Annotated in this window: 407 protein-coding genes, 2 tRNA genes, 17 pseudogenes and 2 riboswitches (2 of these 428 cut by a window edge); of the genes and pseudogenes, 213 read left to right on the forward strand and 213 right to left on the reverse strand. The window is 60.1% G+C overall.

Features of this window, described 5'->3' with window-relative positions:
* Positions 1-718 carry the 5' portion of an acetyltransferase domain-containing protein gene (locus SC318_RS11550; RefSeq protein ID WP_320430895.1) on the reverse strand. Its footprint begins 437 nt before the window's first position, so 718 of the gene's 1,155 nt are visible here — the first part of the coding sequence; the start codon lies at positions 716-718; its stop codon lies beyond the left edge, outside the window.
* Between the two features lie 97 nt (positions 719-815).
* On the opposite strand from SC318_RS11550, the gene SC318_RS11555 reads away from it, so the two are divergent.
* Positions 816-1,367 (forward strand): DUF924 family protein, encoded by a 552-nt coding sequence (locus SC318_RS11555; protein WP_320430896.1) that lies wholly within the window; start codon positions 816-818, stop codon positions 1,365-1,367.
* Positions 1,368-1,467: 100 nt separating this feature from the next.
* Positions 1,468-2,100, forward strand: coding sequence for a glutathione transferase (gene yfcF, locus SC318_RS11560; protein ID WP_320430897.1), 633 nt, complete (start codon positions 1,468-1,470; stop codon positions 2,098-2,100).
* On the opposite strand, the gene SC318_RS11565 is transcribed toward yfcF, so the two are convergent.
* The gene (locus SC318_RS11565; RefSeq protein WP_320430898.1) at positions 2,075-2,347 is read right to left on the reverse strand and encodes a hypothetical protein; all 273 of its coding nucleotides are present in this window, start codon (positions 2,345-2,347) and stop codon (positions 2,075-2,077) included. The two genes, yfcF and SC318_RS11565, sit on opposite strands and share 26 nt — an antisense overlap.
* Positions 2,348-2,489: 142 nt before the next feature.
* On the opposite strand from SC318_RS11565, the gene SC318_RS11570 reads away from it, so the two are divergent.
* Both SC318_RS11570 and SC318_RS11575 read left to right on the forward strand, forming a co-directional pair.
* A complete protein-coding gene (locus tag SC318_RS11570; protein WP_320430899.1) occupies positions 2,490-3,134 on the forward strand; it encodes an ATPase in 645 nt (214 codons plus the stop codon).
* A 44-nt stretch (positions 3,135-3,178) separates the two neighbouring features.
* Positions 3,179-3,520: a hypothetical protein gene (locus SC318_RS11575; protein ID WP_124386372.1), complete on the forward strand. Its 342-nt coding sequence runs from the start codon at positions 3,179-3,181 to the stop codon at positions 3,518-3,520.
* A gap of 135 nt (positions 3,521-3,655) precedes the next feature.
* Here the strand turns inward: SC318_RS11575 and SC318_RS11580 are convergent, their stop codons facing one another.
* Positions 3,656-4,402 carry a creatininase family protein gene (locus tag SC318_RS11580; RefSeq protein WP_320430900.1) on the reverse strand — a complete coding sequence of 249 codons (747 nt, stop codon included), beginning with the start codon at positions 4,400-4,402 and terminating at the stop codon, positions 3,656-3,658.
* 30 nt (positions 4,403-4,432) lie between these two features.
* Positions 4,433-5,161 (reverse strand): murein L,D-transpeptidase catalytic domain family protein, encoded by a 729-nt coding sequence (locus SC318_RS11585; RefSeq protein ID WP_320430901.1) that lies wholly within the window; start codon positions 5,159-5,161, stop codon positions 4,433-4,435.
* 39 nt (positions 5,162-5,200) lie between these two features.
* On the opposite strand from SC318_RS11585, the gene SC318_RS11590 reads away from it, so the two are divergent.
* Positions 5,201-6,802 carry a L,D-transpeptidase family protein gene (locus tag SC318_RS11590; protein WP_320430902.1) on the forward strand — a complete coding sequence of 534 codons (1,602 nt, stop codon included), beginning with the start codon at positions 5,201-5,203 and terminating at the stop codon, positions 6,800-6,802.
* A gap of 240 nt (positions 6,803-7,042) precedes the next feature.
* On the opposite strand, the gene SC318_RS11595 is transcribed toward SC318_RS11590, so the two are convergent.
* Both SC318_RS11595 and SC318_RS11600 read right to left on the reverse strand, forming a co-directional pair.
* Positions 7,043-8,434, reverse strand: a complete 1,392-nt coding sequence (locus tag SC318_RS11595; protein WP_320430903.1) for a sensor histidine kinase — start codon at positions 8,432-8,434, stop codon at positions 7,043-7,045.
* The gene (locus tag SC318_RS11600; protein WP_003219726.1) at positions 8,412-9,095 is read right to left on the reverse strand and encodes a response regulator transcription factor; all 684 of its coding nucleotides are present in this window, start codon (positions 9,093-9,095) and stop codon (positions 8,412-8,414) included. Before SC318_RS11600 ends, SC318_RS11595 begins: the two co-directional genes overlap by 23 nt.
* A gap of 391 nt (positions 9,096-9,486) precedes the next feature.
* On the opposite strand from SC318_RS11600, the gene SC318_RS11605 reads away from it, so the two are divergent.
* The gene (locus tag SC318_RS11605; protein ID WP_124386377.1) at positions 9,487-10,392 is read left to right on the forward strand and encodes a hypothetical protein; all 906 of its coding nucleotides are present in this window, start codon (positions 9,487-9,489) and stop codon (positions 10,390-10,392) included.
* Positions 10,393-10,617: 225 nt separating this feature from the next.
* On the opposite strand, the gene SC318_RS11610 is transcribed toward SC318_RS11605, so the two are convergent.
* The gene (locus tag SC318_RS11610) at positions 10,618-11,526 is read right to left on the reverse strand and encodes a MurR/RpiR family transcriptional regulator (protein WP_306492806.1); all 909 of its coding nucleotides are present in this window, start codon (positions 11,524-11,526) and stop codon (positions 10,618-10,620) included.
* A gap of 285 nt (positions 11,527-11,811) precedes the next feature.
* Between SC318_RS11610 and SC318_RS11615 the strand changes: the two genes are divergently transcribed.
* The 14 genes from SC318_RS11615 to SC318_RS11680 all read left to right on the forward strand — a co-directional run bounded on the left by SC318_RS11615 (position 11,812) and on the right by SC318_RS11680 (position 27,461).
* Complete coding sequence (locus SC318_RS11615; protein ID WP_320430904.1) at positions 11,812-13,761, forward strand: bifunctional 5-dehydro-2-deoxygluconokinase/5-dehydro-2-deoxyphosphogluconate aldolase; 1,950 nt, start codon at positions 11,812-11,814, stop codon at positions 13,759-13,761.
* 162 nt (positions 13,762-13,923) lie between these two features.
* The gene (gene iolE, locus SC318_RS11620; protein WP_320430905.1) at positions 13,924-14,811 is read left to right on the forward strand and encodes a myo-inosose-2 dehydratase; all 888 of its coding nucleotides are present in this window, start codon (positions 13,924-13,926) and stop codon (positions 14,809-14,811) included.
* A gap of 2 nt (positions 14,812-14,813) precedes the next feature.
* Positions 14,814-15,602: a 5-deoxy-glucuronate isomerase gene (iolB, locus tag SC318_RS11625; protein WP_320430906.1), complete on the forward strand. Its 789-nt coding sequence runs from the start codon at positions 14,814-14,816 to the stop codon at positions 15,600-15,602.
* A gap of 27 nt (positions 15,603-15,629) precedes the next feature.
* Positions 15,630-16,445: a TIM barrel protein gene (locus tag SC318_RS11630; RefSeq protein ID WP_320430907.1), complete on the forward strand. Its 816-nt coding sequence runs from the start codon at positions 15,630-15,632 to the stop codon at positions 16,443-16,445.
* A gap of 10 nt (positions 16,446-16,455) precedes the next feature.
* Positions 16,456-18,387, forward strand: a complete 1,932-nt coding sequence (gene iolD, locus SC318_RS11635) for a 3D-(3,5/4)-trihydroxycyclohexane-1,2-dione acylhydrolase (decyclizing) (RefSeq protein WP_320430908.1) — start codon at positions 16,456-16,458, stop codon at positions 18,385-18,387.
* Between the two features lie 19 nt (positions 18,388-18,406).
* A complete protein-coding gene (locus SC318_RS11640; RefSeq protein ID WP_320430909.1) occupies positions 18,407-19,417 on the forward strand; it encodes a bifunctional inositol 2-dehydrogenase/D-chiro-inositol 1-dehydrogenase in 1,011 nt (336 codons plus the stop codon).
* 137 nt (positions 19,418-19,554) lie between these two features.
* On the forward strand, positions 19,555-20,583 hold the full coding sequence (locus SC318_RS11645) for a Gfo/Idh/MocA family protein (RefSeq protein WP_320430910.1): 1,029 nt from the start codon (positions 19,555-19,557) through the stop codon (positions 20,581-20,583).
* A gap of 127 nt (positions 20,584-20,710) precedes the next feature.
* Positions 20,711-20,887, forward strand: a complete 177-nt coding sequence (locus tag SC318_RS11650; protein WP_164485572.1) for a hypothetical protein — start codon at positions 20,711-20,713, stop codon at positions 20,885-20,887.
* A gap of 48 nt (positions 20,888-20,935) precedes the next feature.
* Positions 20,936-21,871: a sugar ABC transporter substrate-binding protein gene (locus SC318_RS11655; protein WP_306492815.1), complete on the forward strand. Its 936-nt coding sequence runs from the start codon at positions 20,936-20,938 to the stop codon at positions 21,869-21,871.
* 65 nt (positions 21,872-21,936) lie between these two features.
* Entirely contained in the window at positions 21,937-23,490 is a 1,554-nt protein-coding gene (locus SC318_RS11660; RefSeq protein WP_320430911.1) for a sugar ABC transporter ATP-binding protein, read from the forward strand.
* Between the two features lie 25 nt (positions 23,491-23,515).
* On the forward strand, positions 23,516-24,538 hold the full coding sequence (locus tag SC318_RS11665; RefSeq protein WP_124362706.1) for an ABC transporter permease: 1,023 nt from the start codon (positions 23,516-23,518) through the stop codon (positions 24,536-24,538).
* 422 nt (positions 24,539-24,960) lie between these two features.
* Positions 24,961-25,365, forward strand: a complete 405-nt coding sequence (locus SC318_RS11670; protein WP_003191666.1) for a TraR/DksA family transcriptional regulator — start codon at positions 24,961-24,963, stop codon at positions 25,363-25,365.
* 544 nt (positions 25,366-25,909) lie between these two features.
* On the forward strand, positions 25,910-27,142 hold the full coding sequence (locus SC318_RS11675) for a methyl-accepting chemotaxis protein (RefSeq protein WP_413817642.1): 1,233 nt from the start codon (positions 25,910-25,912) through the stop codon (positions 27,140-27,142).
* 115 nt (positions 27,143-27,257) lie between these two features.
* A complete protein-coding gene (locus tag SC318_RS11680) occupies positions 27,258-27,461 on the forward strand; it encodes a hypothetical protein (RefSeq protein WP_320430913.1) in 204 nt (67 codons plus the stop codon).
* Here the strand turns inward: SC318_RS11680 and SC318_RS11685 are convergent, their stop codons facing one another.
* From SC318_RS11685 to SC318_RS11695, 3 genes are all read right to left on the reverse strand, one after another.
* Positions 27,462-27,704: a DUF2789 domain-containing protein gene (locus SC318_RS11685; RefSeq protein WP_320430914.1), complete on the reverse strand. Its 243-nt coding sequence runs from the start codon at positions 27,702-27,704 to the stop codon at positions 27,462-27,464.
* Between the two features lie 71 nt (positions 27,705-27,775).
* The gene (locus tag SC318_RS11690) at positions 27,776-28,006 is read right to left on the reverse strand and encodes a hypothetical protein (RefSeq protein WP_306492820.1); all 231 of its coding nucleotides are present in this window, start codon (positions 28,004-28,006) and stop codon (positions 27,776-27,778) included.
* 114 nt (positions 28,007-28,120) lie between these two features.
* On the reverse strand, positions 28,121-28,396 hold the full coding sequence (locus tag SC318_RS11695; RefSeq protein WP_320430915.1) for a hypothetical protein: 276 nt from the start codon (positions 28,394-28,396) through the stop codon (positions 28,121-28,123).
* Between the two features lie 377 nt (positions 28,397-28,773).
* Here SC318_RS11695 and SC318_RS11700 point away from each other — a divergent pair, with 377 nt between their 5' ends.
* On the forward strand, positions 28,774-29,244 hold the full coding sequence (locus tag SC318_RS11700; protein WP_320430916.1) for a hypothetical protein: 471 nt from the start codon (positions 28,774-28,776) through the stop codon (positions 29,242-29,244).
* Between the two features lie 132 nt (positions 29,245-29,376).
* Complete coding sequence (locus tag SC318_RS11705; protein ID WP_320430917.1) at positions 29,377-30,393, forward strand: ABC transporter substrate-binding protein; 1,017 nt, start codon at positions 29,377-29,379, stop codon at positions 30,391-30,393.
* Positions 30,394-30,972: 579 nt separating this feature from the next.
* Here the strand turns inward: SC318_RS11705 and SC318_RS11710 are convergent.
* Positions 30,973-33,099 (reverse strand): TonB-dependent receptor, encoded by a 2,127-nt coding sequence (locus SC318_RS11710; RefSeq protein ID WP_320430918.1) that lies wholly within the window; start codon positions 33,097-33,099, stop codon positions 30,973-30,975.
* 92 nt (positions 33,100-33,191) lie between these two features.
* On the reverse strand, positions 33,192-33,581 hold the full coding sequence (locus SC318_RS11715) for a DUF2946 domain-containing protein (protein WP_306492824.1): 390 nt from the start codon (positions 33,579-33,581) through the stop codon (positions 33,192-33,194).
* Positions 33,582-33,675: 94 nt separating this feature from the next.
* Between SC318_RS11715 and SC318_RS11720 the strand changes: the two genes are divergently transcribed.
* From SC318_RS11720 to SC318_RS11740, 5 genes are all read left to right on the forward strand, one after another.
* Complete coding sequence (locus SC318_RS11720) at positions 33,676-34,113, forward strand: DUF3995 domain-containing protein (protein ID WP_320430919.1); 438 nt, start codon at positions 33,676-33,678, stop codon at positions 34,111-34,113.
* A gap of 83 nt (positions 34,114-34,196) precedes the next feature.
* Entirely contained in the window at positions 34,197-34,526 is a 330-nt protein-coding gene (locus SC318_RS11725) for a hypothetical protein (protein WP_320430920.1), read from the forward strand.
* A gap of 97 nt (positions 34,527-34,623) precedes the next feature.
* A complete protein-coding gene (locus SC318_RS11730) occupies positions 34,624-35,070 on the forward strand; it encodes a GNAT family N-acetyltransferase (RefSeq protein ID WP_320430921.1) in 447 nt (148 codons plus the stop codon).
* Positions 35,071-35,074: 4 nt separating this feature from the next.
* Complete coding sequence (locus SC318_RS11735; RefSeq protein ID WP_320430922.1) at positions 35,075-35,335, forward strand: hypothetical protein; 261 nt, start codon at positions 35,075-35,077, stop codon at positions 35,333-35,335.
* Positions 35,336-35,764: 429 nt separating this feature from the next.
* Positions 35,765-36,010, forward strand: a complete 246-nt coding sequence (locus SC318_RS11740; protein WP_124386400.1) for a DUF1652 domain-containing protein — start codon at positions 35,765-35,767, stop codon at positions 36,008-36,010.
* 17 nt (positions 36,011-36,027) lie between these two features.
* Here the strand turns inward: SC318_RS11740 and SC318_RS11745 are convergent, their stop codons facing one another.
* Entirely contained in the window at positions 36,028-36,390 is a 363-nt protein-coding gene (locus SC318_RS11745; protein WP_320431219.1) for an NUDIX hydrolase, read from the reverse strand.
* A gap of 123 nt (positions 36,391-36,513) precedes the next feature.
* On the opposite strand from SC318_RS11745, the gene SC318_RS11750 reads away from it, so the two are divergent.
* The 3 genes from SC318_RS11750 (at position 36,514) to SC318_RS11760 (ending at position 38,849) form a co-directional block, all read left to right on the forward strand.
* Positions 36,514-37,491: a Gfo/Idh/MocA family protein gene (locus SC318_RS11750; RefSeq protein WP_320430923.1), complete on the forward strand. Its 978-nt coding sequence runs from the start codon at positions 36,514-36,516 to the stop codon at positions 37,489-37,491.
* 43 nt (positions 37,492-37,534) lie between these two features.
* Positions 37,535-38,164 (forward strand): ribonuclease T2 family protein, encoded by a 630-nt coding sequence (locus SC318_RS11755; protein WP_320430924.1) that lies wholly within the window; start codon positions 37,535-37,537, stop codon positions 38,162-38,164.
* A gap of 97 nt (positions 38,165-38,261) precedes the next feature.
* Positions 38,262-38,849: a LysE family translocator gene (locus SC318_RS11760; protein WP_320430925.1), complete on the forward strand. Its 588-nt coding sequence runs from the start codon at positions 38,262-38,264 to the stop codon at positions 38,847-38,849.
* On the opposite strand, the gene SC318_RS11765 is transcribed toward SC318_RS11760, so the two are convergent.
* The 8 genes from SC318_RS11765 to gloB form a co-directional block, all read right to left on the reverse strand.
* Positions 38,791-39,684 (reverse strand): helix-turn-helix domain-containing protein, encoded by an 894-nt coding sequence (locus tag SC318_RS11765; protein WP_320430926.1) that lies wholly within the window; start codon positions 39,682-39,684, stop codon positions 38,791-38,793. The genes SC318_RS11760 and SC318_RS11765 overlap by 59 nt on opposite strands.
* An 18-nt stretch (positions 39,685-39,702) precedes the next feature.
* Positions 39,703-41,304 carry an ABC transporter ATP-binding protein gene (locus SC318_RS11770; protein ID WP_320430927.1) on the reverse strand — a complete coding sequence of 534 codons (1,602 nt, stop codon included), beginning with the start codon at positions 41,302-41,304 and terminating at the stop codon, positions 39,703-39,705.
* 1 nt (position 41,305) lies between these two features.
* Complete coding sequence (locus SC318_RS11775) at positions 41,306-42,325, reverse strand: ABC transporter permease (protein ID WP_017738565.1); 1,020 nt, start codon at positions 42,323-42,325, stop codon at positions 41,306-41,308.
* Between the two features lies 1 nt (position 42,326).
* The gene (locus SC318_RS11780; protein ID WP_306492834.1) at positions 42,327-43,400 is read right to left on the reverse strand and encodes a microcin C ABC transporter permease YejB; all 1,074 of its coding nucleotides are present in this window, start codon (positions 43,398-43,400) and stop codon (positions 42,327-42,329) included.
* Positions 43,401-45,239: an extracellular solute-binding protein gene (locus SC318_RS11785; protein ID WP_320430928.1), complete on the reverse strand. Its 1,839-nt coding sequence runs from the start codon at positions 45,237-45,239 to the stop codon at positions 43,401-43,403.
* The gene (locus SC318_RS11790) at positions 45,236-47,065 is read right to left on the reverse strand and encodes an extracellular solute-binding protein (protein WP_320430929.1); all 1,830 of its coding nucleotides are present in this window, start codon (positions 47,063-47,065) and stop codon (positions 45,236-45,238) included. Before SC318_RS11790 ends, SC318_RS11785 begins: the two co-directional genes overlap by 4 nt.
* A gap of 211 nt (positions 47,066-47,276) precedes the next feature.
* Positions 47,277-48,674 (reverse strand): transglycosylase SLT domain-containing protein, encoded by a 1,398-nt coding sequence (locus SC318_RS11795; RefSeq protein WP_320430930.1) that lies wholly within the window; start codon positions 48,672-48,674, stop codon positions 47,277-47,279.
* Positions 48,675-48,772: 98 nt separating this feature from the next.
* Complete coding sequence (gloB, locus tag SC318_RS11800; RefSeq protein ID WP_320430931.1) at positions 48,773-49,540, reverse strand: hydroxyacylglutathione hydrolase; 768 nt, start codon at positions 49,538-49,540, stop codon at positions 48,773-48,775.
* 65 nt (positions 49,541-49,605) lie between these two features.
* Here gloB and SC318_RS11805 point away from each other — a divergent pair, with 65 nt between their 5' ends.
* The 5 genes from SC318_RS11805 (at position 49,606) to SC318_RS11825 (ending at position 54,755) form a co-directional block, all read left to right on the forward strand.
* A complete protein-coding gene (locus SC318_RS11805; RefSeq protein WP_306492839.1) occupies positions 49,606-50,364 on the forward strand; it encodes a class I SAM-dependent methyltransferase in 759 nt (252 codons plus the stop codon).
* Positions 50,365-50,395: 31 nt separating this feature from the next.
* Positions 50,396-50,848, forward strand: coding sequence for a ribonuclease HI (rnhA, locus tag SC318_RS11810; protein ID WP_057725161.1), 453 nt, complete (start codon positions 50,396-50,398; stop codon positions 50,846-50,848).
* A gap of 83 nt (positions 50,849-50,931) precedes the next feature.
* Positions 50,932-51,672, forward strand: a complete 741-nt coding sequence (dnaQ, locus tag SC318_RS11815; RefSeq protein ID WP_320431220.1) for a DNA polymerase III subunit epsilon — start codon at positions 50,932-50,934, stop codon at positions 51,670-51,672.
* Positions 51,673-51,909: 237 nt separating this feature from the next.
* Positions 51,910-54,165, forward strand: coding sequence for a lysine-specific pyridoxal 5'-phosphate-dependent carboxylase LdcA (locus tag SC318_RS11820; protein WP_320430932.1), 2,256 nt, complete (start codon positions 51,910-51,912; stop codon positions 54,163-54,165).
* A gap of 8 nt (positions 54,166-54,173) precedes the next feature.
* Positions 54,174-54,755, forward strand: coding sequence for a GNAT family N-acetyltransferase (locus SC318_RS11825; protein ID WP_320430933.1), 582 nt, complete (start codon positions 54,174-54,176; stop codon positions 54,753-54,755).
* 79 nt (positions 54,756-54,834) lie between these two features.
* On the opposite strand, the gene SC318_RS11830 is transcribed toward SC318_RS11825, so the two are convergent.
* Positions 54,835-55,743: a LysR substrate-binding domain-containing protein gene (locus tag SC318_RS11830; protein ID WP_320430934.1), complete on the reverse strand. Its 909-nt coding sequence runs from the start codon at positions 55,741-55,743 to the stop codon at positions 54,835-54,837.
* A 182-nt stretch (positions 55,744-55,925) separates the two neighbouring features.
* Between SC318_RS11830 and SC318_RS11835 the strand changes: the two genes are divergently transcribed.
* Entirely contained in the window at positions 55,926-56,264 is a 339-nt protein-coding gene (locus tag SC318_RS11835) for a hypothetical protein (RefSeq protein WP_320430935.1), read from the forward strand.
* A gap of 49 nt (positions 56,265-56,313) precedes the next feature.
* Here the strand turns inward: SC318_RS11835 and SC318_RS11840 are convergent, their stop codons facing one another.
* Positions 56,314-56,550 (reverse strand): hypothetical protein, encoded by a 237-nt coding sequence (locus SC318_RS11840; RefSeq protein WP_320430936.1) that lies wholly within the window; start codon positions 56,548-56,550, stop codon positions 56,314-56,316.
* Between the two features lie 217 nt (positions 56,551-56,767).
* On the opposite strand from SC318_RS11840, the gene SC318_RS11845 reads away from it, so the two are divergent.
* A complete protein-coding gene (locus SC318_RS11845) occupies positions 56,768-57,325 on the forward strand; it encodes an NADPH-dependent FMN reductase (RefSeq protein ID WP_320430937.1) in 558 nt (185 codons plus the stop codon).
* 49 nt (positions 57,326-57,374) lie between these two features.
* Here the strand turns inward: SC318_RS11845 and poxB are convergent, their stop codons facing one another.
* A complete protein-coding gene (gene poxB / locus SC318_RS11850; RefSeq protein WP_320430938.1) occupies positions 57,375-59,099 on the reverse strand; it encodes a ubiquinone-dependent pyruvate dehydrogenase in 1,725 nt (574 codons plus the stop codon).
* Positions 59,100-59,177: 78 nt separating this feature from the next.
* Positions 59,178-60,410: an NADH:flavin oxidoreductase/NADH oxidase family protein gene (locus tag SC318_RS11855; protein WP_320430939.1), complete on the reverse strand. Its 1,233-nt coding sequence runs from the start codon at positions 60,408-60,410 to the stop codon at positions 59,178-59,180.
* Between the two features lie 71 nt (positions 60,411-60,481).
* Between SC318_RS11855 and SC318_RS11860 the strand changes: the two genes are divergently transcribed.
* Positions 60,482-60,886, forward strand: a complete 405-nt coding sequence (locus tag SC318_RS11860; RefSeq protein WP_320430940.1) for a MerR family transcriptional regulator — start codon at positions 60,482-60,484, stop codon at positions 60,884-60,886.
* A 115-nt stretch (positions 60,887-61,001) separates the two neighbouring features.
* On the opposite strand, the gene SC318_RS11865 is transcribed toward SC318_RS11860, so the two are convergent.
* The 3 genes from SC318_RS11865 to SC318_RS11875 all read right to left on the reverse strand — a co-directional run bounded on the left by SC318_RS11865 (position 61,002) and on the right by SC318_RS11875 (position 63,741).
* A complete protein-coding gene (locus SC318_RS11865; RefSeq protein ID WP_306492850.1) occupies positions 61,002-61,496 on the reverse strand; it encodes a DUF934 domain-containing protein in 495 nt (164 codons plus the stop codon).
* Entirely contained in the window at positions 61,480-63,138 is a 1,659-nt protein-coding gene (locus tag SC318_RS11870) for a nitrite/sulfite reductase (RefSeq protein ID WP_320430941.1), read from the reverse strand. Before SC318_RS11870 ends, SC318_RS11865 begins: the two co-directional genes overlap by 17 nt.
* A gap of 387 nt (positions 63,139-63,525) precedes the next feature.
* Entirely contained in the window at positions 63,526-63,741 is a 216-nt protein-coding gene (locus SC318_RS11875; protein WP_320430942.1) for a DUF2970 domain-containing protein, read from the reverse strand.
* 96 nt (positions 63,742-63,837) lie between these two features.
* Here SC318_RS11875 and SC318_RS11880 point away from each other — a divergent pair, with 96 nt between their 5' ends.
* Positions 63,838-70,890, forward strand: coding sequence for an NEL-type E3 ubiquitin ligase domain-containing protein (locus SC318_RS11880; RefSeq protein ID WP_320430943.1), 7,053 nt, complete (start codon positions 63,838-63,840; stop codon positions 70,888-70,890).
* 53 nt (positions 70,891-70,943) lie between these two features.
* On the opposite strand, the gene metH is transcribed toward SC318_RS11880, so the two are convergent.
* Entirely contained in the window at positions 70,944-74,654 is a 3,711-nt protein-coding gene (gene metH / locus SC318_RS11885; RefSeq protein WP_320430944.1) for a methionine synthase, read from the reverse strand.
* A 165-nt stretch (positions 74,655-74,819) separates the two neighbouring features.
* Between metH and SC318_RS11890 the strand changes: the two genes are divergently transcribed.
* Together SC318_RS11890 and nfuA are read left to right on the forward strand one after the other, a co-directional pair.
* A complete protein-coding gene (locus SC318_RS11890; protein WP_320430945.1) occupies positions 74,820-77,126 on the forward strand; it encodes a fatty acid cis/trans isomerase in 2,307 nt (768 codons plus the stop codon).
* A gap of 94 nt (positions 77,127-77,220) precedes the next feature.
* Positions 77,221-77,805, forward strand: coding sequence for a Fe-S biogenesis protein NfuA (gene nfuA / locus SC318_RS11895; protein ID WP_003173594.1), 585 nt, complete (start codon positions 77,221-77,223; stop codon positions 77,803-77,805).
* A gap of 111 nt (positions 77,806-77,916) precedes the next feature.
* Here nfuA and cobM read toward each other — a convergent pair whose 3' ends face one another.
* From cobM to SC318_RS11920, 5 genes are all read right to left on the reverse strand, one after another.
* On the reverse strand, positions 77,917-78,666 hold the full coding sequence (gene cobM / locus SC318_RS11900) for a precorrin-4 C(11)-methyltransferase (protein ID WP_320430946.1): 750 nt from the start codon (positions 78,664-78,666) through the stop codon (positions 77,917-77,919).
* A gap of 38 nt (positions 78,667-78,704) precedes the next feature.
* On the reverse strand, positions 78,705-79,127 hold the full coding sequence (locus SC318_RS11905; protein WP_320430947.1) for a cobalamin biosynthesis protein: 423 nt from the start codon (positions 79,125-79,127) through the stop codon (positions 78,705-78,707).
* Complete coding sequence (locus tag SC318_RS11910; RefSeq protein ID WP_320430948.1) at positions 79,124-79,828, reverse strand: CbtA family protein; 705 nt, start codon at positions 79,826-79,828, stop codon at positions 79,124-79,126. The genes SC318_RS11905 and SC318_RS11910 overlap by 4 nt, the downstream gene beginning before the upstream one ends.
* An 11-nt stretch (positions 79,829-79,839) precedes the next feature.
* Positions 79,840-80,028 (reverse strand): CbtB domain-containing protein, encoded by a 189-nt coding sequence (locus tag SC318_RS11915; RefSeq protein WP_306492858.1) that lies wholly within the window; start codon positions 80,026-80,028, stop codon positions 79,840-79,842.
* Positions 80,029-80,124: 96 nt separating this feature from the next.
* Positions 80,125-80,326, reverse strand: a riboswitch (cobalamin riboswitch).
* Positions 80,327-80,423: 97 nt separating this feature from the next.
* A complete protein-coding gene (locus SC318_RS11920; protein ID WP_320430949.1) occupies positions 80,424-81,005 on the reverse strand; it encodes a hypothetical protein in 582 nt (193 codons plus the stop codon).
* A 384-nt stretch (positions 81,006-81,389) separates the two neighbouring features.
* Positions 81,390-81,590, forward strand: a riboswitch (cobalamin riboswitch).
* 92 nt (positions 81,591-81,682) lie between these two features.
* Here SC318_RS11920 and cobW point away from each other — a divergent pair.
* The 4 genes from cobW to SC318_RS11940 are packed head-to-tail and all read left to right on the forward strand — an operon-like array spanning position 81,683 to position 88,163.
* The gene (cobW, locus tag SC318_RS11925; RefSeq protein WP_320430950.1) at positions 81,683-82,744 is read left to right on the forward strand and encodes a cobalamin biosynthesis protein CobW; all 1,062 of its coding nucleotides are present in this window, start codon (positions 81,683-81,685) and stop codon (positions 82,742-82,744) included.
* Between the two features lie 3 nt (positions 82,745-82,747).
* The gene (cobN, locus tag SC318_RS11930) at positions 82,748-86,509 is read left to right on the forward strand and encodes a cobaltochelatase subunit CobN (protein ID WP_320430951.1); all 3,762 of its coding nucleotides are present in this window, start codon (positions 82,748-82,750) and stop codon (positions 86,507-86,509) included.
* Entirely contained in the window at positions 86,509-87,507 is a 999-nt protein-coding gene (locus SC318_RS11935; RefSeq protein ID WP_320430952.1) for a magnesium chelatase ATPase subunit I, read from the forward strand. Before cobN ends, SC318_RS11935 begins: the two co-directional genes overlap by 1 nt.
* A gap of 53 nt (positions 87,508-87,560) precedes the next feature.
* Entirely contained in the window at positions 87,561-88,163 is a 603-nt protein-coding gene (locus SC318_RS11940; RefSeq protein ID WP_320430953.1) for a vWA domain-containing protein, read from the forward strand.
* A gap of 107 nt (positions 88,164-88,270) precedes the next feature.
* Here SC318_RS11940 and SC318_RS11945 read toward each other — a convergent pair whose 3' ends face one another.
* Positions 88,271-89,218: a DUF1853 family protein gene (locus tag SC318_RS11945; protein WP_320430954.1), complete on the reverse strand. Its 948-nt coding sequence runs from the start codon at positions 89,216-89,218 to the stop codon at positions 88,271-88,273.
* A 156-nt stretch (positions 89,219-89,374) separates the two neighbouring features.
* Between SC318_RS11945 and SC318_RS11950 the strand changes: the two genes are divergently transcribed.
* The 8 genes from SC318_RS11950 to pepN are packed head-to-tail and all read left to right on the forward strand — an operon-like array spanning position 89,375 to position 97,842.
* Positions 89,375-90,265 (forward strand): NAD(+) kinase, encoded by an 891-nt coding sequence (locus tag SC318_RS11950; RefSeq protein ID WP_057725186.1) that lies wholly within the window; start codon positions 89,375-89,377, stop codon positions 90,263-90,265.
* The gene (locus tag SC318_RS11955) at positions 90,265-91,236 is read left to right on the forward strand and encodes a metallophosphoesterase (protein ID WP_320430955.1); all 972 of its coding nucleotides are present in this window, start codon (positions 90,265-90,267) and stop codon (positions 91,234-91,236) included. Before SC318_RS11950 ends, SC318_RS11955 begins: the two co-directional genes overlap by 1 nt.
* A gap of 38 nt (positions 91,237-91,274) precedes the next feature.
* Entirely contained in the window at positions 91,275-92,624 is a 1,350-nt protein-coding gene (locus SC318_RS11960; protein WP_320430956.1) for an ATP-binding protein, read from the forward strand.
* Positions 92,624-93,109, forward strand: a complete 486-nt coding sequence (locus SC318_RS11965) for a hypothetical protein (protein ID WP_320430957.1) — start codon at positions 92,624-92,626, stop codon at positions 93,107-93,109. Before SC318_RS11960 ends, SC318_RS11965 begins: the two co-directional genes overlap by 1 nt.
* A complete protein-coding gene (locus tag SC318_RS11970) occupies positions 93,109-94,032 on the forward strand; it encodes a tetratricopeptide repeat protein (RefSeq protein ID WP_320430958.1) in 924 nt (307 codons plus the stop codon). The genes SC318_RS11965 and SC318_RS11970 overlap by 1 nt, the downstream gene beginning before the upstream one ends.
* A gap of 51 nt (positions 94,033-94,083) precedes the next feature.
* Entirely contained in the window at positions 94,084-94,344 is a 261-nt protein-coding gene (locus tag SC318_RS11975) for a YeaC family protein (RefSeq protein WP_016972751.1), read from the forward strand.
* A complete protein-coding gene (locus SC318_RS11980) occupies positions 94,341-95,171 on the forward strand; it encodes a DUF2797 domain-containing protein (protein ID WP_320430959.1) in 831 nt (276 codons plus the stop codon). Before SC318_RS11975 ends, SC318_RS11980 begins: the two co-directional genes overlap by 4 nt.
* A 13-nt stretch (positions 95,172-95,184) precedes the next feature.
* Positions 95,185-97,842 carry an aminopeptidase N gene (gene pepN / locus SC318_RS11985; protein WP_320430960.1) on the forward strand — a complete coding sequence of 886 codons (2,658 nt, stop codon included), beginning with the start codon at positions 95,185-95,187 and terminating at the stop codon, positions 97,840-97,842.
* A gap of 124 nt (positions 97,843-97,966) precedes the next feature.
* On the opposite strand, the gene SC318_RS11990 is transcribed toward pepN, so the two are convergent.
* The 6 genes from SC318_RS11990 to SC318_RS12015 all read right to left on the reverse strand — a co-directional run bounded on the left by SC318_RS11990 (position 97,967) and on the right by SC318_RS12015 (position 103,557).
* Entirely contained in the window at positions 97,967-98,374 is a 408-nt protein-coding gene (locus SC318_RS11990) for a cupin domain-containing protein (RefSeq protein WP_320430961.1), read from the reverse strand.
* 83 nt (positions 98,375-98,457) lie between these two features.
* Positions 98,458-99,891, reverse strand: a complete 1,434-nt coding sequence (locus SC318_RS11995) for a MocR-like pyridoxine biosynthesis transcription factor PdxR (protein WP_320430962.1) — start codon at positions 99,889-99,891, stop codon at positions 98,458-98,460.
* Positions 99,892-99,960: 69 nt separating this feature from the next.
* On the reverse strand, positions 99,961-100,728 hold the full coding sequence (locus SC318_RS12000) for an SDR family oxidoreductase (protein WP_320430963.1): 768 nt from the start codon (positions 100,726-100,728) through the stop codon (positions 99,961-99,963).
* Between the two features lie 22 nt (positions 100,729-100,750).
* Entirely contained in the window at positions 100,751-101,818 is a 1,068-nt protein-coding gene (locus tag SC318_RS12005; protein WP_320430964.1) for a phosphotransferase family protein, read from the reverse strand.
* Positions 101,819-101,977: 159 nt separating this feature from the next.
* Positions 101,978-102,931, reverse strand: a complete 954-nt coding sequence (locus tag SC318_RS12010; RefSeq protein ID WP_320430965.1) for a 2-hydroxyacid dehydrogenase — start codon at positions 102,929-102,931, stop codon at positions 101,978-101,980.
* 101 nt (positions 102,932-103,032) lie between these two features.
* Complete coding sequence (locus SC318_RS12015; protein ID WP_320430966.1) at positions 103,033-103,557, reverse strand: cysteine hydrolase family protein; 525 nt, start codon at positions 103,555-103,557, stop codon at positions 103,033-103,035.
* 405 nt (positions 103,558-103,962) lie between these two features.
* Here SC318_RS12015 and SC318_RS12020 point away from each other — a divergent pair, with 405 nt between their 5' ends.
* A complete protein-coding gene (locus tag SC318_RS12020; protein WP_320430967.1) occupies positions 103,963-105,240 on the forward strand; it encodes a serine/threonine transporter in 1,278 nt (425 codons plus the stop codon).
* 873 nt (positions 105,241-106,113) lie between these two features.
* Here the strand turns inward: SC318_RS12020 and acnB are convergent.
* Positions 106,114-108,723 (reverse strand): bifunctional aconitate hydratase 2/2-methylisocitrate dehydratase, encoded by a 2,610-nt coding sequence (gene acnB, locus SC318_RS12025; protein WP_320431221.1) that lies wholly within the window; start codon positions 108,721-108,723, stop codon positions 106,114-106,116.
* A 396-nt stretch (positions 108,724-109,119) separates the two neighbouring features.
* Between acnB and SC318_RS12030 the strand changes: the two genes are divergently transcribed.
* Entirely contained in the window at positions 109,120-109,590 is a 471-nt protein-coding gene (locus SC318_RS12030) for a DUF1289 domain-containing protein (RefSeq protein WP_320430968.1), read from the forward strand.
* Positions 109,591-109,711: 121 nt separating this feature from the next.
* Here SC318_RS12030 and SC318_RS12035 read toward each other — a convergent pair whose 3' ends face one another.
* Entirely contained in the window at positions 109,712-110,575 is an 864-nt protein-coding gene (locus tag SC318_RS12035) for a universal stress protein UspL (RefSeq protein WP_320430969.1), read from the reverse strand.
* Positions 110,576-110,722: 147 nt separating this feature from the next.
* On the opposite strand from SC318_RS12035, the gene SC318_RS12040 reads away from it, so the two are divergent.
* Positions 110,723-111,325, forward strand: a complete 603-nt coding sequence (locus SC318_RS12040; protein WP_320430970.1) for a MiaE family protein — start codon at positions 110,723-110,725, stop codon at positions 111,323-111,325.
* Here SC318_RS12040 and SC318_RS12045 read toward each other — a convergent pair.
* The gene (locus SC318_RS12045; RefSeq protein WP_320430971.1) at positions 111,281-112,483 is read right to left on the reverse strand and encodes an MFS transporter; all 1,203 of its coding nucleotides are present in this window, start codon (positions 112,481-112,483) and stop codon (positions 111,281-111,283) included. The genes SC318_RS12040 and SC318_RS12045 overlap by 45 nt on opposite strands.
* 157 nt (positions 112,484-112,640) lie before the next feature.
* Between SC318_RS12045 and SC318_RS12050 the strand changes: the two genes are divergently transcribed.
* Positions 112,641-113,348, forward strand: coding sequence for a response regulator (locus SC318_RS12050; RefSeq protein WP_306492880.1), 708 nt, complete (start codon positions 112,641-112,643; stop codon positions 113,346-113,348).
* The gene (locus SC318_RS12055) at positions 113,349-114,626 is read left to right on the forward strand and encodes an ATP-binding protein (protein ID WP_320430972.1); all 1,278 of its coding nucleotides are present in this window, start codon (positions 113,349-113,351) and stop codon (positions 114,624-114,626) included.
* Between the two features lie 150 nt (positions 114,627-114,776).
* Here the strand turns inward: SC318_RS12055 and SC318_RS12060 are convergent.
* The 3 genes and pseudogenes from SC318_RS12060 to SC318_RS12070 form a co-directional block, all read right to left on the reverse strand.
* Positions 114,777-114,914: pseudogene (locus SC318_RS12060) on the reverse strand (MipA/OmpV family protein); the annotation flags it as partial.
* 23 nt (positions 114,915-114,937) lie between these two features.
* Complete coding sequence (locus tag SC318_RS12065) at positions 114,938-116,761, reverse strand: serine hydrolase domain-containing protein (RefSeq protein ID WP_320430973.1); 1,824 nt, start codon at positions 116,759-116,761, stop codon at positions 114,938-114,940.
* A gap of 147 nt (positions 116,762-116,908) precedes the next feature.
* Complete coding sequence (locus SC318_RS12070) at positions 116,909-117,985, reverse strand: terpene synthase family protein (protein WP_320430974.1); 1,077 nt, start codon at positions 117,983-117,985, stop codon at positions 116,909-116,911.
* Between the two features lie 223 nt (positions 117,986-118,208).
* Between SC318_RS12070 and SC318_RS12075 the strand changes: the two genes are divergently transcribed.
* Positions 118,209-119,222 carry a polyprenyl synthetase family protein gene (locus SC318_RS12075; protein ID WP_320430975.1) on the forward strand — a complete coding sequence of 338 codons (1,014 nt, stop codon included), beginning with the start codon at positions 118,209-118,211 and terminating at the stop codon, positions 119,220-119,222.
* A gap of 53 nt (positions 119,223-119,275) precedes the next feature.
* On the opposite strand, the gene ampC is transcribed toward SC318_RS12075, so the two are convergent.
* Positions 119,276-120,430, reverse strand: a complete 1,155-nt coding sequence (gene ampC, locus SC318_RS12080; RefSeq protein WP_320430976.1) for a class C beta-lactamase — start codon at positions 120,428-120,430, stop codon at positions 119,276-119,278.
* A 131-nt stretch (positions 120,431-120,561) separates the two neighbouring features.
* Between ampC and SC318_RS12085 the strand changes: the two genes are divergently transcribed.
* Positions 120,562-121,434, forward strand: a complete 873-nt coding sequence (locus tag SC318_RS12085; protein WP_320430977.1) for a LysR family transcriptional regulator — start codon at positions 120,562-120,564, stop codon at positions 121,432-121,434.
* Positions 121,435-121,628: 194 nt separating this feature from the next.
* Here the strand turns inward: SC318_RS12085 and yghX are convergent, their stop codons facing one another.
* The 3 genes from yghX to SC318_RS12100 are packed head-to-tail and all read right to left on the reverse strand — an operon-like array spanning position 121,629 to position 124,004.
* Positions 121,629-122,516 carry a YghX family hydrolase gene (yghX, locus tag SC318_RS12090; protein WP_306492886.1) on the reverse strand — a complete coding sequence of 296 codons (888 nt, stop codon included), beginning with the start codon at positions 122,514-122,516 and terminating at the stop codon, positions 121,629-121,631.
* Positions 122,517-122,559: 43 nt separating this feature from the next.
* Positions 122,560-123,054 (reverse strand): PaaI family thioesterase, encoded by a 495-nt coding sequence (locus SC318_RS12095; RefSeq protein WP_320430978.1) that lies wholly within the window; start codon positions 123,052-123,054, stop codon positions 122,560-122,562.
* Between the two features lie 59 nt (positions 123,055-123,113).
* Positions 123,114-124,004 carry a DMT family transporter gene (locus SC318_RS12100; protein ID WP_320430979.1) on the reverse strand — a complete coding sequence of 297 codons (891 nt, stop codon included), beginning with the start codon at positions 124,002-124,004 and terminating at the stop codon, positions 123,114-123,116.
* 89 nt (positions 124,005-124,093) lie between these two features.
* Between SC318_RS12100 and SC318_RS12105 the strand changes: the two genes are divergently transcribed.
* Positions 124,094-125,419 (forward strand): aminotransferase-like domain-containing protein, encoded by a 1,326-nt coding sequence (locus SC318_RS12105; RefSeq protein ID WP_320431222.1) that lies wholly within the window; start codon positions 124,094-124,096, stop codon positions 125,417-125,419.
* 29 nt (positions 125,420-125,448) lie between these two features.
* Here the strand turns inward: SC318_RS12105 and SC318_RS12110 are convergent, their stop codons facing one another.
* Both SC318_RS12110 and SC318_RS12115 read right to left on the reverse strand, forming a co-directional pair.
* Positions 125,449-125,880, reverse strand: a complete 432-nt coding sequence (locus tag SC318_RS12110; protein ID WP_320430980.1) for a nuclear transport factor 2 family protein — start codon at positions 125,878-125,880, stop codon at positions 125,449-125,451.
* Between the two features lie 348 nt (positions 125,881-126,228).
* Positions 126,229-127,938, reverse strand: a complete 1,710-nt coding sequence (locus SC318_RS12115; protein WP_320430981.1) for an amidase — start codon at positions 127,936-127,938, stop codon at positions 126,229-126,231.
* Between the two features lie 121 nt (positions 127,939-128,059).
* On the opposite strand from SC318_RS12115, the gene SC318_RS12120 reads away from it, so the two are divergent.
* Positions 128,060-128,374, forward strand: a complete 315-nt coding sequence (locus SC318_RS12120; RefSeq protein ID WP_320430982.1) for a DUF2834 domain-containing protein — start codon at positions 128,060-128,062, stop codon at positions 128,372-128,374.
* Positions 128,375-128,576: 202 nt separating this feature from the next.
* Here the strand turns inward: SC318_RS12120 and SC318_RS12125 are convergent, their stop codons facing one another.
* From SC318_RS12125 to SC318_RS12135, 3 genes are all read right to left on the reverse strand, one after another.
* Complete coding sequence (locus SC318_RS12125; protein ID WP_320430983.1) at positions 128,577-129,788, reverse strand: MFS transporter; 1,212 nt, start codon at positions 129,786-129,788, stop codon at positions 128,577-128,579.
* A 171-nt stretch (positions 129,789-129,959) separates the two neighbouring features.
* Positions 129,960-131,147: an MFS transporter gene (locus tag SC318_RS12130; protein WP_320430984.1), complete on the reverse strand. Its 1,188-nt coding sequence runs from the start codon at positions 131,145-131,147 to the stop codon at positions 129,960-129,962.
* A complete protein-coding gene (locus tag SC318_RS12135) occupies positions 131,147-132,169 on the reverse strand; it encodes an alpha/beta hydrolase (protein WP_320430985.1) in 1,023 nt (340 codons plus the stop codon). The genes SC318_RS12130 and SC318_RS12135 overlap by 1 nt, the downstream gene beginning before the upstream one ends.
* A gap of 178 nt (positions 132,170-132,347) precedes the next feature.
* Here SC318_RS12135 and SC318_RS12140 point away from each other — a divergent pair, with 178 nt between their 5' ends.
* Positions 132,348-133,244, forward strand: coding sequence for an AraC family transcriptional regulator (locus tag SC318_RS12140; RefSeq protein WP_320430986.1), 897 nt, complete (start codon positions 132,348-132,350; stop codon positions 133,242-133,244).
* Between the two features lie 126 nt (positions 133,245-133,370).
* Here the strand turns inward: SC318_RS12140 and SC318_RS12145 are convergent, their stop codons facing one another.
* Together SC318_RS12145 and proP are read right to left on the reverse strand one after the other, a co-directional pair.
* Entirely contained in the window at positions 133,371-133,877 is a 507-nt protein-coding gene (locus SC318_RS12145) for a GAF domain-containing protein (RefSeq protein ID WP_320430987.1), read from the reverse strand.
* A 50-nt stretch (positions 133,878-133,927) separates the two neighbouring features.
* The gene (proP, locus tag SC318_RS12150; protein ID WP_320430988.1) at positions 133,928-135,430 is read right to left on the reverse strand and encodes a glycine betaine/L-proline transporter ProP; all 1,503 of its coding nucleotides are present in this window, start codon (positions 135,428-135,430) and stop codon (positions 133,928-133,930) included.
* Between the two features lie 329 nt (positions 135,431-135,759).
* Here proP and SC318_RS12155 point away from each other — a divergent pair, with 329 nt between their 5' ends.
* Together SC318_RS12155 and SC318_RS12160 are read left to right on the forward strand one after the other, a co-directional pair.
* Positions 135,760-136,290: a GNAT family N-acetyltransferase gene (locus tag SC318_RS12155; RefSeq protein ID WP_320430989.1), complete on the forward strand. Its 531-nt coding sequence runs from the start codon at positions 135,760-135,762 to the stop codon at positions 136,288-136,290.
* Positions 136,291-136,432: 142 nt separating this feature from the next.
* Positions 136,433-137,836 (forward strand): MFS transporter, encoded by a 1,404-nt coding sequence (locus tag SC318_RS12160; RefSeq protein WP_320430990.1) that lies wholly within the window; start codon positions 136,433-136,435, stop codon positions 137,834-137,836.
* Positions 137,837-137,878: 42 nt separating this feature from the next.
* Here SC318_RS12160 and SC318_RS12165 read toward each other — a convergent pair whose 3' ends face one another.
* Both SC318_RS12165 and SC318_RS12170 read right to left on the reverse strand, forming a co-directional pair.
* Positions 137,879-139,171, reverse strand: a complete 1,293-nt coding sequence (locus tag SC318_RS12165; protein ID WP_320430991.1) for a PQQ-dependent sugar dehydrogenase — start codon at positions 139,169-139,171, stop codon at positions 137,879-137,881.
* On the reverse strand, positions 139,168-139,590 hold the full coding sequence (locus tag SC318_RS12170; RefSeq protein WP_320430992.1) for a DUF2231 domain-containing protein: 423 nt from the start codon (positions 139,588-139,590) through the stop codon (positions 139,168-139,170). The genes SC318_RS12165 and SC318_RS12170 overlap by 4 nt, the downstream gene beginning before the upstream one ends.
* A 198-nt stretch (positions 139,591-139,788) precedes the next feature.
* Between SC318_RS12170 and uvsE the strand changes: the two genes are divergently transcribed.
* The 3 genes from uvsE to SC318_RS12185 are packed head-to-tail and all read left to right on the forward strand — an operon-like array spanning position 139,789 to position 142,109.
* Positions 139,789-140,817: a UV DNA damage repair endonuclease UvsE gene (uvsE, locus tag SC318_RS12175; protein ID WP_320430993.1), complete on the forward strand. Its 1,029-nt coding sequence runs from the start codon at positions 139,789-139,791 to the stop codon at positions 140,815-140,817.
* 39 nt (positions 140,818-140,856) lie between these two features.
* Entirely contained in the window at positions 140,857-141,336 is a 480-nt protein-coding gene (locus SC318_RS12180; protein ID WP_320430994.1) for a P-loop nucleotide/nucleoside kinase family protein, read from the forward strand.
* Between the two features lie 14 nt (positions 141,337-141,350).
* Positions 141,351-142,109, forward strand: a complete 759-nt coding sequence (locus SC318_RS12185; protein ID WP_413817625.1) for a nucleotidyltransferase domain-containing protein — start codon at positions 141,351-141,353, stop codon at positions 142,107-142,109.
* Positions 142,110-142,495: 386 nt separating this feature from the next.
* Here SC318_RS12185 and SC318_RS12190 read toward each other — a convergent pair whose 3' ends face one another.
* Both SC318_RS12190 and SC318_RS12195 read right to left on the reverse strand, forming a co-directional pair.
* On the reverse strand, positions 142,496-143,050 hold the full coding sequence (locus SC318_RS12190) for a cysteine hydrolase family protein (RefSeq protein ID WP_320430996.1): 555 nt from the start codon (positions 143,048-143,050) through the stop codon (positions 142,496-142,498).
* A gap of 93 nt (positions 143,051-143,143) precedes the next feature.
* On the reverse strand, positions 143,144-143,707 hold the full coding sequence (locus SC318_RS12195; RefSeq protein WP_320430997.1) for a TetR/AcrR family transcriptional regulator: 564 nt from the start codon (positions 143,705-143,707) through the stop codon (positions 143,144-143,146).
* 185 nt (positions 143,708-143,892) lie between these two features.
* Here SC318_RS12195 and SC318_RS12200 point away from each other — a divergent pair, with 185 nt between their 5' ends.
* The 4 genes from SC318_RS12200 (at position 143,893) to SC318_RS12215 (ending at position 152,054) form a co-directional block, all read left to right on the forward strand.
* Complete coding sequence (locus SC318_RS12200; RefSeq protein WP_320431223.1) at positions 143,893-144,549, forward strand: glutathione S-transferase; 657 nt, start codon at positions 143,893-143,895, stop codon at positions 144,547-144,549.
* Between the two features lie 131 nt (positions 144,550-144,680).
* Complete coding sequence (locus tag SC318_RS12205; protein ID WP_320430998.1) at positions 144,681-146,093, forward strand: XAC2610-related protein; 1,413 nt, start codon at positions 144,681-144,683, stop codon at positions 146,091-146,093.
* Between the two features lie 100 nt (positions 146,094-146,193).
* Positions 146,194-149,697, forward strand: coding sequence for an AAA domain-containing protein (locus SC318_RS12210; RefSeq protein ID WP_320430999.1), 3,504 nt, complete (start codon positions 146,194-146,196; stop codon positions 149,695-149,697).
* 158 nt (positions 149,698-149,855) lie between these two features.
* Positions 149,856-152,054: an OsmC domain/YcaO domain-containing protein gene (locus SC318_RS12215; RefSeq protein ID WP_320431000.1), complete on the forward strand. Its 2,199-nt coding sequence runs from the start codon at positions 149,856-149,858 to the stop codon at positions 152,052-152,054.
* Positions 152,055-152,175: 121 nt separating this feature from the next.
* Here SC318_RS12215 and SC318_RS12220 read toward each other — a convergent pair whose 3' ends face one another.
* The 5 genes from SC318_RS12220 to SC318_RS12240 all read right to left on the reverse strand — a co-directional run bounded on the left by SC318_RS12220 (position 152,176) and on the right by SC318_RS12240 (position 158,160).
* Positions 152,176-153,108 (reverse strand): IS110 family transposase, encoded by a 933-nt coding sequence (locus tag SC318_RS12220; protein WP_320427579.1) that lies wholly within the window; start codon positions 153,106-153,108, stop codon positions 152,176-152,178.
* Between the two features lie 490 nt (positions 153,109-153,598).
* A complete protein-coding gene (locus SC318_RS12225; protein ID WP_320431001.1) occupies positions 153,599-154,765 on the reverse strand; it encodes a cystathionine gamma-synthase in 1,167 nt (388 codons plus the stop codon).
* Positions 154,762-156,138 (reverse strand): pyridoxal-phosphate dependent enzyme, encoded by a 1,377-nt coding sequence (locus tag SC318_RS12230; RefSeq protein ID WP_320431002.1) that lies wholly within the window; start codon positions 156,136-156,138, stop codon positions 154,762-154,764. The genes SC318_RS12225 and SC318_RS12230 overlap by 4 nt, the downstream gene beginning before the upstream one ends.
* Positions 156,139-156,454: 316 nt before the next feature.
* Entirely contained in the window at positions 156,455-156,937 is a 483-nt protein-coding gene (locus SC318_RS12235; RefSeq protein WP_320431003.1) for a VOC family protein, read from the reverse strand.
* Between the two features lie 44 nt (positions 156,938-156,981).
* Positions 156,982-158,160, reverse strand: coding sequence for an MFS transporter (locus tag SC318_RS12240; protein ID WP_320431004.1), 1,179 nt, complete (start codon positions 158,158-158,160; stop codon positions 156,982-156,984).
* A gap of 94 nt (positions 158,161-158,254) precedes the next feature.
* On the opposite strand from SC318_RS12240, the gene SC318_RS12245 reads away from it, so the two are divergent.
* From SC318_RS12245 to SC318_RS12260, 4 genes are all read left to right on the forward strand, one after another.
* The gene (locus SC318_RS12245) at positions 158,255-159,277 is read left to right on the forward strand and encodes a LysR family transcriptional regulator (RefSeq protein ID WP_320431224.1); all 1,023 of its coding nucleotides are present in this window, start codon (positions 158,255-158,257) and stop codon (positions 159,275-159,277) included.
* Positions 159,278-159,340: 63 nt separating this feature from the next.
* The gene (locus tag SC318_RS12250) at positions 159,341-159,655 is read left to right on the forward strand and encodes a hypothetical protein (protein ID WP_320431005.1); all 315 of its coding nucleotides are present in this window, start codon (positions 159,341-159,343) and stop codon (positions 159,653-159,655) included.
* 75 nt (positions 159,656-159,730) lie between these two features.
* Positions 159,731-160,288: a hypothetical protein gene (locus tag SC318_RS12255; protein ID WP_320431006.1), complete on the forward strand. Its 558-nt coding sequence runs from the start codon at positions 159,731-159,733 to the stop codon at positions 160,286-160,288.
* 312 nt (positions 160,289-160,600) lie between these two features.
* A complete protein-coding gene (locus SC318_RS12260) occupies positions 160,601-161,422 on the forward strand; it encodes a cytidine/deoxycytidylate deaminase family protein (protein ID WP_320431007.1) in 822 nt (273 codons plus the stop codon).
* A 293-nt stretch (positions 161,423-161,715) separates the two neighbouring features.
* On the opposite strand, the gene SC318_RS12265 is transcribed toward SC318_RS12260, so the two are convergent.
* The gene (locus SC318_RS12265) at positions 161,716-162,534 is read right to left on the reverse strand and encodes a S1 family peptidase (protein WP_320431008.1); all 819 of its coding nucleotides are present in this window, start codon (positions 162,532-162,534) and stop codon (positions 161,716-161,718) included.
* A gap of 202 nt (positions 162,535-162,736) precedes the next feature.
* Positions 162,737-163,351 (reverse strand): tyrosine-type recombinase/integrase, encoded by a 615-nt coding sequence (locus tag SC318_RS12270; RefSeq protein ID WP_320431225.1) that lies wholly within the window; start codon positions 163,349-163,351, stop codon positions 162,737-162,739.
* Positions 163,352-163,608: 257 nt separating this feature from the next.
* Between SC318_RS12270 and SC318_RS12275 the strand changes: the two genes are divergently transcribed.
* From SC318_RS12275 to SC318_RS12300, 6 genes are all read left to right on the forward strand, one after another.
* Positions 163,609-165,387 (forward strand): ShlB/FhaC/HecB family hemolysin secretion/activation protein, encoded by a 1,779-nt coding sequence (locus SC318_RS12275; protein WP_320431009.1) that lies wholly within the window; start codon positions 163,609-163,611, stop codon positions 165,385-165,387.
* Positions 165,388-165,396: 9 nt separating this feature from the next.
* Positions 165,397-165,903 (forward strand): toxin-activating lysine-acyltransferase, encoded by a 507-nt coding sequence (locus SC318_RS12280; protein ID WP_320431010.1) that lies wholly within the window; start codon positions 165,397-165,399, stop codon positions 165,901-165,903.
* Between the two features lie 41 nt (positions 165,904-165,944).
* On the forward strand, positions 165,945-174,179 hold the full coding sequence (locus tag SC318_RS12285) for a two-partner secretion domain-containing protein (protein WP_320431011.1): 8,235 nt from the start codon (positions 165,945-165,947) through the stop codon (positions 174,177-174,179).
* Positions 174,180-174,190: 11 nt separating this feature from the next.
* Positions 174,191-174,505, forward strand: a complete 315-nt coding sequence (locus SC318_RS12290; protein ID WP_320431012.1) for a hypothetical protein — start codon at positions 174,191-174,193, stop codon at positions 174,503-174,505.
* A gap of 61 nt (positions 174,506-174,566) precedes the next feature.
* Entirely contained in the window at positions 174,567-174,821 is a 255-nt protein-coding gene (locus SC318_RS12295) for a hypothetical protein (RefSeq protein ID WP_015371087.1), read from the forward strand.
* 19 nt (positions 174,822-174,840) lie between these two features.
* On the forward strand, positions 174,841-175,389 hold the full coding sequence (locus tag SC318_RS12300; RefSeq protein ID WP_320431013.1) for a hypothetical protein: 549 nt from the start codon (positions 174,841-174,843) through the stop codon (positions 175,387-175,389).
* A gap of 293 nt (positions 175,390-175,682) precedes the next feature.
* On the opposite strand, the gene SC318_RS12305 is transcribed toward SC318_RS12300, so the two are convergent.
* Positions 175,683-175,985, reverse strand: a complete 303-nt coding sequence (locus tag SC318_RS12305; RefSeq protein ID WP_320431014.1) for a hypothetical protein — start codon at positions 175,983-175,985, stop codon at positions 175,683-175,685.
* A gap of 354 nt (positions 175,986-176,339) precedes the next feature.
* Here SC318_RS12305 and SC318_RS12310 point away from each other — a divergent pair, with 354 nt between their 5' ends.
* Positions 176,340-177,554: an aldose 1-epimerase family protein gene (locus tag SC318_RS12310; protein ID WP_320431015.1), complete on the forward strand. Its 1,215-nt coding sequence runs from the start codon at positions 176,340-176,342 to the stop codon at positions 177,552-177,554.
* Between the two features lie 36 nt (positions 177,555-177,590).
* Here SC318_RS12310 and SC318_RS12315 read toward each other — a convergent pair whose 3' ends face one another.
* Entirely contained in the window at positions 177,591-178,211 is a 621-nt protein-coding gene (locus SC318_RS12315) for a LysE family translocator (RefSeq protein WP_320431016.1), read from the reverse strand.
* Positions 178,212-178,380: 169 nt separating this feature from the next.
* Between SC318_RS12315 and SC318_RS12320 the strand changes: the two genes are divergently transcribed.
* Positions 178,381-178,935: a GNAT family N-acetyltransferase gene (locus SC318_RS12320; protein ID WP_320431017.1), complete on the forward strand. Its 555-nt coding sequence runs from the start codon at positions 178,381-178,383 to the stop codon at positions 178,933-178,935.
* On the opposite strand, the gene SC318_RS12325 is transcribed toward SC318_RS12320, so the two are convergent.
* The 5 genes from SC318_RS12325 to SC318_RS12345 all read right to left on the reverse strand — a co-directional run bounded on the left by SC318_RS12325 (position 178,921) and on the right by SC318_RS12345 (position 183,756).
* Entirely contained in the window at positions 178,921-180,057 is a 1,137-nt protein-coding gene (locus tag SC318_RS12325) for an ATP-binding protein (RefSeq protein WP_320431018.1), read from the reverse strand. The two genes, SC318_RS12320 and SC318_RS12325, sit on opposite strands and share 15 nt — an antisense overlap.
* Before the next feature lie 157 nt (positions 180,058-180,214).
* Positions 180,215-180,454, reverse strand: coding sequence for a hypothetical protein (locus SC318_RS12330; RefSeq protein ID WP_320431019.1), 240 nt, complete (start codon positions 180,452-180,454; stop codon positions 180,215-180,217).
* A gap of 147 nt (positions 180,455-180,601) precedes the next feature.
* Positions 180,602-181,507 (reverse strand): LysR family transcriptional regulator, encoded by a 906-nt coding sequence (locus tag SC318_RS12335; RefSeq protein ID WP_320431020.1) that lies wholly within the window; start codon positions 181,505-181,507, stop codon positions 180,602-180,604.
* A gap of 68 nt (positions 181,508-181,575) precedes the next feature.
* Complete coding sequence (locus tag SC318_RS12340) at positions 181,576-182,709, reverse strand: (R)-mandelonitrile lyase (RefSeq protein WP_413817626.1); 1,134 nt, start codon at positions 182,707-182,709, stop codon at positions 181,576-181,578.
* A gap of 171 nt (positions 182,710-182,880) precedes the next feature.
* Complete coding sequence (locus tag SC318_RS12345) at positions 182,881-183,756, reverse strand: LysR family transcriptional regulator (RefSeq protein WP_320431021.1); 876 nt, start codon at positions 183,754-183,756, stop codon at positions 182,881-182,883.
* A gap of 115 nt (positions 183,757-183,871) precedes the next feature.
* On the opposite strand from SC318_RS12345, the gene SC318_RS12350 reads away from it, so the two are divergent.
* Entirely contained in the window at positions 183,872-184,747 is an 876-nt protein-coding gene (locus tag SC318_RS12350) for an NmrA/HSCARG family protein (protein ID WP_320431022.1), read from the forward strand.
* Positions 184,748-185,992: 1,245 nt separating this feature from the next.
* On the opposite strand, the gene SC318_RS12355 is transcribed toward SC318_RS12350, so the two are convergent.
* The 20 genes and pseudogenes from SC318_RS12355 to SC318_RS12445 all read right to left on the reverse strand — a co-directional run bounded on the left by SC318_RS12355 (position 185,993) and on the right by SC318_RS12445 (position 211,317).
* Positions 185,993-187,480 (reverse strand): methyl-accepting chemotaxis protein, encoded by a 1,488-nt coding sequence (locus SC318_RS12355; RefSeq protein ID WP_320431023.1) that lies wholly within the window; start codon positions 187,478-187,480, stop codon positions 185,993-185,995.
* Positions 187,481-187,652: 172 nt separating this feature from the next.
* On the reverse strand, positions 187,653-189,809 hold the full coding sequence (locus SC318_RS12360) for a TonB-dependent siderophore receptor (protein WP_320431024.1): 2,157 nt from the start codon (positions 189,807-189,809) through the stop codon (positions 187,653-187,655).
* 159 nt (positions 189,810-189,968) lie between these two features.
* The gene (locus tag SC318_RS12365; protein WP_320431025.1) at positions 189,969-190,730 is read right to left on the reverse strand and encodes a PIG-L deacetylase family protein; all 762 of its coding nucleotides are present in this window, start codon (positions 190,728-190,730) and stop codon (positions 189,969-189,971) included.
* Positions 190,731-190,847: 117 nt separating this feature from the next.
* Complete coding sequence (locus tag SC318_RS12370) at positions 190,848-191,507, reverse strand: glycosyltransferase family 2 protein (RefSeq protein ID WP_320431026.1); 660 nt, start codon at positions 191,505-191,507, stop codon at positions 190,848-190,850.
* Positions 191,504-192,103, reverse strand: coding sequence for a class I SAM-dependent methyltransferase (locus SC318_RS12375; protein ID WP_320431027.1), 600 nt, complete (start codon positions 192,101-192,103; stop codon positions 191,504-191,506). Before SC318_RS12375 ends, SC318_RS12370 begins: the two co-directional genes overlap by 4 nt.
* Positions 192,100-192,858, reverse strand: coding sequence for a PIG-L deacetylase family protein (locus tag SC318_RS12380; RefSeq protein ID WP_320431028.1), 759 nt, complete (start codon positions 192,856-192,858; stop codon positions 192,100-192,102). The genes SC318_RS12375 and SC318_RS12380 overlap by 4 nt, the downstream gene beginning before the upstream one ends.
* Complete coding sequence (locus SC318_RS12385) at positions 192,855-193,853, reverse strand: acyl-CoA dehydrogenase family protein (RefSeq protein ID WP_320431029.1); 999 nt, start codon at positions 193,851-193,853, stop codon at positions 192,855-192,857. Before SC318_RS12385 ends, SC318_RS12380 begins: the two co-directional genes overlap by 4 nt.
* A 1-nt stretch (position 193,854) precedes the next feature.
* Positions 193,855-196,014, reverse strand: coding sequence for a glycogen debranching protein GlgX (gene glgX / locus SC318_RS12390; protein WP_320431030.1), 2,160 nt, complete (start codon positions 196,012-196,014; stop codon positions 193,855-193,857).
* Positions 196,015-196,137: 123 nt separating this feature from the next.
* Positions 196,138-196,410: a DUF2934 domain-containing protein gene (locus SC318_RS12395; RefSeq protein WP_124386842.1), complete on the reverse strand. Its 273-nt coding sequence runs from the start codon at positions 196,408-196,410 to the stop codon at positions 196,138-196,140.
* 23 nt (positions 196,411-196,433) lie between these two features.
* Entirely contained in the window at positions 196,434-199,184 is a 2,751-nt protein-coding gene (locus SC318_RS12400; RefSeq protein WP_320431031.1) for a malto-oligosyltrehalose synthase, read from the reverse strand.
* On the reverse strand, positions 199,181-201,265 hold the full coding sequence (gene malQ, locus SC318_RS12405) for a 4-alpha-glucanotransferase (RefSeq protein ID WP_320431032.1): 2,085 nt from the start codon (positions 201,263-201,265) through the stop codon (positions 199,181-199,183). Before malQ ends, SC318_RS12400 begins: the two co-directional genes overlap by 4 nt.
* Positions 201,262-203,007 (reverse strand): malto-oligosyltrehalose trehalohydrolase, encoded by a 1,746-nt coding sequence (gene treZ, locus SC318_RS12410; protein WP_320431033.1) that lies wholly within the window; start codon positions 203,005-203,007, stop codon positions 201,262-201,264. Before treZ ends, malQ begins: the two co-directional genes overlap by 4 nt.
* Positions 203,008-203,026: 19 nt before the next feature.
* Entirely contained in the window at positions 203,027-204,583 is a 1,557-nt protein-coding gene (gene glgA / locus SC318_RS12415; RefSeq protein WP_320431034.1) for a glycogen synthase GlgA, read from the reverse strand.
* 468 nt (positions 204,584-205,051) lie between these two features.
* Complete coding sequence (locus SC318_RS12420) at positions 205,052-206,005, reverse strand: D-2-hydroxyacid dehydrogenase family protein (protein ID WP_320431035.1); 954 nt, start codon at positions 206,003-206,005, stop codon at positions 205,052-205,054.
* 20 nt (positions 206,006-206,025) lie between these two features.
* The gene (locus tag SC318_RS12425; RefSeq protein ID WP_320431036.1) at positions 206,026-207,027 is read right to left on the reverse strand and encodes an alpha/beta fold hydrolase; all 1,002 of its coding nucleotides are present in this window, start codon (positions 207,025-207,027) and stop codon (positions 206,026-206,028) included.
* 46 nt (positions 207,028-207,073) lie between these two features.
* Complete coding sequence (locus SC318_RS12430) at positions 207,074-207,517, reverse strand: YqaA family protein (RefSeq protein ID WP_320431037.1); 444 nt, start codon at positions 207,515-207,517, stop codon at positions 207,074-207,076.
* A 131-nt stretch (positions 207,518-207,648) separates the two neighbouring features.
* A complete protein-coding gene (locus SC318_RS12435; protein WP_320431038.1) occupies positions 207,649-208,104 on the reverse strand; it encodes an SRPBCC family protein in 456 nt (151 codons plus the stop codon).
* A gap of 89 nt (positions 208,105-208,193) precedes the next feature.
* Positions 208,194-209,039: a methyl-accepting chemotaxis protein gene (locus tag SC318_RS27040; protein ID WP_373424481.1), complete on the reverse strand. Its 846-nt coding sequence runs from the start codon at positions 209,037-209,039 to the stop codon at positions 208,194-208,196.
* A 15-nt stretch (positions 209,040-209,054) separates the two neighbouring features.
* Positions 209,055-210,188, reverse strand: a pseudogene (locus tag SC318_RS27045) (cache domain-containing protein); the annotation flags it as partial.
* Between the two features lie 133 nt (positions 210,189-210,321).
* Positions 210,322-211,317, reverse strand: coding sequence for an aldo/keto reductase (locus tag SC318_RS12445; RefSeq protein ID WP_320431040.1), 996 nt, complete (start codon positions 211,315-211,317; stop codon positions 210,322-210,324).
* Positions 211,318-211,427: 110 nt separating this feature from the next.
* Here SC318_RS12445 and SC318_RS12450 point away from each other — a divergent pair, with 110 nt between their 5' ends.
* Entirely contained in the window at positions 211,428-212,339 is a 912-nt protein-coding gene (locus tag SC318_RS12450; RefSeq protein WP_320431041.1) for a LysR family transcriptional regulator, read from the forward strand.
* On the opposite strand, the gene SC318_RS12455 is transcribed toward SC318_RS12450, so the two are convergent.
* A complete protein-coding gene (locus tag SC318_RS12455) occupies positions 212,336-213,238 on the reverse strand; it encodes an AraC family transcriptional regulator (protein WP_320431042.1) in 903 nt (300 codons plus the stop codon). The two genes, SC318_RS12450 and SC318_RS12455, sit on opposite strands and share 4 nt — an antisense overlap.
* Before the next feature lie 102 nt (positions 213,239-213,340).
* On the opposite strand from SC318_RS12455, the gene SC318_RS12460 reads away from it, so the two are divergent.
* Genes SC318_RS12460 through SC318_RS12480 form a run of 5 tightly spaced genes read left to right on the forward strand, consistent with a single transcriptional unit; the run spans position 213,341 to position 217,756 of the window.
* Positions 213,341-213,901: a carboxymuconolactone decarboxylase family protein gene (locus SC318_RS12460; RefSeq protein ID WP_320431043.1), complete on the forward strand. Its 561-nt coding sequence runs from the start codon at positions 213,341-213,343 to the stop codon at positions 213,899-213,901.
* A gap of 40 nt (positions 213,902-213,941) precedes the next feature.
* Entirely contained in the window at positions 213,942-215,003 is a 1,062-nt protein-coding gene (locus tag SC318_RS12465) for an acyl-CoA dehydrogenase family protein (RefSeq protein WP_320431044.1), read from the forward strand.
* Positions 215,000-215,803, forward strand: a complete 804-nt coding sequence (locus tag SC318_RS12470; RefSeq protein WP_320431045.1) for an ABC transporter ATP-binding protein — start codon at positions 215,000-215,002, stop codon at positions 215,801-215,803. Before SC318_RS12465 ends, SC318_RS12470 begins: the two co-directional genes overlap by 4 nt.
* Positions 215,790-216,989, forward strand: a complete 1,200-nt coding sequence (locus SC318_RS12475) for an ABC transporter substrate-binding protein (protein ID WP_320431046.1) — start codon at positions 215,790-215,792, stop codon at positions 216,987-216,989. Before SC318_RS12470 ends, SC318_RS12475 begins: the two co-directional genes overlap by 14 nt.
* 14 nt (positions 216,990-217,003) lie before the next feature.
* The gene (locus SC318_RS12480) at positions 217,004-217,756 is read left to right on the forward strand and encodes an ABC transporter permease (protein WP_320431227.1); all 753 of its coding nucleotides are present in this window, start codon (positions 217,004-217,006) and stop codon (positions 217,754-217,756) included.
* Positions 217,757-217,804: 48 nt separating this feature from the next.
* On the opposite strand, the gene SC318_RS12485 is transcribed toward SC318_RS12480, so the two are convergent.
* On the reverse strand, positions 217,805-217,939 hold the full coding sequence (locus tag SC318_RS12485; protein ID WP_256657526.1) for a hypothetical protein: 135 nt from the start codon (positions 217,937-217,939) through the stop codon (positions 217,805-217,807).
* A 173-nt stretch (positions 217,940-218,112) separates the two neighbouring features.
* Between SC318_RS12485 and SC318_RS12490 the strand changes: the two genes are divergently transcribed.
* Positions 218,113-218,307: a hypothetical protein gene (locus SC318_RS12490; RefSeq protein ID WP_306492951.1), complete on the forward strand. Its 195-nt coding sequence runs from the start codon at positions 218,113-218,115 to the stop codon at positions 218,305-218,307.
* Between the two features lie 12 nt (positions 218,308-218,319).
* On the opposite strand, the gene SC318_RS12495 is transcribed toward SC318_RS12490, so the two are convergent.
* Positions 218,320-218,700 carry a fe2+ zn2+ uptake regulation protein gene (locus SC318_RS12495; protein WP_320431047.1) on the reverse strand — a complete coding sequence of 127 codons (381 nt, stop codon included), beginning with the start codon at positions 218,698-218,700 and terminating at the stop codon, positions 218,320-218,322.
* A gap of 238 nt (positions 218,701-218,938) precedes the next feature.
* Between SC318_RS12495 and SC318_RS12500 the strand changes: the two genes are divergently transcribed.
* The 5 genes and pseudogenes from SC318_RS12500 to SC318_RS12520 all read left to right on the forward strand — a co-directional run bounded on the left by SC318_RS12500 (position 218,939) and on the right by SC318_RS12520 (position 224,225).
* Positions 218,939-221,224: a bifunctional acylase PvdQ gene (locus SC318_RS12500; protein ID WP_320431048.1), complete on the forward strand. Its 2,286-nt coding sequence runs from the start codon at positions 218,939-218,941 to the stop codon at positions 221,222-221,224.
* 213 nt (positions 221,225-221,437) lie between these two features.
* Positions 221,438-221,511 (forward strand) — tRNA-Cys (locus SC318_RS12505).
* A 137-nt stretch (positions 221,512-221,648) separates the two neighbouring features.
* Positions 221,649-222,307: pseudogene (locus tag SC318_RS12510) on the forward strand (DNA adenine methylase); the annotation flags it as partial.
* Positions 222,308-222,420: 113 nt separating this feature from the next.
* Positions 222,421-223,638, forward strand: coding sequence for an AAA family ATPase (locus SC318_RS12515; RefSeq protein WP_320431049.1), 1,218 nt, complete (start codon positions 222,421-222,423; stop codon positions 223,636-223,638).
* Positions 223,635-224,225 carry an HNH endonuclease gene (locus SC318_RS12520; protein WP_320431050.1) on the forward strand — a complete coding sequence of 197 codons (591 nt, stop codon included), beginning with the start codon at positions 223,635-223,637 and terminating at the stop codon, positions 224,223-224,225. Before SC318_RS12515 ends, SC318_RS12520 begins: the two co-directional genes overlap by 4 nt.
* Positions 224,226-224,452: 227 nt before the next feature.
* Here SC318_RS12520 and SC318_RS12525 read toward each other — a convergent pair whose 3' ends face one another.
* Positions 224,453-224,965 (reverse strand): tyrosine-type recombinase/integrase, encoded by a 513-nt coding sequence (locus SC318_RS12525; protein WP_320431051.1) that lies wholly within the window; start codon positions 224,963-224,965, stop codon positions 224,453-224,455.
* Between SC318_RS12525 and SC318_RS12530 the strand changes: the two are divergent.
* The 4 genes and pseudogenes from SC318_RS12530 to SC318_RS12545 form a co-directional block, all read left to right on the forward strand.
* Positions 224,921-225,364 (forward strand): annotated as a pseudogene (locus SC318_RS12530) (late control protein); the annotation flags it as partial. The gene SC318_RS12525 and the pseudogene SC318_RS12530 overlap by 45 nt on opposite strands.
* 48 nt (positions 225,365-225,412) lie before the next feature.
* Complete coding sequence (locus SC318_RS12535; protein WP_320431052.1) at positions 225,413-225,976, forward strand: glycoside hydrolase family 19 protein; 564 nt, start codon at positions 225,413-225,415, stop codon at positions 225,974-225,976.
* A complete protein-coding gene (locus SC318_RS12540) occupies positions 225,958-226,500 on the forward strand; it encodes a lysis system spanin subunit (RefSeq protein ID WP_320431053.1) in 543 nt (180 codons plus the stop codon). The genes SC318_RS12535 and SC318_RS12540 overlap by 19 nt, the downstream gene beginning before the upstream one ends.
* Before the next feature lie 148 nt (positions 226,501-226,648).
* On the forward strand, positions 226,649-227,443 hold the full coding sequence (locus tag SC318_RS12545) for a DNA adenine methylase (RefSeq protein ID WP_320431054.1): 795 nt from the start codon (positions 226,649-226,651) through the stop codon (positions 227,441-227,443).
* Between the two features lie 5 nt (positions 227,444-227,448).
* On the opposite strand, the gene SC318_RS12550 is transcribed toward SC318_RS12545, so the two are convergent.
* Positions 227,449-228,150: an SOS response-associated peptidase family protein gene (locus tag SC318_RS12550; protein ID WP_320431055.1), complete on the reverse strand. Its 702-nt coding sequence runs from the start codon at positions 228,148-228,150 to the stop codon at positions 227,449-227,451.
* Between the two features lie 101 nt (positions 228,151-228,251).
* Here SC318_RS12550 and SC318_RS12555 point away from each other — a divergent pair, with 101 nt between their 5' ends.
* Together SC318_RS12555 and umuC (SC318_RS12560) are read left to right on the forward strand one after the other, a co-directional pair.
* On the forward strand, positions 228,252-228,677 hold the full coding sequence (locus tag SC318_RS12555; RefSeq protein ID WP_320431056.1) for a LexA family protein: 426 nt from the start codon (positions 228,252-228,254) through the stop codon (positions 228,675-228,677).
* A pseudogene (gene umuC, locus SC318_RS12560) lies at positions 228,670-229,946 on the forward strand (translesion error-prone DNA polymerase V subunit UmuC). The gene SC318_RS12555 and the pseudogene umuC (SC318_RS12560) overlap by 8 nt, the downstream one beginning before the upstream one ends.
* A 53-nt stretch (positions 229,947-229,999) precedes the next feature.
* Here umuC (SC318_RS12560) and SC318_RS12565 read toward each other — a convergent pair.
* From SC318_RS12565 to SC318_RS12580, 4 genes and pseudogenes are all read right to left on the reverse strand, one after another.
* Positions 230,000-231,115, reverse strand: a complete 1,116-nt coding sequence (locus tag SC318_RS12565; RefSeq protein ID WP_320431057.1) for a DUF4238 domain-containing protein — start codon at positions 231,113-231,115, stop codon at positions 230,000-230,002.
* Positions 231,116-231,401: 286 nt separating this feature from the next.
* Complete coding sequence (locus SC318_RS12570) at positions 231,402-232,307, reverse strand: hypothetical protein (protein WP_320431058.1); 906 nt, start codon at positions 232,305-232,307, stop codon at positions 231,402-231,404.
* A 22-nt stretch (positions 232,308-232,329) separates the two neighbouring features.
* Positions 232,330-233,256 carry a Cthe_2314 family HEPN domain-containing protein gene (locus tag SC318_RS12575; protein WP_320431059.1) on the reverse strand — a complete coding sequence of 309 codons (927 nt, stop codon included), beginning with the start codon at positions 233,254-233,256 and terminating at the stop codon, positions 232,330-232,332.
* A gap of 357 nt (positions 233,257-233,613) precedes the next feature.
* Positions 233,614-233,825 (reverse strand): annotated as a pseudogene (locus tag SC318_RS12580) (hypothetical protein).
* Between the two features lie 227 nt (positions 233,826-234,052).
* Between SC318_RS12580 and SC318_RS12585 the strand changes: the two are divergent.
* Positions 234,053-234,745: a hypothetical protein gene (locus tag SC318_RS12585; protein WP_320431060.1), complete on the forward strand. Its 693-nt coding sequence runs from the start codon at positions 234,053-234,055 to the stop codon at positions 234,743-234,745.
* 423 nt (positions 234,746-235,168) lie between these two features.
* Here the strand turns inward: SC318_RS12585 and SC318_RS27050 are convergent, their stop codons facing one another.
* Positions 235,169-235,462 (reverse strand): DUF3892 domain-containing protein, encoded by a 294-nt coding sequence (locus SC318_RS27050; protein ID WP_411565118.1) that lies wholly within the window; start codon positions 235,460-235,462, stop codon positions 235,169-235,171.
* Between the two features lie 515 nt (positions 235,463-235,977).
* Here SC318_RS27050 and SC318_RS12590 point away from each other — a divergent pair.
* Positions 235,978-236,652: a DUF6610 family protein gene (locus SC318_RS12590; protein ID WP_320431061.1), complete on the forward strand. Its 675-nt coding sequence runs from the start codon at positions 235,978-235,980 to the stop codon at positions 236,650-236,652.
* Positions 236,649-237,257 (forward strand): hypothetical protein, encoded by a 609-nt coding sequence (locus SC318_RS12595; protein ID WP_320431062.1) that lies wholly within the window; start codon positions 236,649-236,651, stop codon positions 237,255-237,257. The genes SC318_RS12590 and SC318_RS12595 overlap by 4 nt, the downstream gene beginning before the upstream one ends.
* Before the next feature lie 31 nt (positions 237,258-237,288).
* Here the strand turns inward: SC318_RS12595 and SC318_RS12600 are convergent, their stop codons facing one another.
* Together SC318_RS12600 and SC318_RS12605 are read right to left on the reverse strand one after the other, a co-directional pair.
* Positions 237,289-237,504, reverse strand: coding sequence for a site-specific integrase (locus tag SC318_RS12600; RefSeq protein ID WP_320431063.1), 216 nt, complete (start codon positions 237,502-237,504; stop codon positions 237,289-237,291).
* 223 nt (positions 237,505-237,727) lie between these two features.
* The gene (locus tag SC318_RS12605; protein WP_320431064.1) at positions 237,728-238,795 is read right to left on the reverse strand and encodes a hypothetical protein; all 1,068 of its coding nucleotides are present in this window, start codon (positions 238,793-238,795) and stop codon (positions 237,728-237,730) included.
* Positions 238,796-239,491: 696 nt separating this feature from the next.
* Here SC318_RS12605 and SC318_RS12610 point away from each other — a divergent pair.
* From SC318_RS12610 to SC318_RS12620, 3 genes are all read left to right on the forward strand, one after another.
* Positions 239,492-240,388, forward strand: a complete 897-nt coding sequence (locus tag SC318_RS12610; RefSeq protein WP_320431065.1) for an alpha/beta fold hydrolase — start codon at positions 239,492-239,494, stop codon at positions 240,386-240,388.
* 219 nt (positions 240,389-240,607) lie between these two features.
* Positions 240,608-241,150 (forward strand): G/U mismatch-specific DNA glycosylase, encoded by a 543-nt coding sequence (gene mug / locus SC318_RS12615; RefSeq protein ID WP_320431066.1) that lies wholly within the window; start codon positions 240,608-240,610, stop codon positions 241,148-241,150.
* A 76-nt stretch (positions 241,151-241,226) separates the two neighbouring features.
* Entirely contained in the window at positions 241,227-241,427 is a 201-nt protein-coding gene (locus SC318_RS12620; protein ID WP_320431067.1) for a hypothetical protein, read from the forward strand.
* 456 nt (positions 241,428-241,883) lie between these two features.
* Here the strand turns inward: SC318_RS12620 and SC318_RS12625 are convergent, their stop codons facing one another.
* Positions 241,884-242,168, reverse strand: coding sequence for a hypothetical protein (locus SC318_RS12625; RefSeq protein ID WP_413817627.1), 285 nt, complete (start codon positions 242,166-242,168; stop codon positions 241,884-241,886).
* Between the two features lie 244 nt (positions 242,169-242,412).
* Between SC318_RS12625 and SC318_RS12630 the strand changes: the two genes are divergently transcribed.
* The 3 genes from SC318_RS12630 to SC318_RS12640 all read left to right on the forward strand — a co-directional run bounded on the left by SC318_RS12630 (position 242,413) and on the right by SC318_RS12640 (position 245,320).
* Positions 242,413-243,021 carry a LysE family translocator gene (locus tag SC318_RS12630; RefSeq protein ID WP_320431069.1) on the forward strand — a complete coding sequence of 203 codons (609 nt, stop codon included), beginning with the start codon at positions 242,413-242,415 and terminating at the stop codon, positions 243,019-243,021.
* A 363-nt stretch (positions 243,022-243,384) separates the two neighbouring features.
* Positions 243,385-244,368 carry a transcriptional regulator SouR gene (locus SC318_RS12635; RefSeq protein ID WP_320431228.1) on the forward strand — a complete coding sequence of 328 codons (984 nt, stop codon included), beginning with the start codon at positions 243,385-243,387 and terminating at the stop codon, positions 244,366-244,368.
* Between the two features lie 34 nt (positions 244,369-244,402).
* Positions 244,403-245,320 (forward strand): ADP-ribosylglycohydrolase family protein, encoded by a 918-nt coding sequence (locus SC318_RS12640; protein ID WP_320431070.1) that lies wholly within the window; start codon positions 244,403-244,405, stop codon positions 245,318-245,320.
* Between the two features lie 24 nt (positions 245,321-245,344).
* Here SC318_RS12640 and SC318_RS12645 read toward each other — a convergent pair whose 3' ends face one another.
* The 5 genes from SC318_RS12645 to SC318_RS12665 all read right to left on the reverse strand — a co-directional run bounded on the left by SC318_RS12645 (position 245,345) and on the right by SC318_RS12665 (position 251,854).
* A complete protein-coding gene (locus tag SC318_RS12645; RefSeq protein WP_320431071.1) occupies positions 245,345-246,592 on the reverse strand; it encodes an NAD(P)/FAD-dependent oxidoreductase in 1,248 nt (415 codons plus the stop codon).
* Positions 246,593-246,595: 3 nt separating this feature from the next.
* The gene (locus SC318_RS12650) at positions 246,596-248,167 is read right to left on the reverse strand and encodes an aldehyde dehydrogenase (NADP(+)) (protein WP_320431072.1); all 1,572 of its coding nucleotides are present in this window, start codon (positions 248,165-248,167) and stop codon (positions 246,596-246,598) included.
* A 138-nt stretch (positions 248,168-248,305) separates the two neighbouring features.
* Positions 248,306-249,253: a dihydrodipicolinate synthase family protein gene (locus SC318_RS12655; RefSeq protein ID WP_320431073.1), complete on the reverse strand. Its 948-nt coding sequence runs from the start codon at positions 249,251-249,253 to the stop codon at positions 248,306-248,308.
* A 37-nt stretch (positions 249,254-249,290) separates the two neighbouring features.
* Positions 249,291-250,217: a 4-hydroxyproline epimerase gene (locus SC318_RS12660; protein ID WP_320431074.1), complete on the reverse strand. Its 927-nt coding sequence runs from the start codon at positions 250,215-250,217 to the stop codon at positions 249,291-249,293.
* 11 nt (positions 250,218-250,228) lie between these two features.
* A complete protein-coding gene (locus SC318_RS12665) occupies positions 250,229-251,854 on the reverse strand; it encodes an APC family permease (RefSeq protein WP_320431075.1) in 1,626 nt (541 codons plus the stop codon).
* Positions 251,855-252,041: 187 nt separating this feature from the next.
* Between SC318_RS12665 and SC318_RS12670 the strand changes: the two genes are divergently transcribed.
* Positions 252,042-252,812 carry an AraC family transcriptional regulator gene (locus SC318_RS12670; protein ID WP_320431229.1) on the forward strand — a complete coding sequence of 257 codons (771 nt, stop codon included), beginning with the start codon at positions 252,042-252,044 and terminating at the stop codon, positions 252,810-252,812.
* Between the two features lie 118 nt (positions 252,813-252,930).
* Here SC318_RS12670 and SC318_RS12675 read toward each other — a convergent pair whose 3' ends face one another.
* The gene (locus SC318_RS12675; RefSeq protein ID WP_320427579.1) at positions 252,931-253,863 is read right to left on the reverse strand and encodes an IS110 family transposase; all 933 of its coding nucleotides are present in this window, start codon (positions 253,861-253,863) and stop codon (positions 252,931-252,933) included.
* A 316-nt stretch (positions 253,864-254,179) separates the two neighbouring features.
* Positions 254,180-254,875, reverse strand: coding sequence for a pirin family protein (locus SC318_RS12680; RefSeq protein ID WP_320431076.1), 696 nt, complete (start codon positions 254,873-254,875; stop codon positions 254,180-254,182).
* A gap of 217 nt (positions 254,876-255,092) precedes the next feature.
* On the opposite strand from SC318_RS12680, the gene SC318_RS12685 reads away from it, so the two are divergent.
* On the forward strand, positions 255,093-257,540 hold the full coding sequence (locus SC318_RS12685; protein WP_320431077.1) for a UvrD-helicase domain-containing protein: 2,448 nt from the start codon (positions 255,093-255,095) through the stop codon (positions 257,538-257,540).
* Positions 257,541-257,592: 52 nt separating this feature from the next.
* On the opposite strand, the gene SC318_RS12690 is transcribed toward SC318_RS12685, so the two are convergent.
* The 3 genes from SC318_RS12690 to SC318_RS12700 form a co-directional block, all read right to left on the reverse strand.
* Positions 257,593-258,435, reverse strand: a complete 843-nt coding sequence (locus tag SC318_RS12690) for an IS3 family transposase (RefSeq protein WP_320431230.1) — start codon at positions 258,433-258,435, stop codon at positions 257,593-257,595.
* The gene (locus tag SC318_RS12695; protein WP_320427350.1) at positions 258,432-258,740 is read right to left on the reverse strand and encodes a transposase; all 309 of its coding nucleotides are present in this window, start codon (positions 258,738-258,740) and stop codon (positions 258,432-258,434) included. Before SC318_RS12695 ends, SC318_RS12690 begins: the two co-directional genes overlap by 4 nt.
* A 172-nt stretch (positions 258,741-258,912) precedes the next feature.
* A complete protein-coding gene (locus tag SC318_RS12700; RefSeq protein ID WP_320431078.1) occupies positions 258,913-259,185 on the reverse strand; it encodes a DUF1652 domain-containing protein in 273 nt (90 codons plus the stop codon).
* Positions 259,186-259,439: 254 nt separating this feature from the next.
* Between SC318_RS12700 and SC318_RS12705 the strand changes: the two genes are divergently transcribed.
* The 11 genes and pseudogenes from SC318_RS12705 (at position 259,440) to SC318_RS12755 (ending at position 277,462) form a co-directional block, all read left to right on the forward strand.
* Complete coding sequence (locus tag SC318_RS12705; protein WP_320431079.1) at positions 259,440-260,249, forward strand: helix-turn-helix transcriptional regulator; 810 nt, start codon at positions 259,440-259,442, stop codon at positions 260,247-260,249.
* A 49-nt stretch (positions 260,250-260,298) separates the two neighbouring features.
* Positions 260,299-261,704 (forward strand): annotated as a pseudogene (locus tag SC318_RS12710) (NAD(P)/FAD-dependent oxidoreductase).
* A 37-nt stretch (positions 261,705-261,741) separates the two neighbouring features.
* Positions 261,742-262,821 (forward strand): polyamine ABC transporter substrate-binding protein, encoded by a 1,080-nt coding sequence (locus SC318_RS12715; protein ID WP_320431080.1) that lies wholly within the window; start codon positions 261,742-261,744, stop codon positions 262,819-262,821.
* 400 nt (positions 262,822-263,221) lie between these two features.
* Positions 263,222-264,655, forward strand: coding sequence for a serralysin family metalloprotease (locus SC318_RS12720; protein ID WP_320431081.1), 1,434 nt, complete (start codon positions 263,222-263,224; stop codon positions 264,653-264,655).
* Positions 264,656-264,701: 46 nt separating this feature from the next.
* Positions 264,702-265,055, forward strand: coding sequence for a protease inhibitor Inh/omp19 family protein (locus SC318_RS12725; protein ID WP_320431082.1), 354 nt, complete (start codon positions 264,702-264,704; stop codon positions 265,053-265,055).
* A gap of 104 nt (positions 265,056-265,159) precedes the next feature.
* Entirely contained in the window at positions 265,160-266,902 is a 1,743-nt protein-coding gene (locus tag SC318_RS12730) for a type I secretion system permease/ATPase (RefSeq protein ID WP_320431083.1), read from the forward strand.
* Between the two features lie 91 nt (positions 266,903-266,993).
* Positions 266,994-268,286, forward strand: a complete 1,293-nt coding sequence (locus SC318_RS12735; RefSeq protein ID WP_320431084.1) for an HlyD family type I secretion periplasmic adaptor subunit — start codon at positions 266,994-266,996, stop codon at positions 268,284-268,286.
* 2 nt (positions 268,287-268,288) lie between these two features.
* Positions 268,289-269,629, forward strand: a complete 1,341-nt coding sequence (locus tag SC318_RS12740) for a TolC family outer membrane protein (RefSeq protein WP_320431085.1) — start codon at positions 268,289-268,291, stop codon at positions 269,627-269,629.
* Between the two features lie 156 nt (positions 269,630-269,785).
* On the forward strand, positions 269,786-272,743 hold the full coding sequence (locus SC318_RS12745) for an autotransporter serine peptidase EprS (RefSeq protein ID WP_320431086.1): 2,958 nt from the start codon (positions 269,786-269,788) through the stop codon (positions 272,741-272,743).
* A gap of 97 nt (positions 272,744-272,840) precedes the next feature.
* Entirely contained in the window at positions 272,841-275,948 is a 3,108-nt protein-coding gene (locus SC318_RS12750; protein WP_320431087.1) for an autotransporter domain-containing protein, read from the forward strand.
* 89 nt (positions 275,949-276,037) lie between these two features.
* A complete protein-coding gene (locus SC318_RS12755; RefSeq protein WP_320431088.1) occupies positions 276,038-277,462 on the forward strand; it encodes a polyurethane esterase in 1,425 nt (474 codons plus the stop codon).
* Between the two features lie 141 nt (positions 277,463-277,603).
* Here SC318_RS12755 and SC318_RS12760 read toward each other — a convergent pair whose 3' ends face one another.
* Entirely contained in the window at positions 277,604-277,828 is a 225-nt protein-coding gene (locus SC318_RS12760; RefSeq protein WP_003191162.1) for a YgdI/YgdR family lipoprotein, read from the reverse strand.
* 201 nt (positions 277,829-278,029) lie between these two features.
* Here SC318_RS12760 and SC318_RS12765 point away from each other — a divergent pair, with 201 nt between their 5' ends.
* Both SC318_RS12765 and SC318_RS12770 read left to right on the forward strand, forming a co-directional pair.
* On the forward strand, positions 278,030-279,676 hold the full coding sequence (locus SC318_RS12765) for a VRR-NUC domain-containing protein (protein WP_320431089.1): 1,647 nt from the start codon (positions 278,030-278,032) through the stop codon (positions 279,674-279,676).
* Positions 279,673-281,931 (forward strand): ATP-dependent DNA helicase, encoded by a 2,259-nt coding sequence (locus SC318_RS12770; protein WP_320431090.1) that lies wholly within the window; start codon positions 279,673-279,675, stop codon positions 281,929-281,931. Before SC318_RS12765 ends, SC318_RS12770 begins: the two co-directional genes overlap by 4 nt.
* A gap of 293 nt (positions 281,932-282,224) precedes the next feature.
* Here the strand turns inward: SC318_RS12770 and SC318_RS12775 are convergent, their stop codons facing one another.
* Together SC318_RS12775 and SC318_RS12780 are read right to left on the reverse strand one after the other, a co-directional pair.
* Positions 282,225-283,175 carry an alpha-E domain-containing protein gene (locus SC318_RS12775; RefSeq protein WP_306493138.1) on the reverse strand — a complete coding sequence of 317 codons (951 nt, stop codon included), beginning with the start codon at positions 283,173-283,175 and terminating at the stop codon, positions 282,225-282,227.
* A gap of 2 nt (positions 283,176-283,177) precedes the next feature.
* Positions 283,178-284,587 carry a circularly permuted type 2 ATP-grasp protein gene (locus SC318_RS12780; RefSeq protein WP_320431091.1) on the reverse strand — a complete coding sequence of 470 codons (1,410 nt, stop codon included), beginning with the start codon at positions 284,585-284,587 and terminating at the stop codon, positions 283,178-283,180.
* A gap of 372 nt (positions 284,588-284,959) precedes the next feature.
* Between SC318_RS12780 and SC318_RS12785 the strand changes: the two genes are divergently transcribed.
* The 3 genes from SC318_RS12785 to SC318_RS12795 all read left to right on the forward strand — a co-directional run bounded on the left by SC318_RS12785 (position 284,960) and on the right by SC318_RS12795 (position 285,952).
* Positions 284,960-285,505 carry a hypothetical protein gene (locus tag SC318_RS12785; protein ID WP_320431092.1) on the forward strand — a complete coding sequence of 182 codons (546 nt, stop codon included), beginning with the start codon at positions 284,960-284,962 and terminating at the stop codon, positions 285,503-285,505.
* Between the two features lie 85 nt (positions 285,506-285,590).
* Positions 285,591-285,806 carry a hypothetical protein gene (locus SC318_RS12790; protein ID WP_320431093.1) on the forward strand — a complete coding sequence of 72 codons (216 nt, stop codon included), beginning with the start codon at positions 285,591-285,593 and terminating at the stop codon, positions 285,804-285,806.
* Between the two features lie 11 nt (positions 285,807-285,817).
* The gene (locus SC318_RS12795; protein ID WP_306493134.1) at positions 285,818-285,952 is read left to right on the forward strand and encodes a hypothetical protein; all 135 of its coding nucleotides are present in this window, start codon (positions 285,818-285,820) and stop codon (positions 285,950-285,952) included.
* On the opposite strand, the gene SC318_RS12800 is transcribed toward SC318_RS12795, so the two are convergent.
* The 5 genes from SC318_RS12800 to SC318_RS12820 all read right to left on the reverse strand — a co-directional run bounded on the left by SC318_RS12800 (position 285,943) and on the right by SC318_RS12820 (position 290,747).
* On the reverse strand, positions 285,943-286,290 hold the full coding sequence (locus tag SC318_RS12800; protein WP_320431094.1) for a helix-turn-helix domain-containing protein: 348 nt from the start codon (positions 286,288-286,290) through the stop codon (positions 285,943-285,945). The two genes, SC318_RS12795 and SC318_RS12800, sit on opposite strands and share 10 nt — an antisense overlap.
* Before the next feature lie 55 nt (positions 286,291-286,345).
* A complete protein-coding gene (locus tag SC318_RS12805) occupies positions 286,346-287,692 on the reverse strand; it encodes a cation:proton antiporter (protein WP_320431095.1) in 1,347 nt (448 codons plus the stop codon).
* An 83-nt stretch (positions 287,693-287,775) separates the two neighbouring features.
* Entirely contained in the window at positions 287,776-289,029 is a 1,254-nt protein-coding gene (locus SC318_RS12810; RefSeq protein ID WP_320431096.1) for an EAL domain-containing response regulator, read from the reverse strand.
* 9 nt (positions 289,030-289,038) lie between these two features.
* Entirely contained in the window at positions 289,039-289,422 is a 384-nt protein-coding gene (locus SC318_RS12815; protein WP_320431097.1) for a response regulator, read from the reverse strand.
* Positions 289,407-290,747, reverse strand: coding sequence for a sensor histidine kinase (locus tag SC318_RS12820; protein WP_320431098.1), 1,341 nt, complete (start codon positions 290,745-290,747; stop codon positions 289,407-289,409). Before SC318_RS12820 ends, SC318_RS12815 begins: the two co-directional genes overlap by 16 nt.
* Before the next feature lie 313 nt (positions 290,748-291,060).
* Here SC318_RS12820 and SC318_RS12825 point away from each other — a divergent pair, with 313 nt between their 5' ends.
* Genes SC318_RS12825 through xylB form a run of 5 tightly spaced genes read left to right on the forward strand, consistent with a single transcriptional unit; the run spans position 291,061 to position 297,031 of the window.
* On the forward strand, positions 291,061-292,593 hold the full coding sequence (locus SC318_RS12825; RefSeq protein WP_320431099.1) for a sugar ABC transporter ATP-binding protein: 1,533 nt from the start codon (positions 291,061-291,063) through the stop codon (positions 292,591-292,593).
* A complete protein-coding gene (locus SC318_RS12830) occupies positions 292,586-293,569 on the forward strand; it encodes an ABC transporter permease subunit (protein WP_320431100.1) in 984 nt (327 codons plus the stop codon). The genes SC318_RS12825 and SC318_RS12830 overlap by 8 nt, the downstream gene beginning before the upstream one ends.
* A gap of 34 nt (positions 293,570-293,603) precedes the next feature.
* Complete coding sequence (locus SC318_RS12835) at positions 293,604-294,536, forward strand: ABC transporter substrate-binding protein (RefSeq protein WP_320431101.1); 933 nt, start codon at positions 293,604-293,606, stop codon at positions 294,534-294,536.
* 25 nt (positions 294,537-294,561) lie between these two features.
* Positions 294,562-295,554, forward strand: coding sequence for a LacI family DNA-binding transcriptional regulator (locus SC318_RS12840; protein WP_320431102.1), 993 nt, complete (start codon positions 294,562-294,564; stop codon positions 295,552-295,554).
* 16 nt (positions 295,555-295,570) lie between these two features.
* Positions 295,571-297,031: a xylulokinase gene (gene xylB, locus SC318_RS12845; RefSeq protein ID WP_320431103.1), complete on the forward strand. Its 1,461-nt coding sequence runs from the start codon at positions 295,571-295,573 to the stop codon at positions 297,029-297,031.
* A 629-nt stretch (positions 297,032-297,660) separates the two neighbouring features.
* On the opposite strand, the gene SC318_RS12850 is transcribed toward xylB, so the two are convergent.
* Positions 297,661-298,101, reverse strand: coding sequence for an Lrp/AsnC family transcriptional regulator (locus SC318_RS12850; RefSeq protein ID WP_057722456.1), 441 nt, complete (start codon positions 298,099-298,101; stop codon positions 297,661-297,663).
* Positions 298,102-298,210: 109 nt separating this feature from the next.
* On the opposite strand from SC318_RS12850, the gene SC318_RS12855 reads away from it, so the two are divergent.
* Entirely contained in the window at positions 298,211-299,119 is a 909-nt protein-coding gene (locus SC318_RS12855; RefSeq protein ID WP_320431104.1) for a DMT family transporter, read from the forward strand.
* Between the two features lie 73 nt (positions 299,120-299,192).
* Here the strand turns inward: SC318_RS12855 and SC318_RS12860 are convergent, their stop codons facing one another.
* A complete protein-coding gene (locus tag SC318_RS12860) occupies positions 299,193-301,172 on the reverse strand; it encodes a peptidase U32 family protein (RefSeq protein ID WP_320431105.1) in 1,980 nt (659 codons plus the stop codon).
* A gap of 398 nt (positions 301,173-301,570) precedes the next feature.
* On the reverse strand, positions 301,571-301,951 hold the full coding sequence (locus SC318_RS12865; RefSeq protein ID WP_320431106.1) for a RidA family protein: 381 nt from the start codon (positions 301,949-301,951) through the stop codon (positions 301,571-301,573).
* A gap of 183 nt (positions 301,952-302,134) precedes the next feature.
* Between SC318_RS12865 and SC318_RS27055 the strand changes: the two are divergent.
* Both SC318_RS27055 and SC318_RS27060 read left to right on the forward strand, forming a co-directional pair.
* Positions 302,135-302,902 (forward strand): annotated as a pseudogene (locus SC318_RS27055) (PAS domain-containing protein); the annotation flags it as partial.
* Between the two features lie 111 nt (positions 302,903-303,013).
* Positions 303,014-303,490 (forward strand): annotated as a pseudogene (locus tag SC318_RS27060) (methyl-accepting chemotaxis protein); the annotation flags it as partial.
* Positions 303,491-303,550: 60 nt separating this feature from the next.
* On the opposite strand, the gene SC318_RS12875 reads toward SC318_RS27060, so the two are convergent.
* Positions 303,551-304,420, reverse strand: coding sequence for an oxaloacetate decarboxylase (locus tag SC318_RS12875; RefSeq protein ID WP_124358469.1), 870 nt, complete (start codon positions 304,418-304,420; stop codon positions 303,551-303,553).
* A 287-nt stretch (positions 304,421-304,707) separates the two neighbouring features.
* Between SC318_RS12875 and SC318_RS12880 the strand changes: the two genes are divergently transcribed.
* From SC318_RS12880 to SC318_RS12890, 3 genes are all read left to right on the forward strand, one after another.
* Positions 304,708-305,664 (forward strand): ABC transporter substrate-binding protein, encoded by a 957-nt coding sequence (locus tag SC318_RS12880; RefSeq protein WP_320431108.1) that lies wholly within the window; start codon positions 304,708-304,710, stop codon positions 305,662-305,664.
* Positions 305,665-305,687: 23 nt separating this feature from the next.
* Positions 305,688-307,010 carry an LLM class flavin-dependent oxidoreductase gene (locus SC318_RS12885; protein WP_320431109.1) on the forward strand — a complete coding sequence of 441 codons (1,323 nt, stop codon included), beginning with the start codon at positions 305,688-305,690 and terminating at the stop codon, positions 307,008-307,010.
* 166 nt (positions 307,011-307,176) lie between these two features.
* On the forward strand, positions 307,177-308,109 hold the full coding sequence (locus SC318_RS12890) for a cupin domain-containing protein (protein WP_320431110.1): 933 nt from the start codon (positions 307,177-307,179) through the stop codon (positions 308,107-308,109).
* A 1-nt stretch (position 308,110) separates the two neighbouring features.
* On the opposite strand, the gene SC318_RS12895 is transcribed toward SC318_RS12890, so the two are convergent.
* Positions 308,111-309,016: a LysR family transcriptional regulator gene (locus SC318_RS12895; RefSeq protein WP_320431111.1), complete on the reverse strand. Its 906-nt coding sequence runs from the start codon at positions 309,014-309,016 to the stop codon at positions 308,111-308,113.
* A gap of 118 nt (positions 309,017-309,134) precedes the next feature.
* Positions 309,135-309,395 carry a metallothionein gene (locus SC318_RS12900; RefSeq protein ID WP_320431112.1) on the reverse strand — a complete coding sequence of 87 codons (261 nt, stop codon included), beginning with the start codon at positions 309,393-309,395 and terminating at the stop codon, positions 309,135-309,137.
* Positions 309,396-309,590: 195 nt separating this feature from the next.
* Between SC318_RS12900 and SC318_RS12905 the strand changes: the two genes are divergently transcribed.
* Positions 309,591-309,821: a hypothetical protein gene (locus SC318_RS12905; RefSeq protein ID WP_306493112.1), complete on the forward strand. Its 231-nt coding sequence runs from the start codon at positions 309,591-309,593 to the stop codon at positions 309,819-309,821.
* A gap of 21 nt (positions 309,822-309,842) precedes the next feature.
* Here SC318_RS12905 and SC318_RS12910 read toward each other — a convergent pair whose 3' ends face one another.
* Entirely contained in the window at positions 309,843-310,070 is a 228-nt protein-coding gene (locus tag SC318_RS12910; protein WP_306493111.1) for a hypothetical protein, read from the reverse strand.
* A gap of 161 nt (positions 310,071-310,231) precedes the next feature.
* On the opposite strand from SC318_RS12910, the gene SC318_RS12915 reads away from it, so the two are divergent.
* Positions 310,232-310,849: a dTMP kinase gene (locus tag SC318_RS12915; protein WP_320431113.1), complete on the forward strand. Its 618-nt coding sequence runs from the start codon at positions 310,232-310,234 to the stop codon at positions 310,847-310,849.
* A 145-nt stretch (positions 310,850-310,994) separates the two neighbouring features.
* Positions 310,995-312,206: a cytochrome c biogenesis protein DipZ gene (locus SC318_RS12920; protein ID WP_320431114.1), complete on the forward strand. Its 1,212-nt coding sequence runs from the start codon at positions 310,995-310,997 to the stop codon at positions 312,204-312,206.
* Here the strand turns inward: SC318_RS12920 and SC318_RS12925 are convergent, their stop codons facing one another.
* Both SC318_RS12925 and SC318_RS12930 read right to left on the reverse strand, forming a co-directional pair.
* A complete protein-coding gene (locus SC318_RS12925; protein ID WP_320431115.1) occupies positions 312,207-313,550 on the reverse strand; it encodes a sensor histidine kinase in 1,344 nt (447 codons plus the stop codon).
* Complete coding sequence (locus SC318_RS12930; RefSeq protein WP_320431116.1) at positions 313,547-314,287, reverse strand: response regulator; 741 nt, start codon at positions 314,285-314,287, stop codon at positions 313,547-313,549. The genes SC318_RS12925 and SC318_RS12930 overlap by 4 nt, the downstream gene beginning before the upstream one ends.
* 472 nt (positions 314,288-314,759) lie before the next feature.
* Between SC318_RS12930 and SC318_RS12935 the strand changes: the two are divergent.
* The 4 genes and pseudogenes from SC318_RS12935 to SC318_RS12950 form a co-directional block, all read left to right on the forward strand.
* Positions 314,760-314,903: pseudogene (locus tag SC318_RS12935) on the forward strand (epoxide hydrolase); the annotation flags it as partial.
* 62 nt (positions 314,904-314,965) lie between these two features.
* Positions 314,966-316,039, forward strand: a complete 1,074-nt coding sequence (locus SC318_RS12940) for an alpha/beta fold hydrolase (RefSeq protein WP_320431117.1) — start codon at positions 314,966-314,968, stop codon at positions 316,037-316,039.
* Between the two features lie 22 nt (positions 316,040-316,061).
* Positions 316,062-316,571, forward strand: a complete 510-nt coding sequence (locus tag SC318_RS12945) for a cytochrome P460 family protein (protein ID WP_320431118.1) — start codon at positions 316,062-316,064, stop codon at positions 316,569-316,571.
* Positions 316,572-316,594: 23 nt separating this feature from the next.
* A complete protein-coding gene (locus SC318_RS12950; RefSeq protein WP_320431119.1) occupies positions 316,595-317,371 on the forward strand; it encodes an alpha/beta fold hydrolase in 777 nt (258 codons plus the stop codon).
* A 133-nt stretch (positions 317,372-317,504) separates the two neighbouring features.
* On the opposite strand, the gene SC318_RS12955 is transcribed toward SC318_RS12950, so the two are convergent.
* The gene (locus SC318_RS12955) at positions 317,505-317,858 is read right to left on the reverse strand and encodes an MmcQ/YjbR family DNA-binding protein (RefSeq protein WP_320431120.1); all 354 of its coding nucleotides are present in this window, start codon (positions 317,856-317,858) and stop codon (positions 317,505-317,507) included.
* Between the two features lie 172 nt (positions 317,859-318,030).
* Between SC318_RS12955 and SC318_RS12960 the strand changes: the two genes are divergently transcribed.
* A complete protein-coding gene (locus SC318_RS12960) occupies positions 318,031-318,279 on the forward strand; it encodes a CsbD family protein (RefSeq protein WP_306493094.1) in 249 nt (82 codons plus the stop codon).
* A gap of 89 nt (positions 318,280-318,368) precedes the next feature.
* Here SC318_RS12960 and SC318_RS12965 read toward each other — a convergent pair whose 3' ends face one another.
* Entirely contained in the window at positions 318,369-318,827 is a 459-nt protein-coding gene (locus SC318_RS12965) for a thiol-disulfide oxidoreductase DCC family protein (RefSeq protein WP_320431121.1), read from the reverse strand.
* A gap of 147 nt (positions 318,828-318,974) precedes the next feature.
* Here SC318_RS12965 and SC318_RS12970 point away from each other — a divergent pair, with 147 nt between their 5' ends.
* Positions 318,975-319,439, forward strand: coding sequence for a DUF3429 domain-containing protein (locus SC318_RS12970; protein WP_320431122.1), 465 nt, complete (start codon positions 318,975-318,977; stop codon positions 319,437-319,439).
* Between the two features lie 22 nt (positions 319,440-319,461).
* Here the strand turns inward: SC318_RS12970 and SC318_RS12975 are convergent, their stop codons facing one another.
* Both SC318_RS12975 and SC318_RS12980 read right to left on the reverse strand, forming a co-directional pair.
* Positions 319,462-320,523, reverse strand: a complete 1,062-nt coding sequence (locus SC318_RS12975) for an SDR family oxidoreductase (RefSeq protein WP_320431123.1) — start codon at positions 320,521-320,523, stop codon at positions 319,462-319,464.
* A gap of 269 nt (positions 320,524-320,792) precedes the next feature.
* Positions 320,793-321,644 (reverse strand): hypothetical protein, encoded by an 852-nt coding sequence (locus SC318_RS12980; protein ID WP_126570270.1) that lies wholly within the window; start codon positions 321,642-321,644, stop codon positions 320,793-320,795.
* Positions 321,645-322,496: 852 nt separating this feature from the next.
* On the opposite strand from SC318_RS12980, the gene SC318_RS12985 reads away from it, so the two are divergent.
* Positions 322,497-322,652: a hypothetical protein gene (locus tag SC318_RS12985; protein WP_158628947.1), complete on the forward strand. Its 156-nt coding sequence runs from the start codon at positions 322,497-322,499 to the stop codon at positions 322,650-322,652.
* Positions 322,653-322,689: 37 nt separating this feature from the next.
* Positions 322,690-327,747, forward strand: a complete 5,058-nt coding sequence (locus SC318_RS12990; RefSeq protein ID WP_320431124.1) for an NACHT domain-containing protein — start codon at positions 322,690-322,692, stop codon at positions 327,745-327,747.
* 647 nt (positions 327,748-328,394) lie between these two features.
* Here SC318_RS12990 and SC318_RS12995 read toward each other — a convergent pair.
* Positions 328,395-328,907, reverse strand: coding sequence for a hypothetical protein (locus SC318_RS12995; protein ID WP_320431125.1), 513 nt, complete (start codon positions 328,905-328,907; stop codon positions 328,395-328,397).
* Positions 328,908-329,185: 278 nt separating this feature from the next.
* Here SC318_RS12995 and SC318_RS13000 point away from each other — a divergent pair, with 278 nt between their 5' ends.
* From SC318_RS13000 to SC318_RS13025, 6 genes are all read left to right on the forward strand, one after another.
* A complete protein-coding gene (locus tag SC318_RS13000) occupies positions 329,186-330,169 on the forward strand; it encodes a hypothetical protein (RefSeq protein ID WP_320431126.1) in 984 nt (327 codons plus the stop codon).
* On the forward strand, positions 330,166-331,266 hold the full coding sequence (locus SC318_RS13005) for a lipase family protein (RefSeq protein ID WP_126570274.1): 1,101 nt from the start codon (positions 330,166-330,168) through the stop codon (positions 331,264-331,266). Before SC318_RS13000 ends, SC318_RS13005 begins: the two co-directional genes overlap by 4 nt.
* A gap of 333 nt (positions 331,267-331,599) precedes the next feature.
* The gene (locus SC318_RS13010; RefSeq protein WP_320431127.1) at positions 331,600-333,912 is read left to right on the forward strand and encodes an AAA family ATPase; all 2,313 of its coding nucleotides are present in this window, start codon (positions 331,600-331,602) and stop codon (positions 333,910-333,912) included.
* Positions 333,913-334,448: 536 nt separating this feature from the next.
* On the forward strand, positions 334,449-338,798 hold the full coding sequence (locus tag SC318_RS13015; protein ID WP_320431128.1) for a P-loop domain-containing protein: 4,350 nt from the start codon (positions 334,449-334,451) through the stop codon (positions 338,796-338,798).
* On the forward strand, positions 338,795-340,243 hold the full coding sequence (locus tag SC318_RS13020; protein WP_320431129.1) for a hypothetical protein: 1,449 nt from the start codon (positions 338,795-338,797) through the stop codon (positions 340,241-340,243). Before SC318_RS13015 ends, SC318_RS13020 begins: the two co-directional genes overlap by 4 nt.
* 407 nt (positions 340,244-340,650) lie before the next feature.
* Entirely contained in the window at positions 340,651-342,816 is a 2,166-nt protein-coding gene (locus tag SC318_RS13025) for a hypothetical protein (RefSeq protein WP_320431130.1), read from the forward strand.
* 168 nt (positions 342,817-342,984) lie between these two features.
* On the opposite strand, the gene SC318_RS13030 is transcribed toward SC318_RS13025, so the two are convergent.
* Together SC318_RS13030 and SC318_RS13035 are read right to left on the reverse strand one after the other, a co-directional pair.
* Entirely contained in the window at positions 342,985-343,185 is a 201-nt protein-coding gene (locus SC318_RS13030; protein ID WP_126570279.1) for a hypothetical protein, read from the reverse strand.
* Positions 343,186-343,291: 106 nt separating this feature from the next.
* Complete coding sequence (locus SC318_RS13035; protein ID WP_045185218.1) at positions 343,292-343,573, reverse strand: helix-turn-helix domain-containing protein; 282 nt, start codon at positions 343,571-343,573, stop codon at positions 343,292-343,294.
* 85 nt (positions 343,574-343,658) lie between these two features.
* On the opposite strand from SC318_RS13035, the gene SC318_RS13040 reads away from it, so the two are divergent.
* Complete coding sequence (locus tag SC318_RS13040; RefSeq protein WP_320431131.1) at positions 343,659-344,102, forward strand: hypothetical protein; 444 nt, start codon at positions 343,659-343,661, stop codon at positions 344,100-344,102.
* 110 nt (positions 344,103-344,212) lie between these two features.
* Here SC318_RS13040 and SC318_RS13045 read toward each other — a convergent pair whose 3' ends face one another.
* The 7 genes and pseudogenes from SC318_RS13045 to SC318_RS27070 form a co-directional block, all read right to left on the reverse strand.
* Positions 344,213-344,608, reverse strand: coding sequence for a hypothetical protein (locus SC318_RS13045; protein ID WP_126570281.1), 396 nt, complete (start codon positions 344,606-344,608; stop codon positions 344,213-344,215).
* 8 nt (positions 344,609-344,616) lie between these two features.
* Positions 344,617-346,731, reverse strand: a complete 2,115-nt coding sequence (locus tag SC318_RS13050) for a hypothetical protein (RefSeq protein WP_320431132.1) — start codon at positions 346,729-346,731, stop codon at positions 344,617-344,619.
* Entirely contained in the window at positions 346,718-347,689 is a 972-nt protein-coding gene (locus tag SC318_RS13055) for a tyrosine-type recombinase/integrase (protein ID WP_320431133.1), read from the reverse strand. Before SC318_RS13055 ends, SC318_RS13050 begins: the two co-directional genes overlap by 14 nt.
* Positions 347,690-347,809: 120 nt before the next feature.
* Positions 347,810-348,238 carry a hypothetical protein gene (locus SC318_RS13060; RefSeq protein WP_320431134.1) on the reverse strand — a complete coding sequence of 143 codons (429 nt, stop codon included), beginning with the start codon at positions 348,236-348,238 and terminating at the stop codon, positions 347,810-347,812.
* 11 nt (positions 348,239-348,249) lie between these two features.
* Positions 348,250-349,503, reverse strand: coding sequence for a tyrosine-type recombinase/integrase (locus tag SC318_RS13065; RefSeq protein WP_320431135.1), 1,254 nt, complete (start codon positions 349,501-349,503; stop codon positions 348,250-348,252).
* A 1,019-nt stretch (positions 349,504-350,522) separates the two neighbouring features.
* Entirely contained in the window at positions 350,523-351,386 is an 864-nt protein-coding gene (locus SC318_RS27065; protein ID WP_413817643.1) for a methyl-accepting chemotaxis protein, read from the reverse strand.
* Positions 351,381-352,190: pseudogene (locus SC318_RS27070) on the reverse strand (MCP four helix bundle domain-containing protein); the annotation flags it as partial. The pseudogene SC318_RS27070 and the gene SC318_RS27065, both read right to left, overlap by 6 nt.
* A 100-nt stretch (positions 352,191-352,290) precedes the next feature.
* Here SC318_RS27070 and SC318_RS13075 point away from each other — a divergent pair.
* Positions 352,291-353,487 (forward strand): multidrug effflux MFS transporter, encoded by a 1,197-nt coding sequence (locus SC318_RS13075; protein WP_320431137.1) that lies wholly within the window; start codon positions 352,291-352,293, stop codon positions 353,485-353,487.
* A 3-nt stretch (positions 353,488-353,490) separates the two neighbouring features.
* Here the strand turns inward: SC318_RS13075 and xerC are convergent, their stop codons facing one another.
* Positions 353,491-354,405, reverse strand: a complete 915-nt coding sequence (gene xerC, locus SC318_RS13080; RefSeq protein WP_320431138.1) for a site-specific integrase — start codon at positions 354,403-354,405, stop codon at positions 353,491-353,493.
* A 108-nt stretch (positions 354,406-354,513) separates the two neighbouring features.
* Complete coding sequence (locus tag SC318_RS13085) at positions 354,514-355,326, reverse strand: M949_RS01915 family surface polysaccharide biosynthesis protein (RefSeq protein ID WP_320431139.1); 813 nt, start codon at positions 355,324-355,326, stop codon at positions 354,514-354,516.
* Between the two features lie 412 nt (positions 355,327-355,738).
* On the opposite strand from SC318_RS13085, the gene arnC reads away from it, so the two are divergent.
* From arnC to SC318_RS13145, 12 genes are all read left to right on the forward strand, one after another.
* The gene (arnC, locus tag SC318_RS13090; protein WP_320431140.1) at positions 355,739-356,773 is read left to right on the forward strand and encodes an undecaprenyl-phosphate 4-deoxy-4-formamido-L-arabinose transferase; all 1,035 of its coding nucleotides are present in this window, start codon (positions 355,739-355,741) and stop codon (positions 356,771-356,773) included.
* A complete protein-coding gene (gene arnA, locus SC318_RS13095) occupies positions 356,770-358,761 on the forward strand; it encodes a bifunctional UDP-4-amino-4-deoxy-L-arabinose formyltransferase/UDP-glucuronic acid oxidase ArnA (RefSeq protein WP_306493085.1) in 1,992 nt (663 codons plus the stop codon). The genes arnC and arnA overlap by 4 nt, the downstream gene beginning before the upstream one ends.
* Entirely contained in the window at positions 358,761-359,645 is an 885-nt protein-coding gene (gene arnD, locus SC318_RS13100; RefSeq protein WP_320431141.1) for a 4-deoxy-4-formamido-L-arabinose-phosphoundecaprenol deformylase, read from the forward strand. The genes arnA and arnD overlap by 1 nt, the downstream gene beginning before the upstream one ends.
* Positions 359,642-361,297 carry a lipid IV(A) 4-amino-4-deoxy-L-arabinosyltransferase gene (gene arnT, locus SC318_RS13105; protein ID WP_320431142.1) on the forward strand — a complete coding sequence of 552 codons (1,656 nt, stop codon included), beginning with the start codon at positions 359,642-359,644 and terminating at the stop codon, positions 361,295-361,297. The genes arnD and arnT overlap by 4 nt, the downstream gene beginning before the upstream one ends.
* Positions 361,294-361,641 (forward strand): 4-amino-4-deoxy-L-arabinose-phosphoundecaprenol flippase subunit ArnE, encoded by a 348-nt coding sequence (gene arnE, locus SC318_RS13110; protein ID WP_320431143.1) that lies wholly within the window; start codon positions 361,294-361,296, stop codon positions 361,639-361,641. The genes arnT and arnE overlap by 4 nt, the downstream gene beginning before the upstream one ends.
* Positions 361,638-362,051 carry a 4-amino-4-deoxy-L-arabinose-phosphoundecaprenol flippase subunit ArnF gene (arnF, locus tag SC318_RS13115; protein ID WP_320431144.1) on the forward strand — a complete coding sequence of 138 codons (414 nt, stop codon included), beginning with the start codon at positions 361,638-361,640 and terminating at the stop codon, positions 362,049-362,051. Before arnE ends, arnF begins: the two co-directional genes overlap by 4 nt.
* Positions 362,048-363,427 carry a UDP-glucose dehydrogenase family protein gene (locus tag SC318_RS13120; protein ID WP_320431145.1) on the forward strand — a complete coding sequence of 460 codons (1,380 nt, stop codon included), beginning with the start codon at positions 362,048-362,050 and terminating at the stop codon, positions 363,425-363,427. The genes arnF and SC318_RS13120 overlap by 4 nt, the downstream gene beginning before the upstream one ends.
* A 3-nt stretch (positions 363,428-363,430) precedes the next feature.
* A complete protein-coding gene (locus SC318_RS13125) occupies positions 363,431-365,053 on the forward strand; it encodes an ArnT family glycosyltransferase (protein ID WP_320431146.1) in 1,623 nt (540 codons plus the stop codon).
* 291 nt (positions 365,054-365,344) lie between these two features.
* Positions 365,345-365,512 (forward strand): hypothetical protein, encoded by a 168-nt coding sequence (locus SC318_RS13130; protein WP_320431147.1) that lies wholly within the window; start codon positions 365,345-365,347, stop codon positions 365,510-365,512.
* Between the two features lie 164 nt (positions 365,513-365,676).
* Positions 365,677-366,384: an HPP family protein gene (locus tag SC318_RS13135; protein ID WP_320431148.1), complete on the forward strand. Its 708-nt coding sequence runs from the start codon at positions 365,677-365,679 to the stop codon at positions 366,382-366,384.
* 131 nt (positions 366,385-366,515) lie between these two features.
* Positions 366,516-367,619, forward strand: coding sequence for an enoyl-CoA hydratase/isomerase family protein (locus SC318_RS13140; RefSeq protein WP_320431149.1), 1,104 nt, complete (start codon positions 366,516-366,518; stop codon positions 367,617-367,619).
* A 3-nt stretch (positions 367,620-367,622) separates the two neighbouring features.
* Positions 367,623-368,774, forward strand: coding sequence for an acyl-CoA dehydrogenase family protein (locus SC318_RS13145; RefSeq protein WP_320431150.1), 1,152 nt, complete (start codon positions 367,623-367,625; stop codon positions 368,772-368,774).
* 676 nt (positions 368,775-369,450) lie between these two features.
* Here SC318_RS13145 and SC318_RS13150 read toward each other — a convergent pair.
* From SC318_RS13150 to SC318_RS13170, 5 genes are read right to left on the reverse strand one after another with little or no spacing between them, the layout of a single operon-like run.
* Complete coding sequence (locus SC318_RS13150; protein ID WP_320431151.1) at positions 369,451-370,224, reverse strand: enoyl-CoA hydratase; 774 nt, start codon at positions 370,222-370,224, stop codon at positions 369,451-369,453.
* An 11-nt stretch (positions 370,225-370,235) separates the two neighbouring features.
* Positions 370,236-371,363 (reverse strand): acyl-CoA dehydrogenase, encoded by a 1,128-nt coding sequence (locus SC318_RS13155; protein WP_320431152.1) that lies wholly within the window; start codon positions 371,361-371,363, stop codon positions 370,236-370,238.
* 9 nt (positions 371,364-371,372) lie between these two features.
* Positions 371,373-372,557, reverse strand: a complete 1,185-nt coding sequence (locus tag SC318_RS13160) for an acetyl-CoA C-acyltransferase (RefSeq protein WP_320431153.1) — start codon at positions 372,555-372,557, stop codon at positions 371,373-371,375.
* A gap of 12 nt (positions 372,558-372,569) precedes the next feature.
* The gene (locus tag SC318_RS13165) at positions 372,570-373,337 is read right to left on the reverse strand and encodes an SDR family NAD(P)-dependent oxidoreductase (RefSeq protein WP_320431154.1); all 768 of its coding nucleotides are present in this window, start codon (positions 373,335-373,337) and stop codon (positions 372,570-372,572) included.
* Between the two features lie 21 nt (positions 373,338-373,358).
* Complete coding sequence (locus SC318_RS13170; RefSeq protein WP_320431155.1) at positions 373,359-375,008, reverse strand: AMP-binding protein; 1,650 nt, start codon at positions 375,006-375,008, stop codon at positions 373,359-373,361.
* Positions 375,009-375,211: 203 nt separating this feature from the next.
* On the opposite strand from SC318_RS13170, the gene SC318_RS13175 reads away from it, so the two are divergent.
* The 3 genes from SC318_RS13175 (at position 375,212) to SC318_RS13185 (ending at position 379,599) form a co-directional block, all read left to right on the forward strand.
* Entirely contained in the window at positions 375,212-376,270 is a 1,059-nt protein-coding gene (locus SC318_RS13175) for a tetratricopeptide repeat protein (RefSeq protein ID WP_320431156.1), read from the forward strand.
* A gap of 141 nt (positions 376,271-376,411) precedes the next feature.
* Positions 376,412-377,908 carry an ATPase domain-containing protein gene (locus SC318_RS13180; protein ID WP_320431157.1) on the forward strand — a complete coding sequence of 499 codons (1,497 nt, stop codon included), beginning with the start codon at positions 376,412-376,414 and terminating at the stop codon, positions 377,906-377,908.
* A 2-nt stretch (positions 377,909-377,910) separates the two neighbouring features.
* Complete coding sequence (locus tag SC318_RS13185) at positions 377,911-379,599, forward strand: ATP-binding protein (protein WP_320431158.1); 1,689 nt, start codon at positions 377,911-377,913, stop codon at positions 379,597-379,599.
* 7 nt (positions 379,600-379,606) lie between these two features.
* On the opposite strand, the gene SC318_RS13190 is transcribed toward SC318_RS13185, so the two are convergent.
* The 6 genes from SC318_RS13190 to SC318_RS13215 form a co-directional block, all read right to left on the reverse strand.
* Positions 379,607-383,671: an Mcf1 protease effector domain-containing protein gene (locus SC318_RS13190; RefSeq protein WP_320431159.1), complete on the reverse strand. Its 4,065-nt coding sequence runs from the start codon at positions 383,669-383,671 to the stop codon at positions 379,607-379,609.
* A 143-nt stretch (positions 383,672-383,814) separates the two neighbouring features.
* Complete coding sequence (locus SC318_RS13195; protein WP_017528049.1) at positions 383,815-384,192, reverse strand: response regulator; 378 nt, start codon at positions 384,190-384,192, stop codon at positions 383,815-383,817.
* Between the two features lie 78 nt (positions 384,193-384,270).
* Entirely contained in the window at positions 384,271-385,464 is a 1,194-nt protein-coding gene (locus SC318_RS13200) for a hybrid sensor histidine kinase/response regulator (RefSeq protein WP_320431160.1), read from the reverse strand.
* Positions 385,458-386,057: a chemotaxis protein CheB gene (locus tag SC318_RS13205; RefSeq protein ID WP_320431161.1), complete on the reverse strand. Its 600-nt coding sequence runs from the start codon at positions 386,055-386,057 to the stop codon at positions 385,458-385,460. The genes SC318_RS13200 and SC318_RS13205 overlap by 7 nt, the downstream gene beginning before the upstream one ends.
* Positions 386,054-386,884, reverse strand: a complete 831-nt coding sequence (locus SC318_RS13210) for a CheR family methyltransferase (RefSeq protein WP_372240830.1) — start codon at positions 386,882-386,884, stop codon at positions 386,054-386,056. The genes SC318_RS13205 and SC318_RS13210 overlap by 4 nt, the downstream gene beginning before the upstream one ends.
* Positions 386,885-390,382 carry a response regulator gene (locus SC318_RS13215; RefSeq protein ID WP_320431162.1) on the reverse strand — a complete coding sequence of 1,166 codons (3,498 nt, stop codon included), beginning with the start codon at positions 390,380-390,382 and terminating at the stop codon, positions 386,885-386,887. It abuts the gene before it with no gap.
* A gap of 240 nt (positions 390,383-390,622) precedes the next feature.
* Between SC318_RS13215 and SC318_RS13220 the strand changes: the two genes are divergently transcribed.
* Positions 390,623-390,979 (forward strand): response regulator, encoded by a 357-nt coding sequence (locus tag SC318_RS13220; RefSeq protein WP_320431163.1) that lies wholly within the window; start codon positions 390,623-390,625, stop codon positions 390,977-390,979.
* Between the two features lie 107 nt (positions 390,980-391,086).
* A complete protein-coding gene (locus SC318_RS13225; protein WP_320431164.1) occupies positions 391,087-392,487 on the forward strand; it encodes a DUF1254 domain-containing protein in 1,401 nt (466 codons plus the stop codon).
* A gap of 63 nt (positions 392,488-392,550) precedes the next feature.
* Here SC318_RS13225 and SC318_RS13230 read toward each other — a convergent pair whose 3' ends face one another.
* Entirely contained in the window at positions 392,551-393,216 is a 666-nt protein-coding gene (locus SC318_RS13230; RefSeq protein WP_320431165.1) for a DUF3313 domain-containing protein, read from the reverse strand.
* Between the two features lie 312 nt (positions 393,217-393,528).
* Between SC318_RS13230 and SC318_RS13235 the strand changes: the two are divergent.
* A pseudogene (locus SC318_RS13235) lies at positions 393,529-394,220 on the forward strand (aspartate/glutamate racemase family protein).
* Here the strand turns inward: SC318_RS13235 and SC318_RS13240 are convergent.
* From SC318_RS13240 to SC318_RS13250, 3 genes are all read right to left on the reverse strand, one after another.
* Positions 394,217-394,729 (reverse strand): GNAT family N-acetyltransferase, encoded by a 513-nt coding sequence (locus SC318_RS13240; RefSeq protein WP_320431166.1) that lies wholly within the window; start codon positions 394,727-394,729, stop codon positions 394,217-394,219. The pseudogene SC318_RS13235 and the gene SC318_RS13240 sit on opposite strands and share 4 nt — an antisense overlap.
* 73 nt (positions 394,730-394,802) lie before the next feature.
* Positions 394,803-395,945, reverse strand: coding sequence for a glycerate kinase (locus tag SC318_RS13245; RefSeq protein ID WP_320431167.1), 1,143 nt, complete (start codon positions 395,943-395,945; stop codon positions 394,803-394,805).
* A 91-nt stretch (positions 395,946-396,036) separates the two neighbouring features.
* Positions 396,037-397,143 (reverse strand): sugar diacid recognition domain-containing protein, encoded by a 1,107-nt coding sequence (locus SC318_RS13250; protein ID WP_320431168.1) that lies wholly within the window; start codon positions 397,141-397,143, stop codon positions 396,037-396,039.
* A 160-nt stretch (positions 397,144-397,303) separates the two neighbouring features.
* Here SC318_RS13250 and SC318_RS13255 point away from each other — a divergent pair, with 160 nt between their 5' ends.
* A complete protein-coding gene (locus tag SC318_RS13255; protein ID WP_320431169.1) occupies positions 397,304-398,614 on the forward strand; it encodes an MFS transporter in 1,311 nt (436 codons plus the stop codon).
* A 60-nt stretch (positions 398,615-398,674) separates the two neighbouring features.
* Here the strand turns inward: SC318_RS13255 and SC318_RS13260 are convergent, their stop codons facing one another.
* Complete coding sequence (locus SC318_RS13260; protein WP_320431170.1) at positions 398,675-399,379, reverse strand: SDR family oxidoreductase; 705 nt, start codon at positions 399,377-399,379, stop codon at positions 398,675-398,677.
* Positions 399,380-399,480: 101 nt separating this feature from the next.
* Between SC318_RS13260 and SC318_RS13265 the strand changes: the two genes are divergently transcribed.
* The 3 genes from SC318_RS13265 (at position 399,481) to rarD (ending at position 402,497) form a co-directional block, all read left to right on the forward strand.
* Complete coding sequence (locus tag SC318_RS13265; protein WP_320431171.1) at positions 399,481-400,383, forward strand: LysR family transcriptional regulator; 903 nt, start codon at positions 399,481-399,483, stop codon at positions 400,381-400,383.
* 81 nt (positions 400,384-400,464) lie between these two features.
* Complete coding sequence (locus SC318_RS13270) at positions 400,465-401,475, forward strand: aldo/keto reductase (RefSeq protein ID WP_320431172.1); 1,011 nt, start codon at positions 400,465-400,467, stop codon at positions 401,473-401,475.
* A 140-nt stretch (positions 401,476-401,615) separates the two neighbouring features.
* Positions 401,616-402,497 (forward strand): EamA family transporter RarD, encoded by an 882-nt coding sequence (rarD, locus tag SC318_RS13275; protein ID WP_320427135.1) that lies wholly within the window; start codon positions 401,616-401,618, stop codon positions 402,495-402,497.
* Positions 402,498-402,567: 70 nt separating this feature from the next.
* Here rarD and hppD read toward each other — a convergent pair whose 3' ends face one another.
* The gene (gene hppD, locus SC318_RS13280) at positions 402,568-403,644 is read right to left on the reverse strand and encodes a 4-hydroxyphenylpyruvate dioxygenase (protein ID WP_320427136.1); all 1,077 of its coding nucleotides are present in this window, start codon (positions 403,642-403,644) and stop codon (positions 402,568-402,570) included.
* A 362-nt stretch (positions 403,645-404,006) separates the two neighbouring features.
* Between hppD and SC318_RS13285 the strand changes: the two genes are divergently transcribed.
* From SC318_RS13285 to SC318_RS13295, 3 genes are all read left to right on the forward strand, one after another.
* On the forward strand, positions 404,007-404,885 hold the full coding sequence (locus tag SC318_RS13285; RefSeq protein WP_320427137.1) for a LysR family transcriptional regulator: 879 nt from the start codon (positions 404,007-404,009) through the stop codon (positions 404,883-404,885).
* A gap of 103 nt (positions 404,886-404,988) precedes the next feature.
* Complete coding sequence (locus SC318_RS13290; protein WP_320427138.1) at positions 404,989-406,554, forward strand: EAL domain-containing protein; 1,566 nt, start codon at positions 404,989-404,991, stop codon at positions 406,552-406,554.
* Positions 406,555-406,728: 174 nt separating this feature from the next.
* Positions 406,729-407,094, forward strand: coding sequence for a histone-like nucleoid-structuring protein, MvaT/MvaU family (locus tag SC318_RS13295; protein WP_320427139.1), 366 nt, complete (start codon positions 406,729-406,731; stop codon positions 407,092-407,094).
* Positions 407,095-407,196: 102 nt separating this feature from the next.
* On the opposite strand, the gene SC318_RS13300 is transcribed toward SC318_RS13295, so the two are convergent.
* Positions 407,197-407,733, reverse strand: coding sequence for a DUF4946 domain-containing protein (locus tag SC318_RS13300; protein ID WP_320431231.1), 537 nt, complete (start codon positions 407,731-407,733; stop codon positions 407,197-407,199).
* A 179-nt stretch (positions 407,734-407,912) separates the two neighbouring features.
* Here SC318_RS13300 and gloA point away from each other — a divergent pair, with 179 nt between their 5' ends.
* The gene (gloA, locus tag SC318_RS13305; RefSeq protein ID WP_012724171.1) at positions 407,913-408,434 is read left to right on the forward strand and encodes a lactoylglutathione lyase; all 522 of its coding nucleotides are present in this window, start codon (positions 407,913-407,915) and stop codon (positions 408,432-408,434) included.
* A gap of 51 nt (positions 408,435-408,485) precedes the next feature.
* Here the strand turns inward: gloA and ahpF are convergent, their stop codons facing one another.
* From ahpF to SC318_RS13320, 3 genes are all read right to left on the reverse strand, one after another.
* Positions 408,486-410,051: an alkyl hydroperoxide reductase subunit F gene (gene ahpF, locus SC318_RS13310; RefSeq protein ID WP_320427140.1), complete on the reverse strand. Its 1,566-nt coding sequence runs from the start codon at positions 410,049-410,051 to the stop codon at positions 408,486-408,488.
* A gap of 123 nt (positions 410,052-410,174) precedes the next feature.
* Positions 410,175-410,738: an alkyl hydroperoxide reductase subunit C gene (gene ahpC, locus SC318_RS13315; RefSeq protein WP_003191303.1), complete on the reverse strand. Its 564-nt coding sequence runs from the start codon at positions 410,736-410,738 to the stop codon at positions 410,175-410,177.
* Positions 410,739-410,871: 133 nt separating this feature from the next.
* Complete coding sequence (locus SC318_RS13320) at positions 410,872-411,804, reverse strand: site-specific integrase (RefSeq protein ID WP_320427141.1); 933 nt, start codon at positions 411,802-411,804, stop codon at positions 410,872-410,874.
* Between the two features lie 171 nt (positions 411,805-411,975).
* Here SC318_RS13320 and SC318_RS13325 point away from each other — a divergent pair, with 171 nt between their 5' ends.
* Complete coding sequence (locus SC318_RS13325) at positions 411,976-412,983, forward strand: DNA-binding protein (RefSeq protein ID WP_320427142.1); 1,008 nt, start codon at positions 411,976-411,978, stop codon at positions 412,981-412,983.
* Here the strand turns inward: SC318_RS13325 and gorA are convergent, their stop codons facing one another.
* Both gorA and galU read right to left on the reverse strand, forming a co-directional pair.
* A complete protein-coding gene (gene gorA, locus SC318_RS13330; RefSeq protein WP_320427143.1) occupies positions 412,984-414,342 on the reverse strand; it encodes a glutathione-disulfide reductase in 1,359 nt (452 codons plus the stop codon).
* A 105-nt stretch (positions 414,343-414,447) separates the two neighbouring features.
* Positions 414,448-415,287, reverse strand: a complete 840-nt coding sequence (gene galU, locus SC318_RS13335; RefSeq protein WP_003230743.1) for a UTP--glucose-1-phosphate uridylyltransferase GalU — start codon at positions 415,285-415,287, stop codon at positions 414,448-414,450.
* 299 nt (positions 415,288-415,586) lie between these two features.
* On the opposite strand from galU, the gene SC318_RS13340 reads away from it, so the two are divergent.
* Both SC318_RS13340 and SC318_RS13345 read left to right on the forward strand, forming a co-directional pair.
* Entirely contained in the window at positions 415,587-415,772 is a 186-nt protein-coding gene (locus SC318_RS13340) for a hypothetical protein (protein ID WP_017528082.1), read from the forward strand.
* Positions 415,773-415,913: 141 nt separating this feature from the next.
* Positions 415,914-416,195 (forward strand): hypothetical protein, encoded by a 282-nt coding sequence (locus tag SC318_RS13345; protein WP_320427144.1) that lies wholly within the window; start codon positions 415,914-415,916, stop codon positions 416,193-416,195.
* 9 nt (positions 416,196-416,204) lie between these two features.
* Here the strand turns inward: SC318_RS13345 and SC318_RS13350 are convergent, their stop codons facing one another.
* From SC318_RS13350 to SC318_RS13365, 4 genes are all read right to left on the reverse strand, one after another.
* Complete coding sequence (locus SC318_RS13350; RefSeq protein WP_065929978.1) at positions 416,205-416,435, reverse strand: hypothetical protein; 231 nt, start codon at positions 416,433-416,435, stop codon at positions 416,205-416,207.
* Between the two features lie 79 nt (positions 416,436-416,514).
* Positions 416,515-417,426, reverse strand: coding sequence for a c-type cytochrome (locus SC318_RS13355; RefSeq protein ID WP_320427145.1), 912 nt, complete (start codon positions 417,424-417,426; stop codon positions 416,515-416,517).
* Positions 417,423-418,070, reverse strand: coding sequence for a c-type cytochrome (locus SC318_RS13360; protein WP_320427146.1), 648 nt, complete (start codon positions 418,068-418,070; stop codon positions 417,423-417,425). Before SC318_RS13360 ends, SC318_RS13355 begins: the two co-directional genes overlap by 4 nt.
* A 188-nt stretch (positions 418,071-418,258) precedes the next feature.
* Complete coding sequence (locus SC318_RS13365) at positions 418,259-418,609, reverse strand: hypothetical protein (RefSeq protein ID WP_320427147.1); 351 nt, start codon at positions 418,607-418,609, stop codon at positions 418,259-418,261.
* A 212-nt stretch (positions 418,610-418,821) separates the two neighbouring features.
* Between SC318_RS13365 and SC318_RS13370 the strand changes: the two genes are divergently transcribed.
* The 11 genes and pseudogenes from SC318_RS13370 (at position 418,822) to SC318_RS13420 (ending at position 428,554) form a co-directional block, all read left to right on the forward strand.
* Positions 418,822-419,124, forward strand: a complete 303-nt coding sequence (locus SC318_RS13370) for a DUF1883 domain-containing protein (protein ID WP_003173824.1) — start codon at positions 418,822-418,824, stop codon at positions 419,122-419,124.
* Between the two features lie 27 nt (positions 419,125-419,151).
* A complete protein-coding gene (locus SC318_RS13375; RefSeq protein WP_320427148.1) occupies positions 419,152-419,319 on the forward strand; it encodes a hypothetical protein in 168 nt (55 codons plus the stop codon).
* A 3-nt stretch (positions 419,320-419,322) separates the two neighbouring features.
* Positions 419,323-419,988 (forward strand): DNA oxidative demethylase AlkB, encoded by a 666-nt coding sequence (gene alkB / locus SC318_RS13380; protein ID WP_320427149.1) that lies wholly within the window; start codon positions 419,323-419,325, stop codon positions 419,986-419,988.
* Between the two features lie 75 nt (positions 419,989-420,063).
* A complete protein-coding gene (gene ada / locus SC318_RS13385; RefSeq protein WP_320427150.1) occupies positions 420,064-421,110 on the forward strand; it encodes a bifunctional DNA-binding transcriptional regulator/O6-methylguanine-DNA methyltransferase Ada in 1,047 nt (348 codons plus the stop codon).
* 109 nt (positions 421,111-421,219) lie between these two features.
* Complete coding sequence (locus tag SC318_RS13390; protein WP_320427151.1) at positions 421,220-422,278, forward strand: NAD(P)H-dependent flavin oxidoreductase; 1,059 nt, start codon at positions 421,220-421,222, stop codon at positions 422,276-422,278.
* A 103-nt stretch (positions 422,279-422,381) separates the two neighbouring features.
* On the forward strand, positions 422,382-423,134 hold the full coding sequence (modA, locus tag SC318_RS13395) for a molybdate ABC transporter substrate-binding protein (protein ID WP_413817560.1): 753 nt from the start codon (positions 422,382-422,384) through the stop codon (positions 423,132-423,134).
* Complete coding sequence (modB, locus tag SC318_RS13400) at positions 423,135-423,815, forward strand: molybdate ABC transporter permease subunit (RefSeq protein WP_320427152.1); 681 nt, start codon at positions 423,135-423,137, stop codon at positions 423,813-423,815. It abuts the gene before it with no gap.
* Between the two features lie 3 nt (positions 423,816-423,818).
* Complete coding sequence (modC, locus tag SC318_RS13405) at positions 423,819-424,898, forward strand: molybdenum ABC transporter ATP-binding protein (protein ID WP_320427153.1); 1,080 nt, start codon at positions 423,819-423,821, stop codon at positions 424,896-424,898.
* Positions 424,899-424,972: 74 nt separating this feature from the next.
* Positions 424,973-426,022, forward strand: coding sequence for a DNA topoisomerase IB (locus tag SC318_RS13410; protein WP_320427154.1), 1,050 nt, complete (start codon positions 424,973-424,975; stop codon positions 426,020-426,022).
* 124 nt (positions 426,023-426,146) lie between these two features.
* A pseudogene (locus tag SC318_RS13415) lies at positions 426,147-427,782 on the forward strand (ATP-binding cassette domain-containing protein).
* Between the two features lie 67 nt (positions 427,783-427,849).
* The gene (locus tag SC318_RS13420; RefSeq protein ID WP_320427155.1) at positions 427,850-428,554 is read left to right on the forward strand and encodes a YoaK family protein; all 705 of its coding nucleotides are present in this window, start codon (positions 427,850-427,852) and stop codon (positions 428,552-428,554) included.
* 153 nt (positions 428,555-428,707) lie between these two features.
* Here SC318_RS13420 and SC318_RS13425 read toward each other — a convergent pair whose 3' ends face one another.
* The 4 genes from SC318_RS13425 to SC318_RS13440 form a co-directional block, all read right to left on the reverse strand.
* Positions 428,708-429,061: a hypothetical protein gene (locus SC318_RS13425; RefSeq protein ID WP_320427156.1), complete on the reverse strand. Its 354-nt coding sequence runs from the start codon at positions 429,059-429,061 to the stop codon at positions 428,708-428,710.
* A gap of 172 nt (positions 429,062-429,233) precedes the next feature.
* Positions 429,234-429,545, reverse strand: coding sequence for a branched-chain amino acid transport AzlD family protein (locus tag SC318_RS13430; protein WP_320427157.1), 312 nt, complete (start codon positions 429,543-429,545; stop codon positions 429,234-429,236).
* Complete coding sequence (locus SC318_RS13435) at positions 429,542-430,237, reverse strand: AzlC family ABC transporter permease (protein ID WP_320427158.1); 696 nt, start codon at positions 430,235-430,237, stop codon at positions 429,542-429,544. The genes SC318_RS13430 and SC318_RS13435 overlap by 4 nt, the downstream gene beginning before the upstream one ends.
* A 71-nt stretch (positions 430,238-430,308) precedes the next feature.
* The gene (locus SC318_RS13440) at positions 430,309-430,524 is read right to left on the reverse strand and encodes a hypothetical protein (protein ID WP_065892155.1); all 216 of its coding nucleotides are present in this window, start codon (positions 430,522-430,524) and stop codon (positions 430,309-430,311) included.
* Between the two features lie 371 nt (positions 430,525-430,895).
* Between SC318_RS13440 and SC318_RS13450 the strand changes: the two genes are divergently transcribed.
* The 6 genes from SC318_RS13450 to SC318_RS13475 all read left to right on the forward strand — a co-directional run bounded on the left by SC318_RS13450 (position 430,896) and on the right by SC318_RS13475 (position 437,661).
* The gene (locus SC318_RS13450) at positions 430,896-432,179 is read left to right on the forward strand and encodes an arsenic transporter (RefSeq protein WP_320427159.1); all 1,284 of its coding nucleotides are present in this window, start codon (positions 430,896-430,898) and stop codon (positions 432,177-432,179) included.
* Between the two features lie 75 nt (positions 432,180-432,254).
* On the forward strand, positions 432,255-432,866 hold the full coding sequence (locus tag SC318_RS13455; RefSeq protein WP_320427160.1) for a LysE family transporter: 612 nt from the start codon (positions 432,255-432,257) through the stop codon (positions 432,864-432,866).
* Between the two features lie 305 nt (positions 432,867-433,171).
* Positions 433,172-433,465, forward strand: a complete 294-nt coding sequence (locus SC318_RS13460; RefSeq protein WP_320427161.1) for a hypothetical protein — start codon at positions 433,172-433,174, stop codon at positions 433,463-433,465.
* A 233-nt stretch (positions 433,466-433,698) separates the two neighbouring features.
* Entirely contained in the window at positions 433,699-436,413 is a 2,715-nt protein-coding gene (mgtA, locus tag SC318_RS13465) for a magnesium-translocating P-type ATPase (RefSeq protein ID WP_320427162.1), read from the forward strand.
* Positions 436,414-436,473: 60 nt separating this feature from the next.
* On the forward strand, positions 436,474-436,821 hold the full coding sequence (locus tag SC318_RS13470) for a DUF2493 domain-containing protein (RefSeq protein ID WP_124386722.1): 348 nt from the start codon (positions 436,474-436,476) through the stop codon (positions 436,819-436,821).
* An 18-nt stretch (positions 436,822-436,839) separates the two neighbouring features.
* Positions 436,840-437,661 carry a PA4824 family protein gene (locus tag SC318_RS13475; protein WP_320427163.1) on the forward strand — a complete coding sequence of 274 codons (822 nt, stop codon included), beginning with the start codon at positions 436,840-436,842 and terminating at the stop codon, positions 437,659-437,661.
* Here the strand turns inward: SC318_RS13475 and SC318_RS13480 are convergent.
* Positions 437,658-438,347: a tellurite resistance TerB family protein gene (locus SC318_RS13480; RefSeq protein WP_320427164.1), complete on the reverse strand. Its 690-nt coding sequence runs from the start codon at positions 438,345-438,347 to the stop codon at positions 437,658-437,660. The two genes, SC318_RS13475 and SC318_RS13480, sit on opposite strands and share 4 nt — an antisense overlap.
* 123 nt (positions 438,348-438,470) lie before the next feature.
* Here SC318_RS13480 and SC318_RS13485 point away from each other — a divergent pair, with 123 nt between their 5' ends.
* On the forward strand, positions 438,471-438,998 hold the full coding sequence (locus SC318_RS13485; protein ID WP_320427165.1) for a DinB family protein: 528 nt from the start codon (positions 438,471-438,473) through the stop codon (positions 438,996-438,998).
* A gap of 72 nt (positions 438,999-439,070) precedes the next feature.
* Here the strand turns inward: SC318_RS13485 and SC318_RS13490 are convergent, their stop codons facing one another.
* Together SC318_RS13490 and SC318_RS13495 are read right to left on the reverse strand one after the other, a co-directional pair.
* On the reverse strand, positions 439,071-439,262 hold the full coding sequence (locus SC318_RS13490; protein WP_320427166.1) for a DUF2188 domain-containing protein: 192 nt from the start codon (positions 439,260-439,262) through the stop codon (positions 439,071-439,073).
* A 92-nt stretch (positions 439,263-439,354) separates the two neighbouring features.
* The gene (locus tag SC318_RS13495) at positions 439,355-439,831 is read right to left on the reverse strand and encodes a hypothetical protein (protein ID WP_306493013.1); all 477 of its coding nucleotides are present in this window, start codon (positions 439,829-439,831) and stop codon (positions 439,355-439,357) included.
* Positions 439,832-440,055: 224 nt separating this feature from the next.
* Here SC318_RS13495 and SC318_RS13500 point away from each other — a divergent pair.
* The 3 genes from SC318_RS13500 to SC318_RS13510 all read left to right on the forward strand — a co-directional run bounded on the left by SC318_RS13500 (position 440,056) and on the right by SC318_RS13510 (position 440,851).
* Positions 440,056-440,142 (forward strand) — tRNA-Leu (locus SC318_RS13500).
* A gap of 205 nt (positions 440,143-440,347) precedes the next feature.
* A complete protein-coding gene (locus SC318_RS13505; RefSeq protein WP_124386728.1) occupies positions 440,348-440,524 on the forward strand; it encodes a DUF3606 domain-containing protein in 177 nt (58 codons plus the stop codon).
* 117 nt (positions 440,525-440,641) lie between these two features.
* Positions 440,642-440,851 (forward strand): hypothetical protein, encoded by a 210-nt coding sequence (locus tag SC318_RS13510; RefSeq protein WP_122560948.1) that lies wholly within the window; start codon positions 440,642-440,644, stop codon positions 440,849-440,851.
* 3 nt (positions 440,852-440,854) lie between these two features.
* On the opposite strand, the gene umuC (SC318_RS13515) is transcribed toward SC318_RS13510, so the two are convergent.
* Positions 440,855-442,129 carry a translesion error-prone DNA polymerase V subunit UmuC gene (gene umuC / locus SC318_RS13515; RefSeq protein WP_320427167.1) on the reverse strand — a complete coding sequence of 425 codons (1,275 nt, stop codon included), beginning with the start codon at positions 442,127-442,129 and terminating at the stop codon, positions 440,855-440,857.
* A complete protein-coding gene (locus tag SC318_RS13520; protein WP_320427168.1) occupies positions 442,122-442,547 on the reverse strand; it encodes a LexA family protein in 426 nt (141 codons plus the stop codon). The genes umuC (SC318_RS13515) and SC318_RS13520 overlap by 8 nt, the downstream gene beginning before the upstream one ends.
* Positions 442,548-442,648: 101 nt before the next feature.
* Between SC318_RS13520 and SC318_RS13525 the strand changes: the two genes are divergently transcribed.
* Positions 442,649-443,326: an SOS response-associated peptidase family protein gene (locus SC318_RS13525; protein ID WP_320427169.1), complete on the forward strand. Its 678-nt coding sequence runs from the start codon at positions 442,649-442,651 to the stop codon at positions 443,324-443,326.
* A 161-nt stretch (positions 443,327-443,487) separates the two neighbouring features.
* Here the strand turns inward: SC318_RS13525 and SC318_RS13530 are convergent, their stop codons facing one another.
* The 9 genes from SC318_RS13530 to SC318_RS13570 form a co-directional block, all read right to left on the reverse strand.
* Positions 443,488-444,003, reverse strand: coding sequence for a lysis system i-spanin subunit Rz (locus SC318_RS13530; RefSeq protein WP_320427170.1), 516 nt, complete (start codon positions 444,001-444,003; stop codon positions 443,488-443,490).
* Positions 444,000-444,425 carry a structural protein gene (locus SC318_RS13535; protein ID WP_320427171.1) on the reverse strand — a complete coding sequence of 142 codons (426 nt, stop codon included), beginning with the start codon at positions 444,423-444,425 and terminating at the stop codon, positions 444,000-444,002. Before SC318_RS13535 ends, SC318_RS13530 begins: the two co-directional genes overlap by 4 nt.
* A gap of 57 nt (positions 444,426-444,482) precedes the next feature.
* The gene (locus SC318_RS13540; protein ID WP_320427172.1) at positions 444,483-445,037 is read right to left on the reverse strand and encodes a tail fiber assembly protein; all 555 of its coding nucleotides are present in this window, start codon (positions 445,035-445,037) and stop codon (positions 444,483-444,485) included.
* Positions 445,038-445,757 (reverse strand): phage tail protein, encoded by a 720-nt coding sequence (locus SC318_RS13545; protein ID WP_320427173.1) that lies wholly within the window; start codon positions 445,755-445,757, stop codon positions 445,038-445,040.
* Between the two features lie 39 nt (positions 445,758-445,796).
* Entirely contained in the window at positions 445,797-446,675 is an 879-nt protein-coding gene (locus tag SC318_RS13550) for a hypothetical protein (RefSeq protein WP_320427174.1), read from the reverse strand.
* 306 nt (positions 446,676-446,981) lie between these two features.
* Positions 446,982-449,900, reverse strand: a complete 2,919-nt coding sequence (locus SC318_RS13555; protein WP_320427175.1) for a TipJ family phage tail tip protein — start codon at positions 449,898-449,900, stop codon at positions 446,982-446,984.
* Positions 449,901-450,316: 416 nt separating this feature from the next.
* Positions 450,317-450,910 carry a tail assembly protein gene (locus tag SC318_RS13560; protein ID WP_320427176.1) on the reverse strand — a complete coding sequence of 198 codons (594 nt, stop codon included), beginning with the start codon at positions 450,908-450,910 and terminating at the stop codon, positions 450,317-450,319.
* A 54-nt stretch (positions 450,911-450,964) separates the two neighbouring features.
* Positions 450,965-451,387, reverse strand: coding sequence for a hypothetical protein (locus SC318_RS13565; protein WP_320427177.1), 423 nt, complete (start codon positions 451,385-451,387; stop codon positions 450,965-450,967).
* Positions 451,388-451,478: 91 nt separating this feature from the next.
* Positions 451,479-451,817, reverse strand: coding sequence for a hypothetical protein (locus tag SC318_RS13570; protein ID WP_320427178.1), 339 nt, complete (start codon positions 451,815-451,817; stop codon positions 451,479-451,481).
* Between the two features lie 148 nt (positions 451,818-451,965).
* On the opposite strand from SC318_RS13570, the gene SC318_RS13575 reads away from it, so the two are divergent.
* Both SC318_RS13575 and SC318_RS13580 read left to right on the forward strand, forming a co-directional pair.
* A complete protein-coding gene (locus SC318_RS13575) occupies positions 451,966-452,277 on the forward strand; it encodes a hypothetical protein (protein WP_320427179.1) in 312 nt (103 codons plus the stop codon).
* 88 nt (positions 452,278-452,365) lie between these two features.
* Complete coding sequence (locus SC318_RS13580; RefSeq protein WP_320427180.1) at positions 452,366-452,953, forward strand: hypothetical protein; 588 nt, start codon at positions 452,366-452,368, stop codon at positions 452,951-452,953.
* Between the two features lie 152 nt (positions 452,954-453,105).
* Here SC318_RS13580 and SC318_RS13585 read toward each other — a convergent pair.
* From SC318_RS13585 to SC318_RS13660, 16 genes and pseudogenes are all read right to left on the reverse strand, one after another.
* Positions 453,106-453,576: pseudogene (locus tag SC318_RS13585) on the reverse strand (NlpC/P60 family protein); the annotation flags it as partial.
* Positions 453,558-454,556, reverse strand: a pseudogene (locus tag SC318_RS13590) (phage tail length tape measure family protein); the annotation flags it as partial. The pseudogenes SC318_RS13585 and SC318_RS13590, both read right to left, overlap by 19 nt.
* Before the next feature lie 27 nt (positions 454,557-454,583).
* Positions 454,584-454,886 carry a DUF1799 domain-containing protein gene (locus tag SC318_RS13595; protein ID WP_320427181.1) on the reverse strand — a complete coding sequence of 101 codons (303 nt, stop codon included), beginning with the start codon at positions 454,884-454,886 and terminating at the stop codon, positions 454,584-454,586.
* 17 nt (positions 454,887-454,903) lie between these two features.
* A complete protein-coding gene (locus SC318_RS13600; protein ID WP_320427182.1) occupies positions 454,904-455,284 on the reverse strand; it encodes a phage tail assembly chaperone in 381 nt (126 codons plus the stop codon).
* Positions 455,285-455,287: 3 nt separating this feature from the next.
* A pseudogene (locus tag SC318_RS13605) lies at positions 455,288-455,600 on the reverse strand (phage tail tube protein).
* An 86-nt stretch (positions 455,601-455,686) separates the two neighbouring features.
* On the reverse strand, positions 455,687-455,947 hold the full coding sequence (locus tag SC318_RS13610; RefSeq protein WP_267864082.1) for a hypothetical protein: 261 nt from the start codon (positions 455,945-455,947) through the stop codon (positions 455,687-455,689).
* Between the two features lie 52 nt (positions 455,948-455,999).
* Positions 456,000-456,416, reverse strand: a complete 417-nt coding sequence (locus SC318_RS13615) for a phage tail terminator-like protein (protein WP_320427183.1) — start codon at positions 456,414-456,416, stop codon at positions 456,000-456,002.
* Positions 456,413-456,997, reverse strand: coding sequence for a hypothetical protein (locus SC318_RS13620; RefSeq protein WP_320427184.1), 585 nt, complete (start codon positions 456,995-456,997; stop codon positions 456,413-456,415). The genes SC318_RS13615 and SC318_RS13620 overlap by 4 nt, the downstream gene beginning before the upstream one ends.
* A gap of 1 nt (position 456,998) precedes the next feature.
* Positions 456,999-457,391, reverse strand: a complete 393-nt coding sequence (locus tag SC318_RS13625; protein WP_320427185.1) for a hypothetical protein — start codon at positions 457,389-457,391, stop codon at positions 456,999-457,001.
* A 2-nt stretch (positions 457,392-457,393) separates the two neighbouring features.
* On the reverse strand, positions 457,394-457,771 hold the full coding sequence (locus SC318_RS13630; RefSeq protein ID WP_320427186.1) for a hypothetical protein: 378 nt from the start codon (positions 457,769-457,771) through the stop codon (positions 457,394-457,396).
* A gap of 10 nt (positions 457,772-457,781) precedes the next feature.
* Positions 457,782-458,087, reverse strand: coding sequence for a HeH/LEM domain-containing protein (locus tag SC318_RS13635; RefSeq protein ID WP_320427187.1), 306 nt, complete (start codon positions 458,085-458,087; stop codon positions 457,782-457,784).
* Positions 458,088-458,143: 56 nt separating this feature from the next.
* The gene (locus SC318_RS13640) at positions 458,144-459,019 is read right to left on the reverse strand and encodes a major capsid protein (RefSeq protein WP_320427188.1); all 876 of its coding nucleotides are present in this window, start codon (positions 459,017-459,019) and stop codon (positions 458,144-458,146) included.
* 37 nt (positions 459,020-459,056) lie between these two features.
* On the reverse strand, positions 459,057-459,614 hold the full coding sequence (locus SC318_RS13645; protein ID WP_320427189.1) for a recombination protein NinG: 558 nt from the start codon (positions 459,612-459,614) through the stop codon (positions 459,057-459,059).
* Positions 459,611-460,081, reverse strand: a complete 471-nt coding sequence (locus SC318_RS13650; RefSeq protein ID WP_320427190.1) for a hypothetical protein — start codon at positions 460,079-460,081, stop codon at positions 459,611-459,613. Before SC318_RS13650 ends, SC318_RS13645 begins: the two co-directional genes overlap by 4 nt.
* The gene (locus SC318_RS13655; RefSeq protein WP_320427191.1) at positions 460,078-460,875 is read right to left on the reverse strand and encodes a hypothetical protein; all 798 of its coding nucleotides are present in this window, start codon (positions 460,873-460,875) and stop codon (positions 460,078-460,080) included. Before SC318_RS13655 ends, SC318_RS13650 begins: the two co-directional genes overlap by 4 nt.
* Positions 460,862-461,373: pseudogene (locus SC318_RS13660) on the reverse strand (phage replication protein); its annotated part runs 340 nt beyond the window's last position; the annotation flags it as partial. The pseudogene SC318_RS13660 and the gene SC318_RS13655, both read right to left, overlap by 14 nt.

Consider the following 461,373-nt stretch of genomic DNA (forward strand, 5'->3'; position numbering starts at 1 on the left):
CAAAACCCAGCAGCGCGCCTGCACCCGCCAGCAGCAAATAACGCTGGCGCACGGCGGGCAGCGCGGCAGTCGCAAACCACGGGCCGAGGCCGTAGCCCAGGGCAATCACGCCGATCCACGGTAGCACCGGGTAAGTCACGCGCAGACGCAGGCTGTCTGACACCTGGATCCAGCTGCGCTCATGCAGGATCGACCACACAACCTGCAGTGCCGAACCGGGTGCGAAATGGACGCCGTCCAGCAGGTTATGCCCGGCAATGATCGCCAGCGCCAAGGTGATCAGCAGCGGGCGCGACAACCACACCAGCGCGGCGAGGGCGATCATGCTGACCCCGATCGCCCAGATCACTTGCAGGTAAATCACGCTGGGCGGCAACTGGAAGGTCCAGGCGAAGTTGACCAGGGTAAACTCCAACACCACCAGAAACAGCCCGCGCTTGAATAAAAATGCCGACACCGCGCGCCGACTTTGGTATTTCTGACCATACAGCCAGGCCGACAAACCGGTGAGCAGCACAAACACCGGGGCGCAAAGATGGGCGAGGGTGCGGCTGAAAAACAGCGCCGGCTCGGTGGCGTCGATGCTCATCGGGTCGCTCACCTGGCGGTGCAGCAGGAAGGTTTCGCGTACGTGGTCGAGCAGCATGAACAGGATCACCAGGCCGCGCAGGGCGTCGATGGAAAGCAGGCGAGGGCGTAGCGCAACAGCATCAGTCATGGGGACGGTTCACAAGGCCGGGCGAAAAATTAGCGTTATCCTATAACATTAATCGACAGATTGCCGCGCCGCGAAGGCGAACTTATTGGAGGCACCCATGGCACGCGCAGATACACCCTCGGCCGAAGCCGTCATCGAATTCTGGAAACAGGCGGGCCCAAAGCGCTGGTTCGCCAAGGACGACAGGTTCGACACGCTGTTTCGCGACACTTTCTATACCGCCCACCTGCAAGCGGCGCGGCGTGAACTGGAGGATTGGCTGGAGTCGCCCCACGGCGCGTTGGCCCTATTGATTCTGCTGGACCAGTACCCGCGCAACGCGTTTCGCGGCACGGCGCACATGTTCGCCACCGATCCGCTGGCGCGCCTGTATGCACGGCGGATGGTGGACGCCGGGTTGGACGCCTTGATCGAACCCGAGCTGCGCGCGTTTTGTTACCTGCCGTTCGAGCACTCCGAAGACCCGAAGGACCAGCAACGCTCTGTCGAGCTCAACCAGCCTCTGAATGCCAGCACCTACCACTGGGCCAAGGAACACGCGCGAATCATCGAGCGGTTTGGGCGGTTTCCCCATCGCAATGCGGTGTTGGCAAGAGAAACCACGGATGAAGAACAAGACTTCCTCAGCGCTGGAGGCTTCGCCGGCTAGGCCAGCGCTATTCCCACCAGGAATGCCCCCATAAAAACAGCGCATTGTCTTTATTTCCCCGGATCTCGTAGCGTGAGGCCTCATTTCAAGGAGATCGTCCATGAGCCACCTTGCGCTGCGCCTCTACGTTGATTCGCTGTACACCAGCCCCTACGCCATGTCGGTGTTCGTCGCCTTGCGGGAAAAGGGCTTGGCATTCGAAACCGTGCCGTTGGACCTGGATGCCGGCCAGCATCAGGCCGCGGAATACGCTCGCTTGTCACTGACCCAGCGGGTACCGACGCTGGAGGAAGGCGAGTTTTCTCTATCGGAATCTTCGGCAATCACCGAATACCTGGACGAAGCCTACCCCGACACCCCCATTTACCCGACGGATCGGCAGCAGCGGGCGAGGGCGCGGCAGGTGCAGGCGTGGCTGCGCAGTGACCTGCTGCCGATTCGCCAGGAGCGTTCGACCCTGGTGGTGTTCTGCGGTCAACAGATGCCGCCCCTGTCACCGGTGGCGCAGGCGGCGGCGGGCAAGTTGATCAGTGTGGCGCAGGGGTTGTTGGCGGGTAACCCGCATTACTTGTTCGGCAACTGGTCGATCGTCGACGTGGACCTGGCGGTGATGCTCAATCGCCTGATTCTCAATGGCGACGCCGTGCCTGCCGAGCTGGTGGCCTATGCCCGGCGCCAGTGGCAGCGGCCGTCGGTGCAGGAATGGGTCAACCAGCCACGCCCTGGGGTATAGCGGGTTCGTTGATCTGCGCGACGCGCCGGTCCAGGTCTTCCCAGTCCGCCATGCCCAGCACGCGGGTGGTGTTCAAGCCACGCAGGTAGCCCCGCAGTTGCTGGGCGCTGGCGGATTGCTCGTCGGCGCCACGCGTCTCGTCCAGCAGGACGTTTTCATAGTCGACCAGGTACTCGGCGACCCGCTCGCGATACTCCGGCAAGACAGCTTCGCGGATGCGGTCGAAGGTTTTCTGGTGAGGCTTCATGGCACGGTCCTTATAGTTTTATGGGGCTGGGCTGCCTGACACTATCGGTTCAAATGATAGTCACCATCAAGGATCACAAGTTCTGTTTTTATGGCAAAAGCGCAAAATCCGCTCATCGAAACGCTGCTCAAGGAAATGCGCGATGAGGACGATAATCCAGTTTGCTTTGATGACCCTGATGCTCGGCAGTGCAGTGCTGGCCAACCCGGCGATTGCCGATGAGCTGCGTACAGGCCATTTGCTGCCCCTCGTCGGTAGCGTAAACTCTCTGCAGCGTGCTCAGTCGGTAGGGGTGTTGTACAGCGAAAACACGCGGGACAACCAGAGCTACCTTGAGCGCTACCATGCCATGGCCATGAATGGCGCGAAGGATGCTCTGGATGCGCGTATTCGCCAGGCCTTCGTCAACAGCTCCGATCCGGAACTGGCCATCGACTGGCTGATGAACACTCTGCAAGGCACATTCGTTTCGGTAACCGTCTACCCCAGCCTCGATGATCTGGTGCAGGCGCATCCGGACGTGGTGGTGGTGCTCGATACCCATAATCAATTGCTGACCCAGCGCAATGACGTAGTCGAGGCGCGCTTTACCGCGCGGTTCTATGACGCCGACCTGCAATACATCGCCAAGGCCGAAGGCTCGGTGGGCAAGCAGGTGCCGTCGGTATGGGTGCATGACAAGTCGGCACTCGAGATTGCTGCGCAGATCGAGCAGCAGCGAGATGTACAACAAGATGCCTTGAAGCAATTTGATGCGTCGCTAAAAGCCCTGGTCCGCGCCGGTTGATACGCGGATTGATGGGGATCTATTGGTTATTTTCAGGAATGTCTATGCGCTCTTTTTTCGCCCCGGCCCTGGCCTCTGCTTCCTTGCTGTTGACTGGCTGTATCACGGCTCCGAACGCCCCCTCGCTGACCCTGCAGACCGCCAAGACCCCCGAAGGCTATGTGCAGTGCGTATTGCCCAAGCTTGAAAAGCACGGCATCACCTCCACCGTGACCCAGAACTCGCGTCACGCCAAAGTGCTGTTGACCAGCAAGATCGCGGCCGATGATGTGCTGGAAGCGTACAAGTCCCAGGACGGCACCAAGGTGTTCCTTTATGAGCGCAAGCCCCTGGCGTCGGCGCTCAAGCCATCGCGCCTCGAGCAGGCGGCGCAGGACTGCAAGTAAGCCAGGCCCAGAATGAATACCAGATCAAATGTGGGAGGGGGCTTGCTCCCGATGGCGGTGTGTCAGTCAGCAAAACTGTAGCTGACCCACCGCTATCGGGAGCAAGCCCCCTCCCACATTTGGATGGCGTTCGATTCAGGGTTTTGCTTCGTTGCTGAAGTTGTTCACCGTCTTGATCAGCCCTTGCGCTGCCAGCGCCACCAATTCGCCGCCTTTTTCCACCGTCGCTAACGCCGGGTCCGAGCCCATGCGGCCGTCGGGGAAGCGCGCGCGGAAGTCCAGCGCTTCGCGGATCGGGCCGGTGTTGGCGATTTTCGGCGAATAATCGGCCGACTTGATCGCGTCCGGATAGGCCCATTGCGTCACGGCAATCTCCGATGGCGTGGCGTGGCTGCCATGGCCCACCGGGAACTGGCGCTGCGCCAGGTCGGTGACGCCCTCCAGGTCCCACCAGTTGACCAACTTGAGCGCGAACCCGGCAGGACGGCGGGCATAGCTGGCCTCGGCATAGAGTTCGGAAAACGCCGCTTCGATGGTGGCGATATTGCCGCCGTGGCCGTTGAGGAACAGGATCTTGTCGAAACCGTGCCCGGCCAGCGAACGTACCCAGTCGCCGATCGCGGCGATGAAGGTGCAAGGGCGCAGCGAGATGGTGCCGGGAAAGCCCAGGTGGTGCTGGGCCATGCCGATGTTGAAGGTGGGGCCGACCAGGATATCGGCAGTCTTCTGCGCCTCGACGGCGATGATCTCCGGGCACATCCAGTCGGTGCCCAGCAGGCCGGTCGGGCCGTGTTGTTCGTTGGAGCCGATGGGGATCACCACCGTGCGGCTGCGCTCCAGAAACTGCCCGATCTCGATCCAGGTGGATTTATGTAGAAGCATGCGACGCTCTCTTTTATCGGTGGGGACAGGCTATCCGCCACGGATTGTACGACTACTCGCCACCTGTTGGGGTTTGCAATTGAGATACGCTGAAGACTTCAGCCAGCGCTGGTCGGGGTACCAGGAGAACATGAACTGCCCGTCCTTGAGCTTGTCCACCACTTGGCGAGCGACTTGCGGACGCACTGCCGGGCAGCCCTGGCTGCGGCCGATACGGCCTTCGCGCTTGCTCCATAACGGGCTGACATAGTCGGCGGCGTGAATCACGATGGCGCGGTCGCGGGCCAGGTCATTGAAGCCAGGCTCCAGGCCGTCCATGCGCAGGGAGTAGCCGTGAGTGCCGAGGTAGCTTTCCTGGGTGCGGAACAGGCCCAGGCTGGACTGATGGCTGCCCTCAAGATTGGAAAACTGGGTGGCGAAGTTTTCGCCTGACTTGGCGCCGTGGGCCACCAGATCGCGCAATACCAGGGTCTTTTTGCGCAGATCGAAGATCCACAGCCGACGAGCGGTAGAGGGTTGGGAGTAGTCGATCACTGCCAGGCGGTCGGAACGTTCCTCGCCGTTACTGACGGCGCACTGCACCGCGCTCAAGGCACTTTTGAGGACGATGGGATTGAGTTCTGGAGCCGAGCGCGCAAGGCTGCTATACAAAGAAGGAAGGGGGCCATTGGCGGCGAGCGCAACATTGCTCAATAACGCCAGGCTGCCGGTGATCAAGCCCAGTTTGGTTATGCCGAGCCGGCGCATAAAAGTCAGCATCTACAGTCGAGTCCCCGCTGTGGAGTGGAGCTAAGTCAATTGTTCAAAAAACACGCATGTTACTTGAGCATTTGCCTGCTCGTTACACCATTGGTCGCCACAGCCGAAGCGCTGCCGGTGGAGCCATTGCCGGTCACCACACCAGCCCCGGTGGACCTGGCGCCGCTGCAACAGGCGCTGGCGCAGTTGCCCAGCGTCTGCCCCCAGCTCGCGCCGCGTATCGACCCCAGCGCGCAAGTGCGTCTGCAAGCGTTTTACCAGCAGCAGGGCGACACGCCGCAGTGGTCGGACGATGAGCGTCGCCAAGCCCTGCACAGCCAGTTGCTGATGCTGGCCGACGACGGCCTGGATCCCACCCACTATAGCCTGCCCACCGCGGACGCCACGGCCAACGTGCTGTGCAGCGACATCGCGGTCAGTCAGCAGTACCTGCAAGCCCTGCAGGATTTGCACTACGGACGCCTGCAGCAATCGCGCTTCGAACCGCTCTGGCACTCCCAGCCGCCTGCCGTCGATCCAGACACCGCCGTGCTGGCCTTTGCCGCCACCGGCTTGCACGACCTGGCACAGGCGTTCGACCAGGCGCGGCCCAGCGCGGATTTGTATCGCAGCCTGCGTAACGCCTATTCCAGCGTGCGTCAGCAGCCGCTGCCGCAGTGGGAAGCGGTCGGTGACGGGCCGCTGTTGCGCCCCGGCATGGAAGACCCACGGGTGCCGCAACTGGCGCGTCGGCTCTACAGCGGCGGTTACCTGGCCGTCGAACCCAAGGGCAGCGCCAAGCAGTACCGCGCCGAACTGGTCGCTGCGGTCAAGGCGTTCCAGCTCAGCCACTCGTTGCAGTCCGACGGTGTGATCGGCGCTGGTACCGTGGCCGAACTCAATATCAGCCCGGCGATGCGCCGTGATCAGCTGCGCATCAACCTTGAGCGGTTTCGCTGGCTGGCCCAGGATCTGGAGCCTGAGGGGGTGGTGGTCAACGTTGCCGCCGCGCAATTGAGCGTGTATCAGAGCGGCATACCGGTATGGCAGACCCGCCTGCAGGTAGGTCGCGCCGAGCGCCAGACGCCGCTGCTCAAGTCGCGCATCACGCGGTTGACCCTCAACCCGACCTGGACCATCCCACCCACCATCATGCGCGAGGACAAGCTGCCGGCCATCCGCCTCAATCCCGAGTACCTGCGCCAGCAGAACCTGCAAGTGCTCGACGCCGCAGGCCACCCGCTGACGCCGGATCAGGTCGACTGGACGCGCCCCGGCAACATTTTGCTGCGTCAGGAAGCGGGGCCGCGTAACCCGCTGGGCAAGATCGTGATGCGCTTCCCCAACCCGTATTCGGTGTACCTGCATGACACGCCGAGCCAGCCACTGTTTACCAAGGGGCCGCGAGCGTTCAGTTCGGGGTGTGTGCGCGTCGAGCAACCGTTGTTGCTGCGCGACCTGCTGGTCAGCCCGGCTGAACGCACGCGCACCGATGAACTGCTGGCTACCGGCGTGACCCATGAATTCAGGCTGGCCACGCCGGTACCGGTGCTGCTGGGGTATTGGACGGTTGAAGTGGATCGCCAGGGCAGCCTGGTGTACGCGCCGGACATCTATGCCCGCGACCCGGTATTGATCAAGGCGATGGGGAGCGTGCTGTAGAACTGAATGGCTCGGGACCAATGGGGGAGGGGGCTTGCCCTAATGCCCGTCAGTTAAGCGAAAGTGGTTCACTGTAGGAGCGAGCTTGCTCGCGAAAAACGACCAGGCAACGCGTTCATTCTGGATAAACGCGGTGGCCCTGAGTTCTTCGCGAGCAAGCTCGCTCCTACAAAAAGCTTTAACTGACTGGCATTAGGGCAAGCCCCCTCCCACAGTGGATCGGCGTGTCCTTGACTGGATTTATTCCGGCATCAGTTGCTGGCGGCATTCCAGCGCCAGCTGCGCGCCGCCCAGTTCGCTGGTGCCTACGTCCAGCTTGAAGCCGTGCAGGTTGATGATCGCTGCGACAATCGACAGGCCCAGGCCGAACCCGCCTTGCTGGTCGCTTTCATCAACCCGATAAAAGCGCTGGAACACCGAAGCGCGTTCGGCTGCCGGAATGCCCGGCCCGGAGTCGAGCACTTCGATGCGTGTGCTCCCCAGGTCATTGACCGCGCGCAGGATCACCTTGCCCTCGGGCGGAGTGAACTTGATCGAGTTGCTGAGCAGGTTGGCCAGGGCCTCGAACAACAGCGCGCGGTCGCCGGTAATCCAGGGCAGTGAATCCGGGGTCTGCAGCACCAGTTCCAGCTCGCCTTCTTCGGCCAGGGGCAGGTAGAAGTCGTGCAGTTCGCGCAGCAGCGGCAGCGGGTCCATCAGCAGAAAGCCCGAGCGACGCTGGTGGTCTTCCAGTTCGGAAATGCGCAGCAAACCGCGAAAACGCGCCATCAGCGTGTCGGTTTCAGCAATTGCGTCATCGAGCTTTACCGCGTGCGCCGAGTCTTCCTCCGCCTGTTGCTTGATGCGGTATAGCTGCGCCCGCAGGCGCGTCAGCGGGGTGCGCAAATCGTGGGCGATGTTGTCGCACACGCCCTTGACCTCGTTCATCAGCTTCTCGATGCGGTCGAGCATGCCATTGACGATGGCGGCGAGCATGTCCAGCTCATCACGCCGATTGGACAGGGGCAGGCGGTGGGTCAGGTCGCCGGCGACGATGGCTTCGGCGCTCGCCTGGATCTTGCGAATGCGCCGCAGCGGACGGCGACGCAGCAAATGCCAGCCGGCGGCGCCGGGGATGATGGTCAGCGACAGTGCCCACAACAGGGCATGCCAGATGATCCGGGTCACGCCGAACAGCGAACCGTTGGCGCGCACCAGCACCAGCCAGCGGCCGTCTTCGGTATGGGTGGCCACGGCGTCGCAGCTGTCCTTGGGCAGTTTCGGGTCGTCGGAGTCGACGCAGTTGGCCAGGGCGTGAATCTTGCCATCCAGCGGCAGGTCGGGCGGCACTGCGCGGATCGGCCCGCTCAAGGGGCGAAATTGGCCGTCGAACAGGCCGTAGGCGTCCACGCCTTTCATGTCGAACGTCATGCTGGTGGTCAGTGCGTCCACCAGTTCTTCGCCGTCGAAATGCTGGAACAGATGCTGACGCTGCATCAGCGAGTGGCGCGACAGGTCGCTGAGGTAGCCCGACACTTCGTAATACAGCACCCCCATGAGGATGCAGCTCCAGGCCACGAACAGCGAACTGTACAACGCCAGCAAACGGCTGCTGGAAGAGCGCCAGCCCTTAGAGGGGTTCAGCAATGACATATCCCGAGCCTCGTACCGTGCGAATCAGCGGCGTGAGGCCCGGTGGGTCGATTTTCTTGCGCAGGCGACCGATGTGCACGTCGATCAGGTTGGTGCCGGGGTCGAAGTGATAACCCCAGACTTCCTCGAAGATCATCATCCGCGACAGGATCTGCCCGGTGTTGCGCATCAGAAATTCCAGCAGCTTGTACTCGGTGGGCAACAGGCTCAGTGGTTGCTCGGCGCGGCTGGCTTCGCGGCTGATCAGGTTCAGTTCGAGGTCGGCCACGCGCAGCGCGGTTTCGAATTCCTTGACTGTGCTTTTACGCCGCAGCAGCACCTCGACGCGGGCGGCCATTTCGTCGGAGGCGAAGGGTTTGGTCAAGTAGTCATCGCCGCCGGCGCGCAGGCCACGCACGCGTTCATCGACGTCGGAGAGGGCGCTGATCATCAGGATCGGCGTCGAGACCCCGATAGTGCGCAGGGTGGTGACGATGGCCAGGCCATCCAGTTCAGGCAGCATGCGGTCGAGCGTGATCAGATCGTAATCACCACTCACCGCACGGACCAGGCCTTCGCGGCCATTGTCCACCCAGTCTACGTCCAGTCCATGGCTACTCAGCTCGGCGACGATCTCGCGGGCCGTTACGGCGTCATCCTCGATGGTCAAAATACGGGTCATAGGATTACCTGATGAGCGTTCACACTAGAAGTGGGGGGTATTTTGCCAAGAAGTTGCTGAATGTTTCCTAAATAAAACTTCATTTGGCAAAACCGGTACTTCCCAGCCTGGCAACAATTCAGTGTGGGAGGGGGCTTGCTCCCTATAGCGGCGGGTCAGACTACTAATACTCACTTGATACACCGCTATCGGGAGCAAGCCCCCTCCCACAGGGAATGCATAACGCCCGCTCCGTATAGGCAATTCTTGCAACTTGCATGACGTTAGGAAGTTCCATTTAGTTAACGTACTGAAATATAAGGACTTTATTTTTATTCGACGCTGGCACGCTGCCTGCACTGTCCTTTTTGAGACTTGTAACACTATTTTTCATGCCTGGAGCAAAACAACAATGATCACGTCCTCATCCACGCTGCAAGAGTCGAGCGCGCTCTCAGGGGTTTCCTGGGGCGCGATATTTGCGGGTGCCGCTGCGGCGGCGGCGTTGTCCCTGATCCTGGTGCTGCTGGGCTTCGGCCTGGGGTTTTCCGCTGTATCGCCGTGGGCTGACAGCGGCATGAGCGCCAAGGGGCTTGGCATTTCCACGATTGTCTGGCTGGCCTTCACCCAAATCGTCGCGTCCGGCCTTGGCGGTTACATTGCCGGCAGGTTGCGTGTGAAGTGGGCCAATATGCATGGCGACGAAGTGTACTTTCGCGACACCGCCCACGGCTTCCTGGCCTGGGCCGTGGCGACACTGATCACGGCGATGCTGGTGGTCGGTTCGGTCAGCAGCGTGGTCAGCGGCGGCGTAAAAGCCGGTGCCAGCGTTGCCTCGGGCGCCGCCAGCAGCATGAGTCAAGCCGCCGGCAGCGCAGCAAAGGGCGCTCACAGTGGTGATTTCGGTTACTACGTCGACAGCCTGTTCCGCGATGATCGCCCGGCAGCCGTCAGCGATGACGCCGCCCATGCCGTGGTCGGTCGCATTTTTGCCCGCACCCTGAGCAATGACGGCCAACTGGCGCCGGAAGACCGTACCTACCTGGCTCAGTTGATCAGCCAGCGCACCAACCTCAGCCAGGCCGATGCCGAAGCGCGTATCGACAAGGTGTATGGCGATGCCCGCAAAGCCATCGAAGACGCCAAGGTCAAAGCCAAGCAGGCTGCCGACACCGCTGCGAAAGTGGCTGCCTATACCTCGCTGTGGACCTTCGTTGCGCTGCTGATCGGTGCGTTCTTCGCCAGCTTCGCCGCCACCTTCGGCGGTCGCCGCCGGGATGCCGTGGTGTACGTCGAAACCGAAAACTACGTTCGTTAATTCAAGGAGAACATGATGCGCTCATTACTGCTGTGGTTCCTCGGCGTGCCGATTCCGGTGATCATCCTGATCGCGATCTTCATGCACTAAAACCCGAGCCCGGCTCGGTCCCTTGTGGGAGGGGGCTTGCTCCCGATGGCGGTATGTCAGCCAGTACATCTGGTCACTGACACACCGCTATCGGGGGCAAGCCCCCTCCCACATTTGGTTTGTGGTGAGCCCGTTTCAGTCGTCGAAACCTACTTGCTCGTGAATCTCATCCACCTTCAGCTCCAACCGATATGCCACCGCAATGAACAAGGCCTGGCACAGGCATAACGTGGCGCTCAACGAGCGGAAGGCAAACGACGAACCCTCATTGACCAGCAACACCGCGTTGGCCCGCTTGGCCAGGGGCGACAGGTTGCTGTCGGTGATGATCAGCGTTTTGGCCTGGTGATGCTGGGCGATGCGCAGGCAGTGTTGGGTCTCTTTGCCGTAAGGCGTGAAGCTGATGGCGATCACCAGGTCATTGGCGCGCACGCTGCGCATCTGCTCGCGGTAACTGCCGCCCAGGCCCGAGATCAGGTGGATGCGCTTGTTGGTGTGTTGCAGGTTGTACACCAGGTAGTCGGCCACCGCGAATGAGCGGCGCACGCCGACCACGTAGATATTGTCGGCATTGACCACCAGGTCCACGGCCTTGTCGAAGGCCACGTCGTCGAGCTCCATGCCCAGGCGTTCAATGCCTGACAACGTCGCATTGACGCACTCGCGCGCCAGGTCGCCGCCGCTGGCCTTCTGCGACTTGTTGGCGATCATGCTGCGGATGCGTTGCTGGTAGTTCTGCACCGGCGTGGTCTTGTGGGTGTACGCCTCGCGAAACAGCGCCTGCATCTCACTGAACCCACTGAAGCCGAAACGCTGGGAGAAGCGCACGATGGCCGAGGGGTGCACTTCGCATTCCCGGGCGATATCGCTGATGCGGTCAACCATGATGCGGTCGCTCTGCTGGCTCATGTAGCTGGCGATGCGCTTGAGTTGGCGTGGCAGGCTTTCGTATTCGTCGGTGATCAGCTGCAACAGGCGCTCGGCATTGATCGGAGGGCTGGCGATTGTATCTTCCAGGTTGATCTCGGGATCGGTGCGGGACATGGGCAATCCTTCTGGCGTGTTCGTCTGGTGCGCTGATGGGTGGCGCAAGTCTACAGGGTAGGCGCAAAAAAATACCTCGGCATCACGGCCCGCGTGGGCTGCTGAAACGATGCACGACGGCTGCCGCAGCATTATGCCGGCTTATTGGAAAAAATATTCCACTAAAAATAATTATGGAATAAATATTGATTGCCGCCGCCGGACGTTCTAGTCTGCTCCCCACCAAGAGCGTTTGCCGTCGTCATGGCGGCACAACGCAGGCTGATAAAAATAACAGGAGCCAGCATGGGCCAGACTCGTTTTGCCAGTGGGCGTCAATTGGATCTGATTTGCCTCGGACGCCTGGGCGTCGACCTCTATGCGCAGCAAGTGGGGGCGCGGCTTGAGGACGTGTCCAGCTTTGCCAAATACCTCGGCGGTTCCTCCGCCAATATCGCCTTCGGCACCGCGCGGCTGGGGCTCAAGTCGGCGATGCTCAGCCGTGTGGGCGACGACCACATGGGCCGCTTTCTCGTGGAGTCCCTGGCCCGTGAAGGCTGCGACGTCAGCGCGATCAAGGTCGACCCGGAGCGCCTCACCGCCCTGGTGCTGCTGGGCCTCAAGGACCGTGAAACCTTCCCGCTGGTGTTCTACCGCGAAAACTGCGCCGACATGGCCCTGCGCGCCGAAGACATCAGCGAAGCCTTCATTGCCTCCAGTAAAGCGCTGCTGATCACCGGCACGCATTTCTCCACCGATGGCGTGTACAAGGCCAGCATCCAGGCGCTGGATTACGCCGCCAGGCACAACGTCAAACGCGTGCTCGACATCGATTACCGCCCCGTACTATGGGGCCTGGCCAGCAAGGCCGATGGCGAGACCCGTTTCGTTGCCGACCAGAACGTCAGCCAGCATGTGCAGAAGATCCTGCCGCGTTTCGACCTGATCGTCGGCACCGAAGAAGAGTTCTTGATCGCCGGCGGCAGTGAGGACTTGCTCAGCGCGCTGCGTACCGTGCGCGAACTGACGCCCGCCACCCTGGTAGTCAAGCTCGGTCCGCAAGGCTGCACGGTGATCCACGGCGCCATTCCAGAACGCCTGGAAGACGGTGCGATCTACCCCGGCGTGCGCGTGGAAGTGCTCAATGTGCTGGGCGCCGGCGATGCCTTTATGTCGGGTTTTCTCAGCGGTTGGCTCAATGACGCCAGCGATGAGCGTTGCAGCCAGTTGGCCAATGCCTGTGGCGGCCTGGTGGTGTCGCGCCACGCCTGCGCACCGGCCATGCCGACACCCGCCGAGTTGGAGTACCTGTTCAACAGCCCTGTGCCGATCACCCGGCCGGACCAGGACGCGACCCTGCAACGCCTGCACCGCGTCAGCGTGCCGCGCAAAACCTGGAAGCAGCTGTTTGTGTTCGCCTTCGACCACCGCTGGCAACTGGTCGACCTGGCCCAACGCGGCGGCCAGGACCTGGCGCGCATCAGTGCGATCAAGCAATTGTTTATCCAGGCCATCGAGCGCGTGGAGCGCAAGCTGGGCGAGCAGGGCATCGAGGCCGACGTGGGCCTGCTCGCCGACCAGCGCTTCGGCCAGGATGCGCTCAATGCGGCCAGCGGTCGCGGCTGGTGGATCGCCCGCCCGGTGGAAGTACAGAACTCGCGGCCCCTGGCGTTCGAGCACGGCCGCTCGATCGGCAGCAACCTGATCGCCTGGCCTCAGGAACAGATCATCAAGTGCCTGGTGCAATTTCATCCCGATGACGAACCGCTGCTGCGCCTGGAACAGGAAGCGCAACTCAAGGCGGTGTACGAAGCCTCGATTGTCAGCGGCCATGAACTGCTGCTGGAAGTGATCCCGCCCAAGGATCACCCCTCCACCTACCCGGACGTGCTCTACCGCAGCCTCAAGCGCCTGTACAACCTGGGCATCTACCCGGCGTGGTGGAAGATCGAGGCGCAATCGGCGGAGGACTGGAAAAAGCTCGACGAACTGATCGAAGAGCGCGACCCGTACTGCCGTGGTGTGGTGCTGTTGGGCCTGAATGCTTCGGCCGAATGCCTCGCCGACGGTTTCCAGCAAGCCAGCCAGAGTACGACCTGCCGAGGGTTTGCCGTGGGCCGCACGATCTTCCAGGAACCGAGCCGCGCGTGGATGGCGGGGGAGATCGATGATGAGGTTCTGATTCAGCAGGTCCAGGCGACGTTCGAGCAGCTCATCAACGCCTGGCGCAGTGCCCGTGCCCAGTCACCGTTCTAAAAGTGAAATGCAATCGAATGTGGGAGGGGGCTTGCCCCCGATGGCTGTGTATCAGACAACACTTCTGCCACTGCACCACCGCTATCGGGGGCAAGCCCCCTCCCACATAAAGCACAAAGCAGATCCCAGTGATCTCAGGCTAAAAACAATAAAGGTGCAGCCATGCCCGCAATTCGAATTGGCATCAACCCGATCTCCTGGAGCAACGACGACCTGCCGGCCCTGGGCGGTGAAACGCCGCTGAGTACGGCCTTGAGCGAAGGCAAGGAGATCGGCTACGAAGGTTTTGAACTCAACGGCAAATTCCCCAAGGACGCCAAAGGCGTCGGCGACGTGCTGCGCCCCTACGATCTGGCACTGGTCTCCGGCTGGTATTCCAGCCGCCTGGCGCGTCGTTCGGTGGCCGAAGAAATCGACGCCATCGCCGGCCACGTCGAGTTGCTCAAGCAGAACGGCGCCACCGTGCTGGTGTATGGCGAAGTCGCCGACTCGATCCAGGGTTCGCGCATTCGCTTGATCGAACGCCCACGCTTTCACAGCGAGCAGGCGTGGCAGGCGTATGCCGACAAACTCACTGAACTGGCGCGTTTCACCCTGTCCCAGGGCGTACGCCTGGCCTACCACCACCACATGGGCGCCTATGTCGAGTCCCCCGAGGACATCGACCAGTTGATGAAACGCACCGGTCCGGAAGTCGGCCTGCTGTTCGACTCGGGCCACTGCTACATGGGCGGCGGCGAACCCCTTGAGGTGCTGCGCAAACACATCGGACGCATCTGCCACGTGCATTTCAAGGACGTGCGCAAGCCTGTGGTGCAACTGGCGCGCAACCAGATGTGGAGCTTTCCCGACTGCATCGTCAACGGCACCTTCACCGTACCCGGCGATGGCGACATCGATTTTGCAGAATTGCTCGATGTGCTGATGGCCGCCAACTATGAGGGCTGGCTGGTGGTCGAGGCCGAGCAGGACCCGGCCGTGGCGCCCAGTTATATCTATGCGAAAAAGGGCTACGACACCTTGCGTGCGTTGCTCAACGAGAGGACTTAACCATGAGCTTGCTGGTCAAGAGCAATAAACGCGGGCAAACCATGGTCGCCCTGGAAGCCGGGCGCCTGGAATACGTGGGTTTTTCCGCTTACCGCCTGAGCCTGGGCGAGACCCTGCCGGTCAGCGCCGGCGATAAAGAACTGTGCCTGGTGCTGCTCAGCGGCCGGGTGAATATCGAAGGCGAAGGTTTCGACTGGCAGAACCTGGGGGATCGCCAGTCGGTGTTCGAAGACAAATCGCCGTTTGCTGCCTACCTGCCGCCCGGCACCACCGCCCAGGTCACGGCCTTGAGCGACGTGCAGATTGCGGTGTGTGCCGCGCCCGGTGCGCCGGGTTACGAACCGCGCCTGATCCGTCCCGAACAGTGCAAGCGCAGCGTGCGCGGTAAAGGCGCCAACACCCGTTACGTGTGCGACATCCTGCCCGACAGCGAGCCGGCGCATTCGCTGCTGGTGGTGGAAGTGCGTACCCCGTCCGGGCATTCGTCGAGTTACCCGCCGCACAAGCACGACACCGATGACTTGCCGCACCAGAGCTTTTTGGAAGAGACCTACTATCACCAGATCAACCCGCCCCAGGGTTTCGTGTTCCAGCGGGTGTACACCGATGACCGCAGTATCGACCAGGCCATGGCCGTGGAAAACAGTGACCTGGTGGTGGTGCCCAAGGGCTACCACCCGGTCAGCGTGCCGTACGGCTACGAGTCGTATTACCTGAACGTGATGGCCGGGCCCAAGCGCGCCTGGCATTTCCATAACGACCCGCAGCACAGTTGGCTGCTGGACCTCTGAACGGTATTGCACGGGAGAACAACAACAATGAAGTCGCCGCTACGTTTCGCCCTTAACCGCATGGTCGCGCCCAACCTGTCCCTGCCGGACTTTATCCAGTTGGCCGCGTCGCTCAAGTGCGACGCCATCGAGATCCGCAATGACCTCAAGGACCGCCAGATCGAATACGGCACGCCCGCCAGCCGCGTGCGCGAGTTGTGCGCGGTGCACGGCATCACCGTGCTGTCGATCAACGCGCTGTACCCCTTTGACGTCTGGAACGACGAACGCCGTGCCCAGGCAATCGAGCTTGCCACCTATGCCCGCGAATGTGGCGCCCAGGGCCTGGTGATGTGCCCGTTCAATGAGCCGGGCGATACGCGCAATGAGGCCCAGCGCGCCGCCGGCTTGCGCACCGCCTTGAGCGAACTGGCGCCGATCCTGCGCGAGTACGGGATTCTTGGTTTCGTCGAGCCGCTGGGCTTCGAAGTCAGCGCGCTGCGCCGCAAGCGCGTGGCGGTTGATGCAATCAAGGCCATCGGCGGCCTGGATGTGTTTCGCGTGGTGCACGACACCTTCCATCATCACCTGGCCAGCGAGCATGAATTCTTCCCTGAGCTGACCGGGCTGGTGCATATCTCCGGCGTGGAAGAGAGTGAGGCGCCGCTCAACTCGATCCGTGACGGCCACCGCGTCCTGGTGGGCGAGGGCGATATCCTCGGCAATGCCGCGCAGATCGACACCTTGCTCAGCAGCGGCTACCGCGGCTACCTGTCGTTCGAGCCGTTTGCGACCAGCGTGCATGAGCTGGCGGATATTCGGCAGGCCCTGGGCGCAAGCATCGCCCACCTGCAAAAACGTTAAGGGGCGCAACATGACCACAACCCGACTGACCATGGCCCAGGCCCTGGTGAAGTTCCTGGATAACCAATACATCGAAGTCGATGGCGTGCAGAGCAAGTTTGTCGCCGGGGTGTTCACGATTTTCGGCCACGGCAATGTGCTGGGCCTGGGCCAGGCGCTGGAGCAGGACAGCGGCGACCTGGTGGTGCATCAGGGCCGCAACGAACAAGGCATGGCCCACGCCGCCATCGGTTTCGCCAAGCAGCACCTGCGGCGCAAGATTTACGCGTGCACCGCGTCGGTGGGGCCCGGCGCGGCGAATATGCTCACCGCTGCGGCGACGGCGACCGCCAACCGAATTCCGTTGCTGCTGTTGCCGGGCGATGTGTACGCCAGTCGCCAACCGGACCCGGTGCTGCAACAGGTCGAACAGTTCCACGACTTGAGCATCAGCACCAATGATGCGTTCCGCTCGGTGAGTAAATACTGGGACCGCATCAACCGCCCCGAGCAACTGATGACCGCCGCGATTCACGCCATGCGCGTGCTCACCGACCCTGCTGAAACCGGCGCGGTCACCCTGGCGCTGCCCCAGGATGTGCAGGCCGAGGCCTGGGATTATCCGGATTACTTCCTGCAAAAACGCGTGCACCGCATCGACCGGCGTCCGCCGACCACTGCGATGCTCGGCGATGCGCTGGCGGCGTTCAGTGGCAAGCGCAAGCCGCTGATCATCTGCGGTGGCGGCGTCAAATATTCCGGCGCGAACGCCGCGCTGCAGGCCTTTGCCGAGCGCTTCGATATTCCCTTCGCCGAAACCCAGGCGGGCAAGAGCGCGGTGGTGTCCAGCCATGCGCTGAACGTCGGTGGCATTGGCGAGACCGGCTGCCTGGCGGCCAACCTGCTGGCCCCCGAGGCGGACCTGATCATCGGTATCGGCACCCGTTATACCGACTTCACCACCTCGTCCAAATCCCTGTTCAAGCACGCCGAAGTGAAGTTTCTCAACCTCAATATCTGCCCCGGCGATGCGTTGAAACTCGACGGTGTGCAGGTGCTGGCCGATGCCAAAGCGGCCCTTGAAGCCCTGGCCGATGCCCTGGGTGATTACCGCTCCGGTTGGGGCGAACAGGTGCGCGAGGCCAAGGCGCAACTGGAGGCTGAAGTGGACCGCGTGCACCAGGTCGAGTACCTGGGCGATGATTTCGTCCCCGAAGTCGACGACCACCTGGACCGCGCGGTACTGCGCGAATTCATCGAGCTGACCGGCTCGTGCCTGACCCAGAGCCGGGTGCTGGGGGTGCTCAATGCGACACTCGCCGACGACGCAATCATTGTCGCCGCCGCCGGCAGCCTGCCCGGCGATTTGCAGCGCGCCTGGCGCAGCAAGGGCGTCAACACCTACCACGTCGAATACGGCTATTCGTGCATGGGCTACGAGATCAACGCCGCCCTTGGCGTGAAGCTGGCCGAGCCGAGCAAAGAGGTGTACGCGCTGGTCGGGGATGGCTCCTACATGATGCTGCATTCGGAGTTGGCCACCTCGATCCAGGAGCGGCGCAAGATCAACGTGGTACTGCTCGACAACATGGCGTTCGGCTGCATCAACAACCTGCAGATCGGCAACGGCATGGACAGCTTCGGCACCGAGTTCCGCTATCGCAACCCGGCGAGCGGCAAGCTCGACGGCGGCCTGGTGCCGGTGGATTTCGCCATGAGCGCGGCGGCCTATGGGTGCAAGACCTACAAGGTCAGCAGCGTGGAACAACTGGAAGCGGCGCTGGCGGATGCGCGTACCCAGACCGTGTCGACTCTGATCGATATCAAGGTGCTGCCCAAGACCATGGTCCACGGCTACCTGTCGTGGTGGCGAGTGGGAGTGGCGCAGGTGTCCACCAGCGAACGCACCAATGCCGCCGCAAAAAAACTCAATGAACACCTGGCCAAGGCCCGGCAGTACTAATAACAAGAGGAGTGTTTGTATGTCGTTGAAGCTTGGAGTGATCGGTACCGGTGCCATCGGCCGTGACCATATTCGTCGTTGCAGCCAGACCCTGCTCAACAGCCAGGTGGTGGCGGTCACCGATATCAACCTTGAGCAGGCCGCCAAGGTGGTGGCTGACCTGAAGCTGGACGCCGAGGTGTACCCGGACGGCCACGCGCTGATCAATTCGCCGCAGGTGCAGGCGGTGCTGGTGACCTCGTGGGGGCCGAGTCACGAAGAGTTCGTGCTTGCCGCCATCGCGGCCGGTAAACCGGTGTTCTGCGAGAAACCTCTGGCGGTGACCGCCGAAGGCTGCCGCAAAATCGTCGAAGCCGAAGTCGCCTACGGCAAGCGCCTGGTACAGGTCGGCTTCATGCGCCCGTACGACGAAGGTTATCGCGCACTCAAGGCCGTGATCGACAGCGGCCAGATCGGCGAGCCGCTGATGCTGCACTGCGCCCATCGCAACCCGACGGTGGGTGAGAACTACAAGACCGACATGGCGATTACCGACACCCTGATCCACGAACTGGACGTACTGCGCTGGTTGCTCAACGACGACTACGTCTCCGTGCAGGTGGTGTTCCCGCGCAAGACCAGCAAGGCCCTGGCCCACCTGCGCGACCCGCAGATCGTGCTGCTGGAGACCGCCAAGGGCACGCGCATCGACGTGGAGGTGTTCGTCAACTGCCAATACGGCTACGACATTCAGTGCGAAGTGGTGGGGGAGAGTGGCATCGCCAAGTTGCCGGAGCCTTCCCAGGTGCAGCTGCGCAGTGAAGCGAAGTTGTCGAACGCGATTCTGATGGATTGGAAGGATCGGTTTATCGGCGCGTATGACGTGGAGTTGCAGGCGTTCATTGACAGCGTGCGCGCCGGGCAAGTGGGCGGGCCGTCGGCGTGGGACGGGTTTGCGGCGGCGGTGGCGGCGGATGCCTGTATTGAAGCGCAGGGCAGTGGGCAGATTGTAAAAGTCAGCTTGCCGGATCGCCCGCATTTCTATGGCTGACACTCGGTCAATGTGGGAGGGGGCTTGCCCCCGATGGCGGTGTGTCAGGTACAGATTTAGTGACTGATACTCAGCTATCGGGGGCGAGCCCCCTCCCACATTTGGCCCGGTTTCCACTTCAAGCAAGGAGTGAGTTTATGCGAATCGGACTAGTCGGCTACGGCCATGGAGGGCGCTTTTTTCATGCGCCGCTGATTGCAACCTTGGCGGGTGCCACGTTTGTCGGCGTGGTCACGCGCTCCCCCGAGCGCCGCCAACAACTGGCCGCCGACCACCCAGGGCTGCAGGCCTTCGACAGCATCGGCCAGATCGTCGAGGCCGGCGTCGACGCCCTCGTCATCTCCACCACCCTCAAAGGCCGCCCGGCCCTGGTGCTTGAGGCCATCGAGCACGGCGTGGCGGTGGTCAGCGACAAGCCCTTCGCCGCCAACGCCGAGCAGGCCCAGGCCTTGATCACCGCCGCTGAACGTCAAGGCACCTTGCTCAGCGTGTACCAGAACCGGCGTTGGGACTCCGATTACCTGACCCTGCGCAAACTCATCGATGCCGGTGCCTTGGGCGAGATCACCCGCTTTGAATCCCGGGTCGAACGCTACGCCCCGCAGGCAGTCGGCAATGCCAGCGGCGGCGGTTGGCTGCGCGACCTGGGCAGCCATCTGGTGGACCAGGCCCTGCAGCTGTTCGGCCCGGTGGATCGGGTATTTGCGCAATTGCAATGGACTGCCGAGCATCCCACCGTCGATCACGGTTTTTTCGTCGCGCTGACCCACGCCAACGGGGTGGTTTCACACCTGTGGGGCAGTGCGCTGCAAAACAGCCAGGCGCCGCGCTTTCGCGTCAGCGGCACGCTGGGTTGTTACACCGTGGAAGGGCTGGATGGGCAGGAAGAGGCGCTGATGGCCGGCAAGACGCCGAAAACCGAAGGCGAGCACTGGGGCGCCGAAGAGCATCGACGCTGGGGCTGGTTCGAGCAAGGGCCGGAGCGCGAAAGGGTGCCGTCGGAAAAAGGCTGCTGGACGCAGTTCTATCGGCAGTTGCAAAGTGCCGTGCAAGGCCAGGGGCCGCTGCCGGTGGATGCCTATGACGCGTTGGAAACCACCCGTATATTGGACGCCGCGCGCCTGAGTGCCGAGCGCCAGCAGGTGGTTTCGACAAAAATAGAATAAAATTCTAAAACAGGTTGATATGGAAATTATTTTCCAATAAAGTCTTTTCCAGGTTGCATAAAGTACGTCTTGGGCTCGACCCCGGCGACTCAACAAAAACAAGATCAAAACAACCAGGTACCGTCAGATGAAAATCTTCAACGCTGTACTGCGAGTTTTACGCCCTGCCCACACGCCACGCGGACTGCCCCGCGCTCGGCCGTTCTACTTCTCCTTCCTCAATGTGCTGTGCGTCGAAAACCAGGGCGCGCTGGTCTGCTGCATTCCAGGCGCGCCTGTCGTACGGGTGCCCGCCGAGCGCTGATAAACGTAACGTCCATAAAACCAACAAGAAAGTGGAGACAGACCGTTCATGAAGACCCCGATCCGTTTTACCGCGCTGGCCCTGTCAATGCTCCTCGCCAGTGGCGTGGCCAGCGCTGCTGACATCAAGGTGGGCGTGAGCATGTCCGCCTTCGATGACACCTTTCTGACCTACCTGCGCGAAGACATGGACAAGCAGGCCAAGTCCTATCCCAAGGGCGACGGCGTGCAACTGCAGTTCGAAGACGCCCGCGCCGATGTGGTGAAGCAATTAAGCCAGGTCGAAAACTTTATCAGCCAGAAAGTCGACGCCATCATCGTCAACCCGGTGGACACCGCCTCCACCGCCAACATCATCAAGGCCGCCACTGCCGCGAAGATTCCGCTGGTGTTCGTCAACCGTCGTCCCGACCAGAAAGACTTGCCCAAGGATGTTGTCGCTGTGACTTCCGACGACGTGGAAGCCGGCAAGCTGCAAATGCAATACATCGCCGAAAAACTCGGCGGCAAGGGCAAGATCGTGATCCTGCTGGGCGACCTGGCGAACAACTCCACCACCAACCGCACCAAGGGCGTGAAGGAAGTCTTGGCCAACTACCCGGGCATCAAGATCGAACAGGAACAGACCGGCAGCTGGTTGCGCGACAAGGGCATGACCCTGGTCAATGACTGGCTGACCCAGGGCCGCGAGTTCAATGCCGTGCTGGCCAACAACGACGAGATGGCGATCGGCGCGTCCATGGCGCTGAAGTCGGCGGGCACCAAGCCCGGCACGGTGTTGATCGCCGGGGTTGACGGTACGCCGGACGGCCTCAACGCGATCACCAAGGGCGACATGGCCGCCTCGGCGTTCCAGGACGCCAAGGGCCAGGCCGTGGGCTCAGTGGAAGCGGCGCGCAAGATGGCCAGGAACGAGGCGGTGGAGCAGAACGTGGTGATCCCGTTCAAGCTGATCACCCCGGACAACGTCAAAGACTTCAAGTAGCCCTGACTTCACAAACCTAAGCCGGCAGGGCGGTCACGGCCGCCCTGCAGATGGAGTACCTTTCTATGCTCGCTCACGCCACTGTCTCGCAGCCGCCGGGTATCCAGCCGCTGGCGCGGGACGAACCCTACCTGCTGGAAATTCTCAACATCAGCAAAGGCTTTCCCGGCGTCGTGGCCCTGGACGATGTGCAGTTGCGCGTGCGCCCCGGCACGGTGCTGGCGTTGATGGGCGAGAACGGTGCGGGCAAGTCGACGCTGATGAAAATCATCGCCGGCATCTATCAGCCCGATGCCGGCGAAATTCGCCTGCGTGGCAAGCCGGTCACCTTCGACACGCCGCTGGCGGCGCAGAAGGCCGGGATCGCGATGATCCACCAGGAACTCAACCTGATGCCGCATATGAGCATCGCCGAAAATATCTGGATCGGCCGTGAGCAGCTCAACAGCCTGCACATGGTCAACCACCGCGAAATGCACCGCTGCACCGCCGAGTTGCTGGCGCGCCTGCGCATCAACCTCGACCCGGAAGAACAGGTGGGCAACCTGAGCATCGCCGAGCGGCAGATGGTCGAGATTGCCAAGGCCGTGTCCTATGACTCCGACATCCTGATCATGGATGAACCGACGTCGGCGATTACCGAAAAGGAAGTCGCTCACCTGTTTTCGATCATTGCCGACCTCAAGTCCCAGGGCAAAGGCATCGTCTACATCACGCATAAAATGAACGAAGTGTTCGCCATTGCCGACGAAGTGGCGGTGTTTCGCGACGGCCAGTACATCGGCCTGCAACGTGCCGACAGCATGGACAGCGACAGCCTGATCTCGATGATGGTCGGCCGTGAACTGAGCCAGTTGTTCCCGGTGCGCGAGACGCCGATTGGCGAGTTGCTGCTGTCGGTGCGCGACTTGAGCCTGGACGGCGTGTTCAAGGACGTTTCGTTTGACCTGCACGCCGGTGAAATCCTCGGTATCGCCGGGCTCATGGGCTCGGGACGCACCAATGTGGCGGAAGCGATTTTCGGCATCACCCCAAGCAGCAGCGGGCAGATCACCCTCGACGGCCAGCCGGTGCGCATCAGCGACCCGCACATGGCCATCGAAAAGGGTTTCGCGCTGTTGACCGAGGACCGCAAGCTCAGTGGCCTGTTCCCCTGCCTGTCGGTGCTTGAAAACATGGAAATGGCCGTGCTGCCGCACTATTCGGGCAACGGTTTCATCCAGCAAAAGGCCTTGCGCGCCTTGTGCGAAGACATGTGCAAGAAGCTGCGGGTGAAAACCCCCTCGCTGGAACAGTGCATCGACACCCTGTCTGGCGGTAACCAACAGAAGGCGCTGCTGGCGCGCTGGCTGATGACCAACCCGCGCCTGTTGATCCTCGATGAGCCGACCCGCGGCATCGACGTGGGTGCCAAGGCCGAGATCTATCGCTTGATCGCCTTTCTCGCCAGCGAAGGCATGGCGGTGATCATGATTTCCTCGGAACTGCCCGAAGTGCTCGGCATGAGCGACCGGGTGATGGTGATGCACGAAGGCGAACTGATGGGCACCCTGGATCGTGCTGAGGCCACCCAGGAAAAAGTCATGCAACTGGCCTCCGGTATGACCGCGGTCCACTGACTCCAGAATAAGAAGGTGATTGGCTATGAACGCAATAACAGACAACAAGCCGGCGATGGCACCGGTCAAGAACCGTCGACGCATGCCCACCGAGCTGAGCATCTTCCTGGTGCTGATCGGTATCGGCCTGGTGTTTGAACTGTTCGGCTGGATCGTGCGCGACCAGAGCTTTTTGATGAACTCCCAGCGCCTGGTGCTGATGATCCTGCAAGTATCGATCATCGGCCTGCTGGCCATCGGTGTGACCCAGGTGATCATCACCACCGGTATCGACCTGTCTTCCGGTTCGGTGCTGGCCTTGTCAGCGATGATCGCTGCGAGCCTGGCGCAGACCTCCGACTTTTCCCGGGCGGTGTTTCCGTCCCTGACCGACCTGCCGGTGTGGATCCCGGTGGCGATGGGCCTGGGCGTGGGGCTGCTGGCGGGGGCGATCAACGGCAGTATTATCGCGGTGACCGGGATTCCGCCGTTTATCGCGACCCTGGGCATGATGGTCTCGGCCCGTGGCCTGGCGCGTTACTACACCGAAGGCCAGCCGGTGAGCATGCTTTCGGATTCCTACACAGCCATCGGCCATGGCGCGATGCCGGTGATCATCTTTCTGGTGGTGGCGGTGATTTTCCATATCGCCCTGCGCTACACCAAGTACGGCAAGTACACCTACGCCATCGGCGGCAACATGCAGGCGGCGCGCACCTCGGGGATCAACGTCAAGCGCCACCTGATCATCGTCTACAGCATCGCCGGGCTGCTGGCAGGCCTGGCCGGCGTGGTGGCTTCGGCCCGTGCGGCGACCGGCCAGGCCGGCATGGGCATGTCCTACGAGCTGGACGCGATTGCCGCCGCGGTGATCGGCGGCACCAGCCTGGCGGGCGGGGTAGGGCGCATCACCGGCACCGTGATCGGCGCGCTGATCCTTGGCGTGATGGCCAGCGGGTTTACCTTTGTCGGCGTGGATGCGTATATCCAGGACATCATCAAGGGGCTGATCATCGTGGTGGCGGTGGTGATCGACCAATATCGCAACAAGCGCAAGCTCAAACGCTGAGACAATATTGAGGACAGTACCGGTCAAGTGTGGGAGGGGGCTTGCCCCCGATGGCGGTGTGTCAGCTTGCACATCCATGTCTGGCTGACCGCTATCGGGGGCAAGCCCCCTCCCACATTTTTAGTTCTATGCCATCCGTATTAACCGTTTGTCTTCTATATAGCTCCACTGGACTGAATTTCTTGCTATAAACGCACTCCGATGACCGTTCGCCAAGCCCGTCCTGGTGCTTTTGGGGGTTGATCGGGAAAAATGCCTGTCATTTCAGTTGCTGCGCCTTCCAGTCGGCCTTAGACTGCCGCCCCTCGTAAATTGAGTGCCGGGTGGCGCTTGGAATGGATGGCGCCTTTGCGAGACCTCCAGAGGTCGGCCGGAACGCTCCCTTATTCGCCTTAATGCACGTATTTTTTATAGAGAAATCAATGACAAAGGAAAAGTTGCTGGCCATGCCGGCGGATGACTACATGAATGCCGAACAGCACGCTTTTTTCGAGAAGTTGCTGCAAGACATGAAAGTGGAACACCACGAGCGCATTGAACAGAACCGTATCGCCATTGAAAGCCTGGACACCCCGGCCGACCCGGCCGACGCCGCTTCCGTGGAAGAAGAGCGCACCTGGCTGGTCAATGCCATCGACCGCGACCAGCGCATGTTGCCGCAGCTGGAGCGTGCCCTGGAACGCATCAAGGAAGATTCCTTTGGCTGGTGTGATGACAGCGGCGAGCCTATCGGCCTCAAGCGCCTGCTGATCAGCCCCACTACCAAATACTGCATCGAAGCCCAAGAGCGCCACGAGCAGATCGACAAGCACCAGCGTCAAGCCTGATGCGGTGTACGGGGGGCCGCATGATCGGCTCCCCCGGAAGTTTTTCGTTACGCCCTGGCTATTGATCTGCTGCAAGCACCCGTACTAAAGGCCCATGGATAATGGCCCGATACTGGCGTTTAATGCAGACACAATAACGACAAGCAGCGGGGTAACGACAATGGCTGGAGACGGATCTCTGATGGGCGCAGCAGTACCACCGCAAACGGTGGCGCGCGTGCTCCCCGGCTGGCTGACACCGCTCCTGCAGAGCACCGCCCTGGTGCTGTTGATGCTGGGTCTGGCGTCTGCCCGTTTGCCGCTCTACCTCTGCCTGCCACTGGCCTTGCTGGTGATCTGGCTGCCCCGCCTGAAAAAAACCAGGCCTGTCGTGGCTCACGCCGCCGCCAGCGATGCGATTGGCGAGCTGACGCGCGACCTGTCCCATACCACCAGCCACAATGCACTCTCCGCTGCGGGCGTGGCCTATTCGGTCAAGCAGCTGGCGGCGCGTCTGCAATCGCAGTTGAGCGCCTCCCAGCAGATCGTCAGCAGCGCGCAAGTGATGATCGGCACCGAACACGTCACTTCTCAGCTCAGCCGCCAGGCCTTGGGCGCCGCCGGCCAGGCCCACCAGCGCAGCAGCGAGGGCCGTGAAGTGCTGGTGCAGTCGATCACGCGCATGCATCAGCTCAGCCAGCGCGCCGATGCCAGCCGCGAGCTGATCGAGGCATTGAGCCAGCGCAGCGAGGAAATCCAGCGCGTGACGCTGGTGATCCAGTCTATCGCCAGCCAGACCAACCTGCTCGCGCTGAACGCGGCGATCGAGGCGGCGCGGGCCGGGGAACATGGATGCGGGTTTGCCGTGGTCGCCGATGAAGTGCGCGGCCTCGCGGGTCGCACTGCCACGGCCACCGATGAGGTAGGGGTGATGGTCGCCGATATCCAGCAGCGCACGGCCCAGGTGGTGGAGCAGATTCGCCAGCTGTCGGCGGACCTGCACACCGGCGTCGAACAGGTGGAACATGCCGGCGAACACCTGGCGAGCATCGCCAGCCTGGCGGCGGACGTGGAACAGCAGGTCAATGAAATCGCCCAGGGCACCGACACCAACCGCACGCAACTCGACAGCCTGTTCCACGCCGTGGAGCAAATGCGCAGCGACCTGACGGTCAGCGACCAGCAAACCCGGCAGCTCGCCGACGCGGCGGTGCAAATGGAAGGGCAGGCCGAAATCATCAGCGAGCGCCTGGCGCAAGTCGGCCTGGATGACTATCACCAGCGTATCTACGACCTGGCCCGCGAAGGCGCCCGGCGCATTGGCGAACAGTTCGAGACGGATGTACTGCACAACCGGATCAGCCAGGAGGATCTGTTCGACCGCAGTTACACGCTGATTCCGAATACGAGCCCGAGCAAGTACAAGACGCGTTTTGACGCGTACACCGATCAGGTGCTGCCCGCCATTCAGGAAGCTTTGTTGCCGCGCCACGAAGGCCTGGTGTTTGCCATCGCCTGTACCCCGCAGGGCTATGTACCCACGCACAACAAAGCGTTTTCCCACGCCTTGACCGGAGATGCCGGGGTGGACGCAGTGCAAAACCGTACCAAGCGCAAGTTTGACGACCGCACCGGCCTGCGTTGCGGCAGCCATCAACAAGCCATGTTGCTGCAGACCTACACCCGCGACACCGGCGAGCTGATGCACGATTTGTCGGTGCCGATCATGGTGCAGGGGCGACATTGGGGTGGCTTGCGCCTGGGCTACAAGCCGCAGGGGGCCACGCCCAAAGCCTAGGGATTGTTGCCGTTTATGCAACGAAGCTATTCCTGGGACAGCTTTTTCCTACTGGCACAAAGCCGTAGTATAGCCAACATTGTTAGCAAGCTAACTAATGCTGCGGAGAAGCTCCATGTACAACAAAGTCGATGTGGCCGTGATGATCGGCAGTGGCGTGCCTGAAACCCTTCGTGCGCTGGGTCAGCGCGCCTGTTGGGTGGTATTGCTCAATGGCGAGCAGCGGGGCACTGCGTTTTCCAGTCGCGAAGAGGCGCAAGCGTGCAAGGCTGCCTGGCAAGCGCTGTTGCGCCTGGAACAGTCAGACAGCCTGCATTGATCAAACGGTTGGAGACTCGTGCAGCAGCGCGTTGAGGTCATCGACCGCAGGCGCCCATTCGGCATCGACGTGCAATTGTTCTCGGAGGAAACTGGCCTGTTGCTCGCTCCAGAACGGCGCATCGACAAGCTTTACCTCGTCCGGCAGACGGTGCTCGGCGGTGAAGCGTTCGATGCCTTCCTGAGTGGAATCCAGGCCCAATTGTTCGAACAGGGTTTCAAGTGTCGGGGTGGTGGTGTCCATAAGATTCTCCATGCGAGCCGATTAGCGTCATGCATGTGAGGGGCAGGGCACGCCAGAGTTCTATCGGATTGTCACGAATTGAGTGCGCCTGAATCGACGGCGGTTTTCAGGGCCTTGGCCGCTTCTTTGCCGGCGATGGCAGCCGCGTCGACGGTTTTGAACCAGCGGTCTTTTTCTACCTGATGTGCTGTCACGGTGGTCAGCGGTGGTTTGGCCCGCATGATGATGACCGCTTGAAACTCACCGTCTACTTCCCTGGCATCGCCATGGATAAAAAATTCGCCAATATCAAATTCCGTCACGTATAGCCTTCCCTTCGAGGTAACTAACTGCACTGATGAAACCTGACCCGCAGGGGGCAAACTTCAATGGACGGGCCAGTATGGCAGTTGTTGAGGGGCCGCTGTGCAGTAAAGTCAGCCAGGTGACGAAACGTGTGTGCCGTGCAGGCTATGCAGGCTGGCTTCCAGGGCCTTGGCCAGCGCACAGGCCTTGGTGTGGTCGCTGCGAAAGCCTTTTATCCTGCCACTGGTCACTTCCTGGATATGAAAAAAGTTTTTCCCGGCGGGCAGCACTCGATAATGCACGCAATTGGAGTACACATCGGATGCAGGTAAGCAGTAGTATTGACGTTCGTCTGGACATGATGGACGAGTGTGAAAGGACGTTTCGTTGTGTTGACGTCGTTGCATGCTCAGCTCCTGTCGATCAACCTTGTTGATATAGCCGCCACGTTTGCGGTGGTTTTGACTTGTGTTGCTGTTTTACTATTGTCGTCGGCAGCTCGCGCCTGGTTCCATGCCTGGGTATTTTCTTTTGTGATGCGTGTCGGAAAACTGCGTTTTTAATCGGGTTATTCTCTGAAGTTGCTCGACTCGTATTCTCGGGTCGTTGAACCTGTGATTTGCTGTATTGCCGGATGACCTTGCAAAAGGGCCACCGCGCCTGTCCGTACGGGTCTTATGGGTTTTCTTCAGATTTTTAACCAGTGTGTGATCGTGCCGTAACGGCCGTTTTTTTGTGCTGCTCGCTCAAGCGGGCAGTGCTATTTCGATGTGGGGGCGTTTCCTTGGCAGTCAGTAATCTGGATGTGCACGCGTTATTCGTGCTGGGTGATTTGCGCGCAAAGTTGGTCAAGCTGTTTCAATCTCGTTTTGTCTACGTCACCGAACAGACGCCGGAAGGTATCTATGTCGCTGAGATCGATACCGAAGCGGCGCTGGTCGTGGACGACAAGCAGCGCCTTGAGCTCAAGGTAGGCGACCACTTTCGCGCGGCGGTGTTGCCCAGCCGCGAAGGTGGGAAGTTCGAACTTAAATTCCGCGATATCAAGTTGACCGTATATGGCCTGGGTGATTACGCCTTTGTGTCATCGGCCGATGGCGAGGGAATTGTGTTCAAGGAAGGCCACAGCGTAATGCTGGTATTTGCCGCCCATGAACAACTTCAGGAAGGCCTGACCAAAACCCTCAAGGCCGTCACGGGCAAAGCCGCCAAGTGGCGCAAGGGCGAACTGGTGACGTTCAAGGCCAGCGAATAAGCGGTAAATACGGCGAACTTCCTGTACCTCCCGGAACCTCTACTACAGTTGAGTTGACTTAACTACTCAATGGCTTCGCGCATAGCAGCAAAGCCGTCCGCTGATTGCTGCGTTTTCGTGAGGTGCTTGGAAATGAAAGGATGGAGAACACTGCTGGCGGCATCGCTGACGGCCCTCGGGCTGTCAACGGCGTCGTTGCCGGCGTCGGCAGCACAGGCGCCGGTGCACTTTGCCGACCTGAACTGGGAAAGTGGCAGCCTGATCACCGAGGTGCTGCGGTTCATTGTCGAGAAGGGCTACGACTTGCCCACCGACACCTTGCCCGGCACCACCATCACCCTGGAAACCGCCCTGGCCAAGAACGATATTCAGGTGATCGGTGAAGAGTGGGCGGGCCGCAGCCCGGTCTGGGTCAAGGCCGAGGCTGAAGGCAAGGTGGTGGGCCTGGGCGATACGGTCAAGGGTGCCACCGAAGGCTGGTGGGTGCCGGAGTACGTGGTCAAGGGTGACCCAAGCAAGAATATCAAGCCGCTGGCCCCTGACTTGAAAAGCGTAAATGACCTGGCGCGCTATAAGGATGTGTTCAAAGACCCGGAATCCCCAGGCAAGGGGCGCTTCCTCAACAGCCCCATCGGCTGGACCTCGGAAGTGGTCAACAAGCAAAAGCTCAAGGCGTATGGCCTGGACGACAGCTACCTGAACTTCCGCAGCGGCTCGGGGGCAGCACTGGATGCCGAGATTGCGTCTTCGATCCGCCGAGGCAAGCCGGTGCTGTTCTACTACTGGTCGCCCACGCCGTTGATGGGCCGCTATAAGTTGATTCAGCTCGAAGAACCGCCGTTCGATGCCGAGGCCTGGAAGACCCTGACGGATGCGGACAATCCGAACCCCAAACCGACGCGGTCTTTGGCTTCCAAGTTGAGCATCGGGGTATCCACGCCGTTCCAGAAGGAGCATCCGCAGATTGCCCAGTTCTTCGAGAAGGTCGAGTTTCCCATCGAACCGCTGAACAAGGCATTGGCGACGATGAGCGAGCATCACACCCCACCCAGGGAAGTCGCCCAGGCGTTCCTCAAGGAGCATCCTGAAGTGTGGAAGGCGTGGTTGACGGACGATGTGGCCGGTAAGGTCGAGGCAAGCCTCAAGTAGCGCGCAGAGCTGGATGCTGGAGCCCGGATCGTTCCCACGCTCCCGCGTGGGAATGCAGCCCGTGACGCTCCGCGTCACCTTTGCGCAATCGCTCAGCGGATGGCGGGACGCGGAGCGTCCCAATCGGCATTCCCACGCGGAGCGTGGGAACGATCACGCGGGCTTCGACGCTAGAAGCCCGTCAATACGCCGGCGATACGTGGGCAAACGCCGGATCGTTCCCACGCTCCCGCGTGGGAATGCAACCCGTGACGCTCTGCGTCACCTTTGCGCAATCGTTCAGCGGATGGCGGGACGCGGAGCGTCCCAATCGGCATTCCCACGCGGAGCGTGGGAACGATCACGCGAGCTTCGACGCTAGAAGCGCGTCTGCACCGCTAACTCAAAGGTTCGCGGGGAGCAGATAATACGCCGGCGATACATGGGCAAACGCCGGATCGTTCCCACGCTCCCGCGTGGGAATGCAGCCCGTGACGCTCCGCGTCACCTTTGCGCAATCGCTCAGCGGATGGCGGGACGCGGAGCGTCCCAATCGGCATTCCCACGCGGAGCGTGGGAACGATCACGCGAGCTTCGACGCTAGAAGCCCGTCTGCACCGCTAACTCAAAGGTTCGCGGGGAGCCCAGATAATAGGCCGGCGATACGTGGGCAAACTCGGCGTACACCTCGTTGGTCAAGTTACGGACCCGGCCGGTTATCGAGGTCTGCGTATCCCATTTGTAGCGCAGGAACGTACCCAGCAACGTGTACGCCGGCACCGTCTGGGTATTGGCGTTGTCGGCATATACCTGGGCGACGTAGCGCGCATCCACGCCGCCTTGCCAGTCCTCGGAAAAGTCGTACGTCAGCCACAGGTTGCCTACGCGCTTGGGTACGTTAGTCGGCGTATTGCCCTTGCGCGACACCACGGCACCGCTGGCGGTTTTCTCGTTGAAGTCATCGTATTGCGCATCCACCCAGGCGAAGTTTCCCTCAGCCAGCAGTCTGGGGGTTATGCGCAGCGAACTGGCCAGTTCGATGCCCCTGGAAGACTGCGCACCCACGGGAATGCTGCGGGTCGGATCCTGTGGGTCGGTCACGGCGAAATCCTTGCGCTCGATCCTGTAAGCAGCAAGCGTGGCGGCGCCAAGACGATCCAGGTAGTCGAACTTGCTGCCGATTTCCCACTGTTTGCCAGTCGACACGTCCAATACTTGGGTCGTGGTGCTCGGCTGCTCGGCAGCGGTGCTGTATTGCACGTAGACGTTGGCCGATGGAATGAACTGGTAGGTCAAGCCCACGCGCCCGGTCACCGGTTCCCAACGGCGCTTGAAATGCCGTGGGTTGGCGGCGGTTATCGTTCGGTGGTTGGTGACGTCAAGGTCGATGGCGTCATAGCGCAGGCCGGACAGCAGCGACAACGTGTCAGTCAAGCCCAGGCGGTTTTCCATGAACAGCGCCTTGGTCGTCACTGCATTGGTCTTGTCTTCGATAAAGCCTGGGCGAGTGCCGGGAATGTCGTAGAAGTGGCCTGGGTTGTAGCCGTTCGGGTCTACCGCACTGTTGCCCGGCACGTTCAAGGGGCTGTTGGTGGTGCTGTTGACCTTGTATTCGAAGCCACCGGACCAGGTGGTGGCCAAGCCGAAGGCAGTGTCCTCATGGCGCAGCTCGAACTGGTTGCCGTTCTGCTCGCCCTGATGCCGCACCTGATAGGCGGTCGAGCGGTTCACCGCGCTGTTGTCGGCGTTGTACTGGTAAGTCTCCAGGTTGCGGTAGTCGCGCTGGCTGTCGAGGTGGTAGAGGGTGTTTTTCAGGCGGGTGCTGTCGTTGATCCGGTAGTCGATGATCGAGCGGGCCCAAAGCGTGCGCTGCTCGTAGCGCCCATCTGAGACGTTGTAGTTGTTGAAGCGGTTGTGCTTGTCGATCTTCAGCTCGCCCGCCTTGGGATTGAGCACCGGGGTGCCCCAGTAGGGGCTGTCTTCGTGCTCGTCCTGATATTCCAGCGCCAGGGTATGGGACAGGTCCGGGGTCAGGTCGCTGAGCAGGGAAAACGCTAGGCTCCAGGCTTCGCGCTGGTCGCGGTCGATGTAGCTGTGCTGCGTGTTGCGGCTCACATCCAGGCGCGCGTAATGCTGCACTTGTGCCCCGGGCTCCGTCAGCGCATGGTTAAGGCCAATAGCCATGCCGGCGGTGTCATAGCTGCCGTACGTCAGCTGGCCTTCGGCGGCCTGCTCGTCACGGCTGGCCAGTTTGGTCACGTAGTTCAGCGAGCCGCCTACGGAGCCTGCGCCATTGATCAGGGAGGAGGGGCCGCCCATCAGTTCGACACGGTCGTAGATCCACGCATCCACTGGCCGCGCCAGGCCTGTGGCGACATTGATGCCGTTGAACATCTGGGTGATCTGGCTGCTGGTGAATCCGCGGTATGAGACAAAGCCTCCAAAGCCTGGCGGCGCGCTGGCGTTGACGCCGGGCAGGGTATTGGCGGCGTCGCGGAAGGTCTTGGCGCCACGGCGCTCGATGTCGTTGCGCGAAGCGATGGCCACCGACGCCGGGGTTTCGCGCATGCTCAATCCCAATCGCGACGCCACACCGCTGGATTGATCCAGGGCCAGGCCGGGATCAGCGGTTTGCTCGCCGTCAATGGTGGTCGGGGCCAGCTCAATGGCTGGGGCGCAGACAGGCAGGCAGCCGAACAGGCCCGCCAGCAGGGGAATATGTTTCATGGTTGAATCCTGAAAACGTGGCTTGAAAACAACGCACGGCCGCGCGTGTTCCTCAGGGAAACGCGGGTCAGTGCAAAGGGTTAGCGCAGGGTTCAGGCAGAAACAGGCGGCGCGCGCGGATGAGCCGTGGGCCAGGTGAAGCGGGCAGGGATGTCAGCGGCCAGTACCACGGCCGGAGGCGGTGCGTGCGGCTGTGGCAGCACCGCCACATTCAGCTGACTGCTGAGCGCAGGGCCCATGCCGCCCGTTGAGCACAGCGGGCAACCGAACGCCTTGGCCAGCGTTGGCAGGCTTTCATCGGTCGAGTTCGTTGGCACGGGCGCCTGGGTGCGCGGATCAACCGTGCAAAACTGACCGCTGATGCCATTGAGCTGCATCCCGACCATCTGCCCATGCCCGATGCTGCAGGCGAACACATTGAACAGGACGCTGCAATACAGCATCCAGGCAATGAGCGAGCGGTCGGTACGGGCGAGTTTCATGGGGCGGCACTTTACCATCAGCCGCCGACGAAATACCTGCAGAAAATATCAGGGCGTCTATTCTCATTCGCACATTTTCTGGGAGGAGCCCGCCATGAGCTTCGTCATTGCGCGCTGGATCGTCGGGATTTTCACCTGCATCAGCATGGTGCACTTGTACTGGGCCGCTGGCGGCAAACTCGGCAGCCTGGCGGCCATTCCTCAATTGCCGGGCGAATTCGCCAGCGGGCCCAGGCCGGCGTTCAAGCCCTCGGCGCTGGGCACCTTTCTCGTCGCCATGGGGCTGGTGGCGATTGCGCTGCTCGTCTGCCTGCGCGCCGGACTTTACTTTTCGCCGGTGTCCCATGGAGCGCTGCAATGGGGGATCAGTGTGATTGCCGTGCTGATGTTCGCCCGAGCGATTGGCGATTCGGAGCTGGTGGGGTTTTTCAAGAAGGTGGCCGGCTCAAGGTTTGCCAAGCTGGATACCTATCTGTATTCGCCGCTGTGCCTGGTGTTGGGAGCGGGATTGCTGGTGGTGGCATGGGGGTGAGAAATAAGGCAATCTGATGGCCCCCCTGTAACGAAATCCTCGCCAGAATCACTTTTATTTCAGGTGGTTAGGTGAGGAAGCTAATGCGCACTGTAGGGATCATGCTGATTGCCTGTTCATTGGCCGGCGGCGCGTCAGCCGTGCAGGCTCGGGAGTTGCGCGAGGGTGACAAGTACATGTGCAGTTGGGGCGCAGGCACGGCCGCAAGAGCCCAGGAACTCAAGCTGTCGGGGGTGTCGCTGTATGCCGCACGGCAGAAGATTCAGTCCATCAAATTCACCAAGTCGTGGATGCGCATGATGGCCATGGGCATCACCGAACAGACCTATGACAGCCGTTCCCGCCTCAAGCCGGAGGCGATTCGCCAGACGTTCTACCAGGATTGCCTGCGCTATAAGTTAGCGCGCAAATAAGCGTCCTTCCCGGGCTCCAGCGGGGCCGGTTTACAAATCCACGACAAATGCTGTGTATGTATTTGCATACAATCGCGTCCTTGATCAGGAGGCGTGTATGCAAGTGCTTATTCGAGCAGCGACCGTCGAGGACATCGACTTGCTCACAACCATTCGTACCTCGGTGGTGCAAAACCACCTGAGCCTCGAACAGATGGCTGATCTGGGCATCACGCCGCAGGTATTGGTCGACACGCTGCGCGCAGCACCGTGTGCATGGATCGCGGAAGTGGATGGCCAGGCTGCGGCCTTTTCCATGGTCGATTTGGAGGCCGGCGAGGTGTTCGCGATGTTCGTGTTACCCACTCACGAGAATCTTGGTCTGGGCCGTCGCTTGATGGCAGTGGCCGAGACTGCGCTGTTTGAGCATCACGATCACCTGTACCTGGTCACCGATGGCCGCGATGAGATACGTGCCAACGGGTTTTATCAACGCCTCGGCTGGCGGAAGGCCGGCTTCGTTGACGGAGACGACGTTCGCTACGAAAAGAGCAGGGCGCGCTGATTCCATGAGCGCCTCAGCCCCTCACTCATCCAACAGCTTGCGCAACTTCGTGTTGGGCGTGCTGGGCGCTGCAGCGCTGCTGGGCGTCTATTTCATACAACTCAACGCCAAGGTAGATCGCCAGCGTGAAGAAGCCGCCGAGCAGTTGGCATTGTGCCTTCATCTGGAGCGTGTCGCCGGAGCAACCGCTTCAACCAATATTGAACTTGGCGAGGCGTGCAGACAGTTGAACGAGCAGGTAGTAAAGCGCGCGAAAGTTCAATAATTATTTACCGCTTGCTTATAAGCGGTTTAATGAAGGGCTTAGTTTCAATAACTGCACCAAAAAGAGGCGTTAAAAGCCTGCATTCCTTAAAAAACATGTGGTTATTGAATGACTTACGGCGCTTCAAATCCGACGAAAGGAATAAAATAATCTTGTGACGCGTTTTTGCACTCGCTACTATAGACAGGCGTTCACCTCCCACGGTTTATGCATTTTTAAATCCCAAGTTTCCATCAGCTACTTGGGATTTTTTTTGCCTGGAATTTGACCCTGTATACAACCGCGTCGGGAATATCGGCTCTATCCAGCGTTGCCTGGCGAAATGAGGCATGGTCAGCACTTTGAGCGAATCGTTCGACCTTGGGCAAAAACCTCATCTACGCTGTCTGCATCACCGCTACAGGCTAAGGCCCACGCAAGGATGCCTTCATGATCTCGATCGTCGAATTCAACCGCATCATGGCCTCTGGATTCCTGCCGCTGGCCTGCGATTGCAGCCTGAACAGGGATGGTTCGCTGCGCATCAGTATCTTTGAGCCGACGTCCGGTCGCGTCGATCTGTTGCTCACTCGCGTGTCCCCCGAAGGCCTGGACAGCGTGCGTTCCATCTCGAACCTGATAGGGGAGCTGCGCACGGAACTCAGGGCCGGGCGCCGTGGGTTTGCCGCCGGCTAGAACCTTGATACGCCGCGTCAGAGGCGACGCAGGAAGGACTTGACGATGTGCCGTGTGGCGTCGGTGGTGTCCAATTCATCAAGAGCGCCATAGGCGTACCACTGCCAGTCGACGATTTCGTTGCACGGCCGTGCCTCGTCGACATTCACCACCGAAGCCTCGAAGACATGGTGGAGAGTGTCGCGGGCCTTCAACTCCTGCAGGTACAGCAAGCCGTCGACGTTTAATCCTGTCTCTTCCTGCAACTCGCGTTCGGCCGCGCCCACCGGCCGTTCACCGCGCTCTACCTTGCCGCCCGGCAATGCCCATTTGGATCTGGCCTTGCGCACGAAGAGGATGTGTCCCGCGTGTTCGCATATAACCGTGGCGCGTATTTTCATCATTGGTGCCTGTAACTGGTTCTGTCATAAAAGTGTAATGCAATTGTCATGCTAAGTGGTTATGGCGCGCCGGGGTGTGTATGTGGATACTGCCCGTTTGACGTAAACGAACGAGGAGAGCAGATGAGCACCGTACGTTGGGGCATGATCGGCTGTGGCAGTGTTACCGAATTGAAGAGTGGACCCGCTTTCTACAAAGCGCCAGGTTCGGCCCTGGTGGCCGTGATGGGGCGCCGCGAGGAAGCCGTGCGTGATTATGCGACACGCCATGGTATTGCCCGCTTCTATACCGACGCCCAGGCCTTGATCAACGACCCCGAGGTGGACGCGGTCTACATCGCCACACCCCCCGATAGCCATCTGGACTACAGCTTGATGGTGGCGGCCGCAGGCAAGCATTGCTGCGTCGAAAAGCCCATGTCGTTGAACGCCGAGCAGAGCGCGTTGATGCAACGCACGTTCGAGCGCGCCGGGCTGCACCTGTTTGTCTCCTACTATCGACGTTCATTGCCGCGCTTCCAGCAAGTGCGCACCTGGCTGGACGAAGGCCGTATCGGCGACTTGCGCCACCTCACCTGGACCCTGTGCAAACCCGCAGCGGCGGCAGACACCAGCCCGGCCAATTGGCGCACCGATCCCGCGATTGCCGGCGGCGGTTATTTTGCCGACCTGGCCAGCCACGGCTTCGACCTGTTCCAGTACCTGGCGGGTGATATCGTCGAGGTCTCGGGCTTCAGCGCACGACAGGCGGAGCGCTACGCAGCGGAGGACGCGGTCACCGCCTGCTGGACCTTCGCCAGCGGCGCGTTGGGCATGGGCTGCTGGAACTTCGTCGCCGATCGTCGCGAAGACCGGGTCGAGCTGATCGGTAGCGTTGGGCGCATCACCTTTTCGGTATTCGAAGACCAGCCGTTGCGCCTTGAGGCCGAGACCGAAGAGGTGTTGGAAGTGCCCTGCCATGCGCATATCCAATGGCATCACGTGTTGGCGATGAATGCCCATATTCGGGGTGATGCCAAACATCCTTCGCTGGCCATCGAGGCGCTGAAGACGGATCGAATCCTGGACAAGGTGCTGCAGCGTTACTCCCAACATCCTTAATCGTCGCTATAGGCTGCTGCAAAATGTTTAGAGAGAGACCGCGATGAAATACTGGATGGTGTTGTGGCTGCTGATTGCCGCCTGCGCGACGGCAGCGCCGCGCAGCCAAGGGCAGGCAGGGGAGTTTGATTTTTATGTGTTATCGCTGTCGTGGTCGCCGACGTTTTGCCTGACGAACCCGAGCAATGAGCAGTGTTCGGGCAAAGGCTACGGGTTCGTGCTGCATGGGTTGTGGCCGCAGTATGCGCGGGGAGGGTGGCCTGCATCCTGTGCGCCGCGCTCGCGATTGAGCGCCGAAGAAATGGACAAGGGCACCACGCTGTTTCCCAGCCGTGCCCTGCTCAAGCATGAGTGGGCCAAGCACGGCACCTGCACTGGGCTTGCGCCGCTGCAATACCTGGAGAAATCCGATACGGCACTGGGAGCCGTCGTGATTCCGTCGCAATTGCAGCCGCTCAACACACCGCCGTCATTACCGGCAAGGGAGATCGAGGCGCTGTTTCGCGAAAGCAACCCGCGCATGGGCAACCACGGGATGGCTGTTATCTGCAAAGGCAAGGTGCTGTCTGAAGTGCGCATCTGCCTGACCAAGGACCTGGCCTTCACCGGTTGCCCGCGCAGCGTGAAAAGCCAGTGCCGTGGTGGCGATATCCGGATTCCCGCGCAGCGCTGAGTCTCATGCTCGTTGAGGGGCATTTTGTTCAATACCCATCACGCCCCAGCCTTTACCGTGATGCCATCCCTGTCTGGCATCACGAAAAGGAACTGCAATGAGCTTGATCATTTCCATGGCGGCGTTCGCCCTCGCCACCTCCATTACGCCTGGGCCTGTCAACGTGGTCGCCCTGAGCAGCGGCGCCCGCTTCGGCTTTGCCGCCAGCCAGAAGCATGTGTTCGGCGCTGCGCTTGGCTTCACCTTGCTGCTGGTATTGATAGGCCTGGGTTTGCACGAAGTGCTGCTGCGCTGGCCGATCCTGACCCAGCTGATTCAGTGGGGCGGGGTAGCATTCCTGCTCTACATGGCCTGGAAACTCGCGGTGGACAACGGCCAGTTGCACGCCGACGGCGCCGCCACGGCGCCCTCGATGCTGTACGGCGCGATCATGCAGTGGCTCAACCCCAAGGCCTGGCTGGCGTGTGTGGCGGGGATGGGGCTGTTTGCGGCGGACGGTGATGCCGGGCAAGTCTGGTTGTTCGCCAGCCTCTACCTGGTGATCTGCTACCTGTCGGTGGCGTGCTGGGCCTATGCCGGAACGTTCTTGCGTCGCTACCTGCACAATCCTCGGGGTGTCCGGGTGTTCAACCGTTCAATGGCCGCGTTGCTGGTGGCCAGTGTGGGTTATTTGCTGATGGCTTGAGCCGTTCGCGGTATTGCCCCGGCGTGGCGGCAAAATGCTGTTTGAACGCACGTTGGAAATGCGCTTGGTCGGCAAACCCAGCAGCCAGCGCCACTTCGGCGATCAGCGCGCCATTGCGCAGTTGGGTGCGGGCGAACTGGATACGGCTGTTGACCACAAACGCATGGGGCGTCAGCCCGTAATACTGCTTGAACGCGCGGATCAGGTACGACGGCGACAGCTCGGCCGCCTGGCAAATGTCTTCAAGCTTCAGGGCCTCGGTGCAGTGTTCGCGGATGTAGTCGGCGGCGCGCTCCAGCTTGTGATTGACCTCCCGTACCGGCGCGAGCGAAGGGTTCAGGCGTTGCTGCACCTCGCTGAAGTAGCTCACCAGCGCGCTCTGTTTCTGCAGCAGTTCGGCCCGTTCATCCACCAGAAGCCGGTACACGCCCAGCGAGCCGTGGTACAGCGACGTGTCCTGCGTGTGCGGTGTGTTGAACGGGCGGTAACCCTGATCGGTGCTGAAGCCCAGTTGATGCTGCAGGTCGGTCATCCAGGGTGTGTCGAGGTAGAGCATATGGTAGGACCAATGCTCGTTTTCGATGGGATTGCAGGCGTGCACATCGCCCGGGTTCATCAACACCACGGTGCCGGCGCTGATCTGGAAAGTCTGGTCGCAATAGTGGTAATAGCTGCGCCCGCGCGTGATTGCGCCGATGGAAAAATGCTCATGGGCGTGGCGGGTGTAAGTGACCTTGCGCCCGTCGGCAATGGTGCGCGCTTCGATGAAGGGCAAGCGCTCGTCGCGCCAGAAGCGCGGCGCGTGCGAAGGGTGGGCGGGCGTGTTCGACTGCATGGCGATGGCTCCTACCGGTCAAGCGGGCACCAGAAAGGCCGCTTCCAGCAATTGCCGAGTATAGGGGTGCTGGGGGTTAGCGAAAATCTCCCTGGCATCCCCTTGTTCCACGACCTGACCCTGCTTGACCACCATCAGCTGGTGGCTGAGCGCCTTGACCACCGCCAGGTCATGACTGATAAACAGGTAGGTCAGGTTGTACTTGGCCTGCAAGCCGCGCAGCAATTCCACCACTTGGCGCTGCACCGTGCGGTCCAGCGCCGACGTCGGCTCGTCCAGCAGGATCAGGCGCGGTTTGAGCACCAGGGCGCGGGCGATTGCGATGCGCTGGCGCTGGCCGCCGGAGAACTCATGGGGGTAGCGATGGCGTGACTCCGGGTCCAGGCCGACCTCCTTGAGCGCGGCAATGATCGCGGCTTCCTGCTCGGCCGGCGTACCCATCTTGTGGATGCGCAACCCCTCGCCGACGATCTCGCTGACACACATGCGCGGGCTCAGGCTGCCGAAAGGGTCTTGAAACACCACCTGCATTTCCCGGCGCAACGGGCGCACCTGCTGCTGGGTGAGGCGGTCCAGCTGCTGGCCTTCGAAGCGAATGCCGCCCTGGCTGCCGATCAGGCGCAGGATCGCCAGGCCCAGGGTGGATTTGCCCGAGCCGCTTTCGCCGACGATGCCCAGAGTTTGCCCCTGGGGCAGGCTGAAGTTGATGCCGTCCACCGCCTTGACGTAATCGACGGTGTTGCGCAGAAAACCTTTCTTGATCGGGAACCAGACCTTCAGGTCGTCCACTTCCAGCAAGGGTGGCCCGACTTCGTTGGTGGCCGGCCCACCGCTGGGTTCGGCCGCCAGCAATTCCTGGGTGTACGGGTGTTGCGGCGCCTGGAACAGCGTTTCGCAATCGGCCTGCTCAACAATGCAGCCCTGTTGCATCACGCACACGCGGTGAGCGATCCGGCGCACCAGGTTCAAGTCGTGGCTGATCAGCAGCAACGCCATGCCCAGGCGCGCCTGCAGTTCCTTGAGCAGTTCCAGGATCTTGAGTTGCACCGTTACGTCGAGGGCGGTGGTTGGCTCGTCGGCGATCAGCAGTTCCGGCTCGTTGGCCAGGGCCATGGCGATCATCACTCGCTGGCGCTGGCCGCCGGAGAGCTCGTGGGGCAGTGCCTTGAGGCGCTTGTGCGGCTCGGGGATGCCCACCAGCTCCAGCAGTTCCAGGGTGCGCTGGGTGGCGACCTTGCCGGTGAGGCCCTTGTGCAGGCCGAGCACTTCGTTGATCTGTTTTTCGATGCAGTGCAGCGGGTTCAGCGAGGTCATCGGCTCCTGGAAGATCATCGCAATGCGGTTGCCGCGAATATGCCGCAGGGTCTTTTCCTTGAGCGTCAGCAGGTCTTGCCCGGCGTAGCTGATGGTGCCGGACGGGTGCCGCGCCAACGGGTACGGCAGCAGCCGCAGGATCGAATGCGCCGTCACCGATTTGCCGGAACCGCTTTCGCCGACCAGGGCCAGGGTTTCGCCGCGCTTGATATCGAAGCTGACGTTATTGACCACGCGATGGTGATGCTCGCCCGTGACGAACTCGACACTGAGGTCGCGGATTTCGATCAGATTGTCCTGATTCATCTCATTTCCTCGGGTCGAAGGCGTCACGAGCGGACTCGCCGATAAACACCAGCAAGCTCAACATGATCGCCAGCACGGCAAACGCACTCATGCCCAGCCACGGCGCCTGTAGGTTGGATTTGCCCTGGGCCACCAGTTCGCCCAGTGACGGTGAGCCGGCCGGCAGGCCGAAGCCCAGGAAGTCCAGGGCGGTGAGGGTGCCGATGGCGCCCGTGAGGATGAACGGCATGAACGTCATGGTCGAGACCATCGCATTGGGCAAGATATGGCGAAACATGATCGCGCCGTTCTGCATGCCCAGCGCCCGGGCCGCGCGCACGTACTCCAGGTTGCGCCCGCGCAGAAACTCGGCGCGCACCACGTCCACCAGGCTCATCCACGAGAACAGCAGCATGATGCCCAGCAGCCACCAGAAGTTGGGCTGCACGAAGCTGGCCAGGATGATCAGCAGGTACAGCACCGGCAGCCCGGACCAGATCTCCAGGAAGCGCTGCCCGGCCAGGTCCACCCAACCGCCATAGAAACCCTGCAGGGCGCCGGCGATCACGCCGATGATCGAGCTGAGCACCGTCAGCGTCAGCGCAAACAGCACCGACACGCGAAACCCATAGATGACCCGCGCCAGCACATCGCGGCCCTGGTCATCGGTGCCCAGCAGGTTGACGCTGGACGGCGGTGCGGGGGCCGGCACTTTCAGGTCGTAGTTGATGCTCTGGTAGCTGAACGGGATCGGTGCCCACAAGGTCCAGGCGTCTTTGGCCTTGAGCAGTTCCTGGATGTACGGGCTCTTGTAGTTGGCTTCCAGCGGAAACTCGCCGCCGAAGGTGGTCTCCGGGTAGCGCTTGAGCGCCGGGAAATACCAGTCGCCGTCGAAGTGCACGGCCAGTGGCTTGTCGTTGGCGATCAGCTCGGCGCCCAGGCTGAGCACGAACAGAATCAGGAACAGCCACAGCGACCACCAGCCACGCTTGTTCGCCTTGAACCGCTCGAACCGGCGGCGATTGAGGGGGGACAGGTTCATCTCAATGCTCCCGGCTGGCAAAGTCGATACGCGGATCGACCAGGGTGTAGGTGAGGTCGCCGATCAGCTTCACGATCAGCCCCAGCAGGGTGAAGATAAACAGCGTGCCAAACACCACCGGGTAGTCGCGGTTGATCGCCGCTTCGAAGCTCATCAGGCCGAGGCCGTCGAGGGAGAAGATCACTTCCACCAGCAAGGAGCCGGTAAAGAAGATGCCGATGAACGCCGAAGGGAAACCGGCGATCACCAGCAGCATCGCGTTACGGAACACATGGCCGTAGAGCACGCGGTGGTTGGTCAGGCCCTTGGCCTTGGCGGTGACCACGTACTGTTTGTTGATCTCGTCGAGGAAGCTGTTCTTGGTCAGCAGGGTCATGGTGGCGAAGTTGCCGATCACCAGGGCGGTCACGGGCAGGGCCAGGTGCCAGAAATAATCGAGGACCTTGCCGCCCCAGCTCAATTCGTCGAAGTTGTTGGAGGTGAGCCCGCGCAAGGGGAACCAGTCCAGGTAACTGCCGCCGGCGAACACCACAATCAGCAGGATGGCGAACAGGAACGCCGGGATCGCATAGCCGACGATGATCGCCGAACTGGTCCATACATCGAAATGGCTGCCGTGGCGCGTGGCTTTGGCGATGCCCAGGGGGATCGACACCAGGTACATGATCAAGGTGCTCCATAACCCGAGGGAAATGGACACCGGCATCTTTTCCTTGATCAGGTCGATGACCTTGGCGTCGCGGAAAAAGCTGTCGCCAAAATCCAGCTGCGCATAGTTCTTGACCATGATCCACAGGCGTTCCGGCGCCGACTTGTCGAAGCCGTACATCTTCTCGATTTCCTTGATCAACGCCGGGTCCAGCCCCTGGGCGCCGCGATAGCTGGAGCCGGCCACCGAGACTTCGGCACCGCCCCCGGCGATGCGGCTGGTAGCGCCGTCAAAGCCTTCGAGCTTGGCGATCATCTGTTCCACCGGCCCGCCGGGAGCGGCCTGGATGATCACGAAGTTGATCAGCAGTATCCCGAACAGCGTGGGGATGATCAGCAACAGGCGACGAACAATATAGGCCAGCATTCAATCGCCTCCGCTCGCCGCTTCGGCGCTTTGTGGGGTGTCCAGGGGGACCGCGGGTTCGACGTCGGGCTTGGCCCACCAGGTGGCGGTGCCCACGTCATAGCGCGGCGAGACTTTCGGGTGGCCGAGGTGGTCCCAATACGCCACACGGAACGTCTTGATGTGCCAGTTGGGAATCACGTAGTAACCAAACTGCAGCACACGGTCCAGCGCCCGGGCGTGGGCGATCAGGCTTTTGCGCGAGTCGGCGTCGATCAGTTGTTCGACCAACTGGTCGACCGCCGGGTCCTTGAGCCCCATGTAGTTGCGGCTGCCCGGTTTGTCTGCGCTGGATGACTTCCAGAACTCACGCTGCTCATTACCCGGCGAGGTGGACTGTGGGAAGCTGCCCACCAGCATGTCGAAGTCCCGCGAGCGCAGGCGGTTGATGAACTGCGACACGTCGACCCGGCGAATCACCAGGTCGATGCCCAGGTCGGCCAGGTTGCGCTTGAACGGCAGCAGGATGCGCTCGAATTCGGTCTGGGCCAGCAGGAACTCGATGGTCACCGGCTTGCCCGTCGCGTCGACCATCTTGTCGTCGACGATCTTCCAGCCGGCCTCCTGCAACAGCTGGTAGGCCTCGCGCTGCTGCGCACGGATCATGCCGCTGCCGTCGGTCTTGGACGGCGCGAAGGCCTGGGTGAAGACGTCGGCGGGGATCTTGTCGCGCAGGGGCTCGAGAATGGCCAGTTCATCCGGGCCGGGTAACCCGGTTGCGGCCATTTCCGAGTTTTCGAAGTAACTGCGGGTGCGGGTGTAGGCGCCATTGAACAGCTGCTTGTTGCTCCATTCGAAATCCAGCAACAGGCTGATGGCCTTGCGCACCCGTACATCCTGGAACATCGGTTTACGCGTGTTGAACACGAAACCCTGCATGCCGGTGGGATTGCCGTTGGGAATTTCTTCCTTGATCAAGCGGCCTTGGGCGACCGCTGGAATGTTGTAGGCGTTGGCCCAGTTTTTCGCGCTGAACTCCAGCCAATAGTCGAACTGGCCAGCCTTCAAGGCTTCCAGCGAGACCGTGCTGTCGCGGTAGTAGTCAGTGATGCGGTTATCGAAGTTGTAGAAACCCTTGGCCACCGGCAAGTCCTTGGCCCAGTAGTCCTTGACCCGCTCGTAGCGGATCATGCGCCCGGCCTTGACCTCAGCCACCTTGTACGGGCCACTGCCCAGCGGTATCTCCAGATTACCCTTGGAAAAATCGCGAGTGGCCCACCAATGCTTGGGCAATACCGGCAATTGGCCGAGGATCAACGGCAATTCGCGGTTGTTGGTGCGCTTGAATTTGAACAGCACCCGCAGCGGGTCTTCGGCGACCACTTCGTCGACGTCGGCGTAGTAGGTGCGGTAGAGCGGGGTGCCGTCCTTGATCAGGGTCTGGAAGGTAAACACCACGTCGTCGGCGCGGATCGGGTGGCCGTCATGGAAGCGGGCTTCGGGGCGCAGGTAGAAGCGCACCCAACTGTTGTCCGGGGCTTTTTCGATCTTGCCGGCCACCAGGCCATACTCGGTGATGGGCTCGTCCAGGCTTTGCATGGCCAGGGTGTCGTAGATCAACGGCAGATTGTCTGCCGGCACGCCTTTGCTGATGTAGGGGTTGAGGCTGTCGAAGCCGCCCATGGCCGATTCGCGGAAAGTGCCGCCCTTGGGGGCGTCGGGGTTCACGTAGTCGAAATGCTTGAAGTCGGCGGGGTACTTGGGTGGCTCGTTATAGAGCGTCAACGCGTGCTGCGGGGCGGCCTGGGCCGCACTGCACAGCACCAGGCTGGCGAATAATGTCCTGCGCAATAACATCATTGGGCTTTCTCCGAAGCTTTCAGCCACCACGCGCTCAGGCCCAGGCTGTAAGGCGGCGTGGTGACAAAGGCGAACCGGTTGCGGTACGCCAGGCGATGATAGTTGAGGTACCAATTGGGAATGCTGTAGTGCTGCCACAGCAGCACCCGGTCCAGCGCGCGACCGGCGGCCAGTTGTTCTTCGCGGGTCTGGGCGGCGAGCAATCGTTCCAGCAGGTGGTCGACCACGGGGTTGGCGATGCCGGCGTAATTCTTGCTGCCCTTGATCGCGGCCTGGCTTGAGTGGAAGTACTGCCACTGCTCCAGCCCCGGGCTGAGGGTCTGGTTGAGGGTGACCAGGATCATGTCGAAGTCGAACTGGTCGAGCCGCTGCTTGTACTGGGCGCGATCAACGGTGCGCAGGTGTGCGTCGATGCCGATACTGATCAGGTTTTCCACATATGGCTGCAGGATGCGCTCCAGGTTCGGGTTGACCAGCAGGATTTCCAGGCGCAGCGGTTGCCCGTCCTTGTTCAGCAGGCGTTGGCCGGACAACTTCCAGCCGGCTTCGCCGAGCAGGGCCAGGGCATGACGCAGGGTTTCCCGGGGGATGCCGCGGCCGTCGGTGTGCGGCAGGCTGAAGGCTTGGGTCAACAGATTGGCCGGCAGTTGGTCGCGATAGGGCGAAAGCATCAACCATTCCTGGCCGACCGGCACGCCGGTGGCCGAGAATTCACTGTTGGGGTAGTAGCTCAGCGTGCGCTTGTAGGCGCTGCTGAACAGCGTGCGGTTGGTCCATTCAAAGTCGAACATCAACCCCAGGGCTTCACGCACCTTGGTCTGGCTGAAGGCCGGTCGGCGGGTGTTGATGAACAGGCCCTGGCTCTGGGTGGGGATCTGGTGGGCGATCTGTGCCTTGATGACCTCGCCGCGATTGACCGCCGGGAAGTTGTAGCCGGTGGCCCAGTTCTTGGCCTGGTGCTCGATATAAATGTCGAATTCGCCTGCCTTGAAGGCTTCAAAAGCGACATCGCTGTCGCGGTAGAACTCCACCTCGACCTTGTTGTAGTTGTACAAGCCCTGGTTGACCGGCAGGTCCTTGCCCCAGTAATCCTTGACCCGTTCGAACACCAGTTGGCGGCCAGGGTTGACCTTGCTGATGCGGTACGGCCCGCTGCCCAGTGGCGGTTCGAAGGTGGTGGCCTTGAAGTCGCGATTTTTCCAGTAATGCTGGGGCAGCACCGGCAGCTCGCCCAGACGCAGGATCAGCAGCGGGTTGCCGGCGCGCTTGAACACGAAACGGATGCGATGGCGATTGAGAATATCGACCCGCGCCACTTCCTGCAGGTTGGTGCGGTACTGCGGGTGGCCTTCGGTCAGCAGGGTTCGATAGGAAAACGCCACGTCCTCGGCGGTGATCGGCCTGCCATCGTGAAAGCGTGCCTCATGGCGCAGGTTGAACACGACCCAGCTGCGGTCTTCGCTGTACTCCACTGATCGGGCAATCAGGCCGTAGCTGGACGTCGGCTCGTCGCCGGAAGGCGCGTACTGGCCGGTGCCAACCATCAGCGGCTCGTTCAGCTCATTGACGCCGTATTGCAGGAAGTTGCCGGTGGACACCGGGCTGGTGCCCTTGAAGGTATAGGGGTTGAGGGTATCGAACGTGCCAAAGGCCATCACCCGCAGTGTCCCGCCTTTCGGCGCTGCAGGGTTTACCCAATCGTAATGGGTGAATTTGGCCGGGTACTTGAGCGTGCCGAACTGCGCGTAACCGTGGCTCTCGGTAATCGTCGCGTTCGCCGCAAAGCTCAAGGCCAGACTTATTAGTAGAAGGAGGGGACGCTTCAAGTCAGAGATCCGATCCAGGCGGCTTGGGCTTTATGATCGGTACAGTAACAGCTTGTTCCGGATGGAAAAAGGCTGCCGGAGCACTGAGGACTCAATGTGGGAGGGGGCTTGCCCCCGATGGCGGTGTGTCAGTCACTACCTAGGTTGACTGGCCACTGCTATCGGGGGCAAGCCCCCTCCCACATTGGGTGCCTCGGTGTTCTTCAGGTCTTTATCTTGGCCCGGAAACCACCAGCATCTGCCCAGGCTTCAACGCCTGGCCGGTGCGTGGGTTCCAACGCTTGAGATGTTGCATCTCCACATTGAAGCGCTTGGCAACCATGTACAGCGAGTCGCCTTTCTTGACCTTGTACTGCACCGGCTTCGTCGCGGCTTTACGGGTGTCCTGCATCACCAGGGTCTGGCCGACCTTGAGCGCCTGGCCGTTGAGCTTGTTCCAGCGCTGCAGGTCATGCACATCGACCTTGTTGGCCTTGGCGATCAGCGTGAGGTTGTCGCCCGTGCGCACCTTGTAGCTGCGGGTACGCCCGGCCACTGCCTTGGTCTCGACTTCGTCGAACACCGGCTTTTTGGGGCGCATGCTCAACAACTCTTCCGGCTTCATGGTCGACAGGGTGCTGGTGAGCAGTTGCGCCTTGGAGGTCGGCACCAGCAAATGCTGGGGCCCGTCGAGGGTGGTGCGTTGTTTCAGGGCCGGATTGAGCTGGAACAGCTCGTCTTCATCAATCTCCGCCAGCGCGGCGACCCGGGACAGGTCCATGCTTTGCTTGACTTCAACCACTTCGAAATACGGCGTGTTGGCGATCGGGTTCAGGTTCACGCCGTAGGCCTCAGGGGCCAGCACCACCTGGGACAGCGCCAGGAATTTAGGCACGTAGTCCTTGGTTTCCTGGGGCAGGGGCAGGTTCCAGTAGTCGGTTGGCAGGCCGAGCTTCTCGTTGCGTTCGATGGCCCGGCTCACCGTGCCTTCACCCGCATTGTAGGCCGCCAGGGCCAGCAGCCAGTCGCCGTTGAACATGTCATGCAGGCGGGTCAGGTAGTCCAGGGCGGCGGTGGTGGAGGCGGTGATATCGCGGCGGCCATCGTAGGCGCGGGTCTGGCGCAGGTTGAAGTAGCGCCCGGTGGAGGGAATGAACTGCCACAGCCCGACCGCATCGCTGCGCGAATAGGCCATGGGGTTGTAGGCACTTTCAATCACCGGCAGCAGCGCCAGCTCCAGGGGCATGTTGCGCTCTTCAAGGCGCTCGACGATGTAATGAATGTAGAGGCTGCCGCGTTCACCGGCATTTTCCAGGAAGGACGGGTTGCTGGCGAACCACAGGCGTTGTTGCTCGATGCGCGGGTTGACGCCCAGGCCGTCCTGCAATTGAAAGCCCCGACGCATGCGTTCCCAGACATCCTGGGGCACTTCGGGGCTGGGCTTCTCTGAGAGCCAGATAGGTTTTTGCTTGATCTTGGCAGCAAGATTCGGTTTGGGTTGCACGGTGGTTTGTGCAGCGTAATGAGTCGATTGGCAGCCCGCCAGAGTTGCGGAAACGGCCACCGCCACGGCTTGAGCCAGGCGGGTCAATGCGTCTGAAGAAATGGATTTACGAATAGATGACGACATTGGCTGGAAGTAAGTTCCGGGCAAAAATGTCGGGCGATTCTAGAAAGCGCTTGGGTTGCGGTCAACCATTCAGAAATTGCGTATCAAATTGCATCGCCTTAGAACGTATCTTTCCAGACCCTCAACGTAGCGAACACCTCGGCCCCAGAGCGGTTGTCGCGGCCATTCCGTTCGTCCGCTTTTTGTTTAACGGATGTTTCAGAGGTGCGCAGAAAAGGGTTAGTGCGTTTTTCCAGGGCCAGGTTCGACGGCAGTGTCATCTCGCCGCGGGCGCGCAATTGCGCGACGTGCGCCACACGCTCCGCGATGTCGGCGTTGTGCGGTTCCACGGCTTGGGCAAACCTGAGGTTACTTTGTGTGTACTCATGGGTGCAGTACACCAGGGTATCGGCAGGCAGGGCGGCCAGGCGCTCCAGCGATGCATGCATCTCTTGCGGCGTGCCTTCGAACAGGCGACCGCAACCGGCGGCAAACAGGGTGTCGCCACACAGCAACACGCCCTGATGGTAATAAGCGATGTGGCCCAGGGTGTGGCCTGGCACCGCATACACATCAAAATCCCAGCCGAGCACGGTGATGCGGTCGTTATCCTGCAAATCGACGTCCCGCGCAGGGATTTTCTCGTTAGCGGGGCCATACACCCTGGCGCCGGTAACGGCCTTGAGTTGCTCGACGCCACCGACGTGATCATGGTGATGGTGGGTGATCAGGATATCGCTGAGGGTCCAGTCCGGGTGCTGCTTGAGCCAGGCGAGCACCGGGGCCGCGTCACCCGGGTCGACCACGGCGCAGCGTTGGGTTTGCTCATCCTGTAACAACCAGATGTAGTTATCGGTGAAGGCGGGTAGGGCAGTGATCTGTATCATTCTTCGATTCGCCAAGCTGAACACATTGGTGCATCTTAGAACGTCTAGGCGAGTTGGAGAATGCAATGACTGATAAAGCGTTCGCCCAGGCCGATCCTGAGTGGCTGGCTCTGATCGGCGCGGCCCGCGAATGGCTGTCCGGGCCGCTTGGGCAATTTCTGCTGGATGAAGAGCGGCGCATGCTCGAAGACGAGCTGGGCCGGTTCTTTGGTGGCTATCTGGTGCATTACGGACCCTCGGCCGAGACGCCGCCGTGCGCACCGCAGGTACAGCGCAATGTACGCCTGGGGGCGCCGTTGCCCGGCGTGGAAATCGTCTGCGAGGAGCAGGCCTGGCCGTTGAGCGAACACGCCGCCGATGTGGTGGTGTTGCAGCACGGCCTGGATTTCTGCCTCTCGCCCCACGGTTTGTTGCGCGAAGCCGCGAGCAGCGTGCGCCCGGGCGGCCATTTGCTGATTGTCGGCATCAACCCCTGGAGCAGCTGGGGCCTGCGCCACGTATTCGCCCACGACGGCCTGCGCCAGGCGCGCTGCATCGCGCCTTCCAGGGTGGGTGACTGGCTCAACCTGCTGGGCTTCGCGCTGGAGAAACGCCGCTTCGGGTGCTATCGTCCGCCGCTTGCGTCCGCCAAGTGGCAGGGGCGCCTCGCCGGCTGGGAACGCCGCGCGGGGGCCTGGCAACTGTCCGGTGGAGGCTTCTATTTATTGGTGGCGCGCAAGATCGCGGTCGGGCTGCGGCCCGTTCAGCAGGTGCGCCGCGAACCGCTCGGCAAGCTGGTGCCGATGCCGCTGGCCAAGGTCAACCGCGAACAGCGCGAACCGTAAAACCTCTTTTTTGATTCAGGCCCGATAACCGATGACCGATAGCGTAGAACTCTTCACCGATGGCGCCTGCAAGGGCAATCCCGGCCCCGGCGGCTGGGGCGCATTGCTGGTGTGCAAGGGCGTGGAGAAGGAGTTGTGGGGCGGCGAAGCCAACACCACCAACAACCGCATGGAGCTGATGGGCGCCATTCGCGGCCTGGAAGAACTCAAGCGGCGCTGCAATGTGCTGCTGGTGACCGACTCGCAATATGTGATGAAGGGCATCAACGAGTGGATGGTCAACTGGAAGAAGCGCGGTTGGAAAACCGCCTCCAAGGAGCCGGTCAAGAATGCCGACCTGTGGCAATTGCTCGATGAGCAATGCAACCGGCATGACATCACCTGGAAATGGGTGCGTGGGCATATCGGCCATCCCGGCAACGAACGGGCTGACCAGTTGGCCAACCGCGGCGTGGACGAAGTGCGCGGCTACAAGCAGAGCTGAAGCCGGCTGACGTGTTAATATCGCGCCCTTTGACGCACACCACCGCACACCACACCGTTTTTGAGAGCTGAACCCTGATGGCCATCCGATCCGTAGTACTCGATACCGAAACCACCGGCATGCCAGTGACCGATGGCCACCGGATCATCGAAATCGGTTGTGTCGAACTGATGGGCCGCCGTCTGACCGGGCGTCACTTCCACGTCTACCTGCAACCGGACCGTGACAGTGACGAAGGCGCGATTGGCGTCCACGGCATCACCGACGAGTTCCTCAAGGGCAAGCCGCGCTTTGCCGAAGTGGCCGATGAGTTTTTCGAGTTCATCAACGGCGCCCAGTTGATCATCCATAACGCGGCGTTCGACGTCGGCTTCATCAATAACGAATTTGCCCTGATGGGGCAGACGGATCGCGCGGATATCTCCAGGCATTGCTCGATCCTCGACACCTTGATGATGGCCCGCGAGCGTCACCCGGGCCAGCGCAACAGCCTCGATGCCTTGTGCAAGCGTTATGGCGTCGACAACTCCGGCCGTGAACTGCACGGCGCCTTGCTCGACTCCGAGATTCTGGCCGACGTCTACCTGACCATGACCGGCGGGCAGACCAGCCTGTCGCTGGCCGGTAATGCCTCCGACGGCAGCGGCTCTGCGGAAGGCTCGGGCAATCGCCCTTCGGAGATCCGTCGCCTGCCGGCTGATCGCAAGCCTACGCCCGTCATCCATGCCAGCGAGCAGGATCTGGCCGAGCATGCTGCGCGGCTGGACGCGATCGCCAAGGCGGCGGGCGCGCCGGCGTTGTGGACTCAGTTGACCCAACCCTAATCCTGGCGCCCTATGATCATACCCACGCTCTGCGTGGGAATGGCGCCCTGGACGCTCTGCGTCCGCTCTTCACGTCGTGACGCAGAGCGTCACAGGATGCATTCCCACGCGGAGCGTAGGAACGATCATCAAGCCCCCCTCCCACAATTGATCTTCATCGTCTGTGAAATCTTCATTCGCAACATCGGCTTCCAGCTTCTACCCTTGAGTGCATAGCCCTCAGGACTTCACGCCCTCATGTACAAAGACCTGAAGTTCCCCGTCCTTATCGTGCATCGCGACATCAAGGCCGACACCGTTGCCGGTGACCGGGTTCGAGGCATCGCCAGGGAGTTGGAACAGGAGGGCTTCAGCATCTTTTCTGCGGTGGACTACGCCGAAGGGCGGTTGGTGGCGTCCACCCACCACGGCCTGGCGTGCATGCTCATCGCTGCTGAAGGCGCCGGAGAAAATACCCACTTGCTGCAGAATATGGTCGAGCTGATCCGCCTGGCGCGGGTGAGGGCGCCCAACCTGCCGATCTTCGCCCTGGGCGAGCAAGTCACCCTGGAAAACGCACCGGCTGACGCCATGAGCGAACTCAACCAGTTGCGCGGCATCCTGTATCTGTTCGAAGACACCGTACCGTTCCTCGCTCGTCAGGTCGCCCGTGCTGCGCGCGCCTACCTCGATGGTTTGCTGCCGCCGTTCTTCAAGGCCCTGGTGCAACACACCGCAGACTCCAACTACTCATGGCACACCCCCGGCCATGGCGGTGGCGTGGCCTATCGCAAAAGCCCGGTGGGGCAGGCGTTTCATCAGTTCTTCGGGGAAAACACCCTGCGTTCGGACTTGTCTGTCTCAGTCCCCGAGCTGGGCTCGCTGCTCGATCACACCGGGCCGCTGGCAGAAGCCGAAGCCCGCGCCGCGCGCAACTTTGGTGCCGATCACACGTTTTTCGTGATCAACGGCACGTCCACCGCGAACAAGATTGTCTGGCACTCCATGGTCGGTCGCGATGATCTGGTACTGGTCGACCGCAACTGCCACAAGTCGGTGCTGCATTCGATCATCATGACCGGCGCGATCCCGTTGTACCTGTGCCCGGAGCGCAACGAGCTGGGGATCATCGGCCCCATCCCGCTCAGCGAATTCAGCGCCGAATCGATCCGCGCCAAGATCGACGCGAGTCCTCTGACCCGTGGCCGTGCGGCGAAGGTAAAGCTGGCGGTGGTGACCAATTCCACTTACGACGGGCTGTGCTACAACGCCGAACTGATCAAGCAGCAATTGGGTAACAGCGTGGAGGTGCTGCACTTCGATGAAGCCTGGTACGCCTACGCGGCATTCCATGAGTTTTTCGCCGGGCGCTATGGCATGGGCACCTCGCGCACGCCGGACAGCCCGCTGGTGTTCACCACGCACTCCACCCACAAACTGCTGGCGGCATTCAGTCAGGCGTCGATGATTCACGTGCAGGACGGCGGTGCTCGGCAGCTGGACCGCGACCGCTTCAACGAAGCGTTCATGATGCATATCTCCACGTCGCCGCAGTACAGCATCATCGCCTCCCTGGACGTGGCGTCGGCGATGATGGAAGGCCCGGCGGGTCGCTCGCTGTTGCAGGAAATGTTCGATGAGGCCTTAAGTTTCCGTCGCGCGCTGGCCAACCTGCGTCAGCATATCGCCGCCCACGACTGGTGGTTTTCCATCTGGCAGCCACCTTCGGTGGCCGGTATCGACCGCGTCGCCACCGCGGACTGGCTGCTGCACCCTCAGGATGAGTGGCATGGTTTTGGCGATGTGGCTGAGGATTATGTGCTACTGGATCCGATCAAGGTCACGCTGGTAATGCCTGGCCTCAACGCCGGCGGCGCCTTGAGCGATTGCGGAATTCCGGCGGCAGTCGTCAGCAAATTCCTCTGGGAGCGCGGCTTGGTGGTGGAGAAAACCGGGCTGTATTCTTTCCTGGTGTTGTTTTCCATGGGCATCACCAAAGGCAAGTGGAGTACGCTGCTCACCGAACTGCTGGAGTTCAAGCGCAGCTATGATGGGAATGCCAGCCTGGCCAGTTGCCTGCCTTCGGTGTATGCCCAGGGACCGGTACGTTATCAGGGCTTGGGGTTGCGCGACCTGTGCAACCAGTTGCACAGTTGTTACCGCAGCAACGCGACGGCCAGGCATCTCAAACGCATGTATACGGTGTTGCCGCAGATCGCAATGAAGCCGGCCGACGCCTACGACCAACTGGTCAGGGGCGAGGTGGAAGCGGTTTCCATCGATGCCTTGCCAGGACGCATCGCAGCCGTGATGCTGGTGCCCTATCCGCCGGGTATTCCGTTGATCATGCCGGGCGAGCGTTTTACCGAGTCAACGCGGTCGATCATCGACTACCTGGCTTTCGCTCGTACGTTCGATAGCAGTTTTCCCGGCTTTGTCGCCGATGTTCATGGGCTGCAACATGAAGATGACGGCAATGGTCGTTGTTACACCGTCGATTGCATCAAAGGTTAAGGAACGTTATGCAAGCTGTCGTGAACCCGAAGTATCCAGGGCTCAGTGTGCGAGTCGCCGATGAAGGCTTCGACGCTTATGTATGGGGCAACGATTTCAGTTTTGAGGTCAGCGGCTACGGGGTGCCGCAGATGGACAAGCGGGTCGATCAATGGCCGGTGGAGCGCATCCTGCCGTACCGCAAGTGTTACGGCATCGACCCTGAAGAATTCGCCAGCTTTCGCGACGCGCCCGACAGCGCGATCTTCATGGCCTATCTGGACGACTGCGCGGTCGGCCACGTGGTGATCAGCACCAACTGGAATGGCTTTGCCCACGTCGATGAGTTGGCGGTGGCGCTGCCTGCGCGGCGTCACGGTGTGGCCAAGGCGCTGCTGGACGTGGCGCAGTTCTGGGCACGCAAGAAAAACCTGCCGGGCATGATGCTCGAAACCCAGAACAACAACCTGGGTGCCTGTCGCCTGTATGAGCGCAGCGGGTATGTGATGGGCGGGATTGATCAACTGCGTTATCGCGGCATTGACCCGCAAACCCGCGAGGTGGCGATTTTCTGGTATCGGCTGTTCAAGACCGAAGTCGAATCGAACTGAGACTGTGCAGCGGTCGCAGGTTTTTTGGGAGCGCTGCGCGCTCCAGCGCAAGCAAGCTTGCTCGCCACATTATGTGTGTCTACAGGGGCCTGGTGTCGTTGCAGAGCAGACTTTCGGCCTTTTGCGTAATGATCTCCAGCAGCGCATTCAAGGCCGGCGACTGGGCGCTGTTTTGGAGGGTGAGTGCATACAGGCTAACGCTGATCGGCGGTGAAATGGGGCACACGTCCAGCCCCGCGTCCCGTGCGCCGAAGGCGGTGAACGGGTCTACCACCGCCAGGCCTTCACCGGCCTCGACCATGCTGCGCATCATCTGGTAAGTCTGTACCCGCGTTTGCACCACCGGCAGCGGGCGCAACGCTTGCAGCTTTGCGTCCAGCAAACGGCTTAACGGGTCATGCCCTTCAAGGCCGATCAGCGATTGCCCGGCCAGATCCTGCAGCGCAATGTACTTCTGCCTGGGTTTCAGCCAGCCGTGGGGCGCGAGCAATTGAAGTTTGCCCTGGGCCAGTACCGTAGCCTGAATGTGCGGGTGTTCCGGGTCGTGCAGGCTCAGCCCCACATCGGTTTCATGCAGCAACAGCTGCCTGACGATCTCGCGGGTCGGCTGGCTCGACAGGTTGCACGGCGTATCCTGAAAGCGCCGGCGCAGCATGGCGATGCCGTGGGGCAATAGCTGGTTGGCCAGCGGCGGGGTGCACAGCACGCGCAAGGTCGGCGCGTGGTGGTGTTTCAGGCGGCTGGCCAGTCGCTGGATCGGTTCCAGCGCTTCGTACAGGTGGGCGATCTGGGCCTGCAACTCCAGGGTTTCACGGGTAGCTTGCAGGCGCCCGCGCACACTGGCAAACAGCATGAAGCCCAGCTGCAGCTCGGCATCCTTGAGTGTGGCGTCAACCTCGCCCACGGGCAGTTGCAACCACTCGGCGGCCGTGCCGAGGTGTCCGGTCTGCAAGATGGCCTGAATCACTTCGATATGACGTAAACGCATGGCCGGAGTCTATGTGCAGCGCGTTGGGGATTCAATGGTGCAGGCCGCCGTGCGCAAAAAAGACTGCATGGGTCGCCCCTGCCTATGGCGTTAAGCCAGGACCTCACTAGAATGAACCGTCTGATCAGCAACGACCACTGCCGGCTCCCCGGTACTTACAACAAAAACAGGTCTGGTCTCAAATGCCTCTACCCTCGACATTATTCGGGGTAACGGCCAAGCAACTCCTGGTTCTGGTGACCTTGGGGTGCATGGCGGCTTACTTCTTCGATAATCATGACGAACACGTGCCGGAAAACCTCGCACTTGAAGCGTTTATCCGTTCTCAGGAGCAGGTCGGCGAACAAGTGGGCGCGGTACTCGGTATAACCCTGGTCAGGCAAGTGGAGGCGTATCCCGCTTACGACAGGTCGGGCTACAAGCGCTCCATGTATGCGGTGCAAGGCGAGCGAGGGCAGTTGGTGGTGACGCTCAAGCAGGGCGAGCAGGGCATCGAAGTGACGGAAATTCGCAGCCCCTGAGCATCCCCAGCCCAGTCGCGATGACTGAGCAGGTGGACAGGGCGAAATCTCAGGACGCGAGGGTGGTTTGAGATTCGCGTACGATAATCGTGCCCGACTGGATCAATCTGAACTCGTCACCTTCCAGCTTCTCTACACGGTCGCCAATGGCCAGCTTGTAGGTGGTGGTAGGCGCCGAGCCAGCCAGGTCGCCGTGTGCCGGGGTGGATTCCTGGAATTCATGCACCGAATATACGCGGCCTTCCGCGTCTCTGGCATGAAACTGTCCGACTAGTACTGCTGCCATCTGTTTAGAACCTCTGGAGATAAACGCTCGATTTGCGGTTCTGTAGACCGTCAGTGAGCGGGGTAGTTTACCTATAAGGAAAAAATACTATTCGTTTAAAGTTTCCGATATTTCCTACGCGCGTGGGTGCGTGGCGACGTTCTCTAAACCTGCTGGTGCATGTGCCGCGAAGTCTCTATAACTGTCCACTCCATTACTCACACGTTGGGAAACCTCTATGAGCAAGGTCTACACGATTGCCGTCCTGGTTGGCAGCCTGAGAAAAGAGTCGATCAATCGCAAGGTTGCCCTGGCATTGGCCGAACTGGCCCCTGCCAACCTCAAGTTGAATATCGTCGAAATTGGCGATTTGCCGCTCTACAACGAAGACAATGAAGGTGCGACAGCGCCCGCAGCCTACAGCACTTTCCGCCATCAGGTGAGTTCATCCGACGCGGTGCTGTTCGTGACTCCGGAATACAACCGTTCCGTGCCTGCGGTGCTGAAGAATGCCATTGACGTGGGGTCGCGCCCTTATGGGCAGAGCGTCTGGGGCGGCAAGCCGGGGGCGGTCATCAGCGTGTCGCCGGGGGCCATTGGCGGCTTTGGCGCCAACCATCACCTGCGCCAGTCCCTGGTGTTTCTGGACGTGTGGTGCATGCAGCAGCCGGAGGCCTACCTGGGCGGTGCGGGCAGTGTGTTTGATGACGCGGGGAAGCTGTCCGAGAAGACCAGGCCGTTCCTGCAGGCCTTTATCGATGCGTACGGTAAGTGGGTCGAAAAACAGAAGGGTTGATTGGCACTGAGTGCTGATGTGGGAGGGGCAAGCCCCCTCCCACGGACGATCACCGCAGCCAGTTGGTGCGTGCCAGTTCGATCACTTCATCGCCACGCCCGCTCATTACCGCCTTGAGCATATACAGGCTGAAGCCCTTGGCCTGTTCCAGCTTGATGCTTGGCGGCATCACCAGTTCCTGAGTCGCGGTCACCACATCCACCAGCACCGGACCGTCGTGGGCCAGCGCGCGGCGCAGGGCCGGCTCCAGGTCTTCGGATTGCTCCACGCGAATCCCCAGGATGCCCATGGCATTGGACATGGCTGCAAAGTCCGGGTTTTTCAGCTCGGTACCCGCGTCCAGGTAGCCTGCGGCTTTCATCTCCATCGCGACGAAACCCAGTGACGCGTTATTGAACACGATGATTTTCACCGGGAGGTTCAATTGCGCCAAGGAAATGAAGTCCCCCATCAGCATGGTGAAACCACCGTCGCCCGACATGGAGATCACCTGTCGCCCAGGAAAGGCCGCCTGGGCACCGATGGCCTGAGGCATGGCGTTGGCCATCGAGCCGTGGTTGAACGAGCCGATCAGCCGGCGCTTGCCGTTCATCTTCAGATAGCGCGCAGCCCATACGGTGGGTGAGCCGACATCGGCGGTGAAGATCGCGTCATCATCGGCCAGCTCGCTGAGCACGCGAGCCACGTACTGGGGATGGATCGGCCGATCCGCCTTGGACGGTTGCGCCAGGTCATCCAGGCCCTGGCGGGCTTTTTCGTAGTGCTTCAGCGAGGTCTCGAGAAAGCTGCGATCGGTCTTGCGGGTCAGGCGCGGCAGCAGCGCGTCGATGGTTTCGCGCACATCGGCGGCGATGCCCAGGTCCAGCGTGGCACGTCGTCCCAGGGCCTGGGGGTCACGGTCGACCTGAATGATTTTCGCGTCGGTGGGGTAGAACTGCCGATAGGGGAAGTCGGTGCCGAGCATGATCAAGGTGTCGCAATCGAGCATCGCGTGGTAGCCGGAGCTGAAACCGATCAGGCCGGTCATGCCGACATCGAAAGGGTTATCCCACTCCACATGCTCCTTGCCGCGCAAGGCATGCACCACCGGCGCGCCGAGGGTGTCGGCCAACGCCACCACCTGGTCATGGGCACCGGCGCAGCCGCTGCCGCACAGCAGGGTGACTTTTTCACTGCTGTGCAGGAGCTCGCTCAGCCGCTGCAGATCCGCCTCTGCGGGCAACGTTCGCGGTGCATGCAGGGTCGGCCAGGGCTTGAGCTTGTCCTCCACTTCGAGCAACGAGACATCCCCGGGGATCACCACCACCGCCACGCCCCGATTGAGGATCGCCGAACGCATGGCGCGATGCAGCACCTGAGGCATCTGCTCGGGGTTGCTCACCAGCTCGATAAAGTGGCTGCACTCCTTGAACAGCTCCTGAGGATGGGTTTCCTGGAAGTAGTTCAGGCCGATCTCCGAGGACGGAATTTGCGCGGCAATCGCCAGCACCGGCACATGGTTGCGATGGCAGTCGAACAACCCATTGATCAAATGCAGGTTACCCGGCCCGCAACTGCCGGCGCACACCGTCAACTCACCGGTGGCGGCGGCCTCGGCCCCGGCGGCGAACGCGGCGACTTCTTCGTGGCGCACGTGCATCCACTCGATGCTGTCCATGCTGCGCAGGGCGTCGGTGAGGCCATTGAGGCTGTCGCCGGTCAGGCCCCAGATGCGCTTGATCCCCGCCTGTTCAAGGGTGGTAGCCAACTGCTGGGCCAGGTTGATTTTCGCCATGAAGAACTCCAATCGTCAGTGAGGTTGAAAAACTGCTGATCAGTAGGGGACAGTTCAATCACGGCGAATGCTCCGCTTCTAACGTGAAGATTGCGTCATGCTTGCGCGGTATTGCCGAGCGCGGCGGGCGGTAAACCATTGGTCACAGGCCAGCGCCAGCCACGGCGCAACCTTGGGGTTGGGCACGCGCCCGCGGCTCAGGCGGCGCATCTGGTCTCGCACCACGGCCAGGGTGGCGAGGGCGGCCAGGGGTTTGCGTTTCCAACTGATGGGCTTGAGTTGCGGGTTGAGGTCGCGACCTTCGCGCCAGTGCCTGATCAATTGCGGCTCCAGGGTCAGCGCGGTGGCGATGCCGGCCATGGCGATGCCGCTGTCCAGTACTTGCTGCACGACGGGCAGGCGGCGAATGCCGCCGGTCACCATCAACGGCATCCTGGCGACCGTGGCGAGTTCCTTGGCGAACTCCAGGAAGTAGGCCTCACGGGCCAATGTGCGCCCGTCTCGCGCCTCGCCTTGCATGGCCGGTGCTTCGTAGCTGCCGCCGGACAATTCCAGCAGGTCGATGGGCAGCGGGTTGAGCATTTCAACCACGGCACGCGCGTCGGCTGCATCGAAGCCGCCACGCTGAAAATCTGCGGAATTGAGCTTTACCGCCACGCAAAATGAAGGGCTGACACTGGCGCGCACGGCATTGATCACTTCCAGCAGCAGGCGCGCGCGGTTTTCCAATGAGCCGCCCCAACGATCGGTGCGATGGTTGCTCAAGGGTGACAGGAACTGGCTCAACAGGTAGCCGTGGGCGCCGTGGATCTGCACCCCGGTAAACCCGGCTTTTTCAGCCAGACGGGCGCTGGTGGCGAAGCGTGCGATCACGTCCTGAATGTCGTCTTCGGTCATGGCCCTGGGCATGGCGAACATTTTGGAAAAGCTACCCAGGTCAAGGGCGATGGCAGACGGCGCCAATGCCTGCTGGCCCAGGTTGGCCATGGTCTGACGCCCTGGATGGCTGAGCTGCACCCAGAAATGCACACCCTTGGCGCGAGCCACATCGGCCCATTCGCGAAAGCTGTCCAGGTGCTGCTCGTTTTCCAGGGCGACGCCACCGGGGCCGGTCATGGCACGGCGGTCGATCATCACGTTGCCCGTGAGCAGCAAGCCGGGCTCACCCTCGGCCCAGGTCTTGTACAACTGCTTCAGCTCGCGGGAGGGAGCCTGATTGAGGTCGGCCATGTTTTCTTCCATCGCCGCCTTGGCGATACGGTTGGAAATGACTTGGCCGTTGGGCAGGTGCAAGGCTTCAAAGGGTGACATGGGTTGACTCCTGAGCGGGGGAGGCCTCAGGCTAAGCTTAAAGTTAACTTTAATGTCAAGCGGGCGTTTCGATGAATATTGGTGAGCTGGCAAAACAGAGCGGGTTGGCGGCCTCGCGCATCCGCTTTTACGAAGCTGAAGGCTTGATCAGCCAGGTCGGGCGCCAGGCCAATGGCTATCGGCGCTATGCGCCAGAAGCGCTGCAGACACTGCAACTGATCCAGAGCGCGCAACAGGCCGGCTTCACCTTGCAGGAACTCAAGGCGTTGATGCCGGCACCGGGCGAGCACAAGCGCGACGAGCTGATCGAGGCGTTGGAACGCAAGGTCGCACAGATCGAGGGGATGCAGGCGCAGTTGGCTCACAACAAGGCGCAGTTGTTGAGTGTGATCGAGGCGGTGCGGGCGCAGCCGGAAGGCGTGCCGTGCTCCATGGGGCAGAAGCAGGTGCTGGCGTCGATTAATCCGCAACCTTGAAGTTGCTGAATATCAATGTGGGAGGGGGCTTGCTCCCGATTGCGGAGGGTCAGTCACAGATCAATTGACTGATCCTCCGCAATCGGGAGCAAGCCCCCTCCCACATTTTTTTTACTCAGCGGCGGCGGAATAGCGGCAGTGGCTCATCCGTTGCAGCCTGATACGTCACCGAAAAGTCCTTGAGGCTTTCCAACGCTTCATAGGGGTCTTTGTCGGCGCGCAAGGCGAAGGCATCGAAGCCGCAGCGGCGCAGGTAGAACAGCTGGTCGCGCAGCACGTCGCCAATCGCCCGCAGCTCGCCCTTGAAACCATAACGGTCACGCAGCAGGCGGGCGTTGGAGTAGTTACGACCGTCGGTGAAGGCCGGGAAGTTCAGGGCGATCACCTGGAAATGCTGCACGTCATCACCGATCTCTTCGGCTTCTTCATCGGCGTCCAGCCACACACCCAGGCCGCCATCGCGGGCCTTGAGGGCGTGGCCGTGCTCGCGCCACAGCGCCAGCGGCACGATCAGGTCGTCGCAGTTGGAGATGCCGTCGAAGCTCGCGTCCTTGGGCAGCAGGTGCCAGGTTTCGTCGAGGACTTCGTTGTTCTTAATGATTCGCTGCATAGACGCGCTCCTTGAACAGGTCGATGCCGATGCGCTGGTAGGTGTCGATGAAACGCTCATCTTCGGTGCGCTGTTCGATGTACACGTCGATCAGCTTGCCGATCACCTCCGGCATGGCTTCCTGGGCGAAGGACGGGCCGAGGATCTTGCCCAGGCTCGCATCGCGGCTGGCGCTGCCACCCAGGGACACTTGGTAGAATTCTTCGCCTTTCTTGTCCACGCCCAGAATGCCGATATGGCCGACGTGGTGGTGACCACAGGCGTTCATGCAGCCGGAAATGTTCAGGTCCAGCTCGCCGATGTCGAACAGGTAGTCCAGGTCGTCGAAACGGCGCTGGATCGACTCGGCGATCGGGATCGACTTGGCGTTGGCCAGGGAGCAGAAATCGCCGCCCGGGCAGCAGATGATGTCGGTCAACAGGCCGATGTTCGGCGTGGCGAAACCGCCTTCGCGCAGCTCGCCCCACAGGGTGAACAGTTGGCTTTGTTCGACGTCCGCCAGAATGATGTTCTGTTCGTGGGAGGTGCGCAGTTGGCCGAAGCTGTAGCGGTCGGCCAGGTCGGCGACGGCGTCCAGCTGTTTGTCGGTGATGTCGCCCGGCGCGACACCGGTGGGCTTGAGCGACAGGGTCACGGCCACATAGCCCGGCTGTTTGTGCGCCAGGGTGTTGCGCGTACGCCAGCGGGCAAAGCCCGGATGCTGCTGGTCGAGCGCCGCGAGCTCGGCGTCCTGATTGCTCAGGATTTTGTACTCGGGGTCGACGAAATGCTTGGCGACGCGGTGCACTTCGGCTTCGGTCAGGGTGGTCTGGCCGCCGCGCAGGTGTTCCATCTCGGCGTCGACTTTCTGCGCGAACACCTCGGGGGTCAGCGCCTTGACCAGGATCTTGATCCGGGCCTTGTACTTGTTGTCACGACGGCCGTAGCGGTTATAGACCCGCAGGATGGCGTCGAGGTAGCTCAACAGGTCCTGCCACGGCAGGAATTCGTTGATAAACGCGCCCACGACCGGCGTACGGCCCAGGCCGCCACCCACCAGCACGCGAAAACCCAGCTCGCCGGCGGCGTTGTGCACCGGCTCCAGGCCGATATCGTGCACTTCGATGGCCGCGCGGTCCGAGGTCGAGCCATTGATGGCGATCTTGAACTTACGCGGCAGGTAGGCGAATTCAGGGTGGAAGGTGGTCCACTGGCGCACGATTTCGCACCAGGGGCGCGGGTCGATCAGCTCGTCGGCAGCGACGCCGGCAAATTGGTCGGTGGTCACGTTGCGCAGGCAGTTACCGCTGGTCTGAATGGCGTGCATCTGCACGGTGGCCAATTCAGCCAGGATGTCCGGCACGTCTTCCAGGGCCGGCCAGTTGAACTGCACGTTCTGGCGGGTACTGATGTGGGCGTAGCCTTTGTCGAAGTCGCGGGCGATCCTGGCCATCATGCGCGTCTGGCGCGACGTCAGCTGGCCATAGGGCACAGCCACCCGCAGCATCGGCGCAAAGCGCTGAACATAAAGGCCATTTTGCAGGCGCAGAGGGCGGAACTCTTCTTCGCTCAGTTCACCTGCTAAGTAGCGTCGGGTCTGATCACGGAACTGCTTGACGCGGTCCTCGATGATGCGCTGATCGTATTCGTCGTATACGTACATATAGGTCCTGTTCTCGGCAAATCTGCGCGCACGGCCGCGCACTCCCAACGGAGCCGGCGCACGATACCAGTTTGCGTTTATGCGCAAAAGTGATGTTTGAGTATATGCAAATAACCAAAATGACTAATGAGAAGGGTTATCGCCATATCCACATTTGTCACAGGGGCAAGCGTGGTCTTTACTGGTGTCGAGTCTTAGTGCAATCACCTACAAAACCGACAAGAGGCGATGCGATGAGCAATTCGACAAAGATACGTAAACCCGACAGCACCGTGGATGCCTGGGCGATTCTGTTCCTGATCATCCTGGTGGTGGGCACCGCTGTGTTCTGGGTCAGCCACCAGTAAATAGCCCTTCAGCCTGCAATCTCTCCCACCTTGGCCGGCTTCAAACCCCGGCCAGGTGCAGCACCAGCTTGACGATGCCGAACAGCGTCAGGGCAAACACCGCGGTGAACACAATACCCATGATCACAAAATGGCTGGGCTTGCCGTGGGTGAAGTCGCGGGCGCGATTCTTGCCGCTTTGCACGCCAAAGGCTGCGGCCATGACGCTGTGGAGCATCTGCCAGAAGGTGGGCGGTTTGTTCTGTGGGGCGTCCATATATCCCTCGTAATCAATACGACTCGATGAGCTCCGTCAAAGCATAGTCCAGCCCCTGTGCGGGGGCCGGTAATATAGCTAACTACCGCCTCAGCGATGGTCGGCAATGGTGTCCTGTCACTCTACTTATCAGAGAGCGACACCATGACCGTTACATCTGTGCCCCTGCATCACCTTACCCCCAGCCTGCATGGCAGGTTCCTGAAGAAATCGGCTCCGCAATGGTTGCTGAACGCTCCGTCCGAGCGGCGTGCGGCGCTCAAGCACAGCGATGCGCAGTTACCCCAGGCCTACCTGGACGCCACCCCCGCGCAACGCAAACATTTGCATGACTATTTCACTGCAAGCTTCACCGCGCAGACGGCGCTCGACCAGACCATGGCCGACTTGCAAGACATAGACACTTTCGCCGAACCCTTGCTGCGCAAGGCGTTGAAAGATCAGCACGGTGTGGTGCTGGATGTGCGCAAAACGTGGGTGAGCCTAAGGAAAGCCACGAAAATCGGGCTTATCGAAGTGGGCAACTTCGAGTACCTGGAGATCAGCTTGCTGGAAGCGGCGAAACATAACTTCGAAGCGTCCGAGGCCGAGGAGGGCGCGTTTCATCATTCTTCCGGCTTCAAGGTACAGGGGGCCACGTCTGACACGTTTACGCCACTGACCGTCAACCTCAAGGTCCATCAGTTCCTGACGCTGTGCCGCAGCCTGGATATCGGTGCCAGGTACCAAACCCATATCAAGGCATTTCTCCAACCCACCGACGCCACGAAGGCCGCCACACTGCGCCAGCAGTTTATCGCCAACCAGAAGGCAACCATGCGGGCCGCCGCCGAGCTGGCTCTGCTGCAAAAAGATATTGATGCTGACGAGCTGGCCATGGTGATCTCGGTCATTGACGGTGAAGTGTTCCCGCAGCTAAGGGGAAAACCGGTGTGGTTTTGTGACCTGAGCGTGATGAAACGTCGTTTGACTGGCTGTGTGGTGTTTTCGCCATGTGAGAAATATCGTTATCCGGATCAAGTCATTGTTTATGTCCCGCACGATCAGAAACACTCCATGAAGCGCTTCACGTTCGAGGAGATGAGAGCGTATTTCAAGGAGCGATTCACCGCTGCAGATACGCCCTCACCTGAAGCGGCAGGGCCGACCACGTACCAGAAATTCTTCAGTCAGTTCGTGCCGTATAGCGATCATCCCTACTATTTCGGCCAGTTCACCAAGGATGGCGAGACCTCATGGGCCAGTAAGTTCGCCTCCATAGTGCCGACGCTCAGTGAGGTGCTGGATGTGCTCACACCGTTCCCTGTCGGCATCACCAACCCAGCCCCTTTGCCCAAGGCCCCCCAGCTGGTGGAGGCCGATCCTTACCTGAATGTCAAAGTTTACCGTCAAAAGGATCAAGGGCTCTGGGGGCATAACCTCGATCTGTGGGACTACCTGTTTGACCGCAGTTGCACTCAGAGCATCAACGACGCGGCGGCGCATGCGGTGCCTACCGCCGATGTCGATGCCAGGGTGCGCGCGCAGAAAATCGCCGGTTGGCTGAATATCGGCATGTTCGCCGCGACCTTCTTCGCATCTTTCGTGCCGGTACTGGGCGAAATAACGCTGGCGTTCATGGCCGGCCAGTTACTTAACGAGGTGTTTGAAGGCTCCATCGAGTGGGCCGAAGGTGATCGCAAGGCCGCCAAGGCGCATCTGATCGACCTGGTGGAAAACCTGGCGCAGCTTGCTTTGTTTCACGCAGCCGGCAAAGGCGTGGGCAAACTGCTGGCGATCAAACCACCGCCCTTCGTCGAGGACCTGCACCCGGTCACACTGCCCAATGGCCAGACCCGGTTGTGGAAGCCCGATCTCTCGCCTTACAAAAGCGCCGTGAAGTTGCCGGACGACGCTCGTCCCAACGCCTTGGGACAATACGAAATCAACGGCAAGACTTACGTTCGCTGGAATGGCGATCTGTACGAAAAGACCCTTGATCCAACCGTCAACAAGTGGCGGATCAAGCACCCCGATGACCCTGAGGCGTACCAGCCCATTCTGGAACACAACAACGCTGGCGCGTGGCGTCACATCCATGAACGCCCTTTGGAGTGGGACCGCCTGACGCTGCTGCGGCGTCTCGGTCACCGTACCGACGCGTTCTCCGACGAGGTATTACGCACCATTGGTGCAGTGAGTGGCGTTCAGGACGAGCAGTTGTACAAAGTGCATGCGGACGGCTTGGCCATTCCGGCGGCACTGGACGATACGCTGGAGCGGTTCAGTGTCGACCGCCAGGTGAGCGAGGTGATCGAGCAGATCCGTCACGGTTCCGGGGCAGGCAGTCACTTCGAGTGTGTGTTACCGCTGACGACGGAGCTGCCACGCTGGCCGGCAGGTCGGGTGCTGGAAGTGTTCGACGGGCCTGAACCCTGGGGCGCGTCCCATCGCTACGGTGTGACCCCGTCAGCCAGTGATGCGGGTGTCACCATCAAACTCACCCGTCGCGAGGTACAGGCCGGCAAGCTGGCCGAGAAGGTGCTGGCGCAGATGAGCGCAGAGGAAACCAGCCGACTGCTGGGAAGCGAGTCGGGTTGGAACGGGCTGACCCAGGAAGAGGTGTTCGACGAGCGTCTGGCGGACCACGCACTGAAGAGGCAGCGTGCGCTGTTCGAAAGCTTTTGGCGTTCAAACAGGCCTGAGGTAGAAGATCCCGGCGTGCTGGGCCGACGTTATCCCTCGTTGCCGCATCAGGCCGTGGACGAGGTGATGGGCGCCGCCACCCCGCTTGAACGCAGTCGCCTGAAGGACACTGGCAAGGTGCCGAGGCGTCTGGATGACCTGGCACGCATCAGCCTGCAACAGCATCGCCTGAACCGAGCAATCAGCGGGCTGCACCGCGAAAACCTGGCGAGCCTGGACAGCGACCGCCTGGCCCTGCACAGCCTGGAACGGCTGCCCGGCTGGCCGGGAGGGCTACGCCTGGAACTGCGCAGCGACAACCTGCAAGGGCCGCTGCTGGACCATATCGGCGCCGAGGACGCCGCGGTACGCAAATACCTGGTCAAGGACGGCGACAGCTTCCAGGCGTTGGATGAACGAGGCGAGCCCCTCCATAGCCGCTCGCTCTATAGCCGCAATTTTTATCAAGCGATCCTGCATGCCTTGCCCGATAATTCGCGTAACGCGCTGGGCATCCCGTCCACCGCTCAGGGGGAGCTGTTAAAGCAGACGCTGGCCGATTATGCGAGCAGCCACCGCAGCGAAATGGCCAGCATTTTAGGACAACGGGTGCCCAGGTCGCGACCGTCGTTGCGCTTGGCGGATGGGCGCCTGGGATATGAGTTGTCTGGAGGCAGACCAGAAGTAAGAGCAGGGGCAGGAGACGTCGATCGTCTGGTTGCGCGGGTGCGCGATATCTACCCGGATGCGTATGAATTCGAAGCCAGGTCTTTTGTGCAAAGGCACTTGCGCAACGGTGATCACCCACAACAGATTTTCAACCTGTTGGCCAATCGCCAGCGGGAGCTGGACGGCCTGCGCAGTGCACTTGGCCTCTGGGCGGGAAGTGACCCGGCTCGTCTACAAGTGGCTGATAACATCATTTATTGCTGGCGCCAGGGCTTGAATCCTCACGCGGCACCGTTCAGAACCCTCAACGTGATCGATGGGGGAGAGTTGCTCGCACTGAATGCGGACTTTCCCAATGTGCGTAACTTGAGGGTGTCGGGTACAGCGCTGCTTGGCGATCAGGGCGCGACGTTAGTCCGCCAGTTCCCGGGTATGCGACGCCTCGAGGTATACGTCAGCGCTTCCACGTTGAGCGCGGTTGCCGAGCGGGTGGCGAGCTTGCCGCAGATCACCGAGTTGGTGTTCGTGGACAGGGAGTTCGGTCGTCCCTCCACCGCCAATTTTACTCCTGAAGTGATGCAGTCGATCTCGCGCATGACGCAACTTGAGCAGCTGACCTTATCAGGCTCGATGGACCGGTTGGATGTCAGCGGGTTTGTAAACCTGCGCAGGCTCACTGTGTCCGGACCGCTGGCGACCTGGCCGCAGGGTGTGCTGGGGCTTGAACAGCTGGAAACCCTCAATCTGTCGTCCACGCGGATCACCTCGATACCTCCAGAGATGTTCACCGGCCACGAGCGCCTGTGGCGCGGACTGCAGATGGACTGGGGACGTTTTGAGCCGCAGGCATTCAGGCAGGCCTATGAACACGTGCATGAGAACCCGGCGCATCTTGTGGATGAAGAGGTCATGGTGCGCTCGTATGTAGAAGGCTCACTGCGCCAGTTGACGGGCGGCAATGCTGCCACTGCTTTCAACGTTCTTGAGGAGTTCAGACAGCAGCAGGTTCCCGCCAGTGAACAGATCGAACGTCTTGACACCGTACGGGAAGAACACCGTGAGTTGGCCCGGGAGCTGAGTGAGTGGCCGACGCGCTATCCAGTTAACTCGCGTAGTCAGATCGAACCGCATTACCGTGTGCGGGCGGCAGATCGCATACTCGCTTCCTGGCGAGAGGGCCTTGGGCAGCGTCTCGCGCCCAATACAAGGCCGGGGCCATCTGCGCAGGCATCTGCGCCGCAGATGCGTCTGGATCTTTCAGGTGGTGCCTTGGTCGATTTACCGTCTTTACCGACGGCCGATTTTTCCCATGTGAGTCACCTGGACCTGGCAAGCGTGCGGGTTCCGCTCACAGAGCTGGAAACCTTCCTGGGGCGCTTCAACCAGGTGGAGCATCTGAACCTTTCAGATAATGATCTGACCAGCCTGCCTTCAAGTCTGAACGAGATGACCTCCCTGCGTTCTTTGGACTTCTCCCACAACCTGTTGCACGTCACTCCCACGATCCAGGCGCGCTTGAATGGGTTGACAAGCTTGACCTCCCTGAATCTGCGATTTAATCCCGTCCGTACGTTGGATATCAGCCATCTGTCGCGGCTGGCCACCCTCGATCTGGGACGCACAGCCATTCGCGATTGGCCTGGGGGGGCGGTGGAGTCGCCCGCCCTGGAACGGTTGGACCTGAGCCATAGCGCGGTGACCACGATCCCGCGGACGGCGTTGACCGGCCATGATCCGTTCCTGGCCAATACCAGCCTGCGCGGCTGCCGTCTGACGGCGGCGACCCTGGCGCAGGTAAGGGCGGTCGGCCAACGCCTGGGCAGTGAGAGCCCGCTGGGCATTCCCCGTGAATTTCTGGAGCGAGGCAGAACGGGCGGCGACCCTGAGTATTTCCCGGAAGGAACTGAGCAAAATCCCAACCTTATGTTGCCGCTGCCCTTATCGGCAGAGAGCGCAGCCACGCCGATGACCGCCGCGGCGCGCATGCAGCGTCTTGATCCTAACCTGGACAGTGCACAGGCGTTGGCGCGCATCGACGCGCTGAGCAGCGATGGGCTGAGCGCTCTCGAAATAGAGGCTCGCTTAGGGACGTGGGAGGGTCAACAGCTTCAATGGATCCAGACTTTGAATGCATGGATCGATATTCAGGGCGTGCGACGCGGTAGCCGTTGGATCAGCGCCCTTGACCGGCGGCGGGCGGCGCAACGATTGCTGTCGAGCTGGCGCTCCAGCCTGCGTGAAACGCCGCCGTTACGGCCGTCGCTGGGGCAGCATCAATTGGATCTGTCCGGGTTGACGCTGGGGGATCTGCCGGCACTGCCCAGCCCGCTCAACCATATCCGTGAGTTGAACCTGAGCAACGTCATGACCACAGCGCGAGGCTCCAATGAGTTCCTGCGCGCGTTCGGCAATATTGACTCCTTGAACCTGGACACTAACGGCTTGACGGTATTGCCCGACGCTGTGAGTGAGTTTCGCTCACTAAGGCAATTGGCCGCTGCGCATAATGGTTTGAGTGACGCAACGGCATTGCGCGGGCAATTGTTGAATATGCCGATGCTGGAAAACTTGAACCTCAATGACAACAGGCTGGCCGAGCTGGACGTGAGCGGTATGTCGCAACTGCAAGCCCTGGATCTGGGCGACAACATCTTGGATGAATGGCCGGCGGGCGTGTTTGAGGCGCCACGCTTGCGCTCGTTGAACCTGCGTAATAATCAGATCGAAACCATCCCGCCTGAAGCCTTCGCCGCTCGCCATCAGGCATTGATGGGCCATACCGACCTGCACGACAACCTGCTGCTGGAGCAAGAGTTCGAAGACCTGCGCGTGTATCTGCAGCGCACCGGTAATGGCTTGGGCTTCACCCTCGCGGATATCGACGAAATGATCCAGGGCTACCAGCCGGATGACCCCGAATCTCCCGACGAACCGCCACACGCAAATCAGCATCCGGAAATCGAGCCCCCACAAGTGCAGCGAGACCGCTGGTTCACAGACGTGACTGAGGGTTCGGAGCGCTATCAAGCCTGGGACGAGCTGCGCGCCGAGCCCGACAGCGCCGACTTTTTCTTCACCTTGTCGCAATTGCGCAATACTCGGGATTTCCAGCGCAACCGGGCGGGTGTCACGGCGCGGGTGTGGCGGGTTCTGGATGCGATGTATGCAGACCGTGCTCTGCGCAGGGATGTGTTTGCCAAGGCCAGTGCCGCGCAAGCCGGGATGACGTGTGGCGATGGCCGAATCCTGGTGTTCAACGATCTCGAAACGGCCGTTTATGAGTTCAATCTGTTGAGCTCCGTGACGCCTGCACAGGAAGGTGCTGAATTATTCCGGCTGGCCAGACGCATGAGCCGTCTTGATGCAGTGGAGAGGGTTGCCGAAGAGGCCATTCGCGGGCGACCAGGCGCCGACCCGGCGGAAATTCGCCTGGCTTACCGTATTGGATTGGCCCAGCGTCTGGATTTGCCGAGTCAACCTCAGGGCATGATCTATACAAACGCCGCGAACGTGACTCCGGCGGCCCTGGACACTGCGTATAACCGCATCATCGAAAACGAAGGCCGGGATGCCTTTGTCCAGAGCCTGATTGAACGCACCTACTGGGTGGACTACTTGAGGAGAACGTACCCTGCCGAGTTCAGGACCTTGGCCGACTCCATGGCAACACAAGTCGACGCCCTGGACGACCGTTACCCCGACGCCGGCGAGGAGTATTTACGTGAATACGCAGAGTTGGGCCGCAGACGGGCTGAACGGGAAACAGCCCTGGCCATCGAGCTGACCGCACGCGAACGCACCCGTCTGGGACTTTAGGCCGCACCTGCGCGCAGGGGCTCGACAAGCCCCTGCGCGAGCGCAAAAGGCTATCAGTTCTCGTAACCCAGGTTCGGCGCCAGCCAGCGCTCGGTCACACTCAGGTCCTGACCCTTGCGTGCGGTGTAGCTCAGCACCTGGTCCTTGTCGACCTTGCCCACGGCAAAGTACTGCGCCTGCGGGTGGGCGAAGTACCAGCCGCTGACGGCGGCCGCCGGGAACATCGCATAGTGCTCGGTGAGGAATACGCCGCTGCGGCCCGCCTGCATTTCGCGCGCCTCGGGGTCGAGCAGTTGGAACAGTTGGGCTTTCTCGGTGTGGTCCGGGCACGCCGGGTAGCCTGGGGCAGGGCGGATGCCGCTGTATTGCTCCTTGATCAGTGCCTCGTTATCCAGCTGTTCATCCTTGGCGTAGCCCCAGTGTTCCTTGCGCACCTGCTGGTGCAGCCACTCGGCACAGGCTTCGGCCAGGCGGTCGGCGAGGGCCTTGACCATGATCGAGTTGTAGTCGTCGCCGGCATCTTGATAAGCCTTGGCGACTTCTTCGGCACCGATGCCGGCGGTGGTGATGAAACCGCCGACATAGTCGGTCACGCCGCTGTCCTTGGGCGCGACGAAGTCGGCCAGGGAAAAGTTCGGCTTGCCGTCGGTCTTGATGATCTGCTGGCGCAGGTGATGCAGCTTGGCGATTGGCTGGCCATCGTCACCGTAGACTTCCAGGTCATCGTCCTGCACCTGGTTGGCCGGCCAGAAGCCGAACACCGCACGGGCGCTGATGAGTTTTTCATCGATCAGTTTCCTGAGCATTTCCTGGGCATCGGCGTACAGCGCGGTCGCCGCTTCGCCGACGACCTCATCGGTGAGGATGCGTGGGAATTTGCCTGCCAGGTCCCACGAAATGAAGAACGGCGTCCAGTCGATGTAGTCGGCCAGAACGTTGAGGTCGATATTGTCCAGTACCTTGGCGCCGGTAAACGTCGGTTTGACCGGGGTATAGCTGCTCCAGTCGAACTGCGGCTTCTTGGCAAGCGCCGCCGGGTAGCTCAGGCGTTCGGTGCGGGCGCTGCGGTTGGAGGTGCGCTCACGCACATCGATGTATTCCAGGCGGGTCTTCTCGACGAAGCCGGCCTTCAATTCCTTGGACAGCAGTTGTGTCGCCACGCCCACCGCACGGGAGGCGTCGGTGACGTAGATCACCGCGTCATTGCTGTACTTGGGCTCGATCTTCACCGCCGTGTGCGCCTTGGAGGTGGTCGCGCCGCCGATCATCAGCGGCAGGTGGAAGTCCTGGCGCTGCATCTCGCGGGCCACGTGCACCATTTCATCCAGGGACGGGGTGATCAGGCCGGACAAGCCGATGATGTCGCACTTCTGTTCCTTGGCCACTTGCAGGATCTTTTCCGCCGGGACCATCACGCCGAGGTCGACGATGTCATAACCGTTGCAGCCCAGCACCACGCCGACGATGTTCTTGCCGATGTCGTGCACGTCGCCCTTGACCGTGGCCATCAGGATCTTGCCCTTGGCCTCCGGCTTGTCGCCTTTTTCCAGCTCGATGAACGGAATCAGGTGAGCCACGGCCTGCTTCATCACCCGGGCGGACTTGACCACCTGGGGCAGGAACATCTTGCCGGCGCCGAACAGGTCGCCAACGATGTTCATGCCGGACATCAGCGGGCCTTCGATCACCTCGATCGGGCGCGCAAACGACAGCCGCGACTCTTCGGTGTCTTCGACGATATGCGTGGTGATGCCCTTGACCAGCGCGTGTTCCAGGCGCTTGTTCACCGGCCAGCCGCGCCACTCCTCGGTTTCGGCTTCCTTGACGCTGCCGTCGCCCTTGTACTTGTCGGCGATGGCGAGCAGGGCATCGGTGCCTTCCGGGGTGCGGTTGAGCACCACGTCTTCCACCGCATCGCGCAGCTCGGCCGGGATCTGGTCGTAGATCTCCAGCTGACCGGCGTTGACGATGCCCATGGTCAGGCCCGCGCGGATCGCATGGAGCAGGAACACCGAGTGGATCGCCTCGCGCACCGGGTTGTTGCCACGGAACGAAAACGACACGTTGGACACGCCACCGGAGGTCAGCGCGTAGGGCAGCTCGTCGCGGATATAGGCACAGGCATTGATGAAGTCGACGGCGTAGTTGTTGTGCTCTTCGATACCGGTGGCCACCGCGAAGATGTTCGGGTCGAAGATGATGTCTTCCGGCGGGAAGCCCACTTCATTGACCAAGATGTCGTAGGAGCGTTTGCAGATTTCCTTTTTGCGCGCTTCGGTGTCGGCCTGGCCGGCTTCGTCGAACGCCATCACCACCACCGCCGCGCCGTAGCGCTTGCACAGCTTGGCGTGGTGAATGAACTGCTCCACGCCTTCCTTCATGCTGATGGAGTTGACGATGCCCTTGCCCTGGATGCACTTGAGGCCGGCTTCGATCACTTCCCACTTGGAGGAGTCGATCATGATCGGCACGCGGGAAATGTCCGGTTCGCCGGCGATCAGATTGAGGAAGGTCACCATGGCCTTCTTCGAATCGAGCATGCCCTCGTCCATGTTGATGTCGATCACCTGGGCGCCGGCTTCCACCTGCTGCAGGGCGACTTCCAGGGCTTCGGTGTAGTTGTCTTCACGAATCAGGCGGGCGAACTTGGCCGAACCTGTGATGTTGGTGCGCTCGCCGACGTTGACGAACAGCGAGCTGCGATCGATGGTGAACGGCTCCAGGCCGGACAGGCGGCAGGCCTTGGGAATGTCCGGGATGGCACGCGGCGCATAACCGGCCACGGCCTTGGCGATGGCTTCGATATGGCCGGGCGTGGTGCCGCAGCAGCCGCCGACGATGTTGAGAAAGCCGCTCTGAGCGAACTCTTCGATGACCTTGGCCGTTTGCGCAGGCAGTTCGTCGTACTCACCGAATTCGTTGGGCAGGCCGGCGTTGGGGTGCGCGGAAACGTGGGTGTTGGCCTTGTTCGACAGCTCTTCCAGGTAGGGGCGCAGTTCGCTGGCACCGAGGGCGCAATTCAAACCGACCGAGATGGGCTTGGCGTGGGCCACGGAGTTCCAGAAGGCTTCGGTGGTCTGGCCGGACAAGGTGCGCCCGGACGCATCGGTGATGGTGCCGGAAATCATGATCGGCAGTTCGAGGTTCAGCGCCTCGAACACGCCCTGCACCGCGAAGATCGCGGCTTTGGCATTAAGGGTGTCGAAAATCGTCTCGATCAGGATCAGGTCGGCGCCGCCTTCGATCAGGCCCTGGGTGGCTTCGGTGTAGTTCTCCACCAGTTCATCGAAGGTCACGTTGCGGTAGCCGGGGTTGTTCACGTCCGGCGACAGCGAGCAGGTACGGCTGGTGGGGCCGAGCACGCCTGCGACGAAGCGCGGCTTGGCCGGGTTCTCGAGGGTCTTGGCGTCGGCCACCTTACGCGCCAGGCGCGCGCCTTCTACGTTCAGCTCGTAGGCGAGCTCTTCCATGCCGTAGTCGGCCATGGAGATGCGCGTGGCATTGAAGGTGTTGGTTTCCAGGATGTCGGCACCGGCATCCAGGTAGGCCTTTTCGATCCCGCCGATCACGTCAGGGCGGGTGAGCACCAGCAGGTCGTTGTTGCCCTTGACGTCGCTCGGCCAGTCGGCAAAACGCTTGCCACGGTAGTCCTGTTCCTCAAGCTTATAGCTCTGGATCATCGTGCCCATGCCGCCGTCGAGGATCAGGATACGTTCCTTGAGGGCGTGGTGGAGGGCTTGCAGACGAACGCTACGATCGGACATGGGACTACTCTGGTCAGGCATTACGGAGGCATGAATCATAACAAACCTGTGCCGATTTTGAGCATGCGCGGTTCTGCATGAATATCGCTCATGTTGCCGGCCGTCATGGCCCGGTAGAATCACCGCCACTTTCAGCACCGCATACCTTGAATCGGGACCGGATACATGTCACTTCGTTTGATCGTCAGCGCCGTCCTGGCCTTGATAGCCAGTACAGCGCAGGCGCAAGTTGTGCCGGCAAACCGTCCCGCTCAGGCGATTTCCTATACACGCGATATTCAGCCGATCTTCACCGAGAAGTGCGTGGCCTGCCACGCCTGCTACGACTCGGCCTGCCAGCTCAACCTGGGCAGCGCCGAGGGCGCTGCGCGGGGTGCAAGCAAAATGCCGGTGTATGACGGCGAGCGCAGCACGGCCACGCCCACCACCCGTTTGTTCTACGACGCGTTCGGCAAGCAGGCCTGGCAGCAGAAGGGCTTCTATTCGGTACTGGACGCCCAGGGCAGCCAGGCGGCGCTGATGGCGCGCATGCTGGAACTGGGCCATAACGCGCCGTTGCAACCCAATGCCAAGCTGCCCGACGAGATTGTGCTGGGCTTGAACCGCGCCAACCTGTGCGCGGCCCCCGGCGAGTTCAATGCTTACGCGGGCAGCCATCCCAAGGAGGGCATGCCGCTGGCTGTCACTGGCCTGACCGACCCGCAGTACCAGACGCTGCAACGCTGGCTGGCTTCCGGCGCGCCGCTTGACGAGCAGAGCCTGGCGCCAAGCGCCAAGGAAGCCCTGCAGGTACAGCAGTGGGAAACCCTGTTCAACCAGGCGGGCGCCCGCGAAAGTCTGGTGGCGCGCTGGCTGTTCGAACATTTGTTCCTCGCCCACATCTATTTCGAAAACGGTGAGCCGGGGCACTACTTTCAATGGGTTCGCTCGCGCACGCCAAGCGGACAGCCCATCGACCTGATCGCCACGCGTCGCCCCAACGACGACCCCGGCACCCGGGTGTACTACCGCCTGTGGCCGGTGCAGGGCGTGATCGTGCACAAAACCCACATCACTTACCCGTTCAGCGCCGCGAAACTGGCGCGCATCAAGGCGCTGTTCTACGCCGGTGACTGGCAAGTGACCGCCTTGCCGGGCTATGGCCCCGGCAGTCGGGCCAACCCGTTCGCCACCTTTGAAGCCATCCCGGCCAAGGCGCGTTACCAGTTCATGCTCGATAACGCCGAATACTTCGTGCGTACCTTCATACGCGGCCCGGTGTGCCGCGGGCAGATTGCGACGGATGTGATTCGCGATAACTTCTGGACCTTGTTCCAGGACCCGGACCACGACCTGTACATCACCGATGCACGGTATCGCGGCCAGGCCACGCCGCTGCTGGCGATGCCTGGGCAGAATGACGACGTGGGCAGCGTGCTGAACCTGTGGCTGGCGTATCGCGACAAGCGCAACCAGTACGAAGCGCTGCGCCGTGACAATTATGCCGACCTGCCGCCACCGAGTTGGGCCACGCTGTGGGCGGGCAACGACAACGCCTTGCTGAGCATCTTCCGTCACTTTGACAGCGCCTCGGTGACCAAGGGTTTGATCGGTGAAGTGCCGCAGACCATGTGGCTGTTCGACTATCCGCTGTTGGAGCGCACCTATTACCAATTGGCGGTGAACTTTGACGTGTTCGGCAACGTGTCCCACCAGGCCCAGACCCGCTTGTACTTCGACTTGATCCGTAACGGTGCCGAGCAGAACTTCCTGCGCCTGATGCCCGCCGACACCCGCGAAGACTTTATGGACGACTGGTACCAGAACAGCGGCAAGCTCAAACTGTGGCTGGATTACGAGGCGATTGACGACAGCAAGCCCAGCGGTCTGCATCTGAGCGAGAAAGACCCCAAGCGCGACTTCGCCAATCAATTGCTGACCCGCTACGGCCAACTCAATGCCAGCCCCGACCCGATCAACCGCTGCACCGGCGCGTTCTGCTCCCGTGACGGCATCGACCCGGCGCTGCAAGACGCCGAGCAAGCACTGAGTCGCCTGACCTCGCGCCCGGCGGCGGGCCTCAAGGTGATCGACCAGTTGCCCGAAGCCACCATGCTGCGGATCGAGACCCCCGGCGGCAAGCGCATGGTCTACAGCCTGTTGCGCAACCGCGCCCACAGCAACGTGGCGTTCCTGCTGGGTGAGGCGTATCGCTATCAGCCGGGGCTGGACACGCTGACGATCTATCCGGGGGTGCTCAGCAGCTACCCGAATTTCATGTTCAATGTGCCCGCGCAGCAGGTGCCGGCGTTTGTGGCGGCGATGGAAGGCGCCAAGGACGCCGAGGGTTTTGAGAAAATCGTTGATCGTTGGGGTGTGCGCCGCAGTCATCCGCAGTTCTGGCAGTATTTTCATGACCTTTCGCAGTACATCCGCGAAACGACGCCGGTAGAAGAGGGCGTGCTGGATATGAATCGCTATGAAAACCTCTGACGGCGTCAGTTGGGCTTTTCCGACAAAAACACTAGGACTTTGTACCTGTGTAATAATTTGGCGTAAACTGCCGGCAAGCCTGTGAGGAGTTTCCATGACTGCCATAACCATTACCGACGCCGCCCACGATTACCTGGCTGACCTGCTGTCCAAGCAGAACACCCCAGGTATCGGCATCCGCGTCTTTATCACCCAGCCCGGCACCCAGTACGCCGAGACCTGCATTGCCTACTGCAAGCCTGGTGAAGAGAAGCCTGAAGACACCGCCCTGGGGCTCAAAAGCTTCACCGCGTACATCGATGCCTTCAGCGAAGCCTTCCTTGACGACGCCGTGGTCGACTACGCCACCGACCGCATGGGCGGCCAGTTGACCATCAAGGCACCGAACGCCAAGGTGCCGAACGTCAACGCCGACAGCCCGGTCAACGAGCGCATCAACTACTACCTGCAAACCGAGATCAACCCGGGGCTGGCCAGCCACGGCGGTCAGGTCAGTCTGATCGATGTGGTTGAAGACGGTATCGCGGTGCTGAAATTCGGTGGCGGCTGCCAGGGCTGCGGCCAGGCGGACGTAACCTTGCGTGAAGGCATCGAGCGCACCCTGCTTGAGCGCATTCCTGAGCTCAAAGGCGTACGTGACGTGACTGACCACACGCAGAAAGAAAACGCCTACTACTGAGTAAGGCGTTCACTGCGAACAAAAAACGGCGCACCGTGAGCGCCGTTTTTTATTGCTTTAAATTCAACGAATTACGCCATTTTCCTGATAAAGAATCTAGCGTGCTGATGTTTATTCGGGACGATAAAGGTGAGCGTGACCGGCACGGTAAAGCGATGACTCGCTGAAACTGTCGTTGGTCAACACGCGACCCACCAGGATCAATGCGGTGCGCCTGAAGCCCTTTGCCTCAACCTTGCCGACGATGTCACCCATCGTGCCAATGGCCCAATCCTGATCCGGCCAGGTCGCCCTGTGCACCACGGCAATCGGGCAGTCGGTACCATAATGCGGCAGCAGCCGGGCGACGATTGTGTCCAGATGATTGACCCCCAGGTGAATCGCCATGGTGGTGCCGTGCCGCGCCAGGCTGTCGAAGTCCTCACCGGCGGGCATGCTTGTCTTGTCGGCGTAACGGGTCAATATCACGCTCTGGGCGATATCCGGCAGGGTCAATTCGGTTTCCAGCAGCGCAGCGCAAGCCGCTACCGCGGTGACCCCCGGAATGATCTGGAAAGGGATATTCAATTCACGCAAATGACGGATCTGCTCGCCAATTGCCCCGTACAGGCTGGGGTCGCCGGAGTGAACCCGCGCAACGTCCTGGCCTGCGGCATGGGCCGTCTTGATCAGCTCGATGATCTGTTCCAGGTGCAATTGTGCGCTGTTGACCACCTGCTGCGCCTGATGACCTTCCAGCACAGCGGCGGGTACCAGCGAGCCGGCGTAGATGATCACCGGGCAGCTGCGGATCAGCCGTTGGCCTTTGACGGTGATCAGTTCCGGGTCGCCGGGGCCGGCGCCGATGAAATAAACGGTCATGCAATCTTCCTGTTGAATCGCGTGAGCATGAACAGTGCTCAAGATCGGATGCGGTGATTATCCGCGTTGCAGCCCACGCAAGCCAATGCAACGGTGGCCTGTGCGCTCTTGCGGCGAGTGACCAGCAGCGGGGCAGTGGGGTTGCCGAGCTGTTCGGCCGCCGCCAGTGCGGCGCTCTCGGCAACCCCGTAACACTGCGTATGGGCAAAGGCGACGGCCGATTTATGGCTCAGGCGGTGTTCATAAGCGCTCAGGCGCGCGGCACTGAACCACAGCAGCGGCACGTTTAGTACCTGAGCCAGTGCCAAAAGCCCTGGCTCATGCTTTTTTTGCTCAATGGTTGCCAATGCGCCGATGTGCTGGCGGTCAGCACCTGCTTCGCCCAGGGCGTTGTCAACCAGCTCCAGCAGGGCGCGAGCATCACAGCCGCGCCGACAGCCCAGGCCGACAACCAGGCTCATGCCGGGTATTGGTCGTCGCGCTGACGGCGGAACAGCCAGGCACTGAACAAGCCCAGCGCCAACCAGAATGCAACATTGGTCAGCTGTGAAGCGATCTTGAACTGGACTTCGAGGGCTTGCGGGGCCAGCATCGAATGCACTTCGGGTTGTGGTGCGCCGATCACATGGGGCACCACTAGAATCGCCACGCCCAGCACTTTGAGCAGCCAGCTGCGCCCGAACACCAGCAACGCAATCCCGGCGGCGGTCGAGGCGGCAGCGCCAACCCACCAGATCTGACGCTGGGCCAGGTCGGCAGCGGCGGTGCCTGGCAGTTCCGGGGGCAGGCCCAAGGTAGGAGCGAGCACAAAGGTGGCGTAACCGGCCAGTCCCCACAGCAATCCCTGGGCGGTGCGGGTCGGCGGGCGCAGCGTATAGAGCCCGGCCAGCATCAGGGCAAAACCGACCGCCACCACCAGGTTGCCACCGGTGGTCGACAGCACGCGCTGCCAGCCGTTCTCGGGCTCCCAGGCCGCGGCATCATGGGTATGCGCGGCGGTATCGGCCGTGTGTTCATGCACCGCCTGTGTGGTCGCCGGAGTCTGTTCGAATGCCTCTGCCTGCAAAATCAGCGGCGCCACCCAAAAGCTTTGCAGCAGGGTCAGCAGCAGCGCGGCCAGCAAGCCGGTGAAACCTGCGGTTTGCGCAATATGCTTGATCATCTCGGCAGCCCTCAGTGGCACGGGAACGCGGCGCTGTGGCGGGTATCATGGGCGGCGTTGTGCACCGCCTCGATATGCGAGAAGCCGGCAAAGTACACCAGGCACGCACCGAGGATCGATGCCCCGATTGCGGCGCTCAGGCGTTGGCTCAGCGTGGAGGCGTTGCTGGAAGTGGGCGAAGTGCTGCTGATGATCGACATGGCGCGTCCCTTTCAGGTACTTGCGGGAAACGAGCGCATGAAAACCCCGCGAGCCGGGCACGCAGGGTTATGAACAGCGCCCGCCCACCGCGGGTTTGTTATCTGAAATTTTCGGGCCGGTCTCCGGGCTTGCGAGGGGCACTGGGCCTTTCAAGCATCTCCTTCCCATGCACAGGCACAGTGGATTTGACGCTTCGCTCGCTTACCGTTGCGGGGGCAGCACCGGACTCGTCACAACGCGTGACTCACCGGTTTCCCGTTTCACCCTGTGAAGGGCACCCGAAACAAGGTGTGTAGAAGACCATGAGCAGCTCAGACGAGTCAAATCAGGTGAGTGACCTGGCTTCATCACGATAAACACAACGGGGCATACGTAACCCGTGTTGGTAGCCCTGTCAGTCTGTGCGGCTTTTGAAGGGATGATTGAATTCTTGTGAAGCGTTGCGTGTTAGATACTTTAGATTGTCCAGGTCATACCGTTGGTCTTCCTTGCCTGCAAATCCCAGGAAGCCAACACCAATATCCAGCTTTTTAAGAAGTTCCGGGCGGTTCAATAGTGTGCTGGCGACGCTTTTTGCTTCGTCGGAAAAGTACCGATCACTGTGTACTAATCCTGCTGCTTGTTTCAGCTCATTGAAATTTACGTAACCGTTGCCAGTTGAATCAAACGCTTTATGGTATTTCCCAGCCGCCAGGAGCAGTTGGTGATCGCTGGCACTGGAAAAATCGCCTGCTGTCCTGGCCATTGAATCCAGTTTTATCGTGCCATTTTGGTACCCGGCACCGGACGCTATGTCGAGGTCACTTGTCAGCTCGTCGCGTTGCAGTAATTCGTGGACCAAGGCAATCAGGTCTGATGTGGCACGCTGACCATTTGGTTGTATGCCTTCTTCTGACAGTCGTTTGAGGTCGTGGTACGTAACGGCGCTGTTGTGATAGGGGTCAAGTACCTTGGCGTGAGGCAACAATGCTTTCATCAGCATCTGATCAGTCAAGGATTCATAAGGCCGCGGGGGCGCGGCCGACAAGTGCAGTGCAGACGCACGCGATGTTTCGTTTAGTTGCGGCGGGGGGAGCAGGGTAGTGTCTGGGGTAACAAACATGTCTGATTCTCAGGTGATATAAGTTAAGTTCGCCCACTCATGTGACGCTGCACGTGTTCGGATCGGCGATGTTCTTGGCTACGCGATATCTGTGTGGCGCTGGTCGGCAAAGGGTTCCTGGCGGGCCTTCGAGAAAATACTCAAATTAATACGTCAGCCCCGATGTCCGCTGTTTCACGGGCAGTAACCCAGCGCAAGGCAATACTTCAAATTACGTCATCGCAAACCTCATCACGTTGACCTGTTGCCCCGCACTGCGTAGCCTTGCTCGCTCGAGGTTCTTCGGCCCAGGTCGAAGCTAAGAAGGGAACGCGGTTCAAGCCGCGGCTGCCCCCGCAACTGTGAAGGGTTCAACTGACTGCCACGCCACTGCCGATACGGCGGGAAGGCGCAGCCAGCGCCGGTCGCAAGACCCGCAAGCCCCAAGCCAGGAGACCTGCCTCGCAAACGATTTTTCAATTCAACCGGGCGGGGTGATCCGGTGACGAAATCTGCTGCTGCGCGCCGTCGCAGGGCCTATCGTCCCGTATGCCCGCCCCAAAGGGCATCCGATGAAAACACTGGCCAAACTCCCCGTCACCATCGTTACCGGTTTTCTCGGTTCGGGCAAAACCACGCTGCTGCGCCATATGCTCGACAACGCCCAGGGCCGCCGCATTGCGGTGATCGTCAATGAGTTCGGCGAGCTGGGCATTGACGGTGAAATCCTCAAACAGTGCTCCATCGGCTGTACCGAAGAAGAAGCCAACGGCCGTGTGTACGAATTGGCCAACGGTTGCCTGTGCTGCACCGTGCAGGAAGAATTCTTCCCGGTGATGCGCGAACTGGTGGCCCGCCGTGGCGACCTTGACCATATCCTTATCGAAACCTCGGGCCTGGCGCTGCCCAAGCCGCTGGTCCAGGCTTTCCAGTGGCCGGAAATCCGCAATGCCTGCACCGTCGACGCCGTGATTACCGTGGTCGACAGCCCGGCCGTGGCTGCCGGCACCTTCGCCGCGTTCCCGGACCAGGTCGACGCCCAGCGCAAGCTCGACCCGAACCTGGACCATGAATCGCCACTGCACGAGCTGTTTGCCGACCAACTGGCCAGCGCCGACCTGGTGATCCTCAACAAGGCCGACCTGATCAGCGCCGAAGACCTGGCCCGTGTGCGCCTGGAAGTGGCCGAGGAGCTGCCGCCGGCGGTCAAGGTCATCGAAGCCAGCAGCGGACGCGTGCCTCTGGACGTGCTGATCGGCCTGGGCGCCGGCTCCGAAGAACATATCGACGCCCGCCACAGCCATCACGACCATCACCACGACGGTGAGGATGACCACGACCACGACGCCTTCGACTCCATCTCCATCGACCTGCCGCAAGCCGACGAAGCCCTGTTGCTCGACGCCCTGACGCAACTGGTGGTGCAGCACGGCATCCTGCGCGTCAAAGGCTTCGCCGCCATTCCAGGCAAACCGATGCGCCTGCTGATCCAGGGCGTGGGCACGCGTTTCGACAAGCATTTCGACCGCGCCTGGGGCGCCGATGAAGCGCGCACCACGCGCCTGGTGCTGATCGGCCAGGCGCTTGACGCGGCCGGCCTTGAAGCGCAACTGCGCGCCGCCCTCAGCGCCTGACCCATGCACCTGCTCAGGACCCAGCCCGGCGGCTTCGTCGCGGACGACAATATCGCCGACCTTGGACAAACCCCCGCCGAGCTGGTGGTCCTGTGCAGCGGCGACTCCAGCCTGGCGCTGCTTGCCGAGGCAGCGCGGCAGTTGCCCGAGGATTACCCCAGTTTTCGCCTGGCCAACCCGATGCAAGTGCAGAACCATGCCTCAGTCGACCTGTACGTCGACGAGGTGTTGCGCCACGCCAAGGTAATCCTGATTTCGCTGCATGGCGGCATCGGTTACTGGCGCTACGGCATCGAGCGCCTGAAGGCGTTGGCCGAGCGCGGCGTAACGCTCATCCTGGTCCCGGGGGATGATCGCCCGGACCCGGAACTCAGCGGCCTGAGTAGCGTCGGTGCACCCGAGCGTGACCGCCTGTGGCAGTTCCTGCGCCAAGGTGGGTTGGGGAATGCGCTGGATTTCTATCGCTGCCTGGCCAGCGGCTACCTGGGGCGCGACTATGCCTGGGCTGAGCCGCAAAGCTTGCCGCGCACCTCGATCTACCATCCGCATACCGCCAACGCCCAGCTTGCAAACTGGCAAGCCGATTGGCGCGCCGATTGCCCGGTGGCGGCGGTGCTGTTCTACCGCTCGCATTTGCAGGCGGCCAATACCGGGTTTATCGATGTGTTCTGCCAGCGTTTGCAAGCGGCCGGTCTTAACCCGTTGCCGATCGCGGTGGCCAGCTTGAAGGAGCCAGGCTGCCTGGCGGTGGTCGAGGACCTGCTGGATGACGTGCAGGCGGCGGTGATTCTCAACACCACCGGCTTTGCCCAGTCCAGTCCCGAAGCGCCGCATCTGCGCCCGTTTCGCCGCAACATCCCGGTGATTCAGGCGATCTGCGCGCAGGACAACCAGCCCGGCTGGGAGGCCAGCGCGCAAGGCCTGGGCCCGCGCGACCTGGCGATGCACATTGCTTTGCCGGAGCTGGACGGGCGCATCATCAGCCGGCCGATCAGCTTCAAGGACCTGGCCTGGCGCAGTGAGCGCAGCCAGTCGGACGTGGTGTGCTACCGCGCCGTGCCCGAACGCATGGATTTTGTCGCCGAACTGGCGCGCCGCTGGGTCGAGCTGGCGCGGGTGTCGAATGCGCACAAACGCGTTGGCTTGATCCTGGCCAATTACCCCACCCGCGATGGCCGTATCGGCAATGGCGTGGGCCTGGACACGCCGGCGGCGGCGCTGAACATCCTGCGTGCGCTGCAGGCCGAAGGCTATCCCGTGCCCGCCATCTTGCCGGACAGCGGCACGGCCTTGATCCATGCATTGCTGGGCGGCGTCACCAATGACCTGGACAGCCTCGACCAGCGCCCCTGTCATCAGAGCCTGGGCCTGGACGACTACGACGCCATGTTCCAGCGCCTGCCTGAAGCCAATCGCCAGGCGGTGCTCGAGCGTTGGGGCGCTCCGCAGCAGGACCCGATGTGCCGCGACGGCCGGCTGATGATCGCCGGCCTGCGCCTGGGCGAGACCTTCGTCGGTATCCAGCCGGCGCGTGGCTATCAGGTCGACCCGAGTGCGGTGTATCACGACCCCGACCTGGTGCCGCCCCATGGTTATCTGGCGTTCTACTTCTGGCTGCGCCATACCTACGGCGCCCACGCGCTGATCCACGTGGGCAAGCACGGCAACCTCGAATGGCTGCCGGGCAAGGGTGTGGGGCTGTCGGAACATTGCTGGCCGGATGCGCTGCTCGGGCCGCTGCCGAATATCTACCCGTTTATCGTCAACGACCCGGGCGAGGGCGCCCAGGCCAAGCGTCGCACCCAGGCGGTGATCATCGACCACCTGATGCCGCCCCTGACCCGCGCCGAAACCTATGGCCCGCTGCGCAACCTGGAACTGCTGGCCGACGAATACTACGAAGCGCAATTGCTCGACCCGCGCCGCGCGCTCGAACTGCAGAAAGACATTCTCAAACTGGTGCGCGAAACCCAGATCGACCAGGAGCTCGAGCTGGACGGCGATGCCGATGCCGACATCTGGTTGCCGCGCCTGGACACCTACCTGTGTGACCTGAAGGAATCGCAGATCCGCGACGGCCTGCATATCTTCGGCGAGTCGCCGGCGGGGCGCTTGCGTATCGACACCTTGCTGGCCTTGCTGCGCATTCCCCGTGGCGATGGCCGTGGCGGGCAGTCAAGCCTGTTGCGGGTGCTGGCCAAGGCCTTCGAGCTGGGTTTCGACCCCCTGGACTGCGCGCTCGCCGAGCCGTGGACCGGGCGTCGGCCCGAGGTGTTGCGCACCCTCGACGCGCAGTTGTGGCGCACCGCCGGTGACACCCGCGAGCGTCTGGAACTCTACGCGGCGCGCCTGATCGAGCGGGCATTGGAGGGGCCGCTGGAACAGCTGGAAGAACCCGGCTGGGAGGACGTCAAGGCCGTGGTCGAGAGCCTGCGCATGGTGGTGGCGCCGCGTCTGGATGCCTGCGGCCCGGCCGAAATGCATGGCCTGCTGGATGCCTTGAGCGGGCGCTTTGTGCCGGCCGGCCCCAGCGGTGCGCCGAGTCGCGGTCGCTTGGATGTGCTGCCCACGGGGCGCAACTTTTTCACGGTGGACGTGCGTAACCTGCCGACCACCACCGCCTGGCGCATCGGTTTCCAGTCGGCCAACCTGATACTTGAGCGGCATCTGCAGGACCACGGCGACCACTTGCGCCAGTTGGGCCTGTCGGTGTGGGGCACGGCCACCATGCGCACCGGGGGTGACGATATCGCTCAGGCTATGGCGCTGATGGGCGTGCGTCCGGTGTGGGCCACGGGCAGTCAGCGCGTGGATGACTTCGAGATCCTGCCGATCAGCCTGTTGGACCGCCCACGCGTTGACGTGACGTTGCGCGTTTCCGGCTTCTTTCGCGATGCGTTCGCCAACCTGATCCGTCTGTTCGACGCGGCGGTACAGGCGGTGGCGGCGCTGGACGAGCCGGATGACATGAACCCGCTGGCCGCCAGGGTGCGCAGTGAACGCGAAGCGTTGTGCGCATCGGGCCTGGACGAAGAGGCCGCGGCGAAACAGGCCGGTTGGCGCATTTTCGGGGCCAAGCCGGGGGCTTATGGTGCGGGCGTGCAGGGTGCGATTGACGGTCGCCTGTGGCAAAGCCGCGAGGACCTGGCCGAGGTCTACCTGAACTGGGGCGGCTACGCCTATGGTGGCGCTGATGAAGGCACCGCGGCCCGCGAGCAGTTTGCCCAGCGCCTGAGCCAGGTGCAGGCGGTGCTGCAGAACCAGGACAACCGCGAACACGATGTGCTCGATTCCAACGACTATTACCAATTCCAGGGCGGCATGCTCGCCGCCGTGGAAACCCTGAGCGGCGCCAAGGCCGCCAGTTACCATGGCGATCACAGCCAGCCGGACCTGCCGAAGATCCGTACCTTGAAGGAAGAGCTCACTCGGGTGATCCGTTCCCGTGCAGCCAACCCGAAATGGATCGAAGGCGTGAAGCGTCACGGCTACAAAGGCGCGTTTGAGATGGCGGCGACCGTGGACAACCTGTTCGCTTTCGATGCCACCACCGCGTTGATCGACGATCACCAGTACGCTTTGCTCGCCGACGCCTACCTGCTTGACCCGGACACCCGGGCCTTTGTGCAACAGCACAACCCCGATGCCCTGCGCGACATGACCGAGCGCATGCTCGAAGCCCAGCAGCGCGGCATGTGGCAAGAGCCGGGCGCCTACCGCGAAGCGTTGGAAAACCTGTTGCTGGATATAGAAGAAGACAGCTGATGACCGATACCCCTCATTTCCCGCTGGCCGCCGTGGTCGGTGCCGACGCGCTGAAACTGGCGCTGTGCCTGACCGCCATCGACCCCCGAATCGGCGGCGTGCTGATCGAAGGCCCGCGTGGCATGGCCAAGTCGACCCTGGCCCGTGGCCTGGCGGACCTGCTCGCCAGTGGTCAGTTCGTCACCTTGCCCCTGGGCGCCACCGAGGAGCGACTGGTCGGCACCCTGGACCTGAACGCCGCGCTGGGCGAGGGCCGCGCGCAGTTTTCCCCTGGCGTGCTGGCCAAGGCCGATGGCGGTGTGTTGTATGTCGATGAAGTCAATCTGCTGCCCGACCATCTGGTCGATCTGTTGCTGGACGTGGCCGCCAGCGGCACCAACCTGATCGAGCGGGACGGCATCTCCCATCGGCATTCGGCGCGCTTCGTGCTGATCGGCACGATGAACCCGGAGGAGGGTGAATTGCGTCCGCAACTGCTCGACCGCTTTGGGTTCAACGTGGCGTTGAGTGGGCAGACGTTGCCGACCGAGCGTGGGCAGATCATCCGTCGTCGTCTGGACTTCGACACGGACCCCGCGGCGTTCTGCCAGGAGTGGGCCGAGCCGCAAGGGGCGTTGCGCGAACGCTGCACCCAGGCCCGTGCGCGACTCGACAGTATCGAGCTGGATGACGCCGCCTTGGCGCAGATTACCCAGCGTTGCTTTGCCGCGGGTGTGGACGGCATGCGCGCCGACCTGGTGTGGCTGCGCGGCGCAAGGGCCCATGCGGCCTGGCGCGGTGCCAGCGCGATCGCCGAGGAAGATATTGACGCGGTCGCTGAATTTGCCCTGCGTCACCGCCGCCAGGAGCAGCCGCCTGCGGCGAGCGCGCCCGATCAGGGGCAAGCCCCCAAACCCTCGAACACCTCGCCCGGCCAAGGCCAATGGGGCGACATGCCGGCACCGGCGCTGCCCACCGGCGCTCGTCGGGACGTGCCTGCCTGGCCAAAAAAGCCCTAGGCATTCGCCCCCGACCTGACGCGGGGGCGGATGCTCGGCCCCAGGCGGGGCGCTTGGACAGCGGCAGGCAAGGCAAGGCGCGCAGTGCGCACTCGGGTCAGATCAACTGGCCGGGCACCTTGCTCGGTGGCAGGCCGCAGCGCCGTGAGGATTTGCTGTGGCACCTGCGCAGCCGGTCGGCCCAGGAACTGTGGTTGGTGATCGTCGACGCCTCGGCTTCCACTCGTAAGCACCAGGCGTTGAGCGATGCCAAGGGCCTGCTGGCGCAGTTGTTTGATGACGCCTATCGGCAGCGGGCGCGCATGGCGTTGTTGACCGCCAGCGGGCAGTCGCCAAGGTGGCAGGTGCAGGGCTTGAAGGCGGCCAAAGGCCTGACGGGTTGGCTGGAACAGTTGGGCGCCGGTGGCGGTACGCCGTTGCTGGCAGCCTTGACCGAGGCGGCCGATTGGCTGGTGGCGCGGCGTAAGCGTTACCCGGTGGAGCAGCAGCGGTTGCTGGTGATTACTGATGGGCGGCTCAAGGTGATCGATGGATTGCCGCGGCTGGCGTGTCCGGGGTTGTTGGTGGACATCGAGCGCGGGCCGATCAGGTTGGGGCGGGCGCAGGAGTTGGCGAGGGGGTTGCAGCTGGATTACCGGCATATCGACAGTATGTAGTGCCAATCCCGCCGCTATCGGGGGCAAGCCCCCTCCCACATTTGGAATGCATTCCCCTGTGTGAGGGGGCTTGCCCCGATGAGGCCCTCACCCGCACCACCTATCTATCAGCCAGCCCCCGGCACATTCGGCCAAAGATCGGCAACCAGAAACAGCCGCTCGGCTTCTTCCCAATCGTCCCCGTTCGGCACCAGCCGCACCAATAACTGCGCCGGCGCCATCGGGTCCAGGTCTGCCAGCCAGCCCTGCATCTGCTCCTCGCTCCATACCTCGCTTGTCAGGTAATGCGCCGGCGCCAGCCAGGCATGCCGGGGCAGGGGTTGCCAGCGGCCTGCGGCGCTGGCGCTGACAAAGTCCGGCCAATCACGCTGATGTAACCAGCGTCCACGCAAATGCTGCGGATGAGCGCCGAGGGGCGCGTCGGCCTGGCCTGGCCACGGGTAAAGCAGGTACCCGCCCAGCCACAGGTGCGCGTCGAACTGCTGGATATCCAGCGCCGCCAGGGCTTCACGGCTTTCCGGGCGCGCCGAAATCGGCAATTGATGCTGGGCCAGGTGCGCCAGTTTGCGGTCGAGCCGGTCATGGCAGCCGGGGCCCAGCCACTGCGCGGTGTCCTGGCCGTTCCCCGTTTGTGGCCCGAGGTAGAGCTTGATTGCCAACTCCAGGTGGTGCACGCCGTCGCGGTCGCGCAGCAGCATGTCCAGCTCCCCCAGGGTGTGGCCGGCGCGGCGAATCGGCAGGTTGGCCGCCAGCAGCTCCACCCCCGGCGCATGTTGCACGGCGAACTGCCACAGGCGTTCATAATAGAGGCCCAGGCGCCGGGTGCGCGCCAGGCTCAGCCAGTGTTGCAGCGCGCTGCTGTCTTGATCGAGCGCACGCAACCAGGCTTCCAGCAGCTGCGGCGCCTGTACCCAGTCACTGCCCGCCAGGGGATGGCGCTGCGGCCAGGGCGTGCGGGCGAGCATCGGTGGCGCCAGGATCACCCACGCCAGGTCACGCACTTCGGGGTGCCGCAGTTGGCGGAGCAGGGCGTGCAAGTCAGGGAACAGAGTCATGGTGCGAGCATAGCCTCTTAAGTCGGGCGCGGGTGCCTGTCACCGGCCTGAGAACCATTGTCATCGAGGCTCGGCGGCGACAAAGGATTTTGCCTGACGCGGCCTTTCGCCCATAATCGTTTCTTTTTGCCACACCCCTACGCCCGCAGGAGCCCCATGGAGCAATTTCGCAATATCGGCATTATCGGTCGCCTGGGCAGTACCCAGGTGTTGGACACCGTCCGCCGGCTGAAAAAATTCCTGCTGGAACGCCACCTGCACGTGATCCTCGAAGACACCATCGGCGAAATCCTGCCGGGCCACGGCCTGCAGACTTCCTCGCGCAAAATGCTTGGCGAAGTGTGCGACATGGTCATCGTGGTCGGCGGCGACGGCAGCCTGCTCGGCGCGGCGCGGGCGCTGGCGCGGCACAATGTGCCGGTGCTGGGGATCAACCGTGGCAGCCTGGGGTTTCTGACCGATATCCGGCCCGATGAGCTGGAAGTCGAAGTGGCCAAGGTGCTCGACGGCCATTACCTGGTGGAGAACCGCTTCCTGCTGCAAGCCGAAGTGCGCCGTCATGGCGAGGCCATCGGCCAGGGCGACGCCCTCAATGACGTGGTGCTGCACCCCGGCAAATCCACGCGGATGATCGAGTTCGAGCTGTATATCGACGGCCAGTTCGTCTGCAGCCAGAAGGCCGACGGCCTGATCGTCGCCACGCCTACCGGTTCCACCGCCTATGCGCTGTCGGCCGGTGGCCCGATCATGCATCCCAAGCTGGATGCCATTGTGATCGTGCCGATGTATCCCCATATGTTGTCGAGTCGGCCGATTGTGGTCGATGGCAACAGTGAGCTGAAAATCGTGGTGTCCAAGGATATGCAAATCTACCCACAAGTTTCCTGCGACGGGCAGAACCATTTCACCTGCGCCCCCGGTGACACCATCACCGTGAGCAAGAAGGCACAGAAGTTGCGGTTGATCCACCCGCTGGACCACAACTACTACGAAGTGTGCCGCACCAAGCTGGGCTGGGGCAGCCGCTTGGGGGGTGGAGGCGACTGATGCTCGATCCCGCGCGTAGCTACGACCTGATTGGTGACGTGCACGGTTGCGCCCATACCCTGGAGCACTTGCTCGACCAGATGGGTTACCACAAGCAGGGCGGCACCTGGCGCCACCCGTCGCGCATGGCGGTGTTCCTCGGCGATATCATCGACCGTGGGCCCCGCATCCGCGAAGCGCTGCACATCGTCCACGACATGACCGAGGCCGGCCAGGCGCTGTGCATCATGGGCAACCATGAGTTCAATGCGTTGGGCTGGACCACACCGGCACTGCCGGGCAGCGGCAAGCAATTCGTGCGCGAGCACACGGCGCGCCATGGGCGGCTGATCCAGGAAACCCTGACCCAGTTCGAACAGTACCCGGCCGACTGGCAGGACTTCCTCGGCTGGTTCTACGACATGCCGCTGTTCGTCGACGCCGGGCGTTTCCGTGTGGTGCATGCGTGCTGGGACGAGGGCTTCATCCAGCCGCTGCGCGCCACGTTCCCGGATGGCTGCATCGACCCACATTTCCTGCAGGCCGCTGCCGTGCCGGGCAGCTTTGCCTGCAACGCGTTCGATCGCCTGCTGCGCGGCACCGACATGCGCCTGCCGCACGGCCTCACCCTGACCGGTGGTGATGGCCTGACGCGCTCGTTCTTTCGCACCAAATTCTGGGAAGACGACCCGAAAACCTACGGCGACATCGTATTCCAGCCCGACGCCTTGCCCGAGCCCGTGGCACGCACGCCCCTGACGTCCACCGAAAAGAACAGCCTGCTGCGCTATGGCACCGACCAGCCGCTGTTGTTCGTCGGCCATTACTGGCGCAGCGGCAAACCGGCACCGATCCGCCCGAACCTGGCCTGCCTGGACTACAGCGCGGTGCTGTACGGCAAGTTGGTGGCGTATCGACTGGACCAGGAAACACGCCTCGACCCGCGCAAGTTTGTGTGGGTCGATGTCGAGCGACCGGAGGTGGTGCTATGAGCCCCTGCGCGTTGCACACGCACTTTTGAGGAACCTCCATGGATGATTCGACACTCGACCAGTTAGAGGCTGCCCTGGCCGCCGCCCCCGGTAACGTCGCGCTGCTGACAGTGCTGCTCGGTGCCTGCCTAGAGCGTGGCGAGCATGCGCGCGGGCTGAATTTATTGCCCTCCGATTTTTCTCAATGGCAAGACGCCTCTGCCCTGAAGCTTGCGGCGGCGCAGTTGCTATTGGCCGACGGTCAGGCGCAAAAGGCATTGCCACTGATCGAAGGGAGTGATCCGCCCGCGCGCCTGCTCAAGGCCCGTGTCCTTGCGGCATTGGAAAACCTCAAGGAAGCACAGGCGGAATACCGAGCAGCGGTGGACGCCAATCCTGCCCTGGAAGACATGGCATTGTGGCGGCGATTGAATGTGTCTGTTGTTGACTTTCCCGGCACCGAAGGCCGCCCGCGCTTGCGTGTGATCTCCAATGATGAAACCGACCAGAGCGAAGTGGTACGCCTGTTGGTGCCGGAAAACGAAACCCTGACCTTTGATGACATTGGCGGTTTGGATGAGCTGAAGAAGACCATCCACAAAAAAATCATTCTGCCTTACCAGAAACCCGGCTTGTTCCAGCGTTTTCGAAAGAAAGTCGGCGGCGGTGTGCTGCTGTATGGTCCACCGGGTTGCGGTAAGACCATGCTGGCCCGCGCCACGGCTGGCGAGTGCAAGGCAACGTTTTTCAACGTGGCGATTTCTGACGTTCTTGACATGTACATCGGCGAGTCCGAGCGCAAGTTGCACGCACTGTTCGAACAGGCACGGGCGCAGGCGCCAGCGGTAATGTTTTTCGACGAGGTCGAGGCGCTGGGTGGTAAACGCGCCAATACCCGCGAGTCGACATCGTCCAAGCTGGTGAGTCAGTTCCTCTCCGAGATGGACGGCTTTACCAACGACAACCACGGCGTGCTGATCCTCGCCGCAACCAACGTACCCTGGTCGGTGGACTCGGCCTTTCGTCGCCCCGGCCGGTTTGACCGCGTGCTGTTTGTGCCGCCACCGGACCGTCCTGCACGTGAAAGCATGCTCAATGCGATGATGAAAGGTCGCCCTATGGCTGACGACATAGATTTTGCCTTTTTAGCCAAGAACACTTCGGGCTTTTCTGGCGCAGACCTCAGCGAGTTGGTGGAAACCGCCGCCGATGAGGCCATAGAGGCGTCTATCGAGAGCGGCGCAGAGCAGCCAATTTGCGATCGGCATTTCAAGCAGGCCCTGAAGGCGGTGCGTGCCACCACACTGGAATGGCTGACCACTGCTCGTAATTACGCGCGTTATGCCAATGAAGGCAATCAGTACGACGAAGTACTGGCTTTTCTCGACAAACACGGGAAGGGCCGCTGATGGCGCAATATAGTGGTTATCGTATCGAAGATGAACCTCGGCCGGGCGCCTTGGCTAAGTGGGCGGTTTCGCCACTCTGGCCGTTGCTTGGCTTGATGCTGGGCGGCGCATGGTTGGGTTTGCCGTGGTTCGTGTTCAACTCCATCGCCATTGGCAGCCCGACGCGCGTGCGCGAGTGGTTGCTGGCCGGTGTGGCGTTGGTGGGCAGCGTACTGATCGGTTTTGTGCTGCTGCAGCTGGTAGGCGGGGGTTATCTGCAGACTCAGGCGCAGATCCAGTACGCCTTGCTGGTGCTTGTGGTGTGGAAACTGCTCCTGGGCTACGTGCTGTACATGCAACAAAACGCCACTATCGAGATTTACCAGTACTACGGCGGCGAATTGAGCCGCTTTGGTTTGCCTTTGGCGTTGATCGGTGGATTCGTGCTTAAAGGTATGGTCGTCAAATGGCTACCCTACACTCTGTGGTATCTGGTGGTGAGCTGATGAATACCGACTATCTGCTACAACTGGCTTACCAACGCTTGCAGGCTGACCACAACGACGGCGCAATCGACGCGCTGCGCCAGTTGCTGGCCAATGACCCCGATTCGGCTGAAGCCCACGCCCTGCTGGCGATCTGCTTGATGAACATGCGTCGCCTGCATGCCGCCAAGCGCGAAGTGCAGTTGGCCTTGGCTCTGGATGCGCAATTACCGCTTGCACACTATGCGGCAGCACAGGTGGCTATCGCCTCACGCAAGTTCAAACAGGCGCAGGAGCATGTGAACCGACTGTTGGATATGGAACCGCTCAACCCGGTTAATTACCGGTGCCTGGCGGATCTTTATCAGTTGACCGGACGCCTCGCGCAGAGCCGCGAACCGCTGGAAAAAGCCCTGGAACTGGGCCCCGATGACCCTGCCAACCTAGTGGCGATGGCGCAGTTCCATCATGCCAGCAACCGTTGGGACCAAGCTTATCAATTCGCACGTCACGCGCTGCAGGCTGACCCTTCGAATGCGTCGGCGGTGGTGGTGCTTGGGCATTTGTTGCTGCGCGAAGGTGATATCAACGGCGCTCGTGACCATGCGATCTGGGCCCTGCAGGAAAACGCAACCAACGTTGCGGCGTTGCACCTGCTGACGGCCGTCAAGGCACGCGAAAATGTGTTCCTTGGCGCATGGTGGCGTTTTAACAGCTGGATGAACGAGCGTAGCGCCACCCACGCCGTCATCCTGCTGTTGTGTATGTTCGTGGTCTATCAAGTGGCGGTGATCACCTTGACAGACATTGGCTATCCGCGAGTGGCCGAGACGATCAATTGGCTCTGGCTGGCATTTGCCGCCTACACTTTCGCGGCGCCGCAAATTTTCCGACGTTTGCTCGACAAGGAGCTTGTGCAGGTCAAGCTCTCCAAGGATTTTTGATGGGCCTGGCCTCGTCACCCACGTATTTGCTGAACCTCAGAGGTTGTTCACATGTCATCGTTTGCTGAAATGATCGAAAACATCACCCCCGACATCTACGAGAGCCTCAAGCTCGCCGTGGAAATCGGCAAGTGGTCGGACGGGCGCAAGCTCACCGCCGAGCAGCGTGAGCTGTCGCTGCAGGCGGTGATCGCCTGGGAAATCCAGAACCTGCCCGAAGACCAGCGCACCGGCTACATGGGCCCGCAGGAATGCGCGTCGAAATCGGCACCGGTGCCGAACATCCTGTTCAAGTCGGATGCGATCCATTGATTGAAATTGGTCGCGGTGCAGTCAGCAAAATGTCGGCGCAACTGGGTGAGCCGACCGTTCAATACGCATTTCGTCTGGGCGATACCGAGGTGCCGGTCAATCCGTTGATCGGCACGCATATTCGCCTGGAGTTCCTCGGTGCCATTCACTGCAGCCATTGCGGCCGCAAGACCAAGACCAGCTTCAGCCAGGGCTATTGCTACCCGTGCATGACCAAGCTGGCCCAGTGTGACTTGTGCATCATGAGCCCCGAACGTTGCCATTACGAGGCCGGCACCTGCCGCGATCCGGGCTGGGGTGAAACCTTCTGCATGACCGACCACGTGGTCTACCTGGCCAATTCGTCGGGGATCAAGGTTGGCATCACCCGGGCCACGCAGTTGCCGACCCGTTGGCTCGACCAGGGTGCCAGCCAGGCGCTGCCGATCATGCGCGTGGCCACTCGCCAGCAATCGGGTTTTGTCGAGGATCTGTTTCGCAGCCAGGTGGCCGACAAGACCAACTGGCGCGCGCTGCTCAAGGGCGATGCGCAAACCGTGGACCTCAAGCAGGTACGCGATCAATTGTTCGCCTCCTGCGCCGAGGGCTTGCTCGGTTTGCAGGAACGCTTTGGCCTGCAGGCCATCCAAACCATTGCCGACATCGAGCCGATCGAAATCCGTTACCCGGTGCAGCAGTACCCGGCCAAGATCGTCAGCTTCAACCTGGACAAGAATCCGATTGCCGAAGGCACGTTGCTGGGAATCAAGGGCCAGTACCTGATCTTCGACACCGGCGTGATCAATATTCGTAAATACACGGCCTACCAGCTCGCCGTGCATCAGTAGAAGGATGCCACCCATGCGCACCGAACAACCGAAGATGATTTACCTGAAGGACTATCAGGCGCCGGACTACCTGATCGACGAGACGCACCTGACCTTCGAGTTGTTCGAGGACCACAGCCTGGTCCACGCGCAGCTGGTGATGCGCCGCAATCCCGAGCGCGGCGCGGGGCTGCCGCCGCTGGTGCTCGATGGGCAGCAACTGGAGCTTTTGAGCGTCAACCTTGCCGACCAGGCGCTGACGGCCGCCGACTACCAGTTGACCGACAGCCACCTGACGCTGCAGCCCAACAACGAAACCTTCACCCTGGACACTACGGTCAAGATTCACCCGGAAACCAACACCGCCCTGGAAGGCCTGTACAAATCCAGCGGCATGTTCTGCACCCAGTGCGAGGCCGAAGGTTTCCGCAAGATCACCTACTACCTGGACCGTCCGGACGTGATGAGCGTGTTCACCACCACGGTGATCGCCGAGCAGCACCGCTACCCGGTGCTGCTGTCCAACGGCAACCCGATCGCCAGCGGCCCCGGCGAAGACGGTCGGCACTGGGCGACCTGGGAAGACCCGTTCAAGAAACCGGCCTACCTGTTTGCCCTGGTGGCCGGTGACCTTTGGTGTGTCGAAGACAGCTTCACCACCATGACCCAGCGCGAGGTGGCGCTGCGCATCTACGTCGAGCCGGAAAACATCGACAAGTGCCAGCACGCCATGACCAGCCTGAAAAAATCCATGCGCTGGGACGAAGAAACCTACGGTCGCGAGTACGACCTCGACATCTTCATGATCGTGGCGGTCAACGACTTCAACATGGGCGCCATGGAGAACAAGGGCCTCAACATCTTCAACTCCAGCGCCGTACTGGCCCGCGCCGAAACCGCTACCGATGCCGCGCACCAGCGCGTCGAAGCCATCGTCGCCCACGAGTACTTCCACAACTGGTCGGGCAACCGCGTGACCTGCCGCGACTGGTTCCAACTGTCGCTCAAGGAAGGCTTCACCGTGTTCCGCGACTCGGGCTTCTCCGCCGACATGAACTCGGCGACAGTCAAGCGCATCCAGGACGTGGCGTACCTGCGCACTCACCAGTTCGCCGAAGACGCCGGCCCCATGGCCCACGCGGTGCGCCCGGACAGCTTTATCGAAATCTCCAACTTCTACACCCTGACCGTGTACGAAAAGGGCTCGGAAGTGGTCGGCATGATCCACACCTTGCTCGGCGCCGAAGGTTTCCGCAAAGGCAGCGACCTGTATTTCGAGCGCCACGACGGCCAAGCCGTGACCTGCGACGATTTCATCAAGGCCATGGAAGACGCCAACGGCGTGGACCTCAGCCAGTTCAAGCGCTGGTACAGCCAGGCCGGCACGCCGCGTCTGGCGGTGAGCGAGTCCTACGACGCAGGGGCCAAGACCTACAGCCTGACCTTCCGCCAGAGCTGCCCGCCAACCCCGGACAAGGTGGAAAAGCTGCCGTTCGTGATCCCGGTCGAGCTGGGCCTGCTGGACAGCCAGGGCGCTGGCATTGCCTTGCGTCTGGCCGGTGAAGCGACGGCAGGCGGTACTTCCCGTGTGATCTCGGTGACCGAAGCCGAGCAGACCTTCACCTTTGTCGATGTCGCAGAAAAGCCGTTGCCTTCGTTGCTGCGTGGCTTTTCGGCGCCGGTGAAACTGAGCTTCCCGTATGACCGCGACCAACTGATGTTCCTGATGCAGCACGACAGCGACGGCTTCAACCGCTGGGACGCCAGTCAGCAGCTGTCGGTTCAGGTGTTGCAGGAACTGATCGGTCAACATCAGGCAGGGCAACCGCTGAAGCTGGATCAATGCCTGATCGAGGCATTGCGCACGGTCTTGAGCGACGAAAGCCTGGACCAGGCCATGGTCGCCGAAATGCTCTCCTTGCCGAGCGAAGCCTACCTGGCTGAAATCAGCGAAGTGGCGGACGTCGATGCCATCCACGCCGCCCGCGAATTTGCCCGCAAGCAGTTGGCCGACCACCTGTTCGAAGGCCTGTGGCTGCGCTATCAGGCCAACCGTGACCTGTCCCGCCAGACGCCGTACGTGGCCGAGGCCGAGCACTTTGCCCGCCGCGCCCTGCAGAACATCGCGCTGTCCTACCTGATGCTCAGCGCCAAGCCTGAAGTGCTGGCGGCGACGCTGGACCAGTTCGACACCAGCGACAACATGACCGAGCGCCTGACGGCCCTGGCCGTGCTGGTGAACTCGCCGTTCGAAACGGAAAAAGCCCAGGCGCTGGCGGTGTTTGCCGAGAACTTCAAGGACAACCCGCTGGTCATGGACCAGTGGTTCAGCGTGCAGGCCGGCAGCACCCTGCCGGGCGGGCTGGCGCGGGTCAAGGCGTTGATGGAGCACCCGGCGTTCACCATCAAGAACCCGAACAAAGTGCGCGCACTCATTGGCGCGTTTGCCGGGCAGAACCTGATCAACTTCCATGCCGCGGACGGCTCGGGCTACCGCTTCCTGGCGGACCTGGTGATCCAGCTCAATACGCTGAACCCACAGATTGCTTCGCGCCAATTGGCACCCCTGACGCGCTGGCGCAAATACGACGCCGCGCGGCAAGTGCTGATGAAGGCGCAGCTGGAGCGCATTCTTGGCTCGGGCGAGCTGTCCAGCGATGTGTTTGAGGTGGTCAGCAAGAGCCTTGCCTGACACGCAAAGCCTGAATCACACCATTCAAAATGTGGGAGGGGGCTTGCCCCCGATAGCGGTGCATCAGTTGGCTTATTCAGCGACTGACACGCTGCCATCGGGGGCAAGCCCCCTCCCACATTTTCTATTTTGATGCTGCAAGCGGCGTCAGCACCTCGGCCTTGTCATCCAGCACCATCACCACCAGCAACTTGGCGGGCTGGGTCTGGCTGGCGTTGCTCGATTCAAAGTGCCGCGAACCTGCGGGCTCGTAGAACGAATCGCCGACCTTGTAGGTAATCGCTTTGCCGTCGTTGACCCGCGAGATGATCTGGCCTTCCAGCACATAAGCCACGGCAGTGCCGGTGTGGCTGTGGGGCACGGTGGCCTGGCCGGGGGCGTAGTCCACGGTGAGCATGATGGTTTTCTTGCCGGGCACGTTGGTCAAGGCGTGCTCTTGCAGCACCTTGAGGGTTTCCTGGTTGTACACCGGTTCATGGGCGAAGGCAGTCAGCGAAGTGAGTATCGCGGCGGCGGCGAGCAGTCGTTTCATGAGGGGGCTCCACATAGTTCGAGATGTGTTCACCCTACGCCCACGGGCGCGGTCGACCAATGACCAATCCGCCGGAAAACCCGCTAGCCAATCTGCTGCAGGATGTCGCGTACCTTGTCCAGCGCCGGGTCGATATCGAGGGTTTCGATGGCCCCGAAGCCGAGAATCAGCCCCGAGCGTACCGGCGTATCGTGAAAAAACCCATCCAGGGGGTACAGGCCCACCTCCACCTTGCGCGCTCGTTCCATCAGCAACGGTATATCCACCGGCACCTTGCACAGTGCCGCCAGATGAAACCCCGCCACCGTCGGCACTGCCTCGAACCAGGGCGACAGGTCGCCCGCCAGGCGCTGCAGAATCCGCTCGCGACGCCCCGCATACACGCCGTGACAGCGGCGGATATGTTTGAGCAGGTAACCTTCGCTGATGAACTTGGCCAGCGCCCATTGCGGCAGGGTGGAGCTGTGCTGATCGGTCAATTGCTTGGCCTTGAGCACGGAGCCATGGATCGCCGGCGGCAGCACCGCGTAGCCCAGGCGCAGCTCAGGCAGCAGGGTCTTGGAAAAGGTGCCGACGTAAGTCACCACGCCTCGGGTATCCATGCTTTGCAGCGAGTCGGTGGGGCGGCCCTGGTAGCGGAACTCGCTGTCGTAGTCGTCTTCGATAATGATCGCGCCGAGCTCGATGGCACGGTCCAGCAGGGCCTTGCGCCGCGCCAGGCTCATGGGCATGCCGAGGGGGAACTGGTGGGACGGAGTCACGTACACCAGTCGCGTGCCATCAGGGATCTGGTCGACCTGAATGCCCTGTGCGTCCACCGGAACGCTGGCGACCCTGGCCCCCATCGCCACGAACAACTGACGCGCCGGGCTGTAACCAGGGTCTTCCATCGCGACGATGCTGCCGGGTTCGAGTACCACGCGGGCGATCAGGTCCAGCGCCTGCTGCGCGCCATTGGTCACCACGATGTCAGCAGCGCGGCAGTTCACCCCGCGAGAAAACGCGATGTGCCCGGCAATGGCGTCGCGCAGTGCGGGCAGGCCTTCGGGTTGGCTGTAGAACCCACTGTTCTGGGCGATGCGGCGCAGCGCATCCTGGGTGCAGCGCCGCCACTCTTCTTGGGGAAACTGATTGCGTGTGGTTGCTCCACCGATGAATTCGTAGCGCAGGATGTCGTCGCGGGCGGGGTGGCGCATGGGCGAGGGCAGCGACGCCCATTTGCCCAGGTTGGCGGCGCAGGCCAGGTCCGTGGCGGTCTGCACAAGGCCTTGCTGCGGTGCCCACGCGTTGACGAAGGTGCCCCGACCAATCCGGCCCACCAGCAGGCCTTCGTACGTCAAGGTGGCGTAGGTGTCCGATACCGTTTTGCGCGAAACGCCCAGTTGCTCGGCGAGCAGTCGGCTGGGCGGCAACTGCGCGCCGGCTGACAGGCGCCCGGTGGCGATGGCTTCGCGCAGTTGCTGGTAAAGCTGGGCAGCCAGGTCCTTGCGGCCGTTGATGACGAGGTGCAGTTCCATGTTTCATCCTGGGACAGATCGATCTGCGCCAAGGTTACGCGCAAATCGATCCGAAGAAACCAGGCGCTATCAGGACAGGAAACCACCGTCCACGTTCAGCGACACGCCGGTGGTGTAGCTCGACGCATCGCTGGCCAGGAACAGCACTGCGCCGGCCATTTCGCTGGGGTCGGCCACGCGCTTGAGCGGGATCTGTGCCAGGGCCATTTTCAGGATCGCGTCGTTCTTGACCAGCGCCGAGGCGAACTTGGTGTCGGTCAGGCCTGGCAGCAGCGCGTTGCAGCGGATACCGAACGCGGCGCATTCCTTGGCGAACACCTTGGTCATGTTGATCACGGCGGCCTTGGTCACCGAATAGATGCCCTGGAATACCCCCGGGGAAATGCCGTTGATCGAGGCCACGTTGATGATGCTGCCCCCGCCGTTGTCGCGCATCAGCTTGCCGGCTTCCACCGACATGAAGAAGTAACCGCGGATGTTCACGTCGACGGTTTTCTGGAACGCACCGAGGTCGGTGTCCAGCACGTTGCAGAACTGCGGGTTGGTCGCGGCGTTGTTGACCAGGATGTCCAGGCGGCCGAACTGTTCACGGATGCTGGCGAACACCTGGGTGATCTGCTCCATTTCACCGATATGGCAGGCAATCGCGGTGGCCTTGCCGCCGTCGGCGATGATCGCGTCGGCGACGTGCTGGCAGCCTTCCAGTTTGCGGCTGGAAACAATCACGTGGGCGCCTTGCTGGGCCAGCAGCTTGGCGATGGCCTCGCCGATGCCACGGCTGGCGCCGGAAACGAAAGCAACCTTGCCGTCGAGGTCGAACAGGTGGGTCTTGGACATGAGGGGTTCCTTGTGATTGTTATCAGAGGGCGGACTTGCCAATGACCGCCAGGCTCATCTGCTCCAGCAGCTTGTTCATGTGGATGAACTGGGCGAAGCGTTTGTCCTGGGTCTGGCCGTGGAAGAAGCGGTAGTAGATCTGCTGCACGATGCCGGCCAGGCGGAACAGGCCGTAGGTGTAATAGAAGTCGAAATTGTCGATCTGGATGCCCGAGCGTTCGGCGTAGTAGTCGACGAACTGGCGGCGGGTGAGCATGCCGGGCGCATTGCTTGGCTGGCGACGCATCAGTTGCACGGGCGCGGGGTCGGCGGCTTCGATCCAGTAGGCGAGGGTGTTGCCCAGGTCCATCAGCGGGTCGCCCAGGGTGGTCAGCTCCCAGTCCAGCACCCCGATGATCTGCATCGGGTTGTGCGGGTCGAGGATCACATTGTCGAAGCGATAGTCGTTGTGCACGATGCTGGAGGTCGGGTGATCGGCCGGCATCTTGTCGTTGAGCCAGGCGCGCACGACTTCCCAGCGCGGCGCATCGGGGGTCAGGGCTTTTTCGTAGCGCTCGCTCCAGCCACGGATCTGGCGTTCCACATAACCCTGGGGCTTGCCCAGGTCGGCCAGGCCGCAGGCGCTGTAGTCGACCTGATGCAGCTCGACGAATTTGTCGATAAAGCTCTTGCACAAGGCTTCGGTGCGGCTCGCGTCCAGGCCCAGTCCCGCCGGCAGGTCCGAGCGCAGGATGATGCCGTTGACCCGCTCCATCACGTAAAATTCGGCGCCGATCACCGTCTCGTCGGTGCAATGCACATAGGCTTTGGGGCAGTACGGAAAGCCATCCTTGAGTTGGTTGAGGATGCGGTATTCACGGCCCATGTCGTGGGCAGACTTGGCCTTGTGGCCGAACGGCGGGCGACGCAACACGAATTCCTGGTCCGGGTATTCCAGCAGATACGTCAAGTTAGACGCGCCGCCGGGGAACTGGCTGATCTTGGGGGGGCCGTGCAGGCCGGGGATATGGGCCTTGAGGTAGGGATCGATCAGGCTGGCATCAAGTTCTTCGCCGGGGCGAATCTGGGTCGATTGGTCGTTAAGCGCCATGCTTATCCCTTCTGCTTATTTTTGAGGCCTTGGACTATTGGCTAATCTAATGCGCACCGCAGCCCAGCGACAAGGTCGGGGCCGCTTAATAGGTTAGCGTGTTGGGGGATGATCAGCAGGCTTGATCCACTCCAGCAGCCGGTCACCTGGGGGGACGGGCTATTCGTTGCGCGACGGCAGGGTTACCGGTGTGAGTACCGGGCGACCGGCGAAGTATTCCACCAGGTTGTCGGCGACCCGTTGCACGGTATCGTGAGCCGCTTCCGGCGACAGGCCGGCCACATGGGACGTCAGTACGGTATTGCTCAAGCGCTTGAGCGCGTCGGGCACCTTGGGTTCGTCGTCGAATACGTCCAGGGCGGCGCCGCCGATACGCCGCTGTTCCAGCGCAGCCACCAAGTCGGCAGTCACCACCACGCTGCCCCGGCCGATGTTGACCAGATAGCCGTTGGGCCCCAGGGCATCGAGCGCGTGGCGATCGATCAGGTGGCGAGTGCTGGCGCCACCGGGCGTGGCCAGGATCAGAAAATCGCAGGTGCGCGCCAGTTCCACGGCGGTTGAACAGTAGGTGTAATCCACATCATCGCGGGGTTGGCGGTTGTGGTAGCTCACCTCCATGCCGAACCCCAGGGACGCGCGCCGGGCAATCTCCAGGCCCACCGCGCCCAGCCCGAGGATCCCCAACTGCTTGCCGCCCAGGGAAGGGCGCATCACCTTTGGCCACTCGCCACGGCGCACGGCGGCGTCAGTCTGGGGAATGCCGCGCACCAGAGACAGCAGCAAGGCCATGGCATGGTCGGCCACCGACGGTGCATTCACCCCGGCGCCATTGGTTACCACAATGCCTCGGTTGGCGGCGGCCTGCAGGTCGACATGTTCGTAGCCGGCACCGATCACGCAGATGATTTCCAGCAGCGGCAGCGCGGCGATTTCATCGGCATACAGCCCCAGCGGGCCACGGGTGAGCACGGCCTTGATCTGGCCACCGTGGGTCTTGATCGCCTGGGCGCGTTCGGCAGGCGTGGGCGCGAGGATCACATGGAAATCATTGCTCTCGATGATTTGCAGGTATTCATTGATGGTCTCAACCAGGACCAGAACAGTGGTAGTCATCGCAGGGTTCTTCCTGAAGTGCTTGAGCGCATGAGTATGCGTGATTTGTAAGAAGGATCGTAGGTTGCTGCGGGAGCGAGCTTGAACTCGCTCCCGCACCTTCAGAAGGTGACGTCAGCGGCGCGCACGCGCTTCACAAACGCCCCGGCCAGCGTGGCGTTGTGGTGTTCAATGATCGCCTCGGCCGCTAACGCCGGGGTGTCCATGCAGGTATGGGCGTCCTCCGGCAACACCACCGAGAAGCCCAGTTCTACCGCGACTCTGCTGGTGGTGTCGACGCAGAACTGGGTCTTCATGCCCACAATTACCAGTTCATCGACCTGCGCCTGTGCCAGCTGTTGCGCCAGGTCGGTGCCCAGGAAACAGCTGGGGCGGGTCTTGTTGAACAGGTGATCGCGGGATTGGTCGACATCCAGGCCTTCCCACAGCTGCCACAGCGCGCTGCCGGCTTCGATGTGCGAACCGGCCGGGCCGGTATGGCGCGCGACGAAGAGGGGGGCGCTGGCTGTGCGGGCGCGCCGGATCAGCTGGTTGATGGCGTGCAGCACCCGTTCGCGCTCGAAGGGTTTTTGCGGTCCGTCGTACAGGCCGGTTTGCATGTCGATGATCAGCAGGGCGGTTGCCATGGTGTTGCTCCTTTTGAGTGCCGGATGGCGGAGCACAAAAAAGGCCCCGTCCATTGCTGGCGGGGCCTTGGGTAACTTCGGGGTGTCGCTAGTTTGATCCCCCACAGCAACCGCACGACCCGCCATAAGCGGTCGTGGTGGTGGTGCGGGTGAGGCACAACTGAAGAGGGTTCATGCCTGGATCATGCTGGGGCAGGTGCGAGGCTGTCAACGCGCACACGGGTTTTTAAAGCGATCAACGCCCTGCGGGGCATGCCCGGTCGGCTGCACCGCCTGACCGCTGCTCAGCTAAGTCTTTGCTTATTCGAGAGAATCCCGGACAATCGCGCCCCTGTTGAGGTCGGGGCGCTGCCTGTCAGGTTTTTCTGACTCGTCCCGGCCGTGTGAATGCGGAGATCCGACCGGATGAATGATCAGGCCAATAGCGTCGACCAACGCTATGCAACGACACCTGCAACGCTCACAAGCTGGAGCCGCCAGGACACCACCTGGATGCTTGGGCTATTCGGCACCGCCATCGGCGCCGGTACCTTGTTCTTGCCGATCAACGCGGGCCTGGGGGGCTTCTGGCCACTGGTGATCCTGGCGCTGCTGGCCTTCCCGATGACGTTCTTTGCCCACCGCGGGCTGACCCGTTTCGTACTGTCCGGCCGTGAAGGCTCCGACATCACTGACGTGGTCGAAGAGCATTTCGGCCTCAAGGCCGGCGCGCTGATCACCTTGCTGTACTTCTTTGCGATCTTCCCGATCCTGCTGATCTACAGTGTGGCGCTGACCAATACCGTCAGCAGCTTCATGGAACACCAACTGCACATCATGCCGCCGCCTCGGGCCATCCTGGCGTTTGTGTTGATCCTCGGCCTGCTGGCGGTGGTGCGTTGTGGTGAACAGGTGATCGTCAAGGCCATGAGCCTGATGGTGTACCCGTTCATTGTCGCGTTGCTGTTCCTTGCCGTGTATCTGGTGCCGCATTGGACGGGCGGTATTCTCAGCACTGCCAGTGAGATCCCTGCACCGTCGGCCCTGCTCAACACCCTATGGCTGGCCATTCCGGTGATGGTGTTCTCGTTCAACCATTCGCCGATCATTTCGGCCTTCGCGGTGGACCAGAAGCGTCAGTATGGCGTGCACGCCGACGAGCGCAGCTCGCAGATCCTGTCTCGCGCGCACTTGCTGATGGTGGCGATGGTGCTGTTCTTCGTGTTCAGCTGCGTGCTGACCCTGTCGCCGGCGCAGTTGGCCGAGGCGAAAGCGCAGAACCTGTCGATCCTGTCGTACCTGGCCAACCACTTCGACAACCCGACCATTGCCTTCGCCGCGCCGCTGATTGCATTCGTGGCAATTGCCAAGTCGTTCCTGGGCCACTACATCGGTGCCAGCGAGGGCCTCAAGGGCCTGGTACTGAAAACGGGTCGCCGCCCGGCAGCCAAGACGCTGGACCGCATGACCGCTGCTTTCATGCTGGTGGTGTGCTGGATCGTCGCCACGCTTAACCCGAGCATCCTGGGCATGATCGAGACCCTGGGCGGGCCGGTCATTGCCTCGATCCTGTTCCTGATGCCGATGTACGCCATCCGCAAGGTGCCGGCCATGGCCAAGTACCGTGGGCAGGCGTCGAATGTGTTTGTCACTGCGGTGGGCCTGGTGGCGATTACAGCGTTGGTCTACTCGCTGATTGCTTAAGCCCTGACACAGCCTCCAAGGACTACAGATATCCAAATGTGGGAGGGGGCTTGCCCCCGATGGCGGTGTATCAGTCAACTATGAATTGACTGGACCACTGCTATCGGGGGCAAGCCCCCTCCCACATGTGTTTGGTGGTGCTGCTGAGGCTGTATTCCAGGGATAAAACGCCGCGTATCTTCAGCTTGCGGTTCGCTGCGATGGGCTGGATGGCGATTACTACTCTGGTTTACTTGCTGGCTGCTTAAGACCTGACACAGCCTGCAAAGACTACAGAGACCCAAATGTGGGAGGGGGCTTGCCCCCGATGGCGGTGTATCAGTCAACTATGAATCGACTGGACCACTGCTATCGGGGGCAAGCCCCCTCCCACATGTGTTTGGTGGTGCTGCTGGGGCTGAATTCCAGGGATAAAACGCGGCGTATCTTCAGCTTGCGCTGCGATGGGCTGGGTGGCGATTACTACCCTGGTTTACTTGCTGGCTGCTTAAGGCCCAACACAGCCTCCAAGGACTACAAAGATCCAAATGTGGGAGGGGGCTTGCCCCCGATGGCGGTGTGTCAGTCAACTATGAATCGACTGGGCCACTGCTATCGGGGGCAAGCCCCCTCCCACATGTGTTTGGTGGTGCTGCTGAGGCTGTATTCCAGGGATAACGCCGCTTATCTCCAGCTTGCGTTTCGCTGCGATGGGCTGGGAGAGACCCAAATGTGGGAGAGGGCTCGCCCCCGATGGCGGTGTATCAGTCAACTATGAATTGACTCGACCACTGCTATCGGAGGCAAGCCCCCTCCCAACATTTGTTTGTATTCCAGGCACAAAAAAACGCCGCGTACCTTGCGATACGCGGCGTTTTTTACATCAACACACCGTTAAGCTTGAATCACCGGGATGTTGGCGCTTGCTGCGATCTTGCGGAACTCGGCGATCTGGTCGAAGTTCAGGTAGCGGTAGACGTCACTGGCCATGGTGTCCAGTTTCGCCGCGTAGCCCATGTACTCTTCAACAGTCGGCAGACGGCCCAGGGTAGAGGCCACTGCCGCCAGCTCGGCCGAGGCCAGGTAGACGTTCGCACCATCGCCCAGACGGTTCGGGAAGTTACGGGTCGAAGTCGACACAACAGTCGAATTCGGCTCTACACGTGCCTGGTTACCCATGCACAGCGAGCAGCCCGGCATTTCCATGCGCGCGCCAGCCTTGCCGTAGATGCCGTAGTAGCCTTCTTCGGTCAGCTGGTGAGCGTCCATCTTGGTCGGCGGCGACAGCCACAGACGGGTTGGCAACTGGCCCTTGACCTGCTCCAGCAGTTTACCGGCTGCGCGGAAGTGACCGATGTTGGTCATGCACGAACCGATGAACACTTCGTCGATCTTCTCACCGGCAACGCTGGACAACAGACGGGCGTCGTCCGGGTCGTTCGGCGCGCAGAGGATCGGCTCGTTGATCTCGGACAGGTCGATCTCGATGATTTCGGCGTATTCGGCGTCGGCATCGGCTTCCATCAGCTCCGGGTTGGCAACCCAGGCTTCCATCGCTTGGGCGCGACGTTCCAGGGTGCGTGCATCGCCGTAGCCTTCGCCGATCATCCAGCGCAGCAGGGTGATGTTGGAGTTCAGGTACTCGGTGACCGAGTCCTTGGACAGCTTGATGGTGCAACCGGCAGCCGAACGTTCAGCCGAGGCGTCGGAGAGCTCGAACGCCTGTTCCAGCGTCAGGTCGTTCAGGCCTTCGATTTCCAGGATGCGCCCGGAGAAGGCGTTCTTCTTGCCTTTCTTCTCTACTGTCAGCAGACCCGACTGGATCGCGTAGTAAGGAATGGCGTGCACCAGGTCACGCAGGGTGATGCCAGGCTTCATCTTGCCTTTGAAGCGCACCAGGATCGATTCCGGCATGTCCAGTGGCATGACGCCAGTGGCGGCGGCGAACGCAACCAGGCCGGAGCCGGCCGGGAACGAGATGCCCATCGGGAAACGGGTGTGGGAGTCACCACCGGTACCGACGGTGTCCGGCAGCAGCATGCGGTTCAGCCAGCTGTGGATGATGCCGTCGCCTGGACGCAGCGATACACCGCCACGGGTCATGATGAAGTCAGGCAGGGTGTGGTGGGTAGTCACGTCGATCGGCTTTGGATAGGCCGCGGTGTGGCAGAAGGACTGCATCACCAGATCGGTCGAGAAGCCCAGGCACGCCAGGTCCTTGAGTTCGTCGCGGGTCATAGGACCGGTGGTGTCCTGAGACCCCACGGTGGTCATCTTCGGCTCGCAGTAGGTGCCAGGGCGAACGCCTTTGCCTTCCGGCAGGCCGCAGGCCTTGCCGACCATCTTCTGTGCCAGGGTGAAGCCTTTGCCGGTGTCGACAGGCGCTTCAGGCAGCTTGAACAGGTCGGTTGGGCCCAGGCCCAGTTCGGCACGCGCCTTGTCGGTCAGGCCGCGACCGATGATCAGCGGGATACGGCCGCCGGCGCGGACTTCGTCCAACAGCACCGGGGTCTTCATTTCGAAGGTGGTGATGACTTCGTCGGTGCCGTGTTTGCAGACTTTGCCAGCATGTGGATACAGGTCGATCACGTCGCCCATGTTCATGTTGGACACGTCGAACTCGATCGGCAGGGCGCCCGCATCTTCCATGGTGTTGTAGAAGATCGGAGCGATCTTGCTGCCGAAGCAGAAGCCGCCGGCGCGCTTGTTCGGAACAAAGGGAACGTCGTCGCCGAAGAACCACAGCACGGAGTTGGTCGCCGATTTACGCGAGGAACCGGTACCGACCACGTCACCGACGTAGGCGATCGGGAAGCCTTGGCCGCGCATCTCTTCGATCTGCTTCATCGGGCCGGTCTTGCCTTGCTCGTCCGGTACGATGCCTTCACGGGCCATTTTCAGCATGGCCAGGGCGTGCAGCGGGATGTCAGGGCGCGACCAGGCGTCCGGGGCAGGGGACAGGTCGTCGGTGTTGGTTTCGCCGGTGACCTTGAACACACGCAGGCTGATCTTGTCGGCCAGGGTAGGACGGTTGCGGAACCATTCGCCGTCAGCCCAGGACTGGATCACGCCTTTGGCATGTTCGTTACCGTTGCGAGCTTTTTCCGCCACGTCGTGGAACGCATCGAACATCAGCAGGGTGTGCTTGAGCTGGGCAGCCGCGACAGGCGCCAACTCGGCGTCGTCCAGCAGCTCGACCAGGGTCACGATGTTGTAGCCGCCTTGCATGGTGCCCAGCAGTTCAACAGCGCGTTTCTTGTCGATCAGGGGGGAGGTGGCTTCGCCCTTGGCCAGGGCGGACAGGAAGCCGGCCTTGACGTAGGCAGCTTCGTCAACGCCCGGTGGAATGCGGTTGGTGATCAGGTCAACGAGGAATTCTTCTTCGCCAGCCGGGGGATTTTTCAGCAGCTCGACCAGGCCTGCGGTTTGTTCGGCGTTAAGCGGCTGGGGAACGATACCCAGGGCTGCACGCTCTTCGATATGTTTGCGGTAGGCTTCAAGCACAGTTATTACCCTCATCAGTGGTCCCACGGGACGCTCATCCAGGAACGGCCGGCACGCATGCGCTCGGGGGCTTTTTGGGCCGCAAAGCCAGCGCTGCCGGCATTCCTTACAGAAGCTGCTTTCAAAGTTTTACGCCTGCAGAACGGAGCTGATGAGGGTTGGCGAGGGCGTTGACCTACCGAGTCATTCACCATCGCCAACACCGTTCTGAAGGAACGACTGTGCTCGTGACGCTTTGAAAACAGCTTCCAGCGGATTATTGGCGCCTTACAAGGCCGGGTGATTCTACGGCAAAAAAAATCTAAAGGTAAGTTGCGTCACCAAGTTTGCAGGGTGATCAACCTTAGACAAAGGGCTAACATGGCGCACTGTTTCGCTGATCTGTGTGTTTCGCCCATGCCCAACCAAACCATCAAGACCCCCTGCGTCGGCCTGTGCTCCACGGTCTACGGCGATCTCGTGTGCCGCGGCTGCAAGCGCTTTCACCACGAAGTGATCCTGTGGAATGGCTATAACGAAGAAGAAAAGCGCGCGGTCTGGCTCAGGCTCGAGCAATTGCTGGTGCAGGTGATGGCCGGGAAGGTGGAGATTTTCGACCCCAAGACCCTGCGCGGGCAGTTGGAGCAACGCAAGATTCGTTTCGTGCCGCACCAATCGGAATATTGCTGGGCCTATCAACTGATTGCGCGTGGAGCGCGGGTGATCAATAACCTGGAGGCTTATGGCATGGTGCTGCTGCCGGAGTTTCGCGACTGGCCCCTGCCGGACCTGCGCGATGCGATTGACCGCGAGTTCTTTATCTTGTCCGAGGCGCATTACCAGCGCTATATCGCCCCGGGTTTCCTCAAAGATGCGCTATCTACCTGACCGCACAGATCAAAATGTGGGAGGGGGCTTGCCCCCCGATGGCGGTGTATCAGCCACTTATGAATCGACTGAACCACTGCTATCGGGGGCAAGCCCCCTCCCACATTTGATCTTCATTGCTTCAGGATTGAGTGGCCAGTTCTTCTAAGTGGTCCATCAGCGACTGCGGCTTGAGCACCAGCACATCGCTTTGCACCGCATCCAGCACCACCTCCGCCGTGTTGCCGATCAGCGCCCCGGAAAGGCCGGTGCGCGCCACGGTGCCGATAATGGTCAGCGCTGCCTGCAACTGCTGAGCGATATGGGGAATCAGCACATCCGCCGGGCCTTCCTTGATATGCAGGTGTGCATCATCCACGTCGAACTCGGCCTGGAAGGCCCGGCACTGCTCGCGGTAACGCGCCTCGATGGTTTCGGTGAGCTGAAACGTCGGGTCCGCCGCCGACAGCATCGGCGATGGGTGCGCGCTGATCACGTGCAACTGCGCCTTGGCCAGGCTGGCAATATCAAAGCCATGGTCGATGATGGAGTTGTGCAATGAACGGTGTTCGCTGTCGGTATTGCCCACGTCGATGGCCGCCAGAATCACTCCGCCAGCCCAAGGCGTAGCGGTCTTGACCAGCAGCACGGGCGTGGGGCAATAGCGCAAGAGTTTCCAGTCTGCCGGGGTCAGCAGGGCTTTTTTCAGCGGGCTGTCGGGAAAGTGCTGCTTGATCACCAGGCCGCAGCCCTCGGCCTGCTGCACATCGACGATGGTCTCGTGCAGGCTGTCGTTCCACGCTTGTTCGGTGGTGACGCTATACCCGTCCTCCTGCAGGCCGGCCTTGAGCACGCTCAGCAGCGCCGAATGCTCGTGCTTCTTGTCACACACCAGCAAATGCAGGTGCGCGTCGGTCACCCCGGCGATCAGCTTGGCGCGCTTGAGGGCCAGGCTTTCGGAATGCTCGGGCTCGATGACCACCAGGATGCTGCGGATGGCTTGCATGGTCGGTTCTCCAGGAAGGGGCCTGCAACAACTATAGTTGCTGCGCGCCTGGCGTCATGTTGATGCACATCAAGGGCCATGGCTGGTGGTCTGCGGCGGGGTCGGTATAATCGGCGGCCTTTTTGTCACCCTTTGCCCGTGAGCCCGATGATCCTGCCCGAAATCCACGAATTCCTCGGCTGCCGCACCCCCGACGCCTGGGTCCAGGCCGCGCTGGCCGATCAGGACACCCTGCTGATCGACCACAAGAACTGCGAATTCAAGGCTGCCAGCACCGCCCTGAGCCTGATCGCCAAGTACCACGGCCATATCGACCTGATCAACATGATGTCGCGCCTGGCCCGTGAAGAACTGGTGCACCATGAGCAGGTGATGCGCCTGATGAAAAAGCGCAAGGTGGAACTGCGTCAGCTGTCGGCTGGGCGATACGCCTCGGGTTTGCGCAAGGTCGTGCGCAACCATGAGCCGGTTAAACTGGTGGACACTCTGGTGGTCGGGGCCTTTATCGAAGCGCGCAGTTGCGAGCGTTTCGAAGCGCTGGTGCCGCATTTGGACGAAGAACTCGGCAAGTTCTACTTTGGTTTGCTCAAGAGCGAAGCGCGGCACTTTCAGGGTTACTTGAAATTGGCGTACCAGTACGGCGACGCCAAGGACATCGCCCAGGTGATCGAGCGGGTGAGGGCGGCCGAGCAGGACTTGATCGAGTCAGCCGACGTCGAGTTCCGCTTTCACAGTGGCGTGCCAGCCTGAGGCCACAGCCACGCCGATCAAAGCGGTGATCCCGGTCAACAGCAGGATCACCGTCTGTGTGCCAAACGGTGCAGCCAGCACGGCAATCATCAAGCCCGCCAAGGGTTGAGCGAGGTTGTTGAGCAAGGTGATCACCCCCACCGTCTTGCCGAAGTCCTGCACCGGAATCACCCGCTGCCGGGTGCTGCGCAGGTAGACATTGAACATCTTGTCGAAACCGCTCACCAGCAAAAAGCCCACCGCGTATGCCCATACGTTGGGGCTGATGGCGGTAATCAGCGCGCCGACGGCAATCATCGAATACGACAGCCCGCCGAGCACCTTCAGCGCCAGGGTCGACCGTGCGAGGTAGAACAGAATCACCACGGTGACCAGCGCGCCCGCCGCTTGCAGCAGGGCGTAGGCGTTGTTGTGCGCCGCGTATTGCCCGGTGACCATGGCCGCCGACGTGGCCAGCGTTACGCCCACGATCAGGTTCACACCGATGGCCAGGGTGATGATGCGCTTCAACTCCACCAGGTTGCCGATGTGGCCGAAGGCGATGCGCAGGGGTTGTAACCAGACCCCCACGTGCTGCTGCGCGGGAGGCTGCAGGTTAACCGCGGTGTGGCGCTGCCAGACCCGCATCGCAAGGTCCGCCAGCACAAACAGCGCGGCGACCCCCAGCACCACCCAGGGCCATGCCCAGACCTGCAGCACCAGCGCCGCCATCAACGGCCCGAGTACCAGGCCGCTCTGGTCGGCGATCTGTGAGTAGGACAAGGTCCTGGCGTAGGTGTAGTGCTGGAAGATATGCGGCATCAGCACTTCCCGCGCCATGATGCCCTGAGTGGTCAGCACCCCGCACAACGCGGACAGGATCACCAGCCAGTGAATACCGTCGAACAGCCCATGCAGCGCCACCGCCACCCCACAGGCGAGGGCCCGATACACTTGGCTGATATGCAGGATGCGCACGGGTGAGAACCTGTCGCACAACGCCCCGCACACGGGGAATGCCAGGTAGCGCGGCAGTGATTCGACGAAGAATGCAAGGCCGGCCCAAGACACACTGCCGGTGGTCTGAAACACGATCAGCGGCACGATGAACAGCAGGATCTGGTCCGCCAGCCGCGACAGGAACAGCGAAATGAAGAACGCCAGGTAATCCTTGCGCATGAAGCTCCCTGTCAATGGCGTAAAAGAGTGCAGGCTATTTGTTAAAAACTCTTAAAAGCATGAAGCTTCCCGGCACCGCACGCGGCCGCTGCTCCGGTCGGCCAGCTTGCCACCTATAATGCCGGCCTTTCAATCTGCATTTCTACACTGAGAACTTATGGAAAACCTGGGTCTGGGCAAGGTGCTGATCGTCGAGGACGATGAAAAGCTGGCAGGGCTGATCGCGCATTTCCTGTCGCAGCATGGTTTCGAGGTGCGGGTGGTGCACCGGGGCGATCTTGCCCTGGCGGCCTTCCTGGAGTTCAAGCCGAAAATGGTCGTGCTCGACCTGATGCTGCCGGGCCAGAGCGGCTTGCATGTGTGTCGCGAGATTCGCAATGTGTCCGACACACCCATTGTGATCCTCACCGCCAAGGAAGATGACCTGGACCATATCCTGGGCCTTGAGTCCGGTGCCGATGATTATGTGATCAAACCGATCAAACCGCCGGTCTTGCTGGCGCGCCTGCGTGCGCTGCAGCGGCGGCAGGTACCCGAGCCGACGGTGCGCGATTACCTGGAATTCGGCCGCTTGTCGATCGATCGCAGTTGCCGGGTGGTGCGCCTGGGCGATGAGAAGATCGACCTCACCACCATGGAGTTCGAACTGCTGTGGCTGCTGGCGAGCAGTTCGGGGACCATCCTCTCGCGCGACGACATCCTCAACCGCATGCGCGGCATTGCCTTCGACGGCCTGAACCGCAGCGTCGATGTCTACATCAGCAAACTGCGCGGCAAGCTCAATGACAACCCACGCGAACCGGTGTGCATCAAGACCATTTGGGGCAAGGGCTACCTGTTCAATCCGTTCGCGTGGGAGGTCTGAATGCTGCGCCTGTATCTGCGCTTGTACCTGATCCTCGCGCTCGGCCTGGCCGGTGCGATCTGGCTGGTCAACTATGGCCTCGACGCGTACATGCCCGAATCCAACGAAACCTATAACCGCGAGGCCCTGCGCGGCCCGGCGTGGGCGTTGGTGGAGCAACTGCGGCCGGTGCAGGGAGAGGCGCGCCAGGCGCGTCTGGACCAGTTGCAACCGCATTACGGGCTGCGTTTGCGGCTGGTTGAGCGCGACAGCCAGCACTTGAGTGAGCGCGAACAGGCACTCCTGGCAAGCGACCAGGTGGTGGTGCGCGAGGACTTCATGAAGTTCCTTGCGCCCATCGACGATGGCCCGCAATTGCTCGAAATCCAATTGCCGGAAGAGCCGAAATGGCTGTACCTGTGGGCCTATGGCTTCCTCGGCGTGAGCCTGGCCATCGTGTTGTATTTCTGGGTGCGCCCGCACTGGCGCGACCTGGAGCACATCCGGCTGGCGGCGCAGCGCTTTGGCGACAACGACCTGGGCTCACGCATCCTGTTGCCGCGCCGCTCCACCGTGCGCGCGCTGGCCGGGCACTTCAACCAGATGGCCGAGCGCATCGAAAGCCTGATCGCCAACCAGCGCGAACTGACCAACGCGGTGTCCCATGAACTGCGCACACCCATCGCGCGCTTGTCCTTTGAACTCGACCAACTCAAGCAGCAGGCCGACCCGCGTGAAAGCCGCGAACTGATCGCCGACATGTACGCCGACCTTGGCGAGCTGGAGGAAATGGTCTCCGAACTGCTGACCTACGCCAGCCTGGAGCGCGGCGCGACCCAGGTCACCCGCGAAAACATCGAGGCCCACAGTTGGCTGGACAGCGTGATCGGCAGCGTGGCGCTGGAGGCCGAGGCCGCGGGGGTGCAGTTGTCGTTGCGCACCTGTGAGGTCGATATCATTCGCATCGAGCCGCGCTTCATGGCTCGCGCGGTGATCAACCTGCTGCGCAATGCCATTCGTTATGCCGAGCGTCGGGTTGAGGTGTCGCTGGTCAAGTTCGGCAGCGGTTACGAGTTGCGGGTTAACGACGATGGTCCTGGCATTCCACTGGAGGGCCGGGGCAAGGTCTTTGAACCCTTCATGCGCCTGGACGCCAGCCGCGACCGCCGCACCGGTGGCTTTGGCCTCGGTCTGGCGTTGGTCCAGCGCGTCAGCCAGTGGCATGGCGGGCAGGTGCAAGTGCTGGATTCGGAGTGGGGTGGGGCATCGTTTCGGATGACCTGGGCGTACGCCGGGTAATACAGGACGGAACAAACCCTGATGTACCTGTGGCGAGGGAGCTTGCTCCCGCTGGACTGCGCAGCAGGCCCATTGTTTGGGGCCGCTGCGCGGCCCAGCGGGAGCAAGCTCCCTCGCCACAGGTGACTTCTCGCTTCTGCTGCTTCTCAGCTAGAACGCGTATTCCAGCGCACCCATCACCGACGCCTGCAAGCGCTGCTCCACAATCGCGCGCTTGCCTGCCTTGTCCGCCAGATACTGCACATCCAATAACGTCGAGAAGCGCGTGTTTTCGTTGATCGGCACGCTCCGCATCAGGCGGTTCATCCAGGTTAGAAATTCAAGCGTTTGAGGGGCGATTGCATGCGTTTGAAGGCGTAGCCTGAAGCACTCAGGCCATTGATCTGGCGGCTGACGGTGTCGCCCAGGCCGTAGCCGCTGCCGGCCACGACCGCGTGGGCGTTATCGACGGGCAGCAGGATGTAGTCGGTCAACGGCTCATCGTGCAGTTGGCCGCGCACCACCAAAAAACCTTCTTCCAGGCGCACGCTGATGCCGCTCACCGGTGCATCGGGCTCGTGGGTGTTGAGCACCTCGTAGGTGCCGACGGTGTCTGCCCACGCCATGGGCAGCGGCGGTGGCTCAATGCGTTCGCCCACGGCAAGGCGCTGGCCATGGCTGCGCACGGTGAGGATCTGGCGGCCTTGTACCCGGACCACGTCCAGCTGCACACGGCCCAGTTCGCCAAGGTCCTTGAGCCAGAAGCCGAGAATTTTCTTTTGCGCGCGCAACCAGCCCTGATCGTCGCGCAGCAGCTCGAAGTCGCACCCGCCCAGTTCGCCGGAGAGGCGCCCGTGATCATCCCTGATACGGAACACGCCCCAGGAAGTCGCATAAAACCCGGCCAGGCGCTTGCGGTCGACCGCCGCCGACACCTGGCGCAGCTTGAGGCCGTGGCTCGGTGCCTGGCAGTCGTCGGCGCACACCGACTTACCGGTCTGCGCCTTAAGCATCAGGCGCAGGATGTCGGTGGACAACGCCACCACCATGTCTTGGGCATTGCTGTCGTTGGCCATGATGATCACGGCCAGTTGCTCGTCCGGCAGCACGCTCAATTGCGCGGCGAAATCATCACCGCCACCGCTGTGCTGATAGGCACGGATGCCGGGGCCGACAGGCTCATCACCGCACGGCGCGAGAAACCAGCCCAGGCCCATCTGGCAATCAAAATCCAGGGCGTTGCCGGTGTTCTGCTGGGTGAACATCTGGTCAATCGAAGCGCTGTTGAGCACCCGATTGCCTTTGTAGACACCGTTGGCGAACAGCATTTGTACGTAGTGGCTGAGGTCCTTGGGGCTGGCCCACAGGCTCCCGGCGGCGAGGTCACGTATCTGCGCGTCGTTGCTGGCCTTGCCCTCTTCGTAGCCCAGGGCGCGGTAGTTCAGTTGTGCAGCGGTGCCGACAAAGCTCGACTGGTTCATCTCCAGAGGCTTGAGCAGGCTGCTCTGCAGTTGCGCCTCGAAGCTTTTGCCGCTGCTGCGCTCGATCGCCGCCCCCAGCAGGGCATAGCCCAGGTTGGAGTAAGCCACCTGGGAACCCGGTGGGCTGCTCAGCCACACGCCGGAAACGCGCTGCGGCATCTGGCCCATGGCGTAAGTGCTGTGCAGGTCGCGCAGATGTTCGCTGGGCAAGCCGGATTGATGGCTGAGCAAACGGCGCACGGTGATCGCACGATCCGCCTCGTCCTGGTCGCTGTGGAACCGCGAACGCACATGGAACTCGCGCAAGGTGTGCTGCAGCGGAGCGTCCAGCGCCAGGCGCTGTTGCTCCACCAGTTGCAGTGTCGCCGTGGCGGTGAGCAGCGTGGAGATACCCCCGGCGCGAAAGGCCGTGTTGGGCGTCACCGGCACGCCATGGGCCTTGTCGGCCAGGCCGAAGCCGCTGGCCCAGATCAGTTGCTGGCCGTGGACCGGGGCAATCGACAAGCCCGCCACATTGTCCCGGGCCATCTCCCGCGGAATACGGCTTTGCAGGTAGCGGATGATGGTGGCGTAATCGCCTTTCTGAATCGACGGCGGGGCTGGCGCTTGCCCCTGGCAACCGAGGGTGCCCAACAGGCAACCCAGCAGCGGTATACCGCGTAGCGTGCGAAACATGACGAGCATCCGAAGGGTGGTTTGGAGGCTCGAATGCTAAGGCCGTGGCGGCGCGCAATCTTTGAGTGCTTTGTCGGGAAACTGTCAAAGACTGTTAACGCAAATGCGGCGGGCGTGGACTGTTAAGCGTTGCATCAAGGTCGCTGGTTACTGCCCCTGGAAGCGTATTTCCCGATAGCGCGGCACTGCCAAGTGCCAGGCAATGTTGCCGCGCCATTGGTTATGCAGGGCTTGAGCACAAGTCATCGCTTGCTCCTGAGCGCGGGTATCATAGCCCAAGGCGTTCAGGTGTGCGGGCAGCTCCGCTTGTGCCGCTGCGAACCTTTTTGCCCACTGTCCGATGCGTTGTGACACTTCGTTTGCGGCTTGCAGCGCCGAATAGCCTTGGGTGTGTCTTAGGTGAGTCAGTAAGTTGTAGATGTCTTCATCAGGGTCTTCCATGATCTGAAAAGACAGTAAATCGTTAACCGCCTTGAGTAGATTCAGGGCCAGGCTTCGCAATTCCTGCCAGGGGGAGCTGTAGTACAGCGCTGAGGATAAGTGAACGTTTTGCACCCAATAGGTGAACTCCAGGCAGACTTGAAAGCCTCCAGCGTTTTGCCAGAGGGTTTCATAACCTTCTACCCCGGGTTGCGAGTGGTGGATGCGATGCATCAATGCGGTAGTGCAGGGCACCAGGTATGTTAGGTATTGCTCGGCAACTCGCTGTTTCCAGAGCGCAGGCATCAAGCGTGAAGCACGTCGCATGATATCTGCAAGGGCGCAGGCCAACGGTTCTCGGGACGTGGTGGTGCGTGAGAAAGCACTGGCGTAGACATCACGAATCACGCGCTCGAGGGCTTCCGGGTCATTGCAATCTTCGTCGGCAAGATCGTCCTGGCAACTGAACCAGCCCACCAGATCAGAAAGAATGAGCAATAATTCAAGCGGCGCATCACTCCACATGTAACCGGCGTAGGTACCGGGAATGTAAATATCCAATAGATGGGCCGTACGAGGTGTGTTGTCCAACCCCATGTTCCTGAGCCACTGGCGTGTGTGCTGCTGAGCCTGCTCCGTAAAAGGGCTAAGAGGAAAATCCGCCGTCTCAAGCTCAACAGGTAAATGAAAGGGGGCAATGGTCGGCTGGGCGAGATGCGGCCCGCCCTTTTCGTGGGCGCGTCGGTTTGCCCCAATGGCTGCTGGTTGCTTATTGAGATTAATCGGTGTTAATGGGGCTTTCATAGGACAGTGTGTCGTCGAGTAGGGCGGTGACGTTAGTGTTCAGTACTCAATATAGGTCGGTTGAACGCAAGGCTTATATGTATTTGGAATTAGTGTGCCGAAAGTTATAGAATTTTGACTGTGTCATTTAGTTGAGTTTTCGCGGGAAAAGTCTAGTGTTCAGATAAGCGTCAATGGTGCTTTCGTAAAGCAGTGGCCTGCGAGTAGTTGAAGGTCTTTACGCGTGAATAGCGTCGCGGAAGAAGGAGAGAGTAAACGCTCTCAGACTATCAACAACGAGGCCTGTAAGATGATTCATTCCTGCTTGTCATTCGATGGTAAGTGGTACTTAAACGCCAGAGCCCAGTGGTTTGAGCCCTTCAGGTATCAAGAACGCGTCCCTGGAAAACTTGTGCGAACAGAACTCACATGGGCGCTCTCAGCGCTGTACGGTTTACCTTCCGCCCAGACTCACGCCCTCTGTGCGGCCATCGAAGAAATGAACCTTTCGTCACTGATACATGACGATTTGCTTGACGGTGACGCGTTACGCCGCGGGATCCCTGCAGTATGGAAGCATTATGGTGCAGAGGTCGCATTGGTGTCGGGAATGTTCGGTTACCTGGATGGCCTTCGAATCCTGACTGAGCTCAATGATCTAAACGTGGTACGTGCCGGTATACAAAGCCTTGAGCAGCTGCATGTAGGGCAATACCTTGATGCCAAGGTAAGTGCCGGTAATACGTTACCCACCCTTGAAGAATATGGGCGTATTGCGCAAGCCAATACGGGCTGTTTTTTTGTATTTCCGTTAAAGGCTTGTCAATGTCTAAAGCTGTTGGAACCCAAGACGTATTCGCTGCTCAAACGCATGATGTTGCTGATGGGTATCTACTACCGTTACACCAACGATTATTGTGATATCAATCATATTCCGCATTTCGAAAAGAAAGGATTCGCTATGGATTTGGAGGGAGGGCCGAAGTCTTTCCTGATGATCCTGGCAGGTAAGGCATTAATAAAAGGCTCGCTCACTTCAGAGCAGAAAAAACAGATCATCCGCAGTTATGGAGACGCCGGTGTATTTGACGCTGCCCTGCGCTTGATGGAGGATACTTATGGGCAGCTTTTGCGCTATCTAGATGCTATCAAGCAACGAAATAGCACAGTCGATATTCATGCGCTGGAACGGTTTTTACTCAGTATCCATTTCCAACCTGAGCCGGATGACGATTACTACAAACAGGTACTCAGATAAAGTCGAACGTCGCAGACAGTGGTGGCCGCGACGTAGGGGTATACCTTCGTTGGTTATTGACCCAGCGCGCTCAAAATCTCATAAGCGAGCTTCACCCGCTCGGCATTCGGGTAGTTCCTGTTGGCCAGGACCACCACGCCGATGTCCCTGCTCGGGACATACGCCACGTAGGCGCCAAAACCGTTGGTGGAGCCGGTCTTGTTGTAAAGCACATTGGCCGGCTGCGCCTGCGCCGGTTTCAGCCAGCTGACCGTGTGCGGCTCCATTGCCATCGACGTTGAGTTGCCGTCGATCAACGCTTGCAGGGCGATGGGGTAGGGGTAGCGTTCCCAGCCCAGGCCCTGGGTCATGCCGTCAACGGTGTAGTAGCCGGTGTGGGTGGTGGCGATCGCCTGCTGCAGCGGTTGGCTCAGGGTTTCGGGGTGCATGTTCAGCATCACGTAGTGCGCCAGGTCCTGGGTGCTGGTCTTGATGCCGTAGGCTTCGCTGTCGAGTGCGCCTGCGCCCACGCGCACGGGTTTTTCCAGTTTGTCGTAGCCTTGTGCATAGCGGCTGAGCTTGCCTGTGGGTACGTTGACGTGAGTGTCCTTCAAGCCCAGCGCCGGGAGCAGGGTTTGCTCCATGGCGACGTTGAACGGCTGGCCCAGGCTCTTGGCCGCGAGGTAGCCGAACAGGCCGATGCTCGGGTTGGAATAGAGGCGTCGCGTGCCGGGGGCGTCGGTGGGTTGCCAGTGCCTGTAGTAATCGAGCATGGTCGCGGGGCTGTCGGCCGCCTCGGGAAATTGCAGCGGCAGGCCGCCCGGTGTGTAGGTCGCCAGTTGCAACAGGCTGATGTGGTCGAACGCGCTGCCGGCCAGCTCCGGCCAGTGCTGGCTGGCGTTATCTGACAGCTTGAGCTTGCCGCGTGCCAGGGCATAGCCGCCGAGCGTCGAGGTGAAGGTCTTGGTCACCGAGCCGACTTCGAACAGGGTGTCTTGCGTCACCGGCTGCTTGCCCTCCCTGGAGGCGACGCCGTAGTTAAAGTATTGCGCCTGACCGTTTCTCACCACGGCCACCGACAGCCCGGCGATGCCCTGTTGTTGCATCAGCGGTTGGACACGGCTGTCCACGACCTGGCGCAGGTCGGTGGCAGCCATGCTCGGGCCGGCGACCAGCAGTAACGCGCAAGCCATTAGCTTTAGGGGGCTGTGACTGAATTCTTGGTGCATAGTGGTTTCGCTTCCATGTAATCGATTGAGTAGGGCTGAGAGCCTGCGCGGGCGCCGCCAATTTAGGCTTGAAGCGAACTGGGTACAAACGATGATATCTTGCACGAGCCATTAGAAAAGCTAGGGTCAACATGCTGCGCTCCCATCTGCCCCTCAACGCCCTGCGCGCCTTCGAGGCCTCCGCCCGGCACCTGAGCTTCACCCGGGCTGCCATCGAGTTATGTGTGACTCAGGCGGCAGTCAGTCATCAGGTCAAAAGCCTGGAGGCGCAACTCAATGTCACCCTGTTCAAGCGCCTGCCGCGCGGGCTGATGCTCACCCGTGAAGGCGAAACCCTGTTGCCGGTGCTGCGCGAGTCGTTCGACCGCATCGCCCATACCCTGGGCCAGTTCGAGGCCGGGCATTACCGTGAAGTGCTGGCGGTAGGCGCGGTGGGTACTTTTGCCGTGGGCTGGCTGTTGCCGCGCTTGCCGGATTTCCAGAGCCGCTACCCGTTTATCGACCTGCGCCTGTCCACCCACAACAACCGCGTGGACGTGGCCGCCGAAGGCCTGGATTACGCGATCCGTTTTGGCGCCGGCGCCTGGCACGGCACCGAGGCCTGCCAATTGCTGGCAGCACCGCTCAGCGTGCTCTGCGTGCCGCACCTTGCCGAGCAGTTGCACACGCCGGCCGACCTGTTGAAACACACGTTGCTGCGTTCGTACCGCGCCGATGAATGGAGCCTGTGGTTCCAGTCCGCCGGACTGCCGGCGGACACCCTGGTGCCGCGCAGCATCGTGTTCGATTCGTCATTGGCGATGATGGAAGCAGCGCTGCAAGGCGTGGGCGTGGCCCTTGCGCCGCCGACGATGTTTTCACGGCAACTGGAAAGTGATGTGATCCGCCAGCCATTCGAGGCGGGGATTACCACCGGCAGTTACTGGCTGACACGCTTGCAGTCGCGGGCCGAGACGCCGGCGATGCTGGCGTTCAAGGCGTGGTTGCAAGCCAGTGCGGGCTGAGGTGGGCAACCCTGGCTAAGAAGCAGCAGCGCTAACCTGTGGCGAGGGAGCTTGCTCCCGCTGGGCCGCGAAGCGGTCCCAAACAATGGGACTGCTGCGCAGTCCAGCGGGAGCAAGCTCCCTCGCCACGGGTACGATGTTCGCTTTTACTGACGGGCATCGGGGCAAGCACCCCTCCCACCGTTTGATTGTGTCTAGGCGAGGTACTTGCGAAACCATCCCAGGGTTCGTTCCCAGGCCAGGTTCGCCGCCGCTTCGTCATAACGCGGCGTCGAATCGTTGTGAAAGCCGTGGTTGGCGCCCTTGTAGATAAACGCCTCGTAGGTCGTACCCGCAGCCTTCAGCGCCTGTTCATACGCTGGCCAACCCTCATTGATGCGCGCATCCAGCTCACCGAAATGCAGCATGATCGGCGCCTTGATGCGCGGCACGTCCTTGGCCTCGGGCTGGCGTCCGTAGAACGACACGGCCGCGCCCAATTCCGGGTAGGCCACCGCCGCCGCATTGGTCACGCCGCCGCCATAGCAGAAACCGGTGATGCCGACTTTGCCGGTGCTGCTGTCGTGGTGCATCAACCACTCGATGGCGGCGAAGAAGTCGTTCATCAGCTTGGTCGGGTCGACGGTCTGCTGCAGGGCCACGCCTTTTTCGTCGTTGCCGGGGTAGCCGCCCACCGATGTCAGTCCGTCCGGTGCCAGGGCGATGAACCCGGCCTTGGCCAGGCGCCGCGCAACGTCTTCGATATACGGATTAAGGCCACGGTTTTCATGCACCACCACCACCGCGGGCAATTTGCCGGCGGCCTTGGCCGGACGCACCAGATAGCCGCGTACCGTGCCATTGCCCTTGGGCGATGGGTAGGTGATGTAGTCGGCGACGATATCGGGATCGGTGAATTTCACCTGTTCGGCGAGGGCGTAGTTGGGACTCAGGGCGGCGAGCAGGGCCGAGGCGGTCAGGCCGCCGAAGGTAAACAGCGCGGCGCGGTCGAGAAATTCGCGGCGGTTGAGCTTGCCGTGGGCGTAGCCGTCATAGAGTTCCAGCAGTTCGGGCGCAAAGTCTTTGGCGGTCAGACGAGTCATCGGTGCAGTCCTCGATCAGCGGTTGCGTCAATGTAGTTAAGGTTCAGTCCGTGCGGCCATGGGCGGCGGCGGCCAGTTGGCCGGTGTCGACCCGCACGAACACCGAGTCGCCAACGGCCGTGAGCACCTCGCCGGCATAGACTTCGCAGATCACCCGCGTCTTGCGCGCCACCTCGCCCTCGACCCGGGCGCGCAGGGTCAGCGTGACGCCCATGGGGGTCGGCTTGATGAATTTGATCCCCAGGTTACCGGTCACGCAGTCGATGCGCGGCAGGCTGCCGGGTTCACGCTGTTCGGCGCGGTAGTGGTAGGCCATGGCGGTCCAGTTGGAGTGGCAGTCCACCAGCATGGCGATCAGGCCACCGTAGACCAGGTCCGGCCAGCCGCTGTATTTGGACTGCGGCAGATGTTCGGCGACGACGTGGACACCATCGTCGTGCCAACGACTCTTGATATGCAGGCCGTGGGAGTTGCTGGCGCCGCAGCCGTAACAGATGCCTTCGGGTGCGGTGATGTCCTGAAGCGAAGCGCTGTGCATGCAAAGTCCTTGTGAGAGCAGGGGCGACACTTCTGTTTAGCAGGCCTTGGGCCGTGACGCTAGCGCGCGAACCGCTTTGCACCGGCCACGCAGCCGATGACCGCGACGGTGACCAGCAGCATGCCGAGGCTGACCTGCTCATGCAGCAGGCCCGCCGCCAGCGCCAGCCCAAAGAACGGTTGCAGCAACTGCAACTGGCCGACCGCGGCGATGCCACCCTGGGCCAGGCCGCGATACCAGAACACAAAGCCGATCAACATGCTGAACAGCGCGACATACCCCAGGCTCAGCCAGGCCGGCAGGCTGATGCCACTGAACGACGCGGGCGCCAGCAGCAGGCTCAACGGCGCGACGACGGGCAACGACACCACCAGCGCCCAGCAAATCACCTGCCAGCCCCCCAGGCTGCGCGACAGCTTGGCGCCTTCGGCATAGCCTAAACCGCACACCAGCACCGCCAACAGCATCAGTACGTCGCCTGCGGGCGCGGCGCTCAGGCCCTGGGCGAAGGCGTAACCCATCACCAGCGCACTGCCCGCCAGCGAAAACAACCAGAACACCGCACGCGGTCGCTCACCGCCGCGCAGCACACCGAAGATCGCCGTCGCCAGCGGCAGCAGGCCGATAAACACGATGGAGTGCGCGGAGGTCACGTACTGCAGCGCCAGCGCAGTCAGCAGCGGAAAGCCGATTACCACGCCGAACGCGACGATGATCAAGGGCGCCCATTGCGCGCCGGTGGGGCGTTTTTCCTTGAACAACCGCAATAGGCACAGGCCCAGGATGGCCGCCAGCGTGGCGCGCAGCATGGTGAGGAACACCGGGTCGAATTCCATCACCGCCACGCGCGTGGCCGGCAACGAACCGCTGAAAATCACTACGCCGATAAAGCCGTTGATCCAGCCCTGAGTGCTGCTGTCCAGGGTGCCGAGGGGGGAGGAGCGTTCCATGGGGGCTGTCCGAAAAAGGGAAGTTGCGTGCAGGCCATCCTAGGGTTGAAGATTGTGACAATCAAAAAATTGTCATGGATACATCTACGATGCCGCGCGCCCGCTACAAGTCGCTGGTCGACACCTTCGCCGAGGACATCCGTTCGGGAAAGCTGCCGCCCGGCACACGCCTGCCCACGCATCGCCAACTCGCCGCCGAGCATGGCCTGGCACTGGCCACGGCGAGCCGCGTGTACACCGAGCTGGAAGCGATGGGGTTGGTCAGCGGCGAAACCGGGCGTGGCACCTTTGTGCGCGAAATCGCCTTGCCGCCGGGGCAGGGCAGTGGGCAGATGCCCGTCGCGGCGGGCCTGCTCGACCTGAATTTCAATTACCCGTCCTTGCCCGGCCAGGCAGAGCTTTTGCGCAGCGCGCTGCGTCAGTTGGCGTTGTCTGGCGACCTGGAGGCGCTGCTGCGCTACCAGCCCCATGCCGGCCGCCTGCACGAGCGCGCGGCGGTGGCGCGGCACCTGTTGCATCGCGGGCTGGCGGTGCAGGCTGAACAGGTCCTGATGACCAGCGGTGCCCAGCATGGCCTGGCGGTCGCCATGATGGCGTTGCTCAAGCCCGGCGATGTGGTTGCCGTCGACGCCTTGACCTATTCGGGCTTCAAGGTACTGGCCGAGACCCTGCACCTGGAAATCGTCGCCATCCCGGCCAGCGCCAACGGCCCGGACCTGGATTACCTGCAGGCCTTGTGCCGCAGGCGCACGGTGCGCGCGGTCTACAGCATGCCGACCCTGCATAACCCGCTGGGCTGGGTCATGAGCCTGGCGCAACGCGAGCAACTGGTGGCGATTGCCCGGCAGCACCAGCTGATGATTATCGAAGACGCTGCCTACGCCTTCCTTGCCGAACACGCACCGCCGCCGGTGGCGAGTTTGGCGCCGGAGCGCACCGTGTACGTCGGTGGGTTTTCCAAGAGTGTCGCCACTGGCCTGCGCGTGGGTTTTATCGCGGCGCCACCGGCTTGGGTCAAGGCGTTGGAACGCACGGTCATGGCCACCACCTGGAACGTGGCGGGGGTGATGAGTGCGCTGGCCGTGGCCTGGATCGAAGATGGCACTGTCGCGCAACTGGAGGCGCAAAAGCGCGAGGACGCCCAGGCGCGGCAGCGCCTGGCTGCGCAGGTGCTGAACGGGCTGAGCTATATCAGTCATCCCTCGTCGTATTTTCTGTGGCTGCCGCTGGCGCAAGAGGCACGCGCCGATCAGGTCGCCATGAGCCTGCAGCGCGAGGGTATCTCGGTGTCCACTGCCGAGCCCTTCGCGGTCTCGGCCCATGTGCCCCATGCGTTGCGACTGGCGTTGGGGTCGGTGTCGATGGCGGCGTTGCGCGAGGCGTTGATCAAAGTGCGCAAGGTGGTGCAATGGTGAGCCGTCGCTGAACGGCTCACCGGCAAGGGTCAGTATTTGTAAGCCTGGCGCCCGATCAGCAGCCATTTGCCGTGCTGCTTCTGCCAGACCTGGAAGTTATCGATGTCGGTCGGCACTTCGACACCACTGTTCACCGCCAGCGCGTGGAAGTGGTTGCGCACCAATGCGGTATCGCCGTTCAGGGTGATGCTCTGGTTCTGCATTTCCAGTGTCTTGAACGCGCTCTTGTGGGTTTCCAGGTCTTCGATGAACTGCGCCTTGTTCTGCACCTTGCCGCTGGAGTGGCCGTAGGTGAGGGTGTCCGCAGTCAGCGCGTGAAGCTGCTTGAGGTCCAGGTGCAACATGGCCTGGGTCAGTTGATCCACCGCCTGGGCCACATCCTTCTCGGCGGGTGCCGGTGCGGCTGCGACGTAGCCGGAGAACAGGCACAGAAAACCGATCAGCGCTTTGACGTTTTGCATGGGTAATTCCTTATTGTTGTGGGGACGACATGACGAGGTCTGTCGTCGTACAACCATGCATTAAATAAGCAGGCAAAGAAAAGGGGGAGCTGGAAATATTCTGAAATTACTTGGCTATCGAGTTGGAGTTCGGCCGAACGTGTGGGAGGGGGGTAAGCCCCAATGCCAGTCAGTCAAGGCCTGTGGCGAGGGAGCTTGCTCCCGTTACAGATCGTTCCCACGCTCCCGCGTGGGAATGCCTCCTGGGACGCTCCGCGTTCCGCCAACAGCTGCAGGGGTGACGCAGAGCGTCACGGGCTGCGTTCCCACGCGGAGCGTGGGAACGATCACTCCTGCATGGGGCTGTGATCAGCTGGCTGACAACGGCGGCGTGCGCGGTGGGATCATGCGTTTGCTGCCGGTGGCTTCAAACGCCGAAGCAAAGCGCAGCAGCGCCGAATCGTCGTAGGCACGCCCGGCAAACGTCAGCCCGACCGGCATGCCGATGTCCGCCATCACGCCCATCGGCACGGTGACGGTGGGCACGCCGAGGTGGCGAATGGCGAGGTTGCCGTTGGCCACCCAAACCCCGTTGCTCCAGGCAATGTCGGCGCTGGCTTCGTTGACATCGGCATCGGCCGGGCCGACATCGGCCACGGTCGGAAACAACACCGCGTCGAGCCCCAGGTCGCTCATCCAGTCTTCCAGGTCCAGTCGGCGGGTTTGCTCCAGGCCGCGCAAGCCGTCGGGCAGGGTGCTGATCTCGTTCCACGGCGTGATACCGCGCTGGGCCATGCGCACGTATTCGTCCATGCCGGCGGCCAGGTCGTCTTCGCGGTTGGGCAGGGTGCCGGGGTCGTGGGGGAAGATTTTCGGGCCATCGACATCCGCCAGGCGGTTCAGCGCCGGGTCGCCGTTGGCGCGCAGGAAGTCATCGAACGCCCAGGCCGACAGTTCCCACAACTCATTGTGCAGGAACTGCTTGGACACCAGGCCACGGTTGAACACCGTGGGCGCGCCGGGGCGGTCGCCTTCGCAATTGGACACCAAGGGGAAGTCCACTTCGATGACTTCGGCTCCGGCGGCTTCCAGCGCCTTGCGCGCGGCTTGCCACAGCTCGATCACCGAGGCACGGGTGTGGATTTTCTGCCCGGTCGGCCCGCCAATGCCGGGCTTTTCACTGGTGCCGGCCTCGGGGTCGGCGTTGATGTACATGCGCGGCACGCCGAAGCGTTTGCCGGCCAGAGCCGCGCTGCCTGCGGCGAGTTCGGCGTAGGACGCCGGGCGTACCGAGCTGACGCTGGGGATCGGCACCCAGGGCTGCAGGCGCCACAGGTCGCCACGGGTGTCCGGGTCTTCGGCCACCACCACGTCTAGCACTTCCAGCAGGTCGGCCATGGTGCGCGCAAAGGGCACCACCACGTCCATGGTCGGGGTCAACGGCCAGTTGCCGCGTACCGAAATCACCCCACGGGAAGGCGTGTACGCACACAAGCCGTTATTGGAGGCCGGGCCGCGACCGCTCGACCAGGTTTCTTCGGCCAGGCCAAACGCGGCGAAGCTGGCTGCCGTCGCCGTACCGGCGCCGTTGGACGAGCCGGAGGCGAACGGCGCGGTGAGGTAATCGGCGTTGTAAGGGCTTTCGGCACGGCCATAGACGCCACGTTGCATGCCGCCGTTGGCCATGGGCGGCATATTGGTCTTGCCCAGGCAGATAGCGCCACCGGCCCGCAAGCGCTCGATGGTGAAGGCATCACGGTGGGCGACCAGTTTGGCGAACGCCGGGCTACCGGACGCGGCGGTCAGGCCCTTGACCAGGTAACTGTCCTTGGCGGTATAGGGAATGCCGTCCAGCGGCCCCAACGTCTGGCCGTTCGCCCTGCGTGCATCGGACGCCTCGGCTTCCTTCAACGCGTCGGGGTTGCGCACCACCACGGCATTGAGGGCGGTAGCGGTCTGCGGGCCGTCATAGGCCTCGATTCGCGCAAGATAAGCCTGGACCAGTTCAACGGCAGTGGTCTGGCCGGATTCAAGCGCAGCGCGCAATTGGGCAATGGAAACTTCGGTAACGTGCATCACTTTTTTTTCGCCGCCTTCAGGTGGGGGTATGGCGGCAGTCTACGTACAGATATTTGCGAGTGCCAGCTTACTGCTATGGTAAGCGGCTTGATCATCCACATCGCGCTCCAAGGAGGAGAACATGCCCAGACCCTATATCGCCCTGGCCGGATTGCTCGGGTTTTCGTTGTACACCGCCGCCACGATGCTGACGGCCGAGCAATCGCTGATCGCGTTTGGACAGGAATTGATGTCGCGGCCGGATACCGCGCAGGTGGTGATCGACCTCTACCTGATGGCGATACTGGCGTGTGTGTGGATGTACCGGGATGCGCGGAGCAAAGGGCGCTCGGTGGCTTCAGTGCTGCCCTACTTTTTGCTGACGGCGGTGTTCGTTTCCGTGGGGCCGCTGCTGTATATCGTCGTCAATGGTTTTACACGACGCACCGAACGCTAGAAACCTGTGTGGCACTTGCTCCTGATGCCACTTAGTTAAGCCGAACACCGCTCCTGTGGCGAGGGAGCTTGCTCCCGCTGGGCCGCGAAGCGGCCCCAAACAATGGGCCTGCTGCGCAGTCCAGCGGGAGCAAGCTCCCTCGCCACAGGTAGGGTGTAGGCCTTGACTGACTGGCATCAGGAGCAAGCTCCTCCCGCAGGGCTCAGATGCCTTTGGTCGACGGCAGGAAGATCGTCAGGATGCCCGTCAACGGCAGGAACGAGCAGATCTTGTACACGTATTCGATACCGTGGTTATCCGCGAGCAGGCCCAGCAATGCCGCACCGATCCCGCTGAAACCGAACATCAGGCCGAAGAATATCCCGGCGATCATGCCGACATTGCCCGGCACCAGTTCCTGGGCGAATACCACGATGGCCGAAAACGCCGAGGCGATGATGAACCCGATGACCACGCTGAGCACGGCGGTCCAGAACAGATCGACGTAGGGCAGGGCGAGGGTGAACGGTGCGGCGCCGAGAATCGAGAACCAGATGACTTTCTTGCGGCCGATCCGGTCGCCGATCGGCCCGCCGGCAAAGGTACCCACGGCCACTGCGCCGAGGAACAGGAACAGGTACATCTGGGAACCGGCGACCGACAGCTGGAATTTTTCGATCAGGTAGAACGTGAAGTAGCTGGTCAGGCTGGTCATGTACCAATACTTGGAGAACACCAGCAGCGCCAGCACCACCAGGGCGAAGGTCACCCGGCCCTTGGACAGACCGTGAGTCGGCTTGCTGCCTTGCTTGAGCTTGAACAGGTTGAGGTGGTGGCGGTACCAGCGGCTCAAGCCATACAGCACCAGGATTGCGAATACCGCAAACAGGCCGAACCAGGCGATGTGGCTTTGGCCGTAGGGAATGATGATGGCCGCCGCCAGCAACGGGCCGAACGCACTGCCGGTGTTGCCGCCGACCTGGAACGTCGACTGCGCCAGGCCGTAGCGCCCGCCCGAGGCCAGGCGTGCCACGCGGGAGGTTTCCGGGTGAAAGGTCGACGAGCCGACACCCACCAGCCCCGCCGCCAGCAAAATGGCCGGGAAGCTGCCGACAAACGCCAGCATCAGAATGCCGACCAGGGTGCACACCATGCCGGCGGGCAACAGCCAGGGCTTGGGATGACGGTCGGTGTGGTAACCGATCCAGGGTTGCAGCAGCGATGCGGTCAGTTGGAAGGTCAGGGTGATCAGGCCGACCTGGGTGAACGTCAGGCCATAGTTGGCCTTGAGCATCGGGTAGATCGATGGCAGCACGGCCTGGATCAAGTCGTTGATCAGGTGCGCCAGGGCGCAGGCGCCAAGCACCCGCATGACCAACGGGCTTATCTGTGGGGCAGTGGTTGCAGCAGCGGGTGTCGCGGTGAGGGTCGACATGCAGGCATTCCATACAAGGCAGCGAACAGGGCCAGACACTACGTGAACTGCCAGCCCATTTCTAATTGTTTCAGGAGCTATGCTAGCCTGATCCTGGATCAACTGGCCATCCTGCCGGTGCCGCTGTTATCAAAGGCGCAGCCTGCCAACCTGCGTATCGACCCCATCCGCTCAAGTAGCGCTGCTGGTCACAGGCGCAGGCCGGGGGTGGCGTGACGCCAGGTACGCCAGCAAGGTGGCGACCCCCAGCAATGCCGCGCTCAGCTCGAACGTCGCCTGGTAGCCGCGCAGGTCGAAGGCCACGCCGCCGACCGTGGCGCCCGCAGCAATCGCCAGTTGGATGATGGCCACCATCAACCCGCCGCCGGCCTCGGCGTCGTCAGGCAAGGTGCGCGACAACCACGTCCACCAGCCCACCGGTGCGGCGGTGGCCACCAGGCCCCAGCTGCCCAGCAACACGCTGGTCATGATGGTCGAACCGCCGAACTCCACCAGCGCCAGCGCGATGCCCGCCATGATCACCGGGATGGCGATCAGCGTCGGGTACAGGTTGTGCTTGAGGAAGCGTTCAATCAGGAACGTACCCGTAAGGCCGGCCAGGCCAAGCACCAGCAGCATCAACGACAGCGTGGTCACGTCGACCCGGGTGACGCTTTCCAGGAACGGCCGCAGGTAGGTGAACAGCATGAACTGGCCCATGAAGAACACGCTCACGGCCACCATTCCCAAGGCCACTGCCGGGTTTTTCATCAAGCGCAGCACGTTGGCGGATTTGGTCTCGGTCGGGTTTTTCAGGGCGGGAAGGCTCACCAGCAGCCACACCAGTGCAATCACGGCCACCGGCACCACGCAGAAAAACGCCCCGCGCCAGCCGATGATCCCGCCGAGAAAGCTGCCCAGCGGCGCCGCGATCACCGTCGCCAGGGCATTGCCGCCGTTGACGATGGCCAAGGCACGCGGCACCTGGGCCTCTGGCACCAGGCGCATCGCCGTGGCCGCCGACAGTGACCAGAAGCCGCCAATCGCCACGCCGATCAACGCACGCCCGAGCATGAACACCAGGTAGTTCGGCGCGAACGCCACCACGCTGCCCGAGACAATCATCAAAAGCGTCAGCGCCATCAACAGGCGTTTGCGGTCCACCCGTGCGGCAACCGAGGCGATCACCAGGCTGGTGAGCAGGGCAAACACCCCGGACACCGAGATGCCTTGCCCGGCCTGGCCTTCGGTGATGTGCAGGTCGGCGGCCAGCGGCGTCAGCAGGCTCACCGGCATGAACTCGGAGGCTACCAGGGCGAAGGCCGCCAGTGACATGGCCAGCACGGCGCCCCAGTGTTGGGTTTGAACAGTCTTGGACATTACTTCAAATGGCTCTGGAAGAAGGAGGTGAGCTTGGCGAACGGGATCAGGCCGACCCGGTCGTAGAGATCGACGTGCCCTGCGTTCGGGATAATCAGCAACTCCTTGGGCTCGGCGGCGCGCTGGTAGGCGTCTTCGCTGAATTCACGGGAGTGAGCGTCAGCCCCGGCAATCAGCAGCAGCGGGCGTGGGGAAATCGTCTCGATGTCGTTGAAGGGGTAGAAGTTCATGAACTTCACGTTGCTGGTCAGCGTCGGCCGGGTGGTGGTCAGCTTGGATGCGCCGGCCGGGGTGACTTCGCCACGCGGGGTGCGGTAGAAGTCGTAGAACTCATCGCCCACGGCGTTGCCGGTGAGGGTTTGTGGCGTGCCGCCGGTGTAGACGGTGTCGCCGCCCTGGAACTCGACATAGCGTTGGTTGGCCGCCTCGCGCAGGATCTGCTGGCGCTGCTGCAGGGTCACGCCGTGCTTGAGGCCGTTGCGGTTGGCCGCGCCCATGTCATACATGCTGACGGTGGCGATGGCCTTGATGCGCGGGTCGATCTTCGCCGCGCTGATCACGAAGCTGCCGCTGCCACACACGCCGATGGCGCCGATACGTTCACGGTCGACCAGCGGGCGGGTGCCGAGAAAGTCCACGGCGGCGCTGAAGTCTTCGGTGTACATGTCTGGGAGCACAGCGTTGCGCGGCGTGCCGGCGCTTTCGCCCCAGAACGACAGGTCCAGGGACAGCGTGACAAAGCCCTGTTCGGCCATTTTGGTGGCGTAGAGGTTGGCGCTTTGCTGGCGCACGGCGCCCATCGGGTGGCCGACCACAATCGCCGCGTTCTTGGAGCCGGCGGCAAGGTTTTTAGGCGTGAACAACGTGCCGGCAACCTTGAGGCCGTATTGATTGTTGAAGGTGACGTTCTCGGCTGTCACCTTGTCGCTTTTGTAGAAGTTGTCAGCACCGTTGGACATATCGGCTCCTAATGAGGAAAGGGAGGTCACCAGCAAACCCAGCGCGAGCAAGAGGCGTTTCATAGGAATGTTCCTTGTGAAGTGTCCGGGCATTTTCCCCATGGCAGCAGTGCTTCTGTAGTGCATTTGAGTGGATTACTTGCCTGATCCTCTGAGTTTCATAGTCTGACGAAGACGCAAGGAACAGGCGCAGGTAAAGTCCGCTCAAGAACAGTTAAGTGAAAAATTGAAAGGGGCCGCCATGTCGACCAATCAATCCGCGCTGGACGCGCTGACCGACTGCATCGGTGCTCGCGTCCCGTCGCCCGGCGACTTCCCGATGCCGATTGCCGGTCTTGGGTTCTATCGCCGCGAACAGCCGGCCGCACCGGTGGTGTGCATGGTCGAGCCGAGCATCGTGCTGGTGGTGCAGGGCGAGAAGCAGTTGTGGGTCGGCGGCGAAGGCTATACCTACGACACGTCGCGATTTTTGCTGACGTCGCTGGATATTCCGGCCAATTCCGAAGTGCTGGTCGCCAGCCCCGAGCAGCCGTGCCTGGGGCTGATGTTCAAGCTGGACCTGCGCATGCTCGCCGAACTGATCGCCCAGGGCGACCTGCCGCCCACGCGCGAGCGCGCGATGATGAAGGGAGTGGGCATCGGCACGGTCACCGACGGCATGCTGACGGCGTTCGTACGGCTGGTGGCGCTGCTCGATGAGCCTGAAGCGATACCGGTGCTGGCGCCGTTGATCCAGCGCGAGATTCACTACCGCTTGTTGAAGAGTGACCAGGCTGGCCGGCTGCGCCAGATCTGTTCGGTGGACGGGCAGGGCTATCGGATCGCCAAGGCCATCGATTGGCTGAAATTGAATTTCGATACGGCACTGCGCGTGGAAGAACTGGCCGCGCGCGTGCAAATGAGTGCGGCAACCTTTCACCATCACTTTCGGCAGCTCACCTCGATGAGTCCGTTGCAATATCAGAAATGGTTGCGCTTGAACGAGGCGCGACGCTTGATGTTGAACGAGCACCAGGACGTGTCCAGTGCCGCGTTCAAGGTCGGCTATGAAAGCCCGTCGCAGTTCAGCCGTGAGTACAGCCGGCTGTTTGGCGTGCCGCCCAAGCGCGACATGGCCGCGCTGCGGGGCAAGGCGTAATACCAAGGCTATTTGTAGGAGCGAGCTTGCTCGCGAAGCACTCAGCCCTCCCGCTTTTATTCAGAATGAACGCGTTGCCTGGACGTTTTTCGCGAGCAAGCTCGCTCCTGCATGACTGGTCGGGTGTCAGTGGTCTGCCGGGGCCAGGTTAGCGTAGAAGATGCAGCCGATCAGCCGTGCGAACAGGCTCAGGGTTTCCGGCAGGTTGGGGTCGTCGAACAGCATCGCACGCGAATCCAGCGCGCACAGCGCACCGAACAGGCGCCCGTCGGGCAGGAAGATCGGCGCGCCGGCATAGCTCTCAATGGCGTATTGCTTGACCACCGGGCGCGAGGCAAAGCGGCCGTCCTGGCTGATCTGCGGCACGAACAAGGCTTGAGGGTCGATGCAGAACTCACTGCACAGGGTGGTTTCCAGGTCGAGTACGTCATCGACGTGGATGCCCATTTGCATGGGGTCGTAGGCGGAGCAGACCACCCATTCCAGGTCGGTGAATTTGGCGATGCCGGCAAAACGCATTCCGGTCAGGCGGGTGACCAGTTTAAGGATGTTGGTCGTCGCTTCGATTTCTGCAATGGCGGCGCGCTCGTCGGCGCTCAGTAGCGATTGGGCAGGGGTGACGCTTGAATCCATGTGAGCACTCCAATGCGTGGTCGCGGGCAGCGACCACGCACAGTCAGGTGTTAATTAATCCGCGGGTGCTGCTGCACCAGGTTCTCCCGCTTGGCCTGGAGCGCGGCAATTTCGGCGTCGATGTCTTCAATCTTCTGCTCGATATTGTCGTGGTGCTCCTGCAACAGCTCCTTGGCTTCCTCCATGTCGGAAGCTGCCGGGGCCGCGCCGCGCAGGGGTTTATTCGCGGTTTCCTTCATCGTCAGGCCAGTGACCAGGCCAACCACAGCGAACACCATCAGGTAGTAAGCGGGCATGTACAGGTCATTGGTGCTTTCCACCAGCCAGGCCACTGCCGTTGGCGTAATACCGGCGATCAATACCGACACATTGAACGCGCTGGCCAATGCACTGTAGCGCAGATGGGTAGGAAACATAGCCGGCAGCGTGGAGGCCATCACGCCGATAAAGAAGTTCAGCACGATGGCCAGGATCAGCAGGCCGCTGAAGATCAGGCCGGTCTTGCCGCTGGTAATCAACATGAAGGCGGGGATGGACAGGCACAACAGGCCGATGCTGCCGGCGATGATGAAGGGCTTGCGACCGATCTTGTCGCTGACAAAACCGATGAACGGCTGCACGAACAGCATGCCGACCATGATCGCGATGATGATCAGCACACCGCTGTTTTCGGCGTAGTGCAGGTTGTGCGACAGGTAGCTGGGCATGTACGTGAGCAGCATGTAGTAGGTCACGTTGGTGGCCGCGACGATACCGATGCAGGTCAGCAGGCTGCGCCAGTGCTTGGTGGCGATCTCCTTGAACGACACCTTGGGGCCATGGCTCAGACCTTCGCGGTCGCCTTGTTCGAGCTTGTCCACGTGTTGCTGGAATGCCGGGGTCTCTTCCAGCGCGTGGCGCAGGTACAGGCCGATGATGCCCAATGGCAGTGCCAGGAAGAACGGCAGGCGCCAGCCCCAGTCCTCGAAGTCCGCCTCGCCGAGCACGGTGGAAATCAGCACCACCACGCCGGCACCGAGTACGAAGCCGGCAATCGAGCCGAAGTCCAGCCAACTGCCGAGGAACCCGCGCTTGCGGTCCGGGGCATATTCGGCGACGAAGATCGACGCGCCGGTGTACTCACCGCCCACCGAGAAACCCTGGGCCATTTTGCACAACAGCAACAGGATCGGCGCCCAGATGCCAATGGATGCATAGCCGGGAATCAGGCCGATGGCGAAGGTGCTCAGGGACATGATCACGATGGTGGCGGCCAGGACTTTCTGCCGCCCGTACTTGTCACCCAGCGCGCCAAAGAACAGGCCGCCCAATGGACGAATCAGGAAGGGCACGGAGAAGGTGGCCAGGGCAGCGATCATTTGTACGCTGGGGGACGCGTCGGGGAAGAACACCTTGCCCAGCACATAAGCGACGAACCCATAGACGCCAAAGTCGAACCATTCCATGGCATTGCCCAATGCGGCGGCGGTGATCGCCTTGCGCATCTTGTTGTCGTCGACAATGGTGATGTCGTTCAAACCAATGGGTTTGACGCGTTTCTTACGTAATTTCATGCGGGCCACTCTAGAAGCTGAACGGGGAGGTGCCATCGCCGCGATGGCACCACTCTGTCACTTCAGATACAAGCGGATACGAAATAATTCACCCACTGGGCTACTTTTTCTCGAATTAACCAAATGTCGTTCTGCGAGCCACCTGGAAACTCCAATGTGGGAGGGGGCTTGCCCCCGATAGCGGTGTGCCAGTCAGCATATTTGAAGCTGACCCACCGCCATCGGGGGCAAGCCCCCTCCCACATTGTCCAGCTGTGTGCCTACAGGGCCTGTACTTGCTGGTTAAACTGGGTTCGCAGCGTTATGCGCCCAATAGGAGCGTCATGTGTATGCCAAACAACCCTTCACGCCTCATCTACCGCCAACCACAGCCTGCTGACATCGGGCGATTATTCGCGATCTTCGGCGACCCGCAGACCAATCTGTTCAATCCTTCCGGCCCCATGGTCAGTATCGATGACGCCCAGCGCCTGCTGGATCGCTGGCTCGACCAATGGTCTGCCCTGGGCTATGGCTGGTGGGCGATTGCGCGGCGTGAGGCGCCCGAGTACATCATCGGTTTTGGCGGCATTGCGCCGCTCAACTACCTGACGGTGCCGCGCATCAACCTCGGTTATCGCTTCGCGGTCGAGGCCTGGGGGCAGGGCTATGCCACCGAGGTGGGGCGCGACGCCCTGGTGCTGGCGTTTGAAACATTGGGCTTGCCGGAGGTTTTCGGGCTGGTTCGACCGGACCATGCCGCCTCGATCCGAGTGTTGGAGAAGATCGGCATGCAGCCATTCGGCGTGCTGGAGGATGTGCCCGGGAAAGCGCCAAGCCTGGTGATGCGCATTAGTCATCCTACAACTACCGACTTCTGACATTTTCTACACCTTCGCAAATCCTCGCTGACGGCAATCTTTCAGATTGACACTGTTCAAACACCTCGATATAAAAGCCACAGTTGTACGACGACATATGACGTTACATATGTCCTACCTAACAAAAATAAAAAGTGATGCCATGAATCTGAACGAGCCCATCAGTGCCCATCGTGTTGGCCAGGCGGTCGGCAGCTATCGCTGGACGATCTGCGCGATGCTGTTTTTCGCCACCACCGTCAACTACCTCGACCGCCAGGTGCTCAGCCTGCTGGCGCCGCAACTTTCCACGCAATTTGGCTGGAGCAACACCGATTACGCCAACATCGCGGCGGTATTTCAGTTCGTCTACGCGATTTCCATGCTGTTTGCCGGCCGGTTCGTCGACAAGATCGGCACCAAGGCCGCCTATGTAGTGGCCATCGGCATCTGGTCCACCGGCGCGATCATGCATGCGTTCTCGGTGCAGATGGGCGAGGGCATTGCAGCGGTCAGCAGTGCCATCGGCCTGGCGGTGATTCCGGTGTCGATTGCCGGTTTCATGTTGTCACGCGCGGTGCTGGCGATTGGCGAGGCGGGCAACTTTCCCATCGCGATCAAGGCCACGGCCGAGTACTTCCCCAAGAAAGAACGCTCCTTCGCCACCGGTATCTTCAACTCCGGCGCCAACGTGGGCGCGATCCTGGCGCCCATCTGTGTGCCATTGATCGCCGGCATGTGGGGCTGGGAAGCCGCCTTCATGGTTATTGGCATGCTCGGCTTCATCTGGGTGGCGGTGTGGGCCGCGGTGTACGAAAAACCCGAGCAGCAAAAGCGCCTGTCGGCCGAAGAACTGGCCTACATTCGCAGTGACCAGACGGTACAGCCGTTCACACCAGCCCCTGCTGGCGCCCCCGCGAAAAAAGTCTCGTGGTTCAAGTTGCTGACCTATCGCCAGACCTGGGCCTTTGCCTTCGGCAAGTTCATGACCGACGGGGTGTGGTGGTTCTTCCTGTTCTGGCTGCCCACATACCTGGCGGCGCAGTACGGCATGAAGGGCGCCGATATCGTGATGCCACTGGCGGTGCTCTACAGCATGACCATGGTTGGCAGTATCGGTGGCGGCTGGTTTCCCAGCTACTTCATGGCGCGCGGCGACGCGCCTTATGACGGCCGCATGAAAGCCATGTTGGTGATCGCGCTGTTCCCGCTGGTGGTGTTGCTGGCGCAGCCGTTGGGCTACATCAGCTTCTGGGTACCGGTATTGCTGATCGGCGTGGGCGCGTCGGCGCACCAGGCGTGGTCGTGCAACATTTTCACCACGGTGTCCGACATGTTCCCGCAGAAAACCGTCGCGTCGGTGGTGGGTATCGGCGGCATGGCCGGGGGGTTGGGCGGGGTAGTGATGACCAAGATCGGCGGCTGGGTATTTGACTACTACAAGTCCATCAATGACATCCACACCGGCTACATGATCATGTTTGCCATCTGCGCCCTGGCGTACCTGGTGGCATGGAGCGTGATGAAGACCCTGGTGCCGCGCCACAAGGAAATCACCGATCTCTGAGTGGATGGGCCGGAGCGGGCAAGCCGCTCCGGCCCTATCGGTCTACTGATTACGCGTGACTCGCCAGACCGTGTTGGCCAAGTCATCGGCAATGATCAGCGCGCCTTTGGGGTCCACCGTCACACCGACTGGACGACCACGGGTCTTGCCATCGTCGCCGCGAAAGCCGGTGGCGAAATCCACAGGTTCACCGGCCGGTTTGCCGTTGCTGAACGGCACGAAGATCACCTTGTAGCCCACCGGGTTATCGCGGTTCCAACTGCCGTGTTCGCCAACGAATACTCCGTCGGCGAATTTTTCGCCCATGGCCGGGATGGAAAAATCCACACCGAGTGCCGCAACGTGCGAGCCCAGGCTGTAATCGGGCTTGATCGCCGCAGCCACCTTGGCCGGGTTTTGCGGCTGCGCACGCGGGTCGACGTTCTGGCCCCAGTAGCTGTAGGGCCAGCCGTAGAAGGCGCCTTCGCGCACCGAGCTGAGGTAATCCGGCACCAGGTCCGGGCCCAGTTCATCGCGCTCGTTGACCACTGTCCACAATTGCCCCGTGCCCGGCTGGATGCTCAGCGCGGTGGGGTTGCGCAGGCCGGTGGCGTAAGGCTTGTGCGCGCCGGTGGCGGCGTCGATCTGCCAGACCATTGCGCGATCGATCTCCACTTCCATGCCGCGCTCGGTGATGTTGCTGTTGGAGCCGATGCCTACATACAACTGGCGTCCGTCCTCGCTTACCGCCAGGGACTTGGTCCAGTGGTGATTGATCTGCGCGGGCAGGTCAGTGAGTTTGCTCGGGGCGCCGCTGGCTTTGGTCTGGCCTTCGGTGTAGTCGAAGCGCACCAGCGCGTCCTGGTTGGCCACGTAGATTTTGCCGTCGGCGTAAGCCAGGCCATAGGGCGCGTTGAGGTTTTCGGCGAACACGGTCTTGAGTTCATAAGTGCCGTCACCGTCGGCATCGCGCAGCAGGGTGATGCGGTTGCCACTCTTGACCTTGGTGTTGCCCTCGGCCTTGATCAGGCTGGCGATCACGTCCTTGGGCTTGAGCTTGGCCGCACTGCCGCCACGACCTTCAGCGACGAGGATGTCGCCGTTGGGCAGTACCAGGGTTTGACGCGGAATCGCAAGATCGGTGGCGATGGCGGTGATGCTGTAGCCTTCCGGCACCTTGGGCTTCTGGTCGCCCCAGGCGGCGGGTTCGGCGATCTTCATGCTCGGCAGCAGGCTGCTTTGTTGAGCCGGCAACTTGGGGTCGGGGCCATGGACCTGGGTATTGTCGCCTTCGCCGCCACACGCTGTGAGTAACAGCGCTGCGCTCAGCAGGGTCAATGCGGGGGTGGTTTTCATTGGGTAGCTCCCGAACGCAGGTTAGTCAGGCCGATCCACGTGGCCACTACGGCCAGCAGCGTGACGATCGCCGACAGCACCAGACCGGTCGGCATCATGGCGTAGGCATCCTTGGCGTGCTGGAAAGCGTTGATCAGGCCCAGCACCCAGGCGGCCAGCAACAACAGGAAGTAGGCGACAGGGCGCCCGGCCTTGCGTTCGGCGCGCACCAGATTGACCAGGGCGAACAACAGGGCAAACCCACTGAACACCAGCGCGCCGGCGATCAGCCAGGAGGCGAAGTTGGCCCATTGAATCTGGTAGGTCTGGCCGTAGGCAATGTCGCTGAGCAGGGCGCCCAGGAACAGCGGCCCGCTGCCGGCGAGCAAGGTCGCATGCAGCGGGCCCGGCGTGCGGCGATAGGCGGTGAGGGTAGTCATGAGTGGGGCAGCTCCTTATCGTTCGGCACGCCTGGTTAGACGTGCGATGACTTTGCATAGAGACTTTGCATAGGAAAGGAGCGCGCTGTTTGTGAGAAAGTTCACCCAGGGTTCGTGTCGGGATGTTTTTCGAACCCTTGACCGCAGGCTTCACCTAAGCCTTTAACCCTTCCCTGATTGCTTATGACAGGCGTTCCCATGACTTATCCTCGCATCGGCTTTGCATGCCAGTACAAGCATCCCGAGCGGCTGCCGTCCGCCAGCGCCCTGAAGTTGATCGAAGGCCCGTTCAACCCGCGCACCACCACACTGCGCTGGATGGACAGCGTCGAGCCGCAGGTGGCGCGGGATAAACTGGTCGAGGTGGTCACCCACAACCTGGCCGCGCAATTGCGCCTGCTGGCGTATGTCGCCGAACTGCCGCCAACCTTGCGCATGCTGCGCCTGAGCAGTGATCTGCTGCCGTTCTACAGCCACCCGAAAGTGGCCGCCGCGTATCAGGACCCAGCCATCGCGCGCCAGTTGCAGGAAGGCTTTGCCGCCATCGGTGAGCTGGCGCGGGCATCGGACATTCGCCTGTCGTTCCATCCCGGCCAGTACTGTGTGCTGGGCTCGGAAAACCCCGGCGTGGTGGAGAACAGCCTGGCGGAATTTGAATACCACGCCGACATGATCCGCATGATGGGCTACGGCCGGCGCTTCCAGGACCTCAAATGCAACGTGCACATCGCCGGGCGCCTGGGCGTGGAGGGCACGCGGGCGGTGTGGCCGCGCCTGTCCGAAGTGGCGCGTAACTGCATCACCTTTGAGAATGACGAAAAGACCTACGGCCTGGACCATTGCCTGCAGGTCGCCGACCTCGCACCGGTGGTGCTGGACATTCACCATTGCTGGATCAACGAAGACCACTACATCGACCCCGACTCCCCACGTGTGGCCCAGGTGATCGACAGCTGGCGCGGCGTCCGGCCCACGATGCATTACTCCCAGCCCCAGGAAAGCCTGCAGGCGCTGGGCTTTGACGCCGAGCATAAGCTGGAAATGGCGGCCTTGTTGCAAGTGGTCTCCAAGCGCGACCTCTACGCCCACAGCGCGCAAATGTGGAATCGCTGGACAAACGACTACGCGCTGCAGTTTCTCGACCGCTTCGACATCATGCTCGAAGCCAAGGACAAGAACCTGGCCGCCCTGGCGTTCTACCGGTATTGGCAGCAACGCGCGGCTTGAAACATGGCATGCTTTACCGCCCGACAAAGGAAGCGTCCCATGGCTACCCTGCACCTGCTCTGCGGCAAGATTGCATCCGGCAAGTCCACCCTCGCCAGCCGCCTGGCCACTGATCACGCTGCCATCCTGCTCAGCGAAGACCATTGGCTGGCCACGCTGTATCCCGGGCAGATCAAGACCATCGCTGATTACCTGGCCTGTGCCCGGCAGATCCGCGGTGTGGTGGAGCCGCTGGTGATTGAGCTGCTGAAGTCGGGCGTGAATGTGGTGCTGGATTTTCCGGCCAATACCCTGGCCAATCGCGAATGGCTGCTCGGCCTGGCGCAGGCCGCCCAGGTAACGCACTGCCTGCATTACCTGGAGCTGGACGACGCCGCCTGCCGTGCTCGACTGCACGCACGCAACGCCAGCGGCGAGCATGATTTCGCCGCCACCGATGCTGAATTCGACCTGATCACCCGCCACTTTTGTGTGCCGAGTAAGGAGGAGGGGCTGGTGATCGAGGTGCATCGCCTGTGAGTGCTGAACGACCTATGGGTATTGACGCCAACGGCTATGTTGTCACCGTCGGCGCGGTGCCCGTGCAGCCTGAGTTCGAGCCCTTGCTGGCGGATGTGGTGGCGACGCTTTCACAGCCCGCCTTCGGGCTGGATGGCATTTACCTTTATGGCAGTGTCGCCAGGGGTGATGCCAGTGCCGAAGCGTCCGACCTTGATCTCACCCTGATCCTGCGTGATGCCCCCGACGCGCGCATGCTCGAGCAGCTTGAACTGGCGCGGCTGGCGCTGGAGCAGCGGCATACCTGTGTAACCAAGGTCGATTTCGACATGGGTCACCGCGCACAGGCATTGGCGCCGGAGAACCACAACCGCTGGGGGTTTTGGCTCAAGCATCATTGCCGATGCCTGTGGGGCGATGACCTCGCGGTGCGGTTCGAGCTATTCAAACCCTCCCGTGACATCGCCCTGGCGCTTAATGGTGATTTTGCAGAGGTGCTGGGCAATTATCGTGCAGCTATTGCTCAAGCCGAGGCAGTGGAGCAGCGTCTGCGCTTACAGCGCGAAGCTGCGCGCACGTTGATTCGCTCCACTCATACGCTGCGTTCACCAGAGGCATCGATGTGGCCGCAAACGCTGGAAGAGCATGTAGCAATGTTCCGGCAGCATTACCCGGCAATGATCACCCAAATCGCGTACTTCCTGTTCGAAGCCAGAAATCCCAGCGCCGAGCGCGAGGCGTTCCTGCTGCGTCTTGATGCATTTGCTAACTGGATAGCTGCCCAGCCAGAATAATCCCCACAACCTGTGGCGAGGGAGCTTTCTCCCGCTGGGGCGCGAAGCAGCCCGCTCTTAGCTTTAAAGAATGGGCCTGCTGCGCAGTCCAGCGGGAGCAAGCTCCCTCGCCACAATGACCGTTGTGATCGGAAAGGGATCAATCAAATGCGCGAGCGCAAGGCGTTCTCGCTGGGTATTGATGCATTTGCTAACTTAATAGCTGCCAGCCAGAACAAACCCCACAACCTGTGGCGAGGGAGCTTGCTCCCGCTGGGGCGCGAAGCGGCCCCGCTCTTAGCCTTAACGAATGGGACTGCTGCGCAGTCCAGCGGGAGCAAGCTCCCTCGCCACAGTGACCATTGTGATCGGAAAGGGATCAATCAAATGCGCGTCCGAACAAGCGCTCAACCCAGCAGCGCTTGGGTCTCGACCACTCTGGCATAGTCCATCGCCAGGTTACTCAACGACAGCGCATGCACGTCTTCCGCCGGCCATAGCCGTCCCGACAGATCGGTCTGGTCGAAGGTAAAGCAGGCGTCCGCGACCACGATCACGTCAAAGCCCAGGTTGCCAGCCGAGCGTGCCGTTGCCTCGACGGAGTTGTTGGTAATGACGCCAACGATCACCACTTGCCTGATCGAGCGTGTGTGCAGCCAGCGCTCCAGCCCCGTAGCGGTAAACGCATCCGGAACGTTTTTTTCCATTACCTGTTCATGGGCGAGGGGCTGCAGCGCGTCCTGGAATTCGCAGCCGGGCTGTCCTGGCCAGAACACCGAGCCAGGGGAACGAGAGATATGCCGCACATGGATAACCGGGCGTTGCGCCTGTCGCCATGCACCAAGGAGTTGCTCTATGTGCCGCTCAGCGTCTGGGTTATTGCGCCGGCCAAGCGAGGCGCCGGCCATGCCTTTTTGCATGTCGATGATCACCAACGCCGCGTTCATCGCTAACGGATCCATGGTCTGTCCTTTGACGTTCGAAGGGCGAAACATAACAGCCAGGGCAGGGCGGCGGACAGTGATTTGCGCGCCATGTGCCCGGGCTTCAATCCGTCACACCGGCAACAACCCCGCCTCCTGATAGCTCTGCACCAATTCATCATACAAACCAATATCCGCCCGGGTGCGAGCGATCAATTGTGCGCCGGCGATGGCGGTGTAAATCGCACGGGCGCGGCGCTGGCACGTGTCTTCATCGCCCAGCTTGAGCTCGGCCAGCCGTGCGGCCAGCCACGCCACGTTGATTTCGGCGAACGCGACGACTTCCTGTTTCACAGGCTCAGGCAGGTCCTGGTATTCCGCCGCCATGAAGCTGGACAGGCACAGCCGGTTGCCGTTTTCGAGTGAGGTTCGAAAAATGCTCGGGTAGCGCCGCAGGCATTCGCGCGGGTCCGGCGTTTCGCGGTGGATCGCGTCGAGCACGTGGGCGGTGTCTTCCCAATAGCGTTTGGCGACTGCCGCGCCGAGGTCGGCCTTGCTCGGGAAGTGGTAGTAGATACTGGCGTTCTTGATCCCCACCGTTTCACCGATGCTGCGAAAGTTGATTCCGCTGTAGCCGAAATGCTGCGCCGCGATTTTGGCGGCTTCCAGAATGGCTTCTCGGGCGTTTTCGCTCACGTGTTGAGTCCTCGGTGGCTGGGTGACAGTGCCGATTCTACACCTGAATAATTTTACCTGCCAACTGACAGGTAGAGGTTGACGGGCGCGAATAAAGCGCTCAGTCTTTACCTACCACTTGACAGGTAGGCGAGAAAATCATGACATCCCAACACACCCGATCCGACAGCTCCACTGGCTCCATGATGAAAATCTACGACTGGTACAACGGCCCTTACCCAGCGCGTGTTCGCATCGCCCTGGCAGAAAAGGGGCTGCTTGCAGACACCCGGTTCGAGTCCATCAACCTCTGGGAAGGCGAGCACAAACAGCCTGCGTTTCTAGCCCTGAACTACTCCGGCACCCTGCCTGTGCTGGAGTTGCAGGACGGCACGCTGATTGCCGAATGCACGGCCATCACCCAATACCTGGACAGGTTGGACGGCAACCCGCAGCTCACTGGCAAGACGCCGACGGAGCAAGGCCTGATTCACATGATGACGCGCCGCGCGGAAATCGAATTGATGGATGCGGTCAGCGTTTACTTCCACCACGCCACCCCTGGGCTGGGGCCTCATGTCGAGCTGTACCAGAACGCCGAATGGGGCGAGCGCATGGGTGACAAGGCCGTACGCGGCATGCGTCACTTCGACGCCATCCTCCAGACTCGGCCCTTTGTGGCAGGCGACGCGTTCTCGATGGCCGACATCGCCGTGCTCGGCGGCCTGATATTCGCGTCACTGGTCAAGCTGCCCGTGCCCGAGGAATGCCATGCGCTGCTGGCCTGGCATGCCAGGATGAACGAGCGCGCCAGCGTCAAAACCTGGCACGCGATGGTGCAGGAGGGCGATCGACAAAACTGAAAATCCGCACGCGCGCAGGGCCCGCCCATGGACGGCGGGCCGCTGTGCGTTTTTCATGATGGCGATTTGTTCGAAGCCATCTGCGTTTGCCTTTACACTGCGTGCCCCTATTTTCAGCAAGGATGCTTTGGATGCGTTCGTTCGTCAGCGCTGTATGCCTTTCCATTACCTTCGCCGCCAGCGCCTGGGGCGAACCGCGCGCGTTTTCGGTGGACGATCCGAGCGGGCACTACCGGGTGGAAGTACTGTTCCCCGATGCGCCGCAAGACCTGCAACAACTGGCGCCGGCAGTCATCACCCTGCGCGACAAAACCACCCTCGCCATCCTGCAGCAATTGCAAACCCCTGCCGGCAATGTGCCGCTGGATCAGAACGGCAAGACCAACGCCGATCACTTAACCGGGGAGCACGGCTTGTTGTACTTCGCGGATATGGACGGCGATGGCCGTCAGGACCTGGCGATCCGCAACGGCAGCAGCGAGGATGACGAGAGCCAGTACCATTACGACGTCTACCTGCAGGACCCACAGCAGCCGCAATGGCGGCGCAACGGGCCGTTGTCGGAGCTGGCCAACGAAAACTTCGGCGGCATGTTTTCGGTCTCCGCCAGCGACAGCATTATCCATTCCCAAACCGACAAAGGTTGCTGCTGGACCCGCTCCAGTCGCCTGCAGATGCGCGACGGCCAATTGGTGCGGCTCAATTCCTACACCCAGGCAGAAGTCCCGCCTACGGGGTACGCTGAAAGTGACACCAGCATGCCCGGCGGTTACATGCTGCGCACCACCGGTGAATGGAAGGACGGCAAGTGGCTGGAGACGCCTCGCCTGGAAGGGCCGGTCAACGAAGACCCGCAGTACCTCGTCGGCACCCTCAAGGGCAAGATCCCGGTGCAGATCTGGTATCAGCAGCAGGGCGATGTACTGATTGGTGAGCTGCGCTATACCAAAAGCGGCAGTGGCGACTTGATCAAGCTGGTGGGCAATCAGGAGGAGTACGATGGCAAACCGTTTATCTACCTCTACGAGTATGCCGATGACGGCCGCAGGACCGGCATCTGGCGCATCACCCGGCAAACCGTCGCGCCTTATGCCTACACCGGCACCTGGGTCAGCGGCAACACGCGCAACACGCCGGAACTGGCCATCGATTTGCGCCAGGAAGACCGCGCTGCGCAATACAAAAAACTCGGCGATGTGCCCCGCGACCAGCGCAGTGGCCACTATCAGATGCGCAACGACTTCCTGGGCCGCGACGGTGACCTTGAGCTTAATATCCTGCCCGAGCGCGATGCCCAAGGCCGCGAAATCGCCGAGTTCAGCGTCACCCTCAAGGACGCGGGCACTTCCAACGTCATCATCACTGAGCAGCACCGCGTGCCGATGGAAACCGATAACCTGATCATCGTGCGTGGCCCCCTGGCGCCCCAATCAAACGGGCCGTACCACATACAACTGGTGAAGAATTTTGCGGTGATCAACCACAACTCCAGGCCGGACGCGCAGGATTACTTCACGGGGATGTACCGCAAGCAGCCTCGCTGACACCGGTGATTGCCCACCTGCCCACTGAACCGCTACCCTCGGTTCGACTTCCCTATCCACGACCGTAACAGTGAGTCACGGTCTGCACTGAATCAGGACGATGAACGACTATTCTCTGAAACTGGCCAACTACTGGCGCACTTCGTTGGCCGACGCCGAAAACGGCAATGGCGCGTTATCCCCCCAACATGTCCAAACCTACGCTGCGGTGCCCCTGGGTGCATTAGCCGTCGGTTGTTTGCCGGTTGAACAGGTAGACAGTCTGTTTGCCGGCGAACCGGCACAAACCCTTCATGTGGATGTCACCCTACGCCCGTTTGTGTACGCCTCGCGCCTGGAGCACCGCCAGGTGCGCAAAGGGTTGCCGGCGTTCATCACACCGATCATCTGCCGGGTGTCGGTCACCCGCGACGGGCGTATCTATCCGACCGGACCCACGCTGGTGCCGCGCGATATCCTCGAACCCTTGGATCGCGACGCCTTCACCATCGGCGCGCAGCACGACCTGGATACCTTCCTGACCGCGCAGGACGCGCCGCAGTTCGAGCCGCCATCCGCCGGCGCGCAGGTCCAGCCCGAGCACTACCGCGAGCAATGGCTCACCTACCTGCGCTACTGCAAGACGATGTTCCAGACGGTCTGCAACGCCTGGAGCGGCGCGGACGACGGCTTTGATCCGGTCAGCTATTGCTACGTGTTCAAAGAGCAGAAGGCCGACGGTTTCAGCCGCAATATCGTTGCGCTGTACGATCACCTGCGCCTTGGCAAGCCGGATGTGCCGTTGTTCGAGCGCTTCGCGCAACGTGAGCGCATGCCCGATGAGCCGTGCCTTGCCGCCAACAGTCTGTTCGCCGGCCGAGGCGGGCACGCCGGTGACGAATACGCGCTGGCACCTGCCCAACGCGACAGCCTCGCGCACCTGCTGGCGGGTGAGGCCGGGGATATCCTGGCGGTCAACGGGCCGCCAGGGACCGGGAAGACAACGTTGCTGTTGTCGGTGGTCGCATCGCTTTGGGCCAAGGCCGCAGCCGAGGGCGGCGAGCCGCCGATAATTGTTGCCAGTTCGACGAACAATCAGGCGGTCACCAATATCATCAAGGCATTTGGTAAGGATTTTTCGGCAGGCACCGGTCCCTTTGCGGGGCGCTGGCTTCCCGATATCCGCAGCTTTGGCGCCTACTTTCCCAAGTCCTCAGCGGAAGCCGAGATGGCCCGCACTTACCAGACCAAAAGCTTTTACCTGGAGCTGGAGACGCAGGCTTATGTCGATAAGGCGCAGCAGGCCTATCTGGCGCATGCCGCCATCGCCTTCCCCGGGCAGACGCCGCCCACGCTCAAGAGCACCGTAGACAACCTTCAGGCGCAGATTCACCTACGTCTGAAGCACTTGAGCGATATCGAAAACGGGTGGGCAAGATTGAGCGCGGCGCGTGAGGCCCTGAAGGCCTTGCTCGGCGATAACCCCTACACGGCAATCGCTGGGCTTGAAGGCCAATGCCGGGTGCAGTCCGATCAGTTGGCAAGCGCCAAGGCACGCCTGAAAGACTTCCGGCACTACCTGGCCCATGAGTCGCTGATTTATACGCTGTTTGGCTGGTTTGGCCCGATTGCTGCCAAGCGCCTGCGCTTGGCCAAACTGCACATTGATGAAGCTGATGCACAGCTGCAGAGTGCCAGCGATGTGCATGAAATCGAGCGCCGCTTAAGCGATACCGTGGCGCATTGTGCGCAAAGCCTGAAAATCCTCGAAACCCGGCGTGAGCATGTGGGGCAGTTGCTGCGAGGCGAACAGCGCGAGTTGTTGAACTGGCAGGCGGTGATTGGCCGGTTGCCTCATGCTGTCGGCAAGCCCGCGTCCGAGGTGACCCTGGACGACTGCGACAGCTGGGCGGACACCTCGTTGCGCTTCGAGATTTTCCTGCTGACCACCCATTACTGGGAGGGACGCTGGCTGTTGGAAGTGGCCGATGAATTGCCGCTGATTCTGAAAAACCGCAATAAAAACGGCCGCAAAGCCTTGGAAAAAAACTGGCGGCGCTGGATGAAGCTCACGCCTTGCGTGGTCGCGACGTTCTACCGGTTGCCGGCGGAACTGCGGAGCAGTCGCCATGACGGCAATGGTGTTGTCAAGGATTATGCGCTGAACTTCATCGACCTGTTGATCGTAGACGAAGCGGGGCAGGTGCTGCCCGAGGTGGCGGCGCCGTCGTTTGCCCTGGCGCGGCAGGCGTTGGTGATTGGCGACACTCAGCAAATCGAACCCATCTGGTCGGTGCCGCCGTCGGTGGATATCGGCAATCTGCTCGCCGCCGGCCTGCTGTCGCGCAGCCGCGTGGACGATGAATACGAGGCCTTCTGTGACAGCGGACGCAGCGCCGCCAGTGGCAGCGTCATGGCCATTGCGCAGTCCACCAGCCGCTATCACTACGACCGCGACCTGGCACGCGGCCTATATCTGTATGAACACCGCCGCTGCTATGACTCCATCATCGATTACTGCAATGCGCTCTGCTACAAGGGCAAATTGCAACCGCGGCGCGGCGCCAAACCCCAGGGTGGCTTGCCGGGGCTGGGTTACCTGCACATCGACGGCCTGTGCCAGCAGAAGCAGGGCGGCAGCCGCCATAACCTGCTCGAAGCACTGACCATCGCTGCCTGGATCAAGGCCAATGAACAGCAGCTGACTCAGCGCTACGACAAGGAACTCTGGGAGATCCTCGGGGTGATAACCCCCTTTGGTGCTCAGACGCAGGCGATTGCCGAGGCGTGCGCTGCATTGGGCATTCGTACCGGCAAAGGCGACGGCGAAATGACGGTTGGCACCGTGCACTCCTTCCAGGGCGCCGAACGACCGGTGGTGATTTTTTCCGCGGTGTACTCCAAACATGCCGACGGCGCCTTTATCGACCGGCGCGACAGCCTGTTGAACGTGGCGGTATCACGTGCCAAAGACAGTTTTCTGGTGTTCGGCGACATGGACCTGTTCAGCCAGATCCCCATCAGCAAACCACGTGGGCGGCTGGCGCACTACTTGTTGAACAGCTCGGAGAATGCGCTGGCGTTCGATTTCCAGCCGCGGGCGGACCTGCTGACGGCGCGCACCGGCTTGAGTCATCTGCATGAATTTGCCGAACACGATCAGTTTCTGTTGCAGACGCTGGAAACGGCGCAGCAGCAGGTGCAGATCGTCACGCCGTGGGTGCGGCTGCACCGGATGCGCGAGAGTGGCGCCCTCCAGGCCATGTGCGGCACCGTGCAACGCGGGGTGCCGGTAACGGTGTACACCGACTTGCGCTTCAACACCGCCATTGGCCAAGGCAATTGCGGCGGTGACCAAGGTAAAATCGCCGAATTCAAGGAGGCGCTTGCCACCCTGGAACACCACGACGTGCAGGTGCGCGTGGTCAACAAGGTGCACAGCAAACTGGTGATGGCCGATGAGGCGCTTTTATGTGTGGGCTCGTTCAATTGGCTGAGCGCGGCGCGCTCGGGCGATTATGTGCACCATGAAACGTCCATGGTCTACCGCGGGCCGGACGTCAGCAGCGAGTTGGCAATCAATCGAAAAAGCCTGGCGCAACGCCTGAGCTCGCACAAACTGTAACGAGCCGCAATGCCGCACCACACCGCTATGCCAGACAGCCACGCGCTGCTGGCATAGCCATACCGATCAGCAGCCCGCACGCGAAACCCTGAGACTTCCCGGCGAAAATCTTCATAATGGCGGCCATTTTGTTTAGCTCGTTATTCTGGTGTGCCCGCATGGAAATTAAGGTCAACTTTCTCGACAACCTTCGACTTGAAGCCAAGTTCGATGATTTCACGGTGGTTGCCGACCAGCCGATTCGCTACAAGGGCGACGGTTCGGCGCCGGGGCCATTCGATTACTTCCTGGCTTCGTCGGCGTTGTGTGCGGCGTACTTTGTGAAGTTGTACTGCGCCACGCGCAATATTCCCACCGAGCATATTCGCCTGTCGCAGAACAACATCGTCGACCCGGAAAACCGCTACAACCAGATCTTCAAGATCCAGGTCGAGCTGCCAGCGGACATCTCCGATAAGGACCGCCAGGGCATCCTGCGCTCCATCGACCGTTGCACGGTGAAAAAAGTGGTGCAGGCCGGGCCGGAATTCGTGATCGAGGAAGTCGACAACCTCGACGCCGATGCGCAGGCGTTGTTGATGCCCAACTCGACGTCGGAGGCGGGCACCTACATCGCCGGCAAGGATCTGCCGCTGGAGCAGACCATCGCCAACATGTCGGCGATCCTGGCGCGCCTGGGCATGAAGATCGAAATCGCCTCGTGGCGCAATATCGTGCCCAACGTCTGGTCGCTGCATATCCGCGATGCCCATTCGCCGATGTGCTTTACCAACGGCAAGGGCGCCACCAAGGAAGGCGCGCTGGCGTCGGCATTGGGCGAATTCATCGAGCGGCTCAACTGCAACTTCTTCTACAACGACCAGTTCTGGGGCGAAGAACTGGCCAATGCGGCGTTTGTGCATTATCCGGATGAGCGCTGGTTCCAGCCGGGCCCGAACGATGAGTTGCCCAGCGAAATCCTCGATGCCTACTGCCTGAAAGTCTACAACCGCGACGGCGAGCTGCGCGGTTCGCACTTGTTCGACACCAACTCCGGTAACGAAGCGCGGGGCATTGTCTCGCTGCCGTTCGTGCGCCAGTCCGATGGTGAGGTGGTGTATTTCCCCTCCAACCTGATCGAAAACCTTTACCTGAGCAACGGCATGAGCGCCGGCAACACCTTGGCCGAAGCCCAGGTGCAGTGCCTGTCGGAGATCTTCGAACGGGCGGTGAAGCGCGAAATCATCGAAGGCGAATTCGCGCTGCCGGATGTCCCGGCCGAGGTCCTGGCCAGATACCCCGGCATCCTGGCGGGCATCGAAGGCCTGGAAGCCCAGGGCTTCCCGGTGCTGGTCAAGGATGCGTCCCTGGGCGGTGAGTTCCCGGTGATGTGCGTGACCCTGATGAACCCGCGCACCGGCGGAGTATTCGCCTCGTTCGGCGCCCACCCGAGCCTGGAAGTGGCGCTGGAGCGCAGCCTCACCGAACTGCTGCAAGGCCGCAGTTTCGAAGGCTTGAACGACTTGCCGCAGCCGACCTTCGAAGCCCAGGCGGTCACCGAGCCGAACAACTTCGTCGAGCACTTTATCGACTCCAGCGGTGTGGTGTCGTGGCGCTTCTTCAGCGCCCAGTCCGATTATGAATTCGTCGACTGGGACTTCTCCGGCGCTGGCGAAGATTCCAACGCCCAGGAAGCCGCGACGCTGTTCGGTATCCTGGAAGGCATGGGCAAAGAGTCGTACATGGCGGTGTACGAACACCTGGGCGCCACTGCCTGCCGCATCCTGGTGCCGGACTACTCGGAAATCTACCCGGTGGATGACCTGATCTGGGACAACACCAACAAGGCGCTGTTTTTCCGCGAAGACATCCTCAACCTGCACCGCCTGGATGAGGCGCAGCTGCACGCGTTGGTCGAGCGCCTGATCGAAAGTGAGCTGGACGACTACACCGACATCACCACGCTGATCGGCATCGAATTCGACGACAACACCACCTGGGGCCAACTGACCATCCTGGAGTTGAAGCTGCTGATCTTCCTCGCGTTGCAGCAGCACGAGGAAGCAAAGGAATGCGTGGAAATGTTCCTGCAGTACAACGACAACACCGTCGAGCGCGGGCTGTTCTACCAGGCGGTGAACGCGGTGCTGGAGATGGAACTGGACGAGGACCTGGAACTGGCCGACTACGAGGCCAACTTTAGGCGCATGTTTGGCAACGAGCGGATGGACGCGGTGATCGGCTCGGTCAACGGCAGCGTGCGGTTTTATGGGCTGACGCCAACCAGCATGAAGCTCGAAGGGCTGGACCGGCATTTGCGCTTGATCGAGAGCTACAAGAAGCTGCATGCCGCGCGGGCCAACATCATCCAGGCCTGATTTTGCACAATCAATGTGGGAGCAACTGTCTTATTGGATTCAATTCAGAAGTCATTTTCATAGGCAGCAAAGCTCCCACAGCTTAGGCCGTGCAATGCTGAAGGAAATTGCTGCTACCGAGCTAATCGGTGCGCTCTTTCCATTCAGTGCGGTCACGCAGCATCGCGTTCAGACGTACCAACAAAACGCGCATACAGGCGATCAACGCGACTTTGGCGCATTTCCCTTTATCACGTAGCGCCTTATATCGAGTCCCGAATTCTGGCTGGTCACGGATAACCACCCAACAGGCCATGTAAAGTGAGCGACGGGCTGAAAACCTTCCGCCACTAATATGGCGTGCACCTTTATGCCTTCCGCTGTCGTTGTTGTACGGAGCGAGGCCCGCTAGTGCCGCGATAGGGCGCCCTCCAATCTCTCCCAGCTCAGGCAGGTAAGCCATAAGACTGGTGGCAGTAACCAGCCCGATTCCTTTGACTGAACACAGTCGAGCCACCTTTTCGCTATCTAACTCGTTCGCACTTTGACGAATCAGTTGATCTATCGCCTCCACTGCCACGGTCAAATAGTCGATATGGTTCTGTAATGCAGGCTTTACCGCATCGCAGGAAGCTGTTTTCAGGCGTCGTCTGTCGTCATCTCTTTGCTGAACAAAATGCTCCCGCTGCTGGACCAACGCGCGCAGCTTATCGTGCTCCGGGCTTGTAACTCGGGCGCTTGGCGAGTCTAGAACAGCTGCATAGTGCGCAAGAGACTTTGCGTCTATCGGGTCGGTTTTGGCTTGTTTGCCCATCGCCCTGGAAAAACTCTTGGCTCGGTGCGGATTGATGCAGATGACATCAAGGCCCGCAGCCTGAAGCGCCTTCATGACTTTGCGCTCATAACCGCCAGTAGCCTCCAATACCACGCGACCAACCTGGTGAAGCAATAGCCACCCAATCAACCCAGGGAAATCTTCTTCGGCGTTAGCGCAATTTACCCCAACGTCAACCTGATTAACTCGAGCCTCAAGGCTGTCCTTGGAAACATCAATACCTGCTGGATAGGAAAACATAGCCAAATCCTCTTACACTTAATGTGAGAGCGCTCTGGCTTGGCCCACGCTTGTAACTGTTCGAGGTGGGCTCGTTCAACTGTTCGGGCTCATGTCCAGAGCGGAGAGGTGAGTAGCAGCGTGGGCTCCCACACGTGCTTTAAGCACTCGGGGCATTCAGCTTGCTACTCACCGCTCTCACCCTCAGTCTAATCCTGGCTCAAGACACAAGGGGGCTTGCTCCCGATGGCGGTGGTTCAGTCGACTAATCCAGTGGCTGACAGATGGCTATCGGGGGCAAGCCCCCTCCCACATTTGGATTTGTGGTGTTCGGGCGATTGGATGGGGGCCAGCCCAATGCACGCCATAACGCGGGGCCTGAGCCGGGCGCCGTCACCTGTGGGAGGGGGCTTGCCCCCGATGGCGGTGGTTCAGTCACCTGACCCAGTGACTGACAGACTGCTATCGGGGGCAAGCCCCCTCCCACATGGACCTGTGCTGTTTTGGCGATTTATATACGCGCCAGGGCTTGGGCCAAATCCGCGCGCAAGTCTTCTACATCCTCAACCCCCACCGACAACCGCACCAACCCATCCCCAATCCCCAACTGCGTGCGCGTCGCCGCTGGGATGCTCGCGTGGGTCATGATTGCCGGGTGTTCGATCAGGCTCTCCACGCCCCCCAGGCTCTCGGCCAGGGCGAACACCTTCACGTTTTCCAGAAAGCGCCTGGCGCCCGCCAGGTCGGCATTCAAATCCACTGAAATCATCCCGCCAAACCCGCGCATCTGGCGCGTGGCCAGCTCGTGCTGTGGGTGGGATTTCAAGCCGGGGTAATGCACCCGTGACACCTGCGGTTGCTGTTCCAGCCAGGTCGCCAGTTCCAGCGCGTTGCGGCAATGGCGCTCCATGCGCAGGGCCAGGGTTTTGACGCCGCGCAGGGTCAGGAACGCCTCGAAAGGCCCGGCGATGGCGCCCACCGAGTTTTGCAAAAAGCCCAGGCGTTCGGCCAGCTCGGGGTTGTCGCCAACGATGGCGATGCCGCCGATCACGTCCGAGTGGCCGTTCAGGTACTTGGTGGAGGAGTGCACCACGATGTCGAAACCCAGCTCCAGCGGGCGCTGGATCCAAGGGCTGGCGAACGTGTTGTCAGCCACGCAGAGGATGCCGCGGGCGCGGCAGAGGCGGGCGATGGCGTTGAGGTCGGTCAGGCTCAGCAACGGGTTGCTGGGGGTCTCGACCCAGACCATGCGCGTGTCGTCCTGCAGCGACGCTTCAAATGCCGACAGATCACTCAGGTCGACATAGCTGAACCGATGCCCGGCGCTGCGCTGACGCACTTTGTCAAACAGGCGAAAGGTGCCGCCATACAGGTCATTGCCGGAAACGACGTGTGCACCGGCATCCAGCAGCTCAAGCACTGTAGAAATCGCCGCCAGCCCCGAGGCAAACGCGAAGGCCTGGGTGCCGCCTTCCAGGTCGGCAACGCAGCGCTCCAAGGCAAAGCGCGTCGGGTTATGCGAGCGGCCGTAGTCGAACCCTTTGTGCACGCCAGGGCTGTCTTGCAGGTAGGTGGAGTTGGCGTAGATCGGCGGCATCAGCGCGCCCGTGGTCGGGTCGGGGGATTGACCGGCATGGATCACACGGGTGGCAAACGCGCTTTTATCGGGCTGGCTCATGCAAGGGATCTCCGTAGGTGGTTAAGCAGATCGACGCGGGTGATCAGGCCGTGGAAGCCCGAGGCGTCGGCAATGATGGCGACCAGGCCGCGATCCAGCTCCGCCTGCAGTTCGGCGAGGCTGGCGCTGGGGGCCAGGGTGTGAAGGGTGCGGGTCATGGCGCTGGCCACGCTCATGGAAAAATGCGTGGCGTCCTGGTGCAGGCCCAGCAGCAGGTCGGACTCATCGATAACCCCCGCCAGTTGCGTGCCGTCCACCAGCACCGGCAGCTGCGACACATCAGCCAGGCGCATGCGCTGGAAGGCGGTGAGCAGGGTGTCGTCGGGGCTGACGCTGATCACCCGGCCATCTTCGAAGCGGCGGGCGATCAGGTCGCGCAGGTCGCCGTAGTGCTTGTATTGCAACAGGCCGGCATCGTTCATCCATTGGTCGTTGTAGACCTTGGACAGGTAGCGCGTGCCGGTGTCGCACACAAAGGTGACCACGCGCTTGGGCTCGGTTTGCTCGCGGCAATAGCGCAGCGCGGCGGCGAGCAGGGTGCCGGTGGACGAGCCACCAAGAATGCCTTCGGCCTTGAGCAGTTGGCGGGCGTGGTCGAAGCTTTCTTCATCGCTGATGGAATAGGCGTGACGCACGCTGGACAGGTCGGCAATCGACGGAATGAAATCCTCGCCGATGCCCTCCACCGCCCAGGCGCCAGGGGTTGGCAACTGGCCGCTGCGGCTGTACTCGGCCATCACCGAACCCACCGGGTCGGCCAGCACCATCGCCAGTTCGGGCTGCACGCGCTTGAAGAAACGCGTCAGCCCGGTGAGGGTGCCGGCCGAGCCGACGCCCACCACAATCGCATCCACATCGTGCTGGGTTTGCGCCCAGATCTCCGGCGCGGTGCTGGTTTCATGGGCCAGCGGGTTGGCCGGGTTGTTGAACTGGTCGGCAAAGAACGAACCCGCAATGCCCTTGGCCAGGCGCGCGGCCACGTCCTGGTAATACTCGGGGTGGCCCTTGCCCACATCGGAGCGGGTGATATGCACCTCGGCGCCCATGGCCTTGAGGTGCAGGACTTTTTCCGTGGACATCTTGTCGGGCACCACCAGCACCACCCGGTAGCCTTTGGCGCGACCGACCAGCGCCAGGCCCAGGCCGGTATTGCCGGCGGTGGCCTCGATAATCGTGCCACCGGGGCGCAGCCGGCCATCGCGCTCAGCGGCATCGATCATGGCCAGGCCAATGCGATCCTTGATCGAACCTCCTGGGTTTTGCGATTCAAGCTTGAGAAATAGGGTGCAAGGGCCGGTATCGAAACGGCTGACCTTGACCAGCGGCGTGTTACCGATCAGTTCAAGTACGGCGGGGCGGGATAGGCTGGGCATGTCGTCACCTGGTTACGGGATGGGCGTAGGGTGGGGGGACAGCAGAACGCAAGGCATGGCTAGAAACATAGGCCGGTCCCGCGTGGGGTGCAACCGGGTGGTCCGATGCGTGACTTTTTTTGGCGCATGGGCGGTGAAGGGTTAGGCCGTGGCGAGCACAGGCCTCGTAGGCAACCGAGATCAAATGTGGGAGTTGTCGAGCCCCGGCGAGGCTACGAAGGCGGCGGCATTGCTGGCCTATGTACCACCTGACCCACCGCTATCGCGGCCTCGCTAAAGCTCGTGCGCTCCCACATTCCAACATTCACACACCCCATCAGCGCCCGGCGATGGCGGCTTCGATCGTGGCGATGTCAATTTTGCCCATGGTCATCATGGCCTCGAACGCGCGCTTGGCAACCGCCGCATCCTTGCTGGTCACCGCATCAACCAGCACCCTTGGCGAGATCTGCCATGACACACCCCATTTATCCTTGCACCAGCCACACGCGCTTTCCTGCCCGCCATTGCTCACGATGGCGTCCCACAACCGGTCGGTTTCCGCCTGGTCATCGGTGGCCACCTGAAACGAAAATGCTTCACTGTGCTTGAACGCCGCGCCACCGTTCAGGCCGATGCAGGGGATGCCCAGCACGGTGAACTCCACCGTCAATGCATCGCCTTGCTTGCCGGACGGATAGTCGCCGGGGGCGTAGTGCACGGCCTTTACTTCGCTATCGGAAAATGTTTTGGCATAGAAGGTCGCCGCCTCCAGCGCATCGCCGTTGTACCAGAGGCAAATCTTGTTCTTGTCGTTCATCGCAGTCTCCTCGGGTTGAAAGGTGCCTGAAGTTTAGACCACCGCTACGCCAGGGCGCTGTTGGCGCGGGCACCCGCACGCCGCGAGCGCCAGCCCAACGCCAGTACCATCAGCAAACCCAGGCCCGCCATCAGCGCGCCCGCCAGGGAAATCGCCGGGTAACCCAGCCCGGCATTAATCACCGCGCCCCCCAATGCCGCCCCAATCGCATTGCCAAAATTGAACGCACCGATGTTCATCGCCGAGGCCAGGTTAGGCGCATCTTTGGCCGCTTCCATCACGCGCATCTGCAACGGCGGCACCAACGCAAAACTGGCGGCGCCCCACAGCAGGATCGACAAGGCAGCGGGCAACGGCCATTGCATCAGCACCGAAAAGGCCAGCAGTACGGCAATCAACACCACCAGCGAAATCACCAGCGTGCGGTCCACCGAACGGTCCGCAGACTTGCCACCCCACACATTGCCCAGGGTCAGCCCGATACCGAACAGCACCAACATCCCGGTAACGAAATTGGTCGACGCGTGGGTGACATCGCGCAAGATCGGCGCGATATAAGTGAACACCGTGAACATCGCACTGGAACCCACCACCGTCAGCGCCAACGCGGCCAACACCGGCCCGCGACCCAGTACGCGAATCTCCGCCATCAGGCTGCCGCCTTTCGGCGCGGGTGCATTCGGCAGCGCCCACCACAGCGCCGCCATCACCACCGCGCCCAGCCCGCTGATGCCCCAGAACGCCGTGCGCCAACCAAAGTTCTCGCCAAACCAGGTAGCCAGGGGCACGCCACCAATGGTCGCCAGGGTCAGCCCCAGAAACATCGCCGCCACAGCCCCCGCACGTTTCTCCGGCGCCACCACACTCGCCGCCACAATCGAACCAATGCCAAAAAACGCGCCGTGGTTGAGTGAGGTCACCAGCCGGGCAATCATCAAGGTCTGGTAGTTGCTCGCCAGTGCCGAGAGCAAATTACCCAAGGTGAAAATCGCCATCAGCCCGATCAGCAAATAACGCCGGGGCACCCTGGCCGTCGCCAGCGTCATGATCGGCGCGCCAATCAGCACGCCCATGGCGTAGGCGCTCACCAGCAGCCCCGCGGCGGGAATGGATACGCCAAGATCGGCGGCAATACCGGGCAACATGCCCATGGGTGCAAACTCCGTGACCCCGATGCCAAAGGCACCGATGGACAAGGCTACAAGGGGTGGATTGATACGCATGGTTGACTCCTCATCTGTGTGCCAAATGCTACAATCCGGCCTTTTCAAGCAGTAGCCCTTGGTTGGGAACTACACCTTTGCGCAAGAGGCACAAATGGACATAGGCGGGCGGTCGGGAGAGATGGAAGTGTTCGTCAGGGTCGCCGAACACGGCAGCCTGTCGGGCGCCGCGCGCGCCCTGGGGCTGACGCCATCGTCCATCAGCCGCATCATCACCCGCACCGAACGGCGCATCGGCACCCGGCTACTGCTGCGCACCACCCGCGCCATCACCTTCACCGCCGAAGGCGAAGCCTACCTGCGCGGCGCCCGGCGCATCCTGGCCGATATGGCCGAAGTCGAAGACGCCATCACCGACCAGGGCGCCCCCCGCGGTCGCCTCCGAGTCAGCGCAGCCCTGGCCCACGGGCGCCTCACCGTCGTGCCGCTGATCGCCGCCTTCAGCGCCCGCCATCCCGCCATCCTGGTCGACCTGATGCTCGGCGACGAAGTGGTCGACATCCTCGGCGGCCAGGCCGACGTGGCCATCCGCTTCGGCCCCCTGGCCGACAGCCCCCTGACCGCGCGCCACATCGGCTCCACCGGCCAAGTCATCGTCGCCTCACCGGACTACCTCGCCCGGAATGGCACGCCGGTGACGCCGCAGGATTTACTTGAGCACAACTGTTTGCGCTTCAACTTCCGCAGGGCGGCACCGGATTGGCCGTTTCGGGTGGACGGGGAGGATTTTTCGTTGAAAGTGACGGGGACGATTGAGGGGAACAGCGGCGAGGCGTTGGCGCAGTTGGCGAAGCTGGGGGCGGGAATAGCGCGGGTGGGGGCGTTTAGTGTGGCGCAGGATCTGGAGCGGGGGGAGTTGGTGCCGTTGCTGGAGGCGTATAACCCGGGGGATGTGGAGCCGATTCATGCGGTGTTTGTGGGTGGGGCGGCGATGCCGGCGCGGGTTAGGGCGTTTGTGGATTTTTTGGTGGGGTGGGATTGGGGGGGAGGGGAGACAGTATTGGGTGGGTTGGAGAGGGGACTTGACCGGCGGGTTTCGGCCAGAAGCAGTCACTCGGGCGTGATCACAAAACCGGAGGGATCCATGAAACGGATTTTCTCTTCCCTTCAAACGTGAAGAGATGGCATTCTGACATAGCAAACAAATTCATAAGGCTGGTAAGCTGAGGTAAAATCAATCATGGAAGAAAATCTGAATTTATATAAATATATGGGGCCTGAAATAGCTGACAAGTTTCTACTACCAGATGGTAACTGTAGTCTAAAATTCTCTTACTTGAAAGACTATAATGATCCGTTCGAATTTTTTTTAACCATTGACTACAATCAAGGTCCGGAAATTCTAGCATATTACAACGAAATGATTTCAATGGTGACCCAACAGCCAGTTACCTGCTTTTCTAAGTCTCCGCTGATAACTCCGATGTGGGCGCATTACGCGTCAAACTCTCAGGGCTTTCTCGCGGAAATCAATGAGCCAGCACTTGATGAGTAGCTCAAGTCGAAAGATTCAGACCCAAGTTTCGGTGACATTGACTACCGAGAAACGCCTCGCGAAGGCATGCAGGGCATGCTAGATCGTGCATATGTACTATCTAAACCTAGACATGTTGGATGGCTACAACAAGCAATAGGAAGTACCGCTTACTACACCAAGCAAACATGCTGGAGTTATGAGCAAGAAAGACGATTAATTGCTGACGAGAAAAATATAACCAAAATAAACGAAAATCTTATGCTGCTATACTTTCCGTCAAGCTTCGTAAAATCTCTTGTGGTTGGGGCAAAAGCATCTCAAGACTTAAAAAATAGAATAAAAGACATATCACTATCTATAGGTTGCTATTATTATGAAAAACATATTGGCAAGAGCTCAACAACCCCGTTCTTCCTAGATGGAAAATTGCAAACCTACATTTTTAATGGAAAGGAAATAGTTCTGCACAAGGAACGGTGCGGCTCATGTAAGGAGCCAAAAACCAATATTGATTCAGAACTCTGCTCATGGTGCAGCATTGATGAGAGCCATGAGAAAAACGCAGCTCATCGAAATTCATTTCGAATGTTGGCGCACGCGGGAATACTCGAGCAGTATATAGCCAACTTCCGAGAGATCGGTAAAAAATAAATCTGGGCATTCTTCGTATAATTATTCTAAGGCTCTTTTGGATTGTTATTGACCGGGAACTGTCGGTCATAAATGGCAGCTTTTGTCCATCAGTGGCCTTTTGCTATAGGCTGCTTTGTGGGATGTTGATTCTATGGAATGATTTCCCTCTACGCTATACGCCGCAGGCCCAATCAAATACTCCACTGATCTAAACTCCGCGACGCCGGCATGTATTCTTAAATACTACGTAAAAATCAGTAACGATTAGAAAGAAGTGGCAATATTAGTAATACAAGACAAAGATCATACACATGGGTATTTACTAAAATTATGACTGCGATCTCTGAAACGTTAAATGACAGCGAACTAGCTAACCGAGCAATGGAAGAACTATCCAAATGTCTTACATATCCCAAAATTGGTGCCGCCGTTTCAAGAAGTGGAGTTTTGCTATCAACTGGATTTCGCGGGGAGGTAAGTGGCAAACATGCTGAGCGAGTTGCTATCGAAAAGTTGAACTCAGAACAACTTCGGGGCGCTACGATTCATACAACACTTGAGCCGTGCGCTGAGATATATGAAGGGCAACGAGAAAAATCCTGCTGCGAGTTGATTGCGGACTCAGGTATCTCCACAGTATGTATTGGTGCACTCGATCCGAGTGGAAGGATTTACTCCAAAGGAATGAATTTCCTTAGAGATAATCGTTTAACTGTCGAACTATTCTCGCCGTCAATTCGCCAAAAAATCGAGAGCAGCACTTTCAAGTACGATGACTTCTCAGGCGCGATCGGCAATGGAAAACGCCGAGTTCGCAGCGTGAAGAATGGGAAGAAGTTTACTGTTCAGTTTGCGGAAGGTGATGAGAGGAAGACCTCATTTCGATTGAGTCCGTTGTCTATGCCGCTCGACCACATTGACTTAGTGGCTGCAAACGACTCAGTGCGACTCGCGCCAGGAATTAATGATTTTAGCAAAATTCCCGACCCGATGCTTTATCAAGATCCTTCGCATTTCGCAAGATTGCCAGAGGGAGAAATAGCCATTATCGCCGAACCGCAATCGACCATGGTATTGCTTGTCAAGGTGCTGGAAATCACGCCTACCGATATTTATATTCAATGGGAAGTGAGGAATATCCGTCGAAGCTAAATACGCTGTGGCTACTCGTCATTGTCACTCCCAACAAGTGGTAGCTGACAGTAGCTTTTTTCAACGTGGAACGGCTGATTTCGGTCATCATGAACCATAGAACTTAGAATGATTGGAGGCGAATACGGCCTTTCGCGGCTGTCCGCTTCTGGCCGACAGCTGCCGGTCGGCAAGATTAGTCGCGAAAAGCAGTTTCGCAAGCACGCTTCGCAATGTGGATCAGACACGCTGAGTGCGCCCTGCAGCTATCTCCGCCGAAAGACGCCGATTATTAAAGCCATTTGCGGAAGCTGTCAGATTTTTGTCAAAGCTTGCTGAAGTTTGATCTGTCGAACTGTTTCTATTGGTTCTAGCGACAAGCCAATGGTCGCCCCAGCAGGAACCTTCAAGCTAGTATCCGTTGATTGACTTGCACTTGTCACCGCGCGCTGGGAAATAACCCCTATGGCCTCTCCAGCCTCATTAACTATTGGTCCCCCACTCGCGCCACTGTTAACACCGTTATCTAGATAAAACAAACTAAAATCAACGGAGATTTTTTGTTCTGAATTGCTTGCTTGAATTCGTACATGATTGCCGACTATTGCACTTTTCGTCATGGGCCCCATCATGTCAGCAATATATCCAGTTTGCATTGCGCTTAGAAAGTCCTGCATTCCAGGAAAATCTCTTTTCGCTATCCTATCGAAGTTAAAAGGTAGCGACAGATCGTCGGAGAATCCAGATAGAAAAACTCTATCTCCTAATCGAGGTGGTGAGAGCCTAGCTGGAAGATAGCTGAAAGGAATTGTTTGTTTCTCCTTCGGGGCAAGGACTGCAATATCAAGCTGTATAATTTCAGAAAATGCATCGACATTAATTCCCACCGAACAAAAAATTACAAAATACTCAATTACTGGGCGACCAGGAAACTTTACAAAAATTTTTGCATTTGGATCTGAATAATCTTCCAGCCTGATAGGCATGCGTCCAGTTACAACATGCGCCGCAGTGATTATTTCTCCATCTGGGGTATAGGAAAAACAAGTACCTTGGCTTATTTTTTCACCATTCAAAACTACAGTAACGTAGCCGCAGCTTCGCTTAATGCTCTCATATATTTTATTGACCATTTCGGCTCGTCCCTGTAGTTGATATCATTAGATGTTTCCAAGGTGTTCGAGAACACTATAGAGCATCCTGATCGGTAATGCAGAGGTAGCTTCGTATTCAGAGTTTCGCCTTTACGTCTACTTTTGGCCGTAAGCTGCCCATCTTGAACGACCGCTTGTGGCCGGTTAGCGACGGCCTGACTTCGACCGTCGCTATGCATGATCAAACCTCAGTCTGTTCCGCCATCTCCAGGGCGTCATCGACCTCAATCCCCAGATATCGAACAGTGCTCTCCAGCTTCGTATGGCCGAGCAGCAACTGAACCGCCCGTAAGTTCTTCGTTCTGCGATAGATTAGTGATGCCTTCGTACGTCTCATTGTGTGAGTGCCATACACGGCTGGATCAAGGCCTACGGCTTTCACCCAGCCTTTGACGATACGAGCGTATTGACGAGTGGATAGATGGTCTGAGGTATGTAGCCGACTAGGAAAAAGGCAGTCCTCGCTGCGTAGTTGTGCCTGATGTATCCATGCCACGAGAGCTGACCGTGTTTGCTCAGTGATCTCAAACTGCACTGGTCGCTGCGTTTTCTGCTGCATCACCATGGCTCGTGATGATACGTGTTCGCCATGGGCGACATCGCGCACGCGGAGCTTGGTTAAGTCGCAGGCTCGAAGCTTACTGTCGATGGCCAGATCGAAGAGAGCCAGATCCCGGGTTCTTTCCGCAATTTGAAGCCTTACTCGGATGGCCCAGATATTTCTCAGTCGGAGTGGGGCTTTTTGCCCGACTAGTTGTCCTTTGTTCCAGGGCTGACGGCCGCAGGTAGCGATGATGTTGAGAACAAGTCCTCCACTTGTGGAAAGACAAGGATGGCTAATCAGAGCGACGGTCGCTCACCGGCCAAGAGTAGTCTCCTAGAGGGGTCTAAGAAACCGGGGGGAAATTAAGTGTAGGAAATTTCTCACGCGCCCTTGAACTTTAATGAGCAACAGTAGCTCATAGGGGAGTTGCCTGTCAGAGGCAATTCTTGCAGATCACGTGCCGTTCTGGTGCATGCTGCACCCGCAGGAAGATTTCACAGGGATGCGAAATGAAAGTATGCTTCCGGCCAAGGGAGTACCTGGCCCGTTTCGGTACGTTGTACTTGCCTGTTAGAAAACTGCCACCGTCCCTTCATTCGGTGGCCGTATTGTTGTTCGGTTTGATCAGCAGTTTCGGCGTGCAGGCCGCTGACCCTCCCGCACCTGCCCAACAGTTGCTATTGCAGCAGGACCGCGAGCGAGCATTGCGCGAGCAACTTGAGCCGTCGCCGGATGTGCGCCTTGAGGCGCCGCCCTCATCCTCCGCCAGGGTTTTGCTCGAGAAGCGCGAATCCCCCTGTTTCCTGATTCTTCAGGTCGTCTTGAACGGCGAGTTGGCTGAAGATTTTCAATGGGCACTGCGCAGCGCCGATCCCAAAAATGACCCGGCCACCGGTCAATGTCTGGGTGCGCAAGGCATCAACCTGACGATGAAGCGAATCCAGAATGCAATCATCGAGCGCGGGTTTGTCACGACACGCGTGCTTGCACCGCCTCAGGATTTAAACAGCGGTGTGCTGCAACTGACCCTGATTCCGGGGCGTATTCATTCCATCCGCTTCGCCGAAGGCACCTCTACCCGAGCCAATGCCTGGAACGCGGTGCCTGCCAAAACAGGTGACCTGCTGAACCTGCGTGATCTTGAGCAAGCGTTGGAAAACTTCAAACGCGTGCCCACGGCTGAGGCGGATATCCAAATCGCCGCGACCCAGGGGATGGACGCAAAGCCGGGCGACAGTGACCTGGTTATCGCGTGGAAACAGGCACTTCCCGTGCGTTTGAGCGTGTCGGTAGATGATTCGGGAACCGACGCCACAGGTAAATACCTGGGTTCGGCTTCGGTGTCGTTGGACAACCTGCTGAGCCTGAACGATTTGTTCTACGCCAGCTTCAACCACGACTTGGGCGGGGGGGACGCGGGTAATCGTGGTTCCAAGGGCCATACCTTGCACTACTCTGTCCCCTACGGTTATTGGCTGTTTGGCGTCACGTCCAGCGAGTATGACTATCACCAGACGGTCGCTGGGGCCAACCAGACTTACAAGTACACCGGAGAAAGCAAAAACAACGACATCAGTGCGTCTCGCTTGCTGTATCGCGATGCCGTGCGCAAAACCACGCTGAGGCTCAGTGGCTGGACGCGCACTTCGCAAAACTATATCGACGATACCGAGATCGAAATTCAGCGCCGACGCATGGCAGGCTGGGCGCTGGGGCTGAGTCATCGGGAGTTCATCGGTACCGCCACGCTCGATCTGGGCACCAGCTATCGCCGGGGCACAGGTGCGCGCAACGCAATCGCTGCGCCTGAGGAGGCGTTTGACGAAGGGACCTCGCGTTCGCAGATCATCAACGCCGACGCGCAATTTTCCGTACCGTTTGGCCTTGCCACGCAGCGCTTGCGTTACACCGCGGCCTGGCGTGCGCAGTGGAACCGCACGGCGTTGGTGCCGCAGGATCGTTTCTCGATCGGCGGGCGCTACAGCGTGCGCGGGTTTGACGGTGAAAATATTTTGTCGGCAGACCGTGGTTGGCTGGTGCGTAACGACCTCGGCCTGGCGCTGGGCAACTCCGGGCAGGAAACCTACCTGGGTGTTGACTACGGCAAGGTGGGCGGCCCTTCAAGCCAATACCTCATTGGTGATCATCTGGCCGGGTACGTGGTGGGGTTGCGCGGTGGCTACCGGCAAGTGTCTTACGACGTGTTTGTCGGTCAACCGATCAGCAAACCCAAGGGCTTCGAGACTGCCAGTACCACGGCAGGTTTCAGCCTGACGTGGTCGATGTGAGGGTTTGCCATGCAACTCGATAACCTTGAGCTGATCGCGCCGGCGTTCAGCGAAGAGCCATGGAACGAGGCCCAGGCGCTGGGTGCCGCCGTATGGCTGTGGATGCACTCGGCGAGCCATCGCGATGTGCCGCTGCACACCCTGAACGCGCTGCTGTTGCCAGCTATTGCCAACCGCCAGTTCATCATCGGCTACGAATCGGGGCGCCCGGTGTTTTACGCCGCCTGGTGTTGGTTCAGCGTCGAGGCCGAGCAGCGGTATGTGCAAAATCCTGCCATCAGCCTGCCTGCGCACGACTGGAACAGCGGCGAGCGACTGTGGTTCCTGGACTGGGTGACGCCTTTTGGTCACAGCGCCCGCCTTGCACGCTTAGTGCAGCGCCATTTGTTTGCCGACAGCCGGTTCAGCGCTCTGTATCACCGGGGCAACGAGCGCGGGTTACGGATCAAGCGGTTTCAAGGTGCTGCTCTGGCGCGCTTGAAGTGGCCGACCGCGGCCGTTGCCCGCCAATCGTAGTACTTGTCGCATTTTAGAGCTTTCAAGACACAGGGATCGTCATGAACAAACACCTCTACAGGATCGTTTTCAACAAAGCCCGTGGCCTGCTGATGGTAGTGGCCGAAAACGTGCTGGGCAGCAAAAAAGCCTCAGGCACCGGGATCGGTGTCGCCCCTGTCGTCTTGAACACTGTGCTGACACTGCGTCCCCTGCGGTTCTCATTGATGGCGGCGTTGGGCTTGATCACATTGGCCTCGCCGCTGGCCTGGGGCGATATTGTGGCTGACCGTGGCGCTGCGCCCGGCCAGCAACCGGTGATTATCAACGCCGCAAACGGTGTGCCCCAAGTCAACATTCAGGCCCCGAGTGCGGCAGGGGTGTCACGTAACACCTACAGCCAGTTCGACGTTAATGCCCAAGGCGCGATCCTCAACAATGCGCGCACCAATACCCAAACTCAGCTGGGTGGCTGGATCGAGGGTAATGCGCATTTGGCCGGCGGTACGGCGCGGGTGATCCTTAATGAGGTCAACAGCAGCAACCCCAGCCAATTGCGTGGTTACATCGAAGTCGCCGGTGACCGAGCCCAGGTGGTGATCGCCAACCCGTCGGGCATCGCCTGTGACGGCTGTGGTTTTATCAACGCCAACCGTGCCACCTTGACCAGCGGCAGTGCGCAGATGCAGGACGGCCAATTGCAAGGCTACCGCGTTGAAAGCGGCAAGGTGGTAATCTCCGGCAAGGGCCTGGACGCATCGCAGACCGACTTTACCGATGTCATCGCACGCTCGGTCGAGGTCAATGCCGGTATCTGGGCCAAGGACCTGCGGGTGACCAGTGGCGCCAACCAGGTCAATGCCGACAATACCCAGGCTACGGTCATCAACGGTTCCGGCGATAAGCCCCAGGTCGCCATTGACGTGGCGCAGCTGGGTGGCATGTATGCCGGCAAAATCAAGTTGGTGGGTACCGAAGCCGGCCTGGGCGTGCGCAATGCCGGGCAAATAGGTTCTAGTGCCGGCGATGTGGTCATCAGCGCCGACGGGCGCCTGGGCAACAGCGGGCAAATCAGCAGCAGTCAGAACCTGCAGGTGGACAGCCAGCTGGGCATCGATAACAGCGGTTCGCTGTACAGCAAGGGCACCGCGACGCTGTCCAGTCGTGGCGATATCAACAACCAAGGGGTGGTGGCTGCGCAGCAGGACTTGACCCTGACCGCCCAAACCATCGACAACGCCAGCAAGTCGATATTGGGTGCAGGTGTGGCAGCTGACGGCGCGGTTAGTGGCAATGGCGCACTGCGCGTCAGCGCCAGCCAGACGCTCAAGCACCAAGGCTCGGCGATTGCTGCCGGGGATCTGCAGTTGAGCGCCGAGAACCTTGACCTCAATGCGAGTAAGACCGCTGCGCACAATGTCATGCTCACTGCCCGCACGGGCGGCGCTGACTTAAGCGGTGCAGCGTTGGACGCGACAGGGACGTTGAGCACAGCGGTGCGACAAACCCTGACCACTGACAGTGCCAAAATCAACACCGAAGGTGTGCAATTGGCCGCCGGCAGCCTGTCCAACCGCCAAGGTGAAATCGTCCAGGTCGGCAAGGGCGCCACGGTGATTGCTGTGTCCGACAGCCTGGATAACACCGAAGGACGCATCGCCAGCAATGCGACCGACGTACGCCTTTCGGCGGCGCGCCTGTCCAATGCCAAGGGCAGGATCGAGCATGCCGGCACGGGCAGCCTGACCCTTCAGGGCCAGGCGCTGAAAGGTGCCCAAGGCAGCCTGCAGAGCAATGGTCTACTGCAAGTCACCGTTGCCGACGCGGTACTGGACGGCGCCACCACCGTAGCCCGGCAGATTCAAATCGACGCCAACCAACTGTCCAATCGGCAGGGGAACATCCTGCAGACCGGCGCGGGCACGTTGCGCATCAACACCCTGGGCCTGCTGGACAACACAGGCGCCACAGTGGCCAGTGACAGTGATATCAGCCTGACGGCTGATCGCTTGCTCAATCAAGGCGGCGCGGTTCAGGCGGCGGTGGCCGGCAACCTCAACGTCACCGCGCATACGCTGTTGGACAATAGTGCAGGCACGCTGGCCGCAGCCAAGGGCGCACAGTTGAGTACCGGGCAGTTGCTTAACGCGCAAGGCAAGATCACTGCGGGCGACAGCCTCACGCTGTCCGGCGGACAGGTGAACAATGACCACGGCACGCTGGCGGCCATCGGCGCACTCAGTGTCAGCGCCGACGCATTGCGTAACCGGCAGGGCACCGTGGGTTCGGTCGGCGGGCCGCTGGTGCTGACGGTGAGCCAGGGCGCGTTCGATAACATCGGCGGTGTGGTGCAGGCCCGGCAAGGCGTGACAATTACCAGCCTGGGCCTGAATAACGACGATGGGTTGATCAGTGGCGCGGCCTTGTTGCTCGACAGTGCCGGGCAAGGCCTGTCAAACCAGCGCGGCGCCATTATCGGCAGCGGCACCGTGGACCTGCGCAGTGGTGAGCTCAAGAACCAGGCCGGGCTTATCCAGGGTAGCGGTGCGATCACGCTCGACACCCATGGGCAAACGTTGACCAATACTGACTCGGGCAGCGCCAATGGCATCCTCGGGCAGGCCGGTATCACGCTGCGCTCCGGCAACCTGAACAACAACGCCGGCTTTATCGGCAGTAAAGGCGACGTGGCGATCCATGCCGCGCAGGTCGATAACCTCGACGCCGGTGTACTCAGCAGTGAAAAGAGCCTGCTGCTAACCGCTGGCGGCCTGAGCAATCGCGGCGGCCAGCTGCAGAGCCTGGGGAACGCGCGGCTGGATATCGGCAGCGGTCACCTCGATAACGTCGGCGGCCTGCTGCGTGCCGGGGGCACCTTGACGGTCGATGCAGGACAGTTGGATAACCAGCAGACCCAAGGGAGCAACCAGGGCGTAGAGGGGCAGTCGTTAGCCCTGAACCTGGCGCAGTTGCTTAACCGCTCGGGTGCCATTCGTGCCGACCAGTTGCTGAGCGTCAACAGTACCGGGCAGTTGGACAACAGTGCGGGCCTGATCTCGTCGAGCAAGCAAGTGTCGATCAACGCAGACCAAGCGCTGCTCAACAGTGCCGGTACATTGATCGCCGGAGAACGGCTCGGCCTGACCAGCGCCAGCCTCAGTGGCGATGGCCGCGTGTTTAGCCTGGGCGACATCAGCCTCAACCTGGCTTCGGGGTTGGTCAATACCGGCAAACTGCAAGCCAACGGTAATCTAGAGGTGACCCTGCAAGGCACGCTCGACAACCAGGGTGGGGTTCAGGCCGGCAAGCAATTGCGGGTATCGAGCGGTGGGGTTGAAAACCGCGCCAACGGTGAGATCAGTGCCGCGCAATTGACCCTCGATGTGGGGGATACCCTGAATAACCGTGGCTTGATCGATGCCCAGATCACCCGAATCAATACCCAGGTGCTCAACAACCTGGGCAGCGGCCGTATTTATGGTGATCACGTATCCATTGCGGCGGGGCAACTGACCAATGATGTGGAAGATGCCCGAGCGGCCGTGATCGCCGCGCGCGAACGCCTGGACGTTGGCGTCGGGACGCTGGTCAACCGTGAGCACGCCATGCTTTTCAGTGCCGGTGACTTGTTGATCGGCGGCGCGCTGGATGCCCAGGGCCAGGCCACCGGCCAGGCCGGGCTGGTGCATAACGCCAGCGCAAGTATCGAAGCACTCGGCGGGCTGAGCCTTAACAGTGCCGAGTTGCGAAATACCAACGAACACTTCAGCACCCAAGTGGTTGAGGTCAGCCGCGAAGGCGTCCAGGAGTTCCAGCACACCGGCTCTGCCAATCGCTATCGCCCGGATCAGATCTCACTCTACAACGACGAAGTCAGCCACTTGGTCAGCCCCGAGGGCGTGGCCGATAACTACAACCGCTACGACTACACTCGTACCACTACCCAGACCCAGATCCTCACCTCGGACCCGGGTGAAATCCTTTCCGGCGGCTCAATGCTGCTGACCGCCAATTCGGTGTTGAACGACAAGAGCCGGATCATCGCCGGCGGCACGTTGGTGGGCACTATCGGACAGCTCAACAACACCGAAGTCACCGGGCAGCAGACGGTGACGGACAGTGGCACGTTCAGCCATTTGTATCGCATCCATCGCAAGGGCCGTGACCGTCAGGGCCGTTCGACAGCCGCCTACAACCCGGCCGCCAGCGTCACGGATATTTTCCTGCGGCCAACCCAGTACCTGCAAAACACCGCCCCTACGGGCAGCGGCTTGCAACTTGGCACGCGCCTGACCAGTAGCGTCGATCAGGCTGTCGGCGGTGCCAGTGCGGCTAAGGTCAATGTGGGCAATGGCCGAGCGCCTGGCCCGGTGCTGGAAGTGGCGGCGCTGCAAGCGACGGCGGCGGGAGGCGTGGGTGAGTCAATCCGTACCGGCGGGCTTAATGTGCAGGTGCCGGACAACAGCCTGTTCCACCTCAATCCCCAGGCCAACTCGAACTATCTGGTGGAGAGCGACCCGCGTTTCACCAGTTATCGCTCCTGGCTGTCTTCCAACTACATGCTGGACCGGCTGCAACTGGATCCGGGCCTGACCCTTACGCGGCTGGGCGATGGTTTCTATGAGCAAAAACTGATCCGCGAACAGATCGCCCAACTCACCGGCAGGCGCTTCCTCGACGGCTACGCCAATGATGAGACCCAGTACCGCACGTTGCTCGACAGTGCGCTGACCTACGCCGGCAAGTGGAACCTGGTGCCGGGTGTGGCGCTCAGCCCTGAGCAAATGGCCCAGTTGACCAGCGACATCGTCTGGTTGGTCAAGAAGGACGTGACCCTTGCCGACGGCAGCGTGACCCAGGCGTTGGTGCCGCAAGTGTATGTGCGGGTGCGCGACGGCGACCTGGATGGCTCCGGTGCACTGATGGCGGGCAACGTGGTCGACCTCAAGCTACAAGGCGACCTGGTTAACCGCGGCACGATCGCCGGGCGCAGCGTGCTGGCGATTTCCGCCGACAACCTGCAGAACCTGGGCGGGCGCCTGACCGGTGGCGTGGTGGAGGTAAAAGCCCGCACCGACTTGAACAACCTCGGCGGGTTGATCGATGCCTCCACGCGCTTGAACACGGTTGCCGGTCGCGATATCAACATGGTGTCCACCACGCGCAACACCGAAAGTGCCCAGGGCGCCGCCACGGGTATTTCGCGGGTTGCCGGGTTGTTTGTCTCCGATGCCAAGGGCGAACTGGTGGTGAACGCGGCGCGCGATATCAACCTGAGTGCGGCGCAGATCGTCAGTTCCGGCAAGGACGGCAAGACCACGGTGGTTGCTGGCCACGATATCAACCTGGGCACGGTGACCCAGAGCCGTGAACAAAGCGTGCAATGGAACGCCAGCAACTGGCGCAAGGACGCGAGCCGCACCGATGTCGGCAGTGTTATCCAGGGTGAGGGCGAGGTACGCCTGATCGCGGACAATGACCTCAATGCCCGAGGCGCCAAGGTTGTCAGCGAGCAGGGCGGGGTCACCGTTTCGACAGGCCGCGACGTCAATTTAAGCACCAGCCAGAGCTATAACTTTGTCGACGAGGCCCATAAGGTCACCGGCAGTAACAGCTTGTTCTCCAGCAAGACCACCACAACCCGCGACACCGTGAGTGAAACCCGCGCACAGGCCACCACCCTCAGTGGCGAGACCGCGTGGGTCAAGGCCGACAATGACTTGAATGTGCGCGGCAGTAACGTGGTCTCCACCAGTGGCACCACCCTGGTGGCCGGGCACGATGTGAATGTGGTGGCCGCCACCGACCAGCTCAGCGAACAGCACTTCAAGGAGGTCAAGCAAAGCGGGCTGTTCAGCGGTGGCGCCATCGCGGTGACCATCGGCAGCCAGCAGCGCAGCGACAAAAACCGTACCGACAGTGAAACGGCGGCGGCCAGCACCATCGGCGCCACCGATGGCAACGTGAGTATCCTGGCCGGCAATGCCTACCGCCAGGTCGGCAGCCAAGTGACGGCGCCCAAGGGCGATGTGAACATTACCGCGCGGTTGGTCGATATCCTTGAGGCCCGTGACCAGCAACACATCACCCAGGAGACCAAGTTCAAGCAAGGCGGCCTCACGATTACCGTAACCAACCCGGTAATCGAAGCCGTGCAGACCGCCCAGCGCATGAAAACCGCGTCCGACCGCACCGATGATGGCCGGCTCAAAACCCTGGCGCTGGTCAATACCCTGATGGGGGCGGGCAACGGCTATATCCAGTATGACAAGGACCCGTCAATGGCCGGCGGCATCAATATCAGCATTTCGGCCGGCACCACCAAGAAGGAGAGTAAAACCGAGCAGACCTCCAATTCGGCCGCCAGCTCGTCGGTGTTGGCCGGTGGTGATGTCAACATTACCGCGGCCGGCGCCGGCAAGAACAGCAACCTGACCGTACAAGGCAGCCAGATCACCGCCGGCCATGACGTTAACCTCAAGGCCGACGGCGCTATTGCCTTGCTGGCCGCGCAAAACACGGTGCAACAGCGCACGACCGAAAAGGGCAGCAACGCCAGCCTTGGGATTGGCATTGCCATCGGCGGCCAAACCAACGGCATCAGCTTTAACGCCGGAGCGTCCCAGAACCGTGGCAAGGCCGATGGCGATGATGTGGTCTGGAGCAATACCCATGTGGACGCCGGTAATAAGGTCTCGCTCGATTCCGGTGGCGATACCCGACTCAAGGGCGCAGTGGTGACCGGCAAGCAAGTCACGGCCGATGTGGGCGGTGATTTCAGTGTCGAAAGCCTGCAGGACACCAGTACCTACAAGGCCAAACAGACTAGCCTGGGCGTGGGCGTGAGTATTTGCGTGCCGCCATTCTGCATCGGCTCATCGAGCTTCACGTTGAGTCAGAACAAAGGCATTCAGAAATCCAACTTTGAAAGTGTCACTGAGCAGAGCGGCATTCGGGCCGGCGACGGTGGTTTTGATATCCGGGTCAAGGGCAATACCCACTTGGTGGGCGGCGTGATCGCCAGCAACGACAAGGCGATTGCCGATGGCAAGAACAGCTTGAGTACCGGCTCATTGACCACCGCTGACCTGCACAACAGCGCCAAAGCCAGCGCCGACAGCAGCGGGCTCACCCTCAGCAGCGACTTTGTCGGCCAGGGCATGTACGGCGCCAGCAAGGCCTTGTTCAGCAACTACCTGGATGCAGGGAAGGCTTCGGACTCTTCCGAGGGCAACACGCTGAGCGCGGTGAGTGCCGGCAATATCCTCATTACCGATGCCTACCGCCAGCAGCAATTGACCGGCCGTGATGCCAGTCAAACCGTGGCCAGCCTTAACCGTGACACCGCCCATTCCCATGTTGGCGCCGAGCGTCAGGACCTGGACAAACTGCAGCGTACCGCCGAGGCGGAGCAGTCGATCAAGAATGAGGCCTATCGCCAAGGGGTGCAGTTTACCGATGAGGCGTATCGCACCATGTTCAAAACGCCGCCACAGATGTTGGCGCTGGAGCTGGATGAACAGGGCAATGTGAAGGAAGGCGCGGACCACAAGCCGTTGTTCCGTGTAGTGGGTGATGCAGAAAGGCAACACCTGCAGGCGGATGAAAACAACGTGGTCAACGTAGCCCTCAATGGCATTTTCAACGACGACAAAGCCGCGGCTAAATACGCGGCTCAGCATCGCGACCCTGGCGCGACCGGGCCACAGTATTTCATGTGGTTTCCCAAGGCGGGCAATACCCTGTCGGAGCTGTTGATTGCCGGGTATCAGAAGGCGATGGATAACGACTTTTTCGGCTTGACCAACTACACCGCGGCCTCGCGCCAGCTGCAGCTCGACTATGGCGCCACTGGCTTGCACCTGACTGAACACAGTCGCGGCACTATGACCGGTGGCAACTCCCGACAATCCATTTACAACATGCCTGATGCTGCCGGGTTACTCAGCAAGACTACGGTGTATAACTTCGGTGGAGCGTTCAATGTTTACACCGCCGATGAACAGTTGGCCTTTTTGCAAAACCGTTCGGCCGTCACCGACTCAGTCGAACAGGCGAAGATGGTTCTTAAATACGAAGTTCATAACAACGATCCGGTGGGCAGGTGGTTCTTCATGGGCAATAACCCGGGTACTGGCGGCGTAATACCTGAGGGCAGCAGCTTGCTCAAGGAGTTGGGCAATGTCTTCACCGGTGATACGACCATGCACAGCTGTTATGGCAGTGGTGCGCAAGCCTGCGCAAGATATTGGCCGGAAGGCAAGCCGGTGCTGGTGCCTGTCAGCCCGAGAAAATAAGGAGATTAATCATGTGGCTTAAACCTATGGCATTGGCGCTGCTGCTTGCTCCCCTCGTCACCGCCTGTTTCAGCGAGCCCTTTCAGCCCCCGGCGGCTGATGCGGACTTATGGGAGAAACCCGGCGCGAGCAGCAAGGATATCTTGGCCTCCATGTTGGCTTGCGGTGAGAAGAATGGCTCCGGCATCGATCCCAATGCCAGCTTCCAAGAGCGGGCGCAGCGCTTTGTGTGTATGAAGCGCTCGGGCTACACCCGGCGTGATGGTTTTGACGTCTGTGCGTTGCGCACCCAAGAACCGTTGAAGGCCTGTGAGTCGGCGCAATGAAACCACAAAAAAACCGCCCTCTTTTCGAGGGTTCGTCACTCAACACGATAGGACATCACCTGTGAAATATGCAATCTGCGCCACCTTGCTGCTGTTACTGAGCGGCTGTCTGACCATGTCGGGTGAGTACACCGTGACGGCTCAGGACGCCTCCGGCGCCCCGTTAACCAAGCTCGGCACGTTCACCGCCGAGGGCCATAACATTTACCCCATACGCAATGCGTTCTGCCTCAATGCGCCGGGGGCGACGGTCATCATTCGCGATGCCCGGACCGGCGAGGAACTGAGCAGCGAAAGTCCTTATCACTGCCGTTAAGCCTCAAAAAAGGACTTCCATGAGAGCGTTTCTGATAGCCGGCCTGGCCGTGGCCGTGAGTGGCTGCGGCAATATTTCTAATATCCGTGCTTACAACACGCCCTATGTTGAACCCACAGCAGGGGATACCGCACGCTTGCGCGTGATCACCAATGGCGTGGCGCGCGGTGTGCCGGGCCGTGACTGCATCGACTGGCGTGTGCCTGGCGCCGGGGTGATGGCCGTGTCCGAATCCGGCTTTGCGGGTCAGAATAATGGCCGCAGCCTGGGCATGCCCGAGAGCAACCGCCGGGTGGAGGCGCAAGGCTCGGCGCGTAGCGAACTGAAGGTGCCGGCGAACAAGCCTTTTACCATGAACTTCCAGAGTGAGGGCTATGTTTCTGGCGGCAATTCCTATAGCTGCAGGCAGAGCTTTCACTTCACCCCCAAGGCCGGGCAAGATTACGAACTGATCCTGCTGGACGGTGGCCAGTGCCTGGTCGCGTTGCAGCGCTTAAACCCAGCTGGAAAACCTGAAAACGAGCCTGTTGAGAAGGCAGGGCTGTGTAGAGCACTGGATGCCTTTTAGCTTAGTGTATTCAGATTCCAGCGTTAGGTGGCTATCCGGACATTGCGGATAGTTCAAACCTAAACGTGAGCCGAATCAAGGCGCATCGGGGGCGTGGCCTTTAGCCGACTTGACATACCAGGCGTATCCAAGAGGCAGAGAAGTGAACCAGCTTGCACTTGCGGAGGAGGCAAGCTGGGCGAAACCAGAACCGAGTTGGTCGTCCGCTTTTGGCCGATTGGAGCCAATGGGAAAACACCAATCGTTTCACCACGCGCTAGCCTCCCTTGCGCCAGCGCGTGGAGATTTTTTCATTAACCCGACGTAGCAACCGAACCCGCTTCCACCTCCGAAACCTGCTCCCGCACTCGCCGCCCAATAACATCCATCAAATCACACCCATCCCGCAGCGGTATTGCCAGCAACTGCGCAAAATCCGAAAGCACAACGCAATCAGCGTCCACCTCACCCCGAAAAGCGATGTTTTCCAACACCTGAGTCACAGTGCGAATGCGATAGTCAGCCATCGCTTGCAGCACGTCGAGCGGTGCTTCTGAATCAATGAGAAGGGACGCAGGAACCAGATCGATTCCGGTAAGGGGGATATATCTTTCCATGTTTAAAGCTCCGATAAATACAGTGATTTACCGATAGTCAGGTCGCCAAACCCGGTCGCTCCATGGCGACTGGAGGACTATAAGCGTCCTTGCATTGGAGGATCAACGTCAAGGTTGTAACCAACACGGGTCGCTCAAGTCCAATTACCGTTCATGCCCTACGCGCAGTCAACAACACCGTCGTTGCCGCCGACAAACAACCCCGCACATTTAAAAAATGGTGGCCCCGATTTTACATTTTCCGACTTCCTCAACCCCTTTTTGGCATTTGCCCTCCTAATACCGCCTTTTACGCTTGCTGAAACGTTTCATCGAGTCTATAAAACGTCCACAACTCCAAGAAAGGCTACCGCCATGACCCCCCTAAAATTCGCTGTCGCCCTCACCGCACTCTCCGCCGCCTCCCACGCCATGGCCTGGGACTATGTGCTCCTCGACACCGACAAAGCCGCGCAGAACTGGCAGGTCACCAGCCAGCAACTCGGCGTGCAAACCGACAAACCCTTCAGCGTTACCCTGCGCACTCTGCACGGTGGTCGGCAGGAGGGGGTGAGCATTGTCGACATCGATAACGGCACGATGAAGCTCTCGGTGGTGCCGACGCGCGGTATGAACGTGTTGCAGGCTTCGGTCGGCGATGTGCGCATGGGCTGGGATTCGCCGGTCAAGGAAGTGGTCAATCCTTCCTTCATCGAACTCGCTGGTCGCGGCGGGCTGGGCTGGTTGGAAGGTTTCAATGAGCTGGTCACCCGTTGCGGCTATGAATGGGTCGGTCACCCTGGCATCGACAACGGCGAATTGCTGACTCTGCATGGCAGGGCCGCGAATATCCCTGCGAACAAAGTCACCCTGCACATCGATGAAAAGCCGCCGTACGCCATCACCCTGCGCGGCGAGCTGAAAGAGCAGGCGTTCAAGAAGGTCGATTTTTCCGTGGCGACCGAACTGGTCACCGAGCCCGGCAGTGTCGTGTTTGCTCTGAACGACACCCTGACCAACAACGGCGACTATCCGAAGGAATACCAGGCGCTGTATCACAGTAACTTCAGCACTCCGTTCCTGGAGCAGGGCGCGCGTTTCGCCGCACCGGTGAAGCAGGTGTCGCCGTTCAACGACAAGGCCAAGGGCGAATTGGCCGATTGGCAAACCTACCGCGCACCCACCAAGGACTACGACGAAACGGTTTACAACGTGGTGCCCTACGCCGATGCCAAGGGCGATACCTTGACCGTGCTGCATAACAAAGCGGGCAGCCTGGGCGTGTCGGTCGGTTTCAATACGCAGACGCTGCCGGTGTTTTCCCTGTGGAAGAACACCGATACTCAAGGGCAGGGCTATGTCACGGGGCTGGAGCCGGGGACAAGTTTTTCCTACAACCGCCGTTATCAGCGGCCACTGAACCTGGTACCCACCATTGGGCCCAAGGAACACAAGCAGTTCCGCATCAGCTACAGCTTGTTGGCGGATAAGGCAGCTGTAGACAAGGCCTTGAAGCAGGTCAGCGAGATTCAGGCTGGGCGCGAAACTGAGGTGCGGCAGACGCCGTTGGTTGATTTGACCAAGGAGTAAGGGCGCCTGCACTGCTTTCACACACCGGCGCGGGAGTTACGCCCGGCGCGCGGTCAATAAAACCGTTGCGGCCGCCGACAACAACCCCGCGCAGCACCGATTGAAGATCCGCTTACCCGCAGGCTCCGCAAACCATCGGCGCATATGCAGCCCCATATAGGCGTAGGCGCTGATGGCGATCCATTCCAGCGCCAGGAACATCGCGCCCAGCACGGCGAATTGCGCGGTGATGGGTTGGCCGGGCACCACGAATTGGGGGAGGAAGGCGGTAAAGATCAGGACGGCTTTCGGGTTGCCCGCCGCCACCAGAAACTCCTGCCGCGCCAGGGCCCAGATGCTCATGTTGTTCGTGGCGGCTTGCGCCTCTGCCTGCGGGTTCGCGCGCCACAGCTGGTACGCCAGGTAAAACAGGTACGCCGCGCCAAGCAGCTTGATCCCGTAGAACAACATTTCCGAGGTTTGCAACACCACCGCCAGCCCGGCGGAAGCGAGGGCGATCATGCCGGCAAAAGCCAGCAGGCGGCCGAGGCCGGCCAGGCAGGAGGTGCGGTAGCCGTAACGGGTGGCGTTGCTGACCGACAGCAGGTTGTTGGGACCGGGGGCCATGTTCAGGGCGAAGCAGGCGGGCAGAAAGAGGGCGAGGGTGGCAAGGTCCATGGCGGCTCCGGGTTGAGGCGTGCGGGAACCTTGAGGATAAGGGCAGTTGGGGCTGGGCGGCAATCTGTGCGCAGGCCGCCATCCAGCGGCCAGATCGACAGCCATTTCGTCATGGGCCCGCCTGCATACTCAGACGACGACAGCATGCAGCGCTTGAAAGGAACACCCAATGATCCGCAAAGCATTAGCCGCCGACGCAAAGGCCATTGCCCAGGTGCATATCCGTAGTTGGCAAGAGGCCTATCGCGATCTGATGCCTACCCATTATTTGAACGGGTTGGACGCCACGCTGGCCCAGCGCGAATCCTATTGGGCGCGCTCGATCGCACTGGGCGAGCCTGACGTTTGGGTCGCGCAGGTGGATCATCAGATTGTCGGTTGGATAGCCGTTGGCGCCAGCCGTGATGAAGATGCCGCTGGGGCAGCTACCGGTGAGGTGATGGCGCGCTATGTGCTGGCCGGGTATTGGCAAACGGGCGTTGGGCTGGCCTTGTGGCGGGCGGGCCTTCTGGGCTTGCGTGAGCAGGGATTTGAGCGTTTGACGCTGTGGGTGCTGGCCCGTAATGACAGGGCTATTCGGTTTTATCGCAAGGCAGGCTGCAGGGAGGACGCGGGCAGTGAGCGCAGCCTTGAGAGGGGCGGCGCCGCCCTGGTGGAGGTGAGGTACAGGTTGGGCTTCGAGGCTTGCGCCTGCGCATCTTCATCCCATTCAACGTTGGCGTGAGCTGACCGGCACTCGCACCTGAAACACCGTCCCCTGTTCGTTATCGGAACTCACTTCAATCGCCCCACCATGGGCTGCCACGATTTCCGAGGCGATGAACAGGCCCAGCCCAAGGCCTTCGGTGGGGCCTTGATGGATGGCGGTGCGCTGGGAGAAGCGGCCCATGGGGTTGAAGATGAGCGGCAGCACGTCTTCGGGTATCGCTTCGCCGCTGTTTTGTACCGTGAACAACGCCAGGCCTTCGCGTACGCCCAGTTCCACGTGGATAGGCCGCGTGGTGTCCCCATGCTGCACCGCGTTGCTGATGATGTTCGAAAACACCTGCTCCATGCGCGCGCCGTCGAATTCCCCGGCAACCGGCGTCTTGGCGTCGAATATCACGATCGCTTCGGGGTGAAAGGTGCGGATTTCTTCGATCACCCGCTGGCACAGCGGGGCGAGGTCTATATCGGCCGTCTTCACCGGAATGCCCGGTCCCATCTGGCAGCGGGTCAGGTCCAGCAGGTCGCCGACGATCTGGCTCGCGCGGCGTACGCTGGTGAAGATCTGATTGGCGATTTTGGTCGCTCGGGCGCCGGCGTCCTGGGCGTGGCGCAGCACGTCGGCGCCCAGCAGGATCGCGCCGAGTGGGGTGCGCAAGTCGTGGCCAAGGATGCCCAGGAACATATTGCGGGACGCTTCGACGGCGCGTGAATAGCTGGCGACCGACTCGGCGAGCGCCTGGTCGATGGCTTCGTGGAAGCGGGTCATGTCGTCGACGTTGATCGGCGTGCCGTCCTTGATCTGGCGCATCCACTGGCTGACCACGCTGGTGCGCAGGGCGCGGTATTCCGACACCATCTGATCGATGGTGAACCCGGCCATCAGCCGCGTCATGGCGTGGATTTCCGCCGCGGTTTCCTGCTCAACCTCCGGGGCGTGCCCCTGGGCCTTGGCGATTTGCTCCTGCCGGGTCTGCTTGGTGCGCAGGTCGCTGACGATGGCGCGCAACATTTGCTCGGCATGGTCGCGCAAGCCCACGCTGTCGAGTTCCTCGCCTGGTGTGTCGAGGGTTCTGGCGAAGTCTTCCCAGGCCTGCAGGATCGGCTCAAGGTTTTCCAGGATGAAATCGGCCAAGCGCATGTCTGTAATCCTGATGGAGGCGGGCAGAAGAGCGAGGCTGCGCAGCTGTAGGGAAATTCTCGGCAGTGTAGGAGTTTGTTCGCCGCTTTTAAAGCTCGGGCGGTGACGGGATACTGTGGATCCAATATTTGCACTAAACGCCAACAGACGGCGGGGGTTAAAGCCCCAATGTCAGCGACCTCAGCCGTTGTTCCACCACGCTGTCAAAATGGCTCGCCAGCTCCTCGCATCGCTCCGACGTCAGGCCGTCACAGCAGTCTATTCCCAACACAAACCCCTGGGCTTTGGCGCCGCCTTTGACCGCAAGGATCATCGACCCTGCCAATTCGATCTCGCGCAGGATCCTGTCGGCCTGGCGTTTTATAGGGCCGGGCAAATCGTTTATGACTTCTTTCATGGCCGTCTCCGCAGCTTGACTCACACACACACACAAGACATCTGAAGCACTAACGGCCTCTTGAAAGCATCGACCGAAGGATGGTTCAGGAGTTTCGCTGCGAGTGGACGAAAGGCGATGAGTTACGGTGCCACGGCTGGCGGAGGGTCACGGCGCAGAGCCCCGCGTGTAGCGCAGCGCCTCAACCACCACCCCCAGCGCCGATGACTGCTCGCGCCGGTTCGGGTAGTAAAGGTGGTAGCCGGCAAAGGGTTGGCACCAATCTTCCAGCACCCGTACCAGGCTGCCCTCGGCCAGTTGCTCAAGCACCATGTCTTCGGGCAGGAAACCCAGCCCGCAACCGGCCACGGCCGCGCGCAGCATGGGTTCGCTGCCGTTGAAGGTCCATTGCCCGTCGACGCTCGCCTTGAGTTCGTGGCCGTCCTTTTCGAATTCCCATTGCAGCAGGTTGCCGTACGTGGGCAGGCGCAGGTTGATGCAGTTGTGCTCGGCAAGGTCGCGCGGTGCCTGCGGAACCGGCCGCTGCTTGAAGTAGCTCGGAGCGCCCACGATGGCCATGCGCAAGGGCGGGCCGATGGGCACCGCGATCATGTCCTTGGCCACTTGGTCGCCCAGGCGCACGCCGGCATCGCAGCGCTGCGCGACGATATCGGCGAGGGCGTAGTCGACGGTGATTTCCACCTTGATGTGCGGGTAGTCGCGCAGCACTTTCGACAGCTTGGGCCAAAGGATGGTGTCTGCCGCGTGGGCCGTGGCCGAGATGCGGACGCTGCCCGCCGGGGTGTCGCGCACCTGGGTGATGGCCGCCAGTTCCAGGTCGATTTCCTCTAAACGCGGCGCCATGCTTTGGTACAAGCGCTGTCCGGCCTCGGTGGGCGCGACGCTGCGGGTGGTGCGCGCCAGCAGGCGCACGCCGAGCCGCGCTTCGAGGGCGCGCATGGTGTGGCTGAGGGCGGACTGCGACACGCCCAATTGCGCGGCGGCGCGGGTGAAGCTGCCTTCGCGGGCGATCACCACGAAGGCATGCAGGTCGTTGAGATTGGCGCGGGACATCAAGAAAAGCCTCTCATGCGGAGCCTGTGATTATGCATCCGATCAGAGGGCTGCGCTGCATCGCATGCTCAGCCTTGCCGGGCCGCCAGGGCCTGTGTCAACGCGGCGTCGGCACGTTTGGGCGTGTCTTCGTCGCCGTGCTGCGCGAGGCCCTCGACCAGCTCACGCAATTGCGCCGGGCTCAGCCCTACCCGCAGGCTTGCCAGCATGTGCGCACGCAACTGCGGTTCAGCGCCTGGCAGGGCGGCCAGCGCGCCGACCGTGGCCAGTTCGCGACTCTGCCAATCGAGGTTGTCACGCTCGAAAATATCGCCAAACAGATGGGTTTGCAGAAACTGGTTGATCACCGGAGCAAAATCGAACACACCGCCGCTGACCGGGCCGCCGGTCAGGCGCGTCTGGTTGGCCGTGCCCACGTCCAGCAACTGCTCACCGGTCGGGAGGCTGCGGCTGGGTTCGCGTCCGGGCGCATCGTGAATGCCGCGCTCGTTGCGGGCCTGCAGCACGCTCATCAGCTCATTGAGGGCGTTGAGGCTGCGCGGGAAGCCGACGTAGGCGTAGAGCTGCACCAGAATCTCGCGGCTTTCGCTGATGCTCAGGCCGGCGTCCAGGCCCTGGTTCAGCGCGGTGTTGAGCTTGGGCATATCGCCTGTCGCGGCGAAGGCGGCGATGGGCGCAATGGCCTGCTGCTTGAGCGTCAAGCTGTCCGAGGCGGGCAGGGCGCGGTTCATCGCGGGCAGTTGGCCGGCGTATTGCGCCTCCGACACCTGTTCGGCCCAGGTGACGGAGCTGCCGTTTTCGGCTTCGGCGATGGCAATGTGGGTCATGCCCTGGGTGGCCGTCGCGCCATGCCAGTGGCGGGTGTGCGGTGGAATCCACACCACGTCGCCGGGGCGGATTGCCTGGCGCGGCCCACCTTCCTGCTGCACATAGCCGACGCCCGCGGTGACGATCAGCGTTTGCCCCAGCGGATGGGTGTGCCAGGCCGTACGTGCGCCGGGTTCAAAGCTGACTGTGGCGCCTCCGACGCGGGCGGGCAGCTCGGCATTGAACAAGCCATCGACCCGAACCGAGCCGGTGAAGTTGTTTTCAGCGCCCTTGATGGCGGGCTGCGAGCCATTGGGGGTGATGCGAATCTGGTTGGCGTCGGTTTCGCCGCTCATGAGCGACAACGCAACCAATGGGGCAATCAAACGGTTCATCCAGCCAACTCCTGGGCGGCTCCGCTCCGGGAGCCGCGCGTAGGTGATCAATCTGGCGCCGGGGGGTATCCGCTCAGCGCATGATTGAAGACAGTAAGCCGGCTGTTGGCATACGACTAGATGGGTAAATCGGCAAGGGTTCATGAACTGAATTCATGAATGTGCGCGTGTTCAGCCCTGCAGTACCAGCGACATGTCCGGGTACTGTGCGCAGATGAAATCGACAAATGCGCGCACCTTGGGCGCGGCAAGGCGCCGGGAGGTGTGCAACACCCACAGCTCCGGCTCGATCTCGGACACCGTGCCCCACTGGACCAGTTCGCCCCGGGCCAGTGGCGCCCAGGCGATAGACTGCGGAATCAGCGCCGCGCCGCCACCGGCGATGGCGGCATCGCGCACCATCAGTAACGAAGAGAACTGCAAACGGGCGAGCGGTTCCAGCACCAGCTGCCCGCCATCCAGCCGCCAATGGGTGGGCATGAACCCTGGCGTTACGATGCCTGGCACCTGCCGGATCGCACCCGGCTGCGGTTTGGGTATGGCGGGCGCGGCCACGACCACCAGGCGGTCCCTGGCGAAGCATCGACCGACCAGGTTGCTGTCCGGGCGGGGGTTGATGCGAATGGCGACGTCGAATTGTTCTTCCACCAGGTCCACCAGGCGGTCTTCGGCCACCACCTCGATAACCACGTCCGGGTAGGCGGCGCAGAAGCGTGCGCCAATCCCGCCCATGGCCAGTTGGGAGAACAGGATCGGTGCGGCCACGCGCAACCGACCGCGGGGCGTCGATACGCCTTCGCGTGCGGCGGTCAGCGCTTCGCTCACCTCGCCCAGCGGGCCTTCTGTGCGCGACATCAGCAGCTCGCCGGCTTCGGTGAGCTTGAGCCCACGGGCACTGCGCTCGATCAGCCGTACGCCCAGTTGCTCTTCAAGGTCAGCGATTCGGCGCGATAAGGTGGCCTTGGAAACACCGCTGGCGCGGCTGGCCTTGCCCAGGCCCTCGTTGGTGGCGACGAGGATGAAATCGATCAGGGCGTTAAGGTTCATGGTGTTCCATTTTTGAAACGAGGTGTCCGGATTCTGTGGTCTTCGTTTTCTTTATGCAACGAATTACTGTGGGTTCCAACGCAAACCCATTGGTTCCCAGGCAGGAGTTTTACCCATGAGCATTCTAGTAGTTGGCGCCACCGGCACCCTCGGTTCACTGGTCACCCAAGGCCTTGCCCAGCGCGGCGCAGCGGTCAAGGCCCTGGTGCGCCAGGCCGGCAAACGGGACTTCCCGGCTGGCGTCACCGAAGTGGTCGGCGACCTCACCGACGTCGCGTCCATGCGCGCCGCGCTGGCGTCGGTACGTACTCTGTTTTTGCTCAATGCGGTGACGCCCGATGAAGTCACCCAAGCCCTCATCGCGTTGAACCTCGCCCGGGAGGCGGGCATCGAGCGGGTGGTTTACTTGTCGGTGATCCATGCCGACACGTTCACCCAAGTGCCGCACTTCACCGGCAAGTACACCGTTGAACGCATGATCGAAAGCCTCGACATCCCCGCGACCGTGCTGCGCCCGGCGTACTTCATGCAAAACGACCTGATGGTGCAGCAGACGATCCAGGACTACGCGGTGTACCCGATGCCCATCGGCTCGGCCGGTGTGTCGATGATCGACACACGGGACATTGCCGATATCGCCGTGGCCGAGCTGTTGCGACGCGACCAGGCCGCGACTGCGCTGGAGCGCGTGACACTGGAACTGGTTGGGCCGCAGGCGCTGACGGGGACGGGCGTGGCCAAACTCTGGAGTGCTGCCCTGGGCCGCGAAATCGCCTACGGCGGTGACGACGTTGCTGCGTTTGAAACCCAGCTGTCGGCGTACGGTCCTGCCTGGCTGGCCTATGACATGCGCCTGATGATGGAAGGCATCCAGGCGTTCGGCATGCAGGCAGCGCCAGGCAGCTTGGCGCGGCTGGAAGCGATCATCGGCCGGCCGTTGCGCACTTACCAGGATTTTGTGAGCGAGTCGGTGCCAAAGACTGCCTCATGAATTGCACCAATGCCCCGTAGGAGCTCCCGAGCTTTAGCGAGGCTGCGAAAGCGGTGGTTCAGGCAATGAAGAGGTTGACTTTGCCGCCGCCATCGCAGCCTCGCCGGGGCTCGACAGCTCCCACATTTGATCGGTGGTGTCAGTGAGGGCCAGGTCTGCCGTGATGGCCCTGCAAACCGAGATCCCCCCAACACCACCAAATCCCTGTGGGAGCTGTCGAGCTTTAGCGAGGCTGCGAAAGCGGTGGTTCAGGCGATGAAGAGGTTGACTGTGCCGCCGCCATCGCAGCCTCGCCGGGGCTCGACAGCTCCTACATTTGAGCAGTGGTGTCATTGAGGGCCAGGTCTGCCGTGATGGCTCTGGTAACCGAAATACCCCAACACCGCCGGCCCCCTGTGGGAGCTGTCGAGCTTTAGCGAGGCTGCGAAAGCGGTGGTTCAGGCGATGAAGAGGTTGACAGTGCCGCCGCCATCGCAGCCTCGCCGGGGCTCGACAGCTCCCACATTTGAGCGGTGGTGTCATTGAGGGCCAGGTCTGCCGTGACGGCCCTGCAAACCGAGATTCCTCACACCACCAAATCCCTGTGGGAGCTGTCGAGCTTTAGCGAGGCTGCGAAAGCGGTGGTTCAGGCGATGAAGAGGTTGACTGTGCCGCCGCCATCGCAGCCTCGCCGGGGCTCGACAGCTCCCACATTTGAGCGGTGGTGTCATTGAGGGCCAGGTCTGCCGTGACGGCCCTGCAAACCGAGATTCCTCACACCACCAAATCCCTGTGGGAGCTGTCGAGCTTTAGCGAGGCTGCGAAAGCGGTGGTTCAGGCAAGGAAGAGGTTGACTGTGCCGCCGCCATCGCAGCCTCGCCGGGGCTCGACAGCTCCCACATTTGAGCGGTGGTGTCAGTGAGAATGGGGCCTGGCGCGACGACCTTGCGGACCGAGACACCTGCGACACAGCGGTCCCCTGTGGGAGCTGTCGAGCTTTAGCGAGGCTGCGAAAGCGGTGGTTCAGGCGATGAGGAAGTTGACTGTGCCGCCGCCATCGCAGCCTCGCCGGGGCTCGACAGCTCCCCCATTTGAGCGGTGGTGTCATTGAGGGCCAGGTCTGCCGTGATGTCCCTGCAAACCGAGAGCCCCCCAACACCACCAAATCCCTGTGGGAGCTGTCGAGCCCCAGCGAGGCTGCGATGGCGGTAGTTCAGGCAATGAAAATGCCGGCTCTGCCACCGCCCTCCAGTTCCCAAAACCCAATCACGGATGAAACCTGCGCCCCAGCGCATCCAGGCGCACGGCGATCGGTGGCAGGCGCTCGCTGCTGCGGGCCAGGGTTTCGACGTCGTCGGCGGTGTTTTGCGCGATGTGTTGCACCGATTGCAGGCGCTCGACGATTTCCAGGTTCGCTGAGGTCTGCTCGCGGGTGGTGGTGACGATGCGGCCGTTGAGTTGGTCGATGTGTGCGATGTCTTCGCCCACGGCGCGCAGCATGTCGACGGCCATTTGGCTGTCTTCCACGCAGCGCTCCACACCCTGGCGGCTGTCGTGCATGGCTTCGACGGCCTGGCGGCTGCCTTGCTGAAGGCCTTCGATGATGGTCCTGATTTCCTGAGTGGAGAGGGCGGTGCGTTGGGCCAGGCTGCGCACTTCGTCGGCAACCACGGCAAATCCACGGCCTTGCTCGCCGGCGCGGGCGGCTTCGATGGCGGCATTGAGGGCGAGCAGGTTGGTCTGGTTGGCGATGCTGCTGATCACCTCCAGCACCGAACCGATTTGTTCGGCTTGCACGGCCAGCGATTGTACGGTGGATTCGGTGCCATTGATGCGTGACGCCAACTGCGTGATTTCATGCTGGGCGCGGCCCACGCTTTGCTGACCACGCTCGATCTGCTGGCTGGCCTGGCCGGCGTGCTCCACCGCCTGTTCGACGTGCACGGTGATGTGGCCCATGGCGTCTTCCATGCGTTGCATCGAACCGGTCATTTCATTGATCTGTGCCAGTTGATGCCGTGCGCCTTGTTCCAGGGTGCCGCTGGCGGTGGCCAGTTCCTGGCCGAGTTGGCCGAGGCCGTGGGAGTCGCGCGCGACACCGTCGATCAGGTGGGTGAGCTGCTGCAGGAAGTGGTCGAACCGCTTGGCGAGAGACACATGCACCTTGTCTTCACCCTTGGCGGTGTCTTGCGTGAACTGCGACGTGACGGCGAGCATTTTTTCAAGCATTTCCTGGCTTTCGACCGCCTCGGCCTGGCTATGCACGGCGAGGTAGAGCAGGGCGACCGTTTCCATGACCACGTAGAAGGCGTGGACGAAAATCATCGTCCAGCCGCCGTGATGGGCCATCACAAATACCGGCACCCCTTGATGTTGCAAGGCATGGAAGACCAGGTGATGCACGGCGATGGTCAGCGCCGCCACCAGGATCGGCAGCCAGTCGCGGTAGAAGGTCAACACCGCCAGCAGCGCGAAAATACCAAAGTGCGATTCGATCACACCCTCGGCCTGGTTGATGTGCAAGGCGGCCATCACCATCAGGCCGGCACCCAGCACGCAGCGCATCACACGGGTGCCGCCGATGGCGCGATACAGCACAGTCAGCACCACACCGGTGCCGCCGCCGACGATCACCGCTTGGGTAAAGGTGTCATGCCAGAACGCCAGGCCCAGGGAGAAGAGGAACATCAGCCAGATCAACGCCAGCATGATGCGGTCGGCCTTGCGGTAGTGCTCCAGAAAGCGTGTGGGCATTCACGTTTACTCCATGTGGTTTGGCCAGGAACCAAGCATGCGGCGTGCCACGCGGGCCGCGGTCAGTACAAAAGAGATGGCTATTTGCCGGTATCAATCCGGCAAACGGTTATCGGCAGGTCGCGAGGGGACTTTAAGCAACGGCTGCCCGAGCGGGCAGCCGCGATGACGATCAGAAGCTGTACTTGGCCGTCAGCATCATGTTGCGTGGGGCGCCGTAGGAGTCACCGCCATAGGTGACCGCTTCGGAGATGGACTGGTAGTAGTGACGATCGAAGATATTGTTGGCATTGAGCTGCAGGTCCAGGTGCTGGTTGACCCGGTAGCCGGCCATCAGGTCGGTAACGGCGTAGCCGCCTTGCTTGAGCCGATAGGTGCTGCCGTCCGCCAACTGGATGTCGTTGTACATGCGGCTCTGCCACGACACATTGCCACCCACGCGAAGTTTTTCCAGCGGGCCCTGGAAGTTGTAGCGGGTGGTCACCTTGAACAGGTGTTCCGGGGTGTCGGTGTCGAACTGCTTGTTGACCTTCTGCGGGTTGGCGTCGTCCTTGATGGTGTGGGTGCGCGCGTAGGTGTAGCCACCGCCTACCTGCCAGTTCTCGGTCAGGGCACCCTGCAGTTCGAAGTCGATGCCCTGGCTGCGAATCTCGCCTGAAGCCTGGTAGCAGGAGGCCTGTGGGCAGTCCGGCACGACGATCTGCACCGCACGGTTCTCCTGGTCGACGCGGAACAGCGCCACACTGGCATTCAGCGCGCCGCCCAGGTATTCGCCCTTGATGCCGACTTCATAATTCTTGCCGACGATGGGCTTGAGCGGGGTGGCGCCGGTGTTTTTTTCCTTTTGCGGGGTGAAGATGTCGCTGTAGCTGGCGTACACCGAGTGTTGGTCGTCCAGGTCGTAGATCAGCCCCGCATAGCGCGTGAGGTTGCGGGTGACCTTGTAGTCGCCGTCGCCATCGCGGTTGTCGTAGTCGTACCAGTCCAGGCGCCCGCCGAGGATCAGCTTGAGCGGGTCGGCCAGGCTCAGGCGGGTGGTGACGTAGACGCCGTCCTGGCTGGTGACGTCGCGCTGGTCGCTGGTGCGGGTGAAGTTCGGCTTGCCGGCCGTGATCGGCCAGTTCAGGTCGTAGGGGCTGTAGTTGTGGGTGGTCGTGTCCTCGACGCGCTTGCTGGCGCCCACGACCAGTTCATGGGTGCGCCCGAACGCCTGGAACGGCCCGCTGAAGAAAGCGTCCACCCCGGCCTGGTTCTGGTCGAAGGCGGCCTGGTACACGGTGCGTGCCAGGCTATTGTTGGTCCAGCGCGACTGGTAGGAACCGGAGAACAGCGCGTCTTGCTCGGCGTAGTTGGCATTGACCTGCAGGCTCCAGTCATTGGCCAGTTGCTGGCGCAGTTCGACAAAGACGGTGTTGACCTCCTGATCCTTGTTCTCCCAGTCGGTACCGGGGTTGTACGAGCGCGACAGGTTGAGGTGATGACCGTCCAGGCCAATCATCGACGCGCCCCAGAAGTAGTTGGTCTTGTCTTTCTGGTTGGAGTAACCCAGCGTCAAGGTGGTGTCTTCGCCCAGGTCGGCTTCGGTAACCGCATAGAACAGGCCGTGATCCTGCTCGGCCTTGTCGATGAAACTGTTGGCATCGCGGTAAGAGGTCACCACCCGGCCACGCCAGGTGCCGCTGTCATTGAGGGGGCTGGAGGCGTCGAACTCGCCACGGTAGTCGTCCCAACTGCCGGCGGCGCCGGTCAAGGTGACTTTCTGCTCGGCCAGGGGCCGCTTGCGGATCAGGTTGATGGCCGCCGAGGGGTTACCGGCGCCGGTGACCAGGCCAGTAGCACCGCGCACCACCTCGACCCGATCGAACATCGCCAGGTTCGGCTGGGAACCGACGGTAACGCCGTTGTAGCCACTGGGAATGCCGTCGTACATCAGGTTGTCGACATTGAAACCGCGTGCGGTATAGCCCTGCCGGCCGGGGCCGCTGGAGTAGTTGAGGAACAACCCCGGCGTGGCATTCACCACATCGTTGATGCTGGTCATCGCCTGGTCATCCATGCGTTGACGGGTAATCACGGTGACGGCCTGCGGGGTTTCGCGCAGGGTCAGCGGCAGTTTGGTTGCGGTTTTCATCGAGCCGGTGGTGTACGACTCGCTGCCCTCGGTGGTTTCGCCCAGCTGTTGGCCGGACACTTCGGTGGCGCCCAGCTCAATGGTGCTGGGCGGTGCGCCGGCCTCGGCAGCGAGGGCCGCGTGGGACGTGGTCAGGCAGATAGCCATTGCTATCAGACTCGGTGAAAATCCTTTGCCGCCATGGTGTTGCACAGACATGAACGTAGCTCTCCCGGAATGCCATCCGTGGCGAATAATAAATCTGTTGATAATTATTCGCATTATTCTGGCAGATTGAAGCTGTGGGAAAAAGCCTACGGGATTAATCAGTTAACGAATTTTTCACACCTCACATACCAGCGTTTTGCCACCTTTTGCTTAGGTGAACACGATTTCATAAGGCTCACGCATGCGTTCCAGTAACGCCTGGGCGAACATCGGCGCCAGGCTGATGGCGGGGTCGCCCGTGAGCTGGCTGGCATAGGCATGTACGGCGTGCAGTTTGTGTGCAATGCCCCAGGTGTCCAGGCACAACTTGTGCGCGCGCTGCCACGGAATCACCGCACCTTCGCGTGCGGGCCAGTGCCAGGCCCACATCGGCAATTCGTTCAGTTGCGCACCCACCAGATCGCACGCCTTGGCGCTGGCTCGGCCGACGGCTTCGTGATCGTCGTTGCCGTCATGGCGCCAGGTGGTAAACACCACGTCGCCTGGCTGCAGGTATCGGGCGATGAACTGGCAGACCTGATGTTCATCGGCGGCCAGGGCGTTATCGCGAAACCCGCCACGAATCCATTTCAGGCTATGCAGTGGCATACCCAGGCGGCGCAGGGCCTCGGCGCTTTCCTGGGGGCGCACCACACTCAGTCGGCTGGCCGACCAGACCTGGGAACCAGGATGGCTGGCGCTGCCATCGGTGATGGAGATCAATTTCAAGGGATGTGCGCGGGTGCTGAGCAAATGCAGCAGTCCGCCGCAGGCGAGCACTTCGTCGCCGGGGTGGGGGGCTACCACCACCACCCGGGCGCCCGGCGGTACCAGGCTGGACAGGCTGATAACAGGGATTTGCGCCAACTGGGGCGCGCTGTTCCAGATTTGCGCGGGACCACGGCGGGCCTCGCTTAGGGAATCGGGTCTCATGGGGTATCACGTCCTTGTCGGTTGTTGCGCTTGTCGTCACCTCAGGCTCCGATCCTGGAGCGCCTGTGCGAGGTGTTATAAGCATAGACAAGGATAAATGGCGCCACGGCGTTTTTTTTACGAGACCGGCATGAGGCTCTTCAAGTAGTCAGCGAAGCCACCCCGGGCGCGGCAATCCAGGCGGGCGCTGGTGATCACTTGCGGGGTGTGGCTCCAGGCGATGGAAGCACCGCAGCGTTCCAGACTGCGCACCAGTTGTACGTCTTCATGGCACGCCAGCGGTTCAAACCCACCCGCCTGGCGATAGGCGCTGGCGCTGACCCCCAGGTTGGCGCCGTGGATATGCCGATGCCCATCACGGGCTGCGTAAGCCTGGTGATAGCGAATCTGTGCCGCCGCGTCGAAGCCTTCGCTCCACGCGTCCACGGTCACGGTACCGCACACGGCGTCGCAACCCAGGGCCAGTTGCGCCACCAGCCAGTCCGGTGCAACGCGACTGTCGGCGTCGGTACAGGCGATCCAGCGCGCGCCCAGGTCCAGCAGATGCTGCGCGCCCACACCACGGGCATGCCCGACATTGCACGCCTGCACCGCCAGGCAGTGCACACCCTGCGCTTGCGCAATTGCCGCACTGCCATCGCTGCAGCTGTCGAGCACTACCAGGATCTGTACCGCTTCGCCGTGCAGCTGCGGATGACTCGCAGCAACCAGTGCGGCGTTCAGGCATTCGCCCAGCAACGCTTCTTCGTTGTGCACCGGAATCAGGATACCGATCATCGCAGGCCTTCAAGGCGTGCGACCGAGGCGCTGTCGCGGCTCCAGAGGTCGAGCAGAAAATCTTCTTCATGGTGGCGTACCACCGCATGCAGCCCCAGGCGCTGATGGAGCAGGGCGTGGACCTGTTCGGCGGTTTGCGGGCAACCTTCGATGGAGGGGCGCCAGTGGCAAGCCAACAGTTGGCCATTCTCCGCCAACGCATCCAGGCAACGGTCAATCAGGCGCTCAAGGTCAGCCGCATCCAGGTAATAGCACAGCTCACTCAACACGATCAGCTCGAATTGCCCCGATGGCCATTGCTCAGGCAACCGTCGTTGCTCCACCTGGACATTGGAAAACCCCGCCAGCCGTTTCTTCGCCAGCGCCACTGCAGCACTCGCCGTATCACAGGCCAGCAAGCGATCGCAGCGCGCCGCCAGTTCGGCACTCAGTTCGCCATTGGCACAGCCGGGTTCGAAAATCGAGGCGTAGTGGGCTCGGGTCAGTACCGCCAGGCTCACTGCACGTTTGCGTTGTTCGTACCAACGCTGACGAAACGCCCACGGGTCATCGTTGCCCGCGAACATCTGGTCGAAATAAGGGGTTGTCACACTCAAACGAACACCACTTCAAAAGGTTGCAGCAGACGTTCCACCACATAGGGTGCCAGCACCGGCGGCAGGCCGACCTGAGGGTCGCCTTCAAGCTGGCTGGCGAAGGCGTGGATGGCATGGCGTTTGCGCGCGACTTTCTCCGGCGTCAGCGGGATCTTGCGCGCACGTTCCCATGGCACCATATCGTCTTCGGCGGTCGCCCAGTGCCAGGTCCATACCGGCAGTTCATACAACTGCGCCCCTACGGCGCGGGCCGCTTCGGCGCTGGCGCGGCCCACGGCTTCATGGTCGCAATGGCCGTCTTCGCGCCAGGTGGCGAACACCACATCGTTGGGCTTGAGGTAGCGCTGGATAAACGCCGTCAGCTCGGTTTCGCGCTCGGCGACCTTGCTGTCGGTAAACCCGGCGCGCAGCCACTTCAAACTGTGCAGCGGCAAGCCCAGGCGGTGCAGGGCCTGAGCTGACTCCTGGGGGCGCACCACGCTCAGGCGTTGCACCGGCCAGCGTTTGGAACCTGGATGGCTGGCGCTGCCGTCGGTGACCGAAATCAGCTGGATGGGCCGGTCCAATGCGGCCAGTCCTTGCAGCAAACCACCGCAGCCGAGCACTTCATCGTCCGGATGCGGGGCGATGATCACGGCGCGCCGCCCCTCGGGCACCAGTTGCTCGACGCTGACATGCGGCAGTTCAGCCAGGCGCGCCGATGTCTGCCAGTAATGCAGCGACGTACCCTGACCGACAATCGGGTTGGGCTTCATAACTGCCACCTCCCAAAGGGTTCGCCAGCGACCTGTTCGCCCAAGGCGGCCAGGTCGCGTTCGGCATGACTTTGACGCACAAACACCGGCAAGTCCGCCATCAATTGGGCAAAGTGCGGGTCCTTGCAATAAGGCCCCGCACCCACGGCCCGCCCAACGTGATGGATCACTTGTTCCACGGTTTCCTCGACGCAGGCCCGTACCTGCTGGGCCAGTAGCCGGGCATCGGCGGTCGGTGCCCGGTCCACCTGCTCGGCACTGACGCGTAGCACGCACGCCGCACTGTTCAACGCGCTGTCCACCGCGCCGAGGTGGGCCAGGGCATGCGGCTCGGGATGCTTGCTGCACTGTTCGCGCAGCACTTCGGCCAGACGCTGCGCCGCGCCGTACCAGCACGCGGCGATTCCGATTGCGCCTTGCCAGAAGCCCGGGCGGGCCAGGTAGTCACCCGGCCCACCCACCGCAAGACCACGCGCCTGGTCGAAGACAATTTCGACGCTGCCGGTGGCGGCCATGCCCACGGCATCCCACCCATCATCCGTCACCGTCACGCCCGGCTGATCCATCGCCACGGCGACCAGTTGCTGGCGGTCTTCCTCGTCCCATGCGGTCAACAACCCGTGTGACACCACCGACGCACCGGAACACCAGGCTTTACGCCCGTCAACGATCAGCCGCTGGCCGTCGCGCCGCACGCGCACCTTGGCGCTCGGCGGCTCGGCGGCCCACATCCCCCAGGTGCTGCCCAGGGGCGGCAGGGGGCTGTCGAGTTCGGCAATGATTGCCAGCGCATCGGTGTGGCCTTCAAACAGCTTGCACAAGCGCAGGTCGTGGCCGGCAACTTGCGCGAGCCCGCTGAAGCGCTCCAGCGACTGGCCGCTGCCGGGCAACGGCAGCTGGTCCAGGCCTTCTTCCTGAAGGTCCTTCAGGGCGTCCCCCAGGGCCTGCGTATTCGCATAGCCCCGGTAGCCCGAAAGGAATCCGTGCAACGCCATTTCACACCTCGTCGTCGTGCTGAAGCTCAAACAGCAGCAGCGAGCGACCGGTGGCGGCGTACTCGTGCTCGAAGTCAAAGCGCTCCTGCCCACGCACCGCTGGGTCATTGGTGTCGAGCAGGCAATTCCAGAACTCGCCCTGAGGCACCGGTGGCAAGCGGAAGTTGACCATGTCGTGGTGGGCATTGACCACCAGCAACAGCGTGGCATCGGCGCCGGCGCGGCGAATCCCGGTTTCCTGGGCGCGGCCATCCATCAGCATGCCCAGGCAACGGCCATGGCTGTCTTCCCACTGCTCAGTGGTCATCTCGTTGCCATCCGGCGCGAGCCAGGTGACGTCCTTCACGCCGATGTCTTCGTTGTAGTCGCCCACCAGGAAGCGTCCACGGCGCAGGATCGGGTAGGCCAGGCGCAACTTGATCAGGCGCTTGACGAACTTGAGCAAATCCTTGCCGTCACCGTCCAGGTCCCAGTTGACCCAGCCAATCTCGCTGTCCTGGCAGTAGGCATTGTTGTTGCCGTGCTGGGTGCGGGCGAACTCATCGCCGGCCACGATCATCGGCGTACCTTGGGCCAGCAGCAGGGTGGCAAAGAAGTTGCGCATCTGGCGCAGACGCAGGGCGTTGATCTCAGGATCGTCGGTGGGGCCTTCGACGCCATGGTTCCACGACAGGTTGTTATTGCTGCCGTCCTGGTTGTTCTCGTCGTTGGCTTCGTTGTGCTTGTCGTTGTACGACACCAGGTCGTGCAAGGTGAAGCCGTCGTGGGCAGTGATGAAGTTCACCGAGCTGTAAGGCCGGCGCCCACGATGGTTGAACATCTCGCCCGAAGCCGTCATGCGCCCGGCGAAGTCCGCCAACTGCCCGTCATCGCCTTTCCAGAAGGCGCGCACGGTGTCGCGGAAACGGTCGTTCCATTCCGCCCAGCCGGGTGGGAAATTGCCCACTTGATAGCCGCCCGGGCCGCAGTCCCAGGGTTCGGCGATCAATTTGAGCTGGCGCAGGATAGGGTCCTGGCGGCACGCCACGAGGAAGCTGTGACGTTCGTCGAAGCCGTCGCGGTAGCGCCCGAGAATGGTCGCCAGGTCGAAACGGAAGCCGTCGACGTGCATCTCGGTGGCCCAGTAGCGCAGGGAGTCGGTGACCATCTGCAGCACGCAGGGGTGGCTCAGGTCGAGGGTGTTGCCGGTGCCGGAATCGTTGATGTAGAAGCGTTTTTCGTCGGGCATCAGGCGGTAGTACGAGGCGTTGTCGATACCGCGCATCGACAGGGTAGGGCCGCGCTCGTTGCCTTCGGCGGTGTGGTTGTAGACCACATCGAGGATCACTTCCAGCTTCTGTTCATGCAGGTGCGCGACCATCTCCTTGAACTCGGCGATCTTGCCGCTGGCCAGGTAGCGCGGGTCGGGTGCGAAGAACGCGATGCTGTTGTAGCCCCAGTAGTTGGTCATGCCTTTTTCCAGCAAGTGCTGGTCGTTGACAAAGGCATGTACCGGCAGCAGTTCCACCGAAGAAACGCCCAACTGGCGAATGTGCTTGAGCACATCGTCGTCCATCAGCCCGGCGCAGGTACCGCGCACGGATTCGCCCACCGAAGGGTGGCGCATGCTAATGCCGCGCAGGTGGGTTTCGTAGATGATCGTACGGTCCCACGGCACGCGCACCGGCTGGTCATTACCCCAGGTGTGCGCCGGGTCGATGACCTTGCACTTGGGCACGAAGGGCGCGCTGTCGCGTTCGTCGAAGCTGAGGTCGTCATCGGGATGGCCGATGGTGTAGCCAAACAGCGCTTCGGACCATTTGAGTTCACCCACCAGTTGCTTGGCATAGGGGTCGATCAGCAGTTTGTTGTGGTTGAAACGATGGCCGTTTTCCGGGTCGTAGGGGCCATACACACGGTAGCCATAGATCAGCCCCGGGTGGGCGTCGGGCAGGTAACCGTGGAAGATTTCATCGGTGTACTCGGGCAGTTCGATGCGCTCCAGTTCCACTTCGCCGGCGTCGTCGAACAGGCACAGCTCGACCTTGGTGGCGTTGGCGGAGAACAGCGCGAAGTTGACGCCCAGGCCGTCCCAGGTGGCGCCAAGGGGGAAGGGCAAACCTTCACGAATCCGCGACGGCTCGTGGTCCGGCGTGGCTGAGGCTTTTTCGGGTTTGCTCATGGTGTTGCTCCTGCAAGAATTCTTTTTTTCGGGCCGAACGCGGCCGTACTGACAGTTATTCAGCGTATGACGTAAATATAGATGAAGGCCCCCCGACGACAATGTCGTCAGGGGGCGCGGTGATCAATGGGCGGCTGGCTTGGGTTTCTTCGGCGCGGCTGGCTTTTTCGGCGCCGGCTTGGCGGCAGCGGCAGGCGCGGCCGGCTTGGGCTTGGCGGCGGCTTTGGGTGCAGTCTTGGGTTTGGCAGCAGGCTTGGGCTTGCTTGGCGTCAGCGCTTCGGCCTCTGCCAGTTTGCGCGCCATCTCCCAGTGACGTGCATCTTCACCGTGGGGCTTGCCTTCAGACTCCCAGATCTGATGCGCCAGTTCGCGGATGCGTTTGTCTTCATTACTCATCACACACTCCTCAGAGAAAATGTTCAGCTTTCTTGAATATCGGTATTGATAAAGACATTGACCGGGAAATCCCCCAGGGCAGCGCTGATCAACAGCTCCTTGTCTGGTGTGACTGCGCTCGTCTGAAAAAGTCCCTTCCAGTTTCGGGTTGTGGCGGCGAACGGTAATTTCACCCGTGTATCGCCCCAAACCTGCGCAGCAATCAGCGGCTGCTGCGCATTTTCGAGCAGGCGCCGGGACCAGCGCGGCACCACCGCCACTGCGTGCTTGCCCTGGTGTTCGCGGCAGAAGGCGACCACGTGTTCGGCCTGCTCGCCCACCACCTCCAGAGCGGTGTAAGTGCCGTCGCTGAACAACCCCACGTGAGCCTTGCGCAAGGCCAGCACCTGCGCGATCAGCGCCTGTTTGATCCGCCCGTCGCGCCAGTGGGACAACAGCTCAACCGGGTTCGCCGGGGTATCCAATGCGCGTTGGCGCGCAACGAAGTCCACCGGGCGACGGTTGTCCGGATCGACCAGGCTGAAGTCCCAGAACTCATCGCCCTGGTACACGTCCGGCACACCCGGCACGCTCAGATGAAGCAAAGACTGCGCCAGCCCGTTGAGGGCGCCGGCCGGCGCGATGGCCTGGGCCGCGCTGGCGATGGCGCTGCGCAGTGGGCCGCCGGCGTCACTGAGCAGCACGCGCTGCAGGAACGTCTCCACGCCGCGTTCGTAGGCCTCGTTCGGAGCGCTCCAACTGCTCTGCAGCTTGGCTTCGCGCAAGGCTTTCTGTTGCCACTGCCACAGGCGTTGCTGATAAGCCTCAAGGTCAGGGCTGGACTCCAGCGGCCAACTGCCGAGCAATACCTGATAGAGGATCAACTCGTCGCCAGCGGACGGGCTGTCGGGGGTGTCGCGCAGCGGTGCGGCCAGGCCTCGCCAGTGTTCGACCTGCTCGGCGTACCAGGTCGCGCACTCGCTCAGCACCGCCAGACGCGCGCGGGTATCCTCGCCGCGTTTATGGTCGTGGGTGGCGGTGGCCAGCAAGTTGTGCGGGAAGTGTTCAAGCCGCTGCTGATTGACCGTGTGGAAGTCCGGCAGCGGCGCGCTGAACTGCTCGGTGCTGAAGCCCACATCGTTGCGCGACAACAACACTGCCGAACGGTAGAACGCGGTGTCTTCCACCGCCTTGGCCGCGGCCGGCGAGGTCAGTTGCTGGAAGCGCACACAGGCATGCTTGAGCATCTTGCGCTCGCGACCCAGCGGACGACGGCGCCACGGTTGCCCACCCAGCCACTTTTCCAGGTGATCGAGTACGGGCCAGTCGCCTTCGCTCAATGTGGTACGCGCACCTTCCATGGCCTGCTGGAAGATCTTGTCGTCAGCCGCGCTGCGCCCGCGCGCACTGATGTAGGTGCGGTACACCGGGAAGTGCACGATCAGTTCCTGCAACGCCCGACGGATTGCGCCCAGGGTCAGGTCGCGGGTCATCACATCGTCGCGGGCCACTTGCAACAGTGCCTGGGCCACGCTCTCGAAGTCGCCGCCCAGGGATCCGTTGAGGATTTGCTGGCGTGCCAGCCGGGCTTCGTCCATGAACGCCGACGGCCGTTCGCTGTGGCGTGACCACAACTCGGCCAGCGGGGCGAAACCGTCCGGGTGGTGCTGCAGCAACGACAGTTGGTTCATGAATTCATAGCCGGTGGTGCCATCCACTTGCCAGTCGTCGCGCAGGGTTTCGCCTTCGCCAAGGATTTTTTCCACGTAGATCGGCAGATGCCGCTGCGGCGACAACGCATCCAGGCGGCGGCGCAGTTTGCGGCAGTAACCACGCGGGTCGGCCAGACCATCGATGTGGTCGATGCGCAGGCCGTCGATCAAGCCCGCCTCGATCAATTCGAAGATCTTGCCGTGAGTGGCCTCGAACACCGCCGTGCGCTCCACGCGCAGACCGCCCAGCTCGTTCACGTCGAAGAAGCGGCGCCAGTTGATGTCGTCCGCCGCCGTGCGCCAACTGGCCAGGCGGTAAGTTTGTTGCTCCAGCAGCTCATGCAGGCGCTCGAAGCCCTCCGGCGTGCGCCCGTCGAAGGCAGCGAGGCGCTGCTCGATGGCGGGCAGCAGGTCCCCGGCGCGTTCGGCCAATGCCTCTTTGAGTCGGGCGGCTTCGGCGTAGGCATCGTCCTGATAGGCCAGCATGGCAAAACGATCAGCCAAGGGCTTGAGCGCTTCATCGCCGCCCAGGATCAACGCGTAATCCCGTGGGCAGATCGGGAAGCGGTGCTCGTAATGCTCGACGTAAAATGCACCCTGCGCCGCGTCGAACTTCAGGATCAGGTTGCCGCTCTGCAGCGCCTCGCCGTAGTCGCTGCCGAGGAACGGCATCAAGAGCTGGCCCTTGAGCAGCGGGTCGGGCGAGTGCCACTGGATATCGAAGAATTCAGCGTAGGGGCTCAAGCGTCCCCATTCCAGCAGGTCCAGCCACCAAGGGTTGTCGGCGCCACCGACCGCCATGTGGTTGGAGACGATATCGAGGATCAGGCCCATGTCGTGTTCGCGCAGCGCGGCAACCAGACGCTGCAACGCCGCCTCGCCGCCCAGTTCCGGGTTCACGCGGGTGGGGTCGACCACGTCATAGCCATGCATCGATCCGGCACGTGCCTTGAGCAGCGGCGAGGCATACAGGTGGCTGATGCCCATTTGGGCGAAATACGGCACCAGTGGCACCGCATCATCCAGGGTGAAGCCTTTATGGAATTGCAGGCGCTGGGTAGCGCGCAGGGGCAGTGCTTTCATCGGTCACGCTCATAGGCTTGGTTGCGCGCGACGGCCAGCAGCTCAAGGCGGCGCGCGGCGCCGGCATTGTCGAGCAGGCTGGACGCTTCACCGGGCAGGCGGCGGCGCCAATTGGGATGGGTGTCGGTGGTGCCGGGCAGGTTGGGTTGTTCCTCCATGCCCAGGGCATCCTCCAGCGGCAGCAATACCAGCGGCGCACGGGTGTGGCCGAGGTAGCGCACGCTGGCGTCGATCATGTGGTCGGTGTCGTTGCGGATTTCATCGACGAAATTCTGCGGGTCCTGGCTCAGGGCCTGGCGCAGCGCCTGACGTTCGCGCAGGCGGTGCTCGCTCCATTGGTCCACCGTTGGCGCGTCGATCAGGCCCAGCTCGATGTTCCATTCGATGTCGCGGCTGTGCCACCAGCCGTTGAGGGTTGGCAGGTCGTGGGTGCTGGTGGTGGCCAGGGCGTTGTCGGGCCAGTCGAGAATGGGCCGGAACTGGCCATTGTGGTCTTGCTCGAACAGCAGCACGCGCATGCCGAGAATCGACCGGCTGCTGAGTTTTTCCCGCAGGCCGTCCGGGACGGTGCCCAGGTCTTCACCGAGGACGATGGCCTGGTGGCGATGGGATTCGAGCGCCAGCAGACGCAGCATGTCATCGAACGGGAAATACAGATAGGCGCCTTCGCGCGGGGACGCGCCATTGGGGATGACCCACAGGCGTTGCAGGCCCATTACGTGGTCGATGCGCAAGCCGCCGGCGTGGGCGAAGTTGGCCCGCAGCATCTCGATAAAGGCGCGGAAACCGTTGCGCTTGAGCCCCTCGGGGGAGAAGGCGGAGATGCCCCAACCCTGGCCCGCACGGTTGAGAATGTCCGGTGGCGCGCCCACGGTCAGGTCGGCCAGCAACTCATCCTGGCGGCTCCAGGCCTGGCTGCCGGCGCCATCTGCCCCCACCGCCAGGTCGGCGATCAGGCCGATGCCCATGCCGCTGCCGCGCGCCGCCTGTTGCGCACGTTGCAGGCTGCGGGCGATCAGCCATTGGGTGAAGGCGAAATAGCCGATCTCATCGCGGTGTTCCTCGGCGAACGCTGCCAGCGCCGGGCTCTGCGGTGTACGCCAGTCTTCGGGCCACTGACGCCAGTCGAGGTCTTCGCCGGCAGCAGCGCGCAGCGCTTGCACGGCTTCGAAACGGCAATGGTTTTCCAGGGCTTCACCGCCGCTCTGGCGAAAGCTCTGGAAGTCGGCATGTTGCGGATGGTGGCCGTGGCGGAAATCGTCGTACAGCGCGCGCAGCAGGCGTTGCTTGGCCTTGGAGGCGGCTGGCCAGTCGACCAGGGTGAGCTGTTCCAGGTCGTGCAGCTCATCGGTCAGGCCTGCGGCTTCGATGGCATTGCGCACTTCACGTTCGCCCAGGATGCAACCTGGCGAAGCATACAGGCTGTTGAGAAACAGCCGGCTGGAAGGCGAGTACGGGCTGTAGCGCTCGGTGTCGGCGCTGAACATCGCGTGCATCGGGCTGATCGCCAGGGCGTCGGCGCCGCGCTCGGCGGCTGAGCGGGCCAGGTGTTCCAGGGCAAGGGTGTCGCCAAAGCCGCCGTCGCCGAGGCGGCGCAGCGAGTACAACTGGGCGCTGAGGCCCCAGGCGCGGGCCGGGTTGCTGTCGACCGCTTCGTCCACGCTGTAGCAACGGGCGGGTGCGACGGCGAGGGTGAAGGTCTGGCCGTCGATATGCGCCTGGTGGTAGCCAAGGGCGATGATGCCGGGCAGCACGGCATCGCCGTCCAGACGTAACTCCAGGGCTTCGCCGTTTTCAAGCTGCACGCGGCAGGGTGTGTCCGCCGCGAAGAAGCGCGACAGGTCCAGGCTTTCTCCACTGTCGACGGTCAGCAGTGGCGGCAGATGCTTATCCTGCTCGGCCTGCTCCAATTCGCGCAGGCTGGCGTCGACCTCGGCCTCGGTGTCGGCCGGGTGCCCCAGGCCCTTGAGCACGGCGCGCAGCGCATCGGGCTGCACCCGTTGCGGGCGGCCGTTGGCATCGATCCAATCGACGGCCAGGCCCGCACGGCTGGCGAGTAGTTCCAGGTTCGCTTCGCTCAAGACTGTTCTCCGGCAGGAAATAAGGACACGCGTGCACTGAAGGGCGGCAAGTGCGCCACGACCCCGGCAGGCGTTTGAAAGATCACGTGGGGCGATGCGGGCTGGTCGACCGGCTCGGCGCCAAGGTTCAGGTCGATTTGCAACACACGGCCGTTGCCCAGGCGCCAGCGCGCAGTGACGGCGCGGTCGGCCAGCACTTGCGCGCCCAGGGCCACGCTGCCGGGCAGGTGCGGCACCACGTGCTGATGGCGCAGGCCAAGCAGGTGGCGATAGAGCTGGGTGTGCTCGTTTTCGATGAAGGAAGGCTTCGATTGCTCGAATGTCGTCACAGCGTTCGGATCGGGAATGCGTTCGCGTTGCTCGGGGTCGTGAAACGCGGCGAAATCGGCGAACTCGCTGCGTCGACCTTCACGCACCGCCTCGGCCAGTTCACCGTGATGGTCGGTGAAGAACAGAAACGGCTCTGCAGCGTTGACTTCATCGCCCATGAACATCAGCGGAATCATCGGCGACAGCAGCAGCAGGGCAGTCGCCGCCTTCAGCGCCTCGGGCGGGCACAACTGGTGCAGGCGTTCGCCCAGGGCGCGGTTGCCAATCTGGTCGTGGTTCTGCAGGAACGCCACGAAGGCGGTCGGCGGCAGCTCGGCGCTGGGTTCACCGCGGGCATGGCCGTGGCGGGTAGTGTGGCCCTGGTAGATAAAGCCTTCACCCAGGCAGCGGGCCAGCCTGTCGGTGGGCTGCTCGGCAAAGTCGCTGTAATAGGCATCGGTTTCGCCGGTGAGCAGCACGTGCAGTACGTTATGGAAGTCATCGTTCCATTGCGCGTCGAAATCATGCTTGAGCAGGCTGGCCTGGTTCAGCTCGTTTTCCAGCATCAGCCACACGTGGCGACCGGTGTCGACCTGCTGGCGCACGCGCTGTGCCAGCTCCTGCAGGAAGCCGGGGTTGTCGATGGCGTGTACCGCGTCCAGGCGCAGGCCGTCGAAGCGGTATTCGAGCAGCCACATGAGGGCGTTATCCAGGAAGAAATCCCGCACTTCACGGCGCTCGAAATCAATGCCCGCGCCCCACGGCGTGTGCACGTCTTCCTGAAAGAAGCCTTTGGCGTACTGGCCCAGGTAATTGCCATCGGGGCCGAAGTGGTTGTAGACCACATCGAGGATCACCGCCAGACCGTGCCCATGGGCGCAATCGATCAGGTGCTTGAGCTGTTCGGGGGAGCCATAGGCAGAGTGCGGGGCGTAGGGCAGTACCCCGTCGTAACCCCAGTTGCGTTCACCGGGGAACTGCGCCAGGGGCATCAGTTCGATGGCGGTCACGCCCAGCTCGGCCAGGCGCGGCAGGTGCTTCTCCACTTCGGCGTAACCGCCCATCGCGCCGACATGCAATTCGTAGATCACCGCCTCGTGCCACGGGCGGCCTTGCCACTGGCTGTGTTGCCACTGGTAAGCCAGCGGATCGACCACACGGCTCCAACCGTGAACATCCTGGGCCTGGGCCCTGGAAGCGGGGTCGGGAACATCCCGTTCCCCGTCAATATTGAAGCGGTAAAGCGTGCCGGCGGGGCAGGCCAGTTCGACTTCGAACCAGCCGTCTGCCTGGGACAGCATGGCGATGGATCGGCCATCCTGCAATTCAACGCTCACATAAAACGCGTCTGGCGCCCACAAGGCGAAACGCGTGTGTTGCGCGTCCAGCATCAGTGCACCGTGGGGCCAGGTTTCCAGAGTCCGTAACGGCATCTATGAAGACCTCTCTTGATTATTTGGTCGATTTCCCCAGGGCTTTTGCCACCAGTTGTTCATACAGCTCGGCGTAGGGTTCCACCGCCTGGGACCAGTTGAAGGGTTGGGTCATGGCGCGGCTGCGCATGGCATTGAGCAGGCCCGGATAGGAGAACACCTTGAAGGCGCGCTCCAGGGCGGCCTTGTAGCTGTCGACCGTGGATTCGTTGAACAGAAAACCGGTGACGCCGTCTTCAATGGTGTCGGCCAGGCCGCCGGTATTGCGCGCCACCGGCAACGAGCCGAAACGCTGCGCATACATCTGGCTCAGGCCGCACGGCTCATAGCGCGACGGCATCAGCAGGAAGTCGCTGCCGGCGAACATGCGGCGCGCGTCGGTCTCGTTGAAGCCGATGCGCACGCCAACCTGGCCGGGGAAGCGCAGCGCCAGTTCACGCATGGCCTGTTCTTCTTCCGGCTCGCCACGGCCGATGATGGCAATTTGGCCGCCGTTTTCGACAATAAAGCTGGCGACGGCTTCGGTGAGGTCCAGGCCTTTCTGATAGACCAGGCGCGACACCACGGCAAACAACGGGCCGGTGGAGTCGTGCAGGCCGAACAGCTCGCGCACATGGGCGGCGTTGATGGCCTTGCCTTCCCAGTCACCGATATTGAAGTTGTGGGTCAGGTGGGTGTCAGTCGAGGTTTCCCAGCTTTCGTCGATACCGTTGGGAATCCCGCTGAGCAGGCCCTGCTGGGTCTTGCTGGCGAGGAAGCCATCCAGGCCGCAGCCGAATTCCGGGGTGGTGATTTCTGCGGCGTAAGTGGCGCTGACCGTGGTGATGTGGCTGGAATAGGCCATGCCGGCCTTGAGGAACGACATCTTGCCGTAGAACTCCATGCCTTCCTGTTGCAGGGCATGGGGCGGAATGCCCAGTTCGGGGGTGCAGCCCAGGCTCACCACGCCTTGGTAGGCGAGGTTATGAATGGTGAACAGGGTGGGGGTGCGTGAACCACGCCAGTGCATATAGGCCGGGGCGAGGCCAGCCGGCCAGTCGTGGGCGTGCACCAGGTCCGGGCACCAGTGGATCTGTGCCAGGTTGGCGGCAATGTCGGCGGCGGCCAGGCCCAGGCGGGCGAAGCGGATATGGTTGTCCGGCCAGTCACGGCCATTGTTCGCGCCGTAGGGGGTGCCTTCGCGTTCGTACAACTCAGGGCAGATCAGTACATAAATGACCAGGCCGTCCTTGAGGTCCATGCGCCCGATCTTGCACGGTGGCAGCGCCGCGTGGCCACCCAGTTCGCCGACGATATGGATCGGGTTGTCGCTTTCCATTACCTGCGGATAACCGGGAATCAGCACCCGCACATCGTGCAGGTGGGCCATGGCGCGGGGCAGGGCAGCGGAAACGTCGCCCAGGCCGCCGGTCTTCACCAGGTCGGCAAATTCGGAGGTGACAAACAGCACTTTCTTTCGATTCGGATTCTTACTCACGATTGGCCGCACAGTGTTGGGCAGGTCGACCAATGACGCCGGCCCCCCTGCCTGCTGACTAAAACGCTCTCCCTGAGTTACTACTGCGGCACTGATCATAATGCACTCCCCTTTGTTTCGTTGGTCGGCTAATGGCCCGCTGCCATTGGCTCCGAGTGACCGCATCCTGCGGCCAGGCGCACAAGCGCAATACAAACTGGCAAGGCGTATGCCAGTTGCACGGTTAGCTGAAAAAGTTTGGATGGGCGGGCATGCGGCCTGAAACCGGATATGTTCGCCTTACCTAAAACTGGACCTGCGGCAGAGTTCGAAAGTTTCGATTTTTTGCGGGGTTTTTGTTTTGGAACGGACCCATCGGTCATCAGTCTAGGACAGATTCCAGCGCCTGCTGGGTTTGGCGGGAAAAATTGTAGGACAAAAAACTCATAAGGTTAGGCCGGCGAAACCTGTGGCGAGGGAGCTTGCTCCCGCTGGGGCGCGCAGCGGCCCCAAAATTCCGGGAACACTGCGCACTCCAGCGGGAGCAAGCTCCATACCAAAAGGGAACGTGCGCACCGAAACGGTGCGTCAGCCGAGCACCCGAATGGGCGCGCCGTTCGCCCAAGCCTGGATGTCTTCGATCATTTGCCCGTAGAACTGTCGGTAGTTCTGCTCGCTGACATAACCGACATGGGGCGTGGCGAGGACGTTGGGTAACGTGCGGAAGGGATGCTCAAGCGGTAGTGGCTCCTGGCTATATACGTCCAGCGCCGCGCCGGCCAGTCGCCCGTTGCTCAATGCGTCCACCAGCGCTTGTTCATCCACGATCGGTCCGCGTGCCGTGTTCACCAGATGGGCGCCGGGTTTCATCCAGGCCAGAGCCTGCGCATCGACCAGGCCGCGGCTGCGCTCGCTGAGCACCAGGTGAATGGTCAGAATGTCAGCCTGTTCGAACAACTCGCGCTTGCTGACCCAGGTCACTCCTGACTCGGCGGCCCGCTCTGGTGTGAGGTTTTCGCTCCAGGCAATCACGCGCATGCCGAACACCTGGGCGAATTGCGCAACTTTCTGCCCGATGCTGCCCAGCCCCAGGATGCCGAGCGTCTTGCCATGCAGGTCGCCACCCAGGCCGACCTGCCAGCCGCCCGCCCGCAGAGAGTTGGCCTCGGCCAGCAGGTTGCGGGTCGAAGCCATGATCAGCGCCCACGTCAGCTCCGGCGCGGCCTGCTTGTAACTGTCGGTCCCGCAGACCTGGATCCCCAGCGTCTTGGCGGCGGGCATATCGATGGCGGCGTTGCGCATGCCACCGGTCACCAGCAATTTGAGCTTGGGCAGCCCTCGCAATAACGCCTGGTCGAAGACGGAGCGCTCGCGCATCACGCAAATAACGTCGAACTCCTGCAAATGCTCGACCATCGTGACGGTATCGGCAGGGTAGTCGTGCAGAAAATGCACTTGGCCCAGAGGCTGCAGCAGCGACCAATCCACCACACCGCTGGCCACTTGCTGCCAATCATCAATGACTGCGATCTGTAGCGACATTCATGCGTGCCTCGAAAAGGTTAAAGGGCATTCAAACCCTGCAACAGCGCTGCGTGGAAACGGGCCGGTTCTTCCATCTGCGGCGCATGGCCCAGGCCGTCGAACTCCACCAGGGTTGCATGGGGAATCAGCTTGGCCACTTGCTTGCCCAGTACCTGGTAGTTGCCGATCCTAGCCTTGACCGCTGGTGGCGCTACATCTTTGCCAATGGCAGTGGTGTCGCTGGTGCCGATCAGCAGCAAGGCGGGCACCTGCAAGTCCTTGAACTCGTAGTACACCGGCTGGGTGAAGATCATGTCGTAAATCAACGCCGAGTTCCAGGCCACCAAGGTATGCCCAGGCCCCTGGTTGAGGCCGATGAGCATGTCCACCCAGCGCTCGTATTCGGGCTTCCAGCGCCCCACGTAATAGGTGTCGCGCTCATACTTGCGCACGCCGTCGGCGCTCATTTTCAGCTCGCGTTGATACCACTGGTCAACGCTCTGGTGAGGCACGCCCAGAGCCTTCCAGTCTTCCAGGCCGATGGGGTTGACCAGTGCCAGCTGTTCGGTCTGCGCGGGGTACATCAAGGCATAGCGCGTGGCGAGCATGCCGCCGGTGGAGTGGCCGAGCAGCGTGACTTTTTGAATGCCGAGTTTTTCCAGCAACTGGTGGGTATTGAGCGCCAGTTGCTGAAAGCTGTACTGGTAATGCTCGGGCTTGCTGGAGGTGCAGAAACCGATCTGGTCTGGCGCGATCACCCGGTAACCGGCGTCGCTCAGGGCTTTGATCGAGCTTTCCCAGGTGGCGCCGCAGAAGTTCTTGCCGTGCATCAGCACCACGCTGCGCCCGTTGGCCTTGCCTTTGGCCGGCACGTCCATATAGCCCATCTGCAGGTTCTTGCCCTGGGACTCGAAGCTGAAACGTTCGACCGGGTAGGGGTACTTGAAACCCTCGAGTTCAGGGCCGTAGGTGGCGGCAAACACAGGCGCGGCGCTGGCGGTGAGCAGGCTGGCGACGCATAGATCTCGGATGGAAGGCATGCACGTAAACTCCGGGAAAGATGTCCCGGATGCTGTTGAAGGGAGATTAACGGGGGATTAACACCCAGTGCAGGGTCACGGCGGCCAGCACGCCGTAGCGCAGCGCCTTGGCCAGGGTGACCAACAGCAGGAAGCGCCAGAGGGGCTCGCGCATCACGCCGGCCACCAGGGTCAACGGGTCGCCGATGATCGGCAGCCAACTGAGCAGCAAGGTCCAATGCCCCCAGCGCGTGTAGTGGCGGCGGGCCTTGTCCAGCTGCTGGGGGCTGACGGGAAACCAGCGCCGGCCCTTGAAGTGCTCCACCGAGCGGCCCAGCAGCCAGTTGACCACCGAACCCAGCACATTGCCCAGGGTGGCGATGCCCAGCAACAGCCACAGGCTGTAACGCCCGCTGAGCAGCAGCCCGACCAGCACGGCTTCCGACTGCAAAGGCAACAATGTCGCCGCGCCAAAGGCGGCGGCGAACAGCCCCAGGTAACCCATCAGCACCGGTTGAGGTGCCGATGCGTCGGACGGGCTCGTTGCACAGGGGTTTTCATGGTCGATCTCACTGAACGCACGGCATTGGGCAGTAGGGCGGGCATTTTCCCTGATGCGGGTCAGTTAAGCGAGAGAGGGGGTCAATCCCGCTGGTTTTCCAGTCGGTGCTTGAGCTGGTCCAGCGCAATGCGCGAGAGTTCGAGCATGCGTTCATGCAAGGTCACCAGTTGCAGCTCGGTCTCGTACATCAGGACACGCTTGAACACAGTGCCGCCCTGATGCGCTTGCAGGAAGTAATGCAGCGAGCCGTCGACGGCCAGTGAGGTGAACGCGGTTTTGAACTCGTGGGGGCAGCGGGCGATTTGTACGCGATAACTCAGCGGGACGCGGACGCCCAGCAGGTCGATGATTTCGGTGAACCGCGTGCCGACCGGTACCGAGCCGCGGGTGCCGGTGTCGGCGCTGAGGGAGGTGGGGTGCCATTCGTGCCAGCGGTCGGGCTGGGTGACGTAGTCGTAGACGGCCTCGACCGGGGCCTTGATGAACCGTTCCTGACTGATTCGCTCCAAGCGGACCGATTGCTCAGTTGCGTGCATGACACACCTCCTGTGTGGCGGTTATTACACTAGGAGCTGTGAGAATAGCCCGACTCCCGCGCTTTGCACGGGAGTATTCAGGCCTTGGATCAACGCACTTTGAAGCGCCCCATCAAGGCAATCACCCGGCCATTGGCGTCCAGCAGGCTTTGGGTGTTGCTTTGCGTGACATGACCGCTTTCTACCAACTCTTCAACCATCTGTCGGATTTGCACCATGCTGCGGTTGATCTCTTCGGTCACCGCGCTCTGCTGCTCGGCGGCCGTCGCGATCTGGGTGCTGAGGTTGTTGATATGGCTGACTGACCCGGCCATCTCATCGAGCCCGGTGTTCACCCGCTCCGTGGCATCGGCTGCCGACTGGCAACTGGCCTGGGTGTTTTCCATGGCAGCCACCGATGAGCTCACGCCGGTGGTCAGGCGCGCGAGCATTTCGTTGATCTGCGAGGTGCTGGCCTGGGTGCGTGCGGCCAGCGCGCGGACCTCGTCGGCCACCACCGCAAAACCACGGCCTTGTTCGCCGGCCCGCGCCGCTTCAATCGCGGCGTTGAGCGCCAACAGGTTGGTCTGGCCGGCAATGGCGCCGATCACGCCGAGGGTTTCCGTGATACGCGCGGCGTCCTGGCGCATGTTCTCAACGGTGTGGGTGGCGCTGGCAACCTCACCGATCAAGGCGCTGACACTGGTGGAGGCTTCGCCCACCACCACGCGGGAGCGGTCGGCGTGTTCGTTGGCGCGTTGGGTGAAGGCAGCTGTTTCAGCGGCGTTTTGCGCGACGGTGTCGGCGGTGGAGCTCATTTCGGTGATGGCGGTCACCGTCTGGTCCGTTTCCGAGGCATGGCGCAACAGGATCTGATTGGTGTGCGCCGAGGTTTGCTGCAGTTGCGCAAGGCCCGAGGACATGGCGCCAGTGGCCTGGGTCACTTCGCCGATCATGTCTTGCAGGTAGACGATAAAGCGGTTCACCGAGTGGCCAATGGCGCCCAGTTCGTCTTCGGCGCGGATGGTGATGCGTCGCGTGAGGTCGGCGTCGCCGGCAGACAGCGCGTCGATGTTGCCCTTCAGCGCTTTCATGCGCTGGACCAGTTTGCGAATGGCATACGCCGCCAGCAGCACCAGCAGGATCACCATCGGGATTTGCAGCAGCGCCAGGCTGCCGAGCACGTCATTGCGCTGGGCGGTGATCAGCGAAGTGGGCAGGGCGGTCGCCAGGAACCACGGGGTGCCCTCGATCGGGCGCATATAGAAGGTGCTGGCCACGCCCTGATTGTCGAACTCAGCGCGTTGCAGGGCCTGGTCGCGATGGGCGAGGGCTTTGCTGATCTGGGCGGCGAAGGCCGAGGTGCCGGTCAGTTCGCTGATGTTCTTCAACACCACCGGGCTGCTGATGCGCGAGCTGTTGCTGATGATCTTGCCGTCGCCTTCGACGATCAGCATTTGCCCGCCGATGTCTTTTTCCTTGCTGGCCACCAGGTCATTGAAAAAACCCAGGGTCACGTCGATGGTCGCCACGCCATAGGCGGCGCCGTCCCGCTGGATTGCCATGGCGCAGTTGGTGCGCGGTTCCTGGCTGGCGTCGTCCTTGTAGGCCGCGGCCCAGGCGCATTGGCCACGGGGCGAGGCGAGGCCGCCCTTGTACCAGCTCTGGTCGTAATAGTTGGGCGCCGCGTCACTGTTCCAGAAGGTGTTGACCGCCAGCTTGCCCGAAGCATCGCGGTGCCAGAACGTGCTGTGCTTGTTGCGCCCAGGCGTGCGCTGATTGGGCAGCGGCCAGATACCGCCGCCGAACACTTTGAGCTCGCCGTACTGGTCGACCAGGCCGGGCAGCACCTTGTCGATAGCGTCGCTGTCGAGCAACGGAATGGTTTGGGTGATGGTGCGTTGCTGGGCCTGAACCTTGTTCAGCTCCCCCTGGATCTGTCCGGCCACTTCGCCGACGCGGTTGAGTACCACCTGTTCTTCGGTGTCTTGCAGCTTGGGCGCGACCAACTGGCCGATGCCGACGACGGTCAACACCAATAACACCAGGACGAACAGCACCAGGAACAGGGTATAGCGGGCTTGGATGGAGCGCAGTGGGGGCATGGGGCCGTCCTTACGAAGCGTTATTGTCGACGCGGCTTTTTTAGAGCTTCGTAGGGCTATCGGCTTGGAAGCAGCCAGCTTTAGGTACGTACGTGCAAAGAAAATGCGGGCGCCGGGGCGCGGCGCCGCAGGGTCAGATGTCCAGCATGGCCATGACTTCTTCGGGGTAGCGCAGGCCGGCGGTTGCGTGGGCCGGGAAGATCGCGGCCAGTGACGCCAGTTCGGCCGGGCTGAGGCTGACCGACACGGCCGCCACGTTTTCTTCCAGGTATTTGCGTTGCTTGGTGCCCGGGATCGGCACGATGTAGTCGCCTTGAGCCAATACCCAGGTCAGCGCCAGTTGACCGGCCGTTACGCCTTTATCGGCTGCCAGCGCTTGCACCTGTGCGACCCGTTGCAGGTTCTTCGCAAAATTCTCGCCCTGAAAGCGCGGGTTGAAACGCCGGTAGTCCTCGGCATCGAAATCTTCCGGGCTTTTCAGTGCGCCGGTCAGAAAACCCCGGCCCAACGGGCTGTAAGGCACGAAGGCGATGCCCAGGCGCTGGCAGGCGGCGAGGCAGCCGTTGTCTTCCTGGTCGCGACTCCACAGCGAATACTCACTTTGCAGGGCGCTGATAGGGTGAACCTTGTGCGCCCGCTCCAGGGTGGCGGCCGATGCTTCGCTCAGGCCCAGGTAGCGCACCTTGCCCTGTTTCACCAGTTCGGCCATGGCGCCGACGGTTTCTTCGATGGCCACCTCGGGGTCGATGCGGTGCTGGTAGTACAGGTCCAGGGTTTCAATGCCCAGGCGTTGCAGCGTGCCGTCGATGGAGGCGCGCACGTATTCCGGACGCCCACACACGCCGCGCAGCGCGGGGTTTGCCGGGTCGCGCAGGATGCCGAACTTGCTGGCCAGGAACACCTGGTCGCGCTTGCCGGCGATGGCCTTGCCGATCAATTGCTCATTGGTGTGGGGGCCGTACATGTCGGCGGTGTCGAGAAAGTTGACGCCGAGCTCCAGGGCGCGGTGCAGGGTGGCGATGGCCTCCGTGGAGTCCAGGCCCGGCGTGTAGAAGTCGCTCATGCCCATGCAGCCGAGGCCGATGGCGGAGACGTGGGGGCCGTTTTTACCGAGTTGGCGAGTGTGCATGGTGGTGCTCCTTGGTTGAGGCGTGCATTGTCGCGCTCGACAAAACCTGGATAAACCGGCTAAAAGCACTATCACTATTTGTAAAATCTAAACAATCTCCGGGGTGAACCGTGGACCGTTTCAATGCCATGCGCGTCTTCACCCGAATCGTAGAGCTCGGCGGTTTTGCCAAGGCGGCAGACAGCCTGCAACTGCCGCGCGCTTCGGTGACGATCCTGATCAAGCAACTGGAGGCCCACCTCGGCGTGCAACTGCTGCAGCGCACCACACGCCAGGTCAGCCCGACCCTGGACGGCGCGGCGTACTATCAGCGTTGCGTGCAGTTGCTGACGGACCTTGAGGAAACCGAGGCGGTGTTCTCCTCGCGCCGGCAAAACCCACGCGGCACCTTGAGCATCGATATGCCATCGGGCATCGGCCGTTTGATCGTGATCCCGGCGCTGCCGACGTTCACCGCGCTGTACCCGCAGATCGAGCTGGATATTGGCCTCAATGACCGCCCAGTGGATTTGATCCGTGAAGGGGTCGATTGCGTACTGCGCGGTGGCCCGGCGCTGGACGAATCGCTGGTGGCGCGACCGCTGGCGATGATGCACCAGTTGACGCTGGCCAGCCCCGCGTACCTGCAGCGCAGGGGCATGCCCGCCAGCCTGGACGACCTGGATCGGCACCAGATGATCGAATACGTCTCCAGCGCCAGCGGCAAGCGCTTTGGCCTGGAATTCCAGATCGGCACCCAAATGCGCACGCTGAACTTGGCGAAGGTGGTCGCGGTGAACAGTTCCGACGGGTATTTCGCCGCCTGTGAAGCCGGTTACGGGCTGATCCAGGCCCCGCATTACCACGCCATGAAGCAACTGGCCGAGGGCACGCTGGTGGAGGTGCTGCCGCAAGTGGCGGTGCCGAACATGGCGCTGACCGCGCTGTACCCCCCCCATCGACAGTTGTCCCAGCGGGTACGGGTGTTTGTCGACTGGCTGGTGAAGCTGTGCGCCGAGCCGGGCAACGGTTTGCGCCGCTAGCTTTGTGCGCGACGATAGGCCCCCGGTTGCTGCCCGGTGACTTTATGAAAGGCCCGGGTAAACGCCGCCACCGATTGATAACCCACCGCCAGCGATACATCCGCCACGGTCTGGTCCGTCTTGAACAACTGGCAGGCGTGGCGCATGCGCATCATCAACAGCACCTGGCCCGGTGACTGCCCGCACAGTTCATTGAACCGCTTGAAAAACGCCGAGCGTGACAGCCCGGTGCAGGCGGCCATGCTTTCCAGCGTCCAGTTCTCGGCCGGGCGTGCGATCAACTGCTCCAGCAAATTGGAAAATGCCGGTTGCCGACCGAGTGCCGCCAGGCCGCCCAATTCGGTGTTATCGAGCACTTGTTGGCGCAACACATACAGAAACAGCAGATGGCACAGCCGTTCGAGCAAGGCCGAAGAGGGCGCGGGCAGGCGCTCGCACTCCTGCAGGATCAGTTCGAACAGATTGCGCGCGGCGGTCAACGACGGGTCACCGGCGCGCAGGATGATCCAGGCGGGCAGGCTGTCGACTATCATCGCCGACAGCCCGGACTGGAAATCGAAGAAGCCGCAGACCAGGCCCACCCCGTCCGTAGCATTGCTGTCGAGCGCCAGCATCGGGCGGCGCGGGCATTGTTGGGCGCCTGCTGCGGTGTCTGCGCCGGAGAGCCGATAGGGCAGGTCGCGCAGCAGGAACACGGCATCGCCGTTGTCGAGGAAGTGCGCCGGTTGGCCGTCGATATGCAGCCAGCACTGGCCTTGTACGATCAGATGAAAACTCGCACGCGCCAGGCCATGGGTGCTTGCGTGCCAATCGCCGCAATAGCGACCGACGTGAAACAGGCTGGTGTTCAGTTCGAGGCTGTCTAATAACCAATCGACAAGTGCACTGGACGAATTCATCTAATGAAAAGACTCTAGAGCAAGTAATCGCTACTTTAGCCTATTGAGGGGTTTTTTTATAACCAACAGACTGGAGCGACTCACCCATGAGGAGACCACTCCATGTCCCGTGTACCGCTGCTCACCCCTGAAACCGCGCCGGAAGCGGCCAAGCCCTTCCTGGAAAACGCGCTGAAGACCTCGGGGTTCATTCCCAACCTGCTCGCCGTACTGGCCAATGCCCCTGCGGCGCTGGAAACCTATGTCACCGTGTCCGGCCTGAATGCCAAGTCAGCCTTGAGCCTGGCTGATCGTGAAGTGGTGCAACTGATTGCCGCCACCCAACACGGTTGCGATTTCTGTGTGGCCGGGCACACCGCCGTGGCACGTAACAAAGCCAAGCTGCCCGAAGAAGTCATCGAGGCGCTGCGCCAGCGCGGTGAGTTGCCCGATGCCCGCTATGAGACACTCGCCGCGTTTACCCGTGAAGTGATCGCCACCCGTGGCGATGTCAGCGATGCTGGCTATGACGCGTTCCGCGCCGCCGGCTACACCGACGGGCAGGCGCTGGAGGTTATTCTGGGGGTCAGCCTGGCCACGTTGTGCAACTTCGCCAACGTGTTTGCGCGCACGCCGTTGAACCCGGAACTGGCGCAGTACCGTTGGGAACAACGGGCGAGCTGAATCGGCGCGGGTCCACCTGTAGGAACAAGGAGAAACACACATGCTTGACCCACTCTTGAGCCGATGGCTCGATGTTCAAGCGCAGGCCCTGGACGTGGGCAGTTGCGATCCACAGGAAGTGCTGCCACGGCTGGCAGAAGCCAATATATTGCGCATCGGCGTGCCCAAGGCCCTTGGCGGCCTGGGCGGCGACGTGACCGGTGCCGTGGACGCCATCGCCCATGTCGCCAGCCATTCCCTGGCGGCGGCGTTCGTTTGCTGGGGCCAGCGTTCCTTTATCGAATACCTGCTGCAAAGCCCCAACGCGCGGCTGCGCGAGCAACTGCTGCCGGACTTGATCAGCGGCAGGCTGGCCGGTGCCACCGGGCTGTCGAATGCGATGAAGTTTTTGTCCGGCATCGAGGCGCTGCAGATCAGCGCCGAGCCCACCGATCACGGCTGGACCCTCAACGGTCGCCTGCATTGGGTGACCAACCTGCGCAAGAGTGGCTTCGTCGCCGCTGCGGCCATCGAACACGCCGGGGGCGGCGCGCCGTTTATCCTGGCCATTCCGGATTCGGTGGCCGGCTTGCAGCGCTCCCGTGACCTGGAGTTGCTCGGCTTGCAATCGAGCAATACCGCCGCCCTCGGTCTGGAAGGCGTGGAGCTGAGCCGCGACTGGCTGCTGCACGAAGACGCGCGGCAGTTCCTGCCCGCCGTACGCCCGGCGTTCCTGGGCTTGCAGTGCGGTATGTCGATCGGGCTAGCCCGCCGTTCCCTGGCGGAGGTGGCCCATCACCTGGGCGCGTTGCGCACCGTGTTGCGTGACGAACTCGAAGCGCTGCGCGTGACCCTGGATCACCTGGTCAGCGAACTCAAGAATGGCCTGCTGGCCGGGCGGTTCGCCGCTGAGCCGGTGCCGTTGTTCAAGCTGCGCATCGCCCTGGCCGAAACCGCGGCCAGCGCCGTGCAGCTGGAGTTGCAGGCCAGCGGCGGCAAGGCCTACCTCACCGCCCATGGCAGCGGCTTTGCCAGGCGCTGGCGCGAATCGGCGTTCGTGCCCATCGTCACGCCCAGCCTGGTGCAACTGCGGACCGAGCTGCAACGCCAGGCCAACCTATGACCCCGTCGGTATTGACGGCCCAGGGTGTGTGCCTGGGGTATGCCAGCGGCCCGGTATTGGAAGGCTTCGACCTGCAGTTGCAGCCCGGCGAAGTGGTGTCGATCCTCGGTCCCAGCGGCGTGGGCAAGTCCAGCCTGTTGCGCGTGCTGGCCGGCTTGCAGGCGCCTCAGGCTGGCCGCGTAAGCGTGCTGGGTGAACCGCTGAGTGGCCCGCATCCACGGGTGGCGGTGGCGTTTCAGGACCCCAGCCTGCTGCCCTGGCTGAACCTGGAAAAGAATGTCGCCTTCGGCCTGGATTTCGCCCGGCAACCGCACCTTGGCAGCGAAGAACGCCGCCAGCGTGTGGACCATGCGATTGCCGCTGTAGGCCTGGAACACGCCCGTCATCAATTCCCCGCGCAGTTGTCCGGCGGCATGGCCCAGCGCACCGCGTTGGCCCGCTGCCTGGCCCGCCAGCCACAGGTGCTGCTGCTGGATGAGCCGTTCGGCGCGCTGGACGAAGTGACCCGCGCCGATATGCAGCACCTGTTGCTCAAGGTCAACCGCGAGCAGGGCTCGGCGGCGGTGTTGATCACCCACGACATCGACGAAGCGCTGCTGTTGTCCGACCGCATTCTGCTGCTGGGCAACCGCCCGGCACGCACCCTCGGTGAATGGCATATTGACCTGCCGCAACCGCGTGAGGAGCAGGTCGAAGCCATTGGCGCGCTGCGCATCGAGATTCTCAAAACCTTACGGCAGGCGAGCCGCCCTCAACCCAACCCCCTTGAACAACTGGAGCCTAGCCATGTGCCTGGATGACCTGACCCACTCGCGCCGTGACTTTCTCAAACTTTCCGCGGTGCTCAGCGCCGCCGGCGCCTTGCCGTTGCTGAGCAGCCTGCAGGCGCGTGCGGCCAGTGAGCCCGACGCACCGGTGCGCATCGGCTACCTGCCGATCACCGACGCCACGCCGTTGTTGGTGGCGCACAACAACGGGCTGTTCGAAGCCGAGGGCATCAAGGCCGAGCGCCCGGTGCTGCTGCGCAGCTGGGCCCAGGTGATCGAGGCGTTTATTTCCGGCCAGGTCAACGTGATTCACCTGTTGTCGCCGATGACCGTGTGGGCGCGCTATGGCAGCAAGGTGCCGGCCAAGGTGGTGGCATGGAATCACGTCGGCGGTTCGGGCCTGACCGTGGCGCCGGGGATCACCGACGTGAAGCAGTTGGGCGGCAAGTCGGTGGCGATTCCGTTCTGGTATTCGATTCATAACGTGGTGGTGCAGCAGTTGTTCCGCGACAACGGCCTCACCCCGGTCGCGCGTGCGACGGGCAGTGCGCTTGGCGCCAATGAGGTCAACCTGATCGTGCTGCCGCCTTCGGACATGCCGCCGGCACTGGCCAGCAAGCGCATCGACGGCTATATCGTCGCCGAACCGTTCAACGCCCTGGCGGAGAACCTCAAGGTCGGCCGAGTGCAGCGCTTTACCGGCGATGTGTGGCGCAACCATGCGTGCTGCGTGGTGTTCATGCACGAGCATGACCTGACCAATCGCCCGGAGTGGTCGCAGAAGGTGGTGAATGCCATCGTCAAGGCCCAGGTGTGGACCCGCGACCATCGCGAAGAGGCAGTGAAGCTGCTGTCCAAGGACGGCCCGAACCGCTACACGCCGCATGCCGAACCGGTGTTGAGCAAGGTGCTCGCGCCTGCCGCTGGCGACCGCGCCGGTTACCTGGCCGATGGCGCGATCCAGCACGCCAACTGGGACGAGCACCGCATCGACTTCCAGCCTTACCCATTCCCCAGCTACACCGAAGAACTGGTCCGCCGCCTTAAAGACACCTTGATCGAAGGCGACAAGCGCTTTCTCGCCGACCTCGACCCGGCGTTCGTTGCCAAGGACCTGGTGGACGACCGCTTTGTGCGCAACGCCATCGAGGCCGTCGGCGGCATGCAGACCTTCGGCCTGCCTGAGGGTTATGCGCGGCATGAGGAGATTGGCGTTTGAGCAGCGCTAAAACCGTGGCGTGGCCGGGCTGGTTGCTCGGGTTGGGTGGCCTGGCAGGGTTGCTGGTGCTCTGGTGGCTGGGGGTGAAACTGTTTGGCGAAGCCGACGGCCTGTCGGCGCGTTTTTCCCTGTCGGCGACTTTCAGCAGCCTGTGGGAATTGCTCGGGCGCGGTGAGTTGTATGTGCACATTGCGGTCAGCCTCAAGCGCATCTTCGTCGGGCTGTTCCTGGCCTTGCTGGTGGGCGTGCCGTTGGGCCTGCTGGTGGGCAGCTCGCGCAACCTGGAGGCGGCGACCACGCCGGCCTTCCAGTTTTTGCGCATGATCTCGCCGCTGTCCTGGATGCCGATCGTGGTGATGCTGATGGGGGTAGGGGACCAGCCGATCTATTTCCTGCTGGCATTCGCTGCGGTGTGGCCGATCATGCTCAACACCGCGGCCGGCGTGCGTCAGCTCGACCCGCGCTGGCTGCAATTGAGCAAGAGCTTGAGTGCGACGCGCTGGGAGACGTTGCGCCGGGTGATCATTCCTGGCGTGGTGGGGCATGTGTTGACCGGCGTGCGCCTGGCCATCGGCATTCTGTGGATCGTGCTGGTGCCGTGCGAGATGCTGGGGGTGAGTGCGGGGCTGGGGTATTACATCCTCGATACCCGTGACCGGCTGGCGTATTCGGAACTGATGGCGATGGTGCTGCTGATCGGGCTGCTGGGGTTTGCGCTGGATGCCCTGGCGCGGTGGCTGCATCAGCGCTGGGTGCATGCAGGGTAACGGTGTGTCCAAGGCGGGCGTCTCGCTGGCGGCGAGACGCCCATTCCTTCAACGGTGCTCGTAGCCTGGGCCGCCTTCATAGCGATGGTCATGCCAGCCGCCGCCACCGCGTGGGAAGAAAAAGCAGCCGCTCATGGTCAGCATGATCAGCAAGGGAATCAGCAGGGTGATTCGACGCAGCATTTGGGCAATCCTCAAGGTGTTCACAAGGTCAATCAGGCGTGGAACGAGCCAAAGCTTTTCATCGCCTGTAACATGAGACCCTGCCGCCCCCGGTCCATCCCCGTTTTCGGGTATGTGCTTGGCATGCGCGGCGATACACAGTGGATACATTCCTACCGGTTCGAGAACTCGTCATGACCCAAAAGCAACGTCTGAAATACTCGATTCTGATTGCCCTGACCGTACTGGCCTCGATGTTCGGCCTGTCCTACCTGCAGAACATCGGTGCGATCAGCGAGAAAACCTTCCAGTACCTGGCCATTGCGATTGCCGTGGTGGTGGTCGTGATCAACGGCATCATGCGTCGCAAGGTCAAGCCTCACTTCTGATGTGGGCGTGATTCAGACGTGCCCCTCCAGCACTCTGGCAGCCTCTTCGTGGAGGCTGTAGCTCTTGTCGGCATTGAGGGTGATCACGCCCTCGCTGCTCAGGCGCTTGAGCACCTCGCGCACACTGAGAAACGACAGCGGGATGCCCAGTTCCAGTAAATGGCTGTGCACACCGCGCACGCCAAGGGTGCGCTGGTTGCCGGCCGCGGTGAGCAGGGCGTCGATGACCTTCAGCCGGATCAGGCTGGTGCGCAGGCCGAAACACTTGAGCAGGTGGCGAATACGCTGGTTGCCCTGCTGTTCGGGCGTCTTGCCGAACCCTTGCGGGCCGTTGCCGAAATTGGCCTCGGCGGTCGGTGAATGTCCATCCGTGGGCACTTGAGGGTTGTACATGCAAAAACTCCTTATCAGAGCCTGATCAGGAAAATGATGGTGCTCTTATTCAATAAGACGAACGAACGAGCAAAATCATGAAGTGCACGATGTAGAAAATTTGTCGGTATCGGGTTTGTCACAGTCCGGTCGCCCGGAATAAACCCGCCACGGCCGTTAAATTATTTCCGCTGGGGTGCGTCCTTACGGTGGGGAAGTTGTCCCTACCGAGGGTGTTCAATTTGACTGTGGAGTCGGCGTGATTATTTTCAACGGGTTGTCCAGGGTATGCGTGACAGGGCTGTTGCTGGGAATGAGCCTGGCCGCATCGGCGCGTGAGCAAGTGCCTCAGGCGCAGGCATCGGCGCAGATCCGGCGTACCACCTACGGCGTGCCGCACATCCGCGCTGGCGATGAACGCGGCCTGGGCTTCGGCATCGGCTATGCGTATGCCCAGGACAACCTGTGTCTGCTGGCCAATGAAGTGGTCACGGTGAACGGTCAACGTGCGCGGTTCTTCGGCCCCGAGCAGGCCACCCTGGAGGAGCGCAACAACCTTGCCAGTGATGTGTTCTTTACCTGGCTGAACACACCGGACGCGGTCGAGGCGTTCTGGAACGCGCAGACGCCGCAGATCCGCGAGCGTATCGAAGGCTACGTGGCCGGCTACAACCGTTATCTGAAAGAGCAGGGCGCACCGGCGCAGTGTCAGGCAGCGTGGGTGCGTCCGTTGGTCAAGGAGGACCTGGTCAAGCTGACCCGCAGGTTGCTGGTAGAAGGTGGCGTCGGTCAATTCGCCGAAGCGCTGGTAGGCGCCACACCTCCCCAGGCCACCGCCGCCGTGCAGCCTGGCGCGAAGGCATTCGACTTGGCCGCCGCCCAACAGCAGCGCTTCGCCCTTGACCGCGGCAGCAATGCCGTCGCGGTGGGTAAGGATCGCTCCTTCAACGGGCGCGGGATGTTGCTGGCCAACCCGCATTTTCCGTGGGTGGGCGGCATGCGCTTTTACGAGATGCACCTGACCATCCCCGGCCAGCTGGATGTGATGGGCGCGGCGCTGCCAGGGTTGCCGGTGGTCAATATCGGCTTCAACCAGCACGTGGCGTGGACGCACACGGTAGACACTTCCAAGCATTTCACCCTGTATCGCCTGACGCTCGACCCCAAGGATTCCACCCGCTACCTGCTCGACGGCAAGTCCTTGCCCCTGGATAAAACCACGCTGACGGTACAGGCCAAACAAGCCGACGGCAGCCTCAAGGAAGTCACCCATACGGTCTACAGTTCGCAGTTCGGCCCGGTGGTGCAGTGGCCCGGCAAGCTGGACTGGGACAAGCAATACGCCTTCAGCCTGCGCGACGCCAACCTTGGCAACGACCGCGTGCTGCAACAGTGGTACGCCATGAACCGCGCCGGCAGCCTCACCGAACTGCAAACCTCGGTACACACGCTGCAAGGCATCCCGTGGGTCAACACCCTGGCCGCCGATGACCAGGGCCAGAGCCTGTACATGAACCTCTCGGTGGTGCCCAACGTCAGTGCCGCCAAGCTCGCGCAATGCAGCGACCCGCGTGTGGGCCTGCAAATGATCATGCTCGACGGCAGCCGCAGCGCCTGCGCTTGGGACATTGACCCTCGCGCCGCGCAAGCGGGGATCTTCCCGGCCGCCCAACTGCCGCAACTGCAGCGCAGCGACTATGTGCAGCACTCCAACGACTCCGCCTGGATGGTCAACCCCAAGGCGCCGCTCACCGGCTTCTCCCCGGTGATCAGCCAGGACAACATCGGCCTCGGCCCCCGTGCCCGGTTCGCCCTGCAGCGCCTGCAATCACTGGAGAAACAGCCGATCACCGTCAGCGACCTGCAAGCCATGGTCATGGACAACGAGGTGTACCTCGCCGGGCAAGTCATGCCGGACCTGCTGCAGTTCTGCGCCAAGCACCTGGGCAACGATGCCGCGACGCTCCAGCCACTGTGCACCAGCCTTAAAAGGTGGGACCAACGCGCCAACCTCGACAGCGGCCTGGGCCTGGTGCACTTCATCAACCTGGTGGAACACCTGCAGCAAATCCCCGATGCCTGGCGCGTCGCCTTCGATCCGGCCCACCCGCTGACCACCCCCAGCGGCCTGGCCATCGACCGCGCGCCCGTGGCCAAAGCCCTGCGCGAAGCCATGCTCGCCTCAAGCAGCGCCGTCGACAAACTCGGCCTGAACCGCTGGGGCGACATCCAGCTCTCCGGCCAAACCCCCATCCACGGCGGCCCGCAAGAACTGGGCATCTACAACGCCATGCAAACCGTGCCCCGCGCCGACGGCAAACGCGAAGTCGTCAGCGGCACCAGCTACCTGCAAATCGTCACCTTCGACGACAAAGGCCCTCAGGCCGTAGGCGTACTGGCGTTCTCCGAGTCCAGCAACCCCCAGTCGAACCACGCCAAGGACCAGACCCAAGCCTTCTCCGAGAAAAAGCTGCGCCCACTGCCATTCACCGAAGCCCAGATCAAGGCCGATCCGCAGTATCAGGAACAACGCATCCAGGAGTAGGGCAGGGCTGCAACCCCTTGATGCCAATGCGAAATATTTTTGAAATCAAGGGGTTGCAGGCATAAGCAAATGAGTACATAATGGCGCCCATCGAACGCAATGAAGCATTAAAAACTTCAATGTATTCAATGAGTTAGAGTAGAGGCGCGCTTCACAGAGCCCACTCAAGTTTGTATGCGGTGAGTGCAGGTAATACCGGCACTGATCGTTTGAGGCCGAGTAGCAAAATGGTTATGCAGCGGATTGCAAATCCGCCTACGCCGGTTCGATTCCGACCTCGGCCTCCACTCTTAAAGCCCCGTAGATCAATGATCTACGGGGTTTTTTATTGCCTGTGGTTCGAGAAGTGTTCCGCAACTTTTGGGATGTGTTCCGCAACCCTACGCGTTTTTGATCGCAATGAGGGAGCAGAACAGTGCCGGGTAAAGTCTTTGCCGGAGGTGCCGCGCTCTACTTCATGCTTCCCCAAGCCGCCCCGGTTGAAGCCCTCAATGACATCAACGGAGACTTGGTGACGCTTTACCGCGTTGTGCAGAACCACCTCGAAGAATTTGTGTGCCAGTTCAAATGGGCACTCAGTTCCCGTCAGGTGTTCGAGTGGCAGAAGATGGCACGTCCCGAAACCCTCACCGACATCCAGCGCGCGGCTCGGTTTTTCTACCTACAGCAACATGCGTTTGCCGGCAAGGTGACGGTGCAGACATTTGGTACTGCGACAACTGGCCCTGCGATCAGCCCGCTGCGGATCGAGGAAGCCTGGTAACGGCTGGCCGGTTCCTACGTCGAAAATCTTCCTTGGCTTGACTGCGCGGAACGCTACGACCGGGCTCATACGTTTCACTACATGGGCCCGCCGTATTGGCAAACCGCCGGCTATGGAGTGAACTTTCCGTTTGAAAACTACAAGCGGATTGCCGGTTTTATGCGCAGCTGCAAGGGCAAAGTGGTAGTCAGTATTAACGATTACCCGGACATCCGACGAGTGTTCGATGGTTTTCACCTTGAGACGCTTGACATCCTGTACTGCACCTCCTACGGGGAAAAACGGCTGAGGTCAGTGGAGGACTTGTAACCATGAACTAGGACTCAGCAGCGTTGGGGGGCTTATTTTAATGTAGTCAATCCATCTCCTTTGGTGGCACGATACGACGTTACGAACATGAATCAAGGCATGCAAATTTAACTGGTGGAACCGTATGAACTTTCAAAAACTCTCGGTCAGCAACTGGCATGCCTTGGGAAGGATAGAAATTGATCTAAGTCGCCGAGTTACTATTCTCACTGGCGCGAATGGAAGCGGGAAAACTTCCTTGCTTCGACTGCTCGCGATGCATGCCCAATGGGCGGCCAGTGATTTTGGTGTTCCTGGCGAGAAATCGGCGGTGGAGTCCCCCTCGACACATATTACATATAAGACTATTGGAGAGCTTGAATATTCCAATGGTCAAATAACTGATGTTTTGGTGAGCGAACAGGGGATTCGCAAGCATCTCGCTCTTTCGAAGGCTCAGGTTGTTAATAGCTTTTTTGTGTCTTCGCATCGGCCTCCACTTCGATATGACACCCCAACCGGTATTAAAATAGATGATAGCCCTGATCTAAAAAAAGCATTGGAGTTGTCGAGGGATGGACAAAAATCTGCTATTGAAGGAACGAAAGATAATTTCACTGCTTCAATAAAAAACACTCTGTTTGCGTGGTTGGTTGCTGGGTATGGCGTTAAGTCTAGCGATAAATATATACTCCATCCAGTAGATGAATGTCGGAGGTACTTTGAAGGTTTCCAGAGTATTTTGCGTATTGCAGTACCTCGTCAATTCAAGTTTGAGTCTATTGAGGTGGGTGTTGGTGCAGAGGTAGTTTTCGTATGTAATGGTGGGCGTGATCGTTTTATTCTTGAGAGTGCGTCGGGAGGTCTCGCAGCTGTAATTGAAATCGCATGGATGCTGTACCTTCAGCAGCTCAATGTGGAGGGGGGCGAGGAATTTACCGCGATAATTGATGAAATTGAAAATCATCTACACCCCAGTATTCAAAGAACGATTCTTCCAGATTTAGTTGCCGCATTTCCTCTTGCAAGGTTCGTAGTTAGTACTCATAGTCCGCTCGTAGTGTCTTCTGTATTTGAAGCAAATGTCTATGCCTTGCGCTTTGATGAGTGGTCTCGTGCTAATTCCGAATTGCTTGATTTTAAGGAGAAGGCGAGGACAGCTGCTCAAATATTGGATGAGGTTTTGGGTGTTACAGTTACAGTTCCAGTTTGGGTGGAGGAGCAACTGGCTATCGTTGTTAACGATTACAGTCAGCGCCCGGTGACGGAAGTTATTTTTTCGGATTTACGAGAGGAGCTGAAATCTAGAGGACTGGAGGATTTTTTACCGCAAACCATTACAGCTGTGGTGAGTCAAAAATGATAAGACTTGCTCGTCTGGATTGTCCGTACCCGTTAGCATTAGAAAACCGGAATTATAAGCATTCGAGGAATAAGGAGGCTTTGTTAGCAAGCACGCATGGCAAGTGCATGTATTGTGAAAGTAAAGTGCTTGCAGTTGATTATGGTGATGTAGAACACATTCGCCCAAAGGCTGAAGGTAAGTTTCCGCATTTAGAGTTTGAATGGAGCAATTTAGGTATTTCTTGTGCTCGATGTAATGGCTCTAAGTCTGATAAGTTTGACGAGGCTTTTCCTTATGTTAATCCGTTTGAGGAGGAGCCTTCGGAGTATTTGGTTTCTGTATATAGTTTTGTGTTCGCTTTTCGCGGTAATGAGCGTGGTCAGTTGACAATTAATGATCTGGGGTTGAATCGCCCGGAACTTGTTGAGAGGCGTAAAACTCATGTTGATAACATTCGTGAAGTTATTTCGGCGGTCTATGCTCGTGAAAACCCAGAGTTGCGTAGATTAGCTCTGGCGGAATTGATTAAAGAGGCTGCCCCGGATAGGGAGTATTCCTTTGCTGTAACTGCTTTGCTTCGTGAGCATGGGGTTATTGATCGTTGATTTTTGAAATTTTATTTAATGCCAATGAAAAATAGCCGCGACGCGATATGTACACAAGCCCTATAGCCCTTTAATCTCGAGGCTACAGGGCTTTTTTGCGCTAGCACTCCAACATAGTCGACGTATTACTCAGTGTTGGCAATTTTTTTCACCGACGTTGGTCATTTTCAATTGAGGTTGACCAACCACGACGCCATCCAGCCGTAGCTTCCCTCCTTCGTCGCCTGTTACTTCGTGGGGTTAACGATCTCACCGACGCGCCGATAGACCTTCTTTGTCATCTCCTCAGTGGAGTGGCCGAGCAGCCGACTTGCATGCGCTAGTTCTATCTCGCTTGCGGCTTTAGGGCGGATGTCTTTGAACTGAAACTGACGGATTAGTACAGCCAGGGCGGGATCGCCGTCGGCACCGGCCTTGATGGCCGCTTTCTCCCGGGCTTCATCCCAGCGGTTGCGTAGCATCTGCTGGCTCATCCGAAGGCCGGACGCGTTCGTGATAAGCGTTGAGGTCTTAATCCCATTTAACGATCTGCGTTCGACTAGCTTGTCTAGGAATAGACTAAGCGCTGATTGTTCGCCGGCATCGTCCAGGCGAATACGCAGAAGCTTGCCGCCCTTGCCCTGGCGAACCCCTACGAAGCCGTTGGACAGATCGGTAGTTGCCACCTTCAGCACATCGGCAGGGCGCTGGCCGGTCAGGTAGGGGATCGCAATTCGCACAAGGCCGTGGCGACTAAGCATCAGAACAAAAAGGACGGCAAATTGGCGGTGGTCACCATCGACAACGAGGATGCGCCGGACGGCTTGCCGGCGGTGCACACGGATCGGCACATCTATCCGAACAAGACCGCTGCTGAGTCAGCAGCCAAAGCACGGTTAGCGGCATTCAATCGCTCGACCGCCGACGTGCGTTTCGAGATGCCAGGCCGGACTGACATTTTTGCCGAGCGCCTGATCAACGCCCAGGGCTTCAAGGTCGGGCTGGATGGCGAATACCTGGCGGATTCGGTGGAGCAGGTGTTTACCCAATCTGGCTGGTCGACCACGGTCGAGTGCAATGCCGGCAAGCAAGGCAAATCCAAGGGTAAGAAAAAGAAAGAAACGAAGCCGCTCAAGGTCGTGAGCGTCGAGAAGCTGTAATGCAATCCACCGCCGCCTAAGTGCGGTATTTTTTTGTTCGGAGTTTTTATGACCATCACTGAACAACAGCTACAACGCATCATGCCAAACGCCCGCCGCCAAGCGGGCGTTTTTGTATCTGCCCTGAACGCGGCAATGGCGCATCGGCAGATCAATACACCGAAACGCCAGGCTGCTTTCCTGGCGCAGCTTGGTCACGAGTCCGGTCAACTGCAGTACGTCCGCGAACTGGGCGGGGATCAATACCTGAGTAAATACGATACCGGCACTCTGGCTGCCAAGCTTGGTAATACCCCAACTGCAGATGGTGATGGTCAGCGGTATCGCGGCCGAGGGTTGATCCAGGTCACCGGGCACGATAACTACCTGCGCTGCAGTCTGGCACTGTTCGGCGATGAGCGATTGTTGCGCACCCCCGAGCTGCTCGAGCAGCCGCAATGGGCGGCAGAGTCGGCGGCGTGGTTCTGGTCTGTAAACGGGCTGAATGCGCTCGCGGATCAGGACCAGTTCAACACCATCACTCGCCGGATCAACGGCGGCCTTAATGGCCTGGAGGATCGGCTGCAGTTGTGGGCCAGGGCGAGGGCGGTGTTATGCGTCTCTTCGATCTGATCCCCGCGCAGTTCCGTATCGCCGCTATCAGCTTGCTGTTAGTGGTGGTGGTCGCAGGATCTGCAGCATTGGCCTGGACTGCTCAGGACTGGCGTTATGGCAGCGTGCTGGAGCGGCAAGCCCGCCTGCAGGCGGACACCCTCAACGAAATATCCAAAGCGTCTGCTGCTCTGCAGCGTACCGAGCAGGACAAGCGCCGTGCCCTGGAGCTCCGCCTGCAGAACAAAGACGAAACCCACTACAAGGAATTGACCGATGAGCAAATCAAGCAGGCTCGTCTGCGTGATCGCCTGGCTACTGCTGATCTGCGGCTGTCAGTCGTACTCTCCGCCACCGAAACCACCGGCAGCTGTTCAGTGCCAACCACCACCGCCACCGGCCGCGTGGTTCATGGCCCCACAAGAGCCCAACTTGACCCAGCGCATGCTCAACGAATTATCGGAATCACCGATGCCGGCGACCGAGGATTGATCGCCCTGCGGGCCTGTCAGGCTTACGCAAAAGAAGTTTCTACACAGAAGTGAAAGGAGCGGCCGGGCTGGATGCGTCAACATCCAGGCCGGCCACCTTCCCCGCAGATCGTCCCTGCAAGTCCAGCCAAGGCTCCTGCTTCGTGCACAAAGCGGAGCGAGCCTAGCACTGTTTATCCATACAGCAAAGGTCTTGCTTTTTATGTCTACACCTATCATCCCTTGGATGGGCGGCAAACGCCGCCTGGCCGACCGTCTCATCCCGCTTTTTCCGCCACACGAATGCTACGTTGAAGTCTTTGCCGGCGGTGCCGCGCTCTACTTCATGCGTCCCCAGGCAGCGCCTGTTGAAGTTCTTAACGATATCAACGGCGACCTGGTGACGTTGTACCGTGTCGTGCAGAACCACCTAGAAGAGTTCGTGCGCCAATTCAAATGGGCGCTCAGTTCCCGCCAGGTGTTCGAATGGCAGAAGATGACCCGCACGGAAACCCTCACTGACATCCAGCGCGCTGCGCGATTCTTTTACCTGCAGCACCATGCCTTCGCCGGCAAAGTGACGGGGCAGACGTTCGGCACTGCAACGACCGGGCCTGCAATCAACTTGCTGCGGATCGAGGAGAACTTGTCTGCAGCGTGGCAGCGTCTGTCGGGCACCTACGTTGAAAACCTGCCTTGGTTGGACTGCGCCGAACGCTACGACCGTCCCCACACCTTCCATTACATGGATCCGCCTTACTGGCAGACGGCCGGTTATGGCGTGGACTTTCCCTTTGAGAATTACGAGCGTATGGCCGGCTTCATGCGGCACTGCAAAGGGAAGGTAATGGTCAGCATCAATGATCACCCGGACATTCGGCAGGTGTTCCAGAGCTTCCATTTTGAAACAGTCGACATTCGATACACCACATCTAACCAACGGCAAGGAAGGAGTGAGGTTAGCGGTGAACTGGTGATCATGAACTGGGAGCCAGCCGCATTGGGAGGGCTGTTCTAAAAGCTTCAAACATCCATGAGTGGCACCGGAAGCAGTAAATCAGCTCCCTGATTTTTCACGCTTCCCACTGCTTTGCCCACGGTATACCACTCAAAGTCATCCGCAGGCTGGCAACATTCCTTTGCTATTTCCTCGGCCCTGGCTGGGGGAAGGTTGGGGTCAATCCATTCCCTGGCGTGCTCAGGTGTCAGCACCAACGGCTTGCGGTCGTGGATGTCCACCATGCCCTGATCACTGGCGGCGGTGATGATCACGAACCCATCGCCGTCGTGCGGATCAAGGCCAGGATGAACTTGAGCAAGCGCGCCAAAAAACATGGGCTTCTGACTCTTCAGGCGAATGAAGTAGGGCTGCTTTCTCTTCGGATCGTCAGGGTCTTTGACCCACTCATACCACCCTTCACTCGGCACCAGGGCTCGGCCATTCGGCCAAAGTTGCGTAAAGAACCTTCCCGTGGTGACCGTCTCTACGCGTGCGTTGATCGGGTCGGGACGTTTGCCCTTGGCCCAGAACGGCGCCCATCCCCATTTGACCGCATCGATATGCAGCCCACCCTCTGCGGCGTGCAGCAACTGAACCCGTGTCGACGGAGCGACGTTGTAGCGATCAATTGGCTGAGCGTCATAGCCGCTGAACAGCTCTATTTGGGGGCTCAGCTCTTCAATGAAGATCGCCATCCCCTCGTACTGCACAAATCGTCCGCACATACGCCGTCCTCCGTCTGTCGAAATCCCCTACAGAAAAATTGACCGCAAGCGTCCTACAAAGTTAACTGTACATTCGTACAGTATCTGTAAAAGGCCGCATCATGAGCTTCACCATTCTAGGTCCTATCGCTGAGGCAGGCGCGAAGCTGCCTATGTGTTCGTTCCAGGTTCCGGCTGGCTTTCCTTCGCCGGCAGCGGATCACATTGAGCTGCACATCTCATTGGATGAGGTCCTGAATATCCGCGCACCGCATGTGTACCTGGTAGCCATCACTGGGGAAAGCATGCAGGGGATTGGTATCTTCGAAGGCGATCTCGCGGTGGTGGATCGTGCCATTGAACCGGCTCACGGACATGTGGTGGTGGCTCTGCTGAACAATGAGCCCGTCTGCAAGCGCCTATGTAAGCGCGGCCGGGAGGTGATCCTTTTATCAGAGAACCCCAGATACCCGGCGCGTTATGTGCTTGAAGGCGATGAGCTCTCAATCTGGGGTGTGATTACCAGCACAGTGCGCAGCCATGTCTAAGCAAGAACCGACCTTTGCGCTGATCGACTGCAACAGCTTTTATGCCAGTTGCGAGCGGGTGTTCCGGCCGGACCTGGCGAAGGTGCCCATCGTGGTGCTGAGCAACAACGATGGCTGTGTCATCGCGCGCAGTTACGACGCGAAGCCGTTCATCAAGATGGGCGAGCCGTATTTCCAGATCAAGCACAAGCTCAAGCAACACGGCATTGTGTCGTTCTCCTCCAACTATGCACTGTACGGCGATATCAGCGAGCGCGTGATGAGCCTGATCGAGGCGTTGGTGCCGGCGGTTGAGGTTTATAGCATTGATGAGGCATTCGCCGATCTGACCGGTGTCAGTGGGTTGGATACGTTAGGCCGACAGATCCGCGCCCAGGCACTACGCTGGACCGGCATACCTGTTGGTGTGGGTATTGCTCATACAAAGACGCTGGCGAAGCTGGCAAACCACACAGCGAAGCGCCTGCAATCGCAGACCGGTGGTGTGGTCAATATCACCGACCCGGTTAAGCGGGACTGGGTGCTGCGTAATACGGACGTGGGGGAAGTGTGGGGCGTTGGCCGCAAGATGAAACTTCACCTTGATGCGATGGGCATAAAGTCTGCAATGGACCTGGCTAAGGCGGATCCCTGGACGCTCCGCAAGAAGTTCAGCGTTGTGATTGAAAAGACGGCCAGGGAGCTGGGCGGTACACCTTGCCTGGAGCTGGATGAGCCAGATCCGCCAAAGCAGGAGATCTGCTGCAGTCGCATGTTCGGTCAGCGGCTGACGGAGCTGCCGCCTATCAGAGAGGCTGTAGCCACCTACATGATGCGAGCTTCTGAGAAGCTTCGCGTCCAGAACTCGCTGTGCAAGAAAGTGCGCGTTTGTATCCGTACGGCATGTTCAATCCTGAAGAGGCTAAGTACGCCAACGGAGTGGTGGTTGATATGCCGTATCCCACCGACGACGTGCGCCTTCTCACTCAGGCGGCTGTTGGCGCGCTTGAGCGCGTATTTCGGTCAGGCTTCAAATACAGCAAGGCTGAAGTGATGTTGCTCGATCTATGCCAGCACGGGGAATATACCGATGATCTGTTCGCTACATCGCAACCATCCGAAGCAACTCGGGTAATGACGGTGCTTGATCAGATCAATGGGCGGTGGGGTAGGGGAACCCTGCGGTCAGCCAGCGTACCTACCAATCCTGAGTGGGGAATGAGACGTGAGATGATGAGTCAGAGCTACACAACGAAACTTGATCAACTTTGGAAGGTTCCATGTGTGTAATTGCGGTACGTTGGGCTAAGCGATCTGTGTGCTAGCGAATTAAAGATCAATTGTCACTGAGAAGCCATATATTCAAAAAAGTTTTGTTTGTTACCGGCTTCAACGCTCTCCTGCCATCGCTCATCCCACTCGACCAATACTGGGTCGCGGAGCAAGCCAGGGTGGCGAAGGTAACCAGTATTAACTAAATTCCTTAATTCAATGGCGGTTGTAAGTTCTTTCAAGAAAGAAAGCCGAAGCCCGGTTTTTGGTCGTATTCCTTGATGTATGAGTATATCGGAGTTTTCATTCTCGGTTCTTTTTCCGGGTAAAGTATGAAGCTTGCCAGTGTTTTTAACGCGAAATCTTTTTCCTTTCTTTATTTCTCTTAAATTAATCCGGTCACATGTGAGAAAATAAATATTTTCTTCGGCATTTGCTAGCGTCAGAGTATTGATCTGATCCATGTCACTCTGCTCTGTAACTTGGACCGACAGTTCTCGTCGTGCCCCAACTTTATAGACGCTTGCATCATAGAATAGAATCGTAATTCCTGGACAAATCGGGAAAAAAATTTGTAATCCTTTAGCTGCTGTGCCTATTCCATTGTGCGTGTGGCATGCTTCTAGAGCTTGATTGTAGAATACAACTGGATTATCAGATGTTATAAATTCTGCACCTTTTTTCGCGAGAAGCAATTTACATGATAAGTCCATAGCAAAATGTAGAGAATGGTTTGCTGCGTTCAATGCATGAATTACAGGGTCATTTACTGTGATCGAAACCTTGTCAAAAATATCTTCTGGAACATCAGGTCGATATGAAACATATTTTTGCGCCATCGCTACGAGCATCTCATTGATAGAGCGAGCAGCATAGAGAGTTCGATTGCGCTGATAGATCACGAACGTTAAAAAGTTCGCGTAATCAGCGCTTTCAAATCGAGGTGGTTTAAGCTCTCTCCGAATTCTACGGAATAATTTAGCTGCTTCACCTTCAATTATTCCAAGGGCTTTTTCCAATCCGTCATCTACACCATAAAGATAATCGCGATAGCATTGTGACTTCAGCTTTCCCTCACGAATAACAATATCTCTGCTCAAATTAAACAGATTTATTGTCTTATCATTAGAAGAAAAGTTTTTAAGGTATAACCTCGGAACAAAATGATGTTTTTTATTGGCAGCCATTGATCTGTACCGCTCCTTGGTCTTTAGCACGTATGAGGTGCTAGCGTACCAAATCAAGAGAGGTAAAAGGGTTTGCCGGGGAGATTTTGTAAAGGTATACATTGAGATTCTTTCGGGCACGCGTGGGCAAGGTTGCCTGCGCTCATAACTTCCACCTGAAGATGTGCTGTATATGTAGCCAGTGTCACGTGTTGTGCGCTGGCGGGTTGTGGATCCGACGAAGGGCTGGCTAGGATTGCAATTTGCTTCGCAACGCCACAGTGCTCAGATAGTTAGAATGTCGACTCTAAATCCTCATGACGGTGAATGAGTCGGGGTCTATTTTACAGCTCCAGTGTTCTTGAGCTGTAATCCACCGAGGGACGATCGGATTGGTTGCCAGCGGATTATAGACCAGTGCGGAATGATGCTCTGTGTTTAGAGCTATCTGTTCCAATAGATCGAGACCGAGAACTGCGCTGACGCATGCGTTGCGCTCATCGATAAAAGTGTCGGCTTCTACGCCATGTTCACTGCCGGGCTTGTCGATTCGCGGTCTGTGCTGATGGGATTGATCAACAATGTCGCCGGTATTTCGATCTATTTCCATCTGGATCGGGCCGAGACTGAATAGAACCTCTACTGGAGCTGGCTTTTGACTTACTCCGTACAAGCCTGTCATAGCCATGGGACTCAAAAGGTGAGCATTGACGGCAATAATGTAGGGCTCATCCTCTGTCACAATTCCACGTTCTAAATACTTTCGCAATTGCCTAGTTTTCTCGGAAATAGCGCTAGTCCACCGCAAATTTATAGCGTTGTATGGCACGCTTCGGACAACTGGTTTTGTCCCCGGACACTCAAAATACACGGATGGGATACCCATGGCTTGGGGGGTCTGGAGTTCCACCCAAGCGCTCTTGCCGTCCTTGGTAATGTGAAAGTCCGGACCAGCACTAGAACTCTTAAGCTCAAAACCGTCCTTCCACAACATCTCAGCGAGTAGAAGCTCGGCAACTCTTTGGCAGTATTTTTCGGGTAACCCGCTTGTTAGTTGAGTCTCAAAGATGGGGTCGGCCAGGCCTTCTGATCGAAACCGATCATATAGGGATGTCAAAAACTCCACCGCAATGACGGAGTATTCCGAGCGAGCGTTGGTCCAGCTGTTAATAAAGCTATTGATAACTTTTTCGCGTAAAGGATGAGGCTGCATTGTCAAGTCCTAGATGGGGGCTTCACTTTTTTGAGGGTAGTGATGGGGTACGTGAAGGCGAAAGCTGCACTAAGTTGAGAAAGTCACTGAATAGGTTTGTAGTCCTGTTGAGCTGAGCTGTGAGAATTTCTACTTCACCCTCCGGACTACGCGGGCGCAGTCGTTCGCGGTGTGCTGCGTGAAGGTGATTGAACTGCGATTTGAATACATCTTCTTCGTCAATTTTGAGCGGATGCAAGTGAAGGCTATGAACCAGCAGGTTGCGACGTTGTAGAAGAAATTGCAGTCCATCATCCTTTTCCGAGGTTTGAAAAGTACGCAGGCGCCGCCAGCTATCACTCTCCTCAAGCTGCTTGTTCATTTTGACTACATTTGTATGGATGCGAGTCATCACAGCGTTGAAGCCGTTTTGGTCGAATTTACGGATATTGAAAAATGTGAAGTCTAAAACCTGGCCGATTCGATCCCAGAATGAAAACAGCCTTATGTACGCTGCTTCTGCGTGCTCCCAGAAAGCCAATTGTGCATCTTTGGTGAGCAACACAGTAGCCTTTGGGTGCGGAGGCCATTCCAATAGCTCGGGTTGCTCGGTTAGGAGCCTTGAGCCAGTCATGAACATATGAGCACGTATTACAGATTTACGGGCTCGCTTGAACACATCGAATACTTCGGCCATTGATGATTCTGGATATTTGTCAGCAAGCGGTGCTATTTCGTCTTTGCGTACTAGGTGAGCTTCTGGAGGTCCACCCATGTGTCGCACCACACGATTCATGCGTAGATCGAACTCGCCGTTGTCAATGGCCGGCCATAGATAGGGGAATAGACCCTCTTGCAATCTCTCGTACTGCGCGAGAACGAGCATCTCGTTTGCGACGTGTGAGACAGCATTGCCGAGTACAGCAGCTAGGTCTTCCTCGGAGAACGACACACCGTCTTCCTTGGCCACTAGACATTCCTCATATATGTTTAGGTTGCGCCTGTCCCAATATTTTCAGCTCTGGAGCGAACCATTCGAAAACGGTGAAGCGTTACCAAAACGTCCGAACATTAGAGGGCTTTGGAACCTCTTGGATTAAAACATCAAAGTAGTCTACTTTCGCTATCGTTGGGGCCCCAGAGGAAATGAAGCAGGTTCGGGGTCTCAGGCGTGGGGCAAAAATGGGGCAATCCGTACGTCAATCTATGCCATCCAATGCCCATTATGCATTTATGCAACCTGCCTTGAACGAGCGTCACAGCCCGTAACTACGGGCCTATCCCTCTAAATTCCCCACATACTCCTACACAATTGGCGTGTGCTTTGTCAGAGGCGATTGGTTCGTAGCTTGGCCAAGCCCTGCTTGATGTGCCCAGCGTTTTCGCCGATCACGAGTAGAGCACCGCGTACGTTGTTACCACCTCATCCATGCCTTGCTTTTCGCTTTGGAGAGCCAGCTCCATCAGAGCTGCTTCCAACGCGAGCTGATTCTCGTACATTCGTTCAAGCAAATCTTGAAGTGAAGATTCCCCTGCCATGTGTGTCACTCCCCCTAAAAGGGCTAAGCATAGCAGTGGCCTAGTAAATTGGTGCTTGCTTAGAAATTGCTACGAAAGCGGCCGCTCAATGCCTCGAACGCATGGCTGGCGGCGGCTCTGGGGAGGGCTAGGTCCAATCCATCATCGACCAGATAAATCTTTTCGAAGCTAGAAAATCACCCTGGATAGTGGCAGAGTGCCGTCTTGGAATTCAAGGAGTAAGGGCAATGTATCAGGAGGTTTTGGATCTATTCAGCAGTAAAGGTGCGATGGTGGCTGCCATCAGTGTGTTAGTAGGAATCACACTAAAATCCATATCTATACTGAACCAGATCATGGAGTTTCATGATAAACATTTCATAGATAAGCGATATAAGATTTTAAAGGAGTTATCCTCTGGGATCCCTGTAGAAAGCAAACTTAAGGGCTACTTGGAAGATTCCTTGGAGCTTGAGGTGTTTCGCATCGTCTCAGGCGTCAGAGGAAGCTCCAAACAAATCGCGGCTCTTGTGAAACTGGACCGCTTAGGATATTGGAATAGTGAGGAAATTCGAAGAGTTTCTAAATTCCTAGTGGTGAACCCCGAAGACTCATTACCTTCAGTCAATATCACAACGGTCGACAAGCTTTCCGCGAGGCTTAGCTTGATTATGGCCATCCTTCTTCTCTTGTTAGGAGGCGCGATCTCAATCGTTCTGACTATAAAGATTCCTCCATATGGATTCTTCATAGGATTGATTCCGCTGACAGTCATGATATGGGCAGGCGCCTACTTCGCAGCCGATTATGGTACTTACCGGACAGCTCTTAGCATCCAAAAATACCTCGTCGCTCATCAAGAGACATTTTTTGCAGTACAGCAGAGTAACGATACTCAGCTCCCAAAAAACGTTCCTAATGAACTCGAAAAACCAGTGTAGCTGCCCACAAGGCAGCACGAAACATCTGGCTCGAGTAGGGAAATAGGGAGTAGGAGTATTCTGCACTTTTTCAAACCGCTTTCCCGAGTCGTTTAAGTTCCTTCATATTGTTGGACTGGATGCGCAGCCTCTGGGTGGGGATGATCTTCTTCGCGTATCTAGCAAAACAAGCGCCTGGTAGCCGAGCGGATCTTGATGCCCGGCTATCAGTATTGCTTGCAGAAGATCCAGCCAATGGGCGCACGTTCGTTCCTCCGCCGGCGCCACCAGCGTGGCTCACACAGTGCGTCGAGCCAACTTAATCGGGAGCATGCTCAACGAATTATCGCCGTCACCTGCGAAGGGGTTACTGAATAATTGTGCTGCGGGCATGTCAAGCATACGCCAAGGCTCTTAGGTCATGAAGCAAACTAAAAGTAACAATCAGAATTCAGGCAGGTTCGCGAGGTTATCCCGTTTGGTACTGTTACTGTCGGTGGATAGATAAACACTTTCTACTACATGCACGTCAGCTCCCATTTTGAACTTTCCAGTTTCTTTAATGAGGATCCACGTAGCAAAGGTAGCCTTATTTTTTCGAATTAAGTCGGCCACGAAAGCTCTGGGAACTGTGCGTTTGGGCCCGAATCCTTCCGGAACGTCTTCCCTGACCTCAACATAGTTTATGTGTTTACGTTCGGTGTCGTATCTAACCGCGGTGATGCAAAAGTCGGCCATGTTCAATCCTTGTCTACATGTTGGCACCTCGACGCTGAGGTGCAGCCAAAATAGTGCCCAGCGCGACTTTCTTCAATAGGCACCTGCTAAGGATACAGAGCACGTGATTTCTGCGGGATGAATAGGGCCGAAATCAATTCCGCATCCTTGCGCTGCGTGCCCAGTTTTAGCGGGCTCCCCACCACTGAAAATTCAGCAGGTGCGGAATAGGTTGTTATCTAACTACATGATTGGTATGAGGAAATTAGCGGATTGCAAATCCGCCTACGCCGGTTCGATTCCGACCTCGGCCTCCACTCTTAAAGCCCCGTAGATCAATGGTCTACGGGGTTTTTTAATGCCTGCGATTTGGGAATCGTTCTGCAACTTTGTGGATGTGTTCCGCAACCCTCGGCAGTTCGTTGAAATCGTATAGCATTTATTTTAGGTTCCTCGTTGGGTTACGCAGGTAGAAACGGGTGGGTATGATGCTCCCTTCGTTGGGGGTTAGATAAAACCTAGATGGATTACCTTATATGGAAATTGTGAAATTTGTTGCGCATAGTAAAAAGGTCATATCAATTGCGCAGAAGTACGGCTGGTATCCAGGCGCAAGGTATACGAATTTGAGGGATGTCAAAACCTTTAAGTTCGGATGTGAAGGGTTTTTAGATATCAACTGGAAAAGCTACGATTTTGAAATGCATCTGGCCGCAGCCGCTAAAGTGACACCAAGAATCACTATAGCTCGAGATATAGAGTGTATTTATACTTTAGATGAAATAATTAGGGAGGCGGAGGAGCTGCATCGACATAGTACTCACGTGGCCATTGTGCCGAAAGACGTACGTCTTAACGGTCGGTTGCAGGAGCTGATACCGAAAGAGTTCATGCTGGCATACAGTGTTCCGACTAGATATGGGGGGACTAAGGTCTCAATCGAAAGCTTTGATAGACCTGTGCATCTTCTAGGAGTGCGTCCAGATGTACAACGTTCTTTAGGGGATGTTATGAAGGTGTTTTCGATTGACTGTAATAGGTTTACTCTTGATGCAAGATATGGTGATTATTTTGACGGTAGGCGTTTCATACCGCATCCGATAGGAGGGTACGAGCAATGTCTGACGGCCTCTATTGAAAACATTAACCAATTGTGGATGAATTACTCTGTACACCCAGACGTAACGGCGCTGATTGGAGAGCCAGTATGAGCAGAGAAGACTTGCTTTTGAAGATGTATGATCAAATGTTTAATGATATTAATCGCCATATTTTAGTTGTTTGGCAAAGTGTTGGTGTATTGATCGGAGCATTCGCAGTATTTGCTTTGGTCGAAAAAAATGTTGTATCAATAGATTTTGCAGTTTGTATTGTCTTGTTGTTAGCGCTTTGGTTAATGGCTCATTTGTTTGATGCCGCTTATTGGTATAATCGCAATTTAGTGATTATAGCTAATATAGAGCGGCAGTTTCTAGTGGAGAAAGATCCGAAGGAAATTCATTATTATTTTGGGTCGCATCGACCTACTAATAAAATGATATACCACCTTAGAATTCAGATGATGTTGGGGCTCGTTTTAGCTTTGTTGGTACTTGGGTACCATTTTTTTGATCGTGTGGTACCTGGATTCTCTCTTCCCTTATGTAATTTCTCAGTTGCTAGAAGTCTTCCATATATTTTGGCTGTAGTCTCGTCGGGTTATTTGATTTGGTTGAAGTGGTTGAATGTTAAAAAGTATAAGGAGTTTTTAAGGGAGTCACCTGCGAAGCCTATCAATAGTGCTGGAACAAACTATGGGGTTGGGCACGGCCACTAATCTAGTTTGGTTGGTTATTTTGTTGGGTTTACTATTTCCCCAACTCGCCGATAAACTTTTTAGTAATATCTTCCGCGGAGTGACCAAGCAGGCGGCTGGCGTGAGTCAATTCGATCTCACTGGCCGCTTTGGGGCGTATGTCCTTGAACTGGAATTGACGGATCAGCACTGCCAGGGCAGAGTCACCGTCGGCGCTGGCTTTGATCGCGGCCTTCTCGCGGGCTTCGTCCCACCTATTGCGAAGCATGTGCTGACTCATTCGACGGCCGGATGTGTTGTAGCTGCCTTAGCCTGCAAGGCAACATTAGTAGGCGCTCCCTTTTACGGATTAGTCCGACCTTCAAATGTCGGATGATAGCCACAAGCCATCGCTGGATCGCACTAATAGTAATGACTTCGGAACCCGTAATGAAAAAAGTTAGGGTCAGAAGCTGACTGCCAGATAGAGCCCCATTGATCGTTTCTTATATTCACGGCTCTTGCTTATCCCCATGCATGCTTATGCCCTGAATCAACTCTGGAATTAATCGCTCACTGAATCCTGAAACCACACCCAGTAATAACATCGCCGCTGACGAATGGCTAAAAAGTGTAAAGGCAACTCCAGAAACCACCGCACTGACAAGAATCAATCCAAATACGCCCCCCAAAAAAACCCTAACAACACATTGCATAAAAATTAGCGCATCAGTCTCGTGCTCACTGATAATAATATTTTTTGATCGTTCCAATACCGAAATAAATGCGCCAAGAACGCCGCCCGAAACCGCGACAATTGCCTGTTGAAGAAACCCAGAAAAGAAGTGAGAACGATGTATTAAGAAAGTCAACCCAACAATTATAAAAGTTATCAAAAAAGCTATCGATAAATATCTTACTTTTAAACCGTTCTCAACTGTCTTATTCACGTAGAGCCTTAGCTCTTCAAATACCCCTGAAATCAACGGATCGTTAGCACTCTCCAGTCTTCCCGCAAAAGCTGCAGCAAGACGTCTAAAGAATAACGAATGGTTTTTCAAGGGGAGCATCGCGATAGCGAACGACTCCAAAATCTTAAACTCTTTAACAGCCTCTCCTACTTCAGGTGTCATGAATGCCTTTTTCACGTGATGGACTATCCGATTGTCTTCGGTCATCCAAACTTTGAATTTTTCGTTCTGGGCTATGACTACCTTGACACCCACTAGCAAATCTATTTTTTGTTCCAAAGCGATAATGGCGCTGGCAATTGCATCTTTGTTTTCACGCTCTCCGAATATAGTTCTAACGGCGTTAAGTATTAGTCTGCTAATTACGCCGGACACAACCCCGCGAAATTTATAGCTTATTTTAACTTGGCTCTCATTTAAGACTCTTAATGCCTCATCTATCCTTTCGTCTTTTAACTCATAATACCAAGAGCAGTGATCGTCGCCGACCATGGTGTAAATAATATAATCCGATCCGCGCACATGTACGGACTCTACTTCTTTTCCGAACCATATGTCGCCCTGCTTTAAGGAGAGTTTGCTTTTCCCTAGTTTTGTATCGTTTTCCATTATTTAGTCGCTCCGTCGTAATTTATAGATAGAAAAAATCACTTCTTTCTCTTTAATCTTTTAATGTCTGTACACACAATCGGTATGGACGTTAATCGTTAATCCTACATTGATGGTAAATTGCCTGCCAGCTTTTTGACCGGGATAGCTTGTACTCAGTATCCGGAGTGCCACGATAGCCCCACTGTCGAATCAAAACATTCGCTTCTCAGGCCTATACGTGAAACTTAGAAATGCAGAGGTCGATAAATCTCTGTTTTTATTGGGCTTTAGAGTGATCGCTTTTGGTCAAAACTCTGCAAGCCGCTTTTGAGCGTATCTGATACTAAAAACCGGACTGAAAATCTCGCTTCCACGTGAAGTTTACATCTGCTGGCGTGCCGATAATTCTCGGTTTAACGTAGATACGCATGCCTTGATTCTGGCAAAGTGCTTTTACAGTCTAGATCGAAAACCACCCTTCACAAACGTCCCTAATGGCCGAGAGCCCGCCGATCAGACGTGTGCAATCGATCCAAAATTAACACCAAGGGTTGAAGGTGGGGTAGTTCCTGACGCGTTTGCCGCCGTATAGCGGCAATTATTTTCCGGTCAAAAAGGAATGGCTATGACCCCTTTAAACTGCCTACCCATCGCTGCAATTGGCGTTCTCTATATCGTCAATGCCACTTCGCATTGCACCAAAAGGGTAGCGCCATGCGCACAGGAATGATGCTTGCCGGGATTGGCGCCACCCTGGCGCTGTTGTCTGCATCACCAGCCCAGTCTGCGCCTCTGCCAGTCAGTGCCGGTCAGAATGGTATCTCGGTGCTGGTACAAGGCACGGGCACAGATATTATCCTGATCCCAGGATTTGCCTCGTCCTACGAAGTCTGGGCCGATTTGGCCTCCAGATTACGGCAGAACCACCGTCTGCATCTTGTACAGGTCGCGGGTTTTGCCGGATCGCCTGCTGTAAGCAATCCAGGCGGTCAAGTAGTCGCACCGACGGTCGAGGCCATCGCCGAATACATCCGCAGCCAGCGCATCGAGGCCCCGGTGATCATCGGTCATTCGTTGGGGGGTGAAGTGGCACTGATGCTGGGTGCTCGTCATCCTGATCAAGTAGGGCGCCTGATGATTGTCGATGCGATGCCCTTTTATACCTTGCTGTTTGACTCTTCAGCGACCAGTGAAACGGCGACGCCGCATGCTTCTGCGATGCATGATGCGATGTTGGCGGCAACGCCTGAGCAGGCAGAAGCCATGCAACAGGCCTCTATCGCCCGTCTCGCCAAAACTGAAGCGGTAAGGCCAGGTTTGGTTGCTGCGGGGATGAACTCTGACCGAAAGACGATGGCCGATGCCATGTACGAGCTGATGGTCACGGACCTGCGGCCTGAGCTTGGGCGCATAAAGGTGCCTGTGCAGGTCGTCTACGCCTACGACCCGCTTTATGGCGTAGAGGCGTCCCACATAGATGCAATGTTCCGTGATGCCTATGCCTCGACACCGGACGTCAGCTTCAGGCGAATTGACGATAGTTTTCACTTCATCATGCTGGATCAGCCGGAACTGTTCGCTGATGCCGTCATCACGTTCATCAACCACTGAAGGGCGGCAGGCTTGCCAGGCTGATGATTTGTTGCCGTGCATGCAGGTCACTGGCTGTCGCACTCCAGTAACTGCTTGCTTTGGGGGGGCGCGAAGGGAATCGGCTGTTCATGGCCAGTAGTCATTCGATCTACTCGCTGTATGCGAACACGTGGGGCTACGTTTAGGTTGTAAATACGACAGTCTTCTGCCGATGGTTCCTTAATAGGGTGATCTGCTGTGAGTGAGGGGCTTGAAGACATATTGGCCGAACAGTTGGCGGTGGTTTTTTGCGGAATCAACCCCGGCATGACCGCTGCCGCCCAAGGGCATCACTTTGCGGGCCGAGGCAATCGCTTCTGGCGCACGCTGCATCTGGCCGGGTTCACGCCCGGGCAGGTGCCTGCGCAATGTGATCGGACGATTCTTGAATACCGGTGCGGGTTGACCGCCGTGGTCGAGCGGCCGACGGCCCGCGCCGATCAGTTGTCCAGGCAGGAGTTCAGCGCAGCGGCAGCGGCTTTCGAACAGAAGATCGCTCGTTATGCACCGCGTTATGTAGCGTTCCTCGGCAAGGCGGCTTACTCGGCGTTATCCGGGCAGCGCAACGTGGAGTGGGGGCCTCAGGCCAGAACGTTCGGCAATGCCGCGGTGTGGATCTTGCCCAATCCCAGTGGGCGAAACCTGGCGTTCAGCCTGGAACAATTGGTGGTTGCCTACCAACAGCTCAAACAGGTCGCGATCGGTCCTGCCCCAGCCTTGAACCCACCACCATTCGTCTAGCCCCCGGCACTCTGCCCGCCGCGCTGCCTCTGAATATCAAGCGCGGATATCCCGGGCGTTAGAACGGAGAGCCAGCATGCACATCAACGAAGATGCACCAGGCAACATTTCCCAGCAGCAGCAATCCGCCCGCATCGCAGGCAGCGAAACAGGGCACGATCCGAAGCATGATGAGGATGCAGTACCGCTGCCGCCGGACGACGAGGCGCCTCTGGAGGAGGATATGTCGGACGTGGATGCGGCCGATTCGGTGGCGAGTGAGCATCCGGATAACTAGTGATTGATTCAAGCTTGCGAACCCGGCTGATGCCGGGTTTTTTTTGGATTCAGGATTCACGGTGGGTGCTGGGCGTGATCGGGCAGAACTGAAGAGGGGACTGCTGCGCAGTCCAGCGGGAGCAAGCTCCCTCGCCACAGGGGATGAGGGGTTTTTCGACGAATGACGTGTCTAGATCAAGGGTTTCAGGGCGGTCAGGGTTGTCATCGGGGTTTTAGCGGTCTACCCTGAAAATGTATGAATTGTTACAGACAATTTCGGTGAGACTGTTTTCCAGTCACACGACTTCAGGATGAGGAACGAAAAATGTTTTCGCACGAAAGCACTGCACTAGAGCTGTTAACCCTGGTTTTCGCTGTGACAGGCCTACTCTTGGTAGCCTGGTTTTTTCATCACCAATACGAACTTAGAGCGCGAAAGCGTGTAAAAAAACAACATGCTCTTGATAAGCAGCACTCAGCGCAAAGCCACTGACTGCCCATCACCTGCGCCAGCCTTGCGGCTGGCCTCAGCCCGCCGGTTCGGCCCGGCTGATTCGCTGTTCCTTGACTTCGCGTGTTTCTGCTGGACGCCTAATAATGCGCAGACCTTCAGCAGCTGCGCTGCCTGATCATGCGCGTTCAAGCCTGCGGCCATGGCCGTCAGTTCGACCACCGACCAGCCGATGACAGCGCCGGCATCTTCAAGGTCGTAGAACAGTTCCTGTTGCGCGGTCCTGGGGCCGTCCAGATTGTCGATCAACGTGTCCACCCTCTTGATTTGAGTAATGCATGGGCAAAGAAAAGCCCGCGATGGGGGAGCGGGCTAAAGGGGTGTTCATGTAGGAGCTGGGATAACCATAGAGGCCTGTCTGTGAAAGCTTTGTGAAATGCAAATGGCGGAGAAATAAAAGTGTATTCCCCGATCCACCGCCAGCTGTACGGGGCGATTAGCCGTGCAAGCCTCTACTGTCACAGGCACATCAACTCCGCCTGGATGCCGCGTCATGTTCATGTCCGCCAGTCTCTTGTCTGCCTTTGCTTTGTTCGCCTTCGTGTCTTCGATCACGCCTGGGCCCAACAACACCATGTTGCTGGCCTCCGGGGTGAACTTCGGCTTTCGTCGTTCCATTCCCCATGCGTTGGGGGTCAGCATCGGTTTCATGCTGCTGGTGATTTGTGTGGGGTTGGGCTTGGGTGAGGTGTTCAAGCTGTTTCCATGGGCCTACACGCTGTTGCGCTACGTCGGCGCTGCGTACCTGCTGTACCTGGCGTGGAAGATTGCCAACGCCGGCGGCATGGCCGACAGCGATGACGAGCAGGGCAAGCCAATGACCTTTCTTGCCGCGGCGGCCTTCCAGTGGGTCAATCCCAAGGCGTGGATCATGGCGCTGGGCGCGATCACCACCTACACGCCGGCCGAGGGTTACGTGACCAATGTGCTGGTGATTGCGTTGCTGTTTGCCGTGGTCAACTTGCCGAGTGTATGCGTGTGGGTCGGCTGCGGCAGCGGTTTGCGCAGCGTATTGCGCGAGCCGCGCTGGTTGCGGGCGTTCAATTGGACCATGGCGGGCTTACTGGTGCTGTCGTTGTATCCGATGCTCGTTGTGGGATAACCGCCCCATCAGACCGGCGAGATGGTTGCGAGCAAGCCGATGCCGATGGTCAACACCAGAAAACCGAACAGGAAAATAGCCATCTTGGTCATAAGGCCTCCGAAGGGAAGGGGACGACAGGAGTGTCGGGATGGCGCCATTGTCCGCTTTGGGCGGTTTTCGGTACAGACGCAGATGATGCGTAAAAAACCGTATCAGATTGCGCGGCGGCGGCTAAACCACGGGTTTTCAGGCCCCGCCGGCTTTTAAAGATCAGCCGCATGGGTTGCGACAGTGACCGCGTTTGCCCCTAAGATAGTGCCCCTCGCATTAACAATAAAAGTGGGCCAACCCTCGATGGAAAGACGCCAGTTCAGCGGTGGCATGAAGGGCAAGAACCTGCGCTACCTCAATGACGATCTCCCGCAGCCGGCCGCGGCCACCCGCATCGGCTTCCTGCTGCTCGAACACTTTTCGCTGCCTGCCTTCACCCAGACCCTCGACACCCTGGTCACCGCCAATCTTCTGCGTCCCGAGCTGTTCGCGTCACGCACGTTCGGTTGGGACGAGGGTGAGGTGATCAGCGATCTGGGTCTGGTCATCCGCCCCGATGCCAGCCTTGAACTGGCAGCGTTGCCGACGTTGGACTTGCTGGTGATCTGCGGCGGATTCCGCACCGAGCTCAAGGCCAGTGAAGACTTCATCCACATCTTGCGCGCTGCTGCCGAACAGGGCATCGGGCTTGCCGGCCTGTGGAACGGCTCGTGGTTTCTTGGCCGTGCCGGGTTGCTGCAAGGTTATCGCTGCGCCATCCACCCGGAACATCGCCCGGCGCTGGCGGAAGTGTCCAAGGCCGCCGAAGTGACCAGCGAGCCCTTCGTAATCGACCGCGACCGCCTGACCGCTTCCAGCCCCTCGGGCGCCTTCCATATGGCCCTGGACTGGATCAAGAGCCTGCACGGCAAGGCATTGGTTGAGGGCATCGAAGACATCCTGGCCTTCGAAGAGTCGCGCTACCGGCGTATCAAACCGACCGAAAACGTCTGCGTCAGCGCGCCGCTGCGCGAAGTGGTCAAGTTGATGGACGCCAACCTCGAAGAGCCCCTGGAGCTCGACCAACTCGCCGTCTACGCCGGCCGTTCCCGCCGCCAGCTGGAGCGCTTGTTCAAGGAACAACTGGGCACCACGCCGCAACGCTATTACATGGAGTTGCGCGTGACTGAAGCGCGGCGCCTGTTGCAGCACACCGAGCTGTCCCAGGTGGACGTGCTGGTGGCGTGCGGGTTCGTGTCGCCGAGTCATTTCAGCAAGTGTTACAGCGCGTATTTCGGATATCGCCCCTCCAGGGAGAAGCGGTTGGTCAAGTAGCATGGGCGCTGCAACGTTTTTTTAAGGGAATGCCATGAACATCACGCTTTTGGATCGTTATCGCGGCAGTTTGCTTGGATTGGCCTGTGGCGATGCTGTAGGGACCACCGTTGAGTTCATGCCTCGCGGGACCTTTTTGCCCGTCACCGATATGGTGGGCGGCGGGCCGTTCAGCCTCAGGCCCGGCCAATGGACAGACGACACCTCCATGGCGCTATGCCTGGCGGAAAGTTTGCTGCGCAAGGGCGGTTTCGATGCGGCCGATCAAATGGGGCGTTATCTGAACTGGTGGAAGTGGGGCTACCTCAGCTCGACCGGTGAATGTTTCGATATAGGCATGACCGTTCGGGAAGCGCTGGCGTCATTTGAGAGCAATGGCGACGCCTTCGCCGGGTCTACGGACCCGTATTCGGCTGGTAATGGTTCGATGATGCGACTCGCGCCCGTGGTGCTTTTTTACTTTCCAGACGCGGAAAAGATCCGCCAGTTCAGTGCGCTCAGTTCGCGTACCACTCACGCAGCCCAGGAAGCGATCGAGTGCTGCCAGTTGCTGGCCGAAGCCATTCGCAATGCCTTGCGCGGTGTGGCGAAAGATGAAGTGTTGCGCCTGGCAGACGCTGGGTTGTCAGCACCAAAAGTCAGGGAGATTGCTCGGGGGAATTATCGCGAGAAGGCAAAGACAGACATCGTGGGGTCGGGTTATGCGGTTGCCTCTTTAGAAGCGGCTTTCTGGTGCTTCGACACCACTTCCAGTTTTGCCGAGGCGGTACTCGCAGCGGCAAACCTGGGAGATGATGCCGATACAACCGCCGCCATCGTGGGGCAGTTGGCCGGCGCGTATTACGGCGTCCATGCTATCCCCATCGGTTGGCTGGACACGCTATACCTACGCGACGATATCGAAGAGACCGCCGATGGGTTATTTGCTGCCGCCTCGAAGCAATCATCTTAAGACGGTGGGAATGGTGCGGTTCTATCAGAACCGCCCCAGTCGATACGCCTCCAACCCAGCTACCGCCTCACCGCTGGCCAACTGAGCGACCTTTTCCGCCGTCACCGCCGCCTGGGTCAGTCCCAGATGCTGGTGACCAAACGCGAGCAACACCTTGCCGTCGCACACCCGATCAATGATCGGCAACGAGTCGGGCAGCGACGGGCGGAAACCCATCCAAGGTGTGGCGTCGTCGGCATTCAGCGGCTGGCGGAACAGTCCGCTGCTCAACCGGTGCAACTGCCACGCTCGCTGCATGTTCGGCGGGCGTTTCAGGCCGGCGAATTCGACGGTGCCGGCCAGGCGCAGGCCGTCGTTCATGGGGGTCATGATGAATTTGCGCTCCAGCGAGGTGACCGCGAAGGGCAGGCGCTGGTGTTCGTGGGGCAGCATCAGGTGGTAGCCGCGCTCGGTGTCCAGCGGCACGTGCTTGCCGGTGAGTGCGGTGGTCAGGGCCGCGGAGTGGGCGCCGCAGGCGATCAGGACCTGGCGTGCGCTCGCGGTGCCTTGATCCGTCGTCAATACCACACCGTTGTCGTCCACCCGTGCGTTCAGGACGCGCTGCTGCAGGAATTCCACACCCAGGGCCTTGGCGGCTTCAACCAACTCGCCCACCACGGTGTAGGGGTCAAGAAAATGCCCGGTACCCGGAAAAAACAAACCGCCTTGTATCGCCTCGCTCAATTGCGGCGCCGCGGTGTGCACCGCTTGCGCCGACCAGAACGCCACCGGCACGCCTTGCTGCATCATGCGTTGCTGCAAGGCGTCCAGGGCGGCGCGGGATTCGGCGCGCTCGAACACCAGCAGCGAGCCGTCCTCGCGTAACAGCTGGGGTCGCCCGATGGACTGCAACAGCCGCTGCCACGCGCCAAGGCTGGCTTCGTTCAAGGCGCGGATGCCAGCGACGGTGCGCTGGTAGCGCGCCGGCCGCAGGTTCAGCAGCAGGCGCATGAACCAGGGCAGGGCGCGGGGCAGGTAGGCCCAGTCCAGGCGCAGCGGGCCCATCGGGTCCAGGAGCATGGCCGGCAGGCGTTTGAGGATCGACAGGTCGACGATGGGAAACACCTGCTCGGTCGCCAGGTGCCCGGCGTTGCCATAGGAGGCGCCCATGCCGGGCGCCTGCGCGTCGATCACCCGCACCTGCCGACCTTGTCGGGCCAGTTGCAGCGCACAAGTAACGCCGATGATGCCGGCGCCGACCACGACGATATCCGCTGAAGGGGGCTTGGCCATCGTCTAGGCCTCTCTGCTGCCGTCGAGCAAGCGGCGCAACCGCAAGGGGTTGGCGTGCTGCACGGCGGTGGGCAGCAATGCGTCCGGGAAGTCCTGGTAGCACACCGGCCGCAGGAAGCGCAGGATCGCCGCCGTCCCCACCGAGGTGCTGCGCGCGTCCGAGGTGGCCGGGAACGGCCCGCCATGCACCATGGCATCGCACACTTCCACGCCGGTTGGCCAGCCGTTGACCAGCAGGCGCCCGGCCTTGCGTTCCAGCACCGGCAACAACGCCTTCGCCTGCGGCAGGTCAGCTTCATCCAGGTGCAGGGTGGCGGTGAGTTGGCCCTCCAGGTGTTCAGATACCTGGCGCAGTTGTTCGGCATCGCTGCATTGCACCACCAGCGAGGCCGCGCCGAAGACTTCGGCTTGCACCTGTGAATTACTCAGGAAGGTCTCGGCCGAGGTCACGAACAGATGAGGCTGGCCCTGGTTCGGGCCGCTCGCCGGTAGGCCTTTTGCGGCGACCCGTGCATGGCTGGCCAGGCTACGTGCGCCGCTTTCGTAGGCGTTGAAGATACCGGGAGTGAGCATGGTCTGGGCCGGGCAGCGCTGGAGCGCGGCGCTGGCGGTGCTGATGAAACGATCCAGGGCGGGGCCTTGCACGGCGATCACCAGGCCGGGGTTGGTGCAGAACTGGCCGGCGCCCTGGGTCAGTGAGGCGACAAAACCTTCGGCCAATGCATCGCCGCGTGCGTGCAGCGCGTTGGGGAACAGATAGACCGGATTGATCGAGCTCATTTCCGCGTACACCGGAATCGGCTCGGGGCGCGCCTGGGCCGCCTGGGTCAACGCCACACCGCCACGGCGCGAACCGGTAAAGCCCACCGCTTTGACACGTGGGTCGGTCACCAGCGCGATACCCACTTCATGGCCAGCATCGTAGAGCAGCGAGAACACACCGTCCGGCAAGCCACAATGTTGCACCGCCTGGGCAACGGCGCGGCCCACCAGCTCACTGGTGCCGGGATGGGCCGGATGGGCCTTGACGATCACCGGGCAACCGGCGGCGAGTGCCGAGGCGGTGTCGCCGCCGGCCACGGAGAAGGCCAGGGGAAAGTTGCTGGCGCCAAACACTGCTACCGGGCCCAGGGCAATATGGCGTTGGCGCAGGTCGGCACGGGGCAGGGGCTGGCGCTGGGGTTGGGCGGTGTCGACCCGTACATCCAGCCATTCGCCCAGGCGTACGGTGCGTGCAAAGCTGCGTAACTGCCCGCAGGTGCGGCCGCGTTCGCCCTGGATACGCGCACTGGGCAGGCCGGTTTCGGCGACCGCGCGTTCGATCAGCGCATCGCCGAGGGCTTCGATGTTGTCTGCGATGGTCTCCAGAAACGTGGCGCGGGCGGCCAGGGAGGTTTCGCGGTAAGTGTCGAACGCGGCCCAGGCCAGTGCGCAGGCCTGCGCGACCTGCTGGCGGTCGCCGCCGGCATAGGCGGGTTCCAGCGGCGTGTTGGTGGCCGGGTTGATGGCCCGGATCGTCTCGCGAGTGCCGCAAAGGGAGTGCTGACCGATCAGCATGTTGCCCGTCAGAGTCATGGAGTCATCCTGGAAAACACAAAGAGTAAGTAGCTTTTTGTGGCGAGCAAGCTTGCTTGCGCCGGGGCGTGCAGCGCACCCCAATAAAGCCTGCGGCCGCTACACAACCAGCGGGAGCAAGCGCCCTCGCCACAGCGATCAGTCGACGTTCTGCTCAGCCGACCAATTGGCGTACCACTGGCGGAACAGCGCGTACTGCTGCTCGGCATAGCGGCGCTGAGCGTCGCTGAGTACATCGGTTTCGTTAAAATGCAGCGCATAACCCTGGTCGCCATTGAGTACCATCAAGTGCTTGTAATACAGCACCAGGTCGCAGCCTTCATCGAAGGACGACAGCACCGCCAGCGCCGCTTCCAGCTCGCGCGCCTGGCGACGGGCCTTGGCGTCGCCACTGGCGGCTTTTTTGCTCAAGGCCACCAGTTGCAGCACTTCCCGCGGCAGCGCGTTGCCGATGCCGGTGATGGCGCCGGTGGCGTTGCAATTGACGAAGCCGTGCACCACTTGGGTGTCGACACCAACCATCAGGGTCACATCATCGTCCTGGGAGGTGATGTTTTCCGCCGCGTAGCGCAGGTCGGCGCCGCCGCCGAATTCCTTGAAACCGATCAGGTTCGGGTGCTCGCGGCGCAGTTCGAAGAACAGCTCGGCGCGGGTGGCGAAACCGTAGTACGGGCTGTTGTAGATCACCGCCGGCAGGTTGGGCGCCGCGTTGAGGATCGCCGCAAAGTGGGCCTTTTGTGCGGTGGCGGAGGCGCTACGGGACAGCACGCGCGGAATCACCATCAAGCCCTGCGCGCCGACCTTGGCCGCATGCGCGGCGTGGGCAACGGCCTCGCGGCTGTTGACCGCGCCGGTGCCGACGATGGTTGGCACACCGGCGGCCACCAGGCGCGCCACGCCTTCCTGGCGCTCGGCTTCGGTGAGCAGCGGCCAGTCGCCCATGGAGCCGCAATACACCACGGCGCTCATGCCGATATCGATCAGCTCGCGACCCTTGGCCACCAGGCCATCGAAGTCCGGTTTGCGCGCCGGGGTGCACGGCGTCATCAGGGCGGGCATGCAGCCGGTGAAAATGTTGTCGCTCATGGTGCTGACTCCTTGGTACTTGAGTATGAGAAGGGGCTCAGATGCCCCAGGCAAAAGGGTCCTGCTCGTCGATCAGCAAGGTGCTGTCGGCGGTCATGTGGGCGCGGCCGGTGATGAAGGGGCGCACGCGTTCGCTGTCCCATTCATAGCGGGCCTGGAATTGGCTGCCGGTGATGCTGGCCTGTATCCAAAGCTCGCCGGGGCTGAGGGTGCCGTCGGCGGCCAGGCAGGCAAGCTTGGCACTGGTGCCGGTGCCGCAGGGGGAGCGGTCATAGGCCTTGCCGGGGCACATCACGAAGTTGCGGCTGTCGGCATCGGCGTCATCGGCGAACAGTTCGATGTGGTCGATCAGTGCGCCGTCTGCGCCATGGATACCCTGGGCTTCAAGGGCCTTGAGCATGGCCCAGGTGTAGTCGGTGAGGGCGTCCACGTTGCTCATCTGCAACGCCTGGCCGTGGTCGGAGACCAGGAAGAACCAGTTGCCGCCCCAGGCGATATCACCCGCCACCCGGCCATGGCCGGGCACGTCCACGCTGACTTGTCGGCGATAGCGATAGGCCGGGACGTTGCGCAGCGTCACCGCGCCGTCGTCGTGCAGCGTGGCCGCCACCGGGCCTACCGGTGTGTCGACGGTGTGCACGCCAGGCTCGATAAGCCCCAGGTAATGCAACGAGGCGACCAGGCCGATGGTGCCGTGGCCGCACATGCCGAGGTAGCCGGCGTTGTTGAAGAAAATCACGCCACAGGTCGCGCCGGGAGTGACCGGCGCGCAGTACAGCGCGCCCACCAGTACATCGTTGCCACGCGGTTCCAAGAGGCAGGCGCGGCGCCATTGGTCATGGTGGTTGCGCAGATCCTCAAGTTGATCAGCGATCGTGGCGCCCGCCAGCGCGGGGAAGCCGTTCATGATCAGGCGGGTGGGTTCGCCGCCGGTGTGGGAGTCAATGACGTGCAGGCGTTTCATGCAAGGCTCCATCAGTGAGTGGCCGCAGAGAGCGGGGTGCTGTAGCGCTCGTCGCTGACGGCTTCGCTTTCATCGTCTTCGCTTTCCAGGCGCACCAGGTGGGCCGGTACGCCGGTGGCGGCGCCCCAGTAGTAAATGCCCAGGGCGCAGACCGCCACGGCGACGGTGTCGAACGGATGGCTGATCAGGCCGATGCCGCCAAAACTGCCGAGTTTGGAGAGCAGAATGGTCAGCGCGTAGAAGCCGATCAGCCAGGCCGACGAGCGCACTTGTTGCTTGAGATTCAGGTGGGCGGTGGGCACCCAGCGTGCGCACAGCAGGTACACCACGAACATCAGGATTTGCAGACCGAGCAACCAGGACACCGTGCTCCAGCCCGACCAGTACACAATCAGCGCGGCGATGATGAACGACAGCGGGCCGAGTACCGCCATGCCCTTGACCCGGAACGGGCGCGCCAGCTGCGGTGCATTGCGGCGCAGCGCGGCGACCGTTACCGGGGCCACGGCGTAACTCAGGATCAGCGCGGCCGAGACCACGTTGATCAGCGCTTCCCAGGACGGGAACGGCAGGGTCCAGAACACCGACAGGCCAAACGTCAGCCACAATGCCGGGCGTGGAATGCCGGACTTTTCATCGATGCGGGTGAAAATCTTGAAGAAAGTGCCGGTCTGCGCCCAGCCATACACCACGCGCGGGGTGGCATTCATGTAGATGTTGCCGCAGCCGCTGGGGGAGATCACCGCATCGGCCACCACCAGGTAGGCCAGCCAGCCCACGCCGAGTGCCAGGGCGATATCGCGATAGGGCAGCGCCAGTTCCTTGCTGATCCCGGCCCAGCCATTGGCGAGCATCTCGGTGGGCACGCCGCCCAGGAACGCGGTTTGCAACAGCACGTAGATTGCCGTCGACAGCAGCACCGAAAGGATCAACGCAATCGGGATGGTGCGTTGCGGGTTCTTTACTTCACTGGCCACCGAAATGATCGGCGTCAGGCCCAGGTAGGCGAAGATCACCCCGCCGGCCGACACCGCCATCTCGATGCCCGACAGCCCGAACGGCGCAAAACCATGCAGCTGGAAATTCGCCGGCTTGAAAAAGGTGAACAGCACGCCGATCACCAGCAATGGCACGATGAACTTGAACACGCTCACCAGGTTATTGGCGATGGCGAAGGTCTTCACGCTGCGGTAGTTGAGGATGAAGAACAGGCACAGCAGGGCAAACTGCACCAGCCAGCCCAGGGTGGTCGGGTCGCTGGAGCCGGCCTTGGTCAGCTCGGGAAACCACGCCGCGGCGTATTGGCGCGAGGCGACCACTTCAATCGCCACCAGGCTGGAAAACGCGATCAGCGTGATAAAGCCCATCAGGTAGCCCAGCAGCGGGCCGTGGGAATACACCGGGTAACGCACCACGCCACCGGCGCGGGGCAGGGCGGCGCCGAGTTCGCAGTAGACAATGCCCAGCAACAGCACCGCGAACCCGCCGATCAGCCAGGAAATAATCCCGCCGGGACCGGCGATGGCAGAGACATGGCTGGCGGCGAACAACCAACCCGAACCGAAGATGGCCCCCAGCCCGATAAAGGTGAGGTCCATCAGTGACAGCTGTTTCTTGAACTTGCCTTGGCCTGACATAGCGGCGCCTTCTTGTGAGTTATTGGATAGGCATGCAGTGGCGTTATCGTGAACCCGATGGGCGGGCGGCGATTGATGTTTTGCGGTGGGATGGATGACGAATTCAGCACAATGGCCGGCGCTCGACAGCGTCGCGGGCATGGGGCAATCTGCGTGGCGTCAGGGGCTGAAGCGGGCGATGAAGGTCATGGTGCAGCAGGTGTTTGCGAGTCTTTTCCAGGGCAGTCGCCCCCACAGCATCGAGCAATTGCTGACCGGCGCGGTGCAGCTGTTGCCGCTGCTGGACGTGATCCCCAACGCGGCGATTTTCATCAAGGACATCGACGCCCGCTACGTGCTCGCCAACCGCACCCTGGTGCAGCGCTGCGGCCTGCGGCAACTGCAACCGCTGCTGGGCAAGACCAGCGCCGAGGTGTTCCCCGCGCAACTGGGGCCAGGCTATACCGAGCAGGACCGACGGGTGCTGCAGGAGGGTCTGGTGCTGGAAGACCAGCTTGAGCTGCACCTCTACGGCAGCCGCGAACCGGGCTGGTGCCTGACGCACAAATGGCCGCTGTATAACGAGAGTGGCACTATCATCGGCCTGGCCGGCATTTCGGTCGACCTGCAATCGGCCAGCGAAACCCATCCTGCCTACCAGCGCCTGGCAGCGGTGGACGAGCATATCCGCACCCACTTCAACCGCCGCGTCACCCTCGGTGAGCTGACGCGCATCGCCGGCATTTCCGTGGCGCAGCTGGAGCGTTACTGCAAGCGCGTGTTCCACCTCACGCCCCGCCAAATGATCCAGAAGGTACGGCTGGAGCATGCCCATCGATTGCTGCACAGCGAACTGCCGATCACCGAGGTGGCGTTGCAGTGCGGGTACACCGACCACAGCGCGTTCACCCGACAGTTCAAGGCGTCGACAGGGTTCACGCCCAGGCAGTACCGGCAGGCGACGCAAGGCTTGATATAGCTGCTATCCAATGTGGGAGCAACTGTCTTATTGGATTCAATTCAGAAGTCATTTTCATAGGCAGCAAAGCTCCCACAGCTTAGGCCGTGCAATGCTGAAGGAAATTGCTGCTACCGAGCTAATCGGTGCGCTCTTTCCATTCAGTGCGGTCACGCAGCATCGCGTTCAGACGTACCAACAAAACGCGCATACAGGCGATCAACGCGACTTTGGCGCATTTCCCTTTATCACGTAGCGCCTTATATCGAGTCCCGAATTCTGGCTGGTCACGGATAACCACCCAACAGGCCATGTAAAGTGAGCGACGGGCTGAAAACCTTCCGCCACTAATATGGCGTGCACCTTTATGCCTTCCGCTGTCGTTGTTGTACGGAGCGAGGCCCGCTAGTGCCGCGATAGGGCGCCCTCCAATCTCTCCCAGCTCAGGCAGGTAAGCCATAAGACTGGTGGCAGTAACCAGCCCGATTCCTTTGACTGAACACAGTCGAGCCACCTTTTCGCTATCTAACTCGTTCGCACTTTGACGAATCAGTTGATCTATCGCCTCCACTGCCACGGTCAAATAGTCGATATGGTTCTGTAATGCAGGCTTTACCGCATCGCAGGAAGCTGTTTTCAGGCGTCGTCTGTCGTCATCTCTTTGCTGAACAAAATGCTCCCGCTGCTGGACCAACGCGCGCAGCTTATCGTGCTCCGGGCTTGTAACTCGGGCGCTTGGCGAGTCTAGAACAGCTGCATAGTGCGCAAGAGACTTTGCGTCTATCGGGTCGGTTTTGGCTTGTTTGCCCATCGCCCTGGAAAAACTCTTGGCTCGGTGCGGATTGATGCAGATGACATCAAGGCCCGCAGCCTGAAGCGCCTTCATGACTTTGCGCTCATAACCGCCAGTAGCCTCCAATACCACGCGACCAACCTGGTGAAGCAATAGCCACCCAATCAACCCAGGGAAATCTTCTTCGGCGTTAGCGCAATTTACCCCAACGTCAACCTGATTAACTCGAGCCTCAAGGCTGTCCTTGGAAACATCAATACCTGCTGGATAGGAAAACATAGCCAAATCCTCTTACACTTAATGTGAGAGCGCTCTGGCTTGGCCCACGCTTGTAACTGTTCGAGGTGGGCTCGTTCAACTGTTCGGGCTCATGTCCAGAGCGGAGAGGTGAGTAGCAGCGTGGGCTCCCACACGTGCTTTAAGCACTCGGGGCATTCAGCTTGCTACTCACCGCTCTCACCCTCAGTCTAATCCTGGCTCAAGACACAAGGGGGCTTGCCCCCGATGACGGTAGCTCAGTCGATATCATCATTGACTGACCCACCGCTATCGGGGGCAAGCCCCCTCCCACATTGAATACCTGCAAGGTTTGAGATCAGGCCAGGTCGACCAGCACGATCTCGCTGTCTTCAATCGCGGTCACCCGCAGCACCTGCTCATCGGCAACCGCCACACCGTCTCGCGCTTGCGCACGCAAACCATTGACTTCAATCACGCCCGTTGCGGGCACCAGGTACGCACGGCGCCCACTGTCGAGGCGGTATTCGGCACTTTCGCCTGCCTTCAGATTGGCCGCCACCAGGCGCGCGTCGGCCCGAATACGCAGGCTTTGCGCATCGCCGGCCTTACCGCTGGCCAGGGTCACGAAACCTTCGCGCTCACCCTGTGGAAACGGTTTGGCGCCCCAGGAGGGCGGCAACCCGGCCTCATTGGGGATGATCCAGATCTGAAAGATCTTGGTAGGCGTGGCTTCCAGGTTGTATTCGCTGTGGGCGATGCCGGTGCCGGCGCTCATTACTTGCACATCACCGGCCTCGGTACGGCCCTTGTTGCCAAGGTTGTCGGCGTGACTGATCGCGCCTTCACGCACGTAGGTGATGATTTCCATGTCGCGGTGCGCGTGCTGCGGGAAGCCGCTGCCCGGCGCAATGATGTCGTCGTTCCACACCCGCAGGTTGCCCCAGTGCATGCGCTCGGGATCATGGTATTCGGCGAATGAAAAATGGTGATGGGCATCGAGCCAGCCATGGTGGGCGCCGCCCAGAGTGTTGAAAGGTCGAAGTTCAAGCATGATCGTCTCCTGTTGATAGCCCTATGATCCAGCAGCGCATGATCGATAAAAAGCGTAAAAAATGCCTGATTCCTATCTGTTTATTCGATGATAAATAAGGGCATTAACATTCACTTCATCGCCTAACTGCATGACATCAAAGCATTTGGCTGGAACTGAGCGGCGATTCCGGCGACCATGGCGCACCGTTAAAACCAAGCTCATCGCAGGAGTCCGCGTGCCGCACCCACAGCCTGATCTGCCCCCTGAACTGCGCCCTCTGGCTGAAATGCCGTTGTTGAAGCGGCTCGCTGCGCGCCTGTTCGGCCACGGCCTCACGCGTTTGCGCGCGCAGCACCGGTTCTCCTGGCTGCATGGCCAGGCCGACGGTTTTCGCAGCGGGCATGAAGCCGGGGTGGAGTACGGTTACCGCGAAGGCAAGGCAGAGGGGTTGGAGGAAGGCCGGCAGGTCCTGCTGATTCGCGATTTTCGCAGCGATGAACACCGTGCTCCCGGCATTGATGACAGCCTGTTCGACGATTGGCGACTGCCGCTCACCCCTGAAATCAAAAAGCGCATGAAGGCCGACGTTGCACGTTTATTGCCTGCCCACGCCCAGCCCAGCGCCGCGCAGTGGAAGATGATCTTCAGCGACACGCCGTCCACCTCGGTAATTGCCGGTGCAGGCGCGGGCAAGTCCACCTCGCTGGTGCTGCGTATCCTGCTGCTGACTCACTACCTGGGCTTTGAGCTGAGTTCGATGACGGTGGTGACCTTCACCCGTGAGTCGCGCAAAGACTTCATCAATAAGCTCATGAACATCCTCACCCTGTGGGGCCAACCCCTCGACCAGAAAGAAGCCCAGGCGGTGGTGCGCACCTTTCACTCGCGCATCCTGCCGATGGTGCGCAGCCTGCCGGGCTTTGAGCGGCTGCAGGCGTTCGAGAACCTCAGTGCCGGGTTCGAAGACGCCGACAGCAACCCGTTCGACCTGCGCATCAACGACGCCCAGCGCCAACAGATGAACGCCTGCTATCACCGTTTGCATGGCCGCCATGCGCGGTTTCGCGAGCTGATCGCACCGCTGGCGCGTCACGGGCTGCAGCTCAAGGAACTGGAGCGCGATCATCCGGATGTGCAGAAACGCGCAGCGGTAACGGAGCTGGCGGCCAAACGCGATGAAGAACTCTGTGATGTCATCGAGGATCTGTGGTTTCGTGCCGGCGCCTGGCCTATCCAGGGGATCGAGCCGAACCGGCAGCGGGTCGAGATCAACGGCGCGCAGTTCCACTGCCATGGCTATATCCCTGAGCTGGATGCGTGGGTAGTGCTGGGCTTTGATCCGCGGGAAAACGCCCAGATCAACCGACCGAATTCGAAGTTGTCAGTGCGCGCAGAATGGGCGGTGAAGCGCACCCTGTTTCAAGCTTTCTGTCGTAAGCCTTTGATATGGTTGGATGGTTACGAATCTTCAAGAAGATTGTTAAGTAGCCTGGCAGGCGACGCCACGGCAGGGCCTGGGTTCGATTACAAGGTCAAGGGTGAGCTGGCTTCGGCGCCGCTGCTGGACAGCTTTGTCATGGCCGCTGGCTTTATCGAGAACCTTGGGTTGGATGTGCCCACCGCGGTAGGCGGGATGAGTTTCCCCAAGGACGATCCTGACCGCTTGTTCTTTGAAGCCCTGGGTATTTTCTGGAAAGCCCTGGAAGACCACTTGCTTGATCAGTCGCCACCGATCATGACCTACAACCGCATGTTCTCGTTATTTGGCGAAAATACCCCGGAGAACCTCAAGCTGCTCAGCGATCCGCTGCTGCGGCCGATGTCACACCTGATGATCGACGAGTTCCAGGACGTTTCACCGCAGATCGTCTCGTGGATTCGCGCCAGCCTGCGGGAAATCCGCAGTCGCGGCCCGGCCATGCACGTCGGGCGTGGGGCCCAGCGTTCGTCATTGCTGTGCGTGGGGGACGACTGGCAGTCGATCTACGGCTGGCGCGGCAGCTCGCCCCAGTACTTCATGGAATTCAACAAGGAGTTCCCATCGCCGAGCACCACCCGCGTGATGCTGGGTGAGAATTACCGCAGCCACCAACACATCATCGACGCGGCCGAGCACATCGTGCGCAGTGCACCGGCCATCCCCGGCAAGAAGGCGAAGGCCTGCGGCGAACCCAAGCCATTGGTGCCCGTGATAGTGCGCGAACGCGACGACGCCGCACTGGCCCGGCAGTTACTCGAACGCTACCAGCAGGGCGATACGGTGCTAATGCTGTATCGAAAAAGCAGCGATAAGTTATTGATACACGAGCATATTCAGGCTGTAGTTAATCTGGATTCTAGCTTGCCGCCCCAGGCGCGAAGGCTCAAACAGCTGACCTACCACAGCGCCAAGGGCCTGCAGGCCGATTCCGTCTTTCTACTGGGTGACTGCCAGCACCTCACCAGCTCGCCCTACAAGAACCAGGTCTACCGCCTGGCGGGCCTGGGCAAGGAAGGCGACAGCGAGGCGTACGACAACGCACAAAAAGACGAAGTGCTGCGTCTGGCCTACGTCGGTATCACCCGAGCGGCAAGCCACTGTTACTGGTATGTGGAAAAGCCCGAAGGCCAGGCGGTGAATGTGCTAAGGGCGTCGGAGCGGGTGGACGGCAGGAAAGCGTTTTTCGACGATCAGCGCGGTTAATGTGGGAGGGGGCTTGTTCTGGTCAAGTTTTTCCGGACACCGGTTACGGTGATCAAGCCGCCTCCTGCTCCATGGCTATTGGCGACAGGTAGTTGTTGTAGCTGTGGAGCCTGATTCGGTTGTATCGCATGAAAAAGCGGGTCATATCCTGCTTGGCTTCTTCAACTGTCGTATAGCCTTTGGTGGGCACCCACTCTGATTTGAGCGTCCCGAAGAAACGCTCTGTTGGCGCGTTGTCCCAGCACTGCCCCCTGCGGCTCATGCTTTGCGTTATTCCATGCTCCAGCAGCTCGGACTGAAAGAGCTGGCTGGTGTATTGGCAGCCTTGATCTGAATGAAACATCAAGCCTGCATGTTTGCCTCGAACCTCCACCGCCATTCTCAGCGCCCTGCTAACCAGGTTGGCGTCATTGATCAGAGAAAACGCCCAGCCAACGATTCGGCGGGCGAACAGATCAATCACCGCTGCCAAGTGATACCAGCGTTTCCCAACCATCAGGCTGGTAACGTCGCCGCACCAGACCTGATTAATTGCGGTTGGCTCGAAGTTACGCTCGAGCAGGTTCTTGGCCACAAATGCTTCGACGCCTCTAGAGCGATACTGATGGCGGCGACGCTGTTTGCTGGCCAGATTTGCCTCCGCCATGAGCTTTGCAACTAAATACCTTCCCGCCTTGATCTGTTGGGCCTTCAGGCGCTGAGAGATCATCCGTGCGCCTGCACTTTCCCGGCTTTCGACATGCAATTGCACGACTTTTGCTCTAAGCGCGTCACGCTCGGCATTCGGTGCTGAGCGACGCTTAATCCAGTCATAAAACGCGCTGCGAGAAACGCCTAGCGCACTGCAAAGCAGGCTGGTCGGATATGAACTCGACTCCCTCAGTTCCTCGATCAGGAAAAACGATCGGGATCCGACATCAAGAGAGCCGTAGCCTTTTTTAAGATTTCAGCCTCAGTCTCCAGGCGCTTGATCTTGGCTCGTAGCTGTTGAAGCTCTCGCTGTTCGTCGCTGATAGCCTTGGTACCTGCCACTGGCTGCCCTTTGTGACGTTCTTTACGAACCTGATCAACCCAGCGGCGCAGAGCCGTAGGGCCAACGTCCATCGATGCGCAGACGTCGGGAACTGAGCAGTTATCATCAAGAACCATGCTTGCAGCACGTTGCTTGAACTCGTGGGTATAGGTCTTTCGCTGTTGCATTCGGAACCTCCTGATTGGGCGAATCATATCGCCCTTAAGAGGTGTCCGGGATCATTAGGCCAGTTCAGCTTGCCCCCGATGGCGGTGTGCCATCCGACCTTTCAGTGGCTGACCCAACACTATCGGGGGCAAGCCCCCTCCCACAGTTGATCTCACAGCTTTGGGGCCTCGATCAGGCCCGCAACGACAGAGGCGGCACAAAGCACTCCAGCTCATCTTCCACCGCCTCGATGATGCGCTCCACATCGGCGGCGTTCATCACGGTGGCGCAGGGGATGCCGGCAATAGCGATCAGCGTCTCGCCGCTGGAACGGTCGAACAGGCGGGCTACCATGCTGCCGGGGGCGTCCATACTCCCCTCGAAGCCCATCGGATGAAAATGCCAGCGCATCAACTGGCATGCGTTGGGGAAGGTGACTTTGTTCATGTTGCCTACCTGGTTCATTGAGCGCTTCCTTTAGCTCGCGGCAGGGGCCAGGACCTTCAATGGTCATGGCGTCGTACATTCAAAATAGCATTCGTTCGCAAGTGCGCGGCGACTTTTTCAGGCCCGTTCGGCAGTTCTTCACCGGGCATTGACCTGGATCAAGTCCTGTTTTGGATCAGGCTAATGGCCATCAGCCAGAAGTCGCCGTTGGCCATTGAACACGCCGTTCACTTTCGGCACTCTCAAGCGCTTATCCCACCGTAGAGCCGTGTATGCCCGACCTCGCCCCGGATGATGATCGCCACACGACCCGCGCTACCCGCGAACTGGTCCTGCGCCATCACCTGTGCTGGCGCCATCGCGACCTGGACGGGGTGATGAGCTATTACCATCCCGAGATTCAGTACCACGACTTCTTCCAGAACCGAGTGGTGGTTTACGCTGAACTGCGCCAGTACCTGCAAGCCAGCATGCCACGCGGGGCTGACGAGGCCATTGAGCACACCGACCGCATTCGTGCCGACGGCGATACGGCTTTTATCCAGTACCGCATCACGTTGCGCGGCGGCCAGGGGTTGGTGTCCTTTCGCACCAGTGAGGCCATCACCGTGCGCGATGGGCTGATCTGGCGCGTCAACGAATACGCTTCGCTGGTGCACGAGCAGCCCACCCGGGCCCTGCGCCCCACGGTCAGCCGCCTGGGTCTTTCGCCCCAGCAATTAGGGCATATGGCCAACGATCTGCAGCAGTATTTCCAACAGCAGCAACCCTACCTGGACCCGGAGCTGGACCTTCAGCGCGTCGCCAGGGAATGTGGCTACAGCCGCAATCAGATTTCCTATCTGCTCAATCAAGTGCTGGGGCAGAGCTTCTACCGTTACGTCAACCAGGCCCGGCTTCAGCACCTGCTGGCGGCGCTGGAGCACGCGGCGCAACCAATCAAGGTCGACGAGCTGGCTTTTGCCGCCGGCTTCAATTCGTTGTCGGCGTTCTATAGCGCTTTTCGCCAGCACACGGGCCAATCGCCCAAGGCCTACGTCAAACAAATTTCTCTGCGTGCACGCGCGCAAGACAGCCAATAAGGCCGCGCTCTAGGATCGACCCTATCGAAACGAGGCAGGGGAACAGGGCATGCAGGCCTGGCGCACGATCAGCTTATGGATGGATCAACTGGACGACCCGTTGCAGGCGCGGCCGTGTCTGGAACATGACCTGGACGTCGACGTGGCCATTATCGGCGCCGGCTACACGGGCCTCTGGACCGCCTATTACCTCAAGCGCCAGGCGCCGCAGTTGAAGATCGCAATCATCGAAGCGCAAACCGCCGGTTTTGGTGCGTCCGGCCGCAACGGCGGCTGGCTGATGGGCAACCTGCTTGGCGAAGATCGCCTGCTGGCGGGGCTTGCGCCCGAACAGCGTCGCGCCTCATTCGACCTGCTGCACGGTATTCCCGAAGAAGTGGCCCAGGTGCTGGCCCGCGAAGGCATCGATTGTGACTATCGCAAAGGGGGCGCGCTGTACTGCGCGGCGCGCTACCCGGAGCAGGAGGGCAGCCTGCGCCGTTACCTCGACAAACTCTACGCCCAAGGCCTCACCGAAGCCGACTACCGCTGGCTGAGCCCTCAACAACTGGCCGAACAGATCCGCATCGCCAAACCTTACGGGGGTATCCATGCGCCTCATGTGGCGACCATCAACCCGGCCAAACTGGTGCGTGGCCTGGCGCGTGTGGTTGAAGGCATGGGCGTGAGCCTTCACGAAAACAGCCCGGTGACCCATTGGCAATCCGGCGCGCTGCGCACCGCCAAGGCCGCTGTGCGCGCCACCTGGGTGGTGCCGGCGGTCGAGGGTTACGCCACAACCTTGCCACCACTGGGCCGTTACCAACTGCCGGTGCAAAGCTTGATGGTCGCCACCGAACCGTTGTCCGCCAGTGCCTGGGACGAGATCGGCCTGAACCACGGCCAGGCATTTGGCGAGAGCAGTCGGCAGGTCACTTATGGCCAGCGTACGCGGGACAATCGGCTGGTGTTCGGCGCACGCGGTGGCTATCAGTTCGCTGGCCAGCTGCGGCATGGCTTCGACTTGACCGACAGTGAAGTAGCGCTGCGTCGTTACCTGTTCGGTGAACTTTTCCCACAGCTCAAGAAGGCGCGGATTACCCATTCCTGGGGTGGCAACCTCGGCATGTCACGCCGCTTTCGCCCCCACATGCTCTGCGATCCCGCGACCGGTATCGCGCTGTCCGGCGGGTATGGCGGGGAAGGTGTCGGTGCCAGCAATCTGGGGGGCGCACCCTGGCCGACCTGATCCTGGGCCTTGACACACCCCTGATCCACCAGCCCTGGGTGATTCGCGAACGTGGGCTCAAGGCGTTGAAAGCCTGGGAGCCTGAACCCTGCCGCTGGCTGGGCTACAACGCGATCATCCAAAGTTTCGTTCATGAAGACCAGGTATTGGCCAACCCCAATACCGCCCCCTGGCGCCGCAAGCTGGCGACCGGCTTGGCGGGCTTCATGGAAGGTTTCATGCACTGAGCCGTTCCACTCCCAAACACCGCCAGGAAACCCAACCATGAAAGTCATTGCCCTGTTGCCCTTGATGTGGGTAGCCGCTGTCAGCCAGGCCGCCGAGACGGTAAAGATCTACAACTGGTCGGATTACATCGCGCCGGACACCACGCGCGATTTTCAGAAAGAAACCGGCATCGGTTTTACCTACGACGTCTACGACAGCAACGAAACCCTCGATGGCAAGTTGATGACTGGCAAATCCGGCTATGACGTGGTGTTCCCCTCCAACCACTTCATGGCCCGGCAGATCCAGGGCGGGGCGCTGAAGGCCCTCGACAAGCGCCAGCTGCCCAACTGGAAAAACCTCAACCCGGTGCTGCTCAAGGCCCTGGAAAGCAACGACCCGGGCAATGCCCACGGTTTTCCCTACCTGTGGGGCAGCACCGGCATCGGCTACAACATCGACAAGGTCAGGGCGGTATTGGGCGACAACGCTGCGGTGGATTCCTGGGACCTGGTCTTCAAGCCGGAAAACATGGCCAAGCTGCAGAAGTGCGGGGTAGCCATCCTCGACAACGGCCCGGAGCTGCTGCCGGCGGCGCTGAACTACCTGGGCTTGCCGCACCACAGCAAAAAGGCCGAGGACTACAAGAAGGCCGAAGACTTGCTGATGAAAGTGCGGCCTTACGTGGCCTATTTCCACTCCTCCAAATACACCGCGGACCTGGCCAACGGCGACATCTGTGTGGCCGTGGGCTTTTCCGGTGACATCCTGCAGGCAGAAAGCCGCGCCAGGGAAGCCGGGAACGGCGTGAACATCGGCTACAACATTCCCCGGGAAGGCGCGGCGATCTGGTTCGACATGGTCGCCATGCCCGCCGACGCGCCAAACGAACAGGCCGGCTACGCATTCATGAACTACCTGCTGCGCCCGGAGGTGATGGCCAGCATCACCAACTACGTGCATTACGCCAACGGCAACCTGGCGGCCGACAGCCTGGTGGACCCGGCGATCAAGGCGGACACCAAGGTCTACCCAAGCCCGGAAATGATGGGCAAGTTGTTTGCGCTGCAGGCCATGCCTTTGAATATCGACCGGATTCGTACACGGGTGTGGAATACCATCCGCACTGGACGATAAGCACAGGTTTAACTCGGCCCGATGTCCCGGTAACAGGGGACAAGGCAGTTAATAGTTCAAGTAGTGGCTCTTTAATGTCGCTAATGACACCATGACAATATATTGGATCCCTTATTTCAGTGGGGTGCTCACTAGAGCGGCTTAACGTGTATTTAATATTTAAATATCTCTCGGCCCGATTCCGGGCCGCAAACACAACAGTGCCCAACAAACACTGCGCGGGGACTTCATCAAGTTGAATTCGGGTCAGCTTTTGGCTACTGAAATATGTGTAGACGAAAGATTTCAAGTTGTGTCAGTTTTCTTACGCCTTCAAAAGAGGTGAGTGATAGGACTATCCTCGCCCGCGAGGTTCCTATCGAACAAAGACTGATGCACTTGCAAACAAGGAAGTACGTTTATGTCAAAAGTAAAAGACAAGGCTATTGTATCTGCCGCGCAAGCCAGCACTGCTTACTCGCAAATCGATAGCTTCAGCCATTTGTATGACCGTGGTGGCAACCTTACGGTCAATGGCAAACCGTCCTACAGCGTGGACCAGGCAGCGACCCAGCTGCTGCGGGACGGTGCCGCGTATCGGGACGCTGATGGCAACGGCAAGATCGATCTGACCTACACCTTCCTCACCTCGGCTACCCAGAGCACCATGAACAAACATGGCATCTCGGGCTTCAGCCAATTCAACGCCCAGCAGAAAGCACAGGCCGCATTGGCCATGCAATCCTGGTCGGACGTCGCCAACGTGACCTTTACCGAAAAGGCTTCCGGCGGTGACGCACACATGACCTTCGGCAACTACAGCGGTGGCCAGGACGGCGCGGCGGCGTTCGCTTACCTGCCCGGTACCGGCGCAGGCTACGACGGCACCTCGTGGTACCTCACCAACAGCAGCTACACGCCGAACAAGACCCCGGACCTGAACAACTATGGCCGGCAGACCCTGACCCACGAAATCGGCCACACCCTGGGCCTGGCTCACCCTGGCGACTACAACGCCGGGAATGGCAACCCGACCTACAACGACGCGACCTATGGACAGGACACGCGTGGCTATAGCGTCATGAGTTACTGGAGCGAGAGCAACACCAACCAGAACTTCAGCAAAGGCGGGGTCGAAGCCTATGCGTCGGGGCCGCTGATCGACGACATCGCCGCGATTCAGAAGCTCTACGGTGCCAACTTCAACACTCGCGCCGGTGACACCACCTACGGTTTCAACTCCAACACCGGGCGTGATTTCCTCAGCGCCACCTCCAACGCCGACAAGCTGGTGTTCTCGGTATGGGACGGTGGAGGCAACGACACCCTGGACTTCTCCGGTTTTACCCAAAACCAGAAGATCAACCTCAATGCCACCTCGTTCTCCGATGTTGGCGGCCTGGTGGGCAACGTGTCCATTGCCAAGGGCGTGACGGTAGAGAATGCCTTCGGCGGCGCGGGCAACGACCTGATCATTGGTAACCAGGTTGCCAACCTCATCAAGGGCGGGGCCGGTAGCGACCTCATCTACGGTGGCGGCGGGGCGGACCAACTGTGGGGCGGCGCAGGCAGCGACACGTTCGTGTTCGGTGCCGTGTCCGATTCCAAGCCAGGGGCGGCGGACAAGATCTTTGACTTCACCTCAGGTTCCGACAAGATCGACCTGTCCGGCATCACCAAGGGTGCAGGCGTGACCTTCGTCAATGCGTTCACCGGGCATGCCGGCGATGCGGTTCTGTCCTACGCCTCGGGTACCAACCTGGGTACGTTGGCGGTGGACTTCTCCGGGCACGGCGTGGCGGATTTCCTCGTCACCACCGTTGGCCAGGCGGCTGCCAGCGACATCGTGGCGTGATGTAACGCGCGGCGCTTCGGCGCCGCGTTCCAGGCTGGAGCCAAAGATGCAGCGTTTCAAATGGTTCACCTTATTGATCGTGTCGGCAGGAGCCCATGCAATGGCGAGCAGTCTTGTTTTACCCACCACCGCGCAGTTGGCGGGGCATTGGCAGTTGCACCAGGGGGAGCAGGTGTGTGCGCTGGACCTGCTGGAGCAGGCCAACCGCCTGGGTGGCGATGTGGCATGCGTGGCGCAATGGCTGGGGGACGAACCGCTGAGCTGGTCGCCGACGCCGGACGGTATCTGGCTGATGAATGCCGAAGGCAGCGGGATTACGCATCTGAATCGTCAGAAGGAAGGCGAATATCAGGCGCGGACTAAATCGGGTGCCGTAGTTGTGTTGCAACGCACGCCTTAGTTCCGGTTATAAGCTTATAACTTAATTTTTTAGTTGGCCGCTCCTTATTCAGGGGGTAGGGCAACTATTGCGCGAAAACTGGGTTCAGGGAAGATAAAGAAGATATGGCCAAGCCCCATACCGTTGCACCCTTGTTCAAGGCGCTGGGTGAATACAAGAGCATCTTGATCAGCATTGGCTGTTTTACCGCGCTGATTAACCTGTTGATGCTGGTGCCCTCGATTTACATGCTGCAAGTGTACGACCGCGTACTGTCCTCCCAGAATGAAACCACCCTGATGATGTTGACGTTGATGGTCGTCGGGTTCTTTGCCTTTATTGGCCTGTTGGAAGTTATCCGCAGTTTTGTCGTGATACGCATCGGCAGCGCTTTGGAGCGACGTTTCAATTTGCGCGTCTACAAGGCCGCGTTCGAACGCAACCTGCAACGCGGCCAGGGGCATGCCGGGCAATCCCTGGGCGACCTGACCCATATTCGCCAGTTCATTACCGGACCTGCGCTGTTCGCGTTTTTCGATGCGCCGTGGTTTCCGATCTACCTGTTCGTGATTTTCCTGTTCAACGTGTGGCTGGGTGTACTGGCCACCGCCGGGGCAGTGCTGCTGATCGGCCTCGCCTGCCTCAACGAATACCTGACCAAAAAACCGCTGGGCGAAGCCAGCGGTTTCTCCCAACAGTCGACGCAGTTGGCCACCAGCCATTTGCACAATGCCGAAACCATCCAGGCCATGGGCATGCTCGGAGCACTGCGTCAGCGTTGGTTTGCGGTGCATTCGCAGTTCCTCGGTTTGCAGAACAAGGCCAGCGACACCGGCTCGGTGATCACCTCCCTGAGCAAGTCCCTGCGCCTGTGCCTGCAATCGCTGGTGCTGGGCCTCGGCGCGCTGCTGGTGATCAAGGGCGACATGACCGCGGGCATGATGATTGCCGGGTCCATCCTGATGGGCCGGGTACTCAGCCCCATCGACCAGTTGATCGCCGTGTGGAAGCAGTGGAGTTCGGCCAAGCTGGCGTACCAGCGCCTCGATGAACTGCTGCGCGAGTTCCCGCCGGAAGGCGAGCACATGACGTTGCCGGCGCCCAAGGGCCAGGTGAGCTTCGAACAGGTCAGCGCCGGGCCGCCCGGTCGGCGTCTGGCCAGCCTGCATCACATCAGCTTCAACCTCGGCGCCGGCGAAGTGCTGGGCGTGCTCGGCGCCTCGGGCTCGGGTAAATCCACCCTGGCCCGCGTGCTGGTGGGCGTGTGGCCGACCCTGGCAGGCACCGTGCGCCTGGACGGCGCGGACATCCACCGTTGGGACCGCGACGACCTCGGCCCGTATATCGGCTACCTGCCCCAGGACATCGAGCTGTTCAGCGGCAGCATCGCCGACAACATCGCGCGCTTTCGCCAGGCTGACCCCGAATTGGTCGTGAAGGCGGCGCAACAGGCCGGGGTGCACGAGCTGATCCTGCGCCTGCCCCAAGGCTACGACACCGTGCTGGGCGACAACGGCGGCGGCCTGTCCGGCGGGCAGAAGCAACGCGTGGCCCTGGCCCGTGCGCTGTATGGCAGCCCGCGCTTGATTGTGCTGGATGAGCCCAACTCCAACCTCGACACCGTCGGCGAAGCGGCGCTGGCCAGCGCCATCGTGCAGATGAAGGCCCAGGGCAGCAGCGTGGTGCTGGTCACCCACCGTTCTTCTGCATTGGCCCAGGCCGACAAGCTGCTGATCCTCAATGAAGGCCAGTTGCAGGCGTTCGGACCCAGCCAGGAAGTGCTGCGCGCCTTGTCCGGCCAGCAGGAGGCACCGAAGGAAAAACCCGGCGGTAGGAGCGAGCTTGCTCGCGAAAGTCGTCAACGATGACGCGCTCCGATTGGATACACACGGTGCTTGTGGGTTTTTCGCGAGCAAGCTCGCTCCTACATGTTTTGCGTCAAGCAGTAAGGATACTTGCATGATTTACGAACAACACGACGCACGTTTCTTCGTGCGCATGGGCTGGCTGCTGACCGTGGTGGGCGCTGGTGGTTTTTTCCTCTGGGCCAGCCTGGCGCCGCTGGATCAGGGCATCCCGGTGCAAGGCACGGTGGTGGTGTCGGGCAAGCGCAAGGCCGTGCAAACCCTCAGCCCCGGTGTGGTCAGCCGGATCCTGGTGCGCGAAGGCGAGGTGGTGAAGCAGGGCCAGCCGCTGTTTCGCCTTGACCAGACCCAACACCAGGCCGACGTGCAATCGCTGCAAGCCCAGTACCGCATGGCCTGGGCCAGCGCTGCCCGCTGGCAGAGCGAGCGCGATAACCTGCCCGGCGTGCGCTTTCCGGCTGAACTGAGCGGCAACCCCGACCCGGCGCTGGCGCTGGTGCTCGAAGGCCAACGCCAACTGTTCAGCAGCCGGCGCGAGGCCTTTGCCCGTGAGCAGGCCGGCATCCGTGCCAGCATCGATGGCGCCACGTCGCAGCTGGGCGGCATGCGCCGTGCCCGCAGCGACCTCACCGCCCAGGCGCAATCCCTGCGCGAGCAACTGAGCAACCTGCAACCGCTGGCCGACAATGGCTACATCCCGCGCAACCGGCTGATGGACTACCAGCGCCAGTTGTCCCAGGTGCAGCAGGACCTGGCGCAAAACGCCGGCGAAAGTGGCCGCGTGGAGCAGGGCATTGTCGAATCGCGTCTCAAATTGCAGCAGCACAGCGAGGAGTATCAAAAGGAAGTGCGCAGCCAACTGGCCGATGCGCAACTGCGCAGCCTGACCCTGGAGCAGCAACTCACCTCCGCCGGGTTCGACCTGCAGCACAGCGAAATCAACGCGCCGGCCGATGGCATCGCGGTCAACCTGGGCGTGCACACCGAAGGCGCCGTGGTGCGCGCCGGTGAAACCCTGCTGGAGATCGTGCCCCAGGGCACGCGCCTGGAGGTGGAAGGGCATCTGCCGGTGCACCTGGTGGACAAGGTTGGCACGCACTTGCCGGTGGACATCCTCTTCACCGCCTTCAACCAGAGCCGCACGCCACGGGTGCCGGGGGAGGTGAGCCTGATTTCGGCTGACCAGATGCTCGATGAAAAGACCGGCGCACCCTATTACGTGCTGCGCACCACGGTCAGCGAGGCGGCGCTGGAAAAACTCCACGGCTTGGTGATCAAGCCCGGCATGCCCGCCGAGATGTTCGTGCGCACCGGCGAGCGCTCGTTGCTCAATTACCTGTTCAAGCCGCTGCTCGACCGCGCCGGCTCCGCGTTGACCGAGGAATGAGCATGAAACCTGTGTTCATCGCCTTGCTGTTCAGTTGCGCCAGTGCACACGCCGCCATGGGCCCGTTCGATGTGTACGAACAAGCCTTGCGCAATGACCCGGTGTTCCTCGGCGCGATCAAGGAGCGCGACGCCGGCCTGGAAAACCGCACCATCGGCCGCGCCGGCCTTCTGCCCAAGCTGTCGTACAACTACAACAAGGGCCGCAACAATTCCGAGGCGCACCTGCCCGATGGGCGCGGTGGCAGCTACCGCGACGACCGCAACTACAACAGTTACGGCTCCACCTTCAGCCTGCAGCAGCCGCTGTTCGACTACGAAGCCTATGCCAACTACCGCAAGGGCGTGGCCCAGGCGCTGTTTGCCGATGAAAGCTTTCGCGACAAGAGCCAGGCGCTGTTGGTGCGGGTGTTGAGCTATTACACCCAGGCGTTGTTTGCCCAGGACCAGATCGACATCGCCCGCGCCAAGAAGAAAGCCTTCGAGCAGCAGTTCCAGCAGAACCAGCACCTGTTCCAGCAAGGCGAGGGCACCCGCACCGACATCCTCGAAGCCGAATCGCGCTATGAGCTGGCCACCGCCGAAGAGATCCAGGCCATGGATGAGCAGGATGCGTCGTTGCGCGAGTTGGGCGCGTTGATTGGCGTGCAAAGCGTCAACATCGACGACCTGGCACCGCTGAACCAAGGCTTTGCCGCCTTCACCCTGACCCCGGCCAATTACGACACCTGGCATGAGCTGGCCATCAGCAACAACCCGACACTGGCCTCCCAGCGCCAGGCCCTGGAAGTGGCGCGCTATGAAGTGGAACGCAACCGCGCCGGGCATTTGCCGAAAGTCACTGCCTACGCCAGTTCGCGCAAGCAGGAGTCCGACAGCGGCAACACCTACAACCAGCGCTACGACACCAACACCATCGGCGTTGAAGTCAGTGTGCCGCTGTACGCCGGTGGCGGCATCTCGGCCTCCACACGCCAGGCCAGTCGCGCCATGGAGCAGGCCGAATACGAACTGGAAGGCAAGACCCGCGAAACCCTGATCGAACTGCGCCGCCAGTTCAGCGCGTGCCTGTCGGGGGTGAGCAAGCTGCGCGCCTATCAAAAGGCCCTGGCCTCGGCCGAGGCGCTGGTGGTGTCGACCAAGCAAAGCATCCTTGGCGGCGAGCGGGTCAACCTCGATGCGCTCAATGCCGAGCAGCAGCTCTACAGCACCCGCCGCGACCTCGCCCAGGCGCGGTACGACTACCTGATGGCCTGGACCAAATTGCACTACTACGCGGGCAACTTGCGTGACACCGACCTGGCCAAGGTGGACGAAGCCTTCGGCCCGGATCGAAAACTGTAGGAGCGAGCTTGCTGTGGCGAGGGAGCTTGCTCCCGCTGGAGTGCGAAGCGCTCCCGGAAAATCCGGCTCCAGCTGCGCTGTCGAGCGGGAGCAAGCTCCCTCGCCACAAAAAGGCTCACTTGTGCAGGGCGAATAACAATAAACAGGAGTGTACGGATGATCACCCATTCACCACGTTTCAAACCCTTCACCGCAGGCTCATTGCTGCTGCTGTCCGTTGCGGCACAGGCGCAATATGCCGAGACCGGTCAACCGGGAGACCCCGCCAGCTGGCGTTCGGCCGAATACCAGAGCGACTGGGGCCTGGGGCGCATGAAGGCCGATGAAGCCTATGCCGCCGGCATCAGCGGCAATGGCGTGAAGATCGGCGCGCTGGACTCGGGCTTTGATCCCAATCACCCCGAAGCGTCCAAAGACCGCTTCCATCCGGTCACGGCCAGCGGCACTTACGTCGATGGCAGTGCGTTCAGCACCACGGGCGCGCTCAACCCGAACAACGATTCCCACGGCACCCACGTCACCGGCACCATGGGCGCGGCGCGCGACGGCGTGGGCATGCATGGCGTGGCGTATAACGCCCAGGTGTTTGTCGGCAACACCAACGCCAACGACAGCTTCCTGTTCGGCCCGACCCCGGACCCCAAGTATTTCAAGGCGGTGTACAGCGCCCTGGTGGATTCCGGCGTGCGCGCCATCAACAACAGCTGGGGCAGCCAGCCCAAGGACGTGAGCTACCAGACCCTGGGCGATCTGCATGCAGCCTATGCCCAGCACTACAACCGTGGCACCTGGCTGGATGCGGCGGCGGATGTGGCCAAGGCCGGTGTGATCAACGTGTTCAGCGCCGGCAACAGCGGTTACGCGAACGCCAGCGTGCGCTCGGCCTTGCCGTACTTCCAACCGGAACTGGAAGGCCACTGGCTGGCGGTGTCGGGGCTGGATAAGGCCAACAACCAGAAATACAACAAGTGTGGCATCGCCAAGTACTGGTGTATCTCCACCCCCGGTGCGCTGATCAACAGCACCATCCCGGACGGCGGTTACGGTGTGAAATCCGGCACCTCGATGTCGGCGCCCCATGCCACCGGTGCGTTGGCGCTGGTGATGGAGCGCTACCCGTATATGACCAACGAGCAGGCGTTGCAGGTGCTGTTGACCACCGCCACGCAACTCGACGGCTCAATCACCCAGGTACCCAACGCCATCGTCGGCTGGGGCGTGCCGGACCTGGGCCGGGCGATGCACGGGCCAGGGCAGTTGCTCGGCGTCACCGACGTGAACCTGGCGGCCGGGCAGGGCGATGTGTGGAGCAACGGCATTTCCGACCAGGCATTGCTCCAGCGCCAGGCAGAAGACCGCGCCGAGCACAGTGCCTGGCAGCAGACCCTGATCGATAAAGGCTGGCAGAACGGTGTGGGCGCCACGGCCAGCCAGCAGGACCAGACCGACTACGCCGTGGGCAGCGCGCGCGATCAAGCCGCGGCGAACCGTGTGTACGAAGGCAGCCTGATCAAGTCCGGCGCCGGCAGCCTGGTGCTCAGCGGCGACAGCACGTACCGCGGTGCAACAACCGTCAACGGCGGGCTGTTGGCCGTGAACGGCTCGCTGACCTCGGCCGTCACCGTCAACAACAGCGGCACCCTCGGCGGCTCCGGGCGTATCGGCGCGCTGTCGGTGACCAGCGGCGGGCGCGTGGCACCAGGCAACTCGGTGGGCACCTTGCAGGTGGCCGGGGATGTGAACCTGGGCGCGGGCTCCACCTATGCCGTGGAGCTGACGCCGACCAGCAGCGACCGCATCGTTGCAGGCGGCAAGGCGGTGCTGGGAGGCGGCACGGTGACCCTGGCCCTGGAAAACAGCTCGACCTTGTTGAGCCAGAGCCAGGCCCAGAGCCTGATCGGTCGTCAGTACTCGATTCTTGAAGCGGCCGGCGGCATCCAGGGCCAGTTCGGCCAAGTGCTGCCGAACTACCTGTTCCTGGGCGGCACCCTGGACTATGCCGCCAACGGCGTGCAACTGGCGGTGGGGCGCAACGATGCCAGCTTTGCCAGCGTCGGCGCCACCCGCAACCAGCGCGCCGTTGCCGCTGCCGCCGAGCAACTCGGCGCCGGCAATCCCGTGTACGAAAGCCTGTTGCAGTCGGACTCGATTGCCACGGCGCAACAGGGCTTGCAGCAGCTGTCCGGTGAAATCTACCCGGCCGTGGGCGCGATGTTGATCAACGACAGCCGCCAACTGCGTGACGCGGTAGGCGAGCGCTTGCGCCACACGCCGGTGGCCGGTGAAAGCAATCTGTGGCTCAAGGCCCTGGGCGCCTGGGGCAAGTCGGACAATCGCGGTGAAACGGCGGGTTCCACCACGTCCATCGGCGGCTTGCTGGCCGGCGTCGACGGCGCGCTGGACGAACAGACCCGTGTCGGCGTAGTGGCCGGTTACAGCGACAGTTCATTGAGCTTGGGCAGCGGCACTCACTCCTCGGCGTCCATCGACAGCTATCACTTCGGCGCCTATGCCGGGCGTGAGCTGGGCGACTGGCGGGTCAGCGTCGGCGGTGCCTACAGCTGGCACCGCGGCGATGTGAAGCGTGACCTGCAATACGGCGAGGTCGGCGGCAAGCAGAAGACCAAGCTGGACGCCAGCACCGCGCAACTGTTCACCGAAGCCGCGTACCGCATTCACCTGCAACCGCTGGCATTGGAGCCCTTCGCCAACCTGGCCTACGTGCACCTGGACAGTGATTCGTTCCACGAAAAAGGCGCCGCGGCGGCTCTGGAGCGCGGCAGCGATCGACGCGATGCGGTGCTCGGTACCCTGGGCGTGCGGGCGCTGAAAACCCTGGCACTCAATGACCACCAGCAGCTTGAGCTGTCGGGTTCCCTGGGCTGGCAACACAGCCTGACCGCCGTCGAGTCCGAAGAACACCTGGCGTTTGTCGCCGGTGGGCCTTCATTCGACGTACGCAGCGCACCGTTGCTGCGCGATGCCGCGCTGGTGGGCGTGCAGGCAAGCCTGGCGCTGAGCCCGTCGACGCGGGTCAACCTCGATTACAACGGCCAATTGGGTGGGCGCGAGAAAACTCAGGGCGTGGGGATGAGCCTGAACTGGCAGTTCTAAAGGAACTCCATCGATCAAAAATGTGGGAGGGGGCTTGCCCCCTCCCACATTGGAAGCGATTCACATACTGGCAATAAGAAAACTAAGGAAGGTCACCGTGAAAAAACGCAAGTCAGGGTTAACTACCGCCATCCACACCGGCCCGGGCTATCCGCTCAAGGCTTTGAGCTGCGTGCCATACGGCGCGTTGCTGTGCTGCCTGGCAAGCCTGGGGACCGCCCAGGCCGCACCCTATGTGGAAACCGGCAAGCTGGGCGACGCCGCCAGTTGGCGCAGCAATGAGTTCAAGGCCGACTGGGGCCTGGGCGCGGTACATGCCGACACGGCGTACGCCGCAGGCTACACCGGCAAGGGCGTCAAGCTGGGCATCTTCGACCAGCCGGTGTACGCCCCACACCCGGAATTCGCCAGCCCCAACAAAGTGGTGACAATCGTTACCGAGGGCATCCGCCAATACACCGACCCGTATATTCCGGTGAAGGCCGGTGATGCGTTTCGCTACGACGGCACGCCATCCCTGGGCTCCAACGGCAAATTGGGCAACCACGGCACCCACGTCGGCGGCATTGCTGCCGGTAACCGCGACGGCGGGCCGATGCATGGCGTGGCGTTCAACGCGCAAATCATCAGTGCGGAAAACGGCGACCCAGGCCCGGAAGACGGGATCATCCTGGGCAACGACGGCGCGGTGTACAAAGCCGGTTGGGATGCGCTGGTCGCCAGCGGCGCGCGAATCATCAACAACAGTTGGGGCATCGGCATCGGTGATCAGTACGCCAAGGGTGGCCGCGATCCCGCCTTCCCCAACTTCACGGTCAATGAGGCCCAGGCGCAGTTCAACACCATCCGACCGATCCTCGGCACGATTGCCGGCGGCGCTTACCAAGGCGCAATCGACGCTGCCCGCAGCGGCGTGCTGACGATCTTTGCCGCTGGCAACGACTACAACCGCAACAACCCGGACGCCATTTCGGGCCTGGCGTACTTCGTCCCCGAGATTGCTCCGAACTGGCTGTCGGTGGCCGCCTTGCAGCAGAACCCGGACACCACCAGCGCCAACCCGTATGTGATCAGTACCTTCTCTTCGCGCTGCGGCTATGCGGCGAGTTTCTGTGTGTCGGCACCGGGTACCAAGATTTTCAGTTCGATCATCAACGGCACCAACCTGGACAACCTCACCAACGACTACGCCAACTTCAACGGCACCTCCATGGCCGCGCCCCACGTGGCCGGCAGCGCGGCGGTGCTGATGGAGCGCTTCCCGTACATGAGTGGCGACCAGATCTCCACGCTGCTCAAGACCACCGCCACCGACCTTGGCGCGCCGGGCATCGACTCCTTGTACGGCTGGGGCATGATCAACCTGGGCAAGGCGGTCAATGGGCCGGGGATGTTCATTACCGCCGAGGACATTCCGGCTGAGTTTCGCATTGACGGCGCTTATGGCAGCGGCCAGTTCGTCGCGGACCTGCCGGGGATCGGCGCGGTGGTGGATGCCGGCAAACCGACCGAGCGGGTGTGCAACGATGTGCACTGCGGGCTGGATGTGTGGAGTAACGATATCTCCGGGCATGGCGGCCTGACCAAGCAGGGCATTGGCGCGCTGGTGCTGACCGGCGCCAACACCTACAGCGGCCCGACCCTGGTCAACCAGGGGTTGCTGGCGATTAACGGCTCGGTTACCTCCGACGTGACCGTCAGCCAGAGCGGCGTTGTCGGTGGCTCGGGGCGTATTGGCTCGCTGACCGCAAAAAGCGGCGGCACCGTGGCGCCGGGCAACTCCATCGGTACGTTGAACGTGGCGGGTAACGTCACCTTCGATGCGGGCTCGACCTACGCAGTGGAATTGTCGCCCACCAGCAGCGACCGTATCGTCGCCGGCGGCACCGCCACGCTGAACGGCGGCACCGTGACCCTGGCCCTGGAAAACAGCCCGACGTTACTGAGCGCAACCCAGGCGCAAAGCCTGATCGGCCGCCAGTACAACATCCTGCAAGCGGCGGGCGGTATCACCGGCAGCTTCGGTGCGGTATTGCCGGACTACCTGTTCATCGGTGGCACCCTGAACTACGCAGCCAACGGCGTGCAGCTGGATGTGGCGCGCACCAACAGCTTCGCCAGTGTGGCCGCAACGCCGAACCAGCGCGCCGTCGCCGCTGCCGCCGAGCAATTGGGTGCGGGCAATGGGGTGTATGAAAGCCTGTTGCTGTCACCGAGTGCGGCCTCGGCCCAGGGCGCGTTCCAGCAACTGAGTGGCGAAGTCTACCCGGCGTTGGAGACCGCGCTGGTCAATGACAGCCGCTACGTGCGCGAAGCAGTGGGCGAACGGCTGCGCAATGGTGAAATGGGCGCGACCAGCCAGGCCATCGACAGCCGTGGCAACGTGTGGGTCAAGGCACTGGGTGCCTGGGGCAAGACCGACAGCCGCAGCGACACGGCGGGCTACACCACGTCTATCGGCGGCATGCTCGCCGGTGTGGACGGTGCCCTCGACGACGCGACACGCATCGGTCTGGTGGCGGGCTACAGCGATACGTCGCTGAACATGGGCAGCGATACCCATAGCCGTGCCTCGGTGGACAGTTACCACTTCGGCGCCTACGCCGGGCATGAGATTGGCGCCTGGCGCCTGAGTGGCGGCGCGACCTACAGCTGGCACCGCGCCGATGTGAAGCGCGACCTGCAATACGGTGACGTCAGCGGCAAGCAGAAAGCCAAGGTCGATGCCCACAGCACCCAGGTGTTCACCGAGGCGGCGTACCGCGTCAACCTGCAACCACTGGCCCTGGAACCGTTCGCCAACCTGGCCTACGTGCACCTGGACACCGATGGCTTCACCGAGAAGGGCGATGCCGCCGCGCTGAAAAGTGGCGACGACAGCCGCGACCTGGTGCTGAGCACCTTGGGCGTGCGCGCCTTGAAGACCTTCAACGTCAACGATCACCAGCAACTGGAAGTGTCCGGCACCCTGGGCTGGCAGCACAACTTGAGCAGCACCGACTCCGAACAGCACCTGGCGTTTGCCTCGGGTGGCCCTTCGTTCGCGGTGGAAAGCGCGCCGATGGTGCGTGATGCCGCGCTGGTGGGGGCACGGGTGAGCCTGGCGTTGAGCAAGGATGCGCGGGTCAACTTCGATTACAACGGTTTGCTGGCCAGCAAGGAGAAGGTGCATGGCGTCGGCCTGAGCCTGGACTGGGCGTTCTAAGGCTTCAACACCCCCTGGCGCGTGGTGCCGTCAGGGGGTGACAGGTGTTTTGGCTTTCTCTACAAATCCAACAACAGAGAGGCAATACCATGGGTATCTTTGACTACAAAAACCTCGGCACCGAGGGCTCCAAGACGCTGTTCGCCGATGCGATGGCCATCACTTTGTATTCCTACCACAACCTGGATAACGGCTTCGCCGTGGGGTATCAGCATAACGGCCTGGGCCTGGGCTTGCCGGCCACGCTGGTGGGCGCCTTGCTGGGCAGCACCGATTCCCAGGGGGTGATTCCCGGCATTCCCTGGAATCCCGATTCCGAAAAAGCCGCCCTCGACGCGGTGCAGCAGGCCGGCTGGACGCCCATCAGCGCCAGCACCCTGGGCTACACCGGCAAAGTCGACGCCCGGGGCACTTTCTTTGGCGAAAAGCCCGCCTACGCCACGGCTCAGGTCGAGGTACTGGGCAAGTACGATGACGCGGGCAAGTTGCTCGAGATCGGCATCGGCTTTCGTGGCACTTCGGGGCCGCGTGAAAACCTGATCACCGACTCCATCGGCGACCTGATCAATGATCTGCTTGCCGCCATTGGCCCCAAGGACTACGCGAAAAACTATGCTGGCGAAGCGTTCGGCGGCCTGCTCAAGAACGTCGCCGACTATGCTGGTGCCCACGGCCTGAGCGGCCACGACGTAGTGGTCAGCGGCCACAGCCTCGGTGGGCTTGCGGTCAACAGCATGGCCGACTTGAGCGACAGCAAGTGGTCGGGCTTCTACAAGGACTCCAACTACGTCGCCTATGCCTCGCCGACCCAGAGTGCCGGCGACAAGGTGTTGAACGTGGGCTACGAAAATGACCCGGTGTTCCGTGCGCTGGAGGGTACGTCGTCGACCCTGTCGACGCTGGGCGTGCATGACAAACCCCACGAATCAACCACCGATAACATCGTCAGCTTCAACGACCATTACGCATCAACGCTGTGGAACGCGCTGCCCTTTTCCATCCTCAACCTGCCGACCTGGGTGTCTCACTTGCCCACCGGTTATGGCGATGGCATGACGCGCGTTCTCGATTCGGGTTTTTATGAGCAGATGACCCGCGATTCAACGGTGATCGTCGCCAACCTGTCCGACCCGGCGCGGGCCACCACCTGGGTGCAAGACCTCAACCGCAATGCCGAAACGCACAAGGGCAACACCTTCATTATCGGCAGTCACGGCAACGACCTGATCCAGGGCGGCAAGGGAGCCGATTTCATCGAAGGCGGCAAAGGCAACGACACGATTCGCGACAGCAGCGGGCATAACACCTTTCTGTTCAGCGGGCACTTTGGCAACGACCGGGTGATTGGCTATCAGGCGACGGACAAGCTGGTGTTCGACGGGGTAGGGGGCAGCACCGATTACCGCGATCATGCCAAGCTGGTAGGCGCGGATACCGTGATCAGCTTCGGCGCCGACTCGGTGACACTGGTGGGTGTGAGCAGTGTGTCGGGGGAGGGGATAATGATCGGCTGAAGGGCGCAATGCAGTAAAAACTGTGGGAGGGGGCTTGCCCCCGATAGCGGTGGGTCAGCTACACATAAGCTGGCTGACCCACCGCCATCGGGAGCAAGCCCCCTCCCACATTTTGATCGGCGTACAACGATCAATAAGGGATTATTTTTCCTTGCGCACCGTGGCCACATCATCCGCCTTGATCCGGATGCGCTTGCCGGCGATGTCGGTGAATTCATAGAAGCCGTCGGCGGTCTTGGCGTTGGGGGTGTCCTTGGTCAAATACTGTGTGCCGTTTTGCAACGTCACCACCGTTTGCGTGGAGCAACCGGCCAAGACCAGAAAAGTGAGTGCAACCAGCGGCAGACCCAAATTCTTCATGTTCATTTACCCTTACCTTTACCCTGAATAGTCCCGCTTAAAAGCCCCGCAGCGTCTGGCTGCGGGGCATAAATGTTACGCGATCAGCTCCCTCATCTGATCGCTTTTTTGCAAAAAGTTGCAGGCGCCACTTATCTATTACTGATTGCAACAACGCGTTTGCAACGGCACTCTGTATGCATAACCAGTAGTCGATTGCTTTGCGCCATGGCCAACCCCCTCGAAGACCCCTTGTATTACCTGCACAACTTCCGCCAAGTGCTGAGTTGGCTGGAGCAGCGCTACGCCGATTTGCTCGACCCGCACGAATTGCAGTTCATTCAGCAATTCGACAGCTTGCCGCAAGCGTCCCAGGCGTTATTGGTGCGCATGGTCATGCGCAAGGGCGTGCACTTTCGTGGGGCAAAGCTCAGTTATCAGGAGGTCGGCTGCCCGCATGCGGCCATGCAGCCGCTGTTGGCGTTCGGCTGGGTGGATGCCCAATGCCTGTTGGGCTTTGAGGAACTGTTCGGCTTGTTGCAAAAAGGCGAACTGCTCACAGCCTTCAGGCCCTGGATCGACCAGCCCAAAGCCCGGAAATCCGACTGGCTGGCACCATTGGCAGAGCGCTTCGATGAAAGCCGCAGCTTTGCCCACTGGTGCCCCGATCTGGACGATGTGCTGTACAGCCTCACGGTGATGGAGTTGTGCGACCGCCTGCGCCTGATGTTTTTCGGCAACCTCTATCAGGACTGGTCGGAGTTCGTGCTCGCCGACCTGGGCATCTACACCTACGAGAAGGTCGCGTTCAGCGCAGAGTCCCGTGGGTTGCGCAGCCGCGCCGACGTCAAGGGCTTTGTGTTCCTGCACCAATGCCAGCAGGCTTTCGACGCGGGCGAGGCGTTGGATAGGGTATTGGCCCATATCGCCACGCTGCACACCGACAACCCCTGGCTGGAAAAGCGCCGCGCCAAACTGCTGTTCCAGATCGGCCAATACTGTGAGCGCAGCGCTGAACTGGCGCTGGCCGAACAGATCTATCGCGGCTGCGGCTACCCCGGCGCGCGTTCGCGGTTGATCCGCGTGCTGGAGCGCCAAGAGGCTTATGCGCAAGCGCTGGCATTGGCTGTTGCCGCGCAGCAGGCACCGGAAAGTGCCGCCGAGCAGCAACACCTGTTGCGCGTGTTGCCGCGCCTGCGGCGCAAGCTGGGTGAGCCGAGACAACCCAAGGCCAAGCCACGGGACCTCACGCGCCTGGACCTCGCCCTGGCATTCCCCGAGCCGCTGATGTCGGTGGAGTATTGCGTGCAGGCCCATCTGAGCGAGCCGGACGCGCCGGTGCACTACGTGGAGAACGGCCTGATCAATTCGCTGTTCGGCCTGCTGTGCTGGGACGTGATTTTCGCGCCGCTGCCAGGCGCGTTTTTCCACCCGTTCCAGCGCGGGCCCGCCGACCTGCACAGCGAAGACTTCCAGCAACGTCGCGCCGCGTTGTTCAGCGCCTGCTTCGAGCAACTGCGCGACGAGCGCTACAAGGCCACCATCCGCCAGCGCTATGCGGAAAAATGGGGGATTCAATCGCCTTTCGTGTTCTGGAACCTGCTCAGCGAAGAACTGCTGGAGCAAGCCCTGACCTGCCTGCCCGCCGAGCACCTGCGCTATTGGTTCGAGCGGCTGTTGCTGGACATCCGTGCCAACCGCACCGGAATGCCCGACCTGATCCAGTTCTGGCCGGCGCAGAAAACCTACCGCATGATCGAGGTCAAGGGCCCTGGCGACCGCCTGCAGGACAACCAGTTGCGCTGGCTGGAGTTCTGCGGTGAATACCAGATGCCGGTCACGGTCTGTTACGTGCGCTGGGAGCAGGCCGCTTGAGTTACAGCGTCGCGGTGCGGGCGTTGTGCGAGTTCACGGCCAAGGTCGGGGATCTGGACCTGCGCTTTACCCCGTCGCCCAGCGCCCAGGAAGGCATCGTCGGCCATCGCACGGTGGCGTCGCGGCGCAGCGCGCACTATCAGAACGAAGTGGCGCTGGAAGGCGAGTACGCGCAGCTCAAGGTACGCGGCCGGGCCGACGGCTATGACCCGGACAGCAACCGCCTGGAAGAAGTGAAAACCTATCGCGGCGACCTCCAGGCCCAGCCGGCCAACCATCGGCAGCTGCATTGGGCCCAGGCCAAAGTCTACGGCTGGCTGATGTGCCAGAAACTCGGGCTCAGCGACATTGAGCTGGCGCTGGTGTACTTCGACATCGTCGGCGAAGGCGAAACCCTGCTCACCCAGCGCTTTGCCGCGCCCGAGCTCGAACACTTCTTCAACCAGCAATGCGCGCTGTTCCTTAAATGGGCTCACCAGCAAATGCAGCACCGCGAGGCGCGCAACCATGCCGCGCAAGGCCTGGCCTTTCCCCACGCCGAGTTCCGCAGCGGCCAGCGTGTGCTCGCCGAATCGGTCTACAAAGCGGTGAGTACCGGCCGTTGCCTGATGGCCCAGGCGCCCACGGGGATTGGCAAGACCGTCGGCACGCTGTTTCCGATGCTCAAGGCCCTGGCGCCCCAGCAGTTGGACACCGTGTTTTTCCTCACCGCCAAGACCCCGGGCCGCAAGCTGGCGCTGGACGCCGCCCAGGTGTTGTACGACAGCAGCCCCGACTTGCCTTTGCGCGTGCTGGAACTGGTGGCGCGGGACAAGGCGTGCGAGCACCCGGATAAAGCCTGCCACGGCGAGTCGTGCCCGCTGGCCAAAGGCTTTTACGACCGCTTGCCCGCCGCGCGCCAGGCCGCGACCGGGGTGCGCCTGCTCGATCAACGTCATCTGCGCGAGGTGGCGCTGGCCCACGATGTCTGCCCGTATTACCTGAGCCAGGAAATGGCGCGCTGGACCGACGTGGTGGTCGCCGACTACAACTACTATTTCGACTTTGGCGCGATGCTCTTCGGCCTGGCCCAGCTCAACCAGTGGCGGGTCGCGGTGCTGGTGGACGAAGCCCATAACCTGGTCGAGCGGGCGCGTTCGATGTACAGCGCCAGCCTTGATCAGTACAGCCTCAAGACCTTGCGCGAGGGTGCACCCGAGGCGCTGAAAAAGCCCTTGCAGCGCCTGAACCGCGAGTGGAATGCGTTGCACAAGGACCAGCTCGCGCCGTATCAGGCCTATGCGAGCAAACCCGACAAGCTGCTCCAGGCCCTGAGCCTGTGTGCCAGCGCCATGGGCGATTACTTCAACGACCACCCCGAAGCCCTCAGCGGCGACCTGCAAGCCTTCTACTTCGAGGCGCTGCAATTTGCCAAGGTGGCCGAGCTGTTCAATGAACACTTCATTTTCGATATCAGCAAACGCCAGTACAGCAGCAAGCGCAGCAGTTCGACCCTGTGCCTGCGCAACGTGGTGCCGGCCGAATTCATCCGGCCCAGGTTGACCGCCGCGCGCAGCAGCGTGCTGTTTTCCGCGACCCTGAGCCCGCGCCACTATTACGCCGACTTGCTCGGGTTGCCGACCGACACCGCCTGGGTCGACGTCGAGTCGCCGTTCAACGCCGAGCAATTGCGGGTGAGCATCATCGACCGCATTTCCACGCGGTTCGTGCACCGTCAAGCGTCGCTGGAACCCATCGTGGCGCTGATTGCCCGGCAATTCGCCGAGCAACCGGGCAACTACCTGGCGTTTTTCTCAAGCTTCGATTACCTGCAACAGGTGGCGCAGTTGATGGCCGAGCGTCATCCCCAGGTCGCGCTGTGGTTGCAATCGCGGGGCATGGCCGAGGCGCAGCGCCAGGCGTTTCTCGACCAGTTCACCCAGCACAGCCAGGGTATCGGGTTTGCCGTGCTGGGCGGTGCTTTTGGCGAAGGCATCGATTTACCCGGTGCGCGCCTGATCGGGGCGTTTGTCGCGACCCTGGGCTTGCCGCAGCTCAACCCGGTGAATGAACAGATGAAAGCGCGCATGGGCGCGATTTTCGGTGCGGGCTACGACTACACCTACCTGTATCCCGGTATCCAGAAAGTCGTGCAGGCAGCGGGGAGGGTGATCCGCAGCCAGCACGACCGCGGCGTGGTGATGCTGATCGACGACCGTTTCGGTGAAGCGCGGGTGCGCCAGTTGCTGCCCAGCTGGTGGTCGATCGCTACCTAGCCCCATTGTGGGAGGGGGCTTTCCCCGATGGCGGTAGATCAGTCAATAACTCTGTCGACTGTCACACCGCTATCGGGGGCAAGCCGCCTCCCACATTGGATCTCCAGTGTTGTTGGTGCTCGAGGCCGACCTGCTGATCCAACTGCTTGAAGCACTACCAGTTCCAACTGACACACCCTAAGTAACTGTGGGAGGGGGCTTGCCCCCGATAGCGGTGGGTCAGCTACAAATAAGCTGGCTGAGAGACAGCCATCGGGGGCAAGCCCCCTCCCACATTTGCACGGTGTTGGGGCTTAGACCACTTCCAGGTAGGAGCTTTGTATCGCCCGCGCCAACTCGCGCACGGTGTCGATAAAGTCGGTCAGCCGGGTGTGCAGCCCGTCTTCCAGAATTTCGTCGATCCCGGTGTACCGCAACCGCGCTTCGAACTCCGCCGCCAGGCGCTGCGCGGTGCGCCCGTAACTGCCGGGCAGGTCGGCGAGGATATGGCTCAATTCCTCGACGCACGCATGCAGCGAGCGCGGCACGTCACTGCGCAGCAACAGCAATTCCGACACCGAGCGCGCATTCAAGGCGTTCGGGTAGAGCTCGGTATACGCCTCGAACGACGACAGTGCGCGCAGCAGGGCGCTCCACTGGTAGTAACCGCGCGCCGACAGGTCGCTGACTTCCTCGGACTCTTCGCCAAACATCTCATAGCGCGCATCCAGCAGCCGCAGGGTGTTATCCGCACGCTCGACAAAGGTGCCCAGGCGAATGAACCGATAGGCGTCATTGCGCATGATGGTGCCGGAAGTTGCGCCGCGAAACAGGTGCGAGCGCTGCTTGACCCAATCACAGAAGTGGCTGATGCCATGGCGCGCCAGGCCGCCGGCGGCGATGCTGCGCATTTCCAGCCAGGTGGCGTTGAGGTTTTCCCACATGTCGGCGGTGATGCGCCCGCGCACGGCGTGGGCGTTGCCCCGGGCAGCGCGCAGGCAGTTGTAGATGCTGGCCGGGTTTTCTTCGTCGAGGGCGAAGAAATGCAGCATGCGCTCGGCGTCCAGTTGCTTGTGGCGTTCCAGGTAATTGTCCAGGGTGCCGCTGCTGAGCAGTGACATCGCCAGTTCGTCCAGGCCATCGCTGCGCCCGGCGTGGGGCATCAGCGACAGCGAATAGCTGACTTCCAGCATGCGCGCCAGGTTCTCGGCGCGCTCCAGGTAGCGGGACATCCAGTACAGATCCGCGGCGGTTCTACTCAACATACTCAGCCCTCCACCACCCAGGTGTCCTTGGTTCCGCCGCCTTGCGACGAATTGACGATCAGCGAGCCTTCCTTCAGCGCGACCCGGGTCAGGCCACCGGGCACCAGGCGCGTTTCCTTGCCCGACAGCACGAACGGGCGCAGGTCGATATGCCGTGGCGCGATGCCGTTTTCGACAAAGGTCGGGCAGGTCGACAGGCTCAGGGTCGGCTGGGCGATGTAGGCGTGGGGGCGGGCCTTGATGCGTTGGCGAAAGTCCTCGATCTCGGCGGCGGTCGACGCCGGGCCGACCAACATCCCGTAGCCGCCGGAGCCTTGGGTTTCCTTGACCACCAGTTGCTCAAGGTTGGCCAGCACGTGGGACAGTTCATCGGGCTTGCGGCACTGGAAGGTCGGCACGTTCTGCAGCACCGGCTCCTCATCCAGGTAGAAGCGGATCATTTCCGGCACATAGGGGTAGATCGACTTGTCATCGGCCACGCCGGTGCCGATGGCATTGGCCAGCACCACGTTGCCGGCGCAATAGGCGGCCACCAGGCCGGGTACGCCGAGCATCGAATCGGGGTTGAAGGCCTTGGGGTCGAGGAACGCGTCGTCGATGCGTCGGTAAATCACATCCACCGGCTTGGGGCCGTCGGTGGTGCGCATGAATACCTTGAGCTCGTGCACGAACAGGTCGGCGCCTTCCACCAGCTCCACGCCCATTTCCCGGGCGAGGAACGCATGTTCGAAGAAGGCACTGTTGAAGCGCCCAGGCGTGAGCACAACGACGTTGGGGTTGTCCAGGCGGCTGGCGCTTTTGAGGGTCTTGAGCAGCAGGTTGGGGTAGTGGTCCACTGGCGCGATGCGCTGCCTGGCGAACACTTCCGGGAACAGGCGCATCATCATCTTCCGGTCTTCGAGCATGTAGCTCACGCCGCTGGGGGTGCGCAGGTTGTCTTCGAGCACGTAGTAGGTGCCGTCGCCGTCGCGCACCAGGTCGACGCCGGAGATGTGCGAGTAAATGTCGCGGTGCAGGTCCAGGCCGACCATCGCCTGTTGATACCCCTCGTTACCCAGCACCTGGTCGGCGGGGATGATCCCGGCCTTGATGATGCGCTGGTCGTGGTAGATATCGGCCAGGAACATGTTCAACGCCGTGACCCGCTGGATACAGCCGCGCTCGATCACGCTCCATTCGCTGGCGGGGATGCTGCGCGGGATGATGTCGAAGGGGATCAGGCGTTCGGTGTCCTGCTCGTCGCCATACAGCGTGAAGGTGATCCCGGCGCGGTGGAACAGCAAATCAGCCTCACGGCGCCGCTGGGCCAGCAGTTCCGGCGGCGTATTGGCCAGCCAGCGCGAGAAATCCTGATAGTGCGCGCGGCACGCGCCGTCTGCGTCATTCATTTCATCGAAGAAAGATCGAGCCATTCCAGTACCTTGTCAGTGCCCAGGATTGCTGGGTGGCACTGCCGCTTGAAAAAACGCATTTTTTTATGAGCCCGTGGCTTAGGGTGCCAACGGGCCTGGTCCTTACTTTCTTATGGAGTCGGCTCTGGGTCGGGGGGTAACGCATGCTCCTGTTTACCGGCAGATGAATGGTTTAAGCAAAGCGTGTGCCGAAACGGCCAAGTCAACGCGATCGCCCTGTGGCGAGGGCGCTTGCTCCCGCCGGGCTGCGAAGCGCCCCCCTGAGCAGTCCTCGGGGTCTTCAAGAGCGCTCCAATTTGGTGCGCGAAAAACTTGAACTTCACCCAGCCCGATTTCTTCTAATTAAGTCTTGAAACCACGTGGAGCCACGTCGTGCCCAGAATCATTTCGCCCGACACCCCGGAAGCGGCCCTGACCGACCACAGCGAGCACAACGCCAAGATCTTCGGTTCGCCCAAGGACCGGCTCGATTTCTATCGTCGCGAGATCCAGTACGAAACCAGTATCCTGGCCAACCGTACCGACGCCTACCTCACCGCGCAGTCGTTCCTGGTGATTGCTTTCGTTTCCGGTATGGGCAACCTCAACCCGGAGTGGGGCAAGTTGTTCACCCTGGTGGTGCCGGTGTTTCTCGCCTTGCTGGGCATTCTCAGTTCCCTCAACGCCTGGCCTGGCATACGCGCCGCCTACGAGATCATCGACCACTGGCACTACAAGCAAAGCGAGCTGCTGCGCAGTGAACCGGTGATGGGCATGGCCTACGATGAGTCGCCGCTATTCTCCGAGATGGAGTCGTCGCACAAGGGCTATCGCAAGTCGCTGCTGTTTTCCATGCGTGCGCCGTGGCTGTTCATGGTGTTCTGGCTGGTGTTGGGCGTCTATGCCTTCTATATCCAGGTCGACAACCCGTTGCATTGAGCAATCGGACTGAACTTCACGGGTTGACGCAGCGCCTTAGTTTTACGTGGTACAGATTTCCCACAGGCCTGCGAAGAGGTGCGCCATGACGACAGATAACGATCCCCAGACCCACAACCGCAACGACCCGGTGATTGACGGTGGCGAGCCGGCCCCCGGCACCGCCGCCGATGCACCCAAGGATCCAGCACCGGCAAGTGATCCGGTGGCCGAGGAAAACGACTACAGTCCAGACTTCAAGCCTGAGCCGCTCGAGCCCAAGCCTGAAACCGATGCCGATATCGATACCCAAGGCGGTTAGAGGAGAAGGTCATGTCAAAAGAATTGGATGAAGAACTCAACGATCCTGGCAATGAAGACCCAGGCTCGCTGATGGACGATGCCGAAGTGCCGCTCAACGATCTGGATGAAGCGGCGGACGTCGGTCACACCGAAGATCAGGACTGATCCGGTGGCGGGCCGGAGGGATCGCTGAGCTTGAAGTAGAGATCTTCTTCAGGCGGGCCGTCCAGCGCTACCTCCTGGCCTACCACGCGGTTGTCCATCAAGGTCTGCGCCTGATGGCGGCTGATGTTGATCACCGTGCTGCGCTTGCCGGTCACCACATACACCACATCCACCCCATGGGCGGCCAACTGGGCCAGATAGTCGGCCCGGGGCAGGTCTTCGCCCTGTTCATATTGATGCTGCTCGTGCACGCTCACGCCGCCCGCCTGTGCCAGATACTGCTGGGAATACCCCAGGCGCTGGCGTTCCTCAAGCAATCGTTGCCCTATGTTTTTCATCTGTTGACTCGCGCTGTAGGTACTGACTGTTTGAAACCCGGGCGCGGCGCAGGATTCAATTTTTTTGCGCGGCGCGGCGCTCGTACCACACCAGCATCGGCTGAGTGCTGAGGCCATGCACCACCACGCTCAACGCGATCACCGAGAGGGTCAGGTTCACCGCCACCGCGCTGCTGGTGCCGACCAGCCCGTGGTTGAGGGCATAGAACAGGTAATAGATGCTGCCGATCCCGCGAATGCCGAACCAACTGACCAGGCTGCGTTGCCGGCGGTCCATCAGGCGGCCCCAAGGCATTGCGAACACGCTGAGCGGGCGGATCACACAGAACAGCAACGCGGCCACCGCCAGCGCGCGCCAGTCCCAATGACTGACCAGCACAATACCCAGCAGCGTCACCAGGAACACTTCCATGGAGCGCTCCACCAGGCTGCCGAAAGCCAGCATATCGCCCATCATCACACCGGCCGCGATCTGCGTATCCTGCAATTGGCTGACATCACCGTGCAGGGCTCGCTCAGGCTCGATCTCCAGGTGGCCCACCACCGGCTGCGCCAGATGCTCGGCGGGGGTCGGGGCGTAACCGGTGGATTTGAACTCGGCCTGGCGCAGCCCCAGGCCCGCTGCGAACACTGACAGAAACCCGTAACCGCCGACGGCTTCGGCGCTCACATACGCCAGGGCGATCAGCGCCAGCGTCAGGTAGTCATTGGGTGACAAGGTGCTGTCGGCATTGATCAGGCGCAGGCGCAAGGTCACGCGACCGATGCCACGCCCCATCCAGTAACCAATCAACAGCCCGACCGGCACCGCCCACAGCAGGTTTTTCAGCACCCAACCGCCGAACCAGTTGCCGTCGAAGCCGCCGTGCTGCATGAACAACAGGCCAAAGATCACGAAGGGAAAGGCGGTGCCGTCGTTCATGCCGGCTTCGCCCGACAGGCCGAAACGCAGCGCGTCATAGTCCTGGGCATTGTTGACCTGAACCAGTCCGGCAAGCACCGGGTCGGTAGGTGCCAGGATCGCGCCCACCAGCATCGACACTCCCCATGGCAGTTCGAACAGGTAATGCAACGCCAGGCAAACGCCGAGGATAGTCAGCAACATCACCGGCCCCGCCATGCCAAAGGCGATACGCCAGGTGCGATGCTTAAGGGGCAGGCGCAGTTTCAGACCGCTGACGAACAGCGAAAACAGCACCGCGACTTCGGTCAGGTGCTCCATCCAGCGCGCCGAACCCTTGATGTCCAGGCGCAACAGGTCCACGCCCAGCGGACCGATCGCCACACCCAGCAACAGGCACACCGCCGAGGTGGTCACCGGCATCCAGCGCAGGTAGGAGGAGGTGAGGGCCAGTATCAGCAAAATGGCCCCCAGTACGGCCATCCATAGAATAAACGTCATTAAGCGTGCGTCCGGGCGTGGTCTATCTAGGTTGGAGGCGCACGGTCCGATACAGGTTCAATGTGGTTTGGCGCTGGCGCGCATCATGCCCCGGCTCGGTGCTCCAGCAGCAGGCGCTCCACACTGGCCCCTGGCAACGGTCGACTGAACAGATAGCCCTGGATCTGATCGCAGCCGGCTTGCTTCAAGAATTCCAGTTGCTCCGGCGTTTCCACGCCTTCGGCGACCGTCTGCAGGTTCAGGCTGTGGGCCAGTTCGATGATGGTGCGGGTGATGGCCGCGTCCTGGGGGTTGGTGGTGACTTCCCTGATAAACGCGATGTCGATTTTGAGGGTGTCGATGGGAAAACGGCGCAGGTACGCCAGGCTTGAATAGCCGGTGCCGAAGTCATCGATGGAGATTTTTACCCCCAGGGTGCGCAGGCGCTGCAGGCTGGCGATGGTGTGCTGGGTGTCTTCCATCAACGAGCCTTCGGTCAGTTCGACTTCCAGGTAACGCGCCTGAACCCCGGTGCTGGCCAGGATCTGCGCGATATCGGCAATCAGGTCGCCCTCGATCAGTTGGTGCCCCGAGACGTTGACCGACACTTGCACCGCACCGACGGCACCGTCCTGCCACGTGGCGATCTGCTGACACACACGCTCGATTACCCAGCGCCCAACGCTCACGATCAACCCCAGGCTTTCGAGCAGCGGCACGAACACCGCCGGGGAGATCGCGCCATGGCCTGGGCGATCCCAGCGCAGCAGGGCTTCCAACGCCGCGATCTGGCCGCCGGCCAGCTCGAGCTTGGGTTGATAGTGCAAAGTGAAATCCCCGTGTTCCACCGCCAGGCGCAGGTCCTTTTCCATGTCCTGGCGTGCCAGGTCAGGCAGGCTCGTGCCGGCGGTTTCATCGGTTTGGCGCTGCAGTTGCTGTTCGAGCAACAGGCTATGCGTTTTGAACTGGTCACCACGGGCCTTGAGCCGCAGCAGGTTGCGCACCCGCAGCCACAGCTCGACGCGCTCCACCGGCTTGCTCAGAAACTCCTCGGCACCCGATTGCAGCCCACTGACGCGGGCGCTGGGCTCGTTGAGGGCCGACAGCATGATGATCGGAATGCTGGCGGTGGACTCGTCAGCCTTCAAGTGGCTGGCCACTTCATAACCGTCCATGCCCGGCATCATGATGTCCAGCAGGATCAGGTCCGGTGGTTGTTGGGCCACCAGGCGCAGGGCTTCTTCACCACTGTCGGCGCTCAATATGCGGTAGCCCTCGGGCTGCAGCAGGGTTTCGAGCAGCTTGCGAACCAGGGGTTCGTCGTCAACGATCAACAGCGTGGCGGGTGGGCTGGCCATGGAGAGGACTCATGTGAGGGGGCTGATGGTCTGTTGCAGCAAGTTGTCGATCACCTGATACAGCTCTTTGTAGCGCAGCGGCTTGATGATGTACGCATCGCAGCCGGCCAGCCGGGTCTTTTCCCGGTCCTCTTTCATCGCCATCGCGGTCAGGGCGATCACCGGGATATGGGCCGTGACGGGGTCTTGCTTGAGCAGGGCGGTGGCGGCCAGGCCGTCCATGCCCGGCAGCTGGATGTCCATCAGCAACAGCGCCGGCTGTTTTTCCCGGGCCAGGGTCAGGCCGGTTTCGGCATCCGTGGCGCACAGCACCGTATGCCCGGCGTGGACCAACAGCAGGCGGGCCAGGCGCATGTTCGCCTCGTTGTCTTCGACGATCAGGATCTCGGCCATGATGCCTCCGCGGCACGATGCAATGGCAGCCACACCACAAAGCGAGCGCCCAGGCCCACGCGACTGGCCACGGCGACGCTGCCGCCGTGCAGGTCGGTCAGTTGCTTGACCAGCGCCAACCCAAGGCCGGTGCCTTCAAACTTGCGCGCCAGGCTGCTGTCGATCTGGCTGAAGGCCTTGAACAGCTTGTCCATGTCGTCTTCGGCGATACCGATGCCGGTGTCGCTCACGCTCAGTTCCAGAAAGCACTGGAACGCGCTGGGTGGCAGGGCGAACCCGTGTGTCGGCCAATCCTCAGGCACCTGGCCGACCTCGGCGCGGCTGACTTCACGCACTGCGAGGGTCACGCGGGCACCGTGTTCACTGAACTTCACCGCATTGGCCAGCAGGTTGTAGATGATTTGCTTGGTCTTGCGCAGGTCCAGAGCAAGCACGCCAAAATCCGTCGCGCAGTCGAGTTTGAGCTCAATGCGCTGCAGCGCGGCCTTTTCCCGCACGATCAGCAAGCTGTTGGCCAGCAGCCCGTCGAGTTCTACGGGCTCCAGCTCCAGGTCCATCATCCCGGCCTCGACCTTGGACAGGTCGAGAATGTCGTTGATCAGCGACAGCAGATGCTGGCCGCTGGTGAAAATATCGCCGATGTATTCGCGCTGCACCTCACTCATCTCACCCACCAGCCCATCCTTGAGCGCCTCGGAAAAGCCGATCACCGCGTTCAGCGGCGTACGCAGTTCGTGGGACATGGTGGCGAGGAACTCCGTCTTCATGCGGCTGGCGTGTTCCAGCTCCAGGTTCTTTTCTTCCAGCGCGCGCTCAAAGCCCTTGCGCTCGGCTTCTTCCTGCTTGCGCGCGGTGTTGTCGGTACCGATCAGCAGGTAGCCAATGATGGTGTCATGGCGATTGCGCAACGCGGTCACAGACACCATCGCGGACAAGCGACTGCCGTCCTTGCGGATATAGGTTAGTTCGTAAATGTCTTCGATGCCTCGGGACGCCTTGAACACCAGGGCTTCGAAGCCCGGCGTGATCGGCGTATCGAATTCCAGGCTCAGGGCGGCGGCGCGGGTGATCAGTTCGCCGGGGTCGGAGATGTCGGCGGGGGTAATGAGATTGAGCACATCGGCGGCGGCATAACCGAGCATCCGTTCGGCGCCGACGTTGAAGATCTGGATCACGCCTTTTTCGTCCGTGGCGATACTGGAGAAATACGCGCTGTTGAAGATCGCATCCTGCAGCGCGCCGGTCTTGAGCAGGGTTTTCTGGCGTTTGAACTCGACGATCTTTTCGGCGCGTGACTGGGGCGGGTCGGGTAGGGATGTGTCCATTGCCAGGCATTCCGGGAACTTCAGGCCCGCCATCGCGTAACACGCTGGCGCAGAACATGCTCACAAAAGATCGCGCAAGCGCGAAAAGGAGGAGATGAGTTCTGTAGACAATAGCAGAATTATGGCGTTTTGATGGCCGATGACATCCATTTGACGCTAGAAAGCCGGCGCTGCAAGGTTTTGCTGTTTTTGCCGTGGGTGAAACGTTTCATCAAGCCGATAAATGGCGACGCAAGCGCTTGCGTAAGCAAATGTATCTGAACTAGAGTCGGCAGCACTCGACAACAAAAACAATAAATCCAGGAGCTCATCCATGAGCCTTGAACCCTTGCTTGAGATGCAGGGCATCAGCAAAACCTTCAACGGTTTGCGCGTGCTCAAAAGTGTCGGCCTGAAGGTCTACCCCGGCGAAATCCACGCCTTGATGGGGGAGAACGGCGCCGGCAAGTCCACGCTGATGAAAATCCTCTCCGGCGCCTACCAGGCCGACCCCGGCGGCGAAATCCGCATCGACGGCCAACCCGTCGCCAGCTTTACCCCCGCCATCGCCAAAGCCCTCGGCATCGCCGTGATCTATCAGGAGTTGAGCCTGTGCCCGAACCTGAGCGTGGCCGAGAACATCTACCTGGGCCGCGAACTGCGCCGTGGCTGGACCATCGACCGCAAAGGCATGCAAGCCGGTTGCCTGCAAGTGCTGCAACGCCTCGGCGCTGAATTCACTGCGGCCACCCCGGTGAGCAGCCTGTCGATCGCCGAACGCCAGTTGGTGGAAATCGCCCGTGCCCTGCATGCCCACGCCCGAATCCTGGTGATGGACGAGCCGACCACGCCACTGTCGTCGCGCGAGACCGACCGCCTGTTTGCGTTGATCAAGCAACTGCGCAGCCAAGGCCTGGCAATCATCTACATCAGCCACCGCATGGCCGAGATCTATGAGTTGTCGGACCGGGTGTCGGTGCTGCGCGACGGCCAGTACATCGGCGAGTTGACCCGCGATGCGCTGTCGGCCGACGTGCTGGTGAAAATGATGGTGGGCCGCGACCTGTCCGGCTTCTACAAGAAAGAACACGCCGCCTATAACCCCGGCAACGTGGTGATGCGCGTGCGCGACATGGCCGACGGCAAGCGCGTGCGCAATTGCAGTTTCGACCTGCATGCCGGCGAAGTGCTGGGCATTGCCGGGCTGGTCGGGGCAGGGCGCACGGAGCTGGCGCGCTTGATCTTCGCCGCCGACCCGCGCACCAGCGGCACCCTGGAAGTGGTCGGCAAAACCGTCACCCAACTGCGCACCCCGGCCGATGCGATCCGCGCCGGCGTGGTGTACCTCACCGAGGACCGCAAGGCCCAGGGCCTGTTCCTGGACATGAGCGTGGCCGACAACATCAACGTATGCGCCTGCGTGCCGGACGCCCGCGCCGGTGGGGTGCTGGACCGCGCACATGCCGCGCAGCGCGCCAACGATGCGATCAAGTCGCTGTCGATTCGCGTGGCGTCCGGCAAGGTCAATGTGGGCGCGCTGTCCGGCGGCAACCAGCAGAAGGTCTTGCTGGCGCGGCTGTTGGAGGTCAAGCCGCATGTGCTGATTCTGGATGAGCCCACCCGTGGCGTGGACATCGGCTCCAAATCCGAGATCTACCGCATCATCAATCAACTGGCCCAGGCGGGTGTCGGCATCGTGGTGATTTCCAGCGAACTGCCGGAAATCATCGGCACGTGCGACCGCGTGCTGATCATGCGCGAAGGCCAGTTGGTGGCTGAAGTCGGCGGGGCCTCCGGTCACGTCATCTCCCAGGAACGTATTATCGACCTCGCCACCGGTGGCGATCAGGTGGTGGCCAATGGCTGAATTGAATATCGCAACAACAACGACGGGCAAGGCTGAGCGCGTACGCGAGTTGATGCGCACGGTGGGCATGTTGCCGGTGCTGGTGCTGCTGTTGGTGGGGTTTGCCCTGGCCAGCGAGAACTTCATGACCATGCAGAACCTGTCGATCATCACCCAGCAGGCCTCGGTGAACGTGGTACTGGCGGCCGGCATGACCTTCGTGATTCTCACGGCGGGCATCGACCTGTCGGTGGGGGCGATCCTGGCCGCGTCGGCGGTGGTGGCGTTGCAGGCCTCGATGTCGCCGCAGTTCGGCATGTTCGGTATTGCCGCTGGGATCGGTTTCGGCCTGTTGCTGGGGCTGGTCAACGGTGGGCTGATCGCCTTCATGCGCCTGCCGCCGTTTATCGTCACCCTCGGCGCACTCACCGCCATGCGCGGCCTGGCGCGGTTGCTGGCCGATGACAAGACGGTGTTCAACCCCGATTTGCCGTTTGCCTTTATCGGCAACGACTCAGTCCTCGGCGTGCCGTGGCTGGTGATCATCGCCGTGGCGGTGGTGGTGATGTCGTGGTTTATCTTGCGGCGCACGGTGATGGGCGTGCAGATCTACTCGGTGGGCGGCAACCCGGAAGCGGCGCGGCTGTCGGGGATCAAGGTGTGGAAGGTGCTGCTGTTCGTCTATGCCATGTCCGGTGCGCTGGCTGGCCTCGGCGCGGTGATGAGCGCCTCGCGCCTGTTCGCCGCCAACGGCCTGCAACTGGGGCAGTCCTATGAACTGGACGCGATTGCCGCGGTGATCCTGGGCGGCACCAGCTTTACCGGCGGCGTCGGCACCATCGGCGGCACGCTGATCGGCGCCCTGATCATCGCGGTGCTCACCAATGGCCTGGTGCTGCTGGGGGTATCGGATATCTGGCAGTACATCATCAAGGGCATCGTGATCATCGGCGCGGTGGCGCTGGATCGCTATCGCCAGTCCGGCGCCCGTACCTGAGTTCACTCCTACAACAATCACAAGAGAGACCCCCATGAACATCAAACGCATCTTTCCCGTCATTGCCTTGGCTGCCCTGATGTCCCAAGCCGTGCAAGCCCGCGAACTCAAGGCCCTGGGCATCAGCATGGGCTCGTTGGGCAACCCGTATTTCGTGACCCTGGCCGACGGCGCCACGGCGCGGGCCAAGGAACTCAACCCCAACGTCAAGGTGACGTCGGTGTCGGCGGACTATGACCTGAGCAAGCAGTTCTCGCAGATCGACAACTTCATCTCGTCCAGGGTCGACCTGATCCTGATCAACGCCGTCGACCCGTCCGCCATGGCCTCGGCGATCAAGAAAGCGCGGGACGCCGGGATTGTGGTGGTGGCGGTGGATGTGGATGCCAAGGGCGTCAACGCCACGGTGCAGACCGACAACGTCGAAGCCGGCAAACTGGCCTGCCAGTACCTGGTGGACAAGCTCTCGGGCAAGGGCAACGTGATCATCCAGAACGGCCCGCAAGTCACCGCCGTGACGGATCGAGTCAAAGGCTGCAAGGCCGCCCTGGCCGGCGCGCCCGACATCAAGGTGCTGTCCGACGATCAGGACGGCAAAGGCTCGCGTGAAGGCGGCTTGAACGTGATGCAGGGTTACCTCACGCGCTTTGCGAAGATCGACGGCCTGTTCGCGATCAACGACCCGCAAGCCATTGGCAGCGATCTGGCGGCCAAGCAGCTCAAGCGCAGCGGCATCATTATCACCTCGGTGGACGGCGCGCCGGATATCGAGAACGCGCTCAAGACCGACACCCAGATCCAGGCCTCCGCCAGCCAGGACCCGTGGGCCATGGCCCAGACCGCCGTGGATGTAGGCAACGACCTGCTCAACGACAAAGCCCCGGCTGAAGCGGTGACCTTGCTCACGCCCAAGCTGATCACCCGTGACAACGTGGGCACCTACAGCGGCTGGTCGAGCAAACATTGAGTCGTTGACCCAAGGGGATAGCGCCATGGTCACCATGGATGACGTGGCACGCAGCGCCGGGGTATCGACGTCGACGGTGTCCCATGTGTTGAACGGGACGCGCAAGGTCAGCCCGGCGACGGTGCAGGCGGTGCAGCGGGCGATTCAGGCGTTGGGCTATACGCCCAACACCCTGGCCCGCTCGCTGGCACGGTCGAGTACCAGCACCATCGGCGTGGCGATCTCGGCGCTGTCCAACCATTACTTCAGCGAGACGGTGCACGCGATTGAAACCGAGTGCGCCCGGCACGGCTACATGATGCTGTTCGTCGACACCCACGACGACCCGGAGCAAGAGTTGCGGGTCGTTACTGCGCTGCATCACCGGCGGGTCGACGGGATTGTACTGGCGCCGTCGAACGGCTCGCGGGCCCTGGAGTACCTGCGCACCAACGAGATTCCGGCCGTGCTGGTGGATCGCATGATGAGCGAGCAGTTCGACCAGGTCGGGGTGGAGAACAGCCAGGCCACCCAGGCGTTGATCGCACACCTGATTGCCCACGGGCACCGCCGCATCGGCTTTATCGCCGGGCGCAGCGGTTTCAGTACCACCGATGAGCGGGTGGCGGGATACCACGCCGCGCTGCAGGCGGCGGGGCTGGCGTTCGATCCGCAGTTGCTGGTCAACGGCGGCTCCAACACCGAACCGGCACGCCAGGCCACCCAGCAGTTGCTGAACCTGGCCGAGCCGCCCACGGCCATCATGGCCGGCAATAACCTGATGACCCTCGGTGCCATGCACGCCCTGCGAGACGCCCACCTCGACGTGCCGGGGCACATGGCCCTGGTGGGCTTCGATGATTTCGACTGGGCGGATTTTTTCGTGCCGCGCCTGACGTTGATCGCCCAGCCGGTCCAGCAACTGGGCGCCCGTGCTGTCGAGCTGTTGTTGCAACGCATGGCAACTCCCACTGCACCCAAACACAGCGTACGCCTGGCGCCACGCCTGCACGTGCGTCATTCCTGTGGCTGTGACTGATTGGACCACCCCACGTATGAACCGTCCTGTTTCCCTCGGTATAGACCTTGGCACCTCCGAACTCAAAGCCATCCTCATGGACCTCGACGGCACGGTGCTGGCCCACGCGGGCGTGCGCTTGAGCGTGTCGCGTCGCCATGGCGGCTGGTCCGAACAGGCGCCGCAAGACTGGTGGCAGGCGTGCCAGCAGGCGCTGGATAAGCTGAGCGAGCACGCGGCGTTTGCCCGTGTGGCCTGCATCGGCCTGTCGGGGCAGATGCATGGCGCGGTCTTGCTGGGTGCCGACAATCGCGTGCTGTACCCGGCCATCCTGTGGGACGACTCCCGTGCGGTTGCGCAGGCAGAGCAACTGGGCGCCGGCCATGCCGAGGTCACCGGCAGCTTGCCGATGGCCGGCTTGACCGCGCCGAAACTGCTCTGGCTGCAGCAGCACGAGCCCGAGGTGTTCAAGGCCATTGACTGCGTGCTGTCGCCCAAGGATTACCTGCGCTTGTGCCTGAGCGGGGAGCGCATCAGCGAGATGTCCGATGCCGCGGGCACCCTGTGGCTGGACGTGGCGCGGCGCGAGTGGTTTACCCCGATGCTGCATGCCACTGGCCTGACGCCCGCGCACATGCCCAGGCTGGTGGAGGGCGCAACCGCCAGTGCGTGTGTCACGGCGGCTGGCTTGGGCTTGTCGCCGCAGGTGGTGATTGCCGGTGGCGGCGGTGATAACCCGGTGGCGGCGGTCGGGATCGGTGCCGTCAATGCCGGTGACGGTTTCATCACCTTGGGCACCAGCGCGGCGATTGTCGCGATTACCGCCCATGCCGTCGGCAACCCGGCCAGTGCGGTGCACAGCTTCTGCCATGCGCTCCCCGATCGCTGGTACACCATGGGCGCCATGCTGGCCGGTGCCAGTTGCCTGCGCTGGGTGACGCACCTGACCGGAATGCCGGATGAGCAAACCCTGCTGGACCAAGTACAGGCGCAATGGCCCATCGAGCAAGCGGTGCCGCTGTCGGCGCCGTTGTTTCTGCCGTACCTGGCGGGTGAGCGCACGCCCCATAACGACCCGATGCTGCGTGGCGGCTTCATGGGGCTTGGCCATGACTGCACACCGGCGATGCTCGGCTATGCGGTGATGGAGGGCGTGGGGTTTGGCCTGCTCGACGCCTGGCGCGCGGTGCAGTCGACCGGGGCTGAGGTCAGCGCCTTCGCGTTGGTGGGGGGCGGGGCGCGCAGCGAGTATTGGGCGCAGTTGCTGGCCAATATTCTGCAGCGCGAGATTTTTACCTTGCAGGGCAGCGAACTGAGCGCATGCATCGGTGCGGCAAAGTTGGGCTTCATGTCCATCGGGGAGGGCGCGGATTTGCTGGCGGCGGGGATGCCGGTGAAGGCGCGGTATGTGCCTGATGAGCAAGTGCAGCCGGTGTTGGCGGCGCGGTATCGAAAATTCCAGGGGCTGCTTGCAGCGGCGAAAGCCCTCCAGGATTAAATCGACGGCTGGAGCCGATCTAATGGGGGAGGGGGCTTGCCCGATAGCAGCATAGGTATCTACACAACTTTGTAGCAGCCTACGGTAACCACGATGCGAAGCGAGCGCTCTTGATCTTGATCTTAGGCGCCCCGTTAAACCACGCTGGCCGGAATTCGATAGTGATTTGGAGGGTAAACCGGCAGGGATGCCGGTTTAGCCGCCCCGCGCCATGGATGGCGCGTGGCGGCGGCCCTCCAAATCACTGTCGGATTACGGGCACACCGAGCGTGAGCGAGGTGCCGAGTGGTGGGGCAGGAGCCCTTTTGGTTACTTTTGGGGCTCTTTTCCAAAAGTGACCCGCCGTAAGGGCGGAACCCTAAGCCGCCGTTACCGCAGCAACGGATATGTACTCGCTCTGATCCAACATCATTGTCGGCTTTCAGGCCGCCATCGGGGGCAAGCCCCCTCCCACATTGGAACGCTGGGCGTCAGTTACAGAGGCTTCGGCTGCTGAGCCGTCACAGGCTTAGGGCCGCGCGAAGTTGTGTAGATACCTATGCCGATAGCAGTGTGTCAGTCTCCGATGTGCTGACTGACACTCCGCTATCGGGAGCAAGCCCCCTCCCACATGTTTGTGTAGTGCACTTTCAGTCGGTCAGGGGCGGCAAGCGCCGTTTCACCGGGGTTTTCTTGACGATGGCGGTGTTGGTTTCGGCATACCCGTTGATCCGGTCCAGCAGGCTGTCCAGTTGGTCCATGGTGCGCACGTGCAGGCGGGCGATAAAGCAGTCTTCACCGGTGACCTTGTCGCATTCGGTGAATTCGGGGATCGCCTGGATCTGGCGTTCCACTTCCTGCAACTTGCCGGGCAGGGGGCGGATGCGCACGATGGCTTGCAGCAGGTAGCCAAAGTGTTTGGGGTCGATGTCGACGGTGTAATGGGTCAGCACGCCGCGTTCTTCCAGGCGGCGCAAGCGTTCGCCGACGCTGGGCGAAGACAGCCCGGTGATGCCCGCCAGAGCCTTGAGGGACAGGCGCGAGTCGTCCATCAAGGCGGCGATCAGTTGCTGGTCGATGGTGTCAATCATGGGGTTCGCCTAATAAGTAAAGGTGAATCGACGGTTTGGCCTTTTTTAGTCGCTGGAGCGGCTGCCTCGCAGATTGCCATAATTGAGCCTCACTTGAGGAGCATCAATCATGGATACCGCTATCCGTCGCGGAATATGGGAAATGATCGCCGCCATGCTGATCTCCGGCACCATCGGCTGGTTTGTGTTGGTGTCGGGCGTGTCAGTGATCGAAGTGGTGTTCTGGCGCTGTGTAATCGGGGCGCTGGCGCTGCTGCTGGTGTGCGCATGGCTCGGCTACCTGCGGCTGGACCTGCTCAACCGGGCCAAGTTTGGGCTGGCGGTGCTCAGCGGTGTGGCCATTGTCGGCAACTGGCTGCTGCTGTTCGAATCCTACTCGCACGCGTCGATTGCCATCAGTACGGCAGTCTATAACGTGCAGCCGTTCCTGTTGGTGATGCTGGCGGCGGTGTTTCTCGGTGAGAAAATCACCCTGCAGAAAATCACCTGGTTGAGTGTGGCGTTTCTCGGCATGCTGGCGATTGTCATGGCCCATGGTGGGCAACCGGGTGGCGAGGACTATTTGACCGGCATCGCACTGGCCCTGGGCGCTGCGTTTTTGTACGCGGTTGCCGCGCTGATCATCAAGCAGCTCAAGGTGGTTCCGCCGCATTTGATGGCCTTGATCCAGGTAGCTACCGGCGCGGTGTTGCTGGCGCCGCTGGTGCCCTGGGACCGCTTGCCCGCGTCGACCGACGCCTGGGCGGCACTGGCGACCCTTGGCCTGGTGCACACGGGTTTGATGTACGTGCTGTTGTACGGGGCGATTCAGAAGCTGCCGACTGCGATGACCGGCGCATTGTCGTTCATCTACCCGATTGCGGCGATCTTCGTTGACTGGATCGCCTTCGGGCATCACCTGGGCTGGCTGCAGTGGTTGGGTGTGGCGGCGATTTTGCTGGCCGCGGCGGGGTTGCAGCGGGGCTGGTGGTGGCCTCGTAACCTCGGTAGGAGCGAGCTTGCTTGCGAAGAACGCTGACGATAACGCAGCTCATCGGGTTGATACGCGGCGTTCTCAGGTTTTTCGCGAGCAAGCTCGCTCCTACAGAGGGTCAGTGTGTGCCTTGGAAAATGATGTTTTCCGGATTGAAATGCTCCACCGCGCTGCCCGGCTGCGGCAAACCCAGGATGTGCCCCTTGATCTTGCCCACCACGTGCATCTCGCACGGCTTGCAGTCGAACTTCAGCGTGAGGACTTCATCGCCGTGGATCAACTGCATCGGTGCCACTTTGGTCTTCACGCCCGTTACACCCTTGGCCTGTTTAGGGCACAGGTTGAACGAGAAACGCAGGCAGTGCTTGGTGATCATCACCGGTACTTCGCCAGTTTCTTCGTGGGCCTCGAAGGCGGCATCGATCAGCTTCACCCCGTGACGGTGGTAGAAGTCGCGGGCCTTCTGGTTGTAGACGTTGGCCAGGAACGACAGGTGCGCGTCCGGGTATACCGGCGGCGGGGTGGTTTCGGCTTTGCGTCCACCGCGTGGGTGAGCGGCCACACGGGCAGCGGTCAGCACTTCGATCACCTCACGGCGTAAAGCCTTGAGCTGCGAGTTGGGGATGAAGAACGCCTGCGGCGCATCCAGTTGGATGTCGGTCGCGTGGTATTCGGTGGTGCCCAGTTGGCCAAGCAGGTCGCGCAGTGTGTCCAGCGCCTGTTCCGGTTTGTTGGCCACGCCAAACGGGCCGGGCAGGGTGACGCTGGCGCTGATGCCTTCTTCGCTGGTGGCGGTGACTTCCAGCTGTTCTTCGCGCAGACGAGCCGCCCAGGTCAGGCCAATACGCCGCTCGGACGAGGTCTTGAGCAGCGCCTGTTGCCAGTTGTGGTCCAGGTTGCGGTTCAGCGGATGGTTTGGGCGTAGCTGGTGCAGGCCGGCCGGCATCTCGTTGGGTTCGACGCGGTAGCGGTAGCGCTTCTCGCCGTCCTCCTCGAACTCGCCCTTGGGCTCGGCGATATTGGCGCGAAAACCCACCACTTCACGCTTGACCAGCACATTCAGGCCGTCGCCGTTGGACAGCGGCTCATGGGTGACCACCTGCAAGTCGCGCTTGCCGGCTTTTTCCACCACGCCGACCGGCAGGCCGGTGAAGGTCGGGGTGTCGAAGGCGCCGATATCGACCTTGCGGTCGGTGACGAAATAGTCGGTGCTGCCACGGTGGAAGGTTTTTTCCGGGTCGGGCAGGAAGAAGTGCGCGGTACGCCCGCTGGAGGCGCGAGCCAGGTCCGGGCGGTCTTCAAGCACGTCATCCAGGCGCTGGCGGTAATAGGCGGTGATGTTCTTCACATAGCCCATGTCCTTGTAACGACCTTCGATCTTGAACGAGCGCACGCCGGCTTCGACCAGCGCGCGAATGTTGGCGCTCTGGTTGTTGTCTTTCATCGACAGCAGGTGCTTTTCAAAGGCGACGACGCGGCCCTGGTCATCTTTCAAGGTGTACGGCAGGCGGCAGGCCTGGGAGCAATCGCCACGGTTGGCGCTGCGGCCGTTCTGCGCGTGGGAGATATTGCACTGCCCAGAGAACGCCACGCACAAGGCGCCGTGGATGAAGAACTCGATGGCGGCATCGGTCTCATCAGCGATGGCGCGGATCTCTTGCAGGTTCAGCTCGCGAGCCAGTACCAACTGGGAGAAGCCGGCCTGGTCCAAAAACTTGGCCCGGCCGAGTGTGCGAATATCGGTCTGGGTGCTGGCGTGCAGCTCGATGGGCGGAATATCCAGCTCCATCACGCCCAGGTCTTGCACGATCAGCGCATCGACACCGGCGTCGTAGAGCTGGTGGATCAGCTTGCGCGCCGGCTCCAGCTCGTTGTCATGCAAAATGGTGTTGATGGTGGTGAAGACGCGAGCGTGGTAACGCCGGGCGAATTCCACCAGCTGAGCGATATCGCTCACCTCGTTACACGCATTATGACGGGCGCCGAAGCTCGGCCCGCCGATATAAATGGCGTCGGCGCCATGCAAGATCGCCTCGCGAGCGATGGCAACATCGCGGGCAGGGCTGAGCAATTCCAGGTGGTGCTTGGGCAAGGACATAGTTTTTTTAGTCAGGCTTGTCACGGTCGAGACGCGCATTGTAGCTGCGAAAAGTCTTACCGGCATCTACCGCAGGGCTTATGGACTCAATGTGGGAGGGGGGTTGCCCTCGATGGCGGTGGGTCAGTCACATATGCGCTGACTGACACGCCCTCATCGGGGGCAAGCCCCCTCCCACATTTTGACCCGAGTCAGGTCTTGGCTGCGGTCGTCAATTCGACGTTGCTTTGCCACGGGAAGAAAACCTGACGATGCCAGGTGCCTGTAGCAATAATCCCTGACACAACAGCGATCACATGTGGGAGGGGGCTTGCCCCCGATGGCGGTGGGTCAGTCACATATGCGCTGACTGACACGCCCTCATCGGAGCAAGCCCCCTCCCACATTTTTGAACCGAGTCAGGCCTTGGCAGCCATCGCCGTCACTTCGACACGCATGCCTTCTACAGCCAATGCGGCAACACCCACCGCCGCCCGTACTGGCCATGGCTCGGCGAAAAAGCGCTTGTAGACTTCGTTGAACGCGGCGCGGTCGGCCATGTCGGTGAGGTAGATGGTCAGGTGCATCACCCGGTCCATGGAACTGCCGGCTTTTTCCAGCGCGACTTTCAGCGCTTGCAGGGTGCATTCGCTTTGCAGGGTGATATCGCCCAGTTCCAGGCTGCCGTCGGCATGGGTTGGAATCTGGGTGGAGACCAGGATGCCGTTAAATTCGATTACATCGGATGAGATCGAATCGGCATCCGGATCGGGGGTGAACTGTAGATCGTGGTTTGCCATGAAAAAACCTCTCGCGTTGGCGTAAACGGTGCCCGGCAGTCTAACCACTGAGGACCTGCGGGTCACGGTGGTTGTCAGTGGTTTTTTGACGTCAAAAAAGAAAATCCTGCGCCAGGTAAAGTCGCTCAAGGCCGCGCCGATAGCGAGTTAGAGACTGATTCTCTGCACGCTGAGGGCGACATCATGTTCAACGCTAAACTCAAACAAGAACTGGCGACCAGGACGGTCGAAGTCAATGAGTACAAAGGACTGATTGCTGCACTCGAACGCTCCATGGCCGTCGTCGAGTTCGACCTCAATGGCAAGGTGTTGCGTGCGAACGATAATTTCCTGAATACCTTGGGCTACAGCCGTGACCAATTGGCCGGCAAGTCCCATCGCGACTTTTGCTCCCCATCCCTTACCGGCAGCCCGGCCTACGCTCAGTTATGGAGCGACCTGCGCGCCGGCAAGTTTGTCTCCGGCACGTTCAAACGCGTGCACAGCAACGGCGCGACCATTTGGCTGGAGGCAAGCTATAACCCACTGATGGATGAGCGCGGGCAGGTGTTGAAGGTGGTCAAGTACGCGCTGGACGTCACCGCCAAGGTCGAACAGGAAGCTGCCACCCGCAGCAAACTCGCCGCACTGGACCGGGCGATGGCGGTCATCGAGTTTGATTTGAGCGGCCAGGTGCTGGACGCCAATCCCAACTTCCAGCAGGTGATGGGCTATTCGCTGGCGGAGCTCAAAGGCAAGCACCACCGATTGTTTTGCGAGCCGAGCCTGATCAACAGCAGTGAATACGCCGATTTCTGGCGCCGCTTGAATAACGGTGAGTTTTTTACCGGCCAATTCAAACGGCTCGGCAAGCATGGTCGGGTCGTGTGGCTGGAGGCCAGTTACAACCCGGTCTACGACGGCGACGGCAAGCTGGTCAAGATCGTCAAGTTTGCCAGCGATATCACCGAGCGTGTCGAGAAGTTCGAGGAAGACTCGCGCGGGGCGTCCCGGGCTTATCATATTTCGTCCGAGACCGAGCGCTTTGCCGAACACGGCACTCAGGTGATCCAGGACACCGCCACCGAGATGCGCCGCATTGCCGAGAATATCGGCGCTTCGGCGCGGTTGGTGGGGCAGTTGGGCGATCGTTCCGAGCAGATCACCGCGATCGTCAATACCATTCGCGGGATTGCCGACCAGACCAACCTGTTGGCGCTTAACGCGGCCATCGAGGCGGCACGCGCCGGTGATCAGGGCCGCGGCTTTGCGGTGGTGGCCGATGAGGTCAGGCAACTGGCGGGGCGTACCAGCCGCTCCACTGCGGAGATCGCTGACATGATCGGCATGATCCTGACCGAAACCCGTGATGCCGTGAGCAGCATGAACGCCACCCAGGAAGGCGCGCAGCGCGGCGTGAGCCTGGCCGATCAGGCCGGATCGGTGATTTTGCAGATCCGCACCAGTACCAGCGATGCGGTGCAGGCGGTGAGCATGTTTGCCTCCAAGCTGGACGAGTCGGAGGTCATTCCCAAGGCCGCGGTGGGTTGGGTCGGCTAATCCGGTCCATTAAACGCCCGCTCCCGGTGCCGATCGCCAAGACCCGCACCGGCGCACGATTTACTCTTTCACATCCATGAATTCTTCAGCCCACGCCACATAGCTTTCCGGCAAGGTGTAGGTGTGCGTCAGCTCGGTAGCGCTGAGGTTCGAAGTGCTGTGGGTCAACTGGCGTTGCGCCCGCAGGCTGTCGTAAGTGGCTTTGATCGCGGCGAAGTACGCGCCGTGTCCGGCCACCACGATGCGCACGCCCAGGCTCGCCAGGCGCTCGCTGTCATGCAGCTGCGGGTTGCCGTAGGTCACCAGCATCAGCGGCACGCTGAGGTTTTCGGCGATTTTTTCCAGGTGGTCGAAGTCTTTGACCCCGACCATGCAGATCCCGTCGGCGCCGGCCTTTTCATACGCCTGGGTGCGGGCGATGACGTCTTCGGTCGGCAGAACACCGGCGTTGGTACGGGCAATGATCGACAGTTCAGGATCGACACGCGCTTCGAGCGCCGCCTTGACCTTGCCGATGCCTTCTTCGACGGAGATCAGGTCCGTGGATTTACGCCCGAATTGCGCTGGCAGCAGGGTGTCTTCGATGGTCAAAGCCGCAACGCCGGCGCGTTCGAGCTCTTCAACCGTACGCATCACGTTAAGGGCATTGCCGTAGCCGTGGTCGGCGTCTGCAATGAATGGTAATTGCGCAACGCGGCCGATACGGGTGGCCTGTTCGACGAACTCACTCAGGGTAATCAACGCAAAATCAGGGGCCGCCAGTACCTGCAGGGAGGCGACGGAGCCGCCGAGGATACCCACCTCAAAACCCAGGTCTGCCGCGATACGGGCGGACATGGGGTCGAATACCGAGGCGGTTTCAACACAGATGGGCTTGGCAAGCAGTTCGCGAAAGTTACGGCGCAGCGCTGAGTGAGAGATCTTGGGCATGTTCTTTCCTGGCTTTTGGTCATCGTCAAGTGACGATCAATGTCTATTCGTGGTGGCGTGAGATTACCACGCAGAGGGCCGGGGATTTATGACGTTTGAGCGCGGGCAATGTCCCTTGCGCGGCGATGGCGCAACAAAATGCAATATGTGCATTTTTATCGAATTACGTTATGCAATATAAATATTTTACATGTCTTGCTTATAACCTCATCGTAGCCCCTTACAACCCTTACCGAGACCGCACGCGCGGATCGACTTGACGTGCCTCACGGCATCTGGAGACGAACGTGCGTTACCTGAAAAAACTGGCGACTGGCATCGCCACCGCATTGCTGTGCCTGAGCGCTCACGCGCAAACGCTGGTGGTGGGCGATCAAAGCTACAACGCCCAAGCGGTGATGGAAGCGGCGGGGGTGCTTGACGATCTGCCTTACACCCTTGAGTGGAAGCAATTCACGGCCGGTTCGCCGGTGGCCGAAGCGCTCAATGTCGGCAGCCTGGACATCGGCCTGCTGGGTGACGCACCGGTGTTGTTCCTGGGCGCATTGGGCGCACCGATCAAGGTGATTGCGGTGAGTCGGCAAAACCTGGCGGGGGTGGCCATTCTGGTCAGGCAGGATTCGTCGATCCACAGCCTGGCGGACCTGGCGGGCAAACGCGCAGCCATCTGGAAAGGCTCCTGGAGCCAGCAACTGCTGTTGAGCGCCTTGGACAAAGCCGGCGTCGCCCACGACTCGCTGGAGTTGCGCTACCTCAGCGCACTGGACGCCTCCCATGCGCTGGAAGGCGGTTCGGTGGACGTCATTGCCACCTGGGAGCCCTACGTTACCCAGCAGGAACGCCAGGGTGCTCGGGTACTCGCGACGGCCGAGGGCTTGATTCCCGCGCAGAGCTTCGTCGCCGCCAACGCCAAGGCGATCGACGACAAGCGTGCGCCCATCGGCGATTTCCTCCAGCGCCTGAAAAAAGCCCGCGACTGGGCGCGCCAGAACCCGGCCAACACCAATGCCTACGCCGATGCGTGGGCCAAACGCACCCGCGCCGACGCCGAAATAGCACGCGTCTGGTTTGCAAGGGCACGCACCACGGTCGAACCGCTGAGCGCCGAGGCGCCTGTCGAGGCGCAAAAGACCGTGGACTTTTTCGCCAGCCAAGGGCTGGTCAAGTCCTACCCGGCCGCCAGCCTGTTTGACCCGTCATTCAGCGCGGCCCTGCAGCCCGCCGTCGTGCAAACACAGCCCTGAATACGCCAAGGAATCGATCCGACATGACCAAACGACAGCTCAAACTGGGCGCCTTGACCATGGGCTGCGGTGGCCCGGGCCGCCATAACCTGTGGCTCGATCCGCAGTTGCCGACCGACGCCAGCGTTAACATCGACTGGTACATCGACATCGCACGCCAGGCCGAGGCAGCGTTGTTCGACCTGATCTTTATCGTCGACAGTCAATTCATCACCCCAGGCTCGCCTTCTCATTACCTCAATCGCCTGGAACCACTGACGCTGTTATCGGCATTGGCCGTGAGTACGCGGCATATCGGCCTGGTGGGTACGCTGACCACGTCCTACAACGCGCCGTATAACGTTGCGCGGCGCCTGGCGTCCCTGGATTTGATCAGCAAAGGCCGCGCCGGCTGGAACGTGGTAACCAGCGGCGATGCCGGCACTGCCGGCAATTACAGCCTTGACGAGCATTATGACTACACCACGCGCTACGGCCGCGCCGCCGAACATGTGCAGGTGGTGCAGGGGCTGTGGAACTCTTATGAGGACGACGCCTTTGTGCGCGACCGCGCCACCGGGCAGTTTCTCGACCCGAGCAAACTGCATCGCCTGAATCACCAGGGCGAGCACTTTTCGGTGGTCGGCCCGCTGAACATCCAGCGCTCCCCCCAGGGCCAGCCGGTGATCTTCCAGGCCGGGGATTCCGAGCAAGGCCGCGACCTGGGCGCCGCGACCGCCGATGTGATCTTCACCCACGCGGCCAGCATCGAGCAGGGCCAGGCGTTTTACCGCGATATAAAGGGCAGGGCGGTGGCCGCAGGCCGCGATCCGGAGCAACTGTTGATCATGCCGGGTGCCGAGGTATATGTCGGCGACACCGATGAGCACGCCCGTGAAATCGAGCGCCATTATCACCAGACTGATCACAGTTTCGAGCTTGCGCTCAAAGAGTTCGGGCGTAATTTCGGCTGGCACGACTTCAGCCAGTACGACCTCGACGCGCCGTTCCCCCAGCAGAGCCTGGAAGCGGCGCGCAGCAGCTTTTTCACTGCAGCCAAACGCATCGCCGATCAGGCCCGCGAGCAGGGTTTCAGCCTGCGCCAGGCCGTGGAGTTTGGCCGACAGCTGCGACCTGGGGCTTTCACCGGCACGGCCGACACGGTTGCGCAAAAAATGGCGGACTGGCTGCAGGCGCAGGCCGTGGATGGGTTCAACATTTACATCGGGCACCCGGAGCAATTTGCCCGGTTCACGCGGCAGGTCATTCCGTTGCTGCAGGAGCGCGGTGTCTACCGCACCGCGTACGAAGGCAAGACGTTGCGCGACAGCCTGGGACTGGACATTCCGGCGTTTGCGCGCCGTTAGGTCGGCGCTCCTTGGCACAGCGGTGAACGCCAAACATCCCCGTTTGGCACAACTGCTGTGCGAATCGAGGGATTAATCCTCCGCCGCACCTATGCCTATAGTCCACTCACCCACGCAGCGCACTCAACGGCGCCGTGCATACCCGTCGCAGACTGAGGTGAGCCTGATGAACCTTGAATTGAACCCCGCATTGGCCGATACCCACCAGGTGGACGCCGAGTACTTCGAGTACAGCAAGGCCGCCAACCCCATCAGTGCCAATCTGATACCGCGCATTCCCTACCACAGCTTTCCCGCTTCGCTGTATGACAGCGGTCCTTCGCGCATTGTCCCGCTGGACCTCAGCGACACCCTCGGCTGTGAAGGCCCGGCCACGGGGCCCGGGCTGTGCGCGAACTTCGTGCGGCTTAACCGCGGCGACACACTGACCCTGCAGCCCAACGCGACCTCCCAGGTGTTCTACGTGATTGCCGGGGAGGGCAGCGTGACCCAGGCCGAGCATGAGATTCACTGGTCCACGGGCTGCTTTATCGCGCTGCCGGGATTGCAAGCGGCGCACTTGAGCGCCACCGAGGATGCGCGGCTCTACTATGTGCACGATGAGCCGTTGTTGCGTTACCTGGGGGTGACACGCAGCACAGATCGCTTTACCCCCACGCTGTACCCTGCGGAACTGGCCAACACGAAGCTGCGCGAAGCGGCGGACGATCCTCGCGCCCAGGACCGCAGCCGCATCAGTATTCTGCTGGGCAACCGCCACTTCCCGCAAACGCGCACTGTCACGCACGTGTTGTGGGCGATGTACGGAATCCTGCCGGCCGGGTCGGTGCAAAAGCCCCATCGGCATCAGTCGATTGCCCTGGATTTCATCATAGATTGCCCGCCAAGTTGCTACTCCCTGGTCGGCACCGAGCTGGACACCGATGGGCAGATCCGCAACCCGGTGCGCGTCGACTGGTCGCCCGGCCTGGCATTCGTCACGCCGCCGGGGTATTGGCATGCGCATTTCAATGAATCCGATAGCGAGGCATTCCTGATCCCGATTCAGGACGCGGGGCTGCAAACCTACCTGCGCGCCCTGGATATTCGCTTCAGTTGAGTCAATTCCAGTCCGGTGTCTCGCCCAGGCGCTCAACCATAAAGTCGATAAAACAGCGGACCTTGGACGACACGATGCGCTTGGGCGGGTAGACAAACCACACGGCAAACTCGCGTTCCACACCCTGGATGCGCCAGTGCGGCAACCAGACCACCAACTCGCCGGCCCGGATGCTTTGCGCCACCAGCCAGTTTGGCAACAGCGCAAACCCCAGGCCCTGGCGCGCGGCGATCAGTTGCGCGTCCAGGTCGTTTATCCGAATACAGTCGCCGTGCACCAACGCCGATTTGCGGCCCTGGTTTAGGAAGGTGATATCTCCCACGGGGCTGGTGCCCAGTACGGCGGGCATAGACGCAAGATCGGTTGGCGTGGACGCAGGCGGGTGCTGCATCGCAAACGCCGGGCTGACCACCAGGCAATAGTGGCCATCGCAGAGCTTGCGCGCTTTCAACGTGGAATCGGCCAGGGCGCCGACGCGAATGGCCAGATCGACACCGGCGTGGATCAGGTTGACCTGGGTGTTATCCAGCACCAATTCAATACTGATTTGCGGGTAGCGCAGGCGGAAGTCGTTCAGCGCCGGAAGAATATGATGACGGGCAAAGGCGGGAGGCAAGTTGAGCTTCAACAGTCCGCGTGGGTGCTGGTTCAACGCAGACGTAGCCGCCTTGGCATGTTCCAGCTCATCGAGCACGGTGCGCGCATGCGTCAGGAACGTCTGGCCACCTTCGGTCAGGTGCAACGTACGCGTGGAGCGGTTGAACAGCGCAATGCCGAGATCCTGCTCAAGGTCCTTCACGTAGCGCGAAACGGTGGAGGCCTTGATGCCCAGGCGCTCGGCCGCACGGGAAAAGTTGTTGCTTCCAGCGGCTTCGACGAAGGCGGTCAGGGCGGCGAAATAGTCCAAGGCGGCCTCGGGGCAGGGCGGGCAGAACAGCAGGGTGGGGAGGATGGCAGCGTGCTGTCAACTCCCACCGCAGATCCACCTGCAGGAAGCGCTTGCTCCCGCAAGTGGATCGCCATGATCAAGGTGAAATGGGATCGCTGGCCGGGAAGGTTTCCTCGATTGCCTCATCGAGTTGGCTGTCGCTGACTGCACGGTCCTGCACCTGCACATTCGACTCGCAGTGGCATTCGGCGCTTGGGCACGCCTGCCCCTGTGGATGCAGGTCGGCGCAGGCCTGGCTGCAGTAGGCTTTGCCGTCGCGCTCATAGCGGGCGGCATCGCTGGCCTGGCAGGTGCAGCCTGGGCAGGCGCATGGCAAATCCGTCGTGGCGTGGTTCATGAGTCCTCCGATCATCAGTCATGGTTGAATGGTCCACACCTGGTTTTGATCATCGAGAAGCCACGAGTTTAAAAAAAGCGCAGCTCGGGGTGATGAGCGGTGATCACGACCTTGTGCGGCAAAAAAACGAACGCGTCAGTGGGACCGGCGTCTATGGTGATAACAACGTCGACACAGCAAAGAGGAGGTTTGCCAATGAACGATTACCCAGCGGGCGACACCGATTCAGAAGCGCGCAACCGTTTGATCGGCGACGCCATAGGCCTGGCTTTCGATGAGGTCGAGTTGTGGGTGACCTCGGTTGAAGAGGACGGCAGCGGCATGGGCTATGTGCTGACGTTCTCCGAGCACACGCCCAGCGATGTCCTCGCCAAGGTCGAGGGGCTGGGCGCCGATCGCACGATCAACATCGGCCCGATTGACTGAGCGCCACCAGGCCAGGGCCATTCACGGCTGCCTGTAATGCCCCGGAATGTCATGGCCCTCATCCACCGGCTTGGTACGTTTTTGCACCTGCACGTCACTCAGCCGCGCATCCTTGAGCTCGGCAAAGCGCTCCTTGAGCAGTGATTGCGCCAGTTGCGGGTCCAGCTCGTCGCCTTCGTGTTGCAGCGTGCGGCTCTGGGGTTGGTTGTCCAGAATAAAACTGACGAGGTAGTGCGGTTTATCGAACATGGGCGTTCCTCCATTACAATCAACACGTGTTACCCGCATAGGGTCTATTCGTTTGATGACTGGACGGCGTGGTGATTCAGAAAAAATCAGAAGTTCTTCAGGCTGGATTCGCCCTGCGGACAACACACCGAACGCTATGTCCGCCATGGGAGCAGGTCAAAATGAGTCGCGCGCTGTTCGTTTCACTGGACGGGCCCAAGGGCACCGGCAAGACCACACTGCTGGAAGCGGTGACGTCGGCACTCAGGGCCGACAACAAGAAAGTGATCCGACTGTGCGAGAAAAAGAGCGATCCCCATCGGGGTGAAACCATGGCGCTGGTCAACCAGCTTGTCAGGAACCCCAGCCGCGCGCTGGAGCTGGCGGTGTGTGAGCGCTTTGCCGAGAGCCGCAGCTGGATGTCCAGGCACGTACTGCCTAGGCAGCCACCGGACAGCATCATTCTGATCGACCGTTGGTACCCATCCGACGCGGCGTTTCGTCGCCTGATCCCGTTTGAGCAGATCCTGCAACTGAACATTGATCGCAACGTGCAGGTGCCCGACCTGCATGTCGGGGTGGTCACCGGCGCTGAATTGTCCTGGGCGAGGGCCGCGGCGCGACGGCGTGGGCTGAGCAGTACGGTGCTGCATACCCTGGAAGAACACGTCGCCTGCACCCAGGCGTTTGAACGAGCGGTCGCCGATCACGGGTGGGTTTTATGCCGCAATGAAGGCACGATCGAGGCGGCGACGAGGCAGGTGGTTGGCGAGATTGATCGCGTGTTGAGCGCGCGCTAGCTCCGTATCGCAATGTATCCAAGGGCCACGTGGATACGTACCGATTCAATAGAGCACCTTGCCGACACACGTGCGATACCTCCCCGCGTTTCAATGGGCGCCAGCGAGGGACTTGACCTCGGCCAAACCAACAGCAGGTGGCGCCATGTTATTGATCGCATTTCTCGGCGGTATCGTCACGGTGCTCAGCCCGTGCATTCTCCCCGTCGTGCCGTTTTTATTCGCCCGTGCCGATCGCTCGCCGTCGTCAGTGGTGTGCACGCTCCTCGGCCTGGCGCTGACCTTTGCCCTGGTTTCCAGCCTCGCCGTCGTCAGCAGTGACTGGGTGGTGACGGCCAACGGTGTCGGTCGCCAACTGGCGCTGGTGGTGCTGGTGCTGTTCGCCCTGTCGTTGCTGTCCGCCAGGGTTGCCAACTGGCTGATGCGGCCGTTAACGGTACTGGGTAATCGCCTCGATCCGGCAACGCGCAGATGGTCAGGGCCCGGCGCTTCGCTGCTGATCGGGGTCGCCACCGGACTGCTGTGGGCGCCCTGCGCGGGGCCGATCCTGGGCATTATTCTGACCAGCGCGATGCTGCAAGGCCCCAGTGCTCAAACCAGCCTCCTGCTGTTGGCGTATGGCTTGGGCAGCTCCCTTTCATTGGGCGCGCTGATCTTCGCCGGCCGAGGCTTGATGTCTCGATTGAAACTGTCGTTGCCGGTTACCGCCTGGCTGCGGCGTGGCGCAGGGCTTGCCACGCTGGTGGCGGCGGTGGTGATCGGCAGTGGCGCACAGAGCCAACTGCTCGCGGGCACTTCATCCGAGGGGGCGGCGAAGGTGGAGCAATCGCTGCTGAGCGGTGTACCCAGGATCGTTGATTCCCTGGTGGACAGCGTGAAGGCCGCGACCGTGCCTGAGATGAGCGTGAAGGATGAAATGCCGTCCCTGTCGGGTGCCGTCCAGTGGCTCAACTCACCCGAGCTGAGCAAGGAGTCCTTGCGAGGCAAGGTGGTGCTGGTGGAGTTCTGGACCTTCGACTGCATCAATTGCCAGCGCAGCATTCCGTACGTGAAGGAGTGGGCGAGCAAATACGAAAAGGACGGGCTGGTGGTCATCGGCGTGCACACGCCGGAGTACCCCTTTGAGAGGGTCATCGACAACGTGCGCAAAAATGTAGCGAAGCTGGGCCTGAATTACCCGATCGCCATCGACAACAACTATGCGATCTGGCGCGCCTTCGACAATCAGTACTGGCCCGCCCACTACATCGTCGACGCCGAGGGCAAGGTTCGCTACACCCATTTTGGCGAAGGCAGCTATGACGCCCAGGAAAAAGTGATCCAGCAGTTGCTGGCTGAGGCAAAGACCAAGGGCTGATTATCGCGGGGGATGATCCACCGGCGTCTTGGCGGAAAGTTTGAGCGTTGGCGGCAGTGTCAACTCCGCACACAGGCCGCCGCCGTCGCGGTTCACCAGGCGCAGGGAGCCTTGCAGTGTCAGTGCCAGTTGTTGGGAAATCGCCAAGCCAAGTCCGGCCCCGCCGGTTTCCCGATTTCGCGAGCTCTCGACGCGATAAAAAGGCTTCAGCACTTCGGGCAACTGGTGTTCCGGTATTCCGGGGCCACGGTCCAGCACCTGGATCAGCAACCCACCCTCCGGCGTGCTCTGTACGTTGAGTTCTACCGCTGAGCCAAACTTCAACGCATTGTCCACAAGGTTGACCAGAATCCTGCGCAGCGCATGGGGGCGCGTGTCGATGGCTACGCCGCCGTTCGCCACCAACGCGACTTCCTTGCCCGTATCGAGGTAATCGAACACCAGGCTTTCCAGAAAGGAATCGACGTCCACGCGCCGGCTTGGCTCATTGGCCCCGGCCATACTGCGCGCGTAGGCCACACCTTCCTGGACCAGGTGCTGCATTTCATCCAGGTCGCTGCACAGTTTGTCCTTTTCAATCGAATCGTCCATGAACTCGGCACGAAGCTTCATGCGTGTGATGGGGGTCTGTAGGTCGTGGGAAATAGCCGCCAATAACTGCATGCGTTCCTTGACGTAAGTGGCGATGCGCTCCTGCAGGGTATTGAAAGCGACGGCAGCGTAGGCCACCTCGACGGGCCCGTCCTCCTTGAGCGGTTCGCCCTGGCCATTTGGATCAAGCCCGTCCACCGCCTGGGAAAGCCGCGTCAAGGGGCGGATGACCGTGCGTATGGCGAGCCAGGTGCAGATGAACAACAGCAACAGTTGCGCAACCAGCACCACGGGTAGCCAGGGCGATAGCGGCATTACCAATGGCCGGACATCAATCGTCAGTGGGCTGCCGTCCTCGAGGCGCAAGTGGGCCTGATAGTGGGGACGCACGTCCGCGATGTCGGTGAAGCTCAGTGCATAGTCCGCGCCCAGCGTCGCTTGCATGGAGCGCACGGATACGGGCGCCGTGGCCATGTCCATTGGCGAACCTGGCTGGCCTTGATCCAGTGCGTATCGGTAGTTCGGGTGTTCGAAACGGGGCAGCCAGGCCTCACGCTCATTGGCCGGCAGCCGTTCCAGTACCGCTACCGTGGTGGCCAGGTCCTGTTCGAAATTGTCCAGCATCAAGGTCTTTGCGCTTTGGTAACGCTCATAAAATTGCAGGCCGAATGACATTCCATGAGCCACCACCAGACTGACCAGGAAGATGAGTGACAACCGCGAGGCCAACGTGCGTGGCCAACGCCTGCTCATGGCTGTTCTCCCGAGACTTCCACCGCGTAGGTAAACACATAGCCCTCGCTGCGAACCGTCTTGATGTAGGCAGGGGCGCGCGCGTCGTCCTGCAACCGGTGGCGCAGCCGACTGACGAGCAAGTCAATCGATCGGTCAAAGAGGTCGGCATCCCGCCCCTGTGTGAGGTTCAGCAGTTGATCGCGATTGAGAACGCGCTGCGGGTGGTCAAGGAACACGCGAAGCAGCCGATACTCACCGCCGCTTAACGTCACGATGGTTCCTTCACCGTCCAGCAGATGCCGCGCCGTGGTATCCAGCCGCCATTTGCCAAATGCAAGCAGCCGGCCTGCTTCGGTGAGGACAAGATTGGGCGGCAACATGCGTGTGCGGCGCAGTACGGCGTTAATTCGCGCCAGTAACTCCCGGGCGACGAAGGGCTTGACCAGGTAATCATCGGCGCCCATTTCCAGGCCGATGATTCGGTCAGTGTCGTCATTGCGCGCGGTGAGCATCAGAATCGGTGTGGCTTTGTGCTTGCCTGCTCGCAGTTCCCGACACAGCACCAGCCCATCGTCGCCGGGCATCATGATATCCAGCACAATCAAGTCGACCGGCGTGGACTCCAGAAAGTGGCGCATCTGGCGACCATCGGCCACCACCGTGGTACGCAGCCCGTTTTTTTGAAGGTAATTGCCGACCAGCTCCCTGATCTCGCGATCATCATCAACGATGAGAATGTGATCTACGTGCTCCACTTGACCCACCTTTAGCCCTTGGCTGTTGTTGTTTGTTAACACGAAGGTGCCGACGAGTATATCCAGGTGCCGGCGCCCATCGCGTCAGCCTTTTTCAGCAGACGTGCCCAGATTGTCACCAGACGCACCTCAACGCGTGGTCGGTTTGTAGTGTTTTGTATCTAAAGGGCAGTGGGATACACAGTGATTCTTTTCAGGCAGTAGGTGACACATACCGGATACCTGCGCGGCGTTAAATGAACCCATCGAGAAGGCGCACGCCTGCTCCCACTGATGACTCATTTGATGCTCGGAGATCCGATTATGAACTGGAAAAACCCTGTGAAGAGGGGCGTGTTTGGTTTGGCCCTGATAGCCGGGAGCGGGGGTGCCTGGGCTGCCAGTCCCGTCGCCGAGGCGTCAGCTGTCAGCGCGGCCTCGACCGGTTCCGAATCGATTCGACCTTACCGAATTCATGTCGATGAAGCTCAATTATCCGTCACTTGCCTATTACAGCCAGGTGAGCAAGGGCGGCCACTTCGCTTCCTGGGAGCAGCCTCAATTGTTCAGCGAAGAGTTGCGTGAAGCCTTCCGGCCGCTGCGCGCCAAGCTGGGCGCAACCAAGACCGCGCAGTGACTCAGATGCATCCCAGTCAACACACCGGGCCTTTACTCGCAGGCCCGCCACGGAGAAACACGATGGATATGGCCTTGCTGAACAACCCACGTAAACCCGGGCGCCTGCTTGCTTTTGCCCCAACGCTCGTGGCCGCCGCGCTGCTGCAATTTACCGCTGTGGCGGCAGGTTTTGCCCACGCCAGCGCTGCCGAGGTACCGCCTGCCACGGTGGGGGCTATCACACCGGGAGCCAATACTTCCCTGGGCGCGCTTAAGCATGTGAAGGCTGGCGTGCTGGACGTTTCCTACGCGGAACTTGGCCCAGCGGACGGTCCGGTGGTTATTCTGCTGCACGGCTGGCCCTACGATATCAACGCCTTCGCTGATGTCGCTCCTGCTTTGGCCGGCAAGGGCTATCGGGTGTTGATCCCTTCTGCCCGTGGTTATGGCGACACGCGTTTTCTCTCGGCCAAGACCGTTCGCAATGGCCAACCTGCCGCGCTGGCGAGCGACCTGATCGACTTCATGGATGCGCTGAAGATCAACAAGTCCGTGCTGGGCGGGTTTGACTGGGGCGCCCGCACCGCCGATATCGTTGCCGCACTGTGGCCGGAACGAGTCAAAGCGCTGGTCGGGGTAAGCGGCTACCTTATCGGCAGCCAGCAGGCGGGCCAGGCGCCACTGCCGCCAGCGGCCGAGTTGCAGTGGTGGTACCAGTTCTACTTCGCGACCGAGCGCGGCCGTCTGGGTTACGAGAAAAACACCCACGACTTCGCCAAGCTCATCTGGAAGCTGGCGTCGCCGAAGTGGAATTTCGACGATGCCACGTTTGATCGCAGCGCAGCGTCGCTGCACAACCCCGATCACGTAGCCGTGTCGATTTTCAACTATCGCTGGCGCCTGAATCTGATCAAAGGCGAGCCCAAATACGACGCGATCGAGAAGAAACTGGCGGCATTTCCTTCCATCAGCGTGCCGACTATCACGATGGAAGGCGATGCGAACGGCGCGCCCCATCCGCCGGCCGAGGCTTATGCAAAACGCTTCACTGGCAAGTATGAATTCCGCCTTGTCAGCGGTGGAGTAGGGCACAACCTGCCCCAGGAAGCGCCGCAAGCGTTCGCCCAGGCGGTGATTGACGCTGATCACCTCTGACAGGTCCCAAGGGAGAGTCACGATGAAACTTCTGCATCTGGCCGTTTTGTCAGGGGTTGCTGCGCTGGTTGCACTCAGCGTCGCTGGCGCCGCCATGGGCGATTCCGGTGGTGGTGATGCTTCACCGATCTACGGCGTGCAGGTTCCAGATGGCTATCGCAAGTGGGCGCTCATCGCTCCCGCGCAGGAAGCCGCCCCCTTGAACGAATTGCGCGCCGTGGTTGGCAATGACCTGGCGATCAAGGCCTACCAGGACTCGGCGCTGCCTTTTCCCGATGGCACGGTGCTGGTGAAACTGGCCTGGAAGCACGTGCAATCGCCTGAATTCGAGCCGGCTTCCATACCCGGCGCAGCCACAACGGTTCAAGTGATGGTGAAGGATTCGAGCAAGTACGCCGCGACCGGCGGGTGGGGCTTTGGCCGTTTTATCAACGGCAAGGCAGTCGATCAGGCTCAGCACGAGACGTGTTTTGCCTGCCACCAGGCACGCGTTAAAAACCATGATTTTGTGTTCACACGGTACGCCCCATAACCCCAGACTCAACGGAGTTGCCCATGAAAAAAACCCTTGCCTCGCTGGCAGTCGCAGCCAGCCTGTTTGCCGGCGCCAACGCGTTCGCACAGACCGAAAAGCCCACCATCGTGCTCGTTCACGGAGCCTTCGCCGACGCCTCAAGCTGGAACGGAGTGGCCAGGATTCTCGAACAGGATGGCTACACCGTGGTCGCTGCAGCCAACCCGCTGCGCAGCGTGAAAAGCGATGCCGCCTCCGTCGCCTCACTGATCGCCAGTATCCAGTCGCCGGTCGTGCTGGTGGGCCATTCATACGGCGGCAATGTCATCAGTGCCGCGGCGAATGACCAGGCCAACGTCAAGGCGCTGGTGTACGTCAGCGCGTTCGCCCCCGACACCGGCGAAACCGTCGCAGGTCTGGCCGGCAAGTTTCCGGGCAGCACGTTGGGGCCGACCCTCGCCGCTCCGGTGCCATTGAGTGATGGAGGCAAGGACCTGTACATCCAGCAGAGCCAGTTCCACGAGCAATTCGCCGCTGATGTTCCCGCCGTGGAGGCTGCATTGATGGCCGCAACCCAGCGCCCGGTCACCGACGCCGCGCTGAACGAGCCATTCGGCACGCCGGCGTGGAAGCACATCCCGAGCTGGTCGATCTACGGCGACCAGGACAAAAACATCCCGCCCCAGGCGCTGGCCTTCATGGCCAAGCGAGCGGACGCTAAAGCAGTGGAGGTGGTGAAGGGGGCGTCCCATGTGGTGATGGTCTCACACCCGGCGCCCGTGGCTCGCTTGATTGAGAGGGCGGCGACTGCGAAATAGCAGCGCGGATGCGCCGAGTCGACCGAAGGACGACTCGGCCGGCATCACCCAGTCTCTTGCATTCGTTTGTGTGATGATCGTTGAACGCCAAACCCATATGACAGCTTGACAGCTGCGCGCCGTGGAATCGGTCTCAGCGGGTGAGTCGAAAGCTATCGTCAATCAGTGAATGGATTTCCTTTGCTCCGAGTGGGCCGTTCAGAAGGACGGTAATCCAGTGCTCCTTATTCATATGATAAACCGGGTAAATGCCCGGCTTTTTTCTCAAGGAACCCACCAGCTCCGGCTCAACTTTCAGGTCGAGGACGTCGATTCGCCCATCTTGATCAAGACCTATTTTCTCGGCAGGGATGTCCATGAGCAGGGCATACCATTTTTCGTTATCCGAGTGCCTGAAGACGGCATAGTCAGGGAACTTTTCCCATGGATGATCGGGCTTCGTCTGGTATTTTTTCTGCATGTAATCAATCAATTGCTGACGGTTCATGTATTGCTCCTTGGTCTGAAATTGAGGGAAGTCCAGAGGCCATCATCGGTGAGGCTCAAGCCTTATCAATATTGAACTATTCATAGCACCCGCATCCCTAACGCTGTGCATGTAGCCCATAGCTCAGGCCATCCCTGAGCTACCTAAAGACACATAAAAGGTCTGGTGAACTATGAAGAGTGAACAAGTAGAAGGTATGTCGCAAAAGGTCGCTGGGAAGGCTCAGAGCGTTGTTGGAAAACTGTTTGGCGATTCGAAGCTGGAAGCTGAAGGCGCTGGGCGGCAGGCTGCGGGTCAGGTCACCCAGGCCTACGGCGATGCATTGGACAGCGTGTCGACTTTCGTCAAGGAAAAACCAGTTGCTGCAATCGCAATTGGCGCAGTAGCCCTGCTGGTTCTGGACCGTCTCTTTCGCCGCTGAAGCGGGACGCAAAGAGCCCGGTATCTGAAGAATCTTGTCCTTGTGCTTTCCAGGCGGCTTGCCTGGGGAGTGCCAGGACGGGTTGTGATCTACTTTGCTTTCAACGTGGACTGCTCGTCCGATGCAGGTTGGGACGCCGGCAACTCGCAACGGTTGTCGCGACAGCGACGGGCACCGTCCGGGTGCGGTAGCCACGCCAGGTGTGGACGTAAGCGGCGGAAAAGGCGATAGCCGAACTCAAATAACGGGCGCAATGCACTCCACGTCAGTGGCGTCGCCCAGACACCCAAACCGGCCGCTCGCCAGCTCCACAGGGTGGCATCCAGACCGGTTACCCAGCGCCCATCAGCGAAACGGGCATGCAGCAAAGACTGCATGTGCTCTAGCTTGAATCCGAGTTCGCTGGCGTCGAATTCGCTGCTACTGATGTCCACAAAAAACAGCCGATCGTCTACGGCATGTTCGCGCAGGAGCTTGATTTCCCGCGCGCAAAGAGGGCATTCGCCATCAAAGTAGAGCGTCAGCGGCCACTTCACTTTATTGTACATTGATCGTTCTCGTGTATAGGTATTGTATAAGATAGGCTGAAAGAAACAGACTGACAATCAGCACCCTGCTGCAGCTGCGCGAGGGTCTCTCACGCAGGCTTTCTGTGAACGAATCGCCCGCAGCTGTACCGACTGCAAGGAATACAAATGAGCGCGTTGCCTTCAACCTCTCTGCCAAAGTACGTCCGCCTGCTTGGTTATGGCGGGGTGCTGCCGTTCATTTTTCTGGCGCTGCTGATCCCGTTCTCTCTCGACCATCGAGCGTTGTTTGCGATGGCGCTGGTTAACTATGGCGCGGTCATACTGAGCTTTGTCGGCGCCTTACACTGGGGCTTTGCCATGACGATGCAAGACCTGAGCGCCGAGCAGGGCAGGGGCCGATTCATCTGGAGTGTCGTTCCTGCGCTTGTTGCCTGGATTGCCACGCTGCTGCCAATGCCATGGGGTTGCTTGCTACTGGTCATTGGCTTGGTCGTCCACCTCCGGCAGGACAGGCAGTTGTTACGGGTTAGTCGCTTGCCTGCCTGGTACCTGCCGATGCGATTACGGCTTACGTTCGTGGCTAGCGCCTGCCTGTTGTTTGCCGCGATGGTCGAGGCGCTTGGCTCATGAAGCCTGTTTGTGCTGGAACGACCTAGGGTATCAAGCGCATATCCCGCAGCTTGTCGAACACATCGAAAAATGCCTGATCGCTCGCCTGGTAGGCGGTGAAGCCCATTGCCCGGCTTTTTGACATATCCGTGACAACTTCGATGGGTCGGCCAAGGTCAGCATCGGTGTGCCATGGGGACACCAGACGACCCATATCGGGTTCTTTCAGACCGTGATCTGCGACTATTTGCGACCAAACGGCCTGGTCGTTACTCATCTGCGTTTCAAGGGGGGAGAGGGCAGCGGGATAATCGGCAGCAGGCAAGTCGAAATATTCGGCAATTCGGCTCCACATCCATTTCCAGCGAAATATGTCGCCATTGGTCACATTGAACGCCTGATTGGCCGCCGCCGGCGTGGTGGCCGCCCACAGTTGTTGTTTCGCCAACTGGCGTGCGTCCGTCATATCGGTGAGGCTTTCCCACTGCACCTTCGATCCAGGAAACACAAAGGGCCGATGGGTGTGTTTGCAAATCGAGGCATAGACGGCGAGGGTGGTTGCCATGTTCATCGCATTGCCGACCGCAACCCCGGTGACGGTATGCGGGCGATGAACGCTCCACGTGAAGCCGTCCTTTTCAGCGGCGGCGAATAGCTCGTCCTCCTGGGCGTAGTAGAAATTTTCGATATCCAGACGACCCTGTTCTTCACGAAAGGGTGTCTGCGGAAGGCTGCCTTTGCCATACGCTTCGAACGGGCCCAGGTAATGCTTCAGGCCAGTAACCAGTGCGACGTGCTCAACGCTCCTGGCTGGGCGAATGGCGGTGAGCACGTTGCGTACCATGGCGGCATTCACCCGAATGTTCTCGGCCTCGGTGGCTTGGCGTGACCACGTAGTAATGAACACATGCGTGGGTTTCAAATCCGCCAGCGCCTGTTCCAGCGAAGCCGGATCCTGAAGGTCTGCCGCGACAGGGATAACGCCTTGCACCTGCGAAGGGTGCCTCGACAGCGCGGCGACCTGCCAGTGGTTGTCGATCAGTAACTGAGTGATGGCGCTGCCGACGATGCCGCTGGCGCCCACGACTAAAGCTGTTTGGCTCATAGGTTTCTCCTTGGTTTAGGTTGGGAGTTCACTTGAGCCGAGGAGGTTCAACCTGAACCGGATTCGCGTTGGGGGGCGTTGTGGGAGGTAGGCTGTTGATTGGGCGAATATGTGATCTAACTTATGGGCGATGTTATTTGTTCATGACCGATCCTTACATCAATCACTACTGGGTTTAGCTACGATTTTTGGAGCCTAATGTTCACAGATTTATGTTCATGAGGGGCCTCTGACTTGTCTGTTGAAGACTCCCAGTTTTGATTTTCAGATTAGAATTTTTTTCCCGCCAGACGAGTATGCTCGTGCAACAAGAATGTGATGAAGCTTCGTGACAGGTCGCAGAAAAGACGAGCCTCACCCACGGTTAGCTCCTCATGCTCGCTAAGTGAGGCCCCATGGCGGATCCCTCCACCATCTGGCGCGGACAAGTAACCATAAATGCTGTCCAGCCAGACGCTCACTCGATCTAAAGTTTTGCCCTTGTTGAGCCGACGTAAGTCGCCAATAATTTTTGAGAAGTACTTCCCCGTGACGTTGCCGTCCGGAAACTCGGTTCCGCGAAAAGCGGTTGAAATCGTTTCGAGCAGCCAGAGTATTTCCTGCACTGCTGCCCGATTTTTCCCCGACGCCAACATATGTTCTGAGTCGCTGAGTGAGCGCTGGATTTTCTCGTTGGCCCTGGCGTCAAGCGACGGGACATTTTGCGGGACAGGAATTGGCTTGAATTCAGCCGTCGTTATCAGGTTTGGAGGGGCAATGGCAAACCCACAAGGGGCAAGGTACTTATTGACATAGAGCCACGGAGGAATAGCAGCGTTCACATCCATCGAGTCGATGTCCGCAAGCCCGTCATAAAGAGCCTCTGCGAACAGCGCTGCGTTCTGGCCTGCAGATTGAGCCATGAATGTTTCAAGATCTGATTCTGCCCAGCTTTCAGATGAGCTGGTGCCCGTTGTAGTGCCGATAGATTGAGCAAAGCGGCGTTTGAATGTTTCCAGTATATGCTTTCTGCTGCACGTGCCAGCCACCCGATTTATCACATGTTGGAGGATGTCGCTGACGACATTTGCACCCACGGTGCCAGGGGATTCAAACCGCCAATTTGGATCGAATTGCAGCATGGCTTTTTCCTTGGAGAAAATGGACGTCAGCGGGTTGTGGCATCCGAAGGCGCTGCTTCTTTAGTACTTGTGCAACGCCTTAATGGGCGATCGATCTACGCGGTGAAATCATACTCGAAACGAGTCAAAGCAGTGGAGCAGCAATAAAGTTGGTCAGTATTCTGAGGCAGGTATCGCGGATGAAATCCTACGCTCATGTAATTGACGACTTTTCGGGCTAGGGATACTAGATGACTGGGCTATGACATGGTGCTTGAGCATTTCACCCTTGTGCACTGAATTTTATTTATAGGATGCCCATCAGTAAGTTTAGGAGCTTTCCAACAGTGAAGTGGGCAAGAAGGCTAAAGATGCCTCTCCAGGCCTGAACGTCATCCTCTTTCACAAGGCCAGTGGCGTCGAGAAGACCGACGATCATGAAGCCCTTGAGCACGTGAATCTATGGGAGCCGGATGAGGATCAGCGGATCTTTTATCCGCAAATTTGGGAAGGCAGTCCATCGATGCAAGAACCAGCGACTCGCTATATGGGTTACGTACATGCGCTAGAGCCCAGTCTGAGGCTAAACCGGGGTGGCATCGCAATTCACAAAATTCAAGGCGTGAGTTTCACCTACAAATCCGATCCAGTTCGGCACGAGCTTTGGTCAGAAGGAGCCCGTCACTACGGGTTTCGATGACTACCAATGCTGTAGGCACTCCCGGGAACCGTAACGCACGCCGCCCGGGAGGGCAGGGTGGTAGCACACGGCGCGAGAGGGGATCGACAGGGCTAACACTTCGCCTATAGCATCGCGGGCAACTAGATTCGACTACAGACAAAACCGAATTTTTCGCCAAAGGAATGACGATCATGATCACTAGAATCCACATCCGTGGCTACCGCATTTACAAGGACTTCAACCTTCTCCCTAACGTGATGGCAGCACACAATCAGGCCGTCGCATCTATCGAGGCCCGAATAAACGGGTTGAAAACCGCGCGTGCCATGGCAGAAAGTGATTATTAACTCGAAAGATGCAATGGATTGGTAAGGGATTGAAACCATGGTGAGCAGTACAAAAGAGCAAAGTAATCCTTTTTCTACTGGTGGGGGTGGTGTTGTTTTTGAGAACAAAGTTCAAGCAATTTTCACTTTAGCGCTGCTTGCTGACGCTCCGATCCCAGGCTTGCCACATGCCGCAAGGGCTACATCTATCAAGCTTCAAGCAAAATACGAGGGTGTCAATACGGACGATTTCGTGATGGAGGCTGTTGACAGAGCAGGCTCTACTTGCAGGCTGTTCGGACAGGTTAAGCATGAGATTAAAATTGGAAGTTCGGAAGACTCTACATTCTCTGAGGTGATGACCAGCGCCTGGAAAGATTTCTCCGGAGGGAACTTCAATCCAAAAACGGATGCTATCGCTCTTGTCGTAGGCGTCCTGCCGAAAAATGATGTCAACAACACCTTGCCAGTGCTGGAATGGGCCAGGTATTCCAGCGACGCTGCAGAGTTTATTCGAAAAAGCCAAACGAAAGGCTTTACTAGTGATGCCAAGAAAAATCGCTTGCAGATGTTCAGGGATCAATTAAATTCCGCAAATGACGGGGTTGCCCTGTCGGATCATGAACTGTGGAGTTTTCTCAAGGTTTTCTATGTGCTGTCTTATGATGTAGACGCCAAAGCCTCGGTTGTCAGCACTTTCGTCAATGCATTGATTTCTTGCTATACCGACCAGCCATCGCATGCCGTAATGGCTCGAATTGTCGAGCATGTGCAAAGCTTTAACCACAATGGTGGCACGATCACCCGAGAAAACTTGGGTGAGCTCGGTGAAATATTCAAGCCAGCAGTGTCCGCGAAGCTGGCTCAGGATATCCTCAAGCTGAGCGAACAGGGGGAGTATATTTACGAAGGTATCAGGGACAGCATTCAGAATGTGCACGTCAACCGTGACGTTGAAATGACCAACTTGGAGCAACTGTTTCTAGAAGATGGAATAATTCTGGTTTCTGGCGATCGTGGCGCTGGCAAATCAGCGCTGGTGAAACATTTCTTGAGTCAGCGATTGAAGGACTGTGTGCCTTTTTACCTTCGTGCTGAGGATCTAGACAAGCCGAGTCTCGGCCAGGTGTTTAGCTCGATAGGTCTGGAGAGTACAATTGGGCAAATTGCTGGTCACCTTGCGCTCATCAAAAATAAAGTATTAGTGATTGAGTCCATTGAGCGCATATTGGAGTTGAAGGATCCCACTGCGTTTCAACAGCTGCTGAGGTTTATTCAGAAGTCTGGTGGGTGGACGTTCATCGCGACCGGGCGAAGCTATGGCATGCAGCAGTTGAATTTCACGCATCTGCAGCCGGCCGATATAAAGTTCCAAACGGTTTCGATAGGTGGCTTCACGATTGAGCAGTTAGCGCACTTGTGCGTGGAACTGCCTGCCCTGGGACCGCTTATCAAAAACCCTTCACTCTCTGCGATCATGCGCGTGCCATTCTTTGTTGATTTGGCGGTTCGCGCATTGGCAAACAACCAAACGTTCACTGATACAGACACAGAATCTGAGTTTCGTAGCAGAATTTGGGAATCGGTGATTGCAAGGAGCGACAGGCGTGGAGACGGAATGCCTGATCGTAGGGAAAGAACTTTTGTAGAAATTTCGAAGAAGCGTGCCAAGAGTATGGTGTTTGGTGTTCCAGCAAGGGATTTCGATGCTGGTGCTGTCGAGCAGCTTGAGGCTGACGATCTAATTCTCCGCGTCCAAAACTCATACGTTAGCCCGAGCCACGACGTTTTCGAAGATTGGGCGTTGGATAAGTTTATAGATCAGGAGTATGAGGATCACGCGGATTCTGCTTTTGAATTTTTGAATGCTATCGGCAGCGAACCTGCGATCAATCGTGGTTTTCGATTATGGTTGCTGCGCCGCCTTCGAGAAGATGCGACAGTAGTAGAGTTGGTGGAGCAGATACTTTCCAGTGAGTCAATTCCTGATTACTGGAAGGATGAGACGCTTGCGGCAGTGCTTCATAGTGACACCCCTAGGGAATTACTGAACTCCATCCAGTTGCTGATTGTTAAAAACGACTTCGCGTTATTTGAAAAGCTACTGTTTATACTCAGAACAACTTGTCAGCGCCCGTGGGAAGGCCTAAAAGGGCTTCTCCCCAGCGAGGCGCTTGAACAGTTTCCGAACACTTTAATTCTGACCCCGTTTGGGCGAGGATGGAGTGCGTGCTTTGAGTTTGCCTATAACCACCGACAATCATTGCATGCCGAAATTCTCAGAAATGTTTTTGAGGCGTTGAGTGTTTGGGGGGATAGTTATCATTTAGACGGCTGGGCGGATGAAGCTCTCAGGGAGGCTGCATTATTAGCCTTGCATATTATTGATGTGAACAAAGACTCTTATTCGCGCGATGAGATGAGATCTAAGCTGATCTTAATTGTCCTGAGGCTAGCTCATGTGGTTAGAGAAGAGCTTGCTGCATTGTTTGAGCGTGATGTATTCATAGTCAAAAGCGCGAATAGGCCGCGCTACGTCAGATCGCTCACCCAACTAGTGCTCAATCGAGAAAGTGCTGGTGTACTGTGTCAGCATATGCCAGATACTGTCATACGCCTAGCGCGTCACGAGTGGTTTAAGGTGGAAGACGACCATTATTACGCATATAGGAGAAATGATTCGTTCGGGCTTGAAAATGTCGACTTGTCTCCCGGCTCAAGTGGCCTAAAAGGGCCCTTCCATGCGCTATTGACCTATCATTCTGATAAAGCTATCAGCTTCATTCTCGAACTCTGTAATTGGTGTACGGGTGCCTTGGTTGAAGCAGAGTCACCTCATCCCAAGGCTGCGCCGGAGTGGTCAGATCTATACGATGAATCGAAGCTTGCCCAAGTCACTCTAAGGCTGAACAATGGGTCGGACATCGTGCAGTGGGTGTCCCCACAGCTTTGGAAAGCATATCGCGGGCTATCTGTAGTACCTGGGATGCTGCACTGCGCACTCATGGCACTGGAAAACTGGTTTATCCGACAAGCCCAATCAGAAGGCAACGATGCCGAATTCAAAAGAGTTTTCACCTACCTTCTTGAGAATAGCGGTTCAGGATTGATTACAGGTTTGCTGGCTTCAATTGCAGTCGCGTTTCCAAAAAAGGTGGGGAGCGAAGCACTTCCAATTATTAGGTGTGAGCATTTCTACGGCCTTGAAATCAACAGGATTGTCAAAGAACGTACTCCAATGGGGTATCCACGAGTTCCCTTCGGTCGAGAACTCCTCGCGGAAGCCTATATTGATGAGCGCAATAGGTCTAATGCGCGTCCTTGGAGAACCCGTTCACTAGAGGATCTGCTATTACAAATTCAGCTTGATCCCGAGCTTCAGCCCCACGCACTTGCTATTCTCGATAAATTCAAAAACCTCTCACCCGAAGAATCTGAGAGTATCCAGTACATGTTGCATCGTACAGATACAAGAGATATGACGGTAGTGCCAACACAGGAGAAGAATATATTCGAGCTTAGAGTGGCGAAGCCGCTTCCAACCGAGCTGGAGCAAAAAAGAGCTGCACACCACGCTCAACAAAGTTTCGATTACCGCATTTTCCGCTTGCACAGATGGTCTGATTCAGTCTTCAACAAGAATGCACTTAGTTCAGAACCGTACGAAACTTATCATCAAGCATTACAAGAGGCCATCGGACTGCTAGATGACGTTTCTAAGGGGGTGGTTCAGACAAAGCTTGGATTGATGGCTCTGGGTGCAGTCGTAACGACGGCGGCAATAGGGCTACGCGATCACTTGGACACGCTGTCTGATGAGGATCTTCAGTGGATCATCTACCGAATAGTGGAGGTTGTAAGGTTTGGGGCTAATGATTTCAATGGCTTTGCATCTACCGGCACGGGCGACCTGGGTGGTGAATCGGCTTGTGCTGTCATGATCCCAAAACTGTTTGAGGTCGTTCAGGAGGAGGACTTTGAAGAAGTTAAACATTTAATTGCAACTTGTCTGACCCATCCGAATGATTACGTCCGGCTAGCTGCCGCGAAGGGCGTGCGTCATTATCTGTGGGACATCGACAGGGACTTTGCATTGGTCTGCAGCACTTGGCTGATGCGGCTTTCGGAGATCGAGCAAGCTTGTTACGCACTGATTAGGTCTGGAAGAGGAGGGGTGAAGGGGGAAGAAGCTGTAGCACTTATGGAGGGCTACAGGGCAGAACTGGTGTCTGCTGAATTTTCAGCTGACGCAACGTTTTTTTTTAATAGTCAGCATGCTGGGGCGCTGCACTTGATATTGCTCATGCAACCGTTGGCAAGTGACAATGATCATGTTAAAGCTATCTTGAGCGGGATTGTAAACTATATCTGTGACGGTAGCGAAGATGACAGGGATTCTTGGGCTGGCCTGGAGGCCCAGGAAGCAATGCAGAAGTGCTTAGCGGAGCATGTAGTGGCTTCGGTACCTGCTAATTTCGAGCCTGTTCGTGATTGGGTGCTGCAAGGCTGCCGTAATGATCCACATTTCATGTATATGGTTAAGCTTTGCGCTGAAATCGAACTAGAGAAATCCATGTCTCTGGATGCTATCTGGGGCCTCTGGAGGCTGTTCGAACCAGAGATGCAGTACGCTGCAACTGCTGACCTTGGCCTATTACCGCACTCCAAGCGGGAGAGCGTCTTAAAGTTCCTGAGGGGGATGCTATTTCTTGATTATCCTATCAGGGGCAAGCCTAATGAGGCAGAGCGTGCACGCATGACGCATGGGGCTCGTTACCTGATCGATTTCACGAAACAGTTTGTCATGAATTCGAGTGTTTTTGAGTCACTCACTACACATATGTATTACTATCCTGATCATTTCCTACGTCAGGGCATTCATACAGTGGCTGAAGCTCTACGCCGGGATCCAGATCTGGCCTCCAAAGAAGTTGGTGCATATTATTATCTGGAGATGGCTATTGCGCGGTTTTTAAACGTGGATGAGCGCGGGGAGTTAAGTAGGGCGCAGCACAAAGATTGCCTCACCATTTTGGATTGCACCGTGAAAAAAGGTTCTGCCCGGGCCTATTTCCTACGGGAAAATTTGGTCAGCTCGCGACGCATCTCCAAATAAACTAGGTGTGACGACCCTAGGCTGTTCGGCCCAGGGCTTGTCATCCTGAATTGAAGGATCGTTGTTTGAATGGCTCAACCCTGGCTCCTTACACACCCGTCGCCGGAGGTTAACCGGAGCAGCCGGTAAGACTATCTCCCTTGAGCAATACTTCGATCCACGCTCTTCAGCTTCGAGTTTCACGACCAATCACCATGATCCGGCGCTTTTCTTGCTGGTATGCCTACGATGTTCCCAGAAGGAACAACCCTGAAAGCTTGGCGTACTCAGGATCCTGTTCGCGGCTACGGTCGAACCAATGGAGGGAGAGGTGAGAAAGAATGTCACTGTAGATGAGAGTTAATGTCTGTTGTGCGGTATTCATCGCAAGCCATTGCTTAACAATACTTCCCACAAAATGGCCAAAAGTAGCCGTGCATTTGAGTTTTGCCTCTACGGGGGGTGTTAGTAGCCGAAAATCTAGACCTCGATCTCCGTTCGCAAATTCTTGATTAAGTCTTCGTCTGTTACGTCTGAATAGGCGAAATCACCAGCGAGAAAGAATTTGAGAAGCGGAATATATTCTATGTCTGTGCGTTTTATTAACTGTCGCAGTGACGCTTCTCCTTCAATTTCACCTTTAATCTCAATCCCCTCAGCATCACCAATCATTTCGAAAACCAAATAGTTGGGCCCCAGTTGATCCATGGTGTTATTTGCGGCGTTGGATCATATATCGCGCATTGGAGCACCGTCTGCCGAAACACTCGGTGCGTTAGTTCGACAAAGAGGAGAGTTGTATCGACTGCTAACTCAGCCTGTTCTCGTGTCGGATTGACAAAGTCATGCTCAATCGTATTTCGCAGTTTGTTGATTTTTTCTAAAATACGCGGAGCCACCAGACCGATCGTTCGGATTGCAGCTAACCTAGACGGGAAGGTGTTGCCACCGCGAAGCCCAAGCGTCTCGATGACCGCTTCAATTTGGCAGTCAATTGCTCTCTTTGCATTTGCAACTGCCTCACGGTAACCGCCGGAGGTCAACCTCGATAATGATGCCTCTGCTTCGCTCAAATAGTTGTGAGGGGTTACTTCGTAGGGAAATACGAAGTCGCGAAACGCACTGCGCTCATACTCCGTCAGCAAAGGGTGGAATTCATTCAGGAAGCGTTGCAAATCCATGGTGTGCTACCTAAAGCTAGTTAATTTGCGCCTATGCGATGCACAGACGTATTGCGAATTTCAGTGCTCCCGCCTACGCGAAATGGGCTCTTGCCTAGCCCTTTGGCTCTTTGAGTTGGCACTTCAAAAAGCTGCGCTGTGCCCTGGTGAGCAAACCGTATGAAACCGGGGGATCCTTTCATAGTAATGCATGATGGCTCATGGCTATATCGCGCGGGCGAGATTTTCGCTAACGTCAGTCCGATACGAAGGTGGGCACTATCAGAGGGAGTACGACCGTGGAGCTGAGCAAGCTGGAACTCAAGGAATTGGTGCATCGGGTCGTCGTCGCCCAAGGAAATTCTTTCATCAAAGAGCTGCTACGCAACAGCGGCACCAAGATCGGAGTCACGAAGGAAGATTTCGCGAGCAACCTTGATTCTGCCATTGATGAAGAAGTTATCACCCAGGGGACGCTGGAAGCCTGGCTTGCAGAGGTAGAAGGCTGGGGCGATCAGCACCTCTACTTATTCCAACCTCCAGAGATCGATGCTGCCGCGCTTGCCAATGGCATAGCCGCCAGTCCGCATGCTGGCGTTCTGGGCTCTAGCGCTAGCCTTGATTTTCCCGATGGGCTTGAGCTCAAGCATATCGGTCTCGGAGATGTCGGATTATCGATGGAGTGGCACCAGAGCAAAGAAGGATGGAATCGCTGGAAGCCGAAGGATTTTATCGTGGAGGAGGAGCTCGAGCGGTTTCGGTTTGATGCCTATCGTCAACGCTTCGATCGTAGTGTTGTTCGATACGAATGGCGTTTCGGTGATGGTTATTGCGCGATCTTGATTCACCGAAACCCAGAGATTGACCACTATGCAGTTCTCGCCGATATCCATGCTGCATTAGTGGCCATCGGTTGCCCCAATGTTCCTTTCGCAAAGATAACGCTCAGCCAAGCGGTGAAGGTGGCCGCCAGGGATGATAGGGGCGTGCATTCGACCCGGTTCGAGCTCGACAGCGGCTATGTGGAGATGGCGTCAACTCTGGCTGAAGGAGGAATTGAATCCGTGGAAGCAGTTCGGGGCGTACTCCGTGCAGTGGATGCCAGCCAATTCGATAGAGCACAGGGCATGCTTCATTTTGTGGCTGAGGAACACGGGACGAGTCGTCGCATTGCAGTCCAAGTTTATGGTAATGAAGGGAGACTCAGGATTTGGGCACAATGCAAGCGGGAGGATGTATTCAAAATTGTTGAGCTTCTCTGGGGGTACAACAACGAAGCATGAACACTTCAGAATCGCAGGCGAGTCGCTGGAGAGCGGAAATTAGTCGGCGCCTAGAGCTAGGTGACGGCCTGGAATTCACACTCGCGCATTTCGCGCAGGCGGTCGGTGTGCAGGCGAGCGACCAAGCACTACATGCCTTTATCGAAGAACTGGTGGCATCAGCTGCAGCACGAAGAATCGAGACCTATCGATGCCCGCTTTGCCCTTACGTGTTTGCGCCCGGCACAGCTAAAACGATCACGATGTGCCCGAATTGCCACGCTGATTATCAGCAGGAAGGCGAGGAGGTCATCGTTGAGTATTTCTATCGCCTCGTGGGTGAAACCAGCCGCGATATAAGGTGGGTCATTGTCATCCATGGCATGAACAGTCGCGCTCCCTGGCAGGAAGAGTTCAGTTGGCAGATCGCCAATCGACTTCGCTACTCAGCCCCAGTGCTCATATATAAATATGGCTGGGCGACAGTAGACGTCCTGATAAAGCCACTCCATCGAAGGCTAGCAAGGCAGCTAGGTGAGAGAATCAGGATTGCGATCAATCAGGCGATGGATAGCCAACGCCCCTCAAGCCCCGACATCATTGCTCATAGCTTCGGCACCCGTCTCTTCTCGCTCATCCTGGAGGATCCTAAATTCATCGATCTTAAGTTCGGGCGCGTCATTACTGCCGGCAGCATCGTACGTCCCGATTTTGATTGGGAGCGCCCTATCGCAGAAGGTCGGGTGGAAGCCGTCTTAAATCACGTCGGAGCGAAGGACACGGCCGTACCGTTTTCGCAATACACCATTCCGGGGGCGGGCCCCGGCGGAACAGTAGGCTATGCCTCGAGGAGTGCTCTCAATGTTCGTAACAAGAATTTCGGCCACTCGGATTTCTTTGTGCCTGAAAATTTACGCGGACTGATTTCAAATGATGGTTTGTGGCATAGCTTCCTAACTCATCCGCTGGCTCATTTCAGGCCTGAAGGGGTCTTTGAACTCAATGTTAAATGGAAGCCTGCATGGTGGCCGGTGCGAGCATTTATGCGAACACTGCTCTATATCGTCTTCTGCATTTTTGGGCCATTGTCGTGGCTGCGTCGCAAGATCGACCCATAAATCAAATGTAGTTTCGTCACGCGTTTCAGGCTTTTTGAGTCGCACCGGGGTTCGTAGACACCTCCCTGCCATAGATGGACTGCCCCAGCGCAGTAGACATCTCCAGCTAATACAGGCTCGCCACCGACGGGCATGCGCGAAGGTACCGATACCGAGTTGGCCCGGTGTTACTTCGCACTGCTGCTCATCGGTCTTTGGATTAGCAAATGTCGTGTACATAAGCTCAAAGCGTCCGGCGGTTAGGTTACATTGCTCAGGCCGGCATTATGCCACTGATGCTTTAGCCATCGTGGAACGCTGAAAATAGGGACAGTCGTAGGGGATCGGATTCGCATGCTCGAGAAAATCGTCTGTATCGATAACATCGGTGTCATCAAAAAGGGGATCACAAAGCCTATAGATCTGGAAAAAGTCAGCCTTATTTACGCTGATAACGCCCGTGGAAAGTCGACACTGTCATCGATCCTGCTGGCGTGTTCTACCTTCGACGCTCAGGATCTGATCGACCGCAAAACAATTGGCGCACTGACCTCACAGAAAGTCCATTTCCGATTCCGTCCCGGGGCCGGATCACCTCCCTTCAGCACTGAATTCGATGGTGCCTCCTGGAAGGGGCAGCAACCGAACCTTCACGTGTTCAACCAGGCTTTCGTAGATCGCAATGTATACGCAACTGCTGGTGTTCTTCCCGAGCAACGGGAGGCGCTACTCAATCTGGCCCTTGGCGACGCGGCTGTAGCCCAACGGACGAAATTCGACACCGAGTCCGCGACAGTGCGGGACTGTACCGCGAAGGTCGCCGCCGCCGAGGGGGCATTGCAGGGGTATAGAGGTAATTTGTCGGTCAGCCAATTTACCAAGCTCAAGCCAATTAAAGATGTCGACGCCCAGATTGTTGAGACCGACAGGCAACTGAACGAAGCTCGGGCATCCCAACAGATAATGAGCCGTCCAGCTTTCAAGATGGTGGATATACCAGCGTTTAATTTCGAAGGTCTGCCCAGCCTTCTGGAAGGCTCCTTCGAGAGTATTTCAGTCAACGCAGAACAAACAGCAAAAGCCCATTTTGCCAAACACAAAGGGCCAGCAACCGAGCGATGGGTTGCCGAGGGGCTCCAGCACCTTCCAGAAGATGAATGTCCGTTTTGCGGCCAGGAAACGAATGAGCTGAGTTTGCTCAAGGCTTACAAATTGTACTTCGACGGCTCCTACTCCGAATACCAGCGCCGCATTACCGCGCTTCGTCAGACTGTGCTGCAGAGGCTGGGTGATAAGAAGCTTGGAGGGTGGAGTGCTGCCAACGAATATAATCAGGGCCTTCGAAGCGTGTGGGCCGAAAGCCTGGGAGTCGCCGATATTCCTGTTCTCGACAATGTGGCTGCTTGGCAAGTGCTCGGCCAGGTTGAGGCAGACTTGCTTGCAATAGTCAGTCAAAAGGAAGGCGATCCGCTAACTGCACTCGATTCCGCGCCGTTCCTGAAAGTGGTAGAGCGGTTGAATGAACTTGCCCAGATTGCAACTGACTTCAACCAGCAAATCGTCAAGCTCAATGATGTGATTGCTGAATACAAGGCGAAGCTGGCTAAACCCGATATTTCGGGACTTGAGGCATCTCGATCCTCGCTCATGCTCGGCAAGACAAGGTTTGATGCTCCGGTTGTAGCTCTCGTTGCAGAGCTGGCCACTGCAAAGACGAAGCTGAAATCCGCAGAGGCCGCAAGAGATACTGCTCGTACTGAGCTAGACAGGTTGATGGGGCAAACGCTGAAGGATTTTCAAATATCCATTAACAATTGGCTCCGTAAATTCGCGGCCCCTTTCGAGATCCAGGCCTTGGCCCCCACCTATAGAGGTGGGGGCTTGCGCTCTGAATATGCGCTGAAGGTGAGAGGCGCCACTGTCATCGTTGGCCCCGGCGTAGGAGGGGACTTGTCATTCCATTCGGCTTTGAGCGAAGGGGACAAAAGGACGTTGGCGTTTGCTTTCTTCCTTGCCCGACTGTTCGCCGACGCCAATCGATCCGATGCTACGGTAGTACTTGACGACGTTTTCACCAGCTTGGATAAGCATCGCCGTCATAACACGGTTGAGGCAGTGCTACAGATGGTCTGCCAATGCTCACAGGTCATCGCTTTGGGCCACGATGCCCACTTTCTACGTGAGGTCAAACGGCGTGTAGCGCGTAAAAAGCTTGGAAAGATAGAAGAGCTTTCCCTTCATCGGGATGCGGATGATTACAGTCGACTGGATGATTTCGATCTAGATGACTATTGCTCCTCGGAATACTACAAGCATTACCAACTCGTTGAGCGATTCATCGATGGAGATACTACCGTCAGCTTGCTCGAAGTGGCCAAAGCCTTGCGTTTACTGGTTGAGGGGCACCTGCATCGATGTTTTCCAAAAAAATTCACTGAAGGGCAGACGGTGGGCGACATGCTGGGCCAGGTCAAAGGGGCGGTCGCCCCAAATCCCCTGGCACTATTGCATCCGCTTCATGCTGAGCTGGTCAGCTTCAACGAGTTCGCTGCGGCATTTCATCATGACACCTCCGGGGGATACACCAGGGTAGAAATCAACGCTGCGGAGCTGCTGCCATTTGCCAAAGGCGCGCTGGGATTCATCCAGATGAGAAAATTCAGCTAATTGGAGTTTCTAAAGTTCTCTTCTGCGGCGAGCCCGAGAATTTGTTTCTTACTTGGGCCACCGTAATGGTGTTTCCTAATACCAGGACAACCATTGAGTCCGGCTTTGCTAAAATCTACGATCCTAGCAATCACCCTCGATGCCGTTGGTGCATAAACCCATCCGAACGGGCAATTGCTTGCCACCATGGGGCGCGGGGGGAGGGTTGCACCAGGGTGGGCAACAGAGGGCCAAAACAAGCTCGGCGCCAAGCGAGGGGACAGTGGAAGTTGTGGAGTCGGTTGCCTACATATTCACTCTGACCACCTAGTGCCCCCCGGAACACGAAGCAATTTGCCAAGGTGATTGGATGCATATCAAGGGCCCCGTGCTACTGCTGTCGCGCGGCAGGCCGCCCTTTGGCGTACTATCCCCAGCACTTAGGGTTTGCCGGACACTGTAAGACAAGCGTCAAATTCAGTAGGAGCCATGGATAGGATGAGCTTTTCGACATGAGCGTGGGCATTAAACGTAGCGCTATACCCGCCAGCGGGTACATGTACCAGACACTGGTGGGGATCAAGCTACTGTGTGACTGGCTTGATACACCTTCACTTTATGACTGGGTCAAATTCGAGGCAGATGACGAGAAAGATGCTCAAGGTCTAGATGACATCGTGGCTCAACGAATCGACGGCAGGGTAGACCTAATCCAGGTTAAATTCACTGTTGATGTCTTTGACCCCAGCAATGCGTTGTCATGGAGCTGGCTGACCACCCGCAAAGGGCAGCGCGGTAGGTCATTGCTGGAGAAGTGGTCGAGTGCGTTCTTTCGCGTTGGCTTGGCGCGGTTGGGAGCGGTCCGCCTGATCACGAATAGGCGACCGGACGCGGCATTTACGCTTCATCTGGCCGACGTAAAAGTACGTTGGGAATCGTTACCCGAGGGGCTTCGTCAAGAACTCGAACCTCATTTGGGGGGCGCCGAGAGCGCCGCACTGTTCTTTGAGAACTTCGAGTTCTCCCATAGCTTCGCCGGCTATGAATCGCTGGGCGGTACGGTGTCATCGGCATTAGAAGGAAATCACACGGACCATCTCGGCTGGCTGACCCTCTTACGCCGCGCCACTGAGTGGAGTATTCACAAAAATGCTCCCGCCCCTGACGGGCGCATCACCTTAGAAGTGTTGCGCAGTACTATCTCCGAGCGGCAACCTCGACCGTTGGACCAGGAGTTCCGGGTACCGGCAGGCTATCTGCCGCCTGACCCCCAGTTTGCAAAGGAATTTATCGACGAGATTCAGTCTGGCGACTGGAATGAACGGGTGCTATGGGGCTCTCCAGGGCAGGGCAAAAGCACCTTTTTAAGCTACATCTGCGAACAGCTTCGTGCCTTGGGCATGCAAGTCGTCCGCCATCACTACTTTCTCGATCTGCAAGATTCCTCTGATCGTTTTAGCTTGAAGAGTGTTGCCCGCTCGATGATGAGCCAGCTGTTGAGCGACTTCCCTGCAGACGTCGCTCATTTGGAGGATAAGCCCGAGCAGTTACGCAACTGGATAGAGGCGTGCGGTTGGGCTTGCTTAGAGCAAGGACGGCGGTTGGTCGTGGTGGTTGATGGGCTCGATCACGTTTGGCGCGAGAATGACGAAGAAATCCGGCCGCTGAATGAACTCTTCAAGCAGTTACTCCCCGCGCCACAGGGAATCACACTCATCCTAGGCACTCAGCGCGTGAGTGAGGACCAGTTGCCTCGGCGGATGCATAGTGGTCTTGATCCGCACGCGTGGGTAGAGCTGCCTCGCATGCAAATGACCTCGATCATTGCATGGCTCCGGGGGCAGCATGAGGCCGGCGTCTTTCAATTACCGCCCGGTGATCCGACAGAGCGACAGCTGGCACTTTTGTCCGAAGCGTTCATGGCACTAAGCGAAGGTCATCCGCTAGTGCTCACTTATATGTTCATGAAAGTGGCCCATGACCGACGCGTCGTCTCATTGGCAACATTACAACAAGTGGACTTTGCTCCGCAGGGCGATGCACGAGTTTACTACCAGACGCTGTGGCAACGGTTGTCTTGGTCTGTGCGCGACGCCCTACACCTACTAGCAGAGGATCGCTTCATCTGGCCTACCGGAGCACTTGAGCATTGTCTTGAGTTAAGGGACGTCAACCTGGAGGCGGAAATCGGCCATCTCTTGGCTACGGTCGACGCCGGTTTGCAGGCGTTTCATGGCAGTTTATACGTGTTCATTGCGCAACAGCCTGATCACCAGCGCCGTGTGGAGATGCTGCGGCCAAAAGTGGAGGCATGGCTTGACAAGCTTGCACCCGAGTATTTGCGTTGGGCTTGGTTGTGGTTGTACGAGTCTCGTCGGGGCGATCAACACAACCTGTTGAGCGGTACGACCAGGGGGTGGGTGCTGGATGCTCTCAGGCGTGCCTGTGAAGTCGGGCAGATCGTTCGTATCCTGAAAGCCGCGGAGCTGGTGGCTTTCGATGCGGGTTATTTCGAAATCGCGATCCGCAAGAGAGCTCTCAAACACCGGGTTGAAAACGGACTTGCTTATCAGTTGGAGGACGCTGACGCCTTGCGCGAATGCGCGCTGCAACTGACTCCAGATCCCTACCCAGCACTGCTCTTAGCCTCACAGGTCAATCAGTCCAAACTGCTTGCCCTGCAGCAGTTGGCCACCCTGTACCTGTCATTAGATCAGGTCGAGCGGGCTAGTGAAGTGCAGGAGCGGATGCGCAGCAAAATCAATGATCGGCTTCGTGCCAAAACTCTCAAAGCGCGAGACTACGAAGAGGCTATCAGTCGCTACCTGCAAGTAGCGGCAGGCACCGGGCGATATGAGCCGGACAGCGTCCTGAAGCTACTGCGACGGCATCGAAATTCGGTAGAGCTTTTTGAGCGGTTCCTGACCAACGCAAGCAGGGCTGAAGACCTGGAAGGCATCATGGTTTTCGCCAATCTTCCGATGCCTGCGCGCTTACGGCGGGTGTTCGAAGTCCAAGCGGTGCGGGTCGCCGGTTGGGCCGGAGCCAAATTGCAAGATTGGCAACAATTTCTGGGTTTTAGGAAGCATCCGCTTTCGGCATGTTGGTCCCTGTTGTACCAGCCCAAGCAAGCTCGGCGCATCCCTCAAGTAAGCGCTCATGACGCTTTAGCCATTGGCTCCACGAGCAACGATGAGGATGACTTCGCCCGCTATTTGCATTTCTTGTTCTTCGCAGCCGTGGCCCAGGGCCTAGCGCAAAAAGGAGCGCCGACCCCGTCCTGGCTAGGCGTCCAGACAGAAAAGAAATGGCTTTCTGCAATCCTGCTAAGTCTGGGCAACGCGGCCAATGCCACAGCAGCGATATTAGCCCGTGGTGAAATCCCACCCGCTTCGGTGGTATACCGACTCGTTGTCAGCGAGCGGCCCGCTCACAGCGATCATGAAGCTTGGAGCGACCTACGAGCTGTCCGTAGAGCGCTGGTTCTGATCACCGCAGACATTTTTTTGCTTACGCGAACACGGTCTGGAGCACCCCATCTACCGGCAACAGAATGGGGCGCTTGCAAGGCTTCTGGATTCTTCGCGCTAGAGCATTGGCGAAGTGATTTCCTCATGTGCAACTACCGCTTGCTCGATGCTGTAACTGCGCATGCCTACATCGCTGAGCAGGTCCAAGCGGCCAGACATACCGTTGGCCCCTTCAATGAAAAAGCTACGGCGCTCGCGGACTTGTGTAGTTGGGCTACCGCGTATGGACTGAGGGAGCTAGCTCATGAGTTGCTTGAGCGGACGTACGAGTATGCGATCGGCTATGGTTGGCGCAAGGACCCCGGCTTGGCGGTGGTACTGGAAGTGGTGGGTGACATTGCGAAGAGAGACCCTGCAGCAGCCGTTCAAGCAGTCAGCCGGCTAGCGCCCATTTACGACCAGATCGATGTCATGACGGAAGATTCTGGATCAAGGCCTTGTGATCTTGCCGCCTTGCTCTGGCAGTTGCTGCCTGAGGTTTACGTACGCTGCTACCGACACTTTCTGTCGCAGGGCGAATGGTATTACGCCGACCATACCTTTGCGGTTTTTGCCGAACGCGTCGACCTGAGCGCGCCGGAGAGCGCTGTTGCGCTCAGTGTTGCCTTGGGGGAGCAAACGGTTCAGGCGCTCCAGACTCGCTCGCGAACGACTGAAGGGGCGGTGATACCATCACAGGTCCGCTTATGGGATCGTGATCTTACTACTAGTTTGAAAGCTGGGGAGACATTGAACGAGCAGGCGCAGACCCATGCATCCCTCGGTGGTGCCCCAGATCTCGTTCAGCCAGATGCGCCCAATTTTGAACATTTCCCTCCCGCTCGACTCGGGGATTTTCTAGCAGAGGTTGGCAAGAAGGTAGATTACCAGCTGCGTTCAACGCTGATCCAAAATTGGCTCATGCACTGGGATGGGAAGGGTAATGTTGCCGAGATTCTTCGCGCACTTGAGCAACTGCTACAGGACGGGGGCTCAACCTCACGCGGGACCGAGCTACTTGATCCGGCTTTTCATCTGGCTTTACGTCTGCAAGGCCCGAAGCCGGCGTTTGTCTGGCTAGTCCGAGCACACCAGTACCGCTACGGTTGGTCGGAGCGGCACTACGGCTACTCAGAGTCGATCAGGCGCCTGGAGTTGGTTGGTAAGCACTACCCCAAGCGCTGGAAGGAATTTTTGGCGCGATCATCGCTGCCTGCTCCAAATTCTTATGTTCAGGAACGGGCCATTCCTGATGCGGGCATTGTGCGCCTGTTATTGGAGGTAAACGATTTAGAGCGAGCGAAGAGTGTTTTCGAAACCATGATTGACATTGTTGTTGAAGAGTTCAGTGCCCAGCCTCTAGAGCAGCCAGAATGGTGGCAGGAGCCAGGCGCATGAATGCTAAACAGATTGCCGACATCGCGGTTGCGCGCCTAGGACTTCCCGTTCCAACGGGTAAACTGGTCATCATTCATTCCCTCGCGCAAGCGCTGCTGAATCCGCAAACTCAAGCAGTGTTCGGAGACGCTATAGTGAGGTGGTTGGCATCCTGTGAACTGGAGTCGGAATGTTTAGAGGCACTCGCCATATTTGTACTCGCTCCGCCGCAACCTGAATTCATGGTCCAAATTCAACACGCAATCTTGAAACCGTCCATAGCGTCGGATGCGCTGATATCGATAGCAACAGGCAACCCAACCGCCCCCCGGTCTTGGGCAGAATGTCATTCAGGGGCGATGCCTGTACGTTGCAATTTAACCAAGGCTGAAGAAGCACTGGCTAGCGGTACTTTCATACCGCCTTTCTTTGTCCACCAGTTGGAGGAGCTTCAAGCATCATCTGGACATCCTTTCCTCAAGCAATGGGCATTTGAGTTCAGCTCCCTCGGCGATCGTGTTAGCAGCAACAACGATGGGCATTTCAGCTACTTCGTCGGCGGTGAGCGCGACAACGTCGGGCAATTTGTTGCTCGGCAGGGACATTTGGCCAGGTCTGCTTATCTACGAGTTCTCGCGTTCGCTGTGGAGCACTGGTCTATGCCCCCCGAGCTTGCTGCAGATTATGCGCAGGTAGCATTCCCCGCTGAGCCCCTGTTTCTGAAACTGCTACCTGGAAAGGCCCCACCATGGGTGAGTAGAGTGCACCGTACTATCTATTCCGCCGCTGAACTGCCCGAGTCGTTAGTTCGCGAGTGCGTGGAGCGGGTAGAAAAATCCACCGACAGCCGCGTGATGCATTTATCAATGACTGTCATCGATACGGCCCTGCGTCATGTAGAGCTGGAAGCCTTTGCCGTGTTTGGGACGGAGCCTGTCAGAGCACAGCGTGTGCTTCGGGTTTATACAGGGATGCTCGGTGACATCACGCTGGCCCGTGATGGGCTCCGGGCGTTCGTTTCCCCGGAGCTATCGGCGGGGGCAGCAAAGAATCTAGGCTTCGTTCCGGCGTTACTACCGCTGATTGGTCCATTGGTTGGGTACTTGCAGACGGACTTTGTCGGCCGTATCCCCTATGTTCCGTTCTCGTCCAAATCACTACCCCAGATTGAACTAGCGCCAGGGGAGGGTGGGGCGCAATTGAGGTCACGAGGCGATGTGGTGGGCAAATTTGCCTTTTGGTATTGGCATTGGCAGGCGTCCCACAAAAGAAATTGGCCCAGCCCCACCGGCTGTTGTACCTACCTCACCCGGGAAGCCGCTGAACGCCTCGACTCAGACTATGCTGGTCAACCTCATTACGCATGGAAACTAACCACATGGGGGCGGACATCGGATTACGAGGAATGGGAGGAATCTGTACAGGTGGGGACAATCCCATGTCACATGGATACGACTCAGCGTTGAGCGATTTTTCCAGCCTGGCGAAGCAACACTGCTTGAATGCAACAATGCAACGAAGGCCTGAGCATAGCGTTTCCCAGCATCGCGGGTGGACTGTCGCTGAACGAGACGCCTCAAAATGAGACCGCCCGCGAGTGTTCATCGATTTTTGTTTATGACATCCGTTTTGATAGCCACCGATGGAAGTCTCGCTGCAGGTGACCGGCGTGGATCAGTACGACGGCCGAATGCGCTTTCACTCCATCGTACTCAACCACTAGATCACCCTAAGTCAAGTGACAGTAGTTATAGTGCTTTCACTTGAATTCGCGTCGGCTACATGTCGAATATTAGTTTTGTGATGATCTAACGTACGCCCGTTGATCAATGGAAGCGTTTTGTTCCATCATATTTAGATACTGGCCAAGAGTTTGGCGGACAAAGGCATTCGGGAAAGTATTTTGGATTTTTTAAGTCAGGGTCACTCGTACAAATTGCCGGGTAGTTCTCAAGACCATGAGGAACTGCCGCAAGAGTGGCCAGATCACCTTCACCCCGAGGCAAAGGTCAAACCAGTCGAACGTGTGTTTCATCGAGGCGAGTTTCTGCTCGACTTCGCCAGGATGCCAGCGGCTTCTTTCGAACAGTTCTGTTGGTCGCTGCTGACCAAGGAGCAATCGCTGCATGGCTGTCAAAGGCTCGGTAAAAATGGAGCCGAGCAGGGCGGTATTGATCTTTTTGCTTATGATGAACGCTTTACCGACAAGCTTAATGTCTACGAGTGCAAGGCTTGGAAGAAATTCGATTCCACACGACTAACCGAGGCAATTGAGCGATTTCTTCAAGGTCGGTGGAAGAAAGATGCTCGCTCATTTACGCTTATTTTGGCACAAGAGGACCTGGGCGAGCCTCTGGCAAGACGTTGGGACATCGAAAAAAAACGCTTAAAGCGGTCTGGAATTGAAGGTGAACTTTGGACGGCTCACCATCTGACACAGAAAACCCAGTCTTATCCGGATCTGCTATCAAAGTTTTTTCCAGGGGCGCACGTCGAGACATTCGGCAATTTGTGGATGGAGCGTAGCGGGTTTCTCGATGCAGTCTCAAAAGCAGTCTTCGATCCCAGGGAGCGAGTCGCACAGAAGGCCAGAGAGTTCATTGAAAAATCGGGCAGGCTACTCGACAGCATTTCGGGTGGCAGTAACTTACCGGCTGGATCGACATTAGCCTCAGGCCATCAAATGACAGAGGCGCTGTCTTTTTCCATAGACGCGTTCCGGAAAGTCAGTCATAGCGGCCGGCATTGGTTTTATAGTGGGCCATGGTTCTCAGTTAGTGTGTTCCTGCCCGACCAAATATCTTCCAAAGCATCCGCCGCTTTTGACTTCCACCAGGAAGATTTAAAGGGAGTTACGATTACGGTGAGCCACGATTGGCTCCTGAAGTGCTTTCTCTTTGCAGCAGGGGCGCTCCTGTCGAGCAAAGCTCGCACATTCATCGTTGGAAAGATGCCAGGCGAGCCCAACCAGTACCTGATTGACCTACCTAATTGCCGGCTGACTCTCCAAGAAGAGATCGTCCAAGAATTAGCCGATGTATCTGATCTGTTAACCATGGTTATGCGCGATGCGCTAAAGGCCATCGAAAGTAATTGGTCAGCTGTAGATTTTCCATTTTTTGACTGGGGTGGGTCGCATAGAGTTGTCATTGCTTCCATACGTGAAGATGTTTGGAGAGAGATCGGACGGTTCACCGAGGAGCACGATTATACGAATGGCTCTACACCTTGGCACATATTCGACGGCCATGCGGAGTTTCTTAAACCGTGCCATCAGGCTGCTACCGCAGAATTCGACGCAGGCTATCACTGTTTAATTAGCGCTTTAAAAGAGGAGGGGGCAACGTCCGGTAACAGGGTTAAGCTGCTATGGGCGCCAGATGATCTCACGTACAGATCCCCTTCGTCGAAAGGATGGTGGCCTTGTGAATTCACTTTGCGCTGGTTGAATGAAACATTGCTTCCCGAGATAAAGCGGCGGGTATTTAGGCGTGAATTTGGCTCGTGGTGGAAGCGATTTCTGCATTCCAAACCAGCAGAGGAGTTCTCGAGGCACCTAGATAATATCTTCGTCGCACGGGATGCTCGGGAGCCATCACTTCTAGATCATGGTCGTTGGAACACTGATATTCTGCGTGGGGTAGAAGCCTTACAGTATTTCTTTACATCTGCTTCGATCGGGGCTGCAGGGCTCGAGATTTGCCAGCAAGATGTGGAAAACCTATACAGGGCCATCGCCATCGTCGCGGTTCGAAAGCGTGGCTTTCCAGGATATGTGGCTTCGTCCTTAAGCTTAGACGGTCGACCGGACGATCATGCTCAGCTCATTGGAATGATTCATCATCATATCGATTCTGGGCGTGTTGTTTCTAACTGCCATGTCGTCGATTATGCATTTCGCGCGATGCTCGAATTGCTCGATGAATCCGACTCCTGTGGTAGTACTTATGATCAAGAAACAATCATGAACTGGCTGCTCCCGTTCGCACGCTTGCGGGACGATGGCCTACTGGTAAGCCGTCACACTAAACGGACATGAACCCGCGCCGACCAAGAGGGAGCGTGAGCCCGTCAGTTGGCACGCGGGCTATTGGCACCAACTGCGGTAGATATGGTCATCAACGTTGGCAATCCACTCTACGGGACGGACACCGACGATCGATACGGTAGCGCTGTTGTTCAAAGAGGGCAGAAATCGTACTTTCGCCTATCGCGCGAACTCTGGTGGGGGAATGCGTTGACGGCGCGATCCAGCAGGTTTTTTCATCACCTCTTTCAAACGCTGAGCAGGTGCTTCTAACTCAGACGGCGACGCAAGGCTAATAGCAAGCATTAACGCATCACGACGTTTCTGTTTACCTTCCAAAATTTCAGAGAGGCTACTTTCCGGCTGAACTGGGTGTTTCATCGCTGCTGATCTCGATCTTCGGATCAAATTGGATACTAGCACAAGCCTTACAACCCACAGCCTTCCGTTGATCCCCTTTGCTTATGAAACGTGATCCATAAGATGTTCATTGCATCTCGCTTGGCAGTTCCGTTCGAATTCGGGAAAACAGTTCGTCGAGGGTGATCGGATTGTCCTGAAGCAGATAACAGCCTACGAGGATGGTCAGCGGATGAACGTCCATTACAGATGCTAGCTCGTCTACCTTCTCGATCGTAGGGCTCTTCAGACCGCGCTCTAGGGTGCTGAGATAGGTACGACTACTGACGTCGGAGAAATCTTCCTGGGAAAGCTTCCTCTCCGATCTCAGCTTTTTCAGGGCCGTGCCAAAAGCCTGTTTCAGTTCCATATTGCCGACCTCGCAAAAGGAACGATGAAGCCTTCGCGAGCTCTATAGGGCTACAATCTATAGTGTTCACTTTTGGGATGGCGCTATGTTCATCACTCACAAACCAGCAGAGATTTTCCTCGGCGCATACCTGGGTGATGACTCTACCCAGTACTGGCAGTACGTTGAGCAGACCACCCATTGTCCCTGGTTTTACCTCAGAGTAGGTCGTCAACACGGCAGTGAAGTGTTGACTAGCATGGTTATGCTTCCCAGCATTTCAGCGCTTGAGCAGTTACTTAATGAACAAGGAGCAGACATCTGGCTGCTCGATGTCCAGTTGGTTTCACCGGCTTATCTGAACCGAAGTGATGGGTGGAAGATGGAGAGGGTGTTAGAGGTGCGCGAGACGGTGGATGACATCAGTGAGGAGGCGGCCTATGTGTATAGCTTGGAGGGAGGGCATATCTACACTGAAGCCTTGGGGGCCTGCAGATCCGATTTGCAAAGTCCTCGCATCATTTTTTCGGCCACACAGGCAACTCGGTGAGCGTGAGCCCAACATGCTTGAACGATTAACGGCATCTTTGATGCGCTAGCGGTTAGGAAATCTTGCCTGTCCGCGGCTTCAGTCAGCGGCGTTGGCAGCCTTTCTGCCACTTACCGCCCTCGCAATGGAGTCAGTATGTTTTCGACATCCAATCCTTTCAGCAGACAGTTTTGCGCAATTGCCGACAGTGCTTCATAGAGCTGGTCTCGCTGCTTTATCAAGTCAGCATTCTCTGCCTGCAGATGAGCAATTCGTTCTTCGAGGCTTCTTCGGCGGCGGGCACCGTCTGGATCTCTCCCACTCTCTTTGAGTTGTGCAATACGGGCGGACTCAATTCGCCTCCCACGATCACCTACTAGGGTAGCGCGGCTCGTCAGGCCCAATCGACGCTGCACTTCGGGGCGTGAAATAGGCGCGAGCTCCAGTCCTAAGCTAATCATTTGAGCGAGGAGGGCGTCGATAGCCTCGTCCAAGGTGCCGCCCCTCAAGATTTGTCGTTGCGCCATGGTTGCCTCTAATCATCCGAAACTGAACTGTGCCGTTTGTCCGAGTCCGCAACCGTCATTGGATGCCCGTTGGGAAACACGCGTTGCACACCTACACTGGTATCGCGTGCGAGGACGGAATTTAAATTGTTGAGCTTGTCTTCCTGGTCCGCCAGCCATACGTCGCTGCCTGCCTCTCCAGCGCCGGCATCGCGCATGATGGTGATTGCCATCGTCAGATTCTCGGCTTGTTTCTCAAGATTGGCTCGCTCCGATGGAGTGCCCATCAGATGGAGATGCGAGCAGCCATTCCAGCACTGAAGATGCTTAGGGCAGGGAGCTTGGGAGAAGTCGTGAATGCAGCCTCCAAAGGGTGTCACGTGCAGCGCCGTGGCGTGTACGGTGAGGAATGCTTCTGCAGTTGTCGTGCCTTTATCTGACAGCAACGCATGGTAACTGTCGGTCAACGCGCCCTGAATGCGTTTATCTCTTATGCCTGTATGCAGAAAATCGATGCGCTCGTGATGGCTATTGAACGCCAAGAACTCGTGATGCGCAGCAGTGTTTTCCTCAATGCTTGTGTGTTGGTAGTAGACATTCTGGTCGAGGCGTTTTCGCCCTAAGGCCAATGCTTGCTGAACATCACTCATGCCGGTCAGATGATAAATAGTGTTTCGCCAGTGTCGGGGTTGGTGGCTTGTTAGCCTAATCGGAGTGCCATCGGATTCGGTTAGTAAACGACGCGAAAAAATGGACGCATATTTTTCATCGTCACCTAACGCGTGATTGATATCCACGATGCTGACCCGACGCGGGACCGCACGAAACACATTTGCCTCACGTCCACCGAAACGAAATTGCCCGTCGAAAGCGATGGCAAGCGTTTCGCTGGTTCTAAGTACGATACGAGCCTCTCCCCCGACATTTTCTGTTAGTACCGCGTGCCCACGGAGCTTCGGGATGATCAGTCTTTCAATCTCCCCCGCGACGTAGCGTCGCTTTAACGACCTTCCTCGTTTCTCATCGGGCTCATTGTCAAACGGATGGACGCCGTTGCGTGTGAGGAAAAGGTATAGATTTCTGTTTGCACTCCTTGTTTCGCTAAAACCTAGCCAATCCAAGACCATTGCATCGGAGATCACCGACTGAGGAGGGTAGCTCCAAATACGTCCTGGGTGGAGTTCTTGCCAAGCGGCAATCTCTCGCTGCTCTTCGGTTAGCGTCTTCAATCTCTCTACCGCTCGCCTGGCTAAAGGAACGTCGCTTTCAGCCAACCAATGAACACGGGATTGAAATTGCTTTTCCGCAAAGTACCTAATTCCGCATTCGACCAGAGGCTTACCATTGGCATCTACAACGACCTCTCCTGTGCTCCCTTTGATCGGCCTCTCGACCCAACAATCATAGGGGATGACTGCTACTTCGTTACCTCGCTGTCCAGTCGCAATCAACAAATCGATCACGCGCAGCAAAATTTCTTCGCCGTCACTGAGCGGGTTGTTCGAACATAGGGCGTATGCTTCCATCGCCTCACGAGAAGGCAATCTATCATCAGATTTACGCTGTTTTACCGCACGATCAGGATCGTGCAATGAGATGTACTCGTGGCGGCGTTTCTCTGGTTTTGCATCATGTACGAAGTGGATGGCGGTCTCGGTTAATTGCAGTTTATCGATCGTATCCGCTATTACCTGAAGATGAGAGATCGCGTCGTAAAGGTTCTTGTAGCCACTCACGCGGAGAAATTCTACGACGCGGTCAAAATCACCCCGCGTCAACTGTGTAGGGTCGGATACGCGTCGTTCAAACAACGGATTGTAAAGCCGGCGTACGGCAATATTGTAGGCCGCGACCATCGAAAACTTCAGGCTTCGGGTGCGTTGAAGATATACGATTAATGCCTTGCAAAAATCCTGGAAATCCAAGGGGAGGGCAGCTTTAGGAGGAACAGAATAGCCATTCTTTTGAAGCGACTGTCGGTGAGTTTCAAAGGTTATGGTCTGTTGTTTTAAGCGCTGCGGCAGCCAATGCTCGACCGACCATAGCGATAGCTCCCAAGGGGTTGGAATCGGTAATGACTGAAAAATCACTTGTTCCTGTTTAATGAGACCTTCGAGATTCAGCCTTGCTCTAGACGGCGTCATCTGCGGCACCCTCCGTGCGCTGCCGGCAGCGCTCGATGGTAGCGCTTACTGCCAGGATGGTTGTTTGATGCTGTGCGAGAGGCCGGTTGTGAATGAGGTCTCCGGCTTGTTCTGCCATGTCAATGAACCGCTGAGCTTCTCGTTGCAGCGCCTCTTTCACTTGCTCGTGCCGGCCGTCAGCAAAGGGGTGAAATTTTTTGCAGGTGTAGCAGGCATAGACGGGATTGTAGGGGCAGTGCGTATGAACTGGGAGGGCGCATGCACCGATGTCTCCGATGTACTGTGTGTCGATCACGCCACGGATAGCTCTTTCGGCAGCGGTATCGCGGCGTTGCACGACTTCCCCGGTCAAGATACTGCGCATAATGCGTTGATAGGCGGGACTCTTGCCGAGTGCTTTTTCTTTGATCCGGGCAATGTTGGGAGTTGCCGTGACGTAAGCGCGCGCCGCTACTGTGCTGTTATGGCCAAGCAGTTCGGCAATCATGTCTGCCGGAGTTCCCTGGTCAGCCAAACCTTGCCCGAGGTGATGGCGCAACAAGATAGTTACCTGGTTAGGCTTGTCTATCCCTGCTTCACGCAGTTCATGTTTAAGGCCTATACCGATTTCGTTAACTGACAGACGTTTTCCATTAGGACTGACAAATAATGGTCCCCAGTCGCTGCCAAATTGGCGTTGAATTTCCGAGATGTGGCGTGAGATTTTTTCACCCAGTCGGGAGGTGACTTTGCGGGGCCGTCGCTCAGGCCTGCGCTGGCCGACCTTTTTGGCCATGGGTAGCCAGAGGGTGTAGTACCTCTCATGATCAGCGCTTTCAATGAACTCAAAATCCGCGATGTCAAGCGAGTGAAATTGAATCGAGCGTGGTGCGAGTTCGAAACCTAAGTGAAGTACTATATTGAACTGGGCCTCCTCCCAAGAGGTAGGTGAAACCTCTCGTTCAATCCGTTTGAGCAATCGAACTTCCTCATCGAGGTCTAAACCAGACTGCGAGAGAAAAATTCGCGCATACGGGTCAACTCGATCTGATTTCACATCCTTGATTTTTAAGTAGGTGATTGGATCGAAGCCATTGATTCATCTATCCATTGCCCATCGGTAAAGCCTTCGAAATCCTATAAGTACTGCCCTCGTTTTTTTGAGTTCCTCAAGAGCAGTGACCAGCTGATGGGTGTCCCAAGGAAGTCCGGTCGCGAGATTTGTACTAGATAAAAAGCGTAGGGTATCTGCGAACATTACCGCGGTTCGAGGGGCATATTTCTCAAGTGCATAGGCCATAAAACCTTTGCCTATTTCTATTAGCTCCGAGTTCAATTGGAGTGCAGCCCAATCGACTTTCATCGCGAGTCCACCGTCGTACCACGTCCACACCTTCAGCCGGGTATCGACGTATCGTGGCTGATCATTGGTGCGTGTTCGAATAGCGACCTGAGCCGGCCCTTGGAACAAATAGCCCGAAAAAGAGGAGGAGGGTGAAGCATGATCTTTGCCAACTGATTTAGTCACAACTAACCTCCTTAACTGTCAAATCGGCTCCAGGCTGCCGAGGCACGCTGGGCATTGTGGAGGTTGGCCGACTCGGCTAGATAACGACTTGCATAACGGCGTGGCATCGTCGAAGTCTCAGACCAACCGCAGACTCGTCGGAGTTCGTCCGTGGCCCGTTCGAGGTCATACCCACGCGTCTCGATCAAGAAAGACAAAAACCGGTCGGCAAAGGTGTGGCGGAAGTCATGCGCGGAAAGTGTAGGCAACAATCCCGGACGAGCCAGTTCAATGGTCAGAAACAGCCGATCAAGAACGTTAGACAACGCGCGGATGGACAGCGGACGGCCTCGATCCGAGATGAACAAATAGCGGTACATCAATTTCATCGGCTTGCCGTGACGCAGAGGGCGCCGTTCGCTCTGGATATATCGCTCGTAGACCTCATACAACTGAGTGGAGATGCCTACGGTCCGCCCATGTGTTTTCAGTGCAGGCTCTTCAGCGCGTGGGTCGCCTGGATCATGTTCGCGGTCATTGATGCTGACATAGGCATGCTGAGAACCCTGGTTAATATCCGTGGTGTAGAGCTTCAGAAGCTCTCCGCGACGGATACCAGTCTCCAGTAGCAATTCAATCATTAGCCAATTGCGCAACTGCAATCGTTCCGGGAACGGATTCTCCGCGGCACCCGGGCGAATCAGTGTACGAACGATCTGAAGCTGCATATCTGTCAGGCTGCGGTAACGAGTGCGGTCGGGACGAAGATTGATGATATGGCTCTCAAAGCGCCGTTCAATGACGTCGGCGACATCGGCAAATACAACTTCGATGTTAGTCAGGGTGGTTGAGTTCTGACGGGCGCGCGGAATGTAACGAGTCACGCACCAGGACAGGTACTGCTTCAGCAACCGCAGGTACTGGTCACGGGTACGCGGATCGATCTGAGGAAAAGGTGCCGTTGCAGCTTTGCCGATTCGGGCGACCAGGTTGTCGGCTTGACGGCCGCTTTGGAGCCAGATGGCGTAACCATCCAGTAAAGCCAGAATCGACTCGAAGTGGCAGGCCAAGATGGCGTCATCAATATTGAGGTCACGGCTTTTGGCATAGATGTAGAAAGCCTGGATCGCGCGCAGATGTGCCGCAGTAGTGTTGTAAGCGCGGTACCTTAGCTTGAGTTGAACGTAGATGAACGGGACAAGTATGGGCAAAGGCTCCGCATCTCCAGTCTGCACGAGCAGCGGTACACGCTGACCTGAAGAGAAACGGCATTGAATCAGCTTCATCGGCAGCCACCTCATTCAATGACTCGCCATGAACACGAAGGACATGGCCCGTTGAGAGATTGGACGTCAGAAACGGTTTTGTCGAATCAGTGGCTTAGGTAGCTCATGAACATCTTTGACATGACCTGTCGTTTAACATAATATACATTATGCGTACTACCGTATCTGGACCCGGAGGGCCGTGGTTGTCAGGCCCCAGTAAAGATGCGCCTTTGCCTACTTAATTGTGCGCCTCTTACGAATCAATGGCTTAAGCATGCACTTGTTAGTGTCAGTCTCAAGATCGACAGCGCTTTTCCTAACCTGAACCAACGAATACCCAGTTAAAGATGCGCTTCTAGCCGGACGTGGTATCCATCTATAGATGCGCTTTTTTTGGGGTTCCCAAGCCTCCAATACGCTTTACGCACAAATTGAACGTCAACCAGTCATGCATTTTTGGCTCTGTTGCCCGAGGTGCGGTCTATAGGGAAATACGCCTTCGGGATCACACGAGTGCTGATTCGCAATTTACGCTACCGCGTGATGCTCTTAGCCATTCATGGTTTGCGTACAGTCTCTAGCTCACTACTAATGCCCTGTAATCAATGACAGCCGCATAGATGCCTTCCGTTGGCCACATCACCCGAGGTACCGATGAAGTCATCGACCTCGTTGCCCAGCCAGCGGTACATCTGCTTGCACATGGCGGTTTCGCACGGCAGACTGCCGCTAAGCTGCCCACGGGTGCGCCCGCTGGCGTCGCAGCCGACACTAGTATCCTGGTCATTGGGCTATACTGATGTGACTCCAATGGTACTGACTCTCACACAGGCTGCAATTTGAAATGGTGTGGTACGAAATGTTAACGTAGTTTAAGGCAGTTCCTACGCTTTAGCAGATCTGAAATGCCTATGCTGCACTGCAGAGATAATGCCTCTGGAATTTTCGAAGGCTTAGTCACCCTGCTCCAGTCGTAATTAATCTCGATTGAATCCCAACTCAACTAAATGACTATTTAGTTGAGCTATATCAACAGGTTACATTTTAAACCGATCCACCGACTGCGACAGCTTCCCCGCCAGGCTCGACAATTCATCCGTCGTCGACGCCGTACCCGCAATCACCCGGCTATTGCTTTCCGACATCCCCGCAATCATCTCCACCTGATGGGCGATCTCGTTGCTGGCCAGGCTTTGTTCACTGATGGTGCGGGAAATGTCATTCACCAGTTCGGTGGTACTGAGCGTGGCCTGGAGGATTTCGCGAATGGCGCGTTCCACGTCGGCGGTGACGGCCATGCCCTTATCCACTTGAGCAACGCCCTCCTCCATGCTGGTAACCGCTTCGCGGGTGTTCTGCTGGATGCGCCCGACCATGCTGGCGATTTCCTGGGTCGAGGCGCTGGTGCGTCCGGCTAGGCTGCGCACTTCATCGGCCACCACGGCAAAGCCACGGCCCTGCTCACCGGCGCGGGCGGCTTCGATCGCGGCGTTCAGCGCCAGCAAGTTGGTTTGATCGGCGATACCCTTGATCACCTGGATGATGCTGTAGATCGCCTCGGACTCTTTGTCCAGCGTGCGAATCACCTGGGCCGATTGCTGCGCCGAGCGTGCGATGCCGTCCATGTCGCTGACCACTTGATGAATGATCCGGCCGCCGTCTTTGGCCAGAGTTTGCGCCTGGTTGGCCATGTCCAGCGCCTGTCCGGCATGGCGGGTAATTTCCTCGATGCTGGCGGTCATTTCACTCGCGGCGGCGGCCATGGTGCTGGCGGCCGCGCTTTGTTGCTGGCTGCTGCCTGCAACTTCATGGCAGCCGTGGCTCAAGCGTTCGCTTACGCCATTGACGCCATGGGCATTGCTGCGCACCACTTCGATCATGCTGCGCAAGTCACGTTGCATGGTGGCCAGGCTGCGAATCAGCGTGCTGGCTTCGTCCTGGTTCTTAGGCTCGACAATCGGCTGGCTCAAGTTGCCATGGGCGATGCTGTCGGCAATGCGGCTGGCGGTCTGCAACGGCCCCATGATGCTCAGGATTACCCAGCGCCCTTGTGCCAGCAACAGCAGAAGGCTGGCGACCAACACCACGGCGAGGACCCAGTTGGCGCTGCTGATGGCTTGTCGGGTGCCGGTGCTGGTGCCCAGGGTATGGCTTTCGATCAGTTCACTCAGCGCGGCCATTTGGTCTTCCAGCTGGCTGAATGCGGTGTTGAACGTTTCGATCTCTACACGCGCGGCCTCGGGATTGGTGAGGGCCAATGCAACGATGCGCTCGCCGGCGCTGATATAGGTGTCCAGGCTGGGTTTGATTTTTTCAAGGCTGGCCTTGGTCGTGTCGTCCAACGGCTGCTTGAAATTATCCGCCAGCATCTGACGGAAATGCTCGGCATGCTCCTTGAGCGACGCGTTGACCTCGGCAGGCGTATTCGTGCTTTTGCCCAGGCCTACCAACATGGCGGACAACACATCGGCACGCAGCGCGTCGTGCATCATGTCCGCTTCCATATGGTTGCGCAGTACCGTCATGCTGACTTCATTGTCCTGCACCGCAGCCGCCATGCGGGTGTTTCCCAGGTAGCCTGCCAGGCTCATGATCAAGGCGGTCGCCAGCCCGGTCGCAATCAACAGCATCAAGCGTAGTTTGATCGTCATCTGGTATCCCCATGCCTGGATCGCCGGTTGGGAAACCAACCGTTCGAGCGTCATTAGTACCGTTATCGGCACCGCCACCCGTTAGTGAAGCCCAAGTTTGCGGATCTGCATGAATCCCTTAAGCTGGGCGTCTTTTGTCTGCCCGGACCTGCCAATGCCTCGAAGCATCGCCCACCTCGCCCTGCTGTTGGGCTTGATCACCGCCGTCGGCCCGTTTGCCATCGACAGCTACCTGCCGGCACTGCCAACCCTGGGCGCCAGCCTTCACGCATCACCGGCCGCCGTGCAGATGAGCCTGACGGTGTTCTTCATGATCATTGGGGTGTGCCAGCTGTTCTATGGCCCCATCAGCGACGTATTTGGCCGCAAAATGCCGATTTATGCGGGGTTGGTGATCTTTGTCATCGGCAGTATCGGCTGTGCAATGGCGCCGACCATCGAGGTGTTGATTGGCTTTCGCGCGGTACAGGCATTTGGCGCATGCGCGGGCATGGTGATTCCGCGGGCGATAGTCCGCGACCTGTACACCGGCCATGAAGCGGCGCGCCTGATGGCCCTGTTGATGTTGGTGATGAGTGTTTCGCCGATCCTTGCACCCTTGGCTGGCAGCGTGGTGATTTCAGTCTGGAGTTGGCGCGAGGTATTTGCGGTATTGGCGGTGGTGGCGCTGTTGTGCCTGGTGATGACGATTGTGCAATTGCCGGAAACCCACCCGGCAGAGCGTCGGTTGGGCAAGACCCTGAACAACGCATTCGGCAGCTACGGCGCCCTCCTGCGCGACCCGGTATTTACCGGCTTGTCAGTGGTCTGCGGCTTTGGCCTTGCCACGTTCTTCGTGTTTATCGGCAGCGCGCCCTTCGTGTACATCGAATACTTCGGCCTGACACCGACGCAGTTCAGCCTGTGCTTTGCAGTGAATGCGGCGTCGTTTTTCGCCATGAGCCAACTGACGGCACGCCTGAGCGCCCGTTTTGGCCTGGCGCCGCTGATTCGCTGGTCGGTAATGGCCGTGGCGGCCGTAATGGCGTTACTGGCGGCGACGACGCTGTGGGGCAGCAACCTGGCCTTGATGATGGCCCTGCTGTTTATCGGCTTCGGTTTTCTTGGCCTGTTGCTGCCGGCCGCCGGGGTACTGTCGATGGAAGATCACGGCGCCGTGGCAGGTTCGGCGTCTGCGCTGCTTGGCGCGATACAGATGGTCACTGCCGCGGTGTCCATGACGCTGGTTGGTCTGTTCGCCGACCACACGCCCGCCCCCATGCTGGTAGGCATCGCGCTGTGCGCCGCCGCCGCCATGCTCACGGTAGTCTGGACCCTGCGCCGATTGCCGTCGCACCTGGCGAGCGCCTAGCGCTTACAAATCAAAGCGGTCCACCGCCCGCCGCCGCTCGTTGTCATCGCGCACGTCATAGCTGGCGGTGGTCTGGATATTGGTGTGGTGGGCCAGCTTCTGCGCAATCGACAGGTCATGCTCCTCGATCACCCGGGTGATGAAGGAGCGCCGGAAGTCATGGGGCATGATCTTTACGCCCACCTGGTCGCCGCGCTGGCGAGCGATGTAGTAAATCGCGTGCTTGGTGATGCGCTCACGGGTGATATGGCTACCGCGCCGGATGCGGTTGAACAAAAAACCATCGTCCTGCTCGCCTTCCTTAAGCTGCCCGCGACGAAACTCCAGCCAGGCCTGCAGCTTGGCGAATGCCCATTCCGGTGCGTACTTGATCAGTTCCTTGTTGCCCTTGCCGATCACGCGCAAGCTGCGCTGTTCGAAATCAACCTGCGCCAGGTCCAGGTTGACCGACTCCGACTTGCGCATGCCCGAGCCATAAAGGATGCCGATCACCGCGGCATCGCGCAGGCCCTGCGGGCGTGGGTCGGCGGCGCAGACTTCCATCATCTCGCGGATCAGCGTACGGCGCAGGTTGCGCCCCTGCCCCAGGCGTGTACCGGACGCGGCCTTGACCGAACGCATCTTCAGCAGATGCTCCTGGCTGATCAAGCTCATGCGCCACGCTTCATTCATCACGCCGCGCACGGCATTCACATACAGCGACGAGGTGTTCGGCGCATAGCCGTCCTCGCGCAACGCGGCGACCAGGGCGATCACCTGTTCGGGTTGCAGCAGGTGCCAGTCGATGTCTTCGAGGTTGACGTCGTCAAAGCCCAGACGGTCGGCGGCGTCCTGCAGCACATAACGCATGGTCAGTTGGCTTGAGGGCGCAAGGCGGGTGAGATAGAGGGTCAGGGGGTTGCGGATGGACTCAGTCAAGGTAGATCAGCCTTTGGATTAAATATCGCAAGCAATCCATTGATTAGTCGCGATATTTATTGAATTGGCGAACGCCGAGTCTACCAAAGTCTCGGCGCTGCCATCAAATCACGGCGCCACGTCGTCCTCTTCAGTGGGCTGCTGGGGCTGGCTCTGGGATTGGCTCCAATCGGCGTCCTGTTTGCGCATCAGTGCAAACCAGTGCTGGCGCATGAAGGTCAGGTAACCGTCGGGTGCCTTGGCGAAATCGTCCTCGTCGCGGTAGCAACCTGGCAGCGGCAGCTCCGTGCCCTGCTCCTTGTACTGGCTGACCAACGTCTGCTGCGCGGCCACGCTGCAATCGGTGGGCAGCGGCATGCCGCGCAGGGCGCCGGCGTCCTCGTCCCACCAGGCGGCGCCATAGCGGTCGACGCCGCGCAGGCGATACTTCTCGGACTTGCCAACGTGCATGATCAGTTTGAATTCATTTGGGCTGACGTCGCTGGTACAGGTGCGCGAGTAGCCCACGGTCGTCTGGGTATTGCCATCGCCCAGCAGGTCGGTGACCTTGGTGGCAGCCGCGTCGAAGTGCAGTCCGGCGTCGAATTCGCACTGGCGCACATCGTCGTAGAGCATCCACACGCGCTTGGGATGCTCGCCCGCCAGCAGATACTGGGCCGCGTAGACAAAAGCCGACTGAGTGCCATCGTCGTCGCGCTCGCTGACCTGTTCGGCCAGCACCAGCAGGTTCTTGCCTTGGCGGTCGTCCCAGGTATAGGCGGCGATCTGCTTGCCGCGCACTTCAATGCCCTCCGGCACCTGGTCAACGCTGGCCAGGGCCACGCCCTCGTCGGCTCGCGCCGCCGTGGCACAGGCAACGCACACCAACAATCCCATCAACACCGGCCGCAACTGGCCGCGTAAAAGCTGCACGCTATTCATCCGAGTACCCTGGCAAGAGATGGCTTACTTTACCGGCACTTGAAGGGCAATGCAGAGAAGATTGTTGAATACCTGCAGGGGCGCCTGCGAGCGCCTCGATCAAGTGAACCAAACAGCCGCCGGCCCGTTCCTATCCGCCTGAAAACGCACAGGGTTTAACGCCTTGTCCACATTGCTGAACCCTAGCTGTCTACCTGTCAAATAAACGAGTTTTTCATCCGCCTTTCATATTCGTTGAACAATTTTGCGCTTAACCTTGTATGCAACACTTCAGAGCAATCCTTGGTTTATCGACTAACCTGTTGATTACTCATTATCTTTAGCGCCGCGTTGTACTGTGCGGGCTATGGTTTTGCCCAACAATCGCTGCTGTTTTCGCGCTCCAAGTTGCTTTAGCCGAGGTCATGAATCTTTGAAACCCTACCCTATTCATTGCGTATCGATCGTTATCCCGGTCTACAACGAACAAGAGAGCCTGCCTGAATTGCTGCGCCGTACTACGGCTGCCTGCAAGCAGCTGGCCTACGACTACGAAATCATCCTGGTGGACGACGGCAGCCGCGACAATTCGGCGCAATTGCTCGAAGACGCCGCCGCCGAAGACGGCAGCAACGTGGTGGCGGTGATCCTCAACCGTAACTATGGCCAACACGCGGCGATCATGGCGGGTTTCGAACAGTGCCGCGGCGAAGTGGTGATTACCCTCGACGCCGACCTGCAAAACCCGCCCGAAGAAATCCCGCGCCTGGTGGAGCAAGCCGCCCTGGGCTACGACGTGGTCGCCACGGTGCGTAACAACCGCCAGGATTCAGCGTTCCGCCGCTGGCCCTCGCGCCTGATCAACCTGGCCGTGCAGCGCTCCACCGGCGTGGCCATGACCGATTACGGCTGCATGCTGCGCGCCTACCGCCGCACCATCGTCGACGCGATGCTGGCCTGCCGCGAGCGCAGTACCTTCATTCCGATCCTGGCCAACGGCTTCGCGCGCCACACCACGGAAATCCTGGTGCACCACGCCGAGCGTGAGCACGGCGAATCCAAATACAGCGCCATGCGCCTGATCAGCCTGATGTTCGACCTGCTCACCTGCATGACCACCACACCGTTGCGCCTGCTGTCCATCGTCGGCTTCAGCCTGGCGGCGCTGGGTGTGCTGTTCGCGTTTGCGTTGATCGTCATGCGCCTGGCCTTCGGTGCCAACTGGGCGGGCGACGGCCTGTTCGTGCTGTTTGCGGTGCTGTTCGTGTTTACCGGTGGCCAGTTCATCGGCATGGGCCTGCTCGGTGAGTACCTGGGCCGCATGTACAGCGATGTGCGCGCCCGCCCGCGTTTCTTCATTGAAAAAGTGCTGCGCAACCAACCGGCAGCACCGGCTCCCGTGGTCGTCGTTGATGGCCTGGTGTCTTCCCATACTTCTACTTCTTCTTCCGATCAGGTTCAGTCATGAGTTCAAAAGCCGTTGTATTCGCCTACCACGATATTGGCTGTGCAGGTATTGAAGCCCTGCTCGCTGCGGGTTATGACATCGCCGCCGTGTTCACCCATGCCGACGACCCCAAGGAAAACAACTTCTACGGCTCCGTCGCCCAACTGTGCGCCCGCAACGGCATCCCGGTGCACGCCCCGGAAGACGCCAACCACCCGCTGTGGGTCGAACGCATCGCCAAGCTGAACCCGGATTTCATCTTCTCCTTCTACTACCGCAACCTGCTGAGCGAACCCCTGCTGGCCCTCGCCCGCCAGGGCGCCTACAACCTGCATGGTTCGCTGCTGCCCAAATACCGTGGCCGTGCACCGGCCAACTGGGTGCTGGTCAACGGCGAGACCGAAACCGGCGTGACCCTGCACCGCATGGTCAAGCGTGCCGATGCCGGCGCGATTCTGGCCCAGCACAAGGTCAGCATCGAGCGCAGCGACACCGGTCTGAGCCTGCACGCCAAACTGCGTGAGGCCGCCAGCCACCTGCTGCGCGATGCCCTGCCGCAACTGGCTCAAGGCAAACTGGCTGAGACCGCTCAGGATGAAAGCCAGGCGACCTGCTTCGGCCGCCGCACCGCCGCCGATGGCAAGATCGACTGGAAAAAGCCCGCAGAAGAGCTGTTCAACCTGGTGCGTGCCGTGACTCAGCCCTACCCGGGCGCCTTTTGCGCCGTGGGCGAGCACAAACTCATCGTTTGGCAGGCTGACGTGGTCAAGGGCAACGAAGGCCTGGCGCCGGGCCGTGTGATCAGCGTCAACCCGCTGCGCATCGCCTGCGGTGAAGACTCCCTGGTGGTCAAATTCGGCCAGCGCAACGACAACGGCCTGTACCTCGCCGGCCCGTCCCTGGCCGATGAACTGGGCCTGGTGGACGGCTCCGTGCTGCGCGGTGCCGAGTCGGGCCGCAAGCCGCGCCGTACCCGCGTGCTGATCCTGGGGGTGAACGGCTTTATCGGTAACCACCTGTCCGAGCGCCTGCTGCGTGACGACCGCTATGAAGTCTACGGTCTGGATATCGGCTCCGACGCCATCGAGCGCCTGCGCAGCCACCCGAACTTCCACTACGTGGAAGGCGATATCAGCATCCACACCGAGTGGATCGAGTACCACATCAAGAAGTGCGACGTGGTGCTGCCGCTGGTGGCCATCGCCACGCCAATCGAATACACCCGCAACCCGCTGCGCGTGTTCGAGCTGGACTTCGAGGAAAACCTCAAGCTGGTGCGCTACTGCGTCAAGTACAACAAGCGCGTGATCTTCCCGTCGACCTCCGAAGTCTATGGCATGTGCCAGGACCAGTACTTCGACGAAGACACCTCCAACCTGGTGGTGGGCCCGGTCAACAAGCAACGCTGGATCTATTCGGTCTCCAAGCAGCTGCTCGACCGCGTGATCTGGGCTTACGGCGACAAGGGCCTCAAATTCACCCTGTTCCGCCCGTTCAACTGGATGGGGCCACGCCTGGACCGCCTGGACTCGGCGCGTATCGGCAGTTCCCGTGCGATCACCCAACTGATCCTGAACCTGGTGGAAGGCACGCCGATCCGCTTGTTCGACGGTGGCGAGCAGAAGCGTTGCTTCACTGACATCGCCGACGGCATCGAAGCCCTGGCGCGCATCATCGATAACGACAAGGGCGTCTGCGACGGTCAGATCATCAACATCGGCAACCCGGAAAACGAAGCCAGCATCCGTCAGTTGGGCGAAGAGCTGCTGCGTCAGTTCGAAGCTCACCCGCTGCGCGGCAACTTCCCGCCGTTTGCCGGTTTCCGCGACGTGGAAAGCAAGGCGTTCTACGGCACCGGTTACCAGGACGTGGCACACCGCAAGCCGAGCATCGAAAACGCCAAGCGCCTGCTGAACTGGGAGCCGAGCGTGCAGATGAGCGAAACCATCGGCAACACGCTGGACTTCTTCCTGCGTGAAGCGATGCTTGAAATAGCGGACAAAAAGTAATGAAGGCAGGTCTTCGCATCGACGTCGACACCTACCGTGGCACCCGTGAAGGTGTGCCGCGGCTGCTCGAGTCCCTGGACGAAGCCGGGATCAAAGCGACGTTTTTCTTCAGCGTCGGGCCGGACAACATGGGGCGCCACTTGTGGCGCCTGATCCGCCCGCAGTTTCTGTGGAAAATGCTGCGTTCCAACGCCGCCGGCCTGTATGGCTGGGACATCCTGCTGGCCGGCACCGCCTGGCCGGGCAAGCCGATTGGCCGCGACCTGGGGCATTTGATGCGCCAGGCCAAGGCTGCCGGGCATGAAGTCGGCCTGCACGCGTGGGATCACCATGGCTGGCAGGCCAATACCGGGCGGTGGAGCGATACACAGCTGGTCGAGCAGATCCGACGCGGCGTGGACACCTTGAGCGACATTCTGGGTGAGCGTATCGACTGTTCAGCGGCCGCCGGTTGGCGCGCCGATGAACGCGTGGTGCAAGCCAAGCAAGCCTTCGACTTTCGCTACAACAGCGATTGCCGGGGCACCAGCCTGTTCCGGCCGACCCTGGCCGATGGCAGCGCGGGCACCCCACAAATTCCGGTAGACCTGCCCACCTTCGACGAAGTCGTCGGGCCGGTAGTGGCTGCCAACGATTTCAACACCTTCATCCTTGACCGGTTCAACGCGTCGAAGCTGAACGTCTACACGATCCACGCAGAAGTAGAAGGGATTTTGATGGCTCAGGATTTTCGCCAGTTACTCGCCCAGGCCGGGCAGCGCGGCATCGACTTCACCCCCCTGGGCGAGCTGCTGCCCGCCGATGTCACCACCCTGCCCCAGCAACAGCTGGTGCGCGGCGCCTTGAGCGGCCGCGAGGGTTGGCTCGGAGTACAGCAGGCATGATCCGGCGCTGGGCATTGCCCTTGCTGCTGTTGGCCTTTGGCGTGTTTTACCTGCTGCCGCTGGCGACTCACGGCCTGTGGATCCCCGATGAAACCCGCTACGCGCAAATCAGCCAGGAGATGCTGCTGACCGGCAAGTGGGCTTCGCCGCACTTCATGGGCATTCGCTACTTCGAAAAACCGGCAGCGGGCTACTGGATGATCGCGCTGAGCCAGGCGATCTTCGGCCAGAATCTGTTCGGCGTGCGTTTTGCATCGGCCTTGAGCACCGGCTTGAGCATCCTGCTGGTCTACCTGGTGTCCCGCAGGTTGTGGAACGACCCGCAGAAAAGCCTGGTCAGCAGCGTGCTGTACATGAGTTTCGTCAGCGTGGCGATGCTCGGCGGCTACGCCAACCTGGACCCGCAGTTCACCTTCTGGGTCAACCTGACCGGCGTTGCCTTGTGGTTCTGCTTCGACAGCCACGCACGCCGTGCGCGGTTGTGGTCCTGGGCCTTACTGGGCCTGGCCTGTGGCATGGGTTTCATGACCAAGGGCTTTCTGGCCTGGTTGCTGCCGGTGTTGATCGCCGTGCCCTACGCCCTCTGGCAGAAACGTTCGATTGAACTGTTCAAGTTCGGCCCGGTGGCCGTGGCTGTGGCGATCCTTGTCAGCCTGCCATGGGCGTTGACGGTCCACCTGCAGGAGCCGGATTACTGGCACTTCTTCTTCTGGCATGAGCATATCCAGCGCTTTGCCGGTGAAGATGCCCAGCACGCCGAGCCGTTCTGGTATTACCTGCCGTTGCTGGTCGCATTCGCTTTGCCGTGGGTTGCGCTGCTGCCGTCCAGCCTCAAACAGGCGTGGCAGGACAAACGCCTGCCGAAAACCGCGTTCCTGCTGCTGTGGCTGCTGATGCCCCTGGCGTTCTTCAGCCTGGCCAAAGGCAAGCTGCCCTCCTACATCATGCCGTGCCTGCTGCCCCTGGCCTTGCTGATGGGGTCGACCCTGAGTGACAAGCTCGCTCAAGGCCGTGGCCGCGTGTTGCGCATCAACGGTTGGCTGAACCTGGTGATCGGCGTGCTCGTCCTGGTGGCACTCATCTGGTTCCAGTGGAAGAAACCGGTGTACGAGCCCGGTGAAGAAACCCTCAGCCTGGTGCTGCTATCAACCTGCCTGTTCGGCTGGATCCTGGTCAACCTGCTGCAGGCGCTGCGCCCGGTGAAAGCGTGGGCCGCCCCCATGGCAGGCAGTGCCTTGCTGGTTGCCCTGGTGCCCGCCGCGCTGCCCCATTCGGTGGTTTATAACAAAACCCCGGACCAGTTCATCATCGATCATGCCGAAGAACTCAAACCTTCGGTCGCACTGTTGAGCAACGACCTGGGCGCATCCGCCGCGCTGTCATGGCGCCTGAAACGGCCCGACATCACGCTGTACAACACCTCTGGCGAGGTGAAATACGGCCTGGCCTATGCCGATACTGCCCATCGTCTGGTCGACCGCAACGGTATCCAGGCCTGGATGGCAGAAACCCGCCGTAGCGGCGCAGTAGGCGTGGTGATGCGCGTCAACAGCCAAGGCGAGAAGGAAGAACTCGCCCTGCTGCCTCCGGATGGCAAGCGGTATGCGCAGGGCAATATCGTGATCCTGATTTTTCCGCAGGTCGCGCCATGATCACCCTGCTTTTATTACTCGCGGCCTGCCTGCTCACCTGCATGGGCCAGGTTTCGCAGAAGTTCGCCGTGGAAAGCTGGCGCGAGTTGCCCGACGGCTGGGCGCTGAAGCTGCGCTCACCGTGGCTGTGGTCGGCGCTGGTATGCCTGGGCCTCGGCTTGCTGGTGTGGCTGCTGGTGCTGCAGCGCCTGGAAGTGGGCATTGCCTACCCCATGCTCAGTCTCAATTTTGTGTTGGTCACGCTGGTGGCGCGCTTTGTGTTCGCTGAACACATCGATGGCCGTCATTGGCTGGGCGTGGTGCTGGTCATTGCCGGCGTCGTGCTGTTGGGGCGCCAGGTATGAGCCGGATGCGCGGTTTCGCCCTGGCCATGGGCAGTGTCGGCCTGGTCAGCGCTGCCCAGCTGGGCATGCGCTGGAGCATGACGCGCCTGCCGTTGCCGGATCAGTGGCTGAGCGCTTTGAGTGCCGGCAGCATCGACCTGGGCGCGCTGGGCGTGGTGAGCCTGGCGATCCTCGCCTATGCGCTGTCGATGCTCTGCTGGCTCGGCGCGCTCAAGCACTTGCCCCTCGGGCGCGCCTACTCGCTGCTCAGCATCAGCTACGCGCTGGTGTACTTGCTGGCGGCCTGCCTGCCGGTGTTCAACGAACATTTTTCGTTTGCAAAAACCCTGGGGGTGGCCTTGGTCGTCCTCGGAGTACTGGTTATCAACTCTCGTCGTGCTAGCACTTCAAGTCCCAGGAATACCCCATGAAAATCAGTGTATTTGGTAGTGGTTACGTCGGTCTGGTACAGGCCACCGTATTAGCCGAAGTCGGTCACGATGTTATTTGCATGGACGTTGACCGGCACAAAGTCGAGTCGCTGCAGAAGGGTCACGTGACGATCTTCGAGCCCGGCCTGGCGGCCATGGTCAAGGAAAACCTGGAAAGCGGACGCCTGCATTTCACCTACGACGAAAAACTCGCCGTGGAACATGGTGAAGTGCTGTTCATTGCGGTGGGCACGCCGTCGGATGAAGACGGTTCGGCCGATCTCAAATATGTGCTGTCGGTGGGTGATGCGGTAGCCCGCCATCGCGTAGCGCCAGTGATCCTGGTGGAAAAGTCCACCGTGCCTGTGGGCACCGGCGATACCCTGCGCGATCACATGAGCAAAAAACTGCAGGCCGCAGGCCGTGAGCTGCAATTCGATATCGTCTCCAACCCGGAATTCCTCAAGGAAGGCTCGGCCGTCGCCGACTGCCGCCGCCCGGACCGCATCATCATCGGCTGCGAGCGCGAAGAAGTGCGCGAAGTGATGCGCGACCTGTACGCCCCGTTCAACCGCAACCATGACCGCATCATCTTCATGGACGTGCGCAGCGCCGAACTGACCAAGTACGCCGCCAACTGCATGCTCGCCACCAAGATCAGCTTCATCAACCAGATCGCCGAGCTGGCCGAACACCTGGGTGCCGACATTGAAGCCGTACGCCTGGGGATTGGTGCCGACTCGCGCATCGGTTACCACTTCATTTACCCAGGTTGCGGCTACGGCGGCTCGTGCTTTCCCAAGGACATGCGCGCCCTGATCCATAGCGCCAAGCAAGCCAATTGCTCCAGTGACCTTCTGGAAGCCGTGGAAGCGATCAACCAGCGTCAGAAAAGCAAGCTGTTCGAGCGCATCAATGCATTCTTCAAGGGTGACCTGCGCGGCAAGACGTTCGCCTTGTGGGGCCTGGCGTTCAAGCCCAACACCGACGACATGCGTGACGCACCGAGCCGCGTGTTGATGGAAGCCTTGTGGGCCGCCGGCGCCCAGGTCCGTGCCTTCGACCCTGAAGCCATGCAGGAAACCCAGCGCATCTATGGCGACGACCCACGGTTGATGCTGATGGGCACGCCGGAGTCCACCCTGGGCGGTGCCGACGCGTTGATCGTGTGCACCGAATGGCAGCAATTCAAGGCACCGGATTTCGACCTGATCCACCAGCGCCTGAAAACCCCGGTGATCTTCGACGGCCGCAACCTGTACGACGGTGAGCGCCTGACGCGCAAAGGCTTCAAATACTTCCCGATCGGTCGTGGCGACTCCTGCGAATTGCCGATCCCCCAGCAAAACTGGGTGCCACAGGCCAAGGCAGGCTGATCAGTGAACAAGGCGTCCCCGCCCCTGCTCAATCCAACGATCCGTCGACAGTCACTGGGTTTGGGGCTGTTGGCGCTGCTGCTGTTCATCGCGGGTAACTGGCATCAGGCGATCATCGGCTTCGACTCGCGTTTCGTGCTGTTTGCCCAGGAAATGCTGCGCCATGGGCCGAGTTTCTTTCCGACCACCTACGGCCAGCCCTATGCCGACTACCTGGCCACCTCGACCCTGCTGACCTGGCTGTTGTCCCTGCCCCTGGGCCAGGTCACCAGCCTGACCGCCTGGCTGCCCAGCGCTGTGGCGTCGGCGTCAATCGTGGTGCTGGTGTATCGGCTTACCGCGCCCTACTCCCAGCGCTGGGGCCTGCTGAGCATTGCCATGCTGTTGCTCAGCAGCACCTTTATCAGCGAAGCCCGTGCCGTTTCCCTGGACCAGATGCTCGCGGCCGTGACCCTGGCGGTGTTCTACCTGGGCTATGCCCATGAACACTTTGGCGCGGCAAAGCGCCTGCACTGGGTGTTTGCGTTGTTGATACTCGGTTTTGCCATTCGCGGGCCGATTGGCCTGGTGATCCCCACCGGGGTGCTGTGCAGCTATTACCTGATCAACCGTCAATGGCGGCAATTATTCAGCTTCGGGCTGTTGGCGTTGGCATTGCTGGCGGCGTGTATCGGCCTGCTGTTGCTGCTGGCCAAGCTCAGCGGTGGCGAAGACTTCATGCACGACGTGATTCGCATGCAGTTTCTGGGGCGCATGGATGGCAGCGAAGGCTCCGGCGGCGCGCTGTATTACTTCACCAGTTCCCTGGGCAACTATGCGCTGGCCTATCCGGTAGCGCTTCTGGTGCTGGTGGCCGTGATCAGCGGCGGCCGCCGAACACCAGACCCGGCATTGAAGCTGGTGCTGTACTGCGCGGCGGCGGGTGTACTGGTGATGCTTGGCTTGTCGGTGCCCCAGGCGAAAAAAGCGCGGTACATCCTGCCGATGCTGCCGATGGCCGCAATCATTGCCGCGTATCCGTTTCAGGTCGCCCAAGGCCGTATATTCAGCGCATTGCGCGGTTTGATGCAGGTGATATGGACGCTGCTACCCGCGCTGTTGATCGTCGGCCTGATCGCTGCGCGCCGGCGTTTCCCGGAACCTTTGGCCGATCTCGGACTGGTCTTCGGCGCACTGGCGGTGCTTCAAGCGCTGGCCGTGATGGCGCTGTTCACGTCTCGACTGCGCGCGGTCGGTCCGGCATTCGTCGCAGTGGCGGCCATCTGGACCACTTACATCACGGTAGTCGAACCCCTGGAGCGTAGCCTTTACGACACCCGCACCTTCACCCTCGCGGCCAAGGCCCGGATCCTGCAACAACCGGCGCCTTTGGTACTGCACGGGTTGGGCAAAGACGCCAAAGCCATCAAATTCATGGTCAACTTCGATTGCGACAAGGTCCCGCTGTTTACCCAGTTACCCGCCGAGCTTGCGCCTATTCAGGCGCCGGCGTGGCTGGTGATGAGCCAGACTGACTTCGAAAACCTGACTGACCCACGTTTGCGCTCGCTCACGCCAACGCTGACCGGGGCGTTCGATAAGACCCCGTATGTGTTGCTGCATTTGGAGAAAATGGCGTCTCCTTGAGTGAATTTCAGCTGCCCCGTACGAAAAAACGCCCACGCATCAAACCGTGGACGTTTTTCATCATTGCCAACAAGAATGCACCTACAGCACTTTGCGTAACTGCCAGTGCACTTTGCCTTCCGGCGCCTGGAACCCAAATGTAGACTCGCTTGCCAACTGCATTGATTATTTACCACCCGCATCGGAGTGTGTCCGGGTCAGTTCTGGTCCGCGACCCTGCATAACAACAAGGAGGGCAATGCCGTGGGAGAGAATGGGTTAGCTGTAGCGGCGCCGAGACTTGATCGGTTGATGGGGCTGCGCGATGCACTGGTGGCGCTGAAGGGGCCGCTGGCCGAGGAGCCGGGGATGCAGGAAAACCTGAAAAAGCGCCTGTTCAATGAAGAGATCGACACGCTCGTACTGGGCAAGGTCAGCACGGCTGCACTTCATAACGGCGGGCATGTTTCGTCGGCTTGAATACATAAATTTTGCATTCAATACTCATTAATATGCATTGGCTTTGTTGCAAGCCAATTGGCAAACTGCACGGGTTCCTTCCCCCAATGTTGGAACTTTCAAAGGGCTTTTCCGGGAAACCAGGCAAGCCTTTTTTTTCGCCTTGATTTCAGGACCCCTTTTCAATGCTCGCTCGCTGGTTACCCGCTGCCATCAATACCCGTCCTGCCGAATGGAGCCGTGCCGCGATCGGCATGGCCCTGGGCACAATGTTCAGTGTCTGGGTGTGTGCCCAAGTGTTTGGCATGGAGGTCGCCCTGCACCTGCTTGGCCCGCTGGGGGCTTCGGCGGTGCTGTTGTTCGCCGTGTCATCGGGGGCATTGGCACAACCATGGTCGATCATCGGCAGTTACCTGTGTGCCGGCGTGGTGGCCTTGCTGGTGGCGCGGGTGCTGGGACGCACCCTGGGCAGCGCTTGCCTGGCGGCGGGCATGACGGTGGTGCTGATCTGCTGGCTGCGCTGCCTGCACCCACCGGCCGGTGGCCTGGCCATGACGCTGGTACTGGCCGACCGCGCCTCCATTGCTCTGGGCTGGCAGGAGCTGGCCCCGGTCATGCTCGGCGCCGGCGTCCTGCTCACAAGCGCCTTGGCTTATAACAACGCCACCCGCACGCGTTATCCCAAGGGGCTGGCCGAGCCGGCGCCAGCCGTGATCGGCACCGCCCCCGTGACCGACCCGGCCATCACTGCCGCAGACCTCAAGCTGGCATTGGCCGACATGGAGCAGTTCTTCGACGTCGAACCCACGGCGCTGGAGCAGTTGATTCATGCCGCCGAGGGCCATGCGCGACGCCGCAGTATCGGCGAAGTCCTGGCCAGTCGCGTGGTTTGACCTACTCTGCATAAATGCAACAACGACCTGCAGGATTTCGGGTTGTAGGCGGCAAATTTGCACTGGTACGATCACGCGATGGTTCGTACGCGAACATCTTGATAAAGAACAATAAAAGCAGGGAGTTAGTGATGACTGCTCAGGTGTCCTCCGAAGCAAGCCACACCGATATTCAGCAGCAAGAAGTACTGAGTGAGATGCGTAACCATATCGGCCACCTCACCCTCAATCGCCCCGCCGGGTTGAACGCCCTCACCCTCGACATGGTGCGCCTGATGACCACGCAGTTGCAGGCCTGGGCCGATGACCCACTGGTCTATGCCGTTGTGCTGCGCGGCGCCGGCGACAAGGCCTTCTGTGCCGGCGGCGATATCCGTTCCCTGTACGACAGTTACAAGCGTGGCGACACCCTGCATGAAGACTTCTTCGTCGAGGAATACGCCCTCGACCAGGCCATCCACCATTACCCCAAGCCCGTCCTCGCGTTGATGGACGGCTTCGTGCTCGGCGGCGGCATGGGCCTGGTACAAGGCGCCGACCTGCGGGTGGTGACCGAGCGCAGTCGCCTGGCGATGCCGGAAGTGGCCATCGGGTATTTTCCGGACGTGGGCGGCAGCTACTTCCTGCCACGTATTCCCGGGGAGTTGGGGGTCTACCTGGGCGTCACCGGGGTGCAGATCCGCGCAGCGGATGCCCTCTACTGCGGCTTGGCTGACTGGTACCTCGACAGTGCCCGACTGACCGAGCTTGCGCATAAGCTCGACAGCCTGCAATGGCGCGATTCTCCGCTCAAGGACCTGCAAGGCGTGCTCGCCAAGCTGGCCGTGCAGCAATTGCCCGATGCCCCGCTGGCCGCCTTGCGCCCGGCTATCGACCATTTCTTCGCCCTGCCGGACGTGCCGAGCATTGTCGAGCAACTGCAGCAGGTGACCGTCGCCGACAGCCATGAGTGGGCACTGACTACCGCCAACCTGATGCAGACCCGCTCGCCCCTGGCCATGGCCGTCACCCTGCAAATGCTGCGCCGTGGTCGCCACCTGCCGCTTGAACAGTGCTTCGCCCTGGAGCTGCACCTGGACCGCCAGTGGTTCGCCCGCGGCGACCTGATCGAAGGGGTTCGCGCGCTGATCATCGATAAGGACAAGAACCCACAATGGAACCCGCCCACCCTGCGGGAGCTGGATGCTGGCCATGTGGAAAGCTTCTTTCGCGACTTCGCGCAGATTGAGAAATAAGCCATGCAAGATCTTGAATACACAGAAGAACAAGTAATGATCCGTGACATGGCGCGTGACTTCGCCCGTGGCGAAATCGCGCCCCATGCGCAAGCCTGGGAAAAGGCCGGCTGGATCGACGACGCGCTGGTGGCCAAGATGGGCGAGCTGGGCCTGCTCGGCATGGTGGTACCGGAAGAATGGGGCGGCGCCTATGTGGACTACGTGGCCTATGCCCTCGCCGTGGAGGAAATTTCCGCAGGGGACGGCGCCACGGGCGCACTGATGAGTATCCATAATTCAGTGGGTTGCGGCCCGGTCCTCAACTACGGCACAGAGGCGCAGAAACACACCTGGCTGGGCGCCCTCGCCAGCGGCCAGGCCATCGGCTGCTTCTGCCTGACCGAACCCCAGGCCGGTTCCGAAGCTCACAACCTGCGCACCCGAGCCGAGCTGCGCGACGGCCAATGGGTGATCAACGGCGCCAAGCAGTTCGTCAGCAACGGCAAGCGCGCCCAATTGGCTATTGTGTTTGCGGTGACCGACCCGGAGCTGGGCAAAAAAGGCATTTCGGCGTTCCTGGTTCCTACGGATACACCGGGCTTCATGGTTGACCGCACCGAACACAAGATGGGCATTCGGGCTTCGGATACCTGTGCCGTGACGTTCAACCAATGCACGGTGCCCGAAGCCAACCTGCTGGGTGAGCGCGGCAAAGGCCTGGCCATCGCGCTGTCCAACCTGGAGGGTGGGCGCATCGGTATTGCCGCCCAGGCACTGGGCATCGCCCGTGCTGCCTTTGAAGCGGCGCTGGCCTACGCCCGTGATCGGGTGCAGTTCGACAAAGCCATCATTGAACACCAGAGCGTGGCCAACCTGCTGGCCGACATGCAAACCCAACTGAACGCAGCACGCCTGCTGATCCTGCACGCCGCACGCCTGCGCAGCGCCGGCAAGCCGTGCCTGTCGGAAGCGTCCCAAGCCAAACTGTTTGCCTCGGAAATGGCCGAAAAAGTCTGCTCCAAGGCGATGCAGATTCACGGCGGCTATGGGTATCTGGAAGATTATCCGGTGGAGCGTTACTACCGGGACGCACGGATCACGCAGATTTACGAAGGCACCAGCGAGATCCAGCGGATGGTGATTGCCAGGGAGCTGAAGCACTACCCCCTCTAACTGACACACCATCTATAACTGTGGGAGGGGGCTTGCCCCCGATGGCGGTAGATCAGTCAACATCTCTGTCGACTGTCACACCGCTATCGGGGGCAAGCCCCCTCCCACATTGGATCTGCAGTGTTGTTGGTGCTCGAGGCCGACCTGCTGATCCAACTGCTTGAAGCACTACCAGTTCCAACTGACACACCATCTATAACTGTGGGAGGGGGCTTGCCCCCGATGGCGGTAGATCAGTCAATGTCTTTGTCGACTGTCACACCGCTATCGGGGGCAAGCCCCCTCCCACATTGGATCTCCAGTGTTGTTGGTGCTCGAGGCCGACCTGCTGATCCAACTGCTTGAAGCACTACCAGTTCCAACTGGCACACCATCTATAACTGTGGGAGGGGGCAAGCCCCCGATGGCGGTAGATCAGTCAATGTCTTTGTCGACTGTCACACCGCTATCGGGGGCAAGCCCCCTCCCACATTGGATCTCCAGTGTTTGATCGTTCCTACGCTCTGCGTGGGAATGCCTCTAGGGACGCTCCGCGTTCCGCCACCGCTGCGAATTTCGGCAATTGCGCACGGGTGACGCAGAGCGTCACGGGCTACATTCCCACGCGGGAGCGTGGGAACGATCGTAACTGACACACCCCTCCCACATTTGGATTTCAGTGTTGTGAAGGACCTGGTTACTGGTCCTTGAACTCAGGTGTGCGCTTGGCCACGAACGCCGCCATGCCTTCCTTCTGATCCTGGGTCGCGAACGCCGCATGGAATACGCGACGTTCAAAACGCACGCCTTCGGACAGGCTCACTTCGAACGCGCGGTTCACGCTTTCCTTGACCATCATGCTGATCGGCACCGATTTACTGGCGATCAGGGTGGCCACCTTCAGCGCTTCGTCCAGCAGCTCGTCCGCCGGCACGATACGCGCGACGATACCGCAACGTTCTGCTTCCACCGCGTCGATAAAGCGCCCGGTCAGGCACATTTCCATGGCCTTGGCCTTGCCCACCGCACGGGTAAGACGCTGGGTGCCGCCCATGCCTGGCAGTACGCCCAGGTTGACTTCCGGCTGACCAAACTTGGCGCTGTCACCGGCCAGGATAAAGTCGCACATCAAGGCCAGTTCGCAGCCACCACCCAGGGCAAAGCCGTTGACGGCGGCGATGATCGGCTTGCGGCGGTTGGCCACGCGGTCGCTGTCGCTGAACAGGTCGTCCAGGTAGATCTGCGGGTAGGTCAGTTCGGCCATTTCCTTGATGTCGGCGCCGGCGGCGAAGGCTTTCTTCGAGCCGGTCAACACGATGCAGCCGATCTGCGGGTTGGCTTCCAGGTCATCCAGCGCCTGGTTCAACTCGCTGACCAGCTGGGCGTTCAAGGCGTTCAGCGCCTGCGGGCGGTTGAGGGTAATCAGCCCGACGCGGCCCTGGACTTCGAGCAAAATGGTTTCGTAACTCATGTATCGGCTCCTTAAAGATTGCGTGAGATGACCATGCGCTGGATATCGCTGGTGCCTTCGTAAATCTGGCAAACCCGCACATCGCGGTAGATCCGCTCCAACGGAAAGTCGCTCAGGTAACCGTAACCGCCCAGGGTTTGCAAGGCGGCCGAGCACACTTTCTCGGCCATTTCCGACGCGAACAGCTTGGCCATGGACGCCTCGACCAGCGCCGGTTTGCCGCTGTCACGCAGGGCGGCCGCGTAATGGACCATCTGCCGGGCCACGGCAATTTGCGTGGCCATGTCCGCCAGGCGAAAGGCCACAGCCTGGTGTTCGATCAAGGCCTTGCCAAAGCTTTCCCGCTCGCGGGCGTAGTCACGGGCCGCTTCAAACGCGGCGCGGGCCATGCCCACCGATTGCGCGGCGATGCCCACGCGCCCGCCTTCAAGGTTGGCCAGGGCGATCCGGTAGCCCTCGCCCTCCTCCCCCAGACGATTGGCGAGCGGTACCTTCACGTCTTCAAACAGGATCTGGCAGGTATCCGAGGCGTGCTGACCCAGCTTGTCCTCGACCCGCGCCACGGTATAACCCGGTGAGTCGGTGGGCACGATAAACGCACTGATGCCGCGCTTGCCCGCCGCCGGGTCAGTGACGGCAAACACAATCACCACACCGGCGTTTTGCCCGGAGGTGATGAACTGCTTGCAGCCGTTGAGCACGTAATGATCGCCCTCAAGGCGGGCGCGGGTTTTAAGGCTGCTGGCATCGGACCCGGCCTGGGGCTCGGTCAGCGCAAAGGCGCCAAGCATGGCCCCGCTGGCCAGCGGCGTGAGGAACTGTTCCTTTTGCTGGTCATTGCCGAACTTGAGGATCGGCACGCAACCCACCGAGTTGTGCACGCTCATGATGGTGGAGCATGCGCCGTCGCCGGCGGCGATTTCTTCCAGGGCCATGGCGTAGGCCAGGTAACCGGTGTCGCAGCCGCCCCATTGTTCTGGCACCAGCATGCCGAAAAAGCCCAGCTCGGCCATTTCACCGATGGCTTCTTTGGGAAAGCGATGCTCGCGGTCCCATTCGGCGGCGAACGGTTTCAAACGCTCCTGGGCAAACTGCCGGGCCGCGTCGCTGATTTGCAGGTGTTCGTCATTAGGCAGCATGGTCAGTCCTTAATACAGGCATTCAACGGCCATGGCCGTGGCTTCACCACCGCCGATACAGATCGCGGCGACGCCGCGCTTGAGGCCTTTCTGGCGCAGCGCCGAGAGCAGGGTCACCAGGATGCGCGCCCCCGAGGCGCCGATCGGGTGGCCCAGGGCACAGGCGCCGCCGTGCACGTTGACCTTGCTGTGGGGGATCTCCAGTTTGCTCATGGTGACCAGGCTGACCACGGCGAAGGCTTCGTTGATCTCGAACAGGTCCACCTCCTCCAGGTTCCAACCGGTTTTGCTCATCAGCTTGCGGATCGCCCCGACAGGTGCCACCGGAAACAGCCCCGGTTCATCGGCAAACGCTGCATGCCCATGAATCACCGCCAGGGGCTTGAGACCGCGTTGCCGCGCCTCGGACTCGCGCATCAAGAGCAGCGCCGCCGCGCCATCGGAGATCGAGCTGGAGTTGGCTGCGGTCACCGTGCCGCCTTCGCGGAACGCCGGTTTCAGGCTGGCGATCTTGTCCAGCCTGGCCTTCGGCGGCTGTTCGTCATGCAGGATGGTTTTTTGCTCTTTACCGACGGTGACCTGCACCGGGACTATCTCGGCGGCAAAGCTGCCGTGGGTGATGGCTTCCTGGGCGCGTGTCAGGGAGGCAATCGCAAAGTCGTCCTGGGCTTGGCGGGTAAACCCGTTGTGCTCGGCGCAGTCCTCGGCAAAGGTGCCCATCAGGCGGCCCTTGTCATAGGCGTCTTCCAGGCCGTCGAGGAACATATGGTCGAGGACCTTGCCGTGGCCCATGCGATAGCCGCTGCGGGCGCGGTCGAGCAGGTACGGCGCGTTTGACATGCTTTCCATGCCGCCGGCGATCACCACGTCGACGCTGCCGGCGCGCAACGCATCGTGCGCCAGAATAGTCGCCTCCATGCCCGAGCCGCACATCTTGTTGAGGGTGGTGCAACGGGTCGACTTGTCCAGCCCGGCGCCCAGCGCAGCTTGACGTGCCGGCGCCTGGCCGAGGCCCGCAGGCAGCACGCAGCCAAACAACACCTCATCGACGGCGTCGGTGGCGATACCGGCCCGCTCGACCGCCGCACGGATCGCGGCGGCGCCCAGTTGCGGTGCGGTCAGGCCCTTGAGGTCGCCCTGGAACCCGCCCATGGGGGTGCGCACGGCGCTGACGATAACAATAGGATCGTTCATGAAAATGCCTCCTTACTTGGCCGCCATGCGCAAGGCGCCGTCAAGCCGGATCACCTCGCCATTGAGCATGCTGTTTTCGATGATATGGCGCACCAGGGCCGCATATTCAGCCGGTTTGCCCAGTCGTGGCGGGAACGGCACGCCGGCGGCGAGCGAGTCGCGGACTTCCGGGGTCATGCCGGCCATCATCGGGGTTTCGAAAATGCCCGGGGCGATGGTCATCACCCGAATGCCGAAACGCGCCAATTCGCGGGCGGCCGGCAAGGTGAGGCTGGCGATCGCGCCCTTGGAGGCGGCATAGGCGGCCTGACCGATCTGCCCGTCAAACGCAGCCACAGAGGCGGTATTGATGATCACACCGCGTTCGCCGTCGGGATTCGCTTGGGTTTCAGCGATAGCCGCAGCGGCCAGGCGCAACAGGTTGAAGCTGCCGATCAGGTTGACATTGATCACCTGGGCGAAGCTGGCCAGGGCATGCGGGCCGTTTTTGCCGAGGATTTTCTCGCCGCGCACCACACCGGCGCAGTTGACCAGCCCATGCAAGCCGCCAAACGCGGCCACAGCGGCCTGCACCGCCGCTTCGGCAGCCGCCTCCTGGCTGATATCCGCCACGGTACTGCGGGCGTTGTCGCCCAGCTGCGTGGCTTTGGCGGCCACGGCGTCCGCGTTGAGGTCTACCAGCATGACCTTCGCGCCCGCCGCGACCAGCATCTCGGCCGTGGCTGCACCGAGGCCTGAAGCGCCACCGCTGACCAGAAATACCTTGTTTTCAATCTGCATCATTGTTTCCTTCTAAACGGTTCACGCCACGGCCGCCTGGGCCTTGGCGATTTCCTGATTACGCAAAATAAAGCGCTGCAGCTTGCCGCTGGGGGTCTTGGGCAAGTCGCTGACGAATTCGATTTCCCGCGGATAGGCATGGGCTGCCAGACGCTTGCGCACATGCAGGCGTAACTCTTCGGCGAGTTCCGGGGTGGCGCGGTATTGCTCATTGATCACCACAAAGGCTTTCACCAGTTCGGTGCGTTCCGGGCAGGGCTTGCCGACCACGGCGGCTTCGACCACGGCCGGGTGTTCGACCAGGGCGCTTTCCACGTCGAACGGCCCCACGCGGTAGCCGGAGGTGGTAATCACGTCATCACTGCGCCCGACAAAACTGATGCTGCCGTCCGGGTTGAGCTCCACCGTGTCGCCACTGAGGTAGTACTGGCCGACAAAGGCTTTGGTTTTCACGCCGTCGTACCCGGCGAACCAGCACATCGGCGATTGCTCGCGGTCGATGGCGAGAATGCCGGGCTGACCGGCGGGCAGTTCCTGGTGGTTGTCATCCAGTACCACGATGCGATGCCCGGGCGAGGCGAACCCCGCCGAGCCAACGTGCACCGGGTGCGCCAGGCCATGGTGGTTGCACAGCACCATGCCCAGTTCGGTCTGCCCGTAGTGATCGTGGATGGTCACATCAAGGTTGTCGGCAAACCAGCGGATCACCTCCGGGTTCAAAGGCTCGCCGGCACTGCTGACGATGCGCAGCTTGCCCTTGATCGAGCGGGCGAACTGCTCGCCACCGGCAATCAACAGGCGATACGCCGTGGGCGAGCCGGTCAGGTTGGTGATGCCGTATTTATTGATGACCCGACAGGTGCTTTCCAGGGTGAAGGGGCCGTCGTAGAAGGTAATCGGATGGCCCATGGACAGCGGACCGGTCACGCCGAAATAGATCCCGTAGGCCCAGCCTGGATCGGCCACGTTCCAGAATGCATCTTCCGGGCGCAGGTCCACCGCGTCGCGGGTGTAACTCTGGAACGCAACAATCGCCTTGAGCGGTACCGACAGGGCTTTGGACGGCCCGGTGGTGCCCGAGGTGAACATCAGCAGGAACGCGTCGTCGCCGCCCAACAGCACGGGCTCGCAGACGTTCGAGTGGTTGGGCAGTTCGGCCCAGAAGCTGAAATCACCACGCACCAGGCCTTCGCCCTTGGCCCCGGTGACCGTCACGATGGTTGGGCAGTCATCCACCTCGGCGAGCTTGGGCCGGTTCACGGCATCAGTGACGACCAGCGCCGCGCCGGAGCTGTTCAGGCGGTGCTCGATGGCCTTGGGTCCGAACGCGGTAAACAACGGTTGATAGACCGCGCCGATACGCCAGGTGGCAAACACCACCACCAGCAGTTCGGCAGTGCGCGGCAACAGGCCAGCGACCTTGTCACCGCGCTTGACGCCCTGGGCCAGCAGGAAATTGGCGAAGCGGGCGGCCTGGTCCTGCAGGTCGGTAAAGGTCACCGTGGCACTGCGCCCGTCCCTGCCCTCCCAGAACAATGCGATACGCCCAGGCAACGCGTGACGATCACAGCATTCCACACAGGCGTTGAGCGCCTGCAGGTTGCCGGCCAAGGTGGCGTCGACGGTATGCTGGTAATCGAACTCGGTGGTAGCAGCCAAATAATCACGCATCGCTTCAGTTCCTTGTGTGTTTTTGTTTTAAGGACACTTTTCAGGCGCTCAATTGCCCGCAAATAGTCGCTCTTGAGCGTTGCCACCAGCAATGGTCAAAGCCACCAACATGGCTGACTGGTTTGGCCAATCCGGTTTGACACTGGCCCTGCACTGGCCGAAGCTGAGCACTTTGTATCCGTACCCTGCCTTCGGACACCTGCATGTTAAAGTCCCGCCGTTACTCCATCATCGGCCTGTGCGCCCTGCTGTCGATCCTGTTGGTCATCTGGTTCTTCTCCCGCTCCACACCGGTGACCGTGCCGCCGGCGATTGCCCACGGTTATTCCAAGGCCTTGAAGCAGGCGCGCAACGGCGAGCCGGGCGCGGCGCGGGTGCTGTACCAGCAGCTGGGGCGGCCGGATCTTTCACCCGAGCGGCGCGCGGCGCTGCATGCCGAGCTGCCCAACTACCCCAGCCCCCAGGCCTTGAAGCTGGCGGACAAAGACCTGGCCGATGAGTCGCCCCTGGTGCGTGAAGCGGCGATCCACAGCATTGTCGGCCTGGTGCCCACCGGCCAGCGCACCTTGCTGCTCGGCCCGGTGCTGGACGATCCCGAACAGGACGTGCGCTTTGCTGCCGCCAACGCCTTGCTCGGCCTGTCGCCCGACACCCTGGGCCTGTACTTCGGCCCATTGCAGCAAGTGCTGGATGAATTCGCAAAAACCCTCAAGGCCCAGCCCGAGACCGCCGAGAACTGGATTCAACTGGCGCGCCTGTACATTCACAGCGCCCTGTTGCCGGATGCGCAACATGCACTGGAGCAGGCCATGCGTCTGCAGCCGGAGAACCTGCAAGCGGTAGTGGCGCAGATCGAGCTGCTGGATAAACAGGGCAAGACCGACGAATCGCGCCAACTGCTGGCGCAACAACTGGCGGCGCACCCGGAATCGGCGTACCTGCAGCACGCCCTGGGCATGTGGCTGCTGCACCATGGCGAGCGCACCTATGCCCTGCTCGGCCTGTCCAAGGCGGTAGAGCTTGAGCCGGACAATCAGGATTACCGCTTTGATCTGGCCACCACGCTGCACGACCAGCAAGAGCTGGAGGCTGCGCAGCGCCAGCTGGAAGACATCGTCCAGCGCCACCCGGCCAATCGGAAAGCGCGCGTGCTGCTGGTCAATTATTGGAAGGAGAGCGGCCAGTTGCAGAACGTTCAGGTGCTGCTTGCGCAGCTGGAGCAGCAGAATCCGGACGATCCTGCGCTGCAGCAGGGTCTGTAGCCGCGCGCCACAAACCTGTAAGCGTCGCCAGGTTTCGTACAAATAATCCAAAACGTTGAACCGCCACAGGCCGATATGGTCAAGTGAATATGGCGCGCCCAGCGGCGCGCACTTAACTCGTACGTGACCTGAGGGCACTTCTTGTCTACATCTAATTCGCTTTTAAGTGAAAAGGCAGCCACTGGTATCGAAGGTCTTGATGACATTCTTTCCGGGGGGCTATCACGCAGCCACTTGTTTCTGCTGGAAGGCGAGCCTGGCACGGGCAAAACCACCGTTGCCCTGCACTTTCTGCAGGCGGGAGCGAAAAACGGCGAAAAATCGCTGTATATCACCTTGTCCGAAACCGAGCATGAGCTGCGCCAAGGCGCCAAGTCTCACGGTTGGGACCTGGACGACAACATTCATATCTTCGAGTTGACGCCGCCGGAGAGCCTGCTGAACGCCGAGCATCAGCAAAGCCTGCTGTATTCCTCGGACCTGGAACTGGGTGAGGCCACGCGGCAGATTTTCGAAGTGGTTGAACGGGTCAAGCCGACCCGCGTAGTGGTCGACAGCCTGTCGGAGATCCGCCTGCTGGCGCAAAGCTCCTTGCGCTATCGCCGGCAGATCCTGGCAATCAAGCACTACTTCGTGCGCTATGACGCCACCGTGTTGCTGCTCGACGACCTGACTACCGAATCCCTCGACAAAACCGTGCACAGCGTGGCCCATGGCGTGATTCGCCTGGAAGAGCTGACGCCCAACTACGGCGCCGAACGCCGGCGCGTACGGGTGGTGAAATACCGTGGCCAGAAGTACCGGGGCGGTTTTCATGATTTCACCATCATGGGTGACGGCGTGCATGTGTTCCCTCGCCTGGTGGCCGCCGAACATCGCGGCGGCTATACGCGCCAGACCATGAGCAGCGGCATCCCCGAACTCGATGCCCTGATGGGCGGTGGCGTCGAGACGGGCTCCAGCAGCCTGATCCTTGGCCCGGCCGGTACCGGCAAATCGCTGATTTCGATGATCTTCGCCGCCGCTGCTGTAGAGCGTGGCGAAAAAGCCGCGCTGTTCATCTTCGATGAAGAGATGGGCCTGCTGTTCGAACGCATGAAAAACATGGGCATCGACCTGGCAGCGCTGCAGGCCACCGGCAACCTATTGATCGAACAGGTCGACGCCGCCGAGCTGTCCCCGGGGGAGTTCTCACACCGAGTACGCCGCTGCGTAGACGAAGGCGGCATCAAAACCGTGGTGATCGACAGCATCAACGGCTACCAGGCGGCCATGCCGGAAGAGAACGCGCTGATCCTGCACATGCACGAACTGCTGCTGTACCTCAACCGACGTGGCGCTGCGACGTTCATGACCGTCGCCCAGCATGGCCTGGTCGGCGACATGCAGACACCCGTGGATATCACTTACCTGGCCGATACCGTGATTCTGCTGCGTTACTTCGAAGCATTGGGCAAGGTTCGCCGAGCTATTTCGGTGATCAAGAAACGTACCGGTACCCATGAGTCCACTATCCGTGAGTACCGTATCAGCAGTCGCGGTATGACCGTGGGCGAACCTCTGGACAATTTCCAGGGCGTGCTGCGCGGCATTCCGATCTACATGGGCGCAGGCTCGCCTCTGCTCAAGGAAGAGTGAGTGTGACGTCTCTTTCTTCAGTCCTTGAACGCGCCATCATCCTCGCGCCTTTGGGCCGCGACAGTTCGTTGGCGCTGATGATGCTCAATGAGGCCGGCTACCATGGCATGGTTGCCGCCAGCCTTGGGCACCTGTGCGAAGCGCTGGACGAAGGCGCAGGCCTGCTTATCATTGCCGCTGAGGCCTTGCGCGGTGTCGACATGGAACCTCTGCTGGAGTATCTGCACCAGCAACCGGCCTGGTCGGACTTGCCCATCGTGCTCATGACCCATCATGGAGGCAGCGAGCAAAATGGTTCGTCACACCTGAGCGGGCTGTTGGGCAATGTTACGTTCCTGGAGCGACCGTTCCACCCCGTGACCTTGATCAGTCTGGTGAGTACCGCCTTGCGTGGACGACGACGGCAGTACGAAGCCCGGGATCGCCTGATCGACCTGAGTGCCAGTGAGCTGCGCCTGCAACGCACCCTGGAAACCCTCGAACAACAGGTGGAAGAACGTACCGCGCAATTGCGCAGCAATGAAGAAGCGCTGCGCCAGTCGCAGAAAATGGAAGCCGTCGGCCAGTTGACCGGCGGCATCGCCCATGACTTCAACAACATGCTGACCGGCATCATCGGCAGCCTGGAATTGCTGCGCAGGCGTGTAGCGCGAGGCAAGCTGGACGACCTGGACAGCTTGATCGACCTGGGTGTTACCTCAGCCAACCGTGCCGCCGGCCTCACCCACCGCCTGCTGGCGTTTTCGCGCAGGCAGTCGCTGGACCCCAAACCGGTGGGGATCAATCAGCTGGTCGCCTCCATGGGCGAACTGCTGCAACGCAGCATCAACGAAAGTATCTGCCTGCAAATGCACCTCAGCGACACCCTGTGGACGGCGGAGGCCGACCCGAATCAGCTGGAAAGCGCCCTGCTCAATCTGGTGATCAACGCGCGAGACGCCATGCCCAACGGCGGCAGCCTCACCGTGGCGACCACCAACCGCCACCTCGACAGCGTGTTCACCGCCGCCTATGGCACCTTGAGCCCTGGGGATTACGTTGAGCTGAGCGTCAGTGATACCGGTTGTGGCATTCCGGAAAGCGTCATGGGGCGTGTATTCGACCCGTTCTTCACCACCAAGCCGATCGGCCAGGGCACAGGTCTGGGCCTGTCGATGATTTACGGGTTTGCCCGTCAGTCCCGTGGGCATGTGACCCTGCACAGCGAAGTGGGCGTAGGCACCACTGTCAGCCTGTTCCTGCCACGCTTTGCGGGCGAAGTCGTCGCTGACGCTGTGGTCAACCCGCCCATGCTGCCGTACGCCAATGACGGTGAAACGGTGCTGATCGTTGAGGACGATCCGGCTGTGCGCGTACTGGTGAGCGCCGTGTTGAAAGAGTTGGGCTATGCCTTTGTCGAGGCTGGTGACGCTAACACGGCGGTACCGATCATCGAGTCCGACCAGCGCATTGACCTGCTGATCAGTGATGTCGGTTTGCCGGGCATGAACGGCCGGCAACTGGCGGAGATCGGCCGGCAAATCCGTCCCGGCCTCAAAGTGCTGTTCATCACCGGATATGCCGAACACGCGGCGGTGCGTGGCGGGTTTCTCGACCCGGGCATGCAGTTGATCACCAAGCCGTTCACCTTCGATCTGTTGACCGAGAAAGTGCGCGAGATGATCAGGGTGACCCCGCCGTCCGTGCTCTAAGACATACTTACAACGGCGTCGTATACGTACTGGCGAGCGCCGCCTCATTGGCGCCGACTGTGCGGGGGGTCTTACCGTCGTATTCGGATATTCTGAATTCCAACTCCTTGCCAGGCAGGCCGGTGGATTTATAGGGCCGGGAGAACTGCTTGTTGTTGAAGATATTCCTCATCCCTGTGCGCATGCTTTCGGTTGACGGAAAGTTTGCTACTCCGTAATTGGGATCAAAAAAGAAATAACTCCGCTTGCTTCCATCGACGATTACCCCAGCCGTCATCGCATGCGCCTCGTCGCCGATCATCAGTGTTTTCGTTACAGGACTGCTGCCCAAATTGTCGGCGATGCTCGTGTACGGGACAGAGGGCACCTGCGAGCCCGCACGACCATGAAAGCCCGTGGGCGTCTCTACCCTTTTTTGAAACTCCGCCAACGTCGCGATGAAGTCTTTGGAGGATTGCGCCTTCGGATTGGCAGCCGCTGTGTAAACGTTGTCGATCAGTGTGCCGGCTTTACCGTTCCTGCTCGCTTCGGCCATCAGGTTGGACAGCGCTGCACATTGCCCCTTGGACAAGGGCTGTGTTTGGCTCAGATAGAAAATCTGTGGCATCGGCGTCACGCTGCCTCCCGCATCGCGCACGACATGGCTGAAAATACTGGCGCCGTTGAGACCATGCTGAACGGCCAGACGCTCCTGTTGGCGCACCAGAATACCCATTTGCTTGGCGGTCAGGTTTCCATGGGTGACCGCCAGTTTCTTGACCTGTGCAGAGTTCATACTGGGCGAGTAGCCAGGCACACTACTGGGATCACCGTTCTTGTAGCCCTCCTGAAATGCCGCCGCGGTCGGACCATTTTCGGCTTTGCGAGACAGGTTATGAAACTTGGTGTCCAGGTGCGTTTTGGTTGTGGCCTTGAAATCGGCCAACGGTTTGCCGAAAGGTTTATCCGTAACAGGATCGTAGGCGTACCAGCGGCCTTTATGATTAAGGGCGATGGTCTGGTAGTAGCCCGGGCCGTCAGACGTTTTGGCCGTACCTTCAAACAGGTCAATGCGCTCGTCTACCAGACGGGCCTGGCGTTGGTTCAGGTGCACGCCGGACTGTTTGAACTTAGCCACTCCCGGCGAGCGAATCTTTTGACGAAGCCCTGCCAGAATGGACGCGCCGCCCTCGGCACCTGCCCCCGTTAACTTTCCAAACCCTCGAAGCAGCCCTGACCCAAAAGGCTTACGCACGGCACGCAGTCCTTTAGCGGCCCCGGTACCTTTGCCCAACTCTGAGGTGGCCGTGCTCATCACGACGTCAAAGATGACATCCGCCGCAGCCTCTGCAAAGTTTCCGTGAGCCAGATTCCATATGGCAGACCCGCCCGGTATCAAACCCAGTACCACGCCGCGCATCAATGCTTTGACTTCCTCCTCCTTATCAAACGTCGTCACTTCGCGGGTGGAATCTTTCAGGTCACCCATGCGATAAGCTTGAATCACGTGTCTGGAGAGCAACTGGCCGAGGTATTGGCTGCGAGGGCTGGAGAAAGACTGCGGTAGGTCCTGGCGCCCAACGGTGCCCTTCTCTTTGTCAGCGTTTTCACTGGACGGGATCATCCGTTCAATAGTGGGAGCGGTGAAATGGTCGACCGAATGGTTTGATGTCTTCACCTCAGGCCCTTGAACGCCTTCTTTGAAATTGTCCTTCCAATCGTCTCGTCTACGCAGCACGTTACGCTGGGGGTCCACTTCGTAGTACGTCGTCGAACCATGACGGACAGTTTCTATGATCAGGTGTCTGTCAGCTTCGTTTGGCAGAAAACGAGTGTAGCTCGCGCCGCCATTGGGGGTATGCAGCACGCTACGCTGCGATCTCCCGCGTTGATAAACAGTCAGGTCGCCCCACACAAGATTTTTCCGGTCCTCCACTGGCAGGTTGGCAATCAGGTGCTCAGTCACTGCCGCCCAGGCGTCCGACAGATCGTCCGCGTAGGACCTGAACGCTTGTTCATGCGTTTGTATCGGATCCGGCAGTGTTTCAAGTTCCCAAAGCACGCCGTCTATAAGAGGGTTGGGAGAGGTCCAGCCGACATCCAGGCTGTCTTTCCCGGACAGGTAAAGATCCAGTAGTGAATAGCGGCCCGAAGGATCAAGCGAAATCGACGGTGTGAGCCTGTTACGGTCGGTCTCTGTGCGCCGTGCCGTTATGCTCTTTTCTTCGAACGGAACGTTGTCACCATAGCGGGCGCGCAATGCGGCCAATGCGACAGAGCGCTGCGTCGGGACCGAGGCACCCAATGCGTCGACCGCACGCAGCATTCGCTGTTGTTGCACACTGATCGCCCGTTGGGTATCGGTTACTTGAGCAGCCGAATATTCACCCTGCAAAGGCAATGTCCCATTCGCCCTGCCCCATTGAATGATCCCCGCCACTGCGCTTTGCGCCTGAATCGCCTGGTCGCTATCCGTCACGGGGTCAATGGCATCGAACGCGGCGACTTCTTCGAAACTCATGGAGCGGGTGGCGCCAGGGCTCATCGCTTCAATTCGGTCGACCGCCGCCTTGTGGGCGAGCCAGGCAAAGGATCCATATGTGATACCGGATGGTACGCCGCTGACCAGCAGTTCCGGCGCCGCACGGGAGAGCAAAAGGGTGGCAGCGACCGAAGCCGCCTGTGAAGTGGTAACAAGAGACGATGCAAGATGCTCGGTCAGCTTTTGCTTGATCACTGACAAAGGCTGGGCAAAGAACTCGGGCGAAGCCAGGTTGAAACCGGCGATATGATTCGCTTGAGGGTTATCCAGACCTTTTGCGTCCAGGGTAATGGCTAATGCGGTCAGCAGCATGTCCTCGGGGCTGGAATTTTCGGCGACCTCGCCCATGCGTTGCTTAAGCGCCTCGCCCAATGCTGTTCCTGCGTCGCAGCTCAGAATCCACTCTATGGTCTTGAGGTCGCTCTTTTGGTCGAGAACCGAGCGAGGCGCCTTTTTCATCAGCGCCCCCAACACATCCACGGTGCCCAGCCTGGCGTCGGCATCAAGGCCAGGCAGTGGGGGGCTGTTGTCAGCGATGATGGCAAACAGTGAGCCCTGGTCAGCCAGTGACATAGGCACGGGCCAGGACACCGCCCCACCAAAATCCCCGTATGGCGGTGCGGGCAGCGCCTGCGCGGCCAGAGCGCTTTTCAGGTTATCCATTTGCTCGTCATTTTCCGGCACATGCCAGCCGCTGTGGCTCAACAGATCTTTGAGGCTGGCATCAGAGCGTTGGGTGTCTAGCGCGTAGTACGAGTCGGGATGGGTAGGTACCCGTGCGTTGGTGAGAAAGCTTTCAAGGGAGATATAGGAGGGTGTCCTATAGTCCTGCAGCTTCTGCCTGAGCCTGTATTTATTGACGTCGTCGCCCAGCTTGCCCTTTTCCTGTTGCAGTAGTTCAGGCGATTGGGCCTTCAGGTTCACATAGGTGTCAGCGCCCAACACATCGAAAGCCTGGTTGTGTTCAAGCTGAGTCGCCCGGGACTGGGTCCTTGCCTTATCGTCCGGTAACAAAACCTCCCCATAGAAATGGGCGACGGATTGTAACGGCGCCTGAAACGGGTCTGCGGGCGCGTTGAAGTCTACGCCCGGGCTCAATGCCTGCGCAGCTACCATAAGCGGCTCTATCACGTCGCGTGCGCCTGGTCGTGGTGCCACGCCATAGGTGGTGCGTCTGCCATTGACCGTAACGGTCAGCGAGCCATTCTGCGGGCTGATTTCGATTGGCTGGGAAGTGTCAATATTTTCCGCCGCCGCCCACGCCACAAACATCGGACTGTGGGCCAGGTCGTACAAATGCTGCCACCAGCCACCAAACCGTGAGCCTTGCGCCACCGCCACCGGCGTTTTCGCATCCAAGCCAGTCTGCGCCGCTTGGCGTATGCCGCTGGCGTAAAGCCGCAGCATGCCGCTGTCGCCCGTCTCTTGCGCGCGAGCATGGGGTGGTTGCGGGGGTTGCACCAGAATGTCGACAGGCGCCGAGGTATCTGATGAGCGTAAGGATGAAAGCGGTTGAAAAAAATGGCTGCTGGAAATAGCGGATAGCGTCATGAGGAACCACCTGACAGTAGACAAACGATGTTTGCAATGAATGCCGCTCATTGATCATCGTTATTGGTCAGGTTATACGGAAGGTTCCTCCCTGCTGCTTGGGCGTGGGGACGGATGCAGATTGTGGCGGACGGGTTCCGCCCTCAAGCCAGCAGACGCTGAATGTGCTCCTGCAGCGTATCCAGATCAAACGGCTTGGCCAGAATCGGCGCATTGCGCGTGATCGGGCTGTTGCAGTCGAGAATTTCCTGGGGATAGCCGCTGATAAAGATGACTTTCAGTTCCGGCCTCACCTTGAGCGCCGGCTCGGCGATCTGCACGCCCGAAATACCACCCGGCAGGCGGTAATCGGTGACCATCAGGTCCAGGTGCGGCTTGGTCGCGAGGATTTCAAAGGCCTCTTTTCCATTGACGGCCTTCAACACCCGATAACCCAGGCCAGCCAGGTATTCACCCAGCACAAACATAATGGATTCGTCGTCCTCGACGATCAGTACGACATCTTGTGCATCTTCACTCATGGGAAGCCTTTGTCCAGTCAATTGCTGGTGTTACGACCATGGGGTCACGTAGAGGTTGCGTCCAGGTGACGATTGATTTCACGCCGTTGCCGAAAGCGGCAAACAGACCCGAAACAACGCGCCCTCGCCTATCCGGCTTTCAACTTCGATGGTCCCGCCATGAGCCGCGACGATCTGCTCGGAGATGAACAGGCCCAGGCCCAGACCCGCAGCCGCGTGGCTGACGGAAACCCGCTCGAACTGTTGAAAAATGCGCTTCTGGTTCTCCTCGCTGATACCAATACCGTGGTCACGAACCTCCACACGCGCTTCGTCGTGCTCGGTGTAGACCCGTACTTCGACCGGGCTCTTGGCGCCGTAGCGCAACGCGTTGGTCAGTAAATTAGTGACCACCTGCTCGATGCGGAATTCATCCCAATTGCCTTCCACCGGCTCATCGGCCACCAAGCGCATCGACGATTCGGCGGCAGCGACCTGCGGCTCGAAGTTATGCACCAGGTTGCGCACCAGCTGCGTCAGGTCAAAGCGCGCCGGACGTATCGACAGTTTGCCGGTGCGGATACGCGACACGTCGAGCATGTCCTCGATCAACCGGATCAGGCTTTTGATCTGGCGCTCGTCGCGGTCGACCATTGCGTGCATCTTGTCCAGCGTGAACGCCGAAGCGTTATCCCGGGCCAGGTGCATCTTGCGCAACTGGGTTTCCAGAATCAGCCCGTTCAGGGGCGTGCGCACTTCGTGGGCGACTATCGACATGAAGTCATCGCGCATGCGCACCGCCTGCTCCAGCTCGGCCTGGGTGGCCTGCAGGCGCGTCAGCAGCAGCTCCTGCTCGCGGCGGCTGCGCTCCAGGGCTTCGACCTGCAGCTTCATCGCCTTGCTCTGGCGGTAAAGGTCGACGAATACGTTGACCTTGCTCTTGACCGCGTGAATATCCAGCGGCTTGTGCAGGAAGTCCACCGCGCCGCTTTCATAGCCCTTGAAGGCGTAGTTGAGTTCGCGGCCGGCGGCGCTGACGAAAACGATCGGGATGTTCTTGGTCTTTTCGGTGCCGCGCATCAATTCGGCCAGCTCGAAACCGTTCATGCCAGGCATCTGCACGTCGAGGATCGCCATGGCGAATTCATGTTCCAGCAACAGGGACAACGCTTCGTCGGCACTCAATGCCTTGAATACCTGGCGGTCTTCGCGCTTGATCAGCGCTTCGAGGGCCAGCAGGTTTTCCGGCAGATCATCGACGATCAGCAGTTTGGCCTGGACAGTACTTAACATGGGGAAGGTTCCAGGGAAGCCAGCAATGAGCCAATCTGGCTCAAGGAAAGAATATGGTCAGGTGTATGCAACGCCAGGGCCGCCAGGGGCATCACGGCGATCCGGGCCTCGGCGGGATCCTGTACGAGGGTAGTACCGCCCGATTGCTTGACGTGGGCCAGCCCGCGCGCGCCGTCCTGATTGGCGCCGGTCAGCAGGATTGCCAGCAAACCGCGCCCGTAGGCGTCGGCGGCCGATGTGAAGAGAAAATCGATGGCTGGCCGTGAATGGTGCACGCGGTCCTCCTGGCTCAGGGACAGGCTGTGGTCGTGTTCCACCGACAGATGATAGCCGGGGCCGGCGAAATACAAGGTGCCCGCCTCGATCGACTCCTTGTCTTGCGCTTCCTTCACCGGAATACGCAAGCGCCGCGCGAAGACTTCGGCCAACTGACTGCGACGTTCATCGGGCAGGTGCAGCACCGCAATGATCGGCAGGCCGAACGTTTCCGGCAACCCGCCAAAAATACTCAGCAACGCCTCCACACCGCCGGCGGAGGCGCCGACGACGATGGCTTCAATCCCGACAAGCGGGGTGATTGCGGCGTCGCTCATGATTTACGGTAGATCCGTTCCTGTTTGACCAAGGGTTCGAATTGCTTGCTGTAGGCGGAAAAATCAAGGGTTTCCTTGCTGCCAAGCACCAGGAAGCCGCGATGACACAGCGACTCATGAAACAACCCAAACGCCCTGTCTTGCAACTTTTTATTGAAATAAATCAATACGTTGCGACACGAAATTAATTGAGTTTCTGAGAATACGCTGTCGGTGGCAAGGCTATGGTCGGCGAACGTGACGTTCTCGCGCAGTGTCTTGTCGAAGATCGCGTTATCGTAAGCTGCGGTGTAGTAGTCGGCAAATGAACGTTGCCCACCGGCCTGCTGATAGTTCGCCGTATAGGCGCGCACGTTCTCCAGGGAGAAGATGCCCTGCTTGGCTTTGTCCAGTGAGGCGGGATTGATGTCGGTGGCGTAGATGATGGTGCGTTCGAGCAAACCTTCCTCGCGCAGCAGGATCGCCATGGAGTACACCTCCTCGCCGGTGCTGCAGCCGGCGATCCAGATCTTGATCGACGGGTAGGTCTTGAGCAGCGGCACCACTTCCTGGCGAATCGCGAGAAAGTGCGACGGGTCGCGAAACATCTCGCTCACGGGGATAGTCAGGAATTGCAGCAATTGCATGAACGCGGCCGGGTCATGCAGCACCCGCTCCTGCAGCGCGGAGATCGTCGCGCAGTCGAACTGGCGCAAGGCATGGGCCACCCGCCGCTTGACCGACGCACCGGAGTAGTCGCGAAAGTCGTAGCTGTACTTGAGGTAAATCGCCTCGATCAACAGGCGCAGCTCGATGTCGCTGCTTTTGTCCAAAAAACTTCGCTCCACTTAAATGCGTTCCATCTTCGGTAGCCATACACGAATCAATGAGAACAGACGGTCCAGATCAATCGGTTTGGCCAGGTAATCGTTGGAACCTGCGGCCAGGCAACGCTCCTGGTCGTCTTTCATGGCTTTGGCGGTCACGGCAATGATCGGCAGCTTTTTCCAGCGCGGGTCCTGGCGGATCAGAGCCGTCGCTTCGTAGCCATCCATCTCCGGCATCATCACGTCCATCAAAACCAGATCGATATCCTCCACTTCATTGAGCTTGGCGATGGCTTCATGGCCGTTGCGCCCGATCACCACCACGGCGCCCTTGTGTTCCAGCGCACTGGTCAGGGCGAAGATATTGCGCACGTCATCGTCCACCAGCAGGATCTTGCGCCCTTCGAATACCTTGTCGCGGCTGCGCGCCGTCTTGAGCATCTTCTGGCGGTCATGGGACAACTGGGATTCGACTTTGTGCAGAAACAGCGTGACTTCATCGAGCAGGCGCTCCGGAGAGCGGGCGCCTTTGATGATGATCGAGCGCGAATACTTGCGCAGTTCCGCTTCTTCATCGCGGGTCAGGTTGCGCCCGGTGTAGACGATCACCGGCGGGAACGAGCAGATGTCCTCGGTAGCCATGCGCTTGAGCAGCTCATTACCGAGCATGTCCGGCAGCTTGAGGTCGATGATCATGCAGTCGTAGACGTTGGTGCGCAGCAGGTCCAGGGCCGCCTGGGCATAGCCGACATCGGTGATTTCAATATCATCGTCGCCGATCAGGCGGGCAATGCTGTCGCGCTGCAGGTCGTCGTCTTCTACCAGCAACACCCGTTTGACCTTTTGTGTCAGCTTGGCTTCCAGGCGCGCGAACACGTCCTTGAGCTCTTCACGGGTGGTGGGTTTCACCGCATAACCGATGGCGCCCATGTGCATGGCGGCTTCCACGCGGTCTTCCACGGAAATCACATGCACCGGAATGTGCCGGGTGTTGGCGTGCTCCTTGAGACGTTGCAGCACCGTCAGCCCGGAATGGTCCGGCAGGCGCATGTCCAGCAGGATTGCGTCGGGGATGAACTCTTCGGCCAGGCTGTAGCCTTCGTCGGCACCGTGGGCGACCAGGCAGTTGTAGCCCAGCTCATGGGCCAAGTCGAAGAGGATGCGCGCAAAATTCGGCTCATCTTCCACCACCAGGATGCAGCGGGTGGTGAACGGGGCCTTGTCACGGTCATCGGCAAAGCGTGGGATGCGCTCGGCATCGACTACCGGTAGCGGCGCAACCTTGACTGGCTCCGGAGCTGGCACCACGACGGCCGGGCGCGGGGCCTCGATCGGCGCGGCATCTTCACCGCGTTCGACATACTGTTCAGGCAATACCAGAGTAAAGATGCTGCCCTTGCCCGGCTCGCTGGTCACGCTGATGTAGCCGCCCAGCAAGGTCGCCAGGTCGCGGGAGATGGACAGGCCCAGGCCCGTACCGCCGTAACGGCGGTTAGTGGTGCCATCGGCCTGGCGGAAGGCTTCGAAGATGCTTTCCTGTTGATCCTGAGCGATACCGATGCCCGAGTCGCGCACGGTGAACGCAATGCCCTCCCCCGGCGCTCGGGACACCGACAGGCTGACGTCGCCCTGCTCGGTGAACTTGATCGCGTTGGACAGCAGGTTCTTGAGGATCTGCTCCAGTCGCTGGCGGTCGGTGAACAGCAAGCTCGGCGCGCCTTCCTGCAGGTCGATCTGGAAGCCCAGCTTGCGATCCTTGGCCAGCGGCTCGAACATGCCGCGCAGGCCGTCGACCAGGCGCTCGACACTGGAATTTTCCGGGCGCACTTCCAACTTGCCGGCTTCTACCTTGGAAATATCCAGGATGTCGTTGATCAGGTTGAGCAGGTCGTTGCCAGCCGAATAGATCGACTCGGCAAACTTGACCTGTTCGGCACTGAGGTTTTCCTGGGGATTCTCGGCCAGCAGTTTGGCCAGGATCAGCGAGCTGTTGAGCGGCGTGCGCAGCTCGTGGGACATGTTGGCAAGAAATTCCGACTTGTACTTGCTTGAGCGCTGCAGCTCCTCGGCGCGGTCTTCCAGTTCCAGCTGAACCTTGTTGAGCTCGATGTTCTTGCGGTCCATGGCATCGCGCTGGTCGGCCAGGGTCTGGGTCTGTTCGGCCAGCTGCTCGTTGGTCTGCTCAAGCTCCGCTTGCTGGGTTTCCAGGTGCGCCTGGGATTCCTTGAGAATGCGTGACTGCTCTTCCAGCTCTTCGTTGGCGGTCTTGAGTTCTTCCTGCTGTACTTGCAGTTCTTCATTGAGCTGCTGGGTTTCGGCGAGCACTTCCTGCAGGCGCTGGCGATAACGCGCGGCTTCGATGGACGTGCCGATATTGCCCGCGATCAGCTCCAGCAATTCCACATCGCGCTCTTGCAGTGGGCGCAGGAAACCCAGTTCGATCACGCCGTTGACCCGATCGTCATCGCTGGTGGGCACCACCAGTACGCTGCGGGTTGCGCCTTCGCCCAGCCCGGAGCTGACCTTGAAGTAATCCACCGGCACATCGTCCAGGCGGATCAGGCGATCGAGCTGAGCGGCCTGCCCCACAATGCCCTCGTCGCTGTAGATCGATTGCTCCTGCTGTTCCTGCTCGCGGGAAAAACCATAAGTGGCCACACGCTTGAGACCGCCGTGTTCCTCGCGCACGTACAGCGCCGCGACGGCCGAACCCATGTACTGGGCAAAAAATTGCAGGATATTGCGCCCCAGCATGTTCAGGGTCAGTTGGCCCAGCACTTGTTCGGCCAGCTCAGTCTGGCCGTTGCGCAGCCAGGCTTGCTGCTCCAGGCGACGTGCAATTTTTTGTTGGGATGCAAGGTTGGCGCTGTAGCTTTCTGAAAGTGCGAGCAGGTTCTTTCTGCCGACGTAGGCAAGAAAACCACTCAACCCCAGCACAAAGGCCAGATAGAGAGCGACGCTGAGCACCGTCGTGCGGGTGACCTCCTGGTTACGGGTAATGCGGAACTGCTGCTCCATCGCGACCGCGTCTTCATATTCCTTGCGAATCTCATCGGTCAGGCGCTTGCCCCGGCCTGCCTTCACCGCACCGCGGAAGTCACCGCTGGCGCGCTGTAGCTCGATCATCGACTGCGCGTAGTTGTTCCACTCGATCTGCAGCGCTTCAAGACGCTTGAGGCGGTCGACCTGCTGCGGGTTGTCGGCAACCAGTTCCTGCAGATTGCGCAGGTCGGCAATGATCCGCGGCTTGGCCACTTCATAGGGGTCAAGGAAATGCTCGTCGCCGGTAATCAGGAAGCCGCGCATGCCGGTTTCCAGGTCAACCGTCAGTTTGGACGACTCATTGAGGTTGTTGATCACCCGGTCGGTGTGCTCCACCCACTGGATCACCGACAGCAGATAAGTGATCAGCACAACGAAAAATACCGCGCTGAGCACCCCCACCCCCAGTGGCAGGGCCACGTTGCGGCTCAGGAGTTTACGGAAGCTCTTTTCATCAACTGACGACGCGGGAGTCATGGGCATGCCTTGGCCAAGTGCGGAAAAACCGGGAGTTTGCCCCAAAGTGACGATCAAGACCATTTTTCTGGAGTGGTTTGGTACAGATTCCTACTACAGAACAGGCTATTCTGGCTGGTCTTTTGTATTGCATTGTTTTTGCCGTCCGAGGGAACTTGTCGATAGCCCGCGCTTACTCAAGTAACAGGCCCGTCAAGTGGCCAGCGGTAAAAACCTCATCTTTTTTGGGAACGCCTTATTATGTCTACCTCCACCATCCTTGTTGTCGAAGACGACGCCATTGTGCGCATGCTGATCGTCGATGTGCTTGAGGAGTTGGAGTTCGCAGTGCTTGAGGCCGCAGATGCGCAAGAGGCGCTGCAGGTGGTGAAGGCCAATGACACGGTCATTGACCTGATGATGACCGACGTGGGCCTTCCGGACATGGACGGCAAGGAATTGGCGAACCTGGTCCGTACGCTGCGCCCTACCCTGCCTATCCTGTTCGCCAGCGGCTATGCCGAAACGATCGACGTGCCGGCCGGCATGCAGGTGATTGGCAAGCCATTTTCGATCGATCAACTGCGCGATAAAGTCAAATCCATGTTGCCCGCGTAATCCCTTGTCCTTTTGCAGGTTTTAACGTGACGCCGGGGAAATAAAACAGGACACTCATCGCCTTCATTTCCCCGTCAGTCAAAAGAACTCTGGAAGGACGCAACAACATGATTGGACAACCTGCGCGCCTGGTGTTGGCGAGCCTCTCGATACTCATGAGCACTGGCGCCTGGGCCGACTTCACGGCGACCCCCAACGAAGCACGGGCCATCGCCAAGGAAGCCTACCTGTACGGCTACCCAGTGGTGCAGATGTACAAGACGCTCTACACCCAGGCCGTTGACAAAGGCGGCGCCAACTACAAGGCCGCGTTCAATCACATCGGCAATACCGCGCAGGTATTCACCCCCAAGGACACCGCGTTCGTGACGCCGAACTCGGACACGCCCTACTCCTTCGTCTGGATGGACCTGCGCAAGGAACCGCTGGTACTGACCCTGCCCAAGATCGAAGACAACCGTTACTACTCGGTGCAGTTGATCGACCTCTATAGCCAGAACATCGCCTACCTGGGCACGCGCAGCACTGGCAACAACGGCGGCCACTATATGATCGCGGGGCCCGACTGGAAGGGTCAGCAGCCGGTCGACATCGACCGCGTGGTGTACAGCGAAAGCAATATCGCCTACGCGCTGTATCGCACCCAGCTGTTCGATGAAAAAGACCTGAGCAAGGTCAAGCAAATCCAGAACGGCTATAAAGTGCAGCCGCTGAGCAGCTACGTGAAACAACCGGCCCCGGCCAAAGTGCCGAAGATCGAGTGGCCCAAGCCGATGGCGAACATGGGCGACAGCCCGCAACTGTTCCGTTATCTGAACTTCATGCTCGCCTTCGCGGCACCGCAGGACAGTGAGAAAGACCTGCTGGCACGCTTCGCCACTATCGGCATCGCCCCCGGCGCGCCTTTCAAGCTGAACCAGTTGACCGCCGAGCAGCGCAAAGCCCTAGAAGATGGGATTGCCGATGGCAAGGCCGAGTTTGCCGCGTTCAAGAAAGACAAGATCGATACCCAGCAAGTCTCCAGCGGGGAGTTGTTCGGCAGCCGTGACCGCCTGAAAAACAATTATCTGTACCGCTATGCCGGCGCCAACCTCGGTATTTTCGGCAACTCCACCGACGAAGCCGCTTACTTTACCTACTTCGATGACAGCGAAGGCAAACCGGCCAACGGCGCGCGCCGTAGCTACACGGTGCACTTTGCCAAGGATCAACTGCCGCCGGCGGATGCGTTCTGGTCGCTGACCATGTACGACGCCAAGACCAAGCTGCTGGTGCCCAACCACAAGAAACGTTACCTGATCAATTCCCGCATGCTGCCTGACCTGAAGCTGGACGCCGACGGCGGCCTGACCCTGGCCCTGCAGCATCACGAGCCACCGAAGGCCGAGCAGAGCAACTGGTTGCCCGCGCCAACCGGACCGTTCTTCGCGGTGCTGCGTATTTACCTGCCCAAGCCTGAAGTCAGTAACGGTCAGTGGAAATTGCCGCCGTTGACGCCGCTCAAGTAACCCGCAGGCAATGAATGCGCGGCGCAGACGACTCACATGAGCCCTTGCGCCGCGTTGTCCTGGCTATCGGAGCTTGAGATAAGACTGATGCAGGTCGGATGCCCATCCATCGATGACGCTTTTCACATCGTCAGCCTTCATTACCTGGGAGTCGTTTGACAGCGGCTTTCCTGTGCCTTTGCGCACCACTTCGGCAACCACTTTTCCGTTGGCGCCATCGAGAAACTGCGCTTCCGTGCCCAGGGTGGTTTCCTGGTCGCGAATTCCGGTGCCAGTACTCACTGCCGCCGCAAGGAACGCAACAGGCACGTATTCGTATGGCTTGAGGCTTTGGGTTTTACTGCTGACCGCCGTAATCGCCGCGCGCACCACCAGCACTCCGGGGCCCGGACCTTTGGCCAGCGGCATTGAACGGGCCAGTTCACGCTTGAGCGCCTGGTTGTAATAGTCATTGATGCCGCGCAGGGTGCTGTCTGGAATTCGCGTGGTGGCTTGAGGCTTGGGGTAGAACTGTGTGGGCTCGATGTACACCGCGTTGTAGCGGCTCAGGTCGAGTTTGGGATCGACCCAGCGCATCACCTCGACGCCAGAGGGCGACTTGGCTTCCTTAAGCCTGCTGTAGTCCGACAGAAAGCCCGAATACTCGTCCGGTTGCGTGACGTTGCTGGCGCAACCGGCCATGCCGATGGAGGCAATGCACAGCGCGCTGACCATTAGCCTAAGTTTCATCAGTGAACTCCCTGGCGATCATTAATCGTAAGAATGAGCTGTAGGTATAGCCAAGTTCTGGGGAATACACCTGATTAACGCGGCAGCGCAAATTTATTCACAACGCCGGCGCGGCGTGTGCGGTGGTGGTGGCCCAAAAGCTGTCGGCGAGGCTGTTATCGCCGATACGGCCTTCCCGCGTGCGCAGCCTTACATTGGCAAACCCTCGACCACCTAATCGGTCCGCAAGCCCGGCGGCCCACTGGCAACTGCATGTGACTAATCCGCGCGCGGTGGGTAAGGTGACATCACATCCCCTGTCCGGAGCATCGCATGCGCACCATCGGCCTCATTGGCGGCATGAGCTGGGAGTCCAGTGCCGAGTACTACCGCATCATCAACCAGCAGGTGCGCGACCGGCTCGGCCCGCTGCGTTCGGCGCAGCTGCTGATGTACAGCGTGGACTTCGGCCCCGTGGAGCAGGCCCAGCATGCGGGGCGCTGGGACGATGCCGGGCTGATTCTCGAAGAGGCCGCCCGCCGCCTGCAGGCCGCGGGCGCTGACTGTGTGGTGCTGTGTACCAATACCATGCATAAAGTGGCGCCGCGTATCGAAGCGGCGGTGACGATTCCCTTTCTGCATATCGCCGATGCCGCCGCCGCCGCGGCGCTGGAGCGGGCACCCTGACCGTCGGCTTGCTCGGGACTGCGTTTACCATGGAACAGGACTTCCTCAAGTCTCGCTTGGTCGCGCAGGGCCTGACCGTGCTGGTGCCGGACGCCGAAGCGCGCAAGGACGTGCACCGGATCATCTATGAGGAGTTGTGCGTGGGCGTGATCAGCGCCGAATCACGCGCCATCTACCAGCGGGTGATCGAGTCCCTGGCCGCGCGCGGTGCCCAGGCGGTCATTCTCGGTTGCACCGAAATCAGCCTGTTGATCAAGCCCGAGCACAGCCAACTGCCACTGCTGGACACCACCGAGCTGCATGCGCAGGCTGCGGTGGCGTTTGCGCTGAAGGATTAAGCCGGCTTGCGCAGGCGCGCCATGCTCAAGGTGTCGACGAAGACACCGTCACGCAGGGCGTAGTCGCGCCAGCGCCCTTCGACCTCGAAGCCGAATTTGCGATACAGGTTGTGCGCTGCTTCGTTGTCGGCGTACACCGTGAGTTCCACCCGGTGCAGGTTCATCCAGTTGTCGGCCACGTCCAGCGCGGCCGTCAGCAATTTCGAACCGACGCCCTTGCCTTGCCAGGCGGTCGCCACCCCCATGCCGAATGACCCCACATGGGCCTGGCGCACGCGCAGGTACTGTTCCAGGCCCAATTGACCAATCACTTCACCGCCGTGCAGCGCCACCAGTTGCAGTCGGCGCTCGTTGTCCATCACCAGGCGCTTGCGCCACGCTTCGATTGACTGAAAAGGCATCTGCAGAACCTGACGGCATACGGCCGGTTCGTTGTAGAGCGCCGCGACGCCCTCAAGGTGGGCCTCGGTGAAACGCTGGATCACGATGGGTGGCTCAGGTGGGTGCATCGTATTTCATCCGTTGAAAGACCAGTGGCCGCCCAGTGTAGGGGATTGCGCCATTGGCACAACAGGCTGTCGTTCAAGCCACAGGCCGTGCCAAGCGCCACACCCTTGCAATATCCGAAGCCCGCTCGCGCAACAGGCGCGGCGCCTCGCGGCATGCCTCTTCCAGGCTCATCGGCCCGGATGGCAATGCAAACGCGGCATCCACACCGTGGGCGTACATCTGCTCGTAACCGTCGCCCAGGGTGCCGGCGAGCACGATCACCGGGACCTTGTGACGGCGGGCGATGCGCGCCACGCCAAACGGGGTTTTACCGCGCAGCGTCTGGGCGTCGAAGCGGCCTTCGCCAGTGATGACCAGATCGGCGCCGCGCACGGCGGCGTCGAGGCCCACCAGTTCGGCCACCACTTCAACGCCTGCGCGAAACTGTGCGCCCAGGAAGGCCTTGGCCGCAAAGCCCAGGCCACCGGCCGCGCCGCTGCCGGGTTCGTCGCGAACGTCCTTGGGCAGCACCTTGGCGCAGTGGTCGGCAAAATGCCCAAGCGCGGCGTCCAGCTGTTGAACCTGCGCGGGGCTGGCGCCTTTCTGCGGGCCGAAAATCGCCGAGGCGCCATGGGCACCGCACAGCGGGTTGTTCACATCCGCCGCGATCTCGAAGCTGACCTGCGCCAGCCGTGGGTCAAGGTTCTCCAGACGGATACGCGCCAGGCCGCCGAGGGCCAAGCCACCGGGGGCCAGTGGCTGGTCGTGTGCATCGAACAACTGCACGCCCAACGCTTGCATCGCGCCCGCGCCGCCATCGTTGGTGGCGCTGCCGCCAATCGCCAGGATAATGCGCCGGGCGCCCTGATCCAGCGCGGCGCGGATCAGCTCGCCAGTGCCAAACGTGCTGCTGGCGCAGGCATCGCGCTGCCCCGGCGCGACCAGTTGCAGGCCGCTGGCCTCGGCCATTTCGATGATTGCGGTGTGGCTGTCGGCCAACCAGCCCCAATGTGCCTGCACCCTGCCCCCCAGCGGCCCCTGCACCGTTTGGCTGCGCAATTGGCCGTTGCACGCAGCGAGCACCGCCTCGACCGTACCTTCACCGCCATCCGCCATCGGACATTGCACCAACTGCGCGTCAGGCCAGACCTGGGCCAGCCCTTGCGCAATGGCCTGGGCGACCCCTGCGGCACTCAGGCTGTCTTTGAACGAGTCGGGGGCGATGATGATTTTCATGGGCGTTCTCCGGTTTTTATGACGCCCATGCTGCCAGTTGGCTCGGCCGATGACGCCGGTCCGATGCACAAGTACGGGTGAGGTTTGTTGTTCATTTTGACAATGCCTGGGGCAACAGTTGCACGCCCAGGTACAGCGCCAGCATGCCATCCAGGGTCAGCGGGTCGACGCCGCTCAACTCGGCGATCCTTTCCATGCGGTAACGCAGGCTGTTGCGGTGAATGCCCAGCGCGTCAGCACAGGCCTGGCTTTGCCCGTCGTGCTCGCACCAGCTGCGCAGCGTGGCCAGCAGTTGGCCGTTGCTGTCCTTGGCGAGGACTTTGCGCAACGGGTTGAGCAATTCATCCAGGGCATCGTCGTTGCGGTGGCGCCAGAGCATGACCGGCAGACGATAGCGGTTGAGCATCAACAGCCGCGAGTGCGGCAGGATATCGCGACCGTAGGCCAGCAAATCACTGACGCGCCGATAGCAACGACGCAACCCGGCCAACCCGTCCGCCTGCCCACCCACGGCCACCCGCAAGATATTCCAGCCCAGGCCATCGAGCTTTTCCAGCAGGCGCAGGTTATCGACCTGCACGGACGTCGGGCGACACCACAACAGGGACAACTGCGCCGAACTCACGCACCAGCTGTCCGGGTAACGCGACGTGAGCCAGGCGCTCAAGGCTTCGGCCGACTGCCCCACGCCCAGCTCGAACAGATAAGGCGTACGCGCCAGTTGCGGCTTGAGGCCCAGTTGTTGCGCTTCATCGACCAGGCGCGGCGCGTCTCCCGTATCGGCCAACAGCAGTGCCAGCAGGTCGTCGCAGCGCTGGCGCCGCCACTGCTGCTCGGCCTGCTGATGCCGCTGGCTGACCAGCATCTCGGCGGTCATGCGCACCAGCTCAGCGTAGGTCCGCAGGCCTTCCGGCTCGCCGGTGATACCCAGTACGCCGATCAGGCGCTGATCATGCATCAGCGGCAGGTTGATGCCTGGCAGCACGCCTTTGAGGTGCTTGGCGGTCTGGCCGTCGATTTCGACCACGCGCCCGTTCGCCAGCACCAGTTGGGCGCCTTCGTGCCGGGTGTTGATGCGCTCCGGCTCGCCGCTGCCGAGGATCAGGCCCTGGCTGTCCATGACGTTGACGTTGTAGGGCAGGATCGCCATGGTGCGATCGACGATATCCTGTGCCAACTCATGATCCAGCTCGAACATGGCGCGCTTTTCCTTCAAAGACAGTTGGTCACCGGCACAGCGCAAAGCGGGCTTGGCTGTGCGCGAGCACAAAGACAGTCGCCCATCGCGTCACCGAGACTGTTTGGGCGATCAACGTTACCCTCGCATCGCGAAAAATCATAATAAAGAGAGACTCCCCATGTCACAGAGCGCCGCTGCAGCACTGGCCACCGATGACGATAAAAACGCCATCTACAAGCGCGTTACCCTGCGCCTGATCCCCTTCATCTTTATCTGCTACCTGTTCAACTACCTTGACCGGGTGAACGTTGGCTTTGCCAAGTTGCAGATGCTCGACGCGTTGAAATTCAGTGAAACCGTGTACGGCCTCGGTGCCGGGATTTTCTTTATCGGCTACGTGCTGTGTGGCGTGCCGAGCAACCTGGCACTGACCCGGTTCGGGCCAAGGCGCTGGATTGCACTGATGATGATTGTGTGGGGCACCTTGTCCACGTGCCTGCTGTTCGTGACCACGCCGACGCATTTCTACACCTTGCGTCTGTTTACCGGTGCTGCCGAGGCAGGTTTCTTCCCCGGCGTGGTGCTGTACCTCTCGCAGTGGTTTCCGACGTTCCGCCGGGGCCGCATCATGGCGCTGTTCATGTCGGCGATTCCGGTCTCCGGTTTGCTCGGCAGCCCGTTTTCCGGCTGGATTCTCAACCACTTTGCGGGAGGTCAAGGCGGCCTCGCCGGCTGGCAGTGGATGTTCCTGCTGCAAGGCATCCCCACGGTGATCCTCGGCGCCCTCGCCTACTTCCTGCTCAGCGACAGCTTTGCCAATGCCAAGTGGCTCAAGCCCCACGAACGCGCGGTGCTGGAAGCTGACAAGGCCACCGACCTTGCGAACAAGCCGAAAACCAGCACCGACTCCCTGGCCGAGGTGTTCAAGAACCCGGCGATCTGGGCGTTCGGCCTGATCTATTTCTGCATCCAGAGCGGCGTCTACGCGATCAACTTCTGGCTGCCGTCGATCATCAAGAACCTGGGTTTCAGCGATAACCTGGTGATCGGCTGGCTCAGTGCGATCCCGTACCTGCTGGCCGCGGTGTTCATGTTGCTGGTGGGCCGCTCCGCGGACTTGCGCAAGGAGCGTCGCTGGCACTTGGTGGTGCCGATGTTGATGGGCGCGATTGGCCTGGTGATCGCGGTGAATTTCGCCACCACCCCAGCGATCGCCATTCTCGGCCTGACCATCGCCACCATGGGCGCCCTCACCGGCCTGCCGATGTTCTGGCCGGTGCCCACCGCCATGCTCAGCGCAGGCGCAGCGGCGGGCGGCCTGGCCTTGATCAATTCCATGGGCCAGATGGCCGGGTTTCTGAGCCCGTACATCGTCGGGTTCGTGAAGGATGCGACGGGGTCCACCGATGTGGCGCTGTACCTGCTGGCGGCGGTTATCGTCGCCGGCAGTGTGCTGGCGTTGCGGATGACGCGCACCTTGAAGGTATAAAGCGGCCCAGCTGAGCGGGCTTGCTGCAGGGAGGGGCTGCCTCCCTGCATCTGGAGGGTGTTACAACAGGCCGCCGCCGTCGATATCGATCACGGCGCCGGTCATATAGCCGTTTTCCATGGCCAGTACATACCCCGCCGCCACTTCCTGCGCCTGGCCGATGCGCCCAACCGGCAAGGCTGCGCCCGCCTTGGCAAACATCGCCAGGCGCTGTTCTTCCCCAAGCCCGGCATAAGCCGGTGTGTCAATCACACCGGGGCTGATCACATTGACGCGGCGCGGCGCCAGCTCCTTGGCCAACTGCTTGCCCAGCGCTTCGGTGGCGGCGTTGATGCCAATCTTGATGAATTGCCCCGGCACCAATTTGCGCCCCAACTGGCCGGAGGTCAGGCTGATGCTGCCGCGCTCATGCAGAAACGGCAGTGCCTGTTGAATCGTGCGCAACGCGCCCCAGAGTTTCACGTTGAAGTTGGCCTGGGCTTCGTCCAGGTCGGTGTCGACCAAGGTTTTGGCCTTGACCGAAGGGCCGGAGGTGTAGACCAGGTGATCAAAGCGCCCCACGGTTTCGAACAGGCGCTGCAACGAGGCGCTGTCGCTGACATCCACCGGTTCGCTGCGAATGCCGTCGTGCAGCGCCGACGTCAGGCGGCGCCCCGCCACCACCACGTTTGCACCGCGCTCTGCCGCAGCCTTGGCGACGGCCGCGCCGATGCCGCTGCTGCCACCGATCACGATAATGGTTTTGCCGCTGAGAGACGTTGTCATGGAAACAGGTCCTGCGTAAGAAAGTGAGTGTTCATCTTCCACGCTTGGTAATCAGAGAAAAATCCCGGTAAAACGACAAGATCTTTAAAGGAATTTTACAAATGACCTCGATCGTCGACCTTGAAGTGTTCGTGCGCACCGCCGATACGGGCAGCCTGTCTGGCGCGGCACGCGCGCTTGGCTTGACCCCGGCCGCCGCGAGTATCGCCCTCAAGCGCCTGGAAACCCGCCTCGGCCTGCGCTTGTTCGCCCGGTCCACCCGCAGCATGCGGCTGACGGAGGAAGGCCGGCGTTATCTGGACAGTGTGCGCGTCGCGCTGGCCGCATTGAACGAGGGTGAACAGGCGCTCAAGCAGCAAAGCCAGGGCCTGACCGGTTTGCTGCAAGTGGCGGCGCCCTCGGATTTCGGGCGCAATGTGGTGCTGGGCTGGCTGGACGCATTCAAGGCCGAACACCCGAACATCCGCCTGCAATTGATGCTCAACGACAGCAACGCCGATCTGTTTCGTGACACGGTCGACATTGCTTTGCGTTTTGGCGTGCCCCGGGACTCCAGCCTGGTGGCCCTGCCCATCGCCCCGGACCACCACCGCGTCGCCTGCGCGAGCCCCGCCTACCTGGCGCGGCACGGCACGCCGCAACACCCCACGCAACTGTCAGGACACAGCGCGTTGCGTTACATGCGCCAAGGCCAAGTCAGCAAAACCTGGCGCTTTTGCCAGGGTGCGCACGTGGAAGAGGTCGAGGTCAGCGGTGACTTTCTCAGTGACGACGGCGAAGTCGTGCGGCGCTGGGCCCTGGCCGGACACGGCATCGCCTACAAGGCCCGACTGGATGTGGTGGGCGACCTTGCCGCCGGCCGACTGGTGGCGCTGTTTGAAGGGTGGCAAGGCGAACCGGCACCGTTCAACCTGATGTGCCCCCATCGCCTGCAGGTATCGGAACGGGTGAAGGTACTGCAACGTTTTTTACAGGCGCGCTGCCAGACATTGCTCAATGCATGAAGAAACACGCACAGGGCTTGTTCCAGAGCATTCGTGTCTGGTATTGCATGACACACGTTCGCCTGCCACGAGGAGCTTTGCATGATTTACCGCACACTGGGCCAGTCCGGGTTGAAGGTCAGCGCACTGACGCTGGGCACCATGATGTTTGGCGAACAAACCAGCACCGAAGACTCGCTGCGCATCATTGATAAAGCCTGGGACCAGGGCATCAACTTTATCGACACCGCCGACATCTACACCGGCGGGCGCTCCGAGGAGATCGTCGGCGAGGCCATCGCGCGCAACCGCCAGGACTGGGTACTGGCCTCCAAGGTCGGGCTCGGCCCGGCAGACGGCCTGCCCAACCGCAATGGGCTGAGCCGCAAACGGCTGTTCAACGCGCTGGATGCCAGCCTGGCTCGCCTGGACACCGACTACCTGGACATCTACTACCTGCACCGCGAGGACCACGACACCCCACTGGAAGTCACGGTATCGGCGATGGGTGACCTGATTCGCCAGGGCAAAGTGCGCTACTGGGGCTTGTCCAACTATCGCGGCTGGCGTATCGCCGAGGTCATTCGCGTGGCCGAGCGCCTGGGCGTGGATCGGCCCATCATCAGCCAGCCGTTGTACAACATCGTCAATCGTCAGGCCGAGGTCGAGCAAATCACCGCCGCTGCCGCCTACGGCCTGGGCGTGGTGCCTTACAGCCCGTTGGCCCGTGGCGTGCTCAGCGGCAAGTACGCCCCTGACCTTACGCCAGAACCTGGAAGCCGCGCGGCACGCCAGGACAGGCGCATTCTGGAGACCGAATGGCGGGTGGAATCGCTGCGCATTGCCCAGCAGATCCAGCAATACACCCAGGGCCGTGGCGTGGGAATAGTCGAGTTCGCGATTGCCTGGGTGTTGAACAACGCGGCGGTGAGCTCAGCCATCGTTGGCCCGCGTACAGAGGCGCAATGGGATGCCTATACCGGGGCGCTGGCCGTGGAGATCACCGCCGAAGATGAGGCGTTCATCGATTCACTGGTAACGCCGGGGCATTCGTCCACGCCGGGCTTTAATGACGTAGGGCATTTCGTATCGGGTCGGATGTCGCGCTCATAGAGGGCCCGGCTCCCAAGTAATCGATGCAAACCGACCGTTTTGAGCCATTTTCCGTCCCTCGCCCCAAAACAGCGCACTTCTGAGGCCCAAAAGCACCATAATCCCCTCGTTTATCTTCAATCGGCTTTCGCGAGGACAGCGTGTCTAAAGGTGTTGTGTTATCGGTAATGGCCTCGGTGTTGTTTGCCGTGATGTATTACTTCACGTCTCTGCTCACTCCCCTGAGTGGCCTGGAAATTTTCGGCTGGCGCATGTTGCTGACCGTGCCCTGCATGACCGTGTTCATGGCGGTCAGCGGCGAATGGCGGCGGGTGTGGGAATTGCTGCGGCTGCTGGCGGCCAATCCGCGCGTGATGGGCGGCGTGCTGCTGTCGTCTGCCTTGCTTGGCGTGCAGTTATGGCTGTTCATGTGGGCGCCGCTGAACGGGCGCAGCCTGGATGTGTCGGTGGGGTATTTCCTGTTGCCGCTGACCATGGTGCTGACCGGGCGCCTGGTCTATGGCGATCAGTTGTCGCGCTTGCAGCAGATCGCCGTGGTGTTTGCTGCGTGTGGTGTGCTCAACGAGTTGTACCAGGCCGGCGGTTTTTCCTGGGCGACACTGGTGGTGATCATCGGTTACCCGGTGTATTTCGTGGTGCGTAAATACCTGGGCACCGACCATCTGGGCGGCCTGTGGCTGGACATGGCGTTGATGTTGCCGGTGGCCTGGTGGTTTGTGCAAAGCGGCGAACAGGGCTTTGCGGTACTGGATGCACAGCCCAGACTCTACGCGTTGATCCCCATGCTGGGCGTGATCAGTGCGTCGGCGCTGGTGAGCTATATCATCGCCAGCCGGTTGCTGGCCTTCAGCCTGTTCGGGCTGCTCAGTTATGTGGAACCGGTGTTGTTGCTTGCGGTGGCGCTACTGCTGGGTGAGGGCATCAAGGGCGGGCAATGGCTGACCTATATCCCGATCTGGCTGGCGGTGATGGTGCTGGTGTATGAAGGGTTCAAGCACTTGGTGCGTCAACGCAAGGGCTGAATCGGTCAAAAATGTGGGAGGGGGCTTGCCCCCTCCCACATTTGATCGCTGTTGTGTCAGGGATTATTGCTTAGTCAGTGGTCAATACACCGCGACGCACCTGGTCGCGCTCGATCGACTCGAACAACGCCTTGAAGTTGCCCTCGCCGAACCCATCGTCGCCTTTACGCTGAATGAATTCGAAAAACACCGGGCCCATCAGGGTTTCCGAGAAAATCTGCAGCAGCAGACGCTTGTCGCCCGCGATCGAGGAGCCATCGAGCAAGATGCCGCGTGCCTGCAGTTGCTCCACCGGTTCGCCGTGATTCGGCAGGCGACCTTCGAGCATTTCGTAGTAGGTGTCGGGCGGCGCGGTCATGAAGCGCATGCCGATATTCTTCAACGCGTCCCAGGTCTTGACCAGGTCGTCGGTAAGGAACGCCACGTGCTGGATGCCCTCGCCGTTGAACTGCATCAAAAACTCTTCGATCTGGCCTGCGCCCTTGGACGACTCTTCGTTCAACGGGATGCGAATCATGCCATCCGGCGCGCTCATGGCCTTGGAAGTCAGGCCGGTGTACTCGCCCTTGATATCGAAGTAACGCGCTTCACGGAAGTTGAACAGTTTCTCGTAGAAGTTGGCCCAGTAGGCCATGCGCCCGCGGTAGACGTTGTGGGTCAGGTGGTCGATGACCTTCAGACCAGCGCCTTGCGGGTTGCGGTCTACGCCTTCGAGGTAGACGAAGTCGATGTCATAGATCGAGCTGCCCTCGCCAAAACGGTCGATCAGGTACAACGGCGCGCCGCCGATGCCCTTGATCGCCGGCAGGTTCAACTCCATCGGGCCGGTTTCGATATGAATCGGCTGAGCCCCCAGTTCCAGGGCGCGCTTGTAGGCTTCCTGAGAGTTCTTCACGCGAAACGCCATGCCGCACACCGATGGTCCGTGTTCGGCGGCGAAATACGAGGCAAGGCTGTTGGGCTCGTTGTTGAGGATCAGGTTGATCTCGCCCTGGCGATACAGGTGGACGTTCTTGGAACGGTGGCTGGCCACTTTGGTGAAGCCCATGATCTCGAAGATCGGCTCCAGGGTGCCCGGGGTCGGAGAGGCGAATTCGATGAATTCAAAGCCCATCAGGCCCATCGGGTTTTCGTATTGGTCGGTCATGGTCGGTGCCTCATCATGCTTGGAGTAAACAAATGGTTATTTGCGGACAAGGATGAGGTCAGCGGGTGGCGCACAGGACAGGCCCCGCACACTGCGAGCGAGGAAGTCACCAAAGATGAGGGGTGAACCGAGTTGCTTCATGGTGTCATCAGTCTCTGACGGCCGAGGCTTGCGTGAGCGCAAGTCATATTCTTGTATGCGTAAATCGATTCTACACAGCGTAACCGGATTTGTCCGTACTCTTATCAAATCCCCATTGCCCTGGCTCGCGCAAGGGTTTGTTACACAGGTAGATGCCCGTCAGAATCACCGGGCCGCCAAGCAACATGGCCGGCGTCAGTTGGTAAAATGAGTCTTTCCTCATGACCCTGACCCAGCTGGAGATCTTTTCCCTGGTGGCTGAACTGCAAGGCTTTACCAGCGCCGCTCACCGCCTGGGTATCAGCCAGTCGGCGGTGTCCCATGCGATCAAGGCACTGGAACAGGAGTTGGGCGTGGAGCTGTTTCGACGCCACCAGACGCTGGTTGAACCGAGCGACATCGGCGTGCAATTGCTCGGACGTGCCCGCGCCATGTTGGGCCTGGCCAGTACGCTGCAGCAGGAAGCCGCCGACGCCCGCGGCATGAAGCGCGGCACGCTGCGCATAGGCTCATTCGGGCCCACTGCATCGATCCGCTTGCTGCCCAACATCCTCAACCATTTCCGGCAGGCTTATCCCGGCATAGAGATACACGTCGACGAAGGCCCTGACCGGCAGGTCATGCAGTGGCTGGATGAGCGGCGCGTGGATGTCGGCTTTGTCGTGCTGGAGCAGGAGCGCTTCGACACGGTGGCGCTGCTGGAGGATCAGCTGGTGGTGCTGCTACCGGCCGGGCATCCGTTAACCGCGCAGGCTGCGCTGCCTCTGCAAGCGTTGTGTGATGCGCCGTTTATCTTGACTGAAGCCGGGTCATCGGAACTGGTCACACGCCTGTTCAGCCAGGCGCAATTACAGCCCAAGGTGCGTTACCGCTGCGCACAGCTGCTTAGCACGCTGGAAGCGGTCAGCCGTGGCGACGGGCTGAGTATCGTCGCGCAGGCCTCGCTGCCGGCAGCCGCCGATTCGCGTTATGTGGTGCGGCCGCTGGCGCCTCGGGTACCGCGTCAGATCGGCCTGGCCGTGCTCGACCGCCGCCATTGCTCACCGGCGACACTGGCATTTATTGCCGTGGCGCAAAAGCTGTATCCGGCCGCGCCTTGAAGCTAATCCTGCCTGCGGCAAGCGCTGTGACGTTTTACCGAGCACCCTGTCGCAATGCCATCTATCATCGGCATAGTCCCCTATTCTGCATGGCTGCCCCTGTATGCCCCTGACCTCCAAAGGCACCCGAAGTCGAGTCGCCCGCTGTTTCGTCAGCGCAGTGTGCGGCCTGCTCCCCGTTTTACTTGGAGTAGTGATTCTTTATGGGCAAGCCGAGCGCACACTTGAGCAAAGCACCGCTCAAACGGCGGAGGAAGCCATACGCCAATTCGACTTGATGCTCGATAACACCGCCCTCGCCGCCCAGGCTTTGTTACCCATGGCCGGCTTGCCGTGCGATGAAACCGCCCGACTGGCACTGCGTGAGCAGGTCACCCGCCGGCCGTTCGTGCGCGCCACCACCTTGTCCTGGCAGGGAAACATCTATTGCAGCTCGTTGTTTGGCCGCCGGTATGAGTCGCCGGTCAACCCGGACGACTACGTTGGCGGCAGCCTATGGTTGATGAGCGGCAACCCCGTCACACCGGATACCGCGCTGCTGGTGCATCGGGTGGTCGAGGGCGATCGAGGCGCGTTCGCTTCGATTGACGGTTACCACCTCACCAATGCCTTGCGCCTGATCAGCCGTTACGCATTCCTGGTACTCAAGGTCGGCCCCAATTGGCTGGCCGCCGACGGCAAGGTCCATACCGGCGCGCCGCTGGCGTTTGCGGTGGCCCCGCAGTACGTGGCGTCCAGTCGCTATGACTACAGCGTCGACGTGGGCATGCCTGAAGGTGAGGTGTGGCGTTATATGGAAGCGCGTTATCGCGCAGTGTTCTGTCTCGTGGTGTTTTTTGGTGTGCTGGCCGGCATCCTTGCCTATTGGCTGCAGGGGCGATCTTCGGCGCCTACCCAAGAGTTGCAACGCGCCCTGGGCGCCAATGAATTCATTCCGTATTTCCAACCGGTGGTGCGTGGCGACACGCGCCAATGGGCCGGCTGCGAAGTGCTGATGCGCTGGAAACACCCCAAAGAAGGCCTGGTGCGACCGGATATGTTCATTCCTCTGGCCGAACATTCCGGGCTGATCGTGCCCATGACCCGCGCCCTGCTGCGCCAGACCGCTGCGCAGTTGGCGCCCCATGCCGAGCGCTTCAGCGCGGGTTTCCATATCGGCGTGAACATCACTGCGCGGCATTGCCAGAATCTGGACCTGGTGGACGACTGCCGGGAGTTCCTCGCAGCCTTCCCGCCCGGCCAGGTTACCCTGGTGCTGGAGCTGACCGAGCGTGAGCTGATCGAACCTACCGACACCACGTGTCGCCTGTTCGACACGCTGCGCCAGTTGGGCGTGATGATCGCGATAGATGACTTCGGCACCGGGCATTCCAGTCTGGGTTACTTGCGCAACTTCAATGTGGACTACTTGAAGATCGACCAAAGCTTTGTCGCCATGATCGGCGCGGATGCGCTCTCACGGCATATTCTGGACAGCATCATAGAACTGTCGGCCAAGCTGGACCTGGGTATCGTTGCAGAAGGTGTGGAAACAGCGCAACAGTGTGATTATCTGGTCGCCCAAGGTGTAGATTTTCTGCAGGGCTATCTGTTTGGCCGTCCCTTGCCCTGCGATGAATTCATTAAATCGCTGACCAGCCAACGAGCAGCCAGCGACTACCCAAGATGAAAGAATGTTATTTAGACAAAAGACATGATTTACTCGAAGTGGATTAACTACTACAATTTTTCCTGCTGGCGATACACTTGAACATCGGTGTTTTCGTTGAGTTAGCTTAATCCTCTTGGCTTAAGGCTTTCTCCGCAGTAGATATCAGCTAACTACACTATTGGAGTACAGATTTTGTCCAGACTCGCCGAATTTCGCGCAGCAGAAAAAGCCCTTCAAGAGCAGCTTGCCCAGCTGGAATCCCTGAAAAACGACGCCGGGCTGAAGAAAGAAATCGAATTTGAAGAAAAGCTCAAAAAGCTGATGGGCAGCTACGACAAAAGCCTGCGCGATGTAATCTCCATCCTTGATCCAAACCCGGGCAAGTCGGGTGCCGCAGCCGCCACCGCGCCGAAACAGCGCCGCGCACGCGTGGTCAAGGTCTATCAGAACCCGCATACCGGCGAGCTGATCGAGACCAAAGGCGGCAACCATCGTGGCCTGAAAGCCTGGAAGGAAGAGTACGGCGCAGCCACTGTAGATTCCTGGCTTCGCGGTTGATTTACATGCACTAACAAAAAGCCCCGCTTAAGCGGGGCTTTTTTTGTTTAAAGGTTCGCAAACGAACTTAAATTAAAGTTCACATTTGTTCGCATCGCCCATTCAAAGTTTGAGGCTGTCACGCACTGAACTGATTTCATCCTTGCTGGCCTCGTAGGCTTGCGCCTGGCCCGCATATGAAAACACGTAGGCTTTATCGGTATCCACCGCCCCCACTAGTGTCTGCGATAGCACATGTCGGCCGTTCTCGGTTATCACACAGGTAGTTTCCAGTGCGTCCAGGCGGCTCAATCTGACGGGATGCATCTTGGTGCATACGCTTTGATAACCGCCTTGGGCAAAATCTTTCTGAATGGATTTACGCATTTCCAGCAAGACGCCTTGAAGATTAACGTTGTGCCCGGCCTCTATGGGTGTGCCGGTCAACTCCATCACCATTAATGTCTTGCCGTTTTCATCATTTTTGATGGCGCGCTGGCGCGAGACGGTTTGGGGTTTGCCGGACGTATTGCCGTCGGGCTCGACCTCCTCGACCTGCCAGCCACTGGGCCAATGAATCTGCGGATCGGCGGCCAGCACGAACGGGCTGCCCAGCACCAGGCACAACGTAGTCAACAGCGGTTTACGAAACTTGCTCATTGCAAAAAGCATCCAAGGTTCCAGCCCCAAAGTTTGCGGCCCGAGCCCCACAGCTCGCAAGGGCCGCGTCAGCTTTTTCATTTGGCGCGACCGCCAGGCCTTGCGTATCATGGCTCGGCTGCACGGATGCTTGCCGCAAGCCAAGGGACCGCTTTGCCCCATTTTTTTCTGGAGGGCCCATGAGCCTGCACGAACTGAACACCTTCCCAGGCGTCACTGCCCAACCTGATACCGCCACCGCGAACTTCGTGTTCAACCACACCATGCTGCGGGTCAAGGACATCACCAAGTCGCTGGACTTCTACACCCGCGTACTGGGCTTTTCCCTGGTTGAAAAACGCGACTTTCCGGAAGCCGAGTTCAGCCTGTATTTCCTGGCCCTGGTGGACAAGTCCCAGATCCCGGCTGACGCGGCCGAGCGTACCCAGTGGATGAAGTCGATCCCAGGCATTCTGGAACTGACTCACAACCACGGCACCGAAAACGACGCCGACTTCGCCTACCACAACGGCAATACCGACCCGCGCGGCTTTGGCCATATCTGCATCTCGGTGCCGGATATCGTCGCAGCGTGCGAACGCTTCGAGGCCCTGGGCTGCGATTTCCAGAAGCGTCTGAGCGACGGCCGCATGAAAAGCCTGGCCTTCATCAAGGACCCTGACGCGTACTGGGTTGAGATCATTCAGCCAGCACCGCTGTAAAACAAAAAACCCCATGATCGCTCATGGGGTTTTTCATTTGCGTGCTGGGTGTTACGCCGGCGCGGAAGTGCGGATCAGGTGATCGAAGGCACTCAAGGAAGCCTTGGCGCCCTCGCCTACTGCGATGACGATCTGCTTGTACGGCACGGTCGTCACGTCACCGGCGGCAAACACACCGGGCAGCGAGGTCTCGCCGCGCGCATCAACGATGATCTCGCCGCGCGGTGTCAGTTCCACGGTGCCTTTGAGCCAATCGGTGTTAGGCAGCAAACCGATCTGCACGAAGATGCCTTCCAGGTCGATGGTCTTGAACTCGCCACTGTCGCGATCCTTGTACGCCAGGCCGGTGACTTTCTGGCCATCGCCTTTGACTTCACTGGTCAACGCACTGGTGATCACATCAACGTTCGGCAGGCTATAGAGCTTGCGCTGCAACACAGCGTCGGCGCGCAGCTTGCTGTCGAACTCCAGCAAGGTAACGTGGCTGACAATACCGGCCAGGTCGATGGCGGCTTCGACGCCGGAGTTGCCCCCGCCAATCACCGCCACGCGCTTGCCCTTGAACAGCGGACCATCGCAGTGGGGGCAGAAGCATACGCCCTTGGCCTTGTATTCCTGCTCGCCTGGCACACCCATTTCACGCCAGCGCGCACCGGTCGCCAGGATCACGGTCTTGGACTTGAGGGTCGCGCCGCTTTCGAAGCGAATTTCGTGCAGCTCACCGGCATTTTTGGCCGGCACCAGGCTACTGGCACGCTGCAGGTTCATGATGTCGACGTCGTACTGACGCACATGGGCTTCCAGGGCGCTGGCCAGTTTCGGGCCTTCGGTTTCCTGTACCGAGATAAAGTTCTCGATGGACATGGTATCCAGAACCTGACCGCCAAAACGCTCGGCGGCCACACCGGTACGGATGCCTTTGCGCGCAGCGTAGATTGCAGCCGATGAACCTGCCGGCCCACCGCCGACAACCAGTACATCAAAGGCATCCTTGGCGCTGATTTTCTCAGCGGCTTTTTCGATACCGCTGGTGTCGAGCTTGGCGAGGATTTCCTCCAGGCCCATGCGACCCTGACCGAAGTTCACACCGTTAAGGTAGACACTTGGCACCGCCATGATCTGACGCTCATCGACTTCGGCCTGGAACAGCGCACCGTCGATGGCCACGTGGCGGATGTTGGGGTTGAGCACGGCCATCAGGTTCAGCGCCTGGACCACGTCCGGGCAGTTCTGGCACGACAGCGAGAAGTACGTCTCGAAGCTGAACTCGCCTTTCAAGGCACGGATCTGTTCAATCACTTCGACACTGGCCTTCGACGGGTGGCCACCGACTTGCAGCAGGGCCAACACCAGCGAAGTGAATTCATGCCCCATGGGGATACCGGCGAAACGCAGGCTGATATCGGCACCCGGGCGATTGATGGAGAACGACGGCTTGCGCGCGTCATTGCCATCGGTGTTCAGGGTAATCAGCGTAGTGAGGCTGGTTACATCCTGCAAAAGAGCGAGCATTTCCTGGGATTTCGCACCGTCGTCGAGGGAGGCAACGATCTCGATCGGCTGGGTGACCCGCTCCAGGTAAGATTTCAACTGAGCTTTAAGATTGGCGTCCAACATACGGGCGATTTCCTATAATTTCGGGTATAAAAAAACGCCCGAGCGAATCTCGCCCGGGCGTTTTTGAGGGCGGTTGCAGCTTACTGAGTAGGTGCGGATACCCGCCCTTGAGACTTCACAGACTTAGATCTTGCCGACCAGGTCCAGGGACGGAGCCAGAGTGGCCTCGCCTTCTTTCCACTTGGCTGGGCACACTTCGCCCGGGTGGGCAGCAACGTACTGGGCAGCCTTGATCTTGCGCAGCAGCTCGGAAGCGTCACGGCCAACACCGCCGTCGTTCAGTTCAACAATCTTGATCTGACCTTCCGGGTTGATCACGAACGTACCGCGGTCTGCCAGGCCAGCTTCTTCGATCAGCACGTCGAAGTTGCGGGAGATGGTCAGGGTTGGGTCGCCGATCATGGTGTACTGGATCTTGCCGATGGCTGGCGAAGTGTTGTGCCAGGCAGCGTGGGCAAAGTGGGTGTCGGTGGAAACGCTGTAGATCTCGACGCCCAGTTTCTGGAATTCGGCGTAGTTGTCAGCCAGGTCTTCCAGTTCGGTTGGGCAAACGAAGGTGAAGTCGGCTGGGTAGAAGAATACTACCGACCACTTGCCTTTCAGGTCAGCGTCAGTCACATCGACGAAGCTGCCGTTTTTGAAAGCGGTGGCTTTAAACGGTTTTACTTGGCTGTTGATGATAGGCATCGTTGACTCTCCGTCAGGGGTTAAGAAGTTGATGAGATGAATCCTACCCACTCTTCCCGGCGATGGCTCATTGGCAAACCTGATGCTGACGATTGGTTTTCCCTATCAAGTGACGTTATTAATAGAAGAAATCTCATAACAGCGGTTGGGTCGCCAGGGTCATGCCGAGAAAGGGCGTCGCTTCAACATAGCGCATGGCCGATTTCATGTCGCTCCAGCCGACGTAACTCATCAACGACTTCAAGTCCCACCCGCTGCGATGGGCCCAGGTGGCGAAGCCGCGACGCAGGGAATGGCTGGTGTACTGCTCGGCGGGGATGCCCGCGCGTTCAAGTGCCTGACGCAATAACGGAATCACACTGTTGGGGTGCAACCCCTCCTCCCCCAGATTGCCCCAGCGGTCGATCCCGCGAAACACCGGGCCGCGCACCAGTGCCGAGGCACTGAGCCATTCGCTGTAGGCCTGCACCGGGCACAGGCGCAGCAGCGCGGGAGTCTGGTAGGTCTTGCCGAGGTTGTCGCGGTCACTCTTGCTGCGCGGCAAGTACAGGCTGATGCCAGCACCCGGCACTGCCTGCACATGCTCGATGCTCAAGCGACACAGCTCATCGCTACGAAAGCCACGCCAGAACCCCAGCAGGATCAGCGCAGTGTCGCGCTTGGCGCGCAGCAACCCGGGCTGGTCCTGATTTTCGGCGGCAAGTCGTGCTTCGTTCTCAAGCGATGCAACCACCTGCTCCAGATGCTGGAGCTGCAGGGGTTCGGCCTGGCGCTCCCGTGCCGGGTGCACGGCGCGAATGCCCTTGAGCACCTTGCGTACCACCGGTGCCTTGGTCGGGTCGGCAAACCCCTGGCTGATGTGCCACTGTGCCAAGGCTGAGAGACGCAACTTCAAGGTGTTCACGGCCAGCACGCCCGCATGGGCGACCAGATAGCGCGCCACGCTATCGCTGGTGGCAGGCAGGAACCCGCCCCAACTGACCTCGAAATGTTCAATGGCCGCGCGGTAGCTGCGGCGCGTGTTATCGCGGGTAGCGGCGTCGAGGTAACGATCAAGATCACTCATGACAGGGCCTATTCGTACTGCGCACGCCTGTTTCGACGTAAAAAACGCTTATGACACGGGATAATACGCCAATATCCCATCTGTTAAATGATGAATTCAAACGAATTTATTCTTTTGATATAGTATGTATATACATATTACGTACCACAGTATTAAATCGACGGAGACCCCATGGCTCGCGGTGGCATAAACAAGGCAGTAGTTCAGACGGCACGCCTGGCGATCCTCGCCCGTGGCGAAAACCCCAGCATCGACGCCGTACGCATCGAGATGGGCAATACCGGCTCTAAAACCACTATTCATCGCTATCTGAAGGAGCTGGACGAAAGTGAAACCCGGCAAACCATCACTGAAGCGCCTATCGATGATGAGCTGGGAGAATTGGTGGCACGGCTTGCACAGCGCCTGAAAGAGAAAGCCCAAGAGCCCATTGACCTTGCCCTGGCGCAGTTCGAGCAGCAAAAAGGCGCCCTGCTCACTCAGCTTCAAGCGCTGCAGCAAGCCCATGACCTGTTGCAGCAGCAATTCGATATCCAGGCCAGCGCCCTCGCCGAAGAAAGCGCCGCCCTGCAAACCGCCAGCACCAGCCTGCAGACCGAACAAACGCGCAATGCCGGGCTAAGCCAGGCGTGCAGCGATTACGAACTGCGGATCAGCGACAAGGACGAGCAGATACGCTCCCTGGAAGACAAGCACCTGCACGCCCGCGATGCGCTCGAGCACTATCGCAACGCCGTCAAGGATCAGCGCGAGCAGGAACAGCGCCGCCATGAAGGCCAGCTGCAGCAGGTGCAGGCCGAATTGCGCCAGGCCCAGCAGAGCGCACTGGTTCGTCAGGATGAAATCACCCAGCTGCATCGAGACAACGAGCGCTTGTTGATTGAGCATCGGGTAACGGCGAAGGAGCTGAATGCGCTGCAGGAACAGGTGCGCAAAGACCAGGCCTTGCGCATCGAGTTGAATGAGAAGATCAGCCAGGTCGACAGCGAGCGCACGTTGCTGCAGGAGCGCTTGCGGGTGGCGCTGCTCGATAGCCAGTCACGTCAGGCGGCGCTGGCTGAACATCAACAGGCCAACAAGGCGCTGGAGCTGGACCTGATCAAGGCCCAGGCCCAGGTTGAAGCGCTGCGCCTGGCCGCCGTCGTTGCAACGGCGCCAGAGGCAACGGCCGACACCTGATCAGCTCGACACAGGCGTGCGCATGGTGACGAACTCTTCAGCCGCCGTTGGATGCACGCCGATGGTCTCGTCGAAATGCTGCTTGGTCGCGCCAGCCTTGAGCGCGATCGCCAGGCCCTGCACGATTTCACCGGCGTCGGGCCCGACCATGTGGCAGCCCAGCACTTTGTCGGTGTCGGCATCGACCACCAGCTTCATCAGGGTCTTTTCCTGGCAGTCCGTCAGGGTCAGCTTCATGGGCCGGAAACGGCTTTCGAAGATCTGCACCTTGTGGCCATTCTTCTTCGCCTCTTCTTCCGTGAGGCCGACCGTGCCGATATTGGGCAGGCTGAACACTGCAGTGGGGATCATCGCGTAATCCACGGGTCGGTAGTGCTCGGGCTTGAACAGACGACGCGCCACCGCCATGCCTTCAGCCAGGGCTACGGGAGTGAGTTGCACGCGGCCGATCACATCACCGATGGCCAGGATCGACGGCTCGGCGGTCTGGTACAGATCGTCCACGCTGACAAAACCACGCTCATCCAGGGTGACGCCGGTATTTTCCAGCCCAAGGTTGTCCAGCATCGGACGACGGCCAGTGGCGTAGAACACGCAGTCGGTTTCCAGCACGCGACCATCCTTCAAGGTGGCTTTGAGGCTGCCGTCGGCCTGCTTGTCGATGCGCTCGATATCGGCGTTGAATTGCAGGTCCAGGCCACGCTTGGTCAGCTCTTCCTGCAAATGCTTGCGCACCGCGCCATCGAAACCGCGCAGGAACAGGTCACCGCGATACAGCAAGGAAGTCTGCGCGCCCAAGCCATGGAAAATACCCGCGAACTCAACGGCAATGTAACCACCGCCCACCACCAGCACGCGCTTGGGCAGTTCTTTGAGAAAGAACGCCTCGTTTGAGCCGATGGCGTGCTCACGCCCTGGAATCTCAGGGATCTGCGGCCAGCCGCCCGTGGCGATCAGGATATGTTTGGCGGTAAAGCGCTCGCCGTTGATTTCTACCTGATGAGGATCCACCAGACGCGCATGCCCTTCGTGCAGGGTTACGCCGCTGCTGACCAGCAGGTTGCGGTAGATGCCATTGAGGCGGTTGATCTCACGGTCTTTGTTGGCGATCAGGGTCGCCCAGTCAAAGTTCGCCTCGCCCAACGACCAGCCAAAGCCGCTGGCCTGCTCGAAGTCTTCGGCAAAATGCGCGCCGTACACCAGCAACTTCTTCGGCACACAGCCGACATTCACGCAGGTGCCGCCCAGGTAGCGGCTTTCCGCCACGGCCACCTTGGCGCCAAAGCCCGCGGCAAAGCGCGCCGCGCGAACACCGCCAGAACCGGCGCCAATTACATACAGGTCAAAATCGTAGGCCATTTCACTCTCCTCGGCAGGACACCAGCATACCGACTTACATGGGGCTGAAAAACGAAAAAGCCACCCGAAGGTGGCTTTCGCTTGAAACAGATGGGCAAGAATGAATCAGTAAGCCTTGCCGGTCTTGTAGAAGTGCTCGTAGCAGAAGTTGGTCGCTTCGATATAGCCTTCAGCGCCACCGCAGTCAAAACGTTGGCCTTTGAACTTGTAGGCAATCACGCAACCGTCTTTGGCTTGCTTGAGCAGGGCGTCGGTGATCTGGATCTCGCCGCCTTTGCCTGGCTCGGTTTCTTCGATCAGCTTGAAGATGTCCGGGGTCAGGATGTAACGACCGATGATCGCCAGGTTCGACGGTGCATCTTCCGGTGCAGGTTTCTCAACCATGTCACGAACGCGGATGAGGCCATCACCAATATCGTCGCCGGCGATCACGCCGTACTTGTTGGTTTCTGCCGGGTTGACTTCCATCACCGCGACGATGGTGCAGCGGTATTTCTGGTAGAGCTTGACCATCTGGGTCAGCACACCGTCGCCTTCCAGGTTCACGCACAGGTCATCGGCCAGTACCACGGCGAACGGTTCGTCACCGATCAGCGGGCGACCGGTCAGGATGGCGTGGCCGAGGCCTTTCATCTGGGTCTGACGGGTGTAGGAGAACGAGCATTCGTCCAGCAGCTTGCGAATGCCGACCAGGTATTTTTCCTTGTCGGTGCCCTTGATCTGGTTTTCCAGCTCGTAGCTGATGTCGAAGTGGTCTTCCAGCGCGCGCTTGCCACGGCCGGTCACGATGGAGATTTCATTCAGACCGGCATCCAGTGCCTCTTCGACGCCGTACTGAATCAGTGGCTTGTTCACCACCGGCAGCATCTCTTTGGGCATGGCTTTGGTCGCTGGCAGGAAGCGAGTGCCGTAACCGGCTGCTGGGAACAAGCATTTCTTGATCATATGAGTCCTTACAAAGGGCTGTGCGTACGGAATTCGGCGCAGTCTAATCAGGCCGCAGTCACCTTACAATGGGTCCTGCTGGCGCCGCGATGTCATCATAGAGAAAAAATGTCGGCGTAAGTTCCGCTCATCTTTCAAGCAGTAGACTGACCGGCACTGGAGTCTTGATGTTTCATAGAGCTTGATCCTTTGTAGCACGCTTTTCAAAGCCCGGCATCGGCCTTGAATTACTTGGGCAAACCCTGGGTATTTGGGGCTATCATTGCACCCTTGAATCAGCTTACGAGATTGCTAATTAGATGTCAGAACCAAAAGGCGTAAACGGCTACCTGATCACCAAACGTGCGGACGGCTGGCACTTGATCAACTTCCATGGTGACAGCGTCGCGGGCGTTTTCGAGACCGAAAGCATGGCGATTGCGGTAGCCGAAGTGTTCGTGGATGAAGCAGGCCACGCCTCGAGCAAGCGGCCAAAGGGCAAGTAAGCCGCGCCGCCTTGTCTCAAAAAGCCCCGTCAAGCGGGGCTTTTTTGTGTTTGGCTGTACCTAGATGGCAGTTCGCTATAATCTTCCGCCAACGCCCCACGACAGTGTCAGCGCCCTCTCAACACCTTCGAAGACGACTCTATGAACAAGATCCTGGCACTCATTGCAGTTTTGGCGCTGGCCGGCTGCACCACCACATCGGACACCTACCTGAAAAATGGTGAACAAGGCTTGACCATCGACTGCTCGGGCGAGGCCAACTCCTGGGCCAGTTGCTACGAGAAAGCCGACGCCTCCTGTGCAGGTACGGGTTACCGTATCGTCGGCACCGACGGCACTCCGTCGCTCAAGGAAAGCGAGCAGACCCTGGGCAAGGACGTCGGCAATTTCAAAAGCCGCAGCGTCGTGGTGGTGTGCAAGTAGGCCGCAGCGCTACAGATGCACTTCGGCGAACTTGATCCCCAGGCCGCGCAGGGTTTCGATCAAGTCGTCCAGGCGCGGGAATGACTCGACCTCATCCTGATCGTCCACCAGGAAGTAACTGCGGCCACCACTCTTCTTGAAAAATACGATCCACTCGCCCAGATCAGCAGGGTTCTGGATGACATGGGTCGCCGTGATCTGACCTTCAGCATGGCGGGCTTTGACGTGTTCTCGCTTCATAGTGGCGCGTTCCAGGCAGGACAATGCCGCTCAGGCCCCAGGGTATGAGCGGCATTTTTTTTAGGCAAAGGCCGACAGTTTAACGGATGCCCTGACCGATCAACACGCCGTCTACCGTCTGACCATAGAGATTGACCCCATCATTGGCGTGAAACTTGATGCGCGTCTTCTCTACCGACCCCTCAACCAGCCGCGGATCCTGCGGGCGCTCATGACTGTTGATGTACGCCGCAACATCCCACGCCTGCTGATCGCTCAAACTGCCGATCTTGCCCAATGGCATGTTGTGCTTGATGAACGACGCTGCCGTGTTGATCCGGTGCATGCCGGCCCCCCAGTTGTAGGAATCTTTCCCCCACAAAGGCGGCATCACGTAGGCCTGGCCGACTTTCTGCCCTTGCCCTTGAGCGCCATGACACACCGCGCATTGCCCTGTGTACACCTGCGCGCCTTGGGCCAGGTCGTAGCCTTTGGCCGGCTGTGCCACCTCGGGATAGCCACGCCCCGGCAATTCAACACCCAACGGCGCCTTGCTGGAGAGCCAGTAGGCATACACCGACAGCGCCGTTATCTCGGGGCTGTCCGCCGCCGGAGGGGTACCGCCATTCATGCTGAACTGGAAACAGCCCTGCAAGCGCTCGGCAAAGGTATTGACCTTGTCGTTCTTCTTTCGATACGCCGGGTACATGGGGTATGCGCCCCACAATGGCGCCGAGTTGGCCATGCGCCCCTGATCCAGATGGCAGTTGCTGCAATTGAGGCCGTTGCCCACAAACTGCGGTACCAGGCGCTTGGTGTCCACGAACAACGCGTAACCCTGCCTCACCAGCTTGCCGTAGGCATTGTCCGGCAGTTCGCTTTCCAAAGGGGGCTTGAACGCAGAAGCATCGGGGTGCGCCGTGGGCTGCAATTGCGATTGGTCTTCCATGGCTATCGTCGCAGCATGGGCGGGGATCGCAGCCAGCATTGCCATCAACATGATCGCTTTCATGGCTTGGCCTGCGCGGGTAATGAGGCAAAGTAGTGGGCCACGCCCTGCACCTCATCCGGGGTCATGGATTTGGCGATGTGCCCCATCAGGTCATCAGGGTCATTGCGCCGTGTGCCGTTCTGCCAGGCGCTCAATTGCGCTGCCAGATAAGCTGCCGGCTGACTGGCCAAGGGTGGAAACGCATCCCCCACGCCAATGCCGCCGGGGCCGTGACAACTGACGCACGCGGGGATCTGCCGTTCCCATGCGCCCTGCAGCGCCAGCTTCTCGATGGGGTCGGCAGGCATCTGGCTGCGCGGTGGCATTGCCGTCTGTGGGGCAGGCATCGCGGCGACGGCGTTGCTGAGCGCTGCGATTTCCGCATCGGTGAGCGCCTTGGCCAGCGGCTGCATCACCGGATTACTTCGCGTTCCGCTGGCAAAGTCTGCCAATTGCTTGCGCACGTAAGGCGCTGGCAAACCCGCCAATCGGGGAAAGCCTGCTGCGGCAAGTCCCAAGCCATCTGCGCCATGACAGGCCACGCAGGACATCGCGCCGGGCTGCGAGCCGCCTTCGACAAAAATCTTGTTGCCGTCGAGCGCATAGGCGTTACCCAACAATAACCCTAATGCGCCTCCCACCAGTGCTCGTTCCAGAGACTTCATCACAGCTCCATCTTTATAGTTATAAGCTTAAGCAATAGGTCTATAACCATGCGGATGGTATGGGAATCAGCCATTTGCCACAACACCCGAAAAAAGCCGAAAAAAAGCCCCACCCTGCAGGAGCGAAAATGCTCGCTTCTGCGGGGTGGGGCTTTTATCGGGTTCAGTGCGCGGGCATAGGCCTTGGCTTAACCGGAAATGCAATCTTCCCCGGCTTTCTTCACATCGCCCGGACGAATCGGCACGTTGGACATGCTTTCATAAAGCTTGATGCTGCTGCCGCTGGAACGGTCTTCGATCTCGAAGATCGCTGACGGATCTGATGAGAACTTCTGCGGCACGATCACTTGAACACCGCTCTTGTGGGGTTCGATTTGTGGCGGACGACGTGTCGCCTCCAATTTGCGCACCACGCACGCCGCATATTCCTGCGGCTTTTTCCCGGAAATCACCACCAAAGTGGGTGGCGTCTGCTTGATATCTGCAACCGAAGCACACCCAGCGATCGCCAAGGCCAGCACCAACACACTCCACTTCATACTAAAACCTCCGATAAAGACCCTACGACAGCAGGCATGGGAAATTTCTCCCGACAACGTAGGATTTATCTCTGATTACTCGGTAAATAACTGTTTTAAATTGTCGAACTCATCGACGACGGCGCGATAATAAACGCGCTGGGGCTGATAAACTCCATCTTAATCTACGTATCGTTCTGATTTTTCAGAAAAAGCCCTTCTGGAGACACCCCATGAAATTCATCCATCAGCGTGAGCACCTTAACGAGGGAGACATTGTCGTCATCGAATGCTCGCAGACCTGCAACATCCGCCTGATGAGCGATGCGAATTTTCGCAGCTTCAAGAACGGCGGTCGTCATACCTACCACGGCGGCGCGTTCGACAAATTCCCGGCGAAAATCACCGCTCCCAGCACCGGTTTCTGGAACATCACCTTGGATGTGGTCACACGCCGCGCCATCAGTGTGACCCGCAAACCCGCGCTGTCCCACAAGATTCGCATCGTTCGTCGCACCAGCACCAAGCTGAGCTGACCCGCATACCCGCAAGGAAAAAATGCCGTGAACACCACAACCAAATACGTCATCAAGTACAAGCTCAACGGCGAACGTCGCTTCGAATTTGCCCAGTTGACCAGCAACAGCGTCGAGGAAGCCAAGCAGGCGCTGGCGAAAATTCACGATGCAAGCGACGAAATTACTGACATCAATGTGAGCAAGGCGCTGTAAGCCATGCCCGGCCCTACTGCCGATCTGTTCACCGATGACGCCCTGCAACAACCCGCAAGGCGCGAACAGATTGGCGAGCAGTCCTACGTTCTGAGGGGTTACGCCCTGCCCTGGATTGAGCGTTTACTGCCTGAGTTGCGGCGTGTCCTGGCCCAGTCGCCGTTTCGGCAGATGGTCACGCCTGGCGGCTTTACCATGTCGGCCGCGCTGAGCAGTTGCGGCAAACTGGGCTGGACCACCGACATCGCGGGCTATCGCTACAGCCCTTATGATCCGCGTAGCCTGCGACCCTGGCCACCCATGCCCGACGCATTGCGCGAGCTGGCCATATCGGCGGCAAGTGCTGCAGGTTTCAGCGATTTTTCACCGGATGCCTGCCTGATCAACCGCTATGTGCCCGCAGCGAAGATGTCTTTGCACCAGGACAAGAACGAGCGGTGCTATGACGCGCCCGTGGTGTCGATCTCCCTTGGCCTGCCGGCGGTTTTCCTGTTCGGCGGTCACCAGCGCAGTGACAAGACGCAAAGGATTTCCCTGTTCCACGGCGATGTGGTGGTCTGGGGCGGTGTGGATCGCCTGCGCTACCATGGGGTGATGCCCATTCAGGAAGGCGTGCACCCGATCATGGGGCCGCAACGAATCAACCTGACCTTTCGCACCGCGGGTTGATTTGACCGCAAGCTTCGGAGTGTTGGGCGTGCCTCGCAGGGTTAATCTGCCAACGACCGCTCAAGAGTACTGGCCATGAACACTCCACTCGATCCGCGCTGGGCCGCCATTGTCGCCAGGGATGCCAAGGCCGACGGACTGTTTGTCTACGGCGTGAAAACCACCGGTGTGTATTGCCGCCCCAGCAGCGCCTCACGCTTGCCGCGCCCGGAAAATATCGAATTCTTCGACACCCCGGCGCAAGCCGAGGCCGCGGGTTACCGCCCCAGCCGCCGTGTCGCCGGTGACCAGACCCAACTGGCCGCCCGTCATGGTCAGTTGATCGCCGACGCGTGTCGCCAGATAGAACAGGCCGAAACAGCCCCTGCCCTTGCCGCTCTCGCCCAAAAGGCCGGCTTGAGTTCGTTCCATTTTCACCGTGTGTTCAAAGCCGTCACCGGCCTCACGCCCAAGGGTTACGCCCGCGCCCTGCGCTCGCGCAAGGTCCGTGATGGCCTCAAGGGCGCGCAGTCGGTCACCGAGACGCTGTACGACGCCGGTTTCAATTCCAACAGCCGCTTTTATGAAGCGGCTGATCAATTGCTCGGCATGAAACCGCGCGATTACAAGGCCGGCGGCGCCAATAACCTGATTCGTTTTGCCGTGGGACAATGTTCGCTCGGGGCAATTGTGGTGGCGCAAAGTCAACGCGGCGTGTGCGCGATTTTACTGGGCGACGACCCGGACGCGCTGATGCGCGACCTGCAGGACCAATTCCCCCAAGCCGACCTGGTCGGCGCCGATCGCAACTTCGAACAACTGGTCGCCCACGTCGTGGGGTTTGTCGAAGCCCCTGCCCTGGGCCTGGAGCTGCCGCTGGATCTGCGCGGTACGGCCTTCCAGGAGCGGGTATGGCAAGCGCTGCGGGAAATTCCGGTGGGCAGCACCGCCAGCTACGCGCAGATTGCCCAGCGTATCGGTGCGCCGACCTCCTCTCGCGCTGTGGCACAGGCCTGCGGCGCCAATCGCCTGGCCGTGGCAATTCCCTGTCACCGCGTGGTGCGCAGCGACGGCGCGCTGTCCGGCTATCGCTGGGGCGTAGAGCGCAAGCGCAGGTTGCTGGAGCGCGAAACGCCGGGTTGAACCCGCTGCACAAAGCACTGCCCTCGTCCAGTGAATAAAACAGACTGGCCGGGCGTCCAGGGCCCTGCTAAAACAGCGAAAAGCCTTACTAAAGCTGGAGACGCATCCCATGAGCACTTGGCCAAACACGCGCATTCTCGACCTGCTGGGCATCGAGTTGCCCATCATCCAGGCGCCGATGGCGGGAGCGACCACCACGGCCATGGTGATAGCCGCCAACCAGGCTGGCGCGCTGGGCTCCATGCCTGCGGCGGCGCTGAGCATCGAGCAACTGCGCGAAGCGTTGACTGTCATTCGCCAAGCCAGCACCGGCCCGCTCAACGTCAACTTTTTCTGCCATCAGCCGCCTGAAGCCGATGAAGAGCGCGACCGGCGCTGGAAAACTCTGCTGGAACCCTACTACCGCGAACTGGGCGCCGATTTCGACGCGCCGACCCCGGTATCGAATCGCGCGCCCTTCAATGAGGCGGCGTGTGAAGTGGTTGAAACCTTGCGCCCTGAAGTGGTCAGTTTCCATTTTGGCTTGCCGGAACAATCCTTGCTGGACCGAGTAAAAGCCACCGGCGCCAAGGTGCTGTCCTCGGCCACGACGGTCGAGGAAGCGATCTGGCTTGAGGCCCACGGTTGTGACGCCGTGATTGCGATGGGCATTGAAGCCGGCGGGCACCGTGGCATGTTTCTCAGCGATGACCTCAACAGCCAGATCGGCCTGATGGCGCTGCTGCCGCAAGTTGTCGATGCCGTCAGCGTGCCGGTGATTGCGGCCGGCGGTATCGCAGATGCGCGCGGGATGGTCGCAGCGTTTGCCCTGGGCGCCTCGGCCGTGCAGATCGGTACGGCGTACCTATTTACGCCCGAAGCCAGCGTCAGCGCCTCCCATCACCAAGCGTTGCGACATGCCCAAGCCAGTGAAACCGCGCTCACCAACCTGTTCACCGGTCGTCCGGCGCGGGGCATTGTCAACCGCGTGATGCGCGAACTGGGCGCGATCAACCCCGCCGCGCCGGCCTTCCCCCGGGCCGGAGGTGCGCTGATTCCGCTCAGGGCCAAGGACGAAGCGGGCTTCAGCAACCTGTGGGCAGGCCAGGCCTTGCGTCTGGGCAGTGAACGTTCAACGTATGACCTGACCCGCCTGCTGGCTGAACAGACCTTGTTCAAAATGCGGTAGAGCCTGGGCGCCTGCGCAACGTGGCGCTGTACCGGCAGCAGGCAACCGCTATATATTCACCTACATAGCGGTGAAGCGCCGCCTATCTTCAAGGAGTTGCTACATGATGATCCGCGCCTCGCGCCTGGCCCCGCTGCTTGCTGCCTTTGCCCTGGGCCCGGTGCATGCCGACGAGGTGCAAGTGGCCGTCGCCGCCAACTTCACCGCGCCGATCCAGGCCATTGCCGCCGATTTCGAAAAAGACACCGGCCACAAGCTGATCGCAGCCTTCGGCGCCACGGGCCAGTTCTATACCCAGATCAAGAACGGTGCGCCGTTCGACGTGTTCCTCAGTGCCGACGACACCACCCCGCAAAAACTCGAGGCCGAAGGCGATACCGTGAAGGGTTCGCGCTTTACCTACGCAGTGGGCACCCTGGCCCTCTGGTCCGCGAAGGACGGCTACGTGGACGCCAACGGTGAAGTGCTCGAGCACAACGGGTTCAAACACTTGTCCATCGCCAACCCGAAAGCTGCGCCGTATGGCTTGGCCGCCACCCAGGTCCTGGCCATCAAAGGCTTGACCGACAAGGTCAAGAACAAGCTCGTCGAAGGCCAGAACATCACCCAGGCCTATCAATTTGTATCCACCGGCAACGCCGAGCTGGGCTTTGTGGCGTTGTCGCAGATCTATAAGGACGGCAAGCTTTCCAGCGGTTCGGCCTGGATCGTGCCGTCATCCTTGCACGATCCAATCAAACAGGACGCCGTGATACTCAACAAAGGCAAGGACAGCGCGGCCGCCAAGGCCCTGGTCGACTACCTCAAAGGGCCCAAGGCCGCTGCGGTGATCAAGTCCTACGGTTACGAGCTGTAAATGCCGCTGACGAGCGCCGATTTTTCCGCGATCTGGCTGACGGTGAAACTGGCATCACTGACCACGGTGATCCTGTTGCTGATCGGTACGCCGATCGCCCTGTGGCTGTCGCATACCCGTTCATGGTGGCGCGGGCCCATAGGCGCGATCGTCGCACTGCCACTGGTGTTGCCGCCGACGGTCATCGGTTTTTACCTGCTGTTGGCCATGGGCCCCCATGGCTACGTCGGCCAGTTCACCCAATGGCTGGGCCTGGGCACCCTGACCTTCAGCTTCGCCGGGCTGGTGATTGGCTCGGTGATCTACTCCATGCCCTTCGTCGTGCAGCCGTTGCAGAACGCATTTTCAGCAATCGGCACGCGCCCGCTGGAAGTGGCAGCGACTTTGCGCGCAGGTCCCCTGGACAGGTTTTTTACGGTAATCCTGCCGCTGGCACGCCCAGGTTTTATTACCGCCTCGATTCTGGGTTTTGCCCATACCGTCGGCGAGTTCGGCGTGGTGCTGATGATCGGCGGCAATATCCCGGACAAGACCCGCGTGGTGTCGGTGCAGATCTACGACCACGTCGAAGCCATGGAATACGCCCAGGCTCACTGGCTTGCCGGGGCAATGGTGGTGTTCGCGTTCCTCGTGTTGCTGGCGCTGTATTCCAGCCGTAAAACCAAGCCGGGCTGGAGCTGATCGATGATTGAGGTACGCCTGCAACTGAAGTATTCCGGCTTTGCGCTGGATGTGGAACTGCAATTGCCTGGCCGTGGCGTCACTGCCCTTTTTGGCCCATCCGGTTCCGGCAAGACGACCTGCCTGCGCGCTGTCGCAGGGCTGGAGCGCGCCGAGAGCGGGTTCGTGCAGATCAACGGTGAGCTCTGGCAGGACAGCCGTAACCGAGTGTTTGTGCCGCCGCATAAACGCGCCTTGGGCTACGTGTTCCAGGAGGCGAGCCTGTTTCCCCATCTCTCGGTGCGGGCCAATCTGGAATTTGGCTTCAAGCGCATCCCACGCGCGCAGCGGCGCGTGGAGATGGCCCACGCCACCGAGTTGCTGGGTATCGCTCAGTTGCTTGAGCGCAACCCGCAACACCTCTCTGGCGGCGAACGCCAGCGCGTCGGCATCGCCCGTGCGTTGCTCACCAGCCCCCAACTGTTGCTGATGGATGAACCCCTGGCAGCGCTCGACAGCCAGCGTAAAAACGAAATCCTGCCTTACCTCGAACGCCTGCACGACGAGCTCGATATCCCGGTGCTGTATGTCAGCCATGCCCAGGACGAAGTGGCGCGGCTGGCGGATCACCTGGTCGTGCTCAGCGAAGGCAAGGTATTGGCCAGCGGGCCAATCGGCGAAACACTGGCGCGGCTCGATCTACCCCTGGCGCGGGGCGACGATGCCGGTGTGATCGTCACTGGCAGCGTGATCGGTTACGACGATCACTATCAGCTACTCACCCTCCAACTGCCCGGTTGCCCCTTGCAGATACGCGTGGCCCACACGCCGATGGCCCTGGGCCAACAGCTGCGGGTCAAGATCCAGGCGCGGGACGTGAGCCTCAGCCACCAGGCGCAGGCACACAGCAGCATCCTCAACCGCCTGCCGGTCACGGTGATCCAGGACGTCGCAGCGGATAACAACGCCCATGTGCTGGTGCGCCTGGAGGCCGCTGGCACGCCGCTGCTAGCGCGCATCACGCGGTTTTCCCGAGACCAGCTGCAGGTGCAGCCAGGCCAGGTGCTGTGGGCGCAGATCAAGGCGGTGGCGGTGCTGGCCTAAACCATTTGGCACGACCGCAGGGCGCTGCGGTCAATCAGACATACCGGCCTGATCCGTTGCCAAGGAACCCGCACATGCCCGACTCTTCGCTGCCCGTCGATCTGCCTCGCGACTTGCACTACGTTGACGACACCCAACCCGGAATCCGCCGCAAGAAACTGCGCGGCAAATTCCAGTATTTCGGCCCCGACGGCGAGCGCATCACCGATGCCGATGAGATCAAGCGCCTCAATGCCCTGGCGGTACCGCCTGCTTATACCGATGTGTGGATCTGCGCCGACCCGCGCGGGCACCTGCAAGCCACCGGCCGCGACGCCCGTGGCCGCAAGCAGTACCGCTACCATACGCGCTGGCGCGAAGTGCGTGACAGTGACAAGTACGCGCGGTTACAGGCGTTCGGCAACGCCTTGCCCAAGTTGCGCAAGCAGCTGGAGGCACAGATCGCCGAGCCTGGGTTCACCCGCGAAAAAGTGCTGGCCACGGTGGTGATGCTGCTCGATGCCACACTGATTCGTGTCGGCAACGTCCAGTATGCCCGAGAGAACAAATCCTTCGGCCTGACCACCCTGCGCAACCGCCACGTGGACATCAAGGGCAGCGAGATCAAGTTCCAGTTTCGCGGCAAGAGCGGCGTGGAGCATCAAATCAGCGTCAAGGACCGGCGCCTGGCGAATGTGGTCAAGCGTTGCATGGAACTGCCGGGGCAGAACCTGTTCCAGTACCTGGACGAAGACGGCGAGCGCCATACCGTCAGCTCCCAGGACGTCAACGCCTACCTGCACAGCCTCACCGGCGAAGACTTCACCGCCAAGGACTACCGCACCTGGGCCGGCACGGCCATGGCGCTGGCGGTGTTACGCGAGCTGGCGTGGCAGCCGGAGTCCGACGCCAAGCGGCATGTGGTCGCCATGGTCAAGGACGTCGCCCGGCAGTTGGGCAATACCCCCGCCGTGTGCCGCAAGTGCTATATCCACCCGGCGGTGCTCGAACATTTTACCCTGGGTGAGTTGTCCAAGCTGCCCAAGCCACGGGTGCGCAAGGGTCTGAAAGCCGAAGAAGTCGCCCTGGCCATTTTCCTTGAACAACTGGTCGCAGACTTGCCCGCGCAAGCCAAGGTGGGTTAGCCTCTGCCTCCCTTCTGACTCACGGGACGATTGCCGACGTGAACAACTAAGCCTTCCAAAATGTATATGCAACGAGCCGCCTGGCGCACTTGTTGGCCTGTTCGACATTTTCATGGAGGTGCTGATGACTCACGTCAACCGGCCGCCCGCATTGGTTTCCCTGCAACACCTGTCTTTCCAGTTCGCCAATGGCGAAACCTTGCTGGAAGACCTTAATTTGTCCATCGACCAGACGCCCACCGGGATCGTCGGCCGCAACGGCCGCGGCAAAAGTATTCTGGCGCAATTGATGGCCGGCATCCTGCAGCCCTCCTCTGGTACGCTGAAGGCGCCCGCCGACGTGGCCTACGTTGCGCAGAATGTGGTGGTTCCTGCGGGTGCAACGGTAGCGGACATCACCGGCACTGCCCCGTGCCTGGCCGCGCTTGAGCGCATGGCTCGGGGCGAAGGCCTGAACGGTGACCTGGAACTGATCGATGATCGCTGGGACCTTGCCGAACGCCTGCGCCTGGCCCTGGATGCAGCGGGACTGACCGCGCTGAGCGCGGCTTCTTGCGCCGATCAGCTCAGCGGTGGTCAATTGGCCAGGGTCGCGCTGATCGGTGCATGGCTGGCGGCGCCGCAGCTGCTGATCCTCGATGAGCCCAGTAACCACCTGGACCGTCTCGGGCGTGCCTGGCTGCTGCAGCAAGTGCAGGATTGGCGCGGCGGCCTGGTGGTGGTCAGTCATGATCGGCAGTTGCTTAACACGATGGGCCGGATCATCGAGCTTTCGCCCCTGGGCGTGCAGGTATACGGCGGCAACTTCGATGCCTATCTTAAGCAACGCGACGCCCAACAGCAGGCGGCCGTCGCAACGTGGGAGTACGCCCGCGAGCAGCGCAGCCGCGAACGTCGACGCTTGCAAAAGGAGCATGACAGCCTGCAGCGCAACGCGGCGCGCTCACGCAAACAGGCAGAGACCGCCAACGTCGACCGGTTCACCAAGTCGCGATGGAAAAGCGCAGCCACGCAAATAGTAAGCACAATGGGGCAGCGCCCATCAGGATCAGAAAAACACACTCGATGCGCAGGTGCGCCAGGCTTACGAGCGTGTGGTAGACGAGACGCCCACCCTGCTGGCCTTAGCCGGTTCGGCAGTGGCCAACGGTCGCCAGGTGCTGAGCCTGCAACACGCGCAGCTGCCCTGGCTGGACCCGCTGGCACCTTCAACCTATGTGACCCTTGAGCTGGCCGGCCCCGTGCGCGTGGCGGTGCGCGGGCCGAACGGTTGCGGTAAATCCACCTTGCTCAAGCTGCTTGCCGGCCAATGGCAAGCGGTCAGTGGCAACTGCACGGTAGCGCTGCCGTGCGCGTATATCGACCAGCAACTGACCCTGCTGGACGATCAGCGCAGCGTTGTCGAACAGCTCAACCTGCTCGACACGCCGCTGGTCGAAGCCGAACTGCGCACGCGCCTGGCCTTGCTGCAACTGGATGCCTCACGGGTGACCCGGCGGGCAGATCAACTCAGTGGTGGCGAACGGTTGAAAGCGGCCATGGCGATCGCGGCGTGGCGCGGGGTACCGGCGCAACTGCTGCTGTTGGACGAGCCGACCAACCACCTGGACCTGGAGACAGTGATTGCCTTTGAGCAAGCCTTGAAGGGTTTTACGGGAGCGGTGGTGGCGGTGTCACACGATGAGGCGTTCCTGCGGGCGATCGAGCCCAGCCATTACTTGAGCTGGTACAGCAGCGGTTGGCGCCTGGAGCCTGTGTGAGGTGATTGCGCGCCCAGGCAAAGCGCCCTAGGGTAGTGGCCGGATAACCTCACTGGAAACCGGCCCTATGCTGCCTTCGCCCTCCAAGCCTTACGCCAATGCCGCGCTCGCCCATCGACAGCGCTGGCGCGGGCGTGTGGGCCTGGCGCTGGTGGCCGGTTTGTCGGTGCTGGCGGGCATGACCGATGCGATTGGTTTCATGGCCAGCGGCGATTTTGTCTCGTTCATGAGCGGCAACACCACGCGCCTGGCGGTAGCCATCAGTGCCGGTGACCTCGGCCTGACCGGACGCTTGCTGCTGCTGGTCGCGACCTTCATCGCTGGCAACGCCTTGGGCGTGGTGGTCAGCCGCCTCAGCAAGCGGCATGCGCTGCCCTTGTTGCTGAGCATCGGCGCGCTGCTCTGCGGCGCGGCGCTGCTGCCCGGGGCCGATACATTGCCGGCGCTGTTGGCGGCAATCATCGCCATGGGCATGCTCAACGCGGCCGTCGAGCAAGTGAACGGCGTGCCCGTGGGGCTTACGTATGTGACGGGGGCGCTTTCGCGTTTCGGGCGCGGGCTGGGCCGCTGGCTGCTGGGCGAACGCCGCAATGGCTGGCGCATGCAGCTGATACCCTGGGCGGGAATGTTTGTCGGCGCCGTGTTCGGAGCGTTGCTGGAGCAGCGAATCGGCCTGCGCGCACTCTGGGTCAGCGGTGGCCTGGCTGGGCTATTGGGGCTGGCGACCCTGGCGATTCCCCGGCGCTGGCAGCTGGGCTACATGCCACGCTGAACAGGGGCAGGTAAACAAGGTGCCCGCCCGACGTTTAAGCCTCGACATCCGTGTACCGGTAAAGAGCCATCACGTCGGGCGAGCGGGTGAATAATAAGCCAACCCCCGACGGCTGTCCCGTCAGGCGTTGACTAAGTTGACGAGGGCAACGTATTACAGACAAGTGGCAAGAGCAGCCAGGCGGCGCTTGGCCGGCATCGTGTCTTCTGCGGCGTAGTACTTGACGGTAGAACCTGCACCCGTGCTCAGCACATCCACAAAGTAGTCACCGCCGGTGGTGTACACCGTAAAGCCGCCTGCCTCGGTGGCTTCCTTGAACCCGCCGGCGTCGACGCCAAACACGCTTTCGTCCTGCCAGCCGTACTGGATGCATTGGGCAACCACCAGGGTGGCCTTGTCTGACGTCATGCTCTTATAGGGGTTGCCCGTGCGCGCCTCTTTCATCTTCGAACCCGCGCAACCGGCCAGCGTCGCCAGCATCAATGCGCCTATAACCACTTTATGCATGCCCATGCTTCCTTGGAAAAACCGTGACTCTACCATTGCGCCACCGCCAACTGGCGCGCCGATGAACTTTGTTTCACTGTGAAAGGAAAACCGGCGGCCTATAGTGGCCAAGCTCATTTTCAAGAAGTCTTCCTTCTGCCCGCCCTCCCGCGGGCTTTTTTTCGCCTGCGGTTCAGAGCCACCAGCGCAACAGGTAAAACAGCGCCATGCTCGACAGCACGGTGATCAGCACGCTGCGCGTCCACACCATCAGCGCCACAGCGCTGATTCCGGCCAGCAAGTAGGGGTTGCTCGGGCTCAGGTTGAGTTGGTGGTCTTTGATGAAAATAATCGGCCCGCAAATAGCGGTGAGCATGCCGGGCACGGCGAACCCCAGGAACTCTCGCGCGCCCCGATTGAGCCGCACCGGCAGGCGCGGTTCGAGAAACAGGTAGCGATTGAAAAACACCACCAGCCCCATGCCCACAATCATCAGGTAAATCATCGCTGCCCTACTCCCAGACGTTTGCAGGCGAACCCGGCACTCATGCCCAGCACCCCGGAGACCACCACCGCTGATTCCCACTGCAGGTAACTGAGCCACACCGAGCACAACAGCGCAACGGCGACGCACACCACCGTCGGCACGTCGCGCACCACCGGTGTGATCAGGGCGATAAAGGTCGCGGCAATCGAAAACTCCAGCCCCAACTGGTCCAGGCCGGGAATGCTCTTGCCCAGCACAATGCCGGCCAGCGTGAACAGGTTCCAAATGATGTAGAACGTCAGGCCGACGCCCAGGGCATACCAGCGATTGAAGGTCTGGCGGTCATAGTGGTTGACCAGGGCAAAGAACTCGTCGGTCAACAGGAACCCCAGGCTCATGCGCCAGCGGACGTTGAGCGAGGACAGCGTGGGGCGCATGTGCATGCCGTAGAGCAGATGTTGGGAGGTCAGCAGCAAGGTGGTCAGCACAATAGAGATCAGGCTGGCGCCACTTTTGACCATGCCGATCGCCACCAACTGAGCCGCGCCGGCGAACACGATGGCGGACAACCCTTGGGCTTGCAGCGGGGTGAATTGTGCATCAATGGCCATCGAGCCCGCGAGCAACCCCCAAGGGGCACAAGCCAGGGACAATGGAATGACAGCGATTGCGCCACGCGCGAATGCGCTGTGAGGTAGGGCAGTAGGCATGAACTGGGCTCATCGACAAACAGTCGACAAGCATGCCAGCGCACCAAGGCGCTTGTCTTGAACGATCTTGCTCAGGCGAGTTTTACCGAAACCAGTTCCACCGAGTCGCGCGCTTCGCGCAATTCATAGGCGTCCTGATTCAGCCGGTGAATGGTGTTGAGCAGGCGCTGGCGCAGCACCTCATCGCCGAGTTTTTCGACGGCACGCATCAGGTCGAACGCCGCGGTTTCGTTATTATCCGCGACGGAATCCAGGGTCTTGCGCAGGTTGCGGGTGGCTCGGGTCACGCGAAATTTTCCTTCATCAGCAATGGGCAGGCACTTTAGGACATTCATGTTTCAGTTTAATTTCAACCACTTGTGGTTGATCATCGGGTCGTTGATCCAGGTCAACCGAAATCAGGATTTGCCTTACAGGTAGGCCGCATACCTGTAGGCCCCCTGCTCTGCTTCCACACTGTTCAAATAGCTGGCCGATACCCCTGGAGCGCGGCAGCTGCTTTTGATTCTGCGCAACGGCGAACTTTACGTGTACGAACTGATCCATGCCTTGGATCACAGCCAGCCAGGGTTGCAAAACGACGCACTGCGTCGGCATGCAATGGGCGACAGACCACAACGGGCCAGCCCCTGCTGCTGTGCCATCGGAGCGTTAATTCATGCTTGTCGCAATTGCAATTTTCATCCTCACCATCGTGCTGGTCATCTGGCAGCCCAAAGGCCTGGGCGTTGGCTGGAGCGCCAGCCTGGGTGCGATCCTGGCCCTGGCGTGCGGAGTGATCAGCCTGGCGGATATTCCGGTGGTGTGGCACATCATCTGGAACGCCACCGGCACCTTTGTCGCGCTGATCATCATCAGCCTGTTGCTTGATGAAGCCGGATTCTTTGCCTGGACTGCGCTGCATGTGGCGCGCTGGGGGCGTGGCCGCGGCCGTCGACTGTTTGCCTATATGGTGCTGTTGGGCGCGCTGGTGTCCGCACTGTTCGCCAATGACGGCGCGGCGCTGATCCTCACCCCGATTGTGATGTCGATGCTGCTGGCCCTGCGCTTTTCCCCGGCGGCGACGCTGGCATTCGTCATGGGCGCCGGCTTCATTGCCGACACAGCGAGCCTGCCCTTGGTGGTGTCGAACCTGGTCAACATCGTCTCGGCGGATTACTTCAAGATTGGCTTCAACGAATACGCCGCCGTCATGGTGCCGGTGAATCTGATCAGCGTGGCCGCGACCCTGGCGGTACTGATGTGGTTTTTCCGTCGCGACATCCCGCACACCTACGACCCGGCCGAACTGGAAGAGCCCGCCAGTGCCATCCACGACCGTGCGACCTTTCGCGCCGGCTGGTGGGTGCTGGGTATATTGCTGGTGGGCTGCTTCGCGCTGGAACCGCTGGGCATTCCCATCAGTGCGATTTCGGCGGTATGCGCCGTGCTGCTCCTGGTGATCGCCGCCAAGGGGCACCAGATTTCCACGCGCAAAGTTCTCAAGGACGCGCCGTGGCAGATCGTGATCTTTTCCCTGGGTATGTACCTGGTGGTGTACGGCTTGCGTAACGCCGGCCTGACTGACTACCTGGCCACCTGGCTCGACACCTTCGCAGGCTTCGGCGTGTGGGGCGCGGCGATGGGTACTGGCGTGCTGACGGCGCTGTTGTCTTCGGCGATGAACAACCTGCCGACGGTGTTGATCGGCGCACTGTCCATCGAATCCAGCCATGCCGTGGGCGTGGTCAAGGACGCGATGATCTACGCCAACGTAATCGGCAGCGACCTGGGCCCGAAAATCACCCCTATCGGCAGCCTGGCGACGTTGCTGTGGCTGCATATCCTGGCGCGCAAAGGCATCACCATCACCTGGGGTTACTACTTCAAGGTCGGGATTGTGCTGACCGTGCCGGTGCTGTTGATTACCCTCGCTGCCCTCGCCTTGCGCCTGAGTGTCTAGGGAACGCTGCGCAGCCGATGGAAATCCCTCTGCACACTGACGTATGCTCGCGCACTTTCTCGGAAGGACGCGAGCATGCTGACCATCTTCTTCTCTGCGCTGGTTTTCGGTTTTGTGTTTTGTCTCTCCCCCGGCGCGGTGCTCGCTGAGACCCTGCGCCGTGGCTTGCTCCAAGGCTTCACCCCGGCACTGCTGGTACAGATTGGCTCGCTGGTGGGCGACGCGGTGTGGGCGGTCATCGGCCTGACTGGCATCGCGCTGTTGATCCAGCATGACGCGGTGCGCGTGCCGCTGACGGTGATCTGTGCGCTGTACCTGGCCTGGCTGGGCCTGCGCAGCCTGATTGATGCCTGGCAGTTACCGCAAGTCGAGGATGCGCCCGCAAGCTCCGCAAAAAACGCCCTGGCCGTGGGCGCGGCGATCTCCCTGGCCAATCCGAAGAACATCGTTTACTGGGGCGCCTTGGGCAGCGCGTTGTCAGGCATCGTCGGCACCACCCCGAGCCATGGGCAAACGCTGATGTTTTTTGCAGGCTTCATGCTGGCATCGGTGGTGTCATGCTTTTTGACCGCCGCCCTGGTCAACGTATTGCGCAAGAACGCTTCGCCGACTTGGCAGCGCGTCAGCTATGGCGCCTGCGGCGTGATATTGCTCTACCTGGCCATTCTCGCAGCGCAAGGTATTTGAAGTTATATAGGCAGTCACTTAACTGAATGAACTCTGAACATCCGCTAATTTAATTAACCATGCGTTGACATTCTGTAATTGCCTGAGTAAATTCCCCCTGCCCGCAACTGGGGCCTTTTTTAAACCTCACAAAAGAAGCCAATGGACACAGTATCTAGTCGCTGTCCGAGCACCGCCTCCGCGGGCGTCGGGCGCCAAACCCAGAACATGACGGGACTCGCCTTCCAGGTCCGGTAAGCTGCGCTAGAGCTTGATGCTCCACCGTAACTGCCTCGCCGGTCGCTTGTCCGGTCCCGAGGTGTGTTATGACCTTCAAAACCCTTGTTTTACCTGATGTACCTACGCTGGCCGCAGCCCTGCGAGCCAAGCTGTGCCGTGCGCCCGCAGGCTTTTCGCAAGCCCGTGCGGGCTTTGCCTTATCTTCCCTTCAAGTACGCCCGGCTCGCCCGCTGGCGCACTGGCGTGTCTGCCCTGAAAGCGGCCAGCTGGTGCAGCATTGGGATCATGCCGACCCTCAAGACCCGCAGAGACCCAAGGTTTCCAGCCTGGCGCAAGCTGGCGTGATGCTCGCCTTTTATATGAGCGTTCGCGCCGCCTGACCTGACTGGAAACAGCAACTTTCTTATTGATGTTCTGGAGTTCCTTATGAACCTATCCAGTCGTAGCTCGCTGCGCGAAAGTTAATTAACTCACCGCCAGCGGGCACTGTAAAAGTTACACAGACTTCTATTTAAACCGATCGCGAAGTTCGCGGCTCGGCATGCTTTCGCTCGCCTGTCTTCAGGTAAGTATCGGGTATGTTTTGTCGAGAGTTGGCGACAGGAGTACAGACATGAGCGCCGTAAAAAACACGCCACTGCACAACAAAAAAACCACCGACGACGGCACCAGGCTGTCGATGCGCGCCGCCCGCGAAGCCCAGAATGGCCTGTCGGCCACCTTGGCCAACGTACGCGCCACCCGGGACGGCCTGACCGAACTGGACGCCTCGGCGCGCCTGCAACGGGAAGGCTACAACGAGGTGGCACATGACAAGCCGCCTCACGCCATCGTGCAGTTCCTGCAGGCACTGAACAATCCCTTCATCTATGTCTTGCTGACCCTGGGCGTAATCAGCTTTATCACCGACTGCTGGCTGCCCATGCAGGACGGCGAAGAGGCCGACCCCACCAAGGTCATCATTATCATGACCATGGTACTGCTGAGCAGCCTGCTGCGTTTCTGGCAGGAACACCGCTCGGCCAAGTCCGCCGAGGCGCTTAAAGCCATGGTGCGCACCACCGCCACCGTGCTGCGCCGCGAGCAGGTTGGCGCCGGGCCGGCCCTGCGCGAAGTGCCGATGCGCGACCTGGTAGCCGGTGACATCGTGCAGCTGTCGGCTGGCGACATGATCCCCGCCGACATCCGCCTGATCGAATCGCGCGATCTGTTTATCAGCCAGGCGGTGCTGACCGGCGAAGCCCTGCCGGTGGAGAAATACGACACCTTGGGCGATGTCACGCAAAAGTCCGCATCGCCCCTGCCTGCCGGCCAGGGCAACCTGCTGGACCTGCCCAACATCTGCTTTATGGGCACCAACGTGGTCAGCGGCCGGGCGACCGCCGTGGTGGTTGCCACCGGGCCGCGCACGTATTTCGGCTCGCTGGCCAAGGCGATTGTCGGCTCACGGGTGCAAACCGCGTTCGATCGCGGCGTGAACAGCGTCAGCTGGCTGCTGATCCGCTTCATGCTGGTGATGGTGCCGATCGTGTTCTTCCTCAATGGCTTCTCCAAAGGAGACTGGGGCGATGCCTTCCTGTTCGCCCTTGCGGTCGCCGTTGGCCTGACCCCGGAAATGCTGCCGATGATCGTCAGCGCCAACCTGGCCAAGGGCGCCACGGCCATGGCCAAGCGCAAAGTGGTGGTCAAGCGCCTCAATGCGATCCAGAACTTCGGCTCCATGGACGTGCTGTGCACCGACAAGACCGGCACTCTGACCCAGGACAAGATTATCCTCGAACACCACGTCAACGCCTGCGGTCAGCGTGATGATGCGGTGCTGTCCCTGGCCTGGCTCAACAGCTTTCACCAGAGCGGCATGAAAAACCTGATGGACCAGGCCGTGGTGCAGTTCGCCGAACGCAACCCCAAGTTCCAGGTGCCGTTTGCCTACAGCAAGGTCGATGAGTTGCCGTTCGATTTCGTGCGTCGGCGCCTGTCGATCATGGTCAAGGACGCTGCCGGCGATCATTTGCTGGTGTGCAAGGGCGCCGTGGAAGAGATGCTGGGCATTTGCACCCACACCATGGAAGACGGCGCCGCCGTGCCTCTGGATGAGCGCCGCCGCGAGCAGTTGCTGGCGATCGCCAATGACTACAACGAGGACGGTTTCCGCGTACTGGTAGTAGCCACCCGCACCATTCCGAAAGCGCTGGCACGTGAGCAGTACACCACCGCCGACGAACGTAACCTGGTGATCCATGGCTTCCTGACCTTCCTCGATCCACCAAAGGAAAGCGCCGGCCCGGCGATTGCCGCACTGCAGCAAATCGGCGTGGCAGTCAAAGTCTTGACCGGCGACAACGCGGTGGTCACCAGCAAGATCTGCCGCCAGGTGGGCCTCGAGCCAGGCCAACCGTTGCTGGGGGTGGAAATCGAAGCGATGGACGACGCCACCCTGCTGCGCCGGGTGGAGGAGCGCACGGTGTTCGCCAAGCTGACGCCGCTGCAGAAATCGCGGGTGCTCAAGGCGCTGCAAGCCAACGGCCACACGGTCGGTTTCCTCGGCGACGGGATCAACGATGCGCCTGCGCTGCGCGATGCCGACGTGGGTATTTCGGTGGACAGCGGCACGGACATCGCCAAGGAGTCGGCCGACATCATCCTGCTGGAAAAGAGCCTGATGGTGCTGGAAGAAGGCGTGCTCAAGGGCCGCGAAACCTTCGGCAATATCATGAAGTACCTGAACATGACCGCCAGCTCCAACTTTGGCAACGTGTTCTCGGTGCTGGTGGCCAGTGCATTCATTCCGTTCATGCCAATGCTGGCCATTCACCTGTTGCTGCAAAACCTGATGTACGACATCTCCCAACTGGCGCTGCCGTGGGACAAGATGGACAAGGAATACCTGGCCAAACCGCGCAAGTGGGATGCGAAAAACATCGGTCGCTTCATGATCTGGATCGGGCCGACCTCGTCGATCTTCGACATCACCACCTTTGCCCTGATGTGGTACGTGTTCTCGGCCAACAGCGTGGAAATGCAGACCCTGTTCCAGTCCGGCTGGTTTATCGAGGGCCTGCTCTCGCAAACCCTGGTGGTGCATATGTTGCGCACCCGCAAGATCCCGTTCTTCCAGAGCACGGCCGCGTGGCCGGTGTTGATGATGACCTGCATCGTCATTGCCCTGGGCATCTACGTACCGTTCTCGCCGCTGGGCACCCTGGTGGGCCTGCAGCCGCTGCCGCTGGCGTACTTCCCATGGTTGGTGGGCACGCTCCTGGCTTACTGCTGCGTCGCCCAACTGATGAAGACGATCTACATCCGCCGCTTCAAGCAGTGGTACTGATCTCCCCGTTCAAACGGTGGGGGCCGCCCGGCCTTCACCGCGCAACACAAGGATTTACTCATGCGCGTGCTGATCTGTGCAGGTCGTCATTACGCCGACACAAAAAAGTCCCGCCAAGTGCTGGACGCTTACCACCGCCTGCGCCCTGTGCAGGTGCTGATCCATGGCGGCAACCAGTTCCTGGGCAGCGACATCGAGGAATGGGCCCGCGAAATCGGGATCGACGTGGTGCGGTATCCGCCGAACTGGCAACGCCACGGCAAGCAGGCGGAGCGCCAGCGCAACCATTTCATGCTGGCCGACAGCCGCCCCGACGTGATCATCGCCCTGCCGGGCGGTGACGACACCTCGGAACTGGTCTGTCAGGCCAAAGCCACCGGCATTTCGGTGCTGACCGTAGAAAGCTGAATTCAAGCGAGGTGCATCATGCACAAGCAACGCAACCCAAAGCAGGCGAACGGGTTCGCCAACTATCGCGCGCGTCATTCGCGCAACGCGCGCCCTACCCTGCTGCTACTGCCGCCGGCCAAGCGCCGAGCCTTACGCCGTAACCTGATGTTTATCGGGGTGAGCCTGGGCGTTGTCCTGGCGCTCGCGTTCTTCGCCAAAGCTCACGCAGCGGGGGGCGCTTATGTAGTCGACGATGGTGCTATCAACGCTCCTGGAGAATGTAACGTCGACGCCTGGTATACCGCCAATCGGCACGATGGCGGTACACATAACGAGGTGCTTTCACCGGCCTGTACGTTTGACGGCTTGCCATCCGTGCAGTGGGGAACAGCGTTGTCGCGCGCAACTGCCGAAGGAAAAGGCGAGACTCAGGTCAGCCCGCAATTGAAGCTGCAGGTGCTGTCACGGCAAGACCTGGGGCTTGAACTGGCAATTGCCGCCGGGGCGCACTTTGCCCTGGAGAGGCAGCATGCGTTCGATGGCGCTGATTTCAACATGCCGCTGACGTGGCAAGCCCTGGACGCTTTACGTGTGAACCTGAATGCGGGCTGGAGTCATGCCTACAACGACGGCGACCAGAAGCACCTTCTGACGTGGGGCGCGGGGGTTGAGTATCAGCTTGCAGGGGTACTTACGCTGATCGCCGAGCGCTATGGCCAGGAAGGCGGCGATCAGGCATGGCAGGCTGGGCCGCGGTTCCATGTGGGCAAGCTTGTCGACGTGGACCTTGTGGTCGGGCGCAGCCTGATCGGTGAACGTGACCAGTGGCTGACCACAGGTGCGACGCTGAGGTTCTAGGCCTTGGTCTGCTGCTCCAGGTGCAGTTGCAACTGCGGATCGATCTGCAGCTGGGCGGCTAGGTCGTCGAGGTAATTGCGCTCCGCATCCTGCTGATCATCCACCAGCATGACACTGGCCAGATACACCTCGGCCGCCACCGCCGGGTCGCCGGCAAACTCGGCGAAATCCGCAGCATCCAGTGGCTTGGCGACCTCAGCGTCAAGCCACTGCTGCAATTGCGGGTCGTCAGTGTGCTTGCCCAGTTCATTGGAAATCAGCTGCTGCTCTTTCTCATCGATCCGGCCGTCGGCCTTGGCGGCAGCGATCAGTGCACGCAGCACCGCATGGCTGTGGGCTTCGATTTGCGTGCCTGAAAGCTGGTCGGCCGTCTGGAAGGCTGGCTGGGGCTGACTCGCCTGCTGGCTCTGCCAGGCCTGGTACGCCTTGAAAGCCATCATCCCGAGGGACGCCAACGCGGCGTAGTTCATACCGCCTGCGCGCCCTTGCGCCGGGCGCGTCGCCGCGCCACCGCCCAACATGCCGCCGAGCCCACCCAATAACCCCCCCAGACCGCCGCCAGCAGCCGTACCGCCACTGGTACCTTTGAGCAGCCCGCCCAGCAGACCGCCCAGGCCGCCGCCCGAAGAAGCGCCGCCCTGGCCTGCGCCGCGCAACAGTTGTTCCAGTAGATCGCTGGTATTCATGGGTGTCGCCCTCCTGGGCGCATAGTGGCGTTAATCAACCTTAGTCCGCCCTTGATGGAACACCATGACCGCCGGGCGGGCAAGCTTTATGATGGCCCCACCCTGCCACTTAAGGACATACCGGTGAACCGCATCGAGCACATTGCGTTGATGGCCAACTACAACCAGTGGATGAATCGCAAGGTCTACGAAGCCGCTGGCACGCTGACCGACGGGGCGCTGGCCGCTGACCGACAGGCGTTTTTCGGCTCGATCCTCGGCACCCTGAATCACCTGATGCTGGGCGACACAGTCTGGCTCAAGCGCTTTGCCGAGCATCCGACCGCTTTTCCCGCGCTGCTACCCCTGAGCGCCATCGCCACACCCACCGACCTGAGGCAGTTGGCGTTCGCCGACATCCGTGAACTCTCGGCCCATCGCACCTGGCTGGATCAACTGATCCTCAATTGGACCCACGACCTGCAGGAAACCGATCTGGACCAGCCCTTGCGCTACCACAACATGCGCGGCGCAGCTCAAGAGAAACCGTTCTTCGCCCTGCTGCTGCATTTTTTCAATCACCAGACCCACCATCGCGGCCAGGTGACCACGCTGTTGAGTCAGACAGGCGTGGACGTGGGCGATACCGACTTGCTCGCGTTGATTGACTGAACGCGGCATCCGTTTGCAACTGCCGCAAAAAAGTGTGGGAGGACGCTTGCGCCCTCCCACGTTCACTTTTACTCAATCGTCATTGGACACCGGCCTGGCGCGTACCTTATGCGTCGGCAGCGTAGCGGCATAGGCCAGTGCCTGCTCGCGGGAACTGAACGACGCCAACCGGTCCTTATGGGTGCACACCCGCCACGGACCGTAATTGACCTGCACGACTTCGTACCCATTCAGGTGCAGTTTTTTCAGCAGTGGAGCGCTCATAGTCACCTCCGTTTCCTGAGATTTCCAAGCGTTACACGCCCCACCTTACACCCGCTGTCAGCGCAGTGACGACCGTGCGTCGCAGCGATTCATCACTTCACCTTGCTGCTCAACGTGTCCACATTGCGCTTCAAATCATCCAGGCTGCGCTTGAGCCCCTCGATCTCGCTTTTCTGACGATCGATGGTGCTTTTCTGCTCGTCCAACGCACGCTTGAGGCTGGCAACCTGGCTGTCATTGCTGCTGGTGCTGGAGCCATCCTTGCGTTTGAATTCCTCGAAAGCGCGGTCTTGGCCCTCTACTTTGCTCTTGAGGCTCTGCAATTCGCTGAGGCCAACCTTCTGGGCCTCCTGCAACGCCTCGATATCCCTGACTTTAATACTCGACGGTCTCAACACATATCTATCGTCCCCATCCGTCGAGGCACCGGTCAACACGTCCCCCGTCGACGCCTCGAACTGCCCCCACTTCACCGCAACCCCCGCCTGCGCCGGAGCGATTATCGCAGCGCCCAACAGCCCCACCATGCCTGCAGCGATCATCCAAGACTGCATACGGACCTTGCGCATCAACTGACTCCTTAGCGAACTGCCGGGATGGCATATCGCTATGACTGTCATTTGGAGGACTTGTTCCGGGGCTGGGCCTCTATCGTTTGAACACACGAGAAGGCCGCGTAGACCACTGATCTGACAGGTTTTTTCAGATGAATCTTTGTGCAGGAAAGCGTGCGTCGAGGTTGCACCGAAGCGCCTTGATCTATATATTCGCACCCCTGCTGCACCGCGCTACCGCCCGAATGGCGAAACTGGTAGACGCATGGGACTTAAAATCCCCCGCTCGTAAGGGCGTCCCGGTTCGATTCCGGGTTCGGGCACCATAGATATCAAGGGCTTGCCGGGGAAACCTGGGCAGGCCCTTATCTTTTCTGTTCCGCAATTTCACAAACTGTTCCGCAATTCCCCCTCTCCGGCGTCCTGCTGACCGAATTACCACTACCAAAAATCAAGCGAACTACGCGCGCATCCTAAGGCTCTATCAGGAGAAGCCTGGGCATTTCCAGGCCAAACCGCATGGAGCTGAATATGTCTGACGATCTGAACAACCGCGGCCCTCAAGACCGTGCTCGAGTGAACACTTCAGAAGCCTGGGAAGTGAAGCATTGGACGAAGGAATTCGGCGTAACTGAACAGCAGCTCAAAGACGCGGTGAAAGCTGTCGGCCCCATGGTCGACGACGTTCGTAAAAAACTCGGTAAGTGAAACGTGGTATCGCCCTGCGCTGCTGCAGGGCGATTAACCCAACCCCTTCCTGGCGTTCTGCCGACCTCAAAAAATCCATTTAAGCTGCTACGCTATTCACTCCACGGAGGAAAAGCGATGCCGAACACAGATTTACTCCCTTCCCTGCTTTCCAAACTCTACGAGAACCAACTCGCCCTCGAAGCCGCCATTTTAGAACTGTCGAATTGGGTGGGTCAGCACGGTTCTGCCGAGGTGGCTGATAACGTCCGCGGCGCGCTTTTCACCATCGGCCACAACGAAGAATTCATAAAAATGACCCTGGCAGTTTTGCAGACTCCAGAATGAGCTCTACTTGCAGGCAACGGTCCATAACTGGTCCAGCTTGGTGGTATAGCTTTGACTCATCATCTCCCGGCGCATACCCCAGTCAGGATTGGTGGGCACGCTGGCAGATCGAAGCGTACCCCTTCCCCACCGGTCATTGATCTGGTCCAGCACCGTCATAACCCGGGTTGACTCGGCCGGCTGTGAAACTGCGAAAAGATCGTCGGTGTATTCGCCTGGCTGGCACAGGTTGAGCAGCATCACTTCGGCTTTGCTGTAATTGAACCCGGGCCGGAAGATCCTATCGAGCGCATCAACCGCCGCCTTGGTGAGCAAGCGCACGTCGTCGGTGGGATACGGCATATCGACCACAACGCCGTTGGCATACTTCGCCTCCTCCGGGTTGAACATCCCGGTGCGGATGCAAACGCGGACCTTCTTGCACAGCGAGTTTTGCGCACGGAGCTTTTCGGAGGCCCGCATCATGTAGGTGGCCACCGCTTCCTTGATCGGGGGCAACTCGGTTAGGCGCTTGCCGAACATTCGGCTGCAGCATATTTCCTGTTTCGGCGGATCGGGCTCGTCCAGCTCCAGGCACGACGTGCCGGCCAGCTCCCGCGCTGTCTTCTCGATCACTACGCTGAATTTCTTGCGCAGCGTCCAGGGATCGGCCTTGGCCAGGTCCATCGCAGACTTGATGCCCATGGCGTCGAGGTGAAGTTTCATCTTCCGGCCCACGCCCCACACTTCTGCGACGTCGGTATTGCGCAACACCCAATCGCGCTTGACCGGATCGGTGATGTTCACCACACCGCCGGTCTGAGCCTGGAGGCGCTTTGCGGTGTGATTTGCCAGCTTGGCAAGGGTCTTGGTGCTTGCTATTCCAACCCCGACGGGGATGCCAGTACAGCGAAGTACTTGAGCCCTGATCTGGCGCCCAAGGGCATCCAGCCCGGGTATTCCCGTGAGGTCGGCGAAGGCTTCATCAATGCTGTAAATCTCGACGGCAGGCACCATGGATTCAATCAGCGTCATCACCCGCTCGCTCATGTCGCCGTAAAGCGCGTAGTTCGACGAGAACGGGACGATTTCGTGCTGCTTGAGCTTGTGCTTGATCTGGAAATACGGCTCGCCCATTTTGATAAATGGCTTGGCGTCATAACTCCTGGCGATCACGCAGCCATCGTTGTTGCTCAGCACGACGATTGGGGTTTTGGCCAGGTCGGGACGAAACACCCGCTCACAGCTCGCGTAAAAGCTGTTGCAGTCGATCAGCGCGAAGACAGGCGTATTAGACATGACTACGCACCGTGCTGGTGATCACGCCCCAAATCGACAGTTCGTCGCCTTCCAATACGTACCGCGCTGGGTATTTCGGGTTTTCTGACAGCAAAATTACCTCGGCCCCACGCTTACAGAGGCGCTTGCACATGGGATCGTTATTGAGCAAAGCCACCACTATATGACCGTGAGCTGGCTCAATAGAACGGTCCACGACAGCCAGGTCGCCCTCGAAAATGCCGGCGCCCTGCATGCTTTCGCCAGTAATAGCGATCAAATAGACATGCGGCGCCCTGATATTTAAGACCTCATCCAATGAGATGTGCTGCTCGATGTGATCGGCTGCCGGTGATGGAAACCCTGCAGGGACACGAAACGAGCAGAAAGGCAGCTTCGTGCCGCCTTCGGATATAGGGCCTAAAATGGTAAAGCTCATGATGCAGCCTTCTACATGCACTGTACGAATGTACAGTTAACTTTGCAGGCGGCTTGCGGTCAATTTGTCTGTAGGGGATTTCGACAGACGGAGAGGTGGCTATGTGCGGAAGGCTTTCGCAGTACAGCGGCATTCACGACTTCGTTGCAGCCTTGAGCATGCCCAACGCCCTGGTGACCACCGTGGGCGATCACCCCATTGAGCGGTACAACGTCGCACCCACTACCGCGGTTGGGTTGCTGCACCTGCAAGGTGATCTCTTGCACGCCGATCCAGTGCGCTGGGGATGGCGACCACACTGGGCCAAGGACCGCGCGGCGCCGATCAATGCCCGCGTCGAGAAGGTAGCCCACGGCCCGTTTTTCAGGGCCATCTGGCCGCACCGCGCCATCACGCCGATAGACAATTGGTTTGAATGGGTCGATGAAGGCGGGCCCAAGAAGCAGCCCTACTTGATCCGCCGGCGGGACGGCGCACCGATATTCTGCGCGGCCATCGGCCAGCTACCGGATGCCGATGAAGGCCCAGGCGAGCACGACGGTTTTGTGATCATCACGGCAGACAGTGCCGGTGGCATAGTGGATGTTCACGATCGGCGGCCCGTGGTGCTGAGGCCAGAATTGGCCCGGGAATGGCTTGACCCTGCCACGCCCATGGAGCGCGCCGAGCAGATGGCGTTGCACCAGGGGGAACCGTCTGAAGTCTTCGAGTGGTTCAAGGTCGACCCTGCGGTGGGCAACGTAAGGAATCAACAGGCTGAACTGATAAAGCCGATCTGACTTTCAGCTAAAAAACCACATGCAGCAACCGACTGCAGATATCCAGACGATAGTGAGAAGAATTGAGAGGCCTGCCAGTGGCTTATTCATGTGGCGCAATCAATTGTGGGGCTTGAATGATCGTCCTAACCCATCCCGCTTTCAACGATGCCGTATTGCCACTATTTCGCTATGGTTTTGACATAGGCCTGGCAGGCTCGTAGCGCGATCAGTCCCTGGTCGCCGGCGTCGGTGATGGCGATAATTCGTTGAGCATGCGCTGGGTCAAGTTGGGCTCGACGGGCTGCATGAACCACGCCGACGGCGCCGGAGGTGGAAGGCACGTTGCAGCCACCGGCTGGATCCTCGGCAAGTAGGACTGACAGCCGGACATCAGCAGTGGCAAGGCGATCGCGCAGAGCAGCCTGGGTACGTTGGGCATCGGACAATTCCTTGGTGTGTTGTTGGTCCTGGGTGGCGAGCTGCTGCTCGGTGGCCAGGCGCTTGTTCTGCTCGGTGCGGGCCTGTGCGGCGGCGGCCAGGGTTATCCTCGACAAATCGTCCTTGTGCAGGCCGGCCTGCTCTGCGAGCTTCTTTCCCATTCGCCAGTCCTGCACCTGCCAGGTCACGCCCGCGGCGCCGACCATTAGCACCAGCGTCAGCACCGCCAAGCCGGCCACCTTCTGCAGCGGCGTCATGCCAGCGCCCGCCGCACGCCTTCCACCACCACCGCGTCTGGGTACGCGTACCCTGCGTTCTCGTGATGAATGATCGCTTTTACGAAGCCGGTCATCACCGCCGGCTGGCCCAGGTCGATCTCGGCGCCAGGCCGGGTGCCGGTATTGGCTTCGACGGCGCGCACATACGCGGCAGTGTCGTTCTCTACCGACGGCGCCCACCGACTGATAATCGCCTTCACAGTCTTCAGGCCATGTTTGCGCTGGTAGGTCAGCAGCAGCTTGCCCAGGGCGCGAATGCCATTCTCTGGAGTATCGAACCTGGCAAAGCGCTTCTCGATTGCCGGGTCTGGCTTGAGTTGGCCCTGCCACTGGTTGGCCGAGTTGTAATCAATGTTGCCGGGGTTGTTGTTGCGCACCCCGCGGGTTTCTGTGATCGGCATACTTTTCTCCAGGCAATAAAAAACCCGCTCAGGGCGGGTGGCTTTGTGCTGCGACGGTTACGTGGGGACCACGGGCCAATCGACTGTTTGCGGATAATTCGCCTGGTCGATCACTCGGCTGAGCGCTACGCGATACTTCTTCCACGCCTTTAGCTCGGCAAGATCTGCATCGGTTGCTTCATCGACATCGACAGCGTCCTGAAGCGGAGCGATCGCGTAGTCAGCTGCCGAGCGCAACCGGGTGATTTCCGACTGGGCGGCTTCCAGTGGATCTACTACTGGCGGCGGCAATTGTGGTGCCTCCTGGGGCGGCAAGGCATCGACCGCCACGTGCAGGGTGATGCTGTGAGCCAGATCCGCGGGCTCACCTTCCTTGGCGATGCTCACCGCAAGCACCGTATCGTTGTAGCTGATCGCCACTGAGCAACCGGCGTCCGCCTGATTTAGCACGTAGCCCCATCCTTCTGGCGGCGGAGCCATACCGAGCGTGCCGTAGACAAGGTATTGGCCGGGACCCGGGTGTTCAGTGGTGATCGTATCCACGCCCAGGGAAGTGATATCGATGACAGCGCCAGTAGCGCCGAGGATGTTTACTGCTGCGCGAGTTGTCATTTAGATCGCCTTGAGTGTGCCGTCAGCGGATTTGGTGGTGTTACCGGTGTGGTAGACCTCGCGCATTATCGCGCTCTGGTACGTGCCGGAACGAAAGTACATCCGTCCGGAAAATGACATTAGGATCTGCGACCCATATGTGGCGCTGTTGTAGCCAGCGTTGATCATTGTGCCCTGAGTCGAGGTTTCAGGAGCTCCGGCGGTGGCCGACGACCAGGTCTGAAATGAGTTCCCGTATGTGTTGATAGTGCTGGCCGCCGGAGATGCGACGTCACCAACCAGCATTACGTTACCCGGTGCTGATCCAGCCGTGAGCGTGGCGGCCGATCCTAGACCGAGTCCTGACCGAGCGGCTGCCTGGCTGGTGCCGCCCGTACCGCCCTTGGTCACTGGCACTACGTTTTCGGTAGACACGGTACCCAGGCCGGCGAGAGTCGCTCCCCACTGCTGAACGAGAAGGTTGACCGCATCGGCCAAAGCCTTTGGGTAACCGTTTACCGGCACGATACCGTATGACGCGCCAGCAGTAGTCGCTCCGCGATAAGCCGGCGAAATCGACACAGAGGTGTCGCTCGACGGATTGATCACTTGATAGATACCGTTGTCCGGGCCCACAAACATATCGCCCGATCGGCAATTGGAAAACTTCGTACCAGCACCAGTTACAGTGGCGTTGCCATTAGTAATGGTAACGGTACCTTCTGAAAACCAAGAAGCCATAGTTACTCCCAAAGCAGTAGGTGCAGGAAATCTGCTGATTCAATTAAAAGGAAATGGAAGCCCTGCTGTTTTGATTACCAAGGCTGATGGATATCTGGTTGTTGGTAGATTTAGATATGAGTAACCAACGCCAGTGTTCGTTGTTGGCCAACTATCCTGAGTGGTCCTACCTGGCGGGGCAAAAAAGAAACTGATTCCGCCTACTCTTCCGAATGCGCCTTCAGTCACACCGTATACTAACGGCCCCCCTCCACCCGCCTGCGGGCTCGCGTCGATAATGCCGCACGACCTGCTCCATTGCAGAAAAGCGGCATATTCCGTACCTGCATCTAAGTTAATATCAACCAAACTGTGGGCAATTGCGGAACCGGATTGAGATTGAAATGCAATCCTTTCGTTTCGTCCTCCAACGTATGTGTAAGCCGGTCTTCCAAACCTATCCAGCGGGCCAGGGTCAGGTGCGCGTATTGAAGCAACAACGTTCATTGGATTTTGATTGGAGTTGAACGTAATTTGGCCGGAGATTTGTAATCTAGTTTTGAGCCAAGGGCTCGGCAAGCTATCGTTCCTCATCAAATCAAAACAGTAATACTTGGTTGCGGCACTCGCTCCAGCATACAAATATGTTTTCGCGCTTCCGGACACTCCCACACCGGTAGCGGTCCCTCTTCCCACAAGGAAAACAATGGGGGACTGCGGGCTTTCAATTGTAAAACCGAACTGATCATCCCCTGGCAAGCCAGACTCCTGCCAACTACTTGCCAAATTCGGATCTACGTTAATTCCTCGTAAGACCCATCTCCTCCAGTTCGAATTGAAAGCTAGAAAACCACTCTTTACCAGTCCGTAGCTAATATTGCTTGTATCGTACAGCAATGAGCCGTCTGGTTTTTTCACCACAAGTTTGGCGTTCGACATCAGAAATACCCATAGTAAATTCGGCAATTCGCGGAGAAAAAACCCCAACCCGCCGTGTTGTATGAATACACCCAAGATAGAGACGTTCCACTCAAGACCACGCCCGGCCGCTTGCCCTTATCCATTTGTAAGTCCACGAGTGGGGACACCGTAAAGAAGAGAGAGCGGCCGGCTGGTGGTGCAGGAACTTGTATTTCACCATTCTGACCATTTGTCTCCACAAAACCCGTTGTCTGGCTTATCAAAGTTGTCATATCAATTTTGACAACGCCGGTGTTCTTATCCCTAATTACCAATCCGACCATATCAAAGACTCAAGTCAATACCGTCAATACCGTTGGCATAAGTGAATTTTATACCGCTACTATTCAGAACCGATGTATTGCCATCCTTGACTCCGCGCAGGGCGAACGAGCCTGTTGCCATATTCAACTCAATCAATGGATTTCCGTAGGCGTCTACAGCCGCAGACCTAAGGCTCATTCCGAGAATTATCTGCTCGATAAACGCCTTGCTGATGATTGCGGTATTGAAGATGGCTTGGCCGTTCTCAATTACAAACATCGGATCAACTTTTCCGCTAATCTCGTTCACGACGGCGAACCGCTGAGCGAAGATCAAAAACTCCGACTGATCCCCGTTCGCACCAAAGGCCAGGCCAGATACAACCCTTCGGCCATCGACAATTGTCTGGGCCTTCATGGTCGTCTGTGCAAGTACCTTCCCGTTGAGTTGAACGACCGTCTCGCTCACCGACTGCACCGATGCACTTGTCTGGCCGATGCTCGACTGCAGCGTCTCAGAAACCTTGGCCTGCGCCTCGATCTCAGACGCTCGCACCTTCTTCTCTGTGCTGATGGCGGCGGTAGATTCCCAAGCCTTGATAGCGCCTGCCAGATCTCCAGAGCCGTTGTCACCACGCACCGAAGCACGCAGCGCCTCGTTGCTCGAAGCCTGGGATGTGATTCTCCCGTCGAGGTTGGTTACTTTGGTGTCCAGGCTTGTGATGGCCTGGGCGTTACCGGTTGCCCTCTGATCGACCGCAGAGAGATCGCTCTTCAGTTGGGTGATCTGCGCTGCTGAAGCCTCGCGGTTGCTGGCCACCACTTGTTCCAGAACGGTCAGCGACGACCTGTTGTCGCCAACCTGAGCGCTGAGGGTGAGCAGTTGCTGGGCCATCGCATCGTTTTCGCTGGCTCGCGTTTTGCGCTCGACCGCCAGATCCGCCGTGGACGTCCAGCCCTTGATCGCGTCAGCCAGATCGCCGGCGCCATCATCGCCTCGAGCGGCAGACCGCAGCGCCTCAACCGAGGTCGCGGTGGCCAACACCTTGCCGTCGATCTCTTCGATCTTGGTTTCGATGATCTGGACCTGGGATACCAGTGCATCAGTGGTCTCAAGGATGGTGCCGATATCGATGTGCGCAAACTTGCTCGGGTCGTACTGAACCGCCGATATCTCGAACACACCAGGCTCTGGCCGGGCCACGCTCACCACGCGGTACAGCGGGATGGCCAGGTCATCGGCATCCAGCGCCCACACCAGCTCAGGTTCAGGCGTAACCGAATAGGCGACAGTGACGGTAACCTGCCGGCCGCTGACCAGTTGCACGGTGCGCCCCTCGCACTTGCCGTCCGGCAGGTTGAGGATCAGTCGATCACCAGGTTTAGCCTGGGTGTCGCGGTCCAGCTTGATGACCTTGCCGTTCACCGCCGAGATGCGCCCACCCACGGGTCGGCCTGCAAGCAGCTCATCAGCGATCGGGATCACATACCCAGGCAACGGGATACGCCCGTCCAAACCAACCTTGAAGGTTACGGCCCGATCCTTGGAGTTGGTCAGCAGCGCCCACTTGCCGCGGCGCTGGGCCTCGGATTCGCGAGTGCAGCCGATGGCGCTGATCTCCAGCGGATTGTCGCCGTAGCGCCGCTGCAGCTTCTGATCGGTCACCGCCGTGACATCGGTGTCATAGTTGTTCAACGGGTTGTCGTAACTGACCAGCGCCCGAGTGTAGCGGGTGCGTTCCGATGCGCTGGAATAGGTGAACTTGCCATCGATGACGTTCGCACGGGTGTAGGCGAAGTCAAAGTCCGTGGCGCGCGGCATATCCGAAAGGGTGAAGACCTGACCCTGGGCCCAGTAGGTCATGCCCCGGTAGATCGCCGAGATGTCACGTAGCAGCGACCAGGCGTCAGCCTTGCTCTGCAGGTTCAAATTGCAGATGAAGCGCGGCTCCTGGCCCCCCTTCCCGTCCGGCACCAGTTGGTCGCAGTAGTGCGATATCCGATACAGCTCCCACTTGTCGACCATCCAAGGCTTGATGCGGCGGCCAAGGCCGAAGCGGTCAGCGGTAGTGATGTCGTAGGTCATCCAGACCGCGTTGTCGGTCCAGGCCTGCTTGAAGGTGCCGTCCCACACTCCGCTGTACGAGCGCGCCACGGGGTCGTAATTGCTCGGCACCTGCACCTTCTTCAGCTTGGTCTCGACTGTTACGGCCGGAATGCTGCGGAACTGCTCGGCGGAGAACTCGATGTAAAGTAGCGCGGTGTTCGGGTAGCGGATCTTCGCGTCGATCACCTCGGTGAAGCCGGCGATCTGCATGGTGTCCGAGATTTTGTTGTTGTTCTGGTTTGGAGTGATCCGGGTGATGCGCAGCAGCCAACCGGCAGCGGCCTTGGGCAAATCAATACGGCGCGTGCGCTCGTACACGCTGGTGGTTTTGCCATCGACAGCCTCGCTCAGCACCTGCTGATAGGCGCCCCCATCAGTGGCCAGCTCAACCTTGTATTCGATCCTGTAGCCGTTGATATTTCCTGCGGTATCCACGGACTGGAGCGCAGGCCAGGCGAAACGCACGCGAATGGCGGAAAGCTGGTTGTTACTGATCGCCCGCACCCAAGGCGTGCCGCTGCGCAGCTCGGTGCTGATGGTGGTCTCGTTCTCGACAGACGGGATGCCCTGGATATAGGTCTGGTCCACGGCCCCGGTGCCCCACTCCCACCTCACGTTTGGGAAGTTCATGTTGCCCTGGGGGTCTTGCAGCGGAGTGTTGTCAAGGTAGATGTCGCGGGCCGTCGGCGTACCTTCGAACTCTCCCTCCCCTACGCCGATAAGCATTTTGGCGATAGCGACCGAGCGCAGACTATCCGGTGCTTCCGTCGGCGTTTTTGGTTTGTCTTCGCCGCCCTTGGCGCCGTGGATGTCAATCTTGAGTGCTGCGCCCATGCTTTTCTCCAGGCAATAAAAAACCGCCTCGTGGGCGGTGTGGTGGCATTTTGTATGACGGTAACGGTACTGGACTTGGCGCGAGAAGCCCTTACCATGGGGCGCTCCACTCAGCCTTCAAGGAAGTAACTGCTGATGAATAAAGCCCCCACCTGGCTACGCACAACTCTTTCGATGCCGGTTTACGCAGTGTCAGTCGGTTTTTGGATTTTCACCGTATATATGTTCGTAACCACAGTGAAAATGCTTTCCGCATTTATGACGCCTGAGCTCATCGGAGCACGAATTGTCGACTTCTTGGTGGTTGTCGTATTGGCGGCTATCGGTAACGGACTATGGAAGCTCGCTAGATACATTCGAACATCTAACTTTAGGAAACAGACAAGGCCCACCACAGCCAATCCTCCGTGACCTTCCTACATCTGGTCTTCGGCATAAATGGCGGCACTGATGATCGCGCCACCCACCCGCCGCTCTCCGTAGCAGAGCGGTACCGGGTTGCCTGACGCGGTGGTGTTCTTCGCGCTGCCGAAGGCATAGCCCGGTGTGTTCTCGGGCGCCGCGCTGGTCTTGAGGCCGCCGGCCTGGGGGCTGAGCATCTGGATCACGCCGCCGGCGACAAGGCCGATGCCTGCGCCTATGAGCGGAGTACCGAACGGTGTAGCTGAGAAGATCACCCCGACCACAATCAGGATCGCCCCGACGATTGTTTGGAGTATGCCCCCACGCTTGCTGCCCACTATTACTGGCGCGATACGAATGTCACCGGCACCGTTGTAGGTCAACTCCTTCTCGCCAATATTGCGCTTGTCTCGAAAGACCGCGAACTCCAACCCTCGTGATTTGGCATTTGATAGGAATCGCTCAAAGCCGGGGATCTGTACGCAAAGAGCCTTGATCGCCTCCGCCGGAGATTTCACGGCCAGCCTGAAAGTCGTCCCAAATTGCCGTAGCTGCCCGTGTAGGCGAACCGTTGTCATCGGTTGGTAGTTGATCGCTGATGTCTGCATCAAATTCTCCGGGCAATAAAAAACCGCCCGAAGGCGGCTTGTGGTTCTCGTTGTTCAGTTGTAGTCAACATAGGGACCGATGTAGAACCCGGACATGTCTCCGCTGATACGGTACAGGCTTTCCTTGCCTGGCTGCACCGTTGCTGCGATGGTTCGAATTGCAGCGCCTGCGCACAAGCCGGAGCCAGCCAGGCCTGCGCCGAGATTGGGCGACCCCGGCGGAAGGTAGAATGTGGCCCGCTGACCAGTCCCGATTTTTGCAGCCCGGCGGCCGTCGACATAAACAACGATGTCGCAGCCAGAACCGACCGCGCCGGAGTCGCGCACCACGGTGACTTTTCCGCTCTCGCCAACTGGTTTAGTCTGGAAGGCATAGACCTCGTCCGACGGGACAGGCTTCGCATCCCGCACCGAGATCGCCGATGAGGCACACCCCACCAGCATCGCCACCGCTACCGCAGCTATAAAAATCCGCATGTCGTTCCCTCTTTGGTTTGGCGGGACTGTAGCACTGAGGCGGCCAAATACAAAAAAGCCCAGCGCAGGGCCGGGCTTAGTGAAGACAATTCTAATCAAAGCTCCCTCGGTATGCTCTTTCACGCTCTATTACGAAATCTTCATAGCGCGCTTGAAGGTATACAAATCCTGGCCTGGACGAATCATAGGTCCCGATCGCGAATTGGAATCCGATTCCAACATCCGCATCCACGATCTCTAACAGATCATACCAAAAAGGTTCGGTCTCGATCATAACTCCAGTATTTTCAGCAAAATACTGCCTTACTATCCCAATGTTCTGCCCAGGGTGAAATTCCGAAGCTTTATGAATGACAGGTTGGCCGGTAGCTGTATCAACCCAGTGAAATGTCACTTTGTAAAAGCTGGACTCTCGATCGTATCCTTGCATTGCGCTCTATTCCCTCGGTTTTCAAAATACGAGGATAGCAATGAGCCACCAATACCGGCTAGCCTGTCCAGGCATCCAGTGTGGATGGAATGCCAGTAACTGGGTGGAGCTGCGCCGTAGTAGCGTTATGCCGTCAAGGAGTGAGTCGATGAAACCAGCGAATAAAGATCGAGTCCCACAAATCAACAAAATTAGAGCGCGATTAATCAGGTTCGCCAGGGTCTTAAAAAAGTGGGTGCCCAAATCGGATGCTTTCATATGGGCGTTGCTTGTATTGGCGATGTTCCGTTCAAAGATGGTCGGCTCAAAATTCTATAATCAGTCGTGTGGATCAAAATCAAATACCTCCAAAGATCTGCTGGAGGATATGGCATATCTGATTGGCGATTCAAAATGTGCTGCATTGTCAGACGTTTGTGATACGTGGGAATTGAGTTACGACAAAGTAATAAACCGCTAGTGGAAACTAGGATTCTTCAGTCCTTCGTCTGCAAGCCCAAGGACTGGGGTTGCGCCAATAACGGCGCGTTTATGACTTGGAGGTCAATGTGAGCGATAGTGGTTTCAAGCCGAGAGATCCCTTTAGCATCGATTGGGAACGACAATACAATGTGGGCCCTTCAGACGAGCATCTGCATGCGATGGGGCAGTTCATCGTTAATTATTCAGCGGTCGAATGGCAAATATCTAACCTCTTCGCCTTTTTCCTCAAAATGCCAGTGGCGGATGCTCAAAAGCTTTCAGTTGAAGCCAACATCTCAATGGCGGGGATGGTCCGGTACGTTCAGAGGCGAATATCTGATTTAAAAACCCACGATCAGCAGGCAACAGACGATCTGCTATACACGCTAAAAGCTTTCGACGCTGTAAGCAGCCTCAGGCATAAAATCGTACATTGGCAATGGGGCCTAAATGAAGGAGCAACCGCCTCATTAACCGACCTGATCAAGCCAAAGAATGCCAATAAATCAAACGCGATTCTCAAAATAAGCGAGCTAAGGGATCAGTGTCATAAGCTCATGAGAATCTTGCAGGCGATTTCGTTGAATGCTGAGATCCTTAGGGGCATTAAGACGCGCGCACAGATTCTAGAAATCCGCACAGGCACATCGCCTGAAAAGCTCTTTCGACCGTAAATCTCGAGAGCGGCCGATCATCGGTCTCCTCAAGAACTGCCAGCCCGGCTTCCACCATAGAGGGTGAAACGGGGATGTCTTCTGCCCGCAAAGGTAAATGCGGTGGAGCCGGCCTATCTGCTTGCATACCTCGCTCCTGCGGCCGTGCCGCGTCATGTTGGTTGGTTTGCGTCTTTGTGCCTGAGGATCAGGCGCGTTCGATCGTGCCAGGGCCCGCCGTAGACGATGATCTCGGAAGGCCTGCCGTACAGGTGGTGCAGTAGGAACGGGCCAGGGCCGAACGCGCCCGACTCTTCGCCAGGTAGCGCCGGATCAGTGCCCAGGTAGATCCCGGCATGGTTCGGGTAAACGGTGCGGCCAACCTGCATGACGATCATGTCGCCACGCTGTGGGCGGTCGACACGCACGAAACCTGCAGCCTCGTAGTTCGCCTCGTACAGGCTGGCGTTCTCCGCATTCTCCCACCAACCATCGGTGCGCTGGAATGCTTCGAACTCAAGGCCCCACTCACGTTGATACCAGTCAGCGCAGATCTGCCAGCAGTCCCAGGCGCCATGCACAAACGGTCGCTTGAGCAGCGAGGTGCTGCCCGTAGGCGTGATCGTGCGCATGCCTTGACCGGGTCGTCGGCCAGCTTCACGAATTCGGCAACTGTCTCGCTGACAGCCTTGCCCGTCGCTTCCTGCATCGATACGGCGGCCTGGGTGATGCCTTCGAAGCTCTCGCCAGCAATCTTGCCATTGTCTGCAAGCATGGCCAGAACTGCAGCAGCTTGGCCTGTGGAGCCCACGGTCGCACTCACCTGCCGCGCCATGTCGCCCAGTTGACCAGCGCTCACGCCGGCGTAGTTACCAGTCAGGATCAGTGATTTGTTGTAGCGGTCCTGCTCTTCGCTGCCCTTGTAGTACGCAACGGCAAGGCCGCCCACAGCGGCAGTGGCCAACGCCAGCGGCGCCAGGATGGCGAGCAGGCCAGCAGCACCAGCGCCTGCACCTGCGCCCAACTGAGCAACGGCGCGAACGCCGCTACCCCAGTCACCCGAAGACAGCGCGTTACCCAGTTGCACGACGTTTTCCTGGGCCTGGCGGGTACCGAGGCGCAGCTTGTCGAAACCGGTGGCGGTCTTTTCGAGCTTTCCGTAATCCTTATCGATCTTACTCAGGGCGCTGTTGTACTGGTCCTGGCTGATTCTCCCCTCGTCGAGGTGCTTGCCGAGCTGCTCGACCTGGTTGTCCAGCTTTGCCAATGCAGCGCGGGCCGGGTCAATCGCCCCCAGCAGGCTGTTCAGCGCCTTCTGCTCGTCCATCGCAGACTTGGCCAGGGCGATCTGCTGCTTATCGAGCTGAGCAGAGATCTTCGCGGCCTCGGCTTCACCGTAGGCACCGGTCTTGGTCAGCTTGGCGAGAGCATCACGCTGCTTTGCCAGGTCCTGGGTGGTTTTGGCACTGACGGAAAGCGATTTTTCCAGCGCCTGCATTTCGTTCATCAGCGAAACGGCGGACTGCTCGGCCCGGCCGCCGGCCTTCGCCATTTCATCAAGGCTCGTTTTGGCCTGGATTGCATCGGCCGAGTCGATCTTGACGCCGAGTTCTGCAATGTTCATCGACTCACCTTGAATAAGTGCCCGTGGTTACGGGCTGTTTTCCCTTTCCTCCGCCATAACGCGCAGGGCTTCGCCTTCCAGCACCTGAAGGTCAGGGAAGATTTCAGCGAGTTTCTTTTTCTTGATGCCGAGCAACCCTGCCACGTCCCGGATGCAGTTGTAGTCGAGACCGATCGCGCCGCCTGCGCCTGCTCGCCACTGGGTGGACATGCGGTTGAAAAGGAGGAAGGCTGGCCAGTTGCATGGCCAGACTTCCACTTCCTCAACCAGATCACCAGGGGCAAGGCCGAACATGCCGATAATTGCGTCGGGCACGCTTGGCGAGTACATGGCGCGGGCGGCGTCGGTCAGTTTCCCAGGCGGGCTTGACTGTATGCACCCTCGTGAGCCTTGACGACAGCCTCGGCAGCACCCTGGCAGGACTTCACGAATGCGACGATGTTGTCGTCGTCGTATTCGTCATCGAAGCCCCAGCCGACCACCAGGTCCTTGATCTGCTGAGTTTGCTGCTCGGTATCCACGGCAACAATTTCCGACCATGACGGCTTATCGCCCAGCGCGGCCTGTGCCTTCTTCCGCTTGTCGTTCCATTCATCGAACAGAGCGGCAAGCTCAGCACGATCCCGGTACTTGAAGGTGAACTCTACCTTCTCAGGCGCGCTGCCGACGATTGGAATCAGCACCGGCGCATTGAACGTAGCGCTTTGCGCAATACGAATTTTGGCCATGGGTTACACCGCCGTAGTCAGGTAACGGGTCGGCTCCGACTGAAGGGCCAAGTTGACGGTACGGGTCAGCAGGTTGTTGCGGGACACCGCTGGCTGCTTGGAGAACGACGTGTAGGTGCCGTACAGCAGAGTGTCGTTGCCGGGCAGGTTGAGGCGTGCGGCTTCGACCTGCTTGCCGGCGTCAGCCTTCAGCAATGGTGCCACCTACAACAGTAGCCACAGCCTCGCTCGCATTGCTGATGGCAGCGAACGCCAGTGCCGCGCCGTAGGTAGCGGCGTGCTGGAAGGTGCCGCCGTTCGGGAGTTTGTAGCCCATGGGTATTTCCTCATTGCAGATATGAAAAAACCCGCTCGATGGCGGGTATCTGGGGTTGCCCAATGGGCGAATTATTTGGCTGTTAGTTACTCAGGAATACGACAGTTTTCGTAAGCCTCAAGCGGCAGCCCAGACTTAGAGCCAACAACTACGCCGGTAAGACCGCAGGAAGGGCAGCAGGCATGCTTTTCCAGATACCACTTCGTAATTTGACTCGGCGTAGACCATTGCCCGCAGGCAGTGCAGATGCACCTTTCGCTGGCACTAATCTCGTCGCGGTTGTTCCAGCCGTGATCGTCGGCAGATTCATCCAGCCACTGTAATCGTGCCTTTGTATCTTCATCCATGGTGTCGCCTCTACCTACCCATATGCGTGCATCGATTCTAGCGCGATGCCGCTCAATTGGTGTCGGCTCGATACGAGAACGAGACCGAGACGGTGTAGGTGGAATCGCCGGTGATGCCTGGCCCTGGGTCAACTGGCGACATGGTCACCACGGTGACCGCGCCCTTCGTGTCCCGCGCGTAGAGAGGGAACAGGTCGGTCATTTCAGCGGCTATTGGATTCGTCTTCGCCTTGCCGGTGCCCGCCGGTGCGATGATGCTGACTTGAAACAGTCCAGTGAACAGCCGGTGATCACCGCCGAGCGTGTTGCTCGCAGTGTCGCCCGGGATAGTGAAGGCTCGCAGGTAGGTCTCGCCCGCCGCCGGCGTGTAGGCCGTGTTCTCGAAAACGATCTTCAGCTTCTCCGACCTAGCAGCGTTCCAGGCGATGAGCTTGGCCTCGTAGATCGAGGCGATGATTGCGTGACTCATACCTGGTTGTTCCTGATGGCCTCCAGCACGATCTGCTGGAAGCGAGCCACGGTTACCCGGACCATGCCGCCGGGGGCCTGGGTGGAATGGCCGAACTCCAGCGGGATCGCGTAGGGCAAGTTGTTGACGATGTAGGCCATCTGGCCGGCGGTGAAGTCGCTCATTGCTGCGACCAGCGCCGCGGTAGTCTCGGCACCGCTCGGATCCACCTCGTCGAAGGTAACGCTCTCGACCACGCCCAGCGAGATGTGCCAGTTCGCGCGGAACCGGCCGCCGACGTAGCCTTCGGGCGCCTTGATGTCCATGCCGTCGTTGAGCTTGCGGCCTTTCTTGAGCCTTCCGGCCTTCGTGAGGTTGGCCGGATCACTGCGCAGTGCGCTGTTGTGATCGTCGACGGCCTTGTTGTACTGGGTCGCCACAGCGTTCTGTGCCCAGATCTCCGGGTTACCCACTGGAGACATGCGAATCAAGCTGCTGCCGACTTCGATGATGATTTCGCGCACACTGGCGTCAATGGCTTCGCTGGTCTGGGCGGCGAACTCGGCTAGGCTCAGGGCGAAGCTGCCGGATTGGGTCGCCATGTCATTTCCTCAGTTGCGCTGTCCACGTTGCATAAGCAGGGTCCGCAGACACGTCCATCACCCGCAGCCCGTTGACGATATCGCCAATGGTCGGGGCAGCCGGTACCGCCGTCGGAACCCCGGCCTCCGACACGAAAAGCTCGTTTTGCAGCACCAGCAACTTCTTGTCGGTGGTCTGGATGAGGGAGCCGTCGATTTCCTTGGACAGGTAGCCCCCGAGGACGCCGCGCCCCGAGTACGTCACGGTGGTCTCCGGCGTTTCGCCGCCCAGATCGGAGTCATACTCGCCAGCGACCTTGCGCACGCCTGTCACCGGCTTGACAGCATCGGCCAGGCCATCGGGATCGTCGAACGCTTCCGCCAGTTCGGCCTGGATCTCTTCGCGCATGCCCATGATCAGATCCTTTTCAGCATCATCACGCCGGAACGCTTGATCCACGGCTCTAGCAGCGCCAGGGCGAAGTTGACGCCCGCCGACTGGTCGGTAGAGCCTGCCACGTAGGTCTTGCTCACGGACGTGCCGGATTGAGCCGAGACCGTCTTGCTCTGCACTTCCTTCTGCGTTGCTGTGTACAGCTTGCCCGCTGCTGCCTCTTTGGCAACCTGGGCGCCGGCTGTTTTGATCTCGGCCGGGACCGGATCAGGAACAACCCGCTTAATCTTGGCCGTGAGCCAGGCATTGGCCATGGTCACAGCAAGGACCGGATCACCGGTGCCGGCCCAACCAGGACCCAGCGAGGCGTCAACATCGGCAACGGTAATGTAATCGGTCATGTGCTTGTCCTTATTCCGCTGGCACCAGGGCCTGCAGGTCTTCTTTCTTGGCGGACGGGTCGAACGCAATGCCCTTCTCGGTCAGCCATTCTTTCAGTTCGGGGACCTTCATTTTCAGAGGGTCGGTTTCTTTGCTCTCCGACTCCTTGCCGTCGGACACCTTGATCCCGGCCGCCTGGTAGGCGTCGAAGATGTTCGGGGCATCGCCATCGACGACCACTTCAGTGGCAGTGCCGATAACGCCGAAGAACTCGCCCAACAGGCGGTAGCACACGCCGCGCTCTTTGCCCGGCTTGTCCGTGTAGATCACTTTCATTTGTCACCTCAAAAGCATCCCGGCGCCCGTAAAGACGCCAGGGTGTGTGGGCCGGATTACGGCGTGGTGGTGCCGCTGATGACAGCGGCGAACGGGACCTGCTTACGGCTGAATACGCGCTGCCAGTTCGCAGCGGCTGCGTACTGAGTCGCGGTTGGGCTGAGGTTCTGAGCCTCAGAACCCTTCCAGCTGAAGCCGGCGGGCTGGAGGATGTAGGTCTTCCGCTCCCACAGCACCTCGGCACCACCGCCGTTACCGCCGCCTGGTTTACGCTCCAGCTCTACCGGCACCTTGGGAGTGCCTTCGCCGTAGCCGAAAGCGCCCTGGCCGAAGAACACGGACAGATACTTGCCCGCGCCATACACCAGGGCATCGTCCATGAACACCGGCTTGCCGAGGTAGGTGGCCAGGATGATCTTGCCGTCGGAGTCGCGCAGGTACTCGATGAGGTCCTGCTTGACCATCTGGTTCATCACCACCGAGTGCACGCCGATCGCACCGAACTGGTCGGCCGCGTCACCGGCGGTGAAGGCTGCATCCTGAAAGGCGTTCGCACTGATGGTCGCGCCCGCGTCGATGACCATGTCACCGCCGTTGTTCGCGATGTTCGAGGCGATGATGCCGCGAGCCGCGCCCAAGGTGTAACGCTGCCACTGGCGGGTCCAGTAAGTGCCGAAACGGTTGCGGATCTGCTGCTGAGGCTCGCTGTTCGCCAGCTCAGCGGTCAGGTCGGCAACGCCATAGCCTTTGTTGAGGTACAGGACGCGGGCACGCATGCTGTCCTGGGTGACCTTGCCGACTTCGCCCTGGTCGTTCGGGTCGTCGTTGCTGATGTTCGGAGCTTCATCAGCGTTCAGATCCTGCCAGTAGCTGATCTCGGCGGTGCCCTGGCTGCCGGAGGCGATCGCATCCAGCACTGGCGAGCGAGTCACGATGCCCGACTCATATACAGCGGTCTTTTCCGGGCTGTTACTTGGCCTTGATGGCCTTGATCTCTTCCTCGGTGTACTTGCAGGCTAGGTGCAGACCTTCCAGCCAGGCGACCTTCTCGGCGCCAATGCGCGACACCAGACGAATCCGGTACTCCACGGCGTTGCCGGACAGGTTGCGGTTGCATTTCACGCATTGTCGGTGGATGTTCAGCGGCTCGAAACGCAGCTCTGGGCATGCGCCAACGGATCGGTAGTGCCCGGCATCCCAACGGCTGCCGGTCATGAGGTCATTGTCGTTCGGCCTCGAGTCGCAACTGATGCAGGGCAGGTGCGCGTCACGCAGACGCACGTACTCGTTAACCGCGGCCTGGGCTTCGCGCAGGTGATCCGCCCTGCTCTTCAGCTTCTCTTTGCGGACTTTGATCTCGCGGCGCTCAACCTGGGCCAGCGACTTACGCGCCTTCGCCTGGTTCACGTCCTTGATGGCCAGGCCGCACTTCGGGCTGCAAACAGCTTGGCCCAGGCGCTGCGGCGGGAAGCTGATGCCGCATGCGGGGTTCTTGCACTTCTTCGGTCTGGGTTGCTTGGCGATCATGCAGCCTCCTTGCTGAGTAGATCAGTGAAAACCACACCTTGGCCTGTGAAATAGGCAGTGATGCGGTCGGTGTAATTGATGCCTTGGGCGCGGTTGAACAGGCTGGTCACAGGGAAGCCGTCAGGGCCGAACAAATGGCATTCGCCCATCATTGCCAGCTTCGTCTCGTATGGCAGATGGCGCATGACCCGGTACCACTCGGCCTGGAACCCAGCGTCCTCGTTCAGCAGGATCTGCACACCGAAGTGAAGCTTGCAGTACCGGCGGGCGTCGGCCGCGTCACCGATCTGGGTCATCTCGGCGATGCGCTTGTACATCCCGAACCACAGCCGGTTCTGGTCGAGCGTACGATCCTTGCCTGGGCGCAGAGAGACCACCACAAACTTCTTGTCCCGGTACATAGCGCTCAACTTAGTGATCGCCTCAGAGAGCTTGGCTTGGCAGTTGACGCTGATCTTGTCGGTCATTGCACCGCCCTCTTCTCTTCCAGCTCTCGGGCCTGCTTGATAAGGAACGCCCGGCGATCTGCCAACTCATTGGCTGCTTCAATGCGCATCTCGTCTTTTTTCTCGGCGCTGGCGGTGCGCATCTCCAGCATCGATGACTTCACCAACTCAAGCTTCTGGCGAAGCGCCGGCGCTGGCCGCGTAACGGTGCCAGTAAGCAAACCCGCAATCGCGCGGCCATCTTCCGTGACGGGCTCGATACTCAGGTCCGCGAGGTACTTCTGGGCGTGCTCGCGTGGGATGCGCTTCAGCTCCATCGCCTTGGTGACAGCCTGGATTCGGCGGTTGGCGTCAAAGCCGACCGAAACGTGCCAGTTGACGGCCTTAGCATCCTCGCGGGCCTGGCTCACGAACCTCTGGTAGGCGTCGATGAACGCCATGCGCGCACCGATTCTGTCGCCGCCATCAAGGATGGGTTTCGCGGCAGCCAGTGCCAGTTGGATCTCGTCGGTCAGCACCACGGTTTCAAATTCGTCGTTGGTGGTCATGGCGATGGCCCAGGCCTCGTCCTTGCCCGGGCGCCCGTCGGAGGACTGGACGCGTTGCAGGATGTCGGCCATCGCCAGCTTGCCCTTCACCTCGAAGCGACAAGCCTTCAGTGCGGCTTTCACGACAGGCACCGGATACGCACAGAGGTCTTCAGCCATCATCGCGGCAGTGCCCGGGTTCATTTCCTGGCCCATGGCCTCCGCGGTGGCGCAGATGGCGGCGGCCAGCCCGGCAACCTGCTGGTCATTCATTTCAAAGGTATTCATTACGGTCACCTGCTTGGCGTTTGGCCAGAACCATCTGGGCGGCCTGCTCCGCTGCGGAGTGGTTCGCCTCTGTCCGTTCCATCTGGCGGGCGGTTGTGCCGTTGATGCGCTGCCCGGTCACCCACTGGGTGTGATAGCTCTCGGCGTTGGCCAGCAGCTCGTTGAGGCTGTGGCACTTGCGCAGCACAGCGGCATCGCTGGTTTTCAAGAAGTGGGCAGCGACGTGGTGGGCGACGTCGGCGCCGAGACGGTCTACCAACTGTCCGAGCTGGCCGCCGACCTTGGCATTCCACACAGGCCAGGCGCTGTAGCGCTTGCGGTAAGCCATGGCGTAGTTCGCCCAGACCTTGAAGGTTTTGCAGGTCTGGTCTTTGGGGCCAGGCATGTCGGCGGGGATCTCGACCCGTGGGGTTTCGGTGCGATCAACCACCAGCACCAGACCGCGGGACTGAGCCGGCTTGCCGGTGGCGTCCTGCAAGTCCTGACTGGTGTCCTGAT

This window comes from Pseudomonas sp. MUP55, from assembly GCF_034043515.1.
Taxonomy (GTDB): Bacteria; Pseudomonadota; Gammaproteobacteria; order Pseudomonadales; family Pseudomonadaceae; genus Aquipseudomonas.

Coding starts and splice junctions, on each gene's coding strand:
- SC318_RS11555 (WP_320430896.1), top strand. CDS start 816: ATGGCACGCGCAGATACACCCTCGGCCGAAGCCGTCATCGAATTCTGG.
- yfcF (WP_320430897.1), top strand. CDS start 1,468: ATGAGCCACCTTGCGCTGCGCCTCTACGTTGATTCGCTGTACACCAGC.
- SC318_RS11565 (WP_320430898.1), bottom strand. CDS start 2,347: ATGAAGCCTCACCAGAAAACCTTCGACCGCATCCGCGAAGCTGTCTTG.
- SC318_RS11570 (WP_320430899.1), top strand. CDS start 2,490: ATGAGGACGATAATCCAGTTTGCTTTGATGACCCTGATGCTCGGCAGT.
- SC318_RS11575 (WP_124386372.1), top strand. CDS start 3,179: ATGCGCTCTTTTTTCGCCCCGGCCCTGGCCTCTGCTTCCTTGCTGTTG.
- SC318_RS11580 (WP_320430900.1), bottom strand. CDS start 4,402: ATGCTTCTACATAAATCCACCTGGATCGAGATCGGGCAGTTTCTGGAG.
- SC318_RS11585 (WP_320430901.1), bottom strand. CDS start 5,161: ATGCTGACTTTTATGCGCCGGCTCGGCATAACCAAACTGGGCTTGATC.
- SC318_RS11595 (WP_320430903.1), bottom strand. CDS start 8,434: ATGTCATTGCTGAACCCCTCTAAGGGCTGGCGCTCTTCCAGCAGCCGT.
- SC318_RS11600 (WP_003219726.1), bottom strand. CDS start 9,095: ATGACCCGTATTTTGACCATCGAGGATGACGCCGTAACGGCCCGCGAG.
- SC318_RS11605 (WP_124386377.1), top strand. CDS start 9,487: ATGATCACGTCCTCATCCACGCTGCAAGAGTCGAGCGCGCTCTCAGGG.
- SC318_RS11610 (WP_306492806.1), bottom strand. CDS start 11,526: ATGTCCCGCACCGATCCCGAGATCAACCTGGAAGATACAATCGCCAGC.
- SC318_RS11615 (WP_320430904.1), top strand. CDS start 11,812: ATGGGCCAGACTCGTTTTGCCAGTGGGCGTCAATTGGATCTGATTTGC.
- iolE (WP_320430905.1), top strand. CDS start 13,924: ATGCCCGCAATTCGAATTGGCATCAACCCGATCTCCTGGAGCAACGAC.
- iolB (WP_320430906.1), top strand. CDS start 14,814: ATGAGCTTGCTGGTCAAGAGCAATAAACGCGGGCAAACCATGGTCGCC.
- SC318_RS11630 (WP_320430907.1), top strand. CDS start 15,630: ATGAAGTCGCCGCTACGTTTCGCCCTTAACCGCATGGTCGCGCCCAAC.
- iolD (WP_320430908.1), top strand. CDS start 16,456: ATGACCACAACCCGACTGACCATGGCCCAGGCCCTGGTGAAGTTCCTG.
- SC318_RS11640 (WP_320430909.1), top strand. CDS start 18,407: ATGTCGTTGAAGCTTGGAGTGATCGGTACCGGTGCCATCGGCCGTGAC.
- SC318_RS11645 (WP_320430910.1), top strand. CDS start 19,555: ATGCGAATCGGACTAGTCGGCTACGGCCATGGAGGGCGCTTTTTTCAT.
- SC318_RS11650 (WP_164485572.1), top strand. CDS start 20,711: ATGAAAATCTTCAACGCTGTACTGCGAGTTTTACGCCCTGCCCACACG.
- SC318_RS11655 (WP_306492815.1), top strand. CDS start 20,936: ATGAAGACCCCGATCCGTTTTACCGCGCTGGCCCTGTCAATGCTCCTC.
- SC318_RS11660 (WP_320430911.1), top strand. CDS start 21,937: ATGCTCGCTCACGCCACTGTCTCGCAGCCGCCGGGTATCCAGCCGCTG.
- SC318_RS11665 (WP_124362706.1), top strand. CDS start 23,516: ATGAACGCAATAACAGACAACAAGCCGGCGATGGCACCGGTCAAGAAC.
- SC318_RS11670 (WP_003191666.1), top strand. CDS start 24,961: ATGACAAAGGAAAAGTTGCTGGCCATGCCGGCGGATGACTACATGAAT.
- SC318_RS11675 (WP_413817642.1), top strand. CDS start 25,910: ATGATCGGCACCGAACACGTCACTTCTCAGCTCAGCCGCCAGGCCTTG.
- SC318_RS11680 (WP_320430913.1), top strand. CDS start 27,258: ATGTACAACAAAGTCGATGTGGCCGTGATGATCGGCAGTGGCGTGCCT.
- SC318_RS11685 (WP_320430914.1), bottom strand. CDS start 27,704: ATGGACACCACCACCCCGACACTTGAAACCCTGTTCGAACAATTGGGC.
- SC318_RS11695 (WP_320430915.1), bottom strand. CDS start 28,396: ATGCAACGACGTCAACACAACGAAACGTCCTTTCACACTCGTCCATCA.
- SC318_RS11705 (WP_320430917.1), top strand. CDS start 29,377: ATGAAAGGATGGAGAACACTGCTGGCGGCATCGCTGACGGCCCTCGGG.
- SC318_RS11710 (WP_320430918.1), bottom strand. CDS start 33,099: ATGAAACATATTCCCCTGCTGGCGGGCCTGTTCGGCTGCCTGCCTGTC.
- SC318_RS11715 (WP_306492824.1), bottom strand. CDS start 33,581: ATGAAACTCGCCCGTACCGACCGCTCGCTCATTGCCTGGATGCTGTAT.
- SC318_RS11720 (WP_320430919.1), top strand. CDS start 33,676: ATGAGCTTCGTCATTGCGCGCTGGATCGTCGGGATTTTCACCTGCATC.
- SC318_RS11725 (WP_320430920.1), top strand. CDS start 34,197: ATGCGCACTGTAGGGATCATGCTGATTGCCTGTTCATTGGCCGGCGGC.
- SC318_RS11730 (WP_320430921.1), top strand. CDS start 34,624: ATGCAAGTGCTTATTCGAGCAGCGACCGTCGAGGACATCGACTTGCTC.
- SC318_RS11735 (WP_320430922.1), top strand. CDS start 35,075: ATGAGCGCCTCAGCCCCTCACTCATCCAACAGCTTGCGCAACTTCGTG.
- SC318_RS11740 (WP_124386400.1), top strand. CDS start 35,765: ATGATCTCGATCGTCGAATTCAACCGCATCATGGCCTCTGGATTCCTG.
- SC318_RS11745 (WP_320431219.1), bottom strand. CDS start 36,390: ATGAAAATACGCGCCACGGTTATATGCGAACACGCGGGACACATCCTC.
- SC318_RS11750 (WP_320430923.1), top strand. CDS start 36,514: ATGAGCACCGTACGTTGGGGCATGATCGGCTGTGGCAGTGTTACCGAA.
- SC318_RS11755 (WP_320430924.1), top strand. CDS start 37,535: ATGAAATACTGGATGGTGTTGTGGCTGCTGATTGCCGCCTGCGCGACG.
- SC318_RS11760 (WP_320430925.1), top strand. CDS start 38,262: ATGAGCTTGATCATTTCCATGGCGGCGTTCGCCCTCGCCACCTCCATT.
- SC318_RS11765 (WP_320430926.1), bottom strand. CDS start 39,684: ATGCAGTCGAACACGCCCGCCCACCCTTCGCACGCGCCGCGCTTCTGG.
- SC318_RS11770 (WP_320430927.1), bottom strand. CDS start 41,304: ATGAATCAGGACAATCTGATCGAAATCCGCGACCTCAGTGTCGAGTTC.
- SC318_RS11775 (WP_017738565.1), bottom strand. CDS start 42,325: ATGAACCTGTCCCCCCTCAATCGCCGCCGGTTCGAGCGGTTCAAGGCG.
- SC318_RS11780 (WP_306492834.1), bottom strand. CDS start 43,400: ATGCTGGCCTATATTGTTCGTCGCCTGTTGCTGATCATCCCCACGCTG.
- SC318_RS11785 (WP_320430928.1), bottom strand. CDS start 45,239: ATGATGTTATTGCGCAGGACATTATTCGCCAGCCTGGTGCTGTGCAGT.
- SC318_RS11795 (WP_320430930.1), bottom strand. CDS start 48,674: ATGTCGTCATCTATTCGTAAATCCATTTCTTCAGACGCATTGACCCGC.
- gloB (WP_320430931.1), bottom strand. CDS start 49,540: ATGATACAGATCACTGCCCTACCCGCCTTCACCGATAACTACATCTGG.
- SC318_RS11805 (WP_306492839.1), top strand. CDS start 49,606: ATGACTGATAAAGCGTTCGCCCAGGCCGATCCTGAGTGGCTGGCTCTG.
- rnhA (WP_057725161.1), top strand. CDS start 50,396: ATGACCGATAGCGTAGAACTCTTCACCGATGGCGCCTGCAAGGGCAAT.
- SC318_RS11820 (WP_320430932.1), top strand. CDS start 51,910: ATGTACAAAGACCTGAAGTTCCCCGTCCTTATCGTGCATCGCGACATC.
- SC318_RS11825 (WP_320430933.1), top strand. CDS start 54,174: ATGCAAGCTGTCGTGAACCCGAAGTATCCAGGGCTCAGTGTGCGAGTC.
- SC318_RS11830 (WP_320430934.1), bottom strand. CDS start 55,743: ATGCGTTTACGTCATATCGAAGTGATTCAGGCCATCTTGCAGACCGGA.
- SC318_RS11835 (WP_320430935.1), top strand. CDS start 55,926: ATGCCTCTACCCTCGACATTATTCGGGGTAACGGCCAAGCAACTCCTG.
- SC318_RS11840 (WP_320430936.1), bottom strand. CDS start 56,550: ATGGCAGCAGTACTAGTCGGACAGTTTCATGCCAGAGACGCGGAAGGC.
- SC318_RS11845 (WP_320430937.1), top strand. CDS start 56,768: ATGAGCAAGGTCTACACGATTGCCGTCCTGGTTGGCAGCCTGAGAAAA.
- poxB (WP_320430938.1), bottom strand. CDS start 59,099: ATGGCGAAAATCAACCTGGCCCAGCAGTTGGCTACCACCCTTGAACAG.
- SC318_RS11855 (WP_320430939.1), bottom strand. CDS start 60,410: ATGTCACCCTTTGAAGCCTTGCACCTGCCCAACGGCCAAGTCATTTCC.
- SC318_RS11860 (WP_320430940.1), top strand. CDS start 60,482: ATGAATATTGGTGAGCTGGCAAAACAGAGCGGGTTGGCGGCCTCGCGC.
- SC318_RS11865 (WP_306492850.1), bottom strand. CDS start 61,496: ATGCAGCGAATCATTAAGAACAACGAAGTCCTCGACGAAACCTGGCAC.
- SC318_RS11870 (WP_320430941.1), bottom strand. CDS start 63,138: ATGTACGTATACGACGAATACGATCAGCGCATCATCGAGGACCGCGTC.
- SC318_RS11875 (WP_320430942.1), bottom strand. CDS start 63,741: ATGGACGCCCCACAGAACAAACCGCCCACCTTCTGGCAGATGCTCCAC.
- SC318_RS11880 (WP_320430943.1), top strand. CDS start 63,838: ATGGTCGGCAATGGTGTCCTGTCACTCTACTTATCAGAGAGCGACACC.
- metH (WP_320430944.1), bottom strand. CDS start 74,654: ATGTCCGATCGTAGCGTTCGTCTGCAAGCCCTCCACCACGCCCTCAAG.
- SC318_RS11890 (WP_320430945.1), top strand. CDS start 74,820: ATGTCACTTCGTTTGATCGTCAGCGCCGTCCTGGCCTTGATAGCCAGT.
- nfuA (WP_003173594.1), top strand. CDS start 77,221: ATGACTGCCATAACCATTACCGACGCCGCCCACGATTACCTGGCTGAC.
- cobM (WP_320430946.1), bottom strand. CDS start 78,666: ATGACCGTTTATTTCATCGGCGCCGGCCCCGGCGACCCGGAACTGATC.
- SC318_RS11905 (WP_320430947.1), bottom strand. CDS start 79,127: ATGAGCCTGGTTGTCGGCCTGGGCTGTCGGCGCGGCTGTGATGCTCGC.
- SC318_RS11910 (WP_320430948.1), bottom strand. CDS start 79,828: ATGATCAAGCATATTGCGCAAACCGCAGGTTTCACCGGCTTGCTGGCC.
- SC318_RS11915 (WP_306492858.1), bottom strand. CDS start 80,028: ATGTCGATCATCAGCAGCACTTCGCCCACTTCCAGCAACGCCTCCACG.
- SC318_RS11920 (WP_320430949.1), bottom strand. CDS start 81,005: ATGAAAGCATTGTTGCCTCACGCCAAGGTACTTGACCCCTATCACAAC.
- cobW (WP_320430950.1), top strand. CDS start 81,683: ATGAAAACACTGGCCAAACTCCCCGTCACCATCGTTACCGGTTTTCTC.
- cobN (WP_320430951.1), top strand. CDS start 82,748: ATGCACCTGCTCAGGACCCAGCCCGGCGGCTTCGTCGCGGACGACAAT.
- SC318_RS11935 (WP_320430952.1), top strand. CDS start 86,509: ATGACCGATACCCCTCATTTCCCGCTGGCCGCCGTGGTCGGTGCCGAC.
- SC318_RS11945 (WP_320430954.1), bottom strand. CDS start 89,218: ATGACTCTGTTCCCTGACTTGCACGCCCTGCTCCGCCAACTGCGGCAC.
- SC318_RS11950 (WP_057725186.1), top strand. CDS start 89,375: ATGGAGCAATTTCGCAATATCGGCATTATCGGTCGCCTGGGCAGTACC.
- SC318_RS11955 (WP_320430955.1), top strand. CDS start 90,265: ATGCTCGATCCCGCGCGTAGCTACGACCTGATTGGTGACGTGCACGGT.
- SC318_RS11960 (WP_320430956.1), top strand. CDS start 91,275: ATGGATGATTCGACACTCGACCAGTTAGAGGCTGCCCTGGCCGCCGCC.
- SC318_RS11965 (WP_320430957.1), top strand. CDS start 92,624: ATGGCGCAATATAGTGGTTATCGTATCGAAGATGAACCTCGGCCGGGC.
- SC318_RS11970 (WP_320430958.1), top strand. CDS start 93,109: ATGAATACCGACTATCTGCTACAACTGGCTTACCAACGCTTGCAGGCT.
- SC318_RS11975 (WP_016972751.1), top strand. CDS start 94,084: ATGTCATCGTTTGCTGAAATGATCGAAAACATCACCCCCGACATCTAC.
- pepN (WP_320430960.1), top strand. CDS start 95,185: ATGCGCACCGAACAACCGAAGATGATTTACCTGAAGGACTATCAGGCG.
- SC318_RS11990 (WP_320430961.1), bottom strand. CDS start 98,374: ATGAAACGACTGCTCGCCGCCGCCGCGATACTCACTTCGCTGACTGCC.
- SC318_RS11995 (WP_320430962.1), bottom strand. CDS start 99,891: ATGGAACTGCACCTCGTCATCAACGGCCGCAAGGACCTGGCTGCCCAG.
- SC318_RS12000 (WP_320430963.1), bottom strand. CDS start 100,728: ATGTCCAAGACCCACCTGTTCGACCTCGACGGCAAGGTTGCTTTCGTT.
- SC318_RS12005 (WP_320430964.1), bottom strand. CDS start 101,818: ATGGCGCTTAACGACCAATCGACCCAGATTCGCCCCGGCGAAGAACTT.
- SC318_RS12010 (WP_320430965.1), bottom strand. CDS start 102,931: ATGACTACCACTGTTCTGGTCCTGGTTGAGACCATCAATGAATACCTG.
- SC318_RS12015 (WP_320430966.1), bottom strand. CDS start 103,557: ATGGCAACCGCCCTGCTGATCATCGACATGCAAACCGGCCTGTACGAC.
- SC318_RS12020 (WP_320430967.1), top strand. CDS start 103,963: ATGAATGATCAGGCCAATAGCGTCGACCAACGCTATGCAACGACACCT.
- SC318_RS12030 (WP_320430968.1), top strand. CDS start 109,120: ATGCCCAACCAAACCATCAAGACCCCCTGCGTCGGCCTGTGCTCCACG.
- SC318_RS12035 (WP_320430969.1), bottom strand. CDS start 110,575: ATGCAAGCCATCCGCAGCATCCTGGTGGTCATCGAGCCCGAGCATTCC.
- SC318_RS12040 (WP_320430970.1), top strand. CDS start 110,723: ATGATCCTGCCCGAAATCCACGAATTCCTCGGCTGCCGCACCCCCGAC.
- SC318_RS12045 (WP_320430971.1), bottom strand. CDS start 112,483: ATGCGCAAGGATTACCTGGCGTTCTTCATTTCGCTGTTCCTGTCGCGG.
- SC318_RS12050 (WP_306492880.1), top strand. CDS start 112,641: ATGGAAAACCTGGGTCTGGGCAAGGTGCTGATCGTCGAGGACGATGAA.
- SC318_RS12055 (WP_320430972.1), top strand. CDS start 113,349: ATGCTGCGCCTGTATCTGCGCTTGTACCTGATCCTCGCGCTCGGCCTG.
- SC318_RS12065 (WP_320430973.1), bottom strand. CDS start 116,761: ATGTTTCGCACGCTACGCGGTATACCGCTGCTGGGTTGCCTGTTGGGC.
- SC318_RS12070 (WP_320430974.1), bottom strand. CDS start 117,985: ATGAAAGCCCCATTAACACCGATTAATCTCAATAAGCAACCAGCAGCC.
- ampC (WP_320430976.1), bottom strand. CDS start 120,430: ATGCACCAAGAATTCAGTCACAGCCCCCTAAAGCTAATGGCTTGCGCG.
- SC318_RS12085 (WP_320430977.1), top strand. CDS start 120,562: ATGCTGCGCTCCCATCTGCCCCTCAACGCCCTGCGCGCCTTCGAGGCC.
- yghX (WP_306492886.1), bottom strand. CDS start 122,516: ATGACTCGTCTGACCGCCAAAGACTTTGCGCCCGAACTGCTGGAACTC.
- SC318_RS12095 (WP_320430978.1), bottom strand. CDS start 123,054: ATGCACAGCGCTTCGCTTCAGGACATCACCGCACCCGAAGGCATCTGT.
- SC318_RS12100 (WP_320430979.1), bottom strand. CDS start 124,004: ATGGAACGCTCCTCCCCCCTCGGCACCCTGGACAGCAGCACTCAGGGC.
- SC318_RS12105 (WP_320431222.1), top strand. CDS start 124,094: ATGCCGCGCGCCCGCTACAAGTCGCTGGTCGACACCTTCGCCGAGGAC.
- SC318_RS12110 (WP_320430980.1), bottom strand. CDS start 125,880: ATGCAAAACGTCAAAGCGCTGATCGGTTTTCTGTGCCTGTTCTCCGGC.
- SC318_RS12120 (WP_320430982.1), top strand. CDS start 128,060: ATGCCCAGACCCTATATCGCCCTGGCCGGATTGCTCGGGTTTTCGTTG.
- SC318_RS12125 (WP_320430983.1), bottom strand. CDS start 129,788: ATGTCGACCCTCACCGCGACACCCGCTGCTGCAACCACTGCCCCACAG.
- SC318_RS12130 (WP_320430984.1), bottom strand. CDS start 131,147: ATGTCCAAGACTGTTCAAACCCAACACTGGGGCGCCGTGCTGGCCATG.
- SC318_RS12135 (WP_320430985.1), bottom strand. CDS start 132,169: ATGAAACGCCTCTTGCTCGCGCTGGGTTTGCTGGTGACCTCCCTTTCC.
- SC318_RS12140 (WP_320430986.1), top strand. CDS start 132,348: ATGTCGACCAATCAATCCGCGCTGGACGCGCTGACCGACTGCATCGGT.
- SC318_RS12145 (WP_320430987.1), bottom strand. CDS start 133,877: ATGGATTCAAGCGTCACCCCTGCCCAATCGCTACTGAGCGCCGACGAG.
- proP (WP_320430988.1), bottom strand. CDS start 135,430: ATGAAATTACGTAAGAAACGCGTCAAACCCATTGGTTTGAACGACATC.
- SC318_RS12155 (WP_320430989.1), top strand. CDS start 135,760: ATGCCAAACAACCCTTCACGCCTCATCTACCGCCAACCACAGCCTGCT.
- SC318_RS12160 (WP_320430990.1), top strand. CDS start 136,433: ATGAATCTGAACGAGCCCATCAGTGCCCATCGTGTTGGCCAGGCGGTC.
- SC318_RS12165 (WP_320430991.1), bottom strand. CDS start 139,171: ATGAAAACCACCCCCGCATTGACCCTGCTGAGCGCAGCGCTGTTACTC.
- SC318_RS12170 (WP_320430992.1), bottom strand. CDS start 139,590: ATGACTACCCTCACCGCCTATCGCCGCACGCCGGGCCCGCTGCATGCG.
- uvsE (WP_320430993.1), top strand. CDS start 139,789: ATGACTTATCCTCGCATCGGCTTTGCATGCCAGTACAAGCATCCCGAG.
- SC318_RS12180 (WP_320430994.1), top strand. CDS start 140,857: ATGGCTACCCTGCACCTGCTCTGCGGCAAGATTGCATCCGGCAAGTCC.
- SC318_RS12185 (WP_413817625.1), top strand. CDS start 141,351: ATGGGTATTGACGCCAACGGCTATGTTGTCACCGTCGGCGCGGTGCCC.
- SC318_RS12190 (WP_320430996.1), bottom strand. CDS start 143,050: ATGGATCCGTTAGCGATGAACGCGGCGTTGGTGATCATCGACATGCAA.
- SC318_RS12200 (WP_320431223.1), top strand. CDS start 143,893: ATGAAAATCTACGACTGGTACAACGGCCCTTACCCAGCGCGTGTTCGC.
- SC318_RS12205 (WP_320430998.1), top strand. CDS start 144,681: ATGCGTTCGTTCGTCAGCGCTGTATGCCTTTCCATTACCTTCGCCGCC.
- SC318_RS12210 (WP_320430999.1), top strand. CDS start 146,194: ATGAACGACTATTCTCTGAAACTGGCCAACTACTGGCGCACTTCGTTG.
- SC318_RS12215 (WP_320431000.1), top strand. CDS start 149,856: ATGGAAATTAAGGTCAACTTTCTCGACAACCTTCGACTTGAAGCCAAG.
- SC318_RS12220 (WP_320427579.1), bottom strand. CDS start 153,108: ATGTTTTCCTATCCAGCAGGTATTGATGTTTCCAAGGACAGCCTTGAG.
- SC318_RS12225 (WP_320431001.1), bottom strand. CDS start 154,765: ATGAGCCAGCCCGATAAAAGCGCGTTTGCCACCCGTGTGATCCATGCC.
- SC318_RS12230 (WP_320431002.1), bottom strand. CDS start 156,138: ATGCCCAGCCTATCCCGCCCCGCCGTACTTGAACTGATCGGTAACACG.
- SC318_RS12235 (WP_320431003.1), bottom strand. CDS start 156,937: ATGAACGACAAGAACAAGATTTGCCTCTGGTACAACGGCGATGCGCTG.
- SC318_RS12240 (WP_320431004.1), bottom strand. CDS start 158,160: ATGCGTATCAATCCACCCCTTGTAGCCTTGTCCATCGGTGCCTTTGGC.
- SC318_RS12245 (WP_320431224.1), top strand. CDS start 158,255: ATGGACATAGGCGGGCGGTCGGGAGAGATGGAAGTGTTCGTCAGGGTC.
- SC318_RS12250 (WP_320431005.1), top strand. CDS start 159,341: ATGGAAGAAAATCTGAATTTATATAAATATATGGGGCCTGAAATAGCT.
- SC318_RS12255 (WP_320431006.1), top strand. CDS start 159,731: ATGCTAGATCGTGCATATGTACTATCTAAACCTAGACATGTTGGATGG.
- SC318_RS12260 (WP_320431007.1), top strand. CDS start 160,601: ATGACTGCGATCTCTGAAACGTTAAATGACAGCGAACTAGCTAACCGA.
- SC318_RS12265 (WP_320431008.1), bottom strand. CDS start 162,534: ATGGTCAATAAAATATATGAGAGCATTAAGCGAAGCTGCGGCTACGTT.
- SC318_RS12275 (WP_320431009.1), top strand. CDS start 163,609: ATGAAAGTATGCTTCCGGCCAAGGGAGTACCTGGCCCGTTTCGGTACG.
- SC318_RS12280 (WP_320431010.1), top strand. CDS start 165,397: ATGCAACTCGATAACCTTGAGCTGATCGCGCCGGCGTTCAGCGAAGAG.
- SC318_RS12285 (WP_320431011.1), top strand. CDS start 165,945: ATGAACAAACACCTCTACAGGATCGTTTTCAACAAAGCCCGTGGCCTG.
- SC318_RS12290 (WP_320431012.1), top strand. CDS start 174,191: ATGTGGCTTAAACCTATGGCATTGGCGCTGCTGCTTGCTCCCCTCGTC.
- SC318_RS12300 (WP_320431013.1), top strand. CDS start 174,841: ATGAGAGCGTTTCTGATAGCCGGCCTGGCCGTGGCCGTGAGTGGCTGC.
- SC318_RS12305 (WP_320431014.1), bottom strand. CDS start 175,985: ATGGAAAGATATATCCCCCTTACCGGAATCGATCTGGTTCCTGCGTCC.
- SC318_RS12310 (WP_320431015.1), top strand. CDS start 176,340: ATGACCCCCCTAAAATTCGCTGTCGCCCTCACCGCACTCTCCGCCGCC.
- SC318_RS12315 (WP_320431016.1), bottom strand. CDS start 178,211: ATGGACCTTGCCACCCTCGCCCTCTTTCTGCCCGCCTGCTTCGCCCTG.
- SC318_RS12320 (WP_320431017.1), top strand. CDS start 178,381: ATGATCCGCAAAGCATTAGCCGCCGACGCAAAGGCCATTGCCCAGGTG.
- SC318_RS12325 (WP_320431018.1), bottom strand. CDS start 180,057: ATGCGCTTGGCCGATTTCATCCTGGAAAACCTTGAGCCGATCCTGCAG.
- SC318_RS12330 (WP_320431019.1), bottom strand. CDS start 180,454: ATGAAAGAAGTCATAAACGATTTGCCCGGCCCTATAAAACGCCAGGCC.
- SC318_RS12335 (WP_320431020.1), bottom strand. CDS start 181,507: ATGTCCCGCGCCAATCTCAACGACCTGCATGCCTTCGTGGTGATCGCC.
- SC318_RS12340 (WP_413817626.1), bottom strand. CDS start 182,709: ATGAACCGTTTGATTGCCCCATTGGTTGCGTTGTCGCTCATGAGCGGC.
- SC318_RS12345 (WP_320431021.1), bottom strand. CDS start 183,756: ATGAACCTTAACGCCCTGATCGATTTCATCCTCGTCGCCACCAACGAG.
- SC318_RS12350 (WP_320431022.1), top strand. CDS start 183,872: ATGAGCATTCTAGTAGTTGGCGCCACCGGCACCCTCGGTTCACTGGTC.
- SC318_RS12355 (WP_320431023.1), bottom strand. CDS start 187,480: ATGCCCACACGCTTTCTGGAGCACTACCGCAAGGCCGACCGCATCATG.
- SC318_RS12360 (WP_320431024.1), bottom strand. CDS start 189,809: ATGTCTGTGCAACACCATGGCGGCAAAGGATTTTCACCGAGTCTGATA.
- SC318_RS12365 (WP_320431025.1), bottom strand. CDS start 190,730: ATGAGACCCGATTCCCTAAGCGAGGCCCGCCGTGGTCCCGCGCAAATC.
- SC318_RS12370 (WP_320431026.1), bottom strand. CDS start 191,507: ATGATCGGTATCCTGATTCCGGTGCACAACGAAGAAGCGTTGCTGGGC.
- SC318_RS12380 (WP_320431028.1), bottom strand. CDS start 192,858: ATGAAGCCCAACCCGATTGTCGGTCAGGGTACGTCGCTGCATTACTGG.
- SC318_RS12385 (WP_320431029.1), bottom strand. CDS start 193,853: ATGGCGTTGCACGGATTCCTTTCGGGCTACCGGGGCTATGCGAATACG.
- glgX (WP_320431030.1), bottom strand. CDS start 196,014: ATGAGCAAACCCGAAAAAGCCTCAGCCACGCCGGACCACGAGCCGTCG.
- SC318_RS12395 (WP_124386842.1), bottom strand. CDS start 196,410: ATGAGTAATGAAGACAAACGCATCCGCGAACTGGCGCATCAGATCTGG.
- SC318_RS12400 (WP_320431031.1), bottom strand. CDS start 199,184: ATGAAAGCACTGCCCCTGCGCGCTACCCAGCGCCTGCAATTCCATAAA.
- treZ (WP_320431033.1), bottom strand. CDS start 203,007: ATGCCGTTACGGACTCTGGAAACCTGGCCCCACGGTGCACTGATGCTG.
- glgA (WP_320431034.1), bottom strand. CDS start 204,583: ATGATCAGTGCCGCAGTAGTAACTCAGGGAGAGCGTTTTAGTCAGCAG.
- SC318_RS12420 (WP_320431035.1), bottom strand. CDS start 206,005: ATGTCGCTACAGATCGCAGTCATTGATGATTGGCAGCAAGTGGCCAGC.
- SC318_RS12425 (WP_320431036.1), bottom strand. CDS start 207,027: ATGCCTTCCATCCGAGATCTATGCGTCGCCAGCCTGCTCACCGCCAGC.
- SC318_RS12435 (WP_320431038.1), bottom strand. CDS start 208,104: ATGCACGCAACTGAGCAATCGGTCCGCTTGGAGCGAATCAGTCAGGAA.
- SC318_RS27040 (WP_373424481.1), bottom strand. CDS start 209,039: ATGATCGGCGAAGTGACCCAGGCCACTGGCGCCATGTCCTCGGGCCTT.
- SC318_RS12445 (WP_320431040.1), bottom strand. CDS start 211,317: ATGCACACTCGCCAACTCGGTAAAAACGGCCCCCACGTCTCCGCCATC.
- SC318_RS12455 (WP_320431042.1), bottom strand. CDS start 213,238: ATGAATTCGTCCAGTGCACTTGTCGATTGGTTATTAGACAGCCTCGAA.
- SC318_RS12460 (WP_320431043.1), top strand. CDS start 213,341: ATGTCCCGTGTACCGCTGCTCACCCCTGAAACCGCGCCGGAAGCGGCC.
- SC318_RS12465 (WP_320431044.1), top strand. CDS start 213,942: ATGCTTGACCCACTCTTGAGCCGATGGCTCGATGTTCAAGCGCAGGCC.
- SC318_RS12470 (WP_320431045.1), top strand. CDS start 215,000: ATGACCCCGTCGGTATTGACGGCCCAGGGTGTGTGCCTGGGGTATGCC.
- SC318_RS12475 (WP_320431046.1), top strand. CDS start 215,790: ATGTGCCTGGATGACCTGACCCACTCGCGCCGTGACTTTCTCAAACTT.
- SC318_RS12485 (WP_256657526.1), bottom strand. CDS start 217,939: ATGCTGCGTCGAATCACCCTGCTGATTCCCTTGCTGATCATGCTGACC.
- SC318_RS12490 (WP_306492951.1), top strand. CDS start 218,113: ATGACCCAAAAGCAACGTCTGAAATACTCGATTCTGATTGCCCTGACC.
- SC318_RS12495 (WP_320431047.1), bottom strand. CDS start 218,700: ATGTACAACCCTCAAGTGCCCACGGATGGACATTCACCGACCGCCGAG.
- SC318_RS12515 (WP_320431049.1), top strand. CDS start 222,421: ATGAACTTTCAAAAACTCTCGGTCAGCAACTGGCATGCCTTGGGAAGG.
- SC318_RS12520 (WP_320431050.1), top strand. CDS start 223,635: ATGATAAGACTTGCTCGTCTGGATTGTCCGTACCCGTTAGCATTAGAA.
- SC318_RS12525 (WP_320431051.1), bottom strand. CDS start 224,965: ATGCTTAGTCGCCACGGCCTTGTGCGAATTGCGATCCCCTACCTGACC.
- SC318_RS12535 (WP_320431052.1), top strand. CDS start 225,413: ATGACCATCACTGAACAACAGCTACAACGCATCATGCCAAACGCCCGC.
- SC318_RS12540 (WP_320431053.1), top strand. CDS start 225,958: ATGCGTCTCTTCGATCTGATCCCCGCGCAGTTCCGTATCGCCGCTATC.
- SC318_RS12545 (WP_320431054.1), top strand. CDS start 226,649: ATGTCTACACCTATCATCCCTTGGATGGGCGGCAAACGCCGCCTGGCC.
- SC318_RS12550 (WP_320431055.1), bottom strand. CDS start 228,150: ATGTGCGGACGATTTGTGCAGTACGAGGGGATGGCGATCTTCATTGAA.
- SC318_RS12555 (WP_320431056.1), top strand. CDS start 228,252: ATGAGCTTCACCATTCTAGGTCCTATCGCTGAGGCAGGCGCGAAGCTG.
- SC318_RS12565 (WP_320431057.1), bottom strand. CDS start 231,115: ATGGCTGCCAATAAAAAACATCATTTTGTTCCGAGGTTATACCTTAAA.
- SC318_RS12570 (WP_320431058.1), bottom strand. CDS start 232,307: ATGCAGCCTCATCCTTTACGCGAAAAAGTTATCAATAGCTTTATTAAC.
- SC318_RS12585 (WP_320431060.1), top strand. CDS start 234,053: ATGTATCAGGAGGTTTTGGATCTATTCAGCAGTAAAGGTGCGATGGTG.
- SC318_RS27050 (WP_411565118.1), bottom strand. CDS start 235,462: ATGGCCGACTTTTGCATCACCGCGGTTAGATACGACACCGAACGTAAA.
- SC318_RS12590 (WP_320431061.1), top strand. CDS start 235,978: ATGGAAATTGTGAAATTTGTTGCGCATAGTAAAAAGGTCATATCAATT.
- SC318_RS12595 (WP_320431062.1), top strand. CDS start 236,649: ATGAGCAGAGAAGACTTGCTTTTGAAGATGTATGATCAAATGTTTAAT.
- SC318_RS12600 (WP_320431063.1), bottom strand. CDS start 237,504: ATGCTTCGCAATAGGTGGGACGAAGCCCGCGAGAAGGCCGCGATCAAA.
- SC318_RS12605 (WP_320431064.1), bottom strand. CDS start 238,795: ATGGAAAACGATACAAAACTAGGGAAAAGCAAACTCTCCTTAAAGCAG.
- SC318_RS12610 (WP_320431065.1), top strand. CDS start 239,492: ATGCGCACAGGAATGATGCTTGCCGGGATTGGCGCCACCCTGGCGCTG.
- SC318_RS12620 (WP_320431067.1), top strand. CDS start 241,227: ATGCACATCAACGAAGATGCACCAGGCAACATTTCCCAGCAGCAGCAA.
- SC318_RS12630 (WP_320431069.1), top strand. CDS start 242,413: ATGTTCATGTCCGCCAGTCTCTTGTCTGCCTTTGCTTTGTTCGCCTTC.
- SC318_RS12635 (WP_320431228.1), top strand. CDS start 243,385: ATGAAGGGCAAGAACCTGCGCTACCTCAATGACGATCTCCCGCAGCCG.
- SC318_RS12640 (WP_320431070.1), top strand. CDS start 244,403: ATGAACATCACGCTTTTGGATCGTTATCGCGGCAGTTTGCTTGGATTG.
- SC318_RS12645 (WP_320431071.1), bottom strand. CDS start 246,592: ATGGCCAAGCCCCCTTCAGCGGATATCGTCGTGGTCGGCGCCGGCATC.
- SC318_RS12650 (WP_320431072.1), bottom strand. CDS start 248,167: ATGACTCTGACGGGCAACATGCTGATCGGTCAGCACTCCCTTTGCGGC.
- SC318_RS12655 (WP_320431073.1), bottom strand. CDS start 249,253: ATGAGCGACAACATTTTCACCGGCTGCATGCCCGCCCTGATGACGCCG.
- SC318_RS12660 (WP_320431074.1), bottom strand. CDS start 250,217: ATGAAACGCCTGCACGTCATTGACTCCCACACCGGCGGCGAACCCACC.
- SC318_RS12665 (WP_320431075.1), bottom strand. CDS start 251,854: ATGTCAGGCCAAGGCAAGTTCAAGAAACAGCTGTCACTGATGGACCTC.
- SC318_RS12670 (WP_320431229.1), top strand. CDS start 252,042: ATGGTGCAGCAGGTGTTTGCGAGTCTTTTCCAGGGCAGTCGCCCCCAC.
- SC318_RS12675 (WP_320427579.1), bottom strand. CDS start 253,863: ATGTTTTCCTATCCAGCAGGTATTGATGTTTCCAAGGACAGCCTTGAG.
- SC318_RS12680 (WP_320431076.1), bottom strand. CDS start 254,875: ATGCTTGAACTTCGACCTTTCAACACTCTGGGCGGCGCCCACCATGGC.
- SC318_RS12695 (WP_320427350.1), bottom strand. CDS start 258,740: ATGCAACAGCGAAAGACCTATACCCACGAGTTCAAGCAACGTGCTGCA.
- SC318_RS12700 (WP_320431078.1), bottom strand. CDS start 259,185: ATGAACCAGGTAGGCAACATGAACAAAGTCACCTTCCCCAACGCATGC.
- SC318_RS12705 (WP_320431079.1), top strand. CDS start 259,440: ATGCCCGACCTCGCCCCGGATGATGATCGCCACACGACCCGCGCTACC.
- SC318_RS12715 (WP_320431080.1), top strand. CDS start 261,742: ATGAAAGTCATTGCCCTGTTGCCCTTGATGTGGGTAGCCGCTGTCAGC.
- SC318_RS12720 (WP_320431081.1), top strand. CDS start 263,222: ATGTCAAAAGTAAAAGACAAGGCTATTGTATCTGCCGCGCAAGCCAGC.
- SC318_RS12725 (WP_320431082.1), top strand. CDS start 264,702: ATGCAGCGTTTCAAATGGTTCACCTTATTGATCGTGTCGGCAGGAGCC.
- SC318_RS12730 (WP_320431083.1), top strand. CDS start 265,160: ATGGCCAAGCCCCATACCGTTGCACCCTTGTTCAAGGCGCTGGGTGAA.
- SC318_RS12735 (WP_320431084.1), top strand. CDS start 266,994: ATGATTTACGAACAACACGACGCACGTTTCTTCGTGCGCATGGGCTGG.
- SC318_RS12740 (WP_320431085.1), top strand. CDS start 268,289: ATGAAACCTGTGTTCATCGCCTTGCTGTTCAGTTGCGCCAGTGCACAC.
- SC318_RS12745 (WP_320431086.1), top strand. CDS start 269,786: ATGATCACCCATTCACCACGTTTCAAACCCTTCACCGCAGGCTCATTG.
- SC318_RS12755 (WP_320431088.1), top strand. CDS start 276,038: ATGGGTATCTTTGACTACAAAAACCTCGGCACCGAGGGCTCCAAGACG.
- SC318_RS12760 (WP_003191162.1), bottom strand. CDS start 277,828: ATGAACATGAAGAATTTGGGTCTGCCGCTGGTTGCACTCACTTTTCTG.
- SC318_RS12765 (WP_320431089.1), top strand. CDS start 278,030: ATGGCCAACCCCCTCGAAGACCCCTTGTATTACCTGCACAACTTCCGC.
- SC318_RS12775 (WP_306493138.1), bottom strand. CDS start 283,175: ATGTTGAGTAGAACCGCCGCGGATCTGTACTGGATGTCCCGCTACCTG.
- SC318_RS12780 (WP_320431091.1), bottom strand. CDS start 284,587: ATGGCTCGATCTTTCTTCGATGAAATGAATGACGCAGACGGCGCGTGC.
- SC318_RS12790 (WP_320431093.1), top strand. CDS start 285,591: ATGACGACAGATAACGATCCCCAGACCCACAACCGCAACGACCCGGTG.
- SC318_RS12795 (WP_306493134.1), top strand. CDS start 285,818: ATGTCAAAAGAATTGGATGAAGAACTCAACGATCCTGGCAATGAAGAC.
- SC318_RS12800 (WP_320431094.1), bottom strand. CDS start 286,290: ATGAAAAACATAGGGCAACGATTGCTTGAGGAACGCCAGCGCCTGGGG.
- SC318_RS12805 (WP_320431095.1), bottom strand. CDS start 287,692: ATGACGTTTATTCTATGGATGGCCGTACTGGGGGCCATTTTGCTGATA.
- SC318_RS12810 (WP_320431096.1), bottom strand. CDS start 289,029: ATGGCCAGCCCACCCGCCACGCTGTTGATCGTTGACGACGAACCCCTG.
- SC318_RS12815 (WP_320431097.1), bottom strand. CDS start 289,422: ATGGCCGAGATCCTGATCGTCGAAGACAACGAGGCGAACATGCGCCTG.
- SC318_RS12820 (WP_320431098.1), bottom strand. CDS start 290,747: ATGGACACATCCCTACCCGACCCGCCCCAGTCACGCGCCGAAAAGATC.
- SC318_RS12825 (WP_320431099.1), top strand. CDS start 291,061: ATGAGCCTTGAACCCTTGCTTGAGATGCAGGGCATCAGCAAAACCTTC.
- SC318_RS12830 (WP_320431100.1), top strand. CDS start 292,586: ATGGCTGAATTGAATATCGCAACAACAACGACGGGCAAGGCTGAGCGC.
- SC318_RS12835 (WP_320431101.1), top strand. CDS start 293,604: ATGAACATCAAACGCATCTTTCCCGTCATTGCCTTGGCTGCCCTGATG.
- SC318_RS12840 (WP_320431102.1), top strand. CDS start 294,562: ATGGTCACCATGGATGACGTGGCACGCAGCGCCGGGGTATCGACGTCG.
- xylB (WP_320431103.1), top strand. CDS start 295,571: ATGAACCGTCCTGTTTCCCTCGGTATAGACCTTGGCACCTCCGAACTC.
- SC318_RS12850 (WP_057722456.1), bottom strand. CDS start 298,101: ATGATTGACACCATCGACCAGCAACTGATCGCCGCCTTGATGGACGAC.
- SC318_RS12855 (WP_320431104.1), top strand. CDS start 298,211: ATGGATACCGCTATCCGTCGCGGAATATGGGAAATGATCGCCGCCATG.
- SC318_RS12860 (WP_320431105.1), bottom strand. CDS start 301,172: ATGTCCTTGCCCAAGCACCACCTGGAATTGCTCAGCCCTGCCCGCGAT.
- SC318_RS12865 (WP_320431106.1), bottom strand. CDS start 301,951: ATGGCAAACCACGATCTACAGTTCACCCCCGATCCGGATGCCGATTCG.
- SC318_RS12875 (WP_124358469.1), bottom strand. CDS start 304,420: ATGCCCAAGATCTCTCACTCAGCGCTGCGCCGTAACTTTCGCGAACTG.
- SC318_RS12885 (WP_320431109.1), top strand. CDS start 305,688: ATGACCAAACGACAGCTCAAACTGGGCGCCTTGACCATGGGCTGCGGT.
- SC318_RS12890 (WP_320431110.1), top strand. CDS start 307,177: ATGAACCTTGAATTGAACCCCGCATTGGCCGATACCCACCAGGTGGAC.
- SC318_RS12900 (WP_320431112.1), bottom strand. CDS start 309,395: ATGAACCACGCCACGACGGATTTGCCATGCGCCTGCCCAGGCTGCACC.
- SC318_RS12905 (WP_306493112.1), top strand. CDS start 309,591: ATGAACGATTACCCAGCGGGCGACACCGATTCAGAAGCGCGCAACCGT.
- SC318_RS12910 (WP_306493111.1), bottom strand. CDS start 310,070: ATGTTCGATAAACCGCACTACCTCGTCAGTTTTATTCTGGACAACCAA.
- SC318_RS12915 (WP_320431113.1), top strand. CDS start 310,232: ATGAGTCGCGCGCTGTTCGTTTCACTGGACGGGCCCAAGGGCACCGGC.
- SC318_RS12920 (WP_320431114.1), top strand. CDS start 310,995: ATGTTATTGATCGCATTTCTCGGCGGTATCGTCACGGTGCTCAGCCCG.
- SC318_RS12925 (WP_320431115.1), bottom strand. CDS start 313,550: ATGAGCAGGCGTTGGCCACGCACGTTGGCCTCGCGGTTGTCACTCATC.
- SC318_RS12940 (WP_320431117.1), top strand. CDS start 314,966: ATGGATATGGCCTTGCTGAACAACCCACGTAAACCCGGGCGCCTGCTT.
- SC318_RS12945 (WP_320431118.1), top strand. CDS start 316,062: ATGAAACTTCTGCATCTGGCCGTTTTGTCAGGGGTTGCTGCGCTGGTT.
- SC318_RS12950 (WP_320431119.1), top strand. CDS start 316,595: ATGAAAAAAACCCTTGCCTCGCTGGCAGTCGCAGCCAGCCTGTTTGCC.
- SC318_RS12955 (WP_320431120.1), bottom strand. CDS start 317,858: ATGAACCGTCAGCAATTGATTGATTACATGCAGAAAAAATACCAGACG.
- SC318_RS12960 (WP_306493094.1), top strand. CDS start 318,031: ATGAAGAGTGAACAAGTAGAAGGTATGTCGCAAAAGGTCGCTGGGAAG.
- SC318_RS12965 (WP_320431121.1), bottom strand. CDS start 318,827: ATGTACAATAAAGTGAAGTGGCCGCTGACGCTCTACTTTGATGGCGAA.
- SC318_RS12970 (WP_320431122.1), top strand. CDS start 318,975: ATGAGCGCGTTGCCTTCAACCTCTCTGCCAAAGTACGTCCGCCTGCTT.
- SC318_RS12975 (WP_320431123.1), bottom strand. CDS start 320,523: ATGAGCCAAACAGCTTTAGTCGTGGGCGCCAGCGGCATCGTCGGCAGC.
- SC318_RS12980 (WP_126570270.1), bottom strand. CDS start 321,644: ATGCTGCAATTCGATCCAAATTGGCGGTTTGAATCCCCTGGCACCGTG.
- SC318_RS12985 (WP_158628947.1), top strand. CDS start 322,497: ATGATCACTAGAATCCACATCCGTGGCTACCGCATTTACAAGGACTTC.
- SC318_RS12990 (WP_320431124.1), top strand. CDS start 322,690: ATGGTGAGCAGTACAAAAGAGCAAAGTAATCCTTTTTCTACTGGTGGG.
- SC318_RS12995 (WP_320431125.1), bottom strand. CDS start 328,907: ATGGATTTGCAACGCTTCCTGAATGAATTCCACCCTTTGCTGACGGAG.
- SC318_RS13005 (WP_126570274.1), top strand. CDS start 330,166: ATGAACACTTCAGAATCGCAGGCGAGTCGCTGGAGAGCGGAAATTAGT.
- SC318_RS13010 (WP_320431127.1), top strand. CDS start 331,600: ATGCTCGAGAAAATCGTCTGTATCGATAACATCGGTGTCATCAAAAAG.
- SC318_RS13015 (WP_320431128.1), top strand. CDS start 334,449: ATGTACCAGACACTGGTGGGGATCAAGCTACTGTGTGACTGGCTTGAT.
- SC318_RS13020 (WP_320431129.1), top strand. CDS start 338,795: ATGAATGCTAAACAGATTGCCGACATCGCGGTTGCGCGCCTAGGACTT.
- SC318_RS13030 (WP_126570279.1), bottom strand. CDS start 343,185: ATGAAACACCCAGTTCAGCCGGAAAGTAGCCTCTCTGAAATTTTGGAA.
- SC318_RS13035 (WP_045185218.1), bottom strand. CDS start 343,573: ATGGAACTGAAACAGGCTTTTGGCACGGCCCTGAAAAAGCTGAGATCG.
- SC318_RS13040 (WP_320431131.1), top strand. CDS start 343,659: ATGTTCATCACTCACAAACCAGCAGAGATTTTCCTCGGCGCATACCTG.
- SC318_RS13045 (WP_126570281.1), bottom strand. CDS start 344,608: ATGGCGCAACGACAAATCTTGAGGGGCGGCACCTTGGACGAGGCTATC.
- SC318_RS13050 (WP_320431132.1), bottom strand. CDS start 346,731: ATGACGCCGTCTAGAGCAAGGCTGAATCTCGAAGGTCTCATTAAACAG.
- SC318_RS13065 (WP_320431135.1), bottom strand. CDS start 349,503: ATGAAGCTGATTCAATGCCGTTTCTCTTCAGGTCAGCGTGTACCGCTG.
- SC318_RS27065 (WP_413817643.1), bottom strand. CDS start 351,386: ATGCAACGTGACTTGCGCAGCATGATCGAAGTGGTGCGCAGCAATGCC.
- SC318_RS13075 (WP_320431137.1), top strand. CDS start 352,291: ATGCCTCGAAGCATCGCCCACCTCGCCCTGCTGTTGGGCTTGATCACC.
- SC318_RS13085 (WP_320431139.1), bottom strand. CDS start 355,326: ATGAATAGCGTGCAGCTTTTACGCGGCCAGTTGCGGCCGGTGTTGATG.
- arnA (WP_306493085.1), top strand. CDS start 356,770: ATGAGTTCAAAAGCCGTTGTATTCGCCTACCACGATATTGGCTGTGCA.
- arnD (WP_320431141.1), top strand. CDS start 358,761: ATGAAGGCAGGTCTTCGCATCGACGTCGACACCTACCGTGGCACCCGT.
- arnT (WP_320431142.1), top strand. CDS start 359,642: ATGATCCGGCGCTGGGCATTGCCCTTGCTGCTGTTGGCCTTTGGCGTG.
- arnE (WP_320431143.1), top strand. CDS start 361,294: ATGATCACCCTGCTTTTATTACTCGCGGCCTGCCTGCTCACCTGCATG.
- arnF (WP_320431144.1), top strand. CDS start 361,638: ATGAGCCGGATGCGCGGTTTCGCCCTGGCCATGGGCAGTGTCGGCCTG.
- SC318_RS13120 (WP_320431145.1), top strand. CDS start 362,048: ATGAAAATCAGTGTATTTGGTAGTGGTTACGTCGGTCTGGTACAGGCC.
- SC318_RS13130 (WP_320431147.1), top strand. CDS start 365,345: ATGGGGCTGCGCGATGCACTGGTGGCGCTGAAGGGGCCGCTGGCCGAG.
- SC318_RS13135 (WP_320431148.1), top strand. CDS start 365,677: ATGCTCGCTCGCTGGTTACCCGCTGCCATCAATACCCGTCCTGCCGAA.
- SC318_RS13140 (WP_320431149.1), top strand. CDS start 366,516: ATGACTGCTCAGGTGTCCTCCGAAGCAAGCCACACCGATATTCAGCAG.
- SC318_RS13145 (WP_320431150.1), top strand. CDS start 367,623: ATGCAAGATCTTGAATACACAGAAGAACAAGTAATGATCCGTGACATG.
- SC318_RS13150 (WP_320431151.1), bottom strand. CDS start 370,224: ATGAGTTACGAAACCATTTTGCTCGAAGTCCAGGGCCGCGTCGGGCTG.
- SC318_RS13155 (WP_320431152.1), bottom strand. CDS start 371,363: ATGCTGCCTAATGACGAACACCTGCAAATCAGCGACGCGGCCCGGCAG.
- SC318_RS13160 (WP_320431153.1), bottom strand. CDS start 372,557: ATGAACGATCCTATTGTTATCGTCAGCGCCGTGCGCACCCCCATGGGC.
- SC318_RS13165 (WP_320431154.1), bottom strand. CDS start 373,337: ATGCAGATTGAAAACAAGGTATTTCTGGTCAGCGGTGGCGCTTCAGGC.
- SC318_RS13170 (WP_320431155.1), bottom strand. CDS start 375,008: ATGCGTGATTATTTGGCTGCTACCACCGAGTTCGATTACCAGCATACC.
- SC318_RS13175 (WP_320431156.1), top strand. CDS start 375,212: ATGTTAAAGTCCCGCCGTTACTCCATCATCGGCCTGTGCGCCCTGCTG.
- SC318_RS13190 (WP_320431159.1), bottom strand. CDS start 383,671: ATGACGCTATCCGCTATTTCCAGCAGCCATTTTTTTCAACCGCTTTCA.
- SC318_RS13195 (WP_017528049.1), bottom strand. CDS start 384,192: ATGAGTGAAGATGCACAAGATGTCGTACTGATCGTCGAGGACGACGAA.
- SC318_RS13200 (WP_320431160.1), bottom strand. CDS start 385,464: ATGTTAAGTACTGTCCAGGCCAAACTGCTGATCGTCGATGATCTGCCG.
- SC318_RS13205 (WP_320431161.1), bottom strand. CDS start 386,057: ATGAGCGACGCCGCAATCACCCCGCTTGTCGGGATTGAAGCCATCGTC.
- SC318_RS13215 (WP_320431162.1), bottom strand. CDS start 390,382: ATGACTCCCGCGTCGTCAGTTGATGAAAAGAGCTTCCGTAAACTCCTG.
- SC318_RS13220 (WP_320431163.1), top strand. CDS start 390,623: ATGTCTACCTCCACCATCCTTGTTGTCGAAGACGACGCCATTGTGCGC.
- SC318_RS13225 (WP_320431164.1), top strand. CDS start 391,087: ATGATTGGACAACCTGCGCGCCTGGTGTTGGCGAGCCTCTCGATACTC.
- SC318_RS13230 (WP_320431165.1), bottom strand. CDS start 393,216: ATGAAACTTAGGCTAATGGTCAGCGCGCTGTGCATTGCCTCCATCGGC.
- SC318_RS13240 (WP_320431166.1), bottom strand. CDS start 394,729: ATGCACCCACCTGAGCCACCCATCGTGATCCAGCGTTTCACCGAGGCC.
- SC318_RS13245 (WP_320431167.1), bottom strand. CDS start 395,945: ATGAAAATCATCATCGCCCCCGACTCGTTCAAAGACAGCCTGAGTGCC.
- SC318_RS13250 (WP_320431168.1), bottom strand. CDS start 397,143: ATGTTCGAGCTGGATCATGAGTTGGCACAGGATATCGTCGATCGCACC.
- SC318_RS13255 (WP_320431169.1), top strand. CDS start 397,304: ATGTCACAGAGCGCCGCTGCAGCACTGGCCACCGATGACGATAAAAAC.
- SC318_RS13260 (WP_320431170.1), bottom strand. CDS start 399,379: ATGACAACGTCTCTCAGCGGCAAAACCATTATCGTGATCGGTGGCAGC.
- SC318_RS13265 (WP_320431171.1), top strand. CDS start 399,481: ATGACCTCGATCGTCGACCTTGAAGTGTTCGTGCGCACCGCCGATACG.
- SC318_RS13270 (WP_320431172.1), top strand. CDS start 400,465: ATGATTTACCGCACACTGGGCCAGTCCGGGTTGAAGGTCAGCGCACTG.
- hppD (WP_320427136.1), bottom strand. CDS start 403,644: ATGACCGACCAATACGAAAACCCGATGGGCCTGATGGGCTTTGAATTC.
- SC318_RS13285 (WP_320427137.1), top strand. CDS start 404,007: ATGACCCTGACCCAGCTGGAGATCTTTTCCCTGGTGGCTGAACTGCAA.
- SC318_RS13290 (WP_320427138.1), top strand. CDS start 404,989: ATGCCCCTGACCTCCAAAGGCACCCGAAGTCGAGTCGCCCGCTGTTTC.
- SC318_RS13300 (WP_320431231.1), bottom strand. CDS start 407,733: ATGAGCAAGTTTCGTAAACCGCTGTTGACTACGTTGTGCCTGGTGCTG.
- gloA (WP_012724171.1), top strand. CDS start 407,913: ATGAGCCTGCACGAACTGAACACCTTCCCAGGCGTCACTGCCCAACCT.
- ahpF (WP_320427140.1), bottom strand. CDS start 410,051: ATGTTGGACGCCAATCTTAAAGCTCAGTTGAAATCTTACCTGGAGCGG.
- ahpC (WP_003191303.1), bottom strand. CDS start 410,738: ATGCCTATCATCAACAGCCAAGTAAAACCGTTTAAAGCCACCGCTTTC.
- SC318_RS13320 (WP_320427141.1), bottom strand. CDS start 411,804: ATGAGTGATCTTGATCGTTACCTCGACGCCGCTACCCGCGATAACACG.
- SC318_RS13325 (WP_320427142.1), top strand. CDS start 411,976: ATGGCTCGCGGTGGCATAAACAAGGCAGTAGTTCAGACGGCACGCCTG.
- gorA (WP_320427143.1), bottom strand. CDS start 414,342: ATGGCCTACGATTTTGACCTGTATGTAATTGGCGCCGGTTCTGGCGGT.
- galU (WP_003230743.1), bottom strand. CDS start 415,287: ATGATCAAGAAATGCTTGTTCCCAGCAGCCGGTTACGGCACTCGCTTC.
- SC318_RS13340 (WP_017528082.1), top strand. CDS start 415,587: ATGTCAGAACCAAAAGGCGTAAACGGCTACCTGATCACCAAACGTGCG.
- SC318_RS13345 (WP_320427144.1), top strand. CDS start 415,914: ATGAACAAGATCCTGGCACTCATTGCAGTTTTGGCGCTGGCCGGCTGC.
- SC318_RS13350 (WP_065929978.1), bottom strand. CDS start 416,435: ATGAAGCGAGAACACGTCAAAGCCCGCCATGCTGAAGGTCAGATCACG.
- SC318_RS13355 (WP_320427145.1), bottom strand. CDS start 417,426: ATGAAAGCGATCATGTTGATGGCAATGCTGGCTGCGATCCCCGCCCAT.
- SC318_RS13360 (WP_320427146.1), bottom strand. CDS start 418,070: ATGAAGTCTCTGGAACGAGCACTGGTGGGAGGCGCATTAGGGTTATTG.
- SC318_RS13365 (WP_320427147.1), bottom strand. CDS start 418,609: ATGAAGTGGAGTGTGTTGGTGCTGGCCTTGGCGATCGCTGGGTGTGCT.
- SC318_RS13370 (WP_003173824.1), top strand. CDS start 418,822: ATGAAATTCATCCATCAGCGTGAGCACCTTAACGAGGGAGACATTGTC.
- alkB (WP_320427149.1), top strand. CDS start 419,323: ATGCCCGGCCCTACTGCCGATCTGTTCACCGATGACGCCCTGCAACAA.
- ada (WP_320427150.1), top strand. CDS start 420,064: ATGAACACTCCACTCGATCCGCGCTGGGCCGCCATTGTCGCCAGGGAT.
- SC318_RS13390 (WP_320427151.1), top strand. CDS start 421,220: ATGAGCACTTGGCCAAACACGCGCATTCTCGACCTGCTGGGCATCGAG.
- modA (WP_413817560.1), top strand. CDS start 422,382: ATGATGATCCGCGCCTCGCGCCTGGCCCCGCTGCTTGCTGCCTTTGCC.
- modB (WP_320427152.1), top strand. CDS start 423,135: ATGCCGCTGACGAGCGCCGATTTTTCCGCGATCTGGCTGACGGTGAAA.
- modC (WP_320427153.1), top strand. CDS start 423,819: ATGATTGAGGTACGCCTGCAACTGAAGTATTCCGGCTTTGCGCTGGAT.
- SC318_RS13410 (WP_320427154.1), top strand. CDS start 424,973: ATGCCCGACTCTTCGCTGCCCGTCGATCTGCCTCGCGACTTGCACTAC.
- SC318_RS13420 (WP_320427155.1), top strand. CDS start 427,850: ATGCTGCCTTCGCCCTCCAAGCCTTACGCCAATGCCGCGCTCGCCCAT.
- SC318_RS13425 (WP_320427156.1), bottom strand. CDS start 429,061: ATGCATAAAGTGGTTATAGGCGCATTGATGCTGGCGACGCTGGCCGGT.
- SC318_RS13430 (WP_320427157.1), bottom strand. CDS start 429,545: ATGATTTACCTGATGATTGTGGGCATGGGGCTGGTGGTGTTTTTCAAT.
- SC318_RS13435 (WP_320427158.1), bottom strand. CDS start 430,237: ATGCCTACTGCCCTACCTCACAGCGCATTCGCGCGTGGCGCAATCGCT.
- SC318_RS13450 (WP_320427159.1), top strand. CDS start 430,896: ATGCTTGTCGCAATTGCAATTTTCATCCTCACCATCGTGCTGGTCATC.
- SC318_RS13455 (WP_320427160.1), top strand. CDS start 432,255: ATGCTGACCATCTTCTTCTCTGCGCTGGTTTTCGGTTTTGTGTTTTGT.
- SC318_RS13460 (WP_320427161.1), top strand. CDS start 433,172: ATGACCTTCAAAACCCTTGTTTTACCTGATGTACCTACGCTGGCCGCA.
- mgtA (WP_320427162.1), top strand. CDS start 433,699: ATGAGCGCCGTAAAAAACACGCCACTGCACAACAAAAAAACCACCGAC.
- SC318_RS13470 (WP_124386722.1), top strand. CDS start 436,474: ATGCGCGTGCTGATCTGTGCAGGTCGTCATTACGCCGACACAAAAAAG.
- SC318_RS13475 (WP_320427163.1), top strand. CDS start 436,840: ATGCACAAGCAACGCAACCCAAAGCAGGCGAACGGGTTCGCCAACTAT.
- SC318_RS13480 (WP_320427164.1), bottom strand. CDS start 438,347: ATGAATACCAGCGATCTACTGGAACAACTGTTGCGCGGCGCAGGCCAG.
- SC318_RS13490 (WP_320427166.1), bottom strand. CDS start 439,262: ATGAGCGCTCCACTGCTGAAAAAACTGCACCTGAATGGGTACGAAGTC.
- SC318_RS13495 (WP_306493013.1), bottom strand. CDS start 439,831: ATGCGCAAGGTCCGTATGCAGTCTTGGATGATCGCTGCAGGCATGGTG.
- SC318_RS13505 (WP_124386728.1), top strand. CDS start 440,348: ATGTCTGACGATCTGAACAACCGCGGCCCTCAAGACCGTGCTCGAGTG.
- SC318_RS13510 (WP_122560948.1), top strand. CDS start 440,642: ATGCCGAACACAGATTTACTCCCTTCCCTGCTTTCCAAACTCTACGAG.
- umuC (WP_320427167.1), bottom strand. CDS start 442,129: ATGTCTAATACGCCTGTCTTCGCGCTGATCGACTGCAACAGCTTTTAC.
- SC318_RS13520 (WP_320427168.1), bottom strand. CDS start 442,547: ATGAGCTTTACCATTTTAGGCCCTATATCCGAAGGCGGCACGAAGCTG.
- SC318_RS13525 (WP_320427169.1), top strand. CDS start 442,649: ATGTGCGGAAGGCTTTCGCAGTACAGCGGCATTCACGACTTCGTTGCA.
- SC318_RS13530 (WP_320427170.1), bottom strand. CDS start 444,003: ATGACGCCGCTGCAGAAGGTGGCCGGCTTGGCGGTGCTGACGCTGGTG.
- SC318_RS13535 (WP_320427171.1), bottom strand. CDS start 444,425: ATGCCGATCACAGAAACCCGCGGGGTGCGCAACAACAACCCCGGCAAC.
- SC318_RS13540 (WP_320427172.1), bottom strand. CDS start 445,037: ATGACAACTCGCGCAGCAGTAAACATCCTCGGCGCTACTGGCGCTGTC.
- SC318_RS13545 (WP_320427173.1), bottom strand. CDS start 445,757: ATGGCTTCTTGGTTTTCAGAAGGTACCGTTACCATTACTAATGGCAAC.
- SC318_RS13550 (WP_320427174.1), bottom strand. CDS start 446,675: ATGTCGAACGCCAAACTTGTGGTGAAAAAACCAGACGGCTCATTGCTG.
- SC318_RS13555 (WP_320427175.1), bottom strand. CDS start 449,900: ATGGGCGCAGCACTCAAGATTGACATCCACGGCGCCAAGGGCGGCGAA.
- SC318_RS13560 (WP_320427176.1), bottom strand. CDS start 450,910: ATGCAGACATCAGCGATCAACTACCAACCGATGACAACGGTTCGCCTA.
- SC318_RS13565 (WP_320427177.1), bottom strand. CDS start 451,387: ATGCGGATTTTTATAGCTGCGGTAGCGGTGGCGATGCTGGTGGGGTGT.
- SC318_RS13570 (WP_320427178.1), bottom strand. CDS start 451,817: ATGCAAGGATACGATCGAGAGTCCAGCTTTTACAAAGTGACATTTCAC.
- SC318_RS13575 (WP_320427179.1), top strand. CDS start 451,966: ATGAAACCAGCGAATAAAGATCGAGTCCCACAAATCAACAAAATTAGA.
- SC318_RS13595 (WP_320427181.1), bottom strand. CDS start 454,886: ATGTACTCGCCAAGCGTGCCCGACGCAATTATCGGCATGTTCGGCCTT.
- SC318_RS13600 (WP_320427182.1), bottom strand. CDS start 455,284: ATGGCCAAAATTCGTATTGCGCAAAGCGCTACGTTCAATGCGCCGGTG.
- SC318_RS13610 (WP_267864082.1), bottom strand. CDS start 455,947: ATGGATGAAGATACAAAGGCACGATTACAGTGGCTGGATGAATCTGCC.
- SC318_RS13615 (WP_320427183.1), bottom strand. CDS start 456,416: ATGAGTCACGCAATCATCGCCTCGATCTACGAGGCCAAGCTCATCGCC.
- SC318_RS13620 (WP_320427184.1), bottom strand. CDS start 456,997: ATGGCGACCCAATCCGGCAGCTTCGCCCTGAGCCTAGCCGAGTTCGCC.
- SC318_RS13625 (WP_320427185.1), bottom strand. CDS start 457,391: ATGGGCATGCGCGAAGAGATCCAGGCCGAACTGGCGGAAGCGTTCGAC.
- SC318_RS13630 (WP_320427186.1), bottom strand. CDS start 457,771: ATGACCGATTACATTACCGTTGCCGATGTTGACGCCTCGCTGGGTCCT.
- SC318_RS13635 (WP_320427187.1), bottom strand. CDS start 458,087: ATGAAAGTGATCTACACGGACAAGCCGGGCAAAGAGCGCGGCGTGTGC.
- SC318_RS13645 (WP_320427189.1), bottom strand. CDS start 459,614: ATGATCGCCAAGCAACCCAGACCGAAGAAGTGCAAGAACCCCGCATGC.
- SC318_RS13650 (WP_320427190.1), bottom strand. CDS start 460,081: ATGACCGACAAGATCAGCGTCAACTGCCAAGCCAAGCTCTCTGAGGCG.
- SC318_RS13655 (WP_320427191.1), bottom strand. CDS start 460,875: ATGAATACCTTTGAAATGAATGACCAGCAGGTTGCCGGGCTGGCCGCC.